418 protein-coding genes, 6 tRNA genes and 13 pseudogenes (2 of these 437 only partly in view) are annotated in these 461,373 nt (G+C 47.6%); 198 read left to right on the forward strand and 239 right to left on the reverse strand.

Annotation, left to right across the window (positions count from 1 at the left end; translation table 11 throughout):
- A protein-coding gene (locus AM1_RS16740; protein ID WP_012164066.1) for an inverse autotransporter beta domain-containing protein crosses the window boundary here: on the reverse strand, positions 1-1,727 show its start. The gene continues 9,067 nt to the left of window position 1, outside the view; 1,727 of the gene's 10,794 nt are visible here — the first part of the coding sequence; the start codon lies at positions 1,725-1,727; its stop codon lies off the left edge, out of view.
- 687 nt (positions 1,728-2,414) lie between these two features.
- Here AM1_RS16740 and zds point away from each other — a divergent pair.
- From zds to AM1_RS16775, 7 genes and pseudogenes are all read left to right on the forward strand, one after another.
- Positions 2,415-3,893 carry a 9,9'-di-cis-zeta-carotene desaturase gene (gene zds / locus AM1_RS16745; RefSeq protein WP_012164067.1) on the forward strand — a complete coding sequence of 493 codons (1,479 nt, stop codon included), beginning with the start codon at positions 2,415-2,417 and terminating at the stop codon, positions 3,891-3,893.
- Positions 3,878-4,321 carry an SRPBCC family protein gene (locus tag AM1_RS16750; protein WP_012164068.1) on the forward strand — a complete coding sequence of 148 codons (444 nt, stop codon included), beginning with the start codon at positions 3,878-3,880 and terminating at the stop codon, positions 4,319-4,321. Before zds ends, AM1_RS16750 begins: the two co-directional genes overlap by 16 nt.
- A gap of 57 nt (positions 4,322-4,378) precedes the next feature.
- A complete protein-coding gene (locus AM1_RS37650) occupies positions 4,379-4,975 on the forward strand; it encodes a pentapeptide repeat-containing protein (protein ID WP_012164069.1) in 597 nt (198 codons plus the stop codon).
- A 128-nt stretch (positions 4,976-5,103) separates the two neighbouring features.
- Positions 5,104-6,354, forward strand: coding sequence for an IS256-like element ISAcma7 family transposase (locus AM1_RS16760; protein ID WP_012160773.1), 1,251 nt, complete (start codon positions 5,104-5,106; stop codon positions 6,352-6,354).
- A 39-nt stretch (positions 6,355-6,393) separates the two neighbouring features.
- Positions 6,394-6,701 (forward strand): annotated as a pseudogene (locus AM1_RS16765) (transposase); the annotation flags it as partial.
- A gap of 106 nt (positions 6,702-6,807) precedes the next feature.
- Positions 6,808-7,005 carry an IS4/Tn5 family transposase DNA-binding protein gene (locus AM1_RS16770; RefSeq protein ID WP_012161283.1) on the forward strand — a complete coding sequence of 66 codons (198 nt, stop codon included), beginning with the start codon at positions 6,808-6,810 and terminating at the stop codon, positions 7,003-7,005.
- Complete coding sequence (locus AM1_RS16775) at positions 7,002-8,219, forward strand: IS4 family transposase (RefSeq protein WP_012161282.1); 1,218 nt, start codon at positions 7,002-7,004, stop codon at positions 8,217-8,219. Before AM1_RS16770 ends, AM1_RS16775 begins: the two co-directional genes overlap by 4 nt.
- Here the strand turns inward: AM1_RS16775 and AM1_RS16780 are convergent.
- Together AM1_RS16780 and AM1_RS16785 are read right to left on the reverse strand one after the other, a co-directional pair.
- The gene (locus tag AM1_RS16780; protein ID WP_148215756.1) at positions 8,167-8,715 is read right to left on the reverse strand and encodes a hypothetical protein; all 549 of its coding nucleotides are present in this window, start codon (positions 8,713-8,715) and stop codon (positions 8,167-8,169) included. The two genes, AM1_RS16775 and AM1_RS16780, sit on opposite strands and share 53 nt — an antisense overlap.
- Positions 8,716-8,753: 38 nt before the next feature.
- Complete coding sequence (locus AM1_RS16785; RefSeq protein WP_012164071.1) at positions 8,754-9,323, reverse strand: Uma2 family endonuclease; 570 nt, start codon at positions 9,321-9,323, stop codon at positions 8,754-8,756.
- A 97-nt stretch (positions 9,324-9,420) separates the two neighbouring features.
- On the opposite strand from AM1_RS16785, the gene AM1_RS16795 reads away from it, so the two are divergent.
- Positions 9,421-10,294 (forward strand): IS630-like element ISAcma25 family transposase gene (locus AM1_RS16795; protein ID WP_148215757.1). Its coding sequence is split into 2 segments (ribosomal slippage): positions 9,421-9,750 and positions 9,752-10,294, totalling 873 coding nucleotides; the frame shifts between segments, so codons are not numbered across the junction.
- Between the two features lie 36 nt (positions 10,295-10,330).
- On the opposite strand, the gene AM1_RS16800 is transcribed toward AM1_RS16795, so the two are convergent.
- From AM1_RS16800 to AM1_RS16810, 3 genes are all read right to left on the reverse strand, one after another.
- Complete coding sequence (locus AM1_RS16800) at positions 10,331-11,641, reverse strand: IS701-like element ISAcma8 family transposase (protein WP_012160919.1); 1,311 nt, start codon at positions 11,639-11,641, stop codon at positions 10,331-10,333.
- Positions 11,598-12,077 carry a DUF4347 domain-containing protein gene (locus AM1_RS16805; protein ID WP_012164072.1) on the reverse strand — a complete coding sequence of 160 codons (480 nt, stop codon included), beginning with the start codon at positions 12,075-12,077 and terminating at the stop codon, positions 11,598-11,600. The genes AM1_RS16800 and AM1_RS16805 overlap by 44 nt, the downstream gene beginning before the upstream one ends.
- A 176-nt stretch (positions 12,078-12,253) precedes the next feature.
- Complete coding sequence (locus AM1_RS16810) at positions 12,254-13,168, reverse strand: pyridoxamine 5'-phosphate oxidase family protein (protein WP_012164073.1); 915 nt, start codon at positions 13,166-13,168, stop codon at positions 12,254-12,256.
- Between the two features lie 548 nt (positions 13,169-13,716).
- Here AM1_RS16810 and cpdA point away from each other — a divergent pair.
- Positions 13,717-14,514: a 3',5'-cyclic-AMP phosphodiesterase gene (gene cpdA / locus AM1_RS16815; RefSeq protein WP_012164074.1), complete on the forward strand. Its 798-nt coding sequence runs from the start codon at positions 13,717-13,719 to the stop codon at positions 14,512-14,514.
- A gap of 91 nt (positions 14,515-14,605) precedes the next feature.
- On the forward strand, positions 14,606-14,959 hold the full coding sequence (locus tag AM1_RS16820; protein ID WP_238548996.1) for a hypothetical protein: 354 nt from the start codon (positions 14,606-14,608) through the stop codon (positions 14,957-14,959).
- On the opposite strand, the gene AM1_RS16825 is transcribed toward AM1_RS16820, so the two are convergent.
- The 3 genes from AM1_RS16825 to prfB all read right to left on the reverse strand — a co-directional run bounded on the left by AM1_RS16825 (position 14,956) and on the right by prfB (position 19,616).
- Positions 14,956-17,280: a tetratricopeptide repeat protein gene (locus tag AM1_RS16825; RefSeq protein ID WP_012164076.1), complete on the reverse strand. Its 2,325-nt coding sequence runs from the start codon at positions 17,278-17,280 to the stop codon at positions 14,956-14,958. The two genes, AM1_RS16820 and AM1_RS16825, sit on opposite strands and share 4 nt — an antisense overlap.
- A 569-nt stretch (positions 17,281-17,849) precedes the next feature.
- The gene (locus AM1_RS16830; protein WP_012164077.1) at positions 17,850-18,509 is read right to left on the reverse strand and encodes a Fe2+-dependent dioxygenase; all 660 of its coding nucleotides are present in this window, start codon (positions 18,507-18,509) and stop codon (positions 17,850-17,852) included.
- A protein-coding gene (gene prfB, locus AM1_RS16835; protein ID WP_148215935.1) for a peptide chain release factor 2 occupies positions 18,506-19,616 on the reverse strand; the annotation gives its coding sequence in 2 pieces (ribosomal slippage) (positions 18,506-19,543 and positions 19,545-19,616; 1,110 coding nt in all). Before prfB ends, AM1_RS16830 begins: the two co-directional genes overlap by 4 nt.
- Positions 19,617-19,866: 250 nt before the next feature.
- On the opposite strand from prfB, the gene AM1_RS16845 reads away from it, so the two are divergent.
- Complete coding sequence (locus AM1_RS16845) at positions 19,867-20,661, forward strand: E3 ubiquitin ligase family protein (RefSeq protein ID WP_012164080.1); 795 nt, start codon at positions 19,867-19,869, stop codon at positions 20,659-20,661.
- A 22-nt stretch (positions 20,662-20,683) separates the two neighbouring features.
- On the opposite strand, the gene AM1_RS16850 is transcribed toward AM1_RS16845, so the two are convergent.
- Positions 20,684-21,355: a diguanylate cyclase domain-containing protein gene (locus AM1_RS16850; RefSeq protein ID WP_012164081.1), complete on the reverse strand. Its 672-nt coding sequence runs from the start codon at positions 21,353-21,355 to the stop codon at positions 20,684-20,686.
- 766 nt (positions 21,356-22,121) lie between these two features.
- Here AM1_RS16850 and AM1_RS16855 point away from each other — a divergent pair.
- On the forward strand, positions 22,122-22,562 hold the full coding sequence (locus AM1_RS16855) for an NADAR family protein (protein ID WP_012164082.1): 441 nt from the start codon (positions 22,122-22,124) through the stop codon (positions 22,560-22,562).
- Positions 22,563-22,582: 20 nt separating this feature from the next.
- Entirely contained in the window at positions 22,583-23,419 is an 837-nt protein-coding gene (locus AM1_RS16860) for a GNAT family N-acetyltransferase (RefSeq protein WP_012164083.1), read from the forward strand.
- A 68-nt stretch (positions 23,420-23,487) separates the two neighbouring features.
- On the opposite strand, the gene AM1_RS16865 is transcribed toward AM1_RS16860, so the two are convergent.
- Positions 23,488-23,913 (reverse strand): Fur family transcriptional regulator, encoded by a 426-nt coding sequence (locus AM1_RS16865; protein ID WP_010468615.1) that lies wholly within the window; start codon positions 23,911-23,913, stop codon positions 23,488-23,490.
- Between the two features lie 394 nt (positions 23,914-24,307).
- On the opposite strand from AM1_RS16865, the gene katG reads away from it, so the two are divergent.
- Positions 24,308-26,506 (forward strand): catalase/peroxidase HPI, encoded by a 2,199-nt coding sequence (katG, locus tag AM1_RS16870; RefSeq protein WP_012164084.1) that lies wholly within the window; start codon positions 24,308-24,310, stop codon positions 26,504-26,506.
- Between the two features lie 125 nt (positions 26,507-26,631).
- Here the strand turns inward: katG and AM1_RS16875 are convergent, their stop codons facing one another.
- Both AM1_RS16875 and AM1_RS16880 read right to left on the reverse strand, forming a co-directional pair.
- On the reverse strand, positions 26,632-27,495 hold the full coding sequence (locus AM1_RS16875) for a universal stress protein (protein ID WP_012164085.1): 864 nt from the start codon (positions 27,493-27,495) through the stop codon (positions 26,632-26,634).
- A 39-nt stretch (positions 27,496-27,534) separates the two neighbouring features.
- Positions 27,535-29,028 (reverse strand): SulP family inorganic anion transporter, encoded by a 1,494-nt coding sequence (locus AM1_RS16880; protein ID WP_012164086.1) that lies wholly within the window; start codon positions 29,026-29,028, stop codon positions 27,535-27,537.
- Between the two features lie 451 nt (positions 29,029-29,479).
- On the opposite strand from AM1_RS16880, the gene AM1_RS16885 reads away from it, so the two are divergent.
- Genes AM1_RS16885 through AM1_RS16895 form a run of 3 tightly spaced genes read left to right on the forward strand, consistent with a single transcriptional unit; the run spans position 29,480 to position 31,733 of the window.
- Complete coding sequence (locus AM1_RS16885) at positions 29,480-30,373, forward strand: putative selenate ABC transporter substrate-binding protein (protein ID WP_012164088.1); 894 nt, start codon at positions 29,480-29,482, stop codon at positions 30,371-30,373.
- On the forward strand, positions 30,327-31,115 hold the full coding sequence (locus tag AM1_RS16890; protein ID WP_148215758.1) for a phosphonate ABC transporter ATP-binding protein: 789 nt from the start codon (positions 30,327-30,329) through the stop codon (positions 31,113-31,115). Before AM1_RS16885 ends, AM1_RS16890 begins: the two co-directional genes overlap by 47 nt.
- 39 nt (positions 31,116-31,154) lie before the next feature.
- Complete coding sequence (locus AM1_RS16895; protein ID WP_012164090.1) at positions 31,155-31,733, forward strand: hypothetical protein; 579 nt, start codon at positions 31,155-31,157, stop codon at positions 31,731-31,733.
- Positions 31,734-31,735: 2 nt separating this feature from the next.
- Here the strand turns inward: AM1_RS16895 and AM1_RS16900 are convergent, their stop codons facing one another.
- Positions 31,736-32,710, reverse strand: a complete 975-nt coding sequence (locus AM1_RS16900; RefSeq protein WP_012164091.1) for a metallophosphoesterase — start codon at positions 32,708-32,710, stop codon at positions 31,736-31,738.
- 185 nt (positions 32,711-32,895) lie between these two features.
- On the opposite strand from AM1_RS16900, the gene AM1_RS16905 reads away from it, so the two are divergent.
- Positions 32,896-33,657, forward strand: coding sequence for an ABC transporter ATP-binding protein (locus AM1_RS16905; protein ID WP_012164093.1), 762 nt, complete (start codon positions 32,896-32,898; stop codon positions 33,655-33,657).
- Between the two features lie 118 nt (positions 33,658-33,775).
- Here the strand turns inward: AM1_RS16905 and AM1_RS16910 are convergent, their stop codons facing one another.
- From AM1_RS16910 to psaM, 3 genes are all read right to left on the reverse strand, one after another.
- Positions 33,776-34,576 (reverse strand): response regulator transcription factor, encoded by an 801-nt coding sequence (locus tag AM1_RS16910; RefSeq protein WP_012164094.1) that lies wholly within the window; start codon positions 34,574-34,576, stop codon positions 33,776-33,778.
- Between the two features lie 171 nt (positions 34,577-34,747).
- Positions 34,748-35,227 (reverse strand): slr1601 family putative cell division protein, encoded by a 480-nt coding sequence (locus tag AM1_RS16915; protein ID WP_012164095.1) that lies wholly within the window; start codon positions 35,225-35,227, stop codon positions 34,748-34,750.
- 444 nt (positions 35,228-35,671) lie between these two features.
- Positions 35,672-35,767, reverse strand: a complete 96-nt coding sequence (psaM, locus tag AM1_RS16920) for a photosystem I reaction center subunit XII (RefSeq protein WP_010468637.1) — start codon at positions 35,765-35,767, stop codon at positions 35,672-35,674.
- Between the two features lie 311 nt (positions 35,768-36,078).
- On the opposite strand from psaM, the gene AM1_RS16925 reads away from it, so the two are divergent.
- Positions 36,079-36,891: a TerC family protein gene (locus tag AM1_RS16925; protein ID WP_012164098.1), complete on the forward strand. Its 813-nt coding sequence runs from the start codon at positions 36,079-36,081 to the stop codon at positions 36,889-36,891.
- Between the two features lie 59 nt (positions 36,892-36,950).
- Here the strand turns inward: AM1_RS16925 and AM1_RS16930 are convergent, their stop codons facing one another.
- The 6 genes from AM1_RS16930 to AM1_RS16955 all read right to left on the reverse strand — a co-directional run bounded on the left by AM1_RS16930 (position 36,951) and on the right by AM1_RS16955 (position 40,844).
- Complete coding sequence (locus AM1_RS16930) at positions 36,951-37,601, reverse strand: hypothetical protein (RefSeq protein WP_238548997.1); 651 nt, start codon at positions 37,599-37,601, stop codon at positions 36,951-36,953.
- Positions 37,598-38,326 carry an SIR2 family NAD-dependent protein deacylase gene (locus AM1_RS16935; protein WP_012164100.1) on the reverse strand — a complete coding sequence of 243 codons (729 nt, stop codon included), beginning with the start codon at positions 38,324-38,326 and terminating at the stop codon, positions 37,598-37,600. Before AM1_RS16935 ends, AM1_RS16930 begins: the two co-directional genes overlap by 4 nt.
- Before the next feature lie 61 nt (positions 38,327-38,387).
- Positions 38,388-39,041: a DUF6348 family protein gene (locus tag AM1_RS16940; RefSeq protein ID WP_012164101.1), complete on the reverse strand. Its 654-nt coding sequence runs from the start codon at positions 39,039-39,041 to the stop codon at positions 38,388-38,390.
- Between the two features lie 68 nt (positions 39,042-39,109).
- Complete coding sequence (ndk, locus tag AM1_RS16945) at positions 39,110-39,559, reverse strand: nucleoside-diphosphate kinase (protein ID WP_012164102.1); 450 nt, start codon at positions 39,557-39,559, stop codon at positions 39,110-39,112.
- A 115-nt stretch (positions 39,560-39,674) separates the two neighbouring features.
- A complete protein-coding gene (locus tag AM1_RS16950) occupies positions 39,675-40,346 on the reverse strand; it encodes a phosphatase PAP2 family protein (protein ID WP_012164103.1) in 672 nt (223 codons plus the stop codon).
- Between the two features lie 105 nt (positions 40,347-40,451).
- Positions 40,452-40,844, reverse strand: coding sequence for a DUF2237 family protein (locus AM1_RS16955; RefSeq protein WP_012164104.1), 393 nt, complete (start codon positions 40,842-40,844; stop codon positions 40,452-40,454).
- 547 nt (positions 40,845-41,391) lie between these two features.
- Between AM1_RS16955 and AM1_RS16965 the strand changes: the two genes are divergently transcribed.
- Positions 41,392-43,005: an SUMF1/EgtB/PvdO family nonheme iron enzyme gene (locus AM1_RS16965; protein WP_041659917.1), complete on the forward strand. Its 1,614-nt coding sequence runs from the start codon at positions 41,392-41,394 to the stop codon at positions 43,003-43,005.
- Positions 43,006-43,125: 120 nt separating this feature from the next.
- On the forward strand, positions 43,126-44,745 hold the full coding sequence (locus AM1_RS16970) for an SUMF1/EgtB/PvdO family nonheme iron enzyme (protein ID WP_012164107.1): 1,620 nt from the start codon (positions 43,126-43,128) through the stop codon (positions 44,743-44,745).
- Between the two features lie 22 nt (positions 44,746-44,767).
- Here AM1_RS16970 and AM1_RS16975 read toward each other — a convergent pair whose 3' ends face one another.
- From AM1_RS16975 to AM1_RS16995, 5 genes are all read right to left on the reverse strand, one after another.
- The gene (locus AM1_RS16975) at positions 44,768-48,235 is read right to left on the reverse strand and encodes a hybrid sensor histidine kinase/response regulator (RefSeq protein ID WP_012164108.1); all 3,468 of its coding nucleotides are present in this window, start codon (positions 48,233-48,235) and stop codon (positions 44,768-44,770) included.
- A gap of 89 nt (positions 48,236-48,324) precedes the next feature.
- Complete coding sequence (locus AM1_RS16980) at positions 48,325-50,733, reverse strand: methyl-accepting chemotaxis protein (RefSeq protein WP_041659918.1); 2,409 nt, start codon at positions 50,731-50,733, stop codon at positions 48,325-48,327.
- Positions 50,734-50,805: 72 nt separating this feature from the next.
- Positions 50,806-51,369, reverse strand: a complete 564-nt coding sequence (locus AM1_RS16985) for a chemotaxis protein CheW (protein WP_012164110.1) — start codon at positions 51,367-51,369, stop codon at positions 50,806-50,808.
- Positions 51,370-51,735 (reverse strand): response regulator transcription factor, encoded by a 366-nt coding sequence (locus AM1_RS16990; RefSeq protein ID WP_012164111.1) that lies wholly within the window; start codon positions 51,733-51,735, stop codon positions 51,370-51,372.
- 116 nt (positions 51,736-51,851) lie between these two features.
- Positions 51,852-53,078: a response regulator gene (locus AM1_RS16995; RefSeq protein WP_012164112.1), complete on the reverse strand. Its 1,227-nt coding sequence runs from the start codon at positions 53,076-53,078 to the stop codon at positions 51,852-51,854.
- A gap of 334 nt (positions 53,079-53,412) precedes the next feature.
- On the opposite strand from AM1_RS16995, the gene AM1_RS17000 reads away from it, so the two are divergent.
- The 4 genes from AM1_RS17000 (at position 53,413) to AM1_RS17010 (ending at position 60,978) form a co-directional block, all read left to right on the forward strand.
- On the forward strand, positions 53,413-54,498 hold the full coding sequence (locus AM1_RS17000; protein ID WP_012164113.1) for a DUF2817 domain-containing protein: 1,086 nt from the start codon (positions 53,413-53,415) through the stop codon (positions 54,496-54,498).
- Between the two features lie 296 nt (positions 54,499-54,794).
- Positions 54,795-58,358, forward strand: coding sequence for a BRCT domain-containing protein (locus tag AM1_RS17005; RefSeq protein ID WP_012164115.1), 3,564 nt, complete (start codon positions 54,795-54,797; stop codon positions 58,356-58,358).
- A 159-nt stretch (positions 58,359-58,517) separates the two neighbouring features.
- Positions 58,518-58,652 (forward strand): hypothetical protein, encoded by a 135-nt coding sequence (locus AM1_RS43990; RefSeq protein ID WP_012164117.1) that lies wholly within the window; start codon positions 58,518-58,520, stop codon positions 58,650-58,652.
- Positions 58,653-59,337: 685 nt separating this feature from the next.
- Positions 59,338-60,978 (forward strand): DUF3352 domain-containing protein, encoded by a 1,641-nt coding sequence (locus tag AM1_RS17010; protein WP_012164119.1) that lies wholly within the window; start codon positions 59,338-59,340, stop codon positions 60,976-60,978.
- A 443-nt stretch (positions 60,979-61,421) separates the two neighbouring features.
- Here AM1_RS17010 and AM1_RS17015 read toward each other — a convergent pair whose 3' ends face one another.
- Both AM1_RS17015 and AM1_RS17020 read right to left on the reverse strand, forming a co-directional pair.
- Positions 61,422-62,234: a M15 family metallopeptidase gene (locus tag AM1_RS17015; protein ID WP_012164120.1), complete on the reverse strand. Its 813-nt coding sequence runs from the start codon at positions 62,232-62,234 to the stop codon at positions 61,422-61,424.
- A gap of 64 nt (positions 62,235-62,298) precedes the next feature.
- A complete protein-coding gene (locus AM1_RS17020) occupies positions 62,299-64,152 on the reverse strand; it encodes a protein kinase domain-containing protein (protein WP_012164121.1) in 1,854 nt (617 codons plus the stop codon).
- A gap of 146 nt (positions 64,153-64,298) precedes the next feature.
- On the opposite strand from AM1_RS17020, the gene AM1_RS17025 reads away from it, so the two are divergent.
- Together AM1_RS17025 and AM1_RS17030 are read left to right on the forward strand one after the other, a co-directional pair.
- On the forward strand, positions 64,299-65,222 hold the full coding sequence (locus AM1_RS17025) for an o-succinylbenzoate synthase (RefSeq protein WP_012164122.1): 924 nt from the start codon (positions 64,299-64,301) through the stop codon (positions 65,220-65,222).
- Entirely contained in the window at positions 65,215-66,675 is a 1,461-nt protein-coding gene (locus AM1_RS17030; RefSeq protein WP_049783748.1) for a 2-succinylbenzoate--CoA ligase, read from the forward strand. The genes AM1_RS17025 and AM1_RS17030 overlap by 8 nt, the downstream gene beginning before the upstream one ends.
- Positions 66,676-67,161: 486 nt before the next feature.
- On the opposite strand, the gene AM1_RS17035 is transcribed toward AM1_RS17030, so the two are convergent.
- From AM1_RS17035 to AM1_RS17045, 3 genes are all read right to left on the reverse strand, one after another.
- Positions 67,162-67,941, reverse strand: a complete 780-nt coding sequence (locus AM1_RS17035; RefSeq protein ID WP_012164124.1) for an HAD-IIB family hydrolase — start codon at positions 67,939-67,941, stop codon at positions 67,162-67,164.
- A gap of 39 nt (positions 67,942-67,980) precedes the next feature.
- The gene (locus AM1_RS17040; protein WP_238548998.1) at positions 67,981-68,499 is read right to left on the reverse strand and encodes a TM2 domain-containing protein; all 519 of its coding nucleotides are present in this window, start codon (positions 68,497-68,499) and stop codon (positions 67,981-67,983) included.
- Positions 68,500-68,885: 386 nt separating this feature from the next.
- Entirely contained in the window at positions 68,886-69,236 is a 351-nt protein-coding gene (locus AM1_RS17045; protein ID WP_010475793.1) for a helix-turn-helix domain-containing protein, read from the reverse strand.
- Positions 69,237-69,768: 532 nt separating this feature from the next.
- On the opposite strand from AM1_RS17045, the gene AM1_RS17055 reads away from it, so the two are divergent.
- Positions 69,769-70,185, forward strand: coding sequence for a hypothetical protein (locus tag AM1_RS17055; protein ID WP_012164126.1), 417 nt, complete (start codon positions 69,769-69,771; stop codon positions 70,183-70,185).
- 225 nt (positions 70,186-70,410) lie between these two features.
- Here the strand turns inward: AM1_RS17055 and AM1_RS17060 are convergent, their stop codons facing one another.
- Entirely contained in the window at positions 70,411-71,472 is a 1,062-nt protein-coding gene (locus AM1_RS17060; RefSeq protein WP_012164127.1) for a DUF3474 domain-containing protein, read from the reverse strand.
- A gap of 331 nt (positions 71,473-71,803) precedes the next feature.
- Here AM1_RS17060 and AM1_RS17065 point away from each other — a divergent pair, with 331 nt between their 5' ends.
- The 6 genes from AM1_RS17065 (at position 71,804) to AM1_RS17090 (ending at position 76,306) form a co-directional block, all read left to right on the forward strand.
- Positions 71,804-72,772 carry a hypothetical protein gene (locus AM1_RS17065; RefSeq protein ID WP_012164128.1) on the forward strand — a complete coding sequence of 323 codons (969 nt, stop codon included), beginning with the start codon at positions 71,804-71,806 and terminating at the stop codon, positions 72,770-72,772.
- Positions 72,773-72,969: 197 nt separating this feature from the next.
- A tRNA-Gly gene (locus tag AM1_RS17070) sits at positions 72,970-73,042 on the forward strand.
- Positions 73,043-73,045: 3 nt separating this feature from the next.
- A tRNA-Ile gene (locus AM1_RS17075) sits at positions 73,046-73,119 on the forward strand.
- A gap of 413 nt (positions 73,120-73,532) precedes the next feature.
- Positions 73,533-75,065, forward strand: a complete 1,533-nt coding sequence (locus AM1_RS17080; RefSeq protein WP_012164129.1) for a slipin family protein — start codon at positions 73,533-73,535, stop codon at positions 75,063-75,065.
- A 39-nt stretch (positions 75,066-75,104) separates the two neighbouring features.
- Positions 75,105-75,548 (forward strand): AAA family ATPase, encoded by a 444-nt coding sequence (locus tag AM1_RS17085; RefSeq protein ID WP_012164130.1) that lies wholly within the window; start codon positions 75,105-75,107, stop codon positions 75,546-75,548.
- The gene (locus AM1_RS17090) at positions 75,545-76,306 is read left to right on the forward strand and encodes a tRNA(His) guanylyltransferase Thg1 family protein (protein ID WP_012164131.1); all 762 of its coding nucleotides are present in this window, start codon (positions 75,545-75,547) and stop codon (positions 76,304-76,306) included. The genes AM1_RS17085 and AM1_RS17090 overlap by 4 nt, the downstream gene beginning before the upstream one ends.
- On the opposite strand, the gene AM1_RS17095 is transcribed toward AM1_RS17090, so the two are convergent.
- The 3 genes from AM1_RS17095 to AM1_RS17105 all read right to left on the reverse strand — a co-directional run bounded on the left by AM1_RS17095 (position 76,303) and on the right by AM1_RS17105 (position 77,940).
- Complete coding sequence (locus tag AM1_RS17095) at positions 76,303-76,860, reverse strand: hypothetical protein (RefSeq protein WP_012164132.1); 558 nt, start codon at positions 76,858-76,860, stop codon at positions 76,303-76,305. The genes AM1_RS17090 and AM1_RS17095 overlap by 4 nt on opposite strands.
- 45 nt (positions 76,861-76,905) lie before the next feature.
- A complete protein-coding gene (locus tag AM1_RS17100; RefSeq protein WP_012164133.1) occupies positions 76,906-77,346 on the reverse strand; it encodes a VOC family protein in 441 nt (146 codons plus the stop codon).
- Positions 77,347-77,433: 87 nt separating this feature from the next.
- Complete coding sequence (locus tag AM1_RS17105) at positions 77,434-77,940, reverse strand: TIGR02652 family protein (RefSeq protein ID WP_010475808.1); 507 nt, start codon at positions 77,938-77,940, stop codon at positions 77,434-77,436.
- 143 nt (positions 77,941-78,083) lie between these two features.
- Between AM1_RS17105 and AM1_RS17110 the strand changes: the two genes are divergently transcribed.
- Together AM1_RS17110 and AM1_RS38740 are read left to right on the forward strand one after the other, a co-directional pair.
- A complete protein-coding gene (locus AM1_RS17110) occupies positions 78,084-78,623 on the forward strand; it encodes a gamma carbonic anhydrase family protein (protein ID WP_148215760.1) in 540 nt (179 codons plus the stop codon).
- A gap of 83 nt (positions 78,624-78,706) precedes the next feature.
- A complete protein-coding gene (locus AM1_RS38740; RefSeq protein WP_012164135.1) occupies positions 78,707-78,823 on the forward strand; it encodes a photosystem II protein Y in 117 nt (38 codons plus the stop codon).
- Positions 78,824-78,990: 167 nt separating this feature from the next.
- Here AM1_RS38740 and AM1_RS17115 read toward each other — a convergent pair whose 3' ends face one another.
- The 4 genes from AM1_RS17115 to AM1_RS17130 form a co-directional block, all read right to left on the reverse strand.
- On the reverse strand, positions 78,991-79,524 hold the full coding sequence (locus tag AM1_RS17115) for a ComEA family DNA-binding protein (protein WP_010475813.1): 534 nt from the start codon (positions 79,522-79,524) through the stop codon (positions 78,991-78,993).
- A 20-nt stretch (positions 79,525-79,544) separates the two neighbouring features.
- Complete coding sequence (locus AM1_RS17120) at positions 79,545-79,958, reverse strand: NINE protein (protein WP_012164136.1); 414 nt, start codon at positions 79,956-79,958, stop codon at positions 79,545-79,547.
- 115 nt (positions 79,959-80,073) lie between these two features.
- Entirely contained in the window at positions 80,074-80,274 is a 201-nt protein-coding gene (locus tag AM1_RS17125) for a hypothetical protein (RefSeq protein WP_010475817.1), read from the reverse strand.
- A gap of 184 nt (positions 80,275-80,458) precedes the next feature.
- Complete coding sequence (locus AM1_RS17130) at positions 80,459-80,896, reverse strand: hypothetical protein (protein WP_012164137.1); 438 nt, start codon at positions 80,894-80,896, stop codon at positions 80,459-80,461.
- A gap of 286 nt (positions 80,897-81,182) precedes the next feature.
- Between AM1_RS17130 and lipA the strand changes: the two genes are divergently transcribed.
- The 4 genes from lipA to AM1_RS17150 all read left to right on the forward strand — a co-directional run bounded on the left by lipA (position 81,183) and on the right by AM1_RS17150 (position 85,702).
- The gene (gene lipA / locus AM1_RS17135) at positions 81,183-82,067 is read left to right on the forward strand and encodes a lipoyl synthase (protein ID WP_012164138.1); all 885 of its coding nucleotides are present in this window, start codon (positions 81,183-81,185) and stop codon (positions 82,065-82,067) included.
- Between the two features lie 198 nt (positions 82,068-82,265).
- Positions 82,266-83,255, forward strand: coding sequence for a Ycf66 family protein (locus AM1_RS17140; protein WP_012164139.1), 990 nt, complete (start codon positions 82,266-82,268; stop codon positions 83,253-83,255).
- Between the two features lie 93 nt (positions 83,256-83,348).
- Entirely contained in the window at positions 83,349-83,600 is a 252-nt protein-coding gene (locus AM1_RS17145; protein WP_012164140.1) for a bacteriocin immunity protein, read from the forward strand.
- A 296-nt stretch (positions 83,601-83,896) separates the two neighbouring features.
- Positions 83,897-85,702 carry an ABC transporter ATP-binding protein gene (locus tag AM1_RS17150; protein WP_012164141.1) on the forward strand — a complete coding sequence of 602 codons (1,806 nt, stop codon included), beginning with the start codon at positions 83,897-83,899 and terminating at the stop codon, positions 85,700-85,702.
- A gap of 17 nt (positions 85,703-85,719) precedes the next feature.
- Here AM1_RS17150 and AM1_RS17155 read toward each other — a convergent pair whose 3' ends face one another.
- Positions 85,720-86,712, reverse strand: a complete 993-nt coding sequence (locus tag AM1_RS17155; RefSeq protein WP_238549000.1) for an S-layer homology domain-containing protein — start codon at positions 86,710-86,712, stop codon at positions 85,720-85,722.
- Positions 86,713-86,870: 158 nt separating this feature from the next.
- Here AM1_RS17155 and AM1_RS17160 point away from each other — a divergent pair, with 158 nt between their 5' ends.
- Positions 86,871-88,088 (forward strand): class I SAM-dependent methyltransferase, encoded by a 1,218-nt coding sequence (locus AM1_RS17160; RefSeq protein ID WP_012164144.1) that lies wholly within the window; start codon positions 86,871-86,873, stop codon positions 88,086-88,088.
- Between the two features lie 13 nt (positions 88,089-88,101).
- Here AM1_RS17160 and AM1_RS17165 read toward each other — a convergent pair whose 3' ends face one another.
- The 3 genes from AM1_RS17165 to AM1_RS17175 form a co-directional block, all read right to left on the reverse strand.
- A complete protein-coding gene (locus AM1_RS17165; RefSeq protein ID WP_012164145.1) occupies positions 88,102-90,099 on the reverse strand; it encodes a tetratricopeptide repeat protein in 1,998 nt (665 codons plus the stop codon).
- 55 nt (positions 90,100-90,154) lie between these two features.
- A complete protein-coding gene (locus tag AM1_RS17170; protein WP_012164146.1) occupies positions 90,155-91,180 on the reverse strand; it encodes a tetratricopeptide repeat protein in 1,026 nt (341 codons plus the stop codon).
- Positions 91,181-91,381: 201 nt separating this feature from the next.
- A complete protein-coding gene (locus AM1_RS17175; RefSeq protein ID WP_012164147.1) occupies positions 91,382-92,371 on the reverse strand; it encodes a glycosyltransferase in 990 nt (329 codons plus the stop codon).
- A 100-nt stretch (positions 92,372-92,471) separates the two neighbouring features.
- On the opposite strand from AM1_RS17175, the gene nusB reads away from it, so the two are divergent.
- The 4 genes from nusB (at position 92,472) to AM1_RS17195 (ending at position 97,538) form a co-directional block, all read left to right on the forward strand.
- Positions 92,472-93,089, forward strand: a complete 618-nt coding sequence (gene nusB, locus AM1_RS17180) for a transcription antitermination factor NusB (RefSeq protein ID WP_012164148.1) — start codon at positions 92,472-92,474, stop codon at positions 93,087-93,089.
- Positions 93,090-93,143: 54 nt separating this feature from the next.
- Positions 93,144-94,649 (forward strand): signal recognition particle-docking protein FtsY, encoded by a 1,506-nt coding sequence (ftsY, locus tag AM1_RS17185; RefSeq protein ID WP_012164149.1) that lies wholly within the window; start codon positions 93,144-93,146, stop codon positions 94,647-94,649.
- 429 nt (positions 94,650-95,078) lie between these two features.
- Positions 95,079-96,503 (forward strand): PP2C family protein-serine/threonine phosphatase, encoded by a 1,425-nt coding sequence (locus AM1_RS17190; RefSeq protein WP_012164151.1) that lies wholly within the window; start codon positions 95,079-95,081, stop codon positions 96,501-96,503.
- Positions 96,504-96,626: 123 nt separating this feature from the next.
- Positions 96,627-97,538, forward strand: a complete 912-nt coding sequence (locus AM1_RS17195; protein WP_012164152.1) for a DUF4349 domain-containing protein — start codon at positions 96,627-96,629, stop codon at positions 97,536-97,538.
- On the opposite strand, the gene AM1_RS17200 is transcribed toward AM1_RS17195, so the two are convergent.
- A complete protein-coding gene (locus AM1_RS17200) occupies positions 97,528-98,838 on the reverse strand; it encodes an aminopeptidase P N-terminal domain-containing protein (RefSeq protein WP_012164153.1) in 1,311 nt (436 codons plus the stop codon). The genes AM1_RS17195 and AM1_RS17200 overlap by 11 nt on opposite strands.
- 106 nt (positions 98,839-98,944) lie before the next feature.
- Entirely contained in the window at positions 98,945-99,346 is a 402-nt protein-coding gene (locus AM1_RS17205; RefSeq protein WP_012164154.1) for a DUF4189 domain-containing protein, read from the reverse strand.
- Between the two features lie 293 nt (positions 99,347-99,639).
- On the opposite strand from AM1_RS17205, the gene AM1_RS17210 reads away from it, so the two are divergent.
- Positions 99,640-100,476 carry a sulfite exporter TauE/SafE family protein gene (locus AM1_RS17210; RefSeq protein ID WP_012164155.1) on the forward strand — a complete coding sequence of 279 codons (837 nt, stop codon included), beginning with the start codon at positions 99,640-99,642 and terminating at the stop codon, positions 100,474-100,476.
- Between the two features lie 188 nt (positions 100,477-100,664).
- Here the strand turns inward: AM1_RS17210 and psbQ are convergent, their stop codons facing one another.
- Together psbQ and AM1_RS17220 are read right to left on the reverse strand one after the other, a co-directional pair.
- Positions 100,665-101,114, reverse strand: a complete 450-nt coding sequence (psbQ, locus tag AM1_RS17215; protein WP_012164157.1) for a photosystem II protein PsbQ — start codon at positions 101,112-101,114, stop codon at positions 100,665-100,667.
- 190 nt (positions 101,115-101,304) lie between these two features.
- Positions 101,305-103,911: a M1 family metallopeptidase gene (locus AM1_RS17220; protein ID WP_012164158.1), complete on the reverse strand. Its 2,607-nt coding sequence runs from the start codon at positions 103,909-103,911 to the stop codon at positions 101,305-101,307.
- Between the two features lie 271 nt (positions 103,912-104,182).
- On the opposite strand from AM1_RS17220, the gene AM1_RS17225 reads away from it, so the two are divergent.
- The gene (locus AM1_RS17225) at positions 104,183-105,610 is read left to right on the forward strand and encodes a DUF4034 domain-containing protein (RefSeq protein WP_012164159.1); all 1,428 of its coding nucleotides are present in this window, start codon (positions 104,183-104,185) and stop codon (positions 105,608-105,610) included.
- 94 nt (positions 105,611-105,704) lie between these two features.
- Here AM1_RS17225 and AM1_RS17230 read toward each other — a convergent pair whose 3' ends face one another.
- The 3 genes from AM1_RS17230 to AM1_RS17235 form a co-directional block, all read right to left on the reverse strand.
- A complete protein-coding gene (locus AM1_RS17230) occupies positions 105,705-108,032 on the reverse strand; it encodes a COG1470 family protein (protein ID WP_012164160.1) in 2,328 nt (775 codons plus the stop codon).
- A 494-nt stretch (positions 108,033-108,526) separates the two neighbouring features.
- Positions 108,527-108,631, reverse strand: coding sequence for a photosystem II reaction center protein I (locus AM1_RS38745; protein WP_010475848.1), 105 nt, complete (start codon positions 108,629-108,631; stop codon positions 108,527-108,529).
- A gap of 53 nt (positions 108,632-108,684) precedes the next feature.
- On the reverse strand, positions 108,685-110,298 hold the full coding sequence (locus tag AM1_RS17235) for a hypothetical protein (protein ID WP_012164161.1): 1,614 nt from the start codon (positions 110,296-110,298) through the stop codon (positions 108,685-108,687).
- A gap of 365 nt (positions 110,299-110,663) precedes the next feature.
- Here AM1_RS17235 and AM1_RS17240 point away from each other — a divergent pair, with 365 nt between their 5' ends.
- The 3 genes from AM1_RS17240 to AM1_RS17250 all read left to right on the forward strand — a co-directional run bounded on the left by AM1_RS17240 (position 110,664) and on the right by AM1_RS17250 (position 112,480).
- Positions 110,664-111,320: a DUF4328 domain-containing protein gene (locus AM1_RS17240; RefSeq protein ID WP_041659922.1), complete on the forward strand. Its 657-nt coding sequence runs from the start codon at positions 110,664-110,666 to the stop codon at positions 111,318-111,320.
- 210 nt (positions 111,321-111,530) lie between these two features.
- Positions 111,531-111,947 (forward strand): secondary thiamine-phosphate synthase enzyme YjbQ, encoded by a 417-nt coding sequence (locus AM1_RS17245; protein ID WP_012164165.1) that lies wholly within the window; start codon positions 111,531-111,533, stop codon positions 111,945-111,947.
- Between the two features lie 128 nt (positions 111,948-112,075).
- Positions 112,076-112,480 (forward strand): DUF1499 domain-containing protein, encoded by a 405-nt coding sequence (locus AM1_RS17250; protein ID WP_012164166.1) that lies wholly within the window; start codon positions 112,076-112,078, stop codon positions 112,478-112,480.
- Between the two features lie 21 nt (positions 112,481-112,501).
- Here the strand turns inward: AM1_RS17250 and AM1_RS17255 are convergent, their stop codons facing one another.
- Positions 112,502-112,915, reverse strand: coding sequence for a hypothetical protein (locus AM1_RS17255; protein ID WP_010475854.1), 414 nt, complete (start codon positions 112,913-112,915; stop codon positions 112,502-112,504).
- A 125-nt stretch (positions 112,916-113,040) separates the two neighbouring features.
- Between AM1_RS17255 and AM1_RS17260 the strand changes: the two genes are divergently transcribed.
- The 4 genes from AM1_RS17260 to AM1_RS17275 all read left to right on the forward strand — a co-directional run bounded on the left by AM1_RS17260 (position 113,041) and on the right by AM1_RS17275 (position 115,964).
- Complete coding sequence (locus AM1_RS17260) at positions 113,041-113,349, forward strand: TMEM14 family protein (RefSeq protein WP_012164168.1); 309 nt, start codon at positions 113,041-113,043, stop codon at positions 113,347-113,349.
- Between the two features lie 251 nt (positions 113,350-113,600).
- Entirely contained in the window at positions 113,601-114,515 is a 915-nt protein-coding gene (locus tag AM1_RS17265; RefSeq protein WP_041659923.1) for a M23 family metallopeptidase, read from the forward strand.
- Between the two features lie 145 nt (positions 114,516-114,660).
- Positions 114,661-114,990 (forward strand): DUF1825 family protein, encoded by a 330-nt coding sequence (locus AM1_RS17270; RefSeq protein ID WP_010475860.1) that lies wholly within the window; start codon positions 114,661-114,663, stop codon positions 114,988-114,990.
- A 92-nt stretch (positions 114,991-115,082) separates the two neighbouring features.
- Positions 115,083-115,964 (forward strand): aminotransferase class IV, encoded by an 882-nt coding sequence (locus AM1_RS17275; RefSeq protein WP_012164170.1) that lies wholly within the window; start codon positions 115,083-115,085, stop codon positions 115,962-115,964.
- Between the two features lie 50 nt (positions 115,965-116,014).
- Here the strand turns inward: AM1_RS17275 and AM1_RS17280 are convergent, their stop codons facing one another.
- The 4 genes from AM1_RS17280 to AM1_RS17295 all read right to left on the reverse strand — a co-directional run bounded on the left by AM1_RS17280 (position 116,015) and on the right by AM1_RS17295 (position 118,171).
- A complete protein-coding gene (locus tag AM1_RS17280) occupies positions 116,015-116,686 on the reverse strand; it encodes a DUF4241 domain-containing protein (protein WP_012164171.1) in 672 nt (223 codons plus the stop codon).
- Positions 116,687-116,790: 104 nt separating this feature from the next.
- The gene (locus AM1_RS17285) at positions 116,791-117,177 is read right to left on the reverse strand and encodes a type II toxin-antitoxin system VapC family toxin (RefSeq protein WP_012164172.1); all 387 of its coding nucleotides are present in this window, start codon (positions 117,175-117,177) and stop codon (positions 116,791-116,793) included.
- A gap of 8 nt (positions 117,178-117,185) precedes the next feature.
- On the reverse strand, positions 117,186-117,443 hold the full coding sequence (locus tag AM1_RS17290) for a type II toxin-antitoxin system Phd/YefM family antitoxin (RefSeq protein ID WP_012164173.1): 258 nt from the start codon (positions 117,441-117,443) through the stop codon (positions 117,186-117,188).
- A 128-nt stretch (positions 117,444-117,571) separates the two neighbouring features.
- The gene (locus tag AM1_RS17295) at positions 117,572-118,171 is read right to left on the reverse strand and encodes a redoxin domain-containing protein (protein WP_012164174.1); all 600 of its coding nucleotides are present in this window, start codon (positions 118,169-118,171) and stop codon (positions 117,572-117,574) included.
- Positions 118,172-118,376: 205 nt separating this feature from the next.
- Between AM1_RS17295 and AM1_RS17300 the strand changes: the two genes are divergently transcribed.
- Complete coding sequence (locus AM1_RS17300; RefSeq protein ID WP_012164175.1) at positions 118,377-119,093, forward strand: ROK family protein; 717 nt, start codon at positions 118,377-118,379, stop codon at positions 119,091-119,093.
- On the opposite strand, the gene AM1_RS17305 is transcribed toward AM1_RS17300, so the two are convergent.
- From AM1_RS17305 to AM1_RS17315, 4 genes are all read right to left on the reverse strand, one after another.
- Complete coding sequence (locus tag AM1_RS17305; protein ID WP_012164176.1) at positions 119,094-119,762, reverse strand: hypothetical protein; 669 nt, start codon at positions 119,760-119,762, stop codon at positions 119,094-119,096.
- Between the two features lie 195 nt (positions 119,763-119,957).
- Positions 119,958-120,080: a hypothetical protein gene (locus AM1_RS43995; RefSeq protein ID WP_012164177.1), complete on the reverse strand. Its 123-nt coding sequence runs from the start codon at positions 120,078-120,080 to the stop codon at positions 119,958-119,960.
- A 2-nt stretch (positions 120,081-120,082) separates the two neighbouring features.
- Positions 120,083-120,292, reverse strand: coding sequence for a DUF4278 domain-containing protein (locus AM1_RS17310; RefSeq protein ID WP_012164178.1), 210 nt, complete (start codon positions 120,290-120,292; stop codon positions 120,083-120,085).
- Positions 120,293-120,330: 38 nt separating this feature from the next.
- Positions 120,331-120,519, reverse strand: coding sequence for a DUF4278 domain-containing protein (locus AM1_RS17315; protein ID WP_012164179.1), 189 nt, complete (start codon positions 120,517-120,519; stop codon positions 120,331-120,333).
- Between the two features lie 283 nt (positions 120,520-120,802).
- Between AM1_RS17315 and AM1_RS17320 the strand changes: the two genes are divergently transcribed.
- Entirely contained in the window at positions 120,803-121,957 is a 1,155-nt protein-coding gene (locus AM1_RS17320) for a serine hydrolase domain-containing protein (RefSeq protein ID WP_238549001.1), read from the forward strand.
- Between the two features lie 25 nt (positions 121,958-121,982).
- Here the strand turns inward: AM1_RS17320 and AM1_RS17325 are convergent, their stop codons facing one another.
- Positions 121,983-122,573, reverse strand: coding sequence for an ankyrin repeat domain-containing protein (locus AM1_RS17325; RefSeq protein ID WP_049783749.1), 591 nt, complete (start codon positions 122,571-122,573; stop codon positions 121,983-121,985).
- A 129-nt stretch (positions 122,574-122,702) separates the two neighbouring features.
- On the opposite strand from AM1_RS17325, the gene moaB reads away from it, so the two are divergent.
- Positions 122,703-123,215: a molybdenum cofactor biosynthesis protein B gene (gene moaB / locus AM1_RS17330; protein ID WP_012164182.1), complete on the forward strand. Its 513-nt coding sequence runs from the start codon at positions 122,703-122,705 to the stop codon at positions 123,213-123,215.
- A gap of 81 nt (positions 123,216-123,296) precedes the next feature.
- Positions 123,297-123,617, forward strand: a complete 321-nt coding sequence (locus AM1_RS17335; RefSeq protein ID WP_012164183.1) for a VOC family protein — start codon at positions 123,297-123,299, stop codon at positions 123,615-123,617.
- On the opposite strand, the gene ubiE is transcribed toward AM1_RS17335, so the two are convergent.
- A complete protein-coding gene (gene ubiE, locus AM1_RS17340) occupies positions 123,614-124,324 on the reverse strand; it encodes a bifunctional demethylmenaquinone methyltransferase/2-methoxy-6-polyprenyl-1,4-benzoquinol methylase UbiE (RefSeq protein WP_041660948.1) in 711 nt (236 codons plus the stop codon). The genes AM1_RS17335 and ubiE overlap by 4 nt on opposite strands.
- A gap of 36 nt (positions 124,325-124,360) precedes the next feature.
- Between ubiE and AM1_RS17345 the strand changes: the two genes are divergently transcribed.
- Complete coding sequence (locus AM1_RS17345; RefSeq protein ID WP_012164185.1) at positions 124,361-125,206, forward strand: Tab2/Atab2 family RNA-binding protein; 846 nt, start codon at positions 124,361-124,363, stop codon at positions 125,204-125,206.
- An 83-nt stretch (positions 125,207-125,289) separates the two neighbouring features.
- Here AM1_RS17345 and AM1_RS17350 read toward each other — a convergent pair.
- The 3 genes and pseudogenes from AM1_RS17350 to AM1_RS44265 all read right to left on the reverse strand — a co-directional run.
- Positions 125,290-126,163 (reverse strand): IS630-like element ISAcma25 family transposase gene (locus tag AM1_RS17350; RefSeq protein ID WP_148215757.1). Its coding sequence is split into 2 segments (ribosomal slippage): positions 125,290-125,832 and positions 125,834-126,163, totalling 873 coding nucleotides; the frame shifts between segments, so codons are not numbered across the junction.
- 167 nt (positions 126,164-126,330) lie between these two features.
- Complete coding sequence (locus AM1_RS17360; RefSeq protein ID WP_012164186.1) at positions 126,331-129,954, reverse strand: WD40 domain-containing protein; 3,624 nt, start codon at positions 129,952-129,954, stop codon at positions 126,331-126,333.
- 244 nt (positions 129,955-130,198) lie between these two features.
- A pseudogene (locus AM1_RS44265) lies at positions 130,199-130,549 on the reverse strand (aldo/keto reductase); the annotation flags it as partial.
- A gap of 36 nt (positions 130,550-130,585) precedes the next feature.
- On the opposite strand from AM1_RS44265, the gene AM1_RS17370 reads away from it, so the two are divergent.
- Both AM1_RS17370 and AM1_RS17375 read left to right on the forward strand, forming a co-directional pair.
- The gene (locus tag AM1_RS17370) at positions 130,586-131,242 is read left to right on the forward strand and encodes a retropepsin-like aspartic protease family protein (protein WP_012164187.1); all 657 of its coding nucleotides are present in this window, start codon (positions 130,586-130,588) and stop codon (positions 131,240-131,242) included.
- A gap of 60 nt (positions 131,243-131,302) precedes the next feature.
- Positions 131,303-132,823 carry a SagB/ThcOx family dehydrogenase gene (locus tag AM1_RS17375; RefSeq protein ID WP_012164188.1) on the forward strand — a complete coding sequence of 507 codons (1,521 nt, stop codon included), beginning with the start codon at positions 131,303-131,305 and terminating at the stop codon, positions 132,821-132,823.
- A gap of 28 nt (positions 132,824-132,851) precedes the next feature.
- Here the strand turns inward: AM1_RS17375 and AM1_RS17380 are convergent, their stop codons facing one another.
- Positions 132,852-133,550, reverse strand: a complete 699-nt coding sequence (locus tag AM1_RS17380) for an HAD family hydrolase (protein ID WP_012164189.1) — start codon at positions 133,548-133,550, stop codon at positions 132,852-132,854.
- Positions 133,551-133,828: 278 nt separating this feature from the next.
- On the opposite strand from AM1_RS17380, the gene AM1_RS17385 reads away from it, so the two are divergent.
- Positions 133,829-134,140: a DUF6679 family protein gene (locus tag AM1_RS17385; RefSeq protein ID WP_010473466.1), complete on the forward strand. Its 312-nt coding sequence runs from the start codon at positions 133,829-133,831 to the stop codon at positions 134,138-134,140.
- Here the strand turns inward: AM1_RS17385 and AM1_RS17390 are convergent.
- Positions 134,137-135,849 (reverse strand): MBL fold metallo-hydrolase, encoded by a 1,713-nt coding sequence (locus AM1_RS17390; RefSeq protein WP_012164190.1) that lies wholly within the window; start codon positions 135,847-135,849, stop codon positions 134,137-134,139. The two genes, AM1_RS17385 and AM1_RS17390, sit on opposite strands and share 4 nt — an antisense overlap.
- Before the next feature lie 156 nt (positions 135,850-136,005).
- Here AM1_RS17390 and AM1_RS17395 point away from each other — a divergent pair, with 156 nt between their 5' ends.
- Complete coding sequence (locus AM1_RS17395) at positions 136,006-137,313, forward strand: hypothetical protein (RefSeq protein WP_012164191.1); 1,308 nt, start codon at positions 136,006-136,008, stop codon at positions 137,311-137,313.
- 346 nt (positions 137,314-137,659) lie between these two features.
- Here AM1_RS17395 and AM1_RS17400 read toward each other — a convergent pair whose 3' ends face one another.
- From AM1_RS17400 to AM1_RS17410, 3 genes are all read right to left on the reverse strand, one after another.
- Positions 137,660-138,316 (reverse strand): hypothetical protein, encoded by a 657-nt coding sequence (locus AM1_RS17400; RefSeq protein WP_238549002.1) that lies wholly within the window; start codon positions 138,314-138,316, stop codon positions 137,660-137,662.
- A gap of 240 nt (positions 138,317-138,556) precedes the next feature.
- On the reverse strand, positions 138,557-142,267 hold the full coding sequence (locus AM1_RS17405) for a hydantoinase B/oxoprolinase family protein (protein WP_012164193.1): 3,711 nt from the start codon (positions 142,265-142,267) through the stop codon (positions 138,557-138,559).
- 45 nt (positions 142,268-142,312) lie between these two features.
- Positions 142,313-143,260: a DUF3616 domain-containing protein gene (locus tag AM1_RS17410; protein ID WP_012164194.1), complete on the reverse strand. Its 948-nt coding sequence runs from the start codon at positions 143,258-143,260 to the stop codon at positions 142,313-142,315.
- A gap of 198 nt (positions 143,261-143,458) precedes the next feature.
- Between AM1_RS17410 and AM1_RS17415 the strand changes: the two genes are divergently transcribed.
- Entirely contained in the window at positions 143,459-144,577 is a 1,119-nt protein-coding gene (locus tag AM1_RS17415) for a hypothetical protein (protein ID WP_012164195.1), read from the forward strand.
- 60 nt (positions 144,578-144,637) lie between these two features.
- Here the strand turns inward: AM1_RS17415 and AM1_RS17420 are convergent, their stop codons facing one another.
- The 9 genes from AM1_RS17420 to AM1_RS17460 form a co-directional block, all read right to left on the reverse strand.
- Positions 144,638-146,503, reverse strand: coding sequence for a cation:proton antiporter (locus tag AM1_RS17420; protein ID WP_012164196.1), 1,866 nt, complete (start codon positions 146,501-146,503; stop codon positions 144,638-144,640).
- A gap of 174 nt (positions 146,504-146,677) precedes the next feature.
- The gene (locus tag AM1_RS17425; protein ID WP_012164197.1) at positions 146,678-147,343 is read right to left on the reverse strand and encodes an HAD family hydrolase; all 666 of its coding nucleotides are present in this window, start codon (positions 147,341-147,343) and stop codon (positions 146,678-146,680) included.
- Entirely contained in the window at positions 147,340-148,521 is a 1,182-nt protein-coding gene (locus tag AM1_RS17430; protein WP_012164198.1) for an AGE family epimerase/isomerase, read from the reverse strand. Before AM1_RS17430 ends, AM1_RS17425 begins: the two co-directional genes overlap by 4 nt.
- 66 nt (positions 148,522-148,587) lie before the next feature.
- Positions 148,588-148,884 (reverse strand): hypothetical protein, encoded by a 297-nt coding sequence (locus tag AM1_RS17435; protein WP_012164199.1) that lies wholly within the window; start codon positions 148,882-148,884, stop codon positions 148,588-148,590.
- A 38-nt stretch (positions 148,885-148,922) separates the two neighbouring features.
- A complete protein-coding gene (gene pedR / locus AM1_RS17440) occupies positions 148,923-149,186 on the reverse strand; it encodes a photosynthetic electron transport-dependent transcriptional regulator PedR (RefSeq protein WP_010473487.1) in 264 nt (87 codons plus the stop codon).
- Between the two features lie 168 nt (positions 149,187-149,354).
- Complete coding sequence (prfC, locus tag AM1_RS17445) at positions 149,355-150,980, reverse strand: peptide chain release factor 3 (protein WP_012164200.1); 1,626 nt, start codon at positions 150,978-150,980, stop codon at positions 149,355-149,357.
- A 100-nt stretch (positions 150,981-151,080) separates the two neighbouring features.
- Entirely contained in the window at positions 151,081-152,301 is a 1,221-nt protein-coding gene (locus AM1_RS17450) for a response regulator (RefSeq protein ID WP_012164201.1), read from the reverse strand.
- Positions 152,302-152,793: 492 nt separating this feature from the next.
- Positions 152,794-153,555: a TIGR03943 family putative permease subunit gene (locus AM1_RS17455; protein ID WP_063710529.1), complete on the reverse strand. Its 762-nt coding sequence runs from the start codon at positions 153,553-153,555 to the stop codon at positions 152,794-152,796.
- 11 nt (positions 153,556-153,566) lie between these two features.
- Positions 153,567-154,589, reverse strand: a complete 1,023-nt coding sequence (locus tag AM1_RS17460) for a permease (RefSeq protein ID WP_012164202.1) — start codon at positions 154,587-154,589, stop codon at positions 153,567-153,569.
- A 459-nt stretch (positions 154,590-155,048) separates the two neighbouring features.
- On the opposite strand from AM1_RS17460, the gene AM1_RS17465 reads away from it, so the two are divergent.
- The 3 genes from AM1_RS17465 to AM1_RS17475 all read left to right on the forward strand — a co-directional run bounded on the left by AM1_RS17465 (position 155,049) and on the right by AM1_RS17475 (position 156,956).
- Entirely contained in the window at positions 155,049-155,294 is a 246-nt protein-coding gene (locus AM1_RS17465; RefSeq protein ID WP_012164203.1) for a hypothetical protein, read from the forward strand.
- Between the two features lie 214 nt (positions 155,295-155,508).
- Entirely contained in the window at positions 155,509-156,633 is a 1,125-nt protein-coding gene (gene tgt / locus AM1_RS17470; protein ID WP_012164204.1) for a tRNA guanosine(34) transglycosylase Tgt, read from the forward strand.
- 185 nt (positions 156,634-156,818) lie between these two features.
- The gene (locus tag AM1_RS17475) at positions 156,819-156,956 is read left to right on the forward strand and encodes a photosystem II reaction center protein K (protein ID WP_010473496.1); all 138 of its coding nucleotides are present in this window, start codon (positions 156,819-156,821) and stop codon (positions 156,954-156,956) included.
- Positions 156,957-157,106: 150 nt separating this feature from the next.
- Here AM1_RS17475 and AM1_RS17480 read toward each other — a convergent pair whose 3' ends face one another.
- The gene (locus tag AM1_RS17480) at positions 157,107-157,547 is read right to left on the reverse strand and encodes a hypothetical protein (protein WP_012164205.1); all 441 of its coding nucleotides are present in this window, start codon (positions 157,545-157,547) and stop codon (positions 157,107-157,109) included.
- Positions 157,548-157,731: 184 nt separating this feature from the next.
- Here AM1_RS17480 and ribD point away from each other — a divergent pair, with 184 nt between their 5' ends.
- The gene (gene ribD / locus AM1_RS17485; protein ID WP_012164206.1) at positions 157,732-158,895 is read left to right on the forward strand and encodes a bifunctional diaminohydroxyphosphoribosylaminopyrimidine deaminase/5-amino-6-(5-phosphoribosylamino)uracil reductase RibD; all 1,164 of its coding nucleotides are present in this window, start codon (positions 157,732-157,734) and stop codon (positions 158,893-158,895) included.
- Positions 158,896-158,952: 57 nt separating this feature from the next.
- Here ribD and AM1_RS17490 read toward each other — a convergent pair whose 3' ends face one another.
- The 4 genes from AM1_RS17490 to AM1_RS17505 form a co-directional block, all read right to left on the reverse strand.
- Entirely contained in the window at positions 158,953-159,792 is an 840-nt protein-coding gene (locus AM1_RS17490; protein WP_012164207.1) for a TrmH family RNA methyltransferase, read from the reverse strand.
- Between the two features lie 143 nt (positions 159,793-159,935).
- Positions 159,936-160,328 (reverse strand): hypothetical protein, encoded by a 393-nt coding sequence (locus AM1_RS17495; protein WP_139025760.1) that lies wholly within the window; start codon positions 160,326-160,328, stop codon positions 159,936-159,938.
- Between the two features lie 471 nt (positions 160,329-160,799).
- Complete coding sequence (locus tag AM1_RS17500; protein ID WP_041659925.1) at positions 160,800-161,651, reverse strand: lysophospholipid acyltransferase family protein; 852 nt, start codon at positions 161,649-161,651, stop codon at positions 160,800-160,802.
- Between the two features lie 296 nt (positions 161,652-161,947).
- A complete protein-coding gene (locus AM1_RS17505) occupies positions 161,948-163,096 on the reverse strand; it encodes an acyltransferase (protein ID WP_012164211.1) in 1,149 nt (382 codons plus the stop codon).
- A 269-nt stretch (positions 163,097-163,365) separates the two neighbouring features.
- Between AM1_RS17505 and AM1_RS17510 the strand changes: the two genes are divergently transcribed.
- Positions 163,366-164,295: an IS5-like element ISAcma6 family transposase gene (locus tag AM1_RS17510; RefSeq protein ID WP_012161013.1), complete on the forward strand. Its 930-nt coding sequence runs from the start codon at positions 163,366-163,368 to the stop codon at positions 164,293-164,295.
- 40 nt (positions 164,296-164,335) lie between these two features.
- Here AM1_RS17510 and AM1_RS43245 read toward each other — a convergent pair whose 3' ends face one another.
- The 11 genes and pseudogenes from AM1_RS43245 to AM1_RS17560 form a co-directional block, all read right to left on the reverse strand.
- A complete protein-coding gene (locus AM1_RS43245; RefSeq protein ID WP_148215761.1) occupies positions 164,336-164,686 on the reverse strand; it encodes a type IV pilin-like G/H family protein in 351 nt (116 codons plus the stop codon).
- Positions 164,687-164,782: 96 nt separating this feature from the next.
- A pseudogene (locus tag AM1_RS44005) lies at positions 164,783-164,863 on the reverse strand (pentapeptide repeat-containing protein); the annotation flags it as partial.
- 48 nt (positions 164,864-164,911) lie between these two features.
- A pseudogene (locus AM1_RS17520) lies at positions 164,912-165,766 on the reverse strand (IS3-like element ISAcma13 family transposase); the annotation flags it as partial.
- A 14-nt stretch (positions 165,767-165,780) separates the two neighbouring features.
- Positions 165,781-166,998, reverse strand: coding sequence for an IS4 family transposase (locus AM1_RS17525; protein WP_012164215.1), 1,218 nt, complete (start codon positions 166,996-166,998; stop codon positions 165,781-165,783).
- A complete protein-coding gene (locus tag AM1_RS17530) occupies positions 166,995-167,192 on the reverse strand; it encodes an IS4/Tn5 family transposase DNA-binding protein (protein ID WP_012161283.1) in 198 nt (65 codons plus the stop codon). Before AM1_RS17530 ends, AM1_RS17525 begins: the two co-directional genes overlap by 4 nt.
- Before the next feature lie 275 nt (positions 167,193-167,467).
- A complete protein-coding gene (locus tag AM1_RS17535; RefSeq protein WP_012164217.1) occupies positions 167,468-168,796 on the reverse strand; it encodes an ankyrin repeat domain-containing protein in 1,329 nt (442 codons plus the stop codon).
- Positions 168,796-169,944 (reverse strand): ankyrin repeat domain-containing protein, encoded by a 1,149-nt coding sequence (locus AM1_RS17540; RefSeq protein WP_012164218.1) that lies wholly within the window; start codon positions 169,942-169,944, stop codon positions 168,796-168,798. Before AM1_RS17540 ends, AM1_RS17535 begins: the two co-directional genes overlap by 1 nt.
- 37 nt (positions 169,945-169,981) lie before the next feature.
- On the reverse strand, positions 169,982-172,183 hold the full coding sequence (locus tag AM1_RS17545) for a DEAD/DEAH box helicase (protein WP_012164219.1): 2,202 nt from the start codon (positions 172,181-172,183) through the stop codon (positions 169,982-169,984).
- A gap of 33 nt (positions 172,184-172,216) precedes the next feature.
- Positions 172,217-174,640, reverse strand: coding sequence for a PAS domain S-box protein (locus AM1_RS17550; protein ID WP_238549003.1), 2,424 nt, complete (start codon positions 174,638-174,640; stop codon positions 172,217-172,219).
- A gap of 177 nt (positions 174,641-174,817) precedes the next feature.
- Positions 174,818-176,941, reverse strand: coding sequence for a CHASE domain-containing protein (locus tag AM1_RS37655; protein ID WP_083776724.1), 2,124 nt, complete (start codon positions 176,939-176,941; stop codon positions 174,818-174,820).
- A 96-nt stretch (positions 176,942-177,037) separates the two neighbouring features.
- Entirely contained in the window at positions 177,038-177,460 is a 423-nt protein-coding gene (locus AM1_RS17560) for a response regulator (protein WP_012164222.1), read from the reverse strand.
- Positions 177,461-178,401: 941 nt separating this feature from the next.
- Here AM1_RS17560 and AM1_RS17565 point away from each other — a divergent pair.
- Both AM1_RS17565 and AM1_RS17570 read left to right on the forward strand, forming a co-directional pair.
- Positions 178,402-180,228 (forward strand): EAL domain-containing response regulator, encoded by a 1,827-nt coding sequence (locus AM1_RS17565; RefSeq protein WP_012164226.1) that lies wholly within the window; start codon positions 178,402-178,404, stop codon positions 180,226-180,228.
- A gap of 156 nt (positions 180,229-180,384) precedes the next feature.
- Positions 180,385-180,951, forward strand: coding sequence for a J domain-containing protein (locus AM1_RS17570; RefSeq protein ID WP_012164227.1), 567 nt, complete (start codon positions 180,385-180,387; stop codon positions 180,949-180,951).
- On the opposite strand, the gene AM1_RS17575 is transcribed toward AM1_RS17570, so the two are convergent.
- The 5 genes from AM1_RS17575 to AM1_RS17595 all read right to left on the reverse strand — a co-directional run bounded on the left by AM1_RS17575 (position 180,948) and on the right by AM1_RS17595 (position 186,327).
- Complete coding sequence (locus AM1_RS17575) at positions 180,948-181,784, reverse strand: pentapeptide repeat-containing protein (RefSeq protein WP_012164228.1); 837 nt, start codon at positions 181,782-181,784, stop codon at positions 180,948-180,950. The genes AM1_RS17570 and AM1_RS17575 overlap by 4 nt on opposite strands.
- A 5-nt stretch (positions 181,785-181,789) precedes the next feature.
- Entirely contained in the window at positions 181,790-182,431 is a 642-nt protein-coding gene (locus AM1_RS17580) for a hypothetical protein (protein ID WP_012164229.1), read from the reverse strand.
- A gap of 158 nt (positions 182,432-182,589) precedes the next feature.
- Complete coding sequence (locus AM1_RS17585) at positions 182,590-183,810, reverse strand: BaiN/RdsA family NAD(P)/FAD-dependent oxidoreductase (RefSeq protein WP_012164230.1); 1,221 nt, start codon at positions 183,808-183,810, stop codon at positions 182,590-182,592.
- 30 nt (positions 183,811-183,840) lie between these two features.
- Positions 183,841-185,775 (reverse strand): sulfite reductase, ferredoxin dependent, encoded by a 1,935-nt coding sequence (gene sir, locus AM1_RS17590; protein WP_012164231.1) that lies wholly within the window; start codon positions 185,773-185,775, stop codon positions 183,841-183,843.
- A gap of 372 nt (positions 185,776-186,147) precedes the next feature.
- On the reverse strand, positions 186,148-186,327 hold the full coding sequence (locus AM1_RS17595) for a hypothetical protein (RefSeq protein WP_010472220.1): 180 nt from the start codon (positions 186,325-186,327) through the stop codon (positions 186,148-186,150).
- 578 nt (positions 186,328-186,905) lie between these two features.
- Here AM1_RS17595 and accD point away from each other — a divergent pair.
- The 9 genes from accD (at position 186,906) to AM1_RS17640 (ending at position 192,712) form a co-directional block, all read left to right on the forward strand.
- Positions 186,906-187,820 (forward strand): acetyl-CoA carboxylase, carboxyltransferase subunit beta, encoded by a 915-nt coding sequence (gene accD / locus AM1_RS17600; RefSeq protein ID WP_012164232.1) that lies wholly within the window; start codon positions 186,906-186,908, stop codon positions 187,818-187,820.
- Positions 187,821-187,871: 51 nt separating this feature from the next.
- Positions 187,872-188,135 (forward strand): translation initiation factor IF-2, encoded by a 264-nt coding sequence (locus AM1_RS17605; protein ID WP_236618922.1) that lies wholly within the window; start codon positions 187,872-187,874, stop codon positions 188,133-188,135.
- Between the two features lie 208 nt (positions 188,136-188,343).
- The gene (psbV, locus tag AM1_RS17610) at positions 188,344-188,832 is read left to right on the forward strand and encodes a photosystem II cytochrome c-550 (RefSeq protein WP_012164235.1); all 489 of its coding nucleotides are present in this window, start codon (positions 188,344-188,346) and stop codon (positions 188,830-188,832) included.
- A 7-nt stretch (positions 188,833-188,839) separates the two neighbouring features.
- On the forward strand, positions 188,840-189,418 hold the full coding sequence (gene psbV2, locus AM1_RS17615; RefSeq protein WP_083776725.1) for a photosystem II cytochrome PsbV2: 579 nt from the start codon (positions 188,840-188,842) through the stop codon (positions 189,416-189,418).
- Positions 189,419-189,659: 241 nt separating this feature from the next.
- A complete protein-coding gene (petJ, locus tag AM1_RS17620; protein ID WP_012164237.1) occupies positions 189,660-189,989 on the forward strand; it encodes a cytochrome c6 PetJ in 330 nt (109 codons plus the stop codon).
- A 151-nt stretch (positions 189,990-190,140) separates the two neighbouring features.
- On the forward strand, positions 190,141-191,040 hold the full coding sequence (locus tag AM1_RS17625; RefSeq protein ID WP_012164238.1) for a ChaN family lipoprotein: 900 nt from the start codon (positions 190,141-190,143) through the stop codon (positions 191,038-191,040).
- Positions 191,041-191,056: 16 nt separating this feature from the next.
- Positions 191,057-191,362, forward strand: a complete 306-nt coding sequence (locus tag AM1_RS17630) for an antibiotic biosynthesis monooxygenase family protein (protein WP_012164239.1) — start codon at positions 191,057-191,059, stop codon at positions 191,360-191,362.
- A gap of 91 nt (positions 191,363-191,453) precedes the next feature.
- Positions 191,454-192,185, forward strand: a complete 732-nt coding sequence (locus tag AM1_RS17635; protein WP_012164240.1) for an SDR family NAD(P)-dependent oxidoreductase — start codon at positions 191,454-191,456, stop codon at positions 192,183-192,185.
- A 113-nt stretch (positions 192,186-192,298) separates the two neighbouring features.
- Positions 192,299-192,712 (forward strand): agenet domain-containing protein, encoded by a 414-nt coding sequence (locus tag AM1_RS17640; RefSeq protein ID WP_238549004.1) that lies wholly within the window; start codon positions 192,299-192,301, stop codon positions 192,710-192,712.
- A gap of 17 nt (positions 192,713-192,729) precedes the next feature.
- Here the strand turns inward: AM1_RS17640 and AM1_RS17645 are convergent, their stop codons facing one another.
- From AM1_RS17645 to clpS, 5 genes are all read right to left on the reverse strand, one after another.
- Entirely contained in the window at positions 192,730-193,830 is a 1,101-nt protein-coding gene (locus AM1_RS17645; RefSeq protein WP_012164242.1) for a class I SAM-dependent methyltransferase, read from the reverse strand.
- Positions 193,831-193,875: 45 nt separating this feature from the next.
- The gene (locus AM1_RS17650) at positions 193,876-194,781 is read right to left on the reverse strand and encodes a DUF3632 domain-containing protein (protein WP_012164243.1); all 906 of its coding nucleotides are present in this window, start codon (positions 194,779-194,781) and stop codon (positions 193,876-193,878) included.
- Entirely contained in the window at positions 194,778-197,063 is a 2,286-nt protein-coding gene (locus AM1_RS17655) for a hypothetical protein (protein WP_012164244.1), read from the reverse strand. The genes AM1_RS17650 and AM1_RS17655 overlap by 4 nt, the downstream gene beginning before the upstream one ends.
- A gap of 118 nt (positions 197,064-197,181) precedes the next feature.
- Positions 197,182-197,463 (reverse strand): DUF2103 domain-containing protein, encoded by a 282-nt coding sequence (locus tag AM1_RS17660; RefSeq protein ID WP_012164245.1) that lies wholly within the window; start codon positions 197,461-197,463, stop codon positions 197,182-197,184.
- Between the two features lie 3 nt (positions 197,464-197,466).
- Complete coding sequence (gene clpS, locus AM1_RS17665; RefSeq protein ID WP_010472195.1) at positions 197,467-197,778, reverse strand: ATP-dependent Clp protease adapter ClpS; 312 nt, start codon at positions 197,776-197,778, stop codon at positions 197,467-197,469.
- 194 nt (positions 197,779-197,972) lie between these two features.
- Between clpS and AM1_RS17670 the strand changes: the two genes are divergently transcribed.
- The 6 genes from AM1_RS17670 (at position 197,973) to AM1_RS17695 (ending at position 203,305) form a co-directional block, all read left to right on the forward strand.
- Positions 197,973-198,869, forward strand: a complete 897-nt coding sequence (locus AM1_RS17670; RefSeq protein WP_012164247.1) for an ATP adenylyltransferase family protein — start codon at positions 197,973-197,975, stop codon at positions 198,867-198,869.
- 282 nt (positions 198,870-199,151) lie between these two features.
- Entirely contained in the window at positions 199,152-199,361 is a 210-nt protein-coding gene (locus AM1_RS17675; protein ID WP_010472192.1) for a chlorophyll a/b-binding protein, read from the forward strand.
- 97 nt (positions 199,362-199,458) lie between these two features.
- Positions 199,459-200,079, forward strand: a complete 621-nt coding sequence (locus AM1_RS17680) for a pentapeptide repeat-containing protein (RefSeq protein WP_041660953.1) — start codon at positions 199,459-199,461, stop codon at positions 200,077-200,079.
- Positions 200,080-200,130: 51 nt separating this feature from the next.
- Positions 200,131-200,631, forward strand: coding sequence for a GNAT family N-acetyltransferase (locus AM1_RS17685; RefSeq protein WP_012164249.1), 501 nt, complete (start codon positions 200,131-200,133; stop codon positions 200,629-200,631).
- A gap of 526 nt (positions 200,632-201,157) precedes the next feature.
- Positions 201,158-201,736 carry a COP23 domain-containing protein gene (locus AM1_RS17690; protein ID WP_238549291.1) on the forward strand — a complete coding sequence of 193 codons (579 nt, stop codon included), beginning with the start codon at positions 201,158-201,160 and terminating at the stop codon, positions 201,734-201,736.
- A 75-nt stretch (positions 201,737-201,811) separates the two neighbouring features.
- The gene (locus AM1_RS17695; RefSeq protein WP_012164251.1) at positions 201,812-203,305 is read left to right on the forward strand and encodes a S1 family peptidase; all 1,494 of its coding nucleotides are present in this window, start codon (positions 201,812-201,814) and stop codon (positions 203,303-203,305) included.
- Positions 203,306-203,502: 197 nt separating this feature from the next.
- On the opposite strand, the gene AM1_RS17700 is transcribed toward AM1_RS17695, so the two are convergent.
- The gene (locus AM1_RS17700) at positions 203,503-205,446 is read right to left on the reverse strand and encodes a lipoxygenase family protein (RefSeq protein ID WP_012164252.1); all 1,944 of its coding nucleotides are present in this window, start codon (positions 205,444-205,446) and stop codon (positions 203,503-203,505) included.
- A gap of 448 nt (positions 205,447-205,894) precedes the next feature.
- On the opposite strand from AM1_RS17700, the gene AM1_RS17705 reads away from it, so the two are divergent.
- Positions 205,895-207,286: an NAD-dependent malic enzyme gene (locus tag AM1_RS17705; RefSeq protein WP_012164253.1), complete on the forward strand. Its 1,392-nt coding sequence runs from the start codon at positions 205,895-205,897 to the stop codon at positions 207,284-207,286.
- A 49-nt stretch (positions 207,287-207,335) separates the two neighbouring features.
- Here the strand turns inward: AM1_RS17705 and AM1_RS17710 are convergent, their stop codons facing one another.
- From AM1_RS17710 to AM1_RS17740, 7 genes are all read right to left on the reverse strand, one after another.
- Positions 207,336-207,980, reverse strand: a complete 645-nt coding sequence (locus tag AM1_RS17710; RefSeq protein WP_012164254.1) for a hypothetical protein — start codon at positions 207,978-207,980, stop codon at positions 207,336-207,338.
- A 362-nt stretch (positions 207,981-208,342) separates the two neighbouring features.
- The gene (ileS, locus tag AM1_RS17715) at positions 208,343-211,258 is read right to left on the reverse strand and encodes an isoleucine--tRNA ligase (RefSeq protein ID WP_012164256.1); all 2,916 of its coding nucleotides are present in this window, start codon (positions 211,256-211,258) and stop codon (positions 208,343-208,345) included.
- A gap of 133 nt (positions 211,259-211,391) precedes the next feature.
- Complete coding sequence (locus AM1_RS17720) at positions 211,392-213,032, reverse strand: alpha/beta hydrolase (protein ID WP_012164257.1); 1,641 nt, start codon at positions 213,030-213,032, stop codon at positions 211,392-211,394.
- A gap of 140 nt (positions 213,033-213,172) precedes the next feature.
- On the reverse strand, positions 213,173-214,762 hold the full coding sequence (locus tag AM1_RS17725; RefSeq protein WP_041659933.1) for a CHAT domain-containing protein: 1,590 nt from the start codon (positions 214,760-214,762) through the stop codon (positions 213,173-213,175).
- Positions 214,763-214,821: 59 nt separating this feature from the next.
- The gene (locus tag AM1_RS17730; protein WP_238549005.1) at positions 214,822-216,072 is read right to left on the reverse strand and encodes a hypothetical protein; all 1,251 of its coding nucleotides are present in this window, start codon (positions 216,070-216,072) and stop codon (positions 214,822-214,824) included.
- Between the two features lie 288 nt (positions 216,073-216,360).
- Complete coding sequence (locus AM1_RS17735) at positions 216,361-217,038, reverse strand: COP23 domain-containing protein (RefSeq protein ID WP_010472156.1); 678 nt, start codon at positions 217,036-217,038, stop codon at positions 216,361-216,363.
- A 122-nt stretch (positions 217,039-217,160) separates the two neighbouring features.
- Positions 217,161-219,107 (reverse strand): protein kinase domain-containing protein, encoded by a 1,947-nt coding sequence (locus tag AM1_RS17740; RefSeq protein WP_049783752.1) that lies wholly within the window; start codon positions 219,105-219,107, stop codon positions 217,161-217,163.
- A 499-nt stretch (positions 219,108-219,606) separates the two neighbouring features.
- On the opposite strand from AM1_RS17740, the gene AM1_RS17745 reads away from it, so the two are divergent.
- On the forward strand, positions 219,607-219,846 hold the full coding sequence (locus AM1_RS17745) for a 2Fe-2S iron-sulfur cluster-binding protein (protein ID WP_041659935.1): 240 nt from the start codon (positions 219,607-219,609) through the stop codon (positions 219,844-219,846).
- Here the strand turns inward: AM1_RS17745 and AM1_RS17750 are convergent, their stop codons facing one another.
- Positions 219,847-220,788, reverse strand: a complete 942-nt coding sequence (locus AM1_RS17750) for a serine hydrolase (RefSeq protein WP_012164263.1) — start codon at positions 220,786-220,788, stop codon at positions 219,847-219,849.
- 322 nt (positions 220,789-221,110) lie between these two features.
- Between AM1_RS17750 and AM1_RS17755 the strand changes: the two genes are divergently transcribed.
- Entirely contained in the window at positions 221,111-221,653 is a 543-nt protein-coding gene (locus AM1_RS17755; RefSeq protein WP_010472147.1) for a response regulator, read from the forward strand.
- A gap of 18 nt (positions 221,654-221,671) precedes the next feature.
- Here AM1_RS17755 and recR read toward each other — a convergent pair whose 3' ends face one another.
- Both recR and mutY read right to left on the reverse strand, forming a co-directional pair.
- A complete protein-coding gene (recR, locus tag AM1_RS17760) occupies positions 221,672-222,274 on the reverse strand; it encodes a recombination mediator RecR (RefSeq protein ID WP_010472144.1) in 603 nt (200 codons plus the stop codon).
- Between the two features lie 42 nt (positions 222,275-222,316).
- On the reverse strand, positions 222,317-223,423 hold the full coding sequence (gene mutY, locus AM1_RS17765; RefSeq protein WP_012164264.1) for an A/G-specific adenine glycosylase: 1,107 nt from the start codon (positions 223,421-223,423) through the stop codon (positions 222,317-222,319).
- A 383-nt stretch (positions 223,424-223,806) separates the two neighbouring features.
- Between mutY and AM1_RS17770 the strand changes: the two genes are divergently transcribed.
- The 4 genes and pseudogenes from AM1_RS17770 (at position 223,807) to AM1_RS17795 (ending at position 228,314) form a co-directional block, all read left to right on the forward strand.
- A complete protein-coding gene (locus AM1_RS17770) occupies positions 223,807-224,586 on the forward strand; it encodes a hypothetical protein (protein ID WP_012164265.1) in 780 nt (259 codons plus the stop codon).
- A 974-nt stretch (positions 224,587-225,560) separates the two neighbouring features.
- A pseudogene (locus AM1_RS17780) lies at positions 225,561-225,914 on the forward strand (class I SAM-dependent methyltransferase); the annotation flags it as partial.
- Between the two features lie 127 nt (positions 225,915-226,041).
- Positions 226,042-226,916, forward strand: a protein-coding gene (locus AM1_RS39860; RefSeq protein ID WP_148215757.1) for an IS630-like element ISAcma25 family transposase whose coding sequence is annotated in 2 segments (ribosomal slippage) — positions 226,042-226,371 and positions 226,374-226,916 — 873 coding nt in all. Because the reading frame shifts where the segments join, the coding sequence is not laid out codon by codon here.
- Between the two features lie 87 nt (positions 226,917-227,003).
- Positions 227,004-228,314, forward strand: a complete 1,311-nt coding sequence (locus AM1_RS17795) for an IS701-like element ISAcma8 family transposase (protein ID WP_012160919.1) — start codon at positions 227,004-227,006, stop codon at positions 228,312-228,314.
- A 253-nt stretch (positions 228,315-228,567) separates the two neighbouring features.
- Here the strand turns inward: AM1_RS17795 and AM1_RS17800 are convergent, their stop codons facing one another.
- Both AM1_RS17800 and AM1_RS17805 read right to left on the reverse strand, forming a co-directional pair.
- Positions 228,568-229,524, reverse strand: a complete 957-nt coding sequence (locus AM1_RS17800; protein ID WP_012164269.1) for an RNA polymerase sigma factor, RpoD/SigA family — start codon at positions 229,522-229,524, stop codon at positions 228,568-228,570.
- A 291-nt stretch (positions 229,525-229,815) separates the two neighbouring features.
- A complete protein-coding gene (locus tag AM1_RS17805; protein ID WP_012164270.1) occupies positions 229,816-230,556 on the reverse strand; it encodes a 4'-phosphopantetheinyl transferase family protein in 741 nt (246 codons plus the stop codon).
- 114 nt (positions 230,557-230,670) lie between these two features.
- Between AM1_RS17805 and AM1_RS17810 the strand changes: the two genes are divergently transcribed.
- The 5 genes from AM1_RS17810 (at position 230,671) to AM1_RS17830 (ending at position 234,041) form a co-directional block, all read left to right on the forward strand.
- Positions 230,671-231,153 (forward strand): flavin reductase family protein, encoded by a 483-nt coding sequence (locus tag AM1_RS17810; RefSeq protein ID WP_010475106.1) that lies wholly within the window; start codon positions 230,671-230,673, stop codon positions 231,151-231,153.
- 132 nt (positions 231,154-231,285) lie between these two features.
- The gene (locus AM1_RS17815; RefSeq protein ID WP_012164271.1) at positions 231,286-231,861 is read left to right on the forward strand and encodes an FxLYD domain-containing protein; all 576 of its coding nucleotides are present in this window, start codon (positions 231,286-231,288) and stop codon (positions 231,859-231,861) included.
- 443 nt (positions 231,862-232,304) lie between these two features.
- Positions 232,305-232,559, forward strand: a complete 255-nt coding sequence (locus tag AM1_RS17820) for a hypothetical protein (RefSeq protein ID WP_010475102.1) — start codon at positions 232,305-232,307, stop codon at positions 232,557-232,559.
- Positions 232,556-233,320 (forward strand): DUF1350 family protein, encoded by a 765-nt coding sequence (locus tag AM1_RS17825; RefSeq protein ID WP_012164272.1) that lies wholly within the window; start codon positions 232,556-232,558, stop codon positions 233,318-233,320. Before AM1_RS17820 ends, AM1_RS17825 begins: the two co-directional genes overlap by 4 nt.
- A 199-nt stretch (positions 233,321-233,519) precedes the next feature.
- Entirely contained in the window at positions 233,520-234,041 is a 522-nt protein-coding gene (locus AM1_RS17830; RefSeq protein ID WP_012164274.1) for a pentapeptide repeat-containing protein, read from the forward strand.
- Here the strand turns inward: AM1_RS17830 and accB are convergent.
- The 5 genes from accB to AM1_RS17855 form a co-directional block, all read right to left on the reverse strand.
- Entirely contained in the window at positions 234,038-234,505 is a 468-nt protein-coding gene (gene accB / locus AM1_RS17835; RefSeq protein ID WP_012164275.1) for an acetyl-CoA carboxylase biotin carboxyl carrier protein, read from the reverse strand. The genes AM1_RS17830 and accB overlap by 4 nt on opposite strands.
- A gap of 15 nt (positions 234,506-234,520) precedes the next feature.
- Complete coding sequence (efp, locus tag AM1_RS17840; protein ID WP_010475096.1) at positions 234,521-235,078, reverse strand: elongation factor P; 558 nt, start codon at positions 235,076-235,078, stop codon at positions 234,521-234,523.
- A 191-nt stretch (positions 235,079-235,269) separates the two neighbouring features.
- Entirely contained in the window at positions 235,270-238,317 is a 3,048-nt protein-coding gene (locus AM1_RS17845) for an EAL domain-containing protein (protein WP_012164277.1), read from the reverse strand.
- A gap of 216 nt (positions 238,318-238,533) precedes the next feature.
- Positions 238,534-239,625 (reverse strand): hybrid sensor histidine kinase/response regulator, encoded by a 1,092-nt coding sequence (locus AM1_RS17850; protein WP_012164278.1) that lies wholly within the window; start codon positions 239,623-239,625, stop codon positions 238,534-238,536.
- Between the two features lie 383 nt (positions 239,626-240,008).
- Entirely contained in the window at positions 240,009-240,641 is a 633-nt protein-coding gene (locus AM1_RS17855; RefSeq protein WP_012164279.1) for an exopolysaccharide biosynthesis protein, read from the reverse strand.
- A gap of 269 nt (positions 240,642-240,910) precedes the next feature.
- Between AM1_RS17855 and ahcY the strand changes: the two genes are divergently transcribed.
- Both ahcY and AM1_RS17865 read left to right on the forward strand, forming a co-directional pair.
- On the forward strand, positions 240,911-242,296 hold the full coding sequence (ahcY, locus tag AM1_RS17860) for an adenosylhomocysteinase (protein WP_012164281.1): 1,386 nt from the start codon (positions 240,911-240,913) through the stop codon (positions 242,294-242,296).
- A gap of 273 nt (positions 242,297-242,569) precedes the next feature.
- Positions 242,570-243,268 (forward strand): tetratricopeptide repeat protein, encoded by a 699-nt coding sequence (locus AM1_RS17865; protein ID WP_012164282.1) that lies wholly within the window; start codon positions 242,570-242,572, stop codon positions 243,266-243,268.
- On the opposite strand, the gene AM1_RS17870 is transcribed toward AM1_RS17865, so the two are convergent.
- The 4 genes from AM1_RS17870 to AM1_RS17885 all read right to left on the reverse strand — a co-directional run bounded on the left by AM1_RS17870 (position 243,246) and on the right by AM1_RS17885 (position 247,680).
- Positions 243,246-243,650 carry a hypothetical protein gene (locus AM1_RS17870; protein ID WP_012164283.1) on the reverse strand — a complete coding sequence of 135 codons (405 nt, stop codon included), beginning with the start codon at positions 243,648-243,650 and terminating at the stop codon, positions 243,246-243,248. The genes AM1_RS17865 and AM1_RS17870 overlap by 23 nt on opposite strands.
- Positions 243,651-243,692: 42 nt before the next feature.
- Entirely contained in the window at positions 243,693-244,658 is a 966-nt protein-coding gene (locus AM1_RS17875; RefSeq protein ID WP_012164284.1) for a carbohydrate kinase family protein, read from the reverse strand.
- Between the two features lie 131 nt (positions 244,659-244,789).
- Complete coding sequence (gene hemC / locus AM1_RS17880; RefSeq protein ID WP_041659940.1) at positions 244,790-245,755, reverse strand: hydroxymethylbilane synthase; 966 nt, start codon at positions 245,753-245,755, stop codon at positions 244,790-244,792.
- Positions 245,756-245,895: 140 nt separating this feature from the next.
- On the reverse strand, positions 245,896-247,680 hold the full coding sequence (locus AM1_RS17885) for a tetratricopeptide repeat protein (RefSeq protein WP_012164286.1): 1,785 nt from the start codon (positions 247,678-247,680) through the stop codon (positions 245,896-245,898).
- A 250-nt stretch (positions 247,681-247,930) separates the two neighbouring features.
- Here AM1_RS17885 and AM1_RS17890 point away from each other — a divergent pair, with 250 nt between their 5' ends.
- Positions 247,931-248,869, forward strand: a complete 939-nt coding sequence (locus tag AM1_RS17890) for an NAD-dependent epimerase/dehydratase family protein (protein ID WP_012164287.1) — start codon at positions 247,931-247,933, stop codon at positions 248,867-248,869.
- 81 nt (positions 248,870-248,950) lie between these two features.
- Here the strand turns inward: AM1_RS17890 and AM1_RS17895 are convergent, their stop codons facing one another.
- The gene (locus tag AM1_RS17895) at positions 248,951-250,033 is read right to left on the reverse strand and encodes an ATP-dependent 6-phosphofructokinase (protein WP_012164288.1); all 1,083 of its coding nucleotides are present in this window, start codon (positions 250,031-250,033) and stop codon (positions 248,951-248,953) included.
- A gap of 312 nt (positions 250,034-250,345) precedes the next feature.
- On the opposite strand from AM1_RS17895, the gene lexA reads away from it, so the two are divergent.
- A complete protein-coding gene (gene lexA / locus AM1_RS17900; protein WP_012164289.1) occupies positions 250,346-250,966 on the forward strand; it encodes a transcriptional repressor LexA in 621 nt (206 codons plus the stop codon).
- Between the two features lie 37 nt (positions 250,967-251,003).
- Here lexA and AM1_RS17905 read toward each other — a convergent pair whose 3' ends face one another.
- Positions 251,004-251,300 (reverse strand): hypothetical protein, encoded by a 297-nt coding sequence (locus AM1_RS17905; protein ID WP_238549006.1) that lies wholly within the window; start codon positions 251,298-251,300, stop codon positions 251,004-251,006.
- 1,171 nt (positions 251,301-252,471) lie between these two features.
- On the opposite strand from AM1_RS17905, the gene AM1_RS17910 reads away from it, so the two are divergent.
- Positions 252,472-253,923: an NB-ARC domain-containing protein gene (locus tag AM1_RS17910; RefSeq protein WP_012164292.1), complete on the forward strand. Its 1,452-nt coding sequence runs from the start codon at positions 252,472-252,474 to the stop codon at positions 253,921-253,923.
- A 448-nt stretch (positions 253,924-254,371) separates the two neighbouring features.
- Here AM1_RS17910 and AM1_RS17915 read toward each other — a convergent pair whose 3' ends face one another.
- The 3 genes from AM1_RS17915 to AM1_RS17925 all read right to left on the reverse strand — a co-directional run bounded on the left by AM1_RS17915 (position 254,372) and on the right by AM1_RS17925 (position 258,304).
- Positions 254,372-255,964 carry a serine/threonine protein kinase gene (locus tag AM1_RS17915; protein ID WP_012164293.1) on the reverse strand — a complete coding sequence of 531 codons (1,593 nt, stop codon included), beginning with the start codon at positions 255,962-255,964 and terminating at the stop codon, positions 254,372-254,374.
- A gap of 237 nt (positions 255,965-256,201) precedes the next feature.
- Positions 256,202-257,437 carry a DUF4912 domain-containing protein gene (locus tag AM1_RS17920; protein ID WP_012164294.1) on the reverse strand — a complete coding sequence of 412 codons (1,236 nt, stop codon included), beginning with the start codon at positions 257,435-257,437 and terminating at the stop codon, positions 256,202-256,204.
- A gap of 348 nt (positions 257,438-257,785) precedes the next feature.
- Positions 257,786-258,304, reverse strand: a complete 519-nt coding sequence (locus tag AM1_RS17925) for a YraN family protein (protein WP_012164295.1) — start codon at positions 258,302-258,304, stop codon at positions 257,786-257,788.
- Between the two features lie 103 nt (positions 258,305-258,407).
- On the opposite strand from AM1_RS17925, the gene AM1_RS17930 reads away from it, so the two are divergent.
- Both AM1_RS17930 and AM1_RS17935 read left to right on the forward strand, forming a co-directional pair.
- Positions 258,408-258,935: a pentapeptide repeat-containing protein gene (locus AM1_RS17930; RefSeq protein ID WP_012164296.1), complete on the forward strand. Its 528-nt coding sequence runs from the start codon at positions 258,408-258,410 to the stop codon at positions 258,933-258,935.
- 36 nt (positions 258,936-258,971) lie between these two features.
- A complete protein-coding gene (locus tag AM1_RS17935; RefSeq protein ID WP_012164297.1) occupies positions 258,972-260,609 on the forward strand; it encodes an ABC transporter substrate-binding protein in 1,638 nt (545 codons plus the stop codon).
- 47 nt (positions 260,610-260,656) lie between these two features.
- On the opposite strand, the gene AM1_RS17940 is transcribed toward AM1_RS17935, so the two are convergent.
- The 7 genes from AM1_RS17940 to AM1_RS17970 all read right to left on the reverse strand — a co-directional run bounded on the left by AM1_RS17940 (position 260,657) and on the right by AM1_RS17970 (position 265,123).
- Positions 260,657-260,959 carry a 2Fe-2S iron-sulfur cluster-binding protein gene (locus AM1_RS17940; protein WP_012164298.1) on the reverse strand — a complete coding sequence of 101 codons (303 nt, stop codon included), beginning with the start codon at positions 260,957-260,959 and terminating at the stop codon, positions 260,657-260,659.
- 57 nt (positions 260,960-261,016) lie between these two features.
- A complete protein-coding gene (locus AM1_RS17945; RefSeq protein ID WP_012164299.1) occupies positions 261,017-261,796 on the reverse strand; it encodes a YwiC-like family protein in 780 nt (259 codons plus the stop codon).
- Positions 261,797-262,177: 381 nt separating this feature from the next.
- On the reverse strand, positions 262,178-262,384 hold the full coding sequence (locus tag AM1_RS17950; RefSeq protein ID WP_012164300.1) for a hypothetical protein: 207 nt from the start codon (positions 262,382-262,384) through the stop codon (positions 262,178-262,180).
- 24 nt (positions 262,385-262,408) lie between these two features.
- Entirely contained in the window at positions 262,409-262,855 is a 447-nt protein-coding gene (locus AM1_RS17955) for a hypothetical protein (RefSeq protein ID WP_012164301.1), read from the reverse strand.
- Positions 262,856-262,882: 27 nt separating this feature from the next.
- A complete protein-coding gene (locus AM1_RS17960; protein WP_012164302.1) occupies positions 262,883-263,494 on the reverse strand; it encodes a hypothetical protein in 612 nt (203 codons plus the stop codon).
- A 420-nt stretch (positions 263,495-263,914) separates the two neighbouring features.
- The gene (locus AM1_RS17965) at positions 263,915-264,670 is read right to left on the reverse strand and encodes a segregation/condensation protein A (protein ID WP_012164303.1); all 756 of its coding nucleotides are present in this window, start codon (positions 264,668-264,670) and stop codon (positions 263,915-263,917) included.
- Positions 264,671-264,676: 6 nt separating this feature from the next.
- Complete coding sequence (locus AM1_RS17970) at positions 264,677-265,123, reverse strand: lipopolysaccharide assembly protein LapA domain-containing protein (protein WP_012164304.1); 447 nt, start codon at positions 265,121-265,123, stop codon at positions 264,677-264,679.
- A 239-nt stretch (positions 265,124-265,362) separates the two neighbouring features.
- On the opposite strand from AM1_RS17970, the gene AM1_RS17975 reads away from it, so the two are divergent.
- Positions 265,363-266,142, forward strand: a complete 780-nt coding sequence (locus AM1_RS17975; protein ID WP_012164305.1) for a photosystem II S4 domain protein — start codon at positions 265,363-265,365, stop codon at positions 266,140-266,142.
- Positions 266,143-266,146: 4 nt separating this feature from the next.
- Here the strand turns inward: AM1_RS17975 and nadB are convergent, their stop codons facing one another.
- From nadB to AM1_RS17995, 4 genes are all read right to left on the reverse strand, one after another.
- Positions 266,147-267,814: an L-aspartate oxidase gene (nadB, locus tag AM1_RS17980; protein ID WP_012164306.1), complete on the reverse strand. Its 1,668-nt coding sequence runs from the start codon at positions 267,812-267,814 to the stop codon at positions 266,147-266,149.
- 153 nt (positions 267,815-267,967) lie between these two features.
- Positions 267,968-268,402: a photosystem II complex extrinsic protein PsbU gene (gene psbU, locus AM1_RS17985; RefSeq protein ID WP_012164307.1), complete on the reverse strand. Its 435-nt coding sequence runs from the start codon at positions 268,400-268,402 to the stop codon at positions 267,968-267,970.
- A gap of 139 nt (positions 268,403-268,541) precedes the next feature.
- Complete coding sequence (locus tag AM1_RS17990; protein ID WP_012164308.1) at positions 268,542-269,708, reverse strand: adenylate/guanylate cyclase domain-containing protein; 1,167 nt, start codon at positions 269,706-269,708, stop codon at positions 268,542-268,544.
- Positions 269,709-269,766: 58 nt separating this feature from the next.
- Positions 269,767-270,711, reverse strand: coding sequence for a GDP-L-fucose synthase family protein (locus tag AM1_RS17995; protein WP_012164309.1), 945 nt, complete (start codon positions 270,709-270,711; stop codon positions 269,767-269,769).
- Positions 270,712-270,819: 108 nt separating this feature from the next.
- Between AM1_RS17995 and AM1_RS18000 the strand changes: the two genes are divergently transcribed.
- Entirely contained in the window at positions 270,820-271,017 is a 198-nt protein-coding gene (locus tag AM1_RS18000; RefSeq protein ID WP_012164310.1) for a hypothetical protein, read from the forward strand.
- Positions 271,018-271,025: 8 nt separating this feature from the next.
- Here AM1_RS18000 and AM1_RS18005 read toward each other — a convergent pair whose 3' ends face one another.
- The 3 genes from AM1_RS18005 to AM1_RS18015 all read right to left on the reverse strand — a co-directional run bounded on the left by AM1_RS18005 (position 271,026) and on the right by AM1_RS18015 (position 272,724).
- Positions 271,026-271,223: an RNA-binding S4 domain-containing protein gene (locus AM1_RS18005; RefSeq protein ID WP_012164311.1), complete on the reverse strand. Its 198-nt coding sequence runs from the start codon at positions 271,221-271,223 to the stop codon at positions 271,026-271,028.
- Between the two features lie 72 nt (positions 271,224-271,295).
- Positions 271,296-272,249 carry an SPFH domain-containing protein gene (locus tag AM1_RS18010; protein WP_012164312.1) on the reverse strand — a complete coding sequence of 318 codons (954 nt, stop codon included), beginning with the start codon at positions 272,247-272,249 and terminating at the stop codon, positions 271,296-271,298.
- Between the two features lie 34 nt (positions 272,250-272,283).
- A complete protein-coding gene (locus tag AM1_RS18015; RefSeq protein ID WP_012164313.1) occupies positions 272,284-272,724 on the reverse strand; it encodes an NfeD family protein in 441 nt (146 codons plus the stop codon).
- 159 nt (positions 272,725-272,883) lie between these two features.
- Here AM1_RS18015 and AM1_RS18020 point away from each other — a divergent pair, with 159 nt between their 5' ends.
- The gene (locus AM1_RS18020; protein WP_012164314.1) at positions 272,884-275,241 is read left to right on the forward strand and encodes a TerB N-terminal domain-containing protein; all 2,358 of its coding nucleotides are present in this window, start codon (positions 272,884-272,886) and stop codon (positions 275,239-275,241) included.
- A gap of 13 nt (positions 275,242-275,254) precedes the next feature.
- On the opposite strand, the gene AM1_RS18025 is transcribed toward AM1_RS18020, so the two are convergent.
- Both AM1_RS18025 and AM1_RS18030 read right to left on the reverse strand, forming a co-directional pair.
- Positions 275,255-276,088, reverse strand: a complete 834-nt coding sequence (locus tag AM1_RS18025; protein ID WP_012164315.1) for a phytanoyl-CoA dioxygenase family protein — start codon at positions 276,086-276,088, stop codon at positions 275,255-275,257.
- A 507-nt stretch (positions 276,089-276,595) separates the two neighbouring features.
- Positions 276,596-278,287 (reverse strand): PhnE/PtxC family ABC transporter permease, encoded by a 1,692-nt coding sequence (locus tag AM1_RS18030; RefSeq protein ID WP_012164316.1) that lies wholly within the window; start codon positions 278,285-278,287, stop codon positions 276,596-276,598.
- A 445-nt stretch (positions 278,288-278,732) separates the two neighbouring features.
- Between AM1_RS18030 and AM1_RS18040 the strand changes: the two genes are divergently transcribed.
- Together AM1_RS18040 and AM1_RS18045 are read left to right on the forward strand one after the other, a co-directional pair.
- Entirely contained in the window at positions 278,733-278,948 is a 216-nt protein-coding gene (locus tag AM1_RS18040; protein WP_012164317.1) for a hypothetical protein, read from the forward strand.
- A gap of 119 nt (positions 278,949-279,067) precedes the next feature.
- A complete protein-coding gene (locus AM1_RS18045) occupies positions 279,068-279,949 on the forward strand; it encodes a M48 family metalloprotease (RefSeq protein WP_012164318.1) in 882 nt (293 codons plus the stop codon).
- Between the two features lie 50 nt (positions 279,950-279,999).
- On the opposite strand, the gene eno is transcribed toward AM1_RS18045, so the two are convergent.
- Positions 280,000-281,280 (reverse strand): phosphopyruvate hydratase, encoded by a 1,281-nt coding sequence (eno, locus tag AM1_RS18050; RefSeq protein WP_012164319.1) that lies wholly within the window; start codon positions 281,278-281,280, stop codon positions 280,000-280,002.
- Between the two features lie 197 nt (positions 281,281-281,477).
- On the opposite strand from eno, the gene gloA reads away from it, so the two are divergent.
- Both gloA and AM1_RS18060 read left to right on the forward strand, forming a co-directional pair.
- Positions 281,478-281,903: a lactoylglutathione lyase gene (gene gloA / locus AM1_RS18055; protein WP_012164320.1), complete on the forward strand. Its 426-nt coding sequence runs from the start codon at positions 281,478-281,480 to the stop codon at positions 281,901-281,903.
- A gap of 483 nt (positions 281,904-282,386) precedes the next feature.
- Entirely contained in the window at positions 282,387-284,150 is a 1,764-nt protein-coding gene (locus tag AM1_RS18060) for an iron uptake porin (protein WP_012164322.1), read from the forward strand.
- 123 nt (positions 284,151-284,273) lie between these two features.
- Here the strand turns inward: AM1_RS18060 and rlmN are convergent, their stop codons facing one another.
- Positions 284,274-285,329 carry a 23S rRNA (adenine(2503)-C(2))-methyltransferase RlmN gene (gene rlmN, locus AM1_RS18065; protein ID WP_012164323.1) on the reverse strand — a complete coding sequence of 352 codons (1,056 nt, stop codon included), beginning with the start codon at positions 285,327-285,329 and terminating at the stop codon, positions 284,274-284,276.
- 168 nt (positions 285,330-285,497) lie between these two features.
- On the opposite strand from rlmN, the gene rpsD reads away from it, so the two are divergent.
- The gene (gene rpsD, locus AM1_RS18070; RefSeq protein WP_012164324.1) at positions 285,498-286,106 is read left to right on the forward strand and encodes a 30S ribosomal protein S4; all 609 of its coding nucleotides are present in this window, start codon (positions 285,498-285,500) and stop codon (positions 286,104-286,106) included.
- 47 nt (positions 286,107-286,153) lie between these two features.
- Here the strand turns inward: rpsD and ispD are convergent, their stop codons facing one another.
- Complete coding sequence (gene ispD, locus AM1_RS18075; RefSeq protein WP_012164325.1) at positions 286,154-286,867, reverse strand: 2-C-methyl-D-erythritol 4-phosphate cytidylyltransferase; 714 nt, start codon at positions 286,865-286,867, stop codon at positions 286,154-286,156.
- Positions 286,868-287,028: 161 nt separating this feature from the next.
- Here ispD and AM1_RS18080 point away from each other — a divergent pair, with 161 nt between their 5' ends.
- Positions 287,029-288,063: a glycosyltransferase family 9 protein gene (locus AM1_RS18080; protein WP_012164327.1), complete on the forward strand. Its 1,035-nt coding sequence runs from the start codon at positions 287,029-287,031 to the stop codon at positions 288,061-288,063.
- Between the two features lie 30 nt (positions 288,064-288,093).
- On the opposite strand, the gene AM1_RS18085 is transcribed toward AM1_RS18080, so the two are convergent.
- A tRNA-Ser gene (locus tag AM1_RS18085) sits at positions 288,094-288,180 on the reverse strand.
- Between the two features lie 66 nt (positions 288,181-288,246).
- Between AM1_RS18085 and AM1_RS18090 the strand changes: the two genes are divergently transcribed.
- The 5 genes from AM1_RS18090 (at position 288,247) to hisG (ending at position 292,425) form a co-directional block, all read left to right on the forward strand.
- Positions 288,247-288,612: a 2Fe-2S iron-sulfur cluster-binding protein gene (locus AM1_RS18090; RefSeq protein ID WP_012164328.1), complete on the forward strand. Its 366-nt coding sequence runs from the start codon at positions 288,247-288,249 to the stop codon at positions 288,610-288,612.
- A 3-nt stretch (positions 288,613-288,615) separates the two neighbouring features.
- A complete protein-coding gene (locus tag AM1_RS18095) occupies positions 288,616-289,449 on the forward strand; it encodes an inositol monophosphatase family protein (RefSeq protein ID WP_012164329.1) in 834 nt (277 codons plus the stop codon).
- A gap of 95 nt (positions 289,450-289,544) precedes the next feature.
- Complete coding sequence (locus tag AM1_RS18100) at positions 289,545-290,501, forward strand: DnaJ domain-containing protein (RefSeq protein ID WP_012164330.1); 957 nt, start codon at positions 289,545-289,547, stop codon at positions 290,499-290,501.
- 9 nt (positions 290,502-290,510) lie between these two features.
- A complete protein-coding gene (locus AM1_RS18105) occupies positions 290,511-291,719 on the forward strand; it encodes an ATP phosphoribosyltransferase regulatory subunit (RefSeq protein ID WP_041659951.1) in 1,209 nt (402 codons plus the stop codon).
- A gap of 49 nt (positions 291,720-291,768) precedes the next feature.
- The gene (hisG, locus tag AM1_RS18110; RefSeq protein WP_012164332.1) at positions 291,769-292,425 is read left to right on the forward strand and encodes an ATP phosphoribosyltransferase; all 657 of its coding nucleotides are present in this window, start codon (positions 291,769-291,771) and stop codon (positions 292,423-292,425) included.
- Between the two features lie 17 nt (positions 292,426-292,442).
- On the opposite strand, the gene AM1_RS18115 is transcribed toward hisG, so the two are convergent.
- Positions 292,443-293,585: an FHA domain-containing protein gene (locus tag AM1_RS18115; protein WP_012164333.1), complete on the reverse strand. Its 1,143-nt coding sequence runs from the start codon at positions 293,583-293,585 to the stop codon at positions 292,443-292,445.
- Between the two features lie 237 nt (positions 293,586-293,822).
- Between AM1_RS18115 and AM1_RS18120 the strand changes: the two genes are divergently transcribed.
- Complete coding sequence (locus tag AM1_RS18120; protein ID WP_049783753.1) at positions 293,823-294,710, forward strand: DUF4333 domain-containing protein; 888 nt, start codon at positions 293,823-293,825, stop codon at positions 294,708-294,710.
- A gap of 36 nt (positions 294,711-294,746) precedes the next feature.
- Here the strand turns inward: AM1_RS18120 and AM1_RS18125 are convergent, their stop codons facing one another.
- The 3 genes from AM1_RS18125 to AM1_RS18135 all read right to left on the reverse strand — a co-directional run bounded on the left by AM1_RS18125 (position 294,747) and on the right by AM1_RS18135 (position 297,638).
- Positions 294,747-295,673, reverse strand: a complete 927-nt coding sequence (locus AM1_RS18125) for a hypothetical protein (RefSeq protein WP_012164335.1) — start codon at positions 295,671-295,673, stop codon at positions 294,747-294,749.
- A 42-nt stretch (positions 295,674-295,715) separates the two neighbouring features.
- Positions 295,716-296,390 carry an alpha/beta hydrolase gene (locus tag AM1_RS18130; RefSeq protein ID WP_012164336.1) on the reverse strand — a complete coding sequence of 225 codons (675 nt, stop codon included), beginning with the start codon at positions 296,388-296,390 and terminating at the stop codon, positions 295,716-295,718.
- A 78-nt stretch (positions 296,391-296,468) separates the two neighbouring features.
- Positions 296,469-297,638 carry an LL-diaminopimelate aminotransferase gene (locus tag AM1_RS18135; RefSeq protein WP_012164337.1) on the reverse strand — a complete coding sequence of 390 codons (1,170 nt, stop codon included), beginning with the start codon at positions 297,636-297,638 and terminating at the stop codon, positions 296,469-296,471.
- 58 nt (positions 297,639-297,696) lie between these two features.
- On the opposite strand from AM1_RS18135, the gene AM1_RS42205 reads away from it, so the two are divergent.
- Positions 297,697-297,849, forward strand: coding sequence for a hypothetical protein (locus AM1_RS42205; protein ID WP_012164338.1), 153 nt, complete (start codon positions 297,697-297,699; stop codon positions 297,847-297,849).
- Here AM1_RS42205 and AM1_RS18140 read toward each other — a convergent pair.
- Complete coding sequence (locus AM1_RS18140) at positions 297,846-298,640, reverse strand: PspA/IM30 family protein (RefSeq protein ID WP_012164339.1); 795 nt, start codon at positions 298,638-298,640, stop codon at positions 297,846-297,848. The genes AM1_RS42205 and AM1_RS18140 overlap by 4 nt on opposite strands.
- A gap of 565 nt (positions 298,641-299,205) precedes the next feature.
- On the opposite strand from AM1_RS18140, the gene AM1_RS18145 reads away from it, so the two are divergent.
- Positions 299,206-299,850 carry a DUF6940 family protein gene (locus AM1_RS18145; RefSeq protein ID WP_012164340.1) on the forward strand — a complete coding sequence of 215 codons (645 nt, stop codon included), beginning with the start codon at positions 299,206-299,208 and terminating at the stop codon, positions 299,848-299,850.
- Positions 299,851-299,894: 44 nt separating this feature from the next.
- On the opposite strand, the gene AM1_RS18150 is transcribed toward AM1_RS18145, so the two are convergent.
- The 3 genes from AM1_RS18150 to AM1_RS18160 form a co-directional block, all read right to left on the reverse strand.
- Positions 299,895-300,878 (reverse strand): aldo/keto reductase, encoded by a 984-nt coding sequence (locus AM1_RS18150; protein ID WP_012164341.1) that lies wholly within the window; start codon positions 300,876-300,878, stop codon positions 299,895-299,897.
- A gap of 23 nt (positions 300,879-300,901) precedes the next feature.
- Positions 300,902-302,038 carry a citrate synthase gene (locus AM1_RS18155; RefSeq protein WP_041660957.1) on the reverse strand — a complete coding sequence of 379 codons (1,137 nt, stop codon included), beginning with the start codon at positions 302,036-302,038 and terminating at the stop codon, positions 300,902-300,904.
- Between the two features lie 156 nt (positions 302,039-302,194).
- A tRNA-His gene (locus tag AM1_RS18160) sits at positions 302,195-302,267 on the reverse strand.
- A 717-nt stretch (positions 302,268-302,984) separates the two neighbouring features.
- On the opposite strand from AM1_RS18160, the gene AM1_RS18165 reads away from it, so the two are divergent.
- The 4 genes from AM1_RS18165 to AM1_RS18175 all read left to right on the forward strand — a co-directional run bounded on the left by AM1_RS18165 (position 302,985) and on the right by AM1_RS18175 (position 307,103).
- Complete coding sequence (locus tag AM1_RS18165; protein ID WP_012164344.1) at positions 302,985-303,242, forward strand: hypothetical protein; 258 nt, start codon at positions 302,985-302,987, stop codon at positions 303,240-303,242.
- A gap of 399 nt (positions 303,243-303,641) precedes the next feature.
- Positions 303,642-303,887, forward strand: coding sequence for a hypothetical protein (locus AM1_RS38750; RefSeq protein ID WP_187152889.1), 246 nt, complete (start codon positions 303,642-303,644; stop codon positions 303,885-303,887).
- Between the two features lie 582 nt (positions 303,888-304,469).
- Complete coding sequence (locus tag AM1_RS18170; protein WP_063710530.1) at positions 304,470-305,804, forward strand: hypothetical protein; 1,335 nt, start codon at positions 304,470-304,472, stop codon at positions 305,802-305,804.
- Positions 305,805-306,353: 549 nt separating this feature from the next.
- A complete protein-coding gene (locus tag AM1_RS18175; protein WP_041659953.1) occupies positions 306,354-307,103 on the forward strand; it encodes a peptidylprolyl isomerase in 750 nt (249 codons plus the stop codon).
- A gap of 39 nt (positions 307,104-307,142) precedes the next feature.
- Here the strand turns inward: AM1_RS18175 and AM1_RS18180 are convergent, their stop codons facing one another.
- The 4 genes from AM1_RS18180 to AM1_RS18195 form a co-directional block, all read right to left on the reverse strand.
- Positions 307,143-310,295, reverse strand: coding sequence for a peptidase domain-containing ABC transporter (locus tag AM1_RS18180; protein ID WP_012164348.1), 3,153 nt, complete (start codon positions 310,293-310,295; stop codon positions 307,143-307,145).
- Between the two features lie 34 nt (positions 310,296-310,329).
- The gene (locus tag AM1_RS18185; RefSeq protein WP_012164349.1) at positions 310,330-310,749 is read right to left on the reverse strand and encodes a HetP family heterocyst commitment protein; all 420 of its coding nucleotides are present in this window, start codon (positions 310,747-310,749) and stop codon (positions 310,330-310,332) included.
- 377 nt (positions 310,750-311,126) lie between these two features.
- Positions 311,127-312,665: an HlyD family efflux transporter periplasmic adaptor subunit gene (locus tag AM1_RS18190; protein ID WP_238549007.1), complete on the reverse strand. Its 1,539-nt coding sequence runs from the start codon at positions 312,663-312,665 to the stop codon at positions 311,127-311,129.
- Positions 312,666-314,415: 1,750 nt separating this feature from the next.
- Positions 314,416-315,192: a serine aminopeptidase domain-containing protein gene (locus AM1_RS18195; RefSeq protein ID WP_012164351.1), complete on the reverse strand. Its 777-nt coding sequence runs from the start codon at positions 315,190-315,192 to the stop codon at positions 314,416-314,418.
- Between the two features lie 85 nt (positions 315,193-315,277).
- Here AM1_RS18195 and AM1_RS18200 point away from each other — a divergent pair, with 85 nt between their 5' ends.
- The 5 genes and pseudogenes from AM1_RS18200 (at position 315,278) to AM1_RS18220 (ending at position 320,636) form a co-directional block, all read left to right on the forward strand.
- Entirely contained in the window at positions 315,278-317,551 is a 2,274-nt protein-coding gene (locus AM1_RS18200) for a DUF5682 family protein (RefSeq protein ID WP_012164352.1), read from the forward strand.
- Between the two features lie 171 nt (positions 317,552-317,722).
- Complete coding sequence (locus tag AM1_RS18205; protein WP_148215763.1) at positions 317,723-318,640, forward strand: hypothetical protein; 918 nt, start codon at positions 317,723-317,725, stop codon at positions 318,638-318,640.
- 99 nt (positions 318,641-318,739) lie between these two features.
- A pseudogene (locus AM1_RS18210) lies at positions 318,740-318,904 on the forward strand (PIN domain nuclease); the annotation flags it as partial.
- 28 nt (positions 318,905-318,932) lie between these two features.
- The gene (locus AM1_RS18215; RefSeq protein ID WP_012164355.1) at positions 318,933-319,724 is read left to right on the forward strand and encodes an ATP-grasp domain-containing protein; all 792 of its coding nucleotides are present in this window, start codon (positions 318,933-318,935) and stop codon (positions 319,722-319,724) included.
- Positions 319,725-319,799: 75 nt separating this feature from the next.
- The gene (locus AM1_RS18220) at positions 319,800-320,636 is read left to right on the forward strand and encodes a PhzF family phenazine biosynthesis protein (protein ID WP_012164356.1); all 837 of its coding nucleotides are present in this window, start codon (positions 319,800-319,802) and stop codon (positions 320,634-320,636) included.
- 236 nt (positions 320,637-320,872) lie between these two features.
- Here AM1_RS18220 and AM1_RS18225 read toward each other — a convergent pair whose 3' ends face one another.
- The gene (locus tag AM1_RS18225) at positions 320,873-322,117 is read right to left on the reverse strand and encodes a glycosyltransferase family 4 protein (protein WP_238549008.1); all 1,245 of its coding nucleotides are present in this window, start codon (positions 322,115-322,117) and stop codon (positions 320,873-320,875) included.
- Between the two features lie 205 nt (positions 322,118-322,322).
- On the opposite strand from AM1_RS18225, the gene AM1_RS18230 reads away from it, so the two are divergent.
- Both AM1_RS18230 and AM1_RS18235 read left to right on the forward strand, forming a co-directional pair.
- Positions 322,323-323,615 (forward strand): glycosyltransferase, encoded by a 1,293-nt coding sequence (locus AM1_RS18230; protein WP_012164360.1) that lies wholly within the window; start codon positions 322,323-322,325, stop codon positions 323,613-323,615.
- A gap of 96 nt (positions 323,616-323,711) precedes the next feature.
- The gene (locus AM1_RS18235; RefSeq protein ID WP_012164361.1) at positions 323,712-324,206 is read left to right on the forward strand and encodes a DUF427 domain-containing protein; all 495 of its coding nucleotides are present in this window, start codon (positions 323,712-323,714) and stop codon (positions 324,204-324,206) included.
- A gap of 49 nt (positions 324,207-324,255) precedes the next feature.
- Here the strand turns inward: AM1_RS18235 and AM1_RS18240 are convergent, their stop codons facing one another.
- From AM1_RS18240 to AM1_RS18275, 8 genes are all read right to left on the reverse strand, one after another.
- On the reverse strand, positions 324,256-324,816 hold the full coding sequence (locus tag AM1_RS18240) for a DUF11 domain-containing protein (RefSeq protein WP_041659958.1): 561 nt from the start codon (positions 324,814-324,816) through the stop codon (positions 324,256-324,258).
- 99 nt (positions 324,817-324,915) lie between these two features.
- Positions 324,916-327,513, reverse strand: coding sequence for a DUF7925 domain-containing protein (locus AM1_RS18245; RefSeq protein ID WP_238549009.1), 2,598 nt, complete (start codon positions 327,511-327,513; stop codon positions 324,916-324,918).
- A 1,023-nt stretch (positions 327,514-328,536) separates the two neighbouring features.
- Positions 328,537-328,806 (reverse strand): hypothetical protein, encoded by a 270-nt coding sequence (locus AM1_RS18250; protein ID WP_012164365.1) that lies wholly within the window; start codon positions 328,804-328,806, stop codon positions 328,537-328,539.
- Between the two features lie 197 nt (positions 328,807-329,003).
- A complete protein-coding gene (locus AM1_RS18255) occupies positions 329,004-330,140 on the reverse strand; it encodes an LptF/LptG family permease (RefSeq protein ID WP_041659959.1) in 1,137 nt (378 codons plus the stop codon).
- 59 nt (positions 330,141-330,199) lie between these two features.
- Positions 330,200-330,928 carry an LPS export ABC transporter ATP-binding protein gene (gene lptB, locus AM1_RS18260; protein WP_012164367.1) on the reverse strand — a complete coding sequence of 243 codons (729 nt, stop codon included), beginning with the start codon at positions 330,926-330,928 and terminating at the stop codon, positions 330,200-330,202.
- A gap of 44 nt (positions 330,929-330,972) precedes the next feature.
- Positions 330,973-331,383, reverse strand: coding sequence for an LptA/OstA family protein (locus tag AM1_RS18265; protein WP_010474957.1), 411 nt, complete (start codon positions 331,381-331,383; stop codon positions 330,973-330,975).
- A gap of 72 nt (positions 331,384-331,455) precedes the next feature.
- Complete coding sequence (locus AM1_RS18270; RefSeq protein ID WP_012164368.1) at positions 331,456-331,893, reverse strand: DUF309 domain-containing protein; 438 nt, start codon at positions 331,891-331,893, stop codon at positions 331,456-331,458.
- Positions 331,893-332,255 carry a ferredoxin thioredoxin reductase catalytic beta subunit gene (locus tag AM1_RS18275; protein WP_012164369.1) on the reverse strand — a complete coding sequence of 121 codons (363 nt, stop codon included), beginning with the start codon at positions 332,253-332,255 and terminating at the stop codon, positions 331,893-331,895. The genes AM1_RS18270 and AM1_RS18275 overlap by 1 nt, the downstream gene beginning before the upstream one ends.
- A gap of 231 nt (positions 332,256-332,486) precedes the next feature.
- On the opposite strand from AM1_RS18275, the gene AM1_RS18280 reads away from it, so the two are divergent.
- Positions 332,487-333,794, forward strand: a complete 1,308-nt coding sequence (locus AM1_RS18280; RefSeq protein WP_012164371.1) for an FAD-dependent hydroxylase — start codon at positions 332,487-332,489, stop codon at positions 333,792-333,794.
- 386 nt (positions 333,795-334,180) lie between these two features.
- Here the strand turns inward: AM1_RS18280 and AM1_RS18285 are convergent, their stop codons facing one another.
- Entirely contained in the window at positions 334,181-335,773 is a 1,593-nt protein-coding gene (locus AM1_RS18285) for a serine/threonine protein kinase (RefSeq protein WP_012164374.1), read from the reverse strand.
- A gap of 913 nt (positions 335,774-336,686) precedes the next feature.
- Here AM1_RS18285 and AM1_RS18290 point away from each other — a divergent pair.
- Complete coding sequence (locus tag AM1_RS18290; protein WP_010474947.1) at positions 336,687-337,067, forward strand: PadR family transcriptional regulator; 381 nt, start codon at positions 336,687-336,689, stop codon at positions 337,065-337,067.
- 127 nt (positions 337,068-337,194) lie between these two features.
- Here AM1_RS18290 and AM1_RS18295 read toward each other — a convergent pair.
- Positions 337,195-337,282 (reverse strand) — tRNA-Ser (locus AM1_RS18295).
- A 181-nt stretch (positions 337,283-337,463) separates the two neighbouring features.
- On the opposite strand from AM1_RS18295, the gene ruvX reads away from it, so the two are divergent.
- From ruvX to AM1_RS18310, 3 genes are all read left to right on the forward strand, one after another.
- Entirely contained in the window at positions 337,464-337,925 is a 462-nt protein-coding gene (ruvX, locus tag AM1_RS18300) for a Holliday junction resolvase RuvX (protein ID WP_012164376.1), read from the forward strand.
- A gap of 279 nt (positions 337,926-338,204) precedes the next feature.
- Positions 338,205-338,900 (forward strand): aldehyde oxygenase (deformylating), encoded by a 696-nt coding sequence (locus AM1_RS18305; protein WP_012164377.1) that lies wholly within the window; start codon positions 338,205-338,207, stop codon positions 338,898-338,900.
- Between the two features lie 272 nt (positions 338,901-339,172).
- Positions 339,173-340,198, forward strand: coding sequence for a long-chain acyl-[acyl-carrier-protein] reductase (locus tag AM1_RS18310; RefSeq protein WP_012164378.1), 1,026 nt, complete (start codon positions 339,173-339,175; stop codon positions 340,196-340,198).
- A 73-nt stretch (positions 340,199-340,271) separates the two neighbouring features.
- Here AM1_RS18310 and AM1_RS18315 read toward each other — a convergent pair whose 3' ends face one another.
- Together AM1_RS18315 and AM1_RS18320 are read right to left on the reverse strand one after the other, a co-directional pair.
- The gene (locus tag AM1_RS18315) at positions 340,272-341,423 is read right to left on the reverse strand and encodes an LptF/LptG family permease (protein ID WP_012164379.1); all 1,152 of its coding nucleotides are present in this window, start codon (positions 341,421-341,423) and stop codon (positions 340,272-340,274) included.
- The gene (locus tag AM1_RS18320) at positions 341,404-342,468 is read right to left on the reverse strand and encodes a hypothetical protein (RefSeq protein WP_041659961.1); all 1,065 of its coding nucleotides are present in this window, start codon (positions 342,466-342,468) and stop codon (positions 341,404-341,406) included. The genes AM1_RS18315 and AM1_RS18320 overlap by 20 nt, the downstream gene beginning before the upstream one ends.
- A gap of 222 nt (positions 342,469-342,690) precedes the next feature.
- Between AM1_RS18320 and AM1_RS18325 the strand changes: the two genes are divergently transcribed.
- Positions 342,691-343,221, forward strand: coding sequence for a zinc ribbon domain-containing protein (locus tag AM1_RS18325; protein ID WP_012164382.1), 531 nt, complete (start codon positions 342,691-342,693; stop codon positions 343,219-343,221).
- A 222-nt stretch (positions 343,222-343,443) separates the two neighbouring features.
- On the opposite strand, the gene AM1_RS18330 is transcribed toward AM1_RS18325, so the two are convergent.
- Complete coding sequence (locus AM1_RS18330; protein WP_012164383.1) at positions 343,444-344,076, reverse strand: class I SAM-dependent methyltransferase; 633 nt, start codon at positions 344,074-344,076, stop codon at positions 343,444-343,446.
- 143 nt (positions 344,077-344,219) lie between these two features.
- Between AM1_RS18330 and AM1_RS18335 the strand changes: the two genes are divergently transcribed.
- Together AM1_RS18335 and AM1_RS18340 are read left to right on the forward strand one after the other, a co-directional pair.
- Positions 344,220-344,291: transfer RNA gene (locus AM1_RS18335), tRNA-Gln, on the forward strand.
- Between the two features lie 80 nt (positions 344,292-344,371).
- Complete coding sequence (locus AM1_RS18340; protein ID WP_012164384.1) at positions 344,372-345,148, forward strand: HAD family hydrolase; 777 nt, start codon at positions 344,372-344,374, stop codon at positions 345,146-345,148.
- A 12-nt stretch (positions 345,149-345,160) separates the two neighbouring features.
- On the opposite strand, the gene AM1_RS18345 is transcribed toward AM1_RS18340, so the two are convergent.
- Positions 345,161-345,553, reverse strand: a complete 393-nt coding sequence (locus AM1_RS18345; RefSeq protein ID WP_012164385.1) for an MAPEG family protein — start codon at positions 345,551-345,553, stop codon at positions 345,161-345,163.
- A 52-nt stretch (positions 345,554-345,605) separates the two neighbouring features.
- The gene (locus AM1_RS18350; RefSeq protein WP_012164386.1) at positions 345,606-345,965 is read right to left on the reverse strand and encodes a DUF6464 family protein; all 360 of its coding nucleotides are present in this window, start codon (positions 345,963-345,965) and stop codon (positions 345,606-345,608) included.
- Between the two features lie 951 nt (positions 345,966-346,916).
- On the opposite strand from AM1_RS18350, the gene AM1_RS18355 reads away from it, so the two are divergent.
- Positions 346,917-347,678: a response regulator transcription factor gene (locus AM1_RS18355; RefSeq protein WP_010474929.1), complete on the forward strand. Its 762-nt coding sequence runs from the start codon at positions 346,917-346,919 to the stop codon at positions 347,676-347,678.
- On the opposite strand, the gene AM1_RS18360 is transcribed toward AM1_RS18355, so the two are convergent.
- The 5 genes from AM1_RS18360 to AM1_RS18380 all read right to left on the reverse strand — a co-directional run bounded on the left by AM1_RS18360 (position 347,675) and on the right by AM1_RS18380 (position 357,330).
- Positions 347,675-350,404, reverse strand: coding sequence for a DEAD/DEAH box helicase (locus tag AM1_RS18360; RefSeq protein WP_012164387.1), 2,730 nt, complete (start codon positions 350,402-350,404; stop codon positions 347,675-347,677). The two genes, AM1_RS18355 and AM1_RS18360, sit on opposite strands and share 4 nt — an antisense overlap.
- A gap of 79 nt (positions 350,405-350,483) precedes the next feature.
- Complete coding sequence (locus AM1_RS18365) at positions 350,484-353,645, reverse strand: hybrid sensor histidine kinase/response regulator (protein WP_012164388.1); 3,162 nt, start codon at positions 353,643-353,645, stop codon at positions 350,484-350,486.
- Between the two features lie 69 nt (positions 353,646-353,714).
- Complete coding sequence (locus tag AM1_RS18370) at positions 353,715-356,237, reverse strand: methyl-accepting chemotaxis protein (protein ID WP_012164389.1); 2,523 nt, start codon at positions 356,235-356,237, stop codon at positions 353,715-353,717.
- Between the two features lie 193 nt (positions 356,238-356,430).
- Entirely contained in the window at positions 356,431-356,958 is a 528-nt protein-coding gene (locus AM1_RS18375) for a chemotaxis protein CheW (protein WP_010472886.1), read from the reverse strand.
- Between the two features lie 6 nt (positions 356,959-356,964).
- Positions 356,965-357,330, reverse strand: a complete 366-nt coding sequence (locus AM1_RS18380; protein ID WP_010472888.1) for a response regulator — start codon at positions 357,328-357,330, stop codon at positions 356,965-356,967.
- A gap of 557 nt (positions 357,331-357,887) precedes the next feature.
- Between AM1_RS18380 and hmpF the strand changes: the two genes are divergently transcribed.
- On the forward strand, positions 357,888-359,543 hold the full coding sequence (hmpF, locus tag AM1_RS18385) for a pilus motility taxis protein HmpF (RefSeq protein WP_012164390.1): 1,656 nt from the start codon (positions 357,888-357,890) through the stop codon (positions 359,541-359,543).
- A gap of 72 nt (positions 359,544-359,615) precedes the next feature.
- On the opposite strand, the gene AM1_RS18390 is transcribed toward hmpF, so the two are convergent.
- The 3 genes from AM1_RS18390 to AM1_RS18400 all read right to left on the reverse strand — a co-directional run bounded on the left by AM1_RS18390 (position 359,616) and on the right by AM1_RS18400 (position 362,511).
- Positions 359,616-360,314 (reverse strand): uracil-DNA glycosylase, encoded by a 699-nt coding sequence (locus AM1_RS18390; protein ID WP_012164391.1) that lies wholly within the window; start codon positions 360,312-360,314, stop codon positions 359,616-359,618.
- 89 nt (positions 360,315-360,403) lie between these two features.
- Entirely contained in the window at positions 360,404-360,949 is a 546-nt protein-coding gene (locus tag AM1_RS18395) for a GIY-YIG nuclease family protein (RefSeq protein WP_012164392.1), read from the reverse strand.
- Positions 360,950-361,032: 83 nt separating this feature from the next.
- On the reverse strand, positions 361,033-362,511 hold the full coding sequence (locus tag AM1_RS18400; protein ID WP_012164393.1) for a sensor histidine kinase: 1,479 nt from the start codon (positions 362,509-362,511) through the stop codon (positions 361,033-361,035).
- Here AM1_RS18400 and AM1_RS42210 point away from each other — a divergent pair.
- The 4 genes from AM1_RS42210 to rpsN all read left to right on the forward strand — a co-directional run bounded on the left by AM1_RS42210 (position 362,502) and on the right by rpsN (position 364,906).
- The gene (locus AM1_RS42210; protein ID WP_187152890.1) at positions 362,502-362,675 is read left to right on the forward strand and encodes a hypothetical protein; all 174 of its coding nucleotides are present in this window, start codon (positions 362,502-362,504) and stop codon (positions 362,673-362,675) included. The two genes, AM1_RS18400 and AM1_RS42210, sit on opposite strands and share 10 nt — an antisense overlap.
- A gap of 83 nt (positions 362,676-362,758) precedes the next feature.
- Positions 362,759-363,847 carry an RIP metalloprotease RseP gene (rseP, locus tag AM1_RS18405; protein WP_012164395.1) on the forward strand — a complete coding sequence of 363 codons (1,089 nt, stop codon included), beginning with the start codon at positions 362,759-362,761 and terminating at the stop codon, positions 363,845-363,847.
- Between the two features lie 3 nt (positions 363,848-363,850).
- On the forward strand, positions 363,851-364,525 hold the full coding sequence (gene nth, locus AM1_RS18410; protein WP_012164396.1) for an endonuclease III: 675 nt from the start codon (positions 363,851-363,853) through the stop codon (positions 364,523-364,525).
- 78 nt (positions 364,526-364,603) lie between these two features.
- On the forward strand, positions 364,604-364,906 hold the full coding sequence (rpsN, locus tag AM1_RS18415) for a 30S ribosomal protein S14 (protein WP_012164397.1): 303 nt from the start codon (positions 364,604-364,606) through the stop codon (positions 364,904-364,906).
- 128 nt (positions 364,907-365,034) lie between these two features.
- Here rpsN and AM1_RS18420 read toward each other — a convergent pair whose 3' ends face one another.
- From AM1_RS18420 to coaD, 3 genes are read right to left on the reverse strand one after another with little or no spacing between them, the layout of a single operon-like run.
- The gene (locus AM1_RS18420; RefSeq protein ID WP_010472909.1) at positions 365,035-365,367 is read right to left on the reverse strand and encodes a hypothetical protein; all 333 of its coding nucleotides are present in this window, start codon (positions 365,365-365,367) and stop codon (positions 365,035-365,037) included.
- Positions 365,368-365,416: 49 nt separating this feature from the next.
- A complete protein-coding gene (locus AM1_RS18425) occupies positions 365,417-366,058 on the reverse strand; it encodes a hypothetical protein (RefSeq protein ID WP_071819953.1) in 642 nt (213 codons plus the stop codon).
- Entirely contained in the window at positions 365,989-366,519 is a 531-nt protein-coding gene (coaD, locus tag AM1_RS18430; protein ID WP_012164399.1) for a pantetheine-phosphate adenylyltransferase, read from the reverse strand. The genes AM1_RS18425 and coaD overlap by 70 nt, the downstream gene beginning before the upstream one ends.
- 187 nt (positions 366,520-366,706) lie before the next feature.
- On the opposite strand from coaD, the gene cysS reads away from it, so the two are divergent.
- A complete protein-coding gene (gene cysS, locus AM1_RS18435) occupies positions 366,707-368,221 on the forward strand; it encodes a cysteine--tRNA ligase (RefSeq protein WP_012164400.1) in 1,515 nt (504 codons plus the stop codon).
- Here cysS and AM1_RS18440 read toward each other — a convergent pair.
- Complete coding sequence (locus tag AM1_RS18440) at positions 368,199-369,176, reverse strand: class I SAM-dependent methyltransferase (protein ID WP_012164401.1); 978 nt, start codon at positions 369,174-369,176, stop codon at positions 368,199-368,201. The two genes, cysS and AM1_RS18440, sit on opposite strands and share 23 nt — an antisense overlap.
- A gap of 514 nt (positions 369,177-369,690) precedes the next feature.
- On the opposite strand from AM1_RS18440, the gene AM1_RS18450 reads away from it, so the two are divergent.
- Positions 369,691-372,279 carry an EAL domain-containing protein gene (locus AM1_RS18450; protein WP_012164402.1) on the forward strand — a complete coding sequence of 863 codons (2,589 nt, stop codon included), beginning with the start codon at positions 369,691-369,693 and terminating at the stop codon, positions 372,277-372,279.
- Positions 372,280-372,282: 3 nt separating this feature from the next.
- Here AM1_RS18450 and AM1_RS18455 read toward each other — a convergent pair whose 3' ends face one another.
- On the reverse strand, positions 372,283-373,197 hold the full coding sequence (locus AM1_RS18455) for a peptidoglycan DD-metalloendopeptidase family protein (protein WP_012164403.1): 915 nt from the start codon (positions 373,195-373,197) through the stop codon (positions 372,283-372,285).
- Between the two features lie 74 nt (positions 373,198-373,271).
- Between AM1_RS18455 and AM1_RS18460 the strand changes: the two genes are divergently transcribed.
- Entirely contained in the window at positions 373,272-374,438 is a 1,167-nt protein-coding gene (locus AM1_RS18460) for a trypsin-like peptidase domain-containing protein (RefSeq protein ID WP_012164404.1), read from the forward strand.
- Positions 374,439-374,449: 11 nt separating this feature from the next.
- Complete coding sequence (locus AM1_RS18465) at positions 374,450-376,678, forward strand: AAA family ATPase (RefSeq protein WP_012164405.1); 2,229 nt, start codon at positions 374,450-374,452, stop codon at positions 376,676-376,678.
- Between the two features lie 30 nt (positions 376,679-376,708).
- Here AM1_RS18465 and AM1_RS18470 read toward each other — a convergent pair whose 3' ends face one another.
- Positions 376,709-377,539, reverse strand: coding sequence for a HEAT repeat domain-containing protein (locus AM1_RS18470; RefSeq protein WP_012164406.1), 831 nt, complete (start codon positions 377,537-377,539; stop codon positions 376,709-376,711).
- Positions 377,540-377,600: 61 nt separating this feature from the next.
- A pseudogene (locus AM1_RS41075) lies at positions 377,601-377,810 on the reverse strand (IS4 family transposase); the annotation flags it as partial.
- Positions 377,811-377,871: 61 nt separating this feature from the next.
- Between AM1_RS41075 and AM1_RS18475 the strand changes: the two are divergent.
- The gene (locus tag AM1_RS18475) at positions 377,872-379,122 is read left to right on the forward strand and encodes an IS256-like element ISAcma7 family transposase (RefSeq protein ID WP_012160773.1); all 1,251 of its coding nucleotides are present in this window, start codon (positions 377,872-377,874) and stop codon (positions 379,120-379,122) included.
- 36 nt (positions 379,123-379,158) lie between these two features.
- Here AM1_RS18475 and AM1_RS18480 read toward each other — a convergent pair.
- From AM1_RS18480 to AM1_RS44010, 14 genes and pseudogenes are all read right to left on the reverse strand, one after another.
- Positions 379,159-380,373: pseudogene (locus AM1_RS18480) on the reverse strand (IS4-like element ISAcma16 family transposase); the annotation flags it as partial.
- Between the two features lie 43 nt (positions 380,374-380,416).
- Entirely contained in the window at positions 380,417-380,851 is a 435-nt protein-coding gene (locus AM1_RS18485; RefSeq protein ID WP_041659970.1) for a DUF6334 family protein, read from the reverse strand.
- Between the two features lie 185 nt (positions 380,852-381,036).
- Positions 381,037-381,582, reverse strand: coding sequence for a HEAT repeat domain-containing protein (locus AM1_RS18490; protein WP_012164410.1), 546 nt, complete (start codon positions 381,580-381,582; stop codon positions 381,037-381,039).
- A gap of 28 nt (positions 381,583-381,610) precedes the next feature.
- Positions 381,611-382,447 carry an ImmA/IrrE family metallo-endopeptidase gene (locus AM1_RS18495; protein WP_012164411.1) on the reverse strand — a complete coding sequence of 279 codons (837 nt, stop codon included), beginning with the start codon at positions 382,445-382,447 and terminating at the stop codon, positions 381,611-381,613.
- 634 nt (positions 382,448-383,081) lie between these two features.
- On the reverse strand, positions 383,082-384,137 hold the full coding sequence (gene psbD / locus AM1_RS18500; protein WP_010471451.1) for a photosystem II D2 protein (photosystem q(a) protein): 1,056 nt from the start codon (positions 384,135-384,137) through the stop codon (positions 383,082-383,084).
- A gap of 263 nt (positions 384,138-384,400) precedes the next feature.
- The gene (locus tag AM1_RS18505) at positions 384,401-385,462 is read right to left on the reverse strand and encodes a M28 family peptidase (protein WP_238549010.1); all 1,062 of its coding nucleotides are present in this window, start codon (positions 385,460-385,462) and stop codon (positions 384,401-384,403) included.
- 165 nt (positions 385,463-385,627) lie between these two features.
- Positions 385,628-385,858: pseudogene (locus AM1_RS18510) on the reverse strand (putative sulfate exporter family transporter); the annotation flags it as partial.
- 109 nt (positions 385,859-385,967) lie between these two features.
- Positions 385,968-386,798, reverse strand: a pseudogene (locus AM1_RS39865) (IS1 family transposase).
- A 512-nt stretch (positions 386,799-387,310) separates the two neighbouring features.
- Positions 387,311-387,739, reverse strand: coding sequence for an IS200/IS605-like element ISAcma39 family transposase (tnpA, locus tag AM1_RS18525; protein WP_012164419.1), 429 nt, complete (start codon positions 387,737-387,739; stop codon positions 387,311-387,313).
- A gap of 358 nt (positions 387,740-388,097) precedes the next feature.
- On the reverse strand, positions 388,098-388,766 hold the full coding sequence (locus AM1_RS18530; RefSeq protein WP_012164421.1) for a hypothetical protein: 669 nt from the start codon (positions 388,764-388,766) through the stop codon (positions 388,098-388,100).
- A gap of 79 nt (positions 388,767-388,845) precedes the next feature.
- Positions 388,846-389,394 (reverse strand): gluconokinase, encoded by a 549-nt coding sequence (locus tag AM1_RS18535; protein WP_238549011.1) that lies wholly within the window; start codon positions 389,392-389,394, stop codon positions 388,846-388,848.
- A gap of 43 nt (positions 389,395-389,437) precedes the next feature.
- The gene (locus tag AM1_RS18540) at positions 389,438-390,106 is read right to left on the reverse strand and encodes a DUF4347 domain-containing protein (protein WP_012164423.1); all 669 of its coding nucleotides are present in this window, start codon (positions 390,104-390,106) and stop codon (positions 389,438-389,440) included.
- A 188-nt stretch (positions 390,107-390,294) separates the two neighbouring features.
- Positions 390,295-390,444 (reverse strand): hypothetical protein, encoded by a 150-nt coding sequence (locus tag AM1_RS42215; RefSeq protein WP_012164424.1) that lies wholly within the window; start codon positions 390,442-390,444, stop codon positions 390,295-390,297.
- Between the two features lie 516 nt (positions 390,445-390,960).
- A pseudogene (locus AM1_RS44010) lies at positions 390,961-391,194 on the reverse strand (ATP-binding cassette domain-containing protein); the annotation flags it as partial.
- 259 nt (positions 391,195-391,453) lie between these two features.
- Here AM1_RS44010 and rpsP point away from each other — a divergent pair.
- From rpsP to AM1_RS18560, 3 genes are all read left to right on the forward strand, one after another.
- Complete coding sequence (rpsP, locus tag AM1_RS18550; protein ID WP_010471471.1) at positions 391,454-391,708, forward strand: 30S ribosomal protein S16; 255 nt, start codon at positions 391,454-391,456, stop codon at positions 391,706-391,708.
- 11 nt (positions 391,709-391,719) lie between these two features.
- On the forward strand, positions 391,720-392,043 hold the full coding sequence (locus AM1_RS18555) for a KH domain-containing protein (protein WP_010471473.1): 324 nt from the start codon (positions 391,720-391,722) through the stop codon (positions 392,041-392,043).
- 127 nt (positions 392,044-392,170) lie between these two features.
- A complete protein-coding gene (locus AM1_RS18560; RefSeq protein ID WP_041660961.1) occupies positions 392,171-393,124 on the forward strand; it encodes a PhoH family protein in 954 nt (317 codons plus the stop codon).
- 45 nt (positions 393,125-393,169) lie between these two features.
- Here the strand turns inward: AM1_RS18560 and AM1_RS18565 are convergent, their stop codons facing one another.
- Together AM1_RS18565 and AM1_RS18570 are read right to left on the reverse strand one after the other, a co-directional pair.
- Positions 393,170-394,069, reverse strand: a complete 900-nt coding sequence (locus AM1_RS18565) for a class I SAM-dependent methyltransferase (RefSeq protein WP_012164427.1) — start codon at positions 394,067-394,069, stop codon at positions 393,170-393,172.
- Positions 394,070-394,660: 591 nt separating this feature from the next.
- Complete coding sequence (locus AM1_RS18570; protein WP_010471480.1) at positions 394,661-395,077, reverse strand: tellurite resistance TerB family protein; 417 nt, start codon at positions 395,075-395,077, stop codon at positions 394,661-394,663.
- A gap of 226 nt (positions 395,078-395,303) precedes the next feature.
- Between AM1_RS18570 and AM1_RS18575 the strand changes: the two genes are divergently transcribed.
- Positions 395,304-395,900 (forward strand): ribonuclease HII, encoded by a 597-nt coding sequence (locus AM1_RS18575; RefSeq protein WP_012164432.1) that lies wholly within the window; start codon positions 395,304-395,306, stop codon positions 395,898-395,900.
- Here the strand turns inward: AM1_RS18575 and trmD are convergent.
- The gene (gene trmD / locus AM1_RS18580; RefSeq protein ID WP_012164433.1) at positions 395,897-396,604 is read right to left on the reverse strand and encodes a tRNA (guanosine(37)-N1)-methyltransferase TrmD; all 708 of its coding nucleotides are present in this window, start codon (positions 396,602-396,604) and stop codon (positions 395,897-395,899) included. The two genes, AM1_RS18575 and trmD, sit on opposite strands and share 4 nt — an antisense overlap.
- Before the next feature lie 131 nt (positions 396,605-396,735).
- Positions 396,736-397,590 (reverse strand): acetylglutamate kinase, encoded by an 855-nt coding sequence (gene argB, locus AM1_RS18585; RefSeq protein WP_012164434.1) that lies wholly within the window; start codon positions 397,588-397,590, stop codon positions 396,736-396,738.
- 865 nt (positions 397,591-398,455) lie between these two features.
- On the opposite strand from argB, the gene AM1_RS18590 reads away from it, so the two are divergent.
- The 10 genes from AM1_RS18590 to AM1_RS18635 all read left to right on the forward strand — a co-directional run bounded on the left by AM1_RS18590 (position 398,456) and on the right by AM1_RS18635 (position 406,122).
- Positions 398,456-398,905 (forward strand): hypothetical protein, encoded by a 450-nt coding sequence (locus tag AM1_RS18590; RefSeq protein ID WP_010471486.1) that lies wholly within the window; start codon positions 398,456-398,458, stop codon positions 398,903-398,905.
- Between the two features lie 88 nt (positions 398,906-398,993).
- Positions 398,994-399,734: a hypothetical protein gene (locus AM1_RS18595; RefSeq protein WP_012164436.1), complete on the forward strand. Its 741-nt coding sequence runs from the start codon at positions 398,994-398,996 to the stop codon at positions 399,732-399,734.
- Positions 399,735-399,953: 219 nt separating this feature from the next.
- Positions 399,954-400,331 (forward strand): hypothetical protein, encoded by a 378-nt coding sequence (locus AM1_RS18600; protein ID WP_012164437.1) that lies wholly within the window; start codon positions 399,954-399,956, stop codon positions 400,329-400,331.
- Positions 400,332-400,485: 154 nt separating this feature from the next.
- The gene (locus tag AM1_RS18605) at positions 400,486-400,776 is read left to right on the forward strand and encodes a hypothetical protein (RefSeq protein WP_010471489.1); all 291 of its coding nucleotides are present in this window, start codon (positions 400,486-400,488) and stop codon (positions 400,774-400,776) included.
- A gap of 1,215 nt (positions 400,777-401,991) precedes the next feature.
- On the forward strand, positions 401,992-402,441 hold the full coding sequence (locus AM1_RS18610) for a hypothetical protein (RefSeq protein ID WP_012164438.1): 450 nt from the start codon (positions 401,992-401,994) through the stop codon (positions 402,439-402,441).
- An 88-nt stretch (positions 402,442-402,529) separates the two neighbouring features.
- Positions 402,530-403,270, forward strand: a complete 741-nt coding sequence (locus AM1_RS18615; protein ID WP_012164439.1) for a hypothetical protein — start codon at positions 402,530-402,532, stop codon at positions 403,268-403,270.
- 266 nt (positions 403,271-403,536) lie between these two features.
- On the forward strand, positions 403,537-403,908 hold the full coding sequence (locus AM1_RS18620) for a hypothetical protein (protein ID WP_238549012.1): 372 nt from the start codon (positions 403,537-403,539) through the stop codon (positions 403,906-403,908).
- 182 nt (positions 403,909-404,090) lie between these two features.
- Positions 404,091-404,381 carry a hypothetical protein gene (locus tag AM1_RS18625; RefSeq protein WP_012164441.1) on the forward strand — a complete coding sequence of 97 codons (291 nt, stop codon included), beginning with the start codon at positions 404,091-404,093 and terminating at the stop codon, positions 404,379-404,381.
- Positions 404,382-404,618: 237 nt separating this feature from the next.
- Positions 404,619-405,275: an NAD(P)H-binding protein gene (locus AM1_RS18630; RefSeq protein ID WP_012164442.1), complete on the forward strand. Its 657-nt coding sequence runs from the start codon at positions 404,619-404,621 to the stop codon at positions 405,273-405,275.
- Positions 405,276-405,429: 154 nt separating this feature from the next.
- Positions 405,430-406,122: a glycoside hydrolase family 24 protein gene (locus AM1_RS18635; RefSeq protein ID WP_049783755.1), complete on the forward strand. Its 693-nt coding sequence runs from the start codon at positions 405,430-405,432 to the stop codon at positions 406,120-406,122.
- A 2-nt stretch (positions 406,123-406,124) separates the two neighbouring features.
- On the opposite strand, the gene AM1_RS18640 is transcribed toward AM1_RS18635, so the two are convergent.
- On the reverse strand, positions 406,125-406,373 hold the full coding sequence (locus AM1_RS18640; RefSeq protein ID WP_012164444.1) for a YlxR family protein: 249 nt from the start codon (positions 406,371-406,373) through the stop codon (positions 406,125-406,127).
- A gap of 86 nt (positions 406,374-406,459) precedes the next feature.
- Between AM1_RS18640 and AM1_RS18645 the strand changes: the two genes are divergently transcribed.
- Entirely contained in the window at positions 406,460-408,622 is a 2,163-nt protein-coding gene (locus AM1_RS18645; RefSeq protein ID WP_012164445.1) for a Tex family protein, read from the forward strand.
- Positions 408,623-408,715: 93 nt separating this feature from the next.
- On the opposite strand, the gene AM1_RS18650 is transcribed toward AM1_RS18645, so the two are convergent.
- A complete protein-coding gene (locus AM1_RS18650) occupies positions 408,716-408,955 on the reverse strand; it encodes a hypothetical protein (RefSeq protein WP_148215764.1) in 240 nt (79 codons plus the stop codon).
- 226 nt (positions 408,956-409,181) lie between these two features.
- Here AM1_RS18650 and AM1_RS18655 point away from each other — a divergent pair, with 226 nt between their 5' ends.
- A complete protein-coding gene (locus tag AM1_RS18655) occupies positions 409,182-411,554 on the forward strand; it encodes an NACHT domain-containing protein (RefSeq protein WP_012164447.1) in 2,373 nt (790 codons plus the stop codon).
- Positions 411,555-411,592: 38 nt separating this feature from the next.
- On the opposite strand, the gene AM1_RS18660 is transcribed toward AM1_RS18655, so the two are convergent.
- Both AM1_RS18660 and ppk1 read right to left on the reverse strand, forming a co-directional pair.
- The gene (locus tag AM1_RS18660) at positions 411,593-412,285 is read right to left on the reverse strand and encodes a Uma2 family endonuclease (protein ID WP_041659977.1); all 693 of its coding nucleotides are present in this window, start codon (positions 412,283-412,285) and stop codon (positions 411,593-411,595) included.
- Positions 412,286-412,431: 146 nt separating this feature from the next.
- A complete protein-coding gene (ppk1, locus tag AM1_RS18665; protein ID WP_071819954.1) occupies positions 412,432-414,819 on the reverse strand; it encodes a polyphosphate kinase 1 in 2,388 nt (795 codons plus the stop codon).
- Between the two features lie 493 nt (positions 414,820-415,312).
- On the opposite strand from ppk1, the gene AM1_RS18670 reads away from it, so the two are divergent.
- The gene (locus tag AM1_RS18670) at positions 415,313-416,005 is read left to right on the forward strand and encodes a hypothetical protein (RefSeq protein ID WP_012164451.1); all 693 of its coding nucleotides are present in this window, start codon (positions 415,313-415,315) and stop codon (positions 416,003-416,005) included.
- 82 nt (positions 416,006-416,087) lie between these two features.
- Here the strand turns inward: AM1_RS18670 and AM1_RS18675 are convergent, their stop codons facing one another.
- A complete protein-coding gene (locus AM1_RS18675; RefSeq protein WP_012164452.1) occupies positions 416,088-418,256 on the reverse strand; it encodes a transglycosylase SLT domain-containing protein in 2,169 nt (722 codons plus the stop codon).
- A gap of 165 nt (positions 418,257-418,421) precedes the next feature.
- Here AM1_RS18675 and AM1_RS18680 point away from each other — a divergent pair, with 165 nt between their 5' ends.
- A complete protein-coding gene (locus tag AM1_RS18680; protein ID WP_010467666.1) occupies positions 418,422-418,799 on the forward strand; it encodes a hypothetical protein in 378 nt (125 codons plus the stop codon).
- 12 nt (positions 418,800-418,811) lie between these two features.
- Here the strand turns inward: AM1_RS18680 and AM1_RS18685 are convergent, their stop codons facing one another.
- Positions 418,812-419,366, reverse strand: coding sequence for a hypothetical protein (locus AM1_RS18685; RefSeq protein ID WP_010467667.1), 555 nt, complete (start codon positions 419,364-419,366; stop codon positions 418,812-418,814).
- A gap of 348 nt (positions 419,367-419,714) precedes the next feature.
- Between AM1_RS18685 and AM1_RS18690 the strand changes: the two genes are divergently transcribed.
- The 6 genes from AM1_RS18690 to ffh all read left to right on the forward strand — a co-directional run bounded on the left by AM1_RS18690 (position 419,715) and on the right by ffh (position 427,235).
- Positions 419,715-420,626: a M23 family metallopeptidase gene (locus AM1_RS18690; protein ID WP_041659981.1), complete on the forward strand. Its 912-nt coding sequence runs from the start codon at positions 419,715-419,717 to the stop codon at positions 420,624-420,626.
- A 100-nt stretch (positions 420,627-420,726) separates the two neighbouring features.
- Positions 420,727-422,253, forward strand: a complete 1,527-nt coding sequence (gene crtA / locus AM1_RS18695; RefSeq protein WP_012164455.1) for a cyanoexosortase A — start codon at positions 420,727-420,729, stop codon at positions 422,251-422,253.
- Between the two features lie 48 nt (positions 422,254-422,301).
- Complete coding sequence (gene hpsJ-A, locus AM1_RS18700; RefSeq protein WP_012164456.1) at positions 422,302-423,012, forward strand: HpsJ-like protein, cyanoexosortase A-associated; 711 nt, start codon at positions 422,302-422,304, stop codon at positions 423,010-423,012.
- A gap of 2 nt (positions 423,013-423,014) precedes the next feature.
- A complete protein-coding gene (locus tag AM1_RS18705) occupies positions 423,015-424,406 on the forward strand; it encodes an aminopeptidase P family protein (protein WP_012164457.1) in 1,392 nt (463 codons plus the stop codon).
- Positions 424,407-424,584: 178 nt separating this feature from the next.
- The gene (locus AM1_RS18710) at positions 424,585-425,751 is read left to right on the forward strand and encodes a glycosyltransferase family 4 protein (RefSeq protein WP_012164458.1); all 1,167 of its coding nucleotides are present in this window, start codon (positions 424,585-424,587) and stop codon (positions 425,749-425,751) included.
- A gap of 53 nt (positions 425,752-425,804) precedes the next feature.
- Positions 425,805-427,235 carry a signal recognition particle protein gene (gene ffh / locus AM1_RS18715; RefSeq protein WP_012164459.1) on the forward strand — a complete coding sequence of 477 codons (1,431 nt, stop codon included), beginning with the start codon at positions 425,805-425,807 and terminating at the stop codon, positions 427,233-427,235.
- 101 nt (positions 427,236-427,336) lie between these two features.
- Here ffh and AM1_RS18720 read toward each other — a convergent pair whose 3' ends face one another.
- Entirely contained in the window at positions 427,337-427,777 is a 441-nt protein-coding gene (locus AM1_RS18720) for a GNAT family N-acetyltransferase (RefSeq protein WP_012164460.1), read from the reverse strand.
- 19 nt (positions 427,778-427,796) lie between these two features.
- Positions 427,797-428,420 carry an RraA family protein gene (locus tag AM1_RS18725; RefSeq protein WP_012164461.1) on the reverse strand — a complete coding sequence of 208 codons (624 nt, stop codon included), beginning with the start codon at positions 428,418-428,420 and terminating at the stop codon, positions 427,797-427,799.
- Between the two features lie 253 nt (positions 428,421-428,673).
- On the opposite strand from AM1_RS18725, the gene AM1_RS18730 reads away from it, so the two are divergent.
- From AM1_RS18730 to AM1_RS37660, 4 genes are all read left to right on the forward strand, one after another.
- Positions 428,674-429,582, forward strand: a complete 909-nt coding sequence (locus AM1_RS18730; protein WP_012164462.1) for an acyl-CoA desaturase — start codon at positions 428,674-428,676, stop codon at positions 429,580-429,582.
- Between the two features lie 193 nt (positions 429,583-429,775).
- Complete coding sequence (locus AM1_RS18735; RefSeq protein ID WP_041659983.1) at positions 429,776-429,988, forward strand: hypothetical protein; 213 nt, start codon at positions 429,776-429,778, stop codon at positions 429,986-429,988.
- A 288-nt stretch (positions 429,989-430,276) separates the two neighbouring features.
- Complete coding sequence (locus tag AM1_RS41085; protein ID WP_148215765.1) at positions 430,277-430,471, forward strand: hypothetical protein; 195 nt, start codon at positions 430,277-430,279, stop codon at positions 430,469-430,471.
- Positions 430,472-430,861: 390 nt separating this feature from the next.
- Positions 430,862-431,497 carry a DUF6000 family protein gene (locus AM1_RS37660; protein WP_049783757.1) on the forward strand — a complete coding sequence of 212 codons (636 nt, stop codon included), beginning with the start codon at positions 430,862-430,864 and terminating at the stop codon, positions 431,495-431,497.
- Between the two features lie 106 nt (positions 431,498-431,603).
- Here AM1_RS37660 and AM1_RS18750 read toward each other — a convergent pair whose 3' ends face one another.
- Complete coding sequence (locus AM1_RS18750; RefSeq protein ID WP_041659987.1) at positions 431,604-432,530, reverse strand: DMT family transporter; 927 nt, start codon at positions 432,528-432,530, stop codon at positions 431,604-431,606.
- 432 nt (positions 432,531-432,962) lie between these two features.
- On the opposite strand from AM1_RS18750, the gene AM1_RS18755 reads away from it, so the two are divergent.
- The gene (locus tag AM1_RS18755; RefSeq protein WP_012164467.1) at positions 432,963-433,286 is read left to right on the forward strand and encodes a hypothetical protein; all 324 of its coding nucleotides are present in this window, start codon (positions 432,963-432,965) and stop codon (positions 433,284-433,286) included.
- Between the two features lie 138 nt (positions 433,287-433,424).
- Complete coding sequence (locus tag AM1_RS18760) at positions 433,425-433,958, forward strand: YHS domain-containing (seleno)protein (RefSeq protein ID WP_012164468.1); 534 nt, start codon at positions 433,425-433,427, stop codon at positions 433,956-433,958.
- Positions 433,959-434,041: 83 nt separating this feature from the next.
- Here the strand turns inward: AM1_RS18760 and mfd are convergent, their stop codons facing one another.
- The 8 genes from mfd to AM1_RS18800 all read right to left on the reverse strand — a co-directional run bounded on the left by mfd (position 434,042) and on the right by AM1_RS18800 (position 442,681).
- The gene (mfd, locus tag AM1_RS18765; RefSeq protein ID WP_012164469.1) at positions 434,042-437,536 is read right to left on the reverse strand and encodes a transcription-repair coupling factor; all 3,495 of its coding nucleotides are present in this window, start codon (positions 437,534-437,536) and stop codon (positions 434,042-434,044) included.
- Between the two features lie 223 nt (positions 437,537-437,759).
- Complete coding sequence (ung, locus tag AM1_RS18770) at positions 437,760-438,461, reverse strand: uracil-DNA glycosylase (protein ID WP_012164471.1); 702 nt, start codon at positions 438,459-438,461, stop codon at positions 437,760-437,762.
- Positions 438,462-438,770: 309 nt separating this feature from the next.
- The gene (locus tag AM1_RS18775; RefSeq protein WP_041660002.1) at positions 438,771-439,385 is read right to left on the reverse strand and encodes a hypothetical protein; all 615 of its coding nucleotides are present in this window, start codon (positions 439,383-439,385) and stop codon (positions 438,771-438,773) included.
- A gap of 64 nt (positions 439,386-439,449) precedes the next feature.
- Complete coding sequence (locus AM1_RS18780; RefSeq protein ID WP_041660003.1) at positions 439,450-439,725, reverse strand: DUF7683 domain-containing protein; 276 nt, start codon at positions 439,723-439,725, stop codon at positions 439,450-439,452.
- Between the two features lie 51 nt (positions 439,726-439,776).
- The gene (locus AM1_RS18785) at positions 439,777-440,214 is read right to left on the reverse strand and encodes a T6SS immunity protein Tdi1 domain-containing protein (RefSeq protein ID WP_012164474.1); all 438 of its coding nucleotides are present in this window, start codon (positions 440,212-440,214) and stop codon (positions 439,777-439,779) included.
- A 35-nt stretch (positions 440,215-440,249) separates the two neighbouring features.
- Positions 440,250-441,101, reverse strand: coding sequence for a DMT family transporter (locus AM1_RS18790; protein WP_012164475.1), 852 nt, complete (start codon positions 441,099-441,101; stop codon positions 440,250-440,252).
- 160 nt (positions 441,102-441,261) lie between these two features.
- Positions 441,262-441,930: an alpha-ketoglutarate-dependent dioxygenase AlkB family protein gene (locus tag AM1_RS18795; RefSeq protein ID WP_202947627.1), complete on the reverse strand. Its 669-nt coding sequence runs from the start codon at positions 441,928-441,930 to the stop codon at positions 441,262-441,264.
- Between the two features lie 25 nt (positions 441,931-441,955).
- Positions 441,956-442,681 carry a hypothetical protein gene (locus AM1_RS18800; protein WP_012164477.1) on the reverse strand — a complete coding sequence of 242 codons (726 nt, stop codon included), beginning with the start codon at positions 442,679-442,681 and terminating at the stop codon, positions 441,956-441,958.
- A 148-nt stretch (positions 442,682-442,829) separates the two neighbouring features.
- Between AM1_RS18800 and AM1_RS18805 the strand changes: the two genes are divergently transcribed.
- The 5 genes from AM1_RS18805 to AM1_RS18825 are packed head-to-tail and all read left to right on the forward strand — an operon-like array spanning position 442,830 to position 446,468.
- On the forward strand, positions 442,830-443,108 hold the full coding sequence (locus AM1_RS18805) for a hypothetical protein (RefSeq protein WP_012164478.1): 279 nt from the start codon (positions 442,830-442,832) through the stop codon (positions 443,106-443,108).
- Positions 443,108-443,626, forward strand: coding sequence for a hypothetical protein (locus tag AM1_RS18810; RefSeq protein WP_012164479.1), 519 nt, complete (start codon positions 443,108-443,110; stop codon positions 443,624-443,626). Before AM1_RS18805 ends, AM1_RS18810 begins: the two co-directional genes overlap by 1 nt.
- A 23-nt stretch (positions 443,627-443,649) precedes the next feature.
- Positions 443,650-444,711: a Rieske 2Fe-2S domain-containing protein gene (locus AM1_RS18815; protein ID WP_012164480.1), complete on the forward strand. Its 1,062-nt coding sequence runs from the start codon at positions 443,650-443,652 to the stop codon at positions 444,709-444,711.
- Positions 444,712-444,713: 2 nt separating this feature from the next.
- Entirely contained in the window at positions 444,714-445,478 is a 765-nt protein-coding gene (locus tag AM1_RS18820) for a hypothetical protein (protein WP_012164481.1), read from the forward strand.
- Positions 445,479-446,468, forward strand: coding sequence for a DMT family transporter (locus AM1_RS18825; RefSeq protein ID WP_012164482.1), 990 nt, complete (start codon positions 445,479-445,481; stop codon positions 446,466-446,468).
- Between the two features lie 36 nt (positions 446,469-446,504).
- Here AM1_RS18825 and AM1_RS18830 read toward each other — a convergent pair whose 3' ends face one another.
- Positions 446,505-447,890, reverse strand: coding sequence for a cytochrome P450 (locus tag AM1_RS18830; RefSeq protein WP_012164483.1), 1,386 nt, complete (start codon positions 447,888-447,890; stop codon positions 446,505-446,507).
- A 227-nt stretch (positions 447,891-448,117) separates the two neighbouring features.
- Between AM1_RS18830 and AM1_RS37665 the strand changes: the two genes are divergently transcribed.
- The 6 genes and pseudogenes from AM1_RS37665 (at position 448,118) to AM1_RS41090 (ending at position 452,731) form a co-directional block, all read left to right on the forward strand.
- A complete protein-coding gene (locus AM1_RS37665; protein WP_012164484.1) occupies positions 448,118-448,630 on the forward strand; it encodes a YfbM family protein in 513 nt (170 codons plus the stop codon).
- A gap of 702 nt (positions 448,631-449,332) precedes the next feature.
- On the forward strand, positions 449,333-450,427 hold the full coding sequence (locus tag AM1_RS18840; protein WP_012164486.1) for a sodium-dependent bicarbonate transport family permease: 1,095 nt from the start codon (positions 449,333-449,335) through the stop codon (positions 450,425-450,427).
- A 112-nt stretch (positions 450,428-450,539) separates the two neighbouring features.
- Positions 450,540-450,872, forward strand: a complete 333-nt coding sequence (locus tag AM1_RS18845; protein ID WP_012164487.1) for a P-II family nitrogen regulator — start codon at positions 450,540-450,542, stop codon at positions 450,870-450,872.
- Positions 450,873-451,041: 169 nt separating this feature from the next.
- A complete protein-coding gene (locus AM1_RS18850) occupies positions 451,042-451,539 on the forward strand; it encodes a helix-turn-helix domain-containing protein (protein ID WP_049783759.1) in 498 nt (165 codons plus the stop codon).
- Between the two features lie 148 nt (positions 451,540-451,687).
- A pseudogene (locus AM1_RS43255) lies at positions 451,688-452,290 on the forward strand (transposase).
- A 165-nt stretch (positions 452,291-452,455) separates the two neighbouring features.
- Complete coding sequence (locus AM1_RS41090) at positions 452,456-452,731, forward strand: hypothetical protein (RefSeq protein ID WP_148215767.1); 276 nt, start codon at positions 452,456-452,458, stop codon at positions 452,729-452,731.
- A 54-nt stretch (positions 452,732-452,785) separates the two neighbouring features.
- Here AM1_RS41090 and AM1_RS44270 read toward each other — a convergent pair whose 3' ends face one another.
- From AM1_RS44270 to AM1_RS18870, 4 genes and pseudogenes are all read right to left on the reverse strand, one after another.
- Complete coding sequence (locus AM1_RS44270) at positions 452,786-453,154, reverse strand: NAD-binding protein (RefSeq protein WP_315875427.1); 369 nt, start codon at positions 453,152-453,154, stop codon at positions 452,786-452,788.
- Positions 453,155-453,181: 27 nt separating this feature from the next.
- Positions 453,182-453,661, reverse strand: a pseudogene (locus tag AM1_RS44275) (NAD(P)-dependent oxidoreductase); the annotation flags it as partial.
- 19 nt (positions 453,662-453,680) lie between these two features.
- On the reverse strand, positions 453,681-454,061 hold the full coding sequence (locus AM1_RS18865) for a nuclear transport factor 2 family protein (protein WP_012164493.1): 381 nt from the start codon (positions 454,059-454,061) through the stop codon (positions 453,681-453,683).
- 66 nt (positions 454,062-454,127) lie between these two features.
- Positions 454,128-454,775 carry a peroxiredoxin-like family protein gene (locus AM1_RS18870; protein ID WP_012164494.1) on the reverse strand — a complete coding sequence of 216 codons (648 nt, stop codon included), beginning with the start codon at positions 454,773-454,775 and terminating at the stop codon, positions 454,128-454,130.
- Positions 454,776-454,941: 166 nt separating this feature from the next.
- Between AM1_RS18870 and AM1_RS18875 the strand changes: the two genes are divergently transcribed.
- On the forward strand, positions 454,942-455,850 hold the full coding sequence (locus tag AM1_RS18875; protein ID WP_012164495.1) for a LysR family transcriptional regulator: 909 nt from the start codon (positions 454,942-454,944) through the stop codon (positions 455,848-455,850).
- Positions 455,851-455,888: 38 nt separating this feature from the next.
- On the opposite strand, the gene AM1_RS18880 is transcribed toward AM1_RS18875, so the two are convergent.
- A complete protein-coding gene (locus tag AM1_RS18880) occupies positions 455,889-456,197 on the reverse strand; it encodes a putative quinol monooxygenase (RefSeq protein WP_012164496.1) in 309 nt (102 codons plus the stop codon).
- A 238-nt stretch (positions 456,198-456,435) separates the two neighbouring features.
- On the opposite strand from AM1_RS18880, the gene AM1_RS18885 reads away from it, so the two are divergent.
- Positions 456,436-457,053 (forward strand): hypothetical protein, encoded by a 618-nt coding sequence (locus tag AM1_RS18885; protein WP_041660005.1) that lies wholly within the window; start codon positions 456,436-456,438, stop codon positions 457,051-457,053.
- Positions 457,054-457,357: 304 nt separating this feature from the next.
- Here the strand turns inward: AM1_RS18885 and AM1_RS18890 are convergent, their stop codons facing one another.
- Positions 457,358-457,885 carry an MOSC domain-containing protein gene (locus AM1_RS18890; RefSeq protein WP_187152891.1) on the reverse strand — a complete coding sequence of 176 codons (528 nt, stop codon included), beginning with the start codon at positions 457,883-457,885 and terminating at the stop codon, positions 457,358-457,360.
- A 129-nt stretch (positions 457,886-458,014) separates the two neighbouring features.
- Complete coding sequence (locus AM1_RS18895; RefSeq protein ID WP_012164499.1) at positions 458,015-459,280, reverse strand: superantigen-like protein SSL4; 1,266 nt, start codon at positions 459,278-459,280, stop codon at positions 458,015-458,017.
- A 583-nt stretch (positions 459,281-459,863) separates the two neighbouring features.
- On the opposite strand from AM1_RS18895, the gene AM1_RS41095 reads away from it, so the two are divergent.
- The 3 genes from AM1_RS41095 to AM1_RS18905 all read left to right on the forward strand — a co-directional run.
- A complete protein-coding gene (locus AM1_RS41095) occupies positions 459,864-460,154 on the forward strand; it encodes a hypothetical protein (protein WP_148215769.1) in 291 nt (96 codons plus the stop codon).
- 46 nt (positions 460,155-460,200) lie between these two features.
- Positions 460,201-460,992, forward strand: a complete 792-nt coding sequence (locus AM1_RS18900; protein ID WP_010480746.1) for a DUF5895 domain-containing protein — start codon at positions 460,201-460,203, stop codon at positions 460,990-460,992.
- Positions 460,993-461,173: 181 nt separating this feature from the next.
- On the forward strand, positions 461,174-461,373 hold the beginning of the coding sequence (locus AM1_RS18905) for a PPC domain-containing DNA-binding protein (RefSeq protein WP_012164501.1). 232 nt of this gene lie beyond the right edge of the window; the window shows 200 of its 432 coding nt (coding positions 1-200); its start codon is at positions 461,174-461,176; its stop codon lies beyond the right edge, outside the window.

A 461,373-nucleotide genomic window follows, 5' to 3' on the forward strand; every position in this document is an offset into this window, starting at 1 on the left:
CCAGCATCGTTGAGAAAGAAGAGAATATCGTTGGCTTGGGTAAGAGCGCTGGCCTGAGCAATAGTTAAAGGACTGCTTTGGGTTCCACTGCCAGCGGTGCCATCTCCATCGATGAAGAAAATATTGATGGGGAGTCCAGTGGCGGGGTTAAGGGCTACTTGGGAATTTGAGGCAATAATCTGAGGTCCAAGGGGAGAAAGGGAACCTTGACCCGCTGCCGCTGCCTGGAGTTCAGCCATAGAAATAGGACGATTGATGTCCTGGGCAAAGGTCGTGATTTCGTACTCGCGCTCAATCGGGCGACGGGCTAATCGCTGGGTAAGGGTGAGGGGCTGAGAGCGTTTAGGGCCTCCAAAGGGAATCCCCAGACGAACAAAGCCTTCGAGTTCTGAGCCTCGGGTTTCATCAAAGCGGAAACGGCCGCCAACTTGTAACAAGCCTCCGTTCATCCCTAAAGGATCTTGAACTTCGAGTTGGGTACGGGCCATGGGGCCATCGATGCTGAGGGTTTCGCGACTGTCAAAGAAGAAGTAGCCTCCAAACAGGCCGAGACTGACTTTGTCATTGAAGTGATGACGATGGCCTGCTTCAAAGTCAAACCCGGCCAGGGCTCGTTCACGAGCTTCTAGAGTAAGGGTTTGTTGGACAATGTTGGTGCCCAGGCCATTCGCTCTCGGCTGAATCCCTAAAACACCGTTGATGGTGCGTTGACCGACGACATTAGGGTTACTGCCAGGGAGATAGCCGTTAACTCTAAACTCGAATTTCTTGTTGACGAGTTCAGCCCCAAGGCTGCCTTGGTGATACTGAAAGCCGTTTTCACTCCGTTTAGAATCGTAGAAGGCATGGGTGCCGAGAATCCAAGGGTTCTCGTTCGAGGTGTTGAGGATACGGCGATAGGCGAGACCAAGGTTGCCCAGGAAGGTTTCGTTACTGCCTCCTTCAAAATGAACATCAGCAAAGGCGAAGGATTGATCATCCTGCCAGAAGGGAAGTCGGAGGTTGATCCCTCCAAATTGACGACGGGTACTGCCACGGAATTCGGTATCGACAAAGTAGGGAATGCCTAGGTTGGTAGAAGTGTCTGCTTCTGTATTGGTGTCGTTAGAAGTATCTGATTTCTCGCCAGTTTTGGTGTCCGTAGGGACATTAGGCTCTGCTTGGACTAAGCGGTGGGATGTTGCTGCAGGAAGATTAGATGGAGTCGTTCCTTTATTGATCGCGACAACTTGTGGTGCTGTTGTCCATCCTGCTTCTGCCAACGTGCGAGGCGGAGAGGCTGTAAAGGGTGGATTGGTGTCAATCGTTGGAGGAAGCTGGTCGATGACAGGCTGATCCGTCAGGTCCTTGGGTGAAGGCTGGGGGTGTTGGTCAGATTCTAAAGGAGCTGTTAGGGATGCTTCAGGACGCTGTGTGATGCTCTCATCCTGGGGTAAAGGAGATAGAGAATGTTCGGGAACGGTGTCAGCAGAGTCAAGCGCCAATTGAAAGTCGCTGGGTGGAGAGATGTAGGCTGCAGTAATCTCCGATTCTGCCGAAGGTGGTGCCTCTAATGGTGCTGGATCAGTACCGATATTCCCTAGAGGCTCGGTTGCTTGGGGTAGGGCAGCCGAGATCTCTTCGGCCAGCGCCGCCATGGGCCATACCCCTGCGATCAGCAAACTAAGTGCTAAGGATTTCCCAAGGTGAGATCGCACCTTGGGATCAATACTCATCCAGCCAGCCATTAGTACCTCACTTACCGCTCAGCGGTTGTGTCTCACTTGCAAGTCACCCTGGCAACCATTGGGTTGCTAGATTTATCTCTTGTTCCCAAAAATCATGGCAACTTACATGACTAGGGATAATTAGTCTTTGGTAGGGGAGCGAAGAAGATTTCAATCAGTCATGCAGGTATCTTTGGGGTTATCTAGTATTTGTTCTAGTCAAAAAGTATGAGAGTGACCTGCCTTGATTCCACGCCATCAGCCATGCTCTATACGTGTCTGGAAAAGGACTATCGTCAGTCTTGAAGAGGTCAAGCCCGGTTCTTTATTCAAACAGTGAAAATCTAAGGTGCAAAGTAGCTTGTGTCCTAGTCGAGATAAGCTATTGCTGACGTCATGTTGCAGCAAAATAATTTAAATTTCAAAGAATGATTTTTGCTGAATTAATTTAAGATCAATCCTGTCTAACCATTTCAGTGAAATGATTTTAAGGAAATTATTTAGTAATTTATCTGCAAAAAATTGCTAAATAAAGTCTCTGAATAGAACTTGCTTAACGTCTTTTTATCTCCTTTGAAATAAGCCTCAGAAAACGGCATTAGACTAAAAACTTAAATTACTCTGTCAAAAGATATGCAATAATTTGTTACATTCAAGATCTGAGCTGTATGAGTAACAGTTCAAGCCCTTTGTTTGAGAAAAAGAAGCATGCGTGTTGCGATTGTTGGTGCGGGTTTGGCAGGGATGGCCACCGCTGTTGACTTAGTGGATGCCGGTCACGAAGTCGAGCTATACGAAGCTCGTCCCTTTGTTGGTGGTAAGGTCAGCAGCTGGGTTGATGACGACGGCAACCATATTGAAATGGGCCTGCATGTCTTCTTTGGCAATTACCGTCGCCTGTTTGACCTGATGGCAAAGGTAGGGGCTTTAGATCACTTCTTGCTAAAAGAGCATGTTCATAACTTTGTGAATAAAGGTGGGCGTCTTGGGGCCCTGGACTTCCGGTTTTTTGCTGGGGCGCCCTTTAATGGCCTAAAAGCCTTTTTTACGACGTCGCAACTGTCCTTGAGAGACAAGATTCAGAATGCGATCGCACTCGGTACCAGCCCCATTGTTCGCGGTCTAGTCGATTACGAAGGGGCCATGCGCAACATCCGCGCCCTAGATAATGTCAGCTTTGCCGATTGGTTCCGCCGTCATGGTGGCAGTGACGGCAGCATCAAACGTATGTGGAATCCCATTGCCTATGCTCTTGGGTTTATCGACTGTGAAAATATCTCCGCCCGCTGCATGCTCACCATCTTTCAGATGTTTGCGGTCCGCCGCGAAAACTCCATGCTACGGATGCTCGAAGGCTCACCCCAAGAATATCTGCATCAACCCATCATTAACTACTTAGAAGAGCGGGGCGTTAAATTTCATCTGCGTCGGCGCACCCTAGAAGTGATGTACGACAACAAAGATGACGAGACCCATATTACCGGCCTCCGAGTGGCGAAGGAAGAAGGGGATGAAATCATTACAGCAGATGCTTATGTTTGTGCCTGCGATGTCCCTGGAATTAAGCGTCTGATTCCAGATGATTGGCGCCACTGGTCAGAATTTGACAATATCTATAAACTTGATGCTGTTCCTGTGGCCACCGTGCAGCTCCGCTTTGATGGCTGGGTCACCGAAATGAACGACCCCCAAGCTCGTAAACAAGTGGAAAAAGCAACGGGATTGGATAACCTGCTCTATACTGCCGATGCTGATTTCTCGTGTTTTGCCGATCTAGCCCTGACGAGTCCTAGCGATTACTACAAAGAAGGTGAAGGGTCCCTCATGCAGCTGGTGCTAACCCCTGGCGATCCTTTTATCAAAAAGAGCAATGAAGAAATTGCTAACCATGTCCTTCAGCAGGTTCAAGAGCTGTTCCCCTCGGCCCGAGATCTCAATATGACTTGGTATAGCGTGGTTAAGCTGGCCCAGTCTCTCTATCGAGAAGCGCCCGGCATGGAACCCTATCGCCCCCACCAAAAAACACCCATTCCTAACTTTTTCCTAGCCGGAAGCTACACCAATCAAGACTATATCGATAGTATGGAAGGGGCTACGATTTCCGGCCATCAAGCTGCCCAGGCTATTTTAGAAAACGCGACTACGATTCAGCAACTGAGTGAGAAATATCCATGTCAGATTGGCTAGAACATAGTGAACAAGTCGAGGTCCCCGTTAGCATTGACGCGGCGTGGGACCTCTGGTCTGATTTAGAACTCATGCCCCAATGGATGAATTGGATTGATTCCGTTGAAATCCTCAAAGATAAACCCGAGTTATCCCGATGGACCCTGTCTGGAGGCGGTCTGACTTTTACCTGGTTATCTCGCATCCTCAAAGAAATTCCCAATCAAATTATTCAATGGGAATCTGTGGATGGCTTACCCAATCGAGGGGCGATTCGCTTTTATGATCGCAAACAAGATACCAGTGTGGTCAAACTAACGGTTGCCTATAAAATTCCCGGCGTAGTGGGGGAGTTTATGGATAATCTGTTCCTGGGGAATGTGGTGGAATCCAATCTCCGAAGCGATTTACAACGTTTTCGAGAATATGCCATTCAGAACCAGTCTTAGATCGCCGCAATAGATTTGTATGGCTAGTAGACTTGTATGGCTAGCAGCAAACGAAGGATGATGCAGACGACTGCTTGGCATCTAGGGTTCGTAACCGTAGTCGTGAGCATGGCTAGCGCTGCTGTGGCCGCCAATCCAGACCATGTTCAACAGGTCAAGCAAACGGGTTCTTGCCCAAATTGCGAATTAAGCCATGCTGATTTACAGAATCTTGAGCTAGAAAAGGCAGACCTTAGTCGCGCTAATTTGAGTCATGTCAATCTGAGTGACGCTAACTTAAGAAAGGCCAATCTGAAAGGTGCCAACTTAACAGCAACCAATTTAACAGCGACCAATTTACGCGGGGCTCAGCTCCAGGGTGCTTTTAGTCAGGATAAATGTGACGACGTCTATGCAGAGTTAGCCCAGTTGGGTGTATTTGCAGTCCTGAACCCATTTTGTCGCTCTGATCAGGCTCGTATCTGTTCCCTGGCTGAAATGGTTGATTTGGCACGCATCATTGATGTTCCCCTCAAGGTATCCTCCGAGAATGTAGAGATGCCTGGGTTGGTTCAAGGTTTTATTGACCAGTTCAGGAAGGAAGATACATGGCTGGATCGCGTGCGTACGCATTTTTACAAAGCTGATCTTCAAGGCGCGAATTTAACTGATTGAAGTGACCCCCAAGATTCGGACAAGTCCTTAAGCATCGTAATCTTGTACCGAATGAGGGAAATTAATGTGGGACTGTTCAGAGTTTTGTGTAAGCGGTCTAGGATCCAAACACATCAGGAGACCGTACGATGTCTAGAAAGAAAAAAGCTCCCAATCGAGTCGATGAACTGTTAGATGAACTCATCGGAGAGAACCCTCAACCGGAAGATATTCTGGGCGAATCAGGACTGCTTAAACGACTCAGCAAACGCCTAGTGGAACGAGCCCTTGCAGGTGAATTGACTCATCACCTGCAGCAATCCTCCAACGATCAGTCAGGTGATGAGAATTCTAATGGCCCCAGAAATAGTCGCAATGGTTACTCGAAAAAGACCGTCCAGTCTGAACAAGGAGAGATGGACCTATCGATTCCTCGTGACCGTTGCGGCGAGTTTGAGCCTGTCCTGGTGCCTAAAGGCCAGCGACGCATCGCAGGGCTCGATGAGAAAATCATCGCCTTATATGCTCGGGGCATGACCACCCGTGATATTCGAGCCCAATTGGTGGAGCTGTATGGGGCCAATATCTCTGAAGCTCTGATTAGTGACGTCACCAATAGCGTCATGGAAGAGGTCAAAGACTGGCGTTCAAGGCCGCTGGATGAGGTGTATCCGATTGTCTATCTTGATGCGCTGTATGTGAACATCAAAGTCAATGGTCAAGTCAGCAAGCGAGCTGTCTATGTCGCTTTGGCAGTGACTGTGGAGGGCAACAAGGAACTGTTGGGATTATGGATAGGAGCCGCTGAACGAGAGGGAGCAAAATTCTGGCTTTCGGTGCTCACAGACCTTAAAAATCGAGGAACTCAGGATATCTTGATTGCTTGCTGTGATGGACTCAAAGGTTTTCCTCAAGCGATTGAGTCGGTCTACCCTCAGACCCAGGTGCAGGTTTGTATTGTCCATCTTATTCGTAATAGCCTTCGCCATGTGCCGTGGAAGGAAAGTCGAGCCGTAGCTGCAGACCTCAAGCCCATTTACCAAGCGGCCACTTTGGAAGAGTCTGAGGCTGCGTTGGATGCATTTGCCCATAAATGGGACGAGACGTATCCTGGCATTAGCCAAATCTGGATACGACATTGGGATAATGTTGCCCCGTTGTTTCAATACCCAATGGCCATCCGTAAGGTTATCTACACCACCAATGCCATTGAGTCGCTCAACCGCTCACTGAGAAAGGTGATTAAGACCAAAGCGGTTTTCCCTAATGAAGAGTCTGTCTACAAATTGATGTTTCTAGCGATGAGGAATATTTCGAAGCGATGGACCAGACCAATTCTGAATTGGAAGGCGGCGCTGTCCCATTTTGCTATTCTGTTCCCAACACGATTCAACTATTGAATACACTGCTGCTTACACAAAAATCTAAACACTCTCTTAATGTCATCAAAACGTCGTCAATATAGTGCTGAGTTCAAAGCTCAAGTGGTCTTACAATTGTTAAGCGGTGAAAAAACGAGCAGTGAATTGTGTCGCATCCATACCCTGCACTCTAGCCTCCTCAACCGCTGGCGCAAGGAATTTCTAGCGCACGCCAGTAGCATTTTTGAGAGTCAGAACAACGACGACAACGCTGAAGCGAAAATTGCTCAGTTAGAGCGTCTAGTCGGCCAATTGACGCTGCAATTAGAGATCGCAAAAAAAGCCTCACTGTCCTTACACCTAACCAAAAACGGCAGATGGTGAGACCTGACTTTTCACGGTAAATTCTAGAGCGCTTTCCCCATTGCGATTGTAGGGAATTGTTCTCCATTCAGCTACGATGACCAAATCCTGAGTTTGGAGATGATTAGGATGCAGACATGGTGGAAGAAGAATTTTGCTGAGTGTCAATTCAACGATGACCGAAGGTCGGTCGTAGACCATCAGCGCTTGACCCATCGAGCTCTCAAAATTGGTCAAGCGATTAGTGCAAACTTCGGCCAAGCCCTGTTGAGCATTTTCAAGACTGCAACAGATCTCAAACGCTCTTATGAGTTTTCGCTAATGTGAAAACCAACTTCTCTCAAATCATTACTCCTCATTGCCATGCAACTGCCCATGCCATCACCGAGGAAGAGATTACCTTGTGCGTGGGTGATACGAGCTTTTTAGACTACGGAGGCATCAAGAAGAAGCGTCAAGGCTATGGTCCTCAAGGCAATGGGGGGAATGGCTTATTGCTCCACAGTGCCTTAGCTGTTGACCCCGAGCAAGGCCAACCATTGGGGTTGCTATGGCAAAAGGTATGGAATCGTCAGCATCGACCCCAGCCTCCGAAAAAGGAAACCCCTCGACAAAAGAAGAAGCGTCAGGCAAAGGCGCGACAAACTTCTCGGAACCGACCCTTTGAACAAAAGGCATCCTATCGGTGGGTCGAAGCGATGCAAGCCGTAGAAAAGATAGTGAGTCCTTCTACTCGTTCCATTCATGTGTTTGACCGAGAAGGAGATATTGCCGAAGTGTTTGAGCGGCTCAATCACCTCAACAACACAGGGGTTGTGGTTAGAGCCTCACATAATCGTCGGCTTGAGCAAGACCCCAATCGACTGTGGAAAAAACTGGAAGCCCAAAGTATTCAATTCGAGTATGAAATTGACTTACCCAAAACGAAAGACCGGAGTGCACGTACAGCCAAGCTAGTGGTGCGCTGTTGTCTCGTCCAACTGCAGCGACCTACCCGTCTAGCTGATAGTCATCCCCTCCAGGTATACGCCGTCTATGCCACAGAAGTAGATCCCCCAGAGGATGAAGACCCAGTGTCATGGATGTTGCTCACGAGTGAAGCAGTCACCACTATGGAAATGGCTCAGACCATTTTGCGCTGGTACACGTACAGGTGGAGAGTGGAGGAATATCACAAAATTCTCAAATCGGGGACTCAGGTGGAGCGGTATCGTTTGGCTGCTGAGGGGATGAAAACCTTATTAGGATTCCTGTGTGTCACTGCTGTAGAACTGTTACGCTGGACCTACTTAGAACGCACATCCCCTCAACGGCCTGCTCAAGATGTCGTCACACCTTTACAGATTAAAGTTCTCAGAGCGAAGACATCGAAGGTTCCCAAAAACCTCACGGTTGCATGGGCAGTGAAAGCAGTTGCACGACTTGGAGGATATCTGGAGCATCGTCGCAACACACCGATGGGGATTCAAGTGCTTTGGAAAGGATGGGCTAAGTTAAATCTCCTAGTCGAGGGCTGGCAGTTAGCGACCCAGGAGACTTAGCGGGAAAAGTCAGCTCCACAGAAGCGCCATCATTCCAGTACAAAATTCCCCAGGGCCATTCATGCTGGCAATGCTCAAACCATTTAATATGTTTTTCAATGAGCTGGTGCTTAATCTCCATATCATCTGGGACTAAAGCTCGTGCTTCCTCTAGTAGAATCCAATCTGTTTTTTTATCGATCTGTTCCCATAACTGAGAGCATGAATACAAATTTTGCATAGTTGTAAGTAAACCCTTTATACTCCACAGTTCTTGCTGTCTATAGCGATGCAGCAGTGCCGGGAAAACGATTTCTGAGTAAAGCTCATGCCGAATGTTGTGACCAATTTTGTGACCGTTTTCCTGTTCCCAAATCGGCAAATACTCTTGGGTCCAGGCAATTTTTTCTTCCATGCTCTGGAATGAACGAATAAAAGCCAGCAAAGGCTTGCGAGCCTCTTTCCTCAAGCCTTGTTGTTTAAGCTGGCAATATTGCTGAAAATAGTCTGGCTGCATTGGTTGTATCAGAGCTAGCAAACGGGATTGGCCGGTAACTAGTCCAGCAACCAATGCACCATATCTTGTACCGTTAAGTGCACATCCGATGCAAAGTTCGGGACAGACAGGGAGCGATCAGAAGAATCCATATCAAACACTTGCAAAGCCTGCTCTGAGGCGTACACAAAAACCGTTTGTTCTGTAGGATCAATCAGCCAACCGAGCTGAGTGCCATGTTGGAGACAAAACAAAATTTTCTTAGTGGCCTTCGTCTGACTTTTATCCGGCGACAAAATTTCAACAATCCAATCAGGCGCAAGGGAAAACGGATTGGCAATGGAGCCATCTTCATCTCTAGGAATTCGCTCCCAGGTGAAAATTGCAATATCTGGAACGATCGAACGTCCAGCAAAGGTACAGCGTAATTCGGGAAAAACTCGCCCTCTTTTTTGGGGCTTTAGCACCCTTTCCACAGCCATCGTCAAATCCCGCTGAATTGTGCTGTGTTTCCCTTGGGGCATGGGCTTTTGAACAATATATCCGTCAAGATACTCGCTGGCAGTTTGCGTTTCTGGCCGCGCCAGGAATTCTGATAAGGGAACGGTTTGAGCAAGGGCTTGAACCATAATGGATAGCTGAAAGAGAATCGCTATGTCTCTTATAGCAGTCGCCATATTGAGAAGGACTTAAACTAGAGAAGTATTTTATTCCTTCTCCTATGTGATGCCCAAAATTTATAGTTACGACCTACGTTGCAAAGTGATAGATGCGATTGAGCTAGATGGGATGCGCCCTTCAGAAGCGAGTGAACTGTTCCATATCAGTCGTAACACCATTAACCAATGGCAACACCTCAAGGCGGAAACGGGTGATTTGCATCCCAAGCCAGTCCATCATCCTGGCCATAGCCATAAAATCACTGACTGGGACAAGTTTCGAGCGTTTGCCCACAAGCATCGTCATAAAACCCAAGCTCAGATGGCTCAACTATGGGATGGAGAGATTAGTGATCGAACCATCTCAAGAGCCCTCCAGAAAATCGGATTTACTCGAAAAAAAAACATATGGGTACCGAGAACGAGATAAGCACAAACGGGCAGCGTTCATCAAACGTCTGAGTACCGTGGACCCAGACGATATCGTCTATGCGGATGAGTCGGGCATGGATCATCGAGACGAGTATGACTATGCTTATGGCCCCAAAGGTGAGCGGGTTTATGCTTTGAAGACTGGGCGTAGAAGCGGCCGAGTCAATATGATTGCGGCGTTGAGAGCAAAGCAGTTGATGGCACCGTTCACGATCGAAGGAGCTTGCAATCGGACTGTGTTTGAACTTTGGCTAGAGCGTTGCTTGATACCCGTGCTCAAGCCTGGGCAGAAGCTGGTGATAGATAATGCCACTTTTCACAAGGGAGGACAAATACAGGAATTAGTGGAAAAAGCAGGATGTGAGGTTTGGTATTTACCGCCTTATTCCCCTGACTTGAACAAGATTGAGCGGTCTTGGTCTTGGATTAAAAGTCGCATCCGTCACCAATTAGAACATTTTGGATCTCTCAGAGAAGCAATGGAACATGTTCTACATCTAGTGTCCTGAATAGAATGGCGACTGCTATAACCCTCTTTTATCACTTTAGACAGAGAGAAAATCAGGATGCTTGAGCAATTTCCTCACCAGTGGACAGCAAAATGCCTCCATCTTTGATGTGAGTTGCTCAAACCCCTTTTTCAAAGCACGGCTGGGAAAGACTTCTAACCAGCGCTTTAGAAGATTCCAACTGATTAACGGTTGAATGATCAAGCGCACATTATTGAGCAGATTCTTCCACCCGTTTTGGTTATCCCACCAAGGATGCTGCGCAAAGTGTTGATGTGCCACTGGACAAGAGTCATTGAAGACATCAGCGAACAAACTCACCATCAAGAAAGCGCTCATCACTATCTCCCACCACTTTTCAATTTGTTCGTAGTGCGTCATGCGAAAATCAGCCCAACCCAAGGTATCTTTAGACTGTTTGAGACCATACTCAATCCAAGTTCTGAAGCCATAGCAATCCCCAATTTCATCCAGCTTGATCTCGGGTGCCGCTGCCATGACATAAGAGGTTGAGTTCTCTGGTAGCGTTTGGGGGTCCGTGGTTAATAGCCAATAGCGCTTCTGGTGGTGTCGCTGGCCATAAATGATCTCTTGCCTGTAACGAGTTTCAGTGGTGCCATTGCTGAAGGTTCGTTCAAATGACTGCCACGGTTCGGCAAAGACTGCTTGTTCTGCGGGTAACCACACCGCATGATTGCTACGAATCGCTAGGATATAGGGCAGCTTTAACTCCTCTAAGACATTCACAAAGTTTGTTTGAGCTTCCCCATACAAGCTGTCAGCCAGGACGAGCTCAAAGCAAAAGCCCATCCCTTGCAACTGTCGGATCATTCCAGCAGCAATTTGGGGTTTGCTGAGATACTCATCCTCCTCTTTAAGACGTTCTCGGGGTTTGTACACTTCAAAGGACAAAGGCAAAATCATCCCTTGAAACAGCCCGTAGGCAGTGACTGCGACGATGCCATTCTCTTTCTTGCCCACATTGCCGATATACTGCCGTTTCACATAGTCGGTACTCTTGCCTTTTTTGCAATCGCCCGTCTCATCGATCAATAGAATTAACCTGCGCCCATCCAGTATTTTCAAGATGATGTCCAATCTCTTGTCAGACAAATGTGACGCTACCCAAGGTGATTCACTCAGAAAATGATGCAGGCTTTGATGGTTCTCCAAGCCCACTGCTCTTGCAATGGCGGGCAATGATTTACGTTTGATATCACTAATCATCCCCAGATGGAGATGCTTGAAGGCTTCATAACTGCGGACTTGGGGAAATAACTCTGCAAATAGTTGGCAGTACTCATCAACAAAGCCAATGGTTGGTTCTGGACTTCTTGAAGCTGACATCACTCATTAGAAAAATAGAAACTGAGAATAGTCTATTTTTTATCTGTCTAAAGTGATAAAAGAGGGATAATTTGCTACTGTAAATGATCATTTCGGTTGTCTGGGTTAAATAGGAGCGCCATTGCCGAAATTGATCGGCATAGGCCCAAAGGTTATCCTCACTCAAGCAGGTGCTGCCCACCTTTAATCGTCCTGGAGTGCTATGGCAGATCAAATATAGGTTCGTCCAGGCTTGAGATTGGCTGAGCAGGGATTTCATTTGAGCGATACCATCGGTTTGAGCATTCAACACGCAAACTTCCATCCCGAGCAGTGGACTGGCGAGTAAATATGGATAGTTCTGAACTGCCGCATCAACCATCACTAGGGTTGATGCGGTCAAGGGACGATCGCCTGTGGGAGGAGAATTCTGGAGCAGGGATTGAGCGCTAAGCATAATGGGGTCTCGATCAATGCAGAAAATGCTATTGCTGAGAGAGAGCAGAATCAAACGCAGATATCACACTTTTTAGGATACCGATGTTGATCAGAAAAACTGCCTCACTTTTGTCTCAGTTTTTCCCAGTTTTGCCTAATACCTTAAAACGTTTATGAGACCGTGCTTTCAAGGATTTAAGGGGCAGAAAGTTGTGGGGGGATGACGGGGGAAAATTCTCCAAACTGCCATCGCAGTGGACAAACATGGCGAATCTCCCTCACCTGTTCAATCGTTACCTTTACAAGGCGCTGGGCCCCATTGAACTGTTGCTGGCGAGGGTCATCCCACAATAGCTCTGCCTTGCCGGTCAATTGCAGCGTATGACCGTGGTCAAAATCTATGATGAGTAGCCCCACCTGAGGGTTGACAGCAATATTTCCAAAAGACTGGAACATATTATTGCCTTTGTAATCCGGGAACAGGAGTTGATTGGGATTCACCACCTGTAACACCTCTGGAAAGCCTCCTCGGTGGGAAATATCCGCTCCCTTCTTTGGATGGGCCGTAGCGATAAAAAACGTATCTGTATGGGCAATCCAATCTTGCTGGGCGGACGATAGGTGTGATGCTGATTCTGCAGGTGCAGGGGTGGCCCTGGCATGGTCGTTAGATATCAAATAGCGGGTTTGAAGATATTTCGGACAGTTGAAAAAGACCTGCTGGACCTGAAGTTGCATGCCTTGTTCAGTCACGTTTTCAGCATAGCCATTAACCCGTAGGCGACGGCGAGCTGATAAATCCAGGGTGAGGAGCCCCATGGTGGGATTGGTGTGAAGATTTTGGAGTAGTTGTGAATCAAGGGTGGAGATGGGATTCAGGTTGAGCGTTTGGGGACCGGTCACGGTTAGAAAGCCAGGTGGACCGGTGATCAGAGAGGCCCATAGGCGACCGCTGGGGGCGATGGAACTTGCGATCGCAAAAGGTCTGGACCGTAAAAATTCAGTCGCTGCTGGCTCAAACCCGTGCTTAAGGGCACCGGATACTCGTTGGGCCGCAGCTTCCACCCCTGCTTGCTGTTGAACGGCCAGTTCTCCCTCATGAAAAGGCATGATTAGCTCCTAAATGAGATATATGAATAGACCCCGGTATTCTCATCTATAGGGCTAAAATAGATGATTTACTTCCGCTATTTAGAGAAAAATAATCAACAGGGGCTATCAGCTCTTTTTATGCAGAAATAGCACGAGGTATTGGCTATTCTAATGCCAGTCCAGACGGTTCCCCTGAATAATCGAAATTAGAGTAGTGCCCTTGTTCATATCATTTTGAAACAGCATCAAAATGAGACGTAAATAAACTCTAGTGGAAGTAAAGGAAAGATGAGGATACAAGCTTGTGCTGGCCCGCTTTAGAGAGCTGTGATTTATATCACGCCAATCACTGGCTGAGAACATTACGATCAGGCTTGTGCCTAGATAGGCTAAAGAACATAACCTGAGAGATATCCTATCAAGATTGGGCATGCTCATGAGTAAGAGAAAGCAAAAATCATGAGGACAGGATTTTTTCCGTCTAGCTGATTTGTCACTATCCAATCAGGTATCCTTTAGGTATAGCTATCAAGGATATTTTTTGGCTTCTAACTACTAGTAACGGAATGAAAAAAAGCTCACCTCTATTGATTGCTCAATTGTCGGACTTGCATTTATTTGCAAACCCTGACCGTGATCTCTTGGGGCTGAATACTTTTTCTTCTCTAGAAGCAGTCGTACAGAAATTAAAACAGCTTCCTGTCCTTCCTGATCAGCTGTTACTGACGGGAGATTTAGCACAGGATGAAACTCCTATTGCTTACCAACAGATTCAATCCTTAATTGCCCCCTTGCAGATCCCCACCTACTGGCTGCCGGGGAATCACGACCATCTACCCACCATGCAGGCCACCTTTACAGCGCCTAGCTTTCAGGCTCATAAGTCTTATCAGATGGGAGATTGGCACTTTTTACTTTTAGACTCCAGCGTGACTGGAAAAGTCTATGGTGGCTTGTCACCGGAGAGTTTAGATTGGCTCAATCAAGAACTAGAGCAGTGCGATCCCCAGCCCACACTGATTGCGCTTCACCATCCTCCGTTTGCGATTAAATCGGATTGGCTGGATCAAATTGGCCTCCAAAACTCGGACGATTTATTTGCCATTCTCGATAGACATTCCCACGTTAAACTTGTGGTGTTTGGTCATATCCATCAGCAATTTGAACATCAGCGTCGGAGTATCCATTATCTCAGCACGCCATCGACCTGCATTCAGTTTGCCCCTCACAGTAAAACCTTTGCCCTAGATCATGCGCAGCCAGGATTTAGGCTCTTTCAGCTCTATGGTGATGGCTCTTTTGAGACTGAAATTCATCGCGTCATGTTTGAGAAAACCTTAGATTTTTCTGCCAAGGGATATTAAGGTTTTGTTGTTAATTTCATTTCGACGCTCGTCCTTCAGTATGCTGCTTATTAGAAGGATACTGAGTCTATAACCGCTCAAATAAACTTATATGCTAGCGCTATACATGCTTGGAGCGGGTCTGATTTTATCTGGCTTGTTTATGGGGTTGACATGGTTCGGTGGGCGGGTGGTTCGCCAACAAGGACCTATGTTGGGATTTGTGGGGGCTGCTTTGATGATGGTGTTAGCCCTGCTTCCCTTTGGCTATCTGACGACTTATGTTTGGCGAGCATTCCAAGCCAATGGATGGGCAGAACGGGCTTATCAAATCTGTTTTACCGCTGCAGTGGCCGTGCCGATGTTTACAGGCGTATGCTGTGCGCTCTTGTTACTGTGGGCCTCCTTAGCTGCCCAGCGGCGTCAACGTCGGCGGCACCAACGGCGGGTGCGTCAGCGGAGTTAAGGGAGAGTGGTACAGGCTAACACCCGCTGAACCTGACAGGGTGCATCCATGACTGTGAAGAGTTGGGTAGCTTGGTGGAAGGCTTGGTTGCGATCGCAGATCTGATGCATGGCCTGATAGGTCAACCCCCACTGAAAATACGCTTCTGCTAAGTCACAGGTCGCATTGAGGGGGTTGAACAGGGCAATCGCCTGATTGTGATCGGCCACTGCGAGGTTGAATTTGTCTTGCAGTCGGTGAATGACGGCACGTCCCGTTAGGGTGCGGGCCTGGATATGGGGATAGTGGCTGGCTTCCGCCACGGTTAGGGCCTGCTCAAACAGGGCATGGGCTGAGGACAGGTCTCCAAGAGCGGTGTAGGTTTGGCCCAGGAGCTGCATAAAGAAAGCCAGGCGGGCGGCTTGCTCTGTTTCCGGCAGACGCTCTCCCCAGGCTTGGGTGGCGAGCTGTTGTGCCTGCTCGGTCTGGCCGAGGTGAGTTAACACCAGGGCTAAGCAAATGGAAGCTTTTGGTACCCAACGGTCCTGGTCGGTTTGGGTGGCAATCTCGATTACCTGCTGAAAGCAATGGGCAGAATGTTCTAATTCCCATAAATCTAAGTGGTACAACCCTAAACTGAGGTGGGAATCGAGGACTTGAATTTGAAAATGACGGTGGTGACGGGGGTCTAAGTCTGGGGCTGCTAGGGCTTGAGTGGATAGACTGAGGGAGTCCCGTTGTAGGGTTATCCCTTGGCGAATCTGTCCCGTGCTCCAATAGTAGTCCGCCAGGATATTTTGGAGTTCGCAATAGCTGCGATCGCAAGGCAGATGCGTCATTAATGACGGTAACTCTCCTAGCAGAGACTGGTGCAACCCCATCCGATAGAGACTGCTGCCCAGGGATAAGTATTGCTGCCACTGGTTTTGGCGCACCTGGAGCAGCACGGCTGCTGCTTGAGAATAGTCTTGAATGGCTTTGTAGTGATAAAAGGCTTCTAGGGCCTGCAAGGCATCTTCAGTGGTCGTCAGGGTTTGAACACTATCGGACCAGTATTGGGCGGCATGGCGGTGGGCCTGTTGCCAATCAGAACTGGGCTGCAGACGGGCAATAGAAGCAGCACGAGTGACGGGATGCAGCCAATATCGACCTTGGCGGCACTCTATCAATGATCGGTTTTGCAGAGACATCAGACTGGCTCGTCGTTTTGCTTCTGGTACTTCCCAGAGCAAGGCCAAAACGCCTGCTTTGGAAAGGGTGGCTAGGGTCTGGTATCGATAACAGCCCAACCGACAAAATAACTGATAGGCTTGGGGGTCCAGGTTTTGGAGACGGTCAATTTGATTATTAATCAGATGGGCTAGATCCGCCGCAACCAGCAAGTCCTGCTGTTGATCTTGCCAAAAAGCTGCTGCATCGCCACCAAAGTCGGACCGGATCGACCCGCAGAGCAGGGTCATAGCCTTGGCGTTGCCTCCATAGGCCCGATGCATTTGCTCTAGTAGCGTTAGGTCGATGGTCAGCTCCTGCAGCTGAAAATACTGCTGCCAAGCCTCCACATCTAAACCCGAGAGTCGGTAATGGTGTAGGTTGAGGCTGGCTTCACAAATGCGATCACGACTCGTTACCAAGGTTAATCCCAGATTACGAGGGTCCGTGAGGACTCGAAATAGCTCCACATACTGACGATGCTTTCCAATCAAGAGTCCTTGCTGATCTAGTGCAGGCTCCAGATTATCCACTAGGACTCCAATGGGGCGCTGTTGGAGATGGCGTTTTAAGCGATCTAGACTAATGCCGAATTCTAGTCCTGGCTCTTCATGTAAATCCCGTGTTAACCATTCCTCCACCACCCGCTGGACCGAGGTGATATTGTCGGGCTCTTTGGCCATCAGTAGCTCTAAGACGATTTCAAAGTTTTGGCTCTGCAAATATTGCTGGGCCAACGTCGTTTTTCCTAGCCCCCCTTCCCCTTGGATGGCAATGGCCGTTGCCCCTTGCTGGTTGAGGTGGCTGAGACGGTGGATGGCTTGATGTCGCCCAACGAAGTCGGGCCGATAGGCCTGTTCAGGTGGGACGGAACCATGCCTATGGGCTGTCAGAACCTGGCGAAGGTTCTTTTTTGTGATTTTCTCGCCCAATATCTGGGATAAGAGCTTCCATAAATCTGACCCTACATCTTTGGCATGGCCTTCAGTACAGCCATAGGCATCGGCAATATCAAAGTATTTGGATCCCAGCCAAACCTGCCTCAGAATCGTTTGCTGTAATTCGCTGAGACGCTCACCCGTTTGAGCAATCACAAGCTGTTCCACTTGTCTCAGGGCCTGATCTGCATCCATGGTTGAGGGAACGATCTTTCCTTAATCTCCAGTCTAGCCCAGCCCTAACTGGGGATAGATAGGAAAAACCCCACCGGTACTATGGCTAAAAACCGGTGGGGAAATGAGATCTGCTGTGAAAAATTGGTTAGAGGCTCTAAAACCTGTTAGGTATGGACATCTTGACTCAACACCCACGGTCCCACTTGCGGGAAACACGTCAGTAGACTGGTTTTGCCTGTCTTTTGTTTCACAAGTCGGTTCTGAATAGAACGCCTACCTATGAGACCGTTACTAGTACTGCTCAAGGATCCAGCTTGGGGCAGATAATCGGTCAAGTCCTCCGTATAGGCGGTTGGCACAGACGGAGGTGAGGACGACAAACTCACATGGGAGTGATAGGAATGGCAGCTCGCTCAAGCTCGCGGGGTAAACCGGAAGAGTTGTGGTGGCTGACATCGCCTTATTTATTAGTATTCCAGCCTCAGGTCTGAGAACGTGATGGCGCTCATGTTTACCTTGTATAAGCTGGGGTATAAGTTTTCTGGTGTGTGCAAAAAAAGACAGATCACCGCCAAACCTGGTGGGCTTTACTCTGCCCACTGACGCAACAGATTGGCATGGCTTTTAGAAATGAGGTCAAATTCTGGGGTTTTGCCGTGGGTGGCAAACAGAGATCGCCGAGCTGTATCTAAATCAAATAACAGCTCGCGTTGTTGGACATCCCGCACGAGACTCTGCACCCAGCCCACAGCCACCAAGCGGGTCCCGGAGGTGACCGTCTCGACCCGGTGAATGGTGGAAGACGGATATGCGATCGCAGAACCAGCTGCCAATTTATAGGTGTGAACCCCATCGGCTAGTTCCACACAGAGTTCTCCCCCTGTATAGTCCTCGGGCGCATTGAGAAATAAAGTAAAGGACACATCCGAGCGCGCCCCACCCATAAAGGCGTTATCCACATGGTCTCCGTAAGACATGCCTTCTTGATAGCGACTAAATAGCAGTGTATGAATGGACCGCGGTTGAATCGCGACCTTAAACAAAGGATGACGCAGGAGAGCGGACTTGACCCGCTCTTTCAGATCCATACTACAAGCTGCTTTGCCCGCGAGTTGAGTATTGTTTTTGACCAATTTGGCATGCCAACCTGCGGTGGTTTTGCCATCGACAAAGTCTGCCGTTGCCAGCACATCCTTCATCTCGGCGAGTTCTTCGGCGGTCAGCACTTCGTCAATCGTTAAGATCATGAAGCGATTTGATTCTCCTGACGCAAGTACGCCTCAATAAAGTTATCTAGGGCGCCATCCATCACACTCTCAATAGCGGTGGTTTCTTGGTTGGTCCTTAAGTCCTTCACCATCTGGTAGGGATGAAACACATAGTTGCGAATTTGGTTGCCCCAGGCTGCTTCCACGGCATCACCGCGAATATCAGCAATCTCTTTGGCCTTCTGTTCTTGAGCAATCACCAACAGCTTGGCTTTCAGCAATGCCATCGCTTTTTCTTTGTTTTGCAGTTGCGATCGCTCCTGGGTACAGCGCACCGCTAACCCCGTCGGCACATGGACAATACGCACCGCCGTTTCCACTTTGTTAACGTTCTGGCCTCCCTTACCTCCGGATCGAGAGGTGGTAATTTCCAAATCCGTATCGGGAATATCAAGCTCCACCTCATGATCGAGTTGGGGCATGACTTCTATCCCAGCAAAACTGGTTTGCCGTTTGCCGTTGGCGTTAAACGGAGAAATACGGACCAAGCGATGCGTCCCTTTTTCCGCTTTCAGATAGCCATAGGCATAGCGTCCTTCCACTTCCAGGGTTGCTGATTTAATGCCAGCCTCGTCCCCTTCCGAGAGTTCTGCCAGATGCACCTTATACCCCTGGCGTTCTGACCAGCGGGTATACATGCGCAGCAGCATTTCCGCCCAATCTTGGGCATCCGTCCCACCGGCTCCCGTATTGATGGTCAGTACAGCTCCCACCTTGTCATAGGGACCCGACAAGAGTTGCTGTAATTCCCATTGATCGAGCTGCTGATTGAGCTGCCTTAGGTTCCCTGCCGCTTCTTGTAAGAGGCCTGCATCTTCTTCGAGCTGCAGCAATTCGACTAAGGCTTCGGCATCGTCTAGGGTGCCTTGCCAGTCCTGCAGTTGGGTCAAATGGGCTTTAAGGTCGTTGAGATCCTGTAAAACCTTCTGAGCTTTTTCCTGTTCATCCCAGAACTCTGGCTGGGCTGCGAGTTGTTCAAGATCGTTGATTTGAGCATTGAGGGCAGGCAGGTCAAAGATACTCCTGAGTTTTACCCAGGCGCTCAGATAACTGTTCGACTTCTCGCTTTAGCTCTAACACTTCCATAGCCAAGTTGTACTCAAAATACATTCCTGATTGTAGTGGATTCATCCCGAAGTTAACCGAACCCTCGACATTGCTTGGACCCCGCTTCTCTAGGATGAGTGATGTACCCCTCGGCACCTTGGCAGCAACCCATGTTTAAGACATGATGAGGATTAAAGCTTCGGTAACTTTACAGGAGCCCCAGTCCTCTATCTCAAGCGATGTTGGTCAGAACCAAAGCATTCTCGGGCCAACAGGAGTGCAAGCTTCCATGAAAATCATTGGCATCATTCTGATTGTTATCGGTATTATTCTGTTTTTTGTTTACTCCAATCTCAAACGTAAACTGGCGAGTTTGCGTCAGGCTCGGCCTGCTAGCATTGCGGAGCTGAACCATTTGGCCAGCGAGATTGCCCTAGAGATGGGCTCGGGGAGCTGGCGCGATTACGTCAAACTGAGGGGCACGATCCAATGTGACCAACCCTTAATATCCGAGCTTAAGCAAATGCCTTGTGTACATTACAACATGACAGTTGTTCGGGAGTATGAAGAGCAGGTAACGGAACGAGACAGTGATGACAAAGTGGTCACCAAGACCCAACGTGGCTCGGAAACCCTTTCGCAAAACCGTGAGTCTGTGCCTTTCTTTTTGCAAGATGATACGGGTGAAATTTGGGTAGAGCCTGAGGGGGCTCAAATTGAAACGGTGCGGGTGTTGGATGAATTTAGTCCAGAACAGCCCTCAGGAGGACAACTTTCGTTTGGTGGTTTTTCCTTATCCCTCAGCAGTGCAGAAACGGGTCGGCAGACGATCGGCTACCGCTATCAAGAGTCCGTATTACCGGTTCAGCGGCAAGTCTTTGTGGTGGCTCAGGTCAGCGATTTCAACCAAAGCCTCGTCCTGGAAAATCCAACGACTAAAGGCCAACGATTTGTGATTTCCCTGAAGTCAGAGGAAGCCTTAGCCCAAACCACACAAACATCAGTTACTTATGCTTTCTATGGCATGATTTCGACCCTAGTGGTTGGAGGATTGCTCGTAATCTTTGGGTTGCTCTCTGCTTAGGCAAGCGTGTAGCAACGAGGCCTTATCGGCCCCCTTCTTGGAGAATGACGCGGTTACCGCCAGCTCTTTGGGCTTGGCGGAGAGATTGTTCGGCGGCAGCGATGGAATTAACTGGAGATAACTTTGGGGTTGGCACAATCGTCGCAATCCCCAAACTTAAGGTAATGGCTTGGTCTGGTAAAGGAGACGTCGGACTGTCTTTGAGCGCTTTGACCCGGAGCCGAATTTTCTTGGCGATACAGGCTGCTTCATCAATGGAGGTTTGAGGGAGCAGGACCGCGAAGGTATCGCCATGATAGCGGGCCAGCATATCTGTAGAGCGCTCAATATTGGCTTGAATGACTTTAATCACTTGTCCAATATAGGTATTGCAGGCTGAGTCACCATATTGTCGGCGCAAGCGGTCAAAGTCATCTACTTCACATAGAAACAGAGATAAAGGCTGTCGGTCTTGCTCCAAGCGTTGCCAGATACTATCTAGTCGGGTGTCAAAATGAGAACGAAGTGAGACTTGCACCACACTTTTGCGAGTCCATCGCTGCTTCACTTGCCGATAGAGACGGGTGGGCTGAAGGGTTTGCCATAATCTCAGGGGCAATGATGTCAGCGCAAAAGCCTTGGGTTGCTGCAACGGTTCAAATGAATCTGTTGGTTTTGACAAATCATTCGAGTAAAAAGGAGGTTGAAAAGACACTCTGGTACTCCATAGAGCTGAATCGAAGCTGAATCGCCAACTTCCTCATCATTTGGATAAAGGTGACCAGGTATCTTTCTTCAAAGAGAACCTAGTATCTATGACCTTTCTCCCCTAAGGCCATAGAAACCGTTGACTCGCAGTTAGCAATATCAACGTGCATATCGAGGAAGAACCGATTCTAAACGGTCTGAAAGCTATAAGGAATGGCTGTTTAATAGCCAAAGACGTAGTATTACGACTAAAAATGCAAATCTATCTTAGCGCAACAACGGCTGAAGTTTGATAATTCCTGTGACAAAAGTTTTTGATGGCCAATTTTATTCATTCTGGTGAAAAATGACTTGTCCTAAGAAGGATTAAATCTTGATGATCGGCTTTTGTAGTATTTTGTAGTATAATTAATTATGATTGTCTTAAGCTTTGCAAAATCAACATGGTTAAGCATATTTACACCTGGATAATGCCCAAAAATGAGCAAGATAGTAACAATATGTAGAAAAATCCTGATAATCAATGTTAACGGTCATTTAAGGCCTGCTAGCGTTACTAGTTAAAGATAGCTATACACTCTAAACTGGATCGCCGATACGAAGATTAGATAAGTATGCATTTCCTACATGGATATTTGTGGCTCTTCTGACCCTATAAAGCTAATAGAATGCCTTGAATGTAGAAAAATCTCAATATTTTCAGTTCTATACTTATTTATTTCAACCATCAGCCTGAGCCTCCAAGAAATAGATCAATTAGTTAGTAGAAAAAGATGGCAATTTACTTCTATTCAAGTAGAGAGAAGCCCTATGGTTGTTTTTCTAATTTTTCAGCCCATGGGTTGACCCTAGATGGCGTTTGGTGGCCGACGAGTGAACATTATTTCCAAGCTCAAAAATTTGTAGGCACTCCCCATGCGGACCAAATCCGTCAGGTGAAATTGCCTAAGGATGCGGCTCGCCTAGGAAGACAGCGGACTCGGCCCCTACGGCCTGACTGGGAAGCCGTAAAAGATGATGTCATGCGTCAAGCGGTGCTGTGTAAATTTGAGACCCATGCAGATATTCAAGACATTTTATTGTCAACGGGTAATCAAGACTTGGTTGAGAATGCTCCTGGAGATTATTACTGGGGCTGTGGTCAGAATGGCACAGGTAAAAATATGCTAGGGAAAATTTTGATGGAAGTGCGAGAGAGATTGCGGGCGGGTTAGCGCGATGGCGGCTTGAGGTGATGAAATTAATCCTGTTTGAAGATGCTGTAACGTTTTGCGATCGCACCCAACCTTACTTATTGCACTATCCAGCTGAACATAATCTGCTGCTGGGGATTCAAAGTGCTCTGGTGCGGGTGCCAGAAGCGTTTACCACGTCCCCCGATCTATTTTTGGTGGAATCGGCAGGAGAGATTCAGGCCGTGGGGATGCGGACCCCTCCTTATAATTTGGTGTTGTCGAAGGTCCAGGACTTAGGTGCTGTCGACATCATTGCCGACTATTTTCAGCAGGTTGAGACTACTTTAGCCGGTATCAATAGTTTTGTCGGTGAAGCTCAAGCCTTTTCTCAGGTGTGGCAGTCCCACACGGGACAATCCAGCACATTAAAGATGCACTTGCGGATTCACCAATTGACCCAAGTCCATCGACCAATGTCGGTTCAAGGCTATTTCCGGAAGGCAACGAGACGAGATCGCAAACAGCTGTTGGAATGGTCAGAGGCGTTTTCTCTGGAAACCTTTGGTGCCCTGGAAACGGATATCGAACGCATTCTGGACTTACAGCTCAAACGTCAAAACCTGTATGTGTGGTGCGATCGCAAACAGGTCTCGATGGTGGTAGGACGGGTGTCTCAACCAGGAGGGGGCCGCATTGGCCCAGTCTATACGCCCCCAGACTGTCGGCGACGGGGATATGCAACGGCCTGTGTCGCTGCCGTGAGCCAAATGCTGCTCGATCGCGGTGCCCAGCGCTGCTGCCTATTTACTGATATTACGAATCCGACGTCTAACCATATCTATCATACCATTGGGTATGAAGCCGTTTGTGACTGGTATGACTATCGTTTTGCCTAACGAGCTGTTTGAGAGCCTTGGCTTTTAATAGGTTGGGTTCTGAATGGCAGTCTGAATGGGTAGATAGCCTATTCATCGGTGTGACAGCATTCGCAATAGCCATGCACGGTAATCTCATAGCTCTTCACCTGCAGCCCTGAACGTAATCCCTGAAAATTGGGTGTCTGGAATTGTTCCCAGGGAATATCTTCCACTTCACCGCAAGACTGACATCGAAAATGGTGGTGGGGGTCAATATTGGCGTCATAACGACAAACGCCTTCTTCCAAGAGCACCTCTCGTACTAACCCCACATCTCTTAAGGCCTGAAGGGTTTTATAGATCGTGGCCTGAGAAGAGGTGGGCGCCTCTTGATTTAAATCGCTCAAAAGTTGTTCTGCAGTGGGATGATCAGAACGGGCCAGTAAATCTGCATAGACGGCAAACCGTTGAGGGGTGACTCTTACCCCTTTGGCCTTCAGGGTTTGGATAATACTATCCGCTTGTCGTTGCATGTATACCTCCTCCAATGTGCCAACCTCATACGGTTGGAGACATCTGGTTTTCAGCGACCTTAGTACCTAAACTAGCACTCTAAGATACGAGTCGTCCATTTTTAGAATTCACTCATACAACTAAGTAATTATTCTCATTGTTTTATTCTTAAAACAGAATTATTCTGAGATAAGTTCGGAGATTGATCGTTACATCTGCAAGAATTTGCAAGCCAATAGAGAGGTCAGTATGGCTAGTATGAAACGCATGCTAATACGGCTTTCAAGCCTCAGAACGGTTTTGAGTCAGGCTTTTGGGGCTGGCAACACCCATCTATCTGAGGGGGATGCTATTGATTTGCAAGATCTGAAATCCATTCCAACAAACCCATCACAACTGACAGGAGAAGAGACTATGAGTAGTGCGTCCAAGTGCCCCTTTTCGGGCGGAGCCTTGAAGTTCACTGCCGGTAGTGGCACCGCCAATCGAGATTGGTGGCCGAATCAGCTAAACCTACAAATCCTCAGGCAGCATTCTCCAAAATCCAATCCGATGGACAAGGCGTTCAACTACGCCGAAGCCTTCAAAAGTCTTGACTTAGCTGATGTCAAGCAAGATATTTTCGATTTGATGAAAAGCTCTCAGGACTGGTGGCCTGCTGACTATGGTCACTATGGTCCCCTCTTTATCCGCATGGCCTGGCACAGCGCTGGCACCTATCGGATTGGAGATGGTCGCGGAGGAGCAGGGACGGGCAACCAACGATTTGCCCCGATCAATAGTTGGCCCGATAATGCCAACCTCGACAAAGCCCGCATGCTGCTATGGCCGATCAAGCAAAAATATGGCGCTAAAATCTCTTGGGCTGACCTGATGATCCTGGCGGGTAACTGTGCTTTGGAGTCCATGGGATTCAAGACCTTTGGTTTCGCCGGGGGCCGCGAAGATATTTGGGAACCGGAAGAAGATATTTACTGGGGGGCTGAAACAGAATGGCTGGGTGACCAGCGCTACACCGGAGACCGTGACCTAGAGGCTACCCTAGGTGCAGTGCAGATGGGACTGATCTATGTGAATCCAGAAGGCCCCAATGGTCATCCTGATCCGGTGGCTTCAGGCCGAGACATTCGCGAAACCTTCGGGCGTATGGCCATGAACGATGAAGAGACGGTGGCCCTAACAGCAGGAGGACATACTTTTGGTAAATGCCACGGTGCTGGGGATGATGCTCATGTCGGCCCGGAACCCGAAGGAGCCCGTATTGAAGATCAATGCCTGGGCTGGAAGAGTAGCTTTGGCACCGGTAAAGGCGTTCATGCGATTACCAGCGGCATCGAAGGGGCTTGGACGACCAATCCCACTCAATGGGACAACAACTATTTCGAAAATTTATTCGGCTATGAGTGGGAACTCACCAAAAGTCCTGCTGGGGCCAATCAGTGGGTACCCCAAGGAGGCGCGGGTGCGAATACCGTGCCTGATGCCCATGATCCGTCCCGACGTCATGCGCCGATTATGACCACCGCCGATATGGCCATGCGGATGGACCCCATCTATAGTCCCATTTCCCGGCGATTCCTCGATAACCCGGACCAGTTTGCAGATGCCTTTGCTAGAGCGTGGTTTAAGTTGACCCACCGAGATATGGGGCCTCGCTCCCGCTATTTGGGGCCGGAGGTGCCGGAGGAAGAGCTGATTTGGCAAGATCCAGTGCCTGCGGTTAATCATGAGCTAATTAATGAGCAGGATATCGCCACCCTGAAGAGCCAAATTCTGGCGACGAATCTAACGGTGTCTCAACTGGTGTCCACTGCTTGGGCCTCGGCTGTAACTTACCGGAACTCAGATAAGCGGGGGGGAGCAAACGGAGCCCGGATTCGTCTAGCCCCCCAGAGAGATTGGGAGGTCAACCAGCCCGCCCAATTGGCCACAGTGCTCCAGACGTTGGAGGCGGTTCAAACCACCTTCAACCATTCTCAGATCGGTGGCAAGCGAGTGTCCCTGGCAGATTTGATTGTTCTCGGGGGCTGTGCGGGGGTTGAGCAAGCAGCGAAAAATGCCGGTTGGTACGACGTCAAAGTTCCTTTTAAGCCTGGACGCACGGATGCAACGCAGGCCCAAACCGATGTGACTTCCTTTGCCGTGCTGGAACCCAGAGCAGATGGGTTCCGCAATTACCTCAAAGGCCACTATCCTGTTTCTGCAGAAGAACTGTTGGTGGATAAGGCCCAGCTGTTGACGCTGACGGCGCCTGAAATGACGGTGCTAGTCGGTGGTCTGCGGGTGTTGAATGCCAATGTGGGGCAGGCCCAGCATGGTGTGTTTACCCACCGGCCTGAGAGTCTCACTAATGACTTCTTCTTGAATCTGCTCGATATGAGCGTGACTTGGGCGGCGACGTCGGAAGCTGAAGAGGTGTTTGAAGGACGCGATCGCAAAACCGGTGCCCTCAAGTGGACTGGAACCCGGGTGGATTTGATCTTCGGTTCCAACTCTCAACTGCGAGCCTTAGCAGAAGTCTATGGATGCGAAGACTCTCAACAGCGCTTTGTTCAGGACTTTGTGGCAGCCTGGGATAAAGTAATGAACCTTGATCGCTTTGATCTGGCTTAATCTTGATCGAGCTTTCGTCTTAGGTGAAAGACTCTGATTTTACGGTCCTGTAGGAGAGATTCTTGCAGGACTGTAAAACAACGGGTTGACTAAAACTTTTATAGAGATTGGGAAAGACCTGCACCCTACCGGAACAGAAGCACAGGCACTTGCACACTTCTCAATAGCTGAACTGTGGTACTACCGATCACAAGGTGGCGAATGCGGCGATGACCGTAGGCCCCCATCAGCAACAGACTGATTTGGTGTTGTTCGATATAGTCAGCAATCACCTTTTCAGGGGCTCCTGCAGAGAGGGTGGTCGATACCGTCAGTCCAGCCTGTTGCAGAGTCTCTTCGGCATCGGCTAACTCTTGCGATCGCACCGCATCGGACTCTTTCTTGGCTACCGTCAGTAGATGAATCTCCAGATCCTTAAACCCTGGGGCACTGTCCACTAAGAAATCCAGGACTCGCTTCCCCGTGGGGCTGCCGTCATACGCCACCAGCAGCTTTTCAATCGGCGCAAAGGTTTGGGGGGTGACCAGGCACGGCTTCGCACTGCTGCGAACAATGCGATCGACATTGGCTCCCAGGTGACCTGAGGCAAACTCTGCTGCTTCTCCCCGTTTACCCAAGACAATCAGGTCAGATTCGGCCTCAAAATCATGGAAGCAGTCTACTAGAAAGCCCGTGGGGTTAAGCAGTTCTAGGTTACTGAGGCCTTCTGCCTTGAGAACTTGCTCTGCATTTTGCAAAATCAACTTGGCCCGTTGTTTGTTGAGTTTAGCTTTTTCATGCTCTAAGTTCACCAACTCGTTTAAGAGCTGCTCGGATGCTCCCAGGCCAATACTGCCGCTCAAATTGCCGGTAGAAACCACCTTTTGGCGAATATCGCTAACAAACAGAACTTTCATTTGAGCCTGAAATTGGTGGGCAAACCAGGCTCCATATTTATAAATGCCGTCTGCAAAAGCAGACCCATCGGAGCAGAGAAGAATGGTTTTCATACAGGTGATTTCCCTAAAAGATGGCGGGCAGGTGTAGCACTAAGATGGGTCGTTGGAGATCAGTTCTTCGTCTGTAGCCAAGCGATTGAGAAGTGTAGAGCTTGCTTCGTTCAGGCCCACCACATTGACTTCGACCCCTTGACGGCGAAACTTCTGAACGGCTTTATCGAGCATTTCTACCGCCCCTTGGTCCCAGAGGTGAGCATGGGTAAGGTCAATGGTGACCTGCTCGACCAGCTCAGCAAAGTTAAAGGAGGCCATAAATTCGTCCCGAGACAGAAAGAAAATCTGCCCAGACACTTTATAGACCCGGTGAGCCCCGTCGTCCAGCATCACCTGATCCACTAACACTAACTGGGCAATCTTGCGGGAGAAAAATACCGTACTCATAACGATGCCTGTGGCGACCCCAAGGGCGAAGTTGCGGGTGAAAATAATCACAAACATCGTCGTCAGCATGACCACAACTTCACTACGGGGAACCCGAGGAATATTGGTGAAGGAAGACCAGCGGAAGGTACCAATGGACACCATAATCATCACCGCCACAAGAGCAGCCATGGGCATCTGTCTCACCCAGTCCTGCAAGAACAGAATCGCCCCCAGCAAAAAGATGCCCGCTGCCAGACTAGACAGACGACCTCGGCCCCCAGACTGGACATTAATCACGGACTGACCAATCATGCCGCACCCTGCCATGCCGCCAAAGAAGGCCGTCACCATATTGGCGACCCCTTGACCTTTGGCCTCTTGGTTTTTGTCGCTAGGGGTGTCGGTCAAATCATCTACTAGAGAGGCGGTGAGGAAAGATGCCAACAGCCCGACAATGGCGAGGGTTAGAGAATAGGGCAGGATAATATTGAAGGTCTCAAGGTTGAAAGGGACTTGAGGTAAGGCAAAGAGGGGTGGTGTTGTGGGCAGCTCGCCCATGTCGCCGACGGTGGGCACATCCAGGCGCAAGGCAATGGCTGCAATGGTCATCACTGCTAAGGCGACCAGGGGTGACGGTACCGCCTTGGTAAAGCGAGGCAGGATATAGATAATCCCCAAAGAAAGCACGGTGAGGACATAAACCGTGGGCGGCACGTTTGTTAGCTGGGGAAGCTGGGCCATAAAAATTAGGACAGCTAGGGCATTGATGTAGCCAATCATGACCGCTCGGGGCACAAATTTCATTTGCCGACCCAGTTGGAGGATTCCAAAGATGACCTGGAAAATGCCGGTCAAAAAGGTGGCCGCCAGCAAATATTGCAGCCCATGTTCTTTGACTAAATCCACCATCAGCAGGGCCATAGCTCCAGTGGCGGCTGAAATAGATCCCGGTCGTCCGCCCAGGAACGAAGTAATCACGGCAATAATAAAGGAGGCATAGAGCCCCACCTTGGGATCCACCCCAGCAATGATCGAAAATGCGATCGCTTCCGGTATCAGTGCTAGTCCGACCACAGCCCCGGACAGCAAATCGGCCTTGGGATTAACCAACCACTCCCGTTTAAGAGCACGCCAGTTGAGATTGAGATTGGGAATGTTCAAGGGGTCTCCTTAAGCCTGAAAATGTGAATCTGGATAAGTGGGAAAAATGTTGGTCAGCCTTGAGGGCAAATGGGTCTCTAGGTTAAATCTTTAAGTGGATCGATGGAATAGCTGTAGCGGGATGTACCTCAGCCAAGGGATGCTAGTCCTCGCCCATTCCTGTTAATGGGATTGCAGATGCCTTTGCTGTCACAAACCAGACGAGTGGTTTGCCCATGTTCTGGAGGGTGTTTGAAGGAGAACACCATCGCATGTGAGCAAATTTACTTAAGATTTTTTTAATATATGCCTATCTAAAGGCATATCGGCGGCAGTGTCCAGGGGTAAAAAGAGACGATGCCACGATTCATCTTGAGACCGTTGGCTAGGTAATTGCAAAGAACCGTATGGCGATTGCCTTCCTGCTGTACCCTTAACAAGTGTTGGTTATTTGCTCTTGGACTTCAGCGATATGAAACGATTTTTACTCCCCAGCTTGTTGGGATTGTTGCTTGTCGCTTGTTCAGCACCAGAAAGTACCCCACCCAAACAACAGCCTTTTGTTGCTGGCGCAATCCCTGACCAAGATCCCGAAAAGCTCCAGCGTCTTTACAGTAAGTTAGCCACTTATTTAGAAGCCGAACTAGAGGTTCCGGTGACCTATAAACCCGTCAATAACTACGCGGCTGCGGTCACCGCTTTTCGCGTCGGGGATTTAGATATGGTGTGGTTTGGAGGGCTGACTGGAGTTCAGGCCCGCTTACAGGTCCCGAAAGCCCAAGCTATTGCCCAGCGGGAAATTGACGCCAAGTTTACCAGTGTCTTTATCGCCAATAAATCGAGTGGGATTACACCCTTTGAAACAGTTAAAGGATTAATAGCACTGAAAGGTCGGACCTTGACCTTTGGCAGTGAATCCTCCACCTCAGGACGACTCATGCCCCAATACTTTATGCAGGAAGCTGATCTCACTCTCAAAGATCTGAAGGGCAATGTGGGGTTCTCAGGGTCCCACGATACGACCATCAAAGTAGTCGAGGCTGGCACCTATGAGGTGGGAGCCTTAAATTCCCAAGTTTGGAAGGATCGGGTGGCGGAAGGCAAGGTGGATTTAGACAAAGTCCAGGTAATTTGGGAAACGCCGTCTTATTTTGACTATCATTGGGTGATCAATCCCCAGGTGAGCGAACGCTACGGCCCCGAGTTTATTCCTAAAGTTCAGGCGGCCCTACTCAAGCTCGACCCCGCTGTCCAGGAGCAGGCAGAAATTTTAGACCTCTTTGGGGGGAGTTCGTTTATCAAGACCGATAATAGTAACTATGCTCAAATTGAAGCGATTGGCCGCCAAATCGGCAAGATCAAATAGCATTCTGGCGCTCCATCAGGTCAGTCATCAGTTTGGCAACGTGACGGCCCTCGCCGATGTCAATTTTGCCATCTATCCTGGTCAAATTGTCGCTTTAATTGGCTCCAGCGGTGCGGGCAAAAGCACCCTCTTACAGTTACTGAATGGCACCCTGCAGCCCACAGCAGGTGAAGTATGGGCGATGGGACAGCTTTGGCAGGCCCGATCTGCCCGGCGGATTCAACGCCAAATTGGCACCATATACCAGCAGCTCCATTTGGTGCCCTCCTTACGAGTGATTCATAACGTCAATGCAGGACACCTGGGGCGTTGGCCGTTTTGGAAGGCGGCGGCTTCCTTGATGTGGCCCCTAGGAGTGGAGACGGCCCAAGCAGCCTTAGCCCAGGTCGGTATTCCCGAGAAGCTCTATGCCAGAACCGATCGTCTCTCTGGTGGTCAGCAGCAGCGAGTGGCCATAGCTAGAGTCTTGGTGCAAGATCCGGCGATTATGCTGGCCGACGAACCGATTGCCAGTCTTGATCCAGAACGCAGCCATGACATTATGCGACTGCTCAGTCGCCTCGTGCGGGAACGGGGCAAGACCCTGGTGGTGAGTTTGCATGGGGTGGAGTATGCGCAGCGGTATTGCGATCGCATCATCGGTCTCAAGCAAGGCCAAGTCCAGTTTGACCTGCCCGCCCAAGAGGTCACCCCGGAACAGCTCCATCATCTGTATCAGCTCGACAACCCACCGCCTAGCTAGGTCAGTACAATCAAGATCAGCCCCTCAGTTCTGGTCGTCATGTCATCTCTTTCCTCTCCCGCTGCTCCATCTGTGACAGAATCCGTTTACCGGATTTCGCCGCTGATTCGCTATAGTCTGTGGCTGTTCTACTTTGCCCTCGTTATTCCTTTGCCGATTTTGGCAAACGTGAATCATGTGGGAGCAGTGACCCAGGGCAGTCTCTATGTGGGGTTAGGGCTGGGGGTAGTGGCCCTAGCCGCTGCTTTAAGTGAGCAAGTCCATCTTTCAGCCACAGGCATGGAGATTCGCTATCCTCAATGGGTGCCCGCCTGGTTTCGGCAAGGTTGGGGCCTGACTTGGACCGAGATCACGGTGATTAAGCCTCGACGAACGGGCCAAGGGGGGCTGGTCTATTACTTAGTGACTGACGATGGTTCGGCTCAGCTTCTGCCTATGCGGGTAGCTGGCTTTGGCCAAATGACCCGCACTATTGAAGACCAAACCGGCTTAAAGATGGCAACCGTCAAACCCCTGGCTCAGGTCTGGATGTACGGTATCCTGCTGGGCTTTAGTTTACTGTTAGCTCTGACCGATGCCTGGATCTTGTGGAACGGCATCAGCCATTTAGGGGGATAAGCTCACACCCCAATCTTCGGCGATGAAGGCTGGGCAATAAAGGTCGGCGTAATCACTCCCCGGTCAAAGGGCTGACCGTTGACCCCAATTCCATTAATCACGAGCTGATGATCATAGACCGCAATCGCGGCAAACCCGAGCGTTGAACTGGCAAAAGCGGTCCATTCTGAAGAGCCTGTGGGCCGCAGTCGGGCTCCCACCCCGCAGGTCAGATAGGTGGTGCCGGCAATGGGCTGGGTTCGCTCATAATGGTGCTCATGGCCATTGATATAGAGCTGAACCTGGTATTTCGCAAACAGGGGCGTTAACTGCTCTCCTAGACCTGGATGCAGTTTGGGGGTGCCTAGCAATGGCCCTAAGCGCGAAGCTAGCTCCCATTTAATACTGTGTAAGCCCGACGCATAAATCGGATGATGTCCTAGAACAATCTTCCATTGAGCCTGAGATTGGGCTAGCTCAGCTTCCAGCCATCGTAATTGAGCCGGCCAGTGCCCTCCTGGATTCGTATCTAGGGCAAAAAACTGAACCAAGTCTCGGGTAAAGGTATAGTAGCGGCCTGCCATATTAAAACCGGGGTAACGAATCTGCCCCTCACCTCGTTGAGACATGACATCGTGATTGCCCAAGACGGCATGGAACGTAATGCCTTGTTGTAGCAAAGGCCCATAGGGTTGCTCGAAAACCTCGCCAATACGCTCCATTTCTCCCCCGTCGTAAATGTTGTCTCCAGCTAGGAGCGCTAACGAGCACGGGTTGTGCTGATGGAATTGGGCCATCGCCTGGGCGACATCATACTGAGCTTGGTCTCCGGTCCCGACATCCCCCACGGCGATAAATTGCCACTGAGGCGTTGGGGTAAGTGAAGCAATGGGGGGCTGAGCCTGTAAAGATTGGGCCAGTATTCGGTGGTGGTTTAAGCCCACACCGACCGTAGACAAACTGGCTAATGTGAGGAATTTTCGACGGTTTAAGGGCATTTCGGCTGGCGATGCAAATGTGTTAATTCGTATAAGAGGTGTAACAACCACCATTAAGAATAGTAACTAAACCTGGGGCATTATCAATGTGGTTCAAGATACTGAGCCTGGATTAAAATACGTGGGCGTCATGTCTTGGGGAGCATTGCCCGTCAAAATGGAGAGACTAGATTTGCGAGACAGGCATGCTTGAGTCGGCGGGTGAAGTCCCATCTAAACCTGGACGGTCTCAACTCCAGCTGCAGCAAGTGGATGTTGTGACGGAGTTAGGTAATCAATACCTACTCCAAAATGTTTCAGTGGACATTTTTACTGGTGAACGCATTGGCATTATTGGTGCATCTGGCTCAGGTAAAACGACCCTGTTGCGGCTGCTGAATCGCTTGAGTAGCCCAACGTCGGGGGAGATCCGGTTTGAACAAAAATTATTACCCGATTGGCCAGTTTTGTCTTTGCGGCAGCAACTGATGTTGGTTCCTCAAGAGCCTAAGCTGCTGGGCATGACGGTCCAAGATGCCCTCACCTATCCCTTGCGCTTGCAAGACCTGCCAGAATCAGAAATCGCAAGTCGCGTGCAAACTTGGCGGCAGCGGCTCGGTATTCCCGATGACTGGTTAAACTCTACTGAATTGCAACTCTCGGTGGGACAGCGACAGCTGGTCAGCCTAGCGCGTGCTTGTGGAACAGCGCCCAAACTTTGTCTGTTGGATGAACCCACATCAGCGCTGGATCCAGGTACCATCGATCGCGTCATTAAAGCTTTAAAGGCTAGTGGGATGACGCTAGTGATTGCTAGCCATCAATTTGAGTTTTTGAATCAGATCTGCGATCGCATCCTCTGGCTCAGCCAAGGCAAACTGATCCTCGATGCTCCTATCCGTGAAATTAACTGGGCAGAAATCAAATCCGAATTGACCGCTCAAGCTGAACAGGATGATTGGGACTAGTGCAGCATCAAGCTAAAAGATTAGGGTGGACGATCTTCAGGATGCTTTCTTCATAAGGCTTACCAGAGGTGCTTACCCTAAAATTAAGTCTTGACGATGCACTAGGAGGCGATCACAATTATCCCGATTGGGCTCGGGACATGGGCATTTGGCTGGTAGTCGTCCCATCTGCCAAAAAACGATTGGATGGGGGTGAGGTCTGCGACGAATCAGACCTGTAGGATGGATTGGCATCCATTAAATATCCAAGATTGAGGCGATAGCCCACGTTCCGGACTGTTTGAATCAGTTGAGGCTGTTGGGGATCTTGTTCGATCTTTTTGCGGAGGGACAAGATATGAGTATCCACCGTTCGGGGATTATCAATACTTTCGGGCCAGGCTCGTTGCAAGAGTTCAACCCGGCTGAGGGCTAGGCCTTCTGCTTGAACTAAGACATACAGCAGGCTAAATTCCTGGGGAGTGAGATCAACTAGCTCGTTATGGTAGTGAACGCGCCGCTGGATCAAATCAATTCGCAAGGCACCAAATGAAACCTGCGTCGGCAGGCTGAGGCGGCTGCGTCGGCTCAAAGCCGCAATCCGAGCCAAAAACTCTTGCATCCCAAAAGGCTTACCCACATAATCATCTGCACCGGCTTTGAGGCCAGATACGACATCTGCTTCAGTTGTTTGGGCCGACAACATCAAAATCAGGGGATGCTTTTGGCGCTGTAACCATCGACAAAGCTCCTGACCCAGGCCATCGGGTAATTCAGAATCAACGATAACCAGATCCGGTTGATGTTGTTGATAGGCAGCCTGAGCTTGCTTGATACTAGCGCTGAGATGAATAAAATAGCCTACTTGTTGTAGATGCCAACCCAGAAGAGATCGCAAGTGAGGATTAGCCTCAACGATTAGGATGTGGAGTGAGTCCACGGAATTTAGGGTCCTGCATTCTGCTACCCCAACGTTAGCAGATAAATTTTCAGGTTTTGGTAACTGTGGTTACGAACAGGCCCAGTAATGAGATTTTGGACTATAAAAAAGCAGGCCTACCATAGGTTTGACCTGCTTGAATGCTTGAATCGATTAAAGGTAAGAGAGGGGCTAGGGCTGGTCCTTGGTGGGTTTAATCCACACTAGGTTGCGTTTGTTCTTACGAATAAGATGGCCCTGTTCTTCTGACATGCGTCGGGAGACTTCTGGCACCATGCTCTGTTCGTGGGAGTGCTTGAGGGCTTCAATATGGGCGGAGGTTCGACTCACTTCCCCTTTGATTTCCTGTAATTTCGCCTCTTGGGTGAGCTGATGAGGCAGCATGTTTCCTAGGGTATAGAGACAGCTGCCAATCAAAAGAACGTTGATCCCCAAGACGGTTGCAGTTTCAGTGGTCCGAGCCACAAATTTAGGACGTCTCCGAGGATGGCGTTTTCTCGCAGACCTCTGCTTCATTTTGCGGGTGGGGCTAGATTTTGGCTGGGATAAAGCACTCATATTTTGTTGGCCTATATAGGCAGCATGATGAATCGGGCTACACCAATGCCAATCAATTAGCGGCGTTTTTAAAACAGCAAAGACAGAGAACACAACCTAGAGCGGTCGTTGGGTTAACGTCTGTCTTCTAAAACAGGGAACACCAAAATCAGAAACCATCTGTTCCCTGGGTAGGGACACATTGGTTTTGCCAGCTCCAAAAATAACGTGATGCACGCAAAATTGGCTCAGTGTGTGGCTAGTGTAGCGAATAAAACGAAAAAATGTAAATCAATTTGATAGAAATCTTTAGTATTTGTGGATTTTTGTGGCCGCAGAATATTTTCCCTTCTGGCAAATTATTGAAATCGATGGCTAGAGATACTAGAACTCTCTAGTAGGATGCCATTCTCGTCTTTAAGCTGCAGCCAAAAAAAATAGTGCTTTACCTTAGGTAAAGCACTTGAATTCGTATATTGATTTTGATGACACTGGATCCTTGATTGGAACAGCGGCTAAGGCCACCTGCTAAGGATGCCAGCAATGTGGTCCTAATGCTTACTTGGAGAGGGCACTACCAAGATTAAGTGCCAGCAATGCAGGTAGCAATGCCACAACAAGGGCGATCACAATTTGTAGATCTGATAGTTCCATGAATATCAAACTCCATTATTCCCATTCTTATTAGTTTACAATGTCGGCTACTTCGGGCATCAGGAAAATAGATTGTTACATCACTCAACATTGATCATGGGTTTCCATGGTGAAGGAAGACTCATCTACCGGGGTTTGAACCCCCATAAAGGTCGAATTCAATATCGGCGAAAAACGGGCTTAGGTCTGGATCGCAATGCTTAATATAGTGTGCAGAAAGGTACACTTTAGCGTTACGTTGAATACCATGGAGACTGTGTGATTTGCTACTGAATTCCACACTCCAAACCCAATCCCTCATTGATTGCCAGATGCTAGACCCGTTGTTTGAACTCTCTCCCCAGGTCGGTCTCGACACCGCACTCATTATTTTTATTTTGATTGCTTTAGAGGCTGTACTGTCTGCTGATAATGCGATCGCATTAGCGGCATTGGTCAAAGGACTGGAGGATGAAGAGCTTCAGAGTCGTGCCTTAAATATTGGCTTGTTGGCCGCTTTCGCTATGCGGATGCTGCTAATTTTTACCGCAACCTGGGTGATTCGATTCTGGCAGTTTGAGCTGTTAGGGGCTTGCTACTTACTATGGCTCGCCTTTCAGTATTTCTTCAAAGAAGATGATGAACACCATCATCATGGCCCTAAGTTTGCCTCGCTCTGGCAAGCCATTCCAGTGATTGCCGTGACGGATTTGGCGTTTTCATTAGATAGCGTGACCACTGCCATTGCCCTATCGGATGAGCGTTGGCTCGTTATTACCGGCGGCATTTTTGGGATTATCACGCTTCGATTTATGGCCGGGCTATTTATCAAGTGGCTAGAAGAGTATATCCATCTGCAGGATGCAGGCTATTTGACGGTAGTGTTGGTGGGATTCCGGCTCCTGCTCAAGGTCATCAATGATGATTTTGTGCCGCCTCAATGGTCAATGATTTTGGCGATTGCCCTGATCTTTGCCTGGGGATTTTCCAAAAAACGCAATCCCGACGATCCAGAACCTCAAAACCTTGTAGAGCATGATTCTGAGCGACCTGAATTAGCCAACGAAGTGAGTGACTTTATTCAGGAAGTTCGAGATCTATCCCAACCTGATCCGAAGCCTCAAGCTGTGAATGAGCAGATTTAGCTCGATGGCCGGTTGAATTCAAACGATTACAGTTATTGGGCTTTGATGGTCAATCAGCGCTACCCTTGCTGGTGGCGATAATTGACGAGCAGATATCCCAGAATTTGGAGGCCGCCTCCCACTAGACCAACTCCCAGAATAAGGGGCAATGAGCTGGAGAGGGTCAGCCACCAACCATCCGAAATTAAGATATCTTCCTGGCGTTGGCCACTGGGACGATAGGTGATACGCCTCGGCCACTCCTTCAGCCTGTAGCGATATGGGCCGACAGCAGTCGTTTGCGGTCTAGAGGTCTGGCAAAAACCTGGGAGTGGTTGATCGTCAACCCAGACAAATTTCCCTTGCTGTAGTTTGTAGAACGGTTTTTTGGAATAGGGGGTGACTAAAAGTATTGGATGCTCTCCCCCACCACAAAGTGTCAGCTCTCCCTTAATGGAAGGAGTGGCAATGCTGGTTTGAAAGGTGCCGTTGGTATCGAAGATTTGGATACGCCCTAATACCTGAGAGAACACATATAGGTGCTTTGGGTGGTTGGTATTGGGGAGTGCGATCGCAGATGCCCCCACCAACGGAGCAGGTTGAGTGAGTGGTGTTCGCTGAATTAGAATCCCTTGGGCGATACAGAAAGCCATCAGGCCAATCAACCCCCAGCTACACACCCACATCACCCTTAAAAGCTGGTTTTTCGGTATCCGCTTTGGAATTCTCATTTGAGTAGTGTGGGGAGGATCTCTTCTGCTGCCCCTACAATGACCTCGTGAAAATAAGGATTGGGCTCAGAGGGGGCTTCCAGATTAATCAGGATCGTGTGGGCTCCAACATAATCGGCTGAGCGAACAAAACTAGCGGCAGGCTGCACCGTGCCAGAGGTGCCAATCGCTAGAAATAAATCACAATCTCGAAGGGCCTTTTTGCTTTGCCAGGATGCATCTAGGGGAATGGGTTCCTCGAATAAGACAACATTGGGTAACTGATGGGCATGGCAGACGGAGCATTGAGGCATCTGATCGGCATGGGTGGCTTGATCTGCAAAGACAGGGGCATCGCAGGCAGAATTTGAACAGCGGGTCTCTAGGAGCGATCCATGCAGTTCCACAACGTTTTGGCTGCCTGCCCGTTGGTGTAGTCCATCAATATTTTGCGTGATCAGGGTGAATTGTTGAGATGGGGTCAAATTTTGTTCGAGATCCGCCAGGGCTTGGTGAGCCGCATTGGGAGCCGCTGACGCCACAACTTTACGCATAGCCCCCAAAGTTTGCCAAATAAAACCAGGATTATTTTGCCCAGCCTCGGCATTGAGCTGATCAGCCGAAATTTCGTTCCAGACCCCGTTTGGTCCCCGAAAAGGACGAATCCCTGAGGCAACAGAAATCCCGGCACCAGTCAGAATAACAATGCGTGAGTAGGCCGCTAAATTTAGTTCCGTCAAGGGCATCCTCTTGCTTTATCTCTAGGATGCCCAGCAGCATAAAACCCAGTTATCGCGAGGATAACGATTAGCTTGCAGTATTGGAAACCTCTTTTTTCAGGATTAGAAAATTTCTCACACTATAGTAGCCATCGCATTTTTCCCAGGGGATGTCCTTTAGAGCCGCTTCACCCTGGGGCCAGGGCTGGTTATCCATTAAGGCCTCGAAGACTTGCTGAGCACTAATATGACAATAAAAAGTCCGAAACCAATGTACGTCTGCAGACAGAGGAGACTGCTCAATGGCAGATTCGATGGCGGTAAACGCTGACTTGGGGACGGGCATATCAATGCCTTGGGAGGCCCGTCGCGAAAAGTTGCCGATATAGACAGTCCAGGTGCTACCCGCTAGGGACCAGCGCTTCGTCGTCACTTGCTCTGGATCGTTTTTGCCATAAAAACTCGCTAATAGTACGGGAAAAGAACCCAGCAAAAAATTTTGTACGCCATCCATGATGGCGTTGTTACCGTCCCCTAGGCCAGCACAGCGATCAATTAGTAAGCGGCCATCAGGCAATAAAACTTCGATATCTAGGCACCCTGCTCCTCCTTTCTTCGGGGGATGCCAAATACCGCGAATGCCTGGGGCTTGACCATAGGGCAACACCCAACCCTCGACTACGGCACAGGGAATATTGTGGGCTTTAAAGAGGCGAATTAAAACATCTGCAAGGGTTGCCATGCAAATACCATAAGTTTTGAGCTAGACCGAACACTCACCTCTAGACCAGAGATGAGTGCAAGGCGGAGTTATTCGTAGATCCAGGAGGTTAAAGTGGGAGACCAATCGGCTAGTTCTTCTGACTTAAACCACAGGCTAATTTCGCGCTGGGCTGTTTCGACGGCGTCCGATCCATGAATGATATTGCGGCCAATATCGATACCAAAATCGCCGCGAATGGTTCCTGGCTCAGAGCCAAGGGGATTGGTGGCACCAATGATTTTCCGAGCTGCAGCTACAACGCCTTTGCCTTCCCAAACCATGGCTACTACGGGACCAGAGGTGATGAAATCTACCAGGCCACTAAAGAAAGGCTTTTCTTTATGCTCGCCGTAATGTTGTTCTGCTAGCTCGCGGCTGACCACCATCAGCTTCAGACCCACCAACGTAAACCCTTTGGCTTCGTAACGGCTGATAATTTCCCCCACCAGACCTCGCTGGACGCCGTCTGGTTTTACGGCCAAAAATGTTCGTTCCACAGAATTAATACTCCCTTCAGGGTTTACATCCTTATCTATGCTCAGAAAAGATGTGGCATTTGTAAAGGTAGGGAAACCCTCATCAGGGGATATCGCCTAGGGCATCAAAGGAAGGTTAATCGGATGCCGTCTCCCTTGGTCGAGCCAACAGCAGGGACTGGAAGATCAGGCAGACGGCTAACCAAACCAAGCCTGCTGCATAGCCAGCCACCACGTCAGTGGGCCAATGAACGCCAATATAGAGGCGACTAAATCCAATGGTGGCAATCAGACTCGTGCCCACGGCCACCATCAACAACCGGAAGGAGCGAAACTGGCGAATTAAACCGTAGACCAGAACGGCATAGAAAACTAGAGAGACCATGGCATGGCCGCTGGGGAAACTATAGAAGGGCACCTGCAAAATTTGGTCCCAGAGGGCGGGGCGATGACGGGCAAATAGCTCTTTGAGCCAGATATTGAGTCCCAAGGAGCCCCCAATCGCGATCACAAAACCTAGGGCTTCTTGGCGTCGTTTTTGCCACAACAAGATCCCTCCCATCGCCAAGGTGAAGGGGAACAGAATCAGGGGTTCACCAAGATAGGTCACTAGCACCATCAGCCGATCTAAGGTCGGCGTGTGGAAATGGTGAATGGCCAGCAAAATCTGGGTGTCTAGGGTTTCAATTTGGGGAAGAAGAGTTGCGATCGCAACAAACAGACCGAAAGCTAATCCCGTTACCACCATTCCCCAGCGCTGCCAGGGCGAACGGACCGATTGGCTTTGCTGAATCAGCCATTTCAACATAGAGAGATTAAAGCAACGTCAAAGGAGCAGGCAGACGGCCTACAAACTTAACTGTACGTTATATACCTTAACGTCGGTTTAATGGCTGCTTATGAACGGGTTGTCTTAGTCAGCTTTAGCATCGACCGCATATTGTTTGAGATCCTCAAGGGAGACATGCTCCAGGGCCATGGCATGGGTGGCGGCTAACTTCACGGGGGGCGCGACACCTGCTTCTAAAGCTTGTTGCCAGCGAGAGGCACATAAACACCAGCAGTCACCGGGCTTCAGACCAGGGAACCCATAAATGGGAGCTGGACTACTTAAATCATTGCCTTGAGCTTGGGTATAGGCCAAAAACTCAGCGGTAACTTGGGCGCAGACAATATGAGCCCCCATATCTCCGGCGCCAGTATTACACTTTCCATCCCGATAAAATCCCGTCATGGGCGAAGTGCAGCAAATCTGTAAGGGGCCTCCCAGTACATTGGTGGCTTCTGTCTTCATGGCTTTTGTCATTCCCTTTGCTCCAACAGCCTGGCTTAGACAAACCATAGCAGGTCCTCTCTTCTCAGGTAAAAAAGTTCAGGGCCGAGACCTCAAGAAAGAGTGTGGAGATCGTGAATGCATAAAAATCGTAAAATTAGTAGATAAGTTAGTAACGATTTTAGGAAAAAATGAGTTATATACTCTCTTCTATCTTGTGCTTATATGAGGTCTGCAATTAATAGCTTAAAATCGCTATAGTTAAATATCTATATTAGTTCTAGCTTTTTGTCTGTAAATCATGATTTTATTAAAAATTTCTATGAGTTAGTAGAAGAAGGTCGAAATATTCTCTTTATAAAAATATTTATTGTGTTGGATTTTTGGCATATAAGGAATCGATTTGGGCTGGGCTAAAGAATGAATAACTCAGTCTTTGCAGTAGCCGTTAAATATCTGCAGAATGAGTCAAGAAAGACAACGGCAGCGTCAGGGCTCACCCTTGTGAGTTGATCAAGCAAACCGTTTAGGGTACTTGCCCTGAGAGAAGTGATGGAGAAACAGGCATTTGGCAATCGGTATGGGAATGCAGCGCAGACAGTTTTTACGCTTTGGGGGCACAGTCTTGCTGACCCTCGTGGCTTCTCCCAGGTCCTTCGCGAAATCCGTTGATGACATTCGCAAAATCGCCCGACAGATCACCGTCAAAATCCTGACTCAAGGGCCGTCTGGGTCGGGGATCTTGATTCAGAAAAAGGGGCCTATCTATACGGTGCTGACAGCCGCCCATGTGATCAAAAATTCAAATCGTGGGGAAGAAGCCTATGCCATGACGAGTGATGGTGAGAATCACTTGCTGGATACCCAAGCCATGAAGACTGGCTCTAACTTAGATCTTGCGATCGCAACCTTCTACAGCAATAAAACCTATGGCGTGACTGATGTCGGTCAATTTAAAGCCCTCGATATTTTGGATGAAATCTATGTGGGAGGGTATCCCTTAGCGGATCAAGGTATATCCGTCTCGACGATCACGCTGACTCGGGGAGAGGTCGCTTCGATTGGCCCCTTTGAGGATGGCTATGGGTTTTCCTATACTGCGGTAACCAAAGCGGGGATGAGTGGTGGTCCCATCCTCAATCAGGCGGGCCAGCTTATCGGCGTTCATGGTCGAGCAGCAGGACAGCGATTGAAACAGTTTCGGCTCAAGGACGGCCTGAATTTGGGGATTCCCATCGACACCGCCATCGAGGTATTTGGGTTGAAGACCCTCGCCCCAACGGTGGCGCAACCTGACGAACCGGAGCCTCAATCGGCTGAGACGGATCCGCCAGAGGAAGAGCCTTCCAGTCCTTCACCAGATTCCCCTTTGGTGAGCTTCACCTTTGAAGTGCTGGGGGTCAATGACAAAGGCCAGGTGCGTAAACGGATGCAACAGTCGGCCCAATCTTATCGCCAACCCCTGGTGGGTGGAGTGGCCTTGGAGATGGTGGCTATTCCCGGGGGACAGTTCACGATGGGCTCGCCAGTAACCGAAACCCATCGTGAGAAAAACGAAGATCCGAAACATGTTGTGGATGTCCCGGCGTTTTTGATGGGGAAGTATCCCATTACCCAAGCCCAGTGGCAGGCCATTATGGGGGACAATCCCTCTAAGTTTCAGGGGGCCAATCATCCCGTCGATCAAGTTAGCTGGTTTTTAGCGGAAGAGTTTTGCCAGAAACTGTCTTTGGCGACGGGGCAAGACTATCGGCTGCCCAGTGAAGCCGAATGGGAATATGCCGCCCGAGCGGGTACCGATACCCCGTTTCACTTCGGTCAGACCATCACCACCGATCTGGCCAATTATGATGGCAATTACGCCTATGACAAAGGCCCCAAGGGCACCTTCAGAAAAAAGACGGTTCCGGTGGACCAGTTGGCCGGGAATGCCTTTGGGTTGTTCAATATGCATGGTCAGGTTTGGGAATGGTGTCTAGACCATTGGCATGACACCTATGACGGTGCGCCTAGGGATGGTACGGCCTGGGTTGAGCAGGGTGACCCAAAAATGCGCCGAGTGCGGCGAGGCGGATCCTGGTATGACAGTCCCCATGCCTGCCGATCTGCATTTCGCTACCGATCCTATCCCTATGCCTATACGGGGTCTTTTGGTTTGCGCGTGGTTCTGCCTGCCCTAAATCAAACGGTGTAGAGGACTGGCTTTGGGGAGAGAATGCGCTAATATCCGTATCACCCTTCTAATCCGAGACATTCCCAAATAGAGCGGATACAGTAGGAATAAGGGTTTTGCAGCGTATTGATATAGGTTGGAATGGGCATCAAGCGTCGACAGTTTTTGTGGTTCGGGGGGACTGCTGTAATCAGCTTGGCCTCGTCCCAATGGTCTTTCGCCAAATCAGTTCGGGATATTCGCCAAATTGCCCGTCACATTACCGTTCGCATTATGACCCAAGGCCCTTCTGGCTCCGGGGTGTTAATCAAGCGAAATGACAATATCTACACCGTACTGACGGCGGCCCATGTGATCAAAAACTCCAACCGGGGTGAGGAAGCCTATGTGGAAACCTATGACGGTGAAACCCATCTCCTCAATACCCAAATGATGCAGGTGGATGTCAAAGCGGATATTGCGATCGCAACCTTCACTTCCAGCAACAACTATCGCACCACCAACATTGGCAAGTTTAAAGACCTGGGCATTTTGGATGACATTTATGTCGGTGGTTATCCCCTAGCCGATCAGGCCATTTCCGTCTCCACCATGACCCTAACTCGGGGCGAAGTGGCCTCCATTGGTGAATTTGAGGATGGCTATGGGTTTTCCTACACGGCCGTCACCAAGGCAGGCATGAGCGGTGGCCCAGTGTTAGATCGCGAAGGTCGCCTAATTGGGATTCATGGTCGGGCGGCGGGACAGCGCTTACAAGACGTGCGGATTAAAGATGGTTTGAATTTAGGGATTCCGATCTCAACTGCGATCGCAACCTTTGGTCTCGACAATCAGTACCGGCCCCTGACCGCTGAGCAACCGGATACATCTGAACCCCAGACCTCTGAACCCTCTGAACCGGAGTCCACCCAAGCGCCACCGGAGGAGACTCTGCCCGGCCTCTCTCGGTTTGCCTTTGAAGTGGTGGCAGTGAATGCCCAAGGTCAAATCCAAACCCGCAGCCGTCAGTCTGCCCAATATTATCGCCAGCAGCTAAAACAAGATCAGACCCTGGATATGGTCTATATCCCTGGGGGAAAATTTAGTATGGGCTCTCCGGCAACGGAAGCCAATCGTCAAGGCAGTGAAGGTCCCCAACACCTGGTCACAGTTCCCACCTTTTTTATTGGCAAATATCCGATTACCCAAGCCCAATGGCAGGCCGTGATGGGGGAGAATCCGGCCAAGTTTCAGGGGGCAGATCGTCCCGTCGAGCAAGTGAGCTGGCAGGCCGCGACGGAGTTTTGCCAAAAACTATCGGAACTCACGGGCCAGGACTATCGTTTACCCAGCGAAGCAGAATGGGAATATGCTGCTCGTGCCGGGACTAGCGCACCCTTCTGTGTGGGGGCTACCCTGACCACGGACTTAGCCAACTACGACGGCAACTATACCTATGGTCGCGGTCCGCGGGGCACCTTTCGCAAGGCCACAACTCCCGTTGGTCAATTTTCACCCAACCCCTTTGGTCTTTATGACATGCATGGCCAGGTCTGGGAATGGTGTCAAGATCATTGGCATGACACCTACAAAGGGGCACCTGCGGATGGATCGGCCTGGGTGAAGGATACGGATGTGCGATCGCACCGAGTCAGACGAGGAGGATCTTGGTACGACGGTCCCCATGCCTGCCGGTCCGCCTTTCGCTATCGGTCATTACCGAGTAACTATCAAAACTCCTATGGCCTGAGAGTGGTCTGCCAAGAGTTTAAGGATATTTAGCAGCCCAGATGGCCCCAAAGAACTAACCCACTAACTCCGGGGTCTTCTGGTCAATCAATCCTGCTAGGGTATCGAGTAACTCCTGCTCGTTAAAGGGCTTGGAGAAATAAGCCGACGCACCCAAATTCATGGCCACCTTGCGGTGTTTTTCGTGACTGCGAGAGGTCAGCATCACAATCGGCAAGTCTTCAAACTGAAGTTGGCCTTTGACTTCTTCCAGTACGCCATAGCCATCCAAGCGAGGCATTTCAATATCACAAACCACTGCCTGTACAGCTAAGCCGCTTTCCAGTTTGTCCACGGCTTCTTGGCCATCCTTGGCCTGTTCAACCTGATAGCCCGCTTTTTCTAGGGTCAGGGCTAAGAAACGACGGACATTAACAGAGTCATCCACCACCAGGATGGTATTGTCTGAGCTGACGGAGGGCAGAGATTCGATGGGAGGCGTGATGTCGGTTTGTTGTCGTTCCAGGGACCATTTGAGAATGGACAAGGGGTCGAGGATGGGGACCACGCGACCGTCCCCTAAGACAGTAGAACTTACAAATCCGGGGGGCATGGGTAAGGGGCTGGCGATGTCGCGAATGGTTACTTCCTGTTCACCCCAGAACCGTTCAATTTCTAGGCCACCGATCTGGTCATCCTCCCCAACTACGAGAATAGTGGGTTTGTTAATAACCGGAGTCCCGGACATTTCGGAGAATCGGCGGGTTTGATTAAAGGCCCAATGCTGAGCCAAGTTGATGATGGGAATGGAGCGATCTTGCCAGGTCAACGTGTGAGACGCTTCGATCCTTTGAATTTGGTCTGATTGCAATTGCAAAAGTTCGCAAATGCTTTCACTCGGCACCGCAAAGATGAATCCTGAATGCTCGAGCAGCATGACGCGCAAAATTGAGAGGGTATAGGGAACTGAAATGGTGAAGGTGGTGCCTACACTCTGTTCAGTATGGACCTGAATTTCACCTCGGATGTCGCGAAGATTGTTGCGCACAACATCCATGCCGACGCCGCGTCCAGAGATTTCAGTCACTTGGTCCGCTGTACTAAAGCCCGGTTCAAAAATACAGTCTAATAAATCGGCTTCAGAGAGTTGAGAGACTTCCCACTCCGGAATGCCCATGGCCTGCAAACGATCACGGACCTTATCAAGGCGAATCCCTGCACCATCATCGCTCAGGGTAATGACTGTTTGTGCCCCTCGATTACGGGCTTGAATCGTAATCGTGCCTTTTGGCGCTTTGCCAATGGAAGTCCGGCGTTCCTGGCTGCCAATCCCATGATCAAAGGCATTACGAAGTAGATGATTAAGGGCATCTCCTAGGGGGTCCAGTACTGCTCGGTCAATCAGGGTGGCGTCCCCTTCCATCAACAGGTTGACCGGCTTATTAAACTGAACGCTCAAGTCTCGAATCATCCGGGGAAACCGTTTGACGATTTCTCGGAAAGGCACCATCTGGGTGCGGGTGACATTCGTCTGCAATGAGCGGGTGGTTTGGTTAATATCGCGGACCGCCTGACCCATATCCTGTAGGGTCAGTTCAATATCGGAACCCACCTCTTGTAACTGAACAATCGTTTCGATTTGGTCTTGGGCAATCAGGTGCAAGTCCGTATACTGGTCCATTTCTAGGGCATCAAATTGCCCGGATCTGGGCTCAGCCAGTTGTTCGGGTTGAGCGGGAGCGGCTTCTTCGGCAGGGACGATGCCTTCCATAGAGGCGCGGTCGTACCATTGCTGAAGTTGTGTATTGGAGGCTTCTAACTGACGAATCCGCTGTCGAATCAGTTGGGTGTAGGCTTGCAACTGCTCAAAACGCAAATTGACCGTATTCCGATCTAGAATCAACTTCCCAAACAGGGTATTAAATTGCTCCAGTTGTTCCACGGGAACCCGCACCGTTTTACCGCTGAGGGGCTTCACGGGAGCAGCAGAAGGCTGGGCTGCCGTGGTTTGTTCCAAAATTTGAGCCGCACTCTCCAGGGTTAAGGGGAGATCAGCAACTTCTTCTTTGATTGTTGAGTCTGCCGTAGATTCAACCAGATCGGAAGTCACTTCAAAGGCCTGCTGTAGATCCGCTAGCTCCACCGAATCCTGCAGATTGGCGAGGGCATCTGCGTTTAACAAGTCTTCTGGCGCAAAGTCATCAGTAGCGATTTCGGCAGGAAATTCCAGCGCTGGCTCGGGCAACTCGACTGATAAGGCATCGGCTAAGTTGGCGATTGCTGGATCATCTAGAGCAATGTTCTCGAAATTGACCGCTTCTGGTGCTTCAGGACCAGGTAGATTCATGGCTAAATCATCCGCTAGATCAGCGACAGCCGAATCCTCAAGGGCCACATTCTCCAGATTGACCGCTTCTGGTGCTTCAGGACTAGGCAGATCCGTGGCTAAAGCATCCGCTAGATCAGCGACAGCCGGATCATCAAGGGTAATCTCTTCTAGCGCTTCGGCGTTAGGCAGATCGGTGGCTAGGGCATCTGCTAAGTGGGCAACAGCCGGATCATTAAAATCAAGGTCTTCTATGGGGTCCGCTTCTATCGATTCAGGATTAGGTAGATCCGTTCCTAAAGCACCTGCGAGATCGGCGACAGGGGCATCCTCTAGGTTAATCTCTCCTGGCAACTCAATGGTACCAAAGTCAGCTTGCAGAGCTGATAGGTCGACGGAGCCAAGGGCAGTTTCAAAGTCGGCTTCGGGGCTGGAGGCCATCGTTGGCGTAAAGTCCAGCAGTTCATGGGGGAGCTTCTCGAAACTGCGGCGCAGGACCAGCGCATGGGACCGTCGCCAGGTTTTGAGGGCGGCCATTGAGAGTTCAGGAATCTGCTCCGGCACGACCTGGGTCGCCAGTTCCTGGATTGATTGGCAGAGCTGAATAAAAGAGTCTAAATTGGCCATATGGCCGAAGGCCACCAATTCTTCGGCGGTCATCGCGAGTTCAGCCGCTAGTTGAGGGGCTGGCAAGGTGCCAAAATAGCCTTCAATGCGATCGAGAACAGCTTCCACCCCATCCTCAAACATAAGTAACGCTGGATCGATTTCCTCTTCGCCACCACTGAGAAGTGCATTTTCGTCTGCATCTGTTACCTCGCCCAAATGGGTCTGCAGTTGGTCGAAGACGGGGGTGATATGGGCAGCCATCCAGTCAGCATCAATGTCAGCCCCTTGCTGATAGCGATCGCCTACTTGTCGTAAGCAGTCTAAGCCCTGCAACAGGAGGGTTTCTACCTCTGTTGCGATGATTTTGGAGGCATGGTGTACCCGCAGAATCTTGAAAAAATCTTCCAGACGGTGGGCCACTTTACTCAGATCCATCAGCCCCATCATCGCCGCCCCCCCTTTGACAGAGTGGGAGGCTCTGAGCGCTTCATCGAGTTGTTCGGGGTCTGCTGCGTTGGTGGCTAGACCCAGCAAAACGCGTTCAATCTTTTCGTAGCAGTCTTCCGCTTCTTCGAGAAATTTGAACTGGACTTGTTGTTCTTTATCCATAGTGCTGAGGCGATGATAGGTCGCTAATGTCGATGAGGGGCATCCTGTATCTCAATCCAGAGGGCTCGAAAGGCAAGCGCTCGAAGGTTTTAGCTTGCTTCTTCGACCTTAAACTGGGCCACGGCTGCTTCCATCTGCTCGGCCACGGCTGCTGTTTCCTGCATGGATTCGGCCACCTGGGTGGAGGATTCCGCTCGTTGTTCAGATTGGGCTGCCATTTGCTGCATAAGGGTCGTCACCACTTTGGAGGTTTCGGTTTGGGATACGGTGGCGTCAGAAATCGAACGCATCAGGTCGTTAATTTCTTGCGAACGGTTGAGAACAACCGCCAGCTTGTCTTTGGTCGTTTCCACTAGGCGGGTACTATCGACCACCTGGTTGGTGCCGATTTCCATGGCTTCGGTTACTTCTTTGGTCTCGGCTTGAATACCAGCCACAATTTGGGCAATTTCCTTGGTCGCAGCAGCGGACTGTTCCGCCAGAGCACCCACCTGTTCCGCAACCACGGTGAAACCTTGCCCCTGCTCACCGGCCCGGCTGGCCTCTACACTGGCGTTAATGGCTAGGAGATTCGTTTTCAGCGCGATTTCTTCAATCAAAGACACCACCTGGGAAATCTTTTGGGAGGATTCACCCAAACGCTTAATTTTCTTAGCCGTTTCACCCACCGTATTTCGCAGACTGAGAATACTATCCACCGTTTGATCCATGGCATCACTTCCTTCTTGAACCGTGGTGTAGGCTTGGTCAGAAATCAGCGCGGCTTTACCAGCGTTGCTGGCTACATCCTCAATGGAGGTGGACATTTGCTCAATGGAGTCCAGCGTGGAACGGGTTTGCTCGGTTTCTTGGATAGCTTGTTCAGCAAGGGTCTGCATTTCCCCTTTGCTCTCGTTCAGAGACGAACTCACCTTGACCGAAGAGTCTTTTACTTGGGCCGCAATCTCATTGAGGTTATCGATAATGGCGTTGAACAAGTCCGCAACGGTACTCATTTCCATCGAGTTTAAGCTGGCGCGGACGGTTAAGTCGCCATCCACCGCTTCTCCCACTTCATCGAGGAGCTGGTAAATTTCCATTTCCAGTTTGTCGCGGGATTCTCTTTGCTCTTCGGCGGTTTGTTCCGTTTTGTCGAGTAGAGTTTTCACCTCAGACACCATGGTGTTAAAGGTGCGAGCTAGGGCTCGGGTTTCGCGGGTGCCGTCCACTTCCGCTTCGACATCCAAGTTACCGCTAGCGGCTTCGTCAGCAGTATCCGTCAGTTTGGCGAGGGGATTGGAAACGGTCCCGGCTAGCCAGTAAATCACGGCGGTAATAAAACCTGCCAGTAATAGACCCATACCCCCGAACAGAATCAACTGCTGTTGCGCCAAAGCGGCTTCTTCTGCCGTTTCCACGGAGGCAATCGCCACCAGTTTTGTCCCTGGAATAATGGACACGTTAAAGAATCGATCCTTGTAGGTAAAGGAGGCAATCACTAACTTGAATTCTCCTGCTACCTGTTCTTTGGTCTTCAGGTCAGTAATGCCGGGAATATTTCGAATCTGAGCCTTTGTGGCATTCAAATCACCTGCTTCTGCTTCCAGATAATCTTCGATGAGTTTGGCAGCTGCTACCACATCTGCCCCACCTGTCACCTCTTGATTTTGGAGATCACTTCCTTTAGCCGTAATGGTATCTACTACTGCGTTGGTCTCTAGTTTGGGATTCACAATTTGGACAATTTCTGACTCGGTTAGGTTGGGAGACACCAGGGTACTGATGGCTTCGTCTAACGCTTTCGTTGGTATTGCAACTTTCGTCACCCCAATGAAATTACCCGCATCATCTTTAACTTGTTTGGAAAGGGCAATGATGTTTTGATTGGCTGATTCATCGAACTCCGGTTCTTCGATAAATTGCCCTTTCTCTTTGGCCATTTGCCACCAGCGTTCATCATTCTGGACAAAGTCGGAGGTGGGATTGCTATAGCCCACGTTAAATCCATATTTGTCCGTGACGAACACCTCAGCCAACTGACCATTTTTGACGACGCGTTGTAGGTACTCATTCAATTTAGCGTTGGGTTTTAGCAGTTTGGTACTCGCAAACTGCTGTTCCACTACTTCAATAGGCTTCTGGGGCAAGCCTTGGGCCTCAGCTTGTTGGGCGCCAGCTTGGACCGCTTCTAGTAATAATGGGTCACTATCAATAATGTCTGGAAATTTCAGGGCGTCTTTTAAGAAAATGGCGCTGGCTTCACTAGACAGCAAGCTCACCTCTTCCAACTGCAACAGGGCTTTTTCCTTGAGCTGGGCTTCTGTTTGCACGTAACCGATCACACTGGCAATGGCCACCGGGGCCAAGGCTACGGGCAAAACGGTGGTTAATAGTTTTTGGCGCAGGGTGGCAGCCGGTTTGGTGTAGGGGGTGGCTGGGTCAACGTTGAGATCTTGGGCCGCCATGTTGCCGTTGCTGGCCGTGGCGTCTGCTAGGGTCATGTCCTGTTGGGTCGTCATGGTCTTGTGGTGAAAGTAACTAAGGAGTAAAGAAAGCTGCCAACTGGACGTTGACGGGTATGCTGTTGCAGGTTAGGTCGGATATAAAGCCGGTGCTTTGGCCAGGAATGGCGGATAGAAAAGATACAGGGTTTGCTCGTCCTGTTGGCAAGTGGCTGTAACGTAGGGACTTAGGTTTGCCGGACAGGCAGCAATTTCGGTTTGCAGTTGCTCTTCTTGTAAGCGGGTGACCCCTTGAATTTGGGGAACGGCCAGCCCCAAAAGCGCCTCTCCATTTCCCGAGCGTTGATAGTCAGAAGGAGGTACCCGGACAACAATCACGCGGTATCGGCGCTGGCTACCGATGATATCGGGGTATCCCAACAACTGGGGCAGATTGACCACACAGAAGACCTGATCTCGGGAATTCATTAACCCCAGCACCGATCGGGCCATATTAGGGATGAGGGTAATCTGCTCAGCCTCTACAATTAAGGACTCTTGGACATGCTCCATTGAGAGCAAAGCACCGATACCCTCTGCCACCATAAACCGCAGATAGGGTTGTCCGGTGAGCTGGGTGGACTGAAATAACTGGGGTAGCAGCTCTTGCAGTCGTGATAGTGAAGTTGTAGAGGCAGTCGGTTGTTGGGTCATTTATTTCATTGCCGCTCTCAGGGCACTCACGAGTTCTTGCTTGGTGCAGGGTTTTGTGACATAGGCTTCTACCCCTTGCTTGGCAGCCCACATGCGATCGACATCTCGATTCTTAGCGGTACAGGCCACCACGGGAATATCGGCGGTGTCGGGGTTCTTGCGTAGCTTCCGGGCTAGGTCTAACCCGCCCATTTCCGGCATCATCCAATCGGTGACAATGGCGTCGGGCTTGTTCTGACTAACTTTTTCTAGTGCCTCTGTGCCATTGGTGGCCGTGACGATGGTGTAGCCTTCTTCGGTCAGGTATTGACAGAGTAAGTCCAGTTCGGATTGGAGGTCATCGACGACTAAGATTTTGCTGCTCATGGTGTGTCCTTGGGTGGCTAAGTTATGAAACGTAAGTAGAGTTGAGGAACTGGAATGAGAGTGGTGTGGGGTAGACGGGCTACCCAATGTGAGTCTATTGGAACTCACCTATACTCCTAAGCTGGATTGAGTTGAGTCAGGTATTTCTCCACCACATCTGTGAGACCTTGTTGGGTAAAGGGTTTGGTGAAGTAATCGGTGGCACCGGCCAATTTGGCACGGGCTTTATCAATCAGCCCCGTATTTCCCGTCACCATGATGATCGGGGTTTCGTCAAAGACGGCACTACTTCTGAGCAGACTGCACAAACGGTAACCGTTTATTTTGGGCATTGTGATATCGAGCAAAATCAGATCGGGCTTGATCCGAAAGATGACTGAAGAGGCTTGAATCGGGTCATCGACCGTTGTAACTTCATATCGAGTATTCCCTAAAAACCGCTCAATCTCACTCAAAATCGTTGGACTATCGTCAATGCAGACAATCTTAAAGACGCGATTAGCGGCCTGGGCTGTCTGAGCAGCTTGGGTTACGGTTGGCGTGTTAGGAACACCTGGAACCCGAGGTAGTTGGTCAAAAGGCGGCTGTGGATTGCGTAAAAAAATGACCTGCTGTTCTACATAGGGACCAAAGAGCTGAGCAATATGCAGCTCGTCTTGTTTGAGCAGGACTGACAGCTGGCGAATACTGAATCCTCGACTCATCAACTGGGCGAGTTTCGTCAGTGCTTCTGGGGATAGTTTGCCCCCCTGAACGGGTTTGCTGATATGGCGAAAATCTAATAGGTAAGGACGCTGATAAGGTGACCAAATTTCTTTGCTACAACTTTGCCAACCCTTCATGCGTTGCTTGAGGAAGCGGACCGTATCGACTACGTCCACTAAAGGCGTTTGCCCCAATACCGTCGTCACCCATTCCGGCGAAGGCGTACCATTTTCCCAAACTGCTCTGGCTTGACGCAGCCATAAAAAGGTTTCTAATGCATCTTGAGTAATATCTTCAATCAGCTGTCTGGATTGGATCTCATCTAGCATATGGCGTTCCTGCAGCCAGAGCATTGATCGCTGAATGAGTCCTTGGGCCTTGGTGACGGTTGTGACCCCAGCCTCCGTTGCGGGTGGCATTTCTTTAAGGACGTTATATGCCTGGTCTAACCCTTGTCGGCATAGGAAATAGCTGAGTTGGGCCAGGGTTTGAATGGAGCAGTCTACATACTGTAGGTCTCCCTCATTTAAATAGATGTGCCAAACGGCTTTACCATTGCTCGCTTTGAGTACGCCTGTCGCACTAGAGCTTGATAACTCAGTTAACAGCTGATACGGATCAAACTTAGAGGGTTCCATAGGCGTTGGTGCAATGAAGGGAAAAAAGCTGTTATGGCGTTAAGTTGTGCAGAAAATATTGAAGGTATTTTAATTCAATATTCTACAGTGAATCTTTAGATTCTTGTTACAAAAAGAAATACTTTTCAACAAAAAACAATTTATATCTAGTTTACCCGCCTACTTTTGCTACTCAGATCAGTAATTTCCCGGATGTTTCTGATTCTTAAAGCCCTAATTTTGTAGTTTTTTAAGATTTAGGACTAACTCAGAGTTGTGGGGTCAGGGAGTGTCGTGTTCCGTTAAACTCACACCATAAAGTCGTAATAGAGTGAGTACTCTGCCCTAACCTTTTGTGTTTCCTTCTGAATATTGGCAAGGACGCGATCGCTTCCGTCATGCGGCCCAATCTCTGAATTGTGTTCTTGAAACGTATCCAATCCAAGCTCTCGGTCCTCAAGACCGAGCCTTGAGTATTGATGTGGCTCGATATGGGTCTAAATCGCCCCACACTACTCTGCTCGTCTCCAGTGGCTTACATGGAGTTGAAGGTTATTGCGGATCAGCCATCCAGTGGGCACTGTTGACCGATGTGCTGCCTCAGCTCACCTTGCCAAAAGGGGTGGCGGTGCTCTTGATTCATGCTCTCAATCCCTATGGCTTTGCCTGGAATCGTCGCTGCAATGAAGACAATATCGACCTCAACCGGAATTTTTTACTGCCGGAACAATCGTTTACAGGCAGTCCAGAGGCGTATACTCAACTGGATGCTTTTCTGAATCCTCGCCAACCGCCGACCCCACAAGAGCTTTATACTCTCAAGCTGCTGGGGTACGCCCTTCGATATGGCGTATCGTCCCTCAAGCAAGCGCTGCCCGTTGGCCAGTATGAGTTTCCCCAGGGCCTCTTTTTTGGGGGGCAAGCCCCTGCCCAGACCCAGCAGATTTTGGCGTCGCAACTCCCTACCTGGTTGGGGCCAACCCAGCGTATTGTTCATCTGGACTTACATACAGGGCTAGGACGATGGACCGCGCCTACGTTCTTAGTGAAGCCTCAAGTCCACCAGACCGATCTGCCCTGGTTTCAACAAACCTTTACGGCAGAAGGTCTGCAAATCTTGGGACAACAAGGTGCGACCTATATTTGCCAGGGAGATATCGGTCCTTGGTGCCAAGCTTTGATGCAGGATTGTGACTATCGATTTGCCACGGTGGAATTTGGCACCTATCCGCTATTGCCGGTCCTCAAAGCGATGCGAGCAGAGAATCAGGCCCATTGGTGGGATGAGCCAGGGTCGTCTACCTATGCCTGGGCCAAATCGTTACTGCTGGAAGCTAATGCACCTACAAGTGATGAATGGCGTCAAGCCGTTGTTGCTAAAGGAATTGACTTAATTCATCAAGCGTTTGCAGGATTGAATGAGTTATGTCCTACCTATTAATTCCAGATTTTTTAGGTGTGGAGTATTGAAATGGAGGCCATTGTCGTCAGGGATGCTTTGGAAAGGGGATGCAGTTCACTTTCTGCAAGTCGCGATTCAGTCCTTGATCATTGGGGGTGATAAGAGCGTTTTGCCTGCCAGAATCCAGATATTTTCTCTGGGTTTGTTGCCTCTGTTTACACCAGACTTGGGTCTTTTGTAGCGAATGTCCTAGCATTTCTCAGCGGAGAACGTCAGGATAAAGAGAAGGAACTGGTTTCCTGATTGTCATCATCCCCAAAGTCGTCGTTACATCCATGCCTGAATTGTCTAGTATTCTTGATCTTCGTTTGGTTCTAGAAAGCGTTGGTGCGCTCCTATTGGGGACAGCTACCGTCGATACCCTGCGTCAACGGCAGTGGCAGCAGCAACTCACATCTGCCTCTGAAGAGCAACAACGGTTGCTAACGGCGGATCAAGCTCGTCTGCAGACCGAGCAACAAACCCTTCAAACCGATAACGAGACGTTAACCGCGGCCCTTGCCAAGGCTAAACAGGTGGTGGAGGCTCAAGAACAGAGCGTTGAAGAGTTAAAGCAGCAGGTCAGCCAGCTACAACAGCAGCAACGGGCTTGGGCAGACGAGAAACAAGCCCAAGATCAGCAGCAGAAGACCTTAGAAACTGAACTAGATACTCAAAAAGCGCAATGCCAACAGCTCCAGGCTGAATTGGATGAGCGGGCTGCTACGACTACGGAGTTAGACAATCTGGCTGCTGCGAAAACGCAAGCGGAAGTGGATCTGCGCCAGGCTCAATCCAAAATGCGGGGTTTGCAACTCCAAGTGGATACCCTAACCCAAGCACAACAGCCATTGCAGGCCAAGGTAACGGCAGCAGAGCAGACAGCCGCTGTTGCTACCCAAGCTAAGACCCAACTGGAACAGCAGCTTGCCCAGTTGACTCAGACGCAACAGCAAGACCAATCCCAGGTGACGCAAGCCCAGGCAACGATTCAAAGTCTTGAACAACAAGTGGCCAGCCTGACCGCGACACAAAAAACTTTAGAAAATCAGCTGCAACAGCAGTCTCAACGGGATCGTCAGCGTCAGAACTTAGCGACGGAAGTGGCTATACTCCAAGATCAAATTGCGACCCTCACGACCCAAAACCAGAGCCTAGAGGATGATCGAGTCGCTGTTCAGCAAGAGAAAGATAGTCTAACCCAGCGATTAGAGACCTTAACGGCCACCCATGACCAGCTAGCCACCACCCAGGCTGAAACGGTTCAGCAGCTGGCTGCTACGACTCAAACTCATCTGCAGTTGGAGCAAGCCCATGCTCAGCTAACAGCAGAGTTAGAAGGGCTCCATCATGCGCAGACGGATCTCTCTACCCTTCGCCAAGAAAAACAAACCCTGGAGTCTCTGGTTACTGAGCAAAAACAGGAAATTGACGATTTAACGGGACGACTGGCCACGGCCAAAGATCTGCAACGGCAGTTGGCAGAGGACTATGAAACAGCTCAGACCTCCTTGTCTGCTTTAGAGACCCAAGACACAGACTTCAACACAGAGCTGGCGGCGGATCTCCAAGATGCCCATGCTCAAATCAAGACCCTTCAGCAAAATCTGGAGACCCTGACCCAACAAAATCAAGATCTGCGTAACCAGATCGCTGCTGCTCCACCTGAGCAGTCCCAAGCCTTACAGGAACTCGAACAAGCCCTGCAAGCTGCCCAATCCAGAAATCAACAGCAACAACAACAGCTGCAGGACCTAGCCCAAGAGAAAGAGTCCCTTGCTACTTCCCTGCAAACCGCTCAATCCAACTCCACTGAGCTACAGCAGCAGATTGCATCCTTGACTCAGCAACACCAGGAATTAGAGACCAGTTTGGAGCAAACCCAAACGGCAGATTCCAGTCTGATTACGGAACTCACGACTAATCAGCAGCAGCTCACCACTGAACTAACTGACGCTCAAGAACTGATTACCAACCTGCGCCAGCAAATCTCAGATTTGGAAACCGCTCAAGAGGCTCAACCCACAAGCACAGATATTGAGGCCCTGACTCAAACCAATCAAACCCTATCGGCAGAGCTGTCAGACTCACAAACCGCCTTGGCGACCCTGCGTCAGCAACTTCAGACTCTGGAGCAGCAACAGCAACGCTTAGAGACGGAGCAAGGTGCAGTCGCCAACGACCAGTCCAAAACCATTGCTGCTTTGGAAGCCCAACTGCAAACCCTGCAACAAGAACGGGAGACTCTCAATCAGCAGGTGGCGGAATATCAAGGCCATCTTCCATCTTTGCAAGAGCAGATTACGGATTTAGAACAACAGCGACAAACTCTGGAGTCCTCATTACAAGGTGCTGAAGCGCAAGCGCAGGACCTGGAACAGCAGCTCAATACCCTGAATCAAGGGCAAACCCAAACTCAGCAAGATTTACAGGCTCAGCAGCAACAGGTCATTACCCTAGAACAACAGGTACAGGCCCTGGAAGCGGAGAAGACTCAATTAGCATCTGCTCTCAAAGTCGCTGAAGAAGCCCCTATCCCTTTGCAAGAAGCCTTACAGTCCGCTCAAACGGAACAGACCCAGTTGGAGCAACGGCTGACAGCACTCACCCAGCAGAATCAGGACTTACAAACTGCGATCAATCAAGCCTCGGATACTTCTGCGTTGGAGACAGAGCTGGCGGCAGTGAAGGCGGAGAAGCAGCAATTAACTGTAACCTTACAAGCTGCTGAAGCCGCCTCGTTGCCTTTGCAAACAACCTTGCAAACTGCACAAGCTGAACAGGTTCGTTTAGAGCAACAGCTCGCCGCACTAACAGAGCAGAATCAGAGCTTGCAAGTTTCTCTAGAACAGGCCTCTGATACCTCAGCTTTGGAGGCAGAGTTGGCGGCAGCGAAGGCAGAATGCGATCGCATCACCCAATCCCAACAGACAGCAGAAACCACCATCCAAACCCTGACCGCCCAACTGCAAGAGCTAGAGTCCCTACCTGAGCAGCTCCAATCCCTGACCCAAGCGAAAGCTCAGCTCGAAGCCGATCTCCAGCAGGCCACCACCATAACGGCAGAAGTGGACCAGTTAACGCAGGCTCAGCAAGATTTACAGGCGGCGCTATCGCAGGCTGAGGAAGAGAAACTAGGGTTGCGATCACAACTCCAAACCTTAGAACAGCAGGTCGTGGATCTGCAATCGGCGACGTCATCTGTGGAACTAGAACAGCAGCTTCAAGATCTGACGGCAGATCGCGATCAGCTGCAGCACAACTACGACACTGCGACGGCTAAAATCACGACCCTACAACAGCAACTCCACACCTTAGAACAGCAGGCTGCTGAGCTGCCTGACTTAGAGGATGCCTTACCTGAACAGATGATGGCAGCAATGAAAGAGGCCGACCAACAGATCACGACCCTAGAAACCCAAGTCAAAGCCATGAAAAAAGACAAGGCAGAGTTGGAAAAAGCGATGAAAATGGCCAGGGACGTCGTCTCGCATTTTGAGCAACAGGTTGAAAACCTCACCCAAGAAAAGCAACAGCTTGAACAACAATTCCAGATGTCTACCTCAGATGATCCTTTGGCCACGGTCCCAGCAGTTGTCCCTGAATCGCAACCTGGTCTCCCCCTCTCGGGACAAAGTTTTGTTATCACTGGCAAACTGGCTCAGCTCAGTTATGAACAAGTGAAAACAATCATTCAGGAAGCAGGTGGTACCATCAATACCCATCCCAGTTCTAAAACCAGCTATGTTGTCGTCGGGAAAGATCCAGGCAACAAGCTGAAAAAGGCTGAGAAATATAGTATCCCGCAATTATCAGAGCAGCAGTTAATGGAGCTATTGGGGTTAGATCTCTCTGCTTGAGGAATCTACTGGCTTTCGAGGGCTTTGTTGCAAAATTTTGCAGTCTTCAAAGAAATATAGAATTCCATGTCTCCAGCCTTAGTAAACCCGCTGAAACCTAGATAGGCATGGGAAAATCGTGTTCGGATTTTTTGGCCTACACCTTTAGGAGTTATTTTCATGACAGTGCGAACCATCACAGATCAACAAACGACGATTCGCTTTTCTGGCTACAAGCTGGATGATGCCGATGCTTGGCTCGAAACATTAAAGGAAAATGGACGCCCTGTTCATGGAGAGTTGGCCAAAAGCTAAGCTTTTTCTCAACTCTAGTTCTGCCCAACGGATTTTCCATCGTTAGGTTAGAGTTCCTCTTCTGATGCAATACCCTCGACAAGATGCGAGGGTATTTTTTATGGCGTTACGTTTTTAGAATAAGTGTACATTGCCCTAAAAGTGATTCAGGCAGTGGGATTGCCAATGATCACTATCACTCTAGATCTCTGCTCAGGATCACCTGCTAAGACCGCTGATGAGGGTAGGATTGTGCAAACATTCAAAATGGTGCCAATGAAGATTTGACATTACCCAGTAGATTAATCAGAAAAAATCGCTAGTTTTAATGAAGACGAAGATGAAGCACATTGTGAGAGTCTCAATGGGTGCATGAAGAGATAATCTCAACCGTCTTGAACCTAGGGAATTTGTGGCCATTTTTTCTGATAAGTGCTAGTTGTGGCCCAATTCAGGGAATATTAGATGCGAACTTGGTTTCAGTGAATCAGCTAGCGCTTTAAGCGCTGGTATAGAAACCTCTTCAGGAATTTAGTGAATCAGTGCCAACCTTGGTATTCATTGACTAAACAACCCATGATGCGCTTACAATTGAGCTTTTCAACCATCATCAAAAGGTTCGATTCAAATCTTTTTTTGGCTTCAGATAATCGGTTTTTTCTGTTTCACCCACGCGATCTAATTTTCTTTTTTGAGGAGATATTTAATGGCAACCAAATGGAAACTGATTGTTCCTGGAATTATCGCGGGTGCAGTCGCGATCGGGGGAATTGCTGCATATTTTTACCTAAAGGTTATTCCTGCCCGTGAAGGAACCAGTCCAGTCGCCAGTGCAAAAATTGTGCCCGATGAAGCCTGGATGGCAGGCTACGTTGATATTACGTCGGATTCTTGGGAAAAACTGAAAGATTTTGGTACTCCCGAAGCTCAAGATCTGGTGTTTGGTGGTTTCGATGAGATGACTGCTGACATCAAAAAAGAGTTAGCAGAAGATAAGCTGGATTACGATAAAGACATCAAGCCTTGGTTGGGCAGTGTGATGTTTGCGGCGGTTCCTGCCAGCGAGGACAAACCCGCCCCCAGTATGTTGATGGTCATTGGCATTAAAGACAAAGTAGAAGTCTTAAACTTTGCCAATAAGATGAAAGACAAGGAAGATTTAGAGGTCAAAGAGACTGACCATAAAGGCGTCAAGATTTTAGAAATAGATGCTTCGGGTTCTCCAAGCTATGTGGCGATTCTCGAGAATCACCTGGCTATGTCTGACAATCAAGATGTGGTCAAAAAAGCTATTGATTCATCGAAGGGTGATCCGTCCTTAGCCTCCGATGGTGAGACTCGGAAGATCCTGGAAGAAAGCCTGAAGATGGATAACCCCGTCGCTCAAATCTTCATCCCCAATTATGGGAAATTGATTACACAGGCGGCAGCGTTTAATCCCAGTAATCCACTTCCTCCTCAGCTGAAAGATCAACTGGATCAAATTAAATCGGTGTCAGTTGGCATGGGCATTGATAATGAAGGCGTTCGGTTCCGAGCGGTAACCAAGGTCAATCCCGATTCCTTTAAGTGGGAATTCAAGCCAGTTCCAGGCAAAATTATTTCCCAATTCCCGGCCAATACCCTGTTATCGGCCAATGCTGGTAACCTGAGCAGTCAGTGGAATTACGCCCTCCAACAGCTAGACAGCGTGCCTGAATTTAAAGAAGGCTTAGATGAAGTCCGACAGCAGATTCGTCAAACCACCCAGCTGGATTTAGATAAAGACATTATTGGCTGGATGGATAAAGAAGTGGGATTAGCTCTTATTCCAGGCAATCAAGGCGTCTTGCAATCTGTGGGCTTTGGCGGAACCTTAGTGTTCAAGACGAGCGATCGTGCTAAAGCTGAAGCAACCTTTGCCAAACTGGATGACCTAGTCAAACAAAGCAATGTCCCAGTTAACAAGAGCAAAATTGGCAATGTTGATGTGACCCAATGGCAGTTTCCACCCACCAAAGAAACCCTAGCCGGTCATGGTTGGATTGATAATGAAACCGTGTTCTTCGCTATTGGTGACCCCATCATCAAGGTCATGGCTAAACCGGATAAAACGTTGGATCAAAGCGAGACCTTTAAGTCTGTCACGCGAACCTTACCCCAGTCTAATTCCGGGTACTTCTTCGTCAATATGGATGAAGCCAACAAAGTCATTTTGAGTAATCCGGCCATTACTAGCCAAGGCCTGATTACACCTGAAGTTGAAGCGGTTCTCAAGTCCATTCGGGGCATTGGTATTGCCAGTACGCAAATGGATAAGACTACCTATACTGGCGATGTACTCTTGGCACTAAAGCCCAAATCATAACAAGCCAATTCTGATTGCGATAAGAGCTAGTCGGGGCATTCTCGGCTAGCTTTTTCAGTTTTGAAAGATGCACAGTAAAGGATTGAGCACCCAATCGATCTAGGTCAAGGTTGATGAAGCTGCAAATATCCAAGTGTCGATTAGGGAAAGATGAGAACTGGTGATTGATGAGGAGAGAGTCGCAATTCTCAACGGACCTGGTCAAAGAGTTACGTGAGTCTCTGAAATGCTTGAGCAGCCAAAGCAGCAAACAGTGAACTAACCACTGTTCCACTGCGTCTAATGGAGGTTTTTCACTCTCTCTCATCTTAAGCTTTGTTGATGTAGGATCAACCCTCAGGGATGAAGAGACATCAGGGCTATTGGAAAGATGATGACTCACTACTCCTGACAGTTTTAAGATTCTGTCGGCAGCTCTCTTGGCCATCTGCCAAAAGCAATAGTTAGAGATTACGTGCGCTAGCAAACTGTACTGCTGCCCGAGAAGTGCCGATATATCGCCAATGCCAAGGCTCGAAGTTAACCCCCTGGGCGTTATTCCGGGGAAATGAGAGTTCAAATCCATAGTTCTTGGCATTGTTGGTTAACCAACGATAGGCAGTTGTGTCTTCAAAAGCCACCTTGAGATCTTTGTCCGGCTGGTTGCGATCGCCAATATCGATCGCATATCCAGTGTGATGCTCACTAAACCCAGGCGGGGCACTAAGTTTGGCGGCTGCTTCTACACTCCCTAGTTTTTGTACCTGTTTATCAAACAGTTCTTTTTGGTCATTGACTGAGCGAAACCCAGAGATAGGCTGAAGCGTGAGATTGGCATCAGCAGCGGCATTAACCAACTTGGTAAAGGCTGCCGCTGCTTCTTGATCCAAATACTCAGACCGACGATACGTCCCTCGCACAAACTCTCCAACGTTTACCAGTCGGTTATCTTCGTTTTCTGCATAGGCAAGGTGGCCATAGTAATTCTTAGGTGTAGCAGTAACAGGTGCCGCTGGAGCGTTAGCTGGAGAGGGAGTATTCGAGATGGAGGGCAAGCTCTCATACAGGGGAGATGGGGGACGGTTTGTCGCAGGGGGCAATGGTTGGGATGTTTCGACCGGGGATTGAGCGGGTTGTTGGGGTGACTGCTCTTGCGAGACGGGTGGATCCGCGGGGACCAGTTGAAGGCTAGCCGCCAGCCAGACAATCACCGCTGTGGTCAAAAGGCTAATCACCACAAACTGGAACTGGCCGAAAATTTTTTGGAACCCTTTCATAAGTCTATTTGCTGCCCCATTGATAGACAGTAATCACAATAATCGAGAGCAGAAACTTTAGCGTCTAATCTCGTTGAATGAGTTGAGCGGCAATCCAGCCCCGAACCCCTGACTGAGGGAACAAGACCTCATACCAGAGGTAACCCCCAACATCTTTACGTTGGCCGACAATTCGGACGCGATCACCAGGGTAAGCCATATGTTTAGTCGGGAATTTGGTTCCTGGCCCCGTTCGAATATTTTTACTTTCTGGACTACCGACAAGGGTTGCGTTGGTGTTTGCAGGTGTTGGTTTGGGGGTGGGCGTTGGGTCCGGAGCGGGTTTTGCGGCTTGATCCGCTTTGACTAACTGTGCTGCAATCCATCCCTGGGCCTGGGATTTAGGGAAATAAACGTTATGCCAAAGGAAGCCACCTTGATCGTGATCGCTCGTAATAATCGTGATCCGATCGCCTGGGTAAGCAATATGGGTTTGAGCATAGTTTGTCCCTGGGCCAGACCGGATATTTTTAGAACCAGGGTCCCCCGCAATGCGGGCATTAGTTTGATCGGCATTGGGCGGTAATGCAATCTCAACTGGAGGGGGTGGAGCGGGACGAGTCACCTGGCTCGTGCTGTCATTAGTGGGCGTGGAAGGTTCGGGAGAAGCACTTACTGCTTTATCAGAGGTGGAACGCTCTGTTCCCACAGCGGGTGTAGGCGAATTACGAGAGAGTAGATCTGAAACCTGCCCTCGTAAAAGCACCGCACTCACCAATACAAATATGCCAATGACTCCACCTGTGAGGATGGCTTTTTGCCATTCTGGAAACCGGGCTTGATTGACGGTGGGTGGTACGGATGGATGTTGAGGAATAACGGCTTGGGTCGGTTCAGATACAGCCGGTTCAGGAGGCACTGAAACCGATGCTTCGGTGATGGAAATCGAGGGCTGCTGGAGGGTATGAGCAACGATATCTGTGGCTTCCACACCCACTGGAGTGGTGTCTTGATTGGCCAGAATCTCTGGAGCCTGAGCATTTGTAGCATCTTGGGCAACATCCACAACATGGGTTGCTGGCAGCACCAAATGATTCATCATGGCTACCGCACTGAGGAACCGTTCATTGGGCTGAGGATGAATGGCCTGACTGAGGGTAGCAGCAAACTCTGAGCTGAGATTAGGCACTAAATGCTGCCATAGCAGAACGCCTGTTTGCGGATCGGTTTCGAGTTCTTGAGGGATTTTAAGGGTGAGGAGATAGATAGCCGTGAGCCCCAAGCTATATAGATCGCTGCTGTAAACAGGACGTCCTGCTAGTTGTTCCATGGGCATATATCCGGGGGTGCCTACCACAATGGAGCGATTCGTTTGCCCTTGGGAATTCACCACGGTACTCATGGTTTCTTTAACGGCTCCAAAATCAATGAGGCTGGGTATGCCGTCTTTTTGGCGCAAGATAATGTTATCGGGCTTAATATCTCGATGAACAATCCGCTGTTGGTGAATATAGTCGATAGCTGGCAAGAGCTTGATCAAAATGTCTCGCACTTCCGTCTCACTGAGGGGGCCATGCTGCATTTTTTGGGTCAGGGTTTGACCCGCCACCCACTCTTCTACTAGGTAAAACTGACCGGCCTCTTCTAAAAAAGCGTAAAGCATGGGAATTTGGTCATGGCTGTCTCCCAAACGCTCTAGGATTGCGGCTTCCCTTTGAAATCGATCTTTCACCAATTGATAGATCTGAGGATTATTATCAATGGGCTTTAACTGCTTGATCACACATTGGCGGCGGGAGGGCATTTGGGTGTCTTCTGCCAAAAAGGTGGTGCCAAAGCCACCATCGCCAAGGACTTTAATGACCCGGTAGCGGTTATTCAGTAAAGTTGGGGTTTGAGGGGTTTGAACATGGGGAGTATTGGTACCGGAATTCGTCATGTATCTACCTGGCTGTCGAGAAATAATATGAGGAAGCCTTCATCCCACAATAGAAGCTCCCTCTAGAATGTGCAGTGATCAGTTTTGATCTGTTATGTGATTTAAAACAATGCCGTATACGGGGTGAAGCGATCAGCGTCAAGAACATGGAATTTTCCTATCAAACCTATCAACGATCGTTCCAACAGCCCTTACAAACAAGATATGGGCCGTGGTCGATCCGTCGAGGGTTGATGGTTATGTTAGAGGATGATGCTGGCAATATTGGCCAAGGTGAAATTGCTCCTTTATCGTGGTTTGGATCTGAAACTTGGGAACAGGCCCAGACCTATTGTCAGCAACTACCTCGACAGCTAACGGACGCTCACATCTTGTCTATCCCAGATCGCTATCCGGCTTGCCAGTTTGGATTGGGTTCAGCGTGGGAAGCATTACATCAAAATTCCGTATCAGCGTCTGTTTTCCCTGAGATTTGCGGCCTATTACCCACCGGAAGCTCCGCTTTGTCCGCCGCTTCCAAGCTATGGGAGCAGGGCTATCGAACTTTTAAGTGGAAAATTGGGGTGGATGCCATCGAACAGGAACAGGCTATTTTTCGGCGGTTGATCGTAGCTTTGCCACCGCAAGCCTTGCTGCGCTTGGATGCCAATGGAGGACTAACCAATGAGTCTGCTTGTCGTTGGCTGCAGCTGTGTGATCAGGTGATGGACACTCTTAGGATTGAATATCTGGAGCAACCGCTCCCCCCCGAGCAATTGTCGGCCATGTTGTCCTTAAGTCAGCAGTTTCAAACCCCATTGGCTTTAGATGAGTCGGTAGCAACTCTGTCTCAGCTACAACACTGTGTTCAACAAGGATGGAACGGCATTTTCGTGATTAAACCTGCTATTTGTGGTTATCCCCACCGCTTACGTCAGTTTTGCCAATCCCATCCGATTGATGCTGTTTTCTCCTCTGTCTTTGAATCAGAGGTGGGGCGGCAGGCCTGTCTGAGATTGGCGGCAGAACTATCGAATCCCCAACGAGCCATTGGGTTTGGTGTTTGCCATTGGTTGTCCCCTGATGAATAACGCTTCGTTCTCGGTTGATCCGGTTAAGCCGTCCAGTGCTCACTTATTGGGTTCTCCCCAAGCAATTTGGCACAGGGAAGACTGGATTCTGGGCCTTAATCATCAGCGTTGGTTAGAGCGAATTCGACAACGACAACGAGAGCTACAAGCGGTGATGGAGCGAGAGGGCTATCCCAGAGTCCTGTTAGTTCAGGCTGATCCACTAGAGTTTTTAGCTGGATTGATGGCGGCGTGTTTATGTGATTGTCCTGTATTTCTCGGGAATCCCCATTGGCAACGTTCTGAATGGCAACAGGTGTTGCTGCTAGTTCAACCCCATGTTATTTGGGATGCCTCTCAGTTGCCTCCGGTAGATATCCCAAAACCAGCCCCAGCTAAGCAAGAAGAGAAGGGATGGATTTTAATCTCTACCGGGGGCTCATCGGGACAGGTTCGATTTGCGATTCATACTTGGGAGACTCTAACTGCCTCGGTTGAAGGCTGCCAAAATCATTTTTTCGGTGGTGAATTGGATGCCATCAATTCCTGCTGCTGGTTACCCCTGTATCACGTCAGTGGGTTGATGCAGTTTATGCGATCGCTCCTTACATACGGTAAACTCCTCCTCCTCCCACGCCACTGTTTTTCTCCTGAAATCTCCTTGATGCCAGACATAGCGGCTTTTCTAGATCCGCAATCAGAGCAACCTTATTCCTTTTTTCTCTCCCTCGTTCCTACCCAACTCCAGCGATTCTTGCAACAGGGCGGCCCTCGTTTACAATGGCTAGCCCGATTTCACACTATTTTGGTGGGGGGCGGTCCTGCATGGCCCGCTTTACTCCAGGGGGCTCGCCAGCACCAGTTGCGGTTGGCTTTAACCTATGGCATGACGGAAACTGCTGCTCAAGTGGCGACATTAGATCCCGATCAATTCCTGCTCGGAGCAGCTCACAGTGGCCATGTTTTGCCCCATGCTCAAATTGCCATTGAGCATCAGCAACACCAGGGCATTGTGGCTCCTCAAACAGGACAGGTGGTGATTGAATGTACATCTCTTTGTAAAGGATATTACCCGCAATTATTAGCCTCACCTCGTAAATTTTTTACGGATGATTTAGGGTATTTCAATAACCAAGGAGCATTGCATATTGTCGGTCGTTTAAGTCGCAAGATTATCTCTGGGGGGGAGAATGTTTTTCCCGAAGAAATAGAAAAATTAATTTTAAGTACAGGCCTCGTAAAAGATGTGACGGTGTTGGGCCAACCTCATCCCGATTGGGGCCAAATCATTACCGCCATTGTGGTTCCTGCAGCAGACTCCTTTTCCCTAATCGCATTGCAGACTTGTCTGAAGAATCAACTCAGCCCGTTTAAACAACCAAAGCAATGGTATGTCTTGCCTCAGCTGCCCCGTAACCCTCAAGGTAAAATCGACCAATCACAGATGAGGAAACTACTTCAGGTTGATCAGTAGTGACTACAGGGACGGAAATTCTGACATTGACCCATCTAATTTTATTGATATATTTCACTCTGTTAACCCCCGCGAATAAGAGTGAACTTTAGTAAAATCCCTGAGCTAGCTCTGGGGGTTAATGCTAGATTAAACCCAGGTACAAAAAGTCAAAGTTAACAAGTAACCCCGGAACACGTCAGTACCTCCTACCTCTGTTCTGAAGAGCAACCTTCTTCCTGAGAACTTACGATTTGTGGTCATCATTTTCTATCAGAAAAAATTGAAGACCAGAACACTTATCTAGTAAAGATATGTAAGACTTACCTCTTAGAACTGTTGCTGTTGTTAATGTCCACTTTAGTTGTTTTTCTGTAAACTCTATCTATTTTTTCAATTCTGAGCAAACATACATTCTCGGTTTCTATAGGATTAAGGGTTTGGTTACAATAAGCCAAACCCTTTAGCCGTTTTAAACAGATTTTTAAGACGCTGATGAAATTGGCATTAAGACATCAGTAATCGTTGCGTAATTTCGATAAATCCTAACCCTTCAGCTGCTTGGGTCATCGCTTGGGGGTGGTGGTCAATCTGCTCCAGGTAGTGAGACAAGTTGGCAACGCCGACGGAGTGCGGAAAAACTTGAGAATCGAATAGATCTTGATCATTCGGACTATCGCCGATCGTCAAAATTTGGTCTAAATTATATCGCTCCGGTAAATGGTGTTCTAGAACCGTTAGGAGCCCTGCCTGTTTGTTCTGGCCTTTGGGTTTGATATGACACTGCACTGTACTGTAGGTAAAATCAAATCCTGCCGTGGTACAGAGATTTGCCATCTGATCCAAATCGACTGGATCAAAGTCGGGATTATCAAAGGTCCAATCCGTGATTCTAAACGCGTTATCAGCCGTAGTTCGTAGATGAGGAAAGTGGGTTTGGAGCTGACGAAAAGTGTTGGCTAAGTGAGCACGATGGTCTTTAAGGCCCGGAATGTCTGAAAGCACTTTTCCGGGGGTGTCTGGCTGATGAAAGAAGAGGCCGCCATTTTCTGCGATCGCACCCTGTATCGGTAAATAATGGGCAAGGCCGCTGACCCAGCCCGCCGAACGCCCCGTCACAATCACAACAGCAAAACCACTCTTTTGTAAGTCCCATAGGGCTTGGCCAAAGACGGCTGGGAATTTACCGTTGACGGTCAGGGTGCCATCCATATCGGTGGCAATCAGCTTGATAGCGTTGAGCTGCTGTGCAGAGATGTCTGCAAATGGAAGGATGGGATGGTGCATGGACAATTCGTGCAGGGCGGTCTTAATTTTACAGTGCGATTAGACGGCCTTATAAATGACGGCACCATCAGACTCACGATTGCCAACGACCAATAGTTCTGCTAAACACAGTTCTTGGACCTTGGATTTAACTATTTCAGGGCTTTTTTCGGTTGCAATCACACAATCACTCAGAGTGGCCCCCTGCTGATCTCGGCAAATCTTCAGAATTTGCACATCCAAAGGAGGACTCGCTTGTGTGTAAGTGCTGACATCTCTGACAATGGTTTGTTGTGTAGTAGCATCTGCTGAACTATAGAGCAATCTTTGCTTTAGATTTTTATGGTCAACCATCTCTGGAATAAGGAAAAGGTCGACCACTTGACCAATGCCCAGAAATCCAAAGGTACAAAAGTAGAGAATGCCGCTAATGGGTTTGCCTAGGTAGAATCGGTGAATTCCACAGATGCCAAAGGTAGAGAAAAACCAAAGGAGATAGGCAGTACCATTATTAGCCATTGGGGTGTTACGACCTCTGCTGTCTCGACCACTATCCTTCAATTCTAGCCAATGTGCCATTTCACCAGAATCACAACCTTTACCTTTCTACAGAAAAGCAAATGACTGGCATCCCCCTTTCCATATCTAAATCTGATAGTGTTGATTTTAGATCTAACTGGGTGAGATGCATCCCATTTTCAGGACATGGATTATGATTTCTAATGTCAAAAAGGAAAAGGTGGCCCCAGCTGACCCATGGCTATTGTCATAGTCACTTAACATAACCGCTTTTCACTAAAACGGTTGTCCATGCACCTGTTGCTTGAAATTTGATGTTCTTGCTTTAGGCATCTGTAGAGCTAGAAACACTTCAGTCTCTGCTACTAGAGTAAGCAGAATACTCAAATCAAGATACTTCGATCATCGGACTGGGCAGTAAGTCTAGGAGTTCAGGCAGAAGCCGTTTAGTCTTCTAAACGCGTGATCAGAACTTTTAGCTCTTCAGCTAATTCTTGACTGGTAATTTTTTGCTCAGTCTCACTAGTATCATCCATAAACATATTGCCTTTACCCGTCAATAGCCAATCGATGGACACCTGATAATAGGTGTTGAGCAAAATTAAAAAATCTATATTTAGCAAATAATCACCGCACTCACAGCCAGACCATTGTCTGACAGAGATAGAAAGATTCTTGGCGATTTGAACTTGGGACAACCCTAAATGAGCCCGTAGCTGCTTCATTCGTCTGCCAATTTTTTGGGCTGCAATATTAATAATTAGCTGATCTTTTTTCCCGAGTTGCTTGCGAGGCATAGCAGAGTGGCAGATTAGTTTTGATGATTATTGAAGATATTCAAAAGGACTCAAATTGTAGTCATCTAATCCTAAATGCAACCGAAAAAAAGGGTGATCAGATGACAAAGTTTTGTCTAAATATTGTGCAATAAGGATATTTTAGACGTAATCCTCAAACGAGTTCTATGTAGGAATACGGATCCTTTTGCAATTACTGGTGCTTTAATCCAGAAAATTATCTACGTGAAAATACTGAAATTTTGAGTGATGGGCCAAGGTGATGGGGCTATATTGTCCGCTCTTAGGGGTGCCACTCCGTATATTCACGGATACAATAGAGAGAACAGTTATCAAGTGGCATCAGTGGTGGTTGCACAGGACGCAATCATCTATGACATTGAGAAGCCTTTAGTCCCTGTTGGGAAGAACACTCTAATCTTTAGGATTTAGCAAATCGTTCGTTGAGTTTTTGCGAATGTTTATGCTATCTCAGGGCTAGAAAAAGTCATACATTAAAGAAAACATTATCTAGTTGTTGTTAGACATAGCAATGGACACAATTCAATACAAGCGATCGACCAAGGGCTGTCAAGCCAGACGGAGAGCGGAACAAAGACACTCAAAACGTCAGCCTACTGCCACGACGAGGAGTAGCCTGCTGGAATCTTCTTATAAAGCCCAACTGGATTTAGCCGTCAAAGGAGTGTTGTTTGAAAGTCTATACCCTCTCAGTCGAGATGAGATTGCAGAACGTATGACATGGTTAATAGCCGATACCAAATATGGAAAAATTAATCGAGTATTTGCGTCTCTACAGCGCTTGATCACCAGTAAGTTAGTTGCAGCAACTCGTGTTGTTGATCAAGGAAAGGAGGTCACTAAATATCTTTTGAATCTTCCCTATGAGGAATTGCAAAAAGAGCGGGCGGCGAGGGTGAGAATTCAGCAGCTTCAATGTAACGAATAGAAATCTTTCCTGTTGGTATCGACGACCAGACGATACATCCTGAATATAAAAGCAAAGAGAGAGGATTGAGAACCAATCCTCTCTCTTTTGCGTCACTTACAAGCAACTGAGAAGCGTATATTAACGTCGAAGCTCAATATTGGCCGATGAAATTGATTTGAGGCTTATCGCTTCACTCTCTTTCCTGAACGAATTTAGCCTAGAGAAAAAGCATAAAAGAGAAATTTAGCGCTTGGCGTCAGCTTGATAGTAAACTTTTTCCCCATGATCAGGAACGTATCGGCAATCTCTTAAGGCAGTCCATAAACTTTTCCAAATGGGATCGGAAGACTTCCGATAGTACTCACCTAAGACCGGCTTGATTGCTTCTGTTGCAGTCAGTAAATGATAGTGAGGCATACCCAAGAAAATATGGTGGGCGACATGAGTACCAATATTGTGATGGATAGGATTGATAAACCCATAGTCATGGTCGATGGTGGAGAGGGCACCTTTGAGAAAATACCAGTTATCATTGGGGTACCAAGGTATGCTGGGTACGGTATGGTGCAACAGCGTGACAACATCTAACCAAACGATAAAGACAATATAGGGGCCGAGATAATATTTAACTAAGAATAACCAGCCATTGGTATAGGTGAGCGCTGCTAGAAAAGCGATCATGGCTCCCCATAGGACTGTACTGGTGATGACGTCCCATTTCTCGGAAGGCTTGAATAAAGGGCTACTGGGTAGGAAATGAGAGCCCTTGCGTCCAGGAGACCGTTTGAAGAGGTAAATGGGATAGGCCAATAGGGTCAAATAGTAACGGACAAATTTGACATCCTTCGGCATCTCTCGGTATTGCGTTTCCGTGGGAGGGTACCAACTTTCGTCCGTGTCGATATTGCCTGTATTGGCATGGTGGGTCCGGTGACTAATGCGCCAACCATGGAAAGGAACCAAAATTGGCGTATGGCTGAGATGTCCGATCAGATCGTTTAACCACTTGTATTTGGAAAAGGAGCGATGACCACAGTCATGGCCGACGACGAATAAAGCCCAAAACATGGTGCCTTGAGCTAACCAAAAGATGGGCCAAAACCATAGAGCATCAATTTGATAGGCAATGGCGTATAAACCAGCGATAATACCGATATCTAAAAAGAAATATGAGAGAGATCGCCAGGCTGAGGGCTCAAAGCAATGAGGGGGAATGGCTGCCCTTATATCTTGAAGGGTAAAAGGTAATTCTCTAGACCTAGAGACGTCAGGGCCTCTGGTTTCAATACCGGTAGAGTTTTGCACGAAAAAATACTGCTTCCTTACGCTGTAGTGACCGAGTCTCATTCTATCTCTTAACAAGTCGTAATCAAAGTCAAGCAATGACTCCGGTAAAAGTTTACAAAGTGAAATAGTATTGACTTCAGGACAGATTTTCCTGATATCTATCTGAGTTAATTCTTCGGGGGGGTGATCGAGGTCAATCTATTCGGGGATTGAGACCACTAAGCTCTAGTGAGCCATATCTTATTTGCTCCGACTCTGCAGAATTGGACTCACTGATTACATTAAACTTTGCTGAGCTAACGGTTTTCGACCCAATCCTCTGACGTTATTTCAGAACATATCTCCTGCCATGATTACTCATCAAACCCTCTGTAAGAAACATCATTCGTTGAAGCGCAACTGCTTAAAATTCTTGAGTGTGAGCAGTGTTCTTCTTATCCTTATCAGTGGATGCAGTTCGGATAGCTCTAAATCCAAATCGAAGGCCCAAACAGAGGATCCGGCAGCAGCAAGTTCTCCAGCGCCGCTCAACTCAACGCCGACAAAATTAAAGTTAACGGTCGCTTCTCCTGAGTCTTTGCGTGTTAAACAGGGGGATTTGATTGTTAAGGGGCAAATTTTGGTCGATCGGACTGCAGCCCGCCAAAATATTATGGCTCGTCGTCAGAAGGTGCAACAAGAAGTGGCGCTTTTAACGGCGACTGAACAGATTCCGACGGCTCCAACCAATACCAATGCCGCAGAGGTTCAGGTACAGCAAGCCCGAGAACGGGTTCGTTTAGCGGATGCTGCGATTCAAGATTATCTGGCTAAATCTCCTTACACTGATTTGGCCCGCCAAACCCTGCCTCTACCGACAGAGGAGAAACAGTTAGCACAGTTGCAGTTCGCCAAAACATCAGCCCAAGCCCAGTTAGAGCAGGCTATTGCCCAACGTAAGTCGTTGCAGGCATCTCAACAAGCTCGACAACAGGGGCAGGCGGTTGCGTCTAGTAAAAAGATTCAACTTCTCAATGAGCTGAAAACCATTGAGGCCCAACTCCAGTCGTTTCAGGATATTCTGTCTCCCCATGATGCGATTGTGCAAAAGGTCGACTGGCAAAAAAAGGGAAAGAACGGGACAACGGTCGAACTTGCCCTAGCCGTTCATTCCCTGTCGGATCCGATTCCATCCTTGTCGAATGGCACCAATAATCCTCTGCTATCGGTGCCGAGTCCTGCCCCTGCTAGCGGACAACCCTTTCCCAGTCTTCCTGCACCCCTAGCCCCCACTCCCCAACCGCCAGGGCAGGTTCCGACTGCTGCTCAGCAGCCGTGATGGAGCAGTTTAATCCGGTAGCCATGGGCTAGATCGCTTGAGAACTATGGCGGTTATAAATTGAGTATGTTAAGGTCAATGACTGGATCAATGGCGTGCTGTGAGGCAATGGTTCAGATTCTGAATATCTGACTGGCACTTTGACGCTGAAAATTGCAGATCAGTGTACCGCCAAACCCACAAGGTTGATTCACGATTGCTCGATTAGCTCAGAGGGAGAGCACCGAGGGGCCATCTCGGGGGGCGTAGGTTCGAATCCTACATCGACAAAACTGAAAGCTAGCTCAGTTGGTTAGAGCATCAGACTCATAATCTGACGGACACAGGTTCAAATCCTGTACTTTCCACCGCCCGGTTACGGGCACCTCGTTTGGGACGAGTTATTTCATCTGGTACGGGAGCAATCCCAAGGTGGTTCGAATCCGCTAAGACAGCACCCGGTTGTTGGTGTCGCGTTGAGTGGGTCACCTGGTGATCCACCCAACAATAGCCAAAGGCCAGCGCGATCGCAGTTGATGATCGGCTTGAGTAGGGTCCTTTGCAGGGCAAAGTCTGGCGTTCCCTCCAGACTTTGCCCTAGCGAACGCCCTATTTGTTGGCGGTTGGACCCATGCTTAATCTTCGGGTTGAGTTGCGGTTCTGCTCCACCTTAATTCAGCCAGTCACGGGCGATGGCCCGCACTGTAACTGTTGATGCCAGCAGCTTAGGGTGCCTTTAAAAGTGCAGATGGACCTGCACGAGAAGAAGAAGGAAATATCAATGTTTAAGTCTTTTTACATTAAGCCCCATGAGCGGGGCATGTTGTTCTATCGCAGTAAGTTTGAGATGTTTTTGCTGCCGGGTACCCATCGCCGCATGGGGTGGCATTGGCAGGTGAAGACCTTTGATTTAAATCAGCCCCAAGCCCAGATTGACCATTTGGAGCTGCTATTGCAAACCCATGCCCACAGTATGAATGAGTATTTTACGGTGGTGCGCACGGTTCATAATCAAGCTGCCTTAGTGCGATTGGGACAACAATGGTGCACGATTGGTCCCAACCAGCTGCAAGCGTTTTGGCGTGGCTTTATTGAGGTAGAAGTGCATCTATTTAATCTGGATGAAGGGATTGACCTGCCGTCTCAGTTTGTCCAGCGATTGCGAGATGTATCGCTACCGGATTTGAATCTAGTCTCAATTCCTGAATCTCAGCTAGGGATGCTCTATGAGCAGGATAATTTTGTGCGGCCTCTCGCGTCTGGAGAGTATGGGTTTTGGACCTGCGATCGCAAAGTCAGTATTACCCGCTATGATCGCACTCGTCCCGATCCAGATTTTACGTTTGTGGACGTACTGGTCGATGATCATCCCGATTTTGTCACCAGTCACTGTGAATTCGTGCAGTTAGGCAATCAGGAGGTTGCCATTGTTCGCCATCAGGGCAAAGTGATTAGGATTTTGCCCCCCTGCAGTCGCCAGTTGTTCTGGCAAGGGGTTGCTGTTGAGGTGATTGATATTAGCGATGATGCCAAGCTCTCACCTACATTGGTGGCTGAGTTGGTGGCTGGGGTACCCGAGGTATTGGATTTAGCCTATGAGGCCCTGTATATCTTGGAAGTCCCGGCCCAGCATTTAGGATTGCTGTATGAAGCCAGCGCTTTTGTCGATACCCTTTCTCCCGGCTGGCATGTCTGGTGGACTTTTGGCCGAGCCTGGAAAACGGAAATTGTGGATTTGCGTTTGCAAACCCTAGAAGTCTCTGGCCAGGAAATTTTATCCAAGGATAAGGTGTCCCTGCGTCTAAACCTGACAGCGGGGTATCGGATTACGGATCCGGTACAGGCTAAAGCTGGCTTGAGCAATATTGAGGATTATCTCTATAAAGAGCTGCAATTTGCTCTACGTTCGGCCGTGGGGACCAAGTCTCTAGATCAACTCCTAGAAGACAAGGGGGCGATTGATGCCAGCGTCTCTGACTATATCCGTGAGAAAACCGAGCAATATGGAGTTGCTATCGCATCTGTCGGTGTCAAAGACATCATTCTGCCCGGTGAGATGAAGTCGATTCTCTGTCAGGTGGTGGAAGCGGAAAAATCCGCCCAGGCTAACGTAATTCGTCGTCGAGAGGAGACTGCTGCTACCCGCAGTATGCTCAACACCGCTAAGGTGATGGAGAGTAATCCCGTGGCCTTGCGCTTGAAAGAGCTGGAGGTGCTGGAACGGATTGCGGACAAAATTGAGCATATTCATGTCAATGGCGGTCTCGATAGTATCTTGACTGAGATGATCCGCATCAACGGAACTAGAGAATAGAGCCGATCGGGCATCGGCTCCACACTGAAAAGGCAAACGATGGAAGCTGTAATCTTGGTGGGTATTCAGGCTACGGGTAAATCGACGTTTTATCACCACCAGTTTGGACGCACCCATGTGCGGATCAACCTGGATATGTTGAAAACACGACATCGTGAGCAACAGTTTTTGGATACCTGCCTAGTCACCCGCCAACGGTTTGTGGTGGATAACACGAATCCTACCCCTGCTGAGCGACAGCGGTATATCCAACCCGCTCAACAACAGGGTTTTTCGATTACGGGGTATTACTTTGAATCGAAGTTGGCAGCGGCTTTGATTCGGAATTGCGATCGCACGCCTGACCAACGCATTCCAGACAAAGGGATTCGCGGGACAGCCTCTCGCCTGATCTTGCCTACCTATGATGAGGGGTTTGACCAGCTTTTTTCCGTTCGTCTTCTTCCTCATCAACAATTTTCGGTTGAGGATTGGCAATTATGAAATTTACTGAACTCGATCAAACCTTGAGGATCTATGAAACCGCTTATGACCTCTGCGTTCTGCCTGGGCTGCAGATGGTCGCTCGGTTAGATGGACGGAATTTTACTCGGTTAACGAAAGAAACCCTCGATTTAGATGCTCCCTTTGATGCCACCTTTCGAGATGCCATGGTGGCAACGGTTCAGCATTTGATGACCTGTGGATTTCGAGTCCTTTATGGCTATACCCAAAGCGATGAAATCTCTTTACTGCTGCACCCAGACGAGCAGACCTTTGCTCGTAAGCTACGTAAACTCAACTCCGTGCTTGCAGCGGAAGCTAGTGCGAAAATGTCGTTGATCTTAGGCTGTATAGCAGTTTTCGACTGTCGAATCTCCCAACTGCCAACGGTGGATTTAGTGGTCGACTACTTCCGATGGCGACAAGAAGATGCCCATCGCAATGCCCTCAATGCCCATTGCTACTGGATGTTGCGTAAAGGGGGTGATTCAGCGGGCACTGCAACCCAGAAATTAGAGGGATTATCCGTTGGCGATAAAAATGAATTGCTGTTTCAACTGGGGCAGATGAACTTTAACGACTTACCCCCCTGGCAAAAACGAGGAGTGGGCTGTCTTTGGCAGTCGTATCCAACGGCAGGTGTTAACCCTGTTTCAGGAGAAGTATCTCAAGGGACGCGAACGAAAATCGGCGTTGAGCTTAACTTGCCGATGAAAGAGCACTACAGGGAATTTATCCTTAAGCGAATGACGCTCTAGTCCTGAGGTAAAACCCTAAGCCAGGGCTTATGGGCTCGGCGGCGCTCTAAACTCATTTCTAAGCCATAGGCTTTAAATTCTTGTTCACTGTAATATTCCCGGAACCGGGCTAAAGGGACACGGGATCGACCATCTAGAGAGTGAACAATAGAAGTCGGAAGACGGACATCCCCGCCTAAGTGAACAAAGGCTTCTTCCACTGTCATCCAGGGGCGTTTGGAATCGCTAACTTCTGTGGGAATGGCTTGTTCTAAACTGCTGAGTTTATCGGTTAGGCCCTTAACCATATTGCCGGGCTTGATATTCGAATTTTGCTTTGATTTCTGTAGTTTCCCCATCCATACTTGAAACAGAGAGCCGACATACTGGAAGATTCGCTTGAGGATTCGCCCACAGACTTGCAGAATACTGCCAACCCCAGCCCCTTCTTGACTAGATGGGTTGTTATGGGAAGCGATAGCCGCACTAGACCAGCCGCAATGAGCACAAACTTGACGACCGGATTTGAGAGGAGGGCCTAAGCGATTGGAACAACGGGGGCAGGTTTCCAGCATAGTCAAAGTCTCCTAAGACAGGGATGCATGAACGAAGATAACAAGTTAAGTCAAGCTCTCTAGTGCAGATGTAGGACCTAGATTATGGAGGATTTCTAATGGTAAGCCGTCGGCATCAGCGGCAAAGGCCACATGATACGTTTGGTTACCAATGGTTTGTGGCATGGGATAAAGCAGGACTTTTAAGGTAATTGAAACTGCTTTGAGTCGTTCTCGCCATTGTTCAAGCCAGGTCGATAAGGTTTGGTCTGCCAATAGGTCATCTGTGACATCTATCGATAAATGATAATAGCCTACGTAATGTTCGTCGCCAAAGGCATCGGCTGGCGGTTGAGGATCTGGGATTTGAATCAGTTCGAGTCTGCCAATCGGACCCTCCAGCCAACACCCCAGAGTATACCCAGTTGTAAATCGTTCGATAACGTCGAAGTCTAGAGTTTGATAGAACGTGATCGCCCGGTGGATATCCCCGGTCCGAATCGACATATGATGCCCCTTCATGGCGATATCCCGATACGCTGACCATTAGATATACCATAGCCTTATCATCGCTGAGCTATAGATTCAGAAGGCTTAATCAAATAGGCGAAAATGAGGAGAATTACTGGGAATACCAGGTTCCTTATCGAGATCAAAGTTAATGACTTGCCAGCGAGGATCATCCTCAGAGTCTGGGCTAAATTCTACGGGTAACCCATATAAGCGCGGACGCCCGGACGGGTTTTTCTCGGACCAAGGGGAATGTTCTAGATAGGTGTTGATTAAGATTCGATAGCGTTGGGCAATAATCACTTTGGTGGCACGATACCCTTCGGTATAGAGGCGATCTAGGGCTTCATGGATTTCAAAGCGAATCCCATCAGGATGGGTATGTTGGCGGTACCATTGCCCATCCCATAACCGCCAATGACGCCCCGATTGAAGGTGGACCAAATCTTCGGTCTTGGGGTCGGCTTCAAAGGCACCGTGACGTTGGCAAAGATAGGTATCGGTTAAGGTTAAAGCGGTCATCATTTGCCGGCAATGGGGACAGAGTGTCTCAGGCCCAAAAATTGGATAGTGCATGCTGACATGTGTCATGGAGTCAGAAAGAGCCGAAGAACTCTGGTTGCCGCTCAGGTGGCTTCATTATAACTGTGAATTGTTGAGCGTGGCTGTTCTGAATGGTCTGGAGGCTGTCTCTTTTCAGGGTAGGATCGAGGCGGTGTTTTAACCCGATAACCTTGGAATTTTCTAGTCCCCAATATTGGCCACCACCAGATTGTTCCTTAGCGGCATTTGTGGCAGATAATGCCACGGTGATCGGCAATATTCAAATTAATCGAGAGGCAAGCATTTGGTATGGTGCGGTGCTGCGGGGTGATGTAGAACGCATTGAAATTGGTGAATATACCAATATTCAAGATGGGGCCATTCTCCATGGTGATCCAGGACAGCCAACGATTCTAGAAGATTATGTGACTGTTGGTCATCGAGCAGTGATTCATTCAGCTCATATTGAGCGAGGCACATTGATTGGCATTGGCGCCATTGTTCTCAATGGCGTGCATATTGGTGCTGGCAGCATTATTGGGGCTGGGGCAGTGGTTTCGAAGTCGGTTCCCCCTCGGTCCCTGTGGGTAGGGATACCTGCCAAGCCTTTACGAGAACTGAGTGAAGCAGAATCCGATAATTTGATAGACCATGCCCGCCACTATCAAAAATTGGCTTTAGTTCACGCCAATCGCGGGACTGATTTGGGTTTCAAAACTATTGAGCGCTAAGTCTAAGGGATTCCGATTAGAAAAATCTGACTAATTGTAGGACAATAAGTAAAAAGTGCTTTTAAAATAATTCTGAGAGGAGATTGAGCATGGATGTACGTTTATTAATTGTTTTAGCTCCTGTTGCTATTGCTGGTGGTTGGGCTTTGTTCAGAATCTTCCCCGCCGCTATCGAGCAATGGCAAGGCATGAACAAGTAACCGGGACGTAATTGTTCAAGGTACTCCTAACTTAGTAAACGAGTCAGAGGCTAGCGTCAGTTGGCCTTTGATTTGCGCTTTAAACGGTTCGGAGCACCAAAACTGAGAAGCCAAAGCTATTGGTTATCGGTCGATATGCTTAACGGATATTCCGCTTTAGAGCGTTCCTAGCATCTCAAATAAGGCAATAATTGTTGCGTTGTTTCTCCCGATAATTTTAAACGTCGTTGCAAATCTGCTATGTGTTGATAGGGACCGTGGGCAATGCGATCGCGGATAATGTTTCGTGCCAAACTCGGTATCATCTCGGGTATCGTCATCAGCTGTTCTACGGACGCCGCATTGAGGTTGAAAGCGGGGGCTAGGGCAATGCTCTCCTGGTCGTAGTAGCAAAACTGCATCACTGCTGCTAACGGCTGCATCCGCTGGACGGGCTGGGATAAGGCAGCAGCCACATCTTCAATGGCGTAAAATTGGACGCCGTTCTGGGTTAATTGCACGAGCTGTCGGGCCTGATGAATGGATAGGCCCGGCAGGCGCAGCCAATCATCGACACTGGCTTGATTCACATCAATTCTCACGCCCAACTCAGCGGCTAAGGCAACTTCTGCTAGGGACTGAAACCGATAATAGGGGTCAGCCAAAATCTGATCTCGTAGCGGTCCTTGTTGTTGAGTCCACTGTACGAGGCGGTTGAGCATGGCTAATTAATTTAGGTGCACTAACCTAAGAGCTGTCGTCGCTGTTGTTCAAATTCGTAGTCGGTCACTAATCCCTCTTGGCGGAGGCTTTCGAGCTGGCGTAGTGACTCTGCGATCGCATTCATTTGTGCGGGTTCGAGGGTGGGTTGCGACGGTTGAGGCCAAGCCGGATTAAACGCTTGGTGGAACCGATCATCCCCCTGAGTTAAATAAATCACAGCATCGCATAAGCTCGCTACTCGGGTGAGAGTGGCGATGGGTAACGTTGCCCAAAAAATACCCGGCAGCAAATACACGAGACCCCAACGAGTCTGGCCCAGATAAAGCTTATGCAGACCGGGTAGGAGTAGACCTGCAAGGGCTAGGACAATGGCAACGATACGATTCTTGGGTCTCGGTAAGGCAAGACCCGCTTGAGTCGAGTCAAGAGTCATCGGTCAAGAGAAAACACAACGGCTAGCTGAATGGATTAGTTCTAGCACATTGCTGGCGCTCCCGTGCAAGGAAAAAAGCGATCAGTCTCTTCCGTCAATAGAACGGTGGCTGATCTTAGGGAGATAGGCGATGAGCGAGTTTCTCCATCCACCGGACTGTTTTTTGCCAAGTATGGCTGGGAGAAGGCTTAACCCTGTAGGGCTGTCGTCGCTGACACCCTTGCAAGTTCTCTAGCATCCGGTGCAGATTCTGATCTTGTGCCGCCAGCTGATGGGTGAGGCAATGGGATTGGCGCTGGCAAGTTTGACAAAGCATAGTAGACAATCACTCCTACTCAAGGAAGTCGCGATGCCCTAGAAAGGCTCGAACATCGCAATGGAGAACGCTTTTGAGGAGTGAGGGAAACAATAAAAGGTTCATCAATTCTAGCCAAGACCTACCCAAATGGCAGGCTTGCAATATTTCGTTTTATAAAGCAATATGAGACAGAGGCTGAATATCAGTCTATGTAAGCGTGAGAGACAGAAACCACATATTGTTGAGCATTGCTGGTGTCGATCAGCACTTCCATAAGGTAAGCACCATCAGAAAAATCTGCGTATAGCAGTGATGCCATCTGTTTCCCTTGTTGTTGCAGGGGTGAATCAGAGAAAATTTGGCTATCCGTCTGGCGTCGCCATTGCTGAATTTTGCTGAAAGGTGCTTGCTGCTGCAAGGCCAGTAAGTCTTGGGGCTGAATCGTTAACTCTGCTTGATAAGTAGGATTAAAGCCTGAAATGCATTGTTCTCGGAGAATACGGGCACTGGCAGGCCATTGAGTAATCTTTACTTTGGCGTCAAAGGTGTCACAAGGAACTGAGCCGCCTAAAGGGTTCCAACACCCTCCTAGTCCGATAACCAATACCCAAAATAGTTGGCTACATCGAGTTATTTGCAAGAGAGTGCTCCCCAGAGTCTTAACGCGTGTAATTTCAAAAGAATCATAGCTTTTTGACTCCCTTTTCACGATGAAGCTGCTGTTGCAGGACTTGAGACTATCTCATTCCGTACTGGTTTGAATATGGTCCATCACCCCCCAACTTTAGGGATTTTCAGTTAACTTTGATGGGGAGTGGCAGCGCCAAAGCTGGCCTATTCTGGAAGCGCCTATGCCCACCTAGCCGACTTATACCGGAGGAGGCAACATCCCTTACAGTGGAGACAGAACATTTCAGGTCAGAGTAGTGGTTGTTAAGCCCAATTGGTTACGAGTGAAAGCCCCGCAATGGGAGCGTGTGGGCAATGTTAAAGACATTTTACGGGACCTACATCTGAATACGGTTTGTGAAGAAGCCTCCTGTCCCAATATTGGAGAGTGTTTCCACCACGGCACGGCGACGTTCTTAATTATGGGACCAGCCTGCACTCGGGCTTGCCCTTATTGTGATATCGATTTTGAGAAAAAGCCCGTAGCCCTTGACCCCACAGAACCCCATCGCTTAGCAGAAGCCGTGCGTCGGATGGGGCTCAATCATGTGGTGATTACCTCGGTCAATCGCGATGATTTGCCTGATGGCGGAGCCTCACAGTTTGTTCGCTGTATAGAGCAGATCCGAATCCTGTCCTCCCAGACCACCATTGAAGTGTTGATTCCTGATTTATGTGGCAACTGGGAAGCCCTAGAGACCATTCTGCAGGCGGCACCGGAAGTGATCAATCACAATACGGAAACCATACCGCGTCTGTATAAGCGGGTTCGCCCTCAAGGAGAGTATCAGCGGACGTTGGATTTGCTGATGCGATCACGCCAGCTCGCCCCTTGGATTTACACAAAATCCGGCATCATGGTGGGTCTAGGCGAAACAGATACTGAAGTGCGAGAGGTCATGGCTGATTTACGCCAAGTGGATTGCGATATTCTCACCATTGGCCAATATTTGCAGCCCACAGCGAAACACCTAGGTGTGCAAGATTTCGTCCATCCCGATCAATTTGCTACCTGGCAAGCCCTCGGGGAAGAGATGGGCTTTTTGCAGATTGTGTCCTCCCCCCTCACTCGCAGTTCCTATCATGCCGAGCAAGTCCAAGCCTTAATGGCAAAATATCCTCGTGCTAAACCTGAACTATAGTGACACTCTAGAAAGTGTCACCTTCTGGTAAAGGCCAGGACCTGCCAGTTTTTTATGCTGGGTGACAGAATTTCATACACTTTGTCTCCGCTAGCGAAGCTCAAAGCCCGTGTAATTTGAAGAGGTGTGTCTGCAAAAGGCATGCCTCTTTGATTTTTCTAACTTGACCCATAGGAAAATGACTAGAGGGTGGTATGAATGGGGAATCCTGTTTATGCTGAACGGAGAATCTGGGCCATGCTTTCCTTAGCCTTAGTGTTGATCGTGGGTTTAGGCAGTGTAGGGCTGTATTTAACAGCCTACGTCTATCCAGAAATTCACCGCAAAACCGATGTTTGGTGGAGCGGTACGGGACTTTTTTATGCCTTAATCCTGTTGATCTATCGCCGTCCTGTCGGCTTGTTGTTGGGCCATACAGCGAGTGTTTTCCTGCTGGTTTGGCTGAGTTATCAAGCCTTGCAGCGTCGCTGGGCTATGGTAGAGGCGAATCCAGCACAACCAGATCCAGGAACTTGGGGGGCTGATGCCCGAAAGATATCCGATCAGGCCATTGCCAAAATTACTAGCGTGAATTGGCAAGGATTATGGGAAAAGATGGGACAGCAGGCGGATGATGGAACGTCTGACAAGTCAATTTTGCCTCCGGCCATCAAACAGCGCCTAGACCTATCAGGCTTAGGTGAAAAACTAAAAGGCATGATGGGTGGCAAGCAGACTCCTGAGGTTGAGGCCCCCGCAGAGACTGTTCAGCCTACTGCTGTCAGTACGCCTGTAGATGCACCTGCCACAGAACCTCCTGCTGAACAAACCACTGAACCAATATCAGACACCACAGTACAACCAGCGCCCATCGCTGAAACAGCTCCCCCGATTGAAGAACCTACTGCTCAGGTGTCCTCGAGTGAAGAACCAGTCGTTGACGCAACACCTGTGATTGAAGCACCCACTACAGTGCAAATGCCAGCTACTCCTAGTTCTGATGTCTCTACGAACAGTTCAGCCCAAGCAGCCGGAGAGACTGAACCTGCGGTGCAGACAGAGGTTGTGGCAGAATCTTCAAAAGCTGTAGAGCCCAATACCGATAAAGCTGACTTAACGGCTGAGTTAGATCAAGTCATTTCTGACCTCTCTCCAGATGGACAAGACACGACTCCGAATTTGCCTCAACCTCCTGATCCACTGGGATAATGTGGGCAATTTATCCAACTCCCAAGTTGTAGTGCCATTACTAAGCAGTGATTGAGTTGTAGATTTTGCTGATTAAGGTCAGCGTTAAAGCTGATGATATTTCCTGAAGACCCTAGCCGCGATGAGTTAATCAGAATTGTTCAACTGATTATCGAGTCCAAGGGGACAGAGACAGAATTGGATCAGATGCTAGATTGGGTTGAAACCTATAGTCCTCACCCGAATGTGTCTGATCTGATCTTCTACCCCGAGGATAGTGACAGTCTTACAGCCGAGAATATCGTCGACAAGATATTCCAATATAGACCTATCATCACTTCTTCCTTCTCCACAGAAGCACTGTAATTCTGTGACAGTATGAAATGAAGTAAAACAAGTGTGGCTTCAACATATTTTTGTTTGAGAATGCCGATAGCTTCAATAGCAATGGAGAAATCTATACTGTAATGGCCCTAGTCTTCAAGCCCAGAGATTTATGAGGAAGTGTAAGGGATCGATTGGGGGAGAATACCTGGGAATCTCTGTTGATCCATAAGCTGAATAATGCCATGATCGCTCAGCGCCAGAAGATATCGATGGCCCAGAAATTATAAGGTGCACGTTGTGATGTGCACGGTTAAATCTCAATAGATAACCCTGAAATGAAAAAGTTCTTAAAGCAATTTCTCTATATACTAGCAGACCAGAAAATTATGCTATTGGTTTTGCTGGCTGCTGTTTTGGGAAATGCTGTTATAGAAACCTTAGGTATTGGCCTGATTGGACCTTTTATTGCCTTTGCAAGCGATCCAGAGCTAGTAGAAAAAACAATTGTAATTGGCCAAGTCTATGACTGGTTGAACTTTGAATCTAGGGAAAGGTTTATTGCATTTTTGGCTTTATTTATTATTATTATTTTTTATGTAAAGTCTTTTCTGAATTTTGTTATTCGTCGCTATATTTTTAACTTTGTATATCAGTACCAAGGTAAGCTGCGGATTCGGTTGTTAAGTGCGTATATGCAAATGCCATATACATTTCACTTAAAAAATAATTCCGCATTTATGATTCAGAGCATTATGAATCATACAGTTAGCTTTTGTAATGGCATCTTACTAGAGCTGCTGAATTCATTTGTTAGCCTAACGATTATTACCTTTCTGAGTATATTGCTGATTTATACGAGCCCTATCGCAACCATTGTGATTGGACTGATTCTATTTGTTGTTTTTGCGATTATTCTGCGCTTAAAAAATACGCTTTCTCGTTGGGGCAAAACGATTGCCCAGTCTCAAGCTGAGATGATTCGAGTCGTTAACCATAGTCTAGGGTCTGTAAAAGAGACCAAAGTCATTGGGTGTGAGTCATTCTTCTTAGATCAACTAGATACCCAAGCTCAGTTATATTCCACTTCTCTCAGCGATTTCATGTCCTTCAATCAAATCCCGCGCATTACGATTGAAGCCATGATTATGACCTTTATTCTAGGTTTTATTTCTGTTTCGATCTTAACGAATCAGGACTTCCAAGGGCTGATTTCGACATTGGGTATCTTTGCGGTTGTATCGATACGATTGATGCCTTTGGCAACACAACTCAGCAAAGGTTTGAGCGTTTTAAGAAGCTCAACATTTGTCTTGGAAAAACTGTATCACGACCTAAAAGAGCTAGAAAATCATCAGGCCCTCATAGCGCCTTCTGCAGATGTTGCGGCTCAGTTCAAACCAGCGAATGGTAGTTTGGAACCTTCTCATTTAGACTTTGAACAGGAGATTTTATTAGATAAAATCTCTTTCCAGTATGAAGGTGCTAAAAACCCGTCTCTCAATCAGATTCAACTTCGTATTAAGAAAGGAGAATCCATCGCTCTGATTGGTAAATCAGGTGCAGGAAAAACGACCCTAGTAGATGTGCTCCTAGGCCTTCTGACGCCGACAGGGGGAGATATAAAAGTTGATGATCAATCGGTTTACCAAGATTTGAGGGCTTGGCAGAATTTATTGGGTTATATTCCCCAATCTATCTTTTTGATTGATGACACCTTAGAGCGCAATATTGCCCTTGGGGTGCCCGATCACCTGATTGATGAGACTCGACTTAACCGTGCCATTGAATTAGCACAGCTATCTGAGCTCGTGAAGGAGCTACCCGATGGTGTGAATACGAATCTAGGAGAGCGTGGAGCCAATTTGTCTGGTGGTCAACGACAACGGGTTGGGATTGCCAGAGCTTTGTATCATGAGCGGGAAATTTTGGTGTTGGATGAAGCAACCTCTGCCCTTGATAATGAAACAGAGGCGCTGGTGTCAGAGGCGATTCGCTCTCTGAGTGACTCGAAGACGATGATTATCATTGCCCACCGTTTAACCACGGTGGAGCATTGTAATTGCATTCATCTGATGAAGAATGGTCAGATTATTCAATCTGGAACCTATGAAGAAGTGGTTTTGGCAGCTAATGAAGAATAATGGGCTGCTTTTATCTCCTAACTGAGTTCTTTCTCTTTCCGTTCCAAGGCTTTAGGAGCAGTTTCTCTGCCAATTTGCCAGAGGGTTGCCGCTGCTTCATGGCGCTTGGCTGCTTGTTTGGGTTTAAAGGTGCCAATTTTGCCAAAAGCCCGCTCGATATTACTACCTTGGGGCCCTTTGGTGAACAAATCGTTGTAAATATAGCCTGAGTGTCGTTTGTCAATCTCGGCAATATCGCTAAATTTCCAGGCAGCTCGGAGCGAGGAGGCACTGACAGGTTTGATGCTCTTGCCCTTGTCTATGCCAACTTTGATGCTGATCATCTCTTCACGAGTAATGGGTTGATCGGGTTTGAAGGTTTTGTCGTCGTAACCCACGGAATAGCCCGCATTGGCTAGGGCTTGAACAACTTTAAACGCGGGATGTTTGGCATCAATATCTGTGAACTCTGGGTCGAAAGTAGGGGCCAAACGAATCTTTTGGGCGGGACGACTGATGGCGTTATGGGCCTTGAATAGCCAGAGCATATATTCACCCCGAGAGATTGACTCGTAGGGCTGAAAGTTTTGATCGTCCGTTGCTTCTAATATCTCTAGCTTGATCAGATCGGCAATCAGCGGTTGCGTTGGCAAGTCGGCAATATCTTTGAAGGCGACAGCAGCGGGCTTGGTGGTTTCTGCCTCTGAAACAGGGGCATTATCCGAGGTATCTTCAGGTGCCTTGGAGACGATCTCTGAGACGGGCTTGGCTTCTTTGAGGGGATCTGAGCCTAGGCCAATTTCGTCTTGTTGCTCTTTGAGGGTTTTATTCTCAGCCTCTAGATCTTGTAATTTGGACTTTAACTCAGCCACTTCATCGGTTGTTTGGGTGGAGTCCTGATTGGCCTGATTACATCCACCAATCAATAGCCAACTACTGAGAAGAGATAGACTCAACAAGGAACGAAAGACAGGTTTCTTGGTAACAATCTTCATGGGGAGATAAGCTTCAACGGAATAAGGAAGGGACACAATTTTGATGTTGTGATGCTAGCTGCAAGAAAAGGCTGACTAAACTTTATGCTGCCCATCAACGATCAAATGCCTCCCACTGTTTTATACCTAAAATACTTTTTTGAGGGTGATCACTCTCACCCTTATCCGCAATACCTAAGACCAGGACAACGACTTTGACCCATCCGGACTCATTTAACCCCATTCTTTTTCAACGGATTGCCAACCGCATTCATGAGACACCTCACCAGCGGATCACCTTTGCTGAGTTTATGGAGCTGGCTTTGTACGACCCTGAGCAAGGCTACTATGCGACGAACCAGGTCCAAATCGGAGTGGCAGGGGATTTCTTTACTTCTCCTCATTTGTGTCCCGATTTTGGAGAATTGCTGGCTGAACAATTTCTAGATATGTGGCGGGTGATGGGGCAGCCGGAGCCGTTTACGTTGGTTGAAATGGGGGCCGGTCAAGGTTTGGTGGCGGCGGATGTACTGAAATACCTGGCAACCCGAAAACAGTCTGCAGAGGCATCTGATGACTATGCTGCTTTTTGGACCGCTTTACGTTACCTCATTGTGGAAAAAGCAGAAGGTTTAATCGCAGCACAACAGCGCTTGTTGCAGCCTTTTCAGTTTTCGCCTGACAAAGTGCAATGGATGGGGTTTGAGCAGCTACCTAAGACGGGGATAGTGGGCTGCTTCTTTTCTAATGAACTGGTGGATGCGCTACCAGTTCACCAATTTGTTGTCCAGGATGGCGCTTTGCAGGAAGTGTTTGTGACCGTTGATGCGGAGTCACGGTCTTTTACTGAGGTGATTTCAAACCCATCGACGGGCCGCTTGGCAGAATATTTAGTTGAGCAAGGCATCGATATTGGCGCAGGGTATGAAGACGGATATCGCAGTGAGATTAATTTAGCGGCACTGGATTGGTTAGAGACGGTCTCTCAAAAGCTAGACCGGGGATATGTACTGACGATTGATTATGGCTACTTAGCGCCGCAATACTACAGCCCGCAGCGGCTACAGGGCACACTGCAATGCTTTCGACGGCATGGTGCCCATCAAGATCCCTATGCTTATCTTGGGCATCAAGATATTACGGCTCATGTGAACTTTACGACCCTAAAAAAGCAGGGTTTAGCCCTAGGGTTAACGTCAATGGGCTATACCCAACAAGGGTTGTTTTTAATGGCGTTGGGCCTGGGCGATCGCTTAGTTGCCAATAACAATACGAGTGATATCTCTCAATTGAATGAGGTGATTCGGCGACGGGAAACTCTTCAGTCTTTAATCAACCCTTTAGGGTTAGGCGGTTTTCAAGTCCTGATTCAAGGGAAAGGCTTGAACGAGAAAGAACAAAGCCAGGTATTGAAGGGCTTACAGATGCCTTGATGCGCCAGGAAGATTATTGACCCTTGACTGAATCCGTTTCGTGCCACCCTAATTGCACAGCTTGCTGTAAGGCTAGATCTGCCGTTTCTGTTTGGCCCACTGTTTGTAAGGCTTTGCTAAGGTTCACATAAGACTGAGCTTCATAGGGATAGAGCTGGATGGCGCGACGATAGGCTGCGATCGCACCCCCGTATTGCTGCTGTTGCATTAACACTTTCCCCAGACTGGTATGGGTTGGCGCTGTTTCTGGGAGGAGCCGTAGGGTTTGGTGATACGCTTCAATCGTCTCTTTGGGTTTCTCCTGGAGAACCAGCACATCTCCCCAGGATTGATAAACATATAAGTCGGCTAAATTTGGACTGATTTCCTGTGCTCGTTTGACATCAATAGGGTTGGCTCCAATTGCATCCTTATGAATGGTGTAGGTCATTGCATCATTCCCCACTCGATTAGCCCGATAGGCAGCTTGGATGACTTGGGGAGGGATAGCCTGACTTTGCTGTTGAAAGAATTGAGAAGCAGCTGTGATGTCTGTCGGATTGTCCGTAGCGGTGGCTAAACAGTGATGGGCAGCAGAATTCTGGGCGTCAATGGCCAACCCTTGGCGGCAATATTGAGCGGCTAATGTAGGTTGTTGGTTGGCCAGTAGTAACCGTCCCAACTGAGTATAAGCATGTACTTCTTTGTTGGAGTTTTGCCGCAATATGTCCAAGGCTTCTCTAGGGCGCTGTAACTTGACTAAGGTCTTGGCAATGTCCCTGTTGGCATATTTATTGAGTTGATATTCCTGCTGAAAACTGGTTAAGGCTACTTTGACTTGACCTTTCTTGAATTGAACCTGACCTAGGCAAGACCATGTGTTTGCCAGATTTCTATCTTGTTCTTCTTTATGCCAAGGTGAGGATTGAACCTGTAGATCGGTTAGAAGTTCTTTGGCTTGTTGGCAATTGCTTTCAGCCTTAGCTAATTGATTAGCTTGAATGTGTTTCTTAGCTTGTTCAAGCAAATGCTTGACATAAATTTTTTGAAATGGCCCCTCTGATTGCAAGTACTGCCTCGATATTGCCTTAGCTTCCTCCACTTGGTTGTGATCCACTAAGAATTGGATAAAGCCTAGAGCAATCGGTCTTGGACCGATAGGGTCTGTAAGTTCGAGAGATTTGCGAAAGGCTGATTTTGCTGGTTCGATACGATTTAATGAGTTGAGACTGAATGCTAACTTTTGATAGGCATAAGCTTCATTCTCTTTGTGGTTCAGGTATTGGCTATCGGTTTTAACCCCTGTACGGTAGGCTGCTAGTGCTTCATCTACGCGGTTTGCGCGAACCAAAGCATCACCCAGCAATCGGTGAGAGAAACCTGAATTGGATTTGGACTTGAACCAAGTGTGACGAAAAGCAGTTAGTGCCTCATCTAGTTGGTCATGTTTGACCAAGGCATTCCCTAAATATTCATAAATCTTCCAATCTGGCTTTTCTGTAATAGCTTGGCGATAAGCTTTGATCGCTTCAGACAGCCGTCCTTCAGTCTCCAACGCTAGTCCGAGTCGAAAATGGACCTCTGCTTCCTGCATCCCTTTGGGGGCCTCAGGATAGCTTTTCATGATGCCCTGGCGAAAGGTTGAAATGGCATCTTCTGTCTTGTTCTGTTTCACTAGAGCTTTGCCCCAGCTTTGATAGATCCGCGAAACATTGGGAGGATTTAAGGCGATGGCTTGCTGATAGTGACTAATCGCTTGATCGACCTGATTTTCAGCCACCAGAACCAAGCCCAACTGATGATGGGCTTCCGCATCTTTAGGGTTGAGCTTGAGGGCCTGTTCCCACACCTGGGTTTGTTGGGTCCTCGCTAACAATCGCTCTACTGGATTGTCTTGTTCGCCAGAGTTCTTGGCTGTCTCCGCAACGGGCTGAGCTGGTGATGGATGAGTTGAAATCAGGTGGTGACGATACAACAGACCGATAGACAATACACCTAAACAAGCAAGGGATAGGGCGGTCTTCTTTTTCATGGCAATTCAGGGAGAGATGAAATCGATTAAGGCGAAATGAGTGCTAAAGAACGGGCTACAACCGCGATTTGGCTTTGGCTAGATTGTCTTTTGCTTCCGTCAAATTGGGGTTGAGGGAGAGGGCTTGTTCGAAGGATGCGATCGCAGCTTGAATCTCTCCATGTTCCAGCAATGCTCTCCCCAAACCGCTATGAATATTAGCGTCATCAGGCTGTAATCGAAGGGCTGCACGATAGGCGTCGATACCCATGTGAAGATGTTGATAGGGCATAGTTGCCCCAGCTTGTGCGTAAGACTGAGCCGCCGCCGCTAGCTGACCTGCCTTTTCTTGGGCAGATGCCAGGGAATAGTACATGTGGCCCGTCGGATGGATGACAATCGCTTTTTGGTAAGCGCGGATAGCGGGCTGGTATTGCTCAAGCGCCACAAAATCATGGCCCACACCTCGCCAGGCTAACGCTTTGCTGTCGGTATACGAGGATTCCAAATCCTTTAAACCGTTCGACATCTCATTGGCCGCAATTTGTTGTTGATAGCCCTGCACATAGGCCATCATCGCCGCTTCGGCATCACCTTTGGCGACTAACGTTTGGCCTAAGCCGAAATAAAGCGTTTCATCTCCTGGGTAAAGAGCAATCGCCCGCTTTCGATACCGCAATGCTGCATCAACTTCCTGATGTTGAGTCAGAAGATGGGCCAGTTGAGTACGAGCGTGAGCGTCATACCATGCCGAGCTTCTGGCCGTAAACTGAGTCTCAAGCACCAGAGCCTGGCGAAGTGCTGGCAAGGCCTCTTCCAGTCGTTGGAGCTGGACCAACACCTCTGCCATCTGACGATATACCTGGGAGTTGGTGGTATCCACCGCCAAAGATTGACGATAAGCAATTATGGCTGCCGCTAATTTACCGTCTTGGGCTAAACGATTGCCTTGCTTAAAAAGCTGCTCAGCTGTTGTAGAGGGCTGAGTTGGGGTCTCTTTAACCTGTTGATGAGGCAGATCTAAGGGTTGCGAAGGTGCCGCTGGTGAGGCAACGACCAAGGCATTCAGCCAAACCAAGGCCAGAGAGGAAACTGTTTTCATAGAAGTAACCACAATAGGGAATCGGTCTGACAGCGCTCCCATTCACCGTCAGACCTAGAGTGGGCAAAGCTTCCTGGGGGAATGTCACTTGCGCCAAACTATATTGATAGTATCGGCAGTTTTATATAGTATTTCAGTGATATGTGCCTGAAAGGCGAGTGACACTTATCACGCTGCAAGCATCTAAAAAGGTCCGATCGATCAAGATACCTTTTTTAGAAGCTTACGCCAGATCGTCTGCAGGCGAAGTTGGGTGATCCGCATGGGCGTGAGAGGCACAATACCAGCTTGTTGATGGGGTTGAGCGTCAAAAAATGCGTTAACCTCAGTCAGAATTACCTGCAGCCTGTGCAGAATATTCTCCGTCCGATATTCGGCTAAGACCGATTCTGGTAAACCAACGGCTTGCTCAGACTGCAACACCTGCTGAATCCGCTGTACATCAAAGGTGAGGGAGTGCCCTGCAATTTTGTAACAGTTGAAACCTGGATCTAAGTAATCTGACAACCCACCATTAATACTTGAAAACACCTGACAGCCACAGGCCATTGCTTCCATCGGCTGTAATCCAAAGCCTTCACTCACCTTTTGTTGCGCCCAATATTCGGCTGAATCGTAGAGATACACTTTGGCTCGATTAAAAAGCTTGGATAAATCTTCGACATAGCTATCGACCACCATCACGTTGCAAACCTGCTGCAAGGCTGGAATCAGCTCCTGTAATAGATAAGTTGAAGATTTCCGGGCTTGCACCAATACATCAATATTCCGGTCCAGATTTAAGTTCTGAAAATTGTCTGAAATTTGGTTGGGTAAGTAGTACAGCAGGGAATGGGGCGATCGCTGTCCCCAATAGCCCAAGGTATTTCGACTGACGGTAATAATAGGAACCCTGGCAGGTAGAGTAAAGCCATAGCCTGAGCTATGGGCATGGTAAATCACGTTATAGTCGATTAACTGTTGCGCCAGTTGCCCCACATCGAAGCCCCAGCTAATCACCAAAATGGCTTGATCGAGGGGTTGATTGAGTAAATCAGCTAGGAATAGAGTGTCAGGCTCCCGCTGTTTGTAGGTGACTACCTCTGCCGAACAGATCTGCTGGGCCAATTTCAAGGTTTTCAGTTCGGCCCAAAGGCCACCGCAGGCATACTTACCGCCTAACCCTGGAACCAGAAAATATAACTTGCGCATACCTCAAGCCTGTCGACTAGAGATAGTGTAAGCCGCCAATGCTGAAATTGAACGCTGGATATTAAGATTAGAGAGTTCTGCAAGCCGTCCCTATTTCCCCATGCAACCTCGCCGAATTGCCCGTGAATTGGCACTTTTAAGTATTGGTCAATTGCCTAGCAATTCCGATCGCCTCGCCAACCAAGATTTGCAAGCTGTGATGATTACGGCGGTACGGACCCTGGTGGCTGAAGTGCAAGAAGCACTAGAAACGGCAAGTGCTGAACTAAAACGGGGTAGCGATCGCATCCTCGATAGCGAACTCAAAGCCATTGATGTGCAGAGTTCGCGGGCGATGGTCACCGAAGCCATTGACCTCACCAAAACAGCCGTCAACCGCTTAGGGCTAGCGATTGACTTTCCCGAATTTATCCAGCTGGCCAATCAACAGTCAGTCCGAGACTACACCCTCGACTTAATTGGAGCCGTTCACCATCATCGTGACGAAATTGACCAAATCCTAGAAACATCCTTGGTAGATTGGCAGCTCCATCGATTAGCCCATATCGATGCCAATTTGTTGCGGTTGGCCGTTGCTGAAATGAAGTATTTGGATATTCCCAATCAAGTAGCGATTAACGAATCTGTCGAGCTGGCCAAAAAATATAGCGCCGAAGAGGGTCATCGCTTTATTAATGGTGTTTTGCGGCGGGTAACCCGTCAGATCGCGGTACCTTAATATGCGGTAGGTTGAAATCAAATCCGCCCCCATCGTTTCGTTTAGGAAAAGGTCATGGTTTTTAATTGGTTTCGTCGCCAATTTAATAAGGAAGAAGCTGAGGAGCAAGATACACCACCTGCAGTGGAAGCGGAGCAAGATGCCCCCAGCGACGACAGTGAAGATAGCGACGATGCCGAAGAGACCAGTGAAGCTGAAGATTATCGCAGTTGGGCCGAGACAGCCTTCCAAAAGATCCAAGAGCGACAGCAAGAAACTACTGCTGAGACCGTTGCACCAGCCGTCGATGCTAAAAGTACCTCAACAGATGAAGTAATCGTTTCCCCAGACGTCGAGGTAGAGAGCTCCGCAGTAGCTGAGGTCACCCCAGAAGCTGACCCTGAGCCTTCTCCAGAGGCCACCTCCACCACGGCTGAAATCGAGGAAATTGATGCAGTCGCACCCGAGGTTGCCTCTTCTCCTGAGCCGATTGCAGCAACTCCAGCACCGGTTGCAAAAACTGAATCGCCTAGCCAAACCTCCCCTCCCGCCAAACCTTCTCCCTCAGATCTGCAGTTTGATGAAGGGTTTTTATGGTCTGCGGAAGTATTAGCAGCCCAGGGCCGTCGTCCTGAAGAAGTCTCCGTTGAAGAGATTTCCTGGCTGCAAAAGCTGCGCCAAGGACTAGGCAAAACACGACGGGGTTTAGCCAACCAACTCAAATCGGTGGTAGGCCAAGGCCCGTTGAATGCCGATGCGGTGATGGCAATTGAGTCATTATTGCTGCAGGCAGATGTGGGGATTTCGGCGACAGATAAATTAATCGAAGCCTTGCAGACCAAAGTTCGGGAAGAAACCCTGCCCCCGGATGCTGCGATCGCATATCTCAAAGAGATTATGCAGGATATCCTCGATGCCCCAACCCAAAAGAACTACAGTCCTAACTTTGCCCCCAAACGGGAGGGAATGAATATCTGGTTAATGACCGGGGTCAACGGCGCCGGTAAAACCACGACTATCGGCAAACTAGCTCATATTTCTAAGGAGTCGGGGTACGACTGTCTGATTGCAGCTGCCGACACCTTCAGAGCTGCAGCCGTCGAACAAGTAAAGGTGTGGGGACAGCGTAGCAATGTCGATGTGATTGCGAATCCTGGTCAAAATACAGACCCTGCTGCTGTCGTCTTCGATGCCATTACTGCCGCCCAAAAGCGCAATATTGATCTGTTGCTGGTGGACACAGCCGGGCGCCTCCAGAATAAGAAGAACCTGATGGATGAACTCAACAAAGTTCGACGGATTGTCAGCAAGAAAGCCCCAGATGCTCATATCGAGTCCCTGTTGGTGCTGGATGCCACTTTGGGCCAAAACGGGTTGCGACAAGCCCAGGTCTTTTCCGAGGCGGCTGAATTAACGGGAGTCGTACTGACCAAACTGGATGGCTCTGCTAAAGGTGGGGTTGCTCTAGCGGTGGTTCAGGAGTTAGGTCTGCCCATTCGATTTATAGGTGCAGGCGAAGGCATTACGGACTTGCGCCCCTTTTCTAGCTATGAATTTGTCGAGGCACTCCTGAGCACCTAGTCTTTTTTGATCTATAAAAAAAATGCTTCATAGTTTCATTGCCCCATCTTGATGCCAGAGCTCCTTCAAAAATGGTTGGCAATCTCACCAGAAGTGCGCTATACCAGATTGAAGAAAACAACTGATATTGGTCATGTTGTTTTCTTTTTAGGAGTGGTATCACAATTTTCGCAGTTATTCTTGGTGGGTTCCTGATAATTGCTACAGTTCACAGCAATTTCAGAAGCGTTTAGCAATGTAGATAGATTATTCTTCTAAAGAGAAAGTGTATCGGAGTATACTGTTACATCCCTAGTACTTGTCTATTTTTCTTTAGTTAGAGTGCAACTGCCCAAAGGGTTGACAAGAGTGCTAAGCTTACTGGGCATAACTATCAATAAGTAACGCAACACTCGTTTTCCCCTACGATACTGGCTTGTATTTGCCTTTATGTCTCGAGTTCCACTTCCAAACCAACCTTCCCAATCTTTGGATTTAGACTATCCAGGGGTGGCGACAAACGTGGCAACTGTGACAGCGCTGCAAGAGCTTGTTTCCCATCTCCGTCGAGAACAGGCAAAAGCGCAAGATTTATTGAGTTCCCTAAGCTTTTCGTTAAGGAGCTTTAATAATCTCAATCAGTTCCTCGCCTTAATTCCTCTAATTGTTAGCCGTGTGACCGATGCGGATGCTGCCGCTTTAATTTTGTTTCGTCCTAATGGACAAGTCTCTTTAGAGCAGCTTTACTGCCACGAAGGACAGCAATGTCGAAATATTCGCTTAGCCCTAGAAAATGTGACCCGTCAGTTTACGGTTAATGGTTCTCCTGCTAAGCAACCGAACCTAGTTCTAGAACAACAGCTGGGCCATCTTTTGGGCACAAACTATCAGTGGTTTAGTACCGCTATTTTAGTCCGAAATTTTGAACTCCATGAGCGCGGTCGGCTGTACCTGTTTAGCAGCAATCCTGACTATGAATGGACTGAAACGCGGCAAAAGCTGGCTCAATTAGTTGCGGATCAAACGGCGGTTGCCATTGAAAATGACACCCTGACCACCCAACTCCGTAAGCAAGAGCGGATTACCCGTGAGCTAGAGATTGGGGCAGAGATTCAAGCTCGCTTATTACCCAACTATTCTCCCAAAATTGAAGGTGTTGCCCTAGCGGCCACCTGTCAAACCGCCAATCAGGTGGGGGGAGATTATTACGACTTTATTCCGATTTATCGACAGTTACCGACCTCCCGCCAATATCGCCTCAACCAGGCCGATCGTTGGGGGCTGGTCATTGGTGATGTCATGGGTAAAGGCGTCCCTGCTGGGCTGATTATGACCATGACCCGCGGTATTTTGCGGGCAGATGCGTTGCATCATCACTCTCCAGCTGAGATTTTGAAAAATCTCAATCAGGTCATGTATGCCGATTTAGAAAATTCTAATCGGTTTGTGACGCTGTTTTATTCAGAATATGACCCTAAGACTCGTCAACTAAGCTTTAGTAACGCGGCTCATAATCCGCCGTTGCTGTGGCGCGCTCGGGAAAATGTGATTGAGCGTTTAGATACAGACGGTATGCTGATTGGCCTAGATGCCAATACCGAGTATCAGGAGGATAAGGTTACTCTCTCTCCAGGGGATACGATTATCTACTATACCGATGGCTTTACGGATGCTGCCGGTCCCAATGGTGATCGCTTCGATGAAGAGAACTTAATTGCGGTGTTTCAAGAAGCTTGCCACACCTGCCATGGCCCGCAAGAGATTCTGGATTACCTATTTGAGCGCTTGCAAGCTTTTATGGGTGAGCGCAACCAAAGTGGTGATGATGTAACCCTGATCGTCATGCAAATCACACCCATGTTGATGACGTTTTAAGAGCGCCGCTTGAGTTTTAACATTCCTTCTAGGGATGTTAGGGGGTGTTGCATAAATGGTAACTCACCCAATAGCGAGGTTGAAACCCACCATAATCAGGGCAATGTAACATTTGTCAGGGTTATGACAGTAGAACACAAACGCTTTACTGCACCTTTGTGGGGAACGGTAGTCGGAGCTGTGCTCTTGGCTAGCTGCTCAACGCCAATGACTGAGACCGTTTCGGAGTCGGGTGAAGCACCCCAAGCGGCCCAGTCAGAGTTAGCTGACCTCAGTAATAATGTGTCTGCACCTGCGGATGCTGCTCCACCGAAAGCTGAGCCGCAACTGATTAAGCGGGCCAATATGACCCTACGGGTTGAAAAAGTAGCCCCGGCCCTCAAGGCAGTCGCCAAAATTGTCAAAACACAACAAGGTGATGTGGTGGGCCTGCAGGATCAAGTGCCTCCAGATGAGTCAGTGCGTCATCAGGCATCTATGGAATTGCGCATCCCCCAGACTAAATTAGAGGCCACCCTGGAGCAGTTAGCCCAGATTGGCAAGGTACAGAACCGTTCGATTGAAGCGGAAGATGTGTCTACTCAACTGGTAGATTTTCAAGCCCGGCTCAAAAATCTTCGCAAGTCAGAAGAAGTGGTGTTGAAGATTATGGATCGATCTGGCTCTGTGGCGGATGTTCTCAAAGTTTCGCAAGAGCTGAAAACAATTCGCCAACAGATTGAACAAATCGATGCTCAGGTGAAACGGTTACAGGCACAAGTCGCCTATTCAACAGTGAATCTCAGTTTGGAATCTGCGATCGCAACTACGCCACCCCAAGCTTCCCTCGGCGAACGCCTCCAAGAAGCTTGGTCCCAGTCTACCCATGCGGTAGTCAATCTCACCTTTGGCATCCTGGGGTTTCTGGTGTGGGTTGTGGTCTTTTTGCCTTACATTCTTGGCCTAGTCTTGGTGCAATTTGTGGTTAAACGGTTGATACAGCGCCGGAGTAACGGAACCGTGACAGCCGCCAATAACGAGTCCATTAGTGGGTAAGGGAGGCAATGGATTTAGGAACAGCGGCCGTGAGAACCTCATGACCTGTTTCTGTGAGCAGCACATCATCCTCAATGCGAATCCCAATTCCTCGCCATCGCTCGGGTACTTCTGGCTGATCTTCGTCTAGTTGAATATCGGGACCGATGTAAATGCCAGGTTCTACCGTCACAACATGTCCGGCTTGTAATGGCTGCCATGTGTCCTTATCCTTTTTGTAGACGCCCACATCATGGACATCTAGCCCCAACCAATGGCCTGTGCGGTGCATGTAAAAGGGTTTATATTTTTCTTCTTCAATCAGCTTATCGACCTCGCCTTTGAGTAAGCCCAGATCGACTAAGCCTTGGGTCAGGACTTTGACCGCTGCGTCGTGGAAGGCGTTGTAAGGATTGCCCGGTTGCACTTGTGCGATCGCAGCTTCTTGCGCAGCTAAAACTAACTCATACAGGGTCTTTTGCTCTGCCGTAAATGTCCCACTGACGGGAAAGGTGCGGGTAATATCGGCGTTGTAATACTGATAACTGCAGCCTGCATCAATCAACAGTAAATCTTGCTCCTGGAGCTGGCAGGTATTTTCCGTGTAGTGCAAAATGCAGCCATTGACCCCCGCTGCCACAATGGAAGGATAGGCGGGGCCTAAGCCACCTCGTAAACGAAACAACCGTTCCATCTCTGCTTGGATTTCATATTCATAGCGGCCAGGTTGGGCGACTTCTCGGGCTAAATTATGCGCTTCGACAGAAATATCAATAGCCTTACGCATCAAATCTAGTTCAGTCTCACTTTTAATCAGCCGCTGAGGATGGAGCACTGTCATGGGATCTTCTAGGGCAACAGGACCAAACCCATCCTTGCGGACTTTGATCAGCGATCGCTGCCAGTGCTTCAAAATCGTTTGATTAAAGGGCTGATCTAATCCCAGATGAAAGTAAATCCGATCGGCACCTGCTAGATATTGGGGTAGATGTTCATCCAGCTCCTCAATGGGATACACGGCATCGGCCCCATATTCTTCTTTTGCGAGATCGACCCCTACTCGATACCCTGTCCACGTCTCCATCAACGGATCTTTAGGTTGCACAAACAGCACAAACTGGTGCTCTTCATGGTGGGGAGCTAGCACGGCCACTGCATTGGGCTCGTTAAACCCCGTCAAGTAGAAAAAGTCACTTTCTTGTCGGAAGTTATATTCCACATCACTATGCATCACCGCCATCGGGGCACTACGAAAAATTCCGGCCCCCGACCCCATGGCTTCCATCAGGTTTTGGCGGCGTTGGCGATATTCTGCTTGCATAAGACGTTCAATCAGGCTGACGAGCTTCTCTACTTATTGTGCAGCAAATTGCCTTAGAGAGCGTTGCGTTCCTGATTTTGGGTGGCCTAGTTGGTGTGATTTAGCGTTAGCGACTAGTGCAGACCCAACGAGTAATTTTACAGTTAGGACCAAATTGTCTACAGGACTGCAATGCAAAGGATTCAGCAGTAGGTCGATCGACCCCCCAACCTGAACCTGCAGAATTGTCTGGGGTCTGTGCTAAGGCTCCACAAGCATTTTGGAACACAACTAGAGACTTACAATCTCCTGTGCCTGAATAGTTTTCACAGTAACGGAGTGCTGCATTTTGGGCCGCCTGAGCAGTTGAATAATCATAGGAATATCCATGACTACCTGTCGCTGTAGAGTATGCGATCGCACCATAATTATTGCCATTGGCTGATGCTGGCTGGACGGCCACGAGACTAACCGTTGGCATGCTAAAAGCCGTGACCATCAATACTTGAGCAAGTTTAGAATGAATCATTAATCCCCCACGATGGTTTTTCAGTGAATAAAAAGTATGTATAAATCGCGTTATTGTTAGACCTTAGTTCGCCCAACCTGCGATTACAGACCTTGCAATAGGCTGCAGATCTAGGGTTCCCTTTCCGGTCTTCTGATCCGAAGTCTTGATGGATCTGCATTTGAGGGAAGGCTAGTTGGGGTCTTATAGTGAGTAGGTAAGCGTGAGAGTCCGTCAGGGTGTATGAGAGGTGTAGCCTCCTGTCTGTCCATAGTGCTCTGGTTTACAGGACAGTCAATGGACAACTCAAAAAAATGGATCCACTCAGTTTAGGACTATTTGCAGTCTTGGGTATTGCAGCGGGAACCTTAGCCGGACTGTTGGGAATTGGGGGAGGCATGTTGATTGTGCCTGGGTTGTTTTACCTGTTTGATTTGATTCAACTGCCCCAAGAATCCCTGATGCATATGGCGGCGGGTAGCTCTATGTGCATTATGATCTGCACCGCTGCGTCTTCGACCTGGGCACACCATCGCCAAGAGCATATTCAATGGTCTATTTTTCGCACCATTATTGCGGGGATTGCTGTGGGTGTGGTGAGTGGTAATTTACTGGCCAATCGGATGCCAACCCAACTTCTAGAGTTGATTTTTGGCATCTTTCTGTTGGTGGTTTCTACCAAAATATTTTTTGAGAAAAAATCTGAGGACGCAGAAGAGCAAACGGTGGGTGCCCCTGGCATCGTGCCTACTAGTGCAGTAGGTATGGTGATTGGGTTTAAGTCAGGTGTATTGGGGATTGGCGGCGGTGCCCTGAGTGTCCCGTTTCTCCTCTATTGTGGCCTGCCTATGAAAAAAGCGAGTGGGACGTCTGCCTCTTTCACGTTACCCATCGCCATTGTGGGAACCCTTTCATTTTTGCTATTGAGCGGGAATCAAACGGCCATTCCCTGGTCAACGGGATATGTCTATTGGCCTGCAGTATTGTTAGTGGCCCCGTTTACAATGCTGGGGGCACCGATAGGGGCTAAATTTGCCGGTATCGTTGCTCCTGAAAAGCTGCGAACGATCTTTGCCGGATTATTACTGGTGATTAGTATGCGGATGTTGTCGGGGACAGGTTTAATTGCCTGGGATTTCCCGCTGGTCTAGCTTTGAGGCTAGATAGACTTCGCACCTATTAAATCCATTCATATCTGGGTTTGTAATTAATAGGTACAAAAAAAGAGTGAATCGCAGCGATCGCATCATTCAGCATGTAACCTGCAATTGATACGCTTGTGGATCTTCGCGAGCGCTGCGTGACACCCTTTAACAACAATTGGCTTGAACGACTAGATTTAGGACAAACCTAGAACAGCATCAAAAGCAGACACAACGGCATCATACTCTTTAGCAGCAGTGGTGGAATTACGCTTAGCAGCAGCAGCATCTAGCTTGTTGAGGTGGTCAGCTAACAATTTGATGGTGCGACGACCACTCTTTTGTGTTGCAGCAGGCAATGAATCACCCAAACGACGAGAGAGGGGACCGAGCTCACCAAGGGGACCACGGATAAAGGTGCGAACATTGTTCCAGTCGCCTTCAGAAACGTATCCTTCTAGCTCAGATAGGCGCCCATACAGTGGTTGTAGTCCTTCTGTATATTTAGAAGCTTGAGCAATAACAATTCCAGTATTAGACCCAGCTAAAGCAGTAGGGGCAATTGTGCTAAAACTTGTCAAAACAAGGGCAGTTGCAAAGGCAACGGCCAATAGGGATTTACAAAATCGTTTAAAATTTAAGATCATTGATTCACAGTCCTCTGCGCATCAGAAATGGGTTTGCCAAGATTTATTGTCGAATTTTCAGGGGCCTTTGTAAAGCTAATCACCTGTAAAGCCCTGCTTTCGGGCTCTTGATTGTAAAGGTTTGTATTTTTTGGCAGGTCTTGCCCCTTAAAGATCGGTCTCTGCCAATTGCATCGGTTTCAATAAACGCCTAGGCTTCTGAAGGCTTGGATTTAGCTTCGAGATCGGCCAGCCGACTTTTTAGCTCTTGATTGGCTTGTTGGAGTTGCTGAACTTCTTCCTGTAAGGTGCTTAGAGCTTGATTGGATTTCACTCTAGCCTGCACTTTTTTGATGGATTCTTCGGCCATCCGTCGCACCCGACCATCGGGGGTTTGGTTGGCTAAGGTTTTGAGGAGTGCTATTGCATTTGGCGTTTCCATTTGTCCCAGGGAAGCAGACACCGACACTTGGGTTAAAAAGAAGCTTTCCCCCACCAGCACCGAGAGCCGATCCAAAATGCGCTGCAGTTGTTCAGGAGATTGGCCAGTAGAGATACTGCCTAACGCACGAATGGCAGCAAGGCGTAACGGTTGCGGTGTTCCCGCTTCGGAATAGGCCAAAATTAAATCGAGGGCGGCAGTAGAGGTTTTCATTTGGCTAAGGGCACCAATGGCCCCAGAGCGCACCACTTCATTCCAGCCTGCCCGGCCTTTAAGGACTGATTTGAACAGTTTGATGACTTTAGTTTCTTTAGGTTTGGTGGTGAGAGTGGAGGCTGCGATCGCACCCACGGCTCGTAACGCACTCGCTTCCACGTAATAACTGGGGTCACCCTTTTCGGCTAAGGGTTTGATGGCTTTGTAACTTTCATCAGTTTTAAAGGTCGCCATGGCTTCCACGACCGCCCGACGAACTCTAGCATCCTGATCTTTCAGTCCGGGCTTGAGGGCGGGCAGCACCTGATCAAGCTTGATTTGAGCGAGCTGTTTGGCCACTTCGACCCGGACGCCCCAGAACCCATCGGTGGTCAGGGCTTCTCCTAAACTCTTGACGACTTCTAAACCCCCTTTTTTCGCCAAGGACTGCGTGGCATAAATGCGAGAGAGGGGATCGGGGTCTTGCTTTAGTTGGGCCTTGAGTTCAGGCATCGGATATTCAAGGGAGACCTGCTTGAGATAGTGATTGCCTTGATCGAAGCTAATAAATAAGGGTTTTTCGGGTAGACCGAAGTAAAAGCTCTGCTCCTGTTCATGGACTCGGACCGTAAAGGTTTGGAACTCCACAGGTTGTTTACCTCGGTCATAGCCAAAGGCAATGGGCAGATTTAGATCAAACAGCTCTTTGGCGCTATTTTTATCTTTGGGATCAACCTGAGTTTGAGTGACCGTTACTTTAGCCATCTGATGATCGGCATCCCAGCTATAGCCCAGCTTATATTCGGGGTGACCGCCCCGATAGACATACTGATCAAATAAGAAGAGCAGATTGCGACCGGTGGCTTTTTCGATGGCCCGCAGTAAATCAATGGTTTCTACGGTTTGGTGAGCATTGTCTTGGACAAAGGTATGGATAGCCCGCCAAAACAGCTCGTCCCCCAACTCGGCCCGAATCATATGGTAGATACAGGCTCCTTTCTCATAGAGATGGCGGTCATACAGCTCAATCGCTTCTCGATAAACATGGGTGACGACGGGGCGACGATAGCGAGTACTGTCCTCATTGAAATAATTGCGTGCTTCTCGCAGCCGGTAATAGGCGGCATCCTCAGCCCCATACTCATGGTTGGTCCACATCACCTCGGAGTAAGAGGCCATGCCTTCCTTAATCCAGGCATGGGACCAATGCTTAATCACGACTAAATCGCCAAACCACTGGTGGGCCAATTCATGGGCCACTAGACTTTCCGCCGCCCGATTATCGATGGCTGCCCGCTCATCCAACAAGCAGCGATCGGTCAGTAGGGTGGTGGAGGTATTTTCCATACCCCCAAAAATAAAGTCATCCACACAGACCTGGGCATACTTGGGATAGGCGTAGGGGTAGCCGTAGTATTCACTAAAAAATTCGATCATCCGGGGCGTTTTGCCCATGGTTAGCTTGGCCTGATCTTCCCTCCCTTTTTCGACATAGTAGGTGACAGGTTTGCCCTGCCACTCATCGATAATTTCCGCAAACTGCCCCACTGCCAGGGTCATTAAGTAAGTCGGATGAACTTCTCGCTGAAGCCAGTGGTAGATTTTTTGCTTACCGTCCACCTCAGTTTCGATTAGCTCTCCATTGGAGATGGCCATATAGGCTTTGGGCACTCGCACTCGAATCTCTGAAGTGGCGAGTTGGCCGGGATAGTCAAAGCAGGGAAACCAAAACCGGGAGTCTTCATCTTCCCCTTGGGTCCAAACCTGGGTGGGTTTGTCGGGGTAATGTTCATCAGCCTGGACAAAGTAGAGACCGCGTTGAGGTTGGTGTACGGCGTATGAGATCGCAACCGTAAACACTTTTCCAGCCCTCGTCGGCTGTTTCAAATGAATCTGTAACTGCTCACCGTCATAGTCAAAGGGCTGTTTGGCACGGCCCACCTTGACGCCTTCAATCTGCAAATCCACCGCATCCAAAACCAAGGTCTTAATCCCACTGCGCACCGGGTTTAAGCGGATCTGACAGGTGCCACCAAAGGATTGACCAGGAATGTCTAAGGTTAGATCCAGAAAAATATGTTCGACTTGGCCTGGGCGATCGGGATTGTAGTGAGGCCGTGCCCCTGCCATTTCAAAGGACTTATGCTTTTTGGTCTCTGAATCAAAGAAAAGATGGGACATCACATTACCTGCTGAGGATGGTGCTAGCTGAAGAGAACTGCCAGCAATGATTGGCTCTCGATCCAGCGTAGCGCTTTATTTGGTACTTAAGGGTTCAGCCATCTTAAAAGTCCTCCTAGCATCCATTACGGGGTACGCAGATACCTTCAAGGCATCATGGGGTTCTCCTCAGATCTCTTAACGGGTAATCATCTGAGCAGTATGATTCCTAAAATCGCCTCTGACTCTCCCCTCCCTGGGCATCCTAAGATTAGTACGCGATCAAAATCACTTGAACTTTTTAGATAACCGTTGTCATGTTCAGCCCCTCCATCACTGCCTGGCCGTGGGGGTGGCAGCTTTATTAGTGAGTTGTCACTCTACCCCTCTGACCTCACCCACGTTAATCGAACGTCCTGCTTTTTCTCAGCCTTCTTTTGTCGCGTCCATCTCTCAAGATCCTGGTGTAGTTCCAGAGCAGTACTTGCAGCGGTACCGACATATTCCTGATGCCGAGGCATGGCGGCAGGATCTTTACGAACACAAAGCGTTTGCCAAAATTGAAAAACGGGTCAACGAGGATTTACAAGCTGCAAGCCAGGATGAGCACAAGTCTAACTTTGTGATGCGTCTGTATGGGGCTCTCTCCGCATTTCCCAATCCCAAAAATGAATATACGCCGCAAGACAAGCAAGACTATCTCCATCAAACAGCCGTTTTACAGGAATGGATGGCTGCCTACCCAGACTCCCATATTCCTTATCTAATCCAAGGGAAATTGCATGTAAAATACGCTTGGAAATTCCGAACGGGACAAGTTGCCCGCAAAGTCACGGAAGAAGGATGGCAGTTATTTCACTACTATTTACAAACAGCAGCCAGTGATTTTAGTGCCGCTAGCCAGCTCGATCCAAATGATCCAAATATCTGGAATGAACTCCTGCACCTAGCAGCTAGAACAAACCTAGATCCCTACACTCCAGAATATTTCTTTGAACAAGGGCTGAACGCAAATCCCTATCATTCAGGATTGCACACGACTTATCTGCAAACCCTATATCCCCAATGGGGTGGCAGCGAAAAGCAGATGCTGGCGTTCGCCAGAGCAGCCCATAAGAAGGGACAAGCCACCCAAAAGCCCATGCTAGGGAATGTTTTGCTTTTGGTAGCCCGAGAGATCGATCAGAAGGATGCAGTTCATCCCATTACCTGGTCAGAAATAGAAACGGTCTATCAAGAGATATTTGCCCAATATCCTGATTACTTGCGCATGAGGTATTACTACGCCCATGATGCGTTAGAGAGAGAAAAATTCGATGTAGCGATTCAGCAATTTGAAATCATTGGGGATCGGTGGACGACGAACACCCTATGGGACGATCTCAATGCATTTCACCGCTCTCGTGTCTTTGTATACTTCAAAGAGGCGGTTCAACTGTATAAGCAAGCAACTCAGCAGCATTATCAGGCCAATACAAGTAAAGAGCATGAGCTAGTCTCTGAAGCTGAGAAAAGAGTGCTGAAAGCACTGGAATTATGGCCTCAAGCATCAGGATATCTATTCCTGGCTGGAATTCACGGCAATATCTACAAAGATATTCCTCAAGCCATTGATTTTGCCAATCAAGCTTTGGCTCTAAACCCCTCCCCAGCTGAACGGGAATATGCAGAAGATTTTATTCAGCAAGCGGAAGGCCTTTTGGCCAGGCAACGTCGATAAGACGTACAGGGTGTTTGATGTCACCCATGCAAACGATTGCCCTTCTTGGTGAAGTCTGAATAAACGGCCATGAAGGGAAGTGTACCTGTATCTCTCATCGCGTTCTTTGCCCCAGAGACACTAAGACATTGAGTTTCCACAAGGGAACCCCTGCTCGTTTGGCGGCGGCTTCTCGGCTATAGCCTCGACGGAGGAGCTTAATGGCGTCTTGGGTTTTATTCCAGGTGGACCCATTGAGCACAATCTTACGGTTTTGGCGGGCGACGACTAACCCACGGGTGACCAGCTGAGCTTCCTTCAGAGCAGCCGGTGAATATTTTGGCTTGGGGCTACTTTTAATCGCTACGCGTGGACGAGGTTGAGGGGGGCGGCTGACTACAGGCTTGCTAACTGGTCGTCGAGGACGAGTTGCTCGAGGTGGGGTAGGTCGGGCCGGTAGAGGAGGCAGAGGATTTTGCCGGAGCACCGCAGGTTCAGGAGAAAATGGGGGGGGATATGCAGCGATAAAAGGTAGGGGTGGTGCTGGTTTAACTTGAGCAGTTTTCTTGGGCTTTGCCTGGGAAACGGGTGGTTTAGGTCTGTTGGTCGGCACTTTGGCGACCGTGCTTCCAATCGCCACTGTTTTCAGGACTTGCTTGCCATTTAGATCGGTAGCTTGTAGGGTAATTGCCCCGGGTTGTTGGGGGTTCAGCTGGTACTTCATCGAGCCTGCTACGGGAATTTTGCCAGGGCTAGGTAAAATCGCAACGCTAGGATTATTGCCCCCCTCTACTTTCCAAGTCAAATTCACATGGTTTTGGCCTGGTTTTAAAACGTATTGTGCCGGCGCTTTTTGACCGTTAATGAGAAAGCTGGCAATTCTTAGATTTTCCGTTTGGACGTTCATTGGCCCAATGGTTTTGGACAAGGTGAACGGTTGCTGCTCTTGTTGGTAAGATGCCGTGATCTTGAAAAAATATTGTCCAGGTTTGCGGGCAGCCGTTGGCACATTCTGACAGGTCAACGTAGGTGTGAAGCGACAATATTTGCTCAAGGTCTCCGGCAGTTTGCCATTGCCTAAACGATACCGTTGTAACAAAGCCGCCTCAGCGTTGTTAGCGTCCACGGTCATAATTTGTACTTCTGTGAGTTGGCTAGGATTAGCAATTTCCCAGTTCAGCTTAATGGGGCCGGGCGTAGCGGCAGCCACAGGCCCTGAAGTCGATGCGTTGGTCCGAGACGCTGGTGCATAAAAGCGGGTAATAAGGGGGACCGCCTTGGGTTTAAAGGCGATTAAACCTGTGGTTTGGGTTGCGATTGGTTCGCTGGCATTATCACTGGAAAAAGCCTGTACCTTGAACTGGTATTTGCCAGGATTGGTGGTTCCTGTGGTAATGCCGGTACATGCTAAAACCCCTGTCTCGGGCTGTTCATATTCACAGAAATTGGAGTTTTGATTGAGGGGGCTTCGTTGCAATTCCTTGGGAATTCCTTGATCAAACCGGAAGGTCTTGGCCACTTCAGATTGGCCTTGGTGTTCCCGCAGAATCACCACCTTTGAAAGCTGTTGGCTATTCTTGACAGTCCAGCTAAGTTGAATATCCTCTTGCCCAGTTTGGGGGACAATCGTTTGGCTAGACCGGAGGGCTGCGATGGCAGGTCCAGTAGGTTGACGCCAGATAAACTGCCACAACAGGGCAGAAGATGTCCCTAGGGCTAATAGCAGTAGTCCCAGGAGTTTGAGGCCATGGGAACGAGGATAGGGCTGCCAAACTAACCCCGCTTGGGCTAGTAATTGCGGTAGTGGTATGCCATTGGTATCTTGCAAATCCACTTGAAATTGAAACTTGCGGCCCTTGCCAAGCCACGGTCTGAGCCACCATCGTCGGGGCTGAACCATCAGGTCTACTTTGCCAGTCTGATCAGGACCTAGATCCAGCTGGACAGGCTCTGCCTTGAAGGTTAAGCCGTTTCGAACAGGCAAGCCTGTGGGTTGCACCGTCAAGACTCTCTCAAATCGTGACGTATTAGTGATCAAGAGCTGGTATACGCCGACGCCATCCTTAACAAAGGTCAGATCTGGCGTGAGCATGATTTCAATATCATCGGCCACCAGAAATTGCAGATAGACTTGGTCTTCCCAGAGAATCCCTCCCTCTGAAGAGACTAACTGCAGCTTCAGTTGATGCTTGCCAATGGCGGCAACTTCAGTAGGGTGGATCAATACCTCAATTTGATTGGGATGGCCCGGATCTGCACTCATGGCGAGGGCACCCAATGTGTAGCAGTCTGAAGGCAGTTGACTTCCCTTGAGTTGATAGTCTTGTCCCTGACTCTCAATATTTTCTACTGTGAGGGTAATCAGTAGCTTGGTGCCTAATTTGAGTGCATAGGGCTGATCTACGGCAGTAACCGGTGCAATCGTAACCTTAGGGGAAGTCATGGGTGAGTCTCTTCGCAGAATTAGAAAATGGTATGGGTCAACCTATCAAGTTGACAAAAGCCTATATCAACTTTACTGACGCTATTAGCAGATAAGCAGACTGTATTCATTGAAATCACTGGTTGAATACAGGGTAGCGTGTCGGTATAAAGATGGTTGGTGCAGATTGGCTGTAAGTAGTGCCAAATTCGATTATGACGGTCTGCTGTGTGTCTCTTTCACTCGTTCTGATACTACCGTAAGGGCGTTGGACCTGTCAGCCGTAGAATCTGGTGTAGAAGGCACTTAAACTATGAATTTTAATTATGTCCATCAAGGAATAAAGCAACGATGGATGCCCAAGATATTCGATATAACTTAAATGCTTGTCCTGGAGTCAAACTCAATTTTCAGCTGAGATGGATACAAAAAACAGTGGGTAAGAAAACTCACCCACCGACATCACACAAAAGATAATCTTATAAAAGAGCCAAAAGTGGCTTGGTATAACTGACTTAAGCTTTGGGGTTGCGAGTGGTGTCACTCGAAATGAAACCAAAGAAGAACAGAGAAATAACGAAGATAATCCAAGCGTAAGTAACGAATTTGAGGATTGCCATAGTGACCTATTTTACCGGTAGAATAGACAGCAATTAAAACTTAATCTTTATTATCATATCGAATTCTTGCCATCTAATCGAGTCAAAACTTTTTGGAAATAAGACTGGATTACAGGCTGAAGTCGCTTCCATGCCCACTCCAAGGCACTTTCAAGCCAGGCCGTGATGCGATCTAACCCAGCTAGAATCCGTTCTAGAGGGTGTTTGTCGTAGCCCACCATCACGGCATCTACCTCAATTTCAATGGAGCCATCTTGGGCATAGGCTGTGGCTGGAGAAGCGGTCGTTTCTAACCCTGGAGATACTTCAGTTGCCAAGATAGAAACCCCAGGGCCTGGCGTTGTTGTTCTGGTTGAGGTTGTTGTTGCTGCCGTAGAAATCTTTTCGCCACCATAGAGGTCAGCCCAAGATAGTCTTGAGAACGTCTGGCTGTGGGGTGGAGCAGCCTGTTGAGTCTGAGTTGTGGGCTGACGGGTGGGTTGAGGGAGTCCCAAGAGGGCCGACATGGCTGAACGCAAGGTGTTGGGAATCCAGGTTGCAGCATACCGAACTGGATTTTCAGGGGGCTGTCCGCCTAAGGTCGGGTCTTGACTGAGAATGCTAAGGCTAGGCTGAAGCTGGGCCTGCTGCTGTTTCCAATGTTGAACGACATAGTCTGATAGGTCTGTTGCGGTGGGACCCATGACTTCCCACGATGCGGTCTCCCATGATGCGATCGCACCATCTAACATCTCAATGGCATCTTGAGTTAGTTTGGGCGTCAGCTGATCAAGGGTCGCGGCTAATCCCTGAGGTAAAGCCAACGGAAGCGGGTAGGAGGTTGCATCCCCGGTTAAGGCCAAGGCTTCCTGAAATAAATTAACTTTTGCAGCCATAGGTCCTGTTTGCATCCAGGTCATGGCCTTTCGGAAGGCTCTCACAGGGGGCAGCATTTGCGATCGCGTTTTTGGCATCGGCAACTGCCGGAAGTTGGTTTTCGCCAGGTGCTGGAAATCTTTGCTGAGGCGTTTTTGTCGGCGATAATTGGCCAACTCCCATACCATCAGCTTGTGCAATTCCCGTTGCTGGGCCGGAGTCAGAACATCGATAGCCTCATTGTCGGGGGTCACCAGGGAGACATGGGTGGATTGTAAATCACAGGCGATTCCCTGAATTTTGACCGCGGGCTCTGAGGTAATGCCCAACCAACGCGTTGCTTTGTTATGGAGAGGGTTTCGTTCCGCCCACCGTTGGATCCACTTCTGGTACCGGACTCGAATCGTAGGACGTCGGTGAGAGAGTCCGTCAATCTGGACGGAGAATTGCGGCTCTTCAGCCCATGCATCATCTTCGGCGTCTTCACCCTGCTCAGGTTCGAGAGTATCAATCTGAATCGCAGCTAATACATTGCGAATGGGACCATCGGCATGGCTCGCCAAGCTATCTTGACTCGGATCTGCCACAGCTTTTAACAATCGCTGGCCTTGCACATCTCCCTGACGGAGGGCCTGTTGGGTGAATCGGGACACTTGAAAGAGTAAATAGATAGGGTACAACCCCATCTGCATTCCCCAGAGGCTGGTGACTTTAGCCTGGCGCAAATTCCGTTGCCATTGCTCCGTCAACTCTCGGGATTGCTGGAGGATGAGATTAAATAATCGGCTCTGGTAACGGCGTTCCGCTGTCATAATTTCAGTGAAATCCTTGCTCTCGCCAGGGAGATTTTCAATTAGGGAAGGTTGCCCATTTATTGTAAGCTCCAATGATCCTTCCAGATGTTTTGGCCTGGGATGTGTTATGTGCCAAGGGAATAGGACAAAGTGAACTCAAATTGATCACTGACAAAAGAGTGATGACTTTTATGTTGGAAAATAGGGTTCGCCAGTGCTGACTATCCTCGTTCATCAGCGTCCGTTGTTTACTGGATGACTGGTGCAGTTTAACTAGTGCTCATTCTTGATGAATAAGCTTTTTGAACAAAATCGCCAATATACTGCCAATAGCTGAGGAGTATTCTGGTTGTGATTAAGCTTTTTTCTACTTGGCACAACCCATGAATGACGACACCCAATCGTTCAGCTTCACACAAGATCCATCATCTCTGACCAAGATCTTGAAAGTTTTCCTGTGGATCTCTGTTGGTGTAGGGGCACTTGCAGTAGTATCTGACATTGCTCAGTTAACCTTGCTGACCGGAGGTCCGGTCGGTTTAGCAGAGGCTAATGCAAATGATGCTAGACAAGGGCTAGTCGGCATCATTTCTATCATTACTTTTATTATTACCGGTATCACATTTCTTAGATGGGTCTATCGAGCCAATGTGAACTGTCACGGGTTTGGAGCACAAAATATGCAATTCACTCCTGGATGGGCAGTTGGATTCTATTTTGTTCCGATTCTGAGCTTTTTTAAGCCCTGTGAGGCAATGGTTGAAATTTGGAAAATCAGCCAGGATCCAATGAACTGGGAAAATCAGTCCAATGATGCACTCGTGGGTGTGTGGTGGAGTTTATTTTTGGTCTCTAACATTGCTGGCAATATATCTATCCAAACAGCTTTAAGAGCTAAAGATCCAGAGACCCTAACACTTTCAACAGTAGCGGCTATTATTTCAACGATTGCCGGTATTGCGTTGGATATTGTTGCGGTTTCATTAGTATCCAAGATTCTGAAAATGCAACAAAAACTTGTCAATCGTTATTCTCACTAGATCCTAGCAAGTAGTTTGATTCCGTAACGGATCTTGTAGACCCGTTCAAGACCCCATGAGTGTCCCTGTTCTATTGATTCTTACGTGGTCAGGGACACGATGTTTATAGCCCTCAGACTGACAGTAGAGTTTTGATCGAAAACAGTTGCAGGAAGTTAAATTCTAGGCAAGGCTGAGTATTGTTCTAACGTCCAGTGCGCTTGAATAGCTATGACCCACTCCCAGCATCTTCTCAAAGTTCCAACCCAAGGAAAATCTTTCCATAACATCACCCGGCAAGTGCAGGCTGTGGTTACTGAATCTGGGATGTCCATGGGACTTTGTACCTTATTTCTTCGCCATACGTCAGCTAGCTTGGTGATTCAAGAAAACGCTGATCCAGATGTTTTGCAGGATTTAGAAACGTTTTTAGCGCGAATTGTGCCAGAAGGCCCCCACTATCGACACAGTACCGAAGGCCCGGATGACATGCCAGCTCATATCCGTACGGCTTTGACCCACACCTCAGAATATATCCCGATTCGCCAAGGTCGTTTAGCCACAGGAATCTGGCAAGGCATCTATGTATGGGAGCATCGTCAGCATGGTTCAAACCGGGAAGTAATTGTGCATTTGTCTGGGGAATAATCTTCCCTTGTGTATCTCTTTGGAAGTCTTTTATTTCAAGGGTTTGAGCCTATATTTGAGATGGTTGGACTACACAAAACTAAATAATTCTTTACAATACAAGCGGTAACTCTATTGTTCTCGTCATCATGCCCCTGCTTTCACTTTCTGGGCAACGGCCCACCTCCTTAGGTCTCAAGAAGAATCAACTCACGCCTTGTCCTAACACACCGAACTGTGTGTGCAGCCAAGATCCCGATCCGGGGCATCAGATAGACCCCCTCACCTTTGAAGGTACTCCCAAAGAGGCCTTTGCCAAGCTTAAAACCATCTTGGCTGATACGGGGAATGCCGAAATTATTCAGGAAACCCGTAACTACATTTATGCCGAATTCACCAGCGGTTTGATGGGGTTTGTGGATGATGTAGAGTTTTACCTGGATAACCGAGCCAAAGTGATTCAGGTCCGCTCTGCATCTCGTTTGGGCAAGTCAGATTTAGGGGCCAACAAATCCCGCGTTAAGTCTATCCAAAAGAAGCTGAAGAAAGCTTAGGGTTCTACCTACTCAGTTCTTTCACTCGCTAGCAAACGCATCAGGAAAAGCTTGCCATACCTGCTGAATCATCTGACGTAGGGCTTGGTGAGCTTTGCGATCGCGTTCTGATACGACCTTAGGATCTTCTTGATCCTGAGGTTTTTCCGTATGCATTTGTAGTAGAAATGGGAGGACTTCATCGTCCATGGCAGGCCGAAAGAACTGAGAAGGCCACACTAAATCTGCACAGTTCTGGAGACGAAAGGAAAAGAGGCCCTGAGCTGGGTAAGCCGGTTCTGAACTCTGGGTGGTCAGTTGTAAAAATAGGGGTCGCACCCAAGATCGTTGCCGAGTTTCGATGGTTTGGATCACTTCGGCGTACAAGTAGCTGCCTTGGTGCTCTAAGCAAACAATTTCGTAAGAGGTCGCATGGGAGCTAGATTGATCAGTCATGGTGGCAGGGTTGCGATCGCATACTGTTAGTCTATCCCTGAGATAGAACTCCCGACTAGGGGGAATACCGATTAAGAACACACTATGGGACAGTAGTTGCAAGCCCCCCCTATTTGAGAATCATCATGACTTCTAGCATTCTTGCCGCATTTATCTATGGTCTTTTTACTCTGCTGGGCGGAATTATGGGGTATGTCAAGAGTCGGAGTAAGATTTCGTTGATTTCGGGCTGTTTCTCGGGTATGTTGCTGTTGTCAGGAGCCTTGGCGGCACTGAAAGGAAATGCTTGGGGATTGACCCTAGCAATGGTGGTGACGGCGCTTTTAATCGTTGTTTTTTTAGTTCGGTGGCTGAAAACTCGTAAAGTGATGCCTGCTGGATTAATGGTGGGACTCGGGGGTATCGCTCTTGCTGTGATGATCTTTGGGGGATAGCCCCAGGCATGAGTGAATGGTTATTTCTGATACCCTTTGGCATGAAATAAGGGTTGATTTTTATTCTCTAATAGCTGAAAGTTCCTTCCCATGAAGCGAGTGGGCAACCTATGGGCGAGAGATTGATGATGGGCTCTCAGAGTCGAACCAACCAGTAATCACAAACTATGGATAGTTATATTGCTGGTTTTGGCAGGGCTGACTACTCAGCATGAGAGTTCAGGGAACATACAGTTTGAAAGGATTTGCCCATGCTCTTAACTCAGCGCAAACAGAAAAAGAAGGTTTGGCTTGGTGAACTACTGGTTCAGAAGGGATTAATCAGTCCCGCTGAGTTATCTCAGGCATTAGCAGAACAGCGACATACTCACCTAAAGCTCGGTGAAATCTTAATTCAACGAGGATTAATCAGTCACCAGCAGCTGCAACAGGTGCTCAATGAACAGCGGTGGCGTAATGTCGTGACGGCTGTATTGCTTTCCGTGAGTGCGTTCGTCTCTGATCTGCCCCGTCTCGTCTATAGTCAACCGATTCCTTACCACCGATCGACTTCGACGATTATCACACCTGATTCTGTTAGTGCAGGAGCGTCCCCTAAGGCAGTGGGTGGGGCACGGTCACCGCAGCCGTTGAGTCGTAATCGATATCAGGTACCCTTGCAAGCCTATGCAACCGTAACGTCTCCCCTACGGGGATTTTGCCATCCCTTAAAGGGACAAGGCCATCTGAGCCAGGGTATAAGGGGCCAAACCCATCGAGGCCGAATGGAATATGCCTACGATTTAGCAGTAAATATCGGCACTCCAGTTTATGCCATGCGTTCAGGTAAAGTGATCGCCATCCGAGATTACTATCCTGATAATGGCGGTAGCCAATCCAAATCTTCTCGTTTTAACTATGTATGGCTAGAGCATGATGGTGGCTATCGCTCCGCCTATATCCATCTGCAAAAGAAATTTAATCGAAAAGTCAACCTAAAAGTTGGACAGTGGGTGCATGCCCAACAGTTAATTGGCTTTAGCGGTAATTCGGGTTGGAGTTCTGGTCCTCACTTACATGTCGAGGTCCAAAGACCTGAACGCGTGAAACAGCTTGCGAAGAAATTTTCCAAGACGGTCCCGTTCGAGATAGCTGGGTATTGTCCTGCAGCCCGAGTGGCTCACTAATCTCAACCAGGGATAAAATAGCCTACCCCCAAGGAGAAGATTACGGTTTCCCCTAATGCTCTTCCCTAGGTGCATTGAGGAGAAAGCGGTAACATTAGTACATATACCGCTACCCATTACTTTTCTAAGGACATCACATTTAATCATGGGATTTTTTGATTCTGATATTGTGCAGCAGGAGGCAAAGCAACTGTTTGAGGATTATCAGTCCCTCATGCAGTTAGGGGGCAGCTATGGCAAGTTTGATCGGGATGGCAAAGTGCTCTATATCGAGCGCATGGAAGAAATGATGGACCGCTATCGCGTGTTTATGAAGCGCTTTGAGCTGTCCGATGATTTTATGGCCCGGATGACGGTCGAGCAACTCCAAACTCAGCTTGGGCAGTTTGGTATGACGCCTCAGCAGATGTTTGACAATATGAATCGCACCCTAGAACGGATGAAGCAAGAGGTGGAGTCCAATCCTTACGGGTAAATAAATATGAATTGATCTCAGGATTCTTTACCCAGGTTAGGGATAGGGGTCTGTTCGGGTAGATTGTCTGTAGTACTTTGGATTGGCGGGCCATGAGTCTACTGACAAATCTCAATGGTGTGATAGCTGCATCGGCAACGGTTTCCGTTTTAGATCGCGGTTTCTTGTATGGTGACAGCATTTACGAAGTGGTGCGAACGTTTCAGGGTCGCCACTTTGGACTGCAAGAGCATCTGGATCGCCTCCGTCAGTCTGCAGAGCATCTATATATGGAGGTGCCGTGGAGCGATCAGCATATTCAAGCTGAAGTAGAACGTACGCTCCAACAAGCGCCGTGGCAGGAGTCCTATATCCGCATTGTGGTCAGCCGGGGGACTGAAACTAAAATTAGTCTTCAACCCAGTCCGAACCTGCAACCCAGCTTACTCATTGTCGCTTCGGAAATCTCGCCAGAGCCCATCTTGTCAGAGCAAGGGATACATCTGGTGATTAGTGAGCGGCTCCGTAATGATCGTCAAGCTCTGTCTCCAGCCGCTAAAACAGGGAATTATCTCAACAATATTTTGGCGTTACTAGAAGCCCAGCAGCAGGGTGCTGAAGATGCGCTGATGCTCAATCAGCAGGGCGACATTACTGAAGCTACAACCAGTAATCTCTGGATTGTCCGAGAAGGTGTGGTGCAAACCCCACCCGCAGATGTGGGGATTTTGAAGGGCATTACCCGTTATTTCCTGTGGCGAATTCTGCAAACCCATGGCATTCCCTGTGAGGAAGTTATCCTCAAGCCAGAAGACTTATGGTCAGCGGAAGAAGCATTTTTAAGCTCTTCTGTGCGGCTAATGATGCCTGTGAACCAAATCAATGAGTATCGACTTCCCCAGTGTCCTGGGAAAATAACGCGATTTTTATGGGAGGAGTTTTTGAGGTTGATGGCGAAGGAAAGCCACAGCTTTGAGAAAATACTGCCAGTTTAATTATTTTGGATGGTATCCAACCAATGTGAATCACGCTTAAAACGTAGGTACTAAAGCCAAGTCATTTTCTTGGTATCAAAGAGCTGACAGTCAGTAACAACGCAGGCAATATTGTTCTCTACGTCATATCCAAAAAAGGATGCATAGACACCGTCACCCCAGCCAGTCTGAAATGCTACAACGTTGGCATGTGTGTGCTTATCTATACATAAATTAGCCCATGCAACGGAAGAAGATTGAATATCTTCTAGGATGTCTGATAATTCATCCAGCAAACTTTTCGGTTCTTCCATATAAGTCATATCATCTAGCAAGAAAGAAGCTTCATAGTCGATAAAACAACCTGTGGCTGAATCAACACCATAGCCAAAAAATTCTCCTTCTTGAAGAGAACTCAAATCATATCCTAGAAAATTTGCCAGCTTCCATTTCAGAGGCTGTGTCTGAGTGAACTGAACCATTGCATAGGCAACTCTTGGAGACATTTTTCGATCCAGTACCTGAGCAATGCTTAAGGTAACTGGGTAGCAGCTTTTCTGAGGGAACTCAGCATCGAAAGAAGGGCTTGCACCAATCACCAATGGATCGCATGCGAATAGCTTTCCCGAAGGTAAGTATAGTAATCCTGCATCAAGTGGATTGAAAATGACCTTGCCAACATTTTTGATGTCTGCCCTGTTATGGGCCTTAAAAGCATCCAGATAGTTGAAGGTAGAGTTCATACAAAATATTTCTCTGCTTTCAACAGTTTTCCTAACTACTTGGAGGAAGTCTCGAAAACCTTAAAGCGATAGATGCCTTAACCTGCATTCTCTCTCCAATTGCCTTACCAAATGATCTCCACTGAATACTGTTGAATCTTTTTGTCCACGGTAATGATGGCAAGTTTCTCCATTTGACTTTGGGCAATGAGCAGGCGATCAAAAGAGTCATTGTGATGGGGTGCAAGATGGGCAATTCTCAGCACGTGAGGCAAGTGTACAGGTAAAATTTGAAACTGATAATACTCTAAACGTTTTGGTATATAGATTTCAGGTGATTCAGGTAATGGCAATTTACCCAGCTTGTATTTGATTACTATCTCCCAAACACTGACGACACTGAGCAACAGAATATGGTCTGAATTCTCAATGAATTGTCTGGCAGCAGCAGAGAGCTGGGCATCGTTTGTATTCCACCAAAGAAAAGTATGGGTATCCAGTAATGCTCTCATCTACAACGTTATTGACCCTCAAAAGCTCGCAGGATCTCATCAGGCAATGGATCATTGAAGTTGTCCGGCACCACAAATTGCCCTTCATCGATACCCGGCCTGCGAGGTTTGAGTGGAGCCTGCTTATCGATTAGCGATGAGACCAACGTGACTTGCGCTTGGTCGTCCCCATCCACGCTAATTACTACTTCTTCGCCACCTAGTACTTGCTGCACTAAGTCAGGTAGATGTGCTGCTGCTTCTTCAACCGAAACATGAACGGTCATCTTAGAGTTATCTTTTTAAGCTGATTTGCTTCCAGCCTAATCAAAATATCCAGAGAATTCAATTTCGATGAGTGAATCAACCGTTTTCGTCATGTTAGGATATCGACCGCTTGAGAGGATGGCTCAACTTAACCTAGTAGCGCTTGGATGGTCTGCTCGGTTTCTTGATAGGCCCCCTCACCAATGTGGTGATAGGTAATCACACCTTCGCGATTGGTTAAGAACAGATGGGGCCAATAGCGATTACGGTAGGCTTTCCAGGTTTGATAGTTGTTGTCTAGGGGCACGGGATAGGCAATTTGGTATTCCGCTAGAGCCTTTTGGACATTGCTGGCAGCATGTTCATATTTAAATTCCGGGGTATGAATACCAATCACTTGTAGACCCTGATCGGCATATTGCTGGTGCCAGCGAGTGACATAGGGGAGAGTGCGCTGGCTATTGATGCAGCCAAAAGTCCAAAACTGGACAAGAACGACTTTTCCTTTGAGGTCTGCAATGCTAAGAGGCTCAGAATTGAGCCAGTGGGAAATGCCTTGAAAAGGGTGGAGCGGTTGGCCCAAATTCACATCATCTCGCTTGGTCCAGAGAGATGTATTGGAGGGCGTTTCGAAGGCGGTCACGGAACGATTTTGCGATCGCGGTAACAATGCAGCTCCAACAGCCGATGCCGCCCCTAACCCCAAGAGGGATAACAGTTTACGCCGCTGAGGTTGAAAGAAGCTCATGATAATCGCTCAGATTTCAAGATAATTACGGCCTATTCTACTGACCAATACTGAGAATAGACTGAGCAATGAAATAGAGATACTTCTAGCAGTCAGTAACGAGCAAACCTAGCTCTGGTAAAGATTACAAGCAGATGTCAAATTCAGGAACACTTTGGTCTAGACTAGCGGAGTTAAAGGTTGTCACATGAGCTAGGAAAAATAGATGGGTACCCCTGCTGATGAATCTCTTTTAGTCTTATCCGTTGATATTGGCGGTAGTGGGATTAAAGCCATGGTTTTAGACGAAAGCGGTCAACCCATCACCGAGCGCCAGCGCATTGAAACCCCTTCTTATCCCAACCCGCCTGCTGTTTTAGATGTGATTGTTGAACTGGCCAAAGGACAAGGAGATTTCAACCGTGTGTCCGTGGGCTTTCCAGGGGTGGTTCAAAATGGCGTTATCAAAACAGCCGTGAATCTCAATAAAGAATGGATTGATTACGACCTAGCGAAAAATTTGGAAGCGCGTTTGGATGCCCCTGTGCGCGTGGCCAATGATGCAGATATTCAAGGCTATGGGGCCATCTCAGGCCAAGGGGTAGAGCTAGTCGTTACCCTGGGGACTGGCTTTGGGTCGGCATTATTTGTGAATGGTCACCTCGTGCCCAACCTAGAAATTGCCCATCACCCTTTTATCAAAGGCAAAACCTACGAACAGCAGCTGGGGCGTCAAGCTATGAAGAAAAAAGGCAAGAAAGCCTGGAATCGTCATTTAGCCCAAGCGATCAAGAACCTCGAACACCTGTTTAACTATGACCGGCTGTATATGGGAGGAGGCGAAACCAAACGGGTCAAGATCGATCTCTCCGACAATGTTGAAATTGTCAGTAATCGAGCCGGTATTCTCGGTGGGATTGCCCTCTGGCGAGATCGAGGCTGATTAGGGCTGACTCGCGGTTTTAAAGAATTGGTTGCTGTAGGGCCACAAAAACACATTAAAGCGGCGACCTGCCAATTTTTGCCGATGCTGATAGGTGTTCTGGGCGGAAAGGCTGGTCACTGCGTTCAAGCGGTCGGCTAACTTCATACAGTTTGCCAGGCTACTAGGGGTGTAACATTGCACATCCACTTGATTGCAGCCCCCAGATGGTAATTGCTTGGCTTGAAACGGTTGAATACTGCAGTAAATCGTCTTCGTGTACGCCCGGCGGAGTTTGAAAAAGTCTTTTTGAGAGTAGTGGGTAAAGTAGTGATCATCTACTTGCAGGCCATCGGTATGGCGAGCCTCATGCACCAGCTGGGAGACCGTGAGGGAGCGCAACTGGGGGGACTGAATCCACACTACTGGCTTAAGCTGATGCTGACGGGCTGCTTGACTGACCTGTTTCTGAACCTCATCAGAGACATTGCGAAAGTCGAGAAATACCACCTTATATTGCTGCTGCTTAATTTTCGCCATCGCCTGATTCAAAGTGTTAGACGATACGTGGTAGCGAATTTGAGGCTGAGAGAGCCAGGTGCCAGACGGAGCGGCTTGAGCAGCTTGAGGGGCAAGGGCAAGAAAAGCAGTGCCAGCTAGAGCTGTCAGCAGAAATTTTGAAGTAGGCATCAATGGATGGGGATGAGTGAGGATGAAAGAATTCTTTTTCAGAATATCTAGGATAGATCAACTTGAGTGTGACATTGATCGCTGGGGATAATCAATATATTACGACGAGAGATAATATGCAGCAAAAGCTCCTCTTCTCCCTCCTGTCAAACATTCACCTTAACCTGATGAACTGAAGGGCTGCTGGATGGACGATTAGGAACTATACCTATCCGTCATGGTTGGCGTTTTGAGTGAGGTGTTGTCCGTCAGACCCGTAACGTTTAAACAGGACAAACTCAGTTGCAGCACATGCTGCAACTGAGGGGCTGCTTCCATTTTTAGGCAAACCTCAGGTAGGTTTTAGTGCCTCGATATTGAATCAGTTGCTGAGGCTGTTGCATGGGCTCTCGCTCCTGCACAGTGGAGACGGGTTGCATCACATTGATTGCCATGGATAATCCCCGATAGGTGCCCTGCAATACTTCAGAGGACACAACGGTTGGGTTTGTTGTAGCGGTATAAAGGTTATTTCGATATTTCAGCTGCATGATGTTTTTCCCTTGGTAGTGATTCAGATTGCAATAGATTAAGCAAAATGGAGGGTTGTGGTGACCCCTCGATATTTGATCACCTGCTCTTGCTGAGGGGCAACGGTTGGCTGAGCAGCAGGAATAGTAGTGGTTAGCCCGCGATAGCTACCGGTATACCCTTCGGGTGTGTTGGGTTCGGCGTTGATGAAAGAGGTGTAGGGGGTATTGCGGTATTTGAGTGGCATGGTGGCTGTTCTCCAGGGTGTTGATAAGTCTGAGAGGGTTTAAGTCATTAACTTGATTCTCTGGGGAGTGTCCTTCAGATTCAGTGATGTTGATCCAAGGCTCACGTGACTGTAATCACTGCAGCGCATTATGCTGAAAAACTTTCTATGAGAGGATTACAGAGATTTTTAGTTGGTCGATATTTATCCCTGATGGACGGGGTATTTACGTTGTTCACTGGATACCCTTGGTCGTCTGCTTCAACCCCTAAAATAAGTCTGATGAACATCAGTGATAACCAGATTGAAAAAAGCGCTAAAGATACTGGCAGGAATACTCGCTTTGATGGCGATCGGAGTGGGGGGAGTTGTGGCTTGGCAATGGACCTTTATCCAACGGATGCTGACTTACCCAGAGAATCCCATTACAGGGGTGGGGTGGTACGCTCCCATGGCGACGGTTTCTGGGGGAGATAGTCAACCTGTTGCCACGGCTCAACCCCAGTTGTCTCAGGCTGCCTTGGAGAAAATTGAACAGTATGCCCAAGACCATCGCTCCTCGTCACTCTTGGTGATGCATCAAGGCAAACTGGTGCTGGAAAAGTACTGGCGAGGTCATAACCAGGCGGCTTATACCAATTCCATGTCCATGGCCAAAACGGTCTTGTCTTTGCTGATTGGCATTGCGATCGCAGACGGTAGCATCGGTTCAGAACAGGACCCAGTTGCCAAATATATTCCTGAATGGGCAAACGATGATCGGGCCAAAATTACGATTGAAGATTTGCTGAAAATGCAGTCTGGCCTTCGGGATTATGAAATCGCTGACGATCCCTTTTCGGATATTATCAAGCTCTATTTAGGTACTGATGCTCAATCGGCGGCTTTAAACGTTCCGGCAGAGCGCCCCTCCGGCCAGGAGTTTGCTTATATCAATGCCAATAGCCAAATTTTAGGTCTGCTTTTGGAGCGAGCGACGGGGCAAGGATATGGTCAATACTTATCTACCAAGCTTTGGCAGCCTATTGGTGCTCAAAAAGCGCAGCTATGGTTAGATCGACCGGACGGTAATGCGAAACCCTTTTGCTGTTTGTTTGCGCGATCGCAGGATTGGCTACGGGTGGGTCAACTCTTGCTCAATAATGGCAAGGTGAATCAAAAACAGGTGGTTCCTGCAGACTGGATTCAAAAGATGTTGGTCTCTAGTGGATCAGAACCTGCCTATGGCTACCATATTTGGCTAAAGGCGCGCACCCAAGATGGACCAGGCTATAAAAAAAGAGCCACAAAGCCCTTTTTGGCGGAGGATATGTTTTATCTAGATGGGTGGGGACAACAGCGGGTCTATGTGATGCCGTCTCAGGAGTTGGTGGTGGTTCGAGTCGGAGAAAAACCCAAAACTTGGGATGATGCGGTGATTCCCAATACTCTCATTCGTGGCTTGCAGTCTGCAAAGTAGAAGGGGATCTCCAATATGTGGTGGGTTAGGTCTTGGACTGTAGAAAGTTGACAATATCTTGATGGTCTAAAGATTCCGCAATTGTCAAAGCGGTATCACCATAATTATCATGAATGTCAATGGTTGCACCCGCTTGTACTAAACGTTTACAGAGCATCAAATTGCCTTTGGATGCAGCCGTCATTAATGGGGTATACCCTAAGGCACATGTCCGGTTGAGATCAGCATGTGCTTGAATGAGTGCTTCAACGATATCTGGAGTGTCTTTGGCAATGGCCAGGTGAAGAGGGGCGGAAGTAACATCGCCACGGTTTGGATTAGCACCTTCATTGAGCAACAGCTTAACGATGTCTAGATTCCCGACATCCGTCGCAATCCACAAGGGCATGGTTATCTCATATTGACTTTGATGGACATCTGCCCCTGCCAATAAGAGCGTTTCGACGATTTCAACTCGTTGCAAGTTAATCGCTTGAATTAATGGCGTGAGTCTCTCTGCTGCCCTGTAGTGGATGTTCACATCAGCGCCCTGTTTAATAAGCTGTTGTAAGGCCAATACATCATTAGCTAAAGTCACTCGGCATATTTGTTGCTCAAGCGAGTCGATTGTTCGCATAACGTTGCAAGATAGCTGTATTGCTGTGGTGGAACCTTAGCATGAGTAAAGCGTGATTTCAGAAAATAATAAATGTCTGGAGTTTCACTACCCTAGTTCAGTCAGATAGAAACGAGTGGGAGCATCAGGATGGCAAAGCAGTTTATTCCCATTAATATTGCGGTGATGACGGTGTCTGATACGCGTACGGAAGACACGGATACCTCCGGGAAACTGTTGTGCGATCGCATCCAGGAAACCGGACATACTCTAGCTGAAAAAGTCATCGTTCCTGACGACATCTACCAAATTCGTGCGGTTGTTTCTCGCTGGATCGCCGATGAATCCGTACAGGCCATTATCACTACCGGAGGCACGGGGGTAACGGGACGGGACGGCACGCCAGAAGCGATCAAACCCTTGCTGGATAAGGAAATCCAGGGGTTTGGCGAAATCTTCCGCATGATCTCCTACGAAGACATTAAGACTTCAACAATTCAGTCTCGGGCCTTATCGGGAGTCGCCAATGGCACCTACCTGTTTTGTCTACCCGGTTCATCTGGTGCTTGTCGTACAGGTTGGGATGCGCTGATTCATGACCAATTGGATGTTCGCCATTCTCCCTGTAATCTGGCAGAGCTTATGCCTCGATTGCGGGAATAGGCTGTCGGTGTTTTTTACCTCAATCTAACAGGCTAGCTTGGTACGCTAGGCTTTAGCCCGTCGCACCTATTTCGACAACCTATGAAAAAACTCCACCTCGCTATTTCGACCGACGATATTGCAGCGACGGTTCAGGACTATAGCCACCGTCTATTGGCCCAACCCTGCGTCGTAGTTGATGGAGAATATGCCCTCTGGCGCACTGAAACGCTCAATATTTCCGTGTGCAAAGATGTATCCATTCAAAAAGGCACAGTCAGACATTTAGGTTGGGAAGAGTCAACTGCCACAGAATTTACAGCAGAAGTTGATACGAACGGTATTACCTGGGAGCACTTTACCGCAGGCCAACAAGCTGAAGAAATAAACGAGTTATGGCCCAGCGCCAATTATCACCCTTAGACCGTCGGTTTCCTGGCCACTAATACTCCCATTAAACCTCCTGCAATTGGGTAGTGGGTCACCTCAGTTAATCCAGCTTCCTTTGCCAGTCTTTCCTGCTCTGATCCAGGCGGAAACCGCTCTAGACTGGGGGTGATATAGGCATATTCATCCGTGAGGCCATAGCGTTGAGCCACGGGCACCACCACCGATTGCAAATACCAATTTTGAAACTGCTGGATCCAAGCTTGTTGAGGTTGATGAAAGTCTAGAATCGCCACCCGGGCACTGGGCTTCAGCACACGATAAATTTCACCCAGACATCGAGGAATATCGGTGACGTTGCGCAGGCCATATCCCATGGTGATGCAGTCAAACTGGTTGGTGGCAAACGGGAGTTCTAGAGCATCCCCTTCCACCCAGTCCAAGGATAAATGGGGGTATTGAGTCTTGCTGCGTTGCTCGGCAACGGCTAATTGCTCTGAGGAAAAATCGACTCCGGTCACTTTACCCGGAGAGACTTTTTGAGCTAACAGTCTGGCTAAGTCCCCACTGCCACAGCAAATATCCAACCCCTGATCACCCGGTTTGGGATTGGCCCATTTGACCGCCATCATTTTCCAAATTCGGTGCTGGCCCAAGCTCAACCATTGATTCAGGTCATCATAAACAGGGGCAATGCGGTTAAAAATGTCTTGAATATCAGAGGATAGAGGAGTGGGGCTCATGGGGGGCAACCGTTGACCAATGGAGAACGAAAAACGATGACGATCTGGCAAGTAGACTTTGATCGCCGTCCTCTTAAGAATACTGAGGACTATCCCCTCTGGGAACTCACCGTTTATGATCCGCAAACCCAAATGGCCTGCCATCGGCTCTGTCCTGAACCCAACGTTAGTCCTGATTGGCTAATAGCAGAGCTAAAAGAACTCTTTACCTTAATGGGGCCACCTCCCACCCAGTTCCAAGTCTTTAGACCCCGTAGCCTGACGTTTATGGAAGAAGTGAGGCAGAAGCTAGATATCTCTGTAGAGGCCACCCGACAAACGCTAGGCTTAAAGCGGGTTTTGCAAGTAAGAACCCAAGCCTATGCTCAACTACCGGAGTATACAGGCCAATCCTATGACCCTTTAGCGATAGAACCGTTGCCTCCCCAGCCCATGCCTGAACATCTCTGGGGCGACCAATGGCAGTTTGTAACCTTAGCTGCTTCAGAGTTAGAGTCGGTACTGCTGCAACGGCCTATTCCCCTACGGACAGTGCCGGAGATGCTCTTGCCGAGTCAGTTGGGTTTAGCCGCAGATACCCGATTACCAGGGGTGTTGATCAATGGGGGACGCCGGTCGATGCAGTTGGCTCAATGGTTGCAGCAGCAGCAACCTGCTTCCATTCAAGCTATGCGGGCGGAGCTAAGTGGGTTGATTATGGCTGCCGGGTTGAATGAGCGCTATGTGTTGGTCACTTATGATGATGCCGATATTGTCCCGGCAGCCCAGGGGTTTGAGCAGGGTAAGCAAGGGAGCCAAGGGCTACATTTTTTGTTGGTACAGCCCGATGATTCAGGGGTGACCTATACAGGTTTGTGGTTATTGTCCTCATTGATGGAGTAGGCTTTATGGTCTGATATCGGCTGAGCTGTATGAATGGGGTCGGCTATGCTCGGTTTTGTAGGATATAGCAGTCGCCATTCTATTCAGGACACTAGATGTAGAACATGTTCCATTGCTTCTCTGAGAGATCCAAAATGTTCTAATTGGTGACGGATGCGACTTTTAATCCAAGACCAAGACCGCTCAATCTTGTTCAAGTCAGGGGAATAAGGCGGTAAATACCAAACCTCACATCCTGCTTTTTCCACTAATTCCTGTATTTGTCCTCCCTTGTGAAAAGTGGCATTATCTATCACCAGCTTCTGCCCAGGCTTGAGCACGGGTATCAAGCAACGCTCTAGCCAAAGTTCAAACACAGTCCGATTGCAAGCTCCTTCGATCGTGAACGGTGCCATCAACTGCTTTGCTCTCAACGCCGCAATCATATTGACTCGGCCGCTTCTACGCCCAGTCTTCAAAGCATAAACCCGCTCACCTTTGGGGCCATAAGCATAGTCATACTCGTCTCGATGATCCATGCCCGACTCATCCGCATAGACGATATCGTCTGGGTCCACGGTACTCAGACGTTTGATGAACGCTGCCCGTTTGTGCTTATCTCGTTCTCGGTACCCATATGTTTTTTTTTCGAGTAAATCCGATTTTCTGGAGGGCTCTTGAGATGGTTCGATCACTAATCTCTCCATCCCATAGTTGAGCCATCTGAGCTTGGGTTTTATGACGATGCTTGTGGGCAAACGCTCGAAACTTGTCCCAGTCAGTGATTTTATGGCTATGGCCAGGATGATGGACTGGCTTGGGATGCAAATCACCCGTTTCCGCCTTGAGGTGTTGCCATTGGTTAATGGTGTTACGACTGATATGGAACAGTTCACTCGCTTCTGAAGGGCGCATCCCATCTAGCTCAATCGCATCTATCACTTTGCAACGTAGGTCGTAACTATAAATTTTGGGCATCACACAGGAGAAGGAATAAAATACTTCTCTAGTTTAAGTCCTTCTCAATATGGCGACTGCTATAACTACCAGCCGGGCAGGGCTAGCCTTAGTTTCATGACTGGGTTTACTAACCGGGGCCAAGGTCACAGCCCTGTCTTAACCGCAAGGGGCACTCGTCCTCGCGATTACCCAGATGATAGGAGCTGACGATCAATCGCGCCCAAGGTTTGCAACGTAATCCGCTGGGCAGTGGTTAACCCTTTAGCACCAGTAATATCCATGCCTTCATAGAGCCGAGCCGTCAACACCGTCAAACAGTCTCCTGTCTGAATCTCCCATACCCGCACAGACTGATCCTGCGAACCGCTGACAAGATATTGACCATTAGGGCTAAAGGCCACGGAGCAAACCAACTGAGTATGTCCACATAAGGTTTTTAGGCATTTCCCCGTTTGCACATCCCAAAGCTTGATGGTGTGATCATGGGAGCCAGAGGCCAAAATAGAGGGCTGACTAGCGTTGCTCGGACTAAAGGCCACCGCAAAAATCCAACTCTTATGGTCTGTCAAGGTCTGTAGGCATTCCCCCGTATCGACATGCCACAGCTTGACCGTATGGTCCTGGGAGCCGCTGGCTAGGATTTGACCGTCAGGATGATAGGCGATGCTGTAGATGCGATCGCAATGCCCTTTCAATACCTGGAGACACTCTCCCGTTTGCACATCCCAAAGTCGCACCGTTTGATCCGTACTGCCGCTGGCTACCGATCGATGATCAGGGCTAAAAGCCACCGACCAAACCTGATCGCTATGTCCTTTTAGCACATGCTGACATTGCCCCGTTTCCACAGACCATAGCCGCACATCTGGGTCACCCCCACCACTGGCAAACCATCCTGCTTGCCCCGAGACAGAAGCCAACGCCACGGCAAATACCCAATCAGGATGATCATAAAAGGTTTTCTCACACCGTCCCGTTTGCCAGTTCCAGATGCGCACCGTCTGATCCGTACCGCCACTAATCAGGTAACGACCATCATCGCTAAAGGCCAGGGACCGGACCACTGCTCGATGATCACGCAGCTTTAATATTGCGGTTTGCTGTTGCCAGTCCCAAAGATTAATCACCGAATCGCCACTACCACTGGCAATCAGCTGTCCTTGGGGGTGAAAGACAACGGGTAAGGCCCAATCGGTATGGCCTTGCCAAGTTCTGAGGCACTGGGTCGTTTGCCAGTTCCACAGCCGTACGGTTTGGTCGAGGGTGACACAGGCTAAGGTTTGTCCATCGGAATGGAAGGCCAAGGAAAAAATCTGGTTGGTATGGCCCTGCAAGGTGCGCAGACACTGATCTGCTTGGCAATCCCATAGCTTCACGGTTTGATCGGCACTGCCACTGGCCAGAATCGGAGCCTTCGGACTGAACGCCACGGAATAGACCCCACTCTGATGTCCTTCATAGGTTTGCAAGCAGAGGGCTGTTTGGAAGTCCCACAGTTTCACCGTGCCATCATCACTGCCACTCGCCAGATAGTCCCCATCATGGCTAAAGGCAACCGAACGAACCCGTCCATGGTGGCCTTTCCCGGTTTGTAAGCATTTCCCAGTTGTCAGATCCCAAATCTTAATCGTCTGATCTTCGCTGCTCGTCACCATTACCGCAGGAGGGGGGTGTGCCGATGAAGATTGGGGGGGCATGGCCACCGCTCGAATCCAGCCTTGATGGCCTTCACAGGTCTGAAGACATTGACCGGAGTGGGTGCGCCAGAGTTTGGCAGTGCCATCCCCACTCCCACTCGCAAGTAGAGTGCCATCATGATTAAAGGCTACAGAAAAGACCTCATGGGTATGGCCCACCAGAGTCCGTAGGCATCTGCCCGTGGATACTTGCCACAGCTTGACGGTGTGATCGGCGCAAGCACTGGCTAATAAATATCCTTCTCCCTGAATTTCTGAGGGTTGGGGTGAAAAGGAAATGGCTCGGATCCAGTTTTGATGGCCTTGGCAAAGGGTGACTTGTTGCCCTGTTTTAATCTGCCATAACCGAATATTGTAATGATTGTCGCAGGTGGCTAACAGCTCACCATCGGGGCTAAAGGTTGCCGCCAGGATATTGCCGAGAATTTCTGTAAAGACCGTTCGGCTCAAATCTGTGTTTGCAAAATTGACCTGGGCTAAGTTTTCCCCTTGTAAATTGGCTTGCCACACCGTTAGGGCTGACAAATCATAGCCACTTAAATCAATCTCTAGGCGCTGGAGCAAGTGCAAGACATTGCCAGCAATATAGGCCGTGTCTTGGTAGGGCTGTCCATGTAAGGGGGCTAAAATTTGCTGACAGCGGGCTTCAATGGTAGTTTTTGTGCCCAGTAAATCCAGCAGTTTATCTGTAATGGGCTTCAGAATCAGGGACTCTTGGGTTTTGCGAATATAGTCTTGAGCTTGGGCTTTGACCCAGGCATGGGTCCTAAGTAAATGAGGAATCCCATCAACAATCTCTTGGGTGGCGGCTTCAATCAGCTCTCGGGTCACAAATTCCATCACAACTGGCTGTTGGGTAAATCCAGTTCTGATTTTTTCGATCAGGGAGCGGCGTTGCAAGGAAACCAAGACTGGCATCAAATCATTAAAGGCAACATTCTTGACCAAATCTGCTTTGAGATCGGCAAAGGAGAGGGGTTCGCGATTGATAGCTAGCCAATACATCACCTCTTGCTCACAGGCAGTCAAACGTTGAAACTGGCGGGCCAATAAATCGCGAATATCGTCAAAGATAAATGGACCTTGCTGGACAAAGGCTAAAAACTGGCCAATATCGCTGTCAAAATAGTCGCGGATGGCTGAAGCAACGATTTTAATGGCCAAGGGATTACCCGCATAGCGCTGAATCACAGCCTGCCACTCCTGCTCCTGGGCCACATATTGACCTTTGGTCTGAAACAGCTCCCGTCCTTCCCCTAGGGGTAATCCCTCTAATCGCAGACACTTAACCGGAAGATTGACACCTTCCTGGGCAATCAGTCCCTGGGGTTGCTCTCGGGAAGTTAGCAGCAAGCAGCTTTGATGGGCTGTTTCGCCCATCCACCGAAAAAATTCTCCATAGCCTTCATACCCTGCCACATATCGGCCCTGGTAATCCCCCTCCTGCAAAATGGATTCAGCATTATCGAGGACAATCAAACAGCGAGCATTGCGCATATAGGTCATCAAGTGCCGCAGACGCTGCTCATTGTCTGGAAATTGAACCGTTTCTTGCTGACAACTCAAAAACTGAATCAGTTCAGTCAGGAGCTGGTCCAAGGGTGGGGCATTCCGAAGACTACGCCAGATCACCCATTCAAACTCTTGGGTCAGGCTATAGGCCAGGTTGGCAGCTAGGGCCGTTTTACCCATGCCCCCCATGCCCAGCACCATAATCAAGCGACAGTGAGCCTGAAGCATCCAGTCACTCATCAATTCCAGCTCAGGCAAACGACCATAAAAGTCGTTGATGGCGGGTGCATCTCCCCAATCTTGCCGGGTTAGGCTGGGCAAATTAGGTTTGATCGGGGTCAAGGTGGCAACGGATCCCTCTTCATCAGCAAGGTTAGGGTCCAGCTCAACCACCTCTTGCCAAGAGACTCCAACTGCTTCGCAAATGGCAACAAAAGCTTCGCTGCGGATCGCAGCCCCAGACCAAAAACGATTGAGGGTGGATCGGGACGTATAGGAAGCACGACACCAGGCTGATGAGGTTTTATTCCATCGTTTAATCCGTCGGGCCCGATCAATGAGCGTTAGTCCCCAATCAGAGGCTTTCAGGGAATCGGCCATCCTTAGCCTCCCAGGTTAGACCCTTGCCTACCATTGCCTTGAATTCCCATGAAACGACCCTCATCTCACCTGCAACATGGATATGCTAAACCGAAAGCTAGAAGTCTTTGCCCCTCTTCCTCATAAGTCTTTAGATGTCAGAGCTACCACGCCCACATCACCGGTTCAGAATCCAAATGATCTGTCACGATCCGGCCCATCTGATCGATGGTGGCCAAATCTGCGGCAGATAACGTCTGATCACCGGTCCATGAATTTGATAGAGGTCCATGTAGTCCGTTTGCAGGTTGTGCAGACTGCGATCGCCAGCCTCGATCACTTGCTCATACTTGAGGTGATTGGCAAAGACTTTAGATGCGCAGACCCGTTGCGATCGCTGATCCGAGACTGCCTGGACAAGCATTTACTCCGAATGCCCATCCCCGTATACTTCTGCCGTATCGATGGTGGTAATACCAGCCTCCACCGCAGCTTAAACCGTGCGAATGGTTTCAGCATCGTCAATGTCTACCCACCCTCGTTTGCCAGCTTGCCAGGTCCCCATAATGATTGGGGTAACCTGAATAGTAGTGCTTCCCAAGCATCGAGTCTCCATTGCTGCCCTCTCACTTCACGCTGCCTCTCCCCATCTATGAAGGTTTCTATCCCCGTTTTTTGTTTCAGTCTGCTTCTAAGCCTAACGCCATTCTCCGCCCAGGCTCAATCTACCGTGGCGGGTCTTAATCAACAATTACAAGATTCAGTCCATCGCCAAAACTGGTCTGAAGCGATTCAAGTGATCGATCAGCTGATTCCCCTCGCACCTGAGCAAGCGGCTCAACTCAAGCAGTACCGAAGTCAACTCAAGCAGCTCCAGCAGACGGGGTTTAAGGGTAGCTCTTCTAAGCCTGCATCGGCCAAAAAAGCCACAAGCAAAGTGGGCCTGGTTCCCATCAAACGCCGGTCAGGAGGCGTAGCCATTGTGGACGTGAGATTTAATAGTCGCCGTACCTTTGAAATGTTGGTGGACTCGGGGGCCAGCCGAACCGTCATTACTCGGCCCATGGCCAAAGCACTGGGTATAGGTACCTCGGATGTCGTGGGTACCTTCGGGGCGTCCACGGCCAATGGCTATGCAGAATTTCCGATCGTCTATGTCAAGGCCATGGAAGTGGGTGGATTGAAGAGTTACCAAGTGCCCGTCGCCGTGGCTGGACCCGATATGGACATGGGGTTACTGGGTCAAGATTTTCTCCAAAAGTATGATTTCACCTTTCGCGGAAATCAGATCGAGTTTCACAAGCGGTAGGCAATGCTTAAACGGGTGTGCCAGGATTGAAGGTGCATTGTTTACCCTTTTCCCAGCCTTATGGCAGATGTCCTTAGCATTACCCAGCACTACCATCAACGGACAAAATATGATCCAGAGACCCTCTCGCAACGGGGGCGCTCCCTGGATTTTAGCCAACAGCCCATGCCGTTCAAGGACTATAAATTTGGCACCACCATTGGGCTCAAAGAATACCTAGAGCAAGGGGTCGACGCCTCCCAGATGCAGTGGCAGCGGTTATCTCGCCTCCTGTACTGTAGCTACGGCATCACCGCCGTCATTCCCTATCCGGATAATCCCCTCTACTTGAGGACGGCCCCATCTGCAGGGGGCTTATATCCGGCAGAACTCTATGTCATTGCTGGGGAAGGCACTGTCCTACCCGCTGGCCTCTATAACTACCAGGTCCGCACCCACTCCTTGTTACGGTTCTGGGACAGCCATGTTTGGTCAGCCTTAGAATCTGCTTGTCTTTGGCATCCTGCCCTGGCGAAAACTCAATTGGCCGTAGTGGTCACTGCTATTTTTCATCGGTCTGCCTGGCGATATGAAGACCGCGCCTATCGGCGAATTTGCCTGGATAGTGGCCATTTACTAGGCAATATTGAGCTAGCCGCTTCCATTTGTGATTATAAAGCTCACCTGATTGGCGGTTTTGCCGATCAGCCCTTTAACCAACTGCTATATCTTGATTCAGATCAAGAAGGCGTCGTCGCGGCGTTCGCCTTAGCTGACTTATTGGAGGCCGACCAAAACTTACCCCCTGCCCCCACCCTGTTGCCTTCTCCCACCGTAGAAGATTTTCCCAAGTTACCGGATGGCGAACTGCTCGCTTATACCCACACTGCTACCAGTATTGCCTCCGAAGACATTACCTATAACAATCCCCTACCCACTACGACCAAAGAAGATAAATACAATTTTCCATTCTGCCTAAAAGTGCCGCTTGCCAACACCCCCGTGGATTGGGGAGATGACTTAATTGACTTAAAGGAAAGCATTCTCAAACGCCGATCCACCCGCAAGTTTACTGGGGATTCCTTGAGCCTAGACACCTTAAGTCGTCTCCTCAGTTTCACCTATTGCCCAGAAAACTACCAAGAGCAAGGACTAGACGGCGATCCGGGCTTTTTCGATTTAGGGCTGATCCAAACCTTTATCGCCGTTTTAGATATCACCGATTTAGACACGGGCTGCTACTACTATGCTATTCAAGCTCAGGAGCTGCGGCAAATTCGGTTTAAGAACTTCCGACGAGAATCCCACTATCTGTGCTTAGGTCAGGATCTAGGGCGAGATGCCGCCGCCATTGTGTTTCATACGGCTGATTTGCAAAGTGCGATCGCACGCTACGGTGACCGGGCCTATCGCTATCTCCACATGGATGCAGGGCATCTGGGACAGCGTTTAAACCTAGCCGCCACCCACCTGGGGGTGGGAGTCAGCGGCATCGGTGGTTTCTTTGACGATCAGGTGAACGAAGTCTTAGGCATCCCAGAAGAAGAAGCGGTCCTCTACATAACGACTCTAGGAAAACCGCCCCCTCCTGCCCAGGAGTAAGGGAGGGCTTCGTCAGTGACCCGTGATTTTAACGCGCAAAAATGGCTTGAATTCGATCGAGTTCAATCTGGTGCAGATAATCAACACACCAATTCGCCTGACGTTGCAGCATATGAAAAGGCAAGGTATGCGCCACCCCCACCACAGGGACTTGGGCCTGTTTGGCTGCCTGAATACCCGCAAAGCTATCCTCAATCGCCAAGCAATCACAAGGGTCTAAATCCAACCCAGGAAACTTACGATTGAGGCGCTTAATCGCCAATTGATACCCGGCTGGATCCGGCTTACTTCTTTTGACATCTTCCGAGGTGACGGTAATGGGAAAGGCCTCCTCCAAAGACAGTTGTTTAAGCACCAGTCGCACTTCTGACCGGAGCGCACCACTGACGATGGCCAGGGTCAACCCCGCATCTAGGCATTGCCCAATCAGCTCGATCAGGCCTTCAAAAACCGGTAGGTATTCCAAAGATTCTATATATTGGCGGTAAGCCTTCGCTTTGAAGGACAACAACCGCCGCAGATGAAACTGATTGAGGGGCTGCTCCATGCTGGCATACAAATCTTGAAAACAGGCCCGATCCGTTCGACCCAGACAGTGAAGCTGCAGCTCTTCTTGAGTGAGGGGCAAATCTTCTTGCTCCATCATCTCCCAGATAATCTGCTGGTGAATGCGCTCGTCATCTAGCACAACACCATTGAAATCAAATAAAACTGCCTTCAGGGGCATGGGAGCTTATCAAACTTACAATAACCAAACCGCAGCAATTACTGCTACACTCGTTTCAATTTCGCGGTAGGCTGACAGACCGATTCAGGCAATGCGATCGCACGTTTAGTTCTTGAATGCCTACTCAGGCGTGATCCGAGTTAATAGACTACACTGGATTGAACAGTAAAGCAAAGTCGGATATGGGGGAAACGGCGTCAAATTTATTACTCGGTTGCTTACTGTCTTTAATCCTCTAATATGTCCGCTGTTTGAACGTTGTTTTGGAGAGGCCACTTATGCTAGACCGCAAGATCTACCAACTCTACAATAACGGTCAAGAAGTCTGGATCTACTTAAGGGACCAGCAGCGCTGGTTGGATCGCGCTCGTGTGACGGGCCTAGATGGCGATATCGTCACCATTCGCTATGAAACCGAAGAAGATGATGAGATTTGCGCCTGGGAAGAGATGGTCCGCATCGAAAGTATTGGAGCCGTTACCACGCGTTTAGCGGCAGTTCCCAAACATAATATTGACCCTATGGTCTCAGATGACTGTCCCGAAGCAGAACAACTCCCCAACCCACACCCAGACAATAATTCAGACTAAACATCTACTCCTTCGTCGTCGAAGTCTTCTGACCCAGGCTCTACGCCTGACCTATCATCGATCGGTGCGTAGACCGGACACGTTCCCTGGGGAGACACCTTAAAGCCATATAGAGCAGATTCTGTCTGCCAACAGCGTTGGTTTCGATAGTAATGGCAGTTGGCACAGCAAGTGCGATCCATAGGGTGCTGGCTGGCACTACTGCGTAATATTTCCGCCTGAGACAATCCTCGAATCACCAGTTGATGCCCCTGCCAAACCGCTTCAATTAAGCCAGTGTCCGCAAAGGTCTGCCACCGTGGGTCTTCGAGAATATCAGCTCCTAAGCTCAGGGTGGCAGATAATCCTGACTCCACCAGTTCACCCCTATAGGTTTGTAAAGGCGGAGCCAGAGACTCTTGGGGTAGAAGGGCACTCTCCGCCAACCCCACTTCCAGTCGCTCCCCCAGCATCAGAGGATGAAGCTGATAGCGATTCTGTAGATCCGGGGTTTGCATTAAATCCTCAACCACTAGGGGTGAGCGGTGATAGAACGCCACATGGCGGGGACGGCTATTATGAATCAACTGAGTCGTACTAGGGCCATCACAGGCTTGTGCCAGCAGAAAAGTCTGTCTCTGCCAGGAAGCCGGAAGGCTCACCGGGTCCCCCTTGGCATCCTGAGGATGCTCTCGCAATGCTTGAGGCGATTCAGGAGGAATAGGGTCTAACACCAGTACCTGATCTCCTAGAGCCTGAACATATTGCCCCAGCTCAGTTTGATGACGGACGAGAAGAATACACGGTAATTGAGTCATTGCTTCGAGCGGTTGGATCTGAAGCCGTCCGCTGGCTTGCCAAAACAAAGACTGTTGACGAGCAAAATTTTGAATACTGGCAGGCAAGGACGTCAAAATCTGGCCATAGGCATCACATCCTTGAGCCACCGTCTCATCGACCCAAACTGTAACCTTCTGGCGGGCGAGTTCTGCGTTCGTCCGAAACAACATCAACAGCTCTTGTCCCAGCCCCACTTGAGGCACGGGTATGACGATGGATTGTTGAGCGGCTAACGCCTGGAGCAGGGCTTGTACCAACTCACTTTCTTGCTGTTTTCGAGGGGGGTGTTGCAGGGTTCCATAGCCCCCCTTCAGAAGCAACAGATCAATCCTGCGATCTTTGAAACTGGCGGTCGATAAGGCAGGGGCAAACCGAGTATGAGTTAAATAAAAATCTCCCGTATAGGCAACGGTATAGACTTCCCCTATCTCGGCCTCAACCATCACCGTATAGGTCAGTAAACAGACGGCTGCTCCAGGCATCTGCCCCGCAGGAATCAGTTCTAGGGTCAAGTCTGAAGTCAAGTTAAACGGCGTATTCCAGGCAATGGGAGTACACTCAGAAGCCCATTGATCAGTCTCCAGGTGACTCAATATTTGCTGAGTTTCAAGGCTTGTATAGATCGGCATTTTGGGAAAGGATTGGCGCAACGCTCCTAACCCACGCACGTGATCGGCATGGGCTTGTGAACAGACGACAAAATCGGCAGGCTGCTGCTCAGAAGGGTGTTCCACAACTGCATCAGACTGCAACTCATCTGCTTGTAAGCCAGAGATATCGGCTAATCCACAGTCCAACAAAATCCGATACGGCCCTAACCTCAGTCCTAGGCACACACCGGTCTGGGGTTCAACACCATAGGGAAAACATTCAACTGGCACTGGAGACATAAGTTTTGAGGCTTGCACCGCTGATCCATTAAAGCTTTGTAGCCCTAGGCAAAAGCCTGAGGCCAAATTTTTTACAGAGTCCCTGCATATCAATCCAAAAACAAACCTAACAGTTGAGTAAGGTCAACCACCATCCAATCAACTTAGGAAACCGTTATGCAACACCAACTAACCACCACCAAGTTTCAGCCTTCTAAAGTAGCCCAGGTACTGCGAAACGCAACCAGCGCAACCTTGGGAGCCATGGTTCTCACAAGTCTAGTCCCCTCACCTGCTGCTGCTCTTTCTGGTCAAAAAACCATCCCAGCATCAAGGGTTGCCCAAATAATGAACGGCACCTTGACAGACGCTAAAATTCGTCTCAACAACGTGGATCTGAATGGCTATGGTCGCTACCTCAAAGACGATTGGTATAAACCTAATGATTCCTATTTCCAATTTATGGGCAGAAAACAGTCTATTTCGCTCCAGCATTGGACAGGTAGACGGGAAAAAGGTCATATGCGTTGGTATTACTACATCAATAATGTCAACACAGAAGCGGTGACGCTACGTCACGAAAACAATCGCTATGTGTTCCGAGCATTCTTCGAAAGTCGCGATCGTGAAATTAAAGGACTGTGCCGCTGGAAGAAAGCAGTAGGCAAAAACAAAGGGAAATATACCCAGTGCAAACCCAGTGGTAATGATCGCCCCGCTCCCGATGGTGATTTTAACCATGCCAAGGTGCAAATCGCTCTCAAACCTGTAGTTCGCAACGGCGGGATTATCCTCACGGTGCCTCAGCGAAGCAATGTCAAAATTGGCGGCGATTTACAAATCCAAGGTGTTCTCGGTTGGTTTAACAAGATTGAGGACGCCATCGAGAACTATGGCAAACGCAAAGTGGGCGATGCGATCTACCATGCATTCCAAGATCCTCAACGACAGGCAACGATGCAACAACGCACGGCCAATGCCATTAGCCGATTAAATGCTTTTGCTAGATTCGCAAATGTACGGCCCGTCAGGTTCAAGCCCAACGGTGATTTGGTGGTGGCCTACGACATCAAAGTCGATAAAAGTATGGTGTCAACCGTCCTCCAGCAAGTGAAGCATCCTCGCCAGGGTAAGGCTTGTAAGGGCACGATGGACCTCAAAGCACGGTTTAAATCCCAGTATCCAGCTAAACTCACCTATCAATTTGAAGGCGAGAATGGGGCACTCAGCCCTAAGCAAACCCTCACGCTGGCAAGTAAAACCCCCAAAACCATCACCCTAAAGCGCAGAACAGGTGGACCAGGGACAACTAAGCAAATTGTCCAACTGCCGAAGCGCGGCAAGCGCCTCAGGGTGTCAGGGAAAAGTCGTGCCCATTGGTCATTTGTCATCGATGGCCAACGAGTCTCAGGCAAAACCCCTTGGAAACCCTATTCCATCTATTGCCCTATTCCTCAACAATCGCCAGGCGGATTCAAGTCTTAATCAGGAAGGTGAACGCCACCTTCTCAAGGGATTCTCACTTATCTTGATCAATTGATGGCTGTAGCTGTGGGTATTTTGCCTACAGCTACAATTTTCTATCAATCTTTATTATCGCCTGGTTAATACCTTGGCCACTCCAAATCCAGCAGAATTTGATTGCACACAGTCCGAAACTACAGCGTGATTTTGCAAGTCCAAACTTAAGCATCTTGATTCACAGAGCATCAGATCAAAGCCCCTTGCACAAGCCAATTGTTAATGCGTCACTTTACGAATCAAATCGAGATGTCAAAGGATCGATAGTTGGTCATATCCCCAATATTGCTCCATGTCCTGTCAATTCCACTTAATCCAAGGCAAGGGATGACAAGATATCCTGCGGAGGAAGATATGGATTGGGCCACAACACTAAGCGGCACCAAACATTCCGCTCTGGGTCATATATACGAGGACCTAACTCTTCCAAGTCATCTTCATCCTCCAGCTCATCTTCATCTTCTATCATGGGCCAATGCTCTAAGGTATAGCTCTCATCCAGAGCATTCAAAGATCCCAAATAAAACCGCAAACGATACATATCTGGCGCAATATAGATCGGTTTGGCGACATCGTGATCCATCAGTCCATGAAGATAAAGCTCTCCATTCGATAAATCAAAACTCACTTCGGCAATATAAAACCAGTTCGATAAATTCTGCTCATCTAGATCCTCTGGTGGTGAATCCCACAACTCTAGACGTAGAGGAAAGTCGATTTCATCACAGGCAACGTAGAGGCAAATCGCTTGACTCGCAATCGTCATGCCTTTGAGCCGTTCATAAGCAATGGTCTGAGGAGGGATCAGCTCTTGAAACTCGTCAGCAGCTGGGTTTGCCCCTCTGCTTTGTTGGGGAATATCGTAAAAGCTAGGCAGCGGCGGTAATTCTGCTGTTCGATGATTAGAAAGATAGATAGTATAAAGCTCAGAGTCAATATTAAAAAATTCTTCTCTAAGTTGCACCATACTCCTAGATTTAAACGCCGAAATTTCTCATATTAGATAATGAGATTTTTCAATACATTGAATTTAATGTCGCAAATATTACAATTTTGTTTACATCGTTTTAGAATAGCCCATTTGCTTCCCTCATTCTGAGGAAATTTGTGGGTCTTGTGAAGACATTATTATTCGAAAAACAATCTGGGTTATGACTCTTCTGCAAGCGCATTTCTACCCATTCGTAAAAGATAGAAAACAGCGACGCTAGGTTGCGGTTGTTGAAAAACCATAGCCACCACCGCCTGGAGTGAAGATTGCGATCGCATCCCCCGTATCCACTTCTATCGTATCTGTTGCTGCGATGTCTGTGGTGCTGCCATCCGCCCGAATCACTTGGGTCTGGCCGGTTTGACCCGACTCTCCCCCCGCTAGACCAAAGGGCTTAACCTGTCGGCGACCAGACAAAATATTGGCTGTCATTGCCTCACGAAACTGAATCCGTCGGATCACGCCATTGCCCCCGTCATACTGGCCCTTGCCACCACTTTCAGAACGAATCGAAAATTCTTCCACCAATACGGGAAAGCGCAGTTCTAGAACTTCTGGATCCGTCAATCGGGAATTGGTCATATGGGTTTGCACGGCATCGGTACCCGCAAACCCAGGGCCAGCACCCGAACCACCACAAATGGTTTCGTAGTACTGATACTGCTGGTTGCCAAAGGTGAAGTTATTCATGGTGCCTTGAGATGCAGCTAAAACGTTCAGTGCTGCATATAGGGCATCCGTCACCGCTTGGGAGGTTTCTACATTACCGGCCACCACGGCGGCTGGGTAGGTGGGATTGAGTAAACAACCTTGAGGGATGCGAATCTCTAAAGGCTTTAAGCAACCTGCATTTAGGGGAATCGGGGTATTCACCAAAGTGCGAAAGACATAGAGAACCGCTGCTTTACAAACGGCGAGGGGAGCATTGAAATTACTAGGCTGTTGGGAAGAGGTGCCCGCAAAGTCAATGATGGCACTATCGTCGTCAGGATTAAGGGTTACCTGGACGTGAATCGTTGCCCCGCAATCCATTGGCACCTGATAAGTGGACACAAGACTTTCACCAGCGTGGTCACACAGGTGGGCAATCACGCGGCGGACTGCTTGTTCCGCATTGTCTTGAACATGCTGCATATAGGCTTGGACGATACTCAGGCCAAACTGATCTACCATCCGGTGTAGCTCCTGTGCCCCCTTGGTATTGGCGGCAATTTGGGCTTGCAAGTCAGCCAAATTTTGATCTGGATTACGAGCGGGATAGGGGGATGCGGAGATGCGATCGCACAGCCCTTGCTCTTGTAATACCCCCTGATCCACCAGCTTAAAGTTATCCAGTAACACGCCCTCTTGATCGAGATGGGTGCTGTGGGGCGGCATTGAACCAGGCGTAATGCCGCCAATATCCGCATGATGACCCCGTGACGCCACAAAAAACAGCGGCTGTCCCACCACAAAGACGGGAGTAATCGCTGTAACGTCGGGTAAATGGGTACCGCCGTTATAGGGATTATTGGAAACAAATACATCTCCAGGCTGAAAGGGGGCTGTCTGATCGGCAATCAAGGCCTGAACGCTCTCTCCCATCGAGCCCAAATGCACCGGAATATGAGGGGCATTGGCCACGAGATAACCCTGGCAATCAAAGATAGCGCAGGAGAAATCAAGACGTTCCTTGATATTCACAGACGAGCTAGTATTTTGTAGGGTAAATCCCATCTGCTCGGCAATAGATTGAAAGAGATTATTGAAAATCTCTAAACGCACCGGATCGGGAGTGGTAGAAGTCAGCGCAACTAAGGTCGATGCCTTGGTTTCCGATTGTTGGGGCTGTTCAGACTGATGTTGGACGACCAACACCCCCGTTTCTGTGGCACTAGCAGACCACCCTGGCTCAATCACATTAGTTCCGGTTTGCTCCAAGATCACGGCAGGACCATGGACCGTCGTTCCCGCTGGCAATTCTTGGCGCTGAAAAACGGGCGTATCCCACCACTGATCCTCTGAGAAGAGTGGAATGTTGGCTATCTGTGTCGGTAAAGTTGTTACAGGCTGAGAGGCTTTGGCCTGTTCGAGAGTCGCTGTTTGACCCACGGCCTCGGCAGTAATCGTCGCCACTATCAGTCCTTTATTGGGTTGAATCAGGCCAAATCGCTGTTGATACTGCTGCTCAAACTGTTTTTGCATCTCAGTTAATGAACCAAAGTTCACGATCAAAGAAGAATCGGTGCCTTCATAGCGGAGATGGACTTGTTTCACAACCTCAAAGGTCTGAATATCGCTAGCCCCCTGTTGTTTTAGCTCCATGAGTGCGGCTTTCCCTAAGCTCTGAGTCTCTGAGGTCAATCGGGTCATGCCGTCCGCAGTCAAGGCAATTTCTAAAGATTGCTCCTTCAGCACTCGCCGATCCGCTAATCCCATACCGTAAGCCGATAGGACTCCTGCATAGGGATGAATCACGATCGTCTTCATCCCCAAAGATTCTGCTAACCGACAGGCATGTTGTCCCCCAGCTGCACCAAAACAGCAGAGAGCATAGTCACTGACGTCATAACCCCGCTGTACCGAGATCTTTTTGATGGCATTCGCCATATTATCGATGGCAATGGCCAAGAATCCCTCTGCGACTTGAGCTGCACTCCGTTGATCTCCCGTCGCGGTCGCAATCTCGTCTGAAAGAGCAGCAAATCCCTGTTGAACAATCTCTAAATCCAAGGGTTGATTCCCCTCAGCCCCAAAGACCTGGGGAAAAAACTGAGGTTGAATTTTACCCACCATCACGTTGCAGTCCGTCACCGTTAGGGGACCGCCATGACGATAACAGGTGGGTCCTGGATAGGCCCCTGCTGATTCTGGTCCCACTTGGTAGCGTGAACCATCAAACTTGAGAATCGAGCCGCCACCTGCCGCTACGGTATGAATGGCCATCATTGGTGCCCGTAATCGGACGCCAGCGACTTCAGTTTCTAAAACTCGCTCATAGGTGCCGTCTCTTTCGCCATTAAAGTGGGCGACATCAGTAGACGTGCCACCCATATCGAAGGTAATCAGCTTCTGAAACCCTGCGGCTAGACAGGTTTGTACGGCCCCCACAATCCCTCCCGCTGGCCCCGACAAAATACTGTCTTTTCCTTGGAAAAACCGGGCGGGGGTCAGTCCCCCATTGGATTGCATAAATAGTAGCTGGGGCTGGGATTCGGCTTTGGCTTCGGTAGGTCTAAGCTCCTGTTCAATTCGGTCTATATATCGCCGCAGAATGGGAGACAGATAGGCATCCACAACGGTGGTATCGCCTCTGCTCACCCATTTAATTAAGGGGCTAACCCTATGAGACATCGAGATTTGGGTAAATCCCACCTGCTGAGCCAGAGCCGCCACCTGCTGCTCATGGGCAGGATATCGGTAGCCATGCAGAAATGCGATCGCACAACTCCGAATCCCCAGGTCATAAACCTCTTGCAACCCTTCTCGGACTTGACTTTCAATCGTCGGGGTAATCGGTCGCAACACCTCCCCTTCAGCCGTGACTCGCTCATCGACCTCCAGCACCTGTTCGTAGAGCATTTCCGGTAGCTGAATCTGACGCGCAAAAATATCAGGTCGATTCTGATAGCCAATCCGCAGGCCATCTCGGAAGCCTTTAGTAGTGATCAAGAGGGTGCGATCGCCTTTCCGTTCTAACAGAGCATTGGTCGCTACCGTGGTTCCCATCTTGACCACCGTAAGTTGATCCGCCGGGATGGGTTGGTCCGAATCAATACCCATCAGATCTCGAATTCCCTGCAGGGGAGCATCAGGATACCGGTCTGGATTTTCTGAGAGAAGTTTATGCAGAACGATGGAGCCATCAGGGCTTTGGGCCACAATATCAGTAAAGGTTCCTCCCCGATCAATCCAGAATTGCCATTTTTTTAATTCTGTATTGCTCATGCATTCCACGATTGTTACTTACTCTCAGGCTCTCCTATTTAAGCGTCAAAGTTCAATCTTAAAAATTGTCGGAGCTCCTTGAGGAACACCGTCAAAAACAATCATGGCAGTCATTTCCTTACCCTGATCTTCAAGGATCGTCAGACCTTCTGCCTTCGCCTCTGGAAAGTCCGAAGGCCGGGGAATCTCACCAATCAATCGACAATACTCTGATATATCTGGCCGATCTTCTCCAGGAATCGTATCTTCACCATTCCAAAAATAGAGTTGATAAGGCCCCAGTCCATCTCCAACCGGGCCTGCGATCAACAGGAAACCTTCTTGGATTCTGGTGATATCCCGAATCCCATTCCCCGCTAATTGCACGAATCGTAATTCATAATCCAGTAAATCATCAAACGTAGTGACCATCACAGGCACAAAGTTACCGCGTAAGACGGGGCCTCGGAACCCAATATAAAGGTATTTATTATCAGCCGCTAATCCCTCGATATCAATCCCGTTCTCTTTACTAGGAATATTGAGAAAGCGACTAAGAATAGTATTTTTCTCTAATACACCTTTCAATTGAGTACTAGATTCTCGTTCTAAAACTTGCCCAGTATTACAATCCAACTTGAGTTGGAAGATTGTATTTTTCTTCGTTTCTACAACGACTGTTTCCAGACGTTGACGATTTTCAGCATAGGTTTTAGTGGTTTTTATTCTTTTCCGCTTAGATGAGTGAGAGCCAATGACATACAATTTTCCATCTCTAGTAATGGACATTCCTTCAATATCTATTTCTTCTTTCTCATCATCGAGCCCTAGCGGCACATCCCTAATTAACTTGAAGTCTTGCCCATCTTTCTTCAGAAGACTAATGATATTTAGACTTTCATCTGATCCTACAAAAATATAGTCTTCAAAATATGCAATGGCACTAATATCTTCTGGTTCATGTATTTCACCAAGAAAACTTATTTCTTCTATTTTTTTAAGACTTGCCATCATTCCCCCAAAAGAAAAATATATTGTTCATTATTCACATATCCATTGCTCAAACTGGGTAAAGATCAGAAGACGCCCAGCTTATAGCCTCTGTTAACCGCTTACATCGTCAATCAGAAGCTCGACTCATTGCAGTGTAATTATCAATAACATCACGAATGGCTCAGTAGTTATCTCCAGCGCCCTATACATTCTGAGATTATGAGTAACACGAATCATCAAAGCCGATGGGAATACGGTAGTGAACTACACTGGCAATCCACCCTAGAGCTAAAAGCTTTATGCCAAGGCGAAACGATCCATGAGATTCTGCCCCACGCCAAGCTACATGGTACAGGATGCTCCACGATTCGAACAATTCTCAATTACGGCAAAGATACACGCGGTTGGCAGAGAGTATGGGTGCCCACTTATTTAATTTCGGATGTGATTGCAGCTATCGCAGATAGTGGTCTGACGATTGAGTATTACCAGGATAATCCTCTATTCAAGGCTCCCGGTTTACCCGAGGTTACTCTTACCTCTTCGGACGTGTTGTTTCGACTCAATTACTTTGGTTGGAGAGGCACTGAAGCCATTCTTTCCCCAACTGATACAGGTTGCGACATTATCGAAGATCATTGCCACGATCCAATCGGGCCATGGGCACAAAATAGCCAAGCGACCTATTGCTTAACTACGTTAAGGAAAGTTTATCCTCTCCCCGATGGAGCCATTTTATGGTCACCTATCGGCGAAACGCTACCGGATGAGCCTGAACTAACGGTCAGTCATCTCTCGGCGGTTCAAAATAAGTTGAGTGGCATGCTCTTAAAGCAGATTTATCTCAATGGTGGCTCTATCAATAAAGCCGAATTTAGAGAGAAAGCGATTACTGGAGAGGAAGAAATTGGTGGCGAATGTGGCATTTCAGGCATTTCAGAACTCTCCCGATATTTTTTATCCATTCTCTCCATTACTCAAATCAGTCAACGTCGTTTGGATAATTTTCAAACCTTCAATGAACTTGCTTCCGATTCAGTTAAAGCCTATATCGAGCAAAGTCAGTTAAAACAGGGCTGCTACCCTTTTTCACTTGTGTTTCGATTTAAGAACAGAGCGCAAAGAGAGAGTATTCGCATGGCGTTAATCCAAGAACACGTTTACCCAGCGATTTTTTGGGATCTACCAACCGATCTCAAGGATGGTCAAGGACTCGAATTTTCATCCACCATGTTGTCCATTCCCTGTGATTTTAGGTACACGGCTGAGGATATGCAGCGATTGGCCAAAATCTTAGACAGTGCCATTTCTACCTGTAGCGACTTAGCCAAATCTTGAGGCTTCAAGAACAACAGACCCGCTCTCGGTACACAGAGCTATCAGAACAACCAAGATACCTTATGAAGAAACCTGCATGGTTTCGTTAGGGATAGCAAGTCCAAATTTAGGTTTAGGGATATGAAGACCATAGGTGATGCGATCGCAAGGTTGCCACTCTTCATCCGCCTTCGCAATACGCAATTGGTCTTGGCGCTGAACGAGCAGCGGAATAACGGTTCCAGCATTAATCAAAGCCTGCAGATGATCTCGCTGCCGTTTAAATTTATGCTCATCGATATCCAAGACCGTATCGGTAATTTTGACCTCATTCGTGCTGAGGTACTGATTCCATTCTTTAATGGACAGCTGAGAAGAAAACGCCCGCTTTACCTCTGGGCTTGCCAATTTTTCCGCCGGTTCAGCCACTTCCGTTTCTGGCGACTGATCGGGATAGACCGCTAATACTCGCGGGGGTCGAAATTCTTCCATTACCCGCTGAGCCAGTACCGAGTTGACCTCAGAATTACTGGTGGCTGTTAAAAAGGTGCCGATGGAAGCCAGACCCAGATTATCCAGAGCATCCATATTCAGGGCACTGGTTCGATACACCGTCAGATTCTCGGCTTTCGCCTGCTTGCAGTATTCAGGATTGGCATCAATCATCACCACATCTTCGCCCCGACTCTTGATCAGATGGGCAACCGTTCGACCAAACGGATTGCAGCCCACAATCATAGCCCCTCTCGCCTCATCCGAGCGGACCTTGAGCCAGCCAGCCACCCATCGGGCAGAGAGTCCCTGCACACAAACCGTCAAAATAATGGTTAAAAAGACGAGGGCTTTAATGGCATCACCGCCATTGATTCCTTGCTTGGTCAGGGAAATCGCAAATAAGGAGGCCACCGATGCCGCTACAATTCCCCGAGGGGCCACCCAAGATAAAAATGCCTTTTGCCGCCAATTCAGGTCACTGGACCAGGTCGATACCAGGACATTCAGAGGGCGCACAATCAGCATTAACGCTGCAACCGTAAATGTTCCTCCCCAACCCAACGCAAAAATACTGGCAATGGACAAATCGGCAGACAGCAGAATAAATAAAACTGAAATCGCCAGAATGCTCAGTTGATTCTTAAACCGCAGCAGCAGTCGCTCTTCTGGCAACGCGGCAATTTTAAGCATGATGCCCGCCGCTACCGCTGTCATCAATCCTGATTCGCTAATCAAGGCTTGGGAGAGGCCAAATAACCCCCACAGCCCCGCTAAAACCGATAAATTTTTCAAGTCTTCCGAGAGAAATCGGGCTCGTTTGAGAAACAGGCCCAACAGCCAGCCGCCCCCAATCCCAATAACGCCTCCAATCCCCAGACGCAACAGCAGACCACTGACAATAGTGAACGGATCAGCATTCCCTTGCAGGACAATATTGAGGACGACAACCGCTAAAATTGCCCCAACTGGATCAATCAGGACGCCTTCCCCTTCTAAAAGGGTCGACACCTGTCGGTCGGCATTCACCTGTTTCAGCAGGGGAGCCACCACCGTTGGCCCCGTCACTACCACCAGAGAGGCATAGAGAAAAGCAATTTGCCAAGGGAACTCGCTCAACCAGTGGGCTGCGAGACCCCCGCCGAACAAAGTGACCAACGCTCCCACCGTCACCAAATTGCGCAAGCTAGTGGAAACTTCTTCCACCTCCCTCAGCTGTAAGTTCAGCCCCCCTTCAAACAGGATAAGCGCCACACAGAGAGAGACCATCACCTCTAAACCATTCCCCAGCAAGCTGGGGTGGAGCACCCCAAAACCACTCGGCCCCATGGCAATGCCAAACAGCAGCAGAAAAACAATACTGGGAACTTTGAGAAAATCAGCAATCACCTGGGCTGAAATCCCTGCCACAACAGTGATCACCATTAACAGGGTAATTTCTAAATTTCCTTCCATGTCCTATCGTCTTGAGGCCCGTTGAGCCATTATCCAGGGTGGTGAATTTATGTTGAGCTTACTAATCTTAGCAAAACCCATAGCTCTCCTATTCCCCGTCTTATATTTGTTGCTGACTAGGGAACCAGACAACCGCTTGCTTTGCTGAATGTCTCGACACAATCATCCCCCATCTCATTGGGGTACCAGCTGACTTAATCCAGCGAAAAGTGATCCCATATCTGCAAACACCATTGCGGCCCCTGCATCCATTAACTTGTCTAGATGCCCTGATCTGATATGACTCCCACCCGAAAAGCCGACAACTGTCATGCCCGCATCTATCCCCGCCTGGACGCCATGACAACTATCTTCTATCACCACACAATCTTGTGGGTTCACCTGCATCTGTTGAGCAGCAAACAGAAACAAGTCAGGAGCAGGCTTGCCATGCCTCACTTGCTCAGCACTAAAAATATGGGGGCTGAAGTACTTATACAATCCTGTCATCCCTAGGGTTCGATTAAGTCGATCAGCAGAACTACTCGACGCTACACACTTTTTGTTTAGGACAGTCAGTAGCTCAACGACATGGGGAATTGGCTGTAGTTCAGCTTGAAATTGTTTTAGCGTCTTCTGTTCTACTTGTGACCAAAAATCTCCAGGCAACTGAACCGTATATCGCTCTTCAATACTGTGGGAGACAGCTACAGCACTTTTGCCCACATACTCAGCTATATAGTCATCAAGGTCAATTTCAATCCCTAACGCCTGTAAGCACTCTACATCTATACGATTAGCCAGCAGTTCACTATCAATCAGCACCCCATCACAGTCAAAAATAGCCAGCTCAAACTTCATGCCAAGTTTTTGGCACTCAGCTTTTCAAACTGTTGCCAGCAGAGAAACAAAGCTCTAGGTACATGGAAGCAGCCCTTCCACTTGCCGCCTTTAAGCTGTAAATGGACTTGTCCGGCTCGATTTAAATAGCCAAACCATTCTCGACCCGGATCAGCAAAATGGGACCAGCTATAGTCATGCACCTTTTGATACCATTGCCAGCATTCTTCTCGACCCGTCAAGCGGTACCCCATGACTAAGGCCACTAATGTTTCCAGATGAACCCACCATAACTTTTGGTCCCATTCCAATTGCTGGGGAGGATGTCCTGCTGCATCTAGGAAGTAGAACAAGCCGCCATACTCCTGGTCCCAGCTAAAGTCTAAGATATTCAGGACCACATCAACGGCCCGTTCAATTAACGCTTTATCATGGCGGCGCTGGCCAATATCCATCAAAAACCACATGGCCTCAATGCCATGACCAGGATTAATTAATCGACCTTCAAAACAATCGACCTGGTCACCCGCTGGAGCCACAGCTTCAAATAATAGCCCTCGTTCTGTATCCAGAAAATCGGTCATCACCTCTTGCACCGTCTGATCCAAGACCTGATCCAGCTGAGCGGAATCGAACAGGGGTACCATTTCTAGGGTTAAGTTTGCCAAAATCATGGGAACTGCAAGGGATTTTAAGGGACGTGTCCCAGGATAGAGTTTGTTATACCGTCCTTTCGGATCTTGTTGTCGGCGCAGAACATTGTTATAGGCTTGGAGGGCTACAGCTTTTGCAGCGTCTTCCTGGGAAGCTACCGCAAATTGGCTAAAAGCCATCGCCGCAAAGCAATCCGAGAAGATATTGTAGGGCTGCACTAAAGGCGCCCCAGCCCGATTCAAAGCAAAGTACCAGTTACCGTCTGCATCTCGTCCTTTATTAGCCAGAAAATCAGCCCCCAATCGGGCCACTTCTAGCCAGTCAGGGTCTGGAGAGAGCTGATTATAGAGCATGGAGAAGGTCCAGACTTGGCGGTTTTGCAGCCAAATAAATTTGTCCGTGTCGTAGACCTGACCTTGGGTATCTAAGCAGGTAAAGTAGCCCCCTTCCTGCTCATCTAAAGAATAGTTTTGCCAAAAAGGGAGGACATCGTCTAACAGCGCTTGTTTGTACTGTAAGGCCAGTTCTGCAAACGTCAGGTTCATCCCTTCTCCCGATGATCAATGAGTGGTTATCAGTGGAGTTGTTACTTTTCGTTCAAGACCAACGGCTTAGGTAGAGCTGGGAGTCGATTCTGCATCGGATCGAGCAATCCAATCCCCATAACGCTGGGCATAAAAGCTCAGAATTTGATCAATTCGCCCTTGATCGGCAGTCGGCAAATCTTGAGGATGGCGCAGTCTTAACCAACCAATTTGGCTCAGGGAATAATCAAAATGTTCGGCTTCTTGGGGTAACAGCTCAGTTTCAACACCCTCTACTTGCAGTAAATGGGCAGCAATCTCGCGATAAATCGCTAAGGGCAAACCGGGGCATTGGATATCGTATTCTTTGTAGGTCACAGTCATGCTGTCTTTCGAAACAACCAGGGTAAGGCCAAAATCTTTTATGGCTCAGCCTGAGGTAAGGTGCAACAATTTACGTCATCGAGACATACTTTACCCCACTGCAAAGCCCACCGAACGAGAGCAACCCGGTTATCCGTGTCCGTTTTAGTGAGGATATTGCTAATGTGGTTGTCCACCGTTCGCTTACTGATATCTAGCCGCTGAGAAATTTCTTCATTTTTAAGGCCAGAGGCCACGAGTTCAATGACTTGCAACTCCCGTTCAGACAACTGATGATTTCCTTGCAGCTCGCCACTACTCATGCTCTGCCGTGTACCCCTGCATAAATACTCATTCTCATCTTCACATTGTAGGGATTAACCTCACAATCTGCAGGTTTGGAACAGATTGTCATATTTAACAACAACTTTATTAAAAGTTTTAGAGGAATAGAACCAGTGCTGACTAGATTTTGATAGAAACAGCACTACTCAGCTCACCATGTTTTGATCCACGGCTAAAGGTGCGATCGCACTCAGTTCCAGATCAGGATGATCACCGTGCACTTGGTGCAAGTTCCATTCATTCTTAAACAGTAAAACTGGACGCCCCCAGCTATCTTTGACGGTGATGGCATTAAAAATGCGCCCCACCGACTCTAAGGCCGACCATCCTCCTTTGACCCACCGGGCAACAGAATAGGGCAATAATTCCAAACGCGTTTCAACACCATATTCATTTTGGAGTCGGAATTGAACCACTTCAAATTGCAGTTGCCCCACCGCCGCTAAGATCGGGTCCCGCTTAATTTCATCTTCGGAGTACATAATTTGTACTGCGCCTTCTTCCCGCAACTCAGAAACACCTTTCTGAAATTGCTTGAATTTAGAGGGATTCGGATTTTTTAGGTAGGCAAACAATTCGGGTGAAAAGCAAGGAATCCCTTCATAGGCCAGTTTCTTTCCCTTAAAAATGGTGTCGCCAATCGCAAAAACTCCCGGATTATTTAAACCAATAATATCCCCGGGATAGGCTTCTTCTAGGGAATTACGGCCCTGGGCAAAGAGCTTTTGGGGACGGGAAAGCCGGATTGTTTTACCGGTACGGGCATGGCTTACGGTCATATCTTTCTCGAATTTGCCCGAACACACCCGGATAAACGCGACCCGATCGCGATGCTTCGGATCCATATTGGCCTGAAGCTTAAACACAAATCCTGAGAAATCCTCATAGGTCGGCTCAATGGTGCCTTGGGTACTCTCATAGGCCCCAGGTTTCAGGGCATAGTCAAGAAAAGCTTCCAGAAACAGCTCCACCCCGAAGTTGGTCATGGCACTGCCGAAAAAGATGGGGGTCATCTGGCCGTTATGAACTTGCTCCAGATCTAAGGGAGATCCTAATTCCTCAATCAGCTCTAGCTCATCCTTAAGCTGAAAATAGAGTTCCTGATCCAGCAAAGACTCTATTTGTGGATCGCCTAAATCGATTTGGGTGTCGATGGCCTCTCGTTTGCCATGATCGCTGCGCTGAAAGAGGTGGATTTTACGACTGCGCCGATCAAACACCCCTTGAAAACGATCGCCCATGCCAATGGGCCAATTGACCGCATAGGTCTGCAGCCCCAACTCTTGCTCAATTTCATCCAGGAGTTCTAATGGCTCTCTTCCAGGTCGATCAAGCTTGTTGATAAAGGTAAAAATAGGCAGGGACCGCAACTTACAAACCTCAAACAACTTTCGGGTTTGCGGCTCTAAGCCTTTGGCTGCATCTACCAGCATCACTGCATTATCGGCAGCAGCTAAGGTACGGTAGGTATCTTCACTAAAATCTTGGTGACCCGGCGTATCTAATAAATTAATTTGGCAGTGCTGATAGGCAAACTGCAACACCGTCGAGGTAATCGAAATTCCCCGCTGTTGCTCCATTTCCATCCAATCAGACGTCGCATGACGTTGGGCCCGTCTGGCCTTAACTGCCCCTGCTTCATGGATGGCACCTCCGTAAAGCAGTAGTTTCTCCGTCAAGGTGGTTTTACCAGCATCAGGGTGAGAAATAATCGCAAAGTTGCGGCGCGCTTCTACCGCCTCAGCCAACTCAGTTTGCAGTTCAGTGGGCATACAGATGACTAGATTGAGGAGTTTTCAGACACTTTATTATAGGTCAGGAGACTGGTAGCCCTTGTCGATCCGGTCAAAGTAGCAGAATTGACGACCCCGGCTAGACTTTGATCAAGGCTTTAGAGTTTGATTGAGCTTCTAATACTGGCAAAGAGTGTAACTGTTGTTGTTGATCTACCGGTAAAGCGGCGGCTGCTTTCTGGACTAATGCCAATAACTCTTGATGATGGAATGGTTTCCCTAAACAAGCCATGGCCCCCGAAAGGCGTGTACGAATGACATCACACATGCCTCGTTTAGGAGCCATGATAATCACGGGCATCTCCCGTAAAGATTCACGCCGATGAACCATCCGACAAAGCTGATAGCCATCTAAATGGGGAAGTTCTGCATCGACTAACGCCAGAACTGGTGGACGCTTGAGCAAAGCAGGCAATGCTCGAATTGAATCGCTCAAACGCATCACATCATAGCCTGATGGCTCTAAGACCTGAGTCACATAGCGCTGAGTCAGCTTACTCTGGTTGATACAGGCCACCCGAGGTCGGGTTAATACCTCACCCAGATGGTAGGGGTTCATCCCCAATGCTCCTAATTTGATCAGCGGATGAAGTGAAATAGCCAAATCGCCCACTTTGACACTCAAGGTATGGGCCAACTGATACAGAGACTGTTCTTGCTCTAGGGCATGAGTCAAATGGTCTAGATGAGGGAGGCTCTCACTAACATAGTCTGCATACTCAGCAAACTTATCAGTATCAACAATATAGGGGCGTGAAAACGGAGATTGAATCTCAGTGCTGAGCAGTGTCCATTGATTAATCGTCTGCTCCACAGGTAGGACCAAATCCCACAAAGACATGCATAACAAAATAGGGTCAATTTGAATATTGGCCTCAAATTGATATTGAGCATGGGGAATCGCCAGGGCATGAATCAGTGCCTCTTGGGTCACAGCCATCAGCAAATCCCGCAGCTGATCATGGGAGATATAATCCGCTTGCCACAGATGGCAGAGAAAAGAGTAATCCGAAATAGGTTCTTGAGGGCGAGACCCTTCGAACTGAGGCATGCAGCGCTGAAGTAAGTAAGATAAGCGCTCTTGATTGCCAACAATGCTTTCGGCAAAATTTACCCGACCTTGGCTGAAAGATACTCGCCATCCAATCGACAGATCATTGGGATCTCGAATCACCACGCGACCCGAAGGATACGCATGAATCAGATCCCTCAGGGTTTCAGCTGTAGATTTTTTAACTCCAGTGTCAAAAGCGGTCATTGCTTTCTTTTTGCCTAAGTGAAGACAATTGGCTTGAAGCATCTTTCATTCCCCCCGATAACTTAGTCTTGCTTGAACATCAAGCAAGTTGAAGATGCTGCTATAGGTCGAAGACCCAAGCTTTGGGCTAATACACAGCATTAGAAATGGTGGTCATATGCTGCTGAAGGCTAAAGAATTTCTTAATGCCCTCAAACATAGTAAGCCCCGAGATGACCTCAGTATTATCACTGATCATACTTCAAAGTTAAAAAGAGCCCATGTGAGACTCTCTTTAAAATGGTTACAACTCTTACTGTGTATAAATTATAAGTAACATCAGAAATCTTTAATTAATCTTCCACAAGATAAAAATATCCTCTTATAGATTAATCATTCTCCGTAGAAATACGGGGTTTTATCCAACTCAAAACAAGAGTTGCCAAACTAAAAGTTGGTCCAAGCACTAACAGCATTCATGGGCCACTGTAGCGATAAAATATGTTCCCTATCTGTGCTTTACGCAACAAACAGGGAGTCATGTTGAAGCCATCGCTAATAGTAATAAGGATTATCTGGTTCAGGGATAGATTTGAGGGTCTGGGCTTGAATAACAAGTTGGCGTTGACCATTGAGGGTCTCCGTCGCCATTTCGCCTTGTATCGCCAGCCAGGAATCCACTGCGTAGTTTTGGCGGCTTTTCTCTAACTTCACTGGCAAACCCACAGGATAAGCATCTGCAGCACAACAACTAATCACAAAACGCGTCAAGGTGAAGTAGTTATCGGACAAGTCTTCTGGATAAACGACAAAGCCATCCACATTCACCTTTTGCCCAGCATAGGCATCGGGTTCTGGATACACATCCAGGGTGCGAATCCACTCCAATAATGTCCGACGCTCGGGTTGGCTGGTGGTTCGGAAGGCTTGAGGGCTCACCCGAGTCACCATCGTTTTATCTTGTAAGCCCCGCTGAATGGCTGTTTGGCTGGTGAAAGGACGGGGGGTAATCAGTAATCCAATTAGGGCAGCAACAAGCATAATTCCGCTCATCACGGGAGGGGATAGTAAAGACAGGTGCTGAGACCGCATAGGAACTCGCCGACGCCAAAGCTTTAAGACCTGAAGACTCGTTAACATCAGCAAAAAACAGCCTGCTGCCAGGGTCAAGCCATAGTAGTTGGGATGAATGAGTAGCCCCAATTTGCCAGACTGCCAATATTGCAGAATTAAAATACCCCATAGGCAGAGGGCCAAAGTGGCCAATCCTTCGGATAGGTAAGGGAGCAGTCTAGTGCGTATACGTTTTGCTGTCATAGAGCCTGTCTCTAACTAATCCACAGATTAATGATCAGGGTAAACACCAAGGTGAGTTGAAAGACCATGGCAAAGATGTAAAAAACAGCCCGGGGTTTAAAGACCATTAATAATAAGCCCATACTTTTCAGGTCAAACATGGGGCCGAAAACGAGAAAGGCGAGGAGAGCACCACTGGTAAAGGTAGAGGCGAACGAAAGGGCAAAAAATGCATCTACAGTCGAACAGATGGAGATGATACCTCCTAAAATCACCATGGCAAACACCGAAGTCACCGGGCCTTGACCAATGGCGAGGATGATATTGCGGGGGACTGATATTTGAATAATGGTTGCAAGCAAGCTGCCCAGCACTAAGACACCCCCCATTTCTCGTAATTCTTGAATGGTGTTGTCTAACAAGAGCGGCAGCTTGTCCCATAGGGATTTGGGCTGAGGGGAAGCGATGGCCATAACGGCATCCAAGTTGGCAGCCTCTAAGGCAATGGGATTGCTGGGTTGATCGAGGAAGTAGGTGCCAGCTTTTAAAAAGCTTGAAGACTCTGTCGATTCTGCTGGAGATGCGCTGGATGGGACAGGCATTAGGGTCGCGATGTTGGGCTGCAAGAAGGGTTTGAGATCCGATTGCCAGCTAAATACCCAACCGATAATGGTTGCGATCGCAAAGGAAAACACGACTCGCAAAACCACAATTTCAGGCTGATCTGGGAATGCGGTCCACGTCGCCCAAATCACCACAGGATTGATAGTTGGCGCCGCGAGCAAAAAGCCAATCGCCACGGGAGCAGATGCCCCTTGAATCAATAAGCGTCGAGCAACGGGGACATTTCCACATTCACAGACAGGGAATAAAAAGCCAAATAGGCTGCCCGAGAGGGCACCCAACAATGGATTCTTGGGGAACATGGCAATTAGCCGCTTCTCATCAATAAAAATCAGCAGCACCCCCGAGACCAACACACCAAAAATCAAAAATGGCATGGCCTCAACCATGAGGCTTAGAAATAGGGTTAATCCACTACCCAATTGGGACATTCGCAGGCTTCCTATACAGTGAGTGTCTAACAGGATGAACGGCTAGAATTAAAAATTGAAGTGTGACTGGCTAACGTTTGCATCTCAGCATCAGTATCTACCCTAGGCGATGAACCTATCATTTGTCTTTGAATCTGCCCGATGACCTTTAGATATCTCAGGGGTCACCTTCTCGGGCTGCGACTAGACAGAAGATTTTAGGGTAGATCTCCGCATTAAGAAGCAGAGGAGACAGGCAGCGTTCAGTAAGTTTGATATATTTTAGTTTGGGCAAACTGCATTTGAACCTAAGAATCTATAGCTAAAGCTCAAGTTGCAATGGGTTCAAGCTTGCCATCTATCGTGACCTTGAACATCAGTAGAAAGTGGCCATCCCAGCCTCCTTCTCTCATTTCAAGCACAGCCCTTTGGGATCTTTAACCAATGGATGCTCCCTCGCGTAATCTCATAGGAGGAACTATGACCTGGATTACTCAAAACACATATGGTTTCAAACAAAGCATCCTGGATCAGTTCGAGCAGCTCGATGCTGATATCAGAGATCTGAATGACCATGTTGCTCAGCAAAGCCAACGGTTGGAGTTGTTTACCTCTAACTTAATGATGGGTTTGTTTATCGTGTCCGTCTCCGCTAGCTTGTTGCTGCTTACCCGCCATGCTTTAGAGCTTTGGCTGGTTTATCATCCAACAGGTGCTTTACTCTAGCTCAGCAGCTGCTCCGAAGCCGCTTCTAGTCGCTCTCGAGCACTCATGCCCACAGCTGTGGTGTCTATACCAACTGCTAACTGAGCTTTATTTCAAGTAATACTCACCGGCTGTCTTCTTGAGCGAGAACGCCGGTATTTTTTTGTCTTAACGTTCTGAGCATTCAGGATAAACCTGATATTTTGACAGAGGCCATCGCGATATTGAGGTTGTTGTGAGCAATCAGTTTCGGTTTGAATGTCATCAGCACTGCTCCCAAACCCAGGCCCGTGTTGGCACCTTTTATACCCCCCATGGTCCTGTGGATACGCCCCGGTTTATGCCCGTGGGCACCTTAGCCAATGTGAAAACCTTGACCCCAGCTCAACTGCAAGAGACGGGGGCTCAAATGATTTTGGCTAATACCTATCATTTGCATTTGCAGCCCGGTGAATCCATCGTGGAGCAAGCTGGGGGCCTACATCGATTTATGAGCTGGTCAGGTCCTATATTGACGGATTCCGGCGGTTTTCAAGTCTTTAGCCTTAGTGACATGCGTTCCATCGCCGAAGAGGGGGTGAGTTTTCGGTCTCCCCGGGATGGTCAAATGATTTATCTTTCGCCCGAAACTTCCATGGCGATTCAAAATGCCCTGGGAGCGGATGTGATCATGGCCTTTGATGAATGTCCCTCCTATCCGGCGAGTCGAGACGCGATTCAAGCCGCCACAGAGCGAACCCAGCGCTGGCTAGCCCGTTGCGTTAAGGCGCACGACCGCTCTGATCAGGCTCTATTTGGCATTGTTCAGGGGGGAACCTTTGCCGATTTGCGTCAAGCTGCCGCGCGATCTGTGGTGGAATTTGATTTACCCGGCTATGCCATTGGCGGTGTCAGTGTGGGAGAACCCCCGGAACTTATTGAAAAAATTGTCAAAGTGACAACGCCCTTGTTACCGGTCCATAAACCCCGGTATCTCATGGGGGTGGGCACCTACCGAGAGATGGTGCAAGCCATTGCTGCCGGGATTGATTTGTTTGACTGTGTGATTCCGACGCGCTTAGCCCGTCATGGCAATGCTTTAGTCGCCGGAGAACGATGGAATCTCAAGAACAATCGATTCCGGGAAGACTTTACTCCCCTGGATTCTGCCTGTCCTTGCTATACCTGCCAAAATTTTACGCGGGCCTATATCAGTCATTTGTTACGTTCACGAGAACTTCTCGCCTATACCCTCTTAAGTATTCACAATATTACGGAGCTAATTGGCTTTACCCAGCGTATTCGGCAGGCAATCCTAGATGATCAGTTTCAGCAAATCTTTGGAACATGGCTGTTTTCTTCGGATACTCAGCTCGATTAATCGCTCCTCAATCCGCGGCTAAGGGTGATGTTTGGTAGCTCATACTAACGGCTAGGATAGAGACGATGCAGGTGGATGCCTTACATGCCCTTAGCCGCCCTAGGTCAGTGATCCATTTTTGGCAGCAGGATTCATGTTAAGATATTTAGCGATTCAAAAAGCTGTGTTGGAAGGAACATTTATTCATGGAAGCAGTTCTGCTGTTGGCGAAACTACCTGAAGCCTTCTCCGTTTTTAGCCCGATTGTGGATGTTATGCCTGTTATTCCACTTTTCTTCTTGGCGCTTGCTTTCGTTTGGCAAGCAGCGGTTGGTTTTAAGTAAACAACACGCATTTTAATAAGCCGTTGATTTATTAATAAACCGTTAACAGGCCTTCGTTATAAATCAGCTTTAGGGACCACCCCTAAAGTTGTAAAGGGAAGTAATTTATTGCTTCCCTTTTTTATTGGTAATCGGCGATCGTAGCAGAGGCTATTGCCCAGACATGAGACAAGAGGTCAGCCAATAGGGACTGCTTGGGTAATAAATCCCTGCAATCCAGCCACCGCTGAGGGTGCCAATCGACAAAATAACCATCAGCAAAAGGGTAAGCCGACGACTGAGACCCGACGATTGTAGTTCTAGCCGTGCCAAGGTTTGGGAGGCTAACAAGACCACAATCAAGCCAAACAAAGTGGAAGCAGCGACGGCCATGGTGATGATGCCACTGAGAATTAGCATGGAGACGACGCCCCTAGGCCCCAAACGGAACATCCGCTTGGTCACTTCTTCTCCCCAAAACAACAGGATTGTGAGGGAAATTGCAACGAACCAAGACCCCATCGCCCAGCCAATATGGTAGGCCGAGAGGTGCCAACCGAGTAGTCCATAGGAGACCCCAACACAAAGCAACGAGAGGATGGGGGTAATCATAGGCCGTTTAGTCTGGATTCACGCTTTCTAGTGTACTCATGGATAGCTAGACCGTCTGGTGCAATTTGTTGCGATTTCTGAGAAAGCAGTTTGATTCATACCGCCTCAGCACCATTCCACGCTACTCTCAACTAGAGTAGGGATATGCCTGCCTCTCTGTAGTCCTGTTCTGTGAATAGCCGTAATGGAGATTCATCCTTTGTCAGACCAGCCCTCTCTCTCCAAGGATGCTGTGAATATTGATCCGCACCACCAACAGATGATGCAGCGTTGTTTACAGCTGGCTCAGAAGGCTGCTGGTTTTACGACGCCTAATCCCCTTGTGGGCTGTGTGATTGAACGGGATGGAGAAATTGTCGGTGAAGGCTATCATCCTAAGGCTGGAGAACCCCATGCTGAAGTATTTGCCCTAAGAGCGGCGGGGGATAAAGCCAAGGGTGCTACCGCCTACGTCAGTTTAGAGCCGTGTAATCACTTTGGGCGCACTCCGCCGTGTTCCGAAGCGTTAGTCAAAGCAGGGGTGGCTACGGTGGTGGTGGGGATGGTCGATCCAGATCCACGAGTCTCAGGTAAAGGGATTGAGCGACTTCGGGCGGCAGGCATTCAGGTGATTACAGGGGTAGAAGAGGCTGACTGTCAACGCGTGAATGAAGCCTTTGTTCATCGGATCCTCTATCAGCGCCCGTTTGGCATCCTTAAATATGCCATGACCTTAGATGGCAAAATTGCCACGACTGCAGGCCACAGTGCTTGGATTACCAAGGAAGTCGCCCGCGCCCATGTGCACCGACTCCGGGCCACTTGTGATGCCGTGATCGTCGGTGGCAATACAGTCCGCCGGGATAATCCTCATTTAACAACCCATCACAAAGCAGATGCAAATCAGCCCCCCAATAATCCCCTACGGGTGGTGTTAAGCCGGACCCTTGATCTACCGCCAACGGCACATTTGTGGGAAACAGATATCGCTCCTACGATTGTGCTCACCCAAGGTCATCCGAATGGGGAGGGTCAGGCCTACCTAGAACAGCAGGGCGTAGAAGTCGTGAACTTAGACGAACTAACCCCAGCAACGGTGATGGCTTATTTGGGCAAGAAGGAACTGCTATCGGTATTGTGGGAATGTGGAGGGACCTTGTCTGCCCGTGCGATCGCAGATGGTTCGGTCCAAAAAGTCTTGGCCTTTATTGCCCCCAAAATTGTCGGAGGCCAAAATGCGCCTTCCCCGGTGGGAGACTTGGGTTTCAATAAGATGACTGAGGCCCTTCAGTTAGAGCGAGTACGCTGGCATATTGTCGGTGAAGACTGCCTCGTAGAAGGATATCTACCTAAACCAGCCTCTGAATAATTCTCTTCGGCATGGGGCGTTTACTTATTCCGCAGGGCCATCTCAGGATGCTGAAGCCTAGTTGCCCCTGAAGTCACTGCTATCCAACATACGTGATCGCAGGACTTCATAGATAAATAAACTCCCTGCAACTGCCACATTTAAAGAATCAACCTGACCCACCATGGGAATCTTGAGGAGAGTATTGCACAGGGACCGCTGTTTTGGAGACAACCCTGTGCGTTCCTCACCTAAAAATAGCAGTGTATTTTTGGGATAGGTAAAGGTGTGAAAATTTTCCTCGCCATCGGGAGAAGCACCAATCACATAGCCTTGATGCTGTTGCAGCCACTGAGACAAGGCCTGATCATGAGTCCGAATAAATTGTTGCTGAAATACTGACCCCATAGAGGCCCGAACCGTAGACGGTGCATACGGATCAACCGCCTGATTTAGGAGAATAAATCCAGTGCCACCCCCCGCGTCTAGGGTGCGGATCAAAGTGCCAAAATTCCCCAAGGATCGCACTCGATCTAGAATCACCCACAATCCCATACTGGGCGTGATCGATGGTAAGCGCTGCCATCGTTGTCGAATAATGGCTCCTATCCCTGAAGCCCGATGAGTTTGAGAAATTCCGCGAAATTGTTCTGGAGACACCGAAATCGTCTCTACCCCAGACCGACGAAAGCGTCGGACCAGCTTGCGAGCTAAAGGCGCTGTTAGGAGCTTTTCGCTATAGACAATAACAGCAATATCGAGGCGGCTATCAGACACGTGTACAAAGTTACGTACTCCTTCAATAAAGCAAGCCCCTTGAGCATCGCGATATCTCCGATCGGTCTGTAGTCTTTTAATACGATGAAGTGTTGCGGCAACACTGGATGCAGAACAGTCAGCACTTTTCCTACTGACCATCCTCCTTACCCTGCTGGATCAGGGAGTGAATATGAGTATATGCAATATTCATGGACGGAATCAGGCTTTGCCTGGAACTTGAAGCGATGAGGAATGAGAAATCTATTTCCCTAGGATAAAGAATAGCAAAAACCTGCCAATGTTCAGAACAAGGCCGTATTGGCGTCTTGTAGATCACCCACTTCACATAAGTAGCCAGCAGGAATCAGAGATAAAACGGTCAATTTATCTTGCTTATTACATTCCAACTTGATTAATTCCGGTAAATCCTGAATAAGAACCGATACTCGCTTAAAAAAAGCATTAAACCAAAGTTTGAACCCCAGATGGATAATGGCAGTAATTTTGCGATTGCCATCTCCCCGAAATTGAAACTGTGCATTGCGATCAATTTCAAAATCAGCTAGATAGGCAAACTCTGGCTTAGTCTCCGTTAAATAGTTCGCTGTTACCTTTGCACCTAAAAATACTTTGACAACACCACTAAAACAATTCACTAAGTTGAGAAAATCATAAATGGAGATGTCTTCAGTCATGGTGGTTGAAGGATGCACTATAGCATTATTGAAATAGTGCGTAGTCACAGTTTTTTCAATCATTACTATATTTCAGAGTGGGTTCTACAGGGGCAGACGGTATATTTTGGGAAATATACATTTTCAACACATCATTCTGTATACAACGCTAAGAACAAGTCCATTTCTGTCAATAACAGCAGACTTTGCTCTAGATGTACGCTAGACGGTTAGTCTTGGAAGAATTTATACACTGTATATTTAGTGCTTTATTTTGACTGTATTGAATTTAGGTGAAGAAAAGCAGTCAAAATTCGGGAAGATATCGGGAAGTTTGCACAATCAAACCCATGGAGCAGCCCTTAACCAGATGAGGTATACATGGTTCTTAAAATCACTTGGGGTGGCTGACGTTCATGATTTCCTAGTTATTTAACATTCACGTTTCCATGCCTGCCCGTCATGGGTTCAACTTCTCCTTCTCCCTGCAAGTTACTGTTCCCTAGCTTCGCTCGCTTTTAAGATGAGCTGATCCAAGGCATCTTGCATGTTACGAACCACCCGGTCATAGCAAGCGTGAACATAGACTTTATCCTTAGCAGCTTGTCTGCCGTATCGCTCAAAGTGAATCGGAGGGCAAATCTGTGTGTGAATTTGCATGGGCAATGGAAAATTGGGCAAGGGTCCGATGCTCAGCCCCCAGGGTAACCCCAGATAGATGGGAAAAATAGTTGGATCCGTATCTAATAGCCAGGGCATACCTAGATGATGCAGCTGTTTTATAAATTCATAACAATCCGCTAACACCCACAAGGTGTCATGGGCTCCCCAGGAGATAAAGGGGATAATTGGGACCTCTTCTTGGAGGGCTAGCTTGATAAACCCTTTGCGATCGCAAAAATGAATCCGGTCCCGCAGTCGATGGGGTCGAAACACATCCTGGGCCCCCCCCGGGAATACGGCAACGCTAGCGCCCCTCTGAAACGCCGCCCTAGCCACTGTTGGATAAGCCCGAATCGCTCCTCCTAGGGTGGCAAATTCAGCGACACTCGGACTGACTTGCCACATGCCCTTATGCATCAGTCCATAAATCGGTCGTTCAGCCCCAAACCGACAAAACCAGTCATACATCAACATATGGAGGTCAGGGGCTGCTAATCCACCATTGTGAGAACCGACAAATAACGCTTTCGCGGTGGGAACATGTTGCCAGCCACTGGTTTGGACCCGAAAATAGCAGTCGTAAAACCACTTCCAGCGCGGTATCAAAGCTGCGATCGCGGCCGGATCCCGATCGTCAAGGGACCACCCCTGTCGGGGTTTGGAGGAGGCAGTGGACTTCACCAAAAGTTTCTACAATCCCGTTGCAGTGCACATCATCAACCCACTGCTTATCTAAGCATGGACTAGGGTTCATCTCCTCACTGGGGTGTACCAGTCTTCAGGCTAGAGAGAACGAGAGTACTGCCTTTAAGATCCCATAAATATTAGAGTCCAGACCTCGTCTTCCCTCAAAGTTCTATATCGCCATCCTCAGCGTTAAGTCTTTTCTGGCACCACCGTTTGATAGGCAGAATCGCACATCCCATCCCGTACATCACTCAGGGATAAACATTTGACAACACATATTTACATTAATGCTAGAGATCGACCGTCTTTCTAAACAAGGGAATTGCTTTCAGGACTTGAACCGCTAATAACGTAACTGCTACGACACCAAGGCAATACAGCAAATTTGGCAACAAGTTTGTAGAGAATGGAATATTTTGAAAATATTTTATAGACACAGCACCGACAAACCGATGGAGCAGATAGATCCCAAACGTACTGGTCCCCACTACCACAAAGACAGAATTTAATAGCTTATTTCCATAAGACAAACTGGACAGAAAATAAAAGCAGGCTGCTGACATAACCAATGTCATCATGGAATAGTATCCATTCCAAACCGTATCGTAGAAAGATTGACTAGAAACAGTTGTCATTACTCCATACAAAAATAAAGACACCCATGCCAATAAGAATGAAAATAGACTTATTTTCCTAAGAGAGATTGTCCGTTTAGCCCCTATCTTATCCGGTGAAAATTGAGCAGAAAGAATGCCGCCCAAAATAAAATAAATATAGGTATAGGCGTACTGATTAAATGGATTGAGACCTGGGAAAAAGTTAAAACTGTTAGAGTTAATATAGTTAAAACCTAAGACTGTTTCAGCTATGTTCAAGATCGTATGAAGAAATAAACTACCAAATGAAAATATAAACACCACAAAACACAGTATTTTTAAAGTCAGCTTATTATCTTCCAAGTCATACACAGCCTTAATCACAGGGAACAATAAATAGACAGAAATTAAGGCTTGCAAAAACCACAGATGGTTACTCACATGAACTTTCAGCAGGAACCATGCGCTCACAAATTCTTTAATGGAATAGGTTGCCCCATCAATAGGAATAAATAGAGTGAGCGAAATCAAGCTCCACAAATTCAACAATATATATAGATAAATCGTTTTTTTTATATGCTTTTCTAGCCGATAGGGCCGATTTAAGAGCAAAGCTCCATTGACCATAAAAAATAATGGAACCGCCATACTGGAAAGGCCATAAAACAAATAATTGATATACACCCCTAGACCAGGGTTATTAATGATGTCCAGATTTAAGGCATTGTAGTGATAGATGCAAACTAAAAAGATAGAGATCGTTTTTAACGCATCAAAGTAATAGATGCGTGTTTTGGGCTTCACTTGCAAATCTTGCATTTCAAATTCACCTTGAATCGTCAAGTGACATCAGCTATGAGATGTATATGGGATGCAAAATTATTATTTCACTAGGGAGTAGCCTTGTGGGCACATGGCATCACTATGATGAAGACCTTGATTGTTCAAGCGAGGCGGCGAAGGGGCTGGAGCTACGGGTTGGTTAGAACGGCACACAATAGATAACGAGGAGGGTTGTGCTGTCTTTCGCTGGTCATTGGCGTTGTTGCATGAATAGGTGCTGCGGATTAGGCGCGGGCTAGAGTTTATGTACCACCAAAAACCGCTAGCCCATGAGTTACCAAATCCGCAACTGGTCCGAGTATAACGCTGGTCTCAAACAGCGGGGAAGTGTGACCTTCTGGCTCGAACAATCAGCTATCGTTCATTGGCTAGAAACCACACCGAGACAAAAGCGGGGAGCCTCTCTGACCTATAGCGATACAGCAATCTCCACCTTCGAGACCGTCAAATGTATCTATGGTTTAGCAGGGCGTCAAACCGAAGGATTTCTAAATTCATTGTTTGAGTTGATGGGAATTGAGCTTCCCGTTTGTGACCACAGCACCGTCTCTCGGCGGAAAGGTCAGCTATCGATTTCATTGCCCGTTATACCTAAGCAAGGTGCCATTCACGTCGTTATCGATAGCACAGGGGTCAAAGTCTATGGTGAAGGAGAGTGGAAAACCAGGCAACATGGTGTGAGCAAACGTCGGACGTGGCGTAAACTTCACTTGAGTGTTGATGAGTCCACTGGAGAAATTCTCACGGGTGTCGTGACAACCAATGACGTTCAGGATGGTGAAGTGTTTGAAGATCTCCTTGAAGGCATCGACGATGAGATTGAACAGGTCTCTGCTGACGGAGCCTATGACCAAAGTCATTGCTATGATGCCCTCATGGAGCGCAATGCCACAGCTGCAATTCCCCCAAGGAAGAATGCCAAAATTTGGCAACATGGAAACTGCAATGCTCCACCCCATCCACGAGATCAAAATCTCAGAGCCATCCGAAAACAGGGACGAAAGAGGTGGAAAAAACAAGCCCACTATCATCGGCGGTCTCTAGCTGAAACGACGATGTTTCGCTTCAAAACTATCTTTGGGGGTCAGGTACGTTCCCGTAACTTTGATAATCAAGCCACAGAGTTACTCCTGCAGTGTGCGGCACTCAATCGAATGATTCAGATCGCCAAACCCGAGACTGTTTGGGTTGAAGCTTAAGAATAACGAGGAGAGGCAATTCATCTAGCCTTTACGCGATTCATGCAACAAAGCCCTGGTCATTTCCAAAGCCGAAAGTTGGACTTTCCAAGCCCCGCCAAACAAAACCGATATAGCTTTGCCACTGCGGTTTGTGGGGAAGGGCCGCAATCCATACTGCTTGGTTTTGCCCCGACGGTAATACATCTGACTGGGGAGCTTTCAGAGCAAACATCTTGAATTTATAGTTTGTTGTGAATCGCTTAGCATCAACCTGCAGCTCACCTATGTCAAGCGCAAATCGATCATGCTCCAGATAAAAAGCCTGCTGTGTCCGCAGGATATAGCCAAGGGTTGAGCGGCCACCCAGCTCAATTACCCGAGTCGCTTGAGTCTGCAATCTGGCGTGCATCTGATCAATACCATGTTGCAACTCTCTTCTCACTGTAGAGCTCTCGATATAGTTACTCTTTAAGCTAGCCGGTTTGATGTCTCCTAAGGATGTACCAAAGAAAAGAGCATTGCTTAAGTTGGCGTTGCTCAAGTTCACTCCCTCTAACTCTGCCGAACGGAAATCAGCCCCCTCAAGGCGAACATCTGAAGTGAACCCCTATATTCGGACAGGGCAATAGATGAATTAAGCGCTATCCTCCTTATTCATACAATAGTGATTGTTCTGTTGTCTCCACTGCTGCTCATATTCACAGGGTGTCAAATACCCCAGTGATGAATGAATCCGCTTATGCATATACACATCTTCTAGAAACTGCTCAATGTGCTCATACGCTTCAGTAAAATTTCGATAGTCTGATAAATCGACCTCTTCTTCTTTTATCGTTCTCATCAATCGCTCAGCATAGCCATTTTGCCAAGCCTGTCCCACCTCGGCCATACTGATTTGCACTTGGTGTTGTTGGAGCAATTGCATATAGGCTGCAGCGGCATACTGAACCCCTTGGTCAGAATGGTGAATCTCAGGCGTTGCCCGCTCCAACGCCTTGTTCAACGCCCTCAACGTTAGTTGCTGGTCGATATGGCGGGACAGATGCCAGCCACGAATGGCGCGAGTAAAGACATCCATCACGACGGCCAAATAGACAAACTCCTGCTGTAAGCGAATGTACGTGATGTCCGCCACCCACACCTGCTCAGGATGGTCGATGGAGAGATTCAACACTCGATTGCCATAGCGAGGGAACGAATGTTCGCTATTGGTGGTGCGTTTGCGTTTGACTTTGGTCTTGGCCATAATCCCTATCTGTCGCATTAGTCGAGCCACGCGTTTATGGTTAACGCAATACCCCTGACGCTGCAGTTGGGCGGTGATTCGACGATAGCCATAAGTCGGATAGGCTCCAGCAACTCCAGCAATGGCCGCTTTTAGTTCGCTCTCATCTGGTTGGCCTCTGGCATGGTAATACACTTGAGAGCGTGGGTAATTGAGTACCTGACAAATTTGGCGAATGGAATAGTCCTGCTGCAACTGTCTCACCCTGACTTTTCCCGCTAAGTCTCCTGGGTCGCTAACTGCCAGCCCTCGACTAGGAGATTTAACTTAGCCCATCCTTTCCAAAGCACTTGAATCCCCATCGGTGTGTTGCGACGATGCTCCAGATATCCTCCAAGTCGTGCAACTGCTTTCACTGCCCATGCAACCGTGAGGTTTTTGGGAACCTTCGATGTCTTCGCTCTGAGAACTTTAATCTGTAAAGGTGTGACGACATCTTGAGCAGGCCGTTGAGGGGATGTGCGTTCTAAGTAGGTCCAGCGTAACAGTTCTACAGCAGTGACACACAGGAATCCTAATAAGGTTTTCATCCCCTCAGCAGCCAAACGATACCGCTCCACCTGAGTCCCCGATTTGAGAATTTTGTGATATTCCTCCACTCTCCACCTGTACGTGTACCAGCGCAAAATGGTCTGAGCCATTTCCATAGTGGTGACTGCTTCACTCGTGAGCAACATCCATGACACTGGGTCTTCATCCTCTGGGGGATCTACTTCTGTGGCATAGACGGCGTATACCTGGAGGGGATGACTATCAGCTAGACGGGTAGGTCGCTGCAGTTGGACGAGACAACAGCGCACCACTAGCTTGGCTATACGTGCACTCCGGTCTTTCGTTTTGGGTAAGTCAATTTCATACTCGAATTGAATACTTTGGGCTTCCAGTTTTTTCCACAGTCGATTGGGGTCTTGCTCAAGCCGACGATTATGTGAGGCTCTAACCACAACCCCTGTGTTGTTGAGGTGATTGAGCCGCTCAAACACTTCGGCAATATCTCCTTCTCGGTCAAACACATGAATGGAACGAGTAGAAGGACTCACTATCTTTTCTACGGCTTGCATCGCTTCGACCCACCGATAGGATGCCTTTTGTTCAAAGGGTCGGTTCCGAGAAGTTTGTCGCGCCTTTGCCTGACGCTTCTTCTTTTGTCGAGGGGTTTCCTTTTTCGGAGGCTGGGGTCGATGCTGACGATTCCATACCTTTTGCCATAGCAACCCCAATGGTTGGCCTTGCTCGGGGTCAACAGCTAAGGCACTGTGGAGCAATAAGCCATTCCCCCCATTGCCTTGAGGACCATAGCCTTGACGCTTCTTCTTGATGCCTCCGTAGTCTAAAAAGCTCGTATCACCCACGCACAAGGTAATCTCTTCCTCGGTGATGGCATGGGCAGTTGCATGGCAATGAGGAGTAATGATTTGAGAGAAGTTGGTTTTCACATTAGCGAAAACTCATAAGAGCGTTTGAGATCTGTTGCAGTCTTGAAAATGCTCAACAGGGCTTGGCCGAAGTTTGCACTAATCGCTTGACCAATTTTGAGAGCTCGATGGGTCAAGCGCTGATGGTCTACGACCGACCTTCGGTCATCGTTGAATTGACACTCAGCAAAATTCTTCTTCCACCATGTCTGCATCCTAATCATCTCCAAACTCAGGATTTGGTCATCGTAGCTGAATGGAGAACAATTCCCTACAATCGCAATGGGGAAAGCGCTCTAGAATTTACCGTGAAAAGTCAGTCTGTGGAGGAGTGTGAGGAAATTTTGAGAGCTGTGGAAAGGACTAGGGGGCTAGATTGCGAGTTGATCCATCAAACCTTCTTAGATGAATTTGTGGATAAGGTCCACACGTATCAACGACGGCTGCTCACAAAAAGTTGAGGGTTTGGTTGTGTTTCATCTGTCACCTGCTAGGGGACATAATCCACATAAGTTTTTCCTGCTGTATCTTGCAGGCTGGGAGCAGCACCAGAAAATAGTAACAGTTGCATCAATATAGAATCATTAGTTGGGGCAGCTAGCATCAAGGGAGTTCTGCCTTGTAGATCCTGAGAGTTAACCTCTGAACAAAATTGCAACAATAACCTGATTACTTGTATTGCATTACGTCTTCGCGCCTCCCGTGATGGACGCACAAAAAATTCTGGTACATCAATAATTTGCTTGAAGTAAGTGTTAATCGCAATCATCAATGGCGTCATGCCCTTATGATTTGCTTTAACATCAGCGCCTGCACGCAGTAATGCTTCGACGATTTCGGGATGGTGAGGGAAATTACCTCTAGATGCCATCAGCAGTGGCGTTGCATGAAAACAGTCTTCATCCTGCAGTTCATAATCAATGCCAGCATCCAGTAGAACATGGACAACGCCTATCGATTCTTGGTCAATTGCCGTATGGAGTAACGTATAACCCTTATCGGTATACAGATTAATATCAATTCCACTCGCAATCAGTTCTTGGAGGCGAGTAATATCGTTTTCTGCAACTGCCTTAAGACAATCAGAAATGCATGGATCTTCACGCCTGCTTTTTCTGATAATCCCAATCTGTAAAGTGTCTTGTAAATCATCAATGGCAGAGTAATCAAAAAATTCAAGCTGGTGAGTGCAAAAATTAACTAGGTAGCTAAAAATCTCTGCTTCACCACTAATTGCGGCATGGTGCAATGCCAATTCTATATTCAGTAACTCAGGATTGAGCGATTGATGAATCGCAGATTCAGTGAGGAGCTTGACTCCTTCTAAATGGCCCTTATCAGCAGCTATTCCCAGAAGATTATAAAAATCATCAATCTCGATATTGATATCTGCGCCAGAATTAATTAGAAATTCTGCGATATGAAGATGATTTGAATTTATAGCGGCCCATAGTGGAGATTCATAGCCGCTTAGATTAATATTTGCTCCTGCCTGAATCAGAAATTTGACGATGTCTAACCGTCCTAGACGACACGCTTGGGTTAGCGGATACTCATCTTGCAGATCATATTTCCAATTAATGGACAGCTCTAAATGAATCAGCAGTTGAATGGTGTGAAGGCTCCCGGCTGATATTGCCTCTGTTAAAAAAACAGGGCCGTATGTCGCGACATCTATCTTGTTCTTATGGAGCAAATTATGGAAATGATGAGCCTGATCTTCGTGAATCGCTTGATATAGCTGCTCACCTATCTGACCATCCAGATTGAAATTGATTTTGAGAGCCAAGGTCTGCCACGAGGCTTCAGTCTTGCTCATCAGAATGGTATCTCGTCAAATTCAATATCAAACCTGCCCACAGCACCTGCACGTCTGAGCAGCTCAACGATTTCTGGAAACTTGCCTTGTCTTGCCGTTTCAAGTGCAGTAGCTCCGGTTTCATTGCGAGCGTTAACATCCAAGCCAGCATCCACTAGGATTTGAGCTGAATCAATGCTGTTAAAACATGCAGCTTCTATCAAATCATTAATCTCTAGCGTTGCTCCGGCATGGATTAAAGCTTGAACGATGTCGGCATGGTTCCCAATGACAGCTAGATAGAGGGGAGAGACCTCTGAATCTGAGCAAACCTCTAGATTTGCCCCCGCTTGGATAAGAAGATTAACCACTGCTAACTGTCCCCGTGTAGCAGCGACATGTAATGCATTTTCACCATTTGCATTTAGCTTATTAATATCCGCTCCTTCCGCAAGCATACGGATAAGATCAGAAATATTTCCTTGGGCCACCGCTGCAGCAAATCTGTGAGTCAGGGTGTCACGCAGTCGCTCTTGGTATAACAGACCTATAGGCAGTACAGATTGCGAATATTGCCGTTGTTCTTCGCCATCTGTGAGGGCATATAGATAATCAAAAATTTTTTGATGTCCTGAATAGGCAGCCATCACCAGGGCTGAATTGCCATCATTGTCCACAATATTTGCATCTGCCCCGACTGAAATCAGATACCTCACCCAGGCGAGTTTTCCCGTAGCCGCCGCCATCAGCGATGTACGTCCAGACTCACTGAGAGTATTGACGTTGATGCCAGCCTCGACTAATAAGCCAGCCATGTCAAATCGATCTGCCCGCATCGCTTCAGTTAAGGGTTGCCCGAGGCAAGCTACATTGGGGTTCGCTCCATGACCAAGCAATATTTGCAAGATCTCAATATTGCCCACTTGAATAGCGGACAAAATCGGAGCACTTTCACAGCATGCAGTTTGATTGACATCGGTTCCAGCGTCAATCAACACCTGCACCCCTTCTAACCAATTACGATCAATAGCATTGATTACAAGAGTTGTTTCTCTCTCAAGATCAAGGTGATTGATCTCTATTCCGATGGTCAGTTGTTGCTGGAAACCCAATAGGTCATGCTGCTGAATGCACTGAAATAGAGTATCCCAATGATTGATATCTACCATTGTTGGTTATGGTGAACCGGATGCCGACTGATCTAACCTAACCTCCACTACAGATTTCTGAAACCGTTTCCCAAGTGCCTTGGGGATCGAAAAAGCGAGCTACGTAGTTATGGTTCAATAACTCGTCCGTCAACACCCAGTCATATTTTTCACTGCGTTTCGTTCGCACTACATCGGCTAAACGTAGCGGGTTAGCAGGACCTAGATTCACCAAAGACTGAAAATAGGGCATCAGCTCATCCGGTTCCACCCCCTTGACCTTAATGGCTAGCCCCTCTTGGCTCGCCTTCAAGCCACTATCTAACAGCAACATTTGTAGGGTATTCATCACCAAGCTGCCTCGCCAGGGAAAGAGCAAGACCTGCTCATCTTCACCAACGATATATTCTTGATCTAAACCACAATCGCGAAATTGAGTTCTTGCTTCCTTTAAGAGTGTTTTAGCCGTGTCATCCAGGTAAACGGGCATATCCGTGGAACGGTAAATCTCGCGCATAGTTTGCCGCACGCGATCATGAACAAAACCACTGCTGCCTCCAAAACGGGGCGCTTGTCCTTCCCCATCTGCGGGGACTACCATCACCACCTGTTTTTCACTATCTACAGACTGGACTTGCCAGCGTCGGCCTGCAAACAGCAACACCATCTCCTCGGCAATGGGCATGGAAGTGGGTAAGGTACCCAACACATTCTCTGGTGTGCTGATTCGGTACTCTTCGGTTGTGGAAAAAGCTGTGTAAAACGTGTAGTGATTGACCAATCGCTCGCCTTTCAGACCCAACAGTAACAGGCCATCCTGGCTTTGCTGGATTAGATCGCGCTCTCCTAAGCATCGCAAAAGCTTGATAAACAGTCCTTGCTCCATTTCTTGGAAGGGACCTGCCTCGCAGAAGTCATGCCAAGCCTGATCGGCCCGAATACCGCCCTGTTGGGCAATGCTGGATAGCAACTGTTGAATCAGAGTGGAAATATGCAGACGTCCAGCAATCGGCGGTTCATACCAGCCCTCTAGCAGCAAATTGATAATGGCGATGGCTTGCACTAAATCGGGATATAACGCTTGCTCTGGGGAAGTGTAGGAATCTAATTGGGGCACCGATACATAGACCCGCATAATGGCTGGATCGCCTGCCCGTCGGCCAGAGCGTCCTAATCGTTGGCGAGTACTGGCCACGGAGCTAGGGGGGCCAATCTGAGCAATGGACTGGACAGCGCCCACATCAATCCCCATTTCTAAGGTCATGGTGCAAATCACGTTGACAGGATGATCTCGCTTAAGGGCTTCTTCCGCCTCGGCCCGCAGCTCCTTGGAAAGGCTGCCATGATGGGGCATAAACTCATTGGGCACCCGGTATTCTGCTGAGAGATTGCGCAAAATATCGGCATAGCGCTCCACCTGGCGGCGACTGTTGATAAAAATCAGATTCTTTTCCCCACGCAGGGATTGGAAAAGGTGCTGAGCAATGTCCAAGGCATCTGGGGGTGGCGTGGTTTCGTCTTCCTCTTCATCCGGGTCTGGGGTTGGCGATGATCGATAGCCTCGGAGCTGTAGCTTCAATTCATCGCCTTTGGCAAAGGACTGGACGAGCTGGACCCGTTCTTGCTGTCCTGGGCGGAGGAATTCTGCGGCTAAGGACATATCCCCCAAAGTGGCACTCAAGCCAATCCGAGGAACCGGACGCCCCACCACTTGTTCAACTCGCTGCATCAGGGATTGGAGCTGGCGGCCCCGCTCAATGCTGATAAAGGAATGCATTTCATCAATCACAATGTAGGAGAGGGAGGCAAATAAGCGATTCAGCTCTTGCCCCCGGAGAACAAACAGGGCTTCCAATGACTCCGGGGTAATCAGCAGCACACCAGCAGGCTGTTTGAGCAGGCGTTGCTTGGGACCAGAGCCAATATCCCCATGCCAGGGACATACGGGCACATCCAGGCAATCGCCAATGGCCGATAGACGACGATGCTGATCATTGATCAAGGCTTTAAGCGGCCCCAGTCCAATCACCTGAATGCCTTTGGCAGGCTGATCGACCAGTTGTGAAAATACGGGCAGAAAAGCCGCTTCGGTTTTGCCTTGGGCCGTGGCTGCAGTAATAATCACATCCTTATCCCCGGCCAAGATAGGGGGGATAGCTAACTCCTGGATTTCTCGCAGGGAGGGCCATTTTTTGCTGGCAATCCACTGTTGAACGCGGGGGTGGAGGCGATAAAAGTTGGAGGTGGCAGGAGCGGTCACGTTGCAGCCTCGGCAATGAACATTGCTAAGAGCTTAGTCCATCGCTGGCAGGGTGAAAATAAAGGTGGTGCCTTTGCCAACTTCGGTCTCAAAATGAATCTGGCCCCCATAGTTCTCGACAATTTTTCGGCAAATGGAGAGACCAATGCCTGTACCGGGATATTGATCGCGCTGATGTTGACGGGCAAACATGGTGAACACGCGATCGCAAAATTCCGGCGCGATACCAATTCCCGTATCGCTGACTGAAATCTGCCAATGAGTGCCTTGGCGTTGGGCTTTAACCGTAATATGGGGCGGTTGAACACCATGAAACTTGAGGGCATTGCCAATCAGGTTTTGAAAGAGCTGCACGCTTTCGATTTTGCTGATGATGATCGTCGGCAACTCATCATAAATAATCCAGCCTTGCTTTTGTTCAATCACTAAACTGAAATCATTGGCGATTTGTTGGACGACAGTATTTAGATCAACGGGTTCAGGGATCTCTTGCTGACGACCAACCCGAGAATATTGCAGGACAGATTGCACTAAGGCATCCATTCGCGCAGCACCATCAATCACGTAATCAAAGTAGCGGCGACCCGTGTCATCAATCTGGTCTGCATAATCTTCGACCAGTAATTCAGAAAAGCTTCTAATTTTGCGTAATGGCTCTCGCAGATCATGGGAAGCAACATAGGCAAATTCTTCTAAGTCTCGGTTCGAACGCGTTAATTCAGAGATAGCTTGTTCTAAGGCAACCTGATTTTGCTTCGACACCGTGATATCTAGGCCGCAGCCGATCATCCCCGCAAACTGATCGGCGATATATCGAGGAATACCGGTATTGAGAATCCAGCGGTACGTGCCGTTGCGATCGCATCGTCGATACTCTAAATGCAAAGGGATTTCTTCAGAAAAGCAAGTCTGGAGCTGGTCAATAAACCGGGGGCGATCATCAGGATGAATGGTATCCAGCCAGCCTAAATTGGTTTCTTGCTCCAGAGAACGTCCCGTAAAGGTTTGCCAAGTCTGATTAACGTAAGTGCAGAGTTGTTCAGTATCGCAGACCCAGATCAATGCAGGTAAGGAGTCTGCCAAGGAGCGAAATCGAGCCTCACTTTCCTCTAATTGGGCATTTGCCCCCACTAAGGCATCAATACTCTTATTGATATTTTCCTGTAATTGGTAGTTCGCTTGTTCTAGGGAGTCAGCCACCTGCTTAAAGGGAGTGATATCAATGCAAGATCCCACATAGCCCACAAACTCCCCATTCGGCAAAAATCGGGGTCGTCCAGAATCGAGTAACCATCGGTAGTGGCCCGCATGATTCAGGTACCGATATTCGAGTTGAACCGATCGCTGTTCTTCAAAGGCCAAGGCAAAGGCTGCTAGGCAGTCATGAACATCTGCAGGATGAATTCCCGTTGCCCACCCCTCTTCAATTTCTCGCTTTAAAGACCTACCCGTAAACTTCAGCCATTCTGCGTTGAAATAGGTCCGTTGATTTCGCTGATCCGCGACCCAGATCAGCGTGGATGAACAGTCAGCTATAGCCTGAAATCGCTGTTCGCTTTCAATTCGCTTGACTTCGGCCAGTTTGCGATCGCTGATATTCTGCATAAAACAAAAATGCCCTAGAAACTCGCCCTGGTCGTTCCGATTCGCCACCATCGTGAGCTGCTGATAGAAAACGGCCCCTTGTTTAGTGGCTCCTCGTGCTTCCACAGAAATCTTGCCCGTGTCTAGCATAATGTTGTAAGCCGATTCCAAAATGGGAATGTCGTTGGCAAACACGGTGGTTTGCCAGGGCAACCCCACTAATTCTTCGGGACTATAGCCAACATCATGGGCATAGGTCCGATTAACCTCCATAAAACAACCCTGCGGGTCGAGTTGAGCAATTCCTTCCATCGCACTTTGTAGAGCGCTGTAAAAGCGCTGCTGCTGCGATTGCTGTTGTTGAATCTCAGCCAGCTGGCGTTGAACAACATCTGTGGAACCCTCTTCAATCGGCTGAGTCGCCACAACGTTGGACTGGACTGAGGTCAGTTCCCAGATGCGTAACTGCTCCAGGCTTAAAATCCCAACTAGCTGCTGATCGTCTACCACCGGTAGATAGGGCAGCTTAACGACTTGGAACCAGTGCATTGCCTGCTCCCAGGTGGCTAATTCAGATATCTGTGGATACGTTACGGCAGCGTTCAGTACGTCCATGAGCAGGGTTTGGTCAAAATTCCGTTGCTCAGCGACCCAACGTACAATATCCTGATTTGTCAGCAGACCTTGAACCTTTCCTTGCTCAAGCACGACCACATAATTTTGCGGATTGCCCACCTTTGCTGGAGGAGATCTCTGCCAATGGGGAATTTCTCCAGCCTGCATCATTTGCACAACCTCCAGTAATGTCACCTCAAGTGACAACACGGGTGGATGACAATCCAGCATATGCTCAATAGTCAGCGTACTTTGCATAAATAATGCAGTCTAACCAGGTTGAAATATTCATATCGTTCAAAGATGAGCAGAACGGTAGTCAATTGCCGTTTGACGGCAGTATGCCCAACCTGCGATTCTCCCTCATGTCTCCTTGATAATTTGTGATATTTTCGAGTCTTCTGCTGCTCCAATATCAACCCATAGGTAGACGTTTTAAAAATCGAATACACTTACAAAAGGTTGGTCCGTTGTCCAATGATCTTGGAAATGGCTAGGGAGTTTGATATGGAACGTGGTCCCCTCCCCTAGCTTCGACTCAGCCCAGATCGAACCATCATAATGGTCAATAATTTTCTTGCAAATCGCCAAGCCGATACCCGTGCCGTCGTAGTCTGTGCGATTGTGCAAGCGCTTGAACATCACAAAAATATCTTCTACAGCATCCTCTGAGATACCGATACCATTGTCTTCAACCGTGATTAACCAATGTTTGTGGAGTTTGCTAGCTGAGATCTGAATATGGGGAACGGCCTCTCCTCGAAACTTTAAGGCATTAGACAATAAATTCTGAAATACCCGCTGCATATCCGTCGGATTGATCATCATTACAGGTAAGTCGCCTACTTCAATCACAGCTTCACTTTCAGCAATAGTCAGGCTTAAATCTTGCTGGACTTGCTCTAACACTGTTCCCAAATTGGTTAAAGTGACCTCTCGGTCTTCGGACGATAACCGGGCATAGGCGAGCAAATCAGTAATCATGGCCTGCATTCGCTCTGCTCCGTCAATCACATACTCAAAATACCGTTGTCCTTGTTCATCAATGTTATCGACATAGTCTGCTTGCACTAGCTCCGCAAAAGATTGGATTTTACGCAAGGGCTCGCGCATATCGTGAGAGAGGACTGAAGCCATCTGCTCTAATTCTTGGTTGGACCGCAATAGCTCTGTATTGACCATTTGACATTGAGCATCTGCTTGTTTCAGGGCAGTGATATCCATCGTGGTGCCAACATATCCACAAAATGTTTCATCCTGGGTATATCTAGGTTTTCCCAGGGAAAGCATCCAGGCATAGCTACCATCCCGCTGGCGCAGTCGATGCTCGATCGCAAATTCTTGCTGTTGGTTAAAGCTCGACTCATAGGTTTTCTGCCATCGTTGTCGATCGTCAGGATGAATGCCTGACATCCATCCATAACCGATCTCAGCTGCCATCGTTCGTCCCGTCGTGGTTAACCAAGTTTGGTTAAAAAATGAGAACATCCTGTCTGCATCCGCGACCCACATGGGAGCAGGAGACGGGTTGGCCATCATTTGAAAATATCGGTCTTGTTGACGGTCAGCGGATTGCTGCAACTTCCAAATGAACACACTGCCTCCTGCCAGCAGAAGCAACACCCCCACAAAAGGTAGAAAGACCCATAACCCGCTGGTGTGTTGCTGAATAAATTGAGGGGTGACCTGAGTGACCACAACCCAATTTCTCCCCTGTACTGCAGATAAAGTCGTCGTTCGCCTTAAATCCGAAGGGGGGACTTCCGGATTGGTATTTGTATAGAGCAGTTGAGAGGTCTGAGAATTGGTTTGATCGATCAACTGAATTGACAGTCCAGCTTGAGTAGCCTGCTCCACAATAGGGGCCAGTAGAGCATCAAGCCGATAGACCCCCACCACAAAGCCTCGCAACATTAATCGTCTGTCTTGAAGGGTTTGCGGCTGATTACGATAGACAGGAGAAACCTTGAAAAACATTTTGGGCACATCCTGATCTTGGGACAGGATTGCTGTGACCATCTCTTGGCCTGAATCTCGTGATGCTTCTAATGTTTGACGTTGCATCGCCTCTGACCCGCGATCAAACCCTAAACGTTGCTCATTCCCTGCATAGGGTTCTACAAAAGCGACGGGGAAATAGGCCTTACGTTTGTCAGCGACTTGTATTGTCTTGGAGGCCTTGCGCTCAGTGAGCTGAAAATTCGAATATTCCTTTTGTCGTTTGACTTCAAATGGCTGTCGTTGCGGGTGCGATATCAAGGGCACCCACTCTAAGGCTTGTATGTTTGAAGGTTTTGCCAGGTATTGCTGAGCCACTAAACGAAATTCTTGGGCTGTAACCTCTTCTGACCCTGTAAACAGACTATTTAGACCATTGAGTGGTGTAAAGTTCAGTGCTAATTCTCGATCTAGTGCCATAGAAATCTGATCAACTTCTTGGCGAAACGCTTGCTCTATTCCATGCAATTCAGCCTGCCGAATTACGATAGCGGTGGGTATAGAAGCGAGGAGACTGCTTCCTCCCAAGGCCAACAGCATAAACAAGTAACGTCTATCCATGCTCAGACTCTAATAGGCTCCCCCGGCTCTGAGACAAATCTGTATTCATCTATAAAGTAGGATATATGACCAAAAAACTTTATATTTTGCCAATAATTAACTCTTGATGGGTAATTTTGCGATTTTAGTCCAATATGTACTGATGCTTGTGATAGTACTAATGTATTGAGATAGGCTGGCCGGTTTTTGAATAAAGCAATTGGCTCCTAGCTCGTAGGCTTTCTGAATATCTCTGTCTGCATCTGAGGTCGTAAAAATGATCACCGGGATCATGCGAAAAGCGTCATTTTGCTTGATGGTCTCTAGTACCTGTAACCCATGAATACCTGGCAAATTCAGGTCTAGGAGAATCATGCTGGGTAGACTTTTTTGCTGATATTCTCCTTCTCGGAGTAAGTAGGATAAAGCACTTTGCCCATCTACAACCCAATCTAAATCAATAGCAGCTTGAGAGCGCTGGACACCATTTTGAGTTAATTCGATATCTGCAAGATCATCTTCAACTAATAGAAGTTTCATAATCTTATCCCGCTTCAATTGATATCTCTAAAACTTTCACTTGAAATGGCTGACAGGAGAAGGATAACTGCTAACAGCTCACAAGAGATTGGGTATTATCATCCATCCTATAACAGCATGAATTTTAAGAAGATCTTTACAAAATGACAATTTAATATACAACAATCTATATGCTGCCGACAATCTCCAGAAAATATTAATAAAAGGAAATATTAGAGTATTTGGATCTCCTCAAAAGTTAGATGCTCTTTTCTCTGGAAATAGGAAAAATAATTTGGTTGCTGAATTGTGATGAAAATAAATTGTTTTATTGATTAACTGCAAGAAAATAATAAATAGCGGCACAACCCAAAATAAGTTTTCAACGCTGGATCTTCTGATTGAGACCGTATCATACGATACACGTCAGAAGCTGAAAAAGAAGTTTCATTTTGTCGTTAAAGCTCTTTTCTCTCCTGTGATAGAAGCCAGTTTTCACTGTTTATAGAAATAGGCTGCATCCGTATTAATACTGAAATAATATTTTTTTGAAATATTTTATGAGTTCCGTATGTTTACTGAAGCGATCGCAAGAATCAAACGGGTATAAGAGAGATACGGTATTGGTCCTCAACATCCGCAGAAACGCGGATTCTTTATCTAAGTTCATAGATTCTGAGACTGAGTACTGGGTTGATATGGGGGGATCGAAGGGTCATTCATATGACTCTACATCCATAGGAAGAATGACCAAGTTTGGACAAGAACTGGGCAATATTGGGGGGAATACAAGAATGATTTCTTTTCTGAGTAGAAAAGTAGTATTTACATCATTTATTTGACCTACAGAAATGGCTGGGTATTTATGGGGGGATCAGCAAATAAATCATCAGCCGTACCCAACACAAGGTGCGGCTGATAGAGAGGTTCAGCCTCTAGCTCATACGGGGGATTCCAGGTACATGCACGCATTTGGCTCACAAGTTATTCCAGTCAGTAATACCGAGATCTTGATGATTGAGGATGATATTCAAGATGTCGAAATCGTAACGCGATTATTGGGGAAAGAAAAACAAAGCTCCATCATGCTCAACCATTGTCCAACCTTGCATGCTGGTTTGGATACCCTGAGAGAACAGTCCAAAATTGATTTGGTGTTGCTGGATTTATCTCTATCTGATGCTCAAGGACTGGAAACATTTCGGAAAATCCATGAAGCTTTTCCAAATATCCCTTTGATTATTCTAAGTGGTAATAGTGATGAGCGGATTGCCTTAGAGGCAATGCAACAAGGTGCCCAGGATTTTCTCGTCAAAGGACGATTTGACAGTACGGTTCTGACCCGCGCGATTCAATATGCAATGGAGCGCCAGCATCAGCGCCTGGAGCTTGAATATAAGAATCTGGCCTTAAAAGCGCTATCGGATCAGCTAGCTGTGGCTAACCTAGAGCTGGAAAGGTTGGCTGCCGTCGACAGTTTGACCCGTGTCTATAATCGGCGACGATTCGATGAGGTGTTTCTAACGGAGTGGAATCGCTTACTCCGCGAGGAAAAACCTTTGTCTTTAATTATGTGTGATGTTGACCATTTCAAAGCCTACAACGATACCTATGGCCATCAAGCTGGTGATTTGTGCCTGGAGAAAATTGCTCAAACGATTGCCAAAGTTGCTAAGCGTCCGGCAGACTGTGTTGCTCGGTATGGTGGAGAAGAGTTTGTCGTTGTGCTGCCCAATACGGATATCAGCGGGGCAACCCATGTAGCGGAAGCCATCCGTGGGGCGGTTCATAATCTTAACCTGCCCCATTCTACCTCGCCGATTAGTAACCGCATCACCCTTAGTTTGGGCGTTGCTTGTCAAGTGCCGGATGAGGCGATTGCCCCTTCTTTGTTGATTGAAGCTGCCGATCGAGCCATGTATACGGCGAAAGAAGGAGGGCGAGATCGCATGCAAGTGCACTATGCAGATTGCGCCGTTAATCTTCAGTCTCGACAAACCTTGCAGTGGGTGAGCCGATTACGGGATGCCCTTGAGCATAATCAGTTTGAATTATATGCCCAGCCCATTCAAGCGTTGCAGGCGAATACCTCTGAACCTTGCTTTGAAATTCTGCTGCGTTTATGTGATCAGCCGGGTATTGTGTGTTCCCCTGGTATGTTTTTTCCCGTGGCTGAGCAGTATGATTTTATGCCCCGTATTGATCGGTGGGTAATCAAGCATTTATTTGCAGACTTAGGCGAAATTAATTCCTTAATGTTGCAAGAAGCGATATTTTTCGTGAATTTATCCGGGGCAACATTCAAAAATATGGAAATTGCCTCTTTTATTGCAGAACAACTGGCTCGGCATAATTTAAGACCCGAGCAGTTCTGCTTTGAAGTTTCTGAAACGGTTGCCCTGAAAAATATTGAAGCCGCTGCTCAACTCACCAAAGCCTTGAAAGATATGGGGTGTAAAGTCGCTTTAGATGATTTTGGCAGCGGCTTGTCATCGTTTACCCATTTGAAAAAGATTCCCGCTGACTTTGTCAAAATCGATGGCTCTTTTATTCGAGGTGTGGTCGATGACGATATGTCTAAAGGCGTGGTGGAAGCCATTCATCATGTTTCGAAAATTATGGGTCTGCAGACCATTGCAGAGTATGTGGAATCGCGGGCCATTCTAGATCTGCTCAATGATTTTCATATTGACTTCGCCCAGGGCCATTACTTTGGACCGGCACGTCCCTTGGTAGATACCCTCGCTACTTGGCAAACTACTGCTTATACTGAGCGCTTGTCTGCGTAACAAAAGGGGAGGGATCAAGGTGACTTCTAGATGTCTTTGCAATGTTCCTTAGGACTTTGTTGCATTCTGTAGCAGAAAGTAACGGCTATTGCATTGCTTTCCAGGTTTGAGCCTCATTAAGATGTTTGTAAACTTTCTAGGGAAAGTGAGTCTGCCATGCATGTTGGCGAGGCATATCTGCAAACCTTATCCCTCAATAAAAACGCGACCTTTGATGAAGTTCGGGAAGCCTATCAGGATTTAGTGATGGTGTGGCATCCTGATCGATTTGTGCATAATCCTCGCCTATATAAAAAAGCAGAAGCCAAACTCAAAGAATTTAATCAAGCCTACGCCTACTTAAAAGCCCATCAAGCTCGGCCTTGCCCAACGCCTCACAAACGAGCCAGGACTGCTCCCCCATCCCCCCCGACATCCAAAACCCTAAAAAAACGTCGGGGTATGGCTTGTCCTTGGTTGACTTATACTGATGCCACTTACATTCTGAATCACTACTCCTTTGAGGCGATAGCATCCAAAACGGTTGGGCACCGAACCTTCCAGAGTGGTCCTTTTGTTTTAGATACCTGCGAACAGCCTGCAGAGGTGCTTCTTTCCGTTCCCTGTGATTCTGTCCATGCCTTTGATCGGATTTTGCTGTCTATTCCCTGTAAATCTCAAGGTCACTTTTGGCAGGAAGAAGCGCAACAGCTGATGAATCTGCTACACACTCAAGGAAACTAGCAGCTGAGGCTGGGGAATCCTCTGGCCTGCTCTAAACTAGCTAAGTCCCAGACTGCTCCTTCTAAGCAGGTTTGATAAAACTGAGCACGATGCAGTCGCGCTCCTCGTAAATTGGTCCGTCGTAAATTAGCTCCGGCAAAATTTACCTTGCTCAAATTACACCAGGCCAGATCAGCCGCTTCGGCATTGATATCCGTAAAATTCGCCCGAACGAGATAGGCTTGGCTACAGTGGGCAGCTCGCAGATTGGCGCGACTCAGATCGGCTCCGTATAAATACGCCCCAGTTAAGGTCGCATAGCTTAAATTTGCCTGACTGAGGTCTGCCTGAATCAGGTTGGCGGCTTCGAGTTCCGCAAAACTTAAATCTGCTCTGTGCAGTTGGGCGGCTTCTAGTTCTGCTCGCCGAATATCTGCATGTTTTAAGCTACACCCTACTAAGTTGGCTCGGCTGAGTTCAGCGTCTAACAACACCGCCTCGCCTAAATCTCCGCCAATTAAATTGGCATCTCTGAGATCAGCCCCATGCACCTGAGCATGGTGGAGATTAATGGCAACGCCTTGAATCCCTGTCAGCTGAGCTTCGATTAAGTTGGCACCACACAAAAAACTATTGCTTAAGTTGACGCCGATTAAGTTGGCTTTCCGTAAATTGGCAGCCGTCAGATCTGTATGGCTGAGGTCGAAGGCCTGTAAATCCATTTGCCCTAGGTTACAGCCTGCGAGATTCGGAGATTTATGGCTATTATCCTGTCGCCACTGATTCCAAACTTCAGGGCCACGATATAAAAGGGCTAGGTGTTCCCCTGCCATGGCAGACTTGTACTTGCTCATCTCAGCTATTCATTGCGCTTGCCGCCCAGAGGCTCTCGTCCAGGCACATGCTCAAGGGCATCTACCACAGCCGCCGCTGCAGTTTTGATATCTCGCTCAGCTCCCCCCAAGTATAATCGGCCAAAACTGCCCACAGAGGTGATTTGTAAAATATTGATCAACGCGGCTTTTTCGGCTTCGTTGGCTGCGAGGGAGGCATAGGCCGCGGGCTGAACCTCCATCACATAGAGGGCTTGACCCGCGAGCAACATATTGCCTCGGCTGTTGCGATTAATCAGCTGCGCGTGGTGTGGATCAATATTGCGAATAATCTGACTAGAGACGACTTGGGGGCTTAATCGTTCATTTTGTTTGACCCCTAGCGCTTCTAACATGGCTCGGCCTGCCGTTTGGGTTTCAGCTTGGCTACTCGCATGCACTTCCAGAACCCCGTATAAGCGTTCCACCATCTGTACACCGGGGCGGACCACTGCCGCTTTCAGAGCGACGTCCATGATCCGGTTAATCTCAATCCCAGGGGAAATCTCTAGCCATAGAGAGGTATCCCCTGGTAAAGGTAAAAAACCAACGGCCACCTTGCCCATATAGGCAGCATGCTGTGGTTGGAGGCTATCTAAGTAAACATAGCTACGTAATTCAACACCCAAAATTAAAAGTCTCCTGTCGATGAAAAATAGGTCCCGACGGATCGCCAGGGGCGACCACATCTGCACAAGGTGTTAGAGATAGTCTCCATTGATGTATGAAACCACAGAACCGTCCTTTGAGTGGTTTTTTCCTCTGGGTAAAGCGGTTCCCAGTCGCTCTACTCAGGTTGCCCCATGGCCTGGGCCGCTAACCAGGCTGTCGTCCAGGCGTTTTGAAAGTTAAATCCACCGGTAATGCCATCAATGTCGATCACTTCGCCAGCAAAATAGAGTCCGGGACAGCAGCGACTTTCCATGGTTTTGAAGTTGATTTGTTTAAGGTCGACGCCGCCGCAGGTAACAAACTCGTCTTTGAAGACTCCTTTCCCTAAGACATGAAACTTACCTTGGGTTAGTTCTTGCAGCAGCGATCGCAAATGGGTTTTGGATAGATCTGCCCAGCGCTGTTGGGGAGAAATCCCTGCTGCAGCAATCAGTTTTTGCCAGAGGCGCTGGGGTAAGTCGACGGGGCAGTGGTTTGCGATCGCACGCTTGGCAACGGCAGTTCGGGTTTGCCCCAACTGCTGACGCAGGTCTTCATAGGAGGAATGGGGCACCCAATTGACCGTCAATTCTCCCTGATATCGATGTTGATGAAAGGCCCGTGCTCCCCAAGCCGAGAGTTTGAGGACTGCAGGACCACTCAGTCCCCAATGGGTGACCAAGAGCGGCCCCTGCTGATCAAACTTTTGATCATTCACCGTTAACCGCAACTGCACTGGATCAACCGCGATACCGGCTAAGCCTTGCAATCTCGGATCTTTGATTTTGAAGGTAAATAGGGACGGTACTGGCGATACGAGGGTATGGCCGAGCTGTTGGGCGAGGCGATAGCCGAGGGGATGACTGCCCGTGGCTAAAAGAATGCGATCGCACCTCAGCTTCTCCCCAGATTTACACCCAACTGTAAATTGCCCTTCATGCTTGATATGAGTAACGGACATCCCCGTCCGCACCTGAATCCCTAAGTTTTGAGCCGTTCGTTGCAGACAGGCAATAATGGTTTCCGAATCATTGGTTTTGGGAAACATGCGGCCATCGGCTTCCGTTTTTAAGGAAACTCCGTGGGCTCGGAACCACTGCACCGTATCCTGGGGCTGAAACCGACTAAATGCACCTCGTAAGGCTTTAGACCCGCGCGGATAATTGCCCACTAGTTCAGAGGGTTCAAAACAAGCATGGGTAACATTGCAGCGCCCACCCCCGGAAATTCGCACTTTAGAGAGCAGTTGACCACTGGCTTCCAAAATCGTGATCCGAGTTTGGGAATAGGCTTCTGCACAGGCAATCGCCCCCCAGAAACCAGCCGCCCCACCGCCGATGACGACAATCTTCACCATGGCTTTATTACACCTAAAATTAGGTGCAATTTAGGTCTGAGATTGATTTTTTAAATAGGTATCAATGGCATCAGACGCGACTTCAGTCAGGGTTTTGCCCTGGGCACTGGCGGTCTCTTTCAGACGGCTATAGACATCTTCCCGCAGGTTAACCCGATGGCGGACTCGCGCTTTACCGCTGGCGATTTTGCCCGTTTGGGTCGCCGGATCATAGGTGTCGCTATATTGCCGCAGGGCGTCGAAGCCAATGCGATCGCAAAAATCACCAAAGCTTTCAGCGGTTTTGCCCTTTTGCTTAAAGAACACCAAGAGCGGCTCTAGGGTCGCTTCCAGTTCGTCAATGGGCATCACTTCCAGAAAGGTTCTAGCGAGCCGAGTCTGATTGGAGCTTCCCCCTAACCAGAGCTGATAGGACGTTGGCTTTATCCCTACAAATCCCAGCTCAGCCATATAGGGACGAGCACAGCCATTTGGACAGCCCGTCATCCGGATGACAAAATGCTCTTCTTTCAAATCCAGCTTATTGAGCAGCGCGCGGATGCGATCAATAATGCCGGGAATGGCGCGTTCTGATTCTGCAATGGCTAGTCCGCAAGTGGGCAACGCTGGACAGGCCATTGCATAGCGCACCAGCGGATCAATCTCCGTCTCTGCTAGCACCCCTGCATTGTTCAAAATGCCTTGAATCGCCGCTTTGTCACTGGGCTGAATATTATAAATAATCAGATTGTGATTAGCCGTCAGCCGCATGGGCAGATGGTACTGCTTCGTAATTTGGCGTAGGGCAGACTTCAGCTGCAGCTTGCCATTGTCAAAGACCCGGCCATTCTCAATAGAAATGCCCAAGAAGAGCTGACCATCCCCCTGTTCATGCCAGCCTAAGTAATCTTCATACTTAAACTCAGGCAAGGGGCGACTGGGCGCAACAGACTTACCAAAATACTGCTCAACAACGCTGCGAAACTTATCAATACCCCAGTCATTCACCAGGTATTTCATGCGGGCATGGCGACGCTGTTGACGGTCACCATAATCTCGTTGGGTGGCCACAATGGCTTTGACTAGGTCATAGACATCCTCTTTGGCCACAAAGCCCAGTGGATCGGCAATGCGAGCAAAAGTCTCTTCTTTCTTGTGGGTGCGGCCCATGCCACCCCCGACAAATACGTTAAATCCTTGCAATTCGTCCTGGTCATCCAGGATAACCACTAGACCCACATCCTGGGTGTAGAGATCAATGGAGTTATCGCCTGGGACAGTAACGGCAATCTTGAACTTCCGGGGCATGTAATATTGCCCGTAGATTGGCTCTTCGTCATCGTCTAGGTTAGTGCCGTTGGTATTGCGCTGGCGAGCCGCTTTGACCTCAGGATGCTCTTCTGCGGATAAGAATTTTTCCCCATCCAACCAAATCTCGTAGTAAGCGCCGGTTTGGGGGGTGAGTAAATCGGCAATCCGATTGGCATACTCTTGGGCATAGACATAGTCGGGACGATTAACATAGGGGGCTGGCGGGGCCATCACATTGCGGTTCAAATCTCCACAGGCTCCTAGGGTAGACCCCATGCTGTGAATGATGGCGGCCATGACCGTTTTTAGGTTCTGCTTGACAATTCCGTGAATCTGGAACCCTTGGCGGGTGGTGGCTCGCAGGGTGTGGTTGCCGTAGGTCTCGCTGAGTTCATCCAGGGCTTCGTAAAGCTGTGCTGGGATAAATCCACCGGGACTGCGAGTCCGCAGCATAAACTGATAGTCTTTTTCCTGCCCTTTCGCTCGATTATCACGATTATCTTGCTGATAGGAGCCATGAAATTTGAGGATTTGAATGGCTTCTTCTGGCAAATTTCTCGCATCCGTCTGGAGTTCTGCAATTAACGGATGGCGTAGATGATGACTGCGCTCTTTAATCCCTTCCAATTTGGAAAGTTTAGGCGGAGTCGGTTGTTTAGGGGGAGCATTGACCATGAGGAAATAGGCAGTTGATGACAGTGTTTAGGTAGCGAATCGAACGATTTCTACCCTTAAGAAAAGGCTAGGCTAACGTCAATATATCCGAGCAATTCCAACGCGGAGATATTAATGCCCGGTAAGTCGGTCGGGATATCGATGAATCACCTCTTATCTTATCACTGCTTCCTTTGAGCAAACCGTGACAGACCCAAACAATGCCACAGGTGAGTCCAAATCATCAACGTTAGAACTTAAGCTTTTTTACCAACTAGGCTTGCTCAAGATAAATGCACACTAGCGCCGCTAGTGTGCATTCACTGTATCTAAAACTCAAAAACTCTGGATGAGGCCCAGGCGAAAACGCTCAAAAGTCCACCCTTTATGGCGCTAGCGTTGGGGATCATGATTGGGTAAACACTGTCTCATCCAACATCGGTTCAAATACTCAATCCGATATTGTTGCCAAAAACGGCCTGGATTGAGAACCAGTTTAATGTCCGAATGGAATAAGGGCTGATTGAGATATTGCCAAACGGGAAACCAATTTTGATGAGACTTAGAAATCATGACAGTTTTAGGATGTTGGGTGACTCAAGCGTTTAATCCAGGTGGGCTCAGCATAGCGAAGCCTTTGTACACGTCCCATGTCCTTGAAAGGCCCAATCTTAATAACTTTCATGAAGAATGAAGAGATCGCAATAGGGATCCCTAGAAGTTATATAAAATCCAGCCCAAGCAGATGGCAAAGGTGCTTGTCCAGCTGATCGTGATTTGGAATAAAAGACGCGCTCCGTATACGCTTAGAGTGCCCAGAAATGTCGTAACATTTGTCACCGAATTTCTGCGATTCCCAAAAACTTTACAAATGACAAAATATTTAAGACGCCAAGTGCCAGCGACAAAGTTTATGATTAATTAATAATTTCATTACAAAACCCACGAGCAATTCGGCCATAGTGGAGGATGCGTTATTCCTTCACTGCCAGCCTTACTAACGGGCAAGGTTACACTGTATTCGTTCCTAGGCAAAGCGGGGGAGACTTTGTTGGGCATCTCAAATGGGTGAGGATAACGGTAAACTTATGCCTCAATTGCTGCGGTCTTGCAGGTGCTGAATTCATTTTTGAGAGGAATCAAGCGTTTCCATGTCTTTATTTGATTGGTTTGCAAATCGACGAAAATCTCATCCTGTGACCAAAGCACAGCCAGAACGAGAAATCTCTGATGGCTTGTGGTCGAAGTGTGAGTCGTGTGGTGCTCTAACCTACACCAAAGATTTACGGGCCAATCAAATGGTGTGCCTAGAATGTGGCCACCATTTGCGCGTCACCAGTGATGAGCGGATTGCGCAGCTGATTGATGCAGAGACCTGGGTGGCGATGGACAATAACTTAGTTGCCTGTGACCCTCTCCAGTTTCGAGATCGCAAAGCCTATTGCGATCGCATTCAGGAATACCAAAGCAAAACTGGTCTCCAGGACGCTGTCCAAACAGGGGTGGGTGAACTTGATGGTCTGCCTCTCGCCTTGGGTGTCATGGACTTCCGGTTTATGGGAGGCAGTATGGGGTCCGTCGTTGGCGAGAAACTGACCCGTTTGATCGAGCATGCCACGCAAAACCGTCTTCCTTTAGTGATCGTTTGTGCGTCCGGTGGTGCTCGCATGCAAGAAGGGATGCTGAGCCTAATGCAAATGGCGAAAACCTCTGCCGCGCTAGATCAGCACAGAACCAACCGTTTACTCTATATCCCCGTCCTCACCCACCCCACCACTGGTGGGGTGACCGCGAGCTTTGCGATGCTGGGGGATATGATTTTGGCTGAACCCAAAGCAACTATCGGCTTTGCCGGTCGCCGGGTAGTCGAACAAACCCTGCGAGAAAAACTACCGGATGATTTCCAAACGGCAGAATATTTACTCAGTCATGGATTTGTGGATGCCATTGTCCCGAGACCAGAGTTAAAGCGAACCTTAGCCCAGCTGATTCGCATTCATGCTCAAATGCCGATGGCCTCAGATGTTTCACCTGCCGCTGTTCCAGTTGCCGCTGCCGTTGAATAGGGGATAGGGGGCTGAACCTTGATCCTCTTCCATTCCAGATTTGACCAATTTATGGAATCTGGATTTGGGAAAGGGACGCCTCAATGGCATGATATTAGATGGGTCAACCTTAATAAAATCAGTACGTTAATGATTATGGGGTTTGCAGACCTGTCAATCTCGGAAATAGCAGAGGACTATCATCTCTCTATCGAAGAGGTTTGTACATTATGCGATCGTTTGGGTGTCGCTTATAAAGCGCCCCACACCCGTTTAGCCCTGGAGGATGTCAAAGCACTTATTTTAGAAATTTTGGCTAACCAAGAAAATACCTAAGATCAAACCAATAGGTGACGACTCAGGTTTTAATTCAATTAAGCCTAAAACTCTTTTACTGCTTTATTCATGCCTTTTCCTCTTCTCATTTCTGTGGACTTGATCACTGTCACCAGCAACGGGCAGGTTTAGATAGAGTACCCAGTTCTGTAGAGTGGATTTAACTGTGTTGAGAGCCTGATAATTAAACGAAATTGAAAGGAGAACTATGCTGAAAAGATACATGTTGCTGGCGGTGGCTACAGTATTTTTTGCTTTTCAAGTATTAACCAGTACTGCAACTGCTGCTGAATTAGATGATGCGACTCGAACAGTTGCGTTAAATGAGGGGAGTACCGTTACTCTATCCACTCAGCAAGCGAAAGAGGGCCAGCGCTTATTCAACTTTGCCTGTGCAAACTGCCACATTGGTGGTGATACAAAAACTAACCCCAGTATCAACTTGTCTTCAGCTAGCTTGGCTGGCGCTAACCCCCGACGTGACAACGTTGAAGGTCTTGTGGATTACATGAACAATCCCACAACCTACGATGGTTTTGACACCATTTCTGAAGTGCATCCTAGTACTCAAAGTACGGATGTCTTCCCTCTAATGAGAAACCTGTCTGATGAGGATCTATTCGACATCGCAGGTCATATTCTCATCCAGCCTTCAGTGATCGGTGATCAGTGGGGTGGCGGTAAAGCCAACCGTTAAGTGTCCATTGGTTGTTGACCAGTATGAACGACGTTATCTTTATAAAGTTCATATTCGAGGCGGGCATCAAATGCTGAAATCGTGGCTCAAATGTTGTTTTCTTGCAGTTCTTTGGGTTTGTTTGGGAGTTTTCCCCAACAGTTCCATCGCCCAAGCTGGAGATATTGAGGACTATATTGTTCGGTATCTCAAGGTGACAGAACCTGTCCCTATCGTGATGGACGCTTCTGGAGAGACCCAATTGTTTTCTCCAGAAGAGCTATCAGATGGGAAACGGTTATTTGACGATAACTGTAAGAATTGCCATGTAGGTGGAGCGACATTGCCTAATCCTGTGCAATCTTTGTCAATGAAGAATTTGCAGGGGGCAACCCCTTCTCGGGATAACGTTGCTAATCTCATTGAATTTCAACGAGAGCCAACCATTTATGATGGTAGCGATGTTAGCTTTTGGTGCCGCCAGGTCCCGGATACTTGGCTGCCCGATAAAGAATTGGCAAATCTAGAAGCCTTTATTCTCAGAGCTGCTGAAGTAGCTAGAGGTTGGGGTACTGAAGATGTTGCTGATGGCATAGATTTTACTTAAGGTATTTGTCCTTAGAATTGCTTTAATCAAAGGATTAGTGCAATATCGATGCCGTTAAGGAAAGACTTGTAATCCTATGAACTCTCCGTTTGGGGTTCTAAAGTTGCAGGGACGATCCTAAAATAATGATGCGAGTCATCGCATTTGCCATAAATAAGCACCGTATATATTCATCATTTGGTGTCTGGCGTTAATAAGTTTGGTAGCCTTGCTGCCAATATGAATTGAGAGGAGAAACACGTTGAAAAAACTTCTATCTATTGCCTTAACTGCACTTGCTATCCTGACCTTTGCCATCAGCAGCCCTGTTTTAGCCGCTGATGCGGGTGCTGGCGCTGGTGTCTTCAATGCCAATTGTGCTGCTTGCCATGCTGGTGGTAACAATGTTGTCCAGGCTGACAAGACTCTAAAAGCGGATGCTTTGTCCGCTAATGGTATGGACTCTGCTGATGCCATTATCAATCAGGTCACCAACGGTAAAGGTGGTATGCCTGCATTTGGTGCTAGCCTTTCCCCTGCTGATATCGAGAACGTTGCTGCATACGTTTTAGATCAAGCTGATAAGTGGTAAGTCTTTCCAAATAACTAGTTCATAGTTTTCCCCCTTTTCATATGAAGAGGGGGTTTTGTTTGGCCGGCCGATTGCTATTTTTCGCACGGGTACTCACCATCTTTGGGTGGGTTTATGTCATCTTGTACCTAGTACCTGTAGAGATGTTCCTATGCGCCGAATTCGTCCATCTTACTTGTGGTCTTTAGGATTAGGACTATTCTTGGCCTGTGCACTCCCGACGATTGGCTGGCAATTAATTAGCGCTTCGTCAGCGGTGAGTGTTGAGCAAAAAAACCTTTTAGACCAGTTATCTAAAGTGCAAGTGGTCTATTTAGGGGAAACCCACAACAGTGTGGCGGACCACAAAGCCCAGTTAGCGATTATTCGAGGGTTATTTGAACGACAACCCAAATTGGCCATCGCTATGGAAATGTTTCAGCGTCCCTTCCAAGAGCCCATCAATCGTTATCTAGCAGGAGAGATCACGGAGGCGCAGCTGCAAAAAGAAACAGAGTATCGGCAACGCTGGGGATTTGACTGGGAATTCTATGCACCCATTTTGCGGTTTGCTAAGCAGCATCAACTTCCGGTCATCGCGTTAAATACGCCCACTGAGATTACGAAAAAAGTGGGTCGGCAGGGGTTGGAAAGCCTCACCCCGGAAGACTATACCTTTATCCCGCCTTTGGCCGATATAGACCTGAGCAATACGGCCTATCGTCAAAAACTCACAACCATTTATGAGCAATTTCATCACGGTCCCGCGTCTGAAGAAGGATTTGAACGGTTTTTTTCAGCCCAAGTTCTTTGGGATGAAACCATGGCTGAAAAAATAGCCCAAACCGTTCGTCAACAGCCTGATCAACTGGTGGTTGTCATCGCTGGGAAAGGCCATATTGAACAAGGCTATGGCATACCCGATCGGGTTTCACGCCGCCTTAGCAAGTTTTCTAGCCAGGATCAACCGTTTCGCCAGTCTTCTATTTATCTCAATCCGACAGAAGAGGCTCGCAAGATCGTGAATCCTCCCGCCGCCACGCATTTTTGGACTCAGCCTGGATCGGAATGATACCCAATCTCGATTTATGATTCTAGAAGTTGCAATCCTGGATGTCATTCCTGGTCAAGCAGACCAGTTTCAGGCAGACTTTCAACAGGCCCAACATATTATCGCTGCCATGCCGGGTTATCTGGGGCATGAGCTGCAGCGCTGTATTGAACAACCATCCCGTTATTTGCTGTTGGTGCACTGGCAAACGTTAGAGGATCATGTGCAGGGCTTTCGCCAATCTCCTCAATATCAACAGTGGAAGACGTTGCTGCACCATTACTATGATCCATTCCCGATAGTTGAGCATTATGCAGCGGTTTTTTCGCAAACAAAGCGTTGATCAGAGATTGCTATCGATATTGGGCCGAGAGGGATCGATATCGGCTGGTTTTAACCTCATCAACTCTGTATATACCTAATAGGAGATTTCTATGCTAGATGAGAATAGCAAGATTGCCCTAGTGACGGGGGCCAACCGTGGATTGGGGCTAGAGGTTTGTCGGCAATTGGCCCAGCAAGGTGTTAGCGTCATTCTCACGGCTCGTGATCGGCAGAAGGGAGAACAAGCAGCCCAACAGCTCCAGCAAGAAGGGCTTGAAGTGATGCTCAAATTCGTAGATGTTGCGGATGACCAGAGCGTGGCCCAGTTGGTGCATGACCTAGAAGGCAATCTCCCTCATTTAGATATTCTGATTAACAATGCAGGCATAAATTTTGATTTTCAGCAGCAAACCCTAGCGGCTGATTTGAATGATGTTCAGAATACTTTGAATACGAACCTGTTTGGCGCTTGGCGCATGACCCAGGCCTGCTTACCGCTGCTAAAGAAGAGTCAGCATGGCCGCATTGTGAATGTTTCTAGTGGAGCAGGGTCGTTTGCTGGCCCCAGAGGTCTGCAGGAGCAGGGCGGGGGATTGCCAGCCTATGGGATATCGAAAGCTGCTTTGAATGCGCTAACTGTTAAGCTCAGCCGCTCCCTACTAGAGACGGGAATTTTAGTTAATGCAGTTTGCCCGAATTTCACTGCGACTTATCCAGGAACAGAAGAGATGGGGGCGAGACCGGTTCCTGAGGGGGCCGCTGCAATTGTTTGGGCTGCGATGCTACCGGATGATGGTCCCACCGGTGGATTTTTCCGAGATGGTCAGCCCCTCCCCTGGTAGGGAGGATGTAATGGCAGATGCATGATATGAGACATGCTTCAAGTGGAAAAAACGCTGGGTCATTTGTCTCCATGGGCACCCTAGAGGTAGGTATGACCATGAATGTTATGACTATGAAAAAATCTATTTCATTTTTACTGTTGCTAACGGCCACTTGGTTTAGTGGTTTGACCCTGAGTGCTGAGGCCAGAGCTAAGTGTGTGGTTGGACAAAGGGGTGAAGTGTTATGGAAGGGGAAATGGTATCCAGCTCAGGTTCTAGATACGAGTGGTCGACAATGCTACATCACCTATGACGGCTATAGCAGTTCTTGGGATGAGTGGGTCGGTCCGAACCGTTTTCGTCCTTATGCTCCTGCCTCCTCTAATGCGGCTTATCGAGTGGGACAATCGGTGCAGATTTTGTGGAAAGGGAAATGGTACCCCGGACGTGTATTGGACGTCAGCGGGAACCGTTACTTTATTACTTACGATGGCTACAGCAGTTCTTGGAATGAGTGGGTTGGTCCCGCTCGACTGAGCCGATAGTAGAACGTTAATGCTGTTCACATATCTGCAGCAATAGTTAGACAGTCATGAAACGGCGCATCCGTTTTGAAGGCTTGGGGATTAATGTGGGTGAGGCTGGCCTGATAGCCTTGCTTGTGGAGTTGTGCAATGATGCGATCGCGTTTTGGTATATCCATTTTTCCCCACCGTCCAATGTCTGCAACGGAGTAAAAATAAGGCGGCATCAGGGCTTCATCTTGCATCACCTGTAAGAGTTGCACTCGATCGGACCAGCCCCATTCCTGGGCAAGCGTCTGCATAGAAGTGAGCCAGGTGGGATGATGCAATGGCCCTAGCCACATAGGACCGCTGAGGGTTAACGGTGGACCTTGGTGGGGGCAGGTGGCTCGGCTGAGCTGGTCCCAAGCGACGGTTTGATAGTGACCGCAGTGGTGACAATAGCCGATAAATCCCAGGCCATGTTGGGATTGGGATGCGGTGACCTGGATGAGTACCCGATAAATTTGGCCTTGAAAATAAGAGAAAATGGGCTGAATATCTTGTCCTAGGATTTGAGCTTGTTGCCAGCAACTCCCTAACAATAGCCGTAAGCCTTGTTCATGGGCAGCAGGATGCGTTCGTGCCCATGCTCCCAGTAAGCGCTGGCTATGCTTGGGGTTGTGTCCCGCTAAGGTGCGGCTATCCGTGCCCGTGATATAAAGGAGTCCACCTGCTTTAACGGTTTGTAGACAGCCTTGCAGAAAAGGGGTAGGCAAGCCAAAACTGTCCAAGTCAATGAAATCAAACTGTTCTGGGCATTTAGGAAAGAGCTGTGCGGCTGAATGATACGAAAGCTGATACCGCTGCGGGGGCAGTTGGCTTAAATTATCGGTTAAGACAGTTGCCATGTCAGGGTTCGCATCGTTAGCCCAAATCCAATCGGCACCACTTTCTAGGGCATAGCGTTGCGATCGCACCCCACATCCGGTCATCACATCTAAAACTGTTAGGTGACCTATTTTTTGGCGATAGACAGCCGCCGCCAATATGCCTAAATCGCGGGCGGGTCGACTGCTGGGGCGAAAAAATGCTGGCCCAACTTTAAATAGAGCTTTGCCTTCTTGGAATTGATCAGTGGCGTTCCCAGACCATGACATTTAAGGGGTTTGCCCCAAACAACTTAGCATCTCGCTTTAGCCTCCTCACACAATATCTCCAGGATGAGCATGACATGCTACCGGCCGCTTTGAGATCAGGGATTGAGAGGGAGAGGATGATCGCTTATCAGTTCGCCTGAAATACCATTGCCCCCATAAGACCAAGCCAGCGATTGCGATGACGCTGACCACTACTAAAATTCGATATCGTTGGGCCAAACGTTTTTGGCTAGCCTCCATGTCTTGTCGCAAGCGATGTTCAACGGCTTGAATCTGTGACTTGAGCTGAGCAATATTGGGCGAGAGCGTTTCGAGGGATTCGAGTCTATATTCTACTGCTTCATATTTGAACGCTTCTATTTGGGTGACCAAGCGGGCAAGTTGATCGCCCTGACGGGTGAGCTGCGCTTCTAAGGTATGGACGAGTTGGATCTGTTCAGACTGTTGTTGTTGCCAATGGCTATTTTGCGTATCGGACGTTTGACGCAGATGAGCCATGTCTATTTGCAACTGTTGGATGTTCTGGTCCTGATCAGACCTCGCTTGTTTGTCTTGCTGCACCTGTTGTTTGAGCTGAGTTAATACTTGCATGATGCTTTCATGCTGCTGTGTGGCTTGATCTATCCCCGCGATTTGTGTCGAGACCGCTTGGATGCTTTGGCTGCAAGTCTCTACTTGCCTTGCTAGGGTGTGATATTGCTGTTCTAGGGTCTGCCGATTGTTGTGGAGCAACGCCATCGTTGTCTCCAGGTCGAGCACCTGAGCGGATAAGAGTTCGGCTTGCTCAGTGGCGGCTGTGAGGCTTGCCTGCTGTTGCTGCATGGCCTGGAGCAGTTGTTTGACTTCATCCACACGACAGGCTTGTTGGACGAGATGTTCGCCGCGCTCGATGCCAGTGTGAATCAATAGTTCTAATTTCTCCAGTCCTTGGAGCGTTTCTAAATCATTCATAGCGTGAGATGGTCAATAACGTCAGCTAAACGGGTTTGTAGCGCTTCTCCCAAAAGAATCAGCAGATCACCAGACTGATCCAATAGTTCAGGGAAAGGGACATCCTCCAAAATATCCAGGTCAAACTGTTTGCGCACGCGTAGGGCCTCATAGATTAAGCCTTGATGGTCTAGGTCCTCCGCAATCTGATGGCCTAAACGTTGATACTCTGCTGCATCCGTCTGTTGAAGCGACTGGGCTGTGGCGACCGCGTCCCAGGAGCGGTACATGGCTCGGAAGAGTAAACACCGTAATGATACTTCCAGCTCTTCACCCTGTGCATGGTGTAAAATCATAGGATTGCTCAAGATATCGAAACGGTCTTGAAGCCGTTGTAATGCCGCTTGCTCCCAATCATTGTGGTCAATCTTAGCCGCTTGCAAGAGTGCATAGGTATCGGCATATAGATGGAGTGGATCGGTTGTCAAACTCGTCAGTAAACGATGGCGGATCTCGGTTGCCCGCTCAACCGCATCGGTACCGCCCACAGCTTCTATAATCCATTGAATCGTTTGGTCAACCGCTGCAGCGTCCTCTAACGGAATCTGGTCACAGTGGACCAATGCATCGGGAACAAGCCTAGTCATCTCGTCGACTTCCAGGCGAGTGGCCAGGACCAAGAGCCGTGCCCGCGTTCGGGTTAAGAGGGTATACCACTGGTAGGCTTGTTCGGAGGTGGGAATATCTGTCGATGTAAAGGTCGGTAAAGCGATACAGCCTTCAAATTCTCGACCTTTAGCTTGGCTGACATCTAGGAATTCTAAGGCCCGAGTGGTGGGATAGAGCAGATCATTCAGGTGCGATCTCAACACTTTGACTTGTTGCGCTAACTCCACCCTTAAATATCGATGCTGCGAGTTCTCTTGCAAGGGAGAGCATTGCACCAAGCGCTGGAAGAAGCCCATGATGTCTGCCTGCGACTCACACACGAGCAGTCGGACGGGGTCACCCACTTCTAGGGCATCTTCAGGTTGGGCAACTGCGGCTGTAATCGTCCGTTTCCCTGGGTCACCGTGTTTCGTAATCGAGAGAAAGGGATTGGCAAATTGCAAGATGTGACCCGAATTTCGATAGTTAGACCGAAAGGGTTGGATAGATTTGTCCAATTCTAGCTGTCCCCACTCAAAGTCAACGGGCTGAATCCGCTGATTTAAATCGCCCAGCAGCCACAAATGGACTCGGTAGGGATGATGAGTTTGCCAGGATTGGCATAGGGCAATCACGGCTTTGAGTTCTGCCAGCAGATAGTCTTGGGCTTCATCAATAATGATTAAGGTATTTTTTGCGATCGGTGGTGGTTGATGAGCGAGCCGTTGAGCCACATCAAAGCGAGACAATTGGTTGCCTAATTGGCGTCTCCAATGGTCAGGCTTAATCTTTCTCAGGAGTTGAAGGCGCTGTTGGTTGCTATGAAACTGCGCACTTTTACGTAAATTCTTTGTGTCGTGATCCAAGATGTAGGCTTGATAAAGCAGAATATCTCGATATGAGATCGCTCCCAATGTCTTCAGGTGATGGCTTTGTTTGGCTGCGGCATAAAAAGCCTCCCGCTCCTGGTCTGGAGACGCTAAACAATCTTTTAAGTCAGGGTAAAGCTGACCTAACCAGGTCGCGAAAGTCATCGGTTGGAGTCCGTGGAGCCCCTCATCTTGTTGCTGCAGATATCGTTCAATCTCTTCCATGAGCAGCGAAGGCACGATTAACGAGACCTGCCAACCTTGTCGATAATACTTACTGGCCCAGCCTGTTGCCGTAATACTTTTGCCTGTACCTGGCGGGCTTTGAATCAGTCGCGCAGAAAACTCAGTGTTGTGCTGGGCTAAGAGGTCATGGCCCACCTGCTCCTGCTCAGGCGTTAAGACGGGTGAATATTTATACCCGGCATCATAGACCCAGGCTCGCCAATCATTACCTGTCTCGCCGTGCCAAACGTAACAAGGACAATATTGACGCTGATCATAGTCCTGGGAGTAAGTATGGTCGTCCCGTGCATCAATACCAATGACCGTCTTATCGTAGGCATCCCTTTTCCAAATAATTCGGGCTGAATGACCAGGGATTTTGGTCCTAGATAGGGTTTTATAGCGGCCTTGTAAAGATTTGGTATCTAGTGCATTAGGACCCGCTCGCTTATGGTCTGCCTGCATTCCTGCCAAGATGGTCGGAATATCATCAAAAAACTGCTCAATTGAAGATTGTTTCAGATCTCTTAAAGCAGCCGGGATGAGCTTGATCCTAGTCATTGAGACTCAAACATCATTGGAATACACCACTAAAGCTATCAGACCATTGTTGCTAAATTATGCACAAGGTTGATGCGTCTTCAGCACTGGATGAGAAAGGTTTAATGGCTACTTAAGCCTAAATTTGGGTAATGGTGTTGACCAACTCGTCTGAACTCAATGTTGTGACAATAAAAACTTCTTGCACTGTCTTGCCTGAACGAGCCAAGACTTTAAAGCCGCCCCGAATGGGAACCGAAATTCGCAGCTTCAAGTGGGGGGCGTGGCCCTTGACTCGGCTAATCACGCCGGGGGTAACGGTTTGAATGCCTGGATAGTGAATCAATTTTCCTAAAATCTCAAGCAAGCCGGGAATATGGGTAGAGTGATTCAGCACTAATCGGCCTTTATTGCCAGACATCCCTTAAGCGGCCTCCAAGGGAGCCATGGTTAAACCCGCTCGCTGGAGCTGCATATGATAGAGTTCAGCTTGTTCTTGAGGACCGACCCAAACAATGGCCTGGCCTTCGAAATGAATTTGATTGGTTAATTCCCAAGCCTTGTCAGACGTCATATGGGGAATATAGGTCATTAATGTTTTAGCCACATGCTCAAACGTATTGACATCATCATTGACCACAATCACCTTGAAATTCGGATAGGGTTTCCGAACCGTTTTTTGTGCCTGTTTTTCTTCAGGGCGGGTAACAGGTGTTTGCACTGCGGTGATCGCCATGCGTGGACTATCTAGCTCAGAAAGCTTAAGCATGAGCTTAATTATTAAAGTTAAGAAATTAATTAGTTTACATTAGTTTAGCTTGTTGATAATGAGTTGCCTATGCCTAATTACCTAAGGTGCTCGATCTTTAGCCTAAACCCAATATTTGCAAAGGGTAGGTCTGTTTCTATGACTGAACTTTGGACTACTTTATGCCCATGACTAATGTCCAGCAACTGATTCCCGGTACGCTTCGAACGCGCCTGATTCATCGAACCCAGGAGGCTAAGAAGTGTGGGGCTCTACAGTCAATTGCCACCCACTATGAGCCAGTGATCGATGGAGAGCTGGAGTTTATGGTGCGGATTGTCTCTAACTTGGCCCGCAAGACGAAAGCCCTCAAAACCCCCAAACCCAAAAACTTTAATCCCTTCCTTCCTTACGAAGCAGATCTATTCGTATCTGATCTATCGGATCAACATCTAGTCTTATTGAACAAGTTCAATGTGGTGGATAATCATCTGTTGATGGTGACACGGGAATTTGTCAGCCAAGATACGTGGCTTGATGCCGCCGATTGTTTGGCGTTAGCCATTGTCTTGAGTGAAATGGAAGGGTTGGCGTTTTATAACGGCGGGTGGGCGGCAGGGGCGAGTCAACCCCATAAGCATCTGCAGATGGTGCCGTTACCGTTTTTCCCCGATCGCTCTGATTTACCGATTTCACCTGTCATCACTGCAGCGGATTTACAAGGTATAAGTCAAAGTCCAGCGTTGCCGTTTGTACATGGGATCGCACCCCTGTCTCTAGACTGGACAGACACTCCGCAGGACCTAGCACTGGTGTTACTAGATACCTATTACCAACTCTTAGATGCTATTGGTTTGCCATGGCAATCGGATACTACCGAAGCGACCGGTGCTTATAACCTGCTAGTCACGAGAGACTGGATGCTGATGGTGCTGCGATCGCAACCTAGTTTCGAAGGCGTTGCCATCAACTCGTTAGGGTTTGCTGGATCTTTATTGGTACGCAATTTACAAGAGTTAGAGCATTTGAAGCAGATTGGACCCATAACTGTCTTACAGAATGTGGGAGTTGCTTTGTAAGGGGTAGTCGAGTTTGGTGACTCGCTTGATCTGGCTTAACGGGTTGGACCATCAAAGACAGCAGTGACAATGGACTCATTACCGCTTTCAGCAGGGTGGCTTGTCATGACTCGTTACAAAATTAATTTAATTTCTTGATCGCTAAAAATCTTTCCTTGTAAAGGATCTAATGCGATAAGACTCCTGCCAAAATCTGTTGATGACATTGATTTCTTTACATTTCATAATGCTTGTGTTACATTTATTTACATAAGCAAATCAAGTATTTACGGAGCACTTCCCATGACTAAAGGATTCACTTCAGACGATCGCGGTTACGTTAACAGCTTTGCGGTTGAGCCTAAGACCTCCGCTCAGGAAGAGCCCGTATTTGGTTTCAACAAGAATGCTGAGCGAATCAGTGGACGCCTAGCCATGGTGGGTTTCATGTCCATCCTGCTTTTAGAACTAGCCACAAACCTCAACTTCATCCAAATCGTGACGGGTGTCTAACAACTGATCCAATTGATTAGATCCTCATCTGCAAGTAGGTGGGGGTCTGCCTTGGATGGGGGATTCTATCCAGGCCTCGTTGTTAGACTGTAAAGCCATGCTAGTTGACCTTCACTCCGACTCCCTCATTGAACAATATGCGAACGGTATCCGAGACTTTAGCTCCACAATTTTGACCGGGGATAGTCTGTGTGAACTGTTGCTAAATGGTATTAATTTTGAACAGGCAAACCTAGCTCGGGTCAATATGAGCCTGACCCAATTCCGCGGGAGTAACCTCAGAGGCGCGAATTTATCCCAGGGACTACTGTGGCGTACAGACTTTATGGATGCCTGTTTAGAAGTGGCTAACTTAAGTCAATCCAAGCTAATTCGAGCAACTTTAACACGAGCTAACTTAAGGCAAGCTCTACTGGCAAAAGCAGATCTCAGGGTTGCGAATCTACGAGCAGCCAATTGTCCAGGGGCAAATCTGGCAGGAGCGGATCTTCGCTATGCTGACCTGACTGGCATTAACCTCAGTGGTGCAAACCTCAGTGGTGCTGACTTAACTGGTGCTGATTTAACCGGTGCTGATCTAAGTGGGGCCATTTTAACCGGCACTATTCTTAGGCAAGTAGATTTAAGTCAGGTGATCCTACAGGATGTAGACTGGAACCATCGCCACATGGACGTTCTAGAAAACAATCCAGTGTTGACTGCGACTGAAAAGAAGTAATTGAGCAGCGACTATAATTTGAGGACGTAGCGATGTGCGATCGCGTCCTCTATGCTTACCCTTCGAGATTATGCCAATTCAGATATTGAGGCGTTGGTAGCACTAGCTAACAACAAATTGGTTTCGCGTTTTTTGGTTTACACCTTTCCTTATCCCTATACCCGAGCTGATGCAGAATGGTGGATTGCTGAAGGGGTGACGGCTGAAGGAGATATAACTAAGGTCATCGAATATAACGGCCAATTTGTGGGTAGTGTCGGCATTACTCGTAAAACAGGTTGGCGTGACCACCTCGCTGAAATTGGCTATTGGTTAGGAGAACCCTATTGGGGAAAAGGCATTGCGACCCAAGCAGTTCACCAAATGACTAAGTATGCTTTTTCCGACCTAAGATTGCAGAAGCTTTATGCGCCTATTTTGGCTCCGAATCAAGCTTCGATGAGAGTAGTGGAAAAATGTGGCTATGAGTTGGAAGGGGTACTCAAACGGGAAGTGTTTAAAGATGGGCAGTATTATGACATTCATCACTTCGCCAACGTATTGAAGATTTAAGGGGTAAACCACTTTTTTTGCAAAACTAGGTCTACTTCATCTGATGGCTTTCAATAGTCCCATTAATGTAAATCTCATCTGTTGGTGTAATCGATGGTTCTTTCTAAGCTGTGAATAGAATGACTCGAGAGTCTACATTTTAGGAGTTTGAGATGCCAGTAATTGGATTGTCTCGGAGCTATATTTGGTCTTGTATTGTGGTGCGATCGCAAAAAGATTGATGCTTTCTGGTAATAAATTTATATGGGGTTGTGAGTTTGCTCATTCTTAAAAGATTTTCTGATTTGAAAACTGAATTGATAATGATTAATTTTTTGGAAATTCCAAAAAATGAAAATAATTGATTTTATTGTCTAGGCTTTATAAACTCAATAAAGTTGGTAGTGAGTCTTTGTTGAGGAAATGTAATCTCTAAAGAAGAGATGGCTATATCCAAGTTTATTGAGTTTATTAGGTATATAGCGTTTGATGTAATTTAAGCTTGGACTTGACTATGAAGCGTTACCCAATCATATCTTTGCTGACAGTGCCCGTCGTCGTGGGTGCAGCCTTGGGGGTGAGTCACTCCCCAGCACAAGCGAGTGAACCTCGATTTAGCTGTGGCCAAAGCCAAAATACGCCCACAACGCTGGCTAAAACGAAACAAGGCTTTGTTGCTGTGATTCGGTGGACTTCAGAACATTTTGCCGATTCAGGTTGGACCCCAGAAGCCCGTTGTCAAAAAGTATCGGGCTTGTTTGAACAATACTACCGTGATGGGTCACTAAATTACTTAACAACTAAGTGGGATAGCAAAACGCGACAAAATATTGTCTGCGTTGCGCCTGCACCCAAGAAGGGGTGTACGGGGGTGCTATTTACCTTAAAACCCGGTAGTAACCCTGGTAGAACACTGCAAAGGTTAATGGATTTGCGGGTACGAGCATCCAATGACCCCCTCAATGAGACCAATCGGCGTGTCTATATCAAGATGGATGAATTTTTGAATTCCAGACCGACCATTGATGCGACTCCGACAGCCTCTTCTAACAACAGGAAACCCTCTCAACCCCAACCCGTTGAAAACTTAGCGCCCTCTCAACCTAAACCAGATGATATTTGGTAGCTCCGGGTTTTCTGGTAAAGGTTTTGAACATTGGAGTTTGATTGGAGAGTCCCGCTGGATAGGAGGAGTGGATAGATGAAATTTGGCTATGGAATCCCATCGGTTTTGGTGGGGGCAGCAACAGTCATTGTGGTGCAATCGCAGGCTGTTTTAGCGCTGTCTGCTTCCCAGGTTGCCAGTATTGCTGAGCAAATTAGCGTCAAGATTGATGGACAAGCTCCAGGTTCAGGCGTGATGATTGCCAAGCGAGATAAGACTTACTTTGTGCTGACGGCAGCTCATGTTGTCGAAACGGATGATGAGTACGAAGTGATTACGCCGGATAATCAGCGCCATTCATTGAGCTATGCACAGGTCAAAAAACTGCCCGGCGTTGACCTTGCTGTCGTGCAGTTCAATAGTAATAAGCCCTATCAAATTGCCAATTTGGGTGATTCCAGCCAATCCCAGCGGGGCATGACCACCTATGTCGCCGGGTGGCCGTTGACGGGAACAGCGATCACGCAACCCACGCTGTTATTTCAGCAGGGGATTATTTCTGCCAATTCCCAGGTGCAGCAAGATGACGGTTATGGATTAATTTATACCAACAACACCTTGCCAGGAATGTCTGGAGGGCCAGTCTTGAGTGAAGAGGGAACGTTGGTAGGCATTCATGGCCGTGGCGAAACGGATCGCCAAGCTAGCACTCGCAATCCAGATGTGGTGGTTAAGGTTGGCTATAACCTGGGCATTCCAATTAGTACGTTTCTGTCCTTAGCACCTCAATCGGGACTTAATCTGGATTTGCAGATTGCAACCTCTCAAGCAACAGCTCCGAGTACGGAGGCAAAACCTTCAAAGGTGGATGATTTGATTGCCCAAAGCGGGAATCAACTCTATCAGGGCAATAATGAAGCCGCTCTGGGCGCTCTCAACCAAGCGATTGAAACGGATCCTAGGGCAGCGGATGCCTATCGATTAAGGGCGGATGCTCGCATGGCTTCGATTGGTTGGAGCTTTATGGAGGGCCGATCTAGGAAGAATCGCGATCTAGTCTTGGCGGCACAACAGGATATCAATGAGGCGATTCGCTTAAACCCGAACTTAAGCGATGCGTATACCATCAGAGCCTATCTCAAGTTTGTCTTGCAAGATGGCGCAGGGGCAACAGCCGATATTAACCAAGCCCTGAGGTTAGATCCTCAGAATGCGATGCCTTATATCCTGCGTGCCAATCTACTAGCCGATCAGCGGCAGTGGCAGATGGCCATCGCGGATGCCAATCAAGCCTTAAAGCTGGATGCCAATTCCCCCTATGCAGCCTTTGCCTATAGCGCCCGAGGTCTGGCACGGGCCAGTATCCGAGATATTTCAGGTGGACTGCAAGATTTGACCAAGGCGATCAATCTATCTCCTGGAAATGCCTTGTTTTATATGAGTCGTGGCACGGTTCTGGCTCTGAGTGGTAAGAGAAATGAAGGACGGGTGGATCTGGAAAAAAGTGCCAGTTTGGCCCAACAGAAAGGCCGGACTGAGGTCTACAAAGAGGTCACTAAACGCTTGAATTTACTGAAACGTTTGCCCTAGGGGTTGGCGTATTTTGATCGCTGATTTTGGCATGGCCTAATCCTTATATTCCATGATCAAATTCGATTCTGGAATAGAGTGATTAAACCTGAGTTCGGGATAAGCTGAAACCCTTATTTTTTATATGAGTTGACGGCTTTATATGTCTGTATAAGGATTTCAAAAAATGTACTTAACCTGAACTCAGGTGATCTACCTTAAATGTTGGTACTTTGGGGAATCTTGGATGGGAGCAAGATGTCGTAATAAGTGGGTCGGGTTTCGTTCCGGTCTTGAATGATCAACTCAATTTCTTCTAATCTTTGTTGGAAGTCTCGGAGGGCCTGTTTAACTTGGAGGTCCTTGAAGTAGGTATGGTCGTTAATATCATCTAAATCCACATCATTGGCTTTGTAATATCCGAGCTGAGTATAGTAGACCGAACCCAAGGTATACCCTAGATCCAACTGTTGTTCGGCCAAACTCAGGGGTGGTAGTAAAGAGAAATAATCTGCTTCACTGGCTTTCTCTGCCGTCGGACCTTCATTGAACCCTGCTAGGGGCATATTGGGGACGAACGTCATCAATGATGCTTGAGGGAAGTTGACAGATGCATGTTGGGCACTGCAGGTAAAAATAATGAGCGTTGTCGCATTAATGAGGTAATCCAAGGTGCGAATTTTAGGCTCGGGTTCTTCTGGAGTTGATTCACCGATTTCAGTCATCTGGCCTCCATCTTCAGCTCGTAGCTCGGCTAACCAATCCTGGAGGATGTCATCCTTGAGGACTGCATCATCATCTTTGTAGTAGATCTGAAGATAGGCCTCAACCCAATCGTGAATGGCGTGCCAAATCAGTAATGCATCATCTCGATACGGGTAGTCCGGTAGCTTTTGTAGGTCGTCCACGCCTCGCGATGCAAAGGTTTGGGGGAGCATGGAGTCATTGAAAGAAAAGGGGTAACCCTTAGCGCCTTTGACGCTGAGCTGAACAGATGACTTTAAGGTGCCAAATAAGATTTTGTCTACGGTGCCACCTGGAGCAATTAAGCTATTGGCTGCCGCATTGTTGATAAATAAGGTGCCTTCGAAGTGGGGGAGGAGCAATTTACCCAGTGGATGCTCTGTTCCTAGGCGTCGGTAAGTGCCTAAAGCAATGGGCTCAATCCAGAGATGAGTCCGCCCTAAATGAGAAATCAATTCATGGTAGTTACCATCGGCGATTTGAACGACGGTCTTGGCCATGCGCCAAGCGAGCCGCTCCTCTTTATCGGCTTCTAGACTGGGTGGTGTAAATATCGGGCTGCCTGCTTCTTGGTGGCATTGAATGGCAATCGGTTGGAGGAGGCGACCGGGACAATTTCCGGATGCGATCGCAAATAAGGCCAACGGCGCATATCTATACTTTGGAATTTCGCGATCCTTTACCTCAACAGTACCCGCATCAATTTCTTCTAGAATTTGATAGTCTGCCAGATAGACTCGGCCATCATTCAAAGCTGCTTGGAGGGACTCACTATCTCCCATCACAGCTTTAAACTGTTGGTCAGTGACTTGGAAATGGTCTGGGAGTTCAGAAATGCGGTTAATCACGAGGGGGTTGGCTCCGGCAACCCGTTGAGCGGCAAAGGCACGATCTTCTAGGAAATGGTTGCTAATGTCCGGTAAGTAAATGATCTGAAAGAGATCGCGATAGTCAGCTAAAGAAGTTTGCTCTCTTGCCTCTCTCGACTCAGCCGTTTCTTGGATATCCTTGGCTATGGCGGAAATGCGGGCGGAGACTTTTTCAGGATGTTGCTCGTCCTTTACATCATGCTTGATATTTTGAGACTGGGCTCTGTTGCCAAAAATATTGGAGAGACCCCGTACGAGATTATTGATAGCATTGAAAACCCGCTCCAGACCTGACTGATAGAGGGGATTTTCTAGAATTCGATACAAGCGGATAAACGTAATCAGACGACAGGCTGATCCTCGGCGGACGGATATATCCTGCATGGCCTGATTGGCAATAATTCTGAGTACAACGGAAACGAGGTCTCGAGTCCAGGGCCATTTTGTCAAAGATTGGTCTGCTGGAAACACCTCCTTGGCCATTGGATATTTCAATTCAGGGGAAACGTCTTTCAGGGCATCGTATCGATATTCATATTGTGGCGTCATATTCACTCCTATTTGAGACGTTATTCTAATAGAACTTTAAAAATGTTTGGGGCTACTAGAATCATCAGATATGGCGCAGGACCTTATGCGAATTGCAAAGACTTATGTTCAATTAGTTACTAGTCTTTGCAAACCCTGAAAGTCTTTCAAAATAAGGTTTAGCTCTAGATTGCTTGTGTTTTGAGCTAGGTAAATCTTGATATTCATTTACATCTTCTATTGCCTGGAATAGATGCTTGAAAATTAAAAATATTTTTCTTCGAATGACTCAAATATTATGGTTGGCAGAAGAAAAAAGAAGTTGGGTCTTATGCAGATGCTGTGATGTTGTCTGGATTGTGTTCTAGTCTCTTCTAGGAATGGGAGAGAACCATCATCATGGTCGTTATATGCCGTTACAATTGGGAGCGGTAGCTTGCAATAAATCTGACGTACGGTAGATATCATCATGGTTCAACTGACCCCCAACTCTAGCTTTAGCCTCACGATTCGGGTTAAGTTGCCCAACCAAACGGGAATGCTGGCTCAAGTCTTGCAGGCAATTGGTGATGCGGGTGGCAGTCTAGGACATATCGATCTTTTAGAACGGACCCATACCTCACTGACTCGCGAGATTACGGTCAATGCTTCCAGTACAGAGCATGCAGGTACCATTGTTGATGCTTTAAGAGCATTGCCACAGATTACGTTACTGGATATATCCGATCGCACCTTTGATTGTCACCGAGGCGGAAAAATTACGGTTCAAAGTAAGCTGCCCCTTCATAGCCAAGATGATTTGTCCATGGCCTATACCCCTGGTGTGGGACGGATTTGTACCGCCATTGCCCAAGAAAAAGATCAGGTGTATCGCTACACCATTAAAAGTAATACCGTAGCGGTGGTGACCGATGGTAGTGCGGTGTTGGGTCTCGGAAATATTGGTCCAGAAGCAGCTTTACCTGTCATGGAAGGTAAGGCCCTACTTTTTCAAGAATTTGGCAAGATTAATGCCTTTCCTGTCTGTCTAGCCACTCAAGATGTGGATGAGATTGTGGAAACGGTAAAGCGGATGGCTCCCGTTTTTGGTGGCGTCAACCTGGAGGACATTAGTGCGCCTCGTTGCTTTGAAGTGGAAGAACGGTTGCGTCGAGAACTGGATATTCCCGTCTTCCATGATGATCAGCATGGAACGGCAATTGTGGTGTTAGCGGCGTTAATCAATGCTCTGAAACTGGTGGATAAAGCCTTTGAAGAGATTGCCATTGTAATTAATGGGGCTGGGGCTGCGGGGGTTGCCATTGCCCGGTTATTACAAAAGGCAGGTGTGAAAACGATTCGATTGTGCGATCGCAACGGACTGATCAGCCGAGATCGCACGGATTTAAACGAAACGAAGCGGTCCTTTGCCGTGGAACAGTCAGGTACCTTAGCCGATGCCCTCAAAGACGCAGATGTATTTCTGGGTGTCAGCGCCCCTGGCGTGTTAACCCCTGAGATGGTCAAGACGATGGCATCGGATCGGATTGTGTTTGCCATGGCCAACCCGATTCCTGAAATTCAACCTGAGCTGATTCAAAGTGATGTGGCTGTGATTGCGACAGGACGGAGTGATTACCCCAACCAAATTAATAACGTCTTGGCGTTTCCTGGAATTTTTCGCGGTGCCCTGAACTGCCGTGCTGCCGCGATTACAACGACAATGCACCTACAAGCTGCTTATGCGATCGCAGCACTGGTAGGAAGCGACGAACTCCACCACGATCACATTATTCCGTCTGTGTTTGATGAGCGCGTCGCCACAGCAGTTGCTTCGGCAGTGGAACAAGCCGCTCGTCAAGAAGGAATTAGCCATTGTTAACGTTTTAAGCAGCGCTGAATATCTAGGAAGGGTATGATTCCACAACCGACTAAAGAGTCTGTATCTTTTTCAGTGCTTGTATTGAGCATCTCCAGGAATAGCCAAACCAGCCGATAATACCCAGTAGTTTGAAGCCGTCTTCGAACAGGATTCGCCATTGCCCAATCATTGCCTCAATCAGTTCTGGAAACGCATCCACTATGAGTGACAGTGCAAAAAAAATAAGGGCAACCCCAAAAATAAAATAGTCCGTTTGTAAGATGGTTTTCCAATATTTTACGATTCCACCGATTGCAAGCAAGCCGTAAATCAGGAGAATAACATTCTCGCTTACTCTGAACAGTCTTGGATAGATTGATTCATGGAGCATAAATAAATCATCTAGCCCGAGCAGTAAGCTAAAAATACCTAAGCCTAGTAAAAACAGGGAAAATGTCCTAGTGCTGCGAATGGGTTGCAATGTAGCCCAGCTAAATATACATATTGCACCAGATGCAGTGAGGACAAGAACTCCAAGATGCGATGCGATGCCGGCAAGGGGGTTAATGTTACCAATGACTGCTGGATCACGAGTAAAGGTCGTGATGGGGATATCAAGTTTTAGACTGGCGAATGCGATCGCAAATAAGAACAGTATGGGTAAAGAATAAAGGGATAGTAAAAATGAAGACAACTTGTGGTTTGAAGAAAACATTTTGAAAAAAGTAAAAAATGAATTGATATCAATAATTTGAATATTTATTGTTAGTCATCTTGCTTTATCATGCAGTTACGGAATGCCAAAGAGCAAGCTTTCTGAAAAGAATATTTAAAGATGCGGCTCTAAATTTAGATGGTTTATCTTGGCTTTACCCACTCTCAAGACCAGACTGCTATGGAGTTTTAACAATCTGATCCCTGGTAGCTCTGCAGCCAAGGATGCGTCACAGGGCATTTACGATAACGACCAGATGCTGAACTCATAAGCCAATCAGAGTTCGGACTATGCCGAAACTTTAGTTCTGGCAATCCAAACCGTTGATGTTATGGGTCAATAGGCATAGCCCAAACCAGGCGTTATTTTGTATTCGGTTGGTACCTACCTTCTTCAGTCAGACTGATTTGGCCTTGGGTGACTAAGTTCTCGATGATGGGTTCGCAGCGATCGCATAGCAAGGGATGCTGTTTAGACCTACCGACATAGGTGGAGTAATTCCAGCAGCGATCGCATTTCTTGCCATCCGCCGTAACAACACCCACACCCAAGGTTTCAGACTGAAACTGATACATTAATCGATCTAAATTTTTAGGTGTCTCCAGCAATTCCACCTGGGAAGCCAAAAATAGGTATCGTAACTCATCCACATTATTTGAACCCCCACCAGTAGAAGGATTCATGGCGTCTAGCTGTTGACGCAAGTCCGTATCACTCACATACAGCAATACCTTCGCCTCCAAAGACGAACCGATCTCTTTTTCTGTCCGAGCCTGCTCCAGCACCTTATTCACCTCTTGGCGAATCTCTCGCAGCACAATCCAGTGGCTAGCCAGGTCAGGATTATGCCACTGATCTTCTAATCGCATCCACCCGGAGGCAAACACCGATTGATGCTCTGTTTCATAGGGCAAGGACTGCCAGATGTCCTCTGCCATATGGGAAAGCACCGGAGCAATGGCGCGAGCTAGATTTTCTAGGGCAATGGCTAAAACCGTCTGACAACTTCGCCGTCGCTGGGCATTCGGCTCACTGATATAGAGACGATCTTTAGCAATATCGAGGTAGAAGTTGGACAGATCGACTACACAGAAATTCTGCACCGTCTGGAAGAAGCGGAAGAACTGGAAGCTTTCAAAAGCTTCTGTCACGTCGGTAAATACTTCCGTGATCCGATGCAGCATATAGCGATCGAGCTGGGGTAAGTCTTCGTAGGCCACCGCATCTTGAGCTGGGTCAAAGTCATGGAGGTTACCTAGCAAAAACCGAGAGGTATTGCGGATCTTACGGTAGACATCCGCCATTTGCTTGAGGATATTTTTGCCCAAAGGCACGTCGGAGGCATAATCCACGGAAGACACCCAGAGGCGCAGGACATCAGCTCCATAAGGCGGATCTTGCTTTTGGTTTTTGCCCCCTGCAATAACGATGGCCGGATCCACCACATTACCGATGGATTTACTCATCTTGCGACCCTGCTCATCCAGGACAAAGCCGTGGGTTAGAACAGTTTTGTAGGGGGCATGGCCGTTGGTGGCCACGCTGGTGAGGATACTGGACTGGAACCAACCCCGATGCTGATCCGACCCTTCTAGGTACATCTCCGCTGGATACTTCAACGGCTCCCGCTGATCGCAGACCGCCGCCCAGGAGGATCCAGAATCGAACCAGACATCCATGGTATCGGTACCTTTGCGATAGGTATTGCCATCGCTGCGATAGGGTTCGGGCAAGAGTTCGTCGTTGTCGAGTTCCCACCAGGCATCAGAGCCCTTCTCCGCTACAATCCCTTGGATATGATTAACCGTGGCTTCATTTAGGAGAGGCTCTCCCGTGGCATCGTTATAGAACACTGGAATGGGTACACCCCAATTGCGCTGGCGGGAGATACACCAGTCCGATCGCTCCGACACCATAGATGTGATCCGGTTTTCTCCTTGGGCGGGAATCCAGTTTACGGTTGCGATCGCATCCAATACCGCCTCTCTAAACCCATCTACAGAGGCAAACCACTGCTCCGTCGCCCGCAAGATCACTGGCTTTTTGGTCCGCCAATCGTAAGGATATTTGTGGGCATAGCTTTCTTCTTTTAACAAAGCACCTGCCGACTGCAATGCCTCAATTACCGCTTCATTACCACCATTTAAGACATTCAACCCAGCAAAAGGACCTGCTTCATCGGTAAACGTGCCATCACCATCCACTGGAGACAGCATCGCTAAACCATACTGCTGCCCTACTTGATAGTCCTCTTGACCATGACCCGGTGCGGTATGCACCAGTCCCGTTCCTGATTCTGTGGTCACATAGTCGCCTAAGACCAAGGGACCTTCTCGCTCAAACAGTGGGTGCTGGTAGGTGGAATTTTCTAGGGCTTTACCAGGGAGGGTCTTGATTACTTTAAAGGAGGACTCCAAGGTTTCCGTCAAGGTCTCCACCAAGTCTTCCGCCACAATCAGATAATCTTCGCCTGCCTTCACCACTGCATAGGTAAGGTCAGGATTTAAACTAACCGCTAAATTTCCTGGAATCGTCCAAGGCGTCGTCGTCCAGATTGCAACCTTTAGGGTGGGTAAATACTCATCGAGTAAAGGCTGAGCAGTTTCCGACAACCCAGTCACCTTAAACGTGACATAGATACTGCGAGAGGTATGACCTTCTGGATATTCCAGCTCGGCTTCGGCTAAGGCTGTTTGTGAACTGGGACTCCAATAGACGGGCTTAAATCCGCGATAGATATATCCTTTAAGAGCCATTTTGCCGAAGACACCAATCTGAGCGGCTTCATACTCTGGCTTTAGTGTGAGGTACGGGTTTTCCCAATTTCCCCAAACCCCATACCGCTGGAAGCTCTTGCTCTGCTTCTCAACAGTTTTTAGAGCAAAGTCCCGAGCCTTCCACCGCAATTTCAGTGGCGTCAGCTTGGCCCGATTCTCAGGTTGGATATTTTGCAGCACCTTTAGCTCAATGGGTAAGCCATGGCAGTCCCAACCTGGCACATAGCGAACTTTGCGACCCTGTAAGAGCTGGAATTTATTGATGGTATCTTTGAGAATCTTGTTGAGGGCATGACCAATGTGTAGATCGCCGTTGGCATAGGGTGGCCCATCATGGAGTACAAACACATCTCCAGGATTATTCTGGGACAGGTTCTCGTAAATCTGGTGGTCAGCCCAAAACTTTTGTAGTTCAGGTTCGCGCTTCACCGCATTGGCGCGCATATCAAACTTGGTTTTGGGGAGATTTACGGTCTTTTTATAGCGTCCGGGTTCTGTCACAATTTCTAGCCAATACAGCAGAGAACATCAACAAGTCATTCAGACATTATCAACGAGATCTCAACGATGCTTCAACTTTTCGTCTATAGATTTGACGTTTTCTCGAGAAAGTGCGCATTGGCAAGGATTGTGACTACCCTGGATTTAAGATCTCATTTGTAGAGAGCGTCTTAGATAAGTTGAGCTGGAGTTTCCCGTTTCTCAAAGTCGCAACGAACTCAGGCGATAAATAGATTTGGTATGTCCTATCCGCTGTAATATGCCGTTTCATAAAAGCGACACTCAACGCGGATAGGTATGCTTTAGCCGCAGCAGGAGAGGGACCTGCAAGTCCTTGGAACTCAGGTGGTGAGTCATTGGGCTGATCGGCATCAATGGTGGAAAAATGGGTGCCTCCCTTCATCAAGACAAAATATTTATCTGTCGCGGTTAGCCATGTAAACGGAGTGGCCTGTTCTAGGAGTGATGGTGACACCTTGTCGGCACTGCCGGATACAAACATAACTGGCGTTTGGATTTGGCTAAGCGTCTCACCCAACACGCTACTCGTGACTGGATTGATGGCGATTGCCCCTTTAATCCGAGGATCTGCTAGCTCATATCGTTGTTGAGGTAGCTTGATCACTTGGCACTGGAGTATTAAGGAGATATTGATCGTGTCTTTGAGCCGTGACCCACAATCTTGCTGGAGCTGCTCAAAATTGATCGTTGCCCCTGCTAAGGCTAGTGCTGTATATCCGCCAAAAGACTGGCCAATCACGCCAACCTGGTCTAGATTTAACTGCCCTTGAAGCATTGGATCAGAGGTTGATAACCTTTCCAGCTCATCCAATATAAACTGCACATCTAAGGGGCGATCTAGAAATTCTGTTGGTTGGGTGACCTCTTTCACTCGCCCTAGCATCAGGGCTTGGAGCTGGTTGGTATTGCTGCCGATATGTTCTGGCATGACCACCACAAATCCATAAGACGCGAGATGTTCGGCTAAATAGCCATAAGAGTCGCGATTGGAGTTCAGGCCATGAGAAATCACAACAATCGGTTTGGGCTGGGGACTGGCGGTTTGCGGTAGATAGAGATCAATGGGGAACTGACGGGACTGCCCGGTTAGGTTCTGCCGTGTGGGACTTTGATCTGATAACGTGAGGGTCGTTTGTTGCCAGGAAAATTGTCCCGGCTGAGTTAAGGCAGCTCCGGTTGGGTTACCCGTGGGACGAGCAGGGGTCTGCTTCTCCAATGTCTCAATCAAGGTATTCGTTTGTCGAATTAAGCCACGTATTTGAGAGAAAATGGCTAACCCTTCATCCAGATCTATCTTCAGACCTTGGATAGGATAGTGCTTTAAAAAGTTCAGAACCGTAAGTCCCTCTGGATCAGCCGCCGCAACAATGAGTGCGCCTCTAAGAGCATAAAACCCACCTTGATTGGATTTGGGCCGAATGACTTTGGCGATGCGACGCACCATTAACTCGCCAATATCTGAATAGAGAAATTGCGATACGGCACCGGGAGAAATGGCTAGCTGTTGCTGTAGTGCATTTTGGAGGAAGGGGCGTTGCTCAGGACTGATATAGCGAGCATAGGGAATAAAATCTCCCGTGATGCGTCCTGTTTCAGCGAAGGTTTCTAAAGACTCAACTGAGACCGATTGCTCAAAGGAGAGAAACGAGGCAAAAATGCGTTCGGCACCTCTAGCAGGCTTGGGATGGACATGAACGGACAGCCAAACGGCTGAGCCAACCGCTAGTCCTAGTTTTGCAACACGCTTGAGCATATGATCTACCCTGTAAACCTTCCCTCAATTCGTTCAAGAGCATATCAAATTCGGCCCTTTTCATCCTCTGCCCTTAATTTTGGAGGAATCCTAAAGGGAATGATTTAGGCTAACGGAATGATACTTCTCTTTGATTTAGATCAATTCCAGTTGCCCACCATCGTAAAGGAAGACCAATAGTAGGGATGGGTAAACTCCACTTCCCCCCGTTCCGCGAAAATAGCGGGTAGGGCGATTTGTGAGCCATCTGCCAAGACCAATTGGGCATCATCGGTGACGCGAACTTGTCCCTGCAACATGGCGATTTGGGCCTGTCGCAGGGCCGCGGACTTGATCGGAGCCGTTTTCAAGTTCTGATAAAATCCCGTCATCAGCCCTAGGGTCCCTTCATCGCTGACAAACCACAGACTTCCTAATGCCGACTTAACCCCAGATTGAATTGCTAAGCCTGTAAAGCCCAGCTCTGCATCCGTATTACCCAGAGCGGTTTGACAGGCACTAAGAACTAGCAGTTCTACGGTAGGTGTGCCACTCCATTTGGATTGGGTCGCAACCTCGCGCAAGTCTTTCAGGGTCAGCTTGCCGTCCCAAAGCTGGATAAACGACTTATCGATCTTGCCAGGGTTGAACTCAGCATGGGTCGCCAAGTGGATAATGTCGAACTGCTGTTGCTGGGTGAACTTCTTGAGATTGTCTAGGGTGACATCTGGATCGAGATAGGCTGATCCTTGCCAAATATTTTCAGTGAGGGCAGGAATTTCCACGGCCACAGAGGGTAAGGGAGATTGGCCTTCTACTTCCTGGGTAATGCCCATGCCCAGGACCTGCTTACCTTGGATAGGGGCGAAGCGGGTATCTGTCAGGCTAAAGCTGGGAATTAAAGCCAGATTATATTGCTCCACCAAAAACTGCTGACCGTCGTGAAGGGCGGCAAGGGGGAGCGATCGCAACCCTGCATCCATGGAGAAGATGATGGTGTCAATCTTTTTCTTTTCTAACTCGGCAGCTAGAGGCTGAACCATCCATTGATAGAGCTGTTGGGCAGACTCCAAATAGCTTTTAGACTTGAAATCAATCGGGTCACTGATCTGCTGTCGAAAGTCTTTAGAGACCTTGGAGACTTGATCTAGGGTGGCCTCCGGCACTTTTATAAAGGTTACGTTGGGATTATTGAGGTCGTCTGTAGACGGAGCCGCCTGTCCCAGCTGGATCGGTCGGCTGGAAGCCACTTGGATGGCTTGATCAATGCGGCTCAGCTCAGAGTCATTGAGGTTCGCCGTAACCAAGACTAGCTGTAGTCCCTCTCCCGTTTTCAGGACGTAGAGCAAAGCTGGATTGGTACCCGTGGCTTTAGCCAGTTTTTTTAACTCCTGGGAAATCACCTCTGCAGACGCAGCCTCGCCATAGAAGGGGCCAAACTTAGAAGCGTAAACCCCTGCAAAGCTGCTTTCAATCCTGGCGATTTCCGTGGGGGCACCGTTGATAAAAGGAGTATCTGCAGGCGGATCTTCAAACCCGGGATTGACGTCGGTGTTGGCGTCTGATTGACCCGTCATGTTCACATCGGATTGACTGGTGGGAGGCGTGCCTGGGGTGCCTGGTGTACCTGGTGTAATCGGCGGATCTAGCGGAGTTTGGGCCATACTCCGCCCAGCAACGCTTAAGGTCATTGCCACCGTCAGCAACCCTAAATTAATGAGGCGAAAAGGGGTTTTAAATAGTTGGGTCATGGTCACAAGAGATTTTTCTATCAAAGTGGGCTATCGATCAGGTCAATCAACGGAATGCTCTAAAACGTAATGGCGTAACCGACGCCAAAAATAAAGCGCACCCCGTCTCCGGCGGTACCCGTTACATCCGTGATGGCTGGGGTAATGATCAGCGGAATTTCGCGAAATGGTCGTAGAGAAAAGCCCAAGGATAGATCTTGACCAGACCATTCTGCGATCGCATTCACTGGATCAGCAATGCGCAGGGCGACACTGCCAAAAACGCCAGGGGTATCATCATCGGTAAACACATTATTCTCGGTGCGATAGCGTCCTGTTCCTAACCCGGCGGAGACGTACATGCGGCTAAACAGGTCTTTGGTATTTTCTTTGAAAATAAATGTTTTGGATACGACCCCATAGGGGCTGGGACCATCAATATCTCCGGGACCCCAGCTAATGGCATCATTGACGCCCACGGCGACGGCAAATAAATCAGGTAGTCGTCGATGCAGCTTAAAGCTAATAATGCCTCGATCAAAATTATCTAAATCTGTGAGGGTGAGGCCCACATCTAGCCCCACATACTTGCGGGCATCCCCTAAGCCAATGCCCACACCAATCGCTCCATCGGCACTATTGGTAAATCGAGTACGATGCTGAAAGCCAAAGCCCACTGAAGCTTGCCGCCAAGATTTGCCATAGGCTGACGGCGTTAGAATCGTCGTGCTGGGACTGTATATAACCTTAGGGGTGAGCAACTCTTCTCGTAGATCTAATGGGGCTTCATCGGGAGTAGAGGGTTGGGTGCGAATACTAGGCCGACGACCTGCCGATTCGTCTGGGTTGGGTCCGTCTGGCACCTGAGCAATTTGGTCCAGGGTTAATAAGGGTGGGACCGTTTGGGGGGTGGGTAGACGCGTGGGGTAAAACTCACCTGTAGAAAAGGATGAATGGTTTGGCAGAGGCTCGCTTGGTGTCTCCGTTACCTCTGTTGTCAAGGGAAACGTTAATTCAGGGGAAGCAGCCGTGTCGGAACCCGCAGCTGGAGCGTCTGGTGGGGAGGCAGAAGTGTCAAGGGCAAAAGGCAGAGGCGACTGTAATGCCGTTGGCAGGGCTGCTGTGGATTCTTGGGCCAGCACAACGTCGAGAGGAGCAGTAGGGGCGACGGTTTGTCCCCTCAGGCTCTCTTGTAGGGTTAAATCTTGCTGGCTAAAAGGGTATGTATTTTTCAGAGAAAGTTCTGTTGATCTGACTGGGCTCGGAAAGGAGAGACAAACAGAAATCGAGAGGAGACTTAGCTGGCAAATAGCGTATGGCTTTAACGGCATAAATTTATCCACAAATAAGCGCAATAGATAACAGTCCTCTTGTACAGACTCAGGAAATTAGTCACCCTAGATTGAATCATACTGTCAAGCTATTGAAGCTGATATTCAGAAAATATCAATATCTATCAGGTGGATGAATTGCCCTCAACTGGATACTGCACCATAAAAAATCCAGAGAGTAAAAAGAAACATACTCTCTGGAAAAAAATTGATAATTTAGGCCTAAAAGACTGACCGCTACAAGGCTTAAATCTTTAGAAGAAAACGTCCGTTAATACAGAGCGAAGATTAATTATCTAAGCCAGGATTAGGGCTGATTGGAGTGTCTGCTGTGCCGCCGATAGCGCTTTCAGGTTCAGCGACCGGCGTTCTTTCGTTTAATAAACGCTCAAAGTCAATGACCTCTTTTTTGGGACCGCCTCGGCGAATACTGGTGCGATAGTTGAACAGTTGGCGCAATACCCGTGTGGGTTTATCTTTCGGCTCTAGGGTAATTAATAATCCTTGATCCAGGCATTGTCCTGCTTGCTCAGAGATACAAATAACTTGGTAGTTATTCATACTTCCCGTCGAGACAAATTTGAGTAGTCGCTGGTCAGAGAATTGCTGAAATCGTTGGGTTACAGTTTCACATCTTTTTGCCGGGGTCCAAGTAGTACCAAAAAAGTTGCTTTCCCACACAATCAGCTCAATCATGCCGCGCTCAGTATGGGCAACAGTCGATAATTTATCCGCTTCATTTTTGCATTCATAGCGAATTCTGGGTTTTACGGGTTGATCGGGTGAAATACCCGGTTTGATTTGGGGGGAAGTGGCGTTTTCTCCTTCTGAAACCGTGGGGACAGCAGGGATGCCGGGGGTCGATAAACTTGGGTCGGCAGAGGCCGCTAAGGGGGTAGCAACCTGGGCCAGGGTGGCTGTTAAGCAGAGAGAAGATGTGAAGAGAATTCTAGAAAAATAAGTCATTTCAATACCTTGAAGTCGTTGTCACTGGCATAAATCACCCGCATGAATTTTGGTTGGCTGATCCCTCAGGGATAGGCCGGATAGCTAAATTGTTGATGACGTTGTTGATGACATCGGTAACCTCATTCTGAACACAAAGGACCAGGGCAGATATTCATTACTTCTTTCTGGGGGGGAGGAGCCGGTTGTGCCGGGGGCTGATAGACCGGAGGGGCCGACCGGGCAGGGGGACGATAGACGGGGGGAGGCGCTGACCGGACTGGCGGTTGGTAAACCGGAGCAGAGCGAACGGGGGGCTGATAGACCGGAGGGGCCGACCGGGTGGCTGTTTGAGCAGGGGGCTGCCAAACGGGTTCGGGGGCTGGCCGATTGGCGATCGCGGTTTTGGCGTCCTTCTGAATTTGATCAGCGATCTTCTTCCAATATTCTGGGGCTTTGATTTGTTTCGCAGTTGCGATCGCATCTTCCTCACGCCCTTCCTTTAAGGCTTTTTTAGCCGCCGTGATCTTCTTTTCATTAGCACTATGCTTGTCTTGCCATTGCTTAGATTCACGCTGGGCTTTGGTCTTAACGACGCTAGTGGTGGGAATTTGTTCAATTCCCGCCAACGCCAGCTTTAAATCTCCCTTAATTTCATAGTTCTGGCGAGCTTCTTGCAGGATTAGGGCGGACCAGTCATCTAATTTCTGGGTGGCTTGAAAATGATAGGTACTCTGATCAGACACCTTCGTGACCATCTGTACCGCCTCCCCCAACTTCGTTTCCTCAGCCAGTTGTTTGGCCTGGCCGAGATAGCACTTGGAGAGGGGGTTGAGTAATTGATTGACCGCTTTAGACTGCTGGGTCATGGCGGTCTCACCTAGGTCAATACATTCAGAATATTTGGCTTGCCCATGTAGTTGACTCAGTTGAGCGGCCGTTTGACTAAGGGTTTTCGGCCCCCAGAGTAGAAACCCACCGATGCCTGCCCCGACTAAAACCGTTGAGGGCACGAGCACCTTGAGCAATTGACGGGATTTTGTTTTGGCGCCGCTGGTTTCATAGATGGGGGCAGTGCCCTTTTCAGGTTGTACGGGGGGTGCCTGAATGTTCGTGTCTTGATTAGTGACTTGGTTGGTTGAGTGGTCGGTAGTAACTGAGGCTGGAGATTGATAAATGGTAGAAGGGGGCTCTGCGGGGGCGCTTTCTGCATCCAGCAGGTCGGGCATAGCTTCAGTTTTGGCGGCGGCCATGGTCTTGCTGCCCACTACATCCGGCACCTGTTCGAGATCCGCTAACACTTCGGCAACGGACTGATAGCGCTTGCGATAGTCTCGACGAACCATCTTTCGTAAAATTTCAGCCATCTCCGTACTGACGTCGGCTTGATGCTGCCAGAGGATTTCGTCTTCTTCGCTGCGCTCAAACTCGACGGGGCGAACGCCCGTTAACCCATAGATACCTATGGTGCCTAAAGCGTAGATGTCGCTACTAATATGGGGTTTGCCGCGAATTTGCTCGTCCGGCATATAGCCTGGGGTACCGACGGCAATCGTCGTTTCGGTGGCTTGGTTTTGACCGCTGCTAATTTGCTTAACGGCTCCAAAGTCCAGTAAAAATACAGCCTGGTCCGACAATCGTCGAATTAAGTTGTCCGGCTTAATATCCCGGTGAATAACCCCTAGGTCATGGACATATTTGAGGATGTCTAAACATTCAATCAGGAAAGCTTTAACTTTGGCTTCTGGCCACCGTTTCTCGGGACTCAATTCCTGGGCAATCGAAATCCCATCAATAAATTCTTGGACCAGAAAAAAATCTTGTTCGGACTCAAAATAAGAGAGAAGTTTGGGAATCCGAGGATGATTCCCTAGGTTGCCTAAAATGCTCGCTTCCTGTTCAAATAGTCGGCGAGCAATCTCCAAGAATTTCGGATCGCTTGAATCGGGCTGGAGCTGCTTAATAACGCACTTTGGATAATCGGGTAAATAGGTATCTCGGGCTAAAAAAGTAGTCCCAAAAGACCCTTGCGCTAAGGTTTTTAGCACATGATACCGATAGGCTATGACTTGTCCGGACATCTCAACCATCAACCCAAACCAAAACGCTCATTCCAACCCATATTTTAAGAGAGTCGACTCATAGAAATCCCAAAAATTACAAGTTTTTAGGGATTGGTCGGACTCTAAATCATGTCGTTCACACTCTGCTTTGATATGCATGTCGTGATCGGTCTTATTGTTGCTGGCTCTCGTTCAAGAAGCTCCCCGTCTTGAACCCAATATCCCGCATCCCACTGGTTAAAAGACGACTGCAAGCACCTGTTTAGAGAGGATTGCAACCTATCCGCAAGTCTAGCGGTTCCTCCAGGGTAGACACAGTGATTTATATCAACGGATTAGACATAGAAATGGGAAAACGCCAGGGTTACTACACTCAGTTATCGGGGGGGCGGGGCTTCGTTACGCAGTTCGGCAGGGTGAACCTCAGGCTAAGAGGGACAACTGCGATTAGACGCGGCTCCTAGCCATTTCGGGAAGAAATTCATTAAGATTATTGACACGCCCAACCGGTTTGAGAGGTTTAGCTTTGTCTGTCTCTGTGAGATTTATGCCTGACGATGTCACCATCGAGGCGGAAGTGGGTGAGCCCTTGTTGACGGTTGCTGAACGGGCAGGGATTGACATTCCCACGGGTTGCTTAATGGGATCCTGTCACGCCTGTGAGGTGGACATTGAAGAGATTGGAGAGCTGTGTTCCTGTATCTTCTCGGTTCCACCCGGCTATGCCCAACTGACGATTAATTTGTTTTCAGATCCCACCTGGTGATTAGCCAGGGTGGTTGGGAACAACCTCAGCCACTTTGGCGGAAATAAAGGGAATGACGTCTTCATTATCGCTAGCCTGTTTGCTCTCGGTAAACACCACTAATAAATAGGGCGAGCGATGGGGCAGTTCAATATAGGCCGCATCATGGCGGACGGTGCTGGTCCAGCCCGCCTTAGACCAGACCTTCGTATCTAAGGGAACCCCACCGCCAATAAACCCAGTGACCTGATTTTCAGGGTCTGCGGCTAGTACGTCGGGGTTGAGGTCTCGCAGCATTAGGTCGAGCATGGCTTGCGATCGCACCGCCGATACCGATACTCCACCGACAATACTGTGCAGCAGACGGGCAGTGGCTTCGGTCGTCAGCCTATTGCGATTGGCTCGGGTTTCTCCTACAAACGCCTGTTCTCGTCCGTAGGGGCCATCGCCCCAGGTTTTTTGATTCGCATTAATAGTCCCCAGTTCTGGCCAACCCAAGGATTGAAAATACCGATTGACGATGTTGCGCTGGTGCTGCCAGGTTTTAAACGGTTCAGGGGGCAGCTCGGGACCGCTGGTGGTGCCGGTCAGCATATCCACCACCAGACCCGTGCCATCGTTACTAGAGTCAATAATCATGTCCTGCATCGCCCGCTCTAATTCTGCCGATGGCTGCATCATGCCCGTTTCTAACCACTCATGGGCGGCAACCAGATAAAACAGCTTGACGACGCTGGCGGGATAAATACATTCCACACCCCGATAGCTATACCCCCGCACCGGATATTGCCAAAATTCTTGGGGACTGATGCTGCCTCCGGTATTAGTGATGAACGGCGGATCATAGACAAGCCAGGTCATGGCCAGCTGATTTTGAGCTAACCAGGGGAATTTAGTCCAGACTTCTTCCAAAATGGATTGGCCTTGAGATTGGAGCTGATCATCTGATTGAAAAAACGGCATGGCTCAGTAAGAATTTAGGCAGAGGGCAAGCTTTATCAACAGCAGACTAACACCATTTCAGACTCTCTAACAGGCCAAAAAAAGCTGGAGAAAATGCCCAGATGACGGGGAATCAGATTCCTAAATTCTCTTTTTTCCTTTATTGTTGAATTATTTCTTAAGGTGAAGTGACATTTCTGGAGTCAAAACAGGGCAAACTCTAGAAGAGGGTCTAATTCTATTAGGCAAGATTCTTGTTCAATCTGATGCATTATCAAGAGATTGTTTAGAACTAGACTGGTATTTTTCAGCCCTTACTCATTAGTGGATGTAGGAGTTAAGCGTGGCAGGTCACAAAATCTTAGTGATTGACGACAGTAAGGTCATTCGTATGCGTGTCCGGGATATGCTGCCGGAAGGTGACTTTCAGGTGTTAGAAGCTAAGGATGGTGCAGAAGGCTTAAACTTGATTCGGCAAGAACGCCCTACTTTAATCATGTTGGACTTTCTGTTACCCCGAGTTAGTGGTTGGGAAGTCTATCAAGAACTGCAAAATGAAAATGATCTGCAGTCCATTCCCCTGGTGATCATGTCAGGCCGGAAGGAAGAAGTTACCGATAAGCTGACAGAACCCTTCGAATTTTTTGAATTTATTGAAAAGCCTTTTGAGAAACATCAATTGCAAAAGGCGATTAAAGGTGCCTTTACCAAGTCGCGACTACCTCGACTCCGCACGGAAGCCAGCAAGCCTGCAGAAGCTGCTCCTGCCGTCGACAATACTGAGGTCATTGAATTGCGCCAGCGAGTTGAAGCCATGGAAACTGAGATTGCTAACTTGAAGCGGGCGTTGACTCAGCTTGTGAACTTCGTCAAGCAAAAGCTTTAAGAATTTAGCTCAATCCATTTAATCCAAATCTCGTCGCCCTTCTAGTGCTCTAGCAAGGGTGACTTCGTCTGCATATTCTAAGTCACCTCCCATGGGGAGACCAAAGGCAATGCGCGTCACGCGCGTAAAGGGTTTGAGCAGTTGCCCCACATACAGGGTGGTGGTTTCGCCTTCTACACTAGGGTTAATGGCCAGAATCACCTCTTGGGTTTTTGTTTGATGAACCCGGCGAATGAGGGGCTGAACATTGAGCTGATCGGGGCCAATGCCATCCATGGGTGAAATCAAACCGCCGAGCACATGATATTGACCCTTGAATTCTCGGGTTTTTTCGAGGGCAATCACGTCCCTAGAATCGGCAACCACGCAAATCACCGTTTTATCTCGACTGGGTGCCCGACAAATATCGCAGACAGGGTCGGCGGACAAATGAAAGCAGACAGAACAAAATCCGACCTGCTGCTTGGCCTCGATTAGGGCATTGGCGAGGGCTTCGACCTCGGCAGTGGGGCGTTTTAACAGGTGCAGGGCTAGTCGTTGGGCACTTTTGGGGCCAATGCCGGGGAGTCGTTGGAGCTGCTCAACCAGTCGGGCTAGGGGCCGGGTATAAACCGTACTCACAGTCGGGTGCCTCTCAGTAGGGATGGAGTGGAGGTCATTATTTTAGCCTTTGGGGGCTGGTTGTTTAGAAGCCCGTAGGGCGGCAATGATTTCTTGATTGGCTTTGGGAAAGGGATACTCATCTAGCTCTGCTAAGGTCACCCAGCGAATTTCATCACATTCAATGGCCTGGGGCTCCCCTTGGATATGGTGGCAGTGATGCACCATCAGGGTGACTTTGAAGTGGGTGTAGGCATGATTCACGGTAATCAAATGATCGTCAACGCCAATCTCAATCCCTAGTTCTTCTTTTATTTCCCGGCGAATGCAGTCTTCCACAGATTCTTGGGGTTCTACTTTTCCTCCTGGAAATTCCCATAGGCCACCCAGCAGACCTTTTTGAGGTCGTTTATCGATCAGAATCTGGTTTTGGTCGTTCCAGATCACGGCAACGCCAATTTGTTTATGGGGGACTGGGGCTTTCTGTTCGGTCATGGGTAAGGTGGTTTGCAGTTGATGACGGTAGGCTTGGCAGTCGGACCTCCAGGGACAGCGATCGCACTGGGGTTGCTTGGGGGTACATAGGGTGGCCCCTAGGTCCATAAATGCCTGGTTGAATTCCCTAGGATACTCTGGATCGAGGAGTGCTGTGGAGGCTTCCCATAGATCTGCCAACACTTTTTTGGGAGGCTGTTGGATGGCGAGTAGCCGGACTAGGATGCGCTTAACATTACCATCCAAAATAGGGGTGGGCTGATTAAAGGCGGCGCTAAGAATGCCTCCAGCAGTGGTTCGACCGATGCCGGGTAAGCTCATCACTTGGTCAAATTGCTCTGGGAAGGTTCCATCCCAGTCTGCGACGACTTGTTGGGCAGCTCGATGCAAGTTCCGCGCCCGAGCATAGTAACCCAGTCCCTGCCAAACTTTCAAGACGTCTTGTTGGGGAGCGGCTGCTAGGCTGGCAATAGTGGGGAATTGGGCTAACCAGCGCTGGTAATAGGGAATGACGGTTTTGACCTGGGTTTGCTGGAGCATGATCTCTGAGACCCAGATGGCATAAGGGTCTTGTGTTTGCCTCCAGGGGAGATCTCGCCCTGACTCTTGATACCAAGTTCGCAAAGCAGTTCTTAATTTCGCGATGGGTAACTTCTTTAGTTTAGTTTCTGGCATCAACTCCAAATGACCCTATATTTCCTTGATCAGGATAAAGGAATGTTGAGCGTTGAGTAGGATAACGAGAGCGCTAGCCCATAATGAGAGATTGATTGCTGATGGAGCTAAGTAAACAAGAGAATTAAAGTGCAACTATACTTCAAAATAAAAATATGGCTAGATGCTATATAAATGAAGGTTTCTAAGCTAATTAGCTAAAGCCAAAATAGTTATTGAAATTATGCCTGACCTACTTTAGAAGTATTAACTAATGCTTGTTTAATAAAACTTCATAAATTGGTAAAATTTGCCAGAATTTATAACTCATATAGACAGTATTTAGATATACTCTTGCTTTATATCTATCATCATCTGAGTTAAGAGTTACAAGGAGTGTGAAGGTGAATCAAGAAGATAAAGTAAGCAATATTGAAAAGGAACTAAGTTTACTTCGCGAAAATTATCAGTCTGACAGAAAATTCTTTGTTGTTACGGTCCCTTTTTTGTTCGTAGTAGTTGTAACTTTAATTTCTTTTTTTGGGATAAAAACTTCTAATGATTTAGTGGAAATTGTCCACACAATAATTAATAAATATGTTAAAAATGAACTAGAAATATCTGTCGGAAAAGCAGTCCCGAAAGCTGTTGAATCAGGAATCAAGAACATAGGTGCTGAAAATTTTTTAATGGATGCCAAGGAATCTGCCATTAAAGCTGCAGAAATAAAAGGGGAAATCGATAATTGGTATTCTGAAATTCAAAAGAAAGATGGGCCACTTGTCTTTTTACCTGCTAATAAGACAAGATTTCTTGATAATGCTAGACCATTTGGACGTTACAAACCTAACGGCGGTGAGTACATTGAAAATGTATCAAATCATGTGCCAAAGGTGGCCAAGGGAGTCATTTTAAATGTTACTGTTTATCCAGATCGACTTCATGAAGTTTCTTCTTTTGTTTGTGCAGATTCTTTAGGTAAATTTTTTGTTTCTGATTCTAAGCATGATGCACAACGACAGCAAGGTATTTCTACTACAAGAACTCATGAAATAGTTCATGCTCCATCAACAAATTCATCATCAAGAAGGGAGGAGGTTAATTTCCCTGTCGGAGGAATAGTTTTTTGCCCACTTATGTCAGGAGGTAAAGTTCAAATAGAAAACTGCATCAGTTACATCTAGAGGGGCTGTGGAAAACAGCATTGAAGTGGTTGCAGCTCTAATTGGTTACTATTGATGTTAATTACAATAGTGTTCGTCAATCTTAAAATCGACTGTATATAGACCTCTTGAATAATTCAACTAACGATGTGGTAGAGAACTAAAATCTGAGTCAGATCGCAGCATTTTTTTCGTAATTAGAACTTCATGAAACGCATATTGCAAGAGGTCTAATATTCTGTCCAGGTATAATAGAATTTGAGATTAACCAACATTTTGATTCTTGTGTGAGCGGAAACCTACATCTATCCATTGAAGTCTATCAAACAAGTTTGGCCTTAACTATGTTTACCTACATCTATAAAAGAATTACAGAATAAATAGATCAGAATTATGTTTATCATTAGTGCCCACCTGCTTCAAAATAAGGCTTGATATTCTTAGTAGCTTTCTTAAGAGAGGTGGGCAGGAGGCAATCTAAATTGGCCTCTTTTCTACCTGGAAACCTTGAAAAACTCTGGACCAGAACCAAAATTTATCAAAAAAATAATAATAGAATTCCAGTTCAGGCTAAGCCCATTTTAGAAGCCTTTCTACTGAAGAATAGAGGTTTGGCCTTCACTCGAAAAAGTGGACATTCACCGAACTTAGGTAAAGATAGTATGTGGCGATCCTCACTGAATTTCGGCGTCCACAACTTTGAGATGCTTGAGTAAATTGCAAAAGTTGACACATATGTGTTAAATCTTGGTTCTCTTATCTACTCTCTAGCTAAAATTTAATATACCTAACGGTCTGTTTAGATGCATAAAGTATAGGTAGTCCATTTATGGCGAAAAACTATGAGAATTGGCTATTTACGACACGATCGCGCTTACTAACATAAACGAGTAGACCCTGATTATGTCGGTTGGATCAGGCACGATGAAATAGCGAAAGACTGGGACAACACTTGGCAATCTCTCTCGCAAAAATAAGCCTTTCCAAACCAGGGAAGTTTGCTGGAACTAGGCTGTGGCGCAGGAAATTTAGGGATTGCTTTTGCCCAAATAGGTTACACAGTGGCTGGGGTTGATATTGCTCCCACTGCAATTTCTTGGGCAGTTGAAAATGCTGCCAAAGCCAAGGTCAAAGTGAATTTCCTTTATGGTGACGTTCTGACATTAACCGAGATTGAGGATGCTTCATTTGATATCGCTGTAGATGGCCGTTGTTATCACTGCATCATTGGCAAAGATCGCACTCAATTTCTACACACGGCTCATCGAATTCTCAAACCGAACGGCATACTAACTAACCATCACCACGATGTGCAATCAAGTGCCCGTCAGCTTACAACCCAATTTTGATCCTCAAACACGCTGCATTGTTCACAAAGATGTGGCAACCCGGTATATCGGGGACTCCAACGATATAGCAGTCGCCATATTGAGAAGGACTTAAACTAGAGAAGTATTTTATTCCTTCTCCTGTGTGATGCCCAAAATTTATAGTTACGACCTACGTTGCAAAGTGATAGATGCGATTGAGCTAGATGGGATGCGCCCTTCAGAAGCGAGTGAACTGTTCCATATCAGTCGTAACACCATTAACCAATGGCAACACCTCAAGGCGGAAACGGGTGATTTGCATCCCAAGCCAGTCCATCATCCTGGCCATAGCCATAAAATCACTGACTGGGACAAGTTTCGAGCGTTTGCCCACAAGCATCGTCATAAAACCCAAGCTCAGATGGCTCAACTATGGGATGGAGAGATTAGTGATCGAACCATCTCAAGAGCCCTCCAGAAAATCGGATTTACTCGAAAAAAAAAACATATGGGTACCGAGAACGAGATAAGCACAAACGGGCAGCGTTCATCAAACGTCTGAGTACCGTGGACCCAGACGATATCGTCTATGCGGATGAGTCGGGCATGGATCATCGAGACGAGTATGACTATGCTTATGGCCCCAAAGGTGAGCGGGTTTATGCTTTGAAGACTGGGCGTAGAAGCGGCCGAGTCAATATGATTGCGGCGTTGAGAGCAAAGCAGTTGATGGCACCGTTCACGATCGAAGGAGCTTGCAATCGGACTGTGTTTGAACTTTGGCTAGAGCGTTGCTTGATACCCGTGCTCAAGCCTGGGCAGAAGCTGGTGATAGATAATGCCACTTTTCACAAGGGAGGACAAATACAGGAATTAGTGGAAAAAGCAGGATGTGAGGTTTGGTATTTACCGCCTTATTCCCCTGACTTGAACAAGATTGAGCGGTCTTGGTCTTGGATTAAAAGTCGCATCCGTCACCAATTAGAACATTTTGGATCTCTCAGAGAAGCAATGGAACATGTTCTACATCTAGTGTCCTGAATAGAATGGCGACTGCTATAACCCTCTTTTATCACTTTAGACAGATAAAAAATAGACTATTCTCAGTTTCTATTTTTCTAATGAGTGATGTCAGCTTCAAGAAGTCCAGAACCAACCATTGGCTTTGTTGATGAGTACTGCCAACTATTTGCAGAGTTATTTCCCCAAGTCCGCAGTTATGAAGCCTTCAAGCATCTCCATCTGGGGATGATTAGTGATATCAAACGTAAATCATTGCCCGCCATTGCAAGAGCAGTGGGCTTGGAGAACCATCAAAGCCTGCATCATTTTCTGAGTGAATCACCTTGGGTAGCGTCACATTTGTCTGACAAGAGATTGGACATCATCTTGAAAATACTGGATGGGCGCAGGTTAATTCTATTGATCGATGAGACGGGCGATTGCAAAAAAGGCAAGAGTACCGACTATGTGAAACGGCAGTATATCGGCAATGTGGGCAAGAAAGAGAATGGCATCGTCGCAGTCACTGCCTACGGGCTGTTTCAAGGGATGATTTTGCCTTTGTCCTTTGAAGTGTACAAACCCCGAGAACGTCTTAAAGAGGAGGATGAGTATCTCAGCAAACCCCAAATTGCTGCTGGAATGATCCGACAGTTGCAAGGGATGGGCTTTTGCTTTGAGCTCGTCCTGGCTGACAGCTTGTATGGGGAAGCTCAAACAAACTTTGTGAATGTCTTAGAGGAGTTAAAGCTGCCCTATATCCTAGCGATTCGTAGCAATCATGCGGTGTGGTTACCCGCAGAACAAGCAGTCTTTGCCGAACCGTGGCAGTCATTTGAACGAACCTTCAGCAATGGCACCACTGAAACTCGTTACAGGCAAGAGATCATTTATGGCCAGCGACACCACCAGAAGCGCTATTGGCTATTAACCACGGACCCCCAAACGCTACCAGAGAACTCAACCTCTTATGTCATGGCAGCGGCACCCGAGATCAAGCTGGATGAAATTGGGGATTGCTATGGCTTCAGAACTTGGATTGAGTATGGTCTCAAACAGTCTAAAGATACCTTGGGTTGGGCTGATTTTCGCATGACGCACTACGAACAAATTGAAAAGTGGTGGGAGATAGTGATGAGCGCTTTCTTGATGGTGAGTTTGTTCGCTGATGTCTTCAATGACTCTTGTCCAGTGGCACATCAACACTTTGCGCAGCATCCTTGGTGGGATAACCAAAACGGGTGGAAGAATCTGCTCAATAATGTGCGCTTGATCATTCAACCGTTAATCAGTTGGAATCTTCTAAAGCGCTGGTTAGAAGTCTTTCCCAGCCGTGCTTTGAAAAAGGGGTTTGAGCAACTCACATCAAAGATGGAGGCATTTTGCTGTCCACTGGTGAGGAAATTGCTCAAGCATCCTGATTTTCTCTCTGTCTAAAGTGATAAAAGAGGGATATCTTGCAAGAGATCATCCAGGTTGACTTTCAAATTTTGGACGTAGAGGTCGTACCACCTAGCAGTGAAGATGACGCAGCGGATCTGCAAGTGATCGCCACAAAGCGCTAAGGCAAAGCTGATCTCCAGTGCAGATGGAGTACTTTAAAACCAAAGTTTTTTTCTACCCAAAGGTTCAAAGAAGAGAGATATTACCTCAATGCACCTAAAAATAGAACATTTTTAGGTGTGAGCAGTTAGCTAGCCAGATACTCAGAAATATCAGCTTTGCGCTTCCGTAGCTTACTCAGAGCTTCCCGCTCAATCTGTCGAACCCTTTCCCGGCTGATGCTTAAACGATCGCCAATCTTAGCTAAGGTTAGGGGTTGACCATCATCCAAACCAAAGCGGAGGTGGAGAACCTGCTGCTGCTGGTCCGTCAAATCTGCCATTAGCCGCTCCAAATCTCCCCGCAAAGAAGCTTGTAGGGTAAAATTCTCAGGAGATTCAGACGGATCTTCGATTAGTTCACCCAGTTCAGTATCCTGATTATCCCCAACCCGAACATCCAGGGATAAAGGTTGGCGAGCGCGCTCTAAATATTCTCGGACTTGCTTTGTAGTTAAGTCTAAAGACGTGGCTAATTCGCTGATGGTTGCAGCTCGGCCCAACTTTTGAGAAAGCTGCCGTTGCGTCTTCTTAATTTTGTTGAGCTTTTCCGTGATGTGGATCGGGAGTCGAATTGTTCGTCCTTTTTCTGCGATCGCGCGGGTGATCGCCTGCCGAATCCACCAGTAGGCATAGGTCGAGAAGCGATATCCTTTAGTTGGGTCGAACTTCTCAACGCCCCGCTGCATGCCAATCGTACCCTCTTGGATCAGATCCAACAGGTCCACATTGCGCTTGATATATTTCTTTGCGACAGAAACCACTAAGCGTAGATTGGCTTCCACCATCTTTCGCTTAGCCGCTTCCCCTTCATGTAGAGCCTTTTGTAGTTCGGCTTCCGAGAGCTTGGCAGCCGCCGACCACTCTGCATCGTTCGGTTGCCGCTCTAGTTGCTCCGCTAATTCATCGCGAATCGTTTGCAACTTGATCAGATGTTGGACCTGCTTGCCAAACGTCACCTCTTCTTCATGGGTTAAGAGAGGAACACGCCCAATCTCTCGCAAGTAAGAGCGCACGGAATCTTTGGCAATTTCTTTGGTTCTCATGGGGCGTCTCTCAAGTTTAGACAAAGGCATCTAGGATGGCGTGCGGATTTGTAAGAAATGAATCCTCATCTGTCCCACTACAAAGGCAATCCCGTTTAGCAAGTCAAACGTACAATACCGTATCCAAACACTTACAACAGTCAAAAAGATTACGCTCTGTAAACTCAGATGTCTGTATAAGGGGCTTAGCAGACTTGAATTGTACTCTTTATATTAAAAATCGTAACATATCTTTAATTTATCTTAGCCTTTGCTTGTCAGTGATTCCAATTAATGTTCCAGACAAATTAATTAGCCTGAACTGATAGAGTCCCACTGCCATAGGTGTAGATGTTGCAAGGGCGCTTGGGTTGCTACGGCTCCGGCAAAGTTAGGATCTGGGATAAGGTTACGCAGAAAGAGTTGATGGGGCTCCTCCTGCACCTCAATAGCAATACTGGTTTGATTTAATCCCTGAGCCACATTAATTTGATCGAGCACATGAGCAATGCTGCCACCCATTGCCTTCACACAAGCCTCTTTCCGGGTCCACAGTTGAAAAAAAGTATGACACTGCTGTTCTACAGGCTGTTGCAAGAGAATCTCGTGTTCTGCTACGGAAAAAAAACGTTGGCTGATATTTATATATCTAGCTTGTGGGTTCATCTGCTCAATATCAATACCTACTGCCGTCGCCTGAGTAATGGCAATTAACGCTAACTCATGGGAATGAGAAACGTTAAATTGCAGATTTAATGAATTGCAAGACGATACGAGTTGAGGCTTGCCATAATCTCCATAATCAAAGCGCAGGGTGTGACCGGGTATCTGCAAATATTGGCCCAATAAGCATCGTAGAGTTCCGCGGACCTGCACATACTTGTCCTGATCTTGCGATCGCACAAACCGTTGGGCTCGCTGCTGCTCATCCCTAGAGAGTAAGTCCCACCAATGACTAGCTCCGTCTGTTCTTAAAGGGAGTCGCCAGATATGCAGTGTCTGGGGGGCAATCGGGGTGACTGTATGAGTGGGTATCCATTGACAATCGGACATATTCGTCGCTTTGATACTTTCCTCACCGCAGGTTTCAACCCGGCAAGGGTTGCGTCTACATCCCTTGCTAAAGTGAGAGACATAGTTTGAGAGATGTATAAGGATACCGCACCCTTGTTAGACGAAAAAGCCAAACGCACGTTGCTCCGCAACATTCCCCATCCCCTTAATATTTGTGGCGTCAAAGAAGGAGATGACGTCAACGGATTTACCCTGAGCTGGATGACCCAAGCCTCCTTTAAACCTCCGCTGATTGTGATTGGGGTGCGCCAAGATTCTCGCTCCCACGCCATGATCAAAGCGAGCCAAGTTTTCGCTGTTAGCTTTTTAGAAGTGTCACAACAAGACTTAGCAGAGACCTTTTTTAAGCCTCAACAAAGAATCGGCGATAAATTTGGTGATGTTGAGTTTTACCTGGGTGAAGAAACTGGCTGCCCGATTATTGCCAGTGCCTTAGGCTTTGTAGAATGTCGTGTCCAAGGCAGTTTAGAAGAAGGCGATCATTCTATTTTTATGGGAGAAGTGATTGCTGCGGGCCAGCATCGTGATGGACAACCCCTATGGATGAAAGATACCCCCTGGAACTATGGTGGTTAAACGCCCTGTCTACTTCCAATGCAGAGCAGGGCATACTAACCCCAGACAGATTCTCAAACATTCCTGAGATAGGATTTGAGTCAAGTATTGATAAGTTTTTCCTAGATATTGGTTGAGAGAGTGAAATAAATAATGTTGACATCTTCTCGGCGCTGGTTGACGCGCCTTCTGATTGGTTCTGTTATGACGTCTACCGCATTGGTCGCCACACTGCCGGGGCATACCCAATCAGCAGGAGACGTAATTCAAATTGGGGGGAGTGCCTCTGAGCAGTCCCGGTTCCAAAATTATTGGCAGAGGTTGATGAACCTCAACAGCCCACCAGAGACTGAGGAATCCGCTGACTCCGCCACTTCTTCTTTTGAAGAGAGCGATGTGGATCCGCAAGTTCTAGCAAAACAACTCAGTAAGAATTTACGGGTGTCTAATCTTCGCCTTGCTCCTATTATTCGTTTGAATGGTTCGTCCGAAGTTCAAGGGACCCTGACCAATGGCAATAAGAAATCAGTGACGGTATCTAGCGTCAATTTTGAAGTTGTTGATGGTACTGGCAAGCTAGTACAAACTGGAAGCGCTGTTCCTGCTCCTTCCACTCTATCTGCAGGTCAGTCTGTCACGTTTAAAGCTCAACTCTTAACAGTGCCTGCTAGTAGTAACTATAAAGTTCGGCTTACAAAACCTGCTTTTAATATTCAGGGTGGTGTGTAGTTTCTGACCTGTGAGATGGGAGAGCCATGCTGGTTCCCAATGGCAATTCCAGATTTTACATCTGTGTCGCGATAAAATCGGGGCTACGGTTTGTTCCCAACTCCAATCACAGTTTTTGAAAGCGATCTAGGCAATCTAGGTCGCTTTCTATGATTTGGACAAGGTGACACAATCAAGATGTTAGCTACGGGCTGATGCTCAAATATTGGTGGTCTAGGTCTGATACGTTGCTCGTTATATAGCTGATCGCTGGTGCTTTTAAGTCAGCACTGCCCAGGTGTGACTGAATATTGCAGCCCACCCAGCAAAAATATTATGGCTGCCTGTTATTCATTGGAGATTCATGTATTCGTTGGAGACTCGTGCAATAGTGTTATACGCCTACCTTTTCCCATGCTGTTGCCTCTAAACACATCTAATCTGGATCCTCTTACAATACGGTTATGAACGCTTTTGATCCGACTCCACCCAACTGGACCAAGACCGCGACCCATGCCCATCATTTTGGCTGTCCGAGTTGTCGGGCGACCTGTTCAGAAGCTCAGGCTGTGTGGATCAATCGTCGGGCTCCGGTCATTACTGAAACCTATATGCGTAAGTGGCAAGAGTTCTACCAATGTCAGTGCGGGCAGGCGTGGTGGGCGTGGAGCAGCGATCGTCCACCTTCAGATTTACATCCAAAAGAACATCCAGAATGAACTGGCAAGAAATAGCTAATAACTCGATTCTTATTCCTCCCCAACCCATTGCCTTAATTCATTTTTTGGGGGGTGCTTTTGTCGCTACTGCTCCGCAAGCAACCTACCGGAGACTTCTGGAAGGGCTAGCCAATCAGGGATATGCCGTCATTGCTACTCCCTTTCTCACCTCGGTTGACCATGCCGGTATTGCGGAAGAAGCGCTCCATCAATTTGAAGACACGGTTGACCGTCTGCAAAGAACTGCTCGATTGCCCCAGTTTCTACCCATCTATGGCATCGGTCATAGTATGGGCTGTAAGCTCCACCTCCTGATTGGCAGTTTGTTTGAGGTTAAGCGAGCTGGGAATATCTTGATTTCCTTTAACAACGCTCCGATTGATAAGGCTATTCCCTTCGCTGACTTGATTACCCCCGCAGTGCCGATTGAATTTTCGCCCAACCCCACTCAAACCAACCGTTTAGTGGAACGACACTACCAAGTTCCTAGGAACTTACTGGTCAAGTTTTCTAATGACACCCTAGATCAAACCTTGAGATTGTCAGGGTTGTTAGAACAGCGTTTTCCTGGCATGATTTCCATTCAGCGACTCGCAGGCAATCATCTGACGCCCCTAGGGCAAGATGTTCGTTGGCAGCCCGGAGACACGTTTACTCCTTTAGATGCGGTTGGGCAATGGTTTCGTCAAGAGCTATATAAAGATGTCAACCACCTTGAAAAAGCGATCTTGCGCTGGCTGGACCCGTTAAGCGTCATTTGAGTCAACAGTCCCAACGGTCTGTATTCCTGATGAGTATTTAGCGATAAGACCCAAGATATCGCCATGGAATAGGGAATGCATAATTTGGGTATTGTGGTTTGAGATCGCACCCCTTTCACCAAAAATCAGCATAAACTCATTTGGTGAGTCCCAACCCCTGGCACAATAAAAACATCGGTGGGAAGGCGATAATTAGGCTATGACCGTTGAAGAACTATTAAAGCGCTATGCCAATGGCGAACGAGATTTTAGTAAATCGAATTTATCAAAGCAGGATTTAAGCCTAGCTCAGCTCGATCATATTGTTTTACGAGATACCAATTTAAGCCATGCGGCCCTTCATGGGATCGATCTACTGTGTGCGAACTTATCCGCCGCCAATTTGTCGGCCGCTAAACTCATTGGGGCTAATCTGACAGGGGCAGACCTAACCAAAAGTAACTTGAGTAATTCTCTCTTGAGTGGCGCCATTTTAGTCGGAGCCTGTCTATCGAAGGCCAACTTGCAACGAGCCTCATTAAATTACAGCGATCTGAGTGGTGTCAATTTTAGAGATGCAGATCTACAGAACGCGAATTTTAAAGGCGCGAACCTGAGCGGTGCTGACTTCTTAGGTGCTAACTTAGAGCACATCGATCTAACCGACGCCATCTTGAAAGATACGATTATGCCGGATGGCAGTATTGCATCCTCATCTGCGGGTTTCGAAGATAACGGCTAGCTCGAAGGGTTAATGCGCATGAGGGTTTGACCAAATTCAATAGGTTCTCCGTTTTCTACGAGAATCTCAACGATTTCGCCATTCACCTCAGCTTCTAGCTCATTCATTAACTTCATTGCTTCGATAATGCAGATGGTTTGCCCACGTCGGGCGGCATCCCCAACTTCTACAAAAGGCGGCTCATCGGGGGCGGGGGAACGATAAAACGTACCTACCATCGGAGAAATCACATCGACCCATTTCTTATCAGGTGCAGAAGGGGGAGAAGAGTCTGGAACTGCAGCTTCTAGTGCAGCGGCATCCATAACCATTGGCTGTGCGGTCGCAGAGGAGACCGTCGCTGTGGTTTGGTTTGCCTTATGGATAGTCAGCTCAAAATCATTACTTTTAAGGCTTAGCTCATCAATATCCGTTTGATTGAGAATTGCTAATAGTTCACGGAGTTGGTTGAGATCAAATTCCACCGTTGATGTTACTCCTTACTCTCGGCCTAGATAGGAGTCGTTGCGGGTATCCACTTTAATTCTTTCTCCTTCAGAAATAAATAAAGGGACCATCACCTGCGCTCCTGTTTCCACAATAGCTGGCTTGCTCCCCCCCGTTGCTGTGTCACCTTTCACACCTGGATCGGTTTGGGTGACTTCTAAAACGACTGATGTTGGCAACTCAACCTCTAAAACTTGCTCTCCCCATTGGATGACATTGACTTCCATGCCTTCTTTCAAGTATTTCACGCGAGTGCCAATTTGCTCTTGGCTCAGGCTAGCTTCTTCATAGCTTTCCATATCCATGAACACAAATTGGTCACCATCTTTATAGGTGTGCTGCATGACCCGCTTTTCCAAATTGGCTTGGGGAACGGTTTCTCCCGCTCGGAATGTCCGTTCTACGACACTGCCACTTTGGACATTCTTTAATTTTGTTCGCACGAATGCAGAGCCTTTACCAGGTTTGACATGGAGGAACTCTACAACTCGCCAGACTGAGCCATCAAGCTCAATTGACACACCTGTGCGAAAGTCATTACTGGAAATCATCGATTTTCGGCATGGGAAGAACAATCGGCAATTCATTTTACCGCCCAGGGGGGCTGTCTGGACGTCTAGTTCTCGCTCCCTGGGAAATAACAGGGAAAAACTGGACTGGGATTAGTCTTACAGTGGGGATTATTGCTCAAAGAAATCAGCGGATCTTCAGTTTTGAAGCCTCAACGCAAGCCATTTGGCTACTACTGGAAAACCCCTTGTTTAACAATGTTTTGTAAGGGCATCAGCCCAGCAATTAATCCTTTTCGGTCTAAGGGCTGCGATTCTATGGATTGCAGCACAATATTAATTTTGGTCAAGGTATCGACTAGATTCAGCAATACATTATGCTCAGAAAAGCCGGGTAATAGGTCCACCGCGCCATGGTCTATGACTCTTTGGTGTTCGGAAGGAGCAACTTGGGGTTGCTCGCCATTGGTAAACATCAACTTAAGGCGCGGGTGATGTTCTGAGCACCAGAGACAAAAATCTTCTAACTCTTTCAATACAAGATTTTTATCCATTAAAAGTAAATCGGGGATTGCATAACCCATCTTTTGCATCTGTGTTAGGGTTTGCCTGACATCCTGTTCTGCAGGCTGCCATGTTACGGATACCCCTTGAGAGGTCAGTGCTGCTTGCCAGATTTCTCCTTGAAATTGGATGGACTGGGACATCATTACTGTCTTATCCGACTTGGAGATACCCAGATGCCCCAAAGATAGATCCTCAGATTCAAAGGTGAGGGTTGTGGTTCCGATCGTGATGCGATCTCCCTCTTGTAGCAGAGTAGGGCGGGTAATGAGTTGACCATTCACCACTACACCAACATGAGTAGCAAGATTGACCAAGTAATAATTCCCAGTGCCCATTAATTGCAACATGGCATGTTTGGAGGCAACATTAGGTTCAGCTAGCAAGATATCGCAACTTTGGCTGGTGCCAATGGTCCAAGATGTTTTGCCAACTAAGGGACGATAGGAATAGGCCGCGTTCACGCGCAACTTCAAACGAGCCAGCGGTAACGTCGAAGGATCTTCAGGAGACGACTGATAATGATGAGCGAGTAAGTGTTCCATTGAACTGGCATCAATCGGCTTGGAGAAAAAATACCCCTGAGCATATTGACAATTCATCGCTCTCAATTGAGCCGCTTGCTCAGCTGTCTCCACTCCTTCTGCCACAGCTCGCATTCCCAGATTTTGAGACAGCATTGTGATGGTGTGGACGATCTGTAAATTCTCATGACTATCCATCGCACTTACAAATGAGCGATCAACTTTGAGAATATCGACAGGAAAACGATGTAAATAGCTGAGAGAAGAATATCCCGTCCCAAAATCATCAATCCCCAGTTGAATTCCTAGGGCTTTAATTTCTAGCAATTTCGCAGCGGTGGCTTCAGCATTTTCCATAATGGCACTTTCTGTAATTTCCAGTTTCAAGCTCTGGGGGGCCAACCCTGTGGTGTGGAGAATGTCTTCAATTTGGGGAATTAGCCCAACTTCGGAAAATTGCTTGCTAGAGAAATTAACACTTACAAATAATGGAACCTCTAATGGGAATTGCGTTTGCCAGCGGCTGAGCTGTCGGCAAGCTTCCTGCAAGACCCACCAGCTAATCGGCAAAATTAACCCTGTTTCCTCCGCAACTGGAATAAACTCTACCGGTGAAATTAACCCTCGTAAAGGATGGTGCCAGCGCAACAGTGCTTCAAAGCCAACAATTGCTGCTGTTTCTAAATGAAAAATGGGTTGGTAATGGAGTTGAAATTCTTGCCGCTCAATTGCCCGTCGTAGATCAACTTCTAGCTGTAGCTGTGCCGAAGCATTACTGTGCATGTCAGCGGTAAACACTTCCCACTGTGCTTTGCCTAAGGCCTTAGCGCGATACATGGCCGCATCAGCATTGTGCAGGAGTTGTTCAGGATCGTCATAGCCCATCGTACTTAGAGCAACGCCCGTACTAACGGTAATCAAAACCTCGCGGCCATTTAAATTAAATGGACAGTTCAATGACTGCTGAATGCGCCCGCAGACGAGTAGGGCATCACTTAAATCCTTAATTCCTTCTAGAAGAACGGTAAATTCGTCTCCCCCTAATCGTGCTAGGGTATCGCTTTCACGGACACAAGCCGTCAAGCGTTCTGCAATTTCGACCAGAAGCTGATCACCAGCTGCATGGCCTAGGCTGTCATTTACGACCTTAAATCGATCCAGATCGAGAAACAGTACTGCAAAAATCTGATCGGGGTGCCGTTTAACTCGCTTAATACAATACTCTAAGCGATCCATAAATAGGGATCGATTGGGTAATCCAGTTAGCTTGTCATAGAATGCATCATGTCTTAACTGTGTTTCAGCTTGCTTGAGCTTAGAAATATCTGTGATAAACCCTTCTAGTCCTAAGGCTTGCCCTTGTTTATCAAAGATGCCATTGCCTTGTTCTAGAAACCACTTCAATTGACCCGACTTTGTGCGAATCCGATACTCAACCGTATAAACCTGCTGTGTTGCGATTGCTGTGGTAATGGCGGCTGTTAGTTGAGGTAAGTCATCTGGATCGATCAGGGTATTGTAGGTAAGGTTGAACGTTCCTAATAGTTCTTCAGGAGCATATCCTGTGAGTGTAAGGCAGCCCTGGCTTAAGGATCGGCGAGACCATCCTAAATCACTGTTGCAGGTAAAAACTATACCGGGTAAAGAATCGATCAAAGACTGTAAATTATGACCTGGGACATCGCGATGAGTTCTCTCGGGATGATCTCCTGCTTTGGGCTTTTGAGTTTGTGCCGTGATAGGTGTAGAAACGCTCAGTTGTGTTGAAAAACTAGATGGTTCAATGTGCTGGGTTAGGAGTACAGCTTGGAAACAGTGATTCGTGTCCGATAAGGGAACGATGTGGAATGGGACAAGCTGCTGCTGTTGGCCTGTCCTGGCTGCAAAGTTGGCTAAAGCTTCTTCCTGAATCGGTAAGTTAGAGATAATAGTTGCTAGATGATCGATATCTTCAGGGACTAAATAGTCATACAAAAAGTGTGGATATTTAGGTTGCTCGTCCTCTGAATTGAACACCAGTTGATGGTATGCATCATTTGCATACAAAACTTTAGGGCCCTTGGCTGCGTCAATGGCAGCTTCAATAATGAAGATGGCCCTATTGGCGTCGCATACAACTTTCTCTAATAACTCATGAGTGCTTAACTCATAAGCCTCAAATATTCCACTCTCCTGCTTTATCTGATTCCCCACGGAATTACCTAACTTATTATCTGCGCCTTCTACCCTGTTTCTATAGTTCCCTAATCTTGAAACAGATCCTTCTTGATCTGGTATTTTTTTTGGAGATATAAAAAATCTAAAGTATCCTTACACGATCTTGAATCTATTGAAGAATTCGAATAATTAAGCTAGTAAATTACAATAGACAGATTGACCATTGTCAATAGTTTGAAATAGGTTCAGTTTTTAGGCTAAAGGCAAAAATATTGACACTTTTGTATATTTCTCTTGCTCACATTTGACTTGCAACTCACCACCATGGAGTTCAGCAATTAGCTTGGCAATAATCAACCCCAAGCCAACACACGTATGTAGATAAGACGCATGGTCAAATTGCATGTGAGATCCCAGCGCTTGTAGCTGATTAGGGCTAGGACCTTGCCCTTCGTTCATAATCTGAAACAAGAAAGTATGACCATGCACGGAACTCTTAAGGCGTACAGAAGTTCCTAAAGAGGAATATTTAAATGAATTATCAACAATTTCTTCTATGATTTTTTGTAATTTTGGCTGTGCGAGTAGTACAGTTGCGTCTTCTAATTCCAACTGTAAATCAGAGATGCGGCTATAGTATTGAGCTTGAGAACGAGCAATATTAGCAATAACCGCTTTTGTGTCACAAACACCCGGATTCTTTCTAAATACTCTTAGGCGTTGAGAATTTTGTTCTATACTTGCTAATTCTTGATAAATGAAAATATTTTGGAGCCGTTTGTATAATAAACCTCCCGTACCCTTGATCTCATTCAAGATATTCTGAGCAGGAGCACTATTCTGGCATTCTTCCTCTAGCAAGGACTGTGAAAGCTTGAGAATTTGTTGTAGAGGTTGATGTATTTCTACGGGAAGAGATTGAATGAGATCGCAGCAGCGATCTTTCCAAATGGGCTGATCATCAGATTGATGAGTTGATACGGTCTCTATTTGAGCATTGACTGCTCCTAATAGTTCATCTCGTGTAAAGGGTTTGGTTAAATAATCATTGGCGCCTAGCTCCATCCCTAATCTCAGATCGGTCTTACTGGCTTTTGCTGTTAAAAAGATAAACGGAACGGACTGCAAATAAGGATTTTGTCGAAGTTGGGTCATGACGCTATAGCCATCAAATTCAGGCATCATAATGTCACAAATCACTAGATCTGGCATTTCTTCCTGAGCTAGTAAAACGCCGATGTGACCGTCTTCCGCTTCGATTACATTGAAGCTTTCAGCAATTAGTATTTCGCAAACAATACTGCGAATGTCATCTTGATCTTCAATGACAAGAACTTTGGACATGGTGATGATATGTTGTGAAAATCACAAATCCCTTATGGAGGGACTCAAACGAGCATTTCTAAAGACGAATCAATAGATGCATAAATGACTTTTATTTAATGCAACTAGCTGGGTAGATGGAGCTAGATCTAGGCCGTGATTGTAACAGGGGTCTTTCTCTAGAATGCCCATAAACTGGACAGCTTATACTACTCCTTGCATGCAGGAGTGATGAAAGAGAGACTGTCTAAACATCCACCTCAATAAAGTGATGCAGTATTAGTTTAGCCCTACATTTTCTATGTTTCAGGTTATTACTAGAAGAAATAGTGGCTTAAGCTACTGAATGATTCTGAAAAGAACTAAATAAAGCTGTTCGGTGCATTTATGAGGAGAAAATAGCTTTAATTCCATAGACCCTCTAGCCATCCTTTTATTATCTCTATTAAGCTGCTTCCTCCCCAAATGAAAGCCACCAGCATTGAGATAGTGATTGCAGCACCAAATAAACTGATGACTAAGCCACCCAAACTAATGGCTCCATCATCTTCTAATAAACCAAAGCCAGTGACGAAAATGCCAATGGCGGGCACTGTATTGGTTCCTGGGATAGGTATCATCATTGAAATGCCCATCAACGCCAATATGCAGCCAATGAGAATCCGTCCCGGAACGCTGGTACAGATCGGTAAAAAGCGGGGGCGAGTGATGGCTTCAATGTTGCGTAGACGAGGTAAAGCCTTTTTTAAGATGCCCTGTACGGTTGAGAGGGCGACCGGGTGAGTCGAAAATTTTTGGGGGAACCAGGGTTGCTTAGAACCAGCAATCATCTGAACAGACAGCAGGAAAATCATAACCCCAAAGGGAACTGAGTATCCGGGCGCTGGGACCGGGAGCGCGGAAGGAAGCGCTAACACAACAAATAAGACTCCAAATACTCTTTCTTCTGCTAGAGTCAACAATTCTTGCAAAGTGACATGAGGAGGATGTTCGTTGTCTAAGAATGTGCGCTGGAGTTCTGATGACAGGCGTGCCATAAAAAATTGAGAGCAAACTCATGCATGGTAAGGGATTACGCAAAGAATACAGCAAAAAGCCCTATCCAGGAGGAATAATTGTCAGAGATGATCAATCTTCAAGGGTATCTGTGGAGACTGAATCAATGCAGTTTGCCAGAATTCACTGATAGATTAATCAGGATGGCAAATAAAGCAACCATTCATTATTCCCCGCCAAATTTATATAAAATGCCTCACTATAATTAACAGAGGATCAAATAAGTACACCCATTGTTGAGAAGGATCACATGAGCCCACAAGTTTTGACCCGAGACTATAAAGTTGCGGATATTTCCCTGGCAGATTGGGGACGTAAAGAGATGGCCATTGCTGAGGGTGAAATGCCGGCATTGATGGCGATTCGTGCAAAGTACCGTGATAGTAAGCCTTTGCAAGGGGCAAAAATCATTGGTTGTATTCACATGACCATTCAGACTGCGGTCTTGATTGAGACGCTCTGTGCCCTTGGTGCAGAAGTTCGCTGGTCTTCCTGTAATATTTTTTCAACGCAAGATCATGCCGCAGCAGCGATTGCCGCTGCAGGAATCCCTGTATTTGCCTGGAAGGGTGAGACTGAAGATGAATATATGTGGTGCATTGAGCAGACTTGCCGCACCCCTGAAGGTGCCCTTTGGGATGCCAATATGATTTTGGATGATGGCGGTGACTTGACGGGGCATATCCATGAGCACTATCCAGATATGCTGAACAACATTCATGGTGTGACTGAAGAAACCACCACGGGTGTACATCGTTTATTGGAGATGTTGGAAAAGGGAGAACTCAAAGTTCCTGCCATCAATGTCAATGACTCGGTCACAAAGTCCAAAAATGACAACAAGTATGGTTGTCGCCACAGCCTCAATGACGCGATTAAGCGGGGTACAGACCACCTCATGTCTGGTAAGAAGGCTTTGGTGATTGGCTATGGTGATGTGGGTAAGGGGTCCGCAGCTTCTTTGCGACAAGAAGGCATGATCGTTAAAGTGACTGAAGCGGATCCCATCTGCGCAATGCAGGCTTGTATGGACGGCTTTGAAGTCGTATCGCCTTATACCAATGGTGTGAATGACGGTACCCTTAACTCCATCAACAAGGACCTGTTGGCCAATACGGATCTAGTCGTCACCACCACTGGCAACTTTAATGTTTGTGATGCCAATATGTTGGTTTCCCTCAAACAAGGGGCAGTCGTTTGCAATATTGGTCATTTCGATAATGAAATTGATACGGCCTATATGCGCCAAACCTGGCGTTGGGAAGAGGTTAAGCCTCAGGTCCATCAGGTTTACCGGAGTGATGATCCACAAGACTTTTTGATCCTTCTGTCAGAAGGGCGATTGGTGAACCTAGGAAATGCAACGGGTCACCCTTCACGGATTATGGATGGCTCTTTTGCGAACCAAGTCTTAGCGCAAATGTTTTTGTTTGAGCGTAAGTTTGCTGACTTACCCGCAGATCAGAAGGCTGCGGCCATCACGGTGGACGTGCTACCTAAGCAGCTAGATGAAGAAGTTGCCCGGTATATGGTAGAGGGCTTTGGGGGTGTGATTACCCAGCTCACTTCTGAACAAGCCCAGTATATCAACGTTCCTGTCCAGGGCCCCTTCAAAACAGAGAGTTATAAGTACTAAGTCTTTACAGACGTGTGCTTTTCCTCAACCCTTAATAGGGTTGAGGTCTTTTAGGGCTCTTGTGTATGTTGATAATGCAAAAGGTTTATAAGGATGTGTGAATATCCCTATAAACCTTTTGTGTATTCAAGGCAGATTCATCAACAGCTTTTCCTTGGAACAAAGCGATACTGAACCCTCTCGAAGAGAGTTAAGGTTCTAACTCAACAGAGCGGTCACTACTGGAGACTGGGCGTGTTAGGCAAAAGTTTGTGTGGTATTTCAGGAGTATATATGAAAAATTTTGCTAGCTTCATTGCCTCATATCAGCAATGTTTACGAGTTGTGTCTTTTTGCTTAGCAGTATTGGGGAGTGTCGCTATGGGGTCAGGGATCTTACGAGCACAGTCTTTGCCTGAGACGCCATCTCCTATCTCTGAACAGCAAGGTCAGTCCAATGCAGACAGTTCGTCCGGCCCCGAGATCCAGGCGCCTCAACCCTCCTCACAACCTTCCGTCACTGAGACGGTTCGATTGGGAGATGATCGCTATGCCCAAGCGGACTATAAAGGGGCTATAGAGGCTTATAGTCAGGCATTGCAGGCCTATAAGCTGAATGCCTATGCACTTTACAATCGGGCCAATGCCTATCGGCAGTTAGAAGCATATGAGGCTGCGATCGCAGATTACACTACCGCCTTGAAAATTGCCCCTGATAACCTGTTTGCCTATCTATATCGAGGCATGGCGTTATACGAGAAAAAGCAGCCAGCAGAAGCCATTGCGGATTTCTCTAAAGTCATTGAACTCAATCCTAAGCATGCTCTGGCCTTTCAGAAACGGGGTGAAAGCCATTTAGCGAACAACAATGCAACCGCAGCCATTCAAGATTTAGAGCAAGCCGCCAAGCTGTACGAGAAAGAAGAGAAATTTCGCAAAGTCAGTCAAGTACAGAAGAAACTCAAAAAAGCTAAATCTGCTCAAGGGAAGTAGTAGGCGGATAAACCGTTTGAGTGGATAGATGTTTGGTGTACCACCATTGTTGTAATGGAGAGGGGAGTCGATAGGTGTAGAGTGTCGTGACTAAGGGGGCGGCGCCCTGATACCCCACCAGTTCAACACAATAAGATGGGTAGCGTTTAGCCGATAAATCAGCAATCAAGCGTCGCCCAATGCGGCGCCAACTGGGTTCCTTGCCTCGCCATTGTAATCGGCAGCAAGGCCACGGTAATTTATCTCGATCAAAGAGTCGACAGCAGGGACCGATCACACGATAGCTAAACTGATTGCCAGGACTTTGAAAAATATATCCTGTTGGCCACGGATGATTGATGGAGATACCAGTGATCTGGGCGGATGGTGGAGATGGAGGCATAGTCCCAGTGGTTGACATGAAAGAGTCCCCGTGTGGATCGCGCTAGGGTTGAGCTTGCAGAAAAGTGGCAACCTCATCAGCAGTGGGCTGGGCTGCGATGGCCCCTGCCTTTGTGGTTGTCAGAGCACCCACCGCATTGGCATAGGTCATCATAGCTTGAGCAGTTTGCACATCTGTAGGATGACCTTGAGTGATGAGCTGATGGATAAAGCCAGCCACAAATGCATCTCCTGCACCCGTGGTATCTTGCACTTCAACGGTGAAGCTCGGACAAGTTCCATCGATATCTTGGAAGGAGTAAGTACATCCCTTTGCTCCCGCCGTCATCATAATGCCCTGAACGGTGGGTAACTGCTTCACCATCGCTTTTGGATCTGTGGTGTTCCATAACCATAACGCTTCTTCTTCAGCGAGTTTCAAATAGTTGGCATGGGGGAGGAGCTGCAAAATAATCTGGCGGGCTTCCTCTGGGTCGGCCCAAAAGACGGGTCGCCAATTGACATCAATTAAGATTTGTACCTGATGCTGTTGGGCTAGATGAATGGATTGACGGACAGCCGCTGCTGATTGAGGATAAGCCAGTTCTAAGGTGCCGAGGATTAAAAAGTCAGCGTTGGTAAACAGGTTCTCTGGTAGATGACCAGCCTGCAATTGGGTATCAGCAAATGCAGCGGTGTCATATTGACCAAACCCAGCGAACGTGCGATCTCCCTCTATTGTTCGGGTGACATACACCTGGCGGGTGGGAGCTGGATCCGTTTGGATGCCTTGAGTATTAACGGTGGTTTGCTGTAACAGCTCAGTGAGTTGTCTGCCGGGTGCATCATCACCGACACAGCCGATAAAGCCAGCAGAGATGCCTAATTTAACGAGTGCACAGGCTACATTGGCTGGCGCACCGCCGGGGTAAGGGGTCCAGGAGGTAACGGCTTCTAAGGTTCGACCGGGCTGATCCGCAAGACAGTCCAACAGAATTTCTCCCAGACATAACACTTGGGGATTAGACATTCTGCAACTCCTCTCAGAACGGTCTGAACCAACGATCTGGATAGTGAAGAAACCTACCCTGTTGTGATGACAACCGACAGCGATTTCAGAGACTAGCCAGGTCGATCCAAAAAGTGGGTGCTATCAGACTATCAGAGATCTGAGGGACGAGCAGCGGCGAATATTTCCTCTAGAATTTCTTGGGCTCCTTGTTCCCGCACTTTTTGGGCGAGATCAATCCCGAGTTGGGTGGCACTAGCAATGGGCCCTGAAACGGTGTCTTTAATCAAGCGTTTGCCGTCTAAACTGGCCACCATACCTACGAGGGTTAACTGGCCTTCCTTAAGACTCGTATTTACGCCAATAGGAACTTGACAGCCACCTTCCAATTCATGCAGAAAGGAGCGTTCAGCTGTACAGCGATGGGCTGAGGGTTCATGCTCTAAGGCCTTGATAAAGGCCATAATTTCTTCATCTCCTTCGCGGCATTCAATGCCTAATGCACCCTGGCCGACGGCATGTAACGAAATGTTTGCAGGGATCACCTGATGGATTCGATCACCAAAGCCGAGTCGTTGCAATCCAGCAACAGCCAGAATGATGCCATCATATTCACCCTCATCTAGCTTCTGAAGGCGGGTATTTAAGTTGCCGCGAATATCTTTGAATTCTAAATGGGGATAGTTATAACGGAGTTGAGCGAGCCGCCGGAGGGATGACGTACCAATGACCGCTCCTTCCGGGAGGGTATCTAGCTGATACGCTTTAAAATTTTCATGGACGACTAGGGCATCCGCAGGATCAACCCGCTCTGTCACAACGCCTAGGCACAGACCTTCCGGTAGGTTCGTCGGTAGATCTTTGAGGGAATGCACTGCCAAATCCGTCTCTTTACGGAGCATTGATACCTCTAGCTCCTTCGTAAATAATCCCTTGTCTCCAATCTTGGCCAGAGCAACATCGAGGATATTGTCCCCTTGTGTGGACATGGTGCAAACTTCAAATTCGTACTCTGGAAAATGTTTTTGTAATTCTCCTTGGACCCAGTGCGTCTGCACTAGGGCTAGTTGACTTTTACGGGAACCAATCCGAATCACGCGAGGGCTGGAGGCAGACATAGAATCAAGTCGCTGTTAATTGCAGCGGTAAAGATGAACGTACCTCAACAGCTTACAGAATTGCGGGAGCACTCGAAAGAGGACTGCCTGCTTTGATAGCGAAACAGGAGCCATTTTTTCTAGGCTGAGGTCAGGAGCCGCTAGGATTGATTCTTTTGGCGTTCAACTCGCTTTTTGAGTTCTGTAATCAGGGGTTGGACTCGCTCATAATCTTGAGTAGATCCCTGGCCTTGATAGATTTTGGCGGCTTGCTGATAGTCAGATAAGGCTTCTTCGTATTGTCGGAGCGCTGAATGGATCAGAGCCCGATTATTATAGGCGGTTGCATTCTCAGGATTTGCCTCGATGGCTTGAGAATAGTCCTTTAAGGCAGCGTCTCGATCGCCTTGAGCAGCATGGAGATTGCCTCGGTTGGTATAGGCAGCGGCAAATTTTGGATCGAGTTTCAGCACTTGTGAGTAATCTGCGATCGCAGCTTCGTTCTGGCCAGCCGTGCTGTGGGCAATGCCTCGGTTGTAGTAAGCCAAGGTATCTTCTGCATTGAACGTAATCGCCTGGGTGAAATCTGCAATGGCAGCTTCAGTATTACCGGCTTTCAAATGGGCGGTGCCGCGATTCTTATAGGCGGCGGCATATTTGGTGTCCATTTGAATGGATGCCGTAAAATCTGCGATGGCGTCTTGGGAGTTCCCCTGATTGAGCTGGACCAGGCCTCGGTTATACAAGGCGGCGGCATATTTTGGATCCAGTTGAAGAGCCTTCGAATAATCCGCCAGGGCTGTGGCATTATCTCCCACCTTGCTATAGGCGACGCCACGATTAAAGTAAGCTAAAGCAGACTTGGGCTGGAATTTAATCACCTGTCCATAGTCTTGAATGGCGGCAAGATGATTGCCGCTGGCCGCGTGAGCGCGCCCTCGATTGAGGTACGCTTCCGGATTCTTGGCATCTCGCTGCAAGACCTGATTAAAGTCTTGGAGGGCTGCTGGGTAGTTCTTGGCCGCAGCAAACGCTAAGCCCCGATTTAAATAGATTTTGGTTAACTCAATATTTTTAGGGTTGAGTTGAATGACCTTGGTGTAATCTGCGATCGCAGATTTGCTATTGCCTAAGACCGTATGGGCGTAGCCACGATTGACATAGGCTAGGGCATAGTTACCATTGATTTGAATGGCTTTGTCGTAGTCTTGAATGGCGCCTTTGAAATTCCCTTTGCCATACTTTTCAACGCCTTGGCGTAAATGGGCCAGGGCCTGCTGACCGCCTTTACCCGATTTGGCTGCTGCCTTGGGCTTGGCCGGCTGAGTTTTTTTGACTGCTTTCGGTGCGGCCTTTTGGGTCGGCTGGGCAACAGGCTTGGTTTTTGTGGGTGGTTTAGCCGTCGGCGCTTTGGGGGTTGTAGGTGATTTAGCGGTTGGTGCTTTGGGGGTTGTGGGTGGTTTAGCCGTCGGCGCTTTGGGTTTTGCGGGTTGTGCTGCTGGTTTGGCCGGAGCAGCCTGACCCGCTGAAGGTTTGGTTTGAGCAGGCTTAGCTTCAGCTGGCTTGGTTTCAGTGACTTTGGTTTGAGCAGGCTTAGCTTCAGCTGGCTGATTTTGAGCAGGCTTGACCTCAGCTTTTTCTGCTGAAGTTGAAGAGGGTTGAGATGGCCCAGTGACTTTGCGGGGGTCTGGCGTGCGGATCGGTCCAGGAGCCTTCTCGATAAATTCGTTGGGCAATGGGGTAAGTGAAGACGGCTGTGTTGGCGTCTTAGCAGAGGAGGGCTGAGGTTGGGTGGGCGCTGATGATGGCGTCGAAGTAGATGAGGTTTGGGCTCGGACTCGATCAGGCATCACTCCGTTTACTGTTGCCAATCCCCAGAGCAGTAGAGTTGAGCTTAAAAGCTTTTTCTTGAGAAGGGTTGAAGTAAAGATAGAATGACTTGCCATCGCTCTAAAAATAAACTAGCCAACGAATATTCTGGACTTACTATAGCGAGATCTGGGTGAAACAGTATGAGGAAGTCGCTTTTTCGTCTGAAATGAGGTCCATGAGACTCTAGACGATTCAAAAAGATTAATTGAAACAATTTATTAAGTATAGAATGCAACCCCTAAGAGCAACCATTTTTGGGGATGGGTTTCGTATGCTGATATGGTTCAGAATAGAGCACCACATCACCACAGGGATTGGCATGAAATGCGCATATTAATGATGGGCGGAACCCGATTTATCGGTATTTACCTCAGCCGGATTTTGGTCGATCAGGGGCATGACGTGGTGTTGTTCAATCGGGGAAACCATGCCCCTGCCGTGGCAGGCTTGACTCAAATTCAGGGCGATCGTACGGATGCGGCGCAGCTCAAAGCGAAGCTGGCCCATGAGAAATTTGATGCCATTTTTGATAACAATGGTCGAAAATTATCCGATACTCAACCCTTGGCCACTCTCTTTAAAGATCAGGTCCAACACTTTGTGTATATGAGTTCGGCGGGAGTCTATCTCAAATCGAATCAAATGCCCCATCGGGAAGACGATCCGACGGATCCAAACAGTCGCCATCTCGGTAAAGCAGAATCAGAAGCCGATTTAGCGGCTCAGGGCTTGCCGTTTACGTCGATTCGCCCGACTTATATCTATGGCCCCAAAAACTATAACGATGTAGAAGCTTGGTTCTTTGACCGGATAGTTCGTCAGCGTCCGATTCCGATTCCGGGGAATGGTCAGCATATGACCCAACTCGGACATGTCCAAGATTTAGCTCAAGCGATGGCCTCTGTCCTCGGTAATCCTCAAGCAATCGGCCAGATTTATAATATCAGTGGCGATCGCTATGTCACCTTCGATGGTATTGCCAAAGCCTGTGCCTTAGCTGCTGGCCAGTCTTCTGATGCCTTAAGGTTGGTGCATTATGACCCTGCTCAGTTTGACTTTGGCAAGCGGAAAGCCTTTCCTATGCGGTTGCAGCACTTCTTTGCTGATATTCATAAGGCTTGCACCGATCTTGACTGGCATCCTCAATATGATCTGGTGAGCGGCCTGAAAGATTCGTTTCAAAATGACTATCTGGCTGGCCAACGCGATCAAGCAGACATTGATTTCTCCCTGGATGATCAAATTTTGGCAGCAGCGGCCTAGGGCCACCCAGAGATTTCACACCTAAAAATGGGGGTGGCCAAATTTTAGGTGTGAAATCAGGTGTGAAAGGGTTGTAGCCCTCTAGTCTCCTAGGTAAATCCCTAAACCTCTGGCGGTTTTGACCAGCGTTCCGGTGGGGTCGACGGCTCTGTAATGTGCGATCGCATCAGCAATCGGAACACTCATCACCTGGCGATTTTGCCAAGTCACCATTTGATCAAACTGACGTTCAGCAATCAAATCGACGGCCGCAACGCCAAACGCTGCCCCAATTAGTCGATCGGAAGGGGACGGTATGCCGCCGCGCTGAACATGCCCTAAAACTGTCACCCGGGTTTCGGCCACATGACGACTGCAAATTTGCTCAGATAAATATTGGCCGATTCCCCCCAGACGGCATTCGCCTAATCCATCTGTATGGGTTAAGGGATCACCGCCCTCAGTCCGCACCGCCTCAGCCACGATTATCAGAGAATAGTTTTTGCCCTTACTCTGGCGTTCTTTGATTATGGCGCAGACATTATCAATGGTGTAGGGAATTTCAGGAATCAAGATGATATCTGCCCCTCCGGCAATACCTGCACTGATCGCAATATGACCCGCATCCCGACCCATCACCTCCAGGATAATGACACGGCTATGGCTGGCTGCAGTAAATTGCAAGCGGTCTAGGGCTTCTGTGGCAATATTGACCGCCGTATCAAATCCGACCGATCGTTCCGTTACTCCCACATCATTGTCGATGGTTTTGGGAATGCCCACCAAGTTCCAATTACCCTGTTGGGCTAGCTTACGGAGAATGGCGATGCTACCATCGCCGCCAATCCCGATCAGAGCGTCTAAGCCCAGCTTGCGATAGCCGTCAATCATATCTTCTGAGCGATCGATCAGCGTGCCATCTGGCATCGGAAAGGCAAAGGGATTCCCCTTGTTGGTTGTTCCTAACATCGTCCCTCCTGCGGTGAGTAAAGGACTCATCTGTTGAGGTTGCAGCGCCATGGCTGCAGGCGGATCTTTCAATAAACCATGGGTGGCTTGTTGAATCCCGATCACTTCCCAACCATAATGTTCAACTGCTCGAAGCACGACTGCGCGAATCGTGGGGTTAAGCCCTGCACAATCACCGCCGCTCGTCAGAATACCGATCCGTTTTGTATCACCCATATTTACTCACTATGACCCAGAGGATTGGCATTAAAAGATAGATGTAACCTAAACCATAGATGGCAGGATCATAGGGAAATCCAGGTTGAATTTATCTTTGTCAGGGAAAGTTCAAGTCCATGCTGTTTATGCGGCGAGAGGGACATGGCGCTGGGTCCGATTTTGACCAAAATTTGTCGAGTTATCCGACTTGTCTGTATACTCAAGTAGTACAGGTGTTTTATTGTTTGCTCTTTACCCTATTAGGTCGAAGGCAATAAAAACCTGTGAGATAACAATAGTGACTCAATGTGCGCAGGGGCTGGATCAATCGTGGAACCTTTATCAAAAGCTCAACAAGAATTATTTGATTGGTTGGTTCAATTCATTGAACAACATCAACATGCGCCTTCTATTCGGCAGATGATGCAGGCCATGAAACTCAAATCTCCTGCCCCGGTTCAGAGTCGTTTGGATCATTTGCGCAAGAAAGGCTATGTCGATTGGGAAATTGGCCAAGCCCGGACGTTGCGGATTGTGCACCCAGAGCACTTACAGTCGGACATGGATCAGATTCCGATCTTAGGTGCGATCGCAGCAGGGGGATTAATTGAGCCCTTTGTTGAAGTAGTGGATTCTTTAGAATTCAGCCCTAAACAATTGCCCCCTAAATCCTATGCCCTTAGGGTGAATGGAGACAGCATGATCGATGCGCATATTACAGATGGAGACATCGTCATTATGCGGCCCGTTCAAGAACCGAAAACTATTAAAAATGGAACAATTGTTGCCGCGAGAGTCGAAGGAGAAGGAACGACCCTAAAGCGGTTTCACTTAGAAAGGAATGAAGTCACCCTTGAGGCCGCTAATCTGAAATATCAGCCGATCAAAGTGTTAGCAACACAGGTAGAAATCCAAGGCTCTTTAATTGGAGTATGGCGAAAATATTTTTAAAGGAATGTTACGTATAGGTGCCCTTTAAGCTCAAGTGTTATGACACCGTTCTCAGCTTGGCAATCCACATATCAGATGGATCGCTGTAATAGTCAATTTCATCAATTCGATACTCTGACCGTTGACCTGCCTCGGAAATGTGAATCACATCTCCTCTTCGTACGCCTGCCTTACAAGACGTCATAAAGAAACCAGATTGATCAGGGGCTGCTTCAATGCAAAAATCGCTAGACAAGGCAGAGTGCTCGTAGCGATGAACTCTGCTCTTGCGTGAGCGAACTGGTACATTCCAACGTGGAGATGAGATGGGCTGGTGGAATTGCGTGAATACCATTGATAAAAGATCCCCCGAAAACTTAAGTCGGTGTAATATATCTTACATTATCACACTTGTCAGATGATTTTATGGTGAATAGTCTGTCTGACTCGACCCAGCGCATTCATAAACAGGCTGGGCTTGCGTGGCTGCTATACCTGCATTGCCAGGCATGAAAGTCTTGTGGGATCGAGATACAGTATGTAGTTGCGGAGACCCGCTTAAAAAAACTGATTAGGGGTAGTATTCATGTTCCTTCGTCTACATCAGACCAATAATCTGAGCCAGACTTTTACTAAAACTTATGACTTAATATGACTTTATTGAAGACAGTCATCGTCAGGTCCATGGACTAACAGCTATAAATTCTACGTTTGATATGAGGAGGTACCTGGTCTATTTAGAGGAACAATTGCTCGTGAAACACTATCTAAAACTTGTGGGAATACACAGCGAACTGATCGTTTGACTGATTTTAAGGGACTGTGACTAGTATCACAAACTAGTAAACTCAGTCGTTGTACAGTCAAGTAACCTTAAGATTGGACTTAATCTAAGTCCAATCGGCATTATTTTTGGATAAACCAAGAGTCGCCTTACCACTCATCAGCTGTTAGCAATCTCCTTCAAAAAAGAGTACTGTCAGCAAATTTGGTGTAGAATTGTAAAAAAAAGTAAATAAAGTAAAATATTGCATAAATTATTGATGCAATGCAGATTACTTTATAAGTGTGTGCATCTAGCATTTATGTGATTGTTCGGTTCTTTTCATGATTTACAAATTTCTAGAAAAGGATCAATTTTCTATTAATACCTTTAGGAAAATAGAGGGATTTGTTAGATCGGTTAAGGTTTATGGCTCTCCTGCAATTGACTTTTTCTCTCAATATTTGGCAAAAATAATTGCTACTTTACCAGGGCGTTGTATTCTTGAAAATCTAGATTCTAAATATATTAAGCAATTGTTTTTAACGGGAAAACTTAGATCTGAGCAGAGTTAACAAATTACAAAAATAACTAGCATCAATATTTATTATTTTCTGACGTAATTTTTAAGGGCTAACTTGGGAAAGCTAGTAAGGGGGGGATAGACCATCCTAATGTCGGTCTCAATAAAAGTTGGGCAAGCACCTACCCGACTCATAGTTTGTATCTCCAACAAGAGGCTATTCAGAAATAGTCAAAAAATATGTATAATGGCGCCCGCAACTTTATCAATGACACAGCTCCAACTCAAGCAAAAGTGGCTGATCCCCTTTATCTAGTGCCTTCCCTCCCCCAAGGACAACCGGAGTCTAAGCAAGCTTACTTAATTCTGCAGCGCCTTTTCCCAAATGCAGAATTAAGTAATATTCAAACAACCGTTTTTCTTCAGGCTTGGCAGGGAAAAACTTATCAGCAAATAGCTCAGAGTACGGGCTATGATGCGGACTACATCAAGGACGTTGGCCATAAATTATGGCGGAAATTGTCAGAACTCTTGGGAGAGTCTTTATCGAAACATAATTTTTGTTCGATTCTCAGGCGTCGATATCAGCAGTTGGAAGATGCTGAATTGGCTCAAGAGTCTCATACCGGCGGCGTGAGGACGATGCAATCTCACAAGTCGAAAAAAGGAGCAGGACGTTCATTACCCGTGTGCGATTGGGGTGAGGCTGCGGCTGTACCTGTGTTTGTGGGGCGGCAGTTTGTACTAACTCAGCTGAAGCGATGGATTATTGAAGATCATAATCGCCTCATTGGTATTTTCGGTTTGGGTGGCGTGGGTAAAACGGCCCTTGCCGTGAAATGTGTGGAACAGGTTCAAAGTCTCTTTGACTGCGTTATTTGGCGATCTTTAAGAGATCAGCCGGATTTTGACGCTTTAATGATGGATTTGTTGCAGTCTATTACTGGCCAAGAAGATCTGGAGTTGCCTGACACGGCTCAAGATAAAGTAACCCTTTTACTTGCCTACTTGAACCAACATCGTTGCCTTTTAGTGTTAGATGATTGGTTCTCTGTTTTGCAGGGGCATGAGTTAGCAGGTAGCTACCAGGAAGGCTGTGAGACCTATGGTTTACTCCTAAGACGGATTAGTGAAAGTCGCCATAATAGCTGTGTCTTAATTACGAGCCGAGAACAACCTGCTGGCTTGGCATTTACTGATAATGAAGCGTTTCCAAGTCGAACTTTGTATTTGGATGGACTAGACCAAGAATCAGGTCAAGAAGCTTTGCAAGCTTTTGGCTTAGAGGCTTCCGATGACTGTTCTGACGTTTTGCTAGAGCGTTATACTGGCAATCCTCTCGCGTTGCGCATTGCAGTGAAAACCATTGTTGATTTTTTCGCTGGAAATGTTCCTCAATTCCTGGATAGAGATGAATTGATTTATGGGGACATCAGACGGCTGTTGTTACAGCAATTTGGGCGTCTTTCTAAATTAGAAATGTCTATTATGCAAAGCTTGGCAAGCCTGGATACTCCTGGTTCTTTAGCAGATATTGCGAAGGACATCTCCTTAGAGGAAAGCGATTTACTATTAGATGCTTTGGAGTCCTTACATCGCCGTTCTTTTATCTGGAAGCAAAACGGTCGTATTAGCGTTCCTCAGCTCCTCAAAGAATACATTCGATCATCCAACAGATTAGGGAGAGCTTAAAAGCATCCCTGGATAGTTGCAGAAATGGTCTTTATCCATTAACGGATGAAGACCATTTCTGTTATTAAGGTATCAGCCCTGATCTTTTAGCGTGGGCACGACTGATCTGTATATCTGGCAGGCTTGACATAGTCCCATCTTAAAGAAGATTGGAGCTGTGTCTCGGTTCTGAAGGCTTCGCATCTGCAGATTCTTCAGCTTGCTGTAGTCTTGCTTAAATGCCCAAGATTGTTGGATAACTTTTAGTCCAAGGGGGTTAAATCGTCTGAAGATGTGGTCTGTTAGGCGAGAGCTGTTAATACTGATTTCAGCTCTTTAGAACTGATTCAAAAGTGTTGAGAGGTCGTTAGTCGTAAACGCACAAATAAAGATCGATGTACGCAAGAATGGCCGATCTAGATTTTCCCTCTTGAATTTGCAATAGCCTTGTCAGAGTCATTACCGATGGCTAGAGTTTTGCGAGAATTTTTTTCTTGACGGCCTGATATTTTTGCTTGAGCAGTTGCTTACTATCGACTAAAGTACCTGTCGTAGTGGTTTGCTTAGCAGTAGATAAACAATCTTTCAGCAGTTTGCATTGCCGCTCTGGAATCTTAATGGTGACGACACTGACGGGTTGACCAGGATTGGATGAATCAAACAACATGAGTAAGTAGTACCCCATCTCACTCAGCAGTTTAGTGATGTGCTGCCCCCCATTATCCTTTAGATCAACATAACAAGGGAGCCACCGAGGACCTTGCTGGCGATCAAATAGAGTAGTGATCCAAAGAATGGCTGGATGAGGAGAAAAGGTACACAGGAAATTACTATGGCGCTTGCTGAGGGAGCGTTGTTCAATTTCTTGTTTGGTTAACATCACCCACAAACCGACCGCTTCTTGATCAGAGGATTGAATGGTTTGTGCAAATACAATATTGGCAATCGGTTTATTATCAGGCCAGGATGCTCGCCATGCCAGATCCTCGATCGACCAAAAAACAACTTGTGTTTGCTCAGCAACTGTTAAGTTCGCTCGTTGAGTGTGCTGTTGCGGCGTAATCGAGGTTAAGTCGATAGAAGCGTTATTGATCAAAGATGGATCTACTCCAGCCCCTTGATGAGTGATGCTTTTCAGCGCTTTGATGATGTCTGTGACCGATTGAGGTCTTTGAGCGGGAGCTTTGGCTAAGCAACTCATCACTAAGTCTTCGAGAGCCCTAGGAATTTTCAGAGCTGGAGCCACATCCCATAAGCGTTGAGGGTGAAATTTCTGATGTGCTTGGGCCCAACTGTCAATGGTGTTGGCAGTAGCCATAATGGGGAAATAGCCAGTGAGGGTTTCGAACATGGTGATTCCCAAACTGTAGATATCAGAACGGACATCCACAACTGCCCCCGAAAACTGCTCGGGTGAGCCGTAAGCAACGGTTCCGACAAAGGAATGAGAGCGCATATCCTCAGACTGGCTACTGAGGAAGTCTGCAATTCCGAAGTCTAGGAGCTTTGTCAGCTCGCCTAAACTAGCATCTTTGATCAGAAAAATATTACTAGGCTTGATATCTCGGTGAATAACTTGATGTAATTCACCTTCGATATTGATACCTTGATGGGCACACTTCAATCCTGCACAAACTTGGGTCATGATGTGAATGAAGCGATTTAAGGGTAAACGACCTGCTTCAATCAGGTCTTCCAAGGTTTGCCCTTGCATAAACTCCATGACGTAGAACGGAACCTGCTCGTCATGTAAGCCGTAATCTAATACCCGCACAATATTTAGACTTTGATGACCTAATAAGGCACCAATCCGTGCTTCTCTGGCAAAACGTGATGCGATCGCATCATTGTTGAGGGTATGGGTGAGAAATTTTACGGCAACGGTCACGTCACCTAGGAGCTGATCTTGAGCCCGATAGACGCTTCCCATAGCGCCACTGCCCACTAACTCCACTAACTTGTAGCGATCAATTAAGAGTTGACCAACCTGAATACCTGATTTTTGGCTTGGTGTTGGCGTTGACGATTGATTGAAATTAAAGTACTTGTTGAGCAGCTTCACTGACGGTGTATCCTCGGTTCTGCGAAAAACCTAGATCGCTTTAACCTTAGTTTGCCCGAAGAACGGGCCGGACCACACAAGTCAGGTGGACGGGGATCACTACCCTATGCAAGGGTTTTACCAGGAGAATCCCTTGGTTGTGACCACTATATTCGTCTGTTAAGGATAAAAACGAGGCGAGCAAGATATCTTGCTCGCCTCGCATCAGAAGAGGTTAAGTTTTAAGACAAGAGAGGATTAAACTAACCATTCCAAAACAGCTTCTTCCTTGGTGTTCGTACGGCGCTCAGGAGTTTCCCGAGTGAACTTCATGTGGATAGAGCGATTTTGCTCACCATCCGCAGCAACAGCCATGATTGGGTAATCAATTAGACCATCTTGGAAAGACATTTGGAATCGGAATGTTCCATCGGGATTGAGCTGGATGGGCTGACCGCCAATAGTGACCGTTGCATCGGGTTCAGTGGCACCGTAGACAATTAGCTCTGCATCAGCCACTAACCAGAACTGGCGAGGCCGTATGGGCGGTGCGGATGCCGAGAAGCCGACTCCAGACATGTTAACGCCAGAAGCCGTTGGGATGGCCCAGAGACCGACTCCAGAAGGAAAGACATAGGAGCTCAGGGTCGACTCATGAGCGGGAGCATGCTGCATGGAGCCATACAGAGAACCCGCAACTCGTAATGCTTCGACGCCCTCGGCCATACCGAAGACCTGATCATAAATGCTGTTGTCAGGAGCAGGAGCCACAGGCTTCTTCTCTGGGGGCACGAGAGTTGCAATCTGCTTGCCCCGTAGGTCCATATCCCAATCGACCGTCACGAACTGATCTTCAACCCAATCGGAAGGATAGGTGGGGGGAACATGTACTGGTACAGAGCGGGCTAAGACTAACCAGCGACCATCGGCACAGCGATAGCCAATTTCGATGACGTAATCGCGATCGCTCACAGGTAGGGGGAGGTACCATTCCCGGGCTAACTCATCACAGGGATATTCCTGCACACTGTGAGGGACTTGGTAAGCCAAGTCAATATCCGTGGCATCGTAGAGACGTAATGCGAGCTGTTGTCCGCCCTGATTGCGCAAAATTACCTTATGGTCATGGGGAATATCCCAGTAGGTATAAGCCCATTGAGGATCCCTAGGCATCAGGACAATCCGAGTTTCACCGTAGCCCTCGGGTAGGTCATTTATTTCGGTATCAACAGATGCTAACTCCACAGCGCCTTCTTGCCCCACTTCAAATTTTGCAGCTTCTACCCGTTCCTGATCCGTCACAGCCCCAGAAAATTCAGGGCTAGCTTGGTGATTCATGGTGGAAGGCACGGATGCGTTTTGCTGGGCGACGCGAATGGACTCGAGCAACTGGTCTTTGCGCATGCGGCTGTAACGTGACACCCCATAACGGCTGGCGACACGACGAAGTTGACGCAAAGTCATCTGTTCTAAAGGCAATTGATCTGGAGACATATCAGCAGAGACCTCTAAGGGTAACGAACGAGTTGAGAGCGCCAAACCATAGTTAACCTTGAGTAAATATAACTAGTTGGGGATCGCTTTGTTAACAAATATGTATGAGATCTCTGAGTTCGTCAAGGCGTAAAAGCTAGTAAAAAAGGCTAGTTTATGGAAAGTAGGTATTTTTGGGGATCTTATAGTCATGAATTCATGACATATTGAGGTCTTAAGGGGATCATCTCTTGGCGAAGGGGATCAGAGTCGTTATTAGCTCTCACCCAAGAGAGCAGTACACAGTGCAACCGCTGTGTAGTCTCATGACCAACCCCATATGGTTTGAGACGCAGGGGTTTCTTGCCGTTACAACGTAAATGCAGATTCTATATAGTCCAACAACATGAATTGATAGCCTCTCACATGAATAGGCTGGTTGATCTCTACGGTAGTGACTTGTAAGTCGTCCTGCACATGGACTGTCTTGGAGGGCGAGTTTGAGTTTAAGTTGCACTGTACTAGCGCCACATCGAATTGACAGAATAGCTCCGCTAATTCCGGGTGCTTTTTCAAGTAAAGTTGAGCGGTTTTCCATAGCTTCTGTTGTTTCTGGGGGGTGATCGCCAAGAGACCATCCGCATCCCAATTTTGAGCCCGACGGGTTTTAACTTCTACGAAAGCTAGGCGCGTATTGCTATCTTGGCCAGGAAGGGGAGGGTTGGATCTGGCGATAATATCGATTTCACCCCATCGACAATGCCAGCGTCTGTCAAGAATGTGCCACTGTTGCTGGGTCAGCCATTGACAGACCAGTTGTTCACCCCACTCCCCCACTTGGAGGTTGCGGGACTGACGATTGGGACGAGGTGCGGCAGGGGAAGGCATATTTCTTTCAAGCAGCCAAGAGTTCGATAGGATCAATATATGCACTATCGGCTTTATCATCCTTGATCGCGTCGTTAATCCCCTGACTTAACCAACAATAATTATGCAAATGAAAGGTTTTAACTTATCCACAGCTTTTCCACAACTGAGACGAATCGTGGGGGCCTGTTTTATGGCAATGCTGTTGGTTGGCATCAGTCTATCCAGTTGGCTGCCAACGGCTCAAGCTGATGTCTATAACAAAGAGATATTATTAAATGCCGATTTCTCGAATCGCGATTTAACGGACGCTAGCTTTACAAAGGCGGATCTGCGTGGCAGTGATTTTAGTAATAGCGATTTACGAGGGGTGAGTTTTTTTGCAGCTAACCTAGAGGATGTCAATCTGGAAGGGGCAAATTTGAGTGTTGCGACCTTAGATAGTGCCCGATTTGCTCGGGCTAATCTCACCAATGCCAATCTAGAAGGGGCGTTTGCGTTTAATACGGAATTTCGTCGAGCAATTATCGATGGTGCTGATTTTACAGATGTCGATTTGCGTGATGACACTCTGGAGATACTCTGTGCAGCGGCCCAAGGTACGAATCCCGTGACGGGGCGGAATACTCGGGATACGTTGTATTGTGAGTAGACCAGTTTTGCTGAGAAGCTTTTGGAAAGGGGCTGTATGGTGAACGCGATCGCAACTCGATTCCAGCTCCATAAGCGCTCTCGCCAGTGGATTGGACTATTTTGTTTGGTCGTATTTCTGGTACTGAGCTGTAGCCCCCGGCCGTCTGGCTTGCCTAACAGTGCAGGAGAAGGTCGAATTACCCTAGGTAGCACCGCCAAAATTCGGACCATTGATCCGGCGGATGCTTATGAACTCTTTCCTGCGACATTGCTCTACAACATGGGGGAAACCCTTTATACCTATGATTTAGACAACACCACCCTGCAGCCACAGTTGGCTACTGCATTACCAACGGTCAGTGAGGATGGCCTGACCTATACCATTCCCCTGCGGCAAGGTGTGGTCTTTCATGATCAGACGCCTTTTAATGCAGAAGCCATGGCTTTTTCCTTGCGGCGGTTTATGGAAAATGGTGGACAACCCTCGTTCTTGTTGGCTGAACCAATTGCCGATGTCAAAGCGACTGGGGATTATGAGCTGCAAATTACCCTCAATCAGCCTTTTGCGGCCTTACCTGCCCTACTCACTTTTTTCGGGGCTTGTGCGGTTTCGCCGCAAGCCTACACGATTGGCCCCGGTGAATTTAAGCCCAAAAGCTTTGTGGGCACTGGACCTTATAAGTTGGTGGACTACCGTAGCGACAATATCCGCTTGGACGTCTTCGAACAATATTGGGGGGATAAACCAGCGAACCCAGGCGTTACGCTACAGTTTTTTTCAACGCCTGCGAACCTCTATAACCAGTTCAAAATAGGGTCGATTGACGTTGGCTATCAAGGGCTAGAAACAGACCAAATTCAACAGTTACAAGCAGAGGCATCCTCGGCTGAGTGGCAAGTGATTGAGGCTAAAGGGAATGCCGTCACCCATATGGTCTTAAACCTAAAGCAGAAGCCGTTAGATCAGGTGTCAGTTCGACGAGCCCTTGCCTTACTAGTGGATCGACCTCTGATCACGGAGCGGGTCTATGAAGGGCAAGCAGAACCGCTCTATAGTCTGATTCCCGGTACGTTCGAGACGGCTCGGCCTGTGTTTCAAAGCAAGTATGGTGATGGGGATGCGGCTCAAGCCCGTCAACTGCTGACGGCTGCGGGTTATTCCGCTCAAAACCCTTTAACCTTAGACCTGTGGTATCCATCTAATTATGTGGCTCGGCGTTTGACGGCTAACCTGATGAAAGCCATTGTTCAAGAACGGTCCCAAGGAATTCTCAAGCTGAAGTTAGAAGGGGTGGAATCTACCGTTGGTAATAACAGCTTGTCTAAAGGGATTTATCCCGCTTATTTAGTCAATTGGTATCCAGACTTTTTCGATCCAGATACCTATATTCAACCGTTTCTGTCTTGTGGCAAAGGAACTGAGAAGAATGGCTGTGAAGACGGTGCGAGTCGCTCCCTCGGGTCTTTTTACTACAACAGCAAGGTTAATCAGTTAATTGAACAACAGCGCCAAACGCAAGATGCTCAAGAACGCCAAACTTTGTTGACCCAGATTCAGGAGATTTTGGCCGAAGATATCCCTTATATTCCCCTGGTTCAACGGAAAGAATATGCCTTTAGTGGCAAAGGGATTGCTGGGGTCCAGATTACTAAAACCCAGCAGTTCCCCTTGTGGACCATTCGCAAGTCTTAGGGCTGTGCTGTGGGGACGTTCTTTGATGGAGAGGTTTTAGGCAGGTCTTAGTACAGGCCTTCTTCTTGATCGGTGGCAATGATGCAGTCTGACAAGGCGTAAGTCACACACAGCAAGGCGTAGCCTTCTCCAATTTGGTCATCGTCTAAAAAAGATTGATCGGCTTGATCAATGTTGCCTTTTATCACTTTTCCTGCACAGGAGGAACAAGCCCCTGCTCGACAGGAAAAAGGGAGATCGAGATCGTTATCTTCAGCAACATCCAGAATATATTCGTCATCTGGAACTTCAATGGTTTCTTCAAGCCCCTTTTCCTGATTGACTAAAGTGACTTTGAAGTAGGTGGTCATTATAAAGCTCCTAATCAAAAACAGCGGAATGGTGTGAAAAGCGGAAGCCTATCTCTCTTAGGCGCTGGGTAATGTCGGTGGTAAAACCGTTAGAGCAACTAAACAGACATAAGCCACCGTGAAATAAGTTTCAAAACGAGCAATATGCTCAAAACGACATTGGGTATACCAGTCTCGCTGCCAGATGACGACTGCAAATTTCAGCAGAGCGACGGTAAAGGTCAGGGCGGTGAGGGGCAGTAGCCATTCGCTGTAGAACAATCCCAGGGTGATCAGAATGGCAATACTTAAGAAGATGAAGCTGGGTTTGAGATTGCTGGTTTTGGTCTTACGGAGTTTGATGGTAAAAATAGCGCTGGCATAAAATAATGTATTCAATATCCATAGACCCCAGGCTTGCGGGGTTAAGGTGCCAGCGGTTGCCCCATAGGTTAGCAATGTGGATAGACAAATGGCGGCAAACATCACCAACTCATTGGCGATGGATTTCTGCTGATGGTTCAGCACTGCGATCGCATCCAAGATCAAAGCAATTGCACCGCAGAGATATAGCCATATCAAGATGGGGCTTTGCCGAGCCAAATAGAGCGCTACTAAAAGACTAGAACCCCCATAAATACTGGCCCAAACTAAATATCTGGGTTTCCAGCTACGTCGTTGTTTGAGTTGGACAATGAGTGGATGTTCAGCTTGGAGGGCACAACCGGCGCAAACACAAGCCCAGGTTGTGTCGTGGGTCCAGGACTGGGCTAACGCAGCACCAGAGAGTAATGATCCGAATAGGACTAGCAAAGCACCATGTTCTGGAGCAAAAGTGGGGCGATACCAAGCATGCATGGGGGATAAAAGCTAAAAAACAAACGAATAAACCGCACAGTTTGAGGGAATGGGTGACTCGTCAATGTGGGGTCACAAAAAAACAAAGGGAGTCAGGATCTATGACCCCCCTTGTCTGCGCGGCTCAAGTGAATCAGGTTTCATGACCAGCTAAGTTGTCTAATCAAAGGACTAGTCAACCTAACTTGTTTTAGAAGAGTTTGGAACCTATCAGATCCAACAATACTGTAGTATTAATTGAGAATATATGTCAATTGAAAATTTGCTATTTGCGATTTAGATAGTGTTCAGCTGGACTCATTCTCTGTCGCAGGACCCGCTCACTTGTATGTTTTCTGGAGTTTCATCCTAGTGTTTGCAAGGAATGTAGGTGTCCCAGATTTAGTAGGAAGAAGCTGGTTTTTGGGTTTCATGGGGGGATAAAGCCTGAAAAGGCTCCCCGGCAAATCGATGACTATTGCTGACCCGAACATATGCGATCGCAAATGTGCCGAGAAAAGCGATCCAAATTCCCACACCCAACATGACATACTTATGCATTGCCCGAGTTGTTAGGCGAGGGGTAGGTGTCTTAATCTGAGTTTGCATGGTGTCGAACCTCAAAGATGATGATTAATGGGGCATGAGGGGTAAATACGGAAATATCGGGTGCCAATTCATCACGGTGGCCGCCACTAGAAAAAAGATCAGACCTCCATATAGGCTGCTGGCATGAATATTGCGTTTTTTCCAGAACTGATGCAATAACACCCAGCTCAACAGCCAGCCCATGAGCATAATGGTTTCTTTGCCCGAATAGCTGCCAATTTCGCCATAGACTTGGTCAGAGGTACGGCTGCCTGGAATCCAGTCCCCTAAGGACCAAACAATGGCATTCCAGCTCTTAAACACAACGGTTAAATGTTGATTCACCATTAGTAAAAAGCAGCTAAAGGCAGCGCTGAGCAGCGCTGCAGCGGCGGGGCCAGATACCGTTGGGGCACCTGGTGCTCCGGTGGCAATGGATTGGGGGAATTGCTTGAGCCAATTCCCCAATCTGAGATAGATCGGTTGTGACATGGATTTCATCGGTTAATGGTGGTTGGACTACAAACTATGAATACGGGCAACATTCAGCCCACTGACAAACCCACCCATGGCAAAGAACATCATGGCCATCATGGCGATGCAGGTGGCTGATAGAACGACACGATGCTGGCGATCCATAATTTGATCGCCATATCGCCATAACACCCAAGTCGAAGCGACACCTAGGGGCAGGGTAAACAGCACCGTAAATTCGTGATACTCCATAAATAAGTAATGAACTAACGGTGTATTCTCTAAAATCCAGCGGCGCGCGCCTCCTATAGGTGCTCGATACCGCATATAAGCCCAATTCCCAGATGCTATCGCCAAAAACGCAATAAATGAGGCCCATAAGATCACGGTGCGAACCTGTGACAAGATGCGATGAGACCCTCGCAATAAGGGAAAGGCTAAATGCCCTGCATAGGCAATCACAACGGTTGCTAAGAGGGCAGCAACGCCATGAATTGCTCCCATCGACCGTTGCCAAGGACTTGGACTCAACAGATTGACGACAGGTAAAAAGAGAAACAAGCCTGCCGATAGTAGTCCTAAGGCATAAACGCAGATGGTGGCAATATCTTTGGTTTTCGGAAAGGTGACAGATTCTACATCAATCGGTTGTTGCATACAGAAATCGCCTTTAAATAAAATTTCTCCTAATAGAGAATTTGCAGTGCCCAGTGGATTCCCGGTCCAGAACGCTAATTCCTCCATGAGGCAAGCATTCTCGTGAAATCCTATTGATCTTTTGTGGATAGAGCTTGATTCACTCTAATGCCGCCTCTTTAAGAACCCTCAAAGAAAGCAGGATCGTGAATGTTTTGCTCACAAGATACTTTATCAATAACCGACATTTATATTGAGAAAGAATTTCAATAATTGTTGCGGTATTGGGAATGACCTCCCATCCCAGCACAAACTAGGCCCAACCGTTCCCTCAAAAAGAGGTCTTTGGCAAGGTAGGGCCAAGTCAAATAATGATGGACACCCTATGCCTGGTAACTGGACCAGATATAGGGTGTGGTGTCTTTTTAAAAAAGGCTGAGTTTATGATGCTGCGGACTTTAGATTGGGCAGGAGTTCTACAGTGGCAGGCTCAGGGGTGAGGGGCTTTAACCTTAAATCTACATAGAATTCGTTTTGCTCTAGCTCCACTTTGGATTGAGCACAGAGTAATAACAGGGCCCAGAAGACCCCAACCCGGTCATTCATAAAGGACAGTAACTCTTCAAAGTCAAGCCAGTCTTGATTTGGGTCTAAGCGGGCAAAAATTTCTTCTAGCTGCTCGGCGACTTCGGACAGATTTTCTTGGTGGGCGAGTTGCGAAATCGCTTTCATTGATTTGGCTTTTGACATGCGCCGCACTTTGCGGACTTTGGGACGCTGAGCTTGGCGCTCTACCGCCACCGCCATCAGTTCTAGTTGATTAATTAACTCTGTCAGCGTCACCCGTCGTCGTTGAGGAGGGCGGGCCACCGGACGACGTTGTAGGCACCCTTCTAGAGGGGAGGGTAAGCCGTTAGATACGGCTTCAATATCATCAAATAGCAGCAGCTCCATTTCATCGGGCTCTTCTGGTTCTTCAATCAAATCGCCTAACGTTTCGGCCTTGAGGAGAACGAGCATGGAGGCATAGAGAAAAGCCTGGCCTGAGTCCGACAGTTCCTGGGAGTCTTGATAGGATAAATGGCTTAAAAACCGGTCAAAGACATCGATGACTTGAACATCCCATGGATCGATTTCACCCCGTTGGGCTAAGTCGATCAACATGGAAATGGCATTGTGGGCAAAGGAACTGCTCATAGCGGCTTAGTCTGGAACAAGCTCAGACGGTGGAGGGGTAAGGATGGCTGAGTCGCCCTCGGTCCGAGGAACAACGGTTTTGGTGGTAGGTTCCGACAAGGTAGCTACAGAGACGGCATCGCTGGTGACCGTGGCTTGACTGGGCAGAAGTAAGCGTTGTTCTTCGAGTTCAGCTTTGTAGCGTTCGATATCGGTTTGTAAGGATTCAATTTCAATCTCTCGTGCTTGCAAGGCTTCTCGAGTAACGAATAACTCTTGAACAGTGGTCCATACGCTAAAGACCCAGGCTAGGACAGCGCCAATCCCTAGGGTAATAATCAATTCAATGGACAAGGGAGCCGTTAACTCGACACCATTCACGACTTTGATGCTGACTAGCTGTGTATTCTCAATGGCAAACAAAACAACAGCCAGACAAATCACGAAAATCAGAGTAAAGTTGACCTGCCGCATTCGATAACTCCCAAGGTGATATAACTCTGCAATTCTAGCGAGACTAAGCTTTTGAGGGATTGAGATTTGGCTTGAGAAAGGACAAATTTTGAATATTTTTTCAAAGCTTAGCAGGTCTAGCGAGATTTAGGCAGTTTCCTTTAGAGGAATATTAAATTTGAGGCTTGTTAGGATAACAGTACTGTTTCTGTTCCCTGACAAATTTATTCTGTCCCCGCTGGGGGACCTATCATTTCCCCATGCTACCCAAGGCAAAATTATTAAACGGTGTAGAACATACAGACTGTATGTCTCGCCTTCTCGACCAGGCCACTCAAGCGTTGAAAACCTGGGAGGTGGTGGTCTCTGCTTTCCTGTCGCCGCCAGAGCTAGCGGAAGCCCAACAGATGTTTGCCCCGCTGACGGAAGTCTCGATTTTGGCTTGGGGCGGCTATCCTCAGGCGGAACGGCAGCGGATTGCGATCGCACATTCTGATCTTCCCCTCGATCAATCTCAAGTAGAACTTGCTGCCCTCAGCATTTCCGGGAATTTTCTCTTTGATCCAGCCAGCCACCGTGACTTCTTAGGAGCCCTTCTGGGAACCGGGATTGTGCGTGATCAGGTGGGGGATATTTTGGTCTTGGGTGAACGAGGCGCTCAAGCAATCGCATCTCCGCAACTCGTCCCTTTTCTCCAAACTCATCTGACTCAGGTGCGAACGGTGCCGGTGCAAGTGGAACCTATTCCCTTTGAGCAATTGAAAGTAAGAGAGCCTCGCTGTAAGGAGATGACGACGGTAGAAGCCTCCATGCGCCTTGATGCGGTAGCCTCCGCTGGCTTTGGCCTATCGCGGAGCAAAATGGTTAACTTAATCAATACTGGAGATGTCCGGGTTAACTGGAAGGAAATTTCCCAATCCAGCTATGGCCTCAAAACGGGAGATTTAGTGACGATCCGGGGCAAAGGGCGTTTGGAATTGGGTGAGGTGCAAATCACCAAAAAAGAGCGCTATCGGATTCAGCTCAAGCGGTTTAGCTAAACCTTTAAGACTCTAAGGGAATCTGCTGCCAGGTTTCTTGCTTGACCACTGTATGAGCTTGCCACTGCTCTTGCGATTTGGGATAGTCGGCTCGATAATGTCCGCCTCGGCTTTCGGTGCGGAAGTGAGCACTTTTGAGGATTAAGTAACCAATATCCAGCAAGTTCTGAGTTTCTGCCCAAGCGCGCACGGGGATATCGGGGTTAACTGTAACCGTTTGCCCTGGCGCGATGCTGCTGAGTTGCTGGGACAAGGGAGAGCTGAGGAAGGCTTGTCGCCACTGATGCACCCGTGCGATCCCACGCTGAATCTGATCGCCGGAGCGGGAAATTCCAGCGCTATTCCACAGCACTTCAGGGAGCTGAGTCCGAATTTCAGCCAACATGGCTTCGTCCTGTGGCTCAATCGTGAGATCGTCACTGGCTAAGGTTTCCGTTGAGGTGATATCTGCTGTCGGGATAGACGATAAATCAAGATGGGCAAACTCAGCCGCAAACACCAAACATTCTAAAAGAGAGTTACTCGCCAACCGGTTAGCCCCATGAACGCCCGTGCTAGCCACTTCTCCAACTGCATAGAGTCCTGGAATAGAGGTTTGACTTTGTAAATCGGTCTGTATTCCCCCCATCCAGTAGTGAGCTGCTGGCGAAACTGGAATGGGCTGCTGATAAACATCAACCCCCCATTTCTGGCAAACCTGAATAATTTTGGGAAACCGCCGCTGGATTTGCTCAGGGGCAATGGGTCTTAAATCCAGCCATACCTGATGGGTCTGGGACTCAGACGCCTGCAAATGGGTAAAAATAGACCGACTAACCACATCCCTAGGTGCTAGTTCCCCCTGGGGATGATAGTCAAACATAAATCGGTGACCAGAGGCGTCTAATAAGTGGGCGCCTTCACCCCGTACCGCTTCACTGATTAGAAATCGGGGTGCACCCGGCAGCGTTAAAGCCGTGGGATGAAATTGGAAAAACTCTAAATCTCGGAGCTGGGCTCCTGCCCGCCACCCCATTGCGACTCCATCCCCTGTACTTAAGGCTGGATTGGTAGTTTGGGAAAAGACTTGACCGCCGCCTCCCGTGGCCAAAATAACAGCCGCCGCAGACACCCAAGAAATCTGGCCTGCCGACAGTATGCAGATGCCTTGGCAACGTCCTGTTTGAGAATGTCGCCACAGCTCTAGGGTGAAGGTATCTGCCAACACTTCAATATTCGAACGCTGCCACATTTGGGCCGTCAGGGTTTTGATTAAGGCTCTTCCCGTTGTATCAGCGGCATGGAGAACACGAGGACGAGAATGCGCCGCTTCTAAAGTCGCAGCTAATTGCTGATCTTGGCGACGATCGAAGGCAATTCCCATTTCCAACAATGCATCTACCTGTTGGGGGGCCTGCTGTACTAGAAAATTAACGGCCCTCGGTTCACATAGGCCTACGCCTGCATTCACCGTATCTTGGGCATGGAGTTTTGGGGAGTCACCTTTATCAAAGGCAGCTGCAATACCACCCTGGGCCCAATCGCTAGCAGAACGGGACAAACTATCTTTGGTAATCAGGCCTACCCTAATGTGTGAGGGGAGCGACAAGGCGGTATACAGCCCTGCAGCACCGCCCCCGACAACGAGGACATCAAAGTGGGAAGACCCTTGAGTATGGAGATCTTGTGACAAGGTTCAAGAAAAATTGCTGTAATGCAGCATAAAAAATACTCCCCACCTGAAAGCAGTGGTCAAATGAACGACTGCGTAGGCAGAGAGTGCAATTGTACAAACTGATGGAATAGAAGTTCGGCCACGTCCTAAACCATCAGTACATAAAGATAATTACTTCATGAAAGGCTTGTAAGAACCTGGGTTATAACGATCTTGACCACCGACCAAAGAAGGATCAGGATCAGAAATTGTAAAGTTACCCATGTTGTCTTGTAGAACTTTCTTTTGCTGGTCGGTTAAACCATCAATTTGTAAAACGTCTTCAACACTGCTGTATGGGGCATTCTGCACGACTTTACCCGCAACAGTGGGATAAAGGCCCTTGTATTTCATAAATGCAAGGACATTAGTGTTATTGACATCGATCTTCTGACCAAAATCTGTTCCCAGCTTTTCGTCAATTGGGTTACGGTAGGTGTCTGCCAGCACGATGGTGGGGCCAGACTGCAAATTAAGGGCATTTACAGGTTGAGACCAACCAAAGAAGCTGAGGCATGTTGCCAGAGCGAGACCAATCAAACCAAAACGACGGACAAACGAATGCATTTCCTTAAGTACCTCCCTGTCTCAGAGATTTCAACACAGCTCTTAGTAGAGCCTATCATCAACTACAGACTCCAACCCACAAAAAAACTTTTTTAGGGTATAGTTTTCTGAAATTTATATTTTCAATACACCAATATTACTACTGGTTGGTCTCTAAAAAAGTTTTGAGTTCGGGAAAAGAGCAAGCATAAGCTGGTTTAGGGTTTACATATCCCTTCAATTGCACCGTAAATTGGCGTAACGGCAAATCCTCACCCTGCCATTCCTGCATGTATTGATACGTGGTCGCTCCTACCGCAATATCCAGACCAATTTGCTTCGTACTCGTTTCTAAACGAAACGCGGCATTGACCGTATCTCCTAGAGCCGTGTAGTCTGGGCGATCACTACTGCCCGTATTCCCGACCATACCGTAACCCGTATTGATGCCAGCACCAATTTTTAAGGGAAAGGGTAAGGGATATGCCAAGTGCAGCTTTTGGGTCATTTCATTGAGCTGATGGAGGGCCTGAAAGGGTTGTTGCAGCTCTTGCTGCCCCACATCTTGAGTGCCGTGAATCCACACGGCCATCACTGCATCACCAATATATTTATCTACCCAGCTGCCATTAGCTCGGATAATATCTCCTGCTTTGCGAAACCAGGTGCCGACGACTTCAGATAAGAGCCGTTCATCCAAATTGCGAGTGAGGCCCGTAAAGTTGCGAATATCAACCACGAGTACTGAGATCAACCGGCGAACATGCAGCAAAGCGGTGACTGGTGCTTCTGATAAACCTTGGGTCGCGGTTGATAGACGGACGGCATCAGGATTATAGAATTCAACGTTGGTTTGACCAAAGGTGAGTTTATCCCCATGTTTCAAAGAAATGGGGACACTCACTCGTCGCCCATTTACAAATGAGCCGTTGTGGCTTCCCAGGTCAATTAAATAGAGTTCTCTGGCTCCCATGGATTGCAGCATGGCATGGTTGCGCGACATCCATTGATCGGGGAGCACAATGGCGTTGTCGGATCCTCGGCCAATGGTCCAATAGGAATTGCCGACGAGGGATAGTTTATAACTCCCCGATTCGCCATGAACGTTGAGATAAGGATGATGGGTGTCATCATCTGATGGGGGTAGCAGTGGTCGAGAAAGTACTTCCGTAGAGCCGTCAAACTGGGTACTAGACGTGCTCAGTTCCTGTTGCAACTGGAGGAGATGTTGCTGTTGTTGTAGAACAATTGCAATCAGCTGCTCGCGAGTGAGTCCCGATAAACTTTGGGGATTAAAGACAGCAGGGGACTCTTGAGGCACCGGCATGGATATGGTTTTGCGAGAGTCATGGGTGGCCTCGTTGCCATGACTCTCGTGCTTACAGTTACTCGGGGTGCTGTCGGTACCAATCAATGGTGTTCTGTAATCCCTGCTCTAAGGTGATGTTGGCGGTAAAGCCGAATTTTTCTTTAGCTTTAGCCGTATCCAAACAACGACGTGGCTGACCATTTGGCTTATCCGTGAGCCAAACCACGTCACCTTTAAAGTCCATCAATCGACAAATTAAGGTGACGAGATCACGAATGGAGACTTCAGAGTTCGTTCCTAAGTTAATGGGGTCCGATTCGTTGTAATCTTCCATCGCCATTATTATTCCCCGTGCAGCATCCTCAGAGTACAAAAACTCCCGGGTCGGTGTGCCATCCCCCCATACTTCGAGTTGGGTCGCCCCAGCTTGCTGGGCTTCATAGACTTTGCGAATCAGAGCAGGGATGACATGGGAGCTTTGTGGATTAAAATTATCTTCTGGACCATATAAATTCACAGGGAGTAGATATACCCCGTTAAATCCATACTGCTGCCGATAGGCTTGGAGCTGGACGAGTAATGCTTTTTTGGCCACCCCATAGGGAGCATTGGTTTCTTCGGGATATCCATCCCAGAGAGCTTCTTCTTTGAAGGGGACGGGCGTAAATTTGGGATAGGCACAAATGGTACCCACACAGACAAATTTTTCGACGCCTTTTTCATAGGCCGCATGAATGAGTTGGGTGCCCATCATCAAATTGTCGTAGAACAATTCGGCAGGTTTAATTTGATTTAAACCAATGCCGCCAACATGGGCTGCTAAGTGGATGACAATATCTTGTCCGGCAACAGCGTCTTGACAAGCACTTAGGGATCGCAAATCGCAGGTAGAAGAGCGAGGGATGGAAATATTCTCAAGTTGTGCTCCGGCTTTTTGTAGTTGAGCAATGACTTGACGGCCCAGAAAACCTGCGCCTCCGGTGACTAGAACTTTTTTGCTGGCAAGATTGGATGTAGTCATGATTATGTTTTGTCAAATACAGTTATTGACGGACAACCGAATTAAGCTGGGAATGCTAGGCTAATAATGCTAGCTTAGACATTCTCATCTATTTTTTAAAAAACTCCTATGGAATTGCATGATCAGGCTGACGAGCCCCCTGAACGTAGCTCCGATGTTCTCTCCAAAATTGCTGGAACTGCGATCGCATGTCTGACCTTGGCTATGCCGCTCTATGTGACAACATACTATTCTTCAACCCGTCAGATTCCACTCGCTCCTCAGTTGTCTGAGTCCGTCATGGCAAAAGAGCGGCCCCAGAGCTAGGCATTTGTTTAAGGGGTTGAGTCAGGTGCTAATTCCACTTCAAAAGACTCATCTTCGACGGTGACAATATCACCCGCATTGAGCTGTCGTCCACGGCGAACTTCAAGCTCCCCATTGACTGTTACAAATCCAGACTGGATCAGATGTTTGGCTTGTCCACCGGTAAGGGTTACCCCTTGAAATTTCAGAAATTGATCCAGTTTCATAGGGTACTTGGTTTAGATGTGTATTGGCTTCAATCTAGGGTAAGCAATCTACTCTAGAATGCCAACCCTTCCTTAAGCTTGGCCTGAATCATCGATGATGGAACGAATCCCTTCAATAGACGCAGGAACTGATCGAGGATCCATAAACATCACCTTGCTGCTGTCGCTTTCGCCGATAGTTGCCCCCATATCCATATAGTTCTGAGCTAACAGAAACTGTAGAGCCTGTTCAGCTTTAGGGTCTTTTTTTAGGGCTTGAGTGACAATCTGCAATGCTTCTGAAGTGGCATGGGCCCGCAATACGCGATCCTGACGTTCACCCTGGGCTCTAAGAACGATAGATTGCTGCTCTGCTTCGGCTTCTAAAATGGCAGATTTCTTACGGGCTTCAGCGGCTAAAACTTGGGCTTCGGCAGACCCACGAGCGGAGTTAACAGCTGCTTCTTTTTCGCCCTCAGATGTTAAGATAGCAGCTCTTTTTTGGCGTTCGGCAGCCATTTGAAGTTCCATGGAATCTTGGACGGCTTGAGAAGGGGTGATATCCCGTAGCTCAACCCGTGTGACTTTCACTCCCCAAGGATCGGTTGCACTATCTAGTTCTTGCAGGAGGATTTCGCTGATTTGGGTGCGTGCTGTAAAGGTTTCATCCAGTTCGAGCTTACCCATCTCGGCTCGAATTTGAGTTTGGACCAGATTGACCATGGCAGATGAGAGATTCTCAACCTTGTAATAGGCTTTCTCCATATCGATAATTTGCCAATAAACCACAGCATCGACCGTAATAGCGACATTATCACAAGTAATACAAGATTGAGGGTCAATATCTAGTACTTTTAGTCTTAATGTGTCTTTATAGACGATTTGGTCGAGCACAGGAAAAATAATATTTAATCCTGGATCTAGACGTTTTTTATAACTTCCTAAGTTTTCGACTAGAGCAGCATTCCCTTGATTAATAATGCGTACGGAGCTAGCTGCACCAGCCCCACCTATAGCTATAAAAATAACTGTTATGAATTGCCACACAATACTAACCCCACGTAAATAAATCTCAGGTATTTTACGATTCTGAATGAAAGGTCAGACCTTCCCCAAATTCAGTAGGAATGACGAACAAGGTCGTTCCTTTTCGGCCCACAACGTACACTTTTGTCTTGCTTTCGATGGTCAAATTTTCATCTTCACAGCGAGCTCGCCAGGAACTTCCTTCATAGATCACTCGCCCCGTTTGGCCTGCTGGAATTTGAGTGAGTGTTTCTGCTTCCACCTCATCTTGTAAGATTCTGGCGGTTCTTTTGGGCACAAATCGGCGAACCAATCCAATCAAAAGGACTGACAAGATCAGCCAAATTAGAGCTTGAAGATAGAACTGAGGCACCACCAAAGAAATAACTGCAACCGCAAAGGCACTGATGCCCATCATCAGTTCTACAAAAGCGGTGGGTGTAATGACCTCAAATACACAAAATGCCAGTCCTAGTCCTAACCATAGCCAAGCCAAAATCTTGTTCCTTACCGGTTGCTGGATCCGATATATACCTTACCCGCAGTATACCCAGGATGGTTTAGTTCTGTGGCTGACATAGGCAGTTTATACTTGAAGGCGCTAAATTAGAGCGGAGCTGGAATCAGCCCCAGCAGAAATTTACACACGATCACTATGGGGATTGTTCACTGGTTAAAGCGAGTATTAGAGCCAAAGCGACCTCGATCGAGTCCTGCTTCCTCTTCTGAGCCTGCAACGACGCCCAAAGAAGAAGCAGCACCATCCATTGTTCACGAGAGCGTTGCTGAACCGCCTTTAAGTCCAACGGTTGAGACAGTTCAGCAATCGCCACTCAGTCTAACAGTTGAGCCAGTTCAGCAACCTCAACAGCCTGCACTGCAGACAGCAGTACTACCAGAACCTGCGCCCCCTGTTCGGCAAGTTTCAACACCTAAGAGTCAGCCACCTACTCCATCACGAGCGACCTGGATATCGGTAGATAAAACAGTACTTGTGGGTAGCTACTGCTTACCGGGTCTGGTTTATGTGGGGGATAACCTCAAAGGGATTAGCACCCATGTCAGCACTGAACCAGCCTTAATTCGACCGCAGCTGAAGCTTGATGAAGCGAAGCCTGATCGCAATGGCAATTGGATTAGTGAATGGCCATCCTATAGCGAAATTCCCTCAGCTAGCCGAGCGGCCTATTTGGAGTGGTTGGCGGATGGGCGCTGTGACTCCCAGATTCCCTTAGGGTATGTTTATCTGTTTTTCTATGGTTTAGAGCGCCGAGTGCTTAGGGATTTTCGACGGGCTAAACGACCTATCCTGACAGAATTGTGCACCATCATGATCGAGGTGGAACGCCTCCAAAATTTGTATGGAGATCAAGAGACTTTTGGCGAAGAGACTCGTCAATTTTTAGACATTTGCCGTTTCCTACTTCCTAACCAAATCACAGCTTTGCCACCGCCCTGGACATTTGAATCGGTAGAGATGCCTCTGAGTTTAGAGGTCGGCCTAGGAACATTAGCCGCGACGCAAACGCCACTTCCTGCAGACTGGGCGTTGTCCTGGGTGATGCATGCCTTTCCCAGTAAGTTGCGAACGCCTGCCTCTCGCTGTTTTTCAGAATGGCGATCTTGGTTTAAGCATGAGTATCATCAGAATTTTGGTGATGGGCTATTGCTAGACCCCGATCCAGACCAAACGCTCCCTGCTGATACAGTCATCTATCAACCAACGAGTGTGTCTTTTGGGGGCAACATTAAGCTGGACATTCCCGAACGGCCTAAAATTGCAAATTCAGAGGCGATCTTAGAGCGGCTCCTGCCTTTAGTAGAAGCAGGAATGCAAACCCTTGACCCTTATAGCCGCTGGCTAGGGCGTAATCCAGAGGGGCAAGGCAGCTATAGTGCCCTTTTATTGCTGCCACTGGAACTGATGGTAGAGTGTGCCTCCCCGCAAGTGAAGGCATTTCGAGCCTGGGTGGAAAACAGCCTTTCAGAAAGAGATATCGCGGTTGTGTGGGGACAAGACCTATTGCAGCAGTGGGAAGATCCCCCTCCAGATAAGCTGACGAAATCAGAGGCAACGGTTTTATCGGATTACTTGACTCGTTTAGGGATTGGGATTGAGCCGGATGTTCAGTTAGGCGGCAAACCTCCTGCCTCAAATCAACCCTATGTGCTTTTCCGACTTCCAGAAACATTCCGCTCTGAGCCGTCCGACAAATTTAAATTGGCGACGCTGTTATTACACCTAGCCGTAATGGTGGTGGTGGCTGATGGAGCTGTGACGGTGCCTGAGTTTCAGCGTTTGCAGAATTATTTAGCTTCAACGCCCCATTTGCAGGATAGTGAACGGGCTAGGTTGCATGCGCATTTGCAAGGTTTACTGGTCGATAAGCTCTCGTTGAGAGGGTTGAAAGTTAAATTGCAGCCGCTGTCGGTGGATCGCAAGCTTGCGATCGCAAAGTTTCTCATTCATTTAGCTGCCGTTGATGGTGAGATTAATCCCTCAGAACTCGCTATTCTCACCAAACTGTATCCCTTATTAGGACTAGAGTCTCAGGCGGTCTTCAGTCATATTCATGAAATGACGGTAGAGACTCTACCCGCGACGGTAACCTCGTCAACGCCCAATGCTGATGCCAGTCAGATGGAGACACTGCAATTAGATCGGGCGTTAATTGATGCCAAAATGACGGAGTCTGCTACAGTTTCTGCCTTGCTAGCAGATGTGTTTACTGAGGATGAGCTGCCTGAGGAAGCCGTTGAACCAGACGGTATTCCAGGCATTGCCGGGCTAGATCAGCAACATTCTCAATTACTACAGCATCTCAGCCAGAAATCTGAATGGCAACGGCAAGATCTTGAACCCCTGGTCGATCAGCTCGGATTGATGCTAGATGGAGCCTTGGAAATTATCAACGAAGTCGCTTTTGAGAAATGTGATGATCCGTTAACAGAGGGAGAAGATCCCATTGTCATTGATGTGGATATTCTGCAAATGCTCTTAAGTGCTGACTAGGGGCAGTCTTGGCCTAAATATAGGCTCGAATATTACCATAATCGTTCAGGGCATATTGGATTTGCAGCATTAATCGAGGACGTGAGACGGGGCGGTTTCCTTTATGGAAGCAAAAGGTATCTTCTGCAATCCCCAATCCTGCCTGTCCGCAGACGGTTAATACTTGCTCAGCTCTATAGGTCTCTACCAGGGTTTGATCCTGCAGACTGGCACACCGTTGCCCCATGAATTGATGTACTAGCTTTTTGCCCCAATGAGTTTTCTGAATACAAACATGGGGACCGTTACTCTCATCCACATCTGTTAAGTAGAAAAAGAATTTGAGCGAGCGATAGTCATCAATATCGTAGTGAAAGACTTGGGCTCCTTTAATTTGCTGCTTCCAAGTGGATTTTCCCGGAAAACTCCATAACAATTCACTACCAATGGCTGTGGGTTTTGCCCCTAAGTATTCGGTTGAGATCGCAACCAGTCCTGGATCATAAATAAGAGTCTGAACGGCGGCACATCTTTGGGTACTCACACTGCCGAGTTGAAACGAATATCCCAAGGAAGCTTCAAGGGTGGCTCGATCCTTGAATAGGCAGCGAATATTGGGATTCCGATCGGCGGCAAAGGGGGGTTGATGGGCAAAGTCCACTAATTCAGCCATAACGACGTTTGATAACTGCAACCTCACATAGATGCCTTGTTGACGTAAGACGGCTGAGATGGTTTTGGGATCTGGGGGCGTCACCAAGGATGTTGGCAACGGTGCCGATTCGTCCAATGTCTTTGGACGGGTTGTACGAGCGATCAGGGTTCCCCATACCTGCCGAATACATTCGATGCGAGCCAGTTTGCGCATCAAAAATAACTTAGGTTTATAGAGTACGCAGGTTACAGATCGGGGCCCATAGCAAAATAATTTACTGAAGAACCGCCGATAGCCCCTAGGCCGAACGACTTGCCTCAAAGCGGTGGCAACCGTAGATAGGCAAGAGACCTTGAATAATTAAGAAACAGGATGCCAAAGGGGTTCTCACAAAAAATTTCTCCCGATATTCAGGAGAAAACAGAATATTTTGCTAGAGAAGAAATACAACCCTAGCATGTCATCCTAAAAGTTCAAGGCTTTGCCGAAAATTTAATTTCGAAAAAGTAAATATTGAACCCTTGCTCTTATTAAGGTTTTTTCCAGTATGCTCAATACTTTTAGGCAAAAAAAATAACCCCAGCGGGGCTATTGGTGTAAGGAGTGGTACAAGACGCAATTTGCGCTTATCTAAGTTAATTTCATTAAAGCGTAATGGGGTGAAGATGTTGTGAAGTCAAGGACTTAAAGCCTGCTTAACCTTGAGCTTGAAGCAGTATTCTAGATCAACTGCAATTGTTGGCGGAGATATTGGCTGAGCCAGTCAACCCCCAAGCTGAGGAGGATAAAACAACCCAACGTCCACACCACTCCTGAACTATCGAAACTGCTTAGCTGCTCACTGAGTAAACGTCCTAGTCCTCCAGCCCCCACGAGACCCACAATCACCGTTTCCCGCATGCCCACCTCCCAGCGATAGCAGGAATATGCTAAAAAACGGGGCAATGTCATGGGTAAAACGCCATAAAGAAAAACAGATGGGCTAGAGGCCCCTTGAGCTTGCAGAGCGGCCAAGGGCTTTTGATCCAAGTTTTCATTGACTTCGGCCATCAGACGTCCCAGAATGCCGAGATTATGAATGCCTAGTGCGATCGCACCCGGTAGCACCCCCGGAAAGACGATAAACAACATCACCAAAGCCCAAATCGGTGCAGGAACAGAGCGGCAGATCAACAAAAACAGCCGTACCGCGCCGACGATTAGCCGACCTAACCCTTGATGCCATAGACTCGCGGGTTGGGGGAGAAAAAGTCCGCCGGGGAGAAAAAAATTGGCAGCCGTCCCAAACGAGAACACTATGCCCCCACAGCCTGCGCCTAGAATAGCAATAAAAGCCATGCTCAGAGTTTGAAGCGAGGCATCGACGGTTTCCAATAGAGTCAGGCTTGGCTGTAAGGGCCATAGTTCTACGAATATCTGCTGGCTATTGCGCCAAGTTTGGGGGGCCACCAAGGTAGCCAGATCGGGGCCGATATAAAGCCAACTCCAAGCCACTGCCCCGACGAGGACAACGACCACCAGTATGCAGTAGAGCAGATTATTAGAGAATGAGCGCTCAGGCTCGGGACGTTGGGAATGCACCTGTTTAATCGGAGTATTTTTTAGGTGCAAACTAATACGGGTTTGGCAACCCAGTCGTTGGCGACACCGGGCACTACTCCAATCAATCACGCCATTCAGGATCATTAAGGCATAGATAAAAGTCCATACTTGCTGGTATTGCAGGGACTGCAAACTCAAAAAGATTTCATGACCTAGCCCTCCAACCCCAATAATGCCAAGGGTGGCTGCAGATCGTAGGGAGCATTCAAAACGATAGAAACTATAGGACAGTAGATTGGTGCTGGCAGAGGGTAAGAGTCCGTATAAGAAGGCATTCAAGGGCCGCCCGCCACTCTGTCGTATCGCCTCCAACGCCTGATGGGGCGTATCGTCGAGAATATCGCTAAAGACTTTCGCCACAATAGCGCTAAAGGGAATGGTAATGGCTGCGATCGCAACGAGGGGATCGAGTCCCCATACATTGATCAGCAAAAGTCCCCAGAGCATTTCATGAATGGCACGAGGCACGACCAGTAGGCTTTTTAAGCCCTGGCTGAAATGTGGGGCAATGCCTAAAACCTGTCTTCCCACGTCTGAAATAAAGATACTGCCTACAAAACCGAGACAGACACTGAGCGCTGTGCCGCAAATGGCATAGGCCAAGGTCGTTAGCAGCCCTTGCCAGGCGGTTGCCATCAATGGAGCCGTTAAATCAGGATGGAGACTAGCTTGCCAAAACTCTAGGAACTGGGGCCAACCATTCAGATTCCAGAGGGAGCGAGTAAAGAGAGCAAGCCCACCCCCAACCATGAGCAATAAACAAGCGCTAGGCAGCCATAGCTGTCTGAGGGGGATAGATTTTGAGGTCATGCCACCTCACTTATGCTCCAGTAGGCTGATCTTGCCAAATCGAAGTGGGAGGGCGCAAGACAGAAAAAGTTGACTTGAAGACTAAATTTGATTAGAAGGAGGCGTACTGCTATGACACTCTCAAAAAAGAAGCCCTTGTGCTGATTTAAATCCGTTTTCAGGTCAGCAGTAGGGCCGTAGACGCAGTTAGGAGGTATCTTGCCTTACAAGTTAGCGACACTATTCATTAAACAGTAGATCTCTTAACGAAGTCTTCAGAGTTGATAGTGCGATAACCTCCATATTTAATATACCTTCACCCTTATTTATCTTCATCAGAGAATTGGGATTGGCAATTGTTAGAATCAGGTCATCCTGCCTGAGTGCCCGTTGATAGAACGCGGCTGTATCTACTTCTCCCCACCATGAACCGACCTTTATACGTCTCATCACCTATCTTAATATCGTGAATCCTATTCTTCTGATTGCGGCTATTCTTGTTTCTTGGTTGGTCTTTACCTGGTTGTTACGTGTGGTTAAAACTACCCTCAAAACAGCCTTCTTGCTGGCGCTGATTGTTTTGGGCTTGCAGGTAGTTGTGGGGATTGGGCCCGATCAGGTTGTGCAAGCGGTTCTGGATCTTCCCAAAGTGTTACAAGAGCTGCTGAGTGGTCAACCCTAATAGGCTAAAAGATGTGCGGATAGGGTAAACCCTGCATCATCAGGGGGGCTTCCTACCCATATTGCGCCACGAGAACTTTTTAAACTGGGGTTAATCGTGCATGTCTGTGGAGGCCAGCGATGAATCAACTCAAAACCGCCAGTTTACTAGGTCTACTCAGTGCTCTCCTCATTGGAAGTAGTTATGCTCTTTTAGGGGGCAGTGGCGGCATGGTCATGGGTATTGGTCTCGCCGCATTGACTAACTTAGGAGCTTGGTATTACTCTGACCAGATTGCCTTATCGGCCTACCAGGCGCAGTTGGTGCGGCCCAATCAAGCCCCTCATCTGTACGCTGTAGTTCAGCGTTTGGCCCAGCGAGCAAACTTACCTATGCCACGCTTGTATATCATTCCCAGTTCAGCTGCGAATGCCTTTGCAACGGGGCGTGATCCCGACCATGCGGCCATTGCTGTTACGGAAGGGTTGCTGAGGATGCTGCCAGCGGCAGAACTAGAAGGGGTTCTTGCCCATGAGTTGGCTCATATCCAGAATCGGGACACTTTGACCCAAGCAGTTGCTGCTACGTTAGCCGGTGCGATCGCATTCTTAGCCCAAATGGTGAGCTACAGTTTCTGGTTTTTCGGCAGTCGAGGCAATGATCGAGAATCCAACCCTATCGGTGCTTTATTGATGATTGTCTTGGCACCCCTGTCAGCAACGATCCTGCAATTAGGGATCTCTCGGACCCGCGAGTTCTCTGCAGACGAAACTGCTGCTCGCCTAACGGGGCAACCTCGCGCCCTAGCCCAAGCCTTGTCTCGTTTGGAAAGCAATGCTCAGCGGAATGCGTTAGGGGGCAATCCGGCGTTTGCACCGCTGTTGATTATTAATCCCCCAGTTCGGCAATGGCTAAGTAACTTGTTTACGACTCATCCCAGTACGCAAGATCGTATCAATCGTTTACTCAAGCTAGAGCAGCAACTGCAAAGACGCCCATCTATTGCGTTCACATCGCTTTAACAGAAGACTCTTCTTCGGAGTGGTTAAAATCGCCACTCTGAAGAAGAGTCTTACCCTGGCCCTAAGCCTACTGCGCCAGCATAGGACGCTTGACTGCCGAGTTCATCCTCGATGCGTAGCAGGCGATTGTATTTTGCCACGCGTTCGCTACGGCAAAGAGATCCCGTTTTGATCTGACCGGCTCGGGTCGCAACCGCGAGATCCGCAATCGTGGTATCTTCCGTCTCACCGGATCGATGACTAATAATGGACGTAAAGGAATTGCGTTTGGCTAGATCAATTGTTTCTAGGGTTTCGGTCAAGGTACCGATTTGATTTAGCTTAATCAAAATAGAGTTGGCTGATTGCTGCTCAATTCCTTTTTGTAACCGGATAGGGTTCGTGACGAACAGGTCATCCCCGACGAGCTGTACTCGATCCCCTAACTGGGCTGTCAAATTCCCCCAACTCTCCCAATCTTCTTCATGTAGAGGATCTTCAATGGAGACAATCGGATATTTACTGGCTAAGCCATCTAAATAGTCGATTAGCTCCTTGGGGGAATGGGCGGCACCGTCGTAGGTATACTGCCCGTCTTTATAGAATTCGCTGGCTGCGACATCTAAGGCCAAGCTAATTTGAGCGCCAGGTTGATAGCCAGCCTTCTCAATCGCTTCCACTAACAATTCCAACGCGGCTTGGTTAGACGCCAGATTGGGGGCATAGCCCCCCTCATCCCCCACGCCTGTTAACAGATTTTGGGCTGCCAATACTTGACTCAACGATGCAAAGACTTCTGCTCCCCAGCGCAGGGCTTCCTTAAAGGAATCTGCACCGTGGGGGACAATCATAAACTCTTGAATATCAACGTTATTGTTGGCATGGGCTCCACCGTTGATGACGTTCATTAAGGGCACCGGCAAGAGGTTTGCTAAAGGACCTCCTAGATAACGATATAGCTCTAAATTCAGTACTTCAGAAGCGGCTTTAGCCGTGGCAAGGGAGACAGCCAAGATGGCATTTGCACCCAGTTTAGATTTGTTCGTCGATCCATCCAGATCAATCATGGTCTGATCGATATCAGCCTGATCGAGGGCATTTAACCCGACCAGCTCAGGCTGAATGTGATCCTTAATATTAGTAACGGCAGTAAGCACCCCTTTGCCACCATAGCGTTGAGCATCCCCATCTCTCAGCTCATGGGCTTCAAAACTACCTGTAGAAGCACCACTGGGAACTTGGGCCAATCCAAAAGCCCCACAACTTAATATGACCTCTGCTTCCACAGTAGGGCGACCGCGTGAGTCTAGAATTTCGCGCGCCTCAATGGCAGCGATTTCGGTTTCGTGCATGCGTTATGTTTCCAACAACCTACAAAATAATCTGGTGTGCTTGACCTGCTCGTCAAGGCTATAAAATGCATCTGACTGTATCAGCGGCGTTGATGCAACGAGTATCTTCTTTAAGACATACTAGGTGCGATTGCGTCAGAATGTAACTAATGTGACGACCACCTCTTGACTTTATTAACTCTTAAACAAATAGTCTTATGAGAATTCTCCATACCATGCTCAGAGTGGCAGATCTTGATGCTTCTTTAGCATTCTACTGTGATGTCCTAGGAATGAAGCTACTTCGTCGGAAAGATTACCCGAACGGAAAGTTTACGCTGGCCTTTGTGGGTTACGGAGATGAATCGGATAATACAGTTCTAGAACTGACTTATAACTGGGGCGTCTCTGAATACGCTTTGGGAGACGCCTATGGCCATATTGCCATTGGCGTTGACGACATCTATAGTGCCTGCAACGACATTAAAACTCGTGGTGGAACAGTGACCCGAGAACCGGGTCCCATGAAACATGGCTCAACGGTTATTGCCTTTGTAGAGGATCCCGATCACTATAAGGTAGAGTTGATTCAACTCAGCTCCAAAGCATCTGTGACTACGACAACCTCCACCTCTGTCAGTTGAGCAAGTCTTACCCTTGGTAATTGCTGGGTGAAAGCTTAGAGTCAAGCTTCCGCTCTTTTGAGTCGCAACAATGACAGCAAATTCAGCTCATGACCTTGAGAGCAGGACCTTAATGTCTTGAGTTGATCGCGTGGGAATACAACAAGGCTTTGCCGAAAAAGCTCTCCATAGTATCCTGGCTCAAAACCGTTATGAAACAGTCGTTTTATGGTTTTTCGAATTACGAGGTGCATGGAGAAAATTGAAGTATATGCCAATACAGAAACCGACTACGATCCCTTGGCTTACCTCTGATAAATAGAGTATCTTTCTAAAGTGAAGGAATGTATACACTGAATAGTTTTTCACTTTCAGGAACCTTTTCTTCAAACTTATCTTCCAAGCAATACAATGCAAAGATTTGCATGGTGTTAATGAGAAGCATTAAGTTATCGTGTTTAACTTTTCCAAAATTTTAAACACATGTGAGTGAGGAGCAAAACCATGAAAAAAGTATGTCTATTAGCTGGAAGCCTGAGTCTTCTCGGACTTTCTGCCCTACCTGCAAAGGCTGTTAGCACTAGCGAACAGCTTCCTGTAGAAGCTCAATCTGTTGATGTATCACCTGTTACTGCTGAGCAAGATGAATTATTGCTTGCTGATCAGTCTCTAAGTCAAACAACTTCTGTTAATGACTTGATGGCTGAGACCAAAGAAGATTCCGTTGGTCAGGTGACCTCAGTTTCTCAACTGTCTGATGTTCAGCCTGATGACTGGGCTTTCCAAGCCATTCAATCATTGGTTGAGCGCTATGGTTGTGTCGCCGGTTATCCCAATGGCACATTCCGCCCCAGCCGAGCCATGTCTCGTCGTGAGGCTGCTGCATTGGTTAATGCTTGTTTAGATAACCTCAGCAACCGCTTCGCCACTAAAGAAGATTTAGATGCCCTCAAGGCTCTGCAGGATGAGTTCGCTGCTGAACTTGCTACCCTAAGAGGTCGGGTGGACGGTTTAGAAGCTCGTGTTGCCACTGTTGAAGCTCAGCAATTCTCCACTACCACCAAACTACAAGGTGAAGTGGTCATGGCTGCTCAGTTTGGTGACTTCGTCAACAACCCCACAGATACTGTTGTTGATCCCGCTAACGGTGTTCTAAACGCTGGTGGACCTGACAGCCGCGTTTCTGCCATCTCTCGAGTTCGTTTGAACTTCAACACTAGTTTCTCTGGCGATGACTTATTAGCCACCCAATTAGAGGTTGGTAATAACGGTCAAGATTTCTTTGGTAACGCTTTGGGTGCTCAGGATCATGGCCCAGGTTTGGGAACTTTGACAGGTTCCGGTGTACCTTTAGTTGATTTGGGTGCTGCCGACTATGCAGGTGTAGGTAATACCGTTACGCTGCGTCGTTTAGCCTATACCTTCAAGCCTGGTGAGAACTTGGCTGTTACTGTTGGTACCAACATCTTCCCTAGCGATTTTGTTGATTTCAACAGCTATGCCAACAACTCTGCTCAAGATTTCAGCTCTGGCTTCTTTATCAATAACCCACTAATCATCACCAACGCGGTTGATCTCAATGGTGGTGCTGGTGCAGCCTTTGATTGGAATCCTAATGCTGGTAACATCAGCGTTCGTGGTGTGTATGTTGCCGCTGCTGGTAACGTCGCAACTGCTGCTGCTAATGGTGGCTTAGGTGGCGATCCTCACCAAGGGACCTTGGAACTTGAGTACGCCAACAGCTTTGGTGAAGACGATCAAAACAACTTTGCCATTCGTTTGCAAGGTACCTACGCTGAGACTTTCAGCATTGAGCAGAAAGTTCTAGGTGTTAACGCTGAAGCAACTTTCGGTAACATCGGTGTCTTTGGCCGCTACGGTATCTCCTTTGATCCTCAGAACCAAGTTGGCGTTAATAACGTTGATGTATTTGGTGCTGCGGCTCCTGCTTCAATCATCACTGCTGGTGGTTCTAACACCATCCAGACTTGGATGGCTGGTGTTGGTTACAAAGACGCACTCGTTCCTGGTTCTTTGTTCGCAGTTGCTGCTGGTATGCCTTATTTGGTTACCGGTACTCCTGGATCTAATGACCAGATCAACTTGGAAGCCTTCTATCGGTTCCCAGTTAATGACAACATCACCATCACTCCTGCTGTGATGTACATCATTAATCCTTTGGGTACTGTCAATGGCCTCTCCGCTGCTGGTGCTGGCAACGATAACGACATCATCCAAGGTTTGATTCGAGCAACCTTCTCGTTCTAAATCATTGATTGGATATAAGCCTTTTAGGCTGAAATAAGGCAGTGTGAGAACACACTGCCTTATTTATTGTCTTTAAATTGCTATGGATACCCAGAACTTCAGCAAAGTGAATTGTTTGGCCTGTTAGCTTGAGGCTGGATCTATCATTTGCGTTGCCCTTAATTGACCACAGGCAGCATCTTTGTCTAAACCACGAGATCGCCGAATACTAGCCGTAATATGTTGGCTTTGTAAGCTGTTCAGAAACTGTTGGAGTTGCTTTTGGGTTGGGCGTTGATAGTCAACTTCAGAGATCGGGTTGTAAGGAATTAAGTTCACATGACTTTGGAAGCCTCGCAAATGATGGGCTAACTCTAGAGCATGTTCTGTTTGATCGTTGACACCGGACAACACAATGTACTCAAAGGTGACACGGCGTCCAGTTTGGGTAACGTAAGCCCGACAATCTTTTAGAAGTTTCTCCAAGGGATAATGTTTGGCGCTTGGAACGAGCTGTGTGCGAATTCTCTGATTAGACGCATGCAAGCTGACTGCTAAAGTAATCTGAAGTTGATGCTGGGCAAGTTTGAGGATTTGCTTGGGAATGCCGACGGTGGAAACCGTCAGGGATCGTTGACCAATCCCCACATCTTGGTTGAGGGATCGTACGGCTGCCAGCACTTGTTCGAGATTCAACAGGGGTTCCCCCATGCCCATAAAAACAACATTGCCCACTCGCTGTTGAAAATCTTCTTGGACCGTTAAGACTTGGTCAACGATTTCATGACAGGCAAGATTGCGTTGATATTCGCCTTTGCCAGTGGCACAAAAGTCGCAGCCCATAGGACAGCCAACCTGGGAAGAAACGCAAACGGTTAGACGTTTTTGGGTTGGGATGCCAACAGTTTCAATGATTTGCCCATCTGCAAGTTTGAGTAAATACTTGACGGTCCCATCTTGAGCGGCAGAACGATGGTGAATCTGGGAACGGCCCACGGGAATATCTGCAATTTCAGTCCGCCATTGTTTTGGGAGAACCGTGATGTCGCTGAGGGAATGCACACCTTTCTGGTAAATCCATTGGTGTACTTGTTGTCCCCGATAGGCTGGCTGCTGATAAGTCTGAGCCCAATGGGTCAACTGAGCCTTAGACGCCCCCAGAAGGGGTGGAATAGACTCTACAGAAAGTTGATCAAGCATGATGGTTATGGATGGCCTGAGAGAAACAGTGAGAAACGCCCAGTTGAGGTAGCGTTAGCAGGAGTTGGAAGAATGGAAATATACTATAAAGCTTGATGTGTTGCCCTTCAAAAGCTTATACTGAAAAATCTGACAAATTTCACGTAATAAAAACTAAGAGGAAGTGATATGTCGCGATATCGAGGCCCTCGTCTCAGAGTAGTGCGCCGTTTAGGAGAGTTACCTGGTTTATCCCGGAAGACGCCTCGTCGGGCCTACCCCCCTGGGCAACATGGCCAAGCTCGTAAAAAACGCTCTGAATACGCAGCTCAGCTTGAAGAAAAGCAGAAATTACGATTTAATTATGGCCTTTCTGAACGGCAGCTGTTGCGTTATGTGCGCAAGGCTCGTCGTGCGGGCGGTTCCACAGGTCAAACCCTGTTGCAGTTGCTGGAGATGCGTTTAGATAACACGATCTTCCGCTTAGGTATGGCTCCAACCATTCCTGCTGCTAGACAGTTGGTCAATCATGGTCATGTGTTGGTGAATGGTCGGGTGGTTTCGATTGCGAGCTACCAGTGCCGTCCGGGTGATGTGATTCAGTCCCGAGATCGAGATGCTTCTCGGAAGCTGATTGAAACCCATATGCAATTCCCAGGCTTAGCCAATATCCCAACGCATCTAGATTTTGATAAAAATACCTTGACGGGTAAAGTCAACGGCGTGATTGAGCGAGAGTGGATTGCGCTAGAAATTAACGAACTACTTGTGGTGGAATACTACTCACGGAAAGGATAAATCGCGGCAACCTTCCCAGTTTTTCTACTGTGGTAATAATCTACGAATCAACTCCCAAATCCGTCAGTTTGGGAGTTTTTTTGTAGACGTTGTTCAAGAATCAGTTCTGCGATCGCAAGATCAGCCGGCGTGGTCACTTTTAAGTTCGTTTCTTCCCCTACAACGATATGAACTGGAAGGTCTAATTTCTCAAACAAAGCTGCATCGTCCGTGACTTCCCAGCCTTGCTGTCGACCTTGCTCGTGGCACTTCTTAAGAGGTACTACTTGGAACCCTTGAGGAGTCTGGGCTGCCCATAACTGGGATCGGTCAGGCGTGCCTTGAATTTGATGGGTGGTATCGACCACCTTAATGGTGTCCTTGACCGGCACAGCGGCGACAAAACCTTGATATTTATGGAGGGCGTGAGCACAACGGTCTAGAAGCTCTGGTGTGGCCAGACAACGGGCACCATCGTGGATGAGTACTTGTTCTGCTTCAGGGGGGAGTGCTTGGAGACCGTTGTAAACGGATTCTTGGCGAGTTTGTCCCCCTTCGATAAAGACGACAGGTTTATTGAGGCTGAGGGTGTTTAAAAGTGTTTCCCAGGTTGGTTCATCCTCTAATTGACCGATAATTCCAATCCAGGAAATGGAGATGGAAGATTCGGCTGCCAGCAGCGTCCAGGCTAACAGGGGCTTGCCGTGCAACATTAATCGTAACTTATTGCGATCGCTGCCCATGCGTCTTCCCATCCCTGCTGCCGGAATTAATAAGTGCATTGATAACCATAAACTGCTGCCATTCCTTATCCTATACTGACCTGAGACGGCAAGTTAGAAGACTTATTGAGTTCCAGAGCGGATTGATTACAAGCGTTGAGCATTCCCCTACAATGGGTGGCGGAAAACGTAGACTTCACCCATTACGGCTGCTCTAAATAATGACCCGTGTATTAGCATTAATTCCTGGCGATGTTGGTCGGCAACTTTTGTTCTTTCCTACCTTAGAAACGCTTCACCGCCATTATTCTCAGATTGAGATCGATGTCATTGTGGAACCCCGAGCCAAGCAGGCTTTTCGGCTCTGTCGAACGGTTGATAATGTCCTGACCTTTCAGTTTGAGAACCGGAATGGGGCGGCTGATTGGGGCAATCTAATCGGGCAAATGCGGGATCGTCGTTATGATGCCAGCATTACGATTAGTCGCGAGTGGACTGCGGGGTTGCTGTGTTGGTTAGTTGGGATTCCCCAACGAGTCGGCTATGAAAATTTGGCCTTGCCGGCTTGGGTGCGATTTGCTCGGAAACGGTTTCCCACTCTTGGGGGAACCGTAGCTGATTTGTCGGGTAAATGTTTGACAGCGGCTGTCCCCCCGAATGCTCGCCCCTACGATGCTCAACGTTATCATGACTTGCTCTTGGGATTAGGGATTGATACCCCTTGCCCAGATATCTCAATTCAGATTCCCGTAGATGATCAGAATTGGGCAAAAGCTGAGGAAGAACGACTGGGGATTGCGGGTAAGCCGTACATCATTCTGCATGGGGGAACAGGGGCTGAAAACTCGGATGATGAACCCTCTCAGTTTTATCCCATTCGGAGCTGGGAATCTGTCATCGAAGGTTACTTAGAGCGGCAGCCAGATACCCCTTTAGTCGTGGTGCAAACCCCTGAAAACAAAGACTGGGTTGCCTCCTTGGTGGCTGTCTGTCCTCAACTTCAGATTGTCACGCCACAACATGTGGGCCAACTGGCGGCCTTTATTGATGCCGGGCATTTAATGATTTGTGCAGACCGAGCGCCTTTGCATTTGGGAGTTGCGGTTAAAACGCGTTTGGTTGCCCTATTTGGGGCCCTAGAACCGACTCGACATTTGCCAACAGCTGCCAACTTCGCTGGCTTAAAGTCTCTAACGAGCAAAGTCGCAGATATCCCGCCCATTCAAGTCCTCGAAAAGGTTTGGGGTGTCAGCTAAGCACTGTATGGTGACGATTGAATCTTAAAACGGAGAGGGAGGGATTCGAACCCTCGTTAAAGTTACCCCTAAACAGCATTTCCAGTGCTGCGCCTTCAACCACTCGGCCACCTCTCCAGGTGGATTAGTTTTATCCAGTACAAGTAAGCTATGTTAACAGAATCTGAACCCGGATGAAACGGTATGGAAAAATTTACGATACATATTCGCGATCGCCACAGCGGAAACGACTATAAAGTCCTTGTTCCAGCCGACCACTACATCCTTGAAAGTGTAGAGCAACAAGGGCGGCGTCTCCCCTTTGCTTGTCGGAATGGCGCTTGTACAACCTGTGCCGTGAGAGTACTATCCGGTGACCTCCATCAGCCAGAAGCCATGGGGCTTTCCCTAGAGCTGCAAAAGCAGGGGTATGCCCTATTATGTGTGAGCTACCCCAAAAGCGATTTAGTGGTGGAAACCCAAGACGAAGATGAAGTCTATGAACTCCAGTTTGGTCGCTATTTTGGTAAAGGTAAGGTCCGTACTGGCCTACCCTTAGATGAAGAGTAAACGATGACGACAGCCGATTTAAAAGCCTATCTAGATATTGCGACTGAAGCAGCCCTAGCAGGCGGTGGTGTCCTCCAACAGTTTTGGGGCAAGTTAGAAAATATTCAAGAAAAGCGACCGGGAGATTTGGTTACCGAGGCCGACCAAGCTGCCGAGAAGGCGGTGCTCGCAGTGATTGGTCGCCATTTTCCAGGGCATCAAATCCTGGCGGAGGAGTCGGGGCAACAAGGCAATCAAGACAGTGAGTATTTATGGGCGATCGATCCCCTCGATGGCACCACGAACTATGCCCACCAATATCCATTCTCGTCGACATCTATTGCGTTAATCATTCGAGGGGTTCCCACGGTTGGCGTGGTATACGACCCCTTCCATCGGGAGCTATTTCGAGGGGCAACGGGTTTAGGGGCGACTCGTAATCGTCAACCCATCCATGTTTCTTCTACTTCGTCCTTGGCCAGTAGCCTTTTGGTTACGGGGTTTGCCTATGACCGGCGAGAAACCAAAGATAATAACTATGCTGAATTTTGCCACTTAACCCATCTCACCCAGGGCGTTCGGCGGGGTGGTTCAGCCTCAATTGATTTGGCCTATATTGCCTGTGGTCGGCTAGATGGGTATTGGGAGCGGGGATTGTCGCCTTGGGACATTGCGGCGGGTATCGTCCTGGTACAGGAAGCGGGCGGTACCGTCACTGCTTATGATCAAAGTCCGCAACAATTAGCCTCGGGGCGTTTATTAGCCACTAATGGTCATATTCATGCGGCTCTCAGTCACGAACTGCTCAAAATTCAGCCGTTGGATTGGGCTCCTCCAAATCTCTCCGCTTCTAGATAAATTTTTCTATCTGGAATTAAGGTGCTGGATTGTCCCGAACCGACTAGACTAGCACTAGGGGATTACCTAACACACTCAACTTCGGAAGCACTTACATGTCATTTGAAATGAAGCATGGTCTTGCTATTTTCGATTGTCCGGATCACTATGCCAGCTTGGGTCTAAGCATTGGGGCGTCTAAGGGGGAGATTCGCAAGCGCTACTTCAAAATTGCCCGAAGTTTGCATCCCGATAGTTGTCCAGCTGACATGGATAAGGCAGAAGCGAGTCGCATGCTCTCAAAGTTAGTGAATCCTGCCTATGAAGTCCTCTCACAAGATAAAGATTTGGAGGAATACAAAGTCTTACTCCGATTGGTCGGGCAGCGGGCTAATCGTGAAGTGAATCCTAGTTCTATGCAAACGCCGGGTGCTCAGGAACTCTTAACGACCAGCTCTTTTGAAGAACGCTATCAAGAACAGGTCCAACAACTCGCCCAAAACCAGTTTGAGAACTTGGACGGGATATTAGCGGTGGTGAGCCAGCTCAGTGAACTCAACCTGGCCTATTTGATCCGCCGAGAAGGAACTCAGAAATCTGGAGCTAGAGGAGCGCAGCCTATGCAGGCTAGAGCAGCTCAAGCACAGCCGGAAGCGGCGGCAAGGCCAGAAACATCTGTGTCTCCTGCGCCTGCAGAGCAGTCGCCTCCCCAAGAAGCGGCGACCTCGCAGTTTGTGAATGACTATTGCCGACGGGCGGAAGAACTGATTCAGAAAAACCGGTTGAATGACGCTATTGTAGAACTGCGCGATGCCCTCAAACTGGAACCCAAAAACAGTCGGTGCCATACGTTAATGGGGTCCATTTATCTACAGAAGAAGTCCCTCAAAATGGCCAAGGTGCATTTTACACAAGCCTTAAATAGTGATCCACAGAATGCTGAAGCCATTAAAGGCAAGCAAAAATTGGAGAAATTAGAAAAGAAAGCGCAACCCGCTGCAGCAAAACAAGCTCAAGCAAAGCAGCCGGAGCGTAAGAAGGGGCTGTTTGGTTTGTTTGGTGGTAAGAAATAATTGGTGACAATGTATCAACCTCCTGCTGGTGCCCGAGATTTACTGCCCTTAGATGTTGCCCAAAAATGCTGGATTGAGCAGCGTCTGCTGCAGGTATTTCAGCGTTGGGGCTATCACCGCATTATTACCCCGACCTTAGAACGGTTGGATACTTTGTTAGCGGGGGGAGCGGTAGACCCCCAAACCGTGATCCAAGTTTGGGATGCAGAAGAAGGAGTCTTAGGGTTGAGACCTGAGTTGACGGCCTCCATCGCTCGAGCTTCTGTGACTCGTATGGAAGGAGAGACTCACCCTCAGCGACTCTATTACAACGACAACATCTTTCGGCAACAGCCGGGTCATGCGAGCAGTCAGCATGAGTTTTACCAGGCGGGGGTAGAGTTGCTGGGGAGTAGCGGATTATTGGCAGATGCCGAGGTTCTGTTGCTCTTAGCGGATTGTCTCTCGGAACTAGGGGTTCAGAACTGGCATGTCCTTCTGGGGGAAGCGGATTTAACCCGATCGCTGCTTCGCCCTTTTCCCGAAGCTGTGCGAGGATCTGTGCGCCGAGCCATTGCCCAACTGGATCGGGTGGGGCTAGCGGATTTGCCTTTGAGTCCAGAACTCAAGGAGCATGCTCTGTTTTTACTGGATTTGCGGGGAGAACCGGCTCAGGTACTGCAAAAGGTATCACAGCTGCCCCTGGAACCACCCCAACATGAGGCGGTCACGAACCTCAAATCCTTGGTAGAAGTGTTGTCGAAGCAACCCTCACTTACCCTAGATCTGAGCTTGATTCAGACCTTTGACTATTACACAGGTATCGTATTTGAGATTATCAGCGATGTAGAGTCGGGTCAGCGCTTACTAGGTCAGGGAGGGCGATACGATACGTTGCTAGGCCTCTACCATCCCCAGAACGAAATGCTGCCTGGGATTGGTTTTTCCTTTAACGTGGAACATTTGCACCAGGTTCTCCTACCCCTTGGGATGTTGCCGAAACAGACGCCTGCCTCCCATTGGCTGGTGGTGGCGGAAACGGAATCTGCTATCGCAGCCGCGTTTGACCATGCCCATCAGCTGCGTCAGCAAAATGCTCACCCTCCCCTCACTAGAGTTGAAGTGGAGCTATCCCAAAAGTCACCCAATGACATTCGATCCACTGCCCGTCAACAGCGAATTGGGCAAATTGCTTGGGTCAATGCCCAAGGGTCTGTCACAATTGAATCGCTAGCGTAATTCCCTTAGCGAACATTGCGATAGCCGTTATTCCATCGAGATTTATTTCATGCTCACGGTTGCCTTACCCAAAGGGGCGTTACTGAAAGATAGTATTCGCCTCCTCCAATCGGTTGGTTTGGATTTCAGTGCCTTCTTAGACTCTGGGAATCGCCAACTGCAAATTCAAGACCCAACGCAAACCGCTCAAGGGTTATTGGTCAGGGCTCAAGATGTCCCTGTTTACGTGGAGTATGGACAGGCGCAGCTTGGCATTGTCGGGTTTGATGTCTTACAAGAAAAGAAGCCCCAGGTTGCTCAGTTTGCTGATCTTGGATTTGGCCATTGCCGAATGTCCGTGGCCGTTCCGAGTCAAAGCCCCTATCGTTCAGCCATGGAACTACCCCCTAATTGTCGGGTAGCGTCTAAGTTTGTTCACTGTGCCCATGATTTTTTCTCCAAAATTGATTTGCCCGTGGAAATTATTCCCCTCTACGGTTCTGTCGAATTGGGTCCGATTACAGGGATGTCGGAAGCGATTGTTGATCTCGTCTCTACCGGACGCACCTTGAAAGAGAATGGTTTGATTGAGTTGGACTGTTTGTATGACAGTACGGCTCGTCTGATTGCCCATCCCTTGAGTTATCGGCTGAATCAATACAACCTTGAGCATTGGCTAAATGAGATTAGTAAAAACAGCCAGCCCCTTGCAGCTAAAGCATCCTAAAGGATAAAGATCACCCTTTAGGGAATCGGGACGGATGGATTAAAACGATAGCTTTGTAAAATTTCTCGGAAGGTCGATCGGACTTGTTCAAAATCGGATCTCAGCACCAAGATACTGACGACAGAGACAGTATCCTCGCTTTGCTCTGTATAGGTTGCCCCTAATACTTGATCATTGCGCGTCGAGAACTCCCACCCTAATTCCACAACGCCACTGTCTTGAACTTTAGGTTGTCCCACCTGGAAACCAGGCTCTTTGCCAAAGGCATTGGTAATAAAGCGACGAGATAAATCTCCTAGTTCTTGTTGGCTAAGGCGTCGAGATTTAAATAGATCGACCACAATACTACTGTCGGTCTCGCTATCGGTCCATCGAAGGATCACTTCCCCGGCTTTACTCGTATCTTTTCGTTGCCAGGTGCGAGGAGTTTTGATCCGAAATAGCCCAGATGAATGCTCATAGGTGACCAAATCGGCCATTTTATCCCCAAAGGACTCTCCCCGTGAGCCAGGAGATGAGTCAGAATCAGCGCTATCCTGATCGGAGTTGGACTGGTTAGAATCAGAATCACTTTGGGATACAGTCGGTTCTGTACTTAAACCCAAAAAGTTGCTGACATAGGGCCAAGCTAGGGCGCCCCCGCCAATCACTAACGCACCTGCAATAATCCATACCCATACCTTGGGGCCTTGATCGCTGGATGTGGGTTGGGATTGATAGTAAGGGGCTGGGCTGGGAGCTGGATAAGGGGGTGGGGCTGCTGGTGTCGGTGAACTGACGGCGGTTGGGGGTACGCCACTGGGTTGGCTGACTTCTGTCGGCGGGAATCCGCCCTTACTGACTCGAGCATTCAGGACCACCCGTCCTAGGGAGACGGTGCTAGCGGTGCCTAAGGGAACTTCACCCGTGGTGATGGGTTGGCCGTTAACGATGGGGGGGTTGGTATCCCGGAGCGATCGCAAATAAAATGCTTGGCTACCGGCATGGTAATAAACTTCAGCTTGCAGTCCCGATACGCTGCTATCCGATAGAACGATATCGCACTTTTGTGGATCTCGACCGATTCGGACAGTACCAGGGTTTTTACTGGGTTGGTTTGGCTGAATTTGTTCCGAACGAGAGACACCTCCCTCGACCCACTCCAACGTTAACTCAGTCACAGTTAGTTCTTTTCCTACTCATTAGATAGATCGATAAAAGCCGTTACGAGAGATTTCCCTGGGATAAACGGCTGGGTAGACGTGCTCTCAGCATACCCATATCAGGTGAATCGTAATCGACTATTTAGCCTACACCATTATTAAAAGAATCTAGGTGTTTTTTAGCTCTCGGAGCAATTTTGGTACGGTGCACACAGAGCTCATTAGATACATTTTTTCTCCGCTCATTCATCAGTTATGAAACTTTGCAATACAACCCACATAAACCTCAATTGGAAAGTTACCTTTACCGTGAGCCTAGCTAGTCTATTGGCTGCTTGTTCACCCACTTTAAACACTGGAAAACTGGAAGATGAGATCCAAAAAGGAATTGAAGCGCAAACCGACATTAATGTGTCGTCAATTTCTTGTCCCACAAATGTTGAGCTGGAAGAAGGAGATATCTTCGATTGTGAGGTAGAGGCATCAGACGCAACTAAATTTACTGTAACGGTTACCCAACAAGATGATGAAGGCAATGTGACCTGGAAGCAAAATCCGGTGTCTGCCGCTAGTAACAACAATGACGATACAGATTCGTCGGACAGTACTGACTCTCCAGGTGATTTACTACCCACGGAGGATCCTCCGAGTCCTGAACCAGAGCCAGAGCCTACTCCCTCTAATGTTGATCCCAATGCCCCTCGTCTCGATAGCAGCATTGTTGAGAGCACCATCAAAGAACAGTTTGCAGACCAAGCTGGCATTCCGGTCCGATCGGTGGCTTGTCCTCAAAATGTGGTGATTAATGTGGGGAATAAATTCAACTGTACCGTTAAGGCAACCAATGGCAAGACCATTGAAGCAGTGGTGACCCAAACCAACGAGCAAGGCGGGTTTTCTTGGAATGCCACCAGTGGCTTGATTTCCTACGATAAGGTTGAAGGCTTAATCAAAACAGGGTTACAAGACCAAGAAAATTTAGCTGTCACACCTAGCTGTGGAACGCCTCAAACGCGATATATCATTGCTTATTCGGGGGAAAAGTTTAGTTGTTCAGCTACTGATCCCAATGGTCGCAAGATTCCGATTAGCGTCTCTGTTCAAAGCGATGATGGCCAAGTCGTTGTCAATTGGAAACTGTAGTCAGCGTCTATCGCTGAGGGTTATCTGATGCATAGATTAATTTGGCCCAGCCCAGCAGTGTCCAGCAAGGGATGAGCCGAATTTTTCGTCATCAGAGGCCACAAAGATGCCGCCATCCTTGCCGGGGATTAGCGCTATTGCCTCCACTTTATTAAATGGGAATCGATACAGTGGGGTTAAGGTGGATGGGGCTTGCTGTTGAACGTCCCTCGGTTTGGCTTGATGGAACGGAAAGCTGCCCACCCCATAGACGGCGGATTGAAATGGACCTTGATTGCCCGGATCACTGGCGGCTGTGATGTAGAGTGATCCATCAGGCGCAATTTTTAAATCCGATATATGGCGCACATTTTGTTGTGGCCAGGGCACTTGAAAGGGAATAGAACCTTTGACGGTTATCTTGGTCTGTTCAGGGAAATACTGCCCCCAAAAGAGGATAGCAGGGTCAGTGTCCTGGCCCCGGTGAGCCCAAACCGCGATGAATTGATTGTCCATCTGCTGTAGGGCAAACCCTTCGATATTGCTTAGCTGTTTGCCTGGGGGGAGTTGGGCTGCATGTAAAATCTTGACTGTATTGGTTTGTAGATCTAGCTGCAGATGGTAAACCACCCCCAGGCTGGTGACAGCCACATATTCAGTCTTTGTATTAGGTACGGAGGCTAACGCTTCCAGGTCAAGGGGAAGGGAAGATTCCGTGGGCCATGTCAGGGCTTGATAGGAGATTGGACCTTGGGAGGGAACACCTAACACCGCTAGCCGAGGCTGATCTTCATCTCCCTTGTTATCGTGAACCGCCAAAAACTGGCATACCTGGTCCTGTTTTTGGATGAAGGCCAGGCCACTAATCCCTTTCCGTTTTCCAGGTTGTACAGGTCGCCAGATTGCGTTTGCGGAAGCGGTCCACCCCCATGTGCAGCTCAGCCCTAGGACTAGCAGACGGGCCAATACCTTTGTCCCTCTCATTATTGCGCTGCTTCTACCCCACTTATAGGACTACACAAATTATTATTCATTGGGCTTATCGTCAGAGCTGGATTCGGGAGCTGCCGCATCAGCGGGATCTTCTGTCGCTTCAGAGCTTGGAGCATCGGCTTCAGGGGAAGGGGCACTTTTATCGCTAGGAGCTTCGGGTGTGACTGCCGGGGCGTCTCCGCCTGAGAATTGCCCGCCCATAAACCCGCCTAAGAGGGATCCAGACTTCATCAGTTTCTGAACGGCTGCTAAATCAATTTTCAAGGTTTGAGTGGGATAAGCTTCTAGGAAACTCAGAATCCCTAACCCATCGTCAGAAGCAGCGGCACCAATAAGAGCACTTCTAAGGGCTAGTTTTTCTACGCCACCGGGCAGAGAAGTTGCCCCTGCGATTTGGGAGAGCAGTTGGTCCCCTTGGGGAGATCGCAAAATTTTATCAAGGACGACAACATTTAAAGGCACCTTAAACTTGAGGCCCCCCAATAAAGAGTCCCTTTCTTGCTGACCCACAACACTCAAGACAGAAGCGAGATCAGGAGGAGCACTCCCAGTTTCCAATAATTGGCGAAGGTCAGAGACTGCGATGGATCGGCCAAAAGGACCATAGCTGACCGTAATTTTTTCGGCTGCACGACTAGCAGCACAATTCAACCCTACTAGCATCAAAGCACTAGAGAAGGCACAGAGTAAACGGCGAGAATAACTCATAAAGACTGATTTCCTTTGCTGTGAGGGGAGTATATCTAAATCAAGTCGGATTAATACAGGACTGCCCTTTCTGCATGGTCAAGTATGCAGGAAGGAATCGATTCGGTCAACGGCTGTGTTTAGCGTGTCAGGATCTTGGACTAAGGCAAAGCGCACATATCCTTCTCCTGCTGGACCAAAACCGGCTCCTGGTGAGGCAGCGACACCCGTTTGAAGGACGAGCTGCTTACAGAATTCGACTGATTGTTGTTGCCAAGGTTCCGGTAAAGGTGCCCAAATGTACATGGTGGCCGTGGGTTTGGGGATGACCCAACCTATCTTGGCTAGGGCCGTGACAAAAACATCGCGACGTTTTTGAAAAATGGATAAGGTCTGTTGCAGTTCAGCATCACTTGTCTTGAGAGCCGTAACGGCACCATTTAAAATGCCCAGATATTGGTTGAAATCGACAATGGCTTTAATTTTTCTCAAACTGGTAATGAGGTCGGCATTGCCAACGGCAAACCCAATTCGAAAGCCTCCCATGCTGTAGGACTTGGAAAACGTAAAAAATTCGATGGAGCACTGCCGATGGCGATCGGCTTGCAGGATCGACGGCATTTTTTGCTCCGAGAAGACAAAGTCAACGTAGGGGAAGTCGTGAACGAGGACTAAGTCATGGTCTTGGCAAAATTGAACGGCTTCCTGGAAGAAAGACAGGGGTGCGATCGCAGTAGTGGGATTGTGGGGATAGCTGAGCACCATCATCCGGGCCTTCTGTCGCACCTCAGTTGGGATCTCGCTAAATACTGGAAGAAATTGATTTTCAGCTAATAGGGGCATGCCATACATTTCCCCGCCTGCTAGATAGACCCCGCCCGCGTGGGAGGGATAGCCCGGATCTTGCAGTAAGGCAATATCACCAGGATTGAGAATGGCAAGGGGTAAATGAGCCGTTCCTTCTTGGGATCCAATTAGAGGCAATACCTCCGTTTCTGGATCGACGGATAGCCCAAACCGCTGCTCATACCAGGCCGCGACTGCCTCTCGAAAAGAGCGGGTGCCATGAAAGAGCAAATACCCATGGGTCGATGGGTCTTGTAATGACTGGCTAATCGTCTCCAAAATCGGCGCAGCAACAGGCAAATCTGAAGATCCCAAGGACAAGTCAATCAAAGATTGACCGGTATCAAGGGCTTGGCGCTTAGCCTGATCCATGTCCGCAAAGACATTGGCTTGGAATCGTTGAATGCGATCGGCAAATTTCATCCGCTAAAACATTGCAGATCTAAGACAACCTTAGATCTGCCCAAAATGAGGTTAACTGATGACTAGCTTCCGGGGTAATCCGTTGGTATGGGACGCTTGTCAGTTCCCCAATCCAGTCGATTACGAGAACTTAAGCTGCTTACCTGCTGGAAGCCGTTCGTCATTCGCTCAGTCTATTGAGTATCAGCCCAGTCTACAAGCCCTGATTTAGATTTGATCCAGCTTGTTCCGCAGTTCTTCAAGTTCCGCATCCACGGGGGTTTGTTGCTGGGGAGTATCCACAGGTTCGGTTGTAGAGGCAGGTAAAGCTTCTGGTGCTGCAGGCGTCCCTTCTAAGGCAGGTGGTTCTGCAAGTTGCGCTTTTAACATGGCCAATTCTGAATCCACGTCACTACCAGCTTCTAAACTGGCAAACTGACTATCTAAGGTATCCCCTGCTAACTCGGCGATTGCCTCAGACTGGGCCTCCATTTCCATGACTTTCTCTTCCATACGCTCAAAAGCACCAATGGCTCCTGAGGTATCCACTCTACCCATGGCTTTGTTGATCTGCTCGCTTGCTTTGGCCGCCCGGGCACGCGCTTTGAGCATCTCTTTCTTGGTCTTGGCTTCGGCAATTTTGCTTTCTAAAGCAGTCATGTTGCGCTTTAGGGTCGCCACTTGATTGGTGGATTGATCCAGCTGAGATTTGAGGCTGTTGGCCGTATCTGTGAATGTTTGCTTGCGAGATAGGGCTTCGCGGGCCAAATTCTCATCGCCTTTTTGGAGGGCAAGCTGGGCGCGACGATACCATTCGGAAGACTGAGTCTGGGCCTGATTATATTGCTGTTCAACCCGCTTTTGGGCTGCGATGGACTGGGCAACAGCTTGACGCAATTGCACTAAGTCTTCTCGCATATCCTCAACGGTTTGCTCCAGGATTTTTTCTGGATCTTCGGCAGAGCTGACAACTGCATTGAGGTTTGAACGAACAACCCGACTAACGCGGTCAAATAATCCCATGACTCGGTTTTTCCTTAAAACAATAAACTTCTATGACAATCCCTGGTTTTAGACTAGCGAAGCTTTAGGTTAGCGAGGAGATCTATCCCAAGGCTGTTGCCTGTTTGAGTGGATCGATCTGCTTTTTACATGTTACTTGGCTTCCTTGTTCATTGAGGCGAAATAAGCAGGCTTGTTATAAATCCAAATGAGTTTGCCTGGATGATCAGTCTAAGTTTACCCACTTCAGATACTCACCAAAGCAATATTGGATGAGAAACTCAATTATCCCTTCATGATTACCTGCAGAAAGGCTACATTCTTTCGATAGATCACCCTTTGCATTCTAGCAATTTCATCTTGAATAACGGTTTAAGTTAGGCACTATACTGCTGTTGCCATGACTCCTGCAATCTTTAAAAACAACCTTCCTGCAAAGATTGTGAGTGCTAGGCTTGAGCTATTGAACCGTCAGAAAGCCCTCGTTTAAGATCAAGACGATGATGCTCTTTATGGTGTCTTTAACACTGCCTCAGATATCTTGAGTATTCTCGATGTGTGACTTTGTATAGATTGATAGAGCTAAATGGATCAAGCCATTAGAATGATTGCCCAATCAGCCAGTGGTCGTTTAATTGCTTCTGGTCAATTTTTGAACCTGGGAAAAACGCAACGAGTTACAGTCTCGCTCAATGGTACTTCTCTAACCTGGTATCAGGTGATTGACCATTGGCAACAGGAGTCGGATTTTCGTTCGCTGATCACTCAAGTTTTACGAGATAGCCCCTATTCAGCATTCTTTTGGGAAACGCCACCTCTCACGCCTGCTAGTCTCCATCAGCCTTGGGAATTTGTTGTGGTGAATGCTCCAAGTTTGGCCAAGGTCTCGCCTAATCCCCAACCGTTTGCCCAGTATTTAGAGCGAGGAGACGACCCCATTCAGGTGTTTGCCAATTTAGGGGGAGATGCGATGTTGATTGCTCCCCGTGTCCTGGGTCCTTTGCCCACCTATACGCATTTAGCAAACTTTGTTCGTCAGGGGCCACCTGAGCAAGTGGATGACATGTGGCAGGTTTTAGGAAGTACCCTGCAACAACTGATCGGTGATGAACTGAATTCCCGTACAGCTCCTTTGTGGGTAAGTACGTCGGGTCTGGGAGTTTACTGGCTCCATCTGCGGTTAGATGGTTTTCCGAAGTATTATACCCATCGTCCCTACCGCACTGCCTGAAAAAGTACATCGAAATACCCCAACCTTGGGGTTAAGAAACTTTGTCAGGCCCATTTTCGGAAAAATGAGTGGTCTTCCCAAGTGGCTTGAGTTCGTTTTTCAATGTTGGCTAGGGTAGCCACATCAAATTCTTGGAACGCTTGTGCAGTTTGTACATTCGCGGTCAGTTGTTCTACCGTCTCTGCCGCGATGATACAGGTATGCACGCCGGGTTGAGATAAGGAATAGCCCATGGCTTCTGACATGCCTGCCAACACGCCGGGACGCAAGAGCTTGCCATAAGCTGGGACTTTCATGGCTATCACTCCTACCTGCTGCTGGCGAGCAACGGGTAATACGGATGAGATAAAGGGACGAGGATGGTGCACATCGGCAGCGTTGATGGGAATTAACGTGGTGTCAAACGGGTAGCGGTTTAAACCTTCAATGATGATCTGAGGTTCATGGTGGCCCGTAATGCCTGTGAACTTGATAATGCCTTGGGACTTGGCTTCTTCCATCGCCTTGATGGCCCCATTCGCACTGAAAAGGGTTTCGATTTCCTCGGCAAAAGACACATGGTGTAATTGCCACAGATCTAAGTAATCAGTATTGAGGCGTTTGAGGGACCGTTCTAATTCCCGCCATGCGCCATCGCGATCGCGTTGAGCTGTTTTACTCGCTAAAAAGATCTGAGAACGATATTGCGGCAAGACTTTTCCCAAATAATCTTCACTAGGACCGTAACTGGCTGCCGTATCAAAATAGCGAATTCCCAAGTCCCACGCCTGCTGAATCATGTCTACAGACTCTTTTTCAGCGCCGGGCCGGGATAATGGCGTTTGGCCTGCGCCTCCTAAACCTAAAATGGGCAATTCTATACCTGTTTTTCCTAGAACTTTTTTAGGTATAGATGAATTTTTAGGTGCAGAAGAGGGAGGGATGGAGGCTGAGCGGCGGTCTTTATGCAGCAATATGCTGCCCAGTAGACCCCCTGTCGCTGCGAGACTACTCAGTAGAAAGGTGCGTCGTTGCGTTTTTGGGCTCATCGTTCTCTCCTGATAATAAGGAGCTACCGATCCACCACAGGAATATAGGGCTGATCATGTTGTCCCATATAGATTTGGGAAGGACGGTAGATCCGGTTGGTATCGAGCTGTTCTTTCCAGTGGGCCAGCCATCCGGCGACCCGAGCAATGGCAAAAAGAGAGGTAAAAATATCGGCGGGAAACCCTAGTTGTCTAAAGATTAACCCAGAATAGAATTCCACATTGGCATGAATTTGACGATCGCCAAGCCGTTCTTCGACGGCTTTTTCTAAGGCGAGGGCAATACCGTAGTAGCGATCGCATCCATAGTTTTCAGACAACTGTTCAGCTAACCCCTGCATAATCTGGGCGCGAGGATCTTTAACCTTATAAATTCGATGGCCAAACCCCATGATTCGACGACCTTGGGCCAATTGCTGATCCAAATAGGGCTTCACATTCTCAACGGAGCCAATATCCGTGAGCATTTGCATCACTTCTTCGTTCGCACCCCCATGGAGTCGGCCACCTAAAGTACCCATGGCTGAGGCGACTACTGCATAGGGGTCTGTTAGGGTTGATGCCGTGACTCTAGCCGAAAAGGTCGAGGCATTCATGGTGTGTTCGGCATGCAGAATCAAACACTGATCGAAAATATGGGCTTTTTGCGGATCCGGTTCTTGCTCGCTGAGAAGATATAAGAAATTAGCGGCGTAATTCAGATCATCCCGGGGACGGAGAGGATCGTTACCCTTACGAATATGTTCAAAGGCCGCGACGGCAGTGGGAATTTTGGCTAAGAGCCGCACCACCGCTCTGCGAATATAGGCTGGATCGTTAAAGGCGCGACGGGAATGGTACAGCCCTAACGCTGCTACCGTAGCTTGTATTGCGTCTAGGGGATGACCTCGCTCAGGGAAGCATTTCATCATATCCACTAGACGGTATTTAATGCGGCGATGGTGGATGACTTCGTACTGAAACAGGCTCAAATCTTCAGGAGTGGGCAGATGGCCCCAAATTAACAAGAATGCGGTTTCCAGAAAATTGCTGTGTTCTGCTAGCTCGGTAATGGGAATGCCGCGATATTCCAGTTGCCCCGCCTGACCATCCACATAGCTGACTCGGGACTGGGCGGCTGGAATTCCACCTAAGCCAGGCACATAATCACAAGTTGTCATCTGCTTTGCTCCGGTGGGAATAGTATCGTCCTGCTGTCGATAAAATCGTTCTCTCATCCATTGGACAGGCTCTGTTTGTACCTGTCAATTAGAGGATCTGGCCGTTATCCAGATAGGAGAAAACACGGCACAACTTTGACTAATGATGGCGATCAGGGCGGACGATGGGAATCGAACCCACGAATGGTGGAACCACAATCCACTGCCTTAACCACTTGGCTACGCCCGCCATTGCGTATTTGAATATAGCATTTAGACCTTAGATCGATCCAGGTTTCTGGCAATCGATGTAAAAATTCCCCATTATGACGATGAACCTGATGGTAATTGGTAATCGACTCCTAGAGGAGATTGGCTTGATATGAAGGAATGGTGTAGTTCTTCCTGGTTCTATTGGACTAACCTTGTAGCAGAAACTGGCCGACGGGGCTTAAAGTGCTTGGTCGGGTCCATCAAATATGCTTCGCCATGTAATGCTGCGTATATGTGAGTTCCACCTCCAGGGTTTTGAGAGGTTAACTGCGTTGATCCAAACTATGAATCGCAACGCAGTCTAATGATGAGCTAAACGTATGGTTGGCAATGACTGATTTTAATCTTTACCAAATGTGTGCCATAACATTTTGCGATGAACAACAAGACAGCAAGGCATTCTGAATGTTGTATGACGGTGTCAAAATATTTATGCCAATTTGGCAACATGATTTTATTCTTCCTTCCTATAGTAATTTCAGTAACGAGCTAATCAAGGTTTTCTCCTTCAGCTTGAAATAAGCATGAAACTGTTAATTTATTGCTCAGGATTTTTGGATATATGCCACAGATTTCAGCAATAAAATTAGGTTTTAAGTTTGATTTTAAGTTTTAGGAAAAAATTAAAGAAACTGGGTTATATATCTAGCTTTCTGATAAAGACTAGCTCAATAAATACAAGAGGAATAGATTGATGATTATCTCTGATTTGAATTACTGTGAAGCTGTTACTGAAGGTCTTGACAAAGTTGCTGGCGGGAGTTTCAGCAAAAAAGTTCACTTAAAATTCGTAGTCATTAAAACTTTTGGTAAGCCTGTAGGTAACATCGCTAAAGCTGGTGCAACTGCAGATGCTATTGGTCCAGGCTCTTTTAGTGAGGCCACTACTACTACTACTACTGTTGCTGGGTATGGCTCTTCATCCGCTGCTAGCTCAACTTCTGTTTCCTAGGATAAGCAAAACTTAACTATAAGTTTTGACTGACACAGTGATCTGTGAAATGAGTTGCTGGAGGCTAGGCTACTAGATTACTTTCAGCAACTCATTTTCAATTAATTCAGTGAATAATAAGTTTTAAGATAAGTAGGTCAAGCTTGATTATAAATGGGTAAATTTATGCAGCTAAATTTCATTTCTAGATCTAATATATGTCATGCATTAGCAATGTTTATATACTGAAATATAGTTGAGCTTCCATACCCTCACCTATTTACACTTAATTGCGTAGTGAAAATTAGTATATATACTTCTGGTTAAAAGCGTCTATTTTTCATGGCTAAGTATATTGTCTAAAGTAAGTAGATTACTTTGTAAGAAATTGATTAATAGTGTTGATGTATGATTAAATCTATGCAATTGCAAGAAATGTTAGAGAGCATGAGTAACAGCTCTAGTATTTCTTCCTCAACAGCTGAGTCAAAAAGCAATGGTGTTGTTAGCCGTGCGTCTGCTAAAGCCACTTCATTTAAAGCAGGAAGTAAGCCTAGTTGCTCAGAATCGTTTAGTGAAAAAAATTCTCAATCTAGTTGTGCTAGTGCGTCTTCAACAACAAAAATCTCTGAAATTAATGTCCAAACAGATACTTTGTGCTCATAGGTATTTTTGTGATTTAAAATTGTAGTGCTTAAAAAAATAAAACTTGAGTTTCTAATTTAAAATATTCTTAGATAAAACTAGTAATTCATGCTCTTTGTTTGACGTTGGAGCTTATCTTATATGATACAAACTTAAGCTATAAAAAACATAGGGATTGAGAAGCATTGTTCAAAGTTTATATCTAGCTCGCTTAGATAAAGTAACTATTTTAAAATACTGAAATTGATCTCGGTTTTGAACTAAATAGCATATATAATTTTTGATCTGAGAATATCTTTATTTAAAAGATTTATAAAAAATGTATTGTATAATATACTTGAGTTCTTAATGGCATCAAAAACTTTTGATGATAAATGTCTTGAATCTATCTAAAAGATTTTTCTTTGATGTTCTTTTTGATAGAGAGTTGATTTTTTGAGATTTTATTGAGTTGATAAAACTGAACTTGTCCGATTCTTTATCTAATATCAATTTTTTAACTTCAAATCTATAAATATTAGATCCTTTGCAAGGATCTAATATCTGAGATAAGAACTTTTTTAAGCTGTGTTCCAAATAAAGTATTTTACATGATTTAGATTTATGCGAAGACTTAACTTAAGCAGAATTAGATTTACCAATCGTGCAGATAGAGTTGACCCTGGAGTCACGATTTTTAACCCTAAAAATTCCTTTGTTAAAACCCTAAGAGGACGTGACTCCTTGATAGGGACTTCTTCTCTAAATGGTGATTTTGGCTTTGGTGTTTTGGTTGGGGTAGGAGCGCAAGATTTTGGCTCGCTTGCTTCATCGACTGAGTTTGAGGCTAACTTTAGGCTTCGAACTCAGGGAATTAATAACAAAGGTACGATTGAAACGAATAGCGGCCAGGATGTAATCAAAGGTACTGCTTCAGCAAATCTATCCGTTTCAACCAATACAGTAGCGGAAGCAATAGCCGTTGCTAAATTTGTTGATACAAGCGTCATCACTCAAGTCCTAGCATCTTTGGGGGTTGAGGCGAGTGTTATCGGTATCAATAATTCGAAGGCAACTATTAAGACGGGCCTTGGAAGCGATGCCGTTGCTGGCCAAACTGAGGGCAGCATTTCTGCTACAGCAACAGCCTCTGTAGATGCATCAGCCATTGTCGAAGCGATTGCTGGTGCCCCTATTTCTGATGAGTTAATCGCATTTGCGAATGCCATTGCTACAAGTTTAACGGCTGCGTCTATCACGGCCACTGGGATTAAAAACAAGAAAGGACTGCTTTCTACTGGATCAGGTAGAGATAAGCTTACTGCTACTGCAACTACGCAATCTGGCACTTTTGCCGGTACGTCTAGTTCTACTTTTTCTAGTGCACCCCCTGAGAATCAAGCATTGGCTTTAGCCGTGGCGGAGGCGGTTGCGGTGGCTTCTGATATTGCGATCGCAATCGATAATACAGGCGGCAAAATTACCACAGGGAATGGGGCTGATACGATAATTGCCACTGCGGAAGCGACTGGTAAAGCCTTTGGAATTATCAATACTGGTGGTGTGATTAATACTGGACAAGGGGCTGATCAGATTATTGTTCAGGCTACAGGGGAAGAAGCCTATGGTCTTTATGGTGGAAGAGTAAATTTGGGTGCAGGAAAAGATTTATTAACCGGTACCTTTGGTGGCGGTGTGGTTGTCAATGCAGGGAGAGGCAACGATTTTATTGATGGTAGTGCTGGTGATTTTGGGAACGCCACATTAAGAGGTGGAAGAGGTCAAGACACCCTCAGTCTTGCGAGTAGCCTTGCAGATTTTTCAGATATCAGTATTGGTGCAAATACTCAAGTTACATTCAATCTTGACGGTATGACGCTTGTTACTACGGGATTTGAAGAATTTATTTTAGCGGGTGAAACTTATACTCTCGCTGGGCTTGCAAGCAATCTGCCATAATATTTCAAGCTAAATAGAGTAAGTGAGAACGCCAAAGATGTTGCTAGAAATGTCTTAGTCTCCTTAGCTCATATTCTCCGCTAGAAATTTTTAATCTATTTTGGATAATCGGGTTTCAGCACAACTACCTATTCCTTTCAGATTGAAATAAGGCATAGCTTGTATTAATACTAGTGAAAACTTAGTCGTAGAATATCCAAGGGTGCTATTAACAATGGCACCCTTGGATCTAGTGTTGGGATTTGATGAATAACGCTTTCCAAGAATCTTGTTTAATAAAACAATAAGTTGTTCGCTTGATATAGATTTCGTAGACCGTTTACTGAATATAGTTTTCAGGGGACGATGCTTTCAGTAATTCTGAGAGAACTATCTTCAAATTTTTTAGCTTAAGCAAACTGATATTAGGTTAGATCAGTACATGGTATGTCCGTGAGCGATTAAGCCTTACGCATGTTTTATAGCTATGGAATAATGGCTTTAGAGAAGATATATACAAGTATTTAGCAAAAAAATCAGAAAAATTTTCTATTTGAAATTTCCTACTGAATGATGACTATAGACTTTCGCGGAATTCCAATTGAGATAGCTGAGATGCTAGAAGCACTCAAGCAAAATATGAGTCTAGTAGAGGTCTGCGAGCAAATTCTTAAACAAAAAATTATTCTTCAAACAGCTGATTCTCAAAATATTACGGTTACACCTGAAGAAATTCAAAATGAAGTAGATGAAATTCGCCGTAATAAGCATTTGGAGAAGGCATCTGATACGATGGCTTGGCTCAATGAGCAAATGATTACCCCAGATGAATGGGAAATTGTAATTCAGAATCATGTGCTTACCAAAAAATTGGCTAAACATCTATTTGAAGAGCAAGTAGAACCTTTTTTCGCTGAAAGACGGTTAAATTTTGATCGTTTTGTGGTCTATCAAATTAGTCTTGACTGCCAAAATCTTGCTCAAGAGCTATTTTATCAAATTGAAGAAGAAGAAATTAGTTTTTACGAAGCTGCACGACTTTATAACCTTGATGAGAGCGCTCGCTATTTGTGTGGTTATACCGGTCAGAAAAACCGTTTAAGTTTTTCCCCCGATATCGCTGCGGCTATCTTTCAAGATCCCTTGCCAATAGGGATTCTAATAGGCCCACTTCAGACAGAAGATGTGTATCATCTTTTAAGAATTGAGGAACATATTCCTGTAGAGTTAACGCCTGAGTTGAGGCAAGAAATACTTCATAGTTTGTTTGATGAATGGATCAATAAAGAAATTGAGTACGTTATTAATATGAAAGGATAAAAATTCTGTTAGATATATCAGTTCATCTTTTTAATTCTCTTACAGCTCTAGTTGTTGCTGAGCTAAGTAAAAATAGAGCCCTTGCTTTTTGATTAGCTCTTCGTGAGTGCCTTTCTCAACGAGTATTCCTTTATCTAGCACAATGATGCAGTCAGCATTGCGTACAGTTGAAAGTCGGTGGGCAATAATAAAAGTTGTCCGTTCTCGCGTTAAATGCTTTAAATTTTCCTGAAATCTTCGTTCTGATTCAGTGTCCAGGGAACTGGTAGCCTCATCAAAGATGAGTATGGGGGGCCTTTCAAGTAAGGCCCTGGCAATGGCAATCCTCTGTCTTTGCCCCCCGGAAAGATTAGTACCCCACTCACCGACTTTGGTGCTGTACCCGAGTGGAAAAGATTGAATAAAAGCATGCGCTTCTGCCAGCTTAGCAGTTTCAATAACCTGCTCTAGACTAATCTTCGGTTGATGGAGCGTGATATTTTCTTGGATTGTTCCTGAAAATAAAAAGCATTCTTGTTGAACAACTCCAAGTTGGGAACGGAGTGATTGAAGCGATAAATGATTAAGATCGTGTCCATCTATCGAAATTTGGCCACTGGTAGGCTGGTAAAGCCCTTGAAGTAACTTGACTAAAGTACTTTTGCCAGAGCCACTACGCCCAACTATTGCTAGAGTTTGACCTTTGTTAACCTCAAAAGAGATATTTTGGATAGCATTTCGCTCTTCTTCTGACTCATAGCGGAAGGTGACATTCTCGAATCGAATATTACCCTCAATATTGGGTAAATTAACAGAAGACTTTTGAGATGCTTCCTCTGGTTGATAATCAAAAATATCATTGAGTCTTTCGACAGATATTAAGACTTCTTGTAATTCGTCCCATAATCCGACTAAAGCAATAATAGGACTGATAACATTGCCTTTCATCATATTAAAAGCAACATATTGACCAACCGTGAGTTGATCTTGAATAACTAAAGTTGCTCCAAACCAAAGTAGAGCAGTTCCGCCAATAGTGTTAATTAGGCTACTCAATATACCTAGATTAATAGCAAGTTTTTGCCCTTTAAATTGTATATTGAGTTGATGAGTTAATTTATCTTCCCAACGCCACCGGAACTCTTGTTCTACAGCAACAGATTTAACAGTAGAAATACCGGAGAGCATTTCTACTAAAGTTGAGTTCTCATCGGCAGTAGCATTAAACTGCTCTCGAGATACTTTGCGAAGCAAAGGAGTTGAAACTAATGTCAGTATGATGATTGGGGGAATAATTGCTAATACTAATAATGTAAGTTGCCAGTTATAGTACAGCATCAAGCATAAATAAATGATCCCCGTCACTACATCTAGCCAGGCTAGTAATACCTGTCCTATTAAAAATTGCTGAATCTTTTCATTCTCTTGAACTCTTGTGATGATATCTCCGACTCTGCGTGATTCAAAAAATTTGATAGGTAAATTGAGAGTATGTCGGATTAAACCGCTAATCATTGTCAAATCTAATCGATTAGCGAAATAGTTTAAGAGATATGTGCGAACTGCACTTAGCCCCATACCTGCGATGCCGAATAGCAAAGCACCGATGATCATCACATTGAGAGTTGTTTGGCTCTTACTAACGACTATTTGGTCAAGAATTATTTGAGTAAATAGCGGTGAAATAATGCCAAAAATTTGAATTAAGATAGACGCTAAGATGATTTGCAGTCCTAAAGAGCGATACGGTAAAAGTAGATTGAAAAATCTACCTAAAGAGCGCTTTTCACCAGGAACTGCATATAATTGTTCAGTTGGGTCTAGAAGAAGCGCAAAACCAGTCCAGCTCGCTAAAAATTTTCGGCGTGATATTTGGTATTTACCTTTTGCTGGGTCAGCAACTAAAACCTTGTCTCCTTTAACCCAGTAAACAACAATAAAGTGGTCTCCTTCCCAATGTGCAATCCACGGATTAGCTTCATCGGCTAAACGATTTAAACTGGCTCGTACAGGTCGGGCATGGTAACCAAGAGATTCTGCGGTACCCGCTAAATTTTTAAGTGAAGTACCTGAACGCCATACACCGGTTATTTCTCGTAACCAACTGAGACTAAACCGTTTGCCCCAGTACTGACTAATCATGGCCAGACAAGCAACCCCACAGTCAGACGAACTTTGCTGCTCGATAAATGGATATGTGTTCCATAGAGTGCGACGAGGTTTTAGCGGTTTAGGGAAATCAATCTGTTGTGGATGCTCTATGTTCTGCGAAATGGAAGATGGATTGGACTGACCCTTTCTAACTCTCTGAGGGGTAGACCGAACCAAATTTCGCTTCCAGGATTTAGTGCGTTCGGTGTTGTAAATTCTACGAGGGTTAGCATTTAGTGCTGTGGTGGGTGATGGACGGCCTTCTTGCACTAGCAAGGACAATTGAGGCGCAATGGTGGTGGCAGCCTCCCAATTTTCTTTTGGTAATTGGTATATCAATAATTCAGTTTTGCTAGAGTTACTGACCTCAGTCGTGTCAGGATACCCCCAAGTAAATCCAGGGTGAGATTCTTGATCCTGAATCTGACCTTGCAGTAGCCAAAAACGACCCAAGTCAGCGGGCGCTAATTCAGTAACAGGTGTACCAGGGAGGATTTTCTTCTCTACGATATATACACAAAATTTTTCTAACTTATGGGTTGGCAGTCTATTTAAGCTTGTAAGGGTTTTAAAGAAAATTAGACATTGACGATCTTGAATAGTTGTAGCCAAATGACCTTGTAGACTTGGTAACTGTGCTAAAAAAGGTTGCAGTACCTTAAAAGAAATCTTTGCAATCTGTGCTTCACTCGCAGCGAATGCTTGGTAAGGTAGACTGGCCTCACGGTAATTTGAGTCACCTCCAAAAAAAACACCCTCTTCCAATAATTGAATGGATAAATTTTGAGCTTTTTCGGAGACAGCACTTACAAGCCTAATTTTCCCCTGAGTTATCAGATATAAATCTTGGTAATTATCCTTTATTTGAGTAGTGAATTCATCGATGTCGTAAACAGCATCTCCAAGTTGTAGATCAAGTATCTCAAATTGAGCACTTAGTTCACTGATAACAGTATCTGAGTGCGATATGTTACATATTTTAGATAATAGACTGGGAAGCTTAGATAGTTCTACTGGAATTTGAAAAGGGTGGTTGTTATCTGAAATTCTTAAATTATCCATCTGAATTTAGATTCGTGTTATTCAGTTTTTTGTGCTAAAGGTTTGGATTACTGCTCTTTTTATTCCACATAGAAAGATAGTTTTTGGCTAGCCAGTTATTGCTTGTGCCACCTGTTACCTGAGTCGATTTTTCTCGAACCTCTTCTAGGTATTCGAGATCTTGCATGTATCTGGGTGAGTTTGACGGGGTTATAAGTGAATTGGGTTCAAAGTCTTTACAGCTCGCTTTGTCTTTAGATGTTTGATAACTCAGTAGGCTTTCTTTTTTGATTAATCTGTTGTAGGTGCGATAAGGAATATAGTGAAGTGGGTTATATCCCAGAAAACGCAGCATTAAGACGCAAGCCCAAGAATATTTCCCCATTAGTATGGCTTCAATCACTTGATTGAATTGTTCGTAGGTGATTTGTTTATCAAAATCAGTCCCAGAGTGAGTAGATAAGTTATGATTCATTCTATTAATCCAATTTTTTGATAAAGCGATGCTGTAATTAAAGCTGTATGATGCTATGCGTACTTATTCGTAGATAAGTAGTTTAATTTATGGTGCATTTTGATGGGTTATGAGCCTATTTGTTTTGCTTCTAATTTTTAAAAAGTTTATTGTTTTATATTGATGCTTTTTATGAAAAATTGAACTTGAAATAAAATAAAAACCTTTTAGCATGATTTTTTGCTTTCTCTTGATATTATTTCCTGTGATCTGTAGATGGATATTTGAATTTTATAAATTAGGATGAAAACCACTCGAAGACTGTTCAGTAGCCGGAGATGACTGAAAGAAGATGATGTATTCTATTCATTGATTAAGAGATGAGAATTCAAGCAATGTTATTTTTTCGTATTGCCACTCTTCAGTTGCTTGATTGGATCTAATAAAACATCGATAATACGACGCTGACGGATAACAATATTAGCTGTTGCCGATTGGCCAGGTCTAAATTTAATTCTCTTGTTATTATCTACGATGTGATGACGCTCTAATTCAACTTCAACTTGGTAAACATTTCCTAGCTTCGGATCATATTTTGAGTCTGATGAAATTGAAGATACCTTACCTGGTACTACCCCATAATCTTGATATGAATAGGCATCAAATTTGACTTTCGCTGGCTGATCCTTTTTTATAAAGCCTGCTTCCTTATTGGGTAAAACTGCAGAAATTATTAAAGGAGTGTTGTGAGGTGCAATTTCAGCTACAGTTTGCCCTGAATTGACTACCTTACCTTCATTCTTTAAATTAAATGATAAAACAACACCATCAATAGGTGCTTTAAAGAGCTTTTGGTCTAGAGTCGCTTTGGCTTTGAGCATCTGATTCTTGGTTTCAGATACTTTAGTTTTTGCCTGGGTGGTTTCTAGTTTAAGCTGGTCAATTTTTTGGTATGCTTCTAGCTTTAGTCGAGTTCTTTCCGCTTTATTCCGATTTAACTCTGCCTTTAGTTGTTCAACTTGTCGATAAGCAGAATAGAGCTCTCCTTGATCTTGTGTCATTTTTGCAGCAAGAGTTCGCATCGATTGCTCATTTTGAAAGATTTGCTGGCTGACACTAGTAATGTCTTGTAATTTACTTTCTGTGATCTGACTCTGAACTTGACTAAGATTTTGATTGGCCTGGAAGACTAACTCGCTAGAGATAGCACCTTGCTTTTTCAAAGACTTTAATTTTTTCACACGACCTTGATTGGATTTGAGGTCTAGCTCTAATTGCTTTACTCGGGATCTTGATAAGTTTGACAAGAGTTTTAAGCGTTTATGCCTGGCATTGTAAGCATTAAGCTCTTGCTTTTGTTGTATTAGCAACTGAAGTAGAGTATCTGCCCTATCTTCAGCTGATTTTATGGCAGACTCTTGACCCAAATTCTCTGAGGTAGAAATTCGTTGATGAGTTTGAGCTTCTAAGTAAACTTTATTGAGTAGAGATTGTTTTTGCTTTAGCTCTTGTTGGTAGCTAGACAGCATTTGTTCTAATCGCTTGACTTCTTTTTTATCTAAAGAAGTATCTAGTTCAGCAATGACTTGTCCAGCCGCAACAGTTTCTCCTTCTTTAACCGCAATTCTGCTGACCTTCCCGATAGCAACAGATTCAACCTTATATGTCTCACCTTTTGGGACTAGCTTTCCTTTTGCCGTCCCTATATCTTCTATTTTTCCTAGCCAAGCCCAGCCGAGAAAAGCAAGTAAGAATACTAATCCGCTCGAAATAATTCGGAGAGGCATCTCTGCCGGAGGCTGATCTAGGAGTGATTGTAATGATGCAGACCAATCAATAATGTCATTGTTTTTATATACAAAATTTTGTATTTTAGGCTGATTTAAGCTTGATCTTTGATCGTTTTTTTTGCCTAATTCTTGATCAGAAATAGTCAAAACCTTTGCCCCCAAAACCTTTTTGTAAAAAATATTCTACTTTATCGCAGATTATTGGTCAAAACATTTTTATTTTAGACAGAAAATGATTTAGATGCATCAAAAATTTAATATTTTCTTATTTTTTGAGTGGATTTCTTTTCAAACAAAGATATTTTCATATACAAAAAACTTCTAATGAATCTGATGTGATTAGATTGAGAAGTTCGAGATTAAGAATAGCCCTAAAATGATTCCCTTTGTTGGTTAGGGATACGTGATTACCAATAAAGGCAACCTTTTACTAGGCTTGATACTTTTGCCATCAGAGGATGAAATGTTATTATCCACCCTTGGATATAAATAATTAGGCAGCACTATTTGACAATCCCTATAGTTTTCTGGAAAAGCCTTGGAAAACTTATAAGCACTGTCAATTCACACGTTGAATTCGATATCTCTATATTATTTAGAGCTAATGCATGTTGTAGTACCTAACTAGATGACTTAGAACAATATCCTCTAGATGCTTCAATCAATCTTATTCACATATTCCATGGCTATACACCATTCCTATATGTCTAGAAAAGGTGGCCCTAGCCATTTATCTTTAGTTCTGAACACTTCCATCTCTCTTCACTATTTTTGTGAAAAGCTGAACAAATAGTTCTTTGGCCGTTGGCTTGGGGAATTTATTCGAATGTAGTAGACGTAGAAAATCTATAAGTTTAAGAATAGTCTAATGTAGAAAATTCTTGGTTCATATATCAAACAAACTAAAAAAACATTCTATCTAGATTGCTTGTGAACTTATAGATTAACCATATTTCGACTAGATTGGATTGATTTTTTGGCGTTGGTAAACACATTTTGAATTTACCTTTTGTTTGAGCAATTGAATAGTTTTTCTTTACAAAAGTTATCTAGGTTATTTTATGTTTTATTGATGTCATATATTTTTTTATGACTTTAAATGACAGGTAGTTATTATTCTTTTTTTAACGTATATTGAAAAATATTTATACCTTTTGTATCGTAAAATAAGAATTTTGTAAAATGAAATTGATGAAGCCTGGCAACTTCTTGACTACTCAGCGCTTAGATTCTATAGGTGACAGTAGTTTTAGGAGATTAAAAAAAATTGTATGAGGTAATAGTTTAAAGCTAAAGCCATTATTTTAAGAGGATTATTTTATCGAAGCCCATACTGATTTAAATCAAATGCTTCATAAAGAAGAGTGCAAATAACGTAATGTTCAACCTCAAAAAGGAATAAAAGGATATAGGCTGATTCGTTGTATCAGATTAGCTAAACTGTTGATTTTGCCATGAGATTATAATTTTATCGATAAATAATTCTCAATGGTAACTCTTGTGAAGACTATATAAATTAAGCTAGGTGTATTGATAACTATGGATGATGCGTTTACTTCATGCAGCCATGATAAATAGACGCTTGGCGGTAGATTGATCATTTATCTAATTATTGATTAAGGCTCTCTTAGACAGGCTTCAACTGAAGAGAGCATTTTAATATCAGTAATATTGGATGCTTGAACTAAAGAAAGGGTAGATTCAATATATATTTAACTCTTACTGATACTAGTCTTGATTTTAGTAGTAAAAACTATCTCTATTATTTATGCCCACTTAAGGCCAATAATTCAGTAGATAACTTAAAATATTGCTTGGCTCTGTTGGCTATAAACTTTATTCGCTTGATGCTTGCTTCAGTAAATAAATCTGGATAATGGAATTATGTAATCCTGTCTCAGTTTGCTTTTTGAGTATTATAACCTCTGGTTAAAAAATGAGTTAAGACTAGTAAGAATGAATTTTTTTTCTCCCAGGGAACACGATGCCCAGCATTTAAAATAATGCGATGATTGATTGATAAACAATGACGATCTAGCTTTTGGCCAATTTGGCAATAATGCATGTCTTCTGACCCTGATATATACAAAATTGGTGCGTTGAGAGTTTGTAAATTTGGGAGGAGATTGCTTTGGTGTCCCTTGGAGAAGATCTGAAATATCTGTGAGAGTTTAATGCGAGAAAAATCTTTTTCTAAGACTGAATAGGTAGGCTGGCGTCCACAGAATACGGAGAGTGAATTCCACTCCTGCATCAGGTTTTCCCACTTATCATGCAGAAATTTGTTGCTCCAAGCTTTATCTCTTTGGAGACAGCGGTTGCGATCGCACTCTGATTCCAACCCCGAGTCAGCACTGATAATGATCGCTCCTTGCCATAATTCAGGTCGATGTAGCAGCGCATGAAAAGCTAACCGACCGCCCAAGGAATAACCCAGTAAGAAACGAGACTTAAAGTGATGGGTGTGAACGCGTTGACAAAATAGAGCTGCCCATTCCTCTAAAGAGTCTCCTGGACTGGTCCATAGATCTTCCAAGAAAATGGATAGGTTGAGCTTGGGCCTGACCGCTTGATGAAGTTGCGTTGTGATGGGGTGCCATACTTTAGGGGTTTGGAGATTGCCATGAATCATCCATAACCCAACATCAGACGGCACAATAGATTTTGGTGACATGATGCTCAGTATATGATTTCACTTAGCTAATAGAAGGGGCGCTGTCAAGACGCACAGGCTGGCCCTAGGATAGATGCTCGATTCAATGTCTACACTGCACCTGTTTGGAATTCGCCATCATGGACCTGGTTCAGCTCGGAGTTTGCGACAGAGCTTAGAAAACCTAGAGCCTGATTTGATTTTGGTAGAGGGGCCACCGGATGCGGCTGGCGTGATTGAGCAGGTCGTTAGCCCGGACATGAGTCCTCCTGTGGCTATTTTGATTTATGCACCGGAGCAACCTCAACAGGCCGTTTATTATCCCTTTGCGGTTTTTTCACCCGAATGGCAGGCGTTAGATTATGGTTTCCAACACCAGGTCCCGGTGCAGTGGATGGACTTGCCCCAGACGCATCAACTGGCCTTGCGACAGCAGCTCGATCAACAGTATGAACCGCCTGAGGTAGAGGGCGATGCTGGGAATGTGTCTCCTGAATCGTCTCTACCCGAAATTCGGCAGGATCCGCTGTTTTGGTTAGCCCAAGCGGCTGGATTTAATGATAGTGAACGCTGGTGGGAGCGGATGGTAGAACAGAGATCTGAAACCACCGATCTATTTCCTGCCATTGTAGAAGCGATGTCAGCACTGCGATTAGAGATGGAAAAGGATCATCCGCTAGATCTCAACAACAATCGGGATTATCGAGAAGCCTTACGAGAAGCCTACATGCGGCAAACCATCCGCAAAGCGAAGAAGGCAGGGTATGAAAAAATAGCGATTGTTTGTGGGGCTTGGCATACGCCTGCTTTAGTGGAACCTTTCCCGCCTGCTAAGCAGGATGCAGCTTTACTAAAAGGCTTACCTAAACTGAAAGTAACTTCAACCTGGATTCCCTGGACCTATGAGCGGCTGGCAGATCGCAGCGGCTATGGAGCAGGGATTGCTTCGCCGGGCTGGTATCACCACCTATGGACGGCATTGGATCAACCCACGGTTCGCTGGCTCACCCATGTTGCCCGCTTGTTGCGGCAGGCGGATGTCGATGCCTCTTCGGCTAGTGTGATTGAAGCGGTGCGGCTGGCCAATTCCCTAGCTGCACTGCGAGATTGTCCGACCCCCGGATTGTCTGAATTAAACGAAGCGGCCAAGACGGTCCTCTGCTTTGGGGAGGAACTGCCGTTGCAGCTGATTCATGAACGATTGATAATTAGCGATCGCATGGGGCAAGTTCCAGACGATACGCCGATGGTGCCTTTGCAGGTGGATTTGCAGCGTTGGCAGAAGAAGCTGCGCCTTAAACCTTCGGTTACGCCCAAAGAGCTGTCTCTGGATTTGCGAAAGCCGAATGATTTGTTGCGATCGCAACTTTTGCATCGCCTCAATTTATTAGGGATTCCCTGGGGCCGCCCTACCTTTAGTCGAGGTAAAGGAACTTTTAAAGAAGCCTGGATATTGGAGTGGCAGCCTGAGTTTGAAATTGCCTTGATTGAAGCGGGTCAGTGGGGCAATACGATTGAGGCTGCCACGACCGCCTATACCTGTGATCTGGCGAATAATGCCGCAAATCTGCCGATACTAACCGAGCTATTGGATCAGGTTCTCTTGGCCGATCTCCCGGACGCGATTACCCAACTCATGGCTCGTTTGCAGGCAGAAGCAGCGGTTGCCAGTGATGTGGTGCATCTGATGTCGGCCTTACCGCCCTTGGCCCAAATCTTGCGGTATCGGGATGTGCGTCAAACGGATACAGAGGTTGTCGCCCATGTGGTGGATGGCCTAGTCACTCGCATCTGTATTGGCTTACCAGGGGCTTGCGCGTCTCTGGATGATGACGCGGCAGCCATGATGGATAAACAAATTATGGCGACCCATAGTGCCATTAATTTGTTGCAAAATCAGGACCATCAACAGATGTGGTGGATGGTGTTAAAACAACTGGTGAATCGAGAAAGTTTACATGGATTGCTGAGTGGTCGTTCCTGTCGGTTATTGCTGGATGGAGGACAGTTTGAACCATCAAGAGCGGCCCAACAGTTGAGTTTGGCGTTATCCCTAGCGACGGACCCGACCCAAGCTGCTGCCTGGATTGAAGGCTTCCTCAAGGGTAGTGGCCTGTTGTTACTCCACGATCAGGAGATTTGGCAGGTCCTGGATCAGTGGGTTTGCGAATTGGCACCAGATACCTTTGTGACGCTGTTACCGTTGTTGCGGCGGACCTTCTCAACTTTTCCGGTAGCAGAACGGCGGCAGATGGGCGAGCGAGTCACGCAAGGAGTTGTGGAGACTGGCTTACAGGGCTGGGACTCGGAGGTATTGGATTGCGATCTCGCTGAAACGGTTTTGCCACTTGTAGCAAAGCTCTTGGGGTTTTCGTTGTAACTTTTTATATTGATTGAATAAAAGTAGCCTTCAAATATTTAACGAAAATCAATGTCGTGGTATAGAAAATATCTTTAATAAGATAAACCATGATAATTTCTAAGGCATTAGCATGGTTTGGTTTTTTGGGTGATTCATCACCTTATATGCGTGTTAACTATTTTTAGCATAATGAAAAAAAATAAAAGCACTTCTCTCTCTAGCAATCCTCGCGAAGGATCTCTCAGGAAAAAATTACAACATAAGATAATTCTCAATCTTATGCAATTACCAGCATATGAGTTTAGTAAAGAACAAAAAGAGATTTTTAAGCAGAGTTTATGTTTTGATATTCAACAGAATATAAAAGACTCTGACGAGAGAGAGGATTGGCATCCTTATAACGATGAATTTCAGGATCTACCTACTTTAGAATCTAATAGACAACAGAAGTTCGTAAAAATAATACTCACTATGATGCCTAAGAAGGATTTATTCATACTACTAGTATCGTGTGTATCTTTTGTTGGTGTTTTATTAAAAAAAGTAACTCCTGTTATTCCTAATCAAATTATTGCCATTTTTCTTATTTCTTTTTATGCTTCATATCCTTTTGCTGTTGATAGGATAATATCTTTTCGACGAAAATATATTAATACAAATCGAAAAAGAAAAAAGATATTGGAAAAAGTAGATGGCTATATATATTTATCCGAAAATTATCTACATGGAGACGAAATTAACAAAAAAGCTAATTTAATTTCCGAAAAAATTATTAAAGATGACATTGCAGATTTGGATTATCGATTGAAAGAATTTAATATTCTTCGAGTTTTTATGCCCAGCTTTTTATGTATATTATTTTTGTATTTTATAGATGATAATAGTTGGAGTCATATTTTGAAATTCATAGAGGTGATTGTAGAATTTGTAGGTGCTGGCAACTTTTCTGTTGTCAGTGACTTGAATAAAGAACGTTTATTAATATTTTTCTTGTTTCCAATTCTTACAGCACTTTTAAGGGATTTATTTATTTCATCTTTGCGGAAAGATAATCGAATTTTTCGACAGTCTTTAGTAATCCTGAAGATGTGTAGACCTATTGCATAATACAGTTGCCGATATGGTGGATGACTAAAAAATTAAGTTAGATCTCGGCATAAATTGAGTGAGTAACACATCATGAAACAAATATTGCAAGAGGCGGATGAGATTGTCTTTAAAACAGTGAACTTATCTCCTATTCATAAAGATCCCTTTGATCGACTCATTATTGCCACTGCCCTTGTATGTAATGCAAAATTGGCAAGTATTGATAGTTACTTCTCAAAGTATCCTGAATTAACAGAACTTCTAATAGCAAAAGAGATTTGATCGATCTTGTTCGCAGGAATTCTACTTTATGATTACTTTGAGAATTCTGTATCCCTGCAACCCTCTTGAACCCCAAGAACCCGATCAGCCATTCAAAGATGAATTTCTGGCTGTCCAACAGTTGGGAATCCCTGTTTCGCTATTTGCCTATGATGATTTGAGTTTTGGAGACTTTAAGCCTCGGCCCCGTATTGATTCTGGTGAAACAGTTTTATATCGCGGCTGGATGTTTAATCTCACTGCCTATCAGATCTTTACAGACTTTATCGGTAAGAGCGCTGGGATTCCAGTGACCTCAGCCGCAGATTATGCCCTTTGCCACCATCTCAATCAGTGGTATTCAGCCTGTGCTGATCTCACCCCGGAAACCGTGTTTCTGGAAACAGGCTCCAACTATCTGGAGCAAATTTCAAATTTGAACTGGGACGCTTACTTAATCAAAGACTTTGTAAAATCCAACACCGATGCCCAAGGGTCCATTGCTCGTACCCCTAAACAAGCCGTCAACATTATCAACCTGATTGAACAGTATCGGGGCGAACTGGAAGGAGGGGTTGCTGTTCGCAGAGTTGAGCAATTTCAGCCCCAATCAGAGCAGAGATATTTTGTGGTCCATGGCACTGCTTATTCCCCAACTGCGGCTGTAACAGCCATCGTTGAAACCGTAAATCAAAGAATAGAGGCCCCTTTCTACTCTGTTGATGTTGCTCAAACGTTAACTGGCCAAGAGCGGATCGTAGAGCTAGGAGATGGCCAAGTCTCAGAATGCAAAACATGGCCCCTCGACCGATTTGTCAAAATGCTTACGCAGCTAGCCTAGCGAAACACGATTGGCTTGCTTTTTCGTCTTCACTTAAGCGATTCTCTGCTCTTACCCACCCTAGGATTCAAACTGATGCCTGACTCCTCACTACACCTACTTTCTGCTTTTACCACTGATCCAAAAGGGGGGAACCCTGCCGGGGTGTGGATTGGCGATACTCTGCCATCCCCAGAAACCATGCAGCGCATCGCGGCGGAAGTAGGCTTCTCTGAGACAGCATTTGTAGCGCCACAAACTGGGTTTGAGCGAACAGTTCGTTATTACAGCCCGGAAGTCGAAGTGCCCTTTTGTGGACATGCCACAGTGGCGACTGGAGTGGTTCTAGGTGAATTGAGTGGTGAGGGAACGTATAAATTAGCAACGACTGTGGGGGAAGTCCCTGTGGCTGTTAGTGTCCAAGAGGGGCAATGGCAAGCGGCTTTAACGTCCGTAGAACCCACCCATACCCTAGCCTCGGATGCATTAGTGTCTAATGTTTTGTCTGCATTAGATTGGCAGTTGGATGAGCTAGATCTATCTATCCCACCGGCTCGGGCTTATGCCGGGGCATGGCATTTGGTCTTGGCAGTCTCCAAGTCTGAGCGACTGGCTCATTTGGATTACGATTTTGACCAACTCAAAGCCTTAATGCAGCAGGATGGCCTGTTAACGTTACAGCTAATTTGGCGAGAAAGTCCTAGCGTTTTTCATTCCCGTAATCCCTTTCCGGTGGGTGGTGTGGTGGAAGATCCGGCAACGGGAGCTGCAGCCGCCGCTTTAGGAGGATATCTACGAGATGCCCAGTTAAATTCTGTCCCCCATCAGATTATGATTCGCCAAGGAGAAGCGATGGGTCGATCCAGTCGGCTGATGGTAGATATTCCCGTGAGTGGTGGGATTGTTGTGAGCGGAATGGCAGTACGCCTTTAAGTTAGCCCCGTTTGAAGAGAAGGCGTAGCGGTTCCAAAGGTTGCACAGCAACACGGTGACTCAGTCGAACATCATTGATTTGTAAAGGTTGCACAGCCTGAAATATCTGCTGTTACCATCCCTGATGTTGGAGGCTATGGGGTTGATGACGATACCCACCTTTTTGAATCGGCTGTTGTTACTCACCAGGCTTGAGCGCCTAATCAGCAAACTGGCGAAATTGTGTTGAAAGTTCATTAGCGATAGAGCACTGGAGGTACGGTTTGGGTTACCTGCTGTAGAACCTCAATATATTGTCCGCAAACCCTTGACCAAGTATATTGTTCAGTCACCCAGGCATAAGCACTGTTCGAGAGACTGGGCAGCTTACTGACTAGAACGTCATCAATGGTCTGGGCAAACTGGTGGGCATTGAGGGGCGCTACCTTAAATCCATTGCAACCGTTTTGCACCACATCTTGTAGTCCTTCTAGATCAGAGGCAACGATGGGGGTTCTGGCTTCATTAGCCTCTAATATAACGACTCCAAACCCTTCCATATCCCCTGCAACTGGGATATTGGGCATGACGAACAAATCGGCTGCATCATAGGCATGCTGCAATATCTCCGCTGACGTTTGCCCTGCGATGATGATCTGTTCAGGGTAGGGAGACTGGGCGCGGAGGTGTTGTAATCGCTGAGTTTCTGGCCCTTGACCAATCATTAAGTAAACAATGGGCTGTTGAATTTTGGGTAATACATGCTGCAAAAACCAGGCATGTCCCTTGCGTTTGACTTGCCGCCCCACACTGAGCAATAACTTTTTGCCCTCTAAGTGGATCTGAAAAACGGATTCCAGTACTTCCCGAGACCCTGGTTGGTGGTAGGCACGAGGTTGGATATTCAGGGCATTTGGCAAAACGTAGCTTTTGGTGGGATGTAAGCCTCGCTCTAGGCTGGCGACCTGAGTGGCTGCAGACACCGAAATCACCCCTTGCAAATGATGAAAGACCTTAGGTACCCATTGCTGATAAAGACGAACGGGTAAAGTCACGTCTTGGCCATGGTTAATGGTCACCATCGGTACAGCTACCCTGGATCTCATCAAGGGGGCCAGGGCTGCTGTCACCATCGAAGAGAACAAGACCACATCCGCATGCTGCTCCTGAATAATGCGGGGCAAGGTCCCCAATAGCTTGATCAAAAAGCCCAAGGTTCTCAGTTCTGTCCCCTGCCAAGGCGACTCCACTACCAAGGGAAATACGGAGATATCCGTTCGCCTTTGCAGATGCTCTAACAACTGCAAACTGACGGTCTGCATTCCCCCAATATTTTCCAAGTTGGCATGGGCGGGTGGATGGAGATGAGAGATATAGATAATGTTGAGGGATGTGTTTGCTGATCCAGGAATAGGAGCAGTCAGTGCAGGTCCCAAGGACGGTCTTTGGGGTTTAATCACACACATCGAACAGCGGACAGCGTATTCAGCAATACCATCCACGGATAATACTATGGATTGTCATGACTGATGTGGTAACCATTTTGGCCGTAAAAATTTCAGTTTTCTTGAAAATCTTGTGGAGACAGCGATTGTGTGAATATTACACAGACCAAGCTAAGCAGAGCTTAACCTCAACCCATCGCAAACCTTAATCTTGATTCGGTATTGGTTTTAAGTAGTCCTCATTGCTCAAAGCCCTACCAGCATGAAAATTGCGATTATTGCGTCTGGTTTCCTACCCGTTGTCGACGGGGTTACGGTCAGTGGTTTTCATCGCTTACAGAAGCTGAGTGATTGGGGGCATCAGGTGAAGCTGTTTTGCCCTGATTACAGTGCATTAGCCAGTGTGTATCCGAACTGGCAAGACTATATTGGCCCCATTCTGCCAAATGTAGAAGTTATTCCTCTCCCTAGCAGTGCGTTTATGGGCCTCGACTTCGAGCGTAACGTTAACTGGCAAGCCCGCCATCATCTGCAGACAGCCTTAGAAGACTTCCAGCCTGATATTGTCCATGTGGATGAGCCGGAACGCTTATCGGTGGGGTTGTGGCAAATCCCCGGTATTAAATATGCTCAGCGAGCCAATATCCCCTGCGTTGGTTTTTTTCGCACCAATTTTATTGAGTATGCCGAGGACTATTTCAACTGGCCCCCACGAGCCCTGTCTGCCCTCAAGTACTGCTTTACGCTGTTATTACGCCGCGTTTACAACGCCTATGACACCACTTTGGTCACCAGTCCCATTACCCATCAAAAAATTACCGACTTAGGTATTACCAATACGCGCTATGCCAGTTTGGTGGGGTTTGACGCGGACCACTTCAGCCCAGAGCTCAAGTGCCCCGGCTACTTTGCCCAAACCTATGGGCTGCCCCAGGTGGATCGCCAGGTCAAGCTTGTATTTGTTGGCCGCCTGACTCCCGATAAGGGATGGGGGTTTACGTTCAAAGCTTTACAAGACTTTTTTAACCGTGTTAAGCCTGATCGGGTTGCCCTCTTAGTGGCGGGAGATGGCCCCATGCACTCAGAAATTGAAGATGCTCTTCAGCCACTGACTAACCAGGTGCATATGTTAGGTCGGGTCGCCCCGCATCAAGTCCCTGCCCTTTTAGCGAATAGCGATATTCATGTTACGACTTCGGAAAAAGAAGCGAGAGGACTAACCGTTTTAGAGGCCTTTGCTTCAGGCATTCCTGTCCTAGCACCGAGAGCTGGTGGCGTTGTGGAAAACATTGTGGATGGCTGGAATGGGTTCTTGTATACCCCACAATCCGTTGCTGATTTTGCTGATAAACTTCAACAGTTGGTCACCGACTCTAATCTTCGGCGGCATATGGGCGAACGGGCGCAATCCAGTCTTGACCAATATAGTTGGGACAATACGGTTCATACCCTAGTCACCCTTTGGCAAGAGCTGATTCGGAAGCGACAGCCTGTTCCTCAGGCCACCTTGCCCCTCAAACCGTTGGTTAACTCCACTGCAGATGCCCAATCCTAGTGGGTTGATTCTGCCTGGCAGCTTTTGCACCCTCCTAAGACCAATCAACGTTACTCTCAAAAGAGAGTTTGCCGTCTAAAGAGGAGTCCAGTTTACATGCCCCTGAATCGTATTGAGCCAGGTCCAGGTCAAGAATCGGTATGGGATTATCCTCGTCCTCCTCGGTTGGAAGATTCCTCAAAACATATCCAGATCACTTTCAATGGTGTTACCTTAGCCGATACTCACCAAGCCAAGCGAGTCTTAGAAACCAGTCATCCGCCGGTCTACTATATTCCGCCTACAGATATTCAAATGGACTATTTGCAGCTCACGCGACGATCTACCTTTTGTGAGTGGAAAGGCTCAGCAGGATATTACACGGTAACGGTGTGCGATCGCACCGAAAAGAACGTCGCCTGGTTTTACGCCAATCCCACCCCTCGATTTGCGGATCTCAAAGATTATGTTGCCTTCTATCCCAGCCGTATGGACGTTTGCACCCTCGATGGAGAAGTGGTGCAGGCCCAAGCTGGTGATTTTTACGGTGGTTGGATTACTCCTGATATTGTGGGTCCCTTCAAAGGCGGTGCCGGAACTTGGGGATGGTAAATACCCTCAGGTTTCTGCAAACAACCTGAGCAATGCTCTCAAAGTCTACTTACTGCACTGCAACCTCATAGACTGCTTGCACAGAAGCCATTGGCTTTAAAGACTCACTATAATCCCATTGTACGTGGGTATAAGCGTCAGCTGGTGCAGGCTCCAGCTTGACCGTTCCATCCGGCTGGGTGACCTCCAGCATGGGTTGTGTAGAATAGGTCTGCCCTCCATCAATACTGTAGGTAAGGGTGGCACCGTTGGCCCGAGCAGAATCCAAAACGTAAGCTGTTTGGTTCGGAATAGGTTGGTTAATTTTTAGCTCCGAAGCTGGCTTATCTCCAGCATTCTCGCTCAGCAAGGTGTAGCGCAAGACATCACCGGGACGGACCGTGACATTGCCTTCAACCGCTTCCCAGGAAATCTCTGGCTCACCGTTAGCATTAGTGGTAGTGACTTTTTTCTCTGCAGATAGCACCAGCTTCACTTCTGGTTGCAAGATTTTGTTCACCAGCTCAGTGCCGGCCTTTTGCAAATTAGCAAAGACCGGAGTACCACTGACAAAAGGAACCGCTGCAGCAACCGCTAAAATACCCAGACCAATGGATAAGCGACGTTTCATCATGAGAAGACCTTTGAAATTTAACAGCGGGAGGATCGATAATGATTCGACCTTCGGCTAAACAGATAACCTGTTGACAGGGTGCCCACCCAACCCTCATTACTTAATACGACGACGGAAAAGGAATTGCCCTCGCTGGCCTGGATCGACTTGTCCGACCTCATTTTCGTATTTCTGGACTTTGGTATCATCGACCGGATCCGATGTGGTCAAAGGATTGGGATCGTCACTATTCGTGAAGTATCTCACCACCCCTTGATCCGCACTCGTATTTTGCTGATGGTTCGAGAAACTCGCCCAGTTATTCGTTGTACCACCTACAGTGGCCGTCCCATCTTCCACCAAGGTTAAGTCAGGAATCGTCAGACCGATATTGCCATTCCCCACCACCGGAGTCGAGATATTCTCGTAAGTAATTCGGTACTCAAGCTGATAATCTAGCTGGATATTAACACCATCCAAAATAGTTTGGTCAGAGGTCCAGGCTTGAATAACCTCCCCATTGGCATCCAAGACTTGGACTTCTTTGATGACTTGTAGAAAGCCGGTATACAGGCGGTCAATCGTCACGTTATTGGTGGTTTCCCCTGTGAAACCTGGATTATTGATCGGATCGTCATCCGGAAACGCCACGATTGGAATAGGAATCTCGTCATTGACTCCTACACCATCGGGTAGATCCACCGTCACGGAATAGTTAATTGTTCGCCCTGCAGGTAAATCACCCGCATTGACATGCCTGGGTGTACCATCAGCAATGCCTCCAGTTGTACTAGAGAGCAACTCAAAAGTATTGGTGGTACTATTCCATTGATAGGTCGCGGTTCGCTCATCGCCATTCCCCGGATTGCCATCTGGATCGTAGGCAATGGTTACGACCGTACCATTAGGAATATCGGCATCTGTACCATATTGCCCCGTCAATGTACTGTCATCAGCTCCCTCCGCCTGAGTGGGCGAAATCGGCTGAATCGTAACATCAGCAATAAACCCGGTACTAGCCGGATTTTGAACGGAATTGTTAAAGGTAGATGGAGCTGGATCGAACGTGTCCGTAGGACCTAAATTGGGAGGAATATCAGTGGATTGGTTTGTAAAATCATCATCGTCATCTGATGGCCCCCCTGCCCCAGGCACCCCATCAGGACCGTTGAGAATATCGTCGCTAGCCGCCACTTCTCCTAAGCGGATCACATTGACTTCACCATTCGGGCCTGTCCCAGTATTTCCATTGCCTGCGTCAGTGCCCTGCGTTACTGGATTAGCGACTCCAGTATCAGTTGTAGGGTTGTAGTTACTGCCAGTTGGGCTAGGAGGCGTTTGATTATCGTTGAAATTATTGGGATGAGAATCCCCCGATTCATCATAAATAACTTGGTTAGATGAATCGCCAACTGTTTCTCCAAACACCTGCGCTAGATTATTCACCTGTCCACCTAGGGGTGGCAATCCAGATGTAACTACGGTGAAGCGAAATGGCGTTACGGTTGTCCCTCTACCCAGAACAGGTCCACCCACAAAAATAAAACCAAGCCGTGTCACTGAGGTCAGAGGAGGTGGCGTTGTGACCCAAGCTGCAGCTGTTGCTGGTGTACTGGTTGGTGTAGTGGTATAAACAGCTTGCCAATTTGCTGGAATGGTATCAATTGAAGAAAGCTTTGTCCCTACCGGAATAGCATCAGAGACTAAAATTCTGGGAGTCGATATACCGTTCAAATTAATCGGCGTTCCCTCTAAATTAGCAGGAACAAAAGCGGCATTCGGTGAGGTATTCTCAACGGTTAGGGCTAAATCATAGGTGATTAAATCATCGTTAGCTGTCGGCGTAGGTCCTGGGTTGAGATTAGACGCGGTCTTAGCTATCGTTGCCAATGCAATCGGTCTAAGTGAGCTTCCAAAAGGAATACTATTAGTCGCACTGGCTTCCCGCTCACCATTTTCTGGGGCACCATTGCTTGGATTAGCATCAACGGTACGAAGGTCATCTGCTCTAGCACCATCTGAGTTATCGGGTTGGTTTTGAGTACTTGCACTATTGTTATTGGGGCCTGTGTTCCCTAGTGTGACGCCTACATCAGCACCAGCTGGTATATTCGGAGCTGGGGTCCCAGTTACACGAACCTTTAATACCTGATCAGGATCTAGATCTGCTAAACCGGGTATCGACAAGGCACTCAAGTTAGAACCACTTGCAGGTACAGTTGCCAGTACTGTCCCAGATGCATTCACAATCTGCACTGTACTGGGAACAAAATTCTCAGCATTTAGGTTGTTCGTACCAGGGATAAATAAATTAGTAGGGGCATTACCAATATTGGTGACATCAAAGGTAAAGGTTAAAGTATCCCCAGCATCAACAGAGCCACCATCTAAATCAGCAAATCCGGATGGCACTGCCGATAAGCCTGCTACTTCAGCAACGGTAACTGTAATTGTATTTGACGTTGCATCAATGGTTGTTGAGGAAGCAGGATCCTCCTTGTAGGTGCCTGTTGCTGTATTGGTAATCTGCTCCCCTGCAGCAGTTCCTAAAGCTAAGGCAGGGAAAAGAGGCTGAAGAAGGCTACTAGCCAAAATGGCGGCAATGGCGAGAGGGCTAATTTTACGTGGAGAAGTATAAGACTGAGGTCTATCGTCATTCATGTCGTCTTGGAGTTCTTGGTAATGGGGAAAACAGAAAATCAGGATCTGCAGCAAGGAATCACCGTTAACTTGCAATCAGGTAATATTGATCACTTCAAGTACGAGCTGGACCCTTGCACTTGAGTTTTAGAGTGCCGTTTTTCTCAATTTCATAACGAAATCAGAAAGTCAGGTTACTTTCCCTGGCCTATTAGACATTCAGGGCCAATATGGTCTTGCAACGTTAGTGCTAATGATGCATATGAGTTGTCAGATCTACACAGATCTAGGGTTCCCATTGAGAAAAATTAAAATGACATTTCAATACTGACACTTCATTTATTTAGATATAGTTAGCTTTTTCTAGCTGTTCAAGAAGATCATAATATTGTTGAATATTGAATATTTCTTGATATGATATCTCACTCAAAAAAATTAAATTATTGTCTAATTGATATGAGTAATATGTGATTGCATTGTAATTCAAAATTATTTTTAATGAGGATCGATTTTTGAAATATCTATTCTATCTAATTATATTGTTCAACGACTTCTGATAGAGATATGAGTTTGGATTCTCCTCTTGTAGATTCGACTCAGAAGATTATTCAGACTTGACCAGGGAAACCAGCAGGTTTGCAACTTAATGCTGACTATATATGCTATGAAACAGATTCTCAAAGTCTTATGTAGACAGGAGTATAAACTTATAATAGAAAGTGTTTTAGTTGCAAGTTCTGCTATGAAAGTTGCAGGAAATCATAGGGCACTATGTTTAGAGTTAAAATAAGACAGGTTATTTGATTTATCCATCTTTATTTCTAGTTTATGTAGGTATTTTATTTAAAGATTTCCTTTTCTTGTAAAAATATTTTTTAGATTTTACTGCAATATTTGGTCTGTTTATAAAATGTTGATATTGTAAATGAATGACATGTTGAATCTGCCTTGTAAGGAAAAATGATCAATATATTGTATCGAAATATTGTTTAGATAGAGTTGGCGAATTGTGTAGTGTATAGCTAAGATAGCCATGCCTGCTACTCAATAAAGAAATTATAAATTTGTCTCGAGCTCAAGTGAAGTATTGAGGAGAACTTATACTTCTGAACTTGTAAACTGAGCAAGGAGCTGTGCCCCTGTCATGCCATGAATTTTATTGGCTAAGCTGTAGAGTGCAGGTTTCTCATCAATAAAAACTTGATGATCAAACAGAAATTCTTTGCTGTTAGTAAACCAGCTCACAGGGACAAAGTATTGCTGTTTCTCCTTCAAACGATAAAGCAGGTGTATGCCACAGGTCTGATAAGATCCTCGTTCAGCCCAATCAGAAGGCTTTAAAAATAGAAATTTTCGCTGGGTTTTCAAATGTCATTTCTGTACCACACTCTGTTGAAAAAAATTGTCCTCCAGACCATTGATGACAGGCTGAACAATGACATGCCCCTACCTGTCTTAGCAACTAAATGAATTGCTCCATAAAGACGACTGAGCTTCCCGCAAGTTTGACCTATGGACGCCCATGGAAATACTTGGACATTATAGGGATGTTTATTCCCTGAACATTATAAATTTGAGTACGATAAACCTTTCTGTAGGCTTCGAAGAGCGTTTCCTGGTCGCAGTAGTAAACTTACCCCAATGAGGCCAGTCACAAGATTGGGGGTCCAAGCTCCAAACCACGGTGAAATAATGCCTAATTGGCCCCAGGCATCGGCGATGAAAATTAGGATATATTGCCCCAATACCAATATCAGGCTTATACCAAAGCCATTGCTAACAGCTAATCGACGCTGACTGATGCCTAAAGTACTCCCGACTAGCCCAAAGATGATAACTGTAAATGGGAGTGCAATTTTGCGGTGAATTTGGATTGCTAAGGCCCTGATTTGAGTTGGACGACCTGTTTGTCGGAGTTTTGTGAGTAGCTGCTGTGACTGGGCTAGGGTCACCCCATTGGGGTTGATGTCAGAATCAGTGAGAGACAATTGGGGCGGCAGCTGAAGTTCCTGTTTTGAAAACTCAATGATATGTTTTTCAGCTCCATCAGTCCCTATGGCATAGATAGAGCCATCCTTAAATATCCAGATATTGCGCTCTGCATTCCATGTGGCTGATTGAGCGATTAAGACCTGCTGATTGTTGGGCAGAGTCCAATCGATGACGGTGATGCCAGATAAGGTTTGCCCCTGGCCAGTTTGAGCATAAAAAAGGCGGCGCAGCTCTTGATTGGGACCAATATCTGGATAGACGATGTGGCGGCCTTGGAGTGAAAATTGACCTGCTTGTAATGTTTGGCGTAGTAGATGGTGTGAGTGAGCTTGACTCACAGGAACGAGACTTTCGGTCAGTCCGAACATGAATAGGCAGGCCAATAGTGAAAAACCTAGACAAGAGCCAATCAAGCGGTTTAAGTGCAGCCCTGCGGATTGGAGAGCCAGCAATTCACCATCACTCTGCAACCGAGATAAGGTCAGCAAACAAGCCAATAATACCGACATGGGAATGGCAAGACTGACAAAGTAAGGCAGTTGTAAGGTGAGGATTGATAGTGCGATCGCAATCGGTAACCGTGCTTCTGACACCTGCCCTAACAGATCAAACAAGACCGCCGCTGAAACACCAATAGATGAGAAAGCCACCATGCCCCATAAAAAAGGTGGCAGCAATTGTCGAAACAGATAGCGATCGACTAGAGCCAATCTTGACCACCCTACAAACCTGCTCACTCTAAACATAGGATTTGGGCCTAGGGTAACGATCAACGTTGAAATTGATTTCCCAAGTAATACTGACGAACATAGGGATCATCATAAAGCTCTGCAGGAGTGCCTGCAGCCAGGATACTCCCTTCCCTTAAGATATAAGCCCGATGGGTGATCGCCAGGGTTTCGCGGACATTATGGTCTGTGATCAAGATACCTAAGTTGCGATCGCATAATCGACCAATCATGGTTTGCATCCCTGAGACAGCAATGGGATCAATGCCCGCAAAGGGTTCATCCAAGAGGAGAAATCTTGGCCCCTCTTTGCCCATAGCTAACACCCGTGCTAATTCTGTCCGGCGACGCTCCCCTCCAGACACTTGCATCCCCAGCGTATTCGCCACATGCTCCAGCTGAAATTCTGCGAGTAAACGGTCTAACCGAGAGGACCATTGTGGGCGGGGCACCCCCGACTGTTCCATGACCATCAATAAATTGTCTCGTATACTCAGATGACGAAAAATACTTGGCTCTTGGGCAAGATAGCCAATTCCTAACCGGGCTCGCTGATGCAACGGTAATGTTGTGATCTCTTGACTGCCCAACCATACGGTTCCATGGGTTGGCCTTTCTAATCCCACCGCAATATAAAAGGAGGTGGTTTTGCCTGCGCCATTGGGCCCCAGTAGCCCTACAATCTCGCCCTGACCTGCAGACAGAGAGACATTCTGCAAGACGCTACGGCGGCGATAAGATTTGCTAATGTCTTGTAGGCGAATACGCAAGGGGACTCCTCGTAGATTGTCAGAAAAGTCCTCAGATAATCAGGCTACTGAGATAGGTTTACGTTCGTCTCCACCGCCTCAGATGATTCAGTCTCAGCCTCAAATCGGCCTTCATCAATCACATAGGTAATCTTATCTGCTTGGATATTATTGCCCTCATGCTCGATTAGCACATCTCCTTCCATGAGGATGCGGCGTTCTCGGCTAAAGTACTGAGCCTTAGCAGCCGTCGCTTTCAACTTATGTTGAGGATAAAGAATTTGAACATTACCGGCTGCCGTTACAATACCGGTTTTAGCATTGGCTTTTTGGACATCTGCTCTTAGGGTCAACGATCGCCGCTGATCCTGGGCTTGAATCGGATTAAAAAAAATCGCCCCTAGCCCTAAGAGGATGATGCATACTAGATTGACTCTGAGTCTAAAAATGGGCGCTCGCATTTGCAAATTGCTCATCGGTTACCTGTTTAAAGCTCGATGGTTCTTTCTTTCAGTCATTCAGCCACTCTAGTGTTCTGTAATTAGGCTTTATTCTACCGTGGTGATTTTGGGTAATAAAGTTAAGCGATTCATAAGGCTAACATCTTGGGACGCAGACTCAGACTGCTGATGAGCCGGTAAGACGAGTTGACTGAATATTGCCACTTGCTCCGGTCCATGTTTCTGCAAGCATTCTAGTAGGTTTGCACTGACATCAACAAATGTTTCAATATCCAAGCCTGCAAATTCTGGTTCATAGGACTGCAAACGACCGATACCTTCACCTAAAAGAATGACAGCACCTTGCCAGTTTTTGTTGCCTAGATGATAACAAGCGACTGCAACTTGTAAAAAACCTTGGTAAAGACTTTTCGGTGGATCAGTCGCTTCCATCCACAAGGCCTCAAGGGTGTCGTGACAAGCATAATATTGGCCTTGATTGAACTCCTCAACCCCTTGCCAAAAAGCGGGAGGTAGTTCATCCATTAAAACTTGTCTGTCTCAGTTCGGATTTGATCAACAGTGATGGTTTGTTGGTCCCCAGCAAAAGGATTATCAGGGGTTAGGAACAACATGCAGTGGCATTCTTTGCGTTCTCGCATGGGTACACAAGGACAATTCCAATAGGCAGCTGCCACTTCCGCTTCTTTATCTTCGTAATAACGGCAAGGGCACAATGGAGCCCCTAAGTCATCTTTATGCTTAGCGAGACCTTCAATGACAACAGCTGTTGTTCCTAGATCCGAGCAAAAATACGTTCCAGTACGCTGAGCATAGGTCTCAGAAAACTTGCGCATCGCCTCCAGGCTTTTTTCCGTGGCTTGTTGGGCACCGCTAGCTTGTGTCATAGGATCCTTGGGGTCAAAAACTTGGGGACAGAATATTGGCTACTTTTGGTTTAAAGCCTACCACTATTGGTTTGTGTTTATGGGCCGCAATCCTTCTGAGTAGGAAAAATCTCAAAGGACATCTCACCTGACCGTTGTTGCTCTGTGAACGCTCAATCCTAGAAGCCTCCAGTTGCCTACCGTTCAAAAAACAGGCAACAATGAAAGATGTATTACACTCTTTCTCATTCCATGGCTTCAGTTCAACCCACCACGAAACATACTGCTGTCGCGGAAGTTAATGCCCCGTCTTCCACCAGCTTTGACTATGACGTCGCCATCGTCGGGGGTGGAATCGTTGGCGCAACTCTCGCTGCAGCCCTCAAAGATACAAACTTGCGGGTGGTCGTGATTGAAGCACAACCCCGCTCAGTGGCCGTCGCGAAAGGACAAGCCTATGCGATTCACCTCAGTTCTAGTCGAATTTATCAGGGAATTGGCGTTTGGGAGGCTATTGCTCCTCAAGTCGAATATTTTTCCCAGGTGCATCTCTCGGATGGCAATTGTCCCAGTGTCGTCAAATTTAAGCCGAGAGATTTGGGGACGCCTGTTTTAGGTTATGTTGCCGAACATCGAGTGTTACTCAAAGAGCTACTTCAGTTTCTGGAAACGTGTGAGCATGTTGACTGGTGCTGTCCTGCTCAAGTAACAACCACCCATTACCATCCTCATGGTGTAGAGGTTCAATTGGCACCCAGCTCTGCTGGAGTAGAAGCAGCCCATCGGCATGAGGTCGAGTCTCTTCCCCAAACTTTAAACGTCAGAATGTTGGTGGCGGCAGATGGATCCCGATCTCAAGTTCGTCAGCAGGCTGGTATTACCACTCAAGGCTGGGATTATTGGCAATCCTGTCTTGTGGCGACCATTGCTCCCGAGAAGTTTCATAACCATATTGCCTATGAGCGGTTTTGGCCCAGTGGTCCTTTTGCTATTTTGCCGATTGCAAATCGCCAATGTCGAATTGTGTGGACGGCTCCCCATGCTCAAGCCCAAGCATTATTAGAATTAGAAGAAGATCAGTTTCTAGACTTACTTCAGCAGCGATACGGATCGCAAATGGGCAAACTTTCTCTAGTGGGACACCGTTTCCTATTTCCAGCGAAATGGATGCATTCCACTCAATATACGGGGCACCGACTTGCTTTGGTCGGTGATGCTGCCCATACCTGCCATCCGGTCGGAGGCCAAGGATTAAACTTAGGCATTCGGGATGCAGCAGCCTTAGCCCAAGTCCTGCATGTCGCTCATCAAGCCGGTCAAGATATCGGGAGTGTTCAGGTACTGCGGCAATATCAGCGTTGGCGTCGCCGCCAAAATTGGCTAGCCCTCGGTTTTACCGACATTCTCAATCGAGTCTTTTCCAATCGGTGGTTCTTAGTGGTTCAAGGACGGCGCTTGGGCTTGCGTATATTGCAATGGATTGCTCCCCTGCGGATCCTGGCGCTCCGCTTTATGGCTGGTTTGAGTGGCCGTTTGCCGAACCTGGCACAACCTAAGTAGACTCATAGGAACTCATCTATACTTTCAAGGGACCCAGAAGAAATGGCTGCAAGGCACCATAGTAGAGTCAATGCCTCAGTATTCTGGGATGTGATCTGTTCTATCGACTTCTCGTTACCACTCCCGAAAGCCAAGGATTGCATAGACTCCTTACAGGTACTACAACAACGGCTCGAAGATCTGAATTTACAGTTGAATATAGATGTGTGTCAGGGAAATGCGAACGCAAAATTCAAACCTTGCTTTAGATGGCGATATCAGTGCCATCGTCGCTTCTCCCACATCTTGGGACGTTGTCGAGTCCCAGTTTTGCTGGAGGGAGGGTACGCAGAAGCTGGCACCCAATTTTGCTAGTGTCACCTGCGTAGGATGGTAGTGATCTCGACTTAGGTTTGAAATTTCTGCCCTTGGGCATTTTCAAGCTTAATCAAAATATTGGGTTTAATTTTCTCCAACTCAGCCTTCAGCATTTGCTTACTGGTCATGGCTGAACCTGGGACAACAGCCCCTCGACTGATGCGCATCCAATCTTGAAAGATTTGTTTCTGATAAGGAGCAATCGGTACGGTACAAACGTTAGCGGGTTGTTCAGGATCCTCTCGGGAGAAGAAAATGAGTGGGTAATAGCCAGTTTGACTTAGCAATTGCACCGCTTTCTCACCGCGAGCATCCTTTAAATCTAGATAGCAAGGCAACCACTTTGGCCCTGACATCGGATCATAAATCGTCGTAATCCACAGCACCATGGGATGAGGATGAATCGTGCATAAAAACTGGTTATAGCGGGTATTCAGCAGCCGCTGGCTGACTTCAGAACGCGGCAACATTACCCATAAGGCCACCGCTTCTTCCTTTTCAGTTTTTAATAATTGTGGAAATACAATATCTGCAATAGGCTTATTTTTGGGCCAAGCGACATTCCAGCCTGCATCTTCAATGGACCAGAACCGTTGCTGGGGATTTGGGATAGAGGGAACACGGGCTGTTCCGAGAGTGCGGCGTCGATCCGATACGGTGCTTTGGTGGGATTCTTTTTCGACGATGACAGGTTCATCAATTTCGACTTTGCCTCCATCCAAACCTTGCTCTATCAAAGTTTGGATGACCGCCAAAATATCAGCCATGGTCTGGGGGCGAGCGTCCGGAGACTTCGCCATACAAGACATAATTAAGTCATTGAGAGAGGTAGGGATTTGTAATCCAGGGGCGACTTGGTGAAAGGTTTTAGGAACTTGAGAGCGATGGGCATGATACCAGCTGCCAATCGAATTGGTTTCGGCCTGAATAGGGATATGTCCTGTCAGCACCTCAAACATCGTAATGCCGAGACTATATATATCAGAACGATTATCTAGATCTTTGCCAGCAATCTGTTCAGGAGAACAATAAGCTAACGTTCCCATAAACGAGCCTGTTTGATTGGATTCAGAGGTGTCTGATAAAAACTGAGCAATGCCAAAATCTAAGACTTTAGCTAAAGTCCCTAAACTAGGATCAGAAATCACAAAAGCGTTGCTAGGCTTAATATCGCGATGGATCACTTGACAGTGTTTGCCATCAATTTTTATGCCTTGGTGTGCACATTCTAATCCCAGGCACATATGCCGCATTAACCGCAAAAATTGGTTAATACCTAAGGGTTGAGCAGCAATCACATCACTTAAATTCTTTCCCTCCATATACTCCATGACATAGAAGGGTGCTTCATTACGGTGCACACCGTAATCTAAAACCCTGACGATATGGAGACTCCGCTGTCCCAGTTGTGCTCCAGTGCGAGCTTCATGGGCAAACCGCATTTTCATCTTCTCACTCAGTAACGTTTGAGCGAGAAATTTAACGGCAACTGTGACACCACCTAGGAGCTGATCTTCTGCCCGATACACCTTTCCCATTGAGCCTTGACCAATCAGCTCTGCTAACCGATATCGGTTGATCAGCACTTGACCAAGATTTGGATCGGTGTTGTCATCAATCATTGTATGATTGCTCTCCCACACGCCGATCGAATTGACTCCCAAACAAGGTAGTGATTGTCCTAATGTTGTGCGTTCTTCTCAACGGTATGCTATCAACAAGTGTCATCACTCAACAGTTTTCCCAGAAGGTTCAGAATTTGAACAGTTTCTGCAACACTTGCCAAGCATCAATAGAGTATTCTCTACAAACTGTCGATTTTCTTCCAGGAAACTCAAGCATAACTTTGTAGACTGAATATTGAAGTACATCAATCTTAACTTATCTTTTTCAAGTCTCTTCATCCTCCGTAAGTATTCATCAAACAAGTACAGAGAGATGAATTAGAGGAATAAACGCTATCATTTTTTACAATCTGAACTATAAAATTCAGATAAATTCAATTTTAAGAAACAAAATTGGGAATTATAATCACTAGTGTTAGCTCGAATGTGATAGTAACTCAGCCTAGCTATGTAAATGCTGTCCATCGTTAGGTCACTACTTAATAAATGCCGACGTTATAAATACAGCTATGTTGTGCTGACGTACTAAACAATTGATCTAAATATCGAGTTCATTAGGTAAACCGGGGGGATTATCTTCAAATCTTTATATTTCAAAACACATATCACCAGTATTGAGCGTTTTAGGGCCGCAAAGTTCTGAAGTACAGCTTTAGCTTGCTCTCATTTTGGCTCCCGAAGCTGGTGCGAAACTCACAAATCCGCAACACTCTTAGGTCTGTCATTTTTTGGGAGCAGTAGCTTTTGTGCTCTTATTGTTTGTCGTCTGTAAGGCAAATTCACAAGGGCAGACGAAGTTCTAATGGCGTCTTCCGGGCAACTTCTCTAGACCTGCTCATGGAGCATGACGATTAACCATTGTCATTAGTTTCCGCATCATTATTCACCTTATTTACGAAGTAGACAGCACATGAAATTCCAAGATATTTATCGATATTTTCAAGAACCACCACCTATCTATCTCAGTAAAGAAGTAGCGGTTTGCTACGTGTTATCTGTGCTGATTGACCATGGTGATTCTTATGGAACAGCATTGATCCAGCTTGTAGAGAATAACCATCCGCTATATCGTTTGTCAGATACGGTATTGTACAGCGCACTCAAATTCTTAGAAGATGAGGGTGTAATCAGAGGCTATTGGCAAAAAGTAGAAGGCCGAGGACGTCCACGCCGCATGTATGAAGTGGCTACAGAGAAATCTGATGAGGCCAGGAAACTGGGGCGTTTGTGGCATCAATTCCTCGGTGAAGAGCAGCTAGTCTCAGGGGCTCAGCAACTTAGATCTGGTTGAGTATTTTTTATATCCAATTATTAGTTATCGGCATTAGATTTTGGTCTAATGCCGATTTTCTATGAGCAGTTGTGCTGATGTGGCTTTCTTTATTTCAGCTTCAGGATGGTCAGTGTTTTTAGTAAAACGGAGAGGAGAGGATTCGAACCTCCGGAGCCCGTGAGGGCTCATCTGATTTCAAGTCAGACGCAATCGACCAACTCTGCCACCTCTCCTAATCTATGTTCTTTGAATAGATATCAAAGTCCACTGTCCATCTTAACCTAAGGAGTTCTGAATCTTTGGAGTCTATGACAGATTTTTCGAGGCGCTCGATTCATTTACATTTGTAATCGTGATTGCCACTAAAGTTGGACAACATAACGATCACCAAGACAAAACGGAATGATAGACGGCATGCCTCCCACTTCTCAAGAAACCATCACTGTAGACTCATCTATGATTCTTGGATTTGATCCAGGGCGACAAAAATGTGGGTTAGCTGTCATGGGGATAGACCAGACGATTCACTGGCATCAAGTGGTGGTAGCTTCCCAAGTAATTGATTCTATTAATGCTTTGTGCGAAATCTATCCAATCTCCTTATTAGTAATGGGGAATCAGACTACTTCGAAAGAATGGCTGCAAGTTTTAAATGAAAAGTATGCTCTGAATCTTGACATCGTTCAGGTTGATGAACGCAATAGCACGCTAGAAGCCCGATCCAGATATTGGCAGATTTACCCGCCTCAAGGGATTCACCGCTTCATTCCCCAGAGTTTACGCAAGATTAATCATCCTATCGATGACATTGTGGCCATTCTCTTAATTGAGCGTTATTTAGAAAAGCCCAAGGATATTGATGATTTACAGGCATAAGAAATAGCTTGGGGAAAAATATTGCCATATTCAGACTATCCGTTATCCTGACGGTTCACCCATAATCGATAAAAGATAGGCTGGCAATGATTTATCTACTATATACTGATTAAATTCTGAGCAAATTTACTTAGGATTAGTATAATCAGGATGACAGCCTAGACTTTTGCTCCTTGAAGTAGACTGAAAAAGATTAGAACTCTATTTTTTAGAAATTAGACTTTAAGGTCACGTTGTTGACGCAGTATAAATAGGAATGTATCAGGAGATTAGTTAGATATGCCCCAAACTCAGGCTATTTCAGAAATTGACTTCTATAGTGACACCTACAAAGATGCTTACAGTCGTATTGACGGCATTGTGATCGAAGGTGAGCAAGAAGCGCATGAAAACTATATTCGTCTTGGCGAAATGCTGCCTGAGCACCAAGACGACTTTATCCGCCTGTCCAAGATGGAAGCCCGTCATAAGAAAGGGTTTGAAGCCTGCGGTCGCAACTTAAAAGTAACCTGCGATCTAGACTTTGCCCGGCGTTTCTTTTCCGACTTACACAAGAATTTTCAAGATGCTGCAGCTGAGGATAAAGTGCCAACTTGCTTAGTGATTCAGTCCTTGATCATTGAGTGTTTTGCGATCGCAGCTTACAACATCTATATCCCCGTCGCTGATGACTTTGCCCGTAAGATTACAGAGTCTGTGGTTAAGGATGAGTATCAACACCTCAATTATGGTGAAGAGTGGCTTAAAGCTCACTTCGATGATGTGAAAGCAGAAATCCAAGAAGCTAATCGCAAAAACCTCCCCATCGTTTGGAGAATGCTGAACGAAGTGGACAAGGATGCGGCCGTTTTAGGAATGGAAAAAGAAGCCCTGGTTGAAGACTTCATGATCCAGTATGGTGAAGCCCTTAGCAATATTGGTTTCTCTACAGGCGAAATTATGCGGATGTCTGCCTATGGTCTTGTGGCTGCGTAAACGTCGCATCACTAACCCATGGCAAATTATGCCATGGCATTGTTAAAGACCTCGAAAGAGCCAGACTCAAAGCCTGGCTCTTTCTGTTTCAGGGTTAGCGGCTCGTCCTAATTCTAAACACCTTCACGTCATATCCACCACTTTTTCTGGTTCGAAATAACGGTTTGCTGTAATATTAAGTAACATTGTTGTGTACTATTGCAACAGTCTTTTATTTACACATTCGCAGTAAGCCTGTTTGAAACAGCCATGCTTACTCCTTTCTAAAATTTATGTTTGGTCTAATTGGTCATCTAACCAGCTTGCAGCATGCTCAATCCGTCGCTCGAGAACTAGGATATCCAGAGTACGCTGATCAAGGCTTAGATTTTTGGTGTATGGCCCCGCCTCAAATCGTTGATGACATTACGGTTACAAGTATTACGGGGCAAACTATTTACGGTAAATATGTCGAGTCTTGTTTTCTACCAGAGATGCTAGCCTCTCAGCGGATCAAAGCGGCGACTCGTAAAATCGTTAATGCCATGGCCCATGCTCAGAAAAATGGGATTAATATAACTGCTTTAGGTGGTTTTTCCTCCATTATTTTCGAGAATTTTAATTTACAGCGAATTACTCGTATACGAAATATTCAACTAGACTTACAGCGTTTTACGACCGGGAATACCCATACGGCCTATATTATTTGCCGTCAAGTGGAGCAAGGCGCTCAAAAGCTAGGGATTGACCTCAACAAAGCCACCGTTGCTGTTTGTGGCGCCACAGGCGATATTGGTAGTGCCGTATGTCGCTGGCTAGATGCCCGTACAGATACAGCTGAATTACTCTTAGTTGCCCGCCATCAAGGCCGTCTGGAAACCTTACAGTCTGAGCTGGGGCGAGGCAAAATCATGTCGATTGAAGAAGCCCTACCCCAAGCAGATATCGTTGTTTGGGTTGCCAGTATGCCCAAGGGTATCGAGATTGATGCTGAAAATCTAAAGCATCCTTGCCTTATGATTGATGGCGGCTATCCGAAGAACTTAGGGACAAAAATTCAGCATCCTGATGTTCATATTCTCAATGGTGGTATTGTCGAGCATTCTCTAGATATCGATTGGAAAATCATGCATATCGTCAACATGAATATTCCCAATCGTCAGTTATTTGCCTGTTTTGCCGAATCCATGCTCCTAGAATTTGAGCAGCTCCACACGAATTTTTCGTGGGGACGCAACGAAATTACGGTTGCCAAGATGGAAAAAATTGGTGAAATCTCTCTCAAACATGGCTTTAAACCCTTAGCACTTGCTGTCTAAGCTAGTCATAGTAATAGTTTGGGGACTGACCCAAACGTGTTTAACGAGTCAGGGTCGAGAGTGTTGGTTCTATTCAGAAGCGCTTTGAATAGGTATTGTTGTGGTGAAGTAAAGCACTGCCTATGGTGAGTAAAACGACGATCGGCAGCCAGCCTGCTATGCTAGCTGACCAGATGCCTGCATCTCCCAAGGTCTGACAGATAAACGAGAAGGTATAGTAACCAAAAATTAGCAGGCTACTTAACCCAAAGCCCAATGAACCTTGCTTTGAGGTTGACTGGCATCCTAATGATGATCCCATCAGCGTAAATCCCACTCCGATCCAGGGAAAAGCCATCAGTGCATGCCAGCGCACTTGCAAACGTTGCAGTGTTGGTAAATTTCCTGACTGTTTTATCTGCTGTATCAGTGCCTGAGTTTCATGCAGGCTGATAGGTTGATGTGCAACTTCGGCTAATTCTTGGGGACTGACCTGATGAAAGGGGTGCCTTTTAAAGGGAACAACTTGTTGGTATAACCCTGAGACTGGATCGATGGTATATCGCGTCCCCTGGGATAATATCCATTGTTGGTGCGTGCTGTCCCAGATAGCTTGTTTGGCTAGCCAGATGTGATGTAGGTGACGATCTTGAAACTGCAAAATCGTCAATTGGTGAAGTGCTTCACCATCAAAAGCGCGGGCATGGAACAGTTGAGTGAGTCGCTGATGGTGATAGGTTTGATGCACAATATTTTGGCGAGGAATCGCTGTAATCTGACTCACAGTTTGCTGCGCTTGCAGCCGATGGACTGCTGCCGTTGCTGGAGGAACGATCCACTCGTTAAGTGTGAGGGTGGAAACAGCGACAATCAGGCTAAAACAAAGGGCGGGTCGGATGACACGGTAAACGCTTGTCCCACAAGCTTTAAGAGCTATGAGCTCGTTCTTTCGGGCTAATTGGCTATAGGTGAGTAAAGGGGCTAGGAGCATCGACATGGGTAGGGCGAGCACCATAAAGCGAGGGAGCTGTAAAACCAAAACTTGTAATGCATCAACACTTGATAAGGTCCCTTCTGTTAAACGCCGTAGGGTATCAAACAGAGCACCAATACTAAAGCTAATGGTTGTAAAGGCACCAAAGGCAAAGACCCAGGGCATCCAAAATGCTCGCAGAATAAAGCGATCTAAGCGAGAAATTCGGAATTTTCTGAGTTTCCTAGACCGTTTAATCTGAGCCAGAGCCATGGGATTCGGATAGGACCTGGATACTAATCGTCTCAGAAGGATTAGAGCCAGATGCACCTAGTTCTACCTCTAAAACATCGCTATAGAGACGCTCTAGTGCTTGTAATAGCGATTGTAAATGGGGGGTACTGGCTCCAGATGCATTATGCAGTTTGTCCGTTAGTCGGCGCAGTCGGCGCCAGGTGGTATAGAGTTTAGCCACCATATGCTCTAGTTGGGAGGCCTGGTTGACTAAGTCTGCTGTGATATTGAGACAGCCTAGCCGGAGTGCTTCCTCTAAACTGGACTCTAGATCAATGGATTGTTCGGTGAGGGCTTGAACATTGCCAAATGCCTCTAAATATTTGGCGAGTTGTTTGGCTTCTGCTGTGGCTTGTTTGAGAGTATCTAGATCGGGGCTAGCAGCAAGTTCAGATTGAATAGTATTCTGATGGGCTTCTGGTAATTTTTCCAGTTCCTTAACGAGGGGGGCTACGTGGCGAATGGGAATGGTTTGGTTGGCCGCCTTAGTCTTAATTTCAGCCGGAACCAAATCTGAGGTCATAGTTGTCCACTCATCCGAGAGCTGTTGAACTTCACGAGTGGTAATTCGCTCCCCTTGGCGGGCTGTTTCACTCACTAATTCTTGGATCTCGGGAGCAGACTGGGCTGTTTTAACGAAGGCTCGCTTACTAAAGTTATTGATGGAGTCAGGCTCTAAATGTCCGGCATCTAAGAGGGTATCAGCACTATTGGCCAATTCTATCCAGCTATAGGCTTGACTCTTGCTAATTTCGTTGTTTTGTAACCAGTTGAGAAAGCTACCGCCTCGACCTTCGCCCGTATTTTTTTCGCGATCGCGAATTGCTCGCAAAATTCGACCTCGCCAAATATCAGTCTGTAAGTCAAACCGATCACAAACCTCCCAGGCTGCCCCAACCTGCTGCTGAAAATCAAATTCAGAGATATCTTCATCGTCTGGATCAGGGACTTGTAAGGTAAATTCTCCATTTCTGATGGGTGCGGATGTATCTTGCACATCCTCTGTTGTCGAGCGTTTGACCATAACCACCGTTACCTCGTTGCCGACCCATTATGCCATGGGTTATTCCTTGCCGTTTTGTCAGATTTCTCTTGCTGTAGAGGCTGTGAGTGTTGATCTAATAGTGTTGAACACTCAAGATTTGTGTTAAGAACCCCATAGAAGGATCACGAGATAGTGCCAATCCCTTCACAATGGAGATAACACCAGTAAAAATTGCGATCCAAAATAAAGGAGCCATGGGGTATGGCATATGTCGGTGAACTCGGTGTAGGCTCCACCATTTATCTCGAGAATCAAGATAGCCAAACAATCATTACTGCTGTTGCAGCCTCACCTGGCCAGCAGCAACAAACAAGTCACAGCTTCTCGACGGGACATTGGACCACCTCTCCAGAGCTATTTCGGAGTCTGCAGGGATATATTATCCGAATCGAGACCGCTCAAGAGGCTTATGTTCTCTTAGTGCAAAATCATCAGATTCGCCCCATGGAAGCGATGCCTCCTCGGCATACCCTCGAAAGTGTACCGCTTCAACAAATTGTGCAAACTCCCACGCCTTCCATACCCTCTATGCCGCCCTTACAGCCCTTGACCATGGGGAATATGGTGATGGGTATGCAGCCTATGCAGATGCATATGGGAAATATGCATCTCAGTATGGGAACAACGACGACAGTGACCCAGGCATCACAGACTAATTTTTGTAGTCAATGTGGGATGGCTGTAGCAGCTACCGATAAATTCTGTGCCAATTGTGGTCATCGGCTTCATTGAGACTGGCTGAATCCTTTCCCATTAGCCCGTTGGGTTCAGAATGCCAAAGTACTCCTATTGTCCTGGCAAGGGCAGTAACTCAGATCGTCATCAAAAAAGAGCAGAAATTCCTTTTCTCATTGCAACTGATAGTAGCGTGTGTCTCTACCCCAAAGTGAGTCGTTTTGAGATCATGATGTGAAAATGACTTATCGATGCAGAAATTGAATGACTTGAATAATCTTAATAAGACAGATTGGGTTTTTGAAATATGGAGAGTAATACAGGCCCTAACAACGAATGATGAGCATTACAGATCAGGCCAGCATTTGCTGCTAGCGTCTTGCGCTGCTGCGGACTATAAAAATACATCTGACCACCCAAACCCGCAATATTGTGCTGAGTGCCTAATTCTAAGAAGGTTGTGTAATCGACTAAATGAAACTGACCACCGGGTTTGAGGACACGCCCAATTTCTAAGAATACCTGTTGTGGATCCGGATAATGTAAGAAGCTGATGGTACTAAAAGCAGCCTGGAATTGATTATCTGCAAAAGGCATGGCTTCACTAGCCCCTTGCACAAAAATTAAGCGAGGGCGGTGACTGTTCCGTTGACGAGCCTGCCGTAGCATTTCTGGGGATAGATCCAGTCCTGTTCCCTGCAATTGAGGGAATTGAGAAGCTAAGCGGTTGAGGAGCTTACCTGTACCACAACCGATATCTAGGACAGCAGCCGGTGAATCCTTAGGCAAATTGACATAGCTCAACAGACGTTGATGAACGGCTTGATAAAACACTGTTGTGAACAACCAATCGTAATTGGGAGCCCACTGATCGAATACTCGGGTTTTGGCAGCTAGAACATTCGCAGTCATTGTGGGATTAGGCCTGATCTATGGTCATACTAGCAAGGACAATCGATGCACAGGTATTTTTTTGGGAAAGTCGGAGATAAAGGTTGACAGTTTGGGGAAGCAAACTGCTAAGATATTCGAGCCTGAAAAAATTACTGTCGCATTGGGGCGTCGCCAAGTGGTAAGGCACCTGGTTTTGGTCCAGGCATTCGGAGGTTCGAATCCTTCCGCCCCAGTTTATTTGAAAACGCTAGCAGTTGAGGCAAAAGTGAGTACTTTGCCTGGGGAATGCTGACGGCATGATCACTCTAAAGCCATGAGCTTATCCTTACCCCAGACTTTAGCCCTTGATTTTGATGGTGTTCTTTGCAATGGTTTGCGAGAATATTTCCTCACCACTTGGCGAGCTTATAGCAGAATCTGGCCGACCTCAACGTCAGAGCCTGCTCCAGAGTTAGCAGAACATTTCTATCACCTGCGTCCTGTGATTGAGACCGGTTGGGAAATGCCTGTCCTACTGCGTGCCATTTTGAAAGGGTTTTCTGAAGCACAGGTGTTAGCAGACTGGTACTCAATTCGTGATCGCATCGTTGCCGATGAAGATCTGGATCGAAAAAGCTTGGTCCAACAGGTCGATGGGGTGCGTGATCACTGGATTGCTTCAGATCTAGAAAACTGGTTGGCCTTACATGAGTTTTATCCTGGGGTCGTTTCTGCCCTCCAAACCCTCAGTCAGGCTATTGAAGTTATTATTATCAGCACTAAAGAAAGTCGATTTATTTATACCTTGCTCCAAGATGCGGGCGTGAACTTGTCCCGTGATCACATCTATGGCAAAGACTGCCGTCGCCCCAAGTACGAGACCTTAAGACTGCTGATCCCAGAAGTGGCTGGACCCATCTGGTTTGTGGAAGATCGGATCGCTGCATTGGAGCAAGTGAAAGAACAACCTGATTTGGCAGAGATTGGCCTTTTCCTTGGGACATGGGGATACAATACGGCGCGAGATCGCAAACGTGCCCAGCAGGATCAACGCATTCATGCCTTAGACCTAGAGCAGTTTTGCCACTCCTTAAGTCAATGGGTTGTGTAAGAGGCTGTGAAGTTAGGCAGGTATCAAGGCTAAGACAACACCGACTAGCCCTGCTAGGACCAGCACTAGACTGCTTAAAGACGCAATAGCAAAGCCAGGACCTCGTTTCTCGGCGGCCTGATAATATCCCCAAGCATAAAGAGCACGTCCAACTACCCAGAGTATGCCTAATCCCGATCCCCATAGCGGATTGAGATAGAAACAGAAGATCCATAGAGCCGGCAAGAAAAAAATTAGCTGCTCCAGCATATTTTGCTGGACTCGTAACACCCGCTCAAAATCAGGATTGCCAAACATTTGAGGGGCTGGAATGCCATATTTTGCTCGGGCACGCCCCACATTAATGGTGACCACAAAATATAGTAATAACGCAAGCAAGCTGATTAACGCTGGCCAAGGTGACATCAACAATACTCCTCTATTTGATTAGGTTTAGGCAATTTGTAGGGTTTCAGATTCAGAATGGCGATATGTTCGTCTTGGGAAGAAAAAAGACGCAATCTTTGCAAGGCCCATCCGGGTTAATCGCACATCGCAATAAAGCTGAATGTGCATTGTACTCGCAATTCTCATTGCCAATGCTACCCATTGTATTGATAGCGCCAAGTGCTGGCTGCACATACAAAGCAATATGATGGTGAAGTTGATAATGATTCGCTTGTAGTTGATAGCGATGTCGCCGTTCTAAGACTGTATACTGTTGGCCCGCCACTTCTAATTGCGCGCCAGGTTGGGGACTATCTGCCAAATAGAGATGGCCCAAGGACTGAGGCGGATGATAAAGGTGAATCTCAGTGAGAATATGGTGTGGCTTCATACTCAGCTTCAGTCTGTATATTGATGTTACGTTACACGTTCTCTCACCCCGACTCAAGAGGAGTACTAACTGCGACCTTGCCTATTTGCTTCATGATCTTGATGAGTAGACTAAAGGTCAGCGATCACCCAGTACCGTAGTCATTCAAGGATGATAAAAGATGGTAGAGTAACCAGTCCTTCTGCGTAGATGGACGCTGTGTTCAATAAATTTTTTATGACTTGGATACTTAGAGCTAAAGCTTTCATATTGACCAAGGTCAAGATAGAAGCCAGTTTCCATAGTCTTGATGGACTAGTTTAGGACCTCATCCTCGACAACAAGATAAAACCTCCATTGAGTGGCCTCATAGTTTGCTTCTGAGATCCGGGTTGTCCCCTTGAAATGTGGATAACAAGGCTCCTACACAGTCACTCCTCTTTTGGGCATCCACAGGAATTCATCTGAATTCTCTACACTGAAGATAGGTCATGAGTTAGATATCTGCTTTCCAGTGGTCCTAAAAGCTTATAAGAGATTTTGGCTATGTTCCTTCTTCCAATGCTTGCAAGATAATGGAGATTCAGATTCATATAGTGAGCTGCAACCCAAGTGTTGAGGTGACGGGACCAGTTCTCGTCTAATCTTGTAAAGATTTAGGTTGCATTATTGGAAGTCATTTTCTATCATGCAAATGAAATTTAAAAATCCTTGATAAAGTATAAAATTAAGATCATTTCACGAAAAAATTTACAATTTCTTCAATTTTTGATTATGCTGAGGTGGATTCAAGAAGCTCTAACTTCTCTTTAGAATGGGCTTTAAGTTTAGACAAGTGGGTGGGAAAGATGAAATTATCCTTGTTTATAATCTTTACAAGCCTGTTTTAATTCTGAAGAAAACCTTCTGACTCAATCATTGTTAACCGATGCGCTTGCACCTCTTTAATATTGTCCACACTGAGCAGTTTGCATGAAAACCCGGATACTTGTTATTGATGATGATCCTGCGATCGCAGAATTGGTTGCGATCAACCTGGAAATGGCAGGCTATGATGTAGCCCAAGCAACTGACGGGATTAAAGGGCAAGCGTTGGCCGTCCAGCTACTGCCAGATTTGATCATCTTGGACCTAATGCTTCCCAAAGTGGATGGCTTTACCATCTGCCAACGATTACGGCGTGATCAGCGGACCGCCGATATTCCAATCCTGATGCTTACGGCTCTCAGCCAGACCCAGGATAAGGTCGAAGGATTTAATGCTGGAGCCGATGACTATCTCACCAAGCCCTTTGAACTAGAGGAAATGCTGGCCCGGGTTCGTGCCCTGCTGCGACGAACCGATCGCATTCCGCAAGCGGCCCGCCATAGTGAAATTCTCAGCTATGGCCCCCTGACCCTGGTGCCTGAGCGGTTTGAAGTGTTGTGGGTTGATAAAGTGATTAAGCTGACTCGTTTAGAGTTTGAGCTGCTGCACTGCCTGCTTCAGCGTCATGGCCAAACCGTCTCGCCTAGCGAGATTCTCCAGGAAGTTTGGGGCTATGATCCGAATGATGATATTGAAACCATTCGGGTGCATGTACGCCATTTGCGCACTAAGCTAGAGCCCGATCCCCGTCATCCTCAGTACATCAAAACGGTCTATGGGGCGGGATATTGCCTAGAGCTGCCTCACACGGCAGAGGCAGAGAATGCTGAAGCCACGAATGAGGAAAACCAAGCTTCTGTTACCTAGTTCGAAAGTTCACTCGGTTCAGGCACTGAGTCTTCAGGTAACAAGTCTTTAGCAAGATCTTCTTCAATTGCTGCATCAGGCAGTAAGCTTGTATCGCTAATGGGAAAGCGGTTCATGGGCTGCTCTGCGCGTCTGGCATTTTTCTTTAGCTCTTCAGATAGATAGGGGACGTAGGGAATCTGCGAGAGCAAGTCTACCGTGCGTCGCAGAATACGAACTAAATCTCCTGCATCTAGGCTAGTAGCATCGCAGAGATCGCTCCAACTGATGCCCAAGGCCCATTGCTCGACTAAACCGACTAAATCAGTATCTAAGCAAACGGGAAAGGGGGCTTCATAGCGGTGTTGGGTTTGAATCAGTTGACGTCGTATAGGGCGTAAGGGCTTGACTGCTTGTTGAACTGTCGCGCTAGGACGAAACTTGAGCCATACATCAGGACGGGTATTGTCCACGACCAAGGCAGCACAAACCGCAGCGAGAATATGAGGATCGAGGGTATTAAGCGCTTGCGACTGGCATGCTAGTCCCAACCAGAGTTCGTTTTCTCCTCTGAAGGCTGCGGTGATTTGACCTAGTTCTGTGGGCCTCAAATCCTCTAGCCCACGAAATTTCTGGAGGATCTCTACCAATGCCATAAAAGCTTGCCACTGATGTTGAAATTGGCGATTAAATTTTGTCTCTCGATCGTGAAGCTGTCTTTCTAGGGTTGTTACCCGCCGTTGCCACCTGGCAAACTTACTGTGATCCTGACGAGAAGCATGGGCCGGATGCTGCTGCATTTGAGATTCGACCGCTTGCAACCGCTGCTGTTGATGCATTACTTCTGGTGCGGGTTGCCAAGTGCTGTCTGGAACCTGTTCCGCAACCTGAAGGCTAGTGGCATCGCCTTGTTGAGTTTGTCCTTTTTTCGTTAAGGATGGCGGGACGGTGAGTTGTTGGGCTTGAGTGGGGCGATTTAACTGCCCGTCCAAATGCATCACATCCCCCCGAGCAATTACGAACCAGTGGTTATTTTGGCTCAGGCACACCAGATAAGGAAAATGGCCAGGACTGGGGATGTTGGCAACAAAAACACCGGCAATCGGCGTTTTCGATTTAGGCGGAGTGAAGCTCAATATTGCCCCTGATTCAATATGGTCAAGTATTAAGGTGAGTTCGCTAGCCAGCGTTTCTTGGGCTTGCTGATCCAAAATCTTGAGCAAACGGAGTTCCTCTTTAAGGCGCTGCTGTAATTTTTGGTAGCTCTTTAAAGCGCCTTCGTCGATGGTGCCAAGTTTTTGCAGCAATAGGGTCAACTCTTGCTGCAGATCTGCGATCGCTTGTTTCTGAGGTGACAGTTGTACGCTGGCAATATATTGACCGAAGCTTTGATCGATTAATCTTTTCGACTCATCTAGGGTCCGGGTTTGCAGCAGGTTCAGCACCATGCCGTAGCTTGGTGTGAACTGGCTGACTAATGGATCTGGCCCTATCGTAGCCAGGTAGGCTGCTTCCTTGGCTCCCTCAAACGGCGTCTGTACCGTAATCACATAGCCTTGAGTATCCATACCTCGCCGCCCGGCTCTACCGGCCATTTGTAGGACTTCAGAAGCGGTGAGTAACCGATGGCCTAAATCCGTTCGCTTGGATAAACTGGCAATCACGGTGGTGCGAGCAGGCATATTAATCCCTGCCGCTAGCGTTTCCGTCGCAAATACGACTTTGATTAATCCTGCCTGAAAGAGTTCCTCCACCCAAGTTTTCCACTGGGGAAGTAAGCCCGCATGATGAGCCGCGATACCATGGGCGATTGCAGCAAACTGTTGGGGCCGTCCCACATCGGGATGCTGCTGTCGAAACGTCTCAATCTGTATCTGCATTTGGGCGGATTCCGCAGGGGTTAGAAGATTGAGGTGAGCGGTGGATTCGACGGTGCGATCGCAACCCTTGCGACTAAAAATAAAATAAATAGCTGGCAACATCTCCCGCTCTCGTAAATGCTGCAACACTGCGATGACATCAGGACTATCAGCGCGACGCTGATGCCGATGGCCATGATGTTTTTTCGCCTGGGCTTTTAACCTCGGGTTGAGGGCTGTGTGCTTTTGATTTAGGAGGGGGAACAGTCCTTTGGCATTCGCGAAGAAATAGGCCAAAGGGACAGGACGCCAATCAGATTCAATAAGTTGAGTGGGACCATGCACCCAGCTCATCCAATCTACGAGTTGTTGCGCATTCGCAACCGTTGCCGATAGGGCGATGAGTTGGATGTCGGCAGGGCAATAAATAATAGATTCTTCCCACACCGTCCCTCGCTGACGATCATTCATATAGTGACATTCATCTAAAATGACCGATGTCACCCCCTCTAAAGAGGTATTCACCACGTCCGTCAACGTGCCATAGAGGATATTGCGGAAAATTTCCGTTGTCATCACCAAAATAGGGGCCGATCGATTCACTGAAAGATCCCCTGTCAAGAGCCCCACTGCCTGGTCCCCAAACATGTGCTGAAAATCTCTCAGCTTTTGGTTTGAGAGTGCTTTCAGGGGGGTGGTATAAAAAACGCGCTGCCCATGCTGTAAGGCTCGATAGATTGCATATTCACCCACCATAGTTTTGCCTGAACCAGTTGGTGCTGATACAACTACCGATTGATTGGCATCTAAAGCATTGATGGCTTGTTGCTGAAACTCATCAAGCTGGTACGGGAATAACTGCTGAAATTCAGGTACTGAAATGGGCATGCCCGCTCACTCGCTAAGACCAACATTAGGAATAACTCCCTGAGCTTAAGCATAGTCTTTTACCCCGCCAGGAACCGCCTTATTTGACTAAGACTTCCCCATTCAACATCCGTTGGGCAGCTTCCAGCAAGACTTCTTCCAAATATGGCTTGGTGAAATATCCTTTTGCCCCTAGCTCTGTAGCCATTTGTTTATGGCGAGCTGCCCCTCTCGATGTCAGCATCGCTACGGGTAAGTCCTGCAGATCATCATCTTGCTGTAGACGAGATAGTAACTCTAATCCGTCCATTCGAGGCATTTCCACATCACAGAAGACTAAATCACAGGGTAGTCCAGATCTCAGTTTCTCCCAGGCTTCCTGGCCATCACGAGCTTGTTCCACTCGATAGCCCACCTTATTGAAAGTCATGGACAGCAGTTCCCTTACCGTGATCGAATCATCCACGATGAGCACCATCGGATCGGTATCTTCTTCCACCTCTGTGTTTTCCAGAATGCTCTTCCAGAGATTACTGTTCACCTCTAGGCGATCCAAACAGAGATCTACCAGTTCCATCACATCAGCAATGGCCATAATGCCACCATCACCCAGCACCGTGACGCCAGCAATACCCATGGGTTTGGGAACTGGCCCCGCTAATTGTTTAATGACTATTTCCTGTTCTGCCAAAACCTGTTCCACTTCAATGGCGACTAGATCATCTGCGCTTCGCAGAATGACCACCGATGCCATACCATCATCCTTCGTATTACTAGCGTTATAGGATGAACTACGCTTAAATCGACGATTATAGGCCAGCAATTCTCCGAGTGGTTTGCAAGGCAACTGCTTATCTTGCCAGGTCACCAAGACTTGACCATCCGCATCTTGCTGTAACTGTTCCTTCGGAAGATCAATCACATCTTGCACCCCATCAATCGGGAATGCCATTTGTGTGGAATTATCGATACAACATAGAGCCTTCGTGATACTGAGGGTCAGCGGGAGTCGAATGGTAAACGTCGTGCCCTTACCAATCCCTGAATCCGTATTAATCACCCCTCGAATTTCATGGATACTGTTGCGCACCACATCCATGCCTACGCCACGACCCGCCAAATCATTCGCTTGATCCTGGGTCGAGAATCCCGATTTAAACAGGAGGGCGTAAGCTTCTTGGCGAGATAGGTTGTCAGCCTCATCTTGGGTCAGTAAGTTCTTCTGAACGGCCTTTGCTTTCACCCGCTCAACATCAATGCCAGCACCATCATCCATGATTGAGATAACGGCTTGATTCCCCTGATAAAAGGCCCGGAGTTTGATGACCCCTTCTTCAGCTTTACCCAAAGATTGGCGAACGTCTGGTGCTTCAATGCCGTGGAACAGAGCATTGTTGACTAGGTGTGTTAGCGGATCATATAACCGCTCCAAAATACTTTTATCAATGAGAGTGTCACGACCTTCCAATTCGAGCCTGGCTTTTTTACCACACTTCATGGAAATATCCCGGACTGCTCTAGGGAGTCGTTCTGCTACTTGAGAGAAAGGAACCATCCGTGACTGTGTCAGGCCTTCCTGCACCTGAGTCGTAATTTGGCGGAACATCCGCGTAACTTGCTCGGTGCCTCCAACAATAAATTCAATATCCGAAGCAGCTTCACGCACCCGAACAATGCGCTCAATCATCTCTTGGGATAAGGTGTGAAATCCCGTGAAACTATCCATTTCTAGGGCATCAAACTGCTGGCCTGTAGAGTGGCCAGAATTGCCATTTCCACCGTTTCCACTGGCAACGGCCTGCTGTTGACGACTACTCAACAATGAATTTTCCAACAACGAACGCTCATACAGATCTTCCATATTGCGTCCAAGATCATTTAATTGCTGAACTTGCAGCAATAAATTATCCAGAAACTGCCGTAAACGATTTTGGCTATCTTCTAGGGAGTTACGACTAACCACCAACTCACCAATTAAGTTCCCTAGATTATCCAATTGCTTCACAGGAACTTTCATGGTTTGTGCAATTGCACTCCCCCTTCGCAATGGTTTAGTACCCGTGCGTTTCTGTGGTGCTTTAGCCTGCGGCTTGGCCTTCGCGGGACGACTTGGCTCTTCTAAGAGTTTTTCAAGATCGTCAAAGTCATCCTCTGACTGGGCCACCGTGGGGGTAGTGGCTTCCTGTGTTGATGTCTCAGCCAACAAGGTGTCTAAGTTGGCAAAATTAGTGTCTGCAGCAGCAACAGGCTCAGGAACGTCAGCATTAGTGGACGTGTCGAAGTTTAATGCAGGTTCATTGAACAAGTCATCGAGAAAAGAACCTCCCTTGTCTGCATCTGTTGATGCACTCGTGTCGTCATCTGCAAATATATCTAACCAATCTTCTGTTTCAGTCTCGGCTGAATCCGTAATTCCCAAATCACCGAAATCCAGTGCAGGCATCAAATCTAGCAGTGCAGGCATCGGCTTTACATCGGCTGCACGTTGGGCTAAAACTAAATCTCTAGCTTCCTTAATATTAGGAACGATAACCCCAGCAAGAGTCGCAAAGGAGTTACTTGGATGAGTAACAACAACACCTGCCACTTCCAAGAGTTCAGACCAGCCTTTGAGTTTAAATTCCTGTCCGACTTGACCCAGATCTTGACAGATTTTAGCTAATGTTTGGCGATTTTCTGGTGTATCAGGTTGTTTGAATAATCCCAGAATCTCTCGTAAATATTGCAGAATGTCTGTTTGGAAAATTTCAAGACATTGAGCATCCAACACCTCTGGTTCGGCTGTTGTTGTTTGTGGTTTAGGTGCAGGCGCATCACTTAATAGGGCGCTAATATCAACGCCTGGACCTGCTATCTCAGTCAGATGGCTGTCGATTTCAGCAAAAACCGGGTCGATCTCTGATAGGGTCTTGGCTGACAACTCATCCGACAACCCAAAGGATTGCTCTAATTCTTCTGTCAGAATATGGAGAGCATCAAAACTTTTAAACAGTAAAGACTCTAGCTTCTGATCGACCGGAAGGTCATGCTCTTTCAGCACTTTGAAGTAATCTTCCAAACGGTGAGAAATATGCTGCATGCTGTGAATACCCAGCATTGCTGCCCCTCCTTTCACCGAATGAGCTGCACGGAATACTTCATTCAACGATTCAGGATCGGCAACAACGGTCTGCAAATTCAGCAAACCATGCTCGATTGTATTGAGGTGCTCTTTAGCTTCCTCAATAAAGTAGACCATAATCCGCTGTTGTTCTGGCTGCATTACCATCTCCCTTAGGATGCTGTAAAACGATAAGTCAAATTGATGATGTCGAAATAAGGCGATGAAGCTTTAGAATTCAGTGCCTTCCACTCTGAATCGCTCCACAGAAGATTGAAGTTCGCTGGCAACACTCACCATATTTCGCAGGGAGTCGGACACCCGTTGTGCTTCTTGAGAAGTTTCTTGGGCGGTTAATTCAACGGACTGCATAACTTGAGATACATAGCGTGATGTTTCCGTTTGCTCAGCAGTCGCTTTGGTAATCGAACCCACCAACTGGTTAATTTGGGAAGAGACTTGAATAATGTCATCCAACGAACGCTTGGCTTGTTCAGCCCGCTGGGTTCCTTCAATAACTTGTTGGGTGCCTTCTTCCATGGCCATCATCACAGAGCTTGTTTCACCTTGAATTTGTAAAACAATTTGCTCAATTTCTTTAGATGACTTGGCCGCCCGATCGGCTAGTTGACGAACTTCATCCGCAACAACCGCAAAACCACGCCCCGATTCACCGGCCCGAGCGGCCTCAATACTAGCGTTCAGGGCCAGTAGGTTCGTGCGTGACGCAATTTGTGAAATTAAACCGACAATTTTGGAAATTTCTTGGGAAGATTCAGCAAGGCGCTTCACTTTTCGGGTACTTTCAGCCACTGTTTCTCGAATTTGAAGAATACCGGCTACTGTACTTTCTACAGATTCTCCACCCTTTAGAGCAGCCTCAGTTGCTTTTTGAGCCACCTGGTCTGCAGAACGCGCACTTTCTGCCACCTGTTGAATAGATGAAGTCATCATCTGCACTGAATTGAGTGAGACGGCCAGCTCTTCAGCCTGTCGTAACGCATCAGAAGATAAGCCCCGGGCAAATTCTTCGTTTTCAGCTGCTCCTTTATTCACTTCCTGGGCAGCTACCTTAACCTGTTTAACAATCTTTTGGAGGTTATAAATGGTGAGGTTAAAAGAGTCAGCAACTGCGCCTAAAATATCAGCCGTGACTTCGGCTTGAACTGTCAGGTCACCCCGCGCGGCCCCTTCTACATCATCCAGTAGACGAATCACTTGTCGCTGCAAGTCTTCTTTAGCCTTTTCCTGTTCTTCTGCTTTGCGCTGCACTTCAGCTGTTGTTGACTCAATAAAACGAGTCATTTGGTTAAAGCTAGTAGCTAATTGACCAAATTCATCTTTAGAAAACTCAGTAGCCCGAACACTCCAGTCACCTTGGGCTACGGCAGTCAATTGAGTTTGCAAATCATTAGTTGAAGACTTGATTTGCCGAGTCATAATTTGTCCAAGGGCTAGGGTCGTCACACCACCGGCCATACCGGCTGCTAGTGCACCTGCTCCTGTCGTGGCCGTAGATTGAGAGGTCAGTTGGCCAGCCCCGACCACTGCCAGCGCCGAAACGACTCCCGCAGTGGTCGACATAATAATTTGCTTTTGCTGCAATGAGGCATTGGTAAAAGGAGCTAAGATTCCCCCTGGTTTTTTGGATAGGGCAGCCCCTTGGCCATCAGAGAAGAAAGCGCTGCCATCTTGAGAATCCCCTAAAAATCCTGACTGTGATGACGCGGCCAAGTCCGATGAAGGAGGGAGATCATCAATGGCTAGCGCCTGTGCATTCTCCGCTACATTGATTAATCCGGTATCTCCAATCAAATCCTGTTCATCTTCTGCCAAGTTCAGCAAACTTGGATCCAGATCGAACTCGGTTGCTGGATCAAAGGAATCTATTTCTGCATCCCCTTCTAAACCATCCATGGATAGTTCTTCAGATAAATCAATCCCAGACATGGGAAATTCAGTTTGATCGATGGAATCTGAGAAATCTAAGTCAGCAGATTGGATTGTATTCTCTCCTGCCAAATCAAAGGGTTCATCCCAGGCATCAGCATCAGAAGTCTGTATGGTATTGTCTACACCACTAATATCAGTAAATTCACTTTGAATAGCATCGCTTTCGGAATCGCTGAAAATACCGGACGGCCGAGTATCGGAACTTTCTGAATCGGATGTTGAATGGTTCTTGTTCATGAGTAACGTATCGTCTTCTCCATCAGCAAAACTATCCGAAACCAAGGGCTGTCTGTTAGTATTCCCAGCAACCAGAGGAGCGGACACATAATCATCAAAGGGGTTTGAATTGACTGCAAATGGGTTGTCATCCGCAGTTGAAGACTCACCATCAGACGTTGTCTGCAGTGAGGATGAGGGCTGGGCAACTCCCGCTTCACCCAATTGCGGCTCATTCCCATTCGTCATGGTCAAAGCAGCACTGTTGTTATCGATAGAGGGCATCGGCTCGGAATAGCCATAGCCCGATTCAAGGTATCGAGTTGAATCCGCCAAGCTGTTGCGAGCACAATCAAGCAACTCCGGATCATGAGTCAACTCTAATACAGACTTATATTGTTGGTTAGCAATTTCGTATTTTTGAAGACAACTATATATATGTCCTCGGAGTAATCGCAGATTTGGATCGTCAGGATACTCTTTTACTAGCTGGTCTGTCGTTTCGGCAGCTTCTTGGTAGTGACCTTTCATATAGTCACTCACTGCTTGTTGATAGTCCTGAGTATATCGAGTACTTAATGACATCTGTCTGCTCCTGCCACTGGATGAGTCGAAATGCTAACTGAAGCGAATAATTTTCGGGGGTGTGATAGAGAATGTTGAAAAAACTATCTGAGATGAATTAAACCACTAAGATTGAACAAAACTTAAGGAATGATTTTGAAGGTTAACCTCTAGACTTGCCAAGTTTAGCCATTCCCCTTCCCCCTTCTTGGAATTAAGTCGCCCACCGGGCTGATCTCAAAATTGCTTCTGGATCCAATAATCGTAAATATTGTTCGGAGTCACCGAGTACCCATTCTCCCTTCAAGAAAGGGGCCATATTGTCTGGTGCACTGAGGGAGGGACTTAGCCTGTCAGCATCAAGCCAATCCATATCCATCACTTTGTCAACTGCCAGACCCACCGTGATTTCTTGGGATTCGATCGCAATGATCGATATTTCCTGGCAATCTGTATCCAAGGGTTTAGGATGGCCTAAGAACTGACCAATATCTGTGACCCAAACAACCTGACCTCTCAGATTTAAGACACCCATCAGCACAGGAGAGACATTGGGAATCGGCGTAATTTGATCGGGGGCTAATGCTAGTACTTCCCGAATACCTTGGGCTGGTAATGCAAATTCTTGGCCTGACTCAATAAAGAATCTTAAGAATAAGTCTCCTTCAGGATTTTGTAATTCCTGGAGATTGGAAAGCTGATTAGTATCTGTATCTGCAACAATATCTTGGTGACTGACCATAAGGATCTAACCTTCTAGTAATTGCCTAACTATGACTAGTAATTCTCTTGGTTGTATCGGCTTGGTCAGATAAGCATCTGCCCCTTGTTTCATCCCCCAGTACCGATCAAAGTCTTCTGTTTTTGAGGAACAAATTACAACTGGTACATTTTGAGTTGTTGGGTTAGACTTTATTTCGCGACAAACCTCATACCCATTTTTTCGAGGCATGACGATATCTAGGACCACAATATCAGGTTGCGTTGATTGGATTTGCTCAAGCGCTTCTACTCCATCTGTTGCGATCAAAACCGTGAGTCCCATGTCTTCGAGAGCATTGCTCATGAGTTGTCGCTGTGTAATACTGTCATCAACTACTAAAACTTTTTGCATTTATTGCTACCTGACATCTTCGCTAGGGCTACTCACATTTAAGTATTGGCTGCTACGGTAAAGGTGAAAGTGGTCTGAAGTAATTTGACAAATAGTATCAGTCATTTACCCGAGTAGACTAGCTTCAAACAGAACAGCCAAGAACGAAGTTATTGAGGGTAATTTCCCCTGCGAACTTAGGATACCCTCCCCTAACATACAATTTGCCAATCTGTGGATTGTTTTGTTCCAGGGAAAGGATCAATTCCTTAGGAGTAAAAAGACTTGCTCTGTGCATGCAAAGAAGAGCTGCCCTTCTGGGAACTATTGACTTGGGAAGAACTAAGTTCCCTTGTATAGTTGAGCATGTCTTTGACTGAGAGTGTTGGCTTAAATCTTGAAGTTAGCTAATCTTGAGGAGAAGTTAGGCTTAATGCTTGGAAAACCCTATTGATTCAAAAGCTAAGCTTTTATACTAAATAGGAGTTGAATGACGTTCAATCGATCGCTAAATTTAGAAAGCTGAACTTTGGATATTGACTAGGCTCAGATGCAAGTAGAAATTGAGGGTGATAAGTGTGCTGTATCTCGCTGAAGTGCACAAGAAAACTGGCTTTATGGGTGCCAAAACAGAGCTAAAGCTTTTAGCCCAAAAGCAATCTGAGCATAACTGGAGCCCTATCTCTGGCGAAGAAATGCTCCAAGCTGATGCTGCGAACGACTATAACGCAGGCGTCCTCGTCTTGGTTGAGATGGATGGCAATCAGCAGCTTAAAAGTATTCAAGATGCAACAAGGCAGCTAGTCGGTATCTTAAAAAGCTTCTCTCGCATGCGTGAGAAATTTAAAACTCAGGAAGAAGAGATTGAAGGGTGGAAGCAATCTTTAATTTACCAAAGTCAAGAACTCACTCGGCGTGAAGTGGATATGGAAGCCCGAGCTGAGGAAATACAGGAGTGGGATGCTGAATCTCAAAAAATTGAGCAGCAACGCCAAGAATTTGAAGCTACGCGTACTCAGATCCTGCAGCTAAAAGAGCAGATGGAGCTAGATCGCCAGCAGTTAGAGGAAGGCTGGGGACGTTTGCAAAATGCTCAAAATGAGGCACAGGCAGGTCTGTCTGATGAACAAGTTCGGCAGATAGAGCAATTGTTGGAACAATTGGATCAATCCCTGGTTAATGGGACATCCAATCCAGATCATGCATTAGCGAGTTTCAATCAACATCCTCAGATACAGGAAGCTTGGCAAAATCTTGACCAGGATCGCTCTCACGCTCAACAACAACAAGCAACGCTGGATCAACAACAGTCTGAGCTACAAGCTGCTTGGCGGGAATGGCAACAAACCGAAGATTCTTTGGCACAAACCAAGCTAGAACTTAAGGTGCAAGAGCAGTCATTCACCTTGAAAGAAGAACAGAAAAGGTGGTTAAGCGAACAGCTACAAGCCCAAGGCAGTCTCTATGAGACTCTCACTCAAATGCAGGGTGCTGCTGGTGAGCAAGCCGATGTGCACAAGCTTCGGGATATGCCTTTAGAGGAGCTGGAGGCTACGGTAGAGAAGCTCAACACAGAATTGGTTAAACTGTCTAGTTTTGTGAATGATCAAGAGGAAGAACTGAAATATCAACAAGAAGCGATTGATGAGTTAGAAGCAAAAATTCAAAATGCCAGCGAGTATGATCAATTGAGCTTGACCGGTGAATTGGAAGATGAGCGTCAGCATTTTCGTTTACTGGATGAAACGTTAGAAGGTCAGCGCAAAACGTTACAAGAGCGTGAAGCCATTCTTTATTTCCATCAAGATATTTTGTATCAGCGAAAGCGATCGCAACAGAATAAATTTCATCAATCCGCCACGTTAGACTTGGCCCCGCTTGTAGACTTAGCCAAAGCTGAGCAAGAAAAGCAGCAGCAAGCCCTAGAAAAGTTAAACCAAGAGCTGGGTGACCTTGAGGCTTCTCTACAAGTCACTCGTAACACGATAGAGGCGACGTCTGCAGAACAAGATAATAAGCGCAATGCATTAAAACAACAAGAACAAGAGCTAGAGAACCAAAAAACGGTCTTGGCTGAGTTGTGGGGGAAGGTCAAAACCTCTGAGAGCTTATTACAACCGATTCAAGACGTTGTCGAGAGCCTCAAAGGCCAAGAAGGTCAGCAAGACAACCCAGCTTTCTCTACCTTGAATGAACTGAAGCAAGTCTTTATGGCTATTGGTCAAGGGAGCTAGAGCAGCTGAAAAGGCTTTGGTCCGATTATTCATCGGTTACCGAAATGTTGTTGGGTTCAAGTTCCCAAATGTTTAAGGTATCTGCCGCAGCTCATCTAGTTTCGCCCGGACGGCTTGAATATCTTGCCACATTAACCACTTGGGTTTGCCAGGCTCAGGAGAGGGATTTCTAAGGAGGTAGGCAGGATGCAAGATGGGCATGCACAGATAGTTTTGCCATGCTAACCATTGTCCACGGATTTTGGTAATGCCTCGTTTATCTCCTGTCAGTCCCCGTACTGCTGTTGCTCCTGTCAGTAAGATAATCTTGGGGTTCACAAGGCGGATCTGTTCTAGCAGATATGGCTTACAAGCTGCTGACTCGTCTGGCGTCGGGGTTCGATTGCCTGGTGGTCGGCATTTAACAATATTGCAAATATAAACATCGTTTTGGGAATCGAGTTTGACAGAGGCCAAGATTTTGTCTAGTAACTGTCCGGCTCGGCCCACGAATGGTAACCCAGTTTCATCTTCATGTTGACCGGGGCCTTCACCAATGATCAGAATGGGGGCTTCCGGGTTTCCCCGGCTTACGACCACATGGGTGCGACTGGGGGCTAAATCACATCGCTGGCATTGTTGGCAATGAGTCGTTAACTCTTGTAGATTTTGGTAAAACCCTTTAGGGATAGGAACCTGTGGACTCGCAGAGATCTCTTCATGGGTCACCGCTTCTGACACGGTTTCGGTTCCTTGCCAATCAAATAAACTGATTTGTTCTCCGTCAGGCATGAGACTTCTCTGGATTAGGGGCGATATCTCTGCAAAAAAAGAAGCTCTGGAACTGTGATGAGCAAATGCTGGGGGAGGGATAACAGATATTATTTCAAATCCAACAAACCCGTCTCTTTCAACTTAGGGTTAAAACGCAGAGGCTCTTGTAAGCCACGCTGGTTGAGGATCTCCATGATTTCGGCTTCTAGACGACGAGCCGCATTTTTAAGAACTTTGAGCTGGCTTCGCTCGTCTAAAGCGGGGTCTTGATGTTGGGCCTGTTCTTCATCGGTCATTGCGGCTTTGACGTCAATGGCCTGTTCCCACTTGCTCTGATCGCTGTTGTTACCAGGGACTGGCGCATCATTGCCTTGAATCCAGGTACTCCGTATTTCTTCCAGTAGGGTACGGTTGGGACGATCAATGGTTTGGACTTTCAGCCAATAGCATAAACGAGGTTGACGAATTAAGTGCTGTTTGAGGCTGAGAAAGGTATCTCTTGAGTACCCCACATATTGGAGGCTTTGATCTTCCCCAAAGATGGCATAGACACCAATTTTGCCAGCAAATTGTTGGGGGAGCATCCCGCCAGCATCCAGATAGGGGATCGCTTCCAAGTCGGCGAGGGGGGTAACGAGATTCTCTACAGACATAATCAAGTTTCGATACGACCCGCTCCATTATTAGGGGAATATCTTGTCAGACTCAGGGCAGTTCCCCAGTTCTGGAGTTATTCCTAGTATGCAGTACTATCTGTCCCTAGGGGCAAAAAGATTGTCAAGACTTCACCTTGCTGTTGATTTTGGCGGACAGTGAGTTTCCCGCCTAAGATTTCGAACAGTTGCTTGGTCACCGGTAAACTCAAGCTCAAATTGCCGGTTTCAGGTTGCAGCATGAGTAAATCACCAATTGCTTTGAGCATGGGCAAGTCAGCAGCTGAATCTGGATTCGTCATAGTTTGATCAGAACGCAGCTCTAATTTGAGCTGATCGCCTGCTAGGGCAATTTGTAACTGCATTTGGCTACCGATGGGCAAGCGATGGCTGAGTTGCTCGATTAAGCCCGTGAGTACCTGTTCCAACATATTGGGATCACTAATTGCGATCGCAGGCAGTTGCTCCGGCATATCTAACTCAAAAGAGAGACTGCGCCGATCGGCCTGCTTTTGCCAGCGAGGGACATTCGTGGTTAAAACCTCCTGAACGGAAATAGACATGAGCTGAACGGTAGGCGTTGTTTCGGCAGTGGTCAGCTCCATTGCCCTAAAAATTAAGCTAAAGCGATCAATTTGCTCATGGCATTCTCGTCGTATTGCTTCTAGTCGTTTTAAGACTTCTGCAGGTAAATCGGAGCGTTTTAGCAAGAGTTGAGTAAAGGTTTGAATGGTGGTCAGAGGCGTTCGCACCTCATGAGCCAAGGCTTTTAATAGATCAACTTCTGGACCTCTCTGATGAGCGTTGGTCTTTGCAACTGCTTCCCCCTGCTCTAACCCATTGGCTTTCATCGCTGTGGGTTTAGCCGCACGGTGGAGCGAAAGTTCCGGCAAGATAGCTGCAACTTGACGGTAGTGATGCAATAGTTGACGACTAAATTGCAGCGGAATTTGATAGTGGGGCTCTACCGTTGGCCACTGTTGTAATAGGGCATCAAACGCTGCCAATTCATGCGGTCGAGTGAGTTGAATACGCGACCGTACACTCTGGAGCACCTGATGTACCGTTTCAGGAATAAAAGAGAACTGAAAACATGCCCCTTGTTCGGCAGAGGACTTTAAAGTAGCTATCCAACAAAAAGAAGCCGTCAGTACTAGGCAAAATCGTTCTGCTAATTGTGGATCAGCGGGGAGTAATGGAATCGTCTGGGCAGACTGAGTAGGTGATTCAGCCTTCGTCCGAGCACAGGGAGGCAACTGTAATGCAGTTCCATTGGTGGGGATTAAGGCCCAGGTATGGAAATGGGCAAATAAGCCTAAATCGCTCAGCAGAGGCGTCGGCCCCGTCAAGATCAAACCTTGAAGCCGGTCAGGATTGGACGGGTTCCCCCCTGTTTGGCTAATATTTTTTTCCTGGGTCGTCAGCAACATGGCTAGGAGCGTACCAATCGCAGCATGCCATTCCGTTTCAGCTTGAGTGGATTGAGGTTCAGCCCACCAATCTAAGTCTGGCTCGCTCTCCCGAAACCCTTCGCTAATTGTCGGCAATACCCATGCATTCACGGTTGCAACTGCCTCTCCTGTTGGTGCAATGGCTGAAATACGACTTCTTTGAAGATAGCGATTTTACCCCCATTCCCCCAGCAGTAGAACCGAACGTTATTGGCGAAATGTCCCTGCTTATTTGTTTCGCATCTTACTGGAATTATGGCCTGCGTTCTCCCTGACAACCTGAGACCATCAATAGCGTTAAGATAGTTAAACCTAATCCCCTATGATTGGATTAGAGCCGCGATATTAAGGTGCATCCATGCCTCCCTTTGCTGGAATTTTCATCATGATCGGTATTCTAGGACTGCTGATTGCTGTCCATGAATTAGGTCACTTTCTTGCTGCGAGACTGCAAGGAATCCATGTAAATCGCTTTTCCATTGGTTTTGGTCCGGTCTTATGGAAATACCAGGGTGAGCAAACTGAGTATGCTTTGCGGAGTATTCCCTTGGGGGGGTACGTCGGATTCCCAGATGAAGATCCCGAGAGTTCGATTCCCTTGACCGACCCAGACTTGATGCGCAATCGACCCGTGTTAGACCGGGCCATTGTCATCAGTGCCGGGGTGATTGCCAACATGATTTTGGCCTATGTGCTCCTGGTTGCAGAAGTTGGCATTGTTGGGGTTCCCGGTGGTGTCCAGTACCAGCCAGGGGTGTTAATTGCTCAAGTGGCAACGGATGTGAGTTCTGTGGCTGCTAATGCAGGTATCCAATCGAGAGACATTGTCCTCGCCGTTGATGGACAGCCCCTAGGCCAAGCAGAAGCGGCTCGGGATTCCCTGATGAAATCCATCCAAGACAACGATGGTCAGCCCATTCAGTTGCATATTAAACGGCAAGACCAAGAGCTAGACATCAGCATTATTCCTGAAAGAACGGATGAGGGCTTAGCTCGTATTGGGGTTCAGCTCGCTCCCAATGGTCGTTTAGTGCGTCGTCCGATTCAACATGTCGGCGAGTTGTTTGGTACTGCGGCCCAAGAATTTCAGAAAATTGTGGGCTTTATGGCTCATACCCTTAGTGAATTGGTGGGTAATTTTAGAGAATCCGCCAGCCAAGTTGCAGGTCCTGTGGGTATTGTTGCCATTGGTGCTGATATGGCGCGAACGGATATGAGCAGCCTGTTCCAGTTTGCCGCAGTCATTAGCGTCAACTTGGCTTTTATCAATATCCTGCCGCTACCGGCGTTAGATGGTGGCCAATTAGCGTTCTTACTCCTGGAAGGACTCCGAGGGAAGCCATTGCCTAACAAGATTCAAGAAGGTGTCATGCAGGTTAGCCTCTTTCTCTTGTTGGGGCTGGGGGTATTTATGATTGTTCTGGATACCGCCAAACTGATGACTTAGGCTATGCCCCGACCTGCTGCCAAAAAAGTAAAGGCATTAGAATTACTCGATCGCCTTAAACAGCTCTATCCAGAGGCAACCTGTAGCTTGACCTATGAAACACCGGTTCAGCTCCTGGTGGCGACAATTCTGTCGGCTCAGTGTACGGATGAGCGGGTGAATCAAGTGACCCCAGCCCTGTTTGAAGCCTATCCAGATGCCCTTGCCTTCGCCGAAGCGGATCGGGATGCACTAGAGACGCTCATTCGCTCAACAGGGTTTTATCGCAACAAAGCCAAGCATATTCAAGGGGCTTGCCAAAAGATTGTCAGGGACTTTGACGGCCAGGTTCCGAATCAAATGGATCTTTTGTTAACCCTACCTGGAGTGGCCCGCAAGACCGCTAATGTTGTCCTAGCCCATGGTTATGGCATTAATATGGGGGTCACCGTAGATACTCATGTCAAGCGCTTAAGCAATCGGTTGGGGCTGACTCGTCATCAAGATCCCGTCAAAATTGAGCAGGATTTGATGAAGCTGTTACCCCAGGAAGACTGGGAAAACTGGTCGATTCGCCTGATTTATCATGGCCGAGCTGTTTGTAGTGCTCGGAAACCCACTTGCGATCGCTGTTCTTTGACGGATCTCTGTCCGTCAGCGGGTAAGGTTACCCCAGCTCGCTCTGCCAAAAGTCAGTGAAATCTTTCGAAAAAAAGGACAAGATTCGTTAAGATAGAAAATACTGTTTAAATTTTTGATTGGACATCCCACAACTTCATGGCTAAAAAAGGCATGGTTGAGCGCGAGAAAAAGCGACAAAGACTCGTCGCTAAATACGCTCACAAGCGCCAAGCGCTACTCGAACAAATTTCTCAAGCCTCCTCTCAGCAAGAGCGGATGGATCTGCACCGACAGCTTCAACGTCTACCTCGGAATAGCGCGCCAACTCGCTTGCGCAATCGTTGCTGGGTCACTGGGCGGTCTCGGGGCTATTACCGAGATTTTGGCTTATCCCGACATGTATTACGGGAAATGGCCCACGAAGGTTTATTGCCAGGTGTCACTAAGTCTAGCTGGTAGTACTCTTCTATCTACAATACTTAAGTCACAGCTTCTCTATAGTTGCAGGGGAGCTGTTTTGGCTTGTTCAGATTATGGATAAACGATGGCCAGCCATACCTGCTTGCCAGACTGGAGGATGGTGCTGATTAGGATTGTCCGCAGCAGGTATCAATGCCTAAACTATTGAGGAGCAGATCGCTGACTGCATTGGCTACGGCAAACTCACTGTAAAAGCTTTTGGAAAAATCAAATCCTTGCATCTCAGTCAGAATCGCGATTAGCAAGCAACCCACATCATTTTCGCCTTCCATCCGCTGTCGTAAGTAAACGGAAGACGCTCGTTCCGCGATTTTGTCATTGACAATTTCCGGCAGAAACTCCCGGTCGAGCCATGTATGCAAAGCCTGGCGTAACCATTCAGCTTCTTGTTCTGGGCTGCTACAGGGCGGTAAAGTTACGGCGGGGATGGGCTCAATCATGATGGTTGGCTAAATTGCTGCTTGTATTCAATATAAGCAATTTTGCCCATTATGAGGCGGAACTCTGCAAATGAGAGCGACCATTTTGAATAACGCGCGTCATATGTCCGAGTCGATCTTCGAGTTCTCTAAGTACTTGCTCTGCATACCGATCGGCTTCTAGCTGGATTTGCTCACATTCGGCTTGGGCCGCTTGGCGCATGGCCTCAATTTCTTGCTGAGTTTGGCGTCTAACCCGCTCTACTTCTGAGATATTACGCTGACGCATGGTCTCAATTTCACCCTGCACTTGTTTACGCAAATGCTGAGCTTCCATTTCAGCCTGCTGGATAATCGTGAGTTCATCCGCGATTTGGGCAGCCCGCTGTTCAGCGGATTGGATCAGCTCCTCGGCATATTGGTTAGCCCGATTGATAATATCTTCTTTGTTTTGCAAGATATTCTCGGCCGATCGAATGGTATCTGGAATGCTTCGTTCTACGGCTAAAAGCTGAGATAAAAGCTGTTCTTCGTCCACCACAGTGCGACGGGTTAACGGCATCTTTAAGCCGTCTAGGACAATAATTTCTTCTAGGCGCTGCAGCTGTTGCTGCAATTCCAATCCTTGGGATTGATGAGCCGCTAGTCCGTGGGCGTACTCGGTGCCGTTGGCGGTGGTATCGACACTGAAGGTGGAGTCTTGGTGAAGCATTCTTCTAACTCAATGGCAACGTTTTCAGGGACAAGATGAGCAACTGATCCACCAAACTTGGCAATCTCTTTGACTAAGCTACTGCTGAGAAAGCTATATTCGTTGGAGGTGGCCAGAAACACAGTTTCGATATGGGGAGATAAGCTGTGGTTGGTATGAGCCATTTGTAGCTCATACTCAAAATCGGACAACGCCCTCAACCCCCGCAACAACACTTGCGCTTGCCGCTTTTGCGTATAAGTCACTGTTAGTGTATCAAATGTGTCAAGCTCTAAGTTGGCAAGGTGCTGGGTACAGGTTTGAATTTGCTGAATGCGTTGTTGAACCGAAAACAAAGGCGCTTTGTTGGGATTGCGAGCTACGGCAACAATGACTGATCCAAACAAGTTGCATCCTCGTTCAATAATATCGAGATGCCCTAAAGTAATGGGGTCAAAACTGCCAGGATAGACTGCAATCATATTTTGGGTGCTTGGTTGAGGCGATTATAGTCTAATCTCTCCAACTTTGAGATCCTAAAAACAAAAAAAATGCTAATGTTTTTTCTCATTTGCGCCTAATTAATCTAAAGACTTGTGGGTCTCTAGTTCTTGCTTTTCTCTCCCTGTATTCTTTGAGTCTATTTTGTAGTTTGAAAGTGTCTTGATCATGCCCCTGCAAATTTACAACACCCTGAGTCGGACCAAAGAGCCGTTTACAACCCTCGAAGCTGGCAAAGTGCAGTTCTACTGCTGTGGGGTGACGGTCTATGACTATTGTCATTTGGGCCATGCTCGGTCTTATATTGTTTGGGATATTGTTCGGCGGTATCTGCAGTGGCGGGGATATGACGTTACCTATGTGCAGAACTACACGGATATTGACGATAAGATTCTCAAGCGGGCGGCAGAGACAGGGCAAGATTGGCAGGCTGTAACCCAGACCTTTATCCAGGCCTATGAAGCAGATATGGCTCGCCTCAATATCTTGGCAGCCGATGCTTATCCCAAAGCCACTGAATCGATACCGGCCATCATTAATCTGATCCGAGACCTCGAAACAAGGGGGGTGGCTTATGCTGCCCAAGGCGATGTCTACTTTGCCGTTGAAAGGTTTCCAGGTTATGGAAAACTCTCTGGACGATTGCTCGATCAGATGGAAGCAGGGGCCAGCGGTCGCGTCGAACAGCTTGAACCCGCTGAGCAAAAGAAACGCCATCCCCTAGATTTCGCTCTGTGGAAAGCCACTAAACCTGGCGAACCGAGCTGGGACTCTCCCTGGGGACCTGGGCGTCCCGGATGGCATATTGAGTGCTCGGCCATGGTGAATCAATGCTTAGGTGCTGAAATTGATATCCATGCGGGGGGCTCAGATTTAGTTTTTCCCCACCATGAGAATGAGATTGCCCAATCGGAAGCGGGTTTAACCCCCCGACTAGCCCGCTACTGGATGCATAACGGGTTTGTGAATGTTGGCGGGGAAAAGATGTCTAAGTCCCTGGGGAACTTCACGACCATTCGCCAGCTTTTGGATACACCCTTGCCGATTTTGGCAGGGAAAACCCTGCATCCTATGGCTTTAAGACTGTTTGTTTTGCAAGCCCAGTATCGCAAGCCGATTGATTTTACCGATGATGCGATCGCAGCCGCGCAGCAAAGTTGGCAAACTCTGAAAGAGGGGCTGCTGTTTGGCTATGACTACGGGGCTCAACTGCAATGGTCAGACTATACCGATCCAGATTTTGGCAATCCCGCCAATATGCGAATTCCAGATCCGAATGTTGCGGTTCAGCGGTTTCAACTCGCCATGGATGATGACTTTAATTCGCCCAGTGGATTAGTTGTCTTATTCGAACTGGCTAAGGATTTACGCAAAGCCGGTAATATTCTCAGTCATCAAGGCGAAACGTCTACCACGAGTGAACAGCTTCGAGAGCAGTGGCAAACTTTAGTCTGCTTAGCCCAGGTATTGGGCCTGGAGGCTCAACCTGACTCTGATGCAGCCTCCACAGATTCGGAAGATGGCCTCAGTGAGCAAGCGATTGAAGCCTTGATTGAGGAGCGACAGGCGGCTCGCCAGGCTAAGAACTATGCCGAAAGCGATCGAATTCGAGATCAGCTCAAAGCAGAAGGCATTACCCTAATCGATCAGGCTGGTGGGGTCACTCGGTGGTTGCGGGAATAAACCCTTCTTCTTGAGGCTTCGTGCCAATGATGGTGCGGTGGCGTGGATCGCTTGCCGTGGTGACAGTATGTTCAAAGCCAGCTGCTGTTAACGCAGACTCTACATCAAAGGTGTAGTAGTCATCACTCCAAGGCTCTGTGCTTTTCATCAAGGTGAATAGCGCAGGCGGTAAATTTTGGATCACGGGAGATTTGGGGTTGTTGTCGACGAGGGCTATGCATCCCCCTGGCCTCAGAATTCGCAGTGCCTCTGCAAAAATTTGCTGGGTTATCTCTCGGGGCAGTTCGTGAATCACAAATTGGAGGGTCACCAGATCCAATGCAGAATCGGGTAGCCCCGTCTCTTCTGCTTTTCCATGGTGCCAAGTGATTTCCTGGTTCACATCCCGTTTGTGGGCAATCGCCAGCATATAGGGAGAGAGATCTAGGCCAGTGGTATGGACTGGATGAGCTTGAGTGGACTGATAGTAGCGATGGAGGGCAAAGGATGAAATCCCTACTGAACAGCCCATATCCAAAATATGGGTCACTTGGGCCGGACCATAGTCGGCCAGGACTTGATGAAAACTAGCCCGTAAACGGTCTTGGGCCATTTCCCAGGTCAGATCTTCTTGGGGCCAAACCCGTAATGCCATGGCATAGGTTGCGGATTCGGCTTCAAAAGCAGCAGGCCAGCATAAATTACCGTGTTCATAGGCATGGAAAGGCACTTGATAATAGTCGGGATAGACCAAATTCGGATTGTTCGTCCGGTCAAAGAAATCTTGGGTATTGGAGGTGGCTAATGTTTGGTAGTTTTGGCGCCAAGGCACCCCATTCTTCTCGGCTGTCTTAATCAGCACCTGGCGGGCTTGCCGTTTCATGACGGCATAAATGGGCTTGGTCTGAATCAGGAGATTGACTAATTTCGAGAGCCAATCTTCTCCTGCCCAGTCCGGCTTAAGCTTCAGAGTCATATCAAGAAATGCAGAGGGCTTGGACTTTTATTGTAAAAGGGGAGTGTCCCCCATTTATAGATATCTGGGATCAGGTGCTGATGGGATGGCACCGAGATGAAGTGAATCCCTTAAGATCACTGAGATTTTTTTGTTCAAACGGAAAAATGATTTTTTTGGCGATGATCTGGGAATGATCTGTATTAGCCCTTCCCCAATGTAAATGATTCAACACTCCCAAAAATATGAGGTTAGAATCATTTTTATAAACTTCCAAATCGACCTGATGACATTTTGGCACTGTCCTAGTTCTCCTATTTCTTGAGTTTCCCGAAAAGAAAGATGGAGAATTTATTCTTGCTGTTAAGTCCGGTATTATCACGATTAGTGAAAAATCGTAAAATCAGGCATGTATAGAAGAATATAAGCGTAAAATCGCTTGTAAATTCTTGAATCTGGCGACCGTCTTGCCTTGACTATCCCCATTTCATAAATTCTCGTTTTCTCGCTGTTACTGATACCTGCCAGAACGCTTGTGCAAGATACCACTCAGCTCGGTGTGAATGTGATTCCAGGAGATATCACATCCCCTACGCTTAGAGAAGCTCGTAGTCATCCTCCCCAAGCCGGACAGTCTGGTTCGGGTTCTCCTGGGAAAAGAGTCAGTCGCGCCCATCATCTGCTGGTGATCAAAACCAGCGACCATCAGCAAACCGTCGTCTTAGAAGCGGCCACCTATTCTATTGGACGCCATCCCGCTAATTCCATTGTGTTGAATATGGGCACCGTCTCCCGCCAACATGCGCTATTGCTACGGATTCATGAACCGAAGACGGGCAATCATTTCTTTCGTATTATTGATGGCAATATTCAAGGGCGGCGTAGCCGTAATGGCTTATGGATTAACGGGAAGCGCCGCTTTTCTCATGATCTCAAAGATCAGGAAATCATCTCTTTTGGCGAGGATATTCAAGCCACCTATCACTTAGTCACGGGGTTCCCCGAAGAGTATGAGCTCGATGACTTGCTTGCTGTCAACTCTTTAGATCCGCCTAGTCCTTCGTCCCTCAGTACTCAGACCCTCCTGCCCTCCGATACAGAATTACGCAATTTGGGAGAAGCGGCCCTGGTTCGTCTCTCCTCTTTTCCGGAGTTAATGCCCCATCCCATCATTGAAACAGATTTTAGCGGCAGCATCACTTACATTAATCCGGCAGCGGTGGCTCAATTTCCAGATATTTTAGAGTCCGATCAGCATCCGCTGTTGCAGGGGTTTTTATCTGAGGTCAAGAAAGCGCACAATACCTACTTTGTGCGGGAAGTACATGTTTGCGATCGCGTCTTCGAACAGTCTATTCACTGCATGCCGGAAAGTCAGGTGATTCGCAGTTATCTGGTCGATATTACCCAGCGTAAACGGGCCGAACAAATTCTCCGAGAAAGCGAAGAACGCTATGCCGCAGCGGCTCGAGGGGCTAATGATGGACTCTGGGACTGGCACTTGCGATCCAATCGGGTGTATTTTTCCCCCCGCTGGAAAGCGATGATTGGCTATGAAGAAGATGAAATTAGCGATCGCTGCGAAGAATGGCTTGATCGGCTTCACCCCAGCGATCGGGATCGGCTCAAGCAAGAATTATCGATGCATCTCAAGGGTGAAACGAATCACTTTCAAAGTGAATTTCGCCTGCGTCATAAAAATGGAGAATATCGCTGGTTCCGCAGTCGGGGTATGGCCTTGAGAGATACGGATCAGCAGCCTTACCGCATTGCGGGTTCCCAGACGGACATCACGGAATATCACTTAGCCCGAGAGCAGTTGGTGCACGATGCCCTCCATGATGCCTTAACCTGCTTACCCAATCGGGTATTATTCATGGATCGCCTCACCCAGGCCATTAAGCAATATCAGCGCCACCCTGAGGATCAGTTTGCCACTTTATTTTTGGACTTAGATCGGTTCAAAATTATCAACGATAGTCTGGGCCATATGATTGGCGATCGGCTGTTAATCGAAGTGGGGAATCGACTGCAATTTTGCCTGCGCGACCAAGATACCGTTGCTCGCATTGGCGGGGATGAATTTGTGATTTTGTTGAACACCATCCAGAATATGGAGCATGTTCTCCAGACCGCTGAGCGAATCCAACAGCAGTTAAAGCAGGCTTTTAGCATTGAGGGCCATGAGATTTTTACGGGCACTAGTATCGGGATTGCCCTGAGCAGCCCTGAATACCAACATGCGGAAGAATTGCTGCGAGATGCGGATACCGCCATGTACCGGGCCAAAAACCTTGGTAAAAATCGGTACGAAATCTTTAGTAGCAGCATGCGATCGCAAGTGCTGGCCCTCTCTCAACTCGAAAATGATCTGCGGCGAGCCATTGATCGGCAAGAGTTTCAGCTGTTCTATCAACCAATTGTGTCCTTAGATACCCAAAACCTAGTGGGGCTAGAGGCCTTGGTGCGTTGGCATCATCCAGAACGGGGCTTAATCTTGCCGTCGGAGTTTGTACCGATGGCGGAAGAGGCCGGTCTGATTATTCCCTTAGGCGGGTGGGTATTGGCCCAAGCCTGTCGTCAAATGCAGCTGTGGCAACAGCATTACAGCTTGGCCACGGATTTACAGCTCAATGTCAATATTTCGAGTCGGCAATTTTCTCAACCCAACTTTGTCAACGATATTCATGCCGTTCTCGAGGACACGAATTTACCCTGTCACCGTCTTAAGCTAGAGATTACCGAAGGGGTGCTCATGGATCATGCCTCAGATGTGGCCGATAAGCTGGATGCTATTAAGACCTTGGGCATCAAACTGGGCATTGATGACTTTGGCACTGGCTATTCTTCCTTGAATTATCTGAATGCGTTCCCAGTGGATACCCTTAAAATTGATCGCTCCTTTGTGGGGCGCATGAGTTCTGAAGAAGGATTTGAGATTGTCAGAACTATTGTCAACCTAGCCCATAACCTTCATATGGATGTGGTGGCGGAAGGCGTAGAGCTAGAGGAGCAAGCCGAAGAACTGACCCAAATGAATTGTGAATATGCCCAAGGCTATTTATTCTCAGAACCTACGGATACAGTGGGCATGGAGGACTTCCTTCTCAACTATTGCAATTAGCCTTCACTTTTGTAGAGATTGCAAATAAGACTGGGGGTCATGGGCTACCCATCCCAAGCTGGACCGATATCTCACCTCAAATCTAAGGGCTGTCTGAGGGGCAGAGGTCACTTCACCAATCAAATGGCCGGGTTGCACCTGTTGCCCCACTTTGACCTGCAAATTTTGGAGCCGACCATAACGAGTTTGTCGACCTTGGGCATGGCGAATAAACACCTCTTGGCCAGACGAACCCCGTTCCCCGGCAAAAACGACTGTACCGGAGCTGACGGCATAGACCGGGGTGCCGGGCGTTGCCTGCAAATCGACGCCGCTGTAGAACTGCATTTTGCGGGTCTCTGGATTGACGCGCCAGCCGTAAGTTCCTAATATCGATGCGGGCTGTGGTAACGGATAGCGATCGCGTCCCGTTACCGATCGAGGGGATTGGAAGGTGTTGCCCACCGACTGGAGCGGAGCAATCCCTGTGGGGCGAGAGTTGATGCTGGGAGACCAGGTGATACCGGGTACAAACGCAACCTTGGGTGAGGTCTGACATCCATTCACTTCAAACAGGACCTCCGAGCTAATGCGGTAGGCCTTTGCCACGGCCTGCAGGGTCTGGCCGGTAGGTACGGCGACCAAAATGCCGTTATAGGGGGGGACTACTAAGTTCATGCCTACCCTAGCTCGTCCTTGCCTAAGTTTAGGGTTCATACCCTTGAGAGTGGCGGTGGACAGGCCATATTGCTGGGCGATGCTGGTCAAGGTTTCCCCCGACTTGACGGAATGCCGCACTAACCGAGACAGGACAGACGCAGGGCAGAGTCGTGAAGGAGAGGGGGCTGACTGAGCATGGGCGACTAGGTGACCACTCGCCACGCTGCCTAAGGTCCAAGGTATGATTGCAAACAGATGGCAAAAGTTGAATTTGGCCATAATACCCAATTGCTCCCAGGTTAGAGTGGAGTAAAGAATCCAGATCACGCTGAATGCGCACTAGTTTTACGATAATGCAGCGATCCCTTAAACATCTAGTCTTTTCCCTATTGGTAGGAAGTGCGCTGCTCCAGACCGGCTGTCAAAGTTGGTTTAATCGAGGGGGCGACACTGCTGAGAGTCCCCAAAGTACCCCCGAAATTCCGGCCACAGAAATTGCCAATCGCTCCCAGATTAGTTCTAACTTGATTGTCAAAATGGTGGACCAAGTCGGCCCTTCTGTGGTGCGTATTAATGCGGCCCGTAGCTCCAAAGGGTCATTCGGTTTGTTTGACCGTCCTGATCGTTCCCTAGAGCAAGGGACGGGGTCTGGGTTTATTTTTGATGAGACCGGCTTGGTCCTAACAAATGCCCATGTCGTTGAAGATGCAGATGAAGTAACGGTTGTGCTCAAGGACGGCCAGCAGTTTCCCGGCACTGTCGAGGGAGCTGATCCCCTCACCGACATTGCTGTGATTAAAATAGAGGCCAAGGAGTCTCTGCCTGCCCTTGAACTGGGAGATTCAGATACGTTACAGCCTGGAGACTGGGCCATTGCCATTGGAAATCCCTTGGGGCTGAACAATACAGTGACCATGGGCATTATTAGCGCCACGGATCGGTCTAGTTCCCAGCTAGGAGCCCCGGACCAGCGCGTGAACTTTATCCAAACAGATGCTGCGATTAACCCAGGAAATTCAGGGGGACCGTTGCTCAATCTCAAAGGTGAGGTGATTGGGATTAATACGGCGATTATTCGCGAGTCCCAGGAGTCAGGGGTCACCGCTCAGGGGCTTGGTTTTGCCATTCCCGTGAAGATTGCTGCTCGCATTAGTAAGCAATTATTGAATGATGGGACAGTTGCCCATCCCTATTTGGGAATTCGGATGGTGAGCGTTTCGGCAGAGACGAAGGCGTTGTTACAAGAAGAGCTGGACCTACAAGTCGAGCAAGAGAAAGGGGTGCTGGTGGTGGATGTCTTGTCCGATTCGCCAGCGGCAGTGGCTCAGTTAAAGTCTGGCGATGTGATTGTACAAATTGGCAAAACTCAAATTGATAATACTGAGCAACTGCAGCAGCTCTTACAGTCTGTGACGCCGGGTGATCAGCTCTCCCTCACCATCATGCGGAAGAATCAGAAACGCCAAGCCCAACTGGAAGTGGGCACCCTCAAACCTAAAACCTTCTCGCGACGGTCTTAAGCACTGAGGCGATGGATTTATTTGAGCAGCATCGTCAACAGCTTTTAGAAACGGAGGCTCCCCTGGCTGCACGGTTACGTCCCCGCACTTTGGATGAGTTTGTGGGCCAGGATGAGATTGTTGGCCCAGGACGATTATTGCGGCGTGCAATCCAGGCGGATCAACTTTCTTCTCTGATTTTCTATGGCCCTCCGGGCACGGGCAAAACCACCCTGGCCCAGATTATTGCCAATACCACCCAAGCCCATTTTCTGGCCCTGAATGCGGTCTTAGCTGGCATCAAAGATATTCGCTCATCCGTGGATGAAGCCCAGGACCGACGGGGGCAATATGGTCAACGCACGATTTTGTTTGTGGATGAAGTGCATCGGTTCAATAAAGCCCAGCAAGATGCCTTGCTGCCCTGGGTGGAGAATGGCACGGTGATTTTAATTGGGGCGACCACCGAAAATCCCTATTTTGAGGTCAACAAAGCCCTGGTGAGCCGATCTCGAATTTTTCAGTTGCGATCCCTGATGCCAGACGACCTTCGGCAGGTGCTAGAGCGGGCCTTGCAGGATAAATATTTTGGCTATGGTGATACGGCCATTGAGTTGGAAGGAGCCGCAACGGAGCACCTGATTAATGTGGCGAATGGGGATGCCAGAGCGTTGCTGAATGCTTTAGAGCTGGCGATTGAAACCACCGAGCCCGATGACCAGGGTGTGATTCCCATTACCTTGGCTGTCGCGGAAGCCTCTATCCAACGGCGGGCAGTTCTCTATGACAAAGAGGGTGATGCCCATTTTGATACGATCAGCGCCTTTATCAAAAGTATGCGGGGGTCAGACCCCGATGCGGCCCTTTACTGGTTAGCCCGTATGGTCTATGCCGGAGAAGATCCGCGCTTTATCTTTCGTCGGATGATCATTTTAGCCAGTGAGGATGTGGGGTTGGCGGATCCGCAAGCCGTCGGTGTGGTGATGGCTTGTGCTCAAGCCTTTGATCGCATTGGGTTACCTGAGGGGCAATATCCTTTGGCCCAGGCAGCCCTTTATTTATCGACTGCTCCCAAGTCCAATAGCGCTTTGGCCTATTTCGATGCCTTGGCCTCGGTTGAGAAGGAACGGGAGGGGGATGTTCCTAATCCCCTTAGGGATAAAAGTCGTGACAAACATGCCTTTGGCCATGGCGCTAACTATAAATATCCCCATGCTTATCGCGATCACTGGGTTGCCCAACAATATTTACCGGACAGTCTTCAAGGACAGGTCTTTTACCAACCGTCCGATCAAGGAGCTGAAGCGGCGATTCAAACCCAGATTGCGCGTCAGCGGGAAGCCCAACTCTCTGGAATTTCGGAGACGAGTACCCAAGAGACGGTCAGTTATGGCCCGAAAGATTCGAAGCGGGAACGGTGGTTACAGCGCACTATGAGTCAAACGGGCGATCATGCGGCTTGGGTACGCGATCGCATTTTCAGTTTCACTCAAATTCAACGTCATCATGTGGTTCTGGAGGTCTGCAGCCAAACGGGGCTACTCACCTGGGAAGCGTTACGACGGACTCCGGAAGGCAGTGTCTATACCCACGTTTCCTCAGATAAAGTCGCTCAGACCCTGGAAGCGCAAGTGAAGGCCCTTTCAGCCTTGCAACGGCCTATTTGTGTCGCAGGGTCGAGTTCTGACCTTAAAACTCTGATCTATGACCATACACCCGATCTGCAGTTTGATTGGATTCTAGGTCGGAATACCTTTGCGAATCAGATGCATCAACTGGATCGGCCAGCCGCTGAAAACCTGGCCCAACAGCTGATCAGCCTTCTGAGGCCGGAGGGGCAGATCGTTCTAGCGGAAACGATTCCCAAATATGGGCAACGGATCTGTGACTTGGTGAAGGCAGAGGATGTAGGTCAGGCGTTGTATCAGCGTTGGCAAACGGCTGAAGCCGCCTTATATCAAGGTGATACGGGCGATACGCAACTCACTTGGGATGAATCTGATCTACAAACTGCATTTGCTGATCAACCGATCACAATAGACTTAGAACAAACTGACATGAGCCTATATGTCACTCCTAAGTTGATTGAACGGTGGTTTGCGACAAGTGGTGATCGCCTTTCTTATGGAAAGCGTCTAGGGCAGCATTGTTCAGCGACAGATGTGAAACAGATTCAAGCACTGTTGACTCAGAAGTTATTGCACCAAACCATTCAGTGGCAAACTACTCTTGCATTTGTCCATGTCCGCTGTGCTAAATAAGTACAGCAAATGATACTGATCTTGGCACCCTTACAACTGGCTACATTTTTTAACTGCTTTGTTAAGGTCATAATCATCAGGGTTAGCTGCTAGTAATTCTTCCAGATGCACCAGATATTGGGGCTGTGGAAATTCTACGGCAGCTTCAATCACTAGAACATCGACGGATGGTAGTGCTAATTCCTTGAGCACTACAGGGATAACGCGGGTATCTTGGCGTTTAGCAAGGCCTATAACCGCCTCTCCTCGGATTTCATCATCAGGATCCGATAAACCTTGAAACAGAACCTCGCGAACTTGGGGAGAATCTGCATCACTTAAGTTGCCCAAACCAAACAATGCCCAATTGCGCACATCATAGCCATCGTCCTGAGCTAATCGACACATCATTGCGACTGCAAGCTCAGAGCGATCGCACTGAGGACCGCCTGAAGCATAGGCCACTGAGAAACGGACATCTGCAGAATCGTGATTGGCAAATGCCATCAGTTCACTGCTTTCCCATAAGAAATCATAGGATGCATGGTGACCCAAAGCATTGATAGCACTGCAAAGAACTTCTGTTTCAGGATCGTGGAGCAGTGACAACAGAATTGGCAGTGCAGCGTCGCCAAAAGGATAGGGTGAGTGGCGATCTGCACATCCAAGTTGTGATAAGACGGCAGCCCCCAATGCTCTCATACAGGATTCAGAGCTTTTACACCATTCCACAGCAGTATCAAAAATCTGAGGGTCTGAACGGAGATGAAGAGCATAAAGAATATCCCCATACAGATCACTTTCATCATCGACCGAACGAGCGCATTGTTCTGCTTGAGAAAGTAGTTGGTCTGTCGGTAAGGTTTTGAGAGAATCGTTCATTAGATCAAGATTTTTTGATTGAGATAATACCTACAGATCAATGGCACTGACTTAAGCTCAATCAAACAGCTAGCTTAGCTTTGAGAGCAGAGCGAGGTTGTCGCATTCGCGGGAAAGATTTGGGTCTGCGTTTGACGACTCTCGGTTCGTGCCGATTCGGTCGAGAGGGTAATAGATCGGCTGCCATGGTCTCAAGTAGATGAGTAAACAACCGCTTTCTGGTCGCACGGTTGGCTGTCGCCAACAAAGCAAGCATCTGATTGAAGTGTTGTGGGACTGTTCAGAGTTTTGTGTAAGCGGTCTAGGATCCAAACACATCAGGAGACCGTACGATGTCTAGAAAGAAAAAAGCTCCCAATCGAGTCGATGAACTGTTAGATGAACTCATCGGAGAGAACCCTCAACCGGAAGATATTCTGGGCGAATCAGGACTGCTTAAACGACTCAGCAAACGCCTAGTGGAACGAGCCCTTGCAGGTGAATTGACTCATCACCTGCAGCAATCCTCCAACGATCAGTCAGGTGATGAGAATTCTAATGGCCCCAGAAATAGTCGCAATGGTTACTCGAAAAAGACCGTCCAGTCTGAACAAGGAGAGATGGACCTATCGATTCCTCGTGACCGTTGCGGCGAGTTTGAGCCTGTCCTGGTGCCTAAAGGCCAGCGACGCATCGCAGGGCTCGATGAGAAAATCATCGCCTTATATGCTCGGGGCATGACCACCCGTGATATTCGAGCCCAATTGGTGGAGCTGTATGGGGCCAATATCTCTGAAGCTCTGATTAGTGACGTCACCAATAGCGTCATGGAAGAGGTCAAAGACTGGCGTTCAAGGCCGCTGGATGAGGTGTATCCGATTGTCTATCTTGATGCGCTGTATGTGAACATCAAAGTCAATGGTCAAGTCAGCAAGCGAGCTGTCTATGTCGCTTTGGCAGTGACTGTGGAGGGCAACAAGGAACTGTTGGGATTATGGATAGGAGCCGCTGAACGAGAGGGAGCAAAATTCTGGCTTTCGGTGCTCACAGACCTTAAAAATCGAGGAACTCAGGATATCTTGATTGCTTGCTGTGATGGACTCAAAGGTTTTCCTCAAGCGATTGAGTCGGTCTACCCTCAGACCCAGGTGCAGGTTTGTATTGTCCATCTTATTCGTAATAGCCTTCGCCATGTGCCGTGGAAGGAAAGTCGAGCCGTAGCTGCAGACCTCAAGCCCATTTACCAAGCGGCCACTTTGGAAGAGTCTGAGGCTGCGTTGGATGCATTTGCCCATAAATGGGACGAGACGTATCCTGGCATTAGCCAAATCTGGATACGACATTGGGATAATGTTGCCCCGTTGTTTCAATACCCAATGGCCATCCGTAAGGTTATCTACACCACCAATGCCATTGAGTCGCTCAACCGCTCACTGAGAAAGGTGATTAAGACCAAAGCGGTTTTCCCTAATGAAGAGTCTGTCTACAAATTGATGTTTCTAGCGATGAGGAATATTTCGAAGCGATGGACCAGACCAATTCTGAATTGGAAGGCGGCGCTGTCCCATTTTGCTATTCTGTTCCCAACACGATTCAACTATTGAATACACTGCTGCTTACACAAAAATCTAAACACTCTCGTGTTGTCGTGCTCCTTGCACAGACAGTTGAGTTCTAGCATTATCTGCTAGCGGTGCCGCAAGTTCCATGAGACTTCTGAGTAGGTTATAGCCCAACAAATGTACCCAAATGTCCTTGCGCACCATATCCGGAGTTTTGGCACTGAGCATCTCCATTTTTAAGGTGGTTTTGAGATGGCGCAGATTGACTTCCGCCACTGGCCAACGCCAGCCATACAAGCGAGTCAGTTGCCCAGCGCTGTAGCGTTGAGCATCCAGCAGCGTCGTCACCACAATAATGTGCTGGTCGCGAAAGCCCTTAAGGGATAAGCGCAAACACACCTCTCTAACGACCAATGTTTGAGGAATCAGGGCAAAATCTTGCTCACTCATGTGCTCAGGCCGTTGGGCTGGCTTATGCCATGTCACCTGATGATCACCAATGCCATGCTTGTTGCCTTTGCGGAAATCAGTCTTGCGAGCATGATGTTTACGCAACACTCCATCAGCCCTGTGTTGTTGAATGATGGCTAGATCAACATAGCTGCCATAAGCTTGGTCCGCCATGACCACATCACCGACCTCAAGGTCTTGATAGAGCAAACGACTCATGACAATTTCACTGGTGTCCCAGGAGGCAATACAAGCTGACGCCACTGCACCGGTAACCAAACAGAAGAACACTACCAAGCGAGCGATGGGAAAACCACAGCCTGCTGTTTGATTGCCATGTTGTGGATATGATGCTTGGTTGGCCGCACTATCAGCCATCAACACGGTGGTTCCGTCGTAGACCTTGACGGGCCGACCACACCAGAGGTGCTCTGGGGAGAGGGGTTGCGCTAAGCACTCAGCGCTTTCGGGAATTAAACGTTGCAACAGTGACTCTGGAAAGCGACTTCTGGCTTTGCTGTAGGCTCCGGTATCAGATGAGGGCGGTTGGATGCCAGCCGCTGTGAGCCAAGTCGTGATGCATTTGACTGTGTTACGAAGGCTTTTATCGGCTGATAGCACTTGGTAAAGCATGGCCCACAGCGTAACGATGGGGCTATATATCCGGTTGCGATAGGAGAATGCTTCTTCTTTCAGGAGTTCCTCTAACCTTGAGGCTAGAAGGATATCTGTCCACGGTAAACCCAGGCTTTGGGAAAATTGCTGCTTGAGAATTTCGGCTGACTCAGACATAGTGAAAGGCAGAAGTTTATGGCGTGCAAGTCTTGATCCTATATCTATCAAGACTTGTAGCCTTTTCCTGACTTCTTAAGTCAGTGCCATTGACCTACAGATAGGGCTTGATTTCCCATAGCCTGATCTCGGCGGCTGCTCCATCCACAAGAATGCGTGTTTGTTGCCCAGCAATCCCAAACTCAAACTGGAGACCATCATCATATCCACGATTATTTGTGAGCTGCCACACAGAGAAAAGCTGCATCCCTAGAATTGCTTTCCACGGTTTTTGCTGCGATATATCTATCCTGAAATGAGGTGCAAACTGGAAACCGTTTGAAATATAAACTTCATCAGTCTCACCCTCACAGACTATGCCGACCTGGTAGTCCCCAAAGAATAAGACTAGGGCTTCCAAATTTTCTCCCCCCAGCAAATCATTAGAGGTATAAGAACTTTTGGCTTTGCAGCGTTCGACGCTTTGCAAGATAAGTGGTACGTCACCCTCTAGCAAATGTACTAAGCCCTCATAACTGGAACAGAACATATGAGTCTTCTTTCAGAAGGCAGACCATACAATCTCAGTATGTTTGGGATGACAGATGAATGGAATAGAGCAATAAGGGATATTGACATCCCGCAGGTGATATTTCAGGTATCAGCAAGATGAGGGTTTTCCGGTGCAAGACAAGTCAACACTGTATTAGACAAGTGATATTCTTCTGAATTTACTCAACTGGAATTCATCCTTGTGTGGACGGCTGCAGCCAGTGCAGTGACATTACAAACACCATATTGCTCAAGCCCAACCTCTACTAACTCAATGAGGATACGCAACACATCAAGCCGAACCTCGATGCACTCATCTTGTAAAGCTTCTAGCAATCGAGAATCAAAGGTCTGTAAATCAATATGGATATAACGAAGCGCGCGAGCTGCATTAGCCCGAATAGTGGGCGAACTATCCTGTAGCAATTTGAATAGCTGAGGTTCAATGATTGCAGGTGCATGATTGTATCGCAGTCCCCAGGCCGCCAAATCTGCCTGATCACCTTGAGTCTTCTCCAGTAGCACCAAGAGCTGGTTTACACCCTCTGGTATGACATGACCCATCAGCTGGGAACAGCTCTCGCGTACCTGGTTTTCTTCCTCGTCATCACACAAAGTTATGAATAAGGTTTCAACCGCGTCTTCGCCCATGTCCCAAAGCAAATCATAGGCATCGTCGTGACGGGCTTGCGATCGCAAATCCGCAATCAATTCGTTTACTAATTTCACCACCAGACTATTGATGTCTTCTGAATGTTTACGAGAGATTGGGCGTAAACCAAACAGGCTTTAGCCCCTTATCCAGTAAAGCTTTTTCATTGGGCTGAGGTTTAAAAGGGATGTGACCCGCTTGATGCAGTTGGGTCGCTAGATTTTGGGCATAGCGATGGGCAAAAGCTTCTTTATCTTGCGAAGGCTGAGAGTCAAACTTTTGGCGCAGCCGCTCATCTTCAGCATCGCTAGTGGTATCAAGACTGGGTAGAACAACGCTGTGCCTCCAATCCACATAATGCCCAAGTTCATGGAAAAGGGTTCGAAAGAGGATGGTATTGCGAACCGACTCATCAGTTCGGTGGATCGTGTAATCACGTCGTCCTTTTTCGATCCGATGGCCATCAGCTTCCAGTCGAGTGAGTTCATCGCGAGCGTCTGGCCCTAGGGAGAGAGACCACCGCAAGGGGGTATTGAGATTATGGGCTTCGATACAAATTGCAGTCCCTGAATGTGGTCTAGGTGTCGCATAGTACAGGAAACGGCCCCAGACAGGATTGAGTTGATCTTGTTTGCGCGTCGGTTGACGAAAAATAATCAGCTCCAAGCCCTCCAGGTCAGACTGGGGAACGTATTCTAAAACAGACATCACATCTGCGACAGTACAGGGATAAAAACACTCAGGGCGCGGAGGCTCCACTAGAAATGTCAGCTTACATTCGCCAATCTTTGCTTGAATCGCAATAGGCTTGTGAAGTACTTCCCAAAACACCCGATCACCTGGCCAGGATTTTGGAATCACCAGCTGATTATTTTGTCCCTGACCTTGCTTTGAAGTACCAATATTGCGATTGCGACGGGTAGGATTCCAGCCTTTGCGCATGTCCAGTTCCTAGAGATGCGTCAATGCTAGCCCACCTGCCAAGGCAGCTCAGTGATCGCTGTCCCATCGAGATCTCTGCAATCGTTAAAGCCAAATGCATTGGAGCCAAAATTTTTCCCAATGAATAGACCGGGAAGCTATATCTTTTTGGGGCGTGGTTTTGTCGGTTGCGATCGCACGGACAATGCAGAATGCCTGATAGGTCTCCATAGCAAAAATAAAGGCATGACTGGCCGAACAAAGCCACCTGGAAAAATTTTTTCGCCTTGATGTTCGATCTCGATTTTGTTTGGGCAACCTGAGTCTAATCAAGCTACTGCTAGAATTTGTACTATCTGGTTTTAGCTTGACTTAAATCAGAAATAATCATCAAAAAAGTCCCTACCCCCTCTCTCTGTATGAGTTAGGGGGTATTTATTAAGGCAACACCACCCATTGGACTGCAGGCACCTCCCGTTGGGTTAAAGCTTTATGTTTCAGGTTTAAGGGGGATATCCATAAGATACATGGACTAAAGGTATGGTCGCAGTTTTCTCATCTAGCGTCTGCAGAAATTGATCAATCCTACTGACACTAAAAAAGCCCCCGATTATTCGGGGGCTTTCCATCAAACTTTATCGTTTGAAGTTAGAGTCTACAGAGCGTTACCGCGAGGTAGAACTTCTTCAGGGAAGATGAAGTTTTCATGGATTTGGTCTTGGGGTGCCATCCAAGCGCGCAGACCTTCATTCAAGAGAATGTTCTTGGTGTAGAAGGTTTCGAACTCAGGGTCTTCAGCAGCCCGGATTTCCTGGCTAACGAAGTCATAAGCACGCATGTTGAGAGCGATACCCACGAGGCCAATGGCAGAAGCCCATAGACCAGTCACAGGAACGAACAACATGAAAAAGTGCAACCAACGCTTGTTGGAAAAGGCAATCCCGAAAATCTGAGACCAGAATCGGTTAGCAGTGACCATGGAGTAGGTCTCTTCTGCTTGGGTCGGAGTGAACGCAGCAAATGTATTGGCGTCTTGACCGTCTTCAAACAAGGTGTTCTCAACAGTGGCTCCGTGAATGGCGCACAACAGCGCACCACCCAAAATACCTGCAACACCCATCATGTGGAAGGGGTTGAGGGTTAGGTTGTGGAAACCTTGAGCAAATAACAAGAATCGGAAGATGCTTGTTACACCCCAGCTAGGTGCAAAGAACCAGCTGGATTGGCCCAAAGGATACATCAAAAAGACGGAAACATACACGGCGATAGGACCGCTGAAGGCAACTGCGTTGTAAGGACGCACGCCGACTAGACGGGCAATCTCGAATTGACGCAGCATGAAGCCGATCAAGCCGAAGACACCATGTAATGTGGTGAAGTTCCACAATCCACCCAGCTGACACCAGCGGGTGAAGTCACCTTGAGCTTCGGGTCCCCAAAGTAGAAGTAGGGAGTGGCCGAGGCTGTCGGCGGGAGTGGATACAGCAACGGTCAAGAAGTTAGCCCCTTCTAGGTAGGAGCTAGCAAGACCGTGGGTGTACCAGGAAGTTACGAAAGTTGTGCCGGTAAACCATCCCCCGATGGATAGAAACGCACAGGGGAAAAGTAGGATACCTGACCAACCAATAAAGACGAACCGATCACGCTTAAGCCAGTCGTCGAGGACGTCAAACCATCCTCGCTCCTGGGCGCGTCCGACTGCTATGGTCATGGATAGATCTCCAGTTTATTTATAAATCGAAAAATGATTGCAGGAAAAATAACAGATGGTCCTGAATCGGTGTAGATATGATTAACCATAAAGTAAAGTCAACAAAAATTCACGATACTTTATGATTTCTTTCACATATCCTAATTATATGTAGAAGTCTATCGTGCTGCAGCTACCGCTGGAAAGTCTAGCCAAATATGAGGGTTAGACGGTTAATCCATGAAAACGAGCAATGATAGGCAGTGCCTGAATCCTGAGAAAGCTTAAGATTTGTCGGTTTCAGTCGTCAAGAAACTTTGCGGTCGGTCTAAGAGGGCGGTTATTGCATTAACAGCGGTTTGAGCATTGCCCGTTAGGAATGCTGCATCTACTGTATCCGGTGTATCGGTGCGCCGATGATAGTGGGGATTGCGCAGATGGGCGGTATCGGTGAGCATCACGGCTCCTATCCCTTCAAACCAAAATGGCGTATGGTCACTGCGCAGGATGACAGGGGTTAATAGACCTTTAAAAGGAATGGAGACAGGGACTAACGCCGGTAAGTTTGGCTGATGATGCTCGCTAAAGGCATTCAGTAATGGTAGGTGCTCTGTATCGCCTGCGATCGCAAGAAAGTCTCCTTTATCACTGGGTAGCTTCACCTTGAATTCTCCAGGAACCTGCTGGCAGCCCGGTGTCGAACAGGAGTAGCCCAGCATTTCCAAAATCACGACGCCGTCTAAATTTTTGAGATTTTCGGGGCGTTGGGCATAGGCATAGCTACCCACCAGTCCGGCTTCTTCTTGATCAAATAGAACAATGCGCAGGGGCCGTATCGTTTTGCGATCGCCCAGCAGTCTCGCCACTTCCAAAGCCACCACCACTCCAGTGGCATTATCATCTGACCCAGGAGACCCTCGGACCGAATCATAATGAGCGCCCACTAGTAAGACCCCTGCATTAGGGGCTATACCTGGACGTTCAGCCACAAGATTCACCCCTGTTTCAAAAGGCTGTTCTGTTACGGTCCAGCCAGATGCCGAGAGGGTTTGGGCCATAAACGCTCTCGTTTTCTTTAACTCGGCTGTAGTGTAGCGCTCAAAGTTCAGAGCATTGAGATCTGCCATTAACCGATCGCCATTAACCAGGGGGGGCGGCTCAGCGGTGACAGGTAGCGGAGCAGTCGTTGGAGACGGAGCATCGGGCGGCGATGCTGCGGGCGTCGCCTCTGGTGATGGAGAGACGGGAGGAGATTGAGCGACAGGCCGGGGAGACTGGCAGGACATAAAGACCACAAACAGACATGCGATCGCACTTAAGATCCAAGCTTTCCGACTTTTGAACATCTTTCCACGACTAAACCCTAGCCATTGTCGCACACCTTTCATTCCACCTGTAGAAACCTGCAATCGATAAGAGGATGTGTTTATAACATGGGCTAGGGTTTGGTTGGCACCCGTTCCCTACTCAAACTGAGCTAAACAATGGAGATCTCTGTAAATAGGAGATCTTTACAGATAGAAGGCTTCCACTAGAGTAAGGCTCAAAATCGAGATAAACAACCAGGCCGCAGCGCCCAAATAGAGGGGGCGTAGACCCATTTCCTTAAACTTATGGAGTTTGGTTTCAAGTCCCATGGCTACCATCGACACGGTCAGTAAAAATTTATTTCCTTGGGTCAGGGTCTCAGTCCATGCAGTTGGTAAAAGCTGAAAACTGCTCACCCCAATCAGTGCTACAAAGCCGAGGACAAACTAAGGAATGGGCAGTGATTTAGAATCTCCAACCCGCTGCCGGAAAGATAGAACCCCTAATGTCAACATCACCGGAATCAGGAACATCGGTTGTGCATCAATAAAGTGTGTGATAGGTGGCTAAATCTTGCCATTCCCAAGGATGTTCCGTCAGCCCAGCACGTTGTGCAGCCGTATTTTTTAAATCGAGAGTGGCACCAGATCCAGTTGAAATAGGTTAGCACCAGTCTTAAGGTCACTGTACTCTGTTGCCAGACTTTACCAAATTTGTTTTGTCGTCGATGCCAGCGCCCGGTCTGTTGCCATAGTATTCCATTGGTCCGCTCTAAGCGTTGCGTCAGGGCCTTACTCACGTGATGGATCACCTCATCGGGTAATTGGCGTGAGTAACCGTCTCAACCATCCGTTTGCCAATGGTGACAGGCGGTTTTGCCTTCAGTATTCTCAATCAATGCTTGAGCGAGCTCGTCGGTATGTTTGCCAATACGACCACTGAGCACTAAGCCACTGTCTTTGGCAAGACTCAACGCTATCCAGCAATCGCCGACGCTCAATTCTTCCGGTTCACAGTGCTTTTGCTTTTTTTGACAAAAGACCATAACGCATCAGCATTGATGACGTCAGTCGAAACGGCCTGACCTTCTTGGTTGTGAATCATTTGGGCTTTATGGCTCGCGGAGCGAACTACACTCACACAGGTGTTATAAGCCACACCCGTAATTCGAGCGAGTCCGCGCAAACTACTGCCTTCAGCATGAGATTGAAGGATGGTCTGAAGGGTTTGAGGAGAAATCTGACGGTGATAATAGAGGGTATCAAAGGTTTCACTGAAAGTTCGCTAGCAGTGGAGGCAACGGTAACGTTGGCTGCCTTTACTGGTTTTACCGTGTTAGTGGGTCGTTGGATGACCACATAGAGGACATTGCATCAGGGGAAAGGATAACTCAACTCCCTATCGGTTTAGCAAACCCACACTTTTTTGGTGCACGACCCGAATTGCTTAAGTGCAAAACTGAGGATTTCTTGGGGATTATCCTGAGGTAGATTTGTGAGTGCACTAGGAATATCAACAGGGGAATTAACAGTATTGATCGCTTGAACCATGAACGAACTCCTTAATAAATAGGAATACAAAAACCAGAACAAAGGCAAATGCTACAGGCTGATCCAATCCGGCAGACTGCATAAAATGACGACAAGAATGAGGAGAAAAAGAGGGCTGTGGAACAGCCTCATACCCCACATTTGCCTTAGGTATGAATAGAAAAAACGGTTGATGGAGCAGTATTTGGCGCCAATCGCAATGAGGATGCCGTTGTCGTCTGCTCTACCGTTGTGATGGTAGAGCAAGGCATCAGCTCCAAAAGGATGAAACTATTTAGTCAGATACCTCCGGTAAAACCGGAGGCTTGAATTAGAACCCCTTAAAGGGGATTTGGGCTACGCCCGAAACAAGTTCAATTGCTCAAGCTTTTGCTCCTCTTGTTCCTGATGTCTGATATATCGACGAATCACTTCCTCATCTCTGCCGACTGTTGAGACAAAATACCCTCTAGACCAAAACTTATGGCCTGTCGCATTCCGGCTATTGCCTAACTCTCGAGCGATATAAATGGCACTCTTACCTTTTACATAGCCCACCACATTGGACACAGAGTATTTCGGCGGAATACTCAACAACATATGAACATGATCTAGCATTAAATGGCCTTCTTCTATGGCACTCTCTTTATGTCGTGCCAGTTCATGAAATATATCACCTAAATTCTGCCTAATTCGTCCATATATTCTTCTCTTTCGATATTTCGGCACAAATACTACATGATATTTGCATTCCCACACACTATGGGATAACTTGCGATATGTCATTCTGTCTCCTTTGAAGACTTCAAAGGAGACCTTTCTACCGCGGTATAGGTGGAACCTGACGAGTCCTGCGCTCAAAGCGCAGGCTTATACAGGATAGTTAGTTATTCATCTGTACCCAAGTTATCGAGAATCATAGTTCTCGGGCCTATCAACACTAAAATGGTTTGAACCTATCGCGGACAATACCCGTTTCAACCATTTCTGCATGCACACATTGCGAAAATTGGCAGAAGAAAGCAGACTCCCGACGCCAGCAATGGCTTCTTGTTGCATTAGGTCTTAGCTAAATTAGTCTGAAAAAACTAATTTTTTGTGCTGAGATTAGAAAATTAGCTTTTTAAATGAGTTTTAATATAAATTAGTGATTTTTAGATGAAGATGTAGCAGTTTTGGCGGGATTATTCGCAATGACAGTTTGTCCCAACTCTGCTTGACTGCCCCAAGGTTGGAGGGCCGAAGGAAGTTGCCATTGACCCCAATCAAAGCCATCTCTAATCGCCCAAGATAAATCGACTTGCTGGGGCACTTCTAAGGAATGGCTACAGGTAAGGTCAGCTTCATAGGCTTTCAAAATTTGCGCATCTTGCTCCATTTCAGGAGATTGTAAATAGAGAACTGCACAGCGATACCGCTGATACCAACCTGCGATCGCATTTTCTAACTTATCCGCAGATGTTCGACAGACAACAGCTGCTGTTCCCCACCACCAGGCGGCCACCAGCCATTGGTCTGGGTCACCGTCTTCACTTTGAAACCCGTGGATACTATTGACCAAGGTAGAAATATGAGGGCAGGCTTCGATGGCCGAGGCATCGCATTTCCAGATTGGGGCGGGCGGTTCGCTTTCTGGACGCTGCTCTCGCCAAACCTGCAACAAAAACGCCAGTGGATCAGAGCCTTGAGCATAGGCTGGCCAGTTTTGATGCCGCAGTCCCTGTGGATAATGCTGTTGGAGAGCTGATAAAGGGGCTAAGTGCTCAGGACTCAACAGGGGGGCCAAAAGCTGAAGGGGTTGAGGCAGAGTCACAGGCAATGTCCTTTGAGAATAAGCGGATGGAGGGAATATCCCTATCAGCAGTATCCCTGGTTGCCTGGTCTACAATCAACTAGCGCTCCCACCAGACTCGGTTCAATTTGGGATAACAGTGAAGGGCTTGCCGCCAGATTTGCTCAACGACCCAAGCCGGAGGCTGAGTCGCATCAACGGTCAGAATGGATTCTTCAGAGCCAATAGGTTCAAAGGCATCGAGCTGACTGGCTAAGAGCCTGGCCTGCATGTAGTGGTTCTCTCGCTGAGTCAAACGCTGAAGCAGCTCAGATTCTGATACTTCTAACCAGACAAGCTGTACCGAGCCCAAAGCCATTAATTGCTGTCGATGCGCTTGCTTAAGGGCAGAACAGGTGAGGACGGTTTCGCGCTTTAGATCAATGGCCCAGCGAATATCATCTGCGATCTCATCCAGCCACATCTGTCGATCCGCATCGGTCAGTGGTTTTTGCGCAGCCATCTTTTGGATGTTACGCACAGGATGGCGTAGATCGCCTTCTAAAAAATCACACTCTAAACGGGCCGCGAATAACCGGCCTATGGTAGTTTTACCTGAACCCGCAACCCCTATCATGATCCAGATAAGAGGAATATCACATGTCATCATGATCCACCTCGATATTGAATGGCTATTCAGGATTGATAAAGTTTCAGGGGAGACAATGGATAAGCAACGACTCATCATATTCGTCGACACTTTTGCTCAGTACCTCTGTAAAAATACCCGCGTAAATTTGCTGGGTCTCTGGAAGAAAAGCCTGAGCATTCTTAATTCCGCCAAAAAATGAAGCCAATTGCCAAGTACCTCCCTGTCGAGCCTCACCCACAGGGTTTGCAGAGGCCGCCACCGTTGCTTGAGTCAATCGATGTATTTTGTCCACAAACTCTTCACCTGCATCACCAGCAGCAACCCGGCAGCCATACAGTAACAATTCATTCCCACTCAATCGTTTAGACCAACTCGCAATCTGATCTGCATAATGAGTTAAAGTCTTCAAACTCAATTGAGAATTGCCTAGATATAAACATCCTGGCGACCCATGACACACAATATGCAGACTCTCAATTGCACCATAGGCTTCTAAAGCTGCAGAGATCTGCGCCACTCCGTTGTGATTCTTCTCAAGGACCACAACATGGGCACCCTGCCGCACCCCCGACACCAGTAGGGAATAGTCGTCTACTGCTGAATCGATAACCACTAACATGTCGTTGCTCGCAGCACTAAGATGATTCTCACCAACATGATAATTAATGGCGTTGGGTGTTATGTCCTGGTTATTCAACAGACTCGATATATTCACTTGTGACTTAGACATAGTTATTCTTTCCAACAACACTTACAAAACCTTTTAAAGCAGTTCAGCTCATCACCTTGACTCGCGATATTCCTCACAGTCCGTGGTGCAGACAATACTAATTAACATCAAAAACTCACACCTCCTGCAATACGAAAAGCATTGATTTTTTGAGGTTCAGCCGGTTCTCATCTCAATCGAACTCAGTTCTAATTCGCCCCTAAAGCCGTTAAAACCAGCAAACTATCGTTACTACTGATATCAGGACCGAAAAATTGGGCACAAGCACTAGGGAATCTGCCGCTTTCAGTCATACCAATGCAAGACTGAATAAATAACAAGAAGGAACCAGTAGGCATGATCTATCAGCCCCTAAAACAGTGCGGCTAGCAATCTCCGTGGCGCTAGAAAACAGAGACTTTTAAACTCTGTTCTCGTCACCCCAAACGGGTGATGAAAGATGCTAACGAATACTGAAAACGCATTTGCTAGGAAATGTCCATGCACTCAGGCCGCTCTGACCAAGGCAATTCAATAAGTCAGGACTAATATGATGATCTTATTCCATATCTACGAACTAGAAACTGAAGCGAAAATGGAACACACAATCAAAAAAAGGAGGCGGGGGGAAACCAGTAGAGTCAGAAGAACGATATCTCAGCCATAAAGATGAGCTAAAAAACACCGATCAACTTAGTTAGTCATGACTTCAATAAATTATCAGAGCTTGATTACTAAAGAATCTGTATTAACTCATCTAATTTTTATCGATATAAAAACCGATAGAAGAAAAATATCATATATAAATAGGAAAAACAATCGGTCGCTATTATTGGATCAAAAAATAAGCGGACGATAGCAAAATCTGCTTACTCTCGCTGAGGAAAGTAGGCCACTCGCTCCAGCTGATGGCATAAGGGGCAGGTATAGAAGCTCACTTGGCCACTCACCGTTGGTACCAGTCCCAACATCGCTTTCATCATGGTGCTTTTACCTGCGCCATTGGGACCGACAATCCCTACGAGTTGGCCGAGCTCAATTTGAAAGCTAATACCATCTAACCCTCTTACCCCTCGGTAATCGACGGCGAGTTGTTGGACCTTGAGCATAGATGTGGCATGAGAATGATATTCATTACTATACCTGTTTCTTCCAAACTCCAGTACAGAAGCAGCCTTGCCCCATTCAATTTGTCATAAAAAGCTGATCCAAGTTCGTTTAGCCATATCTCCCTGACAGGGATTGGAAATGGAGACTTGATATCCATCTACACAATGGTATGATGGAGAATCTGAGTAAATTTATCTTGATTCCTTTACCGGAATTTGCAAACCTTACTCAAACAACCGGAGCATTTTCGACCTCAATATGATCAAACTCAGACTCAAGCGATACGGCAAAAAGAGAGCTGCTAGCTACCGAATCGTGGCCATGAATAGCCGCGATCGCAGAGATGGTCGTCCCTTGGAAGAGTTGGGATACTATAACCCCATCACGGATGAAACCCGTCTGCATGTCGATGCGATCGCAAAGCGTCTCAAAGATGGTGCTCAGCCTACAGACACCGTGCGTCGCATTTTGGAAAAAGCCAGTCTTTTAGAACCCGCCAAGGCCAAAGCCTAACCTTTTAACTTATGCCTTCAACCTCTACCACTCAGACTGATTATTCGGTCCTTGTTCGCTTTCTTGTAGAACCTTTTCTTGAAGCCTCGGATACTTTGAGCATAGACTGCGAGACGAATGCCAGTGGTAAAGTGTGGATCCGTCTGGCCTTTTCAGGAACAGATAAAGGGCGAGTTTTTGGCCGAGGCGGGCGGACCATCCAAGCGATGCGCACAGTGTTGGAAATGGCTGGCAAAGCAGCCAACCAATCGGTGTACCTGGAAGTTTTCAATGAAGGAGGGGCGAATAAGCAGCCCTCTCGCCCCAAAAGGCCTCCTCAAAAACGGCGCCGTTAAGCAAAAGCGCCCCGAAGTTAAGAATCTATTGTTATGAGTAGTCTTAAGCTCAAGGCTACTGATAGACATAACATCAGAATTTCTGATTCGTTTTTGTTTGTCTCCCCCCTATTCATCTCAAGTCATTATGGGACTGACGCTTCAGCTACCCAGCCCAGAAAGTGCAATTGCCCTAGCCGGTGAGCAGCAAGGGAATTTAAAGCTGTTTGCTCAGCAAACTGGGGCGCAATTGGTTTTGCGAGGACAAGAACTCCTTATTTCTGGAACGGATAAGCAAACACAACTTTGTCAGCAGCTGATTTATTTACTAGAAGAGGCTTGGCAAACCGGGCAACCAATCTCGCCAGTCGATATTATGGCTGCTCGCCAGGTCCTCAACGCCAAGCGTCAAGAAGAATGGCAAGACCTCCAGCAGGATATTTTAGCCACGACCCGTCGAGGAGAGCAGATTCGGGCTAAAACCTTACGCCAGCGACAGTATATCCAATCCATTCGCAAATATACATTAACCTTTGGCATTGGTCCTGCCGGTACTGGAAAAACCTATTTGGCTGCCGTATTAGCGGTACAAGCACTGCTAGCCAATGAATATGAACGGTTGATTTTGACCCGCCCAGCCATCGAAGCAGGAGAAAAGTTAGGGTTTCTACCGGGAGATTTGCAACAAAAAGTGAACCCCTACTTGCGGCCTCTCTATGATGCCTTGTATGAGTTGATTGAGGCAGAGCGAATTACCAGCTTAATGGAGCGAGGCACCATTGAAGTTGCCCCGCTTGCCTATATGCGAGGACGTACCTTAAACCGAGCCTTTGTCATTCTTGATGAGGCGCAAAACACGACGCCCGCCCAGATGAAAATGATGCTGACCCGGCTAGGCAGGGACTCACGAATGGTTATCACAGGTGATATCACCCAATCCGATCTACCGACGAGTCAAACGTCCGGGTTGGCTGTTGCCCAAAAAATTTTGCAATCGATCGAAGGCATTTCGTTTTGTCACTTAGGTAAAGGCGACATTGTGCGCAATCCCTTAGTGTCAAAAATTATTGATGCTTACGAGCATTATGAGACTAAAAAATAGTCTGATAATGCTCGCGAACAACTATATTTTCGCTTAACCCATTCGTTAATCTTGCTGAGATTTTTGAGCAACGCACATTAACGATAATGCTGCCTCGGGGGAGAGAGAATCAATGCCCGATAAGCGTTGTCCTAGCCTATAGCGCCAATGGGGAAATTTCCCTTGCACCCCTTTAAGAATGTCTGCACCCACGGTTTGATTATGAGGAAATAGATGGACCTGAAATCCTTTGGGTTGCAGTGTTTGGGTAAAGAGCTCAGCTGTCACACCATCACCGGGGCGATGATGGATTTCCGTTTTCAAGGCAGTGAGCCTTTCTTCGGAGTCAATATGAAGACTTCGAAGGAAGAATCGATAAATGGGCAGCCGCATTTTATAAAACATCAGGGCAAGACCTTGATAGTTCCAAGCTGAGCGCTGCGGATCGTGGTCTACGATCAGGAGTCCACCGGGTTTCACCAGTCGAGCTGCTTCCGCCAATACGGTCGGCATATCTTCACAATGATGCAGGGTCGCATTCAAGGCAACGATATCTGCAAATTCAGATACGAAGGGTAGATTGTGAGCATCGGCTTGAACCGGGGTATAGCCGATCTGAGCTGACATTTTGAGGCCCCCTTCAGCAACATCGACCCCAATGATGGTGCGGGGAGAACCGCCGATGGAGGCATAGAGGTTGCCAGGTCCACAGCCAATATCGACGACAACCTTGTCATCCCAGCTGCCCATCACGGATAACCATCGTTCCCGAAAGACCGGATCGCGGTGGCAAGCATCGAAGTAGCCTTTTGCCCATTCTGGATGACCGAAATAAACACTGTTGGCTTCTATCGCAGGACTAGTTTGAATCGGAGCGGCCCAAATTCCATCACTGTTTTGAGTAATGGCTGTATGAGCACTAAAAAAAGGAAGTTTTGTGGAGGAAGATACTGCACTCAGAACCATGACTTTACGCTATTTGCGCTCCATGTAAATAAGTTGAAGTTGAAAAGCCAAAGAATAAATAATGATTGAAAATAATGAGATCAATCGAAGTGAATAATCTTGAGTTTATTGCAGATATCGAAGAGATTCACATGCTGATTTTAATTATTTAACCGCGAGAAAAGAATTCACTATGTGATCTAAGTCACATAATTGCTGAATTTGCAATAGAGTATTTAAAAGTCAATACCTACAATGCTTTGTGGGTAAGTTGTTGGGCTGATAAGTATTAGTGCCAACAATTTATCCGTAAGAATTTGAAGTTAGTTTCAAAGCTTTTCCAGATATAAATACGTCTAACTTATGAAGAGCATGGTGTTCCAGCAGATTTATTTAATTTTTTCGGGGAATAAACTGAAACTGTGATTTTGGATACAAAAAAACGTCGATGTATCTATTGCTTCATGTCGAATGATCACGGATGAGGTTGCTGATAGCTCAACCATCTGGAGGGTATGCATGACTCGAGAACTGTGGGGATATGGCTCTCGCAGAACGACTCGCCCATCCCCAGATGCTCCTGATTATGCTAAAGGCCAAGGACAACCGTGATTAGTTACTAATCCATCTTTGATAAAGCTTTTGGACCGCTTGGGTGACAGATTCCCGAAATTGAGGGGTATCAGTATTACTGGGATCGAGTTGTTGTAATTGGGTTAAAAATTTTGCTTCTTCTTGGGCTACTTCGCCATCGCTATAGATTAGGCCACTTAAGTCTTCTAAGAGTTGTTGATACGCGGCTGACTTGGGTTTTTTCCCTAAATAATCTTCTACCCAGGCATAGCATTCTTCTTTGGTCACAGACCGTAATCCGTAGAGCCAGGGGCGTAGTTCTGGATCTTCTTCCACACCTTTATTATGGGCAATCTTGCGTAGATAGACTTGTTCTGCTTGTTGAACGGTGCCATCTAGCCAGGCTACACCAATTAAGATCTTTAGGAGTTTGACAACATTTGCAGATTGAGACATGAGTGAAGTCCTCACTGATAGATCGTGATGAAGAAGGCTTAGTTTTAGAAAAGCAGCTTGTTGGAGTTATGTCCATCCATTCGCTGAGTAATGTTAAATCCCCAACACTGACTGTAAGTGATGCGGTCTTGGTATTGCCTCGATCCTGGTCCTAGAACTGGAAATCAACCCAGGGCTGATCAGCTTTGACCCTATAGTGGTGTGGGGACTCGTATGCATGTGAAGCATGGATGATGCCTCTGAGCAGATTGCAGGTGTTGATGAAGTCGGTCGAGGGGCCTTGTTTGGCCCTGTTGTAGCGGCTACCGTTATCCTCTCTGATGGGGCCATTGAACAGTTAGTGGCTCAAGGGATGACGGATAGTAAGAAACTATCGCCACAGCGTCGAATGATATTGATGAACCAAATCCGAGAGGTGGCAACGGGGTTTAGGGTGGGGATGGCGTCAGTATATGAGATTGATCGCCTCAACATTTTGCAGGCCAGTTTACTGGCCATGCGGCGGGCTGTGCTGGGTTTACCATCCACTCCTCAGTTATGCTTAGTCGATGGAAACCAACGGATTCCGAATTTACCGGTACCGCAAAGAACGGTCGTTAAAGGCGATCAATCCGAACCTGAGATCGCAGCTGCAAGCATCCTGGCTAAAGTCTGGCGTGATCAACTGATTGTCCGTTTAGATCAGCGTTACCCGGGGTATGATCTAGCATCGAATAAGGGCTATGGCAGTGCTAAACATCGGCAAGCGTTGCGAGAACTAGGACCAACGCGCCAACATCGATTGTCCTTTGCCCCTTGTCAGGCCAGTTTACTTCCAGATTAAGGATCTGAGGTATCAGATTTTTTGAGCCATTTTTGGTACAAATCCGGTCTGCGATCTCGAGTTCGTTGGATCTGCTGTTCCTGTCGCCACCGCTCTATCAGTGCATGGTTCCCAGACCTTAGTACAGAAGGGACCTGCCATCCCCGAAACTCAGCGGGTCGAGTATATTGTGGATAATCAAGTAACTCAGTTTCAAAACTCTCTTTCTTTAAAGATTCGACCTTGCCGACTGTACCTGGCCGCAAACGAATTACCCCATTTAAAAGAGTTAACGCTGGAATCTCACCACAGGTCAGCACAAAATCTCCGAGAGACAGCTCTTGGGTGACTAAATGTTCAGCGACTCGCTCATCGACCCCTTCGTAATGGCCGCAAATCATCACCAGCTGATCGTAATGATTCGCGAGTTCATGAAATAGCGGTTGATCCATGGGGCGCCCCTGGGGGGTGAACAAGACAATCTGGCGGCGAGGCAAACAGGGCAAAGACTCCACAGCCGCAAAAATAGGTTCGGGCTTCATCAACATACCGACCCCGCCCCCATACACCTCATCATCAACCCGATGATGCTTATCCGTGGTGAAATCGCGAGGATTGGTGAGATGGACCTCTGCAACCTCATTGGCAAGGGCTTTCCCCAACAGACTAGTTTGCAAGGGGGAGGTAAAAAATTCTGGAAATAAGGTGAGAATATCGAAACGCACGGTAGGGAGTTCCTGATTCGCTGCAGCTATACCGCCGGGAAGAAGATGGTCACCGATCTATGCCAGGGGACAAAGCCATCTATATAGGTATAAGTCGCAATAATTTATAGGTGTGAAATGGAGAGGATGAACTAGGCAGTAATCATGGTTCCAATCCCAGAATCGGTAAAAATTTCTAGCAGTAGGGCATGGGGGGCGCGACCATCAATAATATGGGCAGCTTGAATCCCTTGGGCTAAAGAGCGAATACAGCAGGTCACCTTTGGAATCATGCCTCCAGCTACAACCTCTGCTGCTATCAGCTCACGAGCCTGGCGAATATCCAGTTTGTGAATGAGGGATGTTGCGTCTTTATAGTCTTGAAGAATGCCTGGGGTATCCGTTAGTAGAATGAGTTTCTCAGCATCTAACGCAGCGGCGAGTTCTCCCGCGACGGTATCAGCATTAATGTTATAGACCTGTCCTTCTTCGTCGGTCGCCACACTGGACACGATGGGAATATGTCCCCCATCGAGCAGGTTATGGATCAGTTGGGGGTTTACTGAGGCCACCTCTCCTACAAACCCAATGCCAGATTCTCCCTGGGGACGAGCCGTGAGTAACTTGCCGTCCTTGCCGCAGACGCCAACAGCCGATCCTCCGGCCTGGTTAATTAGGGAAACCAGTTCTTTATTCACTCGCCCCACCAACACCATCTCAACCACATCCATTGTTGGTGCATCGGTTACTCGCAAACCCTTCATAAACTGAGGCTCAATTCCCAACTTTTCCAGCCATAGATTAATTTCCGGTCCCCCGCCATGGACGAGGACAGGGCGTAGACCAACACAAGCCATAAACACCACATCCCGAATTACTGTGGCTTTAAGGGTGCTATCTTTCATGGCCGCCCCACCATATTTAACAACGACTGTGCGTCCAGCGAAGGATTGGATGTAAGGAAGAGCCTCACTTAATACTTGGACGCGATCGCTAGCGTTAAACATGGGGTTGGGTGGCAAACAAAGAGAACAACGCGCAAACCATTGAACAGTAAAGGCTTGCCCATAGACAGCAGTTTAGCTCGTTATGGTAGGTGACCGTAAGCAGGTCATGCAAGCAAGCCTCATAGCTATGATTGACGCTCTCTGATGATCAGGAGAGGGATATCAACATCCGTCTTTAGTCGAGAACTTTTCAGGTCGGTTGAACGACTAAAAGGTATCCAGTTACGGCAGACTTCTTTTAGAGAAGAAAATATGATTTCCTCGTCATATCGTGTCAGTTATGGTGAGGTCATAGGTCTTTTTATGTTCTGAATTTTAATTTCCTTCATATAATCTTTTGAGAAATAATTTATATATTCTCTTAGGTGCTGTAGGCTTTTTAGAAATAATTTTCCTGGAATACCTTCTGTGTTTTGACGAGTTAAAGTCATATTTTGTGGGTTGCATTACATGGTAATTGATGGTTATAATTAGGTCATTAAAAGTATTTTTACTCTAATAAATTTTAAGATAAAACTTATTATCATATCATTATTATTTCTGAAAACAATAAAATATAAGCATCTTTTTTATTCACTTAAGGAATACTTAGAGAATCCTGAGAATCTTCTCAGAGTGGTTATTGTAATTACAGTGTTTAGTAGCTGTAGGCCCAATCATTCCTGACTAAATAATCTAGAAAGAAATAAAGGAGTCATGAGTTTTCTTTGTTTCTTTTGCTTGTTTATCCAATATTTGAAGCGTTGTGATGAACTGCTTCTCAAATATTTGAATGAAACTAAGCAGGAATGATTGCCTATTTTGTTGGTGTGCAGCCCCGATTGCTTTGATCTCTAAAAATTTATTCACCTTAGTGAGGTTTAATATGAAAGCTCAACGCCTTCTACCCCTTTGCTCTGCTCTTTTCTTGGGTTTAGCTGCTGCTCCTGCCTTTGCAGGTTCTGCTAGTGTTTCCAACAGCTTCTCCATTCGTGATATCAAGAATGGTTATTCTCACACCAATATTAAAGTGAAAGAATGGTACGGCGGTATTCGTTCTGCTGGAGCCGATGCTAGCAAGGTATCTGTTGGTGTTACCACAACCCAGGACGGTAGCACGACTACTCAGACTCAATATTGTGGTTGGGGTTGTAAGAAGTCTACGACTACAAACAACGGCCTATTTTCTGAAACAGATTACTCTGTTGCCACTTCTTCTAGCTGGTCCAAAGAGTACGGTGCATTCAAAAAAGACACTAACGTTCATGTTCATGAGAGCTATCACTTTGATGGCATCGACAAGACTCACACCGTTGGCTCTAGCTTCAGCTTCTAAATCAAGCTAGCTGCTTCATATCTAAGCCAAACAAACAAGGGGCAGCAGCTAAGCTGTTGCCCCTTTGCTCAGCTCAGGAGAATTAATCATGCGTTATCGTCTTGGGCTGTTGAGTACATCGGTTGTGGGAATGTTGACATTGTCATCTGGCTCAGTTTTAGCCCAAACGACAAATAACATCACAGTACCTAACAACTCCCAATCAACAGCTAACCCTGAAGTCAGCCTTGATCAGCAGGGCTCATTAGTAAATACTCAGGTCAACAGTACAACCTTAGGCCGCAGTGTTGTTGGCAACGGCATAGCAGACTGTACCAGTAATGGTTTAAGCGTGTCAGCCTATGGTAGTGGTGTCGGTCCCTTTGATACCGGTACGGTTGGCGGTGCGATTACCTATACCCATTCTTTTGGGATGGATACCTGTAAGCAGTACGCCAAGAATCAATTAGGGAAAGCGAAGCTTGAAACCTGTTTTTTATTAATCAGTAACTATTCCAAAATGGTTAAAGCAGGTATTGATGTCAGCTATACAGCGCTGATGGAAGTGGCTAATGTTGACTGTCCACCTGTGACAGTTCGTCAAGCTGCGATTCCTCAGCCCTCTCCTTCTGCCTCGAATCGTCCAGCATCGACTCCGGTTTCATTGCAAGGGCAGCAACCCGCTCCAACGCCTACGGTGCGAGAGTATGGCAATAGTCCACAGAATCCACCTCAAGCGCAGACCCCATCCCCATCGGAGCCACAACTCAAGACAGCATTACCTAACTCAACTTCAGAGTTGCCTGCTGTTCAAGGGCCTCAACGATTGACGGCTAAAGAGTTGCTTTAATGTCGATTCAGGGGATAACACTGTGTGTTGCCTACTTTGATTCTCTGTTGCGACCTAATCAGACCAAAAAGCATTGCTGTGAATTTCTGGCTTGATAGTATTTCCAGCGCTAAAGAAAGACTTTTATAGTCTGTGATTAAGCCAGCCACATATGACTGACTTCAGCTCCCAGGATTGAAATGTCTCGGACAGGCACCCCGAATAAGGAGGGCATGATTGATGCAACTGAAACTAACACTTTATGGTGCTGTGGCCTATGCCGTTTTCAGTACATCACCTTGCTATGCCCAGATAGTGCATGTGATGACGTTTCAGAACTCGTCGGGTGGACGCCATATTAGAGAAATTACTGGCCAACAAACCCAGGATGATCAGTCCATTGGTGTTTCTCTCAATACGTCTGATGAGCGTACAACAACCCGTTCTTCGTCCACAGTGAATGGTGTAACCCAAGAGCAAACCTATACCTATATCAACTCAGCTAAGAGTCAGGCAGTAGAAACGGGGCATCGCAGAAGAATTGAACATACTCGGCTTTTTGAAGCGTATGACTATTCGGACTACGCTGTTGACCACACTGTCGATTTTAGTTTTTAAGTGCTAGTTGACTGCCTGGATACCCAATAGTCTCTACATCTATGGCGATTCAGTGTGCTGACCTCAGCGAGCTGCTAGGGAAGATCACTCTTCTAACCCTTCAGTGTTTTCTGAAAACCCTACTCCAGGACAGTTGTTGCTAGGAGATTTAACGATGAAATCTACGATATTTTTAACGACAGTTATCACAGGGTTGAGTATTCTACCTGCCCAGGCTCAGACTCAGTCTTTCTTTGGGGTGCCCATTGGTCAAGATGTGCCAGTGATCGTCTTTTCCCCGGTGACTCAGTACTATCCGAACTATTATCCGGGACCTGGTTTTTACCAATATAGTCACTATTTTCGAAGCACAGAACACCATTTAGACTTTGATAAATATGACTACCTGCTCAGTGACGACTTGGTATACAACTTTCCCGTAGTCGGCAATTTTAATTACAAGTAATTCTGAAACGGCTGTAGATTTATGGTATCCGCCAATCCCTTGTATTCAGCGATTGCAGGTAGTGAGGGTTGGATGGCCTCAGTCTTCTTATAAATAGATGCTTTAAGAAAGTGGGCGGCAGCCTAAAAGTTTTCAGTTATTCTAAGCATTATGACTAGCGCTCGTTATTGCGAGCGCTTTTTGCTTTCAATTTTTTAAGAAAACCATTTGACTTGCAGAATCATAAGGAACGATAGCCTCAATAGTTGCTGTATCTCAACAGTGCAAGATATTTCTGGTGACGTAACGATCGCGCTTATTTCTCGATCACGATCAGTAATTGATATGGAGCTACTGCGCTTTCTGCCCATAATAGTGTTAGATAGGTTGGTCACCCTGTAGATCAAGCACTTTACGATGCCTCAGTAGGTGCAGATCATGGGCGACGTTGTGTGTGGTTCAATTTTTATGGCTCGGCCTAATTTTCACTTTTCAAGTTTATGCAGCTAGATGTGATTGTTATTGAAGAAGGTTCATTGACGCTTCACTAGAATGAACTTTTTAGATAGCTTGAACGACTAGAAAGGTATCAAGTGATGATCAATAATTTTTAGAGGCTAAAATAAAATTATCTCGTCAGATTGTGTCAGTTATAGTGGGTCTCTAGGTCTTTTTGTGCTCTCTATTTTAATTTTCTTCATGCAATCTTTTCGTCAACAATCAATGCCTTCTCTTTGTGTTGTAGGTATTTCAGGAGTTGTGAGCCTGAGATAACTCATGTATTTTATTGATTGAAAGTCATATTTTGTGGGTTGCATTACATGGTAATTGATGGTTATAATTAGGTCATTAAAAGTATTTTTACTCTAATAAATTTTAAGATAAAACTTGTTATCATATCATTATTATCTCTGAAAACAATAAAATATAAGCATCTTTTTTATTTACTTAAGGAATACTTAGAGAATCCTGAGAATCTTCTCAGAGTGGTTATTGTAATTACAGTGTTTAGTAGCTGTAGGCCCAATCATTCCTGACTAAACAATCTAGAAAGAAATAAAGGAGTCATGAGTTTTCTTTGTTTCTTTTGCTTGTTTATCCAATATTTGAAGCGTTGTGATGAACTGCTTCTCAAATATTTGAATGAAACTAAGCAGGAATGATTGCCTATTTTGTCGGTGTGCAGCCCCGATTGCTTTGATCTCTAAAAATTTATTCACTTTAGTGAGGTTTAATATGAAAGCTCAACGCCTTCTACCCCTTTGCTCTGCACTTTTCTTAGGTTTAGCTGCTGCTCCTGCCTTTGCAGGATCTGCTAGTGTTTCCAACAGCTTCTCCATTCGTGATATCAAGAATGGTTATTCTCACACCAGTATTAATGTTAATGAGTGGTACGGCGGTTATCGTTCTGCTGGAGCTGATGCCAGCAAGGTATCTGTTGGCGTTACCACTACTAAAGACGGTAGTGCTACGACTCAAACTAAGTACTGTGGACGCAATTGCCGTAAGTCCACAACAACTTACAACGGCCTGTTTTCTGAAACAGATTACTCTGTTGCCAAGTCTTCTAGCTGGTCAAGAGAATCCGGTTTATTTACAAAAGACACCAACGTTCATGTCTATGAGAGCTATGACTTTGATGGCATCGACAAGACTCACACCGTTGGCTCTAGCTTCAGCTTCTAAATCAAGCTAGCTGCTTCATATCTAAGCCAAACAAACAAGGGGCAGCAGCTAAGCTGTTGCCCCTTTGCTCAGCTCAGGAGAATCAATCATGCGTTATCGTCTTGGGCTGTTGAGTACATCGGTTGTGGGAATGTTGACATTGTCATCAGGCTCAGTTTTAGCCCAAACGACAAATAGCATCACAGTACCTAACAACTCCCAATCAACAGCTAACCCTGAAGTCAATCTTGATCAGCAGGGCTCATTAGTAAATACTCAGGTCAACAGTACAACCTTAGGCCGCAGTGTTGTTGGCAACGGCATAGCAGACTGTACCAGTAATGGTTTAAGCGTGTCAGCCTATGGTAGTGGTGTCGGTCCCTTTGATACCGGTACGGTTGGAGGTGCGATTACCTATACCCATTCTTTTGGGATGGATACCTGTAAGCAGTACGCCAAGAATCAATTAGGGAAAGCGAAGCTTGAAACCTGTTTTCTGTTAATCAGTAACTATTCCAAAATGGTTAAAGCAGGTATTGATGTCAGCTATACAGCACTGATGGAAGTGGCTAATGTTGACTGTCCGCCTGTAACGGTTCGTCAAGCTGCGATTCCTCAGCCCTCTCCTTCTGCCTCGAATCGTCCGGTATCGCCTCCGGTTTCATTACAGGGGCAGCAACCTGCTCCAACGCCTACGGTGCGAGAGTATGGCAATAGTCCACAGAATCCACCTCAAGCGCAGACCCCATCTCCAGTAGAACCGCAACTCAAGACAGCATTACCTAACTCAACTTCGGAGTTGCCTGCTGTTCAAGGGCCTCAACGGTTGACGGCTAAAGAGTTGCTTTGATGTCGATTCAGGGGATAACACTGTGTGTTGCCTACTTATTCTCGGAGGATGTCGCTCAGTAATCTTGCACTTGTATAGATCAGGCGAAAGTGATTTCGACCTAGATGCATTCCTGTTGATGCTTGAATTATGTCCATAACTCCAACGTGATCTCTAGTTTGGGGTAAAGAGCTGCAAGCAGGATTGACTTCAGCTTAGTTGCAGTGCCAGGACTATTACGACGCTATGTGAGTTTATTAGGATTTTGGAGGGCACAAGTAATGCAGATGAAGCCAATACTTTATGGTGCTGTGGCCTATGCCGTTTTCAGTACATCACCCTGCTATGCCCAGATAGTGCACGTGATGACGTTTCAGAACTCATCGGGTGGACGCCATATTAGAGAAATTACAGGTCAACAAACCCAGGATGATCAGTCCATTGGTGTTTCTCTCAATACGTCGGATGAGCGTACAACAACCCGCTCTTCGTCCACAGTGAATGGTGTGACCCAAGAGCAAACCTATACATACATTAACTCAGCTAAGAGTCAGGCAGTTGAAACGGGGCATCGCAGAAGAATTGAACGTACTCGGCTTTTTGAAGCGTATGACTATTCGGACTACGCTGTTGACCACACTGTCGATTTTAGTTTTTAAGTTTGCATAGTGTATGCCCCAACAAGGATTGAGCAGATTGTCTATACACCAACAGGTGGTTGATCTTGCAGCCACTTGTGAGAGTGCTCACTGTGTTGAGCAGTTATGGGAAATCACTGTTCTGACCTATCGATCTTGTCTTGAAAAGTACTCCAAGGCAGTTGTTGCTAGGAGATTTAACGATGAAATCTACGATATTTTTAACGACAGTTATCACAGGGTTGAGTATTCTACCTGCCCAGGCTCAGACTCAGTCTTTCTTTGGGGTGCCCATTGGTCAAGATGTGCCAGTGATCGTCTTTTCCCCTGTAACTCAGTACTATCCGAACTATTATCCGGGACCTGGTTTTTACCAATATAGTCACTATTTTCGAAGCACAGAACACCATTTAGATTTTGATAGATATGACTACCTGCTTAGCGACGACTTGGTATACAACTTTCCGGTAGTCGGCAATTTTAATTACAAGTAATTCTGAAACGGTCATCAATGCATTCTGCTCATCAACAATTGGGCAATAGTGTATGTAGTGATTGAAGACGATGGAGTTAGCCTTTTTCAGCTTGATCCATTCAAGGGAAGTAGTATTGAGTGCTGCTCCTCGGCAGAGCAATGCAGTCAAGCAATCGTTAAACTGAAGAGATGAATGTCATCTTGTTTAAGGTGATTTCATTGTTTTTGATTGTGACGACGCAAGGATCATACGCATATGAAAGCATTTGTGGCTGGAGCAACGGGTCAAACGGGTCGCCGCATTGTGTCTCAATTAGTTGAGCGGGGTATTCCCGTGCGAGCTTTGGTTCGAGATATGGATAGAGCAAAAGCACTCTTACCGGAAGCTGCTGAGTTAGTGGTGGGCGATGTATTGGATGCGAGTTCGTTGGAGGATGCGATCGCAGATTGTAACGTCCTCCTTTGCGCCACCGGAGCGGCTCCTGGCTTTAATCCGTTTGCACCCCTACAAATTGATTATCTGGGGACCAAAAACTTAGTAGATGTGGCCAAAGCTAAAAACATTGAGCATTTTGTTTTGGTGTCTTCCCTGTGTACATCGAAGCTGCTGCATCCCCTGAATCTGTTCTTCTTGGTATTGGTTTGGAAGAAGCAGGCCGAACAATATATTCAAAATAGCGGGCTCACCTATACCATCGTCCGTCCCGGCGGCCTGAAGAACGAGGATAATGATAATTCCGTCGTCATGTCTGCCCCCGATACTTTATTTGAAGGCAGCATTCCCCGGACCAAAGTGGCTGAAGTTTGTATTGAAGCCCTGACGGCTGCATCCTCTCACAATAAGATTGTTGAAATCGTTGCCCCGTCTGAAGCGTTAGACCGACCAATCCCTGACTTATTTGCTAGTGTTTAAGTGAGTATATGAACTTAGTCGAGTTTCCAGCTGGGACTGACATAAGATCTCATTCATACTGGTTTAATCCTTTCAATCTAAGCCGTTTTATTGCTTAGGGAGTTAACCTTTGGCGTCTAGTTCATCCTCCAAACAGGCTAAACCGATCCATCGTATGGCTTGGCGTTTGGGTGTGTCGTTGACCTTGCTTCTAGGCTTGGGAGCGTTGTTTGTGCTGCCCAAGTTTGACCCCAAGAGTTTAACTTGGCCCACCACAGAGCCGGGTAGAATTGCCCCACTAGCCATGTCTGGGGGCAATCCCTATCTTCGAGCTTTAATGCGGACGATTTCGGCCAGTGAATCGAATGATGCTAGCCCCTACACCGTGCTTTATGGCGGTAGCCATATCGAAAATTTGCAGGAGCACCCCGATCGCTGTATTCCCATTCGATGGGGACCCAATCAAGGGCTATGCACGACGGCGGCTGGGCGTTATCAGTTTATTACGACTACCTGGTTAGAAACTGCAGAGAAGTATCATCCTGCTCCGACGGGAGAATGGATGTGGCGACGCTATAGTTTTGCCCCAGAATACCAGGATCGAGTGGTCTATGCTTGGTTAGATGACGTCAATTATTGGGGAACAGATATTCCCCAACTCCTAGAAGATGGCCAGCTCCAAACGGTTCTTAAACGGCTTTCGGGAACGTGGACCAGTTTGGGCTATGGCATTGAGAGTAATAAGGTGACGCCCCACTTAATGCATATCTATGAACGCATGCTTGCGGAAGAAATTGCCTTAGCCAATGGGTTACCCACCAACTATTTACCCACGGTGGCTAACCAATCCGTGGAAACGACGCGCTAGGACTAAGCCTCTAACCGCTTCCATAAAGCCTGATAGAGACTATCGGGTACCTTGGCTCTGAGTACCTTCGCCAACCGATTTTTCTTCTGCGCTGCCTTGAGGCAATCGGCCTGGGGACAGAGATAGGCAGACCGTCCCATGCCTTGATCGAGCTGGATTTGATGATCGGGATAGACCCGGACAATCCGCCAGAACTCAGATTTGGGGGCAACGTGGCGACAACTGATACATCGACGATGGTTGGGCTGCATGAACTAGAGAATCATCTTGAAAAGTAGCTATAGCTAGCTTACGCCTTAAACTATGGGGAGACCTAGGATCTGACATTGTTCTGCCCATGTTGAATATTGTTCAAATACTCTCTCAAGAGCTATCGATTTCCCCTCAGCGCCTGCAAAATGCCTTGGATTTGTTTGCAGAAGGGGCCACGATTCCCTTTGTGGCGCGGTATCGGAAAGAGCGAACCGGGCAAATGGATGAGACCCAGCTGCGGCAGCTCTCAGAACGGTTTACCTACCTGACGGAACTGGAAGAGCGCAAAAAGACGATCCTAGAATCTATTGCTCAACAGAATAAGCTAACAGAGCTGCTCCAAGCCAAGATCGAAGCTTGTTTGCTGAAAACTGAACTCGAAGATCTTTACTTGCCCTATCGTCCTAAACGACGCACCCGAGCCACCATTGCCAAAGAAAAAGGATTAGAACCCTTGGCTCAATGGCTGCAAGCCCTCAATAAACCCACGGCAACCCTGAGCCAGGATCTGGCAACAGAAGCGGCTCGCTATATCAATAAAGATGTCGCCACTACCGAAGATGCATTGCAGGGGGCCTCGGATATTTTGGCGGAAGGAATTGCCGATCAGGCCGAGATTCGAACCCATCTCAAACATCGCTTCTTCCAAGTCGGCGAGTTTGTATCTCAGGTGAAATCTAAATATCCAGAAGGGAGCACCAAGTTTGAGATGTACCGAAGTTACCAAGCCCGAGCCAAGAATATTCTGGCCCATAATTTACTAGCCCTTTATCGAGGAGAGGCGGAAGGTATTCTCAAAGTCGAGTTGGCGATTGATGAAGAGCGAATCTTGGGAGATATCGAAGAGCGGGTGATTCGTTCCAAAATTCGAGCCGTGCGAGATTTTTTCCGAGGGGTGGTGAAGGATGCCTATACTCGCCTGATTAAACCATCTGTGGTCAAGGAGGTGCGGGCTGCCTGCAAAGCGGAGGCGGATAGCGAGTCGATCCAAACCTTTGCCACAAATTTACGGGAACTGCTGCTCTCTAGTCCTGCGGGGATGAAGCCTACATTGGGGATTGATCCAGGGTTTCGTACGGGCTGCAAAGTGGTTGCCCTAGATCATACGGGAAAGTTTTTGGAATACCAGGCGATTTTTCCCCACCAGGCAGTGGGACAGCGGGACCAAGCTGCCAAAACTGTTGCCCGACTTATTCAAACGTATCAAATCGACCTGATTGCCATTGGCAATGGAACAGCGGGCCGGGAAACCGATGCCTTCGTAGCGGATGTCTTAAAAACCCTAGACCGTAAGCCCATCAAGGTGATGGTCAATGAATCCGGTGCCTCGATTTATTCGGCCAGTGAGATTGCCATTGCCGAGTTTCCTGATTTAGATATCACGGTGCGCGGGGCGATCAGTATTGCCCGCCGCCTCCAAGATCCCCTGGCAGAACTCGTCAAACTCGATCCCAAGTCCATCGGCGTGGGCCAGTATCAGCATGATGTGGATCAAAAGCTGCTGAAGCAAAAGCTAGAAGAGACGGTGGAAAGCTGTGTGAACTATGTGGGGGTTGATTTGAATACGGCTTCCAAGGAACTACTGACTTTTGTGTCGGGGATTACGGGGGCGATTGCCAACAATATCATTGCCTATCGCAACCAAAATGGGGCATTCAAAAACCGCAAGCAGCTTCTCAAAGTCGCCAAGCTCGGCCCCAAAGCCTTTGAGCAGGCCGCTGGCTTTTTGAGAATCCGGACGGGGGATAATCCCCTGGACAATACCGCTGTCCATCCCGAAAGTTATGGTGTGGTCAAGACCATTAGTGCCGATCTAGAACTTCCCCTTAGCCAGATCGCGAAGATTCCCGCGCATCTGAGACCGGGAGATCTAAAAACCTATGTGACTGAGACGATTGGTGAGCCTACTCTCAAAGACATCATGGCGGAGTTGGAAAAACCAGGCCGCGATCCTCGGGCTGAGTTCAAATACGCCACGTTTAAAGAAGGTATTACGGAGCTGACGGATCTCAAGCCTGAAATGGAGTTGGAGGGGATTGTCACGAATGTCACCAATTTTGGGGCTTTTGTGGATGTTGGCGTCCATCAAGATGGTCTGGTTCATATTTCCCAAATGGCGGATCAATTTGTGAAAGATCCTAAGCAGATTGTGAAAGTGGGGCAAGTGGTCAAGGTGCGGGTACTAGAGGTGAACCAAAAACTCAAACGTATTGGTTTATCGATGCGTTCGACCTCTAGCACAAGATAGCGTTCGCTGCCTTTGTTGTTAGTCAGAGCCAATTGTTCAGGCTGGTCAAGATGTGTAAAAGGGAGGGGAGTCCAAGCATGGCTATCCTTGGACTTATGCATCGTCATCGTCGTGTTTATCTGACTTTTTCTGGCGGTGATTTAGCCAAGTAATCAGAGCTTTGCCCCCTAGTGAGGATGCAACCAGAGTGATGTCAAAAATACGGTCTTGTTGCTCTGAAAGGGTGGGTTTATTGGCTAACTGAACGGCTTTACTACCTGTGCTAAGAGTAAAGAATAACAAGGTAGTGATGATGAGTTGAGAGATAGCAGTCGATTTGTATGTTTGCATCATGAACTCCGCGATTTTTTCATATAAGCCCATAGTGCTGAAAAAACCTCTAAAGATCAGTCCCTGTAAAGGTTATGAGAGGGCTGACTTTAGGATGAGTTTGGTATGACTTTGGATGAATTAAATGACGGTCAGGCGTATTATCCTCACAAGCGAACACCATATTGTTCGTGAAATGACTGTGCTGATACTGATAAGTAGAATATTGGCAAGTGATGAGAAATAAAGCATGGCCACGAGATCGCTAGCAGCAACCCCAAAAGGCATCGAAATAATTGAAAGAGCCTTGATGGATAAGCAATGGGGGTGTGATGATCTCAAGAAGCAGTGTGATTGTAGCCGCCAGCCTGCTGTTAAGTTCTGTGCAGGCAAAAACGTCGATAGAAAGCTTTTTGTTGGTTTTTGCAAAGTATTAGAGCTGGACTGGGAAGAAATTTCAGGTATTAAGACTGCTTCAGAAGTAGCTGAAACGACTCAGGTTGCAACTGATATAAATACGCTTGTCCAAAAGATTCGTCAGAAAGTAAAAGCTGATATTCACCATCGCTGTGGCACGATGCGGGTGCTGGATATGGAGCAGCCGATTGGACTGGGTGAAATTTATACTCGCGTCAATATTCTTGAGAAACTATCTGGAAGGCAGCGTTTAAGGGTTGATGAGCTATGGCAAGATTGCAATATTGATAACTTTGATCGGTGGCTGCTAGGACAGGTGCGTGTCAAACGAGTACCGGGATTAGAAGCGGTTGAACGTTATAACAAGCTGCTGATTTTAGGTAAGCCTGGAGCGGGTAAAACCACTTTTATGAAGCGGTTAGCAACCCAATGCAATCAGGGAAAGTTTGAAGCTTACCGAATTCCTGTGTTTGTCACCCTGAAAGAATTTGCTGAAGCGCCAGGTAAACCCGATTTGCAAAGCTATATTTTCCAGCAATGGGGAACTTGTGAAATTGAGGAAAATGCTCTTGGCCAGGTTCTAAAAACTGGTCATGTTCTGATTTTATTGGATGGTCTAGATGAAGTTCAGGCTACGGATCATGATCGGGTTTTGAATTCAATTAAGACATTTACTGAACAGTTTCGCGACTGCCAGTTTGTGATGACTTGTCGGATTGCCGCTCGCGAATATACATTTGAGCAGTTTACGGAAGTGGAAGTTGCTGATTTTAACGAAGAGCAAATAGAAGACTTTGCTACCAAGTGGTTTAGAACTAAGCAAGATCCTGAAAAGGGTGAAAATTTCATCAAACGCTTGCAGGAAAATAAGCCAATTCAAGAGCTAGCAACTAATCCTTTATTGCTGACATTGCTGTGTTTGGTATTCGGTGAGGCCAATGATTTTCCCCATAATCGTTCAGAGCTTTATAAGGAAGGGCTAGATGTTCTGCTGAAAAAATGGGATGGCAAACGCAATATTGAACGCGATCAGGTTTACAAAAAACTGTCCTTGCAGCGTAAAGAAGATCTGTTGAGTCAATTGGCTTATCAAACCTTTGAGCAAGGAGACTACTTTTTTAAACAACGAGTCATTGAAACTAAAATCATTGACTATATCCGTAATTTGCCAGGTGCTAATGAAGATGAAGAAGCGCTTCAACTGGATAGCGAAGCTGTGCTCAAGTCAATTGAAGCCCAGCATGGCCTGCTAGTGGAAAGGGCTAGGGGGATTTATTCCTTCTCACACTTAACTTTTCAAGAATATTTCACGGCTAAACAAATTACTTGTCCTACTTCTCAACTTCCTAAAGCCCTAGAAAATCTCGCAAAACATTGTTTGGAAAAACGTTATCGAGAGGTCTTTTTTCTTGTTGTAGGAATGTTGCCTGAAGCCGATGATTTTTTCAGACTGCTCAAAATCCAGATTGATCGATTAATCGCTGATGAACCTAATTTACAAGAGTTTTTGGTTTGGGGTTCTGGAAAAGCTCAATCAGTTAATGCTGACTATAAATCAGAAGCAATCCGGGCTTACTACCTCTACCTCGCCCTCGCCCGCGCCCGCGCCCGCGCCCGCGACCTCAACCTTGACCGCGCCCTCGCCCGCGCCCGCGCCCTCAACCTCGCCCTCGCCCGCGCCCGCGCCCTCGCCCGCGACCTCGACCTCGCCCTCGACCTCGCCCTCAATCTTGACCGCGCCCTCGCCCGCGCCCTCGACCTCGCCCGCGACCTCAACCTCGCCCGCGACCTCAACCTCTACCTCGCCCTCGACCTCACCCTCGACCTCTACCTCGCCCTCGACCACGCCCTCGACCAACTAACCAAAATTGAGTCAAAAGGAAAAGATGATCCCGAAATTCTTATTAAATTAAGAGCATTACAATCTCAACTCCCTGATTTACAGGACATTCAAGCTTTCAGCAGTTGGTGGAAAGATATGGGAGAATCTTGGATCAAAAATTTGCGCCAAGTCATGATTGACCATCGCAATATTGGTCATTATTGGCAATTCACCCCAGCCCAAACGGAAAAACTGCAGCAGTATTTTGAGACCAATCAATTATTGGTTGATTGCCTCAATAGCGATTGCTACGTCACCAAGGCCACTCGCGAGGAGATCCTGTCAACTTTGCTATTACCGATAAGTGAACTGGAGAAGCAGTAGTCCCTCCCAAAAGGATAGAAAAAATAATCTAGAAACGCTTATGTATCCTGGGTTGCTGCTTCTTCGCTTACCGAAGTCTGAACTTGCAACTGCTGCCTCAACCAATTGGCTGCTGCCGTATTCGTCTCCACCGTCAAACGCTCCAGCGTTTCTTCCACAAGACCAGTCGGTAGCCCCGTCAATACCTGTGAAGATTCGAGGATCTCATATACACCCACTTCAGATAGCCCAAACGCAAAAAGCTGTCTACCTTTAACATCAATGACCCAATATTCAGCAATTCCCAAACTCGCATAAAGCTGCTTTTGCTCATCTAGATCAATATTTAGCGTCGTATCTGCAATTTCTCCTACCAAATCCGGCAAACGGTGGCGATTCAGCTCAATGCGCCGAGGTTCACCCGGTTGCCACCGAGGAAAATTCTCTCCCTTATACAGCACTAAATCAGGCGCACAAGCATGGGTATCCGGTAGCTCCAATAAGCAACGACCATAGGACTGCAAGGCGGCTTCAGGATGTAAAAACGCCCAAACAAAAAAGACCGCCGTAATTAAATCGCTAAATGAAGCATGATTTGGCCCTTCTGTCCCTATATCAACCCATAACCATCCTGCATAAAACGCAATCTTGCGCCAGTCGTCTTTCCCATCTCGGATAGCCACATAGTCTTGCCAAGTTGCATCCCGACGCTGGAGGATTAGCGATTCAGTTTTGTCCAGAGAAAGAGTCATGGGTAGACACCTATCGCACCCTTTCATCATAATCTCCATTGATTTAGCTGCTTGGCAAGGGAGATAGAGTAAAGGCTTATGTATTAACGCTGACCGGAATACCTAGCAAATTCAAAACTGATTCCAGGTAAATACTACGTCATGTTCTAATGCAACAAACAGTGCGCATACTGAGTAGCTCGCTGCATCAACAACTGATGAGTAGATCGTTCCGGTTCATCTGGTCCAGGACGCCGTTGGACAAACGTTCCATCTGGCTGCAACTCCCAAGCTTGGCGATTATCCGAAAGCATAATTTCCAACAACTCTCGCAGCTCCGCCACTAAAGCCGGATCCTCAATGGGAACCACCGCCTCCACCCGACGGTCCAGATTACGTTGACGCCAGTCCGCACTGCCAATCAGCACTGTAGGCTGCCCCTGGTTATGGAAATAGAAAATGCGGTCATGCTCCAGAAAGCGACCGATAATGCTGATCACATTGATGGTCTCGCTGACTCCCTTAATACCGGGTTTCAGACTACAAATTCCTCGCACAATCAGATCAATCTTCACCCCCGCCTGGGAAGCACGATACAAGGCTCGGATAATTTTGGGATCGACCAGGGAGTTCATCTTGGCGATGATGCGGCCTGAGTTACTCTGCCGCTGGTGATCAATTTCGCGATTGATCAATTCCAAGATGCGATCGCGCAAATTAACCGGAGCCACCAACAGCTTCCGATAGCTTTGATGGCGGGAGAACCCCGTCAAATAGTTAAACAGATCCGTCAGATCCGCTCCTAATTCATCGCGACAGCTCAGCAACCCTAAATCCGTGTAGAGGCGAGCAGTTTTTGGATTGTAGTTGCCCGTGCCAATATGGACATAGCGACGAATTTGCTTACTTTCTCGACGCACCACCAGGGCAATCTTGGTGTGGGTTTTGAGCCCCACTAGTCCATAGACCACATGGACGCCGACTTTCTCTAACTTTCTAGCCCAGACAATATTATTCTCTTCATCAAATCGAGCTTTTAGCTCCACCAGGGCCACCACTTGCTTGCCATTCTCCGCCGCAGCAATCAGGCTGCTGACAATGGGAGAACTGGCCAGTCCCCCGTCCGCTGCCGTCCGGTAGAGGGTCATCTTGATCGTCAAAACATTGGGGTCATGGGCGGCTTGGGTGATAAATTTTTGCACCGTCGCCGTAAACGAGTCATAGGGATGATGGACGAGAAGATCGCCACCCCGAATCACCGAAAAGATATCCGTGGGCGATTCCTTGATAGCTTTGTCTGGATGCCCATTGGCGGCGACCACAGGCATCTCCAACTGTTCCACCTTTCGTAATCGCGAGGGCACTATGGGAGTCCAGGGCGCCTGCTGCAAATGGGGGAAGGGGAGAAAGGCCAGCCCCATCAGATCACTTAGGCTGAGTAGCCCCTCGATATGATAGACATCGCTTTCATCCAGCTCCAGTTCGCGCATCAGGGTCTGACAGATAAAGTCTGGCGTTCCGGTTTGAATCTCCATGCGCACCACCGATCCAAAGCGGCGTTTGCGTAGTTCTTCCTCAATGGCCAGGAGTAAATCATCCGCTTCATCTTCTTCCAGCTCTAGGTCGGCATTCCGGGTAATCCGAAATGGGTAACAGGCCTGAATGGTCATGCCCGGAAATAGAAACTCTAGGTTTTGGGCAATCACCTGCTCAATGGGGACGCCACTCCAGCGGCAGATCGAACAATCGCAACTGTTCTCCGGTAGTTCAATAAACCGGGGCAGCATACTCGGCACTTTAACGCGAGCGAAATGTCCATCGCCTGTTTGAGTGTCTTTGACCAGCACCGCTAAACTCAGACTGAGATTGGATATATAGGGAAACGGATGGCCAGGGTCCACGGCCAATGGCGTTAAGACAGGAAAGATCTGATCTAGAAAGTACTGATGGAGAAAGGCAACTTGCTGTGGATTGAGATTGTCGTAGTCGAGCAGGCAAATATTCTCTTTCGCCAGCTCAGGTTTGAGGAATTCCGTGAAGTATTGATGTTGTTGCTGAATTTCAGGTTTTAATTCCCGGTGAATGGCGCCGAGTTGAGCTTGGGCCGTTAATCCGTCTAGGGAACGCTGGGTGACCTGAGCAGCAATTTGCTGCTTTAAGCCCGAGACGCGCACCATAAAATACTCATCTAAGTTTGAGCTATAAATAGCCATAAACTTGAGCCGCTCTAACAGCAACGTGCGCTCATCAAAAGCTTCATGTAAAACTCGTTGATTGAACTTCAGCCAGCTAATTTCACGATTGAGATAATAGGCTGGGTCTCGCAGATTAATCTCTTGCGGGGGGGCTGTTGGGGCCTTTGGTGGTGGGGCAGGTGCAGAATCTACCCTCTTGGCCTGAAGCGCTGCCATAATGCGATCCGCCTCTGCCTGACTCACCGAGCTGCTGGGCGTGGTGGCCTCGATATGTAAGCTATGACTGAGGGCAAGCACTTCTTTGGAGCTTAGCTGCAGCTCCCGTGCCAAGGTATAAATTCGAATGCTATCTGAACCCATGGGTTTGTATTTATCTGGAGTGATCTAAGGCAGGGAACGGGGGTTTGGAGAAGAAGCGCTTAGAGCTTAATTTTGCTGGGCGTAGGTAAACGATACGTTAAGCATGAACACTCCGTTGCAGCTATCGTTACATAGGTTTATCGCTTACCCGATATCGATAGGAGGTTAGACCTCGGACCCAAGATGATTGATCTGGGCGGACTGAAGGCTGAACTTTCGATGATGGATCAGTCATTTTCAATCCTAATAGATGTTAGAGGTTGTGGTCGGTATTTAGGGAGCTGTTGCTGGTGGAGCAAGCCTTTTTGCCCCATCACAGATCCAATTTTTTTGAATATTTTCTGACAAAGGTAAAGATTATTAGTGCGGGTCTTAATATGCCGATGTTATATTTAAATCTCTGCTGGGGGTATTCACTGATGACAGTGCTTTTATTTGAACGTACTGTTCATACTTTTTTCGCTACGAACGACTCAACAGCAGGTGCAACATCGTGGTCCTTACCCAACCGAATTTAGCCATGTCCTCTCACAACTCTGATGACTCACTTTCAGATAGTGAACTCATTCAAACCTTTGTAGAAGGGTTTGTTCAAGGTCGGCCTGTTTTATTATCTAACGCCAATCTGCGTACTGAGCCGTTGTTTGACAGCATGCAGCTAATTGACAATAAAGAAGGCCTGATTTCGACGGCGAACCTCAAGCAAGCTCCTATCTCGGCAAAGATTCGTCCCGTATCGGCCTATTGGGGTGTCCTCCATGACGCCATGATGGATCAGAGCTTTTATCCCCTCGCCAAAAGCGATATGAGCGATTGCTATATTTATCGCTATTGTGCACCTTCCAACGACTATGAAATGCAATGCACGACGGCCCGAGAGCTGTGGCGGGTGTGCTGGGGGCGGGGCTATAGCGTCCGGTCCGGTATTCCTTTGGACTTGATGATCTGGGGGCATGGTCCCACCAGCCATCGAGAAAAATGGCATGCCCTGCGCAATATGGAATGTGAAAATGGCCAATTAGCTATCAAGATTCTTGGAGGCACCATCCGGGTGGATGGGGAAGATTTAGTGGTCTGGGCGCGTAAAAATGCCAATACCCGGCTATCTTCCGTTAATCGACAAGACCGTGATGGCCAGAGTCCTTTGCGGGCAGGCATGCGGGGCTATCTTCGGTTGAACAACTGATCCATCGAGCCATCATGGCTCAAAGGTAACAGAACAGACAGGGGCATCTTCAACGCCAGCTTGCAGCTTGTACAGAGCAGACCTACTGGGCCTGCTCTTGCATTAGCTGTTGGATTTGGGGGTTGTAGAGCCTGAGATAATTCCAATAGTTCTCAGAGACGGATTTGACATAGTTTTTCGTCTCTGGGAAGGGGATCTCTTCGACAAAGACATCGACATCCGTCACCGAAGTCTGTTTAACCCACCGATCTACATTACCAGGGCCAGCATTATAGCTTGCGATCGCAAGCATGGAATTGTCGTTATAGTTGCGGTGGGTATAGTCCAGGTACCAGGTGCCGAGATTGATATTGTCGTCAATGCCGTCGATTTGATAGTCTTTGAGACCTGCTTTTTCACTCACCCATTCAGCGGTTTCTGGCAGCACCTGCATCAGCCCTACGGCTCCCGCGACGGAGCGAATTTTGGGCTGAAACCGTGATTCCTGACGCATCAGGCTTAACACCAGAAACGGATTCAGATTGCGCTGGTTGGACCATTTGCGAATGGGGGTGAAGTAGGCCAAGGGAAATAGGGCCTGTTCAAACCCCGGATGGTCTTGCCACTGTTCGACTAGCTTTTCGGGATCGTTTTCCTCCCGTGCCCGCATTTCCAGATTGGCCAGCATATAAATGCCGTCTAGGTATTCCTGAACCCCGAGGCGCAATAAGCCATCCGTGAGCTGTTCCGATAAGCTAGGCTGCTGGCGATTGCGAAACTCCCATTGCCAGCGTGCCCAGGCCGTTTTGCTTTGTCCGAGCTGGTATAGCTCTTTCAGAGCTGGGGATCCGGCGGCCAAAGGCAGTTGCGTACTGGGAAACCGAATTTGGGGTTGGAAGGAACGGATGGACGTAAAATCGCCAACGTTCCAGCCCGATAGTACAGCCGCTCGCCAGGCATAGTAGGAATCAGGATAGGTTTGCCAGAGGGTTTGAAAGGCTGCTTGCCGCTCTTCTGCCGTGGAGGCCCATTTCCCGGCCCAGAACACGGCAGTTGCGGCCTGGGGGCTATTGGGGTTTTGCTTTTGGATTTCCAGGGCCAACTTGCGGGCACCAGCCAGATTCCCTGCCTTTCGCTGCTGCTCTGCCTGCTGCCATCGCAGAGTCGCTGCATCGTTTGAATCGGAAAACTGTTGCAGCAACGTTTTCTCAAAGGTGGAAGATAGCTGTTTGGCCTTCTTTAACCGCTGAATTCGCTCCCCGAGGATTTGGGCAGCTAAGGTGGGCTGCTGGTCTTTACTTAGTTGAAAGGCGCGGTCATAGTGCTGGGCTGCTTTGCCCAAGTCTGGTTCTAGACTGGCGAGCTTGCTCAAGGCCAGGGGCGTTTCTTTGGCCTGAGGATAGGCCGCGATCATTTTTTGATAGGCAGCCCTCGCTTGTTTCTTTTCTCCCCCGAGCTGCAAGCCCCGTGCACCTCGATAAGCCGTTTGGGACGTCTGGGGGGCTTGGGCATAGGCCAGTGCCCCCTCCTTATACAGTTGTTTTTCCCAGTATCCAAAGGCGATAATTTGCCAATCAGCAGGTTTGAGCTGGCCTTTGAATTCCTTCGTCAGCTGGGTTAAGTAATCTCCATAATTGGTTAAAAATAAACCATGCTCTGCAATGAGCATCAGTAGCGGTAACTGCTTGGGCTTTTTCTTTAACTGCTCTACAGCAATCTTCACCGTCTTAGGATGGGCGGGGAAATCGGCGATAGCTTGCTGCCAGAGTTCAGGCTTTTGCTGGCCGAGTACAAATAAAGCTTCTGCTGCAGCGGGTTCTTGGGGATAGTCGGCAATAATGCGCTGCCAGGTCTTGGTGGCTTGCTCTGTCTGCCCCGCTAGGGTTTGGGCCTCAGCCTGGAGAACGGCGATATGGCTCCCTAATAGAGGGTAACGCGCTTCCAGCCCCTCTAACCACTGCAGGGCTTCTGCCCCTTGGCCCAGGTTAATGAGGTCCGCAGTTAACACATACCGGGCCTGATTCTGTTCTTGGGCAGTGCCCTGCTGGGCCAGCTGTTTAAGAGGCTCTATCCGCTGTTGGGCAGGGAGAGGCCGTAATGCCACTAGGGCAGAATTGACGGTTGAAACCTGTAGCGATGGTAAGGGCTGATCCGTGGATTCCAGCTTCGGTTTCAGAAATAGCCAGGCTAACCCTAATACGAGGGCACTGCTGAGTCCCATGGAGATGATCCAGGGGGCTAAGCGCTTCAAAAAATTGGGAGAACTGCCCATGGGTTTGAAAAAGGTTAAAAAATAGGAAAACTCATTGCATTCTAGAAAATAATTCGAGAACCCGTAATGGGTCCGTTGCGTTTAATGACTCATCCTTCAAGGGTGAGAGTTAACCGACTACTATGGAAATGAATGCAGCTCTAGTTTAAGCTGAGGAGCCCCCTAGTGAATCTGAATCAATCTCAGCGTTTTTCTGCTGGCTTATCTGTGATTCGGTCTTGGTTGACCATTGCGATTGTTGTGGTCTTGTTCGGATCGATTGGCTTGGGCTGGGTGCTCAAATCGTTACTGGTCTTATTTGGTTTAATCCTGGTGACACCCGTGGTCCTGTTTGTGGGGCTGCGCTGGTGGTTGGGCCGCAACTTAATCCAGGGGACCTGTCCCTCCTGTGGCAACCCGCTAACGGGACTTAAAAACACCCAGACCACCTGCCCCTTTTGTGGCCAATCCGTTGTCGTCGAAAACGCTAACTTTCAACGTCCCACGGAGCCAGGCACCATTGATGTCCAGGCGGTAGATGTCACCAGTCAAACCATTGAGTAGCCCCAAGCGGAGCTAGGGGACGAAGCGTGGATCGCTACTTTGACAGATTACCGTGGTGGGATCGAGGTTAATCAGGGCTTCGTTAGAAAAGTCGATAGCCCAAGCCCTGCGGGTGGTTAACGCTTTTGAGTCTTCCCGAACAATGGCAAAAATGGCCTGTCGGTCCTGGTCCGTTTGCTGGCAGCCTTGACTCAGGGCAAGTTCATCCTGGTGCAGTTTTGACAGGGGTTTGATTTGGACAATTTTCCAGACGGCCTTTTGGTTTTTGGTGTAGCGGACAAGTCGTTGCAAGAAAAAGTACGATCCTTCTTTGCGATCGCACACGACGCTGCCGTATTCATATAGCCCTTGCTTCCCCAATAGAGCATCGGCATAGCCGGGGCAAAATTCAGCCGGAAGTTCTGTATATTCTTTCCCTTGCCAGGCATGGGTACACGCCTGGGCTGGTGATAGTCCCAATGTCAATAGACTCAGGATTCCGATTTGGCAACATTGCCGCACTCTGGGCAATGGAGGTAACCCATGGGCGAACCATGGGTTTAGCCTAAACATCGATTGATGAATCATGTCTTTTTTATGCAAATCACCCGTTTATGACCAACTGTTTAATTCAATGTTGAGATACCCTTGCAGTCAAAACATTACTGGTCATAGCTCCTGGAGTCAAAGTTCTTTGGCACAAGAGATCGCTTTTTACCTAAATCAGGGAAAACTAGGTATAGGGATGATTTCAGAGTTTTAGCTTTATTCTGTCGGCGAAAAATTTCAATCATACCCATCTGTTCCCTTAACTCAACGACGGCTTCAGATTGTCAAGGACTCGGTTGAATACCGGGAATGGACCTGTTTGCGCCATTTCATCAGCTTATTCGTCCTCTCTCTGCAAGAATTCCCCCCTAGGAGCAATTAGTGATCATGCGGCGCCATCAAGACAAAATTAGAGTGGGTGAAGTCCTACTGCAAAAAGGGCTAATCAGTTCAGCCCAATTGCGTGATGCGTTAGCCACTCAACGAACCAGCCATCAAAGACTGGGCGAAATTCTGGTTCAGCAGGGAGTGGTTACTCCCAAGCAAGTCCGCCAAGCTCTAAATGAGCAACGTTGGCGCAATGTGATTGCCACCTGCGTGTTAACCGCTAGTACGCTGCTCCCTAGCTTGCCCAAAGTCATGGCTCAACTACCAGAAGTGACCGATCAGCGTCGCCACAAGGAGCCGCTATTTTCCCATAATGATATTGGCGGTGGAGAACCCGCCACAGGTGGCTCTCGGTTTACCCCTTCATCCTCCGAAATTTACTATCCAGCCTTTGTGGATGCACCATTGGCTAAGCAAGCTTCCGTAGACTCCCCCCTCAAAGGATTTTGTCATCCCCTGAATGGTCAGGGTTGGTTGAGTCAGGGGATTCGGGGCAGAACCCACCGAGGCCGGATGGAATATGCCTATGATTTAGCCACCAGTATCGGCACCCCGGTCTATGCCATGCGGGCGGGGAAGGTGATTGCCGTTCAGGATAAATACCCCGATACCGGGGGCGGCAAGGAAAATATTTCTCGCTTCAATTATGTTTGGATTGAGCATGATGAAGGGTATCGCTCGGTCTATGTGCATCTGCAGCAAGGCTTCCGCAGCAAAGTCTCCATCAAGTCAGGGGACCGTGTGAAGGCAGGACAGCTGATTGGCTATAGCGGTAATTCCGGCTGGAGTACGGGACCGCACCTCCATGTCGAAGTGCAGAAGCCCCATAAGAAACGTAAGTTTACAAAAACAGTCCCCTTTAAGATTGCAGGGGCTTGTAATACTAGCCCCCTCGCTCGAACGGCCCAATAGATGGATTGATAGGGAAATTCTCCCCAGTCGGGTCAGATGTGTTTATTATTAACTCTGAATTGGCTGGGAATGACGCATCCTCCTCTCTGTCACTGTCCTTATGAACCCCTTTAGTCTTTGGCAACGGTACCAACTGGCCCAACGCCCTGAGCTGTGGTTGGGAGCTATTGCGGTGGGTTTAGCGCTTCTCAACTTGAGCTTGGCGTGGATACACACCCGGAATGCCGATTTGGTCGCCATTATGGGTCTCTGTTGGGCCATTGTTTCCTATTCGGTTTGGACGCGACGCCAGGGTTTGCCCTTGCGCAGCGAACCCTATTCAACGGCTGCTGGATGTCTACTGATTGCTTGGGCTTGGTATAAAAGTTGGGTGATGCCTGACTACGATCCTTTTGTGCGGATTCAGCCTTTTCTCTTTTGCTTGGGGTTGGGGCTATTGGCCTCCAGTGCCAAGCGCTTGGGCACCTATCGCAGAGAGCTGGGGGTTTTGTTGGTCTTAGCCCTACCCGAAGGGATTTTGGCCCAATGGACCGATCAAATCATCAACATTAGTGAAGTGGCAGCCCAATCCACAACGGCAATGCTCTGGTACGTAGGGGTGGAGGTGAAGCGCCAGGGGGTGTTTGTGCTCCTGCCTGGAGGCGGCATTGAGGTCTATCGAGGCTGCTCGGGGCTTAAGGCGATGCTGGAACTCCTGAGACTATCCCTTATCTTTCTGGTGATGGTGCCCACTCGCGGGTGGGAGAAGCTGGTGGTGCCTTGTGTGGGCGTGGGCTTAGCCTATGGGGTGAATGTGATTCGCTTAAGCGTGATGACCCTGTTGGCCGCATCCGACTATCAAGAGGCTTTTCACTATTGGCATGAAGGGGAAGGATCCAATATCTTTCCCGTGTTAGCCATGCTGATCTTTGCCGGCTTTTGTGTTTTCCTTTTACAGCGCAAGGATACGGCTCAAGCAAACCGTTCCCCTCTCCCGCCAGCGACACTGCCTCGATGGCGATTGCTGACCGTTGCATCCATGCTAGCGGGCACGTTAGCGATCCAAGCCGGAATTCTGTGGAAAGCACTGACTCTGGATCGCCAACCCTTTCTATTTCCCCAACAGGTGCCCCTGAGGCAGGCAACCCTAAATCGCAGTCAGTCCCGTCCAGGGCAAAAGGGCAATGCCTACTCCGAAATCTTGGCTCAGCACCAATATCAATATCAATTTCAAGGCCAAACGCTTCAAGTTGATATGAGCTATGTAACCGGTACCACGGGAGATTTACTCCGCTTTCTTGAGAGTTATCCCATTGCGGATCAAGTCCTCAAGCCACTGCCTAAACAACAGGTACGTCAGCAAGGCGCCCACTACTATGCCGTCTATACCTATGGAGATCGAGCGTACTTGAGTGCCTGTTTGGATCCAGGAGGATTCGCCACGGTTGAAGAAGGGCATTTTATCCACAATTGGAATAGCCATTGGTATCTGCTAGGCCGAGACTATATTGACGATCGCTGTCTTTGGACGCATCTGTCGATGCCCTTGAATCAGCAGCCCCCTCAGCAAGTTTTCTCTATTTTGGAATCAAATTGGTTATCCTGGCATGAATGGTGGCGAAATCGCATGCCTAACCTGAGTCTTTAGCAAGTGAGGTGGCTTATCTGTCCTGTACTGTACGAGAACTGATTATCCATGGCAAAACAACAACCTGCTGCATCGACGTCTGCACCGCCCAGTAAGAATCAGTGGCTGTCTACCTTTGTATTGCGGATCGCGGGCTATGGTCTGCTGCTATTGACCTTAGTGGATACCTTGGCTCTTCTGATTCCGCCCCAGCTGCAAGATCCAGCCTGGGAATTAGAAACCATTGGTAGCTTGGTTGAGCGGTCTCCCGTGCCGCTGATTGGGTTTGCCCTGGTTATCTCTGGGGGGCGTCGATTCCGCCAGTCCCTGGATCGGTTCTGCTTTCAGGTGATACCTGGTTTAGCCATCATTATTGGCGTGATTTACTGTCTGATGATTCCTTTAGGAATTTCCGATAGCCTCCGCTTAGGGAGACAGAACCAGACCACGAGCGCAGCCTTGGTGAAACAAGCGGCAGACATTAAAAATCTGGAGCAGCGATTGAGTGAGGCCCCGGCGGCGGAAGTGGCGGAATGGGCACAAAAATTTCAGCCGCAGTTGACGGAAGGGCGGGATCAAGAAACGATTAAAGCGGGTGTCTTAGGGCAACTCAAATCGAATTTGGCTAGCTTGCAAAGCCAGATCAATCGAGCGTCTGGGCAACCGGCTCAACTCCGCAAACAGACGATTAAATGGTTAGTTGGCGCTTTGATTGCGGGGCTGTCTTTTCTTTATATTGGCAATACGGCTCGTAAATTTCCCAATGTGAGAACGAGGTAAGGGTGTTAACCCCCACGGATCAATCCTGTTTACACCAACGAAGACACCAGCTAGGACAGCAGTTTGAGGGCCAAGCACTGCTCTGGTCTGGCGTTGCCCCTTCCCGAAACTTTGCTGCCAATCAGTTTCCCTTTCGTGCCAGCAGTCATTTTTTGTACTTGGCTGGATTGCCCCTACAAAATGCGGTGATTGGCCTAGAGGCGGGTCAGCTGACCTTATTTTGGGATGAGCCCCACCCCGACACCGCCCTATGGCATGGTCCGAGTTTAAGTCGAGCCGAAATCGCGGATCAGATCGGGGCTGAGACTCACTTACCTCTCTCTGCGGTCTCCAGCTGGGCAAGCCATGCAGCCACCTTGCCTGTCCCCTCATCAGCGACCCATCAACAGCAAATCGAGTGGCTAGGACGCCCTGTTCCGCCGATTCAAGGGAGTCAGGATCAGGAGAGCAACCGAGATCATCATCTAGCGAATGCCCTCATTCAATTGCGGCTACAGCAGGATGAGTTTGCTCTGGCTCAGCTACGGCAGGCGGCCGAAATTACGGTGGCAGCTCATTTGCGTGGGATGAGGTCAACCCTTAATCACACCTCTGAAGCAGCGATTCGAGCCGAAATTGAATCCGTGATGATGGCCCACCAATGCCCGACGGCCTATGCCAGCATTGTCACAGTTCACGGCGAAGTCCTTCATAACGATGCTTATCCCCATGCCTTGGCACCGGGCGATTTGCTGTTAGTGGATGCTGGGGCAGAAACGCCCTTGGGCTGGGCTGCCGATGTCACTCGAACATGGCCAGTATCAGGACAATTCTCGGCCACCCAGCGCGATCTGTATGACCTGGTCCTGGCGGCTCATGATGCTTGTATTGCCGCCATCCAACCGGGGGTAGAATTTCGCGATCTGCATCTGTTGGCGGCTCAGACCATTGCCTCGGGTCTGGTCGATATCGGTATTCTCAAGGGCCAGCCGGAAGCCCTGGTAGAACGAGATGCCCATGCGCTGTTTTTCCCCCATGGGATTGGTCACCTACTAGGGTTGGATGTGCACGACATGGAAGATTTAGGAGACTTGGCAGGTTATGCACCGGGGAGACAGAGATGCGATCGCAGGGGGTTACGCTATCTACGTTTAGATCGGCCCTTGCGCCCCCAGATGCTGGTTACCATTGAACCCGGCTTTTACCAAATTCCCGCCCTGCTCCAGAACCCTGACCTCCGCCAGCAGTATGGAGATTGTGTCAATTGGGATCGACTGGCTCAATTTGAAGATGTCCGAGGGATTCGCATTGAAGACGATGTTTTGGTAACACCAGAGGGATGCCAGGTCTTAACGTCCGCTTTACCCACCCAAGCCCCTGAAGTGGAAGCCTATGTACAAGGCTCAACGGCTTAATCCATAAGACTTTACCCGCACTTCCTTCACTGTCGGATGAGTGGTTCTCGTAGAAAGCAGTTCTAAACATTCCGACTTCCTGGTACTTTGAGAAGAAGGCCTAAAGGCCACACCGTATCCTGGAACGTCAGACTCTCTTCTGGAATGTTCCATTGCTCCTTTCGACGCAACTGTATCCATGCGAATTGCCTTTTTTACCGAAACCTTCCTGCCTAAGGTAGATGGAATCGTCACCCGCCTCTGTCATACGGTTGCCCATTTACAACAAAACGGTCACCAAGTTTTAGTCTTCTCACCCGATGGTGGTATCACGGAATATAAGGGCGCTCAAGTTCATGGGGTGTCTGCGTTTCCCCTGCCCCTCTACCCTGAACTGAAATTAGCGCTTCCTCGCCCCTCCATTGGAGATGCCCTGACTCGGTTTCAGCCCGATCTCGTCCATGTGGTCAATCCGGCGGTGCTGGGATTAGCTGGATTGTTCTTTAGCAAGATGCACCACATCCCCTTGGTGGCGTCTTACCATACCCATCTTCCCCACTATTTGAAGTACTACGGCTTGGGGATGTTTGAAGGGGTGCTGTGGGAAATGCTGAAAGCAGGCCATAATCAGGCCCTCTTAAACCTCTGTACCTCGAATGCCATGGTAGAAGAGCTGGGGGAACAGGGAATTGAACGTCTGGCCCTGTGGCAGCGCGGGGTAGATATTGATACCTTTCAACCAGAGTTAGCGTCGGCGGATATGCGGATGCTGCTCAGTCAAGGGAATCCAGATGCGCCCTTGCTTCTCTATGTGGGCCGACTCTCCGCAGAGAAAGAAATTGACCGCATCAAGTTGATCTTGGATGCCATGCCCTCGGCTCGCCTCGCCTTGGTGGGGGATGGTCCTTATCGCCAAGAGCTAGAAAAACATTTTGCGGGTACAAAGACCTATTTTGCTGGGTATATGTCTGGCAAAACCTTGGCCTCAGCCTTTGCCTCTGCTGATTGCTTTATGTTCCCCTCTCGAACCGAAACCTTAGGATTGGTGCTCCTAGAAGCCATGGCTGCGGGATGCCCTGTGGTGGCTGCTCGCTCTGGCGGCATTACCGATATTGTCGAAGATGAGGCCAACGGATATCTGTTTGACCCCAGCAGTGACCAAGACTTTATCCAAGCGACTCAGCGCTTACTTGCTAATTCCGATGAGCGGGAAACCATTCGCCGCAATGCCCGAGTAGAAGCAGAGCGGTGGGGCTGGGCGGCAGCGACTCGGCAATTGGAAGGCTATTATCAGACGGTTCTGGAGAAACAGTCCACGTCTACCGTAACGAGGGCTCCTTCTTCTGCTACGGCTTCTTCTAAGTAGCGGCGTCTACCGCTCCTATGTCAAAATAATTATCTGCAAATAGGTAACCCGCTATGTTTGAAGCCCTATCAGATCGGCTTGAATCTGCCTGGAAAACCCTCCGGGGTCAAGACAAAATCTCGGAGTCGAACATTCAGGACGCCCTACGAGAAGTCCGACGGGCGCTGCTGGAAGCCGATGTCAACTTGCAGGTTGTCAAAGATTTTATCGAAGAAGTACGGGAGTCGGCCTTAGGGGCCGAGGTGATCACGGGGGTGCAGCCGGATCAGCAATTTATCAAGATTGTCCATGATCAGCTGGTCGAGATTATGGGGGCAACCAATGAGCCCTTAGCGGAGTCCAACAAGCCGCCCACCGTGATTTTGATGGCGGGTTTGCAGGGTACTGGTAAAACCACGGCAACGGCTAAACTTGCCCTGCATTTGCGCAAACAGGAGCAGACGTCTCTCCTGGTGGCCACGGATATCTATCGGCCAGCGGCCATCGACCAGTTGGTGACTTTGGGTGAACAGATTGATGTCCCGGTTTTTCAGTTAGGGACGGATGCCAACCCGGTCGAAATTGCCCGCCAAGGTCTGGCGGCAGCCCGGGAGCAAAATGTAGATACGGTGATTGTGGATACGGCTGGTCGTCTGCAAATTGACCCCGAAATGATGTCTGAGCTGGCGGACATTAAAAAAGCCATCAAACCAGACGAGACCTTACTGGTCGTCGATGCCATGACGGGTCAGGAAGCGGCCAATCTGACCCAGACCTTCCACGACCAGATCGGCATTACTGGAGCCATTCTGACCAAGATGGATGGCGACACTCGTGGGGGTGCAGCCCTCTCGATTCGTCAAATTTCCGGTAAGCCCATTAAATTTGTGGGGGTTGGGGAAAAAGTTGAGGCATTACAGCCTTTCTATCCGGATCGCATGGCATCCCGCATTTTAGGGATGGGGGATGTGCTGACGCTGGTGGAAAAAGCTCAGGAAGAGTTTGACATCGCCGATGCGGAGAAGATGCAGAAGAAGATCATGGAGGCTCAGTTTGACTTCACTGATTTTCTCAAGCAAATGCGATTGCTCAAGAATATGGGCTCTCTCGGTGGGGTGATGAAGCTCATCCCCGGCATGAATAAGATCTCCAACTCTCAGCTCCAGGAAGGGGAAACCAAACTGAAGCAGACGGAAGCAATGATCAACTCCATGACCAAGGAGGAGCGCAAAAATCCCCAGTTACTCTCTAACTCCCCTAGCCGTCGTCGCCGAATCGCCAAGGGGTCTGGCTATACGCAAAATGATGTCGGTAAGTTAGTGACGGAATTCCAGCGGATGCGATCGATGATGCAGCAGATGGGGCAAGGACAAATGCCCGGCATGTCTCCTGCGGGAGGAGGCAATCCGATGATGGGCGGTGGCCGACCTAGTCGCGGTGGCTGGCGTGGCGGGATAGGCAAGAAGAAGAAAAATAAAAAGAGAAAAGGATTTGGTGATTTGTAAGCGATCGCAAATCTGCATTGCATCTGCGTAAGTCGCTAACGCACCCTGCTGATATGTCCCAATTCCTGTGCGTTAGGTTGGTTTGGGCGTGGAGAGGCCGTTTATAGGGTTAAAGCAAAATGATTAAACGTCTGATCCAGCTGATAGCCCAGGGACTCATACAGGGCTTGAGCTGCAGTATTGGTCTTTTCAGTAGCTAATACTAAGCGTATCGCTCCGGTCTCTCGGCCATAATTGGCGGCTGTCTGCATCAATTGGGTGGCAATACCTTGCTGGCGATGGGAAGGGAGCACAAATAAGTCGTTTAAAATCCATACCCGCCCCATTGAGACGGAAGAAAAACTGGGGTAAAGCTGGGTGAACCCAACGCCACTGTCTTCATCTATGGCGAGGAAGATGGTGGAATCTTGATTGCGAAATCGGTCAGCGATAAACTCCTCGGCTGCATGGACATTGGAAAGCTGGTGATAAAACACTCGATAGTGGTCAAATAACATGGCCACATCAGCAAGATGGTCTGTATTGGCTAACACGATATTCATATGAAGAGACTCGTATCAGCTATTTTGTAAAGCCTTGTTCTAAGAGGATTCTAGCAATTTTAGCTTTGTGGGCTGCTTCCCATTCTTCGAGGGATTGAGATGCATCTTTGACGGTTCTTTTGTAGGTGATCTCGTAAACATGGGCTTGGTCAGCCACTGGAATAACGGCTATTCCCTCTTCGTCCGCAACGATAATATCTTGAGGATGAACGTGTACCCCGCCACAATGAATCGGTTTGCCCAGGGTTCCCAAGGTTTGTTTGACGCCGGGGATGGGACTGACCCCTCTTGCAAAAACAGGGAATTGGGCTGCTCGAACTTCAGCGATATCTCGGATCACACCATCAACGACAAAACCAGCAATCTGCCTCCTTTGGGCAATAGCACAGACATTCCCGCCTGAAACGGCATAGTCTACATTGCCGGCTTCGACGACGATGACGCTCCCCGCTGGGGCACGGTATATTGCGGCATGGAGCATCAAGTTGTCTCCAGGTGGACAGCGTACGGTGTAGGCGGGTCCTGCAATTCTCGGCATTTGAGGCCAAAGTTCTTTAATGCCAATGTCCATAAACTGCTCGCGGCCTAAGGCATCTGCATAGGCTGTTGGCGATAGTTTCCTAAGTTCAGTGTAATCAGGCATGTCTCGTTTCATTCAAGTGTGCTTGAAGTCGTGGAAATGGGTACTCTAATTGCAGTTAGGCATTGCTCCAATAAGGCTTCTCCCCTTCTTTAGGTTGTGCGCTACTTTCTACAACCATGAATCTAACTTCCAGGCCGACAATCGGTCTTTACCCGATATTCATACCAATCTCTTGTGCGCTAAGCACCGCAAAAGATTGAGAGCTTGTTATAGTTAAACGGCTTTGTAATACTTTCAGGATATTAAATCAGACATGAGGCAGTTTTCGCCCTTGACCATTATTTCTTACATCATTGGCCCCATTCTGATTATCGTTAGTCATATTGGATCATTATTACTCTTCAATACGGGATTATCTTTTGGTGCCCTGGCATGGATCGTATTTTTATATCTGATCCGTATGTTAGCTACCACTGGTATTTATCATCGGCTCTTAACCCATAAAAGTTATCAAGCGCCAGCCCCTGTTCTATGGATTGGTTGTGTTGTCGCAGCGGCGGCAGGACAAATGGGGCCGAGTTGGTGGAAAGCACACCACCTTACCCACCATAAACATACGGATCAACCGCAAGATCCTCATTCTCCTTATTCCCCAGTCCAGAAGGTTGGGGGGGTTTATTGGTCTCAAGGGGGGTGGCTTTTATCTTCTACGTTTTTGCCTGATCAGTTACCGAAAGATGTTGAAAGTGACGTAGTATTACGAGTCCTGGATCGTCTCCACTTTTTACCTGTTCTAGCCTTGGCCGCACTGTCCTATGGAATAGGAGGTATAGAATATTTGGGTGCATTTTTCCTCAGTACAACATTGCTATTTCATGGTGTTCAAACTGTGAATTCTCTCAGCCATATTGTGGGAGAACAACCTTTCGCGACGAAGGATCATAGCCGGAATAATTGGCTAGTTGCCGTGTTGACTTTGGGAGAAGGCTGGCATAATTTACACCATGCATTTCAAACCTCTAGTCGACAGGGTATTACGATCAAAGGGGGTAAGGTTCGGTATTTGCCTGACCCCACCTTCCGCTTTATTAAAGGGCTGGAATCTTTGAAGTTAGCCTCTAAACTCAGAGTGCCAACGGAAACCACTTTGTTGGCTCGCGCCAAGCTTGTAGGCGAGCCTACAAGCTTGGCAGCCATCGTAGAGAGTCCAGCGCATTCCTAGGGGATGTTAATAGGCGTACTGGTGCTGTACCCTTGTCGTTTCTGATTATTGATGACTACTATTGGGTATGGCAGGTTGCCTTGAAAAAGGTTGGAAATACTGCTCCATAAGCATCGCTGACGTCAATGTCTAGACTTTTTAGGAATATTGAATGGATGAGAGCTATCCAGCTTTCTAGAAGAGTCCAAAAGCAATGACTCTGAACCGCTTTGATCGAGCATGGATTCAGTGTCGCTTAAAGTCACTAATGGCGGATGGCAAGCCCCTGGAGGATGCTATACGAATCGCCTTTGTGGAGGATGGCATTGGTATGATGCCACTTTGGCCAGCTGTTCAATCGGTTGCTCAAGTCAATGCACGAGAGGCGAAGCGAATTGTTATACGGGCTATTAGACATAGGTCTTAAGGCTAAACAGTTGGGTTGGTGGTCAAGCAAAACTCATGCTACTAGGCAGATGACGCTGTTCTTCATGTGTCTTTTAGTACTGTCTGGGTGCCGACCCAGCGTGGAATCTAGAGGTTCAACTGTTCCACGTAATGCAAGAGAGAAGGCTATTTTTGATTATTTCTCTGCATTGCGGGAGCAACGTTATGAGGACGCTTATCAACTCCGTACCTTGAACCTTAGCCCGTCTTCTCCTTCCCCCAAAGACTTCTTGTATTTCAAGAAACCTATCAAGAAAACCATGCGCCTTTGGCAACTCAAATTGCCGTTGGTGAGGAAGAACGGTGGTATGGAGATGGCCCCTGTGCATACATTTATACCGTTTATGCTGTTGAACCAGGACATACCACTTTAGTGAATGGTATGGTCAGTTTGCATTCAAAACCTGATCAATCTGAAGCGTGCCTTATTGGTTATAACTCTGCGTTTGGTTTTTCTCCTTAGGGACATCTCCTATAGCGATGGGGGCTGATGAATCCTCCTGTTAAAGAAGAACTGATTACCCAACTGGCAAAGCGTTTGGCTATAGAAGTTCTGTCGATTGTGCATTAGTTTGAAGCAGATCATCCTTACGATCAGATGTATGCTTTTGCATTGATAGCTCCTGCTGAAGGGACATGTATTGGTGTTGCGATCGCAACTGAATAAACCTGAGCAACAGTCGCTCAATCCTATCTCCAGAAAGGCTATCAGGCATAACAGGCGATACGCTTGCCTGACTACGTTGAGTCTACGATGGTCCAAGTTGGTATTACGAATATTTTCCTGAACCGTTCTCGTTGCTTGAGCAACATCAAAACACAAAAAATTAATTCTATCTACTCAGTTTGATGTATGAATAAAGTGACAAAAGAACAACTTGAAATGCATATTGCTGAGTCAACAGTCCATGATGCTGGGCCATACTCTAATCTTGAAGTCCCAGTAGTGATGTCCTATCCTGAACCGGAATTCATGGCGAAGTGGGTTCATCCGTTCTATCTGACAAGCACCATGACTCGGTTTACTGAGTTTCAACATTCTTATTCTGAAATACGAAGCCAGATCGATTCAGCTTTGATTAGCAAACTTCTCACATATTTTAATTGGCGTCCACGTAAGGTTGGCTCATACTTCGCAGCCATTGAAAATTCCAAGGAGCATTGCCAGCATATCGGTAGATTACTCCTACGTTCTGATGTCCGTTATGCGGGTCAGGCCCATGCATTAGCACTGGCTCAATTCAATACAAACGATTCCATTTCATATTTGTGTAAATATCTAGACCACTATCTACAGCATCCAGAACTCCAATTCGATCAAGGTGCTGTATATGGCGCTGTAGTCTACTTAGATACCCAAAATGGAACGAAACTAGCGAAGAAATACACCGAGCAGTGGCACAAATTTGCAAAGGGCAGCTCAAACTGTGTTGATGGCATGGCCAAGCTGCTTGAATCTATTAGGGGTTTATCCAGTGGTCCCGCATAATGGGACAAACGAAAAAAGCAAGCTCCACACTCTGCTCAAGTGTTAGTTGTCCAACGCTTGACGGAACCTGACACCCCAAGGATCAGAAAGCCGAATATTTTCTCAACTACGATTGCCGTTCCCGACTGAGCAAAGCCACACTAAAGGTGACCAAAATAACGCCGAAAATTTGCAGAGGCTTGAGGGTCTCTTGAATGGCGAACCAGGCCAGAACAACCGTTAACGCTGGATTGGTAGCCCCGATAATGGATGCCGTGGTGGCCCCAATTAAACGAATGCCCATATTGTTGAGCAGATGCCCACTAGATGTGGCAATCGCTGACAACAAGCCCCCAATCCATAATGGCCCCCACTCAATGGCCTCAGGCTGTGTCCAGAACAGCAAGCTTAAACAGGACAAGACCAGCGTAACCGCAAAGCTAATCCAGGTATAGGGAATAGGATGGACCTGCTCAAAGCTTTTTTGAGCGAGAACCGTATAGATGGCATAGGCAACCCCTGAACCAATTCCCAAGCCAACCCCCAACGCATTAGCCGTTAATCCAGTTTGAGGAACCGTAAGGGCACTGCCGACCAGGACTAATCCCATGACCGTCCAGCGAAATCGGGAGGGCGCAGTACCAAAGAAGTACCAGGAGAGAAGGGCTGTAAAAACGGGAAAGGTGAAAAATAGGGTTAGGGCAATTCCGGTTGGAATCAGCCCCACTGAGAAATAGAGCAGTGCCAGGTAGAGGTACATAAATACGCCACCCAACAGAGATCGCATTAGGTCAGGACGATTCTGCTTTTGAGCCAGCTTTCTTAAGTCCCACCACAACGAAGGGTAAAACAGCGGTGTCATGGCTGATACCAACGGCACCACCCACACCATCCGCATCGCCATTAACAAAAAAGAGTTGGGGAGAGAAGGGGCAACGAACCCTCCCGTTTGCAGCAGGCCAGCAACGGTGTATTCGTTAAAGAGAATGCGGACGATAACGTTTTGAAAACAAAAAAAGACGGCGCCCAGTAAGACGATCAGAAAACCAATCATAGTCTGGGGCAACTCATAAATCAGCCTTTACAAAGGTCGGCTTGATTTTAGGTAAGGCACCTTTTATCTTTTGCAAACAATCCATGGGGTGGAAAAATAGGTAGTCAAAATTTATTCTTGAGAGTATTTTTACAGAAAATTTTTCTGAATATTAGTTGTATCGCGTTATAGGTACAACACATCAAAAATGAACAAAATAAATCTCTTAAAATCTTTACGGGAAGCGGATCGCAATAAATTTATTCTCGTAAGATGAAAGCCTAAAACAATGGTGTCAACCTAACGAGTCATTTTTAACCACTGAATATCTCTAGAAAAACTCATATATTTCTCATAAAAACTCATTTAGTCTTCAGGCTACCCTTATTCAACTTCTTTTAACTATTTAAGAGTAGGTTTTGAACCGACCCATTGATTTCTGGAGTTCTATGTATGAAAGTCAAATATTTAGCGTTACTGGCCTCTACCTCTATGTTGACCGTTGGGGTCGCCACAACAACTCTCATTTCTCCCCCAACCCATGCTAATCCTTGCGCTGCTGCCGTAGATAATCCCTGTGCTGCCAAGAATCCTTGTGCTGCTAAAGACCCCTGTGCGGCTAAGAACCCCTGTGCTGCTAAAGACCCTTGCGCTGCCAAGAACCCCTGCGCCGCCAAAGACCCCTGTGCTGCCAAGAATCCCTGCGCTGCTAAAGACCCCTGTGCGGCTAAGAACCCCTGCGCCGCCAAAGACCCTTGTGCTGCTAAAAGCTACTAACTCATCTCTAGTAATGAGGGTGCTTTAAGTGCAGCATTATTCTTTGCTTATGTAAGTGCCCTCAAGTTGTTGAGTGGTCAGTCACAGCTGTTTTGAAATACTAAGTTTTGACTGATGTATTGTTTTGGAGCAAAATCCGTGAACCCAAACCGTCTGCCTAAAATCGCCTTATCTTCTATCGTACTTTTGGGGGTGGTTTCTACCGTTCCCTCTATTACTCGCACCGGAGAAATAGCAACTGCTAATCCAGCATCTGAAGCTGCTGCCCCTACTGCAGCTATTTTTGCGGAAGATGGGATTGCTATTCGCGGAACGGATCCAGTGGCATACTTTACAGAAGGTCGTCCTGTCCAAGGGGTCCAAGACTATGCCTATGAGTGGCAAGGGGTAACCTGGCTATTTGCCAATGCCAAGCATCGAGACTTATTTGCGAGTAATCCAGAAGCCTATGCTCCTCAATATGGTGGATTCTGTGCCTATGGGGTGAGCCAAGGGGCGTTAGTTGCAATTGTGCCGGAAGCCTGGGCAATCGTGGATGGCAAGCTGTATTTGAACTTTAGTGCGGATGTGCAGCAGCTTTGGCAAGAAGATATTCCTGGCTATATTTCCCAAGCGAATCAAACTTGGCCGACGTTAGCCTCTAAAAACGCCCAAAGCAACCTATCTTATTAGTCAGGGTTGGAGAAATCTGAACAGCCCTTTTTAGCTATGGGGTGTAAGCAGTGAACTTTTTGCTCAAGATAGGGTTATTCAATCTAACCTGCTTCTACTAAAGCTTTCTCGACTTCAGGTAAGGCACCCTTCATTTTGCCTAGCCAGTCGATCAGGCTTTCCAATTGGCGGTCGGCTTTCATAACGCCAAGCCCTCGGACCGTTACCTTACCGGGGAAGTATACGAAACGCGATCGCAAATGTTCAGGTAGATTCTCCTTTAGTAACTTAAAGGCGGGTTCTTCCATTGGCGTTTCCAGCATCACATGCTGTTTATCCTCTGGTTTGATCCGCGAGAAGCCCAAGGATTTTGCCAACTGCTTAAGTTCCATAATCCGCAATAGCTGTTGGGCTGAATCGGGAATCGGACCATAGCGATCGTTCCAGTCCACGGCGGTTTGGGTAAGGTCGGCTTTGGTCTCTGCTGAAGCCACCGCCCGATAGGCACTCATCTTTTGATCCAAATCGGTAATGTAATCGGCGGGAATAAAGGCCGTCAGATTGAGATCCACCTGGGCCTCATCTACCTGAGGAATTTCTTGACCGCGAATTTCATTGATGGACTCGTCCAGCATCTCCATATAGAGGTCAAAGCCGATGGCCTCCATTTGCCCGGACTGTTCCGCCCCTAGCAAATTACCGACGCCCCGAATTTCCATATCCCGCACCGCCAACTGATAGCCGGACCCAAGCTGGCTAAACTCTTGTAGCGCCCGGAGCCGCTTGCGAGCCTTCTCCGTCAGTGAACTTTGATTGGGATAAAACAGCCAGGCGTGGGCTTGAATCCCAGCGCGCCCCACCCGACCTCGGAGCTGATAGAGCTGGGAGAGGCCAAACTTTTGGGCATCTTCGATCAAAATCGTATTGACGCGGGGAATATCCAGTCCCGATTCAATAATGGTGGTGCAGACTAGGATTTCGGCATCGCCATTGCTAAAGGTGAGCATCGTCGCCTCCAACTCCCCCTCTACCATTTGACCGTGGGCAATGGCAATCCGCGCACTGGGCACCATTTCCCGCAGCTTACCCGCCACTTCTTCGATTCCTTCCACTCGGGGCACCACATAAAAAATCTGGCCGCCTCGGTCTAGCTCTTGGCGAACAGCACTGCGAATCGATTCTGGATCGTAGGGAGACAGATGGGTTTTAATCGGACGACGAGAAGGGGGTGGAGTGGTAATCAGGCTCATTTCTCGTACCCCAGATAGGGCCATATATAAGGTACGAGGGATGGGGGTGGCGCTAAGGGTGAGCACATCCACTTGGGTTTTTAGGGTTTTGATTTTCTCTTTTTGGTTCACCCCAAACCGCTGCTCTTCGTCGATCACCAGCAGGCCCAAATCCCGGAAGTTGACGCTTTTGCCTAGGAGTTGATGGGTGCCAACGACAATATCTAACTCCCCGGTTTTGAGGCGGTTTTGAATGTCTTTGCGTTCTTCGGCACTGCGGAACCGATTGAGGAGACCGATTTGAATCGGGTAGGGGGCAAAGCGTTCTTTTAGGGTGTGGTAGTGCTGCTGGGTGAGAATGGTCGTAGGTGCGAGAAAAGCTACCTGTTTACCTGCAGTCACTGCTTTAAATACCGCACGGGTGGCTACTTCGGTTTTACCAAACCCGACATCCCCACACACCAGCCGATCCATCGGGCGAGGATTTTCCATATCCCGCTTGACGTCTTGGGCGGCTTTGAGCTGGTCGGCGGTGGGCTGATAGGGGAAGGAGTCTTCCATCTCTTCTTGCCAGGGCTGATCGAGGGGAAAGGTAAATCCCTCCTGCTGAGCCCGCTGGGCATAGAGCTTGAGCAGATCCACCGCCAGCTTTTTAATGGACTTGCGAACCTTATTCTTGGTTTTCTCCCAGGCTTTCCCCGACATTTTATTCAGCTGGGGGCGCCCTTCTCCGGTATTGCGAAATCGAGATAAGGAGCCTAATTGATCCGCCGCGACTCGCAAAGTGCCATCGGCGTATTGCAATACCAAATATTCACGGGTCTCGTGATTAAGAGTCAGACTTTCTAATTTCAGGAACTTGCCAATGCCATGATTTCGGTGAACGACAAAATCTCCCGGTTGGAGCTTGTTCGGATCGACTTTTTTAGAGGTGGCTCGTCGCCGTTTGCGAATATAGGTGGGAGTTGCCAGGGTATGCTGACCGAAAAACTCGCGGTCTGTAATCACCACCGTGCGGAAGGTGGGCAGCACAAAGCCTTCGAGTTCTGCTAACCCAGAATATTTAAGGGCAACGGGAGTGTGATACTCCTGCAATTTGTCGATGGCGAGGTAATCTTTGGGATTGGGTACAAACTGGGCAGGACAGTCATGCTCCTGCAACAGGGCCACGGATCGAGAGGGTTGAGCGGAGATGAGCCAGATACTGAATTTGCGATCGCGCTCCTCCCTAATAGTCTCGGCCAACTTGCCAAACTGGTGAGGCACTGCAGGCACGGTCCGACTGGAAAGGTTTAAGCCACCCTTCTCCTCCGCCAACTCCGACAAAAAGACTCGCTCAAACACTTCAATTTGATCCAGAGCGGCCTCGAAATCTTGGTGCAGCTTCGGCAGCGGAGCCTCCGGTAAACTCACGGACTCCCATTGCTCTTGGGCATGTTCTACCCAGCGATTGCTATGAGGACGACATTGCATGGGTTCATCGACAACCACCAGCGTATTTTCCGGCAGGTAATCTAATAGAGAAGCAGGCGTCTCAAAGGCCATCCCCAGGAACCGCTGACTACCTTCTAAGGTTCCAGTTTCTAAGAGAGCCAGTTCCTCTTCTGTTAAGTAGGCTTTGACTTGGGCCTGTTGGGCTTCACTTAGAGACGCTAAGGTAATCGGGGCAAAGCTAGTCGGCGTCAGAGTGAGCTTTTCACTACTATCCAAAGACCGCTGACTGGTGGGGTCAAACTCCCGCATTTTATCCAGCTCATCCCCAAACCACTCCAACCGAATGGGCAGCTCGGAAGCCACGGGAAAAATATCGACAATGTCCCCGCGCCGACTCCATTGGCCTTCAGTCTCCACTAGGGAGACCCGCTCATATCCAAGTCGCGCCAGCTTATCACTCAGGGTTTTCAGGTCTAGCTCAATCCCCGCTTCCAAGCTCAGGCAATAAGGTTCAAAGATCTGCACGGGAGGTAAGTGGGGTTGCAAGGCTCGTTCCGTGGTCACAATCGCTAAAGGCGCAGCCTCAGGATTGGCATTGAGCTTCAGCGTTTCAGCCAAGACCTGCAATTGCCCCCAGATCATCTCGGATTCTCGATCTAAGGATTCATAGGGAGAGGCTTCGGAGGTGGGATAAAAATAAACCGTCTGCCAGCCCATGGCTTCAAGCTGGGTGGCCCAGCGTCCAGCTTCTTCTAGGGTGGCGGTGACTACAAACAAATGCTGCTGTCGCTGTTGGGCGAGGGCGGAGGCAACCAGTCCCTTGGGTAAGCGGGGCACACCACATAACTCTAAGACTCGCTGCTCTTTCAATTTCAGCAGCAATTCTTCCGATAGGCGAGAACGCCCCAAGGCTTGCACGATTGCAGAAAAACTCATGATTGCTTATTCCCCTGCTGCAGTCATCGGCAGCAGGCACCCTTTTTTCAACGCTTTACCAAACCATAGGATAACAAGGCTAGGTCAGCCATGTTGGAAATAATGGTCATCCTTCTTAGGCTACTGGTCAATCTAGTCTCTAAAGTAGCCAATACCTTTTGCTTACAAACTCTCTGGCATGGAAGTTTTTCTGTGACAGAGAACTATCTCTTCAGTTAAACGGCTATAAAGACCAGGAAATGGGCTCAATGCCATTCTTTTGCAAATACGCATTAGCTTTAGAAAAATGCTGGTTGCCAAAGAAGCCCCGATGGGCGGATAGCGGTGATGGGTGGGGCGAGGTTAAAACTAGGTGCCGTCGACGGTCAATGATTTTCCCTTTCTGTTGGGCATAACTGCCCCATAGCAGAAATACAAGATGTTCGCGCTGTTGGTTTAAGGCACTGATAATGGCATCGGTAAATTGCTCCCAACCTTTGTTTCGATGAGAGGCAGCTTTATGCTGCTCTACGGTGAGGACACTATTGAGTAGTAAAACACCTTGGGCTGCCCAACTTTGCAGGCAACCGTGTCTAGGTGGTTTAATCCCCAGGTCTTGTTCAATTTCTTTAAAAATATTGACTAAAGAAGGGGGTGGTGCAACGCCCTCTGGAACGGAAAAGCATAAACCATGAGCTTGCCTGGGACCGTGATAGGGGTCTTGGCCAAGAATCACAACTTTGACGTGATCAAAAGGGGTACTATCCATGGCATTGAACATCAGTGAGCCACGGGGGTAAATCGTTTTGCCAGCAGCCTTTTCTGCCTTGAGAAACTGTTTTAGCTCCTGCATATAGGACATGGCAAATACATGCTCCAGCACAGCTTTCCAGCTGGGGTCAAGTTTAATCGTGCTGCTAGAGGAGGGAGTGGCTTCTGTTGTCATAAGAGGATCTGTCTGTCAAAGAAGAAGGAAATTCACTGATTTGGGGTTGTTTGGCAAAGGCGCAGTACTAAGGCTATTCAGCACCAATTAGTTGAGCTGCAACTTGAGTAACGAAATATTCATTACAACTATAGGGCCTTATCGGTAGAGTCTTAATGCGATCTCACCTTCAAAAGCCTTCATTCGTAATCGATACTATATTGACTTAAAAGATAAATTGAAGTGTTTTTTTAACAGTCTGGCGAAATAATTCCTGTGATTCTCTAATCAAGAGTCAAAAATAATAGAGTTAGTGATTAAATAAGACACTCAAAAATCGATTCCACTTTCAGCGACTTTTTTTGCAATGATAGACGATAAAAATTTATTTACCGTTATTTCCAAAGTTTCTGCTCGTCTCAATAACTCATGCTTTATGCATGGACACAACTCGTTCATCTCTAAGCTCATGGTATCTTCATAAGCCTTGGCTTTTGATGGCTCTGGCGCCCAAAGACGGACTAACTTATATAAGTGTACTTTACCATTGAGGAAAGAAAGTAATGTTGGCAGCTTATCAAGGTCACTGCGGAAGAAACCAATAAATCCATCTGAATTGCTAATAGATGCAAGCCATGGAAATAGCAGATACCAAACATTACTAAACTCATCATCACTAGAGAGTCTGCGAACAGTGAGTTGATTGTTGTGAAAAGTACTTCCAAAATGTCCAGGTGGATATTGTTCTCCTGCGACTGGATAATTATTTAGTATGGTTCGCCAGGGAATCCAATGCAAAGTGTCTTGAAAAAGGGGATGATCAATCCTGGGAGTTTCAAAAGTATATTCCTCCGAACGGGGCATATAGCGGAGGGTATTGCCTATTTCTTGTGAGACAGTATTCTTGATGCTGCAATCCATCGCAAATTCATAACAGATACCCATATGTTCACTGTTGTTGACGTGACATCTATATTCTCTGAAGTAGCTAATCGGGATAGTTTCTTACTCAACTTCTATCTTGAGATGCTTCCAAAAAATACTCATAACAACCAAAATCAAATATGACTTGACTAAGTAGCAAGCGACTCAAATATCTAACGTGCTCTTCTTTTAGTGGATAGACAAAAACCATCTCTGGGTCTCCAGAAAGATCGAGACCGAATTCTATACTGAAGCTTTTGGGGTCAAAGTTTATGAGCTTGTATTCTTCAATAAAACTGTCTCCTTGGCGTTCGTAGACAGATAAGTAATGACAAGCTTTATGGGCAGGAGACTTGAGCATATGCGTACAGTATCAACAGATATCGGACTTTAGCGTAGCTATTGGACAGGCTCAATCAGTGACTGTGAGTTTAATATTGGCACCGTCTGGCAAGTCTTTTATCTGTTCCGCAAGATCGCCTGAGTATGCGATGACTTCTGCACGAGTCATAGTGTCGATATTATCTCGACTATATGCCCCTCCCCAAATACTAGGAACCTTCAAACAATAACAGTGTTCAGGTGGGAGCTTGCCGTAGAGTTCTTGCCCTATCTCAATAAGTGTGGACATTTCCCAATCGGTACGAAACTCTTCGTCATTAGAGAGTTCGTCCATCTCTTCAGCATTTGTAGCAATGATTTCACAGTACAGATCTTCAGGACAAATTCGCCAGTATGTACCTACATCATCGAGAACAATCAAATTTCCAAAGTCATTTTGCGCGACAATCTTAGCCGCTTGAATCCCACACCAACTCCAAGATTTCTGAACTGTGACCAGTAAATCCATATTCTGAACTCAGGTTACGTAAAAGAGTGATCAACTTAGGTTGCTTCGGTTGGAGATTTCTCCAAAATGGCCAGTGCGATTCCTCCCAGAATGGCACTGGACGCCACCACTAGGCGTAGGGTTAGATTTTCACCGAGAAAAAGTATTCCTCCTGCAGCAGCAATGACGGGAACACTGAGTTGGACCGTCGCTGCAGACGTTGCCGTCAAATCTTTTAAGGCCGTGTACCAAATGGTATATCCCAGACCTGACGTGACGGCACCCGCTGCGACTGCATATAGACAGCCTGCCAAGGTTAACGACGTTTCGGAAATCATCGATAGACTCAGTCCCACAGTAAATGGGACTGCTCTTAAAAAGTTGCCAGCCGTCATTTCCATAGGGTTGCTAGCCGTTTTGCCGCGTAAAGAATAAATCCCCCAGGCAATGCCTGCAGCGATCATCAGGGCAGAACTTTGGAGCGGGGGAGCCGAAAGACCCGGTAATAGAAATCCTACTAGACCCAACAGCGCCAAAATGAAACCAGCAATTTGCTGCTTGCTTAAACGTTCTCCAGTCCAAAATCCATATCCGATCATGGTGATCTGTACTGCCCCAAAAAGCAGTAACGCCCCCGTACCAGCAGCTAGCTTGATATAAGCAAACGAAAAGCCTGCTGCATAGATAAAAAGTGCTAATGCAGAAGTCCAACTGCCTTCAACTTTAAGGCTTCTACCCTTTATTTGTGTGATCAATCCTAGGATAATCGCACCGGAGATGAGCCGAAGTGATGTAAAGGTTGCTGCATCAATGGGCGTTTCTCTAAGCGCTAACCGACACAGGATAGAATTTCCGGCAAAGGCAAGCATCGCTAGTAAAGTCAGGGTAAAAACCCGTGGATGAGACATCCCATCAGTCCTCAGCAACCAATTTTTGAAAACGCTACGTCATTCAATCTTATAGAAGCTTCTTCCTGGGGTTGATGGGTAACGAATTGAGATACTGCTGCGATAGATGCTAATCCTGGAAGCAAGTAGTGATGAGGAAGCGCTTGTCAAACTTTGTTATTTACTGAATGACTCGAAAAGTGAGGTTAATTCTTGGATCAACTGTCCGTCTAGTTTTGGGCACATGATGTTGCCAGAAATGCTGTGTTGGACCTTGCATCAGCAGCAAGCTACCGTTAGTCAGATTGAGTTCTACCTTGGGTATTGATTTATTCCCTTTATGCCTTAGTAAAAAGCGACGGCAGCCTCCCAAACTTACTGAACCAATGACCGGATTAGGTCCCAATTCAGGCTCATCATCGCTATGCCAGCCCATACTGTCTTGACCATGACGGTAGAAATTCAACAACACACTATTGAATTCCACCTCAGCAACCGTCTCAATGGCTACCTTGATCTGGCGCAACGTCGGTGTCCAGGGTAATGGCTCCATGGAGATACCAGAATAACGATAGGTTTTACCTGGATCGCCATACCAGGCTGTTAACCTAGGCAAAAGGTGATGACGGCCAAAGATGGTTGCTGAGTCTTGTCGCCAAGCAATTTCTGCTTCAAGGGTCGCAAACAACTGCTCACAGTCTGCAGCGTTAAATAGGCAAGGGTAAAACAACACCTCTGCATCAGGCATTTGTAGCGGTTGGACCTGATGATCTGAGGTGAATAGAGAAAGCTGCTGGGTTGGGGGATGGGGGTTGTGCATTTCGTTCAGCACCCTAATCTCTGCATTCATGATCTTAGGGTGCCTGAACTCGCGTTTACGATTTGGGAACGACGATCTTAAATTCGTACCCTTCGAATTTATTAATGCTGTTGGTGAATTGAGCCGTGGCAAAGTTAGGCCCTACCCAAGTCACAATTTTCTTTTCAATTTTCTCAGGCTCGACCTCACCATACTTTTCAGCAAAAGCTAAAGCAACTTTTTGATAGGGATGGTCTTTTTTGATAGACGGGTCAAACAGTAGTGAAACACTGTATAAAGTGCGCTTTCCTTCAGGATCTTTTTTGTCTTTGAGAAAGCTGAATTTATACTTATCAACACCTGGGACACCCTTGGCTGGGACTTCGCTAAACCCAAACTTAGAAATCTTTTCTGCTCCAGGTAGGATCTTGCCCACTTCTTCAGGACTCATCCCTCGCTTGAAATCATATTCTGAGAGGGTTTTGGGGAGCCATCCATCATCTTCAGTGCCAATGATAGCCGCCAGGTCAACTTTCCCTGAACTTGCGGAAGAGGCTAGGGTTTCGGTACCAGAATTGGAGTTGTCGGCAGTTTCATCCGTCGTAGAGCTGGGATCTGCAACTGAGCGGTCTAGGGAGTCTGTGGACGCGTCTGAGGCAGATGATTCAGCAGGGGTAGATGCTGGTGATTCAGTGTCTGAAGAGGTTTCTGTACTGCTGCAGCTCATTAATAACCCCAGACTAAGGGGAAGTAAGGCTAAAGCAATCGATTTTCGTTTAGGAGTCTGAGTTAAGCGATGCATGATGTACCGTTCAATCCTACGGTTCTAATTCTGGCAATCTTGAGTCAATTTGCCAAATCAAGACGAGTAGTTTACCGATGGCTAAATAGGCTGGTATTCTCATACCTAATAGGACTGCCCTTTGCGAATTCTAGAAGGTAGACAACATATGGATAGCACTGCTATTTCCGTGGTTGAGTGGGTGATTAATCTGGTGCGAGCTTATGCGATCGCAGGTTTGATCTTCGCGCTTCTGTTCGTTACCTTTTTGGTCAAGCGGGTTGATTCAGGTGCTCAAGGTTGGGCCATTGGCTTCCGAATTCTGATTATTCCGGGGGTGGTTGCATTTTGGCCAATGTTCGCGGTGCGCCTGTTGCGCGGCAAAGGCCATCCCACCGAAAAGAACGCCCATCGCCTAGCTGCCAAGCAAAGTGCAGGAGCCTCATAATGGTCATTTCTCGCCGGCAGGTTCACCTCTATTCCTTTGTGATTCTGGCGATTGTGCTGCCCCTCTGTTTTGTTGCAGGTTTAGTCTGGCGACCCACCTTTGCTCCAGTGGACGCCTCAGCGGATGCCTTATTTCAACGAGCAGGATTTGCCCCCTACTCCAGTTGGGAGAATCAGGAGTCGAAACGCAAACCCACGCTTCTCCAGCAAGAGAACATTCAACTCCAGATTGAAACCTTGTTTGCTCAAGCTAGCAACGATGTCTTTCTCAAGATTCAGCCCCAGTCAGATCTGCAGCTACCGGATGTGTTGGTGTATTGGCAACCCGGAACGCCACCGGAACAGTTGAGTGAGACTTCGATCTTATTAGGGGCGTTGTCGGGTGTATCGAATCGCCAATTCCTGATTCCAGAAGCCATGCAGGGGCAACCAGGGCACCTACTTCTATTCAGTCAGGCCACTAAAGAAATCATCTCTGCGTTTCCCCTAGATCCTGATTTGACCCAACCTGAACGCTAATCCATTCTGAGAGGAAGTTATCCGTGGGCGTTGCATATAAAGCGGTTCAGTGGAATCGGCAGAAGTTTGTTTACGACATTATTTTGCTGACCACGGTCGTTTTCTATCTCTTTTTCTTTGAGGGGATTAGCCTTCACTTTAGTAGTGATCTAGATATTAAAGGGATTTGGATTCGGGCCTTTGGCTCTGCTGCCTTTATCCTCCTCCATGTCATTCTGTCCATTGGCCCCCTCAGCCGCCTTAGCCCCAAGTTTTTGCCCCTCCTCTACAATCGGCGGCATATGGGCGTCACCATGTTTATTCTGGCTCTACTCCATGCTCGAGATGCTTTGGCCTGGTATCACGACTTTGGCAACCTAGAACCTATTGTCAGCCTGTTTGTCAGCAATACTCACTATGCTGATTTTATTCGTTTCCCCTTTGAAGCCCTGGGGGGTGTGGCCCTTGTTATCTTGTTTTTGATGGCGGCGACGAGCCATGATTTTTGGCTCACTAACCTGACCGCGCCTGTGTGGAAAGCCCTGCATATGGGAGTCTACTTAGCCTATGGCTTATTAGTGGGGCATGTGGTGTTAGGGGCCTTAGAAACCAATACCCATCCCTTGCTCACCTTGGCCGTTGGCGTTGGCTTTGTGTGGATTGTGGGGATTCACCTGATCACTGCTCTGCGAGAAGCACAAAAAGATGGCGCACCGCTGTTTGGACCCCCGGCCCAGCCCCAAGTGGATGCGGATGGCTTTATCCATGTGGGCAGTGTGCAAGATATTCCTGAGAATCGCGCCAAAATTGCGGTCGTTGCTGGGGAGCGGGTGGCCATCTTTAAATATGAAGGCAAAATCTCGGCTATTTCCAATGTGTGCCAGCATCAAAATGGCCCGTTAGGAGAAGGTAAGATTGTCGATGGCTGTATCACATGTCCTTGGCATGGATATCAATATTTGCCAGAGAGCGGGATTTCTCCACCACCCTTTACGGAAAAAATCCCTACGTTTAATGTCAAACTCCAGGGCGATCAGATTCTAGTCAGCGCTAAGCCTAATCTTCCTGGAACCCCTGTTGTCCCTGCTGTTATTGGCCAAGTGTAGCGATGAGTCGCCTCGATTCCCACGATGAATTTTTTATTGGCTATCTAGGGGTGCCGCCCCAATTAAAACGATTTTTGCTGGGGTTGATTCCCGTCCTAGTGTTAGGTGCATTAGCCTTTGCCTTTATTCTGCCCCCCTTACATTTTGATCACTTCAATTTGGGTAAACGGACCAAAGTCCCTGAATTTGAAGGACTGCTGGTCGGGGAACCCTCTCCCCACCTCTTGGTGCCCAGAACGGGAGGCGTGGGTACTGTGAGTGATTTTTCCCTCTATCTCCTATCAGGAACAGGCAAAACCTCCCCTAAGCCCAAGGTGCTGGAGCATGTGGATAAATGGGTGAAACTGAAAGGCACCCCTTTCCACCGCAATCACTTAACAGTGATTGCCACCAAATCAGCGGAACCAATCGACCGTCCGACCTCGAGACCGACCCAACCTGCGGAAGGTAGCTCTCTTGGCGAGTTTTCCCTAAAAGGAGAAATTGTAGATGGCAAATGCTACCCCGGTGTGATGAAACCTGGACGGACAAAAACCCATCGCTCTTGTGCTATCCGCTGCATCGCCGGGGGAGTACCTCCCGTGTTTGTGGTCCATAATTCGGCGGGGGATAAACTCTATTTTTTGCTGTCGGATCTGGATGGAAAAGCAGTTAATGACAAGGTTTTAGACAGGGTGGCCGATCCTGTACAAATTACGGGAGAAGTGGTTCAATATGCGGATGCTTTTGTTCTGAAAGCGGATCCAGCCACCTATCAACTGTTGTAGATGCCCTCACTGTCCTTCTCGGCGATTAATCCCAAACTTGCGTTAGTGATCTCCAGAGCCTTGGCGGCATTGCGGCCTTCTCTGATTGCTTTTTTGGTTGCCAATGCCATGTTGCTGAGTGGCGGCACCCAAACGCCCATCTCCTTTTGTAATGTCTTATTTGTGGGCAATTTATGCGCAGCCTTAGCTGTGGGAACCTGGTTTGGCTGGCGCTCTTTGATCCAAGATTGGCGGAGCCTGGATCGACGCATTCAGGTGGGGCTGTTTTTGAACGGCGGTTTAGCTGCCCTCCTTTCTTCTTTGATTTTTGTGGGATTGGCCTATACGTCCGTGACGAATGCGGTTTTGTTGGGACGTCTTGGCCCTGTCATCTATGCATTGGTTGGCACCCTGATTTTAGGCCGCAAAATCAAGCGATTTGAATGGATTGGGTTTTCCTTGATTATTGCGGGGGTATTGGCGATTGTGCTGAAGACCAGCAACTTTGAGATTAATCAGGGCGATCTATTCATTCTGCTGTCGGCCTTGGTCTATGCGGCCAGCTCCACCTTGGGGAAGCTGATGCTGTCTCAGCAGACGAATCTGCGCATTGTGGTGTTTAGCCGTAATCTTATTTCGGCCATCATCTTCTTTGTTATTGCTAATTTGGTGTTTGGCCCAGAGCATTTTATGGATGTGCTGGCAGGGCAACTGTGGATAGTGATGGTGGTCTATGCCCTAATCATTATTGTCTTGGCCCAATTTCTTTGGTATTCAGCCCTGGAGCAATTGAATTCGCAAACGGTAGGTAAATGGACGGCGTTGTCTCCAGTATTTGGGGTGACCTATGCCTTTGTGCTGAATGGTGAGCGGCCTTCCCTGGCTCAAGTTTTAGCGTTTCTGGTGATTATGGCAGGGATTTGTATAACGAGCTTTAATCGGCAGTCTTCTCGACCGATGGAAACTAACGAGATGGCCGATGGGGCTGAAAGCTGTATGTCTACGTCTTAGCCTAAGGCTATCCCAACCGAGAGATCGCCCCAGGGCTTAGGGCTGCTGCAGTCGAGCGATTTGCATAGGGTAGCTATCTTTGATCTTCTTCAACGGAAATTGCACAAAGGGGGCTGTACCTTGCACCTGCCATTCAAACTGGCGAAGCAGATGGCTGCCGAAAATTTTGGCGATGGTCATGGCTAACTGCGCACCTAAACAAGCATGAACCCCACCACCAAAGGGAATGTAAGCATATTTATCTCGGGCGTTGGCATTCTCCAGAAATCGATTGGGCTGGAAGGCATCTGGTTGAGGGAAATGCTCGGGCAGGATATGGGCAATGCGGGGCTCTGCAATTAAAGTCCATCCTTTCTCATAGAGCACACCGTCTAACACCACAGATTGAGTCAGGCGGCGGTTCGCGGTGGAGGAGGGAGGAAGAGTACGGAGGGTTTCTTGAAGGGTGGCGTCTAGAAAAGAGGTCGTTTTAAGTTGCTCGCTTGTAAGGGGCTGTGCTGATTGCGCTTGTATCGTGGCTTGTTCCCCACGGAGGTGGGCAAAATGCTCAGGATGACGACCTAGTTGGTATATCCAGGATGAGACCAATCCACTGATTTCATAGTGGGAAGCCCACAACTGCAATAAACATTGATTCTCGATCAAGGTGTTGCTAAAGACGCTCTCTGGATCTGTTTGTTGACTCACCAACATCATGGACAAGAAGTCGGCAGTGGGATCTAGATTAATCTCCGATTGGCGTCGATGGATAACAGCCTGCATAAATTTGATCAGGCGGGCACGGGCTTGTAGACCGCGGCCAAAGGTCGTGAAGGAGGAACGCCAGGGCAAGAGGCCGTAAAAACCATCAAAAAAGGTTTTGTAGACTTGTTTGAGTCCCGCTTTGGATGGAATGGGTAGCCCCTGAAAGCACCCATCGTCTAACTCAACGCCCAGCAAGAGGGGAACCAAGACATCAAAGCAGATCTGCTCTACGGCTGGGAATAAGGCAATTTCACCTTGGGCAGGCCATGTTTGAAGACGTTGAATAATCACGTCATTGATTTTGGGTATATAGCCCTGGATGGCTTGTCCAGCTAAGCCCGCCCGGAGCGCACTCTTCCGTTGTCGATGCAGGTCGGGGCGCTGAAACAGACTATATTCCCCAAACATGGTCATGGTGGTTTGGGGCAGGCCAATTTCGGTATAGCGGAGGTCACCATTGAGGGCCATTTGCACTGCCCGTGATGAGCCGACAAAAATAGTGGTGCCTCCAAACACGCTCGTCCTAAAAATAGGACCGTGCTCTTTCAGGTTGTGGCGACAAAACTGATCGGGGTTAGTAATGTAAGCTAAGGTATCCGTCCACTTCGGTTGACGAGGAGGAAGCTGGGTTCCAGTTGGGGGAGCTTGCTCGGTCTCTAGCACCAACACGTCACTCATTTGTCACATCCTCAGACATCATCACTAATCCACCTATTTATTGTGACGGTTTATTTGACGGTAGGAGACAGCCGTGACAATTAAGGTCCAGTCTTCGATTCAGAGGGTGAGGTTAGGGAAGCAGTTGAAGTATGCCGATCATTACGGTGTAATACTGTGGATATTAACCATACTGGACTGATCAACCTCAATGCATAACATTAGTCGTTTCCTGTCAATGACTGCCAGTGGGTACTAACGCTGTTTACTTAGCGATTGACGATTCCGATTTAGATGCCCTTTGGAAACTTGAAGGCAGGCCGTTTCGCGATCGATTTATGGAGATCGAAGAAGAAGGCTGCTTGGAGACTCTCAACATAGGAAAGATTTGGGATGCCCTTCACTGTACCTTGACAGGAGTGTCTGCCAGAACTCCCATTGATGGCAATAAACTAAGTGAGGCAATTGTTGGTGTGTATCCAAAGGTTTTCGATGATGAAGACTATTCGATATATGTTTCCGCAATTGATAACGGAGAACTCGAAGACATCGTGATTGCACTCAAAACCTTCGATAGCCCGAAGTTAGCCTTGGCACTTGATCTAACGAATCTGAAAAAGCAAAAGGTCTATCCATACGGAATCTGGCTTGATGAGGTGGAGGGCTATGTGCATGAAATGCACATAGCCCTCCAATCTATATGTGATTTTTTCCTTACAGCGAAGAAGAGTGGCAAACATATTCTTGCAACAGTGTTATAAGTCTGATTCATCAATGAAACTGACAACAAATCGTTGCATACTACGCGTCATCTTGAAATCAGCGTTCTTGACCACGGTTCAATGAATAAGAGTGTTTGTTGTCCAATTCTTACCTTTTGATTTCGGCTCACCCAAAGAGGCCAAAACCCCTTTTCTCTACTCCACAGCTCAGAAACATCGGTGGGTCAATCAGGCTAATCACCCAATTCTTCTTCCCCATTAACTGTTGGGTAGGGATTTAGGAGTCATCCGATCAGCAACCCATCACTCATCCAAGCCTTTGATCCAAATTAGGATTTGAACATCATGGCTGGTCGTTTTCTACCCCAAGCGATCGCGCTTTACATAATCAAAACGGATATTGTCTTTATTGATTCATAAGTTTTTCTTTTGAATCAGATTTGATATTACTTCGTTCATTCGAGGGAAAAACCGAGTAATAACGCATTTTTTAGAATAGACTTAAGTATATAAAGATTTATTTCTTAATAGACTCTAATCTATTTAGGGCAACTACAGAACAGCATCTCCTTTCAACAGGGTTTAGAGAATGGCCATCTCTGAAACGCCTATAGGCTTTGGTGTAACACCTGCTGCTGTAGGGAGGATGAAGCGCTTCGTCCTAACTTTCTTCAACCTTTAATAGCTCACTAATCACATTCACCACTCCTCCTGAGAGGAGGAAGAAGGAGGTATTTTAAAGTGGAATTTTTGACCAATTTTATGACGCTCTTCCTGTCGAAGTTGCAGTCGCCAACCCTAGGCTTCCTGATCGGTGGTATGGTCGTTGCCGCCGTCCATAGCCGCCTACAAATCCCCGATGCGATCTACAAGTTCATCGTCTTTATGCTGCTGATCAAAGTCGGTCTGAGCGGTGGGATTGCGATTCGCAATGCCAATTTAGCGGAAATGCTATTGCCTGCAGTGTTCGCCATGATAGTAGGGATCTTGATCGTGTTTATCGGGCGCTATACCTTAGCGAAGATGCCAAACGTCAAAACCGTTGATGCCATTGCCACCGCAGGTTTGTTCGGTGCCGTTAGTGGTTCTACCCTTGCCGCCGCCCTGACGTTACTGGAAACAGAAGGTATCACCTACGAACCCTGGGCCGCCGCCCTCTATCCCTTTATGGATATCCCAGCCTTGGTGACGGCGATCGTCTTGGCGAGTGTTTATCTCAGTAAGCAGCGTGATTTCGCAGATGAACCCCTGAGCAAGCAGGAGTATCTCGGCACTCCAGGCGGTACCGCCGTCGAGTATCGGCGTAAGCAACGCAGTACTGCCCCCAAGCGGGTTAAAGTATGGCCCATTATCAAGGACAGCCTTCAAGGCTCTGCCCTATCAGCCCTGCTGCTGGGCCTCGCTTTAGGTATACTTACACGGCCAGAAAGTGTTTATGAGAGTTTCTTTAATCCCCTCTTTCGCGGCCTGCTTTCGATCCTAATGTTGGTTATGGGGATGGAGGCAACGGCCAGAATCAGCGAGTTGCGTAAGGTGGGCCAGTGGTATGCCCTATATGCCTTTGTGGGGCCGCTTGTTCATGGGTTGATTGCTTTTGGACTTGGTTGGATTGCCCATATCATCACAGGATTTAGCCCCGGCGGCTGTGTGATTCTAGCCGTTATCGCGTCTTCCAGTTCAGATATCTCAGGGCCGCCCACGTTACGGGCGGGTATTCCGTCAGCGAATCCCTCCGCTTATATCGGCTCGTCCACTGCCGTCGGCACACCGGTTGCACTGGCTTTGGGAATCCCCCTCTACATCGGACTTGCCCAAGCGCTGATGGGGGGGAGCTGATGTCAGACAGGATCGACTCAGCGACTAATGGAGCGTTTCGGTGAGTGGGATACTACCGTCTCTCTGGATTTATAGATCGTTTAATGAATACACCTATCAGGAGGTAACCGATATGGCCAAGCCAGCTAAGAAGCTCGTTATCGTTACGGAAAAATTGTTACTGAAAAAGATTGCTCAGATTATTGATGAAGCCGGTGCGACTGGTTATACAGTGGTGGATGCTGGTGGTAAAGGCAGTCGCAATGTGCGCTCGTCGGGACAGCCCAGCGTCTCTGACACCTTCTCGAATATAAAAATCGAGGTGCTGACCGAAACGCGGGAGATGGCCATCCAGATTTCGGATGAGGTAGCGGCACAGTTTTTTGATGATTATTCTGGCATCGCCTATCTATGTGATGCGGAGGTATTGAGCGCCCACAAGTTCTGTGGGCCAGACGGGTGTTGAATCAAGACGACGCAGCTTCAAACAGTAAGAGCCGGTTGTTTGGGGCTGCATCCCCTCAAGATATTGATGCTAGTCCTAGATTTTGAAGATAACCCATCAGTTATGCAAAATTGTACAGACATCAGATAGTTTCAGAGAAACCCTCTTGTTCAAGATCCTTTCTCTGCCAATGCCAACTCCCAAAGCCACTCCTATTGAGCTATCACAGCAACAACACCATTGTTTGCTACAAATTGTTCGACAAACCATCAATCCTTATCGCTTGGTGCGTCGAGCGAGCATCATCCTATCAGCCGCCTCAGGCAAAAGTAACACCCAGATTAGCCGTCAATGGCAACTCGACCGCAACCAAGTTCGCTATTGGCGTCAGCGCTGGGTAGATAACCAAGAGCGTCTTGCCCTTTGTGAGCAAGTAGACGACAGCAAACCAGCATTGAACCAGCAAGTGTTGGCGACCTTAACAGATGCCCCACGTCAAGGTGTCCCACCCACCTTTACCCCAGAGCAGGTGGTCCAAATTGTGGCCATTGCCTGTGAATCTCCTCAGAACTCAGCCCGGCCTGTGAGTCAATGGACGCCTGAAGAGATTGCTGATGAAGCGATTAAACGCGGCATCGTCCCTCACCTGTCGGCCAGCAGTGTGAGACGTTTTTTGGGGAGAGGCTGAGCTGCAGCCTCATCGGAGTCGCTATTGGCTCAATGCTAACCCTGAGGAACCAGAAGCGTTCGAGGCGAAAGTGCGCCAGGTTTGCCAACTGTATGAATCAGCAGCTGAACTGGAAGCTCACCAGATTCACCTTGTTAGTACGGATGAAATGACTGGCATTCAGGCGCTTGAACGACTGCACCCAGACCAAGCTATGCAACCAGGTCAACCGCGTCGTTTGGAATTTGAATATGAGCGGCATGGTACCCTCAGTCTCATCGCCAACTGGCATGTGGCTCTGGGAAAGGTGATTGCGCCTTCTATCGGACCCACGCGAAAAGAATTTGACTTTGCCAATCATATTGCCAAGACAGTTGAAACAGCACCGGACGATGGGTGGGTTTTTCTGCTCGACCAGCTCAATACCCATCGATCTGCTTCCCTTGTGCGATGGGTCGCTGTCTGTTGCGGTATTGATTCAGATTTAGGCGTTAAGGGTCAATCTGGTATCCTTCAATCGATGGAAACTCACACGGCCTTCTTGAGCGACCCCAGCCATCGGATCCGATTTGTTTATATCCCCAAACATACCTCCTGACTCAATCAGATTGAATGCTGGTTTAGTATTTTGGTGCGTCGATTGATTCGTCGAGGAAATTTCACCTCCACGGATGATTTGCAACAGCGCATCCTCGATTTTATTGAATATTTCAATCACACTATGGCCAAACCTTTCCAGTGGCAATTTAAGGGATTCACGCCGCATGGATAACTGATGAACTATTTACAGATCTATGGACTAGTGAAGTATTCATGGGCCGAGACCGATAGCCAAGGAGCGATTGAATCCCGTACTCCACAATGATCCGTAGGCTGACGATGGTGCAACCTGATTGCCTCTCTAGTATCCTTCTCACAGACAACAATGGTGACAATCATGAGCAAAGTTAAACATTCGCTGCAAGATTGCGATCTCAGTTGGTCCATCCATATCTATAACGGTCGTCACTTGATGGGCTCCCTTTACCCGTCCCATGCGTGGATCTTTTTACTGGGTGCAACCTTGAGCGGACTAATTATTTTTGCCAGTTCTCAAGTGTCCAATTGTAGGGCTCAACCTTCAAACCTTGACTCCTCAACTCCATCTCCCACCCCAGGGTCATCTCCAACCCTACAGCCTTCTCAAGTCACTCCCTCGTTCCAAGTGGATTAGTGCCCAAAATCTTGATATTAAGGGGGACTTGCTGGCTAGCTTATGATGCAAGGGCTAAGGCTGCATAAACAGTTGAATGACACCCGTAATGTTGTCATTGCCATATCCTTGTGCGATCGCATCCTGATACACATTTTGAACTGCCTTCAAAGTGGGCATCGGCTCCTCGACAGCATTTTTTGCTAGCTCCAGTCCATATCGAATATCTTTCTCGACTAAAGAAATTGGGAATAAAGGGGCATGGGCATGGGTAATCATCAGATTACCGGCCCCTTGCACCGCTGGGCTGGTCACTGGCAGTTCCTTTAGTGTCGCCATAACCTGGTTGAGAGGTATACCCTGCTGATTTAACAGGCTGATGATTTCGGCGACAGCAGCCACTTGCACCCCAAATAAGGCATTGACCGCCAGCTTCATCGCCATACTCTGCCCCACGGTTCCCACATGATGAATTCTGGAGCTGGAGGCTGATAAAACATCTTGAACCTTGGCCAGAACTGGGGCTTTTCCGCCAACTAAGTAAATCAGTTGTTGAGCTTCGGCTTGGGGTCGGGAGCCGACCACGGGAGCTGCGAGAAAGGCAGCCCCACGCTGTTCAATTTCTGTTGCTAAGGTTTGGGTATGGCCCACCGTTAGGGAGCTAGATTCAATGGCAATGGCCTCTGGGGCTAACCCCTGGGCTGCCCCAGTTTCAGGATCTAACCAAACTGCTTGGGATGCTGGGTCATCCGTTACCATACTGATCACAATCGAGGCTTGGACCGCCGCTTCTTGCGGGGAATCCGCTGCCATTGCCCCTGCTTGAACGAGGGTGTGCACAGCTTGGGGAGATCGGTTCCAGACAATCACTTCATAGCCTGCTGCGAGCAAATTGATGGCCACGCGGGAACCCATTGCGCCTAACCCTAAAATCGCAATCTTGTTCATATTTGATTTTTCCTCAACGTCTCTAGCTCATCGCCTCGAAGTCATCTACTCGGAGCTTAGCGGTACCATCGGCCTGGAGAACCCAAAGCTCTTTATGAATCACCCCTTGAGCGTTATTCATTTTCCAGCCAGAGGTAAGCACGGCGCTGGTGGCATCCACCACCTCAATGGTGGGGTCTAGATATTCAACATCTGAGAACCCATCGGCAATTAGTTTTTGCCAAAAGGCTTGAATTTCTGTTGTTCCGGTAAAGGTGCCAAAAGGCCTCGCATGCATTGTCGCGGTAGGCTCATATTGGGCTGCACAAAGGGCTGCATTGCCTGCATTAAACGCAGCTTGCCATTGTTGACTCGCTGCGGTTGTTGCCGCTAGTACGGTATTTTTCTGGTCGTTACTCAACATATCCAAGGAAATCTAGGGGTAGACGGATCGGCAAGGCTGTAGCAGAACCTGCCACAGCCTTGAAATTTACTGGGCTGCTTGTAACCAAGCCAAGGCAGTTTCTGGGGCTAACCGTTCCCGATAGTCAACATCTACAAAGTGGTTTAGGACGGTGCCATCAGCGGCGACCAGATAGGTGGCGGGTACGGGCAATTCAAAACTCTGATCGCCATTGTGAGTTGTGATATCAATCCCAAAGTTGTTATAAATGGGGCGCAGACTTTCGTCGAGGGTAAAGACGAGCCCAAATTGGCGTGCAACTTGGTTCCCGGTATCGGTCAGCACTGGAAACTTCAGATCAAATTTCTCTTGGGTGGTGAGGGATTGATCCGGGGACTCTGGCGAAATCGCCACTAGCGTTGCCCCTAAAGCCGCGATATCGTCCAATCGAGCTTGTAGGGCCTGTAACTCTAGATTGCAGTAAGGACACCAGTTCCCCCGATAGAAGGAAATCAGCAGCAGACCTTTAGCCCGTAACTCACTGCTGCTAACTGATTTGCCCGTGGCATCCGGCAATTCAAAATCGGGCATAGTTTGTCCAGTTTGTAAGGCTTGGTCTGTAATCCCGGTGGCGGCGAGTTTAGCGGTGGCGGCTTCCATGGTGGTAAAAACGTTTTCTGGGGCCTGTTGGCGAACGTTTTCCGTAACGGCTTGTAATTCTGTGGCGAGGGACATGGCAACCTCCAATGACTGCAATTCGTGATTCACCTGAATGTATTTCCACTGTACTCAGGAGAACTTGAACAATAAAGCCCCATGAGTGCATGATACTCGTGCATTATATTCATGAATACAACAAGAATTCATGCAAGAATTTCTGGGCGTCAAGGATAGGACCTCAATGGATATATCGGTACTGAAGTTGTTTGTGGATGTCGTTCGGCAGGGCAGTTTTGCGGGAGCCGCTCGAGATCGCAACATTGATCCATCCTCGGTATCGCGAGCCATTGCTGGACTGGAGAAGGAACTCGATCTGCGGCTTCTACAGCGGACGACGCGCCAGCTCTCCCTGACGGAAGCGGGAAAAACCTATTTTGAACGAATTGAACCTTTGATCGAAGAGCTACAACAGGCGTCGGAAATTGCAGCAGATGTGGTGGGGCAACCCAAGGGACAGTTAAGGGTAACGGTATCCGCCTCTTTTGGCTTGAAGTGTATCGTGCCCCTCTTGCCCCAGTTTGAGCAACTGTATCCAGACCTGACGGTCAATTTATTGTTTTCAGATGCCGTTGAAGATTTGTTGCTCAACCGGATTGATGTCGCGATTCGCCTGGGGCTGCTCCGGGATTCTACCTTGATTGCTCAGCAGTTGATGCAGACTCGATATCGGGTTTGTGCCAGTCCAGATTATCTAAAGCAGTCGCCCCCGATTGCCGTTCCCGAGGATATTGCCGACCATAATTGTTTGCGGTTTCCATTGGCAGGGTTTCAGTCTCAATGGTTGTTCAAAGATGCCCAAGGGACCTTAACGGAAGTGCCGATTCATGGCAACACGGTGATTTCCAATGGTATTGCTCTGCAGCAATGTGTGATCGCAAATATGGGATTGGCCCTACTCCCCAACTGGCTGATCAATGAAGACTTACGCACAGGTACCCTCGTAGATGTTCTGCCAGCCTATGAGGTCACAGGTACGGACTTTAGTACTGCCGCGTGGTTTGTCTATCCTTCTAGATGCTATGTTCCCCTCAAGCTCAGAGTGTTCATTGAATTCTTTAAGCAGAACGTTCCTCGTTTGGTGATGCCTTGATGTTCCCGATTGCGTTTGTCTTGGAGACAGGGGGTTACTTACCGTTCTAGGAGCGTCCGTTCTGTTGTCGCTTCATGGGAAAGAACGACTGCTCGCTCAATCAGTGCTGATCCGATGATTGTGGAGAATTCTTTATCGGGGATTTGCAGATGTTCCTGGAGGGATGTGAGGTCAGTCCATTTCTCGGTGAGAATAATCTCGGTCGGATCTTCGAGATTCTGAGAGAAAATATATTCGATATTGCCTTTGTCTGTGCGGCTTTTCTGGGCACGACGTATCAATGCATCTTTGACCCTAGCAATCTCTTCGGAAGATTGTACTTTTATCTTTCCAGTAATGATGATCATGGCTTGTCTCTAGAATTTTAAGTGTGTCAAACGGCTGCTGGTCTGCTAAGGTAAACTACCATCCATCAAATTTTTCAGCCGAGAGTGCCCCAGAGATTAATCATTTGTTGATCTCGAACATGAATACATCTTTGATATTGAGTAAGATTAGGCATTCCCACTCTTCTCAAGTCTCCTAGACTGTCGCATCACTATAGTGAGACAAATTTTCCGCTAATCTCCTATTATTTTTCAAGCTATGATTCTACGGATAATTGGATTGCTCTGTTTAGGGGGTGTCGGGATTGCCGGAGTATCTTGGTGGAATATTAGCAAAATAATGACTCCTGTCAGTGAGGAAGTTGTTCTTTCGATGGGTCGAATCAGTTCTTTAGCATTCACACCGACTCAAGAAGTTTCAGCAAGAGATTACAATGTTGAAAATAGCCGAGAATTATTGATCACTTGTGAGGATATTAAATCTCTTGGCATTCAGTGGATAATCTCAAATAGCGACATTGCAAAGTCATGGAATTTGTTAGCCAGTACAGATTACTCATGTAATGTCCGTGATAATAAAACAGTCGTAAGCTTCTTGGCTTCATCATTCAAGCCATCTACGAAGTATTATTTTCATTTATCAAAAAACAATAAATCTGAGAGGCAAACCAGCATTAAAGTCCATGCTGCCATTCAACATGAAGATGGAATTGGGACTCATTATCTATTTATGAACCTAGCACTTGCGGAATTATTGGGAGGAGGATTATTCGTTGTCAGCCTCATGTGTTTCTTAATAGATTTCTGGAAAGTCTTTCATTCTTGGAGATTGTCTAATCAGTCTAAGCAAGGGACACTTGCACCACCCAACAGATAAGACTCGAAACTTTATTCTTGTAGAGAATAATGTGTTTCGAGAGAATATTCAAACTGCTCTCAAGCCCGTTCATTTGGTAAGGGTTGAAGCATGTGAAGCTAGAGAATTTATTCTCCTCCCTAAAAAGTGCCATGCTTCCTTATTCTCATGCCCCTGATAGAGAACCGATAGATATCTTCAACAGCAACGTTTAGGTGTTGTTAGTGTGGACAAGATTAGATAATGATCTCTACCAGTCCAGTCGTTGACTTCTGACAAAATTGAAATTTATTGAAGTGTTCAATTTTGGACTTGAGAAAAAGGGTTAGCTTTCACCATGCAATATGGCATGGTTAGGGCAAGTAATACTATCTCCGACGCTTACAAGTCCATTCTCTAAAACTTTGGCATAAAGCCGACTCATCCCTGGATTCCTTTTTTGGCTAATACGACCATAGCGACGGAGCTTAAAGTAGCGGGCAATTGTGCGGCAAGGCTGGGCATAGTCCGTGATTTCCAAACGCACCCTCTCTCCTAACTGCAACTGAATTCCAGGTATCAACTGCTGCCACTCTAAACCTGCCACGGTAATATTTTCCCCCGCCGCTCCCGGTTCAATGGGATGCCCCTCCGCTTGCAGCATGTCGATGATTTCTGCAGACCATAAACAAACGGCTCGATCTGGACCACCGTGGTGTTTCAGATTCTGTTGACGGTCACCAACCAGCCCCTCTTTGTTAATCTGAACGCTAGGAACCGACTGTTTGGGTACGCCTCCATCGGACAAGTTAATCTGAACAATCCGTCCCTGCAGGTTGGTAACAGGAGATTGGGAGGCGTGTAAATTTGGCATGGTCATGGTGTCGACACAGATCATCCATTCAAAGCATAGTGCCATTCTGAAGCACTATCCGTTAGATAGCACTGCTCGTTCAATTGGGTTGGACATCCAGCCGTGAAACATTCTGGTGATGGGGAGGCTTTAAGCCATCCCCATATCGAGCTTTAATTTGGCCAGATCATCATCCATCTCCAAGTCTCGGTAGATCAGCTCCTTTTCATCCAAACCGTAGGAGTCCATTAATGCCTGAATTTGATCCGCCCCTTCGACCTTGTCACTCTCCGATAGGATACCGATCACCCGCTTGAGGCAATTCACCTTACCGACAATTTTCAGTACTGGTGCAGCCGTTGCAAAAGCGGCTCCTGCTGGGGGAAAGACGATAGAAATGGCTACAATGCCACCTGTGACAACGGTCGTTGTTGCCGCAGCAGTTGCAGAGGCTTTCAACGTATCCACTAGGGCATCTTCAACCGATTTTTGGCCTTGCTGAACTGCCACAAAATTATTCAGACCACTAAAAGCTAATTCAAATCCCAAAGCTGATTTTCCAGCTTTAACGGCCTGGGTGGCAACGACCTTTGTGCCTGCTTGAAAGTTAATCTTTGCTTTGGCCTTGGCAATATTTTGTTGTTCGGTGGGAGTGATATTTTTTTGACCCCTTGCCCGATTTACGGATGAGGCTTCCCAGTCACCATTACTCGCCTTGTTAGATCCCCCGTGGGCATGGGATTTTTTATGGCTCCAATCGTGATTCTGTTTATATTGACTAATGCCCTTGGCTCCTAGACGACAGACATTTTTAGGGATTTTGTTATACATTTTCTGGGCTTCTTGCCAGGACCGAGTTTCTCCCGCCCTCAGCCCTGCTGCTTTGATGCGTTGTTGTAAGTCTTGAGGTAACTGCTCAAAGTCAACTGGATCTGGCGTTTGAACGTCCGTTGCAGCAGCTGGCGTATTCCAAGGGGTGTTGGCATCTGGAGTAGTACGGGGAGTTGTGTCATCTGGACCCGCTGGGGCGTTGCCTGTCGCATAAGCGGCAGCAGAGGGGAATGAAGTGCTCTGCTCAGTCGATTGGGATGACCCAACATTCGAGGGTTTGGAGTTTAAAGATTCAATTGAGAACTGACTAAACCACTGCAAGGATTGAGTGGGGGTATCCTTAGCGTAGATTTCGACTTGTCTAATCAAGGGAATTTTAAGATGAAGCAGGAAGTTTTTAATGTATTTCTCAATAGGTGCTCTGGGTGGAGTACCGTCTGATTTTTGGATAATAAAAATAATGTTTTCAGCTTCAATAATTGCTCTACCCGTTACAGCTAGGGTTTGCAACACATAATTGAGAGCATAGGTGATGGCGTCAGGTTGACCCTGACGGGCAAGCCTTAAGATATTAGATTGCAGCATAACTACTTTTTAAGAATAGAAGAAAATTTATTCGTTTTTGTGGGCTATGTCTCAATAGCTGTATGTTTTTTGATTGGATTTAAAATATAAATATACATTTACTGTTGGACTTAAAAATTGATCAGATTTTTTGTTTGTGAGACGTAAAAATATCTGATTATTTACTTTAAGATTCCCAGTTTTTTGATTCACTTCTTATGGCTCTATAAATGTAATTTTTTGAGTGATTGATGCTAGTCGGGTACGATCGCAACCTTGCGACTATTACAGCGAGTCACCCTGAGTAGACTCCCTATACGTAAGCTGAAACGCCCTGGTTATGGCAGGGCTGGAGAAGAACTCAACTATTCAGGTAAGGGCTTTATCTTGAAAAATCTGGGATTTGTCAGGATATATCCGTTTTATCTGAAATTAAATCTCTAATTCAGGTCATTACTTCGATATCTAGGCTTTTTCACCTGATCTATTTCTTTAGTAACAAATTATTAAAGCCTGAATACCCCAATATGGGCTTAACGCCTGTGTCGGCATGGACTCTAGGTCTAAATTAAGGTGTTGCAATAGTATATTTGTACTGATACACTTGTACTATGCGAACGAGGAAAACACCTTCTTCCGTCGGGTGACCTTTCTCAACTGGCGTTGCCAAGCCTTGACAGCGCCATCGCATCATCACTCCCTCACTTTTTATTTGGATGCAGGTGTTCATATGTCTCACTTTCAAATCATTTTTCTAGACGCTCAATGCCAGAGTGCCTATTGCCAAGGGCTTGAAGATGCATTGAAATCCCTGCCACCTCGGTACGCCAGGAATCCAGAGTATATGCAGGGATATAACAGCCTGGAGTCTCATACCTCCCAATGGGCTGCCTAACAACCGCTTTCCCCACCCTCAACTAACCATCAAGGAGATTTCAATAATGATGTCCGCAACCCTCACTCAACCTGCTCAGATTGACGAATTTGCTGGGGATGAATATGGTCCTGCCTATCAGCCCCTGCCCTATTTACAAGTGCTCAATCACGAGGATCCCCAGCAGGCTGGATTCTTTATCTCTGCTGATAATGCGGCGGCGGTTAACTTCCAGCCCACTCCTGAGTGGCAATCCCATGATGCCTATTTCATGTCAGGGGGCGTTGCCGTGGGCTATCGTAGCCTCACAGCTCGCATGGCGGTTTTGCGACGGTCACCCCTGTTGATGTTTTCGCGCAAAGACCGGGCGTTCTTAGGGGCCTTTGATCGGGATAGCTACAATCCCGAGGAAGTGATTTTGAAAACTCGCTATTTGGTGTATTTGGTGAGTCGGCAAAAGCAACTTCTCCATCAATCACCCCTGCAATTCACCGCCAAAGGCTCTCTATGTGGCTCCTTTGGTGAGCATTATAATCAGTTCCACTCCCAAATGAACTGGGCCTACGGCAAGCCCCGTGGTGATCGCTTCTTTGCCCTATCAATTTTTGCGGTTAAACTTCAGCCCATTCTGAAAGGACAAGAGAAGAAATCTTGGGTTTGTTCAATTGTGGAGCATGGTCAACCCACCAGCGAAAACTGGCGCAACTTTTTCTTGGGCTATGATCCTATCGTTAAGCAAAAGCTCATCGCTGACTTTGAAGCGCAAGCGAATTTTGCCCAGGGTGATCGTGCTCAAAGTGATTTAGATAAAGGCATGCCTGAGCGTTTCGACGCGATAGTTGATGATCTCGCCTTTTAGACCTTTGTGGGCAGAGTAGTCCTGCCCGCACGCAGTTGAGCATACGTAAGGTAGCGGCTGCACCATAGTTAGGACGAGCTGGACGGGTAGGAAAAAATGCCCGTCCTCTTTCGTTTACAGGCGAAACCCTGAGAAAACTTAACTCTATAATGACCCATGAAGCGGAACTCAACCCTGAGCAATGGATTTAGAACAGGTTCAAGAACTAGGCTCTCTCAACGTTTTTGCGGTTAGATTATCCCCTGGTACAGATGTGCGTCAAGCTATAGAAGAAATTGCTAAACGTGAGCAGATCAGCGCTGGTAGCATCTTGAGTGCGGTGGGCAGCTTGAGCCGCGTGCAGTTGCGATTTGCGAATGCCAAAGAACCTACAGAATTGGC

The sequence above is a fragment of the Acaryochloris marina MBIC11017 genome (assembly GCF_000018105.1).
GTDB classification, from domain to species: Bacteria; Cyanobacteriota; Cyanobacteriia; order Thermosynechococcales; family Thermosynechococcaceae; genus Acaryochloris; species Acaryochloris marina.

What these genes read in the sequence shown, in the direction of transcription:
- ispD (WP_012164325.1), bottom strand. Translation starts at nt 286,867, where the DNA reads ATGCACTTATTAATTCCGGCAGCAGGGATGGGAAGACGCATGGGCAGC.
- AM1_RS18845 (WP_012164487.1), top strand. Translation starts at nt 450,540, where the DNA reads ATGGCCAAGCCAGCTAAGAAGCTCGTTATCGTTACGGAAAAATTGTTA.
- AM1_RS18590 (WP_010471486.1), top strand. Translation starts at nt 398,456, where the DNA reads ATGAAAGCTCAACGCCTTCTACCCCTTTGCTCTGCTCTTTTCTTGGGT.
- AM1_RS44270 (WP_315875427.1), bottom strand. Translation starts at nt 453,154, where the DNA reads ATGGCGATGAAGCTGGCGGTCAATGCCTTATTTGGGGTGCAAGTGGCT.
- AM1_RS17090 (WP_012164131.1), top strand. Translation starts at nt 75,545, where the DNA reads ATGAAATTTACTGAACTCGATCAAACCTTGAGGATCTATGAAACCGCT.
- zds (WP_012164067.1), top strand. Translation starts at nt 2,415, where the DNA reads ATGCGTGTTGCGATTGTTGGTGCGGGTTTGGCAGGGATGGCCACCGCT.
- AM1_RS18785 (WP_012164474.1), bottom strand. Translation starts at nt 440,214, where the DNA reads ATGGATTTACTGGTCACAGTTCAGAAATCTTGGAGTTGGTGTGGGATT.
- AM1_RS16985 (WP_012164110.1), bottom strand. Translation starts at nt 51,369, where the DNA reads ATGACCCAACAACCGACTGCCTCTACAACTTCACTATCACGACTGCAA.
- AM1_RS18875 (WP_012164495.1), top strand. Translation starts at nt 454,942, where the DNA reads ATGGATATATCGGTACTGAAGTTGTTTGTGGATGTCGTTCGGCAGGGC.
- AM1_RS18000 (WP_012164310.1), top strand. Translation starts at nt 270,820, where the DNA reads ATGGAATTGCATGATCAGGCTGACGAGCCCCCTGAACGTAGCTCCGAT.
- AM1_RS42210 (WP_187152890.1), top strand. Translation starts at nt 362,502, where the DNA reads ATGCATTCACGGTTGCAACTGCCTCTCCTGTTGGTGCAATGGCTGAAA.
- AM1_RS18200 (WP_012164352.1), top strand. Translation starts at nt 315,278, where the DNA reads ATGTCTACACTGCACCTGTTTGGAATTCGCCATCATGGACCTGGTTCA.
- AM1_RS17095 (WP_012164132.1), bottom strand. Translation starts at nt 76,860, where the DNA reads ATGCTGGAAACCTGCCCCCGTTGTTCCAATCGCTTAGGCCCTCCTCTC.
- AM1_RS16995 (WP_012164112.1), bottom strand. Translation starts at nt 53,078, where the DNA reads ATGGAACCCTCTAAGTTTGATCCGTATCAGCTGTTAACTGAGTTATCA.
- AM1_RS17875 (WP_012164284.1), bottom strand. Translation starts at nt 244,658, where the DNA reads ATGTCTAATCCCCAAGTGTTATGTCTGGGAGAAATTCTGTTGGACTGT.
- psaM (WP_010468637.1), bottom strand. Translation starts at nt 35,767, where the DNA reads ATGGAACTATCAGATCTACAAATTGTGATCGCCCTTGTTGTGGCATTG.
- AM1_RS17390 (WP_012164190.1), bottom strand. Translation starts at nt 135,849, where the DNA reads ATGTCTCCAGTGCCAGTTGAATGTTTTCCCTATGGTGTTGAACCCCAG.
- AM1_RS18610 (WP_012164438.1), top strand. Translation starts at nt 401,992, where the DNA reads ATGAAAGCTCAACGCCTTCTACCCCTTTGCTCTGCACTTTTCTTAGGT.
- AM1_RS17265 (WP_041659923.1), top strand. Translation starts at nt 113,601, where the DNA reads ATGCTCTTAACTCAGCGCAAACAGAAAAAGAAGGTTTGGCTTGGTGAA.
- AM1_RS17740 (WP_049783752.1), bottom strand. Translation starts at nt 219,107, where the DNA reads ATGGTTGAGATGTCCGGACAAGTCATAGCCTATCGGTATCATGTGCTA.
- AM1_RS18460 (WP_012164404.1), top strand. Translation starts at nt 373,272, where the DNA reads ATGCAGCGATCCCTTAAACATCTAGTCTTTTCCCTATTGGTAGGAAGT.
- AM1_RS18615 (WP_012164439.1), top strand. Translation starts at nt 402,530, where the DNA reads ATGCGTTATCGTCTTGGGCTGTTGAGTACATCGGTTGTGGGAATGTTG.
- AM1_RS17395 (WP_012164191.1), top strand. Translation starts at nt 136,006, where the DNA reads ATGCAACACCAACTAACCACCACCAAGTTTCAGCCTTCTAAAGTAGCC.
- AM1_RS37655 (WP_083776724.1), bottom strand. Translation starts at nt 176,941, where the DNA reads ATGGATAGACGTTACTTGTTTATGCTGTTGGCCTTGGGAGGAAGCAGT.
- AM1_RS16905 (WP_012164093.1), top strand. Translation starts at nt 32,896, where the DNA reads ATGCTTGAGTCGGCGGGTGAAGTCCCATCTAAACCTGGACGGTCTCAA.
- AM1_RS17685 (WP_012164249.1), top strand. Translation starts at nt 200,131, where the DNA reads ATGCTTACCCTTCGAGATTATGCCAATTCAGATATTGAGGCGTTGGTA.
- psbQ (WP_012164157.1), bottom strand. Translation starts at nt 101,114, where the DNA reads ATGATCTTAAATTTTAAACGATTTTGTAAATCCCTATTGGCCGTTGCC.
- AM1_RS41090 (WP_148215767.1), top strand. Translation starts at nt 452,456, where the DNA reads ATGAGCAAAGTTAAACATTCGCTGCAAGATTGCGATCTCAGTTGGTCC.
- ung (WP_012164471.1), bottom strand. Translation starts at nt 438,461, where the DNA reads ATGACAACAGAAGCCACTCCCTCCTCTAGCAGCACGATTAAACTTGAC.
- AM1_RS17255 (WP_010475854.1), bottom strand. Translation starts at nt 112,915, where the DNA reads ATGACTGATCAATCTAGCTCCCATGCGACCTCTTACGAAATTGTTTGC.
- AM1_RS17325 (WP_049783749.1), bottom strand. Translation starts at nt 122,573, where the DNA reads ATGCGAACAATCGACTCGCTTGAGCAACAAATATGCCGAGTGACTTTA.
- prfC (WP_012164200.1), bottom strand. Translation starts at nt 150,980, where the DNA reads ATGCCCACTGAACTGCAAACTGAGTTGGCTGAGGCGGTAGAAGCGCGC.
- AM1_RS17020 (WP_012164121.1), bottom strand. Translation starts at nt 64,152, where the DNA reads ATGACGAATTCCGGTACCAATACTCCCCATGTTCAAACCCCTCAAACC.
- AM1_RS16780 (WP_148215756.1), bottom strand. Translation starts at nt 8,715, where the DNA reads ATGCAGCCAGACTATTTTCAGCAATATTGCCAGCTTAAACAACAAGGC.
- AM1_RS17850 (WP_012164278.1), bottom strand. Translation starts at nt 239,625, where the DNA reads ATGTCCAAAGTTCTTGTCATTGAAGATCAAGATGACATTCGCAGTATT.
- AM1_RS18270 (WP_012164368.1), bottom strand. Translation starts at nt 331,893, where the DNA reads ATGGATGAACTACCTCCCGCTTTTTGGCAAGGGGTTGAGGAGTTCAAT.
- AM1_RS17080 (WP_012164129.1), top strand. Translation starts at nt 73,533, where the DNA reads ATGTTTAAGTCTTTTTACATTAAGCCCCATGAGCGGGGCATGTTGTTC.
- AM1_RS17115 (WP_010475813.1), bottom strand. Translation starts at nt 79,524, where the DNA reads ATGCTCAACCGCCTCGTACAGTGGACTCAACAACAAGGACCGCTACGA.
- nusB (WP_012164148.1), top strand. Translation starts at nt 92,472, where the DNA reads ATGCAACCTCGCCGAATTGCCCGTGAATTGGCACTTTTAAGTATTGGT.
- AM1_RS18265 (WP_010474957.1), bottom strand. Translation starts at nt 331,383, where the DNA reads ATGAGCAATTTGCAAATGCGAGCGCCCATTTTTAGACTCAGAGTCAAT.
- AM1_RS17315 (WP_012164179.1), bottom strand. Translation starts at nt 120,519, where the DNA reads ATGCCACTCAAATACCGCAATACCCCCTACACCTCTTTCATCAACGCC.
- AM1_RS18330 (WP_012164383.1), bottom strand. Translation starts at nt 344,076, where the DNA reads ATGACTGCGAATGTTCTAGCTGCCAAAACCCGAGTATTCGATCAGTGG.
- AM1_RS17260 (WP_012164168.1), top strand. Translation starts at nt 113,041, where the DNA reads ATGACTTCTAGCATTCTTGCCGCATTTATCTATGGTCTTTTTACTCTG.
- AM1_RS17950 (WP_012164300.1), bottom strand. Translation starts at nt 262,384, where the DNA reads ATGCAAACTCAGATTAAGACACCTACCCCTCGCCTAACAACTCGGGCA.
- AM1_RS18370 (WP_012164389.1), bottom strand. Translation starts at nt 356,237, where the DNA reads ATGTCATTAAGTACTCGATATACTCAGGACTATCAACAAGCAGTGAGT.
- AM1_RS16785 (WP_012164071.1), bottom strand. Translation starts at nt 9,323, where the DNA reads ATGGTTCAAGCCCTTGCTCAAACCGTTCCCTTATCAGAATTCCTGGCG.
- AM1_RS17675 (WP_010472192.1), top strand. Translation starts at nt 199,152, where the DNA reads ATGACTAAAGGATTCACTTCAGACGATCGCGGTTACGTTAACAGCTTT.
- AM1_RS16940 (WP_012164101.1), bottom strand. Translation starts at nt 39,041, where the DNA reads ATGGCAACCCTTGCAGATGTTTTAATTCGCCTCTTTAAAGCCCACAAT.
- AM1_RS17925 (WP_012164295.1), bottom strand. Translation starts at nt 258,304, where the DNA reads ATGCCTTCCCCTGCCGCACCTCGTCCCAATCGTCAGTCCCGCAACCTC.
- AM1_RS18555 (WP_010471473.1), top strand. Translation starts at nt 391,720, where the DNA reads ATGCCTTCAACCTCTACCACTCAGACTGATTATTCGGTCCTTGTTCGC.
- argB (WP_012164434.1), bottom strand. Translation starts at nt 397,590, where the DNA reads ATGTTTAACGCTAGCGATCGCGTCCAAGTATTAAGTGAGGCTCTTCCT.
- AM1_RS17625 (WP_012164238.1), top strand. Translation starts at nt 190,141, where the DNA reads ATGCGCCGAATTCGTCCATCTTACTTGTGGTCTTTAGGATTAGGACTA.
- AM1_RS16980 (WP_041659918.1), bottom strand. Translation starts at nt 50,733, where the DNA reads ATGACGACCCAACAGGACATGACCCTAGCAGACGCCACGGCCAGCAAC.
- rseP (WP_012164395.1), top strand. Translation starts at nt 362,759, where the DNA reads ATGCCTCCCTTTGCTGGAATTTTCATCATGATCGGTATTCTAGGACTG.
- AM1_RS16865 (WP_010468615.1), bottom strand. Translation starts at nt 23,913, where the DNA reads ATGCAACGACAAGCGGATAGTATTATCCAAACCCTGAAGGCCAAAGGG.
- AM1_RS18790 (WP_012164475.1), bottom strand. Translation starts at nt 441,101, where the DNA reads ATGTCTCATCCACGGGTTTTTACCCTGACTTTACTAGCGATGCTTGCC.
- AM1_RS18455 (WP_012164403.1), bottom strand. Translation starts at nt 373,197, where the DNA reads ATGGCCAAATTCAACTTTTGCCATCTGTTTGCAATCATACCTTGGACC.
- AM1_RS17055 (WP_012164126.1), top strand. Translation starts at nt 69,769, where the DNA reads ATGGACACAATTCAATACAAGCGATCGACCAAGGGCTGTCAAGCCAGA.
- AM1_RS17540 (WP_012164218.1), bottom strand. Translation starts at nt 169,944, where the DNA reads ATGGTAGATATCAATCATTGGGATACTCTATTTCAGTGCATTCAGCAG.
- AM1_RS18795 (WP_202947627.1), bottom strand. Translation starts at nt 441,930, where the DNA reads ATGAATGCAGAGATTAGGGTGCTGAACGAAATGCACAACCCCCATCCC.
- gloA (WP_012164320.1), top strand. Translation starts at nt 281,478, where the DNA reads ATGAGAATTCTCCATACCATGCTCAGAGTGGCAGATCTTGATGCTTCT.
- accD (WP_012164232.1), top strand. Translation starts at nt 186,906, where the DNA reads ATGTCTTTATTTGATTGGTTTGCAAATCGACGAAAATCTCATCCTGTG.
- AM1_RS17280 (WP_012164171.1), bottom strand. Translation starts at nt 116,686, where the DNA reads ATGAACTCTACCTTCAACTATCTGGATGCTTTTAAGGCCCATAACAGG.
- AM1_RS17040 (WP_238548998.1), bottom strand. Translation starts at nt 68,499, where the DNA reads ATGGCACATTGGCTAGAATTGAAGGATAGTGGTCGAGACAGCAGAGGT.
- AM1_RS16820 (WP_238548996.1), top strand. Translation starts at nt 14,606, where the DNA reads ATGCTAGCGCTATACATGCTTGGAGCGGGTCTGATTTTATCTGGCTTG.
- AM1_RS17575 (WP_012164228.1), bottom strand. Translation starts at nt 181,784, where the DNA reads ATGAGCAAGTACAAGTCTGCCATGGCAGGGGAACACCTAGCCCTTTTA.
- AM1_RS18885 (WP_041660005.1), top strand. Translation starts at nt 456,436, where the DNA reads ATGATTCTACGGATAATTGGATTGCTCTGTTTAGGGGGTGTCGGGATT.
- AM1_RS18850 (WP_049783759.1), top strand. Translation starts at nt 451,042, where the DNA reads ATGCCAACTCCCAAAGCCACTCCTATTGAGCTATCACAGCAACAACAC.
- AM1_RS17195 (WP_012164152.1), top strand. Translation starts at nt 96,627, where the DNA reads ATGACAGTAGAACACAAACGCTTTACTGCACCTTTGTGGGGAACGGTA.
- AM1_RS17425 (WP_012164197.1), bottom strand. Translation starts at nt 147,343, where the DNA reads ATGAAGTTTGAGCTGGCTATTTTTGACTGTGATGGGGTGCTGATTGAT.
- AM1_RS17730 (WP_238549005.1), bottom strand. Translation starts at nt 216,072, where the DNA reads ATGCCGTTAAAGCCATACGCTATTTGCCAGCTAAGTCTCCTCTCGATT.
- AM1_RS18495 (WP_012164411.1), bottom strand. Translation starts at nt 382,447, where the DNA reads ATGCGCAAAGGCTGGAATCCTACCCGTCGCAATCGCAATATTGGTACT.
- AM1_RS16885 (WP_012164088.1), top strand. Translation starts at nt 29,480, where the DNA reads ATGAAACGATTTTTACTCCCCAGCTTGTTGGGATTGTTGCTTGTCGCT.
- AM1_RS17910 (WP_012164292.1), top strand. Translation starts at nt 252,472, where the DNA reads ATGTATAATGGCGCCCGCAACTTTATCAATGACACAGCTCCAACTCAA.
- tnpA (WP_012164419.1), bottom strand. Translation starts at nt 387,739, where the DNA reads ATGACATATCGCAAGTTATCCCATAGTGTGTGGGAATGCAAATATCAT.
- AM1_RS16770 (WP_012161283.1), top strand. Translation starts at nt 6,808, where the DNA reads ATGCAGACATGGTGGAAGAAGAATTTTGCTGAGTGTCAATTCAACGAT.
- AM1_RS17015 (WP_012164120.1), bottom strand. Translation starts at nt 62,234, where the DNA reads ATGAAAGGGTTCCAAAAAATTTTCGGCCAGTTCCAGTTTGTGGTGATT.
- AM1_RS18060 (WP_012164322.1), top strand. Translation starts at nt 282,387, where the DNA reads ATGAAAAAAGTATGTCTATTAGCTGGAAGCCTGAGTCTTCTCGGACTT.
- rpsD (WP_012164324.1), top strand. Translation starts at nt 285,498, where the DNA reads ATGTCGCGATATCGAGGCCCTCGTCTCAGAGTAGTGCGCCGTTTAGGA.
- AM1_RS17375 (WP_012164188.1), top strand. Translation starts at nt 131,303, where the DNA reads ATGGCAGATGTCCTTAGCATTACCCAGCACTACCATCAACGGACAAAA.
- AM1_RS18900 (WP_010480746.1), top strand. Translation starts at nt 460,201, where the DNA reads ATGATGTCCGCAACCCTCACTCAACCTGCTCAGATTGACGAATTTGCT.
- AM1_RS17010 (WP_012164119.1), top strand. Translation starts at nt 59,338, where the DNA reads ATGGCAACCAAATGGAAACTGATTGTTCCTGGAATTATCGCGGGTGCA.
- AM1_RS17205 (WP_012164154.1), bottom strand. Translation starts at nt 99,346, where the DNA reads ATGATTCATTCTAAACTTGCTCAAGTATTGATGGTCACGGCTTTTAGC.
- AM1_RS16810 (WP_012164073.1), bottom strand. Translation starts at nt 13,168, where the DNA reads ATGCCTTTTCATGAGGGAGAACTGGCCGTTCAACAGCAAGCAGGGGTG.
- AM1_RS18275 (WP_012164369.1), bottom strand. Translation starts at nt 332,255, where the DNA reads ATGACACAAGCTAGCGGTGCCCAACAAGCCACGGAAAAAAGCCTGGAG.
- AM1_RS18145 (WP_012164340.1), top strand. Translation starts at nt 299,206, where the DNA reads ATGGATCAAGCCATTAGAATGATTGCCCAATCAGCCAGTGGTCGTTTA.
- AM1_RS16750 (WP_012164068.1), top strand. Translation starts at nt 3,878, where the DNA reads ATGTCAGATTGGCTAGAACATAGTGAACAAGTCGAGGTCCCCGTTAGC.
- coaD (WP_012164399.1), bottom strand. Translation starts at nt 366,519, where the DNA reads ATGATTGCAGTCTATCCTGGCAGTTTTGACCCCATTACTTTAGGGCAT.
- AM1_RS17855 (WP_012164279.1), bottom strand. Translation starts at nt 240,641, where the DNA reads ATGGCACGCCTGTCATCAGAACTCCAGCGCACATTCTTAGACAACGAA.
- AM1_RS17480 (WP_012164205.1), bottom strand. Translation starts at nt 157,547, where the DNA reads ATGATTACCCCCATCCTCTCGTTGCTTTGTGTTGGGGTCTCCTATGGA.
- AM1_RS37660 (WP_049783757.1), top strand. Translation starts at nt 430,862, where the DNA reads ATGAATAAAGTGACAAAAGAACAACTTGAAATGCATATTGCTGAGTCA.
- AM1_RS16890 (WP_148215758.1), top strand. Translation starts at nt 30,327, where the DNA reads ATGCTCAAATTGAAGCGATTGGCCGCCAAATCGGCAAGATCAAATAGC.
- AM1_RS17250 (WP_012164166.1), top strand. Translation starts at nt 112,076, where the DNA reads ATGCCCCTGCTTTCACTTTCTGGGCAACGGCCCACCTCCTTAGGTCTC.
- AM1_RS17465 (WP_012164203.1), top strand. Translation starts at nt 155,049, where the DNA reads ATGACCTGGATTACTCAAAACACATATGGTTTCAAACAAAGCATCCTG.
- AM1_RS17200 (WP_012164153.1), bottom strand. Translation starts at nt 98,838, where the DNA reads ATGCAAGCAGAATATCGCCAACGCCGCCAAAACCTGATGGAAGCCATG.
- AM1_RS16760 (WP_012160773.1), top strand. Translation starts at nt 5,104, where the DNA reads ATGTCTAGAAAGAAAAAAGCTCCCAATCGAGTCGATGAACTGTTAGAT.
- AM1_RS17720 (WP_012164257.1), bottom strand. Translation starts at nt 213,032, where the DNA reads ATGCTCAAGCGTGTTGCAAAACTAGGACTAGCGGTTGGCTCAGCCGTT.
- AM1_RS18675 (WP_012164452.1), bottom strand. Translation starts at nt 418,256, where the DNA reads ATGGGCAGTTCTCCCAATTTTTTGAAGCGCTTAGCCCCCTGGATCATC.
- AM1_RS17960 (WP_012164302.1), bottom strand. Translation starts at nt 263,494, where the DNA reads ATGCAACAACCGATTGATGTAGAATCTGTCACCTTTCCGAAAACCAAA.
- AM1_RS16950 (WP_012164103.1), bottom strand. Translation starts at nt 40,346, where the DNA reads ATGTTGAAATGGCTGATTCAGCAAAGCCAATCGGTCCGTTCGCCCTGG.
- AM1_RS18135 (WP_012164337.1), bottom strand. Translation starts at nt 297,638, where the DNA reads ATGAAATTTGCCGATCGCATTCAACGATTCCAAGCCAATGTCTTTGCG.
- AM1_RS16925 (WP_012164098.1), top strand. Translation starts at nt 36,079, where the DNA reads ATGCTAGACCCGTTGTTTGAACTCTCTCCCCAGGTCGGTCTCGACACC.
- AM1_RS18175 (WP_041659953.1), top strand. Translation starts at nt 306,354, where the DNA reads ATGATGACTATAGACTTTCGCGGAATTCCAATTGAGATAGCTGAGATG.
- AM1_RS17190 (WP_012164151.1), top strand. Translation starts at nt 95,079, where the DNA reads ATGTCTCGAGTTCCACTTCCAAACCAACCTTCCCAATCTTTGGATTTA.
- AM1_RS17490 (WP_012164207.1), bottom strand. Translation starts at nt 159,792, where the DNA reads ATGGTCAGTAGGAAAAGTGCTGACTGTTCTGCATCCAGTGTTGCCGCA.
- AM1_RS17820 (WP_010475102.1), top strand. Translation starts at nt 232,305, where the DNA reads ATGAACGCTTTTGATCCGACTCCACCCAACTGGACCAAGACCGCGACC.
- AM1_RS17995 (WP_012164309.1), bottom strand. Translation starts at nt 270,711, where the DNA reads ATGACTACATCCAATCTTGCCAGCAAAAAAGTTCTAGTCACCGGAGGC.
- AM1_RS16805 (WP_012164072.1), bottom strand. Translation starts at nt 12,077, where the DNA reads ATGCTTAGCGCTCAATCCCTGCTCCAGAATTCTCCTCCCACAGGCGAT.
- AM1_RS17435 (WP_012164199.1), bottom strand. Translation starts at nt 148,884, where the DNA reads ATGACTGTGACCTACAAAGAATACGATATCCAATGCCCCGGTTTGCCC.
- AM1_RS16800 (WP_012160919.1), bottom strand. Translation starts at nt 11,641, where the DNA reads ATGTCAGCTTCAAGAAGTCCAGAACCAACCATTGGCTTTGTTGATGAG.
- AM1_RS18630 (WP_012164442.1), top strand. Translation starts at nt 404,619, where the DNA reads ATGAAAGCATTTGTGGCTGGAGCAACGGGTCAAACGGGTCGCCGCATT.
- AM1_RS17005 (WP_012164115.1), top strand. Translation starts at nt 54,795, where the DNA reads ATGCCTGAATTGTCTAGTATTCTTGATCTTCGTTTGGTTCTAGAAAGC.
- AM1_RS17380 (WP_012164189.1), bottom strand. Translation starts at nt 133,550, where the DNA reads ATGCCCCTGAAGGCAGTTTTATTTGATTTCAATGGTGTTGTGCTAGAT.
- AM1_RS38745 (WP_010475848.1), bottom strand. Translation starts at nt 108,631, where the DNA reads ATGGCAATCCTCAAATTCGTTACTTACGCTTGGATTATCTTCGTTATT.
- AM1_RS42205 (WP_012164338.1), top strand. Translation starts at nt 297,697, where the DNA reads ATGACTAGCTTCCGGGGTAATCCGTTGGTATGGGACGCTTGTCAGTTC.
- AM1_RS17565 (WP_012164226.1), top strand. Translation starts at nt 178,402, where the DNA reads ATGCACGCATTTGGCTCACAAGTTATTCCAGTCAGTAATACCGAGATC.
- AM1_RS18235 (WP_012164361.1), top strand. Translation starts at nt 323,712, where the DNA reads ATGCCCCTGAATCGTATTGAGCCAGGTCCAGGTCAAGAATCGGTATGG.
- AM1_RS17735 (WP_010472156.1), bottom strand. Translation starts at nt 217,038, where the DNA reads ATGACTTATTTTTCTAGAATTCTCTTCACATCTTCTCTCTGCTTAACA.
- AM1_RS17895 (WP_012164288.1), bottom strand. Translation starts at nt 250,033, where the DNA reads ATGGGTGATACAAAACGGATCGGTATTCTGACGAGCGGCGGTGATTGT.
- AM1_RS17410 (WP_012164194.1), bottom strand. Translation starts at nt 143,260, where the DNA reads ATGATGGCAAGTCTTAAAAAAATAGAAGAAATAAGTTTTCTTGGTGAA.
- AM1_RS17680 (WP_041660953.1), top strand. Translation starts at nt 199,459, where the DNA reads ATGCTAGTTGACCTTCACTCCGACTCCCTCATTGAACAATATGCGAAC.
- AM1_RS18390 (WP_012164391.1), bottom strand. Translation starts at nt 360,314, where the DNA reads ATGCCTGACGGAGAACAAATCAGTTTATTTGATTGGCAAGGAACCGAA.
- AM1_RS17700 (WP_012164252.1), bottom strand. Translation starts at nt 205,446, where the DNA reads ATGACGCCACAATATGAATATCGATACGATGCCCTGAAAGACGTTTCC.
- AM1_RS17890 (WP_012164287.1), top strand. Translation starts at nt 247,931, where the DNA reads ATGCGCATATTAATGATGGGCGGAACCCGATTTATCGGTATTTACCTC.
- AM1_RS18690 (WP_041659981.1), top strand. Translation starts at nt 419,715, where the DNA reads ATGCGGCGCCATCAAGACAAAATTAGAGTGGGTGAAGTCCTACTGCAA.
- AM1_RS17270 (WP_010475860.1), top strand. Translation starts at nt 114,661, where the DNA reads ATGGGATTTTTTGATTCTGATATTGTGCAGCAGGAGGCAAAGCAACTG.
- AM1_RS18775 (WP_041660002.1), bottom strand. Translation starts at nt 439,385, where the DNA reads ATGGGTATCTGTTATGAATTTGCGATGGATTGCAGCATCAAGAATACT.
- AM1_RS17235 (WP_012164161.1), bottom strand. Translation starts at nt 110,298, where the DNA reads ATGACAGCGGAACGCCGTTACCAGAGCCGATTATTTAATCTCATCCTC.
- AM1_RS16855 (WP_012164082.1), top strand. Translation starts at nt 22,122, where the DNA reads ATGGCAATTTACTTCTATTCAAGTAGAGAGAAGCCCTATGGTTGTTTT.
- AM1_RS17725 (WP_041659933.1), bottom strand. Translation starts at nt 214,762, where the DNA reads ATGACCCAACTATTTAAAACCCCTTTTCGCCTCATTAATTTAGGGTTG.
- AM1_RS16845 (WP_012164080.1), top strand. Translation starts at nt 19,867, where the DNA reads ATGAAAATCATTGGCATCATTCTGATTGTTATCGGTATTATTCTGTTT.
- ffh (WP_012164459.1), top strand. Translation starts at nt 425,805, where the DNA reads ATGTTTGAAGCCCTATCAGATCGGCTTGAATCTGCCTGGAAAACCCTC.
- AM1_RS17460 (WP_012164202.1), bottom strand. Translation starts at nt 154,589, where the DNA reads ATGTCCCAATTGGGTAGTGGATTAACCCTATTTCTAAGCCTCATGGTT.
- AM1_RS18345 (WP_012164385.1), bottom strand. Translation starts at nt 345,553, where the DNA reads ATGTCACCTTGGCCAGCGTTAATCAGCTTGCTTGCGTTATTACTATAT.
- AM1_RS16965 (WP_041659917.1), top strand. Translation starts at nt 41,392, where the DNA reads ATGGGAATGCAGCGCAGACAGTTTTTACGCTTTGGGGGCACAGTCTTG.
- AM1_RS18090 (WP_012164328.1), top strand. Translation starts at nt 288,247, where the DNA reads ATGGAAAAATTTACGATACATATTCGCGATCGCCACAGCGGAAACGAC.
- AM1_RS16930 (WP_238548997.1), bottom strand. Translation starts at nt 37,601, where the DNA reads ATGAGAATTCCAAAGCGGATACCGAAAAACCAGCTTTTAAGGGTGATG.
- AM1_RS17210 (WP_012164155.1), top strand. Translation starts at nt 99,640, where the DNA reads ATGGATCCACTCAGTTTAGGACTATTTGCAGTCTTGGGTATTGCAGCG.
- AM1_RS18005 (WP_012164311.1), bottom strand. Translation starts at nt 271,223, where the DNA reads ATGAAACTGGATCAATTTCTGAAATTTCAAGGGGTAACCCTTACCGGT.
- AM1_RS18660 (WP_041659977.1), bottom strand. Translation starts at nt 412,285, where the DNA reads ATGACTCTTTCTCTGGACAAAACTGAATCGCTAATCCTCCAGCGTCGG.
- AM1_RS18535 (WP_238549011.1), bottom strand. Translation starts at nt 389,394, where the DNA reads ATGATGACATGTGATATTCCTCTTATCTGGATCATGATAGGGGTTGCG.
- AM1_RS18805 (WP_012164478.1), top strand. Translation starts at nt 442,830, where the DNA reads ATGGATAGCACTGCTATTTCCGTGGTTGAGTGGGTGATTAATCTGGTG.
- AM1_RS18645 (WP_012164445.1), top strand. Translation starts at nt 406,460, where the DNA reads ATGTTGAATATTGTTCAAATACTCTCTCAAGAGCTATCGATTTCCCCT.
- AM1_RS17105 (WP_010475808.1), bottom strand. Translation starts at nt 77,940, where the DNA reads ATGACACATGTCAGCATGCACTATCCAATTTTTGGGCCTGAGACACTC.
- AM1_RS17100 (WP_012164133.1), bottom strand. Translation starts at nt 77,346, where the DNA reads ATGTCGATTCGGACCGGGGATATCCACCGGGCGATCACGTTCTATCAA.
- AM1_RS17220 (WP_012164158.1), bottom strand. Translation starts at nt 103,911, where the DNA reads ATGTCCCATCTTTTCTTTGATTCAGAGACCAAAAAGCATAAGTCCTTT.
- AM1_RS18045 (WP_012164318.1), top strand. Translation starts at nt 279,068, where the DNA reads ATGAATCAACTCAAAACCGCCAGTTTACTAGGTCTACTCAGTGCTCTC.
- AM1_RS18865 (WP_012164493.1), bottom strand. Translation starts at nt 454,061, where the DNA reads ATGTTGAGTAACGACCAGAAAAATACCGTACTAGCGGCAACAACCGCA.
- AM1_RS17795 (WP_012160919.1), top strand. Translation starts at nt 227,004, where the DNA reads ATGTCAGCTTCAAGAAGTCCAGAACCAACCATTGGCTTTGTTGATGAG.
- AM1_RS18475 (WP_012160773.1), top strand. Translation starts at nt 377,872, where the DNA reads ATGTCTAGAAAGAAAAAAGCTCCCAATCGAGTCGATGAACTGTTAGAT.
- AM1_RS17660 (WP_012164245.1), bottom strand. Translation starts at nt 197,463, where the DNA reads ATGTCTGGCAATAAAGGCCGATTAGTGCTGAATCACTCTACCCATATT.
- rpsN (WP_012164397.1), top strand. Translation starts at nt 364,604, where the DNA reads ATGGCTAAAAAAGGCATGGTTGAGCGCGAGAAAAAGCGACAAAGACTC.
- AM1_RS17650 (WP_012164243.1), bottom strand. Translation starts at nt 194,781, where the DNA reads ATGAATGATTTAGAAACGCTCCAAGGACTGGAGAAATTAGAACTATTG.
- AM1_RS18870 (WP_012164494.1), bottom strand. Translation starts at nt 454,775, where the DNA reads ATGTCCCTCGCCACAGAATTACAAGCCGTTACGGAAAACGTTCGCCAA.
- cpdA (WP_012164074.1), top strand. Translation starts at nt 13,717, where the DNA reads ATGAAAAAAAGCTCACCTCTATTGATTGCTCAATTGTCGGACTTGCAT.
- AM1_RS43245 (WP_148215761.1), bottom strand. Translation starts at nt 164,686, where the DNA reads ATGCACGCCAGATTGCAGACTCAAGCGACTCGGGTAATTGAGCTGGGT.
- AM1_RS18755 (WP_012164467.1), top strand. Translation starts at nt 432,963, where the DNA reads ATGAAAGTCAAATATTTAGCGTTACTGGCCTCTACCTCTATGTTGACC.
- AM1_RS17530 (WP_012161283.1), bottom strand. Translation starts at nt 167,192, where the DNA reads ATGCAGACATGGTGGAAGAAGAATTTTGCTGAGTGTCAATTCAACGAT.
- AM1_RS17815 (WP_012164271.1), top strand. Translation starts at nt 231,286, where the DNA reads ATGTTGACATCTTCTCGGCGCTGGTTGACGCGCCTTCTGATTGGTTCT.
- AM1_RS18560 (WP_041660961.1), top strand. Translation starts at nt 392,171, where the DNA reads ATGGGACTGACGCTTCAGCTACCCAGCCCAGAAAGTGCAATTGCCCTA.
- AM1_RS16860 (WP_012164083.1), top strand. Translation starts at nt 22,583, where the DNA reads ATGAAATTAATCCTGTTTGAAGATGCTGTAACGTTTTGCGATCGCACC.
- AM1_RS16895 (WP_012164090.1), top strand. Translation starts at nt 31,155, where the DNA reads ATGTCATCTCTTTCCTCTCCCGCTGCTCCATCTGTGACAGAATCCGTT.
- AM1_RS17865 (WP_012164282.1), top strand. Translation starts at nt 242,570, where the DNA reads ATGAAAAATTTTGCTAGCTTCATTGCCTCATATCAGCAATGTTTACGA.
- AM1_RS17970 (WP_012164304.1), bottom strand. Translation starts at nt 265,123, where the DNA reads ATGCGGCAGGTCAACTTTACTCTGATTTTCGTGATTTGTCTGGCTGTT.
- AM1_RS17965 (WP_012164303.1), bottom strand. Translation starts at nt 264,670, where the DNA reads ATGAGCAGTTCCTTTGCCCACAATGCCATTTCCATGTTGATCGACTTA.
- katG (WP_012164084.1), top strand. Translation starts at nt 24,308, where the DNA reads ATGAGTAGTGCGTCCAAGTGCCCCTTTTCGGGCGGAGCCTTGAAGTTC.
- AM1_RS18150 (WP_012164341.1), bottom strand. Translation starts at nt 300,878, where the DNA reads ATGAGCCCAAAAACGCAACGACGCACCTTTCTACTGAGTAGTCTCGCA.
- AM1_RS17120 (WP_012164136.1), bottom strand. Translation starts at nt 79,958, where the DNA reads ATGACTCTTGACTCGACTCAAGCGGGTCTTGCCTTACCGAGACCCAAG.
- AM1_RS17405 (WP_012164193.1), bottom strand. Translation starts at nt 142,267, where the DNA reads ATGAGCAATACAGAATTAAAAAAATGGCAATTCTGGATTGATCGGGGA.
- AM1_RS18895 (WP_012164499.1), bottom strand. Translation starts at nt 459,280, where the DNA reads ATGCTGCAATCTAATATCTTAAGGCTTGCCCGTCAGGGTCAACCTGAC.
- AM1_RS18640 (WP_012164444.1), bottom strand. Translation starts at nt 406,373, where the DNA reads ATGCAGCCCAACCATCGTCGATGTATCAGTTGTCGCCACGTTGCCCCC.
- AM1_RS17430 (WP_012164198.1), bottom strand. Translation starts at nt 148,521, where the DNA reads ATGAACCTGACGTTTGCAGAACTGGCCTTACAGTACAAACAAGCGCTG.
- AM1_RS17570 (WP_012164227.1), top strand. Translation starts at nt 180,385, where the DNA reads ATGCATGTTGGCGAGGCATATCTGCAAACCTTATCCCTCAATAAAAAC.
- mfd (WP_012164469.1), bottom strand. Translation starts at nt 437,536, where the DNA reads ATGAGTTTTTCTGCAATCGTGCAAGCCTTGGGGCGTTCTCGCCTATCG.
- AM1_RS18180 (WP_012164348.1), bottom strand. Translation starts at nt 310,295, where the DNA reads ATGGATAATTTAAGAATTTCAGATAACAACCACCCTTTTCAAATTCCA.
- AM1_RS18315 (WP_012164379.1), bottom strand. Translation starts at nt 341,423, where the DNA reads ATGGCTCTGGCTCAGATTAAACGGTCTAGGAAACTCAGAAAATTCCGA.
- AM1_RS17085 (WP_012164130.1), top strand. Translation starts at nt 75,105, where the DNA reads ATGGAAGCTGTAATCTTGGTGGGTATTCAGGCTACGGGTAAATCGACG.
- AM1_RS17830 (WP_012164274.1), top strand. Translation starts at nt 233,520, where the DNA reads ATGACCGTTGAAGAACTATTAAAGCGCTATGCCAATGGCGAACGAGAT.
- AM1_RS18105 (WP_041659951.1), top strand. Translation starts at nt 290,511, where the DNA reads ATGTATCAACCTCCTGCTGGTGCCCGAGATTTACTGCCCTTAGATGTT.
- AM1_RS18425 (WP_071819953.1), bottom strand. Translation starts at nt 366,058, where the DNA reads ATGCTTCACCAAGACTCCACCTTCAGTGTCGATACCACCGCCAACGGC.
- AM1_RS17150 (WP_012164141.1), top strand. Translation starts at nt 83,897, where the DNA reads ATGAAAAAGTTCTTAAAGCAATTTCTCTATATACTAGCAGACCAGAAA.
- AM1_RS18230 (WP_012164360.1), top strand. Translation starts at nt 322,323, where the DNA reads ATGAAAATTGCGATTATTGCGTCTGGTTTCCTACCCGTTGTCGACGGG.
- AM1_RS17710 (WP_012164254.1), bottom strand. Translation starts at nt 207,980, where the DNA reads ATGTTTTCTTCAAACCACAAGTTGTCTTCATTTTTACTATCCCTTTAT.
- efp (WP_010475096.1), bottom strand. Translation starts at nt 235,078, where the DNA reads ATGATTTCCAGTAATGACTTTCGCACAGGTGTGTCAATTGAGCTTGAT.
- AM1_RS18505 (WP_238549010.1), bottom strand. Translation starts at nt 385,462, where the DNA reads ATGTTCAAAAGTCGGAAAGCTTGGATCTTAAGTGCGATCGCATGTCTG.
- AM1_RS16970 (WP_012164107.1), top strand. Translation starts at nt 43,126, where the DNA reads ATGGGCATCAAGCGTCGACAGTTTTTGTGGTTCGGGGGGACTGCTGTA.
- AM1_RS18800 (WP_012164477.1), bottom strand. Translation starts at nt 442,681, where the DNA reads ATGCATCGCTTAACTCAGACTCCTAAACGAAAATCGATTGCTTTAGCC.
- nth (WP_012164396.1), top strand. Translation starts at nt 363,851, where the DNA reads ATGCCCCGACCTGCTGCCAAAAAAGTAAAGGCATTAGAATTACTCGAT.
- AM1_RS17510 (WP_012161013.1), top strand. Translation starts at nt 163,366, where the DNA reads ATGAGTTACCAAATCCGCAACTGGTCCGAGTATAACGCTGGTCTCAAA.
- AM1_RS18185 (WP_012164349.1), bottom strand. Translation starts at nt 310,749, where the DNA reads ATGAATCATAACTTATCTACTCACTCTGGGACTGATTTTGATAAACAA.
- AM1_RS17300 (WP_012164175.1), top strand. Translation starts at nt 118,377, where the DNA reads ATGGGTACCCCTGCTGATGAATCTCTTTTAGTCTTATCCGTTGATATT.
- AM1_RS18880 (WP_012164496.1), bottom strand. Translation starts at nt 456,197, where the DNA reads ATGATCATCATTACTGGAAAGATAAAAGTACAATCTTCCGAAGAGATT.
- clpS (WP_010472195.1), bottom strand. Translation starts at nt 197,778, where the DNA reads ATGGCGATCACCGCAGTGCAAACACCTGTTACCCGCCCTGAAGAAAAA.
- AM1_RS17635 (WP_012164240.1), top strand. Translation starts at nt 191,454, where the DNA reads ATGCTAGATGAGAATAGCAAGATTGCCCTAGTGACGGGGGCCAACCGT.
- ppk1 (WP_071819954.1), bottom strand. Translation starts at nt 414,819, where the DNA reads ATGGGTTCAGATAGCATTCGAATTTATACCTTGGCACGGGAGCTGCAG.
- sir (WP_012164231.1), bottom strand. Translation starts at nt 185,775, where the DNA reads ATGGTCAATGCTCCCCCTAAACAACCGACTCCGCCTAAACTTTCCAAA.
- AM1_RS17035 (WP_012164124.1), bottom strand. Translation starts at nt 67,941, where the DNA reads ATGCACCATCCCATCCTTCCATTTGCAGACATCTCTGCACAGCAGCTC.
- AM1_RS18310 (WP_012164378.1), top strand. Translation starts at nt 339,173, where the DNA reads ATGTTTGGTCTAATTGGTCATCTAACCAGCTTGCAGCATGCTCAATCC.
- AM1_RS17025 (WP_012164122.1), top strand. Translation starts at nt 64,299, where the DNA reads ATGGAATTTTCCTATCAAACCTATCAACGATCGTTCCAACAGCCCTTA.
- AM1_RS16875 (WP_012164085.1), bottom strand. Translation starts at nt 27,495, where the DNA reads ATGAAAACCATTCTTCTCTGCTCCGATGGGTCTGCTTTTGCAGACGGC.
- AM1_RS18650 (WP_148215764.1), bottom strand. Translation starts at nt 408,955, where the DNA reads ATGATGCAAACATACAAATCGACTGCTATCTCTCAACTCATCATCACT.
- AM1_RS18725 (WP_012164461.1), bottom strand. Translation starts at nt 428,420, where the DNA reads ATGCCTGATTACACTGAACTTAGGAAACTATCGCCAACAGCCTATGCA.
- AM1_RS18340 (WP_012164384.1), top strand. Translation starts at nt 344,372, where the DNA reads ATGAGCTTATCCTTACCCCAGACTTTAGCCCTTGATTTTGATGGTGTT.
- AM1_RS17420 (WP_012164196.1), bottom strand. Translation starts at nt 146,503, where the DNA reads ATGGAAGGAAATTTAGAAATTACCCTGTTAATGGTGATCACTGTTGTG.
- AM1_RS18890 (WP_187152891.1), bottom strand. Translation starts at nt 457,885, where the DNA reads ATGCCAAATTTACACGCCTCCCAATCTCCTGTTACCAACCTGCAGGGA.
- AM1_RS17335 (WP_012164183.1), top strand. Translation starts at nt 123,297, where the DNA reads ATGAAAAAACTCCACCTCGCTATTTCGACCGACGATATTGCAGCGACG.
- AM1_RS18730 (WP_012164462.1), top strand. Translation starts at nt 428,674, where the DNA reads ATGAGGCAGTTTTCGCCCTTGACCATTATTTCTTACATCATTGGCCCC.
- AM1_RS17905 (WP_238549006.1), bottom strand. Translation starts at nt 251,300, where the DNA reads ATGGTATTCACGCAATTCCACCAGCCCATCTCATCTCCACGTTGGAAT.
- rlmN (WP_012164323.1), bottom strand. Translation starts at nt 285,329, where the DNA reads ATGCTTGATCAACTTTCTGTAGAGTCTATTCCACCCCTTCTGGGGGCG.
- AM1_RS17495 (WP_139025760.1), bottom strand. Translation starts at nt 160,328, where the DNA reads ATGACTGAAGACATCTCCATTTATGATTTTCTCAACTTAGTGAATTGT.
- AM1_RS18290 (WP_010474947.1), top strand. Translation starts at nt 336,687, where the DNA reads ATGAAATTCCAAGATATTTATCGATATTTTCAAGAACCACCACCTATC.
- hemC (WP_041659940.1), bottom strand. Translation starts at nt 245,755, where the DNA reads ATGTCTGCCTCCAGCCCTCGCGTGATTCGGATTGGTTCCCGTAAAAGT.
- AM1_RS18120 (WP_049783753.1), top strand. Translation starts at nt 293,823, where the DNA reads ATGAAACTTTGCAATACAACCCACATAAACCTCAATTGGAAAGTTACC.
- rpsP (WP_010471471.1), top strand. Translation starts at nt 391,454, where the DNA reads ATGATCAAACTCAGACTCAAGCGATACGGCAAAAAGAGAGCTGCTAGC.
- AM1_RS17145 (WP_012164140.1), top strand. Translation starts at nt 83,349, where the DNA reads ATGATATTTCCTGAAGACCCTAGCCGCGATGAGTTAATCAGAATTGTT.
- AM1_RS17305 (WP_012164176.1), bottom strand. Translation starts at nt 119,762, where the DNA reads ATGCCTACTTCAAAATTTCTGCTGACAGCTCTAGCTGGCACTGCTTTT.
- AM1_RS17550 (WP_238549003.1), bottom strand. Translation starts at nt 174,640, where the DNA reads ATGCAAAGTACGCTGACTATTGAGCATATGCTGGATTGTCATCCACCC.
- AM1_RS17655 (WP_012164244.1), bottom strand. Translation starts at nt 197,063, where the DNA reads ATGACTAGGATCAAGCTCATCCCGGCTGCTTTAAGAGATCTGAAACAA.
- crtA (WP_012164455.1), top strand. Translation starts at nt 420,727, where the DNA reads ATGAACCCCTTTAGTCTTTGGCAACGGTACCAACTGGCCCAACGCCCT.
- AM1_RS18750 (WP_041659987.1), bottom strand. Translation starts at nt 432,530, where the DNA reads ATGATTGGTTTTCTGATCGTCTTACTGGGCGCCGTCTTTTTTTGTTTT.
- moaB (WP_012164182.1), top strand. Translation starts at nt 122,703, where the DNA reads ATGGCAAAGCAGTTTATTCCCATTAATATTGCGGTGATGACGGTGTCT.
- AM1_RS42215 (WP_012164424.1), bottom strand. Translation starts at nt 390,444, where the DNA reads ATGCCTACTGGTTCCTTCTTGTTATTTATTCAGTCTTGCATTGGTATG.
- AM1_RS17310 (WP_012164178.1), bottom strand. Translation starts at nt 120,292, where the DNA reads ATGCAGCTGAAATATCGAAATAACCTTTATACCGCTACAACAAACCCA.
- AM1_RS18155 (WP_041660957.1), bottom strand. Translation starts at nt 302,038, where the DNA reads ATGACAACTTGTGATTATGTGCCTGGCTTAGGTGGAATTCCAGCCGCC.
- AM1_RS18320 (WP_041659961.1), bottom strand. Translation starts at nt 342,468, where the DNA reads ATGGTCAAACGCTCGACAACAGAGGATGTGCAAGATACATCCGCACCC.
- AM1_RS18125 (WP_012164335.1), bottom strand. Translation starts at nt 295,673, where the DNA reads ATGAGAGGGACAAAGGTATTGGCCCGTCTGCTAGTCCTAGGGCTGAGC.
- AM1_RS17140 (WP_012164139.1), top strand. Translation starts at nt 82,266, where the DNA reads ATGGGGAATCCTGTTTATGCTGAACGGAGAATCTGGGCCATGCTTTCC.
- AM1_RS17170 (WP_012164146.1), bottom strand. Translation starts at nt 91,180, where the DNA reads ATGAAAACAGTTTCCTCTCTGGCCTTGGTTTGGCTGAATGCCTTGGTC.
- AM1_RS18440 (WP_012164401.1), bottom strand. Translation starts at nt 369,176, where the DNA reads ATGACTCTGAAGCTTAAGCCGGACTGGGCAGGAGAAGATTGGCTCTCG.
- AM1_RS16990 (WP_012164111.1), bottom strand. Translation starts at nt 51,735, where the DNA reads ATGAGCAGCAAAATCTTAGTCGTCGATGACCTCCAATCCGAACTGGAC.
- AM1_RS17975 (WP_012164305.1), top strand. Translation starts at nt 265,363, where the DNA reads ATGCTACCCAAGGCAAAATTATTAAACGGTGTAGAACATACAGACTGT.
- AM1_RS18375 (WP_010472886.1), bottom strand. Translation starts at nt 356,958, where the DNA reads ATGGTCAGTCACCAAGATATTGTTGCAGATACAGATACTAATCAGCTT.
- AM1_RS18280 (WP_012164371.1), top strand. Translation starts at nt 332,487, where the DNA reads ATGGCTTCAGTTCAACCCACCACGAAACATACTGCTGTCGCGGAAGTT.
- AM1_RS18595 (WP_012164436.1), top strand. Translation starts at nt 398,994, where the DNA reads ATGCGTTATCGTCTTGGGCTGTTGAGTACATCGGTTGTGGGAATGTTG.
- AM1_RS18540 (WP_012164423.1), bottom strand. Translation starts at nt 390,106, where the DNA reads ATGTCTAAGTCACAAGTGAATATATCGAGTCTGTTGAATAACCAGGAC.
- AM1_RS18565 (WP_012164427.1), bottom strand. Translation starts at nt 394,069, where the DNA reads ATGGTTCTGAGTGCAGTATCTTCCTCCACAAAACTTCCTTTTTTTAGT.
- AM1_RS18285 (WP_012164374.1), bottom strand. Translation starts at nt 335,773, where the DNA reads ATGATTGATGACAACACCGATCCAAATCTTGGTCAAGTGCTGATCAAC.
- AM1_RS18485 (WP_041659970.1), bottom strand. Translation starts at nt 380,851, where the DNA reads ATGTTCTGTTCCAGTTATGAGGGCTTAGTACATTTGCTAGAGGGTGAC.
- AM1_RS17705 (WP_012164253.1), top strand. Translation starts at nt 205,895, where the DNA reads ATGGTTCAACTGACCCCCAACTCTAGCTTTAGCCTCACGATTCGGGTT.
- AM1_RS17560 (WP_012164222.1), bottom strand. Translation starts at nt 177,460, where the DNA reads ATGAAACTTCTATTAGTTGAAGATGATCTTGCAGATATCGAATTAACT.
- AM1_RS43995 (WP_012164177.1), bottom strand. Translation starts at nt 120,080, where the DNA reads ATGGAAGCAGCCCCTCAGTTGCAGCATGTGCTGCAACTGAGTTTGTCC.
- ribD (WP_012164206.1), top strand. Translation starts at nt 157,732, where the DNA reads ATGGAGATTCATCCTTTGTCAGACCAGCCCTCTCTCTCCAAGGATGCT.
- AM1_RS18465 (WP_012164405.1), top strand. Translation starts at nt 374,450, where the DNA reads ATGGATTTATTTGAGCAGCATCGTCAACAGCTTTTAGAAACGGAGGCT.
- AM1_RS17245 (WP_012164165.1), top strand. Translation starts at nt 111,531, where the DNA reads ATGACCCACTCCCAGCATCTTCTCAAAGTTCCAACCCAAGGAAAATCT.
- AM1_RS18030 (WP_012164316.1), bottom strand. Translation starts at nt 278,287, where the DNA reads ATGACCTCAAAATCTATCCCCCTCAGACAGCTATGGCTGCCTAGCGCT.
- AM1_RS18305 (WP_012164377.1), top strand. Translation starts at nt 338,205, where the DNA reads ATGCCCCAAACTCAGGCTATTTCAGAAATTGACTTCTATAGTGACACC.
- AM1_RS17605 (WP_236618922.1), top strand. Translation starts at nt 187,872, where the DNA reads ATGGAATCTGGATTTGGGAAAGGGACGCCTCAATGGCATGATATTAGA.
- hisG (WP_012164332.1), top strand. Translation starts at nt 291,769, where the DNA reads ATGCTCACGGTTGCCTTACCCAAAGGGGCGTTACTGAAAGATAGTATT.
- AM1_RS17240 (WP_041659922.1), top strand. Translation starts at nt 110,664, where the DNA reads ATGAATGACGACACCCAATCGTTCAGCTTCACACAAGATCCATCATCT.
- AM1_RS18360 (WP_012164387.1), bottom strand. Translation starts at nt 350,404, where the DNA reads ATGCCCATTTCAGTACCTGAATTTCAGCAGTTATTCCCGTACCAGCTT.
- AM1_RS18420 (WP_010472909.1), bottom strand. Translation starts at nt 365,367, where the DNA reads ATGATTGAGCCCATCCCCGCCGTAACTTTACCGCCCTGTAGCAGCCCA.
- AM1_RS17290 (WP_012164173.1), bottom strand. Translation starts at nt 117,443, where the DNA reads ATGACCGTTCATGTTTCGGTTGAAGAAGCAGCAGCACATCTACCTGAC.
- AM1_RS18825 (WP_012164482.1), top strand. Translation starts at nt 445,479, where the DNA reads ATGCCCTCACTGTCCTTCTCGGCGATTAATCCCAAACTTGCGTTAGTG.
- AM1_RS18355 (WP_010474929.1), top strand. Translation starts at nt 346,917, where the DNA reads ATGAAAACCCGGATACTTGTTATTGATGATGATCCTGCGATCGCAGAA.
- AM1_RS18720 (WP_012164460.1), bottom strand. Translation starts at nt 427,777, where the DNA reads ATGAATATCGTGTTAGCCAATACAGACCATCTTGCTGATGTGGCCATG.
- AM1_RS17450 (WP_012164201.1), bottom strand. Translation starts at nt 152,301, where the DNA reads ATGCTTCAAGCCAATTGTCTTCACTTAGGCAAAAAGAAAGCAATGACC.
- eno (WP_012164319.1), bottom strand. Translation starts at nt 281,280, where the DNA reads ATGCACGAAACCGAAATCGCTGCCATTGAGGCGCGCGAAATTCTAGAC.
- psbU (WP_012164307.1), bottom strand. Translation starts at nt 268,402, where the DNA reads ATGCATTCGTTTGTCCGTCGTTTTGGTTTGATTGGTCTCGCTCTGGCA.
- AM1_RS18620 (WP_238549012.1), top strand. Translation starts at nt 403,537, where the DNA reads ATGAAGCCAATACTTTATGGTGCTGTGGCCTATGCCGTTTTCAGTACA.
- mutY (WP_012164264.1), bottom strand. Translation starts at nt 223,423, where the DNA reads ATGCCAGAAACTAAACTAAAGAAGTTACCCATCGCGAAATTAAGAACT.
- AM1_RS16935 (WP_012164100.1), bottom strand. Translation starts at nt 38,326, where the DNA reads ATGCCCTTGACGGAACTAAATTTAGCGGCCTACTCACGCATTGTTATT.
- AM1_RS18165 (WP_012164344.1), top strand. Translation starts at nt 302,985, where the DNA reads ATGATTATCTCTGATTTGAATTACTGTGAAGCTGTTACTGAAGGTCTT.
- AM1_RS18170 (WP_063710530.1), top strand. Translation starts at nt 304,470, where the DNA reads ATGCGAAGACTTAACTTAAGCAGAATTAGATTTACCAATCGTGCAGAT.
- AM1_RS17165 (WP_012164145.1), bottom strand. Translation starts at nt 90,099, where the DNA reads ATGAAAAAGAAGACCGCCCTATCCCTTGCTTGTTTAGGTGTATTGTCT.
- hpsJ-A (WP_012164456.1), top strand. Translation starts at nt 422,302, where the DNA reads ATGGCAAAACAACAACCTGCTGCATCGACGTCTGCACCGCCCAGTAAG.
- AM1_RS18220 (WP_012164356.1), top strand. Translation starts at nt 319,800, where the DNA reads ATGCCTGACTCCTCACTACACCTACTTTCTGCTTTTACCACTGATCCA.
- AM1_RS18600 (WP_012164437.1), top strand. Translation starts at nt 399,954, where the DNA reads ATGCAACTGAAACTAACACTTTATGGTGCTGTGGCCTATGCCGTTTTC.
- AM1_RS18605 (WP_010471489.1), top strand. Translation starts at nt 400,486, where the DNA reads ATGAAATCTACGATATTTTTAACGACAGTTATCACAGGGTTGAGTATT.
- AM1_RS16825 (WP_012164076.1), bottom strand. Translation starts at nt 17,280, where the DNA reads ATGGATGCAGATCAGGCCCTGAGACAAGTGGAACAGCTTGTGATTGCT.
- AM1_RS17275 (WP_012164170.1), top strand. Translation starts at nt 115,083, where the DNA reads ATGAGTCTACTGACAAATCTCAATGGTGTGATAGCTGCATCGGCAACG.
- AM1_RS17295 (WP_012164174.1), bottom strand. Translation starts at nt 118,171, where the DNA reads ATGAGCTTCTTTCAACCTCAGCGGCGTAAACTGTTATCCCTCTTGGGG.
- AM1_RS18325 (WP_012164382.1), top strand. Translation starts at nt 342,691, where the DNA reads ATGGCATATGTCGGTGAACTCGGTGTAGGCTCCACCATTTATCTCGAG.
- AM1_RS18735 (WP_041659983.1), top strand. Translation starts at nt 429,776, where the DNA reads ATGACTCTGAACCGCTTTGATCGAGCATGGATTCAGTGTCGCTTAAAG.
- AM1_RS17595 (WP_010472220.1), bottom strand. Translation starts at nt 186,327, where the DNA reads ATGATTTCTAAGTCTCATCAAAATTGGTTTCCCGTTTGGCAATATCTC.
- AM1_RS18810 (WP_012164479.1), top strand. Translation starts at nt 443,108, where the DNA reads ATGGTCATTTCTCGCCGGCAGGTTCACCTCTATTCCTTTGTGATTCTG.
- AM1_RS17230 (WP_012164160.1), bottom strand. Translation starts at nt 108,032, where the DNA reads ATGACTTCCCCTAAGGTTACGATTGCACCGGTTACTGCCGTAGATCAG.
- AM1_RS17535 (WP_012164217.1), bottom strand. Translation starts at nt 168,796, where the DNA reads ATGAGCAAGACTGAAGCCTCGTGGCAGACCTTGGCTCTCAAAATCAAT.
- AM1_RS18575 (WP_012164432.1), top strand. Translation starts at nt 395,304, where the DNA reads ATGGATGATGCCTCTGAGCAGATTGCAGGTGTTGATGAAGTCGGTCGA.
- AM1_RS17475 (WP_010473496.1), top strand. Translation starts at nt 156,819, where the DNA reads ATGGAAGCAGTTCTGCTGTTGGCGAAACTACCTGAAGCCTTCTCCGTT.
- AM1_RS17455 (WP_063710529.1), bottom strand. Translation starts at nt 153,555, where the DNA reads ATGACAGCAAAACGTATACGCACTAGACTGCTCCCTTACCTATCCGAA.
- AM1_RS17385 (WP_010473466.1), top strand. Translation starts at nt 133,829, where the DNA reads ATGCTAGACCGCAAGATCTACCAACTCTACAATAACGGTCAAGAAGTC.
- AM1_RS17825 (WP_012164272.1), top strand. Translation starts at nt 232,556, where the DNA reads ATGAACTGGCAAGAAATAGCTAATAACTCGATTCTTATTCCTCCCCAA.
- AM1_RS17940 (WP_012164298.1), bottom strand. Translation starts at nt 260,959, where the DNA reads ATGACCACCTACTTCAAAGTCACTTTAGTCAATCAGGAAAAGGGGCTT.
- AM1_RS18130 (WP_012164336.1), bottom strand. Translation starts at nt 296,390, where the DNA reads ATGAGTTATTCTCGCCGTTTACTCTGTGCCTTCTCTAGTGCTTTGATG.
- AM1_RS17885 (WP_012164286.1), bottom strand. Translation starts at nt 247,680, where the DNA reads ATGGCAAGTCATTCTATCTTTACTTCAACCCTTCTCAAGAAAAAGCTT.
- AM1_RS18570 (WP_010471480.1), bottom strand. Translation starts at nt 395,077, where the DNA reads ATGTCTCAATCTGCAAATGTTGTCAAACTCCTAAAGATCTTAATTGGT.
- AM1_RS18685 (WP_010467667.1), bottom strand. Translation starts at nt 419,366, where the DNA reads ATGATTCATCAATCGATGTTTAGGCTAAACCCATGGTTCGCCCATGGG.
- AM1_RS17125 (WP_010475817.1), bottom strand. Translation starts at nt 80,274, where the DNA reads ATGCTTTGTCAAACTTGCCAGCGCCAATCCCATTGCCTCACCCATCAG.
- AM1_RS17045 (WP_010475793.1), bottom strand. Translation starts at nt 69,236, where the DNA reads ATGCCTCGCAAGCAACTCGGGAAAAAAGATCAGCTAATTATTAATATT.
- AM1_RS38750 (WP_187152889.1), top strand. Translation starts at nt 303,642, where the DNA reads ATGCAATTGCAAGAAATGTTAGAGAGCATGAGTAACAGCTCTAGTATT.
- pedR (WP_010473487.1), bottom strand. Translation starts at nt 149,186, where the DNA reads ATGAGTAGTGGCGAGCTGCAAGGAAATCATCAGTTGTCTGAACGGGAG.
- AM1_RS18365 (WP_012164388.1), bottom strand. Translation starts at nt 353,645, where the DNA reads ATGCAGCCAGAACAACAGCGGATTATGGTCTACTTTATTGAGGAAGCT.
- AM1_RS17630 (WP_012164239.1), top strand. Translation starts at nt 191,057, where the DNA reads ATGATTCTAGAAGTTGCAATCCTGGATGTCATTCCTGGTCAAGCAGAC.
- cysS (WP_012164400.1), top strand. Translation starts at nt 366,707, where the DNA reads ATGCCCCTGCAAATTTACAACACCCTGAGTCGGACCAAAGAGCCGTTT.
- AM1_RS17870 (WP_012164283.1), bottom strand. Translation starts at nt 243,650, where the DNA reads ATGCCTCCATCTCCACCATCCGCCCAGATCACTGGTATCTCCATCAAT.
- AM1_RS18380 (WP_010472888.1), bottom strand. Translation starts at nt 357,330, where the DNA reads ATGCAAAAAGTTTTAGTAGTTGATGACAGTATTACACAGCGACAACTC.
- AM1_RS18100 (WP_012164330.1), top strand. Translation starts at nt 289,545, where the DNA reads ATGTCATTTGAAATGAAGCATGGTCTTGCTATTTTCGATTGTCCGGAT.
- AM1_RS18470 (WP_012164406.1), bottom strand. Translation starts at nt 377,539, where the DNA reads ATGAACGATTCTCTCAAAACCTTACCGACAGACCAACTACTTTCTCAA.
- AM1_RS17360 (WP_012164186.1), bottom strand. Translation starts at nt 129,954, where the DNA reads ATGGCCGATTCCCTGAAAGCCTCTGATTGGGGACTAACGCTCATTGAT.
- AM1_RS16955 (WP_012164104.1), bottom strand. Translation starts at nt 40,844, where the DNA reads ATGACAAAAGCCATGAAGACAGAAGCCACCAATGTACTGGGAGGCCCC.
- AM1_RS18635 (WP_049783755.1), top strand. Translation starts at nt 405,430, where the DNA reads ATGGCTTGGCGTTTGGGTGTGTCGTTGACCTTGCTTCTAGGCTTGGGA.
- AM1_RS17585 (WP_012164230.1), bottom strand. Translation starts at nt 183,810, where the DNA reads ATGGTGAAGATTGTCGTCATCGGCGGTGGGGCGGCTGGTTTCTGGGGG.
- AM1_RS17400 (WP_238549002.1), bottom strand. Translation starts at nt 138,316, where the DNA reads ATGGTGCAACTTAGAGAAGAATTTTTTAATATTGACTCTGAGCTTTAT.
- AM1_RS17990 (WP_012164308.1), bottom strand. Translation starts at nt 269,708, where the DNA reads ATGCCGGTGCCTCAAGAGTCCCCTGCTGTCTTTAATCCCCAAAGTTTA.
- AM1_RS17695 (WP_012164251.1), top strand. Translation starts at nt 201,812, where the DNA reads ATGAAATTTGGCTATGGAATCCCATCGGTTTTGGTGGGGGCAGCAACA.
- AM1_RS18020 (WP_012164314.1), top strand. Translation starts at nt 272,884, where the DNA reads ATGGGGATTGTTCACTGGTTAAAGCGAGTATTAGAGCCAAAGCGACCT.
- AM1_RS18350 (WP_012164386.1), bottom strand. Translation starts at nt 345,965, where the DNA reads ATGAAGCCACACCATATTCTCACTGAGATTCACCTTTATCATCCGCCT.
- AM1_RS17640 (WP_238549004.1), top strand. Translation starts at nt 192,299, where the DNA reads ATGAAAAAATCTATTTCATTTTTACTGTTGCTAACGGCCACTTGGTTT.
- AM1_RS17175 (WP_012164147.1), bottom strand. Translation starts at nt 92,371, where the DNA reads ATGCGCAAGTTATATTTTCTGGTTCCAGGGTTAGGCGGTAAGTATGCC.
- AM1_RS17030 (WP_049783748.1), top strand. Translation starts at nt 65,215, where the DNA reads ATGAATAACGCTTCGTTCTCGGTTGATCCGGTTAAGCCGTCCAGTGCT.
- AM1_RS17955 (WP_012164301.1), bottom strand. Translation starts at nt 262,855, where the DNA reads ATGTCACAACCGATCTATCTCAGATTGGGGAATTGGCTCAAGCAATTC.
- AM1_RS18025 (WP_012164315.1), bottom strand. Translation starts at nt 276,088, where the DNA reads ATGCGCAAACTGGCTCGCATCGAATGTATTCGGCAGGTATGGGGAACC.
- AM1_RS17370 (WP_012164187.1), top strand. Translation starts at nt 130,586, where the DNA reads ATGAAGGTTTCTATCCCCGTTTTTTGTTTCAGTCTGCTTCTAAGCCTA.
- psbD (WP_010471451.1), bottom strand. Translation starts at nt 384,137, where the DNA reads ATGACCATAGCAGTCGGACGCGCCCAGGAGCGAGGATGGTTTGACGTC.
- ubiE (WP_041660948.1), bottom strand. Translation starts at nt 124,324, where the DNA reads ATGAGCCCCACTCCTCTATCCTCTGATATTCAAGACATTTTTAACCGC.
- AM1_RS17285 (WP_012164172.1), bottom strand. Translation starts at nt 117,177, where the DNA reads ATGAGAGCATTACTGGATACCCATACTTTTCTTTGGTGGAATACAAAC.
- AM1_RS37650 (WP_012164069.1), top strand. Translation starts at nt 4,379, where the DNA reads ATGATGCAGACGACTGCTTGGCATCTAGGGTTCGTAACCGTAGTCGTG.
- AM1_RS18215 (WP_012164355.1), top strand. Translation starts at nt 318,933, where the DNA reads ATGATTACTTTGAGAATTCTGTATCCCTGCAACCCTCTTGAACCCCAA.
- AM1_RS18625 (WP_012164441.1), top strand. Translation starts at nt 404,091, where the DNA reads ATGAAATCTACGATATTTTTAACGACAGTTATCACAGGGTTGAGTATT.
- AM1_RS17920 (WP_012164294.1), bottom strand. Translation starts at nt 257,437, where the DNA reads ATGTCTCCAGATCAATTGCCTTTAGAACAGATGACTTTGCGTCAACTT.
- AM1_RS18080 (WP_012164327.1), top strand. Translation starts at nt 287,029, where the DNA reads ATGACCCGTGTATTAGCATTAATTCCTGGCGATGTTGGTCGGCAACTT.
- AM1_RS17805 (WP_012164270.1), bottom strand. Translation starts at nt 230,556, where the DNA reads ATGTCCGATTGTCAATGGATACCCACTCATACAGTCACCCCGATTGCC.
- AM1_RS17750 (WP_012164263.1), bottom strand. Translation starts at nt 220,788, where the DNA reads ATGCCGTTTTTTCAATCAGATGATCAGCTCCAATCTCAAGGCCAATCC.
- AM1_RS16830 (WP_012164077.1), bottom strand. Translation starts at nt 18,509, where the DNA reads ATGATCTTAACGATTGACGAAGTGCTGACCGCCGAAGAACTCGCCGAG.
- ahcY (WP_012164281.1), top strand. Translation starts at nt 240,911, where the DNA reads ATGAGCCCACAAGTTTTGACCCGAGACTATAAAGTTGCGGATATTTCC.
- AM1_RS17065 (WP_012164128.1), top strand. Translation starts at nt 71,804, where the DNA reads ATGATTACTCATCAAACCCTCTGTAAGAAACATCATTCGTTGAAGCGC.
- ftsY (WP_012164149.1), top strand. Translation starts at nt 93,144, where the DNA reads ATGGTTTTTAATTGGTTTCGTCGCCAATTTAATAAGGAAGAAGCTGAG.
- AM1_RS18195 (WP_012164351.1), bottom strand. Translation starts at nt 315,192, where the DNA reads ATGTCACCAAAATCTATTGTGCCGTCTGATGTTGGGTTATGGATGATT.
- AM1_RS17645 (WP_012164242.1), bottom strand. Translation starts at nt 193,830, where the DNA reads ATGTCATGGTCTGGGAACGCCACTGATCAATTCCAAGAAGGCAAAGCT.
- AM1_RS18830 (WP_012164483.1), bottom strand. Translation starts at nt 447,890, where the DNA reads ATGAGTGACGTGTTGGTGCTAGAGACCGAGCAAGCTCCCCCAACTGGA.
- AM1_RS17345 (WP_012164185.1), top strand. Translation starts at nt 124,361, where the DNA reads ATGACGATCTGGCAAGTAGACTTTGATCGCCGTCCTCTTAAGAATACT.
- AM1_RS18205 (WP_148215763.1), top strand. Translation starts at nt 317,723, where the DNA reads ATGAAAAAAAATAAAAGCACTTCTCTCTCTAGCAATCCTCGCGAAGGA.
- ruvX (WP_012164376.1), top strand. Translation starts at nt 337,464, where the DNA reads ATGCCTCCCACTTCTCAAGAAACCATCACTGTAGACTCATCTATGATT.
- AM1_RS17945 (WP_012164299.1), bottom strand. Translation starts at nt 261,796, where the DNA reads ATGCATGCTTGGTATCGCCCCACTTTTGCTCCAGAACATGGTGCTTTG.
- AM1_RS18240 (WP_041659958.1), bottom strand. Translation starts at nt 324,816, where the DNA reads ATGAAACGTCGCTTATCCATTGGTCTGGGTATTTTAGCGGTTGCTGCA.
- AM1_RS17930 (WP_012164296.1), top strand. Translation starts at nt 258,408, where the DNA reads ATGCAAATGAAAGGTTTTAACTTATCCACAGCTTTTCCACAACTGAGA.
- AM1_RS17800 (WP_012164269.1), bottom strand. Translation starts at nt 229,524, where the DNA reads ATGAGAACCAAAGAAATTGCCAAAGATTCCGTGCGCTCTTACTTGCGA.
- AM1_RS18780 (WP_041660003.1), bottom strand. Translation starts at nt 439,725, where the DNA reads ATGCTCAAGTCTCCTGCCCATAAAGCTTGTCATTACTTATCTGTCTAC.
- AM1_RS18710 (WP_012164458.1), top strand. Translation starts at nt 424,585, where the DNA reads ATGCGAATTGCCTTTTTTACCGAAACCTTCCTGCCTAAGGTAGATGGA.
- AM1_RS17415 (WP_012164195.1), top strand. Translation starts at nt 143,459, where the DNA reads ATGAGTAACACGAATCATCAAAGCCGATGGGAATACGGTAGTGAACTA.
- AM1_RS43990 (WP_012164117.1), top strand. Translation starts at nt 58,518, where the DNA reads ATGACAGTGCGAACCATCACAGATCAACAAACGACGATTCGCTTTTCT.
- AM1_RS18820 (WP_012164481.1), top strand. Translation starts at nt 444,714, where the DNA reads ATGAGTCGCCTCGATTCCCACGATGAATTTTTTATTGGCTATCTAGGG.
- AM1_RS16975 (WP_012164108.1), bottom strand. Translation starts at nt 48,235, where the DNA reads ATGGATAAAGAACAACAAGTCCAGTTCAAATTTCTCGAAGAAGCGGAA.
- AM1_RS18140 (WP_012164339.1), bottom strand. Translation starts at nt 298,640, where the DNA reads ATGGGATTATTTGACCGCGTTAGTCGGGTTGTTCGTTCAAACCTCAAT.
- AM1_RS17670 (WP_012164247.1), top strand. Translation starts at nt 197,973, where the DNA reads ATGCCCATGACTAATGTCCAGCAACTGATTCCCGGTACGCTTCGAACG.
- AM1_RS18095 (WP_012164329.1), top strand. Translation starts at nt 288,616, where the DNA reads ATGACGACAGCCGATTTAAAAGCCTATCTAGATATTGCGACTGAAGCA.
- AM1_RS16900 (WP_012164091.1), bottom strand. Translation starts at nt 32,710, where the DNA reads ATGCCCTTAAACCGTCGAAAATTCCTCACATTAGCCAGTTTGTCTACG.
- psbV (WP_012164235.1), top strand. Translation starts at nt 188,344, where the DNA reads ATGCTGAAAAGATACATGTTGCTGGCGGTGGCTACAGTATTTTTTGCT.
- AM1_RS18655 (WP_012164447.1), top strand. Translation starts at nt 409,182, where the DNA reads ATGGCCACGAGATCGCTAGCAGCAACCCCAAAAGGCATCGAAATAATT.
- AM1_RS18395 (WP_012164392.1), bottom strand. Translation starts at nt 360,949, where the DNA reads ATGTCTGTAGAGAATCTCGTTACCCCCCTCGCCGACTTGGAAGCGATC.
- AM1_RS17935 (WP_012164297.1), top strand. Translation starts at nt 258,972, where the DNA reads ATGGTGAACGCGATCGCAACTCGATTCCAGCTCCATAAGCGCTCTCGC.